Annotated in this window: 418 protein-coding genes, 9 pseudogenes and 6 riboswitches (2 of these 433 only partly in view); of the genes and pseudogenes, 300 read left to right on the top strand and 127 right to left on the bottom strand. The window is 50.9% G+C overall.

Features of this window, described 5'->3' with window-relative positions:
* The 19 genes from yfmF to PSAB_RS14415 all read left to right on the top strand — a co-directional run.
* Positions 1-1,258 carry the 3' portion of an EF-P 5-aminopentanol modification-associated protein YfmF gene (yfmF, locus tag PSAB_RS14500; RefSeq protein ID WP_025335305.1) on the top strand. It extends 26 nt beyond the left edge of the window, so 1,258 of the gene's 1,284 nt are visible here — the last part of the coding sequence; its start codon lies off the left edge, out of view; its stop codon occupies positions 1,256-1,258.
* A complete protein-coding gene (yfmH, locus tag PSAB_RS14495) occupies positions 1,258-2,538 on the top strand; it encodes an EF-P 5-aminopentanol modification-associated protein YfmH (protein ID WP_025335304.1) in 1,281 nt (426 codons plus the stop codon). Before yfmF ends, yfmH begins: the two co-directional genes overlap by 1 nt.
* Complete coding sequence (gene ymfI / locus PSAB_RS14490; RefSeq protein WP_025335303.1) at positions 2,538-3,305, top strand: elongation factor P 5-aminopentanone reductase; 768 nt, start codon at positions 2,538-2,540, stop codon at positions 3,303-3,305. The genes yfmH and ymfI overlap by 1 nt, the downstream gene beginning before the upstream one ends.
* 91 nt (positions 3,306-3,396) lie before the next feature.
* A complete protein-coding gene (locus tag PSAB_RS14485; RefSeq protein ID WP_025335302.1) occupies positions 3,397-3,660 on the top strand; it encodes a DUF3243 domain-containing protein in 264 nt (87 codons plus the stop codon).
* Between the two features lie 179 nt (positions 3,661-3,839).
* On the top strand, positions 3,840-4,607 hold the full coding sequence (locus tag PSAB_RS14480) for a DUF3388 domain-containing protein (protein ID WP_025335301.1): 768 nt from the start codon (positions 3,840-3,842) through the stop codon (positions 4,605-4,607).
* Positions 4,608-4,632: 25 nt separating this feature from the next.
* Entirely contained in the window at positions 4,633-5,646 is a 1,014-nt protein-coding gene (locus PSAB_RS14475) for a helix-turn-helix domain-containing protein (protein ID WP_025335300.1), read from the top strand.
* A gap of 84 nt (positions 5,647-5,730) precedes the next feature.
* Positions 5,731-5,892: a hypothetical protein gene (locus PSAB_RS25965; protein ID WP_193373898.1), complete on the top strand. Its 162-nt coding sequence runs from the start codon at positions 5,731-5,733 to the stop codon at positions 5,890-5,892.
* A 154-nt stretch (positions 5,893-6,046) separates the two neighbouring features.
* Positions 6,047-6,538, top strand: coding sequence for a YajQ family cyclic di-GMP-binding protein (locus PSAB_RS14470; protein ID WP_025335299.1), 492 nt, complete (start codon positions 6,047-6,049; stop codon positions 6,536-6,538).
* Between the two features lie 132 nt (positions 6,539-6,670).
* A complete protein-coding gene (gene rimO / locus PSAB_RS14465; RefSeq protein WP_025335298.1) occupies positions 6,671-7,999 on the top strand; it encodes a 30S ribosomal protein S12 methylthiotransferase RimO in 1,329 nt (442 codons plus the stop codon).
* Positions 7,996-8,577 carry a CDP-diacylglycerol--glycerol-3-phosphate 3-phosphatidyltransferase gene (gene pgsA / locus PSAB_RS14460; protein ID WP_025335297.1) on the top strand — a complete coding sequence of 194 codons (582 nt, stop codon included), beginning with the start codon at positions 7,996-7,998 and terminating at the stop codon, positions 8,575-8,577. Before rimO ends, pgsA begins: the two co-directional genes overlap by 4 nt.
* A gap of 126 nt (positions 8,578-8,703) precedes the next feature.
* Positions 8,704-9,990 (top strand): competence/damage-inducible protein A, encoded by a 1,287-nt coding sequence (locus PSAB_RS14455; protein ID WP_025335296.1) that lies wholly within the window; start codon positions 8,704-8,706, stop codon positions 9,988-9,990.
* A gap of 338 nt (positions 9,991-10,328) precedes the next feature.
* The gene (gene recA / locus PSAB_RS14450) at positions 10,329-11,390 is read left to right on the top strand and encodes a recombinase RecA (protein WP_025335295.1); all 1,062 of its coding nucleotides are present in this window, start codon (positions 10,329-10,331) and stop codon (positions 11,388-11,390) included.
* Positions 11,391-11,612: 222 nt separating this feature from the next.
* Entirely contained in the window at positions 11,613-12,344 is a 732-nt protein-coding gene (locus PSAB_RS14445; RefSeq protein ID WP_025335294.1) for a regulatory protein RecX, read from the top strand.
* A gap of 307 nt (positions 12,345-12,651) precedes the next feature.
* Positions 12,652-14,193 (top strand): ribonuclease Y, encoded by a 1,542-nt coding sequence (rny, locus tag PSAB_RS14440; protein WP_025335293.1) that lies wholly within the window; start codon positions 12,652-12,654, stop codon positions 14,191-14,193.
* 155 nt (positions 14,194-14,348) lie between these two features.
* Positions 14,349-15,143, top strand: coding sequence for a TIGR00282 family metallophosphoesterase (locus tag PSAB_RS14435; protein ID WP_025335292.1), 795 nt, complete (start codon positions 14,349-14,351; stop codon positions 15,141-15,143).
* Positions 15,144-15,344: 201 nt separating this feature from the next.
* Positions 15,345-15,605 (top strand): stage V sporulation protein S, encoded by a 261-nt coding sequence (locus PSAB_RS14430; protein WP_025335291.1) that lies wholly within the window; start codon positions 15,345-15,347, stop codon positions 15,603-15,605.
* Between the two features lie 81 nt (positions 15,606-15,686).
* Positions 15,687-16,685: a dipeptidase gene (locus PSAB_RS14425; RefSeq protein WP_025335290.1), complete on the top strand. Its 999-nt coding sequence runs from the start codon at positions 15,687-15,689 to the stop codon at positions 16,683-16,685.
* Between the two features lie 164 nt (positions 16,686-16,849).
* Positions 16,850-17,422 (top strand): phosphate propanoyltransferase, encoded by a 573-nt coding sequence (pduL, locus tag PSAB_RS14420; RefSeq protein WP_025335289.1) that lies wholly within the window; start codon positions 16,850-16,852, stop codon positions 17,420-17,422.
* A gap of 300 nt (positions 17,423-17,722) precedes the next feature.
* On the top strand, positions 17,723-19,045 hold the full coding sequence (locus tag PSAB_RS14415; RefSeq protein WP_025335288.1) for an MFS transporter: 1,323 nt from the start codon (positions 17,723-17,725) through the stop codon (positions 19,043-19,045).
* A 144-nt stretch (positions 19,046-19,189) separates the two neighbouring features.
* Here PSAB_RS14415 and PSAB_RS14410 read toward each other — a convergent pair whose 3' ends face one another.
* Positions 19,190-20,173, bottom strand: coding sequence for a zinc dependent phospholipase C family protein (locus PSAB_RS14410; protein ID WP_025335287.1), 984 nt, complete (start codon positions 20,171-20,173; stop codon positions 19,190-19,192).
* 125 nt (positions 20,174-20,298) lie between these two features.
* Between PSAB_RS14410 and ybaK the strand changes: the two genes are divergently transcribed.
* Entirely contained in the window at positions 20,299-20,772 is a 474-nt protein-coding gene (gene ybaK, locus PSAB_RS14405) for a Cys-tRNA(Pro) deacylase (protein WP_025335286.1), read from the top strand.
* A gap of 108 nt (positions 20,773-20,880) precedes the next feature.
* On the opposite strand, the gene PSAB_RS14400 is transcribed toward ybaK, so the two are convergent.
* Positions 20,881-22,797, bottom strand: coding sequence for an oxidoreductase (locus tag PSAB_RS14400; RefSeq protein ID WP_025335285.1), 1,917 nt, complete (start codon positions 22,795-22,797; stop codon positions 20,881-20,883).
* 355 nt (positions 22,798-23,152) lie between these two features.
* Between PSAB_RS14400 and miaB the strand changes: the two genes are divergently transcribed.
* The 11 genes and pseudogenes from miaB (at position 23,153) to PSAB_RS14340 (ending at position 37,217) form a co-directional block, all read left to right on the top strand.
* A complete protein-coding gene (gene miaB / locus PSAB_RS14395; protein ID WP_025335284.1) occupies positions 23,153-24,736 on the top strand; it encodes a tRNA (N6-isopentenyl adenosine(37)-C2)-methylthiotransferase MiaB in 1,584 nt (527 codons plus the stop codon).
* A gap of 28 nt (positions 24,737-24,764) precedes the next feature.
* On the top strand, positions 24,765-25,217 hold the full coding sequence (locus PSAB_RS14390) for a YlbF/YmcA family competence regulator (protein WP_025335283.1): 453 nt from the start codon (positions 24,765-24,767) through the stop codon (positions 25,215-25,217).
* A gap of 248 nt (positions 25,218-25,465) precedes the next feature.
* A pseudogene (locus tag PSAB_RS14385) lies at positions 25,466-26,240 on the top strand (NUDIX domain-containing protein).
* Between the two features lie 61 nt (positions 26,241-26,301).
* Complete coding sequence (locus PSAB_RS14380; RefSeq protein WP_025335282.1) at positions 26,302-26,853, top strand: cysteine hydrolase family protein; 552 nt, start codon at positions 26,302-26,304, stop codon at positions 26,851-26,853.
* Between the two features lie 94 nt (positions 26,854-26,947).
* Entirely contained in the window at positions 26,948-28,399 is a 1,452-nt protein-coding gene (locus PSAB_RS14375; protein ID WP_025335281.1) for a nicotinate phosphoribosyltransferase, read from the top strand.
* A gap of 511 nt (positions 28,400-28,910) precedes the next feature.
* Positions 28,911-29,921, top strand: coding sequence for a 2-oxoacid:acceptor oxidoreductase family protein (locus PSAB_RS14365; RefSeq protein ID WP_025335279.1), 1,011 nt, complete (start codon positions 28,911-28,913; stop codon positions 29,919-29,921).
* Positions 29,922-29,946: 25 nt separating this feature from the next.
* A complete protein-coding gene (locus tag PSAB_RS14360) occupies positions 29,947-32,250 on the top strand; it encodes a thiamine pyrophosphate-dependent enzyme (protein ID WP_025335278.1) in 2,304 nt (767 codons plus the stop codon).
* A 404-nt stretch (positions 32,251-32,654) separates the two neighbouring features.
* Positions 32,655-33,005 carry a NifB/NifX family molybdenum-iron cluster-binding protein gene (locus PSAB_RS14355; RefSeq protein WP_025335277.1) on the top strand — a complete coding sequence of 117 codons (351 nt, stop codon included), beginning with the start codon at positions 32,655-32,657 and terminating at the stop codon, positions 33,003-33,005.
* A 41-nt stretch (positions 33,006-33,046) separates the two neighbouring features.
* On the top strand, positions 33,047-34,366 hold the full coding sequence (locus tag PSAB_RS14350; protein WP_025335276.1) for an O-acetylhomoserine aminocarboxypropyltransferase/cysteine synthase family protein: 1,320 nt from the start codon (positions 33,047-33,049) through the stop codon (positions 34,364-34,366).
* 60 nt (positions 34,367-34,426) lie between these two features.
* Positions 34,427-35,908: a nitrogenase component 1 gene (locus tag PSAB_RS14345; protein ID WP_025335275.1), complete on the top strand. Its 1,482-nt coding sequence runs from the start codon at positions 34,427-34,429 to the stop codon at positions 35,906-35,908.
* Positions 35,892-37,217, top strand: coding sequence for a nitrogenase component 1 (locus tag PSAB_RS14340; RefSeq protein ID WP_025335274.1), 1,326 nt, complete (start codon positions 35,892-35,894; stop codon positions 37,215-37,217). The genes PSAB_RS14345 and PSAB_RS14340 overlap by 17 nt, the downstream gene beginning before the upstream one ends.
* 83 nt (positions 37,218-37,300) lie before the next feature.
* Here PSAB_RS14340 and PSAB_RS14335 read toward each other — a convergent pair whose 3' ends face one another.
* The 5 genes from PSAB_RS14335 to PSAB_RS14315 form a co-directional block, all read right to left on the bottom strand.
* Positions 37,301-38,119: an ABC transporter permease gene (locus tag PSAB_RS14335; RefSeq protein WP_025335273.1), complete on the bottom strand. Its 819-nt coding sequence runs from the start codon at positions 38,117-38,119 to the stop codon at positions 37,301-37,303.
* Entirely contained in the window at positions 38,116-39,144 is a 1,029-nt protein-coding gene (locus PSAB_RS14330; RefSeq protein WP_025335272.1) for an ABC transporter ATP-binding protein, read from the bottom strand. Before PSAB_RS14330 ends, PSAB_RS14335 begins: the two co-directional genes overlap by 4 nt.
* 40 nt (positions 39,145-39,184) lie before the next feature.
* A complete protein-coding gene (locus tag PSAB_RS14325; protein ID WP_025335271.1) occupies positions 39,185-39,982 on the bottom strand; it encodes an ABC transporter permease in 798 nt (265 codons plus the stop codon).
* A gap of 34 nt (positions 39,983-40,016) precedes the next feature.
* Positions 40,017-41,051 carry an ArsR/SmtB family transcription factor gene (locus PSAB_RS14320; RefSeq protein ID WP_025335270.1) on the bottom strand — a complete coding sequence of 345 codons (1,035 nt, stop codon included), beginning with the start codon at positions 41,049-41,051 and terminating at the stop codon, positions 40,017-40,019.
* Between the two features lie 176 nt (positions 41,052-41,227).
* The gene (locus PSAB_RS14315) at positions 41,228-41,743 is read right to left on the bottom strand and encodes a MogA/MoaB family molybdenum cofactor biosynthesis protein (protein WP_025335269.1); all 516 of its coding nucleotides are present in this window, start codon (positions 41,741-41,743) and stop codon (positions 41,228-41,230) included.
* A gap of 222 nt (positions 41,744-41,965) precedes the next feature.
* Here PSAB_RS14315 and PSAB_RS14310 point away from each other — a divergent pair, with 222 nt between their 5' ends.
* The 3 genes from PSAB_RS14310 (at position 41,966) to PSAB_RS14300 (ending at position 44,206) form a co-directional block, all read left to right on the top strand.
* Complete coding sequence (locus PSAB_RS14310) at positions 41,966-43,018, top strand: CobW family GTP-binding protein (RefSeq protein WP_025335268.1); 1,053 nt, start codon at positions 41,966-41,968, stop codon at positions 43,016-43,018.
* Between the two features lie 133 nt (positions 43,019-43,151).
* On the top strand, positions 43,152-43,499 hold the full coding sequence (locus tag PSAB_RS14305) for a four-helix bundle copper-binding protein (RefSeq protein ID WP_025335267.1): 348 nt from the start codon (positions 43,152-43,154) through the stop codon (positions 43,497-43,499).
* 188 nt (positions 43,500-43,687) lie between these two features.
* Positions 43,688-44,206 carry a hypothetical protein gene (locus tag PSAB_RS14300; protein ID WP_025335266.1) on the top strand — a complete coding sequence of 173 codons (519 nt, stop codon included), beginning with the start codon at positions 43,688-43,690 and terminating at the stop codon, positions 44,204-44,206.
* A gap of 67 nt (positions 44,207-44,273) precedes the next feature.
* On the opposite strand, the gene PSAB_RS14295 is transcribed toward PSAB_RS14300, so the two are convergent.
* The 3 genes from PSAB_RS14295 to PSAB_RS14285 all read right to left on the bottom strand — a co-directional run bounded on the left by PSAB_RS14295 (position 44,274) and on the right by PSAB_RS14285 (position 49,596).
* Positions 44,274-45,524, bottom strand: a complete 1,251-nt coding sequence (locus PSAB_RS14295; protein ID WP_025335265.1) for a winged helix-turn-helix domain-containing protein — start codon at positions 45,522-45,524, stop codon at positions 44,274-44,276.
* 167 nt (positions 45,525-45,691) lie between these two features.
* On the bottom strand, positions 45,692-47,788 hold the full coding sequence (locus PSAB_RS14290; protein ID WP_025335264.1) for an ABC transporter ATP-binding protein: 2,097 nt from the start codon (positions 47,786-47,788) through the stop codon (positions 45,692-45,694).
* A gap of 65 nt (positions 47,789-47,853) precedes the next feature.
* Positions 47,854-49,596, bottom strand: a complete 1,743-nt coding sequence (locus PSAB_RS14285) for an ABC transporter ATP-binding protein (protein ID WP_038595903.1) — start codon at positions 49,594-49,596, stop codon at positions 47,854-47,856.
* Positions 49,597-50,094: 498 nt separating this feature from the next.
* Between PSAB_RS14285 and PSAB_RS14280 the strand changes: the two genes are divergently transcribed.
* Positions 50,095-50,433, top strand: coding sequence for a HesB/YadR/YfhF family protein (locus PSAB_RS14280; protein WP_025335263.1), 339 nt, complete (start codon positions 50,095-50,097; stop codon positions 50,431-50,433).
* An 89-nt stretch (positions 50,434-50,522) separates the two neighbouring features.
* Here PSAB_RS14280 and PSAB_RS14275 read toward each other — a convergent pair whose 3' ends face one another.
* The 3 genes from PSAB_RS14275 to PSAB_RS14265 all read right to left on the bottom strand — a co-directional run bounded on the left by PSAB_RS14275 (position 50,523) and on the right by PSAB_RS14265 (position 52,589).
* Positions 50,523-51,038: a hypothetical protein gene (locus PSAB_RS14275; protein WP_025335262.1), complete on the bottom strand. Its 516-nt coding sequence runs from the start codon at positions 51,036-51,038 to the stop codon at positions 50,523-50,525.
* Positions 51,039-51,137: 99 nt separating this feature from the next.
* The gene (locus tag PSAB_RS14270; RefSeq protein WP_025335261.1) at positions 51,138-51,581 is read right to left on the bottom strand and encodes a DUF441 domain-containing protein; all 444 of its coding nucleotides are present in this window, start codon (positions 51,579-51,581) and stop codon (positions 51,138-51,140) included.
* A gap of 3 nt (positions 51,582-51,584) precedes the next feature.
* Positions 51,585-52,589: a YpdA family putative bacillithiol disulfide reductase gene (locus tag PSAB_RS14265; protein ID WP_025335260.1), complete on the bottom strand. Its 1,005-nt coding sequence runs from the start codon at positions 52,587-52,589 to the stop codon at positions 51,585-51,587.
* Between the two features lie 191 nt (positions 52,590-52,780).
* Here PSAB_RS14265 and PSAB_RS14260 point away from each other — a divergent pair, with 191 nt between their 5' ends.
* The 5 genes from PSAB_RS14260 to PSAB_RS26390 all read left to right on the top strand — a co-directional run bounded on the left by PSAB_RS14260 (position 52,781) and on the right by PSAB_RS26390 (position 56,838).
* A complete protein-coding gene (locus tag PSAB_RS14260) occupies positions 52,781-53,377 on the top strand; it encodes a DUF2087 domain-containing protein (protein ID WP_025335259.1) in 597 nt (198 codons plus the stop codon).
* Positions 53,378-53,493: 116 nt separating this feature from the next.
* Positions 53,494-53,949 carry a DUF3939 domain-containing protein gene (locus PSAB_RS14255; RefSeq protein WP_025335258.1) on the top strand — a complete coding sequence of 152 codons (456 nt, stop codon included), beginning with the start codon at positions 53,494-53,496 and terminating at the stop codon, positions 53,947-53,949.
* Positions 53,950-54,145: 196 nt separating this feature from the next.
* A complete protein-coding gene (locus PSAB_RS14250) occupies positions 54,146-54,817 on the top strand; it encodes an HAD family hydrolase (protein WP_025335257.1) in 672 nt (223 codons plus the stop codon).
* Between the two features lie 472 nt (positions 54,818-55,289).
* Complete coding sequence (gene rsgA, locus PSAB_RS14245; RefSeq protein ID WP_025335256.1) at positions 55,290-56,381, top strand: ribosome small subunit-dependent GTPase A; 1,092 nt, start codon at positions 55,290-55,292, stop codon at positions 56,379-56,381.
* Positions 56,382-56,703: 322 nt separating this feature from the next.
* Entirely contained in the window at positions 56,704-56,838 is a 135-nt protein-coding gene (locus PSAB_RS26390) for a hypothetical protein (RefSeq protein WP_264370881.1), read from the top strand.
* 111 nt (positions 56,839-56,949) lie between these two features.
* Here PSAB_RS26390 and PSAB_RS14240 read toward each other — a convergent pair whose 3' ends face one another.
* Positions 56,950-57,189 carry a hypothetical protein gene (locus tag PSAB_RS14240; RefSeq protein ID WP_025335255.1) on the bottom strand — a complete coding sequence of 80 codons (240 nt, stop codon included), beginning with the start codon at positions 57,187-57,189 and terminating at the stop codon, positions 56,950-56,952.
* Positions 57,190-57,321: 132 nt separating this feature from the next.
* Between PSAB_RS14240 and PSAB_RS14235 the strand changes: the two genes are divergently transcribed.
* The 6 genes from PSAB_RS14235 (at position 57,322) to PSAB_RS14210 (ending at position 62,876) form a co-directional block, all read left to right on the top strand.
* On the top strand, positions 57,322-57,984 hold the full coding sequence (locus PSAB_RS14235; RefSeq protein WP_025335254.1) for a hypothetical protein: 663 nt from the start codon (positions 57,322-57,324) through the stop codon (positions 57,982-57,984).
* Between the two features lie 227 nt (positions 57,985-58,211).
* Positions 58,212-59,216: an ABC transporter substrate-binding protein gene (locus PSAB_RS14230; protein WP_025335253.1), complete on the top strand. Its 1,005-nt coding sequence runs from the start codon at positions 58,212-58,214 to the stop codon at positions 59,214-59,216.
* A gap of 47 nt (positions 59,217-59,263) precedes the next feature.
* Complete coding sequence (locus PSAB_RS14225; protein WP_025335252.1) at positions 59,264-60,064, top strand: ABC transporter ATP-binding protein; 801 nt, start codon at positions 59,264-59,266, stop codon at positions 60,062-60,064.
* 15 nt (positions 60,065-60,079) lie between these two features.
* Entirely contained in the window at positions 60,080-60,928 is an 849-nt protein-coding gene (locus tag PSAB_RS14220) for an ABC transporter permease (protein ID WP_025335251.1), read from the top strand.
* Between the two features lie 168 nt (positions 60,929-61,096).
* Positions 61,097-62,089: an aromatic acid exporter family protein gene (locus tag PSAB_RS14215; protein WP_025335250.1), complete on the top strand. Its 993-nt coding sequence runs from the start codon at positions 61,097-61,099 to the stop codon at positions 62,087-62,089.
* 229 nt (positions 62,090-62,318) lie between these two features.
* Positions 62,319-62,876, top strand: coding sequence for an outer spore coat protein CotE (locus tag PSAB_RS14210; RefSeq protein ID WP_025335249.1), 558 nt, complete (start codon positions 62,319-62,321; stop codon positions 62,874-62,876).
* A 419-nt stretch (positions 62,877-63,295) separates the two neighbouring features.
* Here the strand turns inward: PSAB_RS14210 and PSAB_RS25800 are convergent, their stop codons facing one another.
* Entirely contained in the window at positions 63,296-63,688 is a 393-nt protein-coding gene (locus PSAB_RS25800) for a hypothetical protein (RefSeq protein WP_158442593.1), read from the bottom strand.
* Here PSAB_RS25800 and PSAB_RS25795 point away from each other — a divergent pair.
* From PSAB_RS25795 to PSAB_RS14135, 15 genes are all read left to right on the top strand, one after another.
* Positions 63,687-64,457: a putative amidoligase domain-containing protein gene (locus tag PSAB_RS25795; RefSeq protein WP_158442592.1), complete on the top strand. Its 771-nt coding sequence runs from the start codon at positions 63,687-63,689 to the stop codon at positions 64,455-64,457. The two genes, PSAB_RS25800 and PSAB_RS25795, sit on opposite strands and share 2 nt — an antisense overlap.
* A gap of 332 nt (positions 64,458-64,789) precedes the next feature.
* Positions 64,790-67,585 carry a DNA mismatch repair protein MutS gene (mutS, locus tag PSAB_RS14200; RefSeq protein WP_025335247.1) on the top strand — a complete coding sequence of 932 codons (2,796 nt, stop codon included), beginning with the start codon at positions 64,790-64,792 and terminating at the stop codon, positions 67,583-67,585.
* Positions 67,586-67,614: 29 nt separating this feature from the next.
* The gene (gene mutL / locus PSAB_RS14195) at positions 67,615-69,708 is read left to right on the top strand and encodes a DNA mismatch repair endonuclease MutL (RefSeq protein WP_025335246.1); all 2,094 of its coding nucleotides are present in this window, start codon (positions 67,615-67,617) and stop codon (positions 69,706-69,708) included.
* A gap of 62 nt (positions 69,709-69,770) precedes the next feature.
* Positions 69,771-70,550, top strand: coding sequence for a class I SAM-dependent methyltransferase (locus tag PSAB_RS14190; RefSeq protein WP_025335245.1), 780 nt, complete (start codon positions 69,771-69,773; stop codon positions 70,548-70,550).
* On the top strand, positions 70,540-71,520 hold the full coding sequence (miaA, locus tag PSAB_RS14185; RefSeq protein ID WP_025335244.1) for a tRNA (adenosine(37)-N6)-dimethylallyltransferase MiaA: 981 nt from the start codon (positions 70,540-70,542) through the stop codon (positions 71,518-71,520). The genes PSAB_RS14190 and miaA overlap by 11 nt, the downstream gene beginning before the upstream one ends.
* Positions 71,521-71,539: 19 nt before the next feature.
* Positions 71,540-71,779: an RNA chaperone Hfq gene (gene hfq / locus PSAB_RS14180; RefSeq protein WP_025335243.1), complete on the top strand. Its 240-nt coding sequence runs from the start codon at positions 71,540-71,542 to the stop codon at positions 71,777-71,779.
* Positions 71,780-71,987: 208 nt separating this feature from the next.
* Entirely contained in the window at positions 71,988-74,606 is a 2,619-nt protein-coding gene (locus tag PSAB_RS14175; RefSeq protein ID WP_025335242.1) for a transglycosylase domain-containing protein, read from the top strand.
* A 151-nt stretch (positions 74,607-74,757) separates the two neighbouring features.
* On the top strand, positions 74,758-75,315 hold the full coding sequence (locus tag PSAB_RS14170; protein ID WP_025335241.1) for a ribonuclease FAU-1 family protein: 558 nt from the start codon (positions 74,758-74,760) through the stop codon (positions 75,313-75,315).
* Entirely contained in the window at positions 75,316-75,963 is a 648-nt protein-coding gene (locus PSAB_RS14165) for a YdcF family protein (RefSeq protein ID WP_025335240.1), read from the top strand. It begins immediately after the preceding gene.
* Between the two features lie 96 nt (positions 75,964-76,059).
* On the top strand, positions 76,060-77,025 hold the full coding sequence (locus PSAB_RS14160) for an AAA family ATPase (RefSeq protein ID WP_025335239.1): 966 nt from the start codon (positions 76,060-76,062) through the stop codon (positions 77,023-77,025).
* 46 nt (positions 77,026-77,071) lie between these two features.
* Positions 77,072-78,370 carry a GTPase HflX gene (hflX, locus tag PSAB_RS14155; protein ID WP_025335238.1) on the top strand — a complete coding sequence of 433 codons (1,299 nt, stop codon included), beginning with the start codon at positions 77,072-77,074 and terminating at the stop codon, positions 78,368-78,370.
* 151 nt (positions 78,371-78,521) lie between these two features.
* On the top strand, positions 78,522-79,775 hold the full coding sequence (locus tag PSAB_RS14150) for a methionine gamma-lyase family protein (RefSeq protein ID WP_025335237.1): 1,254 nt from the start codon (positions 78,522-78,524) through the stop codon (positions 79,773-79,775).
* Positions 79,776-79,879: 104 nt separating this feature from the next.
* Positions 79,880-80,290, top strand: coding sequence for a MerR family transcriptional regulator (locus PSAB_RS14145; protein WP_019910684.1), 411 nt, complete (start codon positions 79,880-79,882; stop codon positions 80,288-80,290).
* A 32-nt stretch (positions 80,291-80,322) separates the two neighbouring features.
* Positions 80,323-81,651, top strand: a complete 1,329-nt coding sequence (glnA, locus tag PSAB_RS14140) for a type I glutamate--ammonia ligase (protein ID WP_025335236.1) — start codon at positions 80,323-80,325, stop codon at positions 81,649-81,651.
* A gap of 299 nt (positions 81,652-81,950) precedes the next feature.
* Complete coding sequence (locus PSAB_RS14135; protein ID WP_025335235.1) at positions 81,951-82,229, top strand: holin; 279 nt, start codon at positions 81,951-81,953, stop codon at positions 82,227-82,229.
* Between the two features lie 153 nt (positions 82,230-82,382).
* On the opposite strand, the gene PSAB_RS14130 is transcribed toward PSAB_RS14135, so the two are convergent.
* On the bottom strand, positions 82,383-82,721 hold the full coding sequence (locus tag PSAB_RS14130; protein ID WP_025335234.1) for a L,D-transpeptidase: 339 nt from the start codon (positions 82,719-82,721) through the stop codon (positions 82,383-82,385).
* A gap of 159 nt (positions 82,722-82,880) precedes the next feature.
* On the bottom strand, positions 82,881-83,507 hold the full coding sequence (lexA, locus tag PSAB_RS14125) for a transcriptional repressor LexA (RefSeq protein WP_025335233.1): 627 nt from the start codon (positions 83,505-83,507) through the stop codon (positions 82,881-82,883).
* Positions 83,508-83,684: 177 nt separating this feature from the next.
* On the opposite strand from lexA, the gene PSAB_RS14120 reads away from it, so the two are divergent.
* From PSAB_RS14120 to PSAB_RS14035, 18 genes are all read left to right on the top strand, one after another.
* Entirely contained in the window at positions 83,685-84,104 is a 420-nt protein-coding gene (locus tag PSAB_RS14120) for a LysM peptidoglycan-binding domain-containing protein (protein ID WP_051529774.1), read from the top strand.
* Positions 84,105-84,277: 173 nt separating this feature from the next.
* On the top strand, positions 84,278-84,487 hold the full coding sequence (locus PSAB_RS14115) for a DUF896 domain-containing protein (protein WP_025335231.1): 210 nt from the start codon (positions 84,278-84,280) through the stop codon (positions 84,485-84,487).
* 47 nt (positions 84,488-84,534) lie between these two features.
* Positions 84,535-85,062: a hypothetical protein gene (locus PSAB_RS14110; RefSeq protein WP_025335230.1), complete on the top strand. Its 528-nt coding sequence runs from the start codon at positions 84,535-84,537 to the stop codon at positions 85,060-85,062.
* Between the two features lie 40 nt (positions 85,063-85,102).
* Entirely contained in the window at positions 85,103-85,888 is a 786-nt protein-coding gene (locus tag PSAB_RS14105) for an HAD family hydrolase (RefSeq protein ID WP_025335229.1), read from the top strand.
* Between the two features lie 244 nt (positions 85,889-86,132).
* Positions 86,133-86,564 (top strand): FixH family protein, encoded by a 432-nt coding sequence (locus PSAB_RS14100; RefSeq protein WP_038595894.1) that lies wholly within the window; start codon positions 86,133-86,135, stop codon positions 86,562-86,564.
* A 116-nt stretch (positions 86,565-86,680) separates the two neighbouring features.
* Positions 86,681-90,118 (top strand): methionine synthase, encoded by a 3,438-nt coding sequence (gene metH, locus PSAB_RS14095; RefSeq protein ID WP_025335227.1) that lies wholly within the window; start codon positions 86,681-86,683, stop codon positions 90,116-90,118.
* A gap of 128 nt (positions 90,119-90,246) precedes the next feature.
* The gene (gene rnz, locus PSAB_RS14090) at positions 90,247-91,182 is read left to right on the top strand and encodes a ribonuclease Z (RefSeq protein WP_025335226.1); all 936 of its coding nucleotides are present in this window, start codon (positions 90,247-90,249) and stop codon (positions 91,180-91,182) included.
* A 269-nt stretch (positions 91,183-91,451) separates the two neighbouring features.
* Positions 91,452-92,258 carry a TIGR01457 family HAD-type hydrolase gene (locus tag PSAB_RS14085; RefSeq protein WP_226991712.1) on the top strand — a complete coding sequence of 269 codons (807 nt, stop codon included), beginning with the start codon at positions 91,452-91,454 and terminating at the stop codon, positions 92,256-92,258.
* A 55-nt stretch (positions 92,259-92,313) separates the two neighbouring features.
* Positions 92,314-93,129, top strand: a complete 816-nt coding sequence (locus PSAB_RS14080; protein ID WP_025335224.1) for an Fpg/Nei family DNA glycosylase — start codon at positions 92,314-92,316, stop codon at positions 93,127-93,129.
* Positions 93,119-93,970: a deoxyribonuclease IV gene (locus PSAB_RS14075; RefSeq protein WP_025335223.1), complete on the top strand. Its 852-nt coding sequence runs from the start codon at positions 93,119-93,121 to the stop codon at positions 93,968-93,970. Before PSAB_RS14080 ends, PSAB_RS14075 begins: the two co-directional genes overlap by 11 nt.
* 15 nt (positions 93,971-93,985) lie before the next feature.
* A complete protein-coding gene (locus PSAB_RS14070; RefSeq protein WP_025335222.1) occupies positions 93,986-94,330 on the top strand; it encodes a cyclic-phosphate processing receiver domain-containing protein in 345 nt (114 codons plus the stop codon).
* The gene (locus PSAB_RS14065; protein ID WP_025335221.1) at positions 94,327-94,653 is read left to right on the top strand and encodes a YbbN family protein; all 327 of its coding nucleotides are present in this window, start codon (positions 94,327-94,329) and stop codon (positions 94,651-94,653) included. The genes PSAB_RS14070 and PSAB_RS14065 overlap by 4 nt, the downstream gene beginning before the upstream one ends.
* Entirely contained in the window at positions 94,650-95,432 is a 783-nt protein-coding gene (locus tag PSAB_RS14060; RefSeq protein WP_025335220.1) for an ABC transporter ATP-binding protein, read from the top strand. The genes PSAB_RS14065 and PSAB_RS14060 overlap by 4 nt, the downstream gene beginning before the upstream one ends.
* Positions 95,429-96,496 carry an SAM-dependent methyltransferase gene (locus PSAB_RS14055; protein WP_025335219.1) on the top strand — a complete coding sequence of 356 codons (1,068 nt, stop codon included), beginning with the start codon at positions 95,429-95,431 and terminating at the stop codon, positions 96,494-96,496. Before PSAB_RS14060 ends, PSAB_RS14055 begins: the two co-directional genes overlap by 4 nt.
* Positions 96,497-96,730: 234 nt before the next feature.
* On the top strand, positions 96,731-98,230 hold the full coding sequence (locus PSAB_RS14050) for a serine/threonine-protein kinase (protein ID WP_025335218.1): 1,500 nt from the start codon (positions 96,731-96,733) through the stop codon (positions 98,228-98,230).
* A gap of 111 nt (positions 98,231-98,341) precedes the next feature.
* Entirely contained in the window at positions 98,342-99,895 is a 1,554-nt protein-coding gene (locus tag PSAB_RS14045) for an ABC-F family ATP-binding cassette domain-containing protein (protein ID WP_025335217.1), read from the top strand.
* Between the two features lie 168 nt (positions 99,896-100,063).
* Positions 100,064-101,131 carry a ThiF family adenylyltransferase gene (locus PSAB_RS14040; RefSeq protein WP_025335216.1) on the top strand — a complete coding sequence of 356 codons (1,068 nt, stop codon included), beginning with the start codon at positions 100,064-100,066 and terminating at the stop codon, positions 101,129-101,131.
* A gap of 141 nt (positions 101,132-101,272) precedes the next feature.
* Positions 101,273-102,016: a response regulator gene (locus PSAB_RS14035; RefSeq protein WP_025335215.1), complete on the top strand. Its 744-nt coding sequence runs from the start codon at positions 101,273-101,275 to the stop codon at positions 102,014-102,016.
* A gap of 32 nt (positions 102,017-102,048) precedes the next feature.
* Here the strand turns inward: PSAB_RS14035 and PSAB_RS14030 are convergent, their stop codons facing one another.
* Both PSAB_RS14030 and PSAB_RS14025 read right to left on the bottom strand, forming a co-directional pair.
* Complete coding sequence (locus PSAB_RS14030) at positions 102,049-102,552, bottom strand: C40 family peptidase (RefSeq protein WP_025335214.1); 504 nt, start codon at positions 102,550-102,552, stop codon at positions 102,049-102,051.
* A 290-nt stretch (positions 102,553-102,842) separates the two neighbouring features.
* Positions 102,843-103,484: a thiamine diphosphokinase gene (locus PSAB_RS14025; protein ID WP_025335213.1), complete on the bottom strand. Its 642-nt coding sequence runs from the start codon at positions 103,482-103,484 to the stop codon at positions 102,843-102,845.
* Between the two features lie 171 nt (positions 103,485-103,655).
* On the opposite strand from PSAB_RS14025, the gene PSAB_RS14020 reads away from it, so the two are divergent.
* A complete protein-coding gene (locus PSAB_RS14020; RefSeq protein ID WP_025335212.1) occupies positions 103,656-104,126 on the top strand; it encodes a low molecular weight protein-tyrosine-phosphatase in 471 nt (156 codons plus the stop codon).
* Positions 104,127-104,238: 112 nt separating this feature from the next.
* Here PSAB_RS14020 and PSAB_RS14015 read toward each other — a convergent pair whose 3' ends face one another.
* Positions 104,239-104,970, bottom strand: a complete 732-nt coding sequence (locus tag PSAB_RS14015; protein ID WP_025335211.1) for an alpha/beta hydrolase — start codon at positions 104,968-104,970, stop codon at positions 104,239-104,241.
* A gap of 267 nt (positions 104,971-105,237) precedes the next feature.
* Here PSAB_RS14015 and pdhA point away from each other — a divergent pair, with 267 nt between their 5' ends.
* From pdhA to PSAB_RS13970, 9 genes are all read left to right on the top strand, one after another.
* Entirely contained in the window at positions 105,238-106,305 is a 1,068-nt protein-coding gene (pdhA, locus tag PSAB_RS14010) for a pyruvate dehydrogenase (acetyl-transferring) E1 component subunit alpha (protein ID WP_025335210.1), read from the top strand.
* A gap of 15 nt (positions 106,306-106,320) precedes the next feature.
* Positions 106,321-107,298 (top strand): alpha-ketoacid dehydrogenase subunit beta, encoded by a 978-nt coding sequence (locus PSAB_RS14005; protein WP_025335209.1) that lies wholly within the window; start codon positions 106,321-106,323, stop codon positions 107,296-107,298.
* A gap of 55 nt (positions 107,299-107,353) precedes the next feature.
* A complete protein-coding gene (locus PSAB_RS14000; RefSeq protein ID WP_025335208.1) occupies positions 107,354-108,676 on the top strand; it encodes a dihydrolipoamide acetyltransferase family protein in 1,323 nt (440 codons plus the stop codon).
* A 3-nt stretch (positions 108,677-108,679) separates the two neighbouring features.
* Positions 108,680-110,095, top strand: a complete 1,416-nt coding sequence (gene lpdA, locus PSAB_RS13995) for a dihydrolipoyl dehydrogenase (RefSeq protein ID WP_025335207.1) — start codon at positions 108,680-108,682, stop codon at positions 110,093-110,095.
* Between the two features lie 178 nt (positions 110,096-110,273).
* A complete protein-coding gene (gene thyA / locus PSAB_RS13990) occupies positions 110,274-111,068 on the top strand; it encodes a thymidylate synthase (protein WP_025335206.1) in 795 nt (264 codons plus the stop codon).
* Positions 111,069-111,121: 53 nt separating this feature from the next.
* Positions 111,122-111,619, top strand: coding sequence for a dihydrofolate reductase (locus PSAB_RS13985; RefSeq protein WP_025335205.1), 498 nt, complete (start codon positions 111,122-111,124; stop codon positions 111,617-111,619).
* A gap of 253 nt (positions 111,620-111,872) precedes the next feature.
* Positions 111,873-113,360 carry a glutamate synthase subunit beta gene (locus tag PSAB_RS13980; protein WP_025335204.1) on the top strand — a complete coding sequence of 496 codons (1,488 nt, stop codon included), beginning with the start codon at positions 111,873-111,875 and terminating at the stop codon, positions 113,358-113,360.
* A gap of 468 nt (positions 113,361-113,828) precedes the next feature.
* Positions 113,829-115,637 carry a proline--tRNA ligase gene (locus tag PSAB_RS13975; protein WP_025335203.1) on the top strand — a complete coding sequence of 603 codons (1,809 nt, stop codon included), beginning with the start codon at positions 113,829-113,831 and terminating at the stop codon, positions 115,635-115,637.
* Positions 115,638-115,947: 310 nt separating this feature from the next.
* A complete protein-coding gene (locus tag PSAB_RS13970; protein WP_025335202.1) occupies positions 115,948-118,182 on the top strand; it encodes a type IA DNA topoisomerase in 2,235 nt (744 codons plus the stop codon).
* A gap of 298 nt (positions 118,183-118,480) precedes the next feature.
* Here the strand turns inward: PSAB_RS13970 and PSAB_RS13965 are convergent, their stop codons facing one another.
* The 4 genes from PSAB_RS13965 to PSAB_RS13950 all read right to left on the bottom strand — a co-directional run bounded on the left by PSAB_RS13965 (position 118,481) and on the right by PSAB_RS13950 (position 121,942).
* The gene (locus PSAB_RS13965; RefSeq protein WP_264370880.1) at positions 118,481-119,341 is read right to left on the bottom strand and encodes an IS3 family transposase; all 861 of its coding nucleotides are present in this window, start codon (positions 119,339-119,341) and stop codon (positions 118,481-118,483) included.
* An 11-nt stretch (positions 119,342-119,352) separates the two neighbouring features.
* On the bottom strand, positions 119,353-119,670 hold the full coding sequence (locus PSAB_RS26165) for a transposase (protein ID WP_025332950.1): 318 nt from the start codon (positions 119,668-119,670) through the stop codon (positions 119,353-119,355).
* Between the two features lie 504 nt (positions 119,671-120,174).
* Positions 120,175-120,933: an HAD family hydrolase gene (locus tag PSAB_RS13955; RefSeq protein WP_025335201.1), complete on the bottom strand. Its 759-nt coding sequence runs from the start codon at positions 120,931-120,933 to the stop codon at positions 120,175-120,177.
* Between the two features lie 91 nt (positions 120,934-121,024).
* Positions 121,025-121,942, bottom strand: a complete 918-nt coding sequence (locus PSAB_RS13950; RefSeq protein ID WP_025335200.1) for an ArsR/SmtB family transcription factor — start codon at positions 121,940-121,942, stop codon at positions 121,025-121,027.
* A gap of 326 nt (positions 121,943-122,268) precedes the next feature.
* On the opposite strand from PSAB_RS13950, the gene PSAB_RS13945 reads away from it, so the two are divergent.
* From PSAB_RS13945 to PSAB_RS24610, 5 genes are read left to right on the top strand one after another with little or no spacing between them, the layout of a single operon-like run.
* Positions 122,269-122,997 (top strand): phosphonate ABC transporter ATP-binding protein, encoded by a 729-nt coding sequence (locus tag PSAB_RS13945; RefSeq protein WP_025335199.1) that lies wholly within the window; start codon positions 122,269-122,271, stop codon positions 122,995-122,997.
* A gap of 30 nt (positions 122,998-123,027) precedes the next feature.
* The gene (locus PSAB_RS13940; RefSeq protein WP_193373896.1) at positions 123,028-124,356 is read left to right on the top strand and encodes a hypothetical protein; all 1,329 of its coding nucleotides are present in this window, start codon (positions 123,028-123,030) and stop codon (positions 124,354-124,356) included.
* Positions 124,353-125,051, top strand: coding sequence for a response regulator transcription factor (locus PSAB_RS13935; protein WP_025335197.1), 699 nt, complete (start codon positions 124,353-124,355; stop codon positions 125,049-125,051). Before PSAB_RS13940 ends, PSAB_RS13935 begins: the two co-directional genes overlap by 4 nt.
* Positions 125,048-126,511, top strand: coding sequence for a HAMP domain-containing sensor histidine kinase (locus PSAB_RS13930; RefSeq protein ID WP_025335196.1), 1,464 nt, complete (start codon positions 125,048-125,050; stop codon positions 126,509-126,511). The genes PSAB_RS13935 and PSAB_RS13930 overlap by 4 nt, the downstream gene beginning before the upstream one ends.
* Entirely contained in the window at positions 126,508-127,590 is a 1,083-nt protein-coding gene (locus tag PSAB_RS24610) for a GNAT family N-acetyltransferase (RefSeq protein ID WP_051529773.1), read from the top strand. Before PSAB_RS13930 ends, PSAB_RS24610 begins: the two co-directional genes overlap by 4 nt.
* Before the next feature lie 140 nt (positions 127,591-127,730).
* Here PSAB_RS24610 and PSAB_RS13915 read toward each other — a convergent pair whose 3' ends face one another.
* Complete coding sequence (locus PSAB_RS13915) at positions 127,731-128,960, bottom strand: glucose-1-phosphate adenylyltransferase (protein ID WP_025335194.1); 1,230 nt, start codon at positions 128,958-128,960, stop codon at positions 127,731-127,733.
* A gap of 292 nt (positions 128,961-129,252) precedes the next feature.
* Between PSAB_RS13915 and glgB the strand changes: the two genes are divergently transcribed.
* Positions 129,253-131,340 carry a 1,4-alpha-glucan branching protein GlgB gene (gene glgB / locus PSAB_RS13910; protein ID WP_084266527.1) on the top strand — a complete coding sequence of 696 codons (2,088 nt, stop codon included), beginning with the start codon at positions 129,253-129,255 and terminating at the stop codon, positions 131,338-131,340.
* Between the two features lie 47 nt (positions 131,341-131,387).
* A complete protein-coding gene (glgA, locus tag PSAB_RS13905) occupies positions 131,388-132,830 on the top strand; it encodes a glycogen synthase GlgA (protein WP_025335192.1) in 1,443 nt (480 codons plus the stop codon).
* A 140-nt stretch (positions 132,831-132,970) separates the two neighbouring features.
* Here glgA and PSAB_RS13900 read toward each other — a convergent pair whose 3' ends face one another.
* Positions 132,971-134,788 (bottom strand): alpha-glycosidase, encoded by a 1,818-nt coding sequence (locus PSAB_RS13900; protein ID WP_025335191.1) that lies wholly within the window; start codon positions 134,786-134,788, stop codon positions 132,971-132,973.
* A gap of 318 nt (positions 134,789-135,106) precedes the next feature.
* On the opposite strand from PSAB_RS13900, the gene PSAB_RS13895 reads away from it, so the two are divergent.
* From PSAB_RS13895 to PSAB_RS13880, 4 genes are all read left to right on the top strand, one after another.
* The gene (locus PSAB_RS13895; RefSeq protein WP_025335190.1) at positions 135,107-135,922 is read left to right on the top strand and encodes a transporter substrate-binding domain-containing protein; all 816 of its coding nucleotides are present in this window, start codon (positions 135,107-135,109) and stop codon (positions 135,920-135,922) included.
* A 100-nt stretch (positions 135,923-136,022) separates the two neighbouring features.
* Entirely contained in the window at positions 136,023-136,682 is a 660-nt protein-coding gene (locus PSAB_RS13890) for an amino acid ABC transporter permease (protein WP_025335189.1), read from the top strand.
* On the top strand, positions 136,669-137,391 hold the full coding sequence (locus PSAB_RS13885) for an amino acid ABC transporter ATP-binding protein (RefSeq protein WP_025335188.1): 723 nt from the start codon (positions 136,669-136,671) through the stop codon (positions 137,389-137,391). The genes PSAB_RS13890 and PSAB_RS13885 overlap by 14 nt, the downstream gene beginning before the upstream one ends.
* A gap of 182 nt (positions 137,392-137,573) precedes the next feature.
* Positions 137,574-139,112 carry a Ppx/GppA phosphatase family protein gene (locus PSAB_RS13880; RefSeq protein WP_025335187.1) on the top strand — a complete coding sequence of 513 codons (1,539 nt, stop codon included), beginning with the start codon at positions 137,574-137,576 and terminating at the stop codon, positions 139,110-139,112.
* Here PSAB_RS13880 and ppk1 read toward each other — a convergent pair.
* Positions 139,051-141,162 carry a polyphosphate kinase 1 gene (gene ppk1, locus PSAB_RS13875; RefSeq protein WP_025335186.1) on the bottom strand — a complete coding sequence of 704 codons (2,112 nt, stop codon included), beginning with the start codon at positions 141,160-141,162 and terminating at the stop codon, positions 139,051-139,053. The two genes, PSAB_RS13880 and ppk1, sit on opposite strands and share 62 nt — an antisense overlap.
* Positions 141,163-141,538: 376 nt before the next feature.
* Between ppk1 and PSAB_RS13870 the strand changes: the two genes are divergently transcribed.
* Positions 141,539-142,201, top strand: a complete 663-nt coding sequence (locus PSAB_RS13870) for a 3D domain-containing protein (protein WP_025335185.1) — start codon at positions 141,539-141,541, stop codon at positions 142,199-142,201.
* Positions 142,202-142,279: 78 nt separating this feature from the next.
* On the opposite strand, the gene PSAB_RS13865 is transcribed toward PSAB_RS13870, so the two are convergent.
* Positions 142,280-143,209 carry a polysaccharide deacetylase family protein gene (locus PSAB_RS13865; protein ID WP_025335184.1) on the bottom strand — a complete coding sequence of 310 codons (930 nt, stop codon included), beginning with the start codon at positions 143,207-143,209 and terminating at the stop codon, positions 142,280-142,282.
* A 236-nt stretch (positions 143,210-143,445) separates the two neighbouring features.
* Here PSAB_RS13865 and PSAB_RS13860 point away from each other — a divergent pair, with 236 nt between their 5' ends.
* The 7 genes from PSAB_RS13860 to mobB all read left to right on the top strand — a co-directional run bounded on the left by PSAB_RS13860 (position 143,446) and on the right by mobB (position 149,131).
* On the top strand, positions 143,446-144,150 hold the full coding sequence (locus tag PSAB_RS13860) for a dihydroorotate dehydrogenase electron transfer subunit (RefSeq protein ID WP_025335183.1): 705 nt from the start codon (positions 143,446-143,448) through the stop codon (positions 144,148-144,150).
* Positions 144,143-145,111 (top strand): dihydroorotate dehydrogenase, encoded by a 969-nt coding sequence (locus tag PSAB_RS13855; RefSeq protein WP_025335182.1) that lies wholly within the window; start codon positions 144,143-144,145, stop codon positions 145,109-145,111. The genes PSAB_RS13860 and PSAB_RS13855 overlap by 8 nt, the downstream gene beginning before the upstream one ends.
* Before the next feature lie 32 nt (positions 145,112-145,143).
* Complete coding sequence (gene lpdD, locus PSAB_RS13850) at positions 145,144-145,482, top strand: prenylated flavin chaperone LpdD (RefSeq protein WP_025335181.1); 339 nt, start codon at positions 145,144-145,146, stop codon at positions 145,480-145,482.
* A 68-nt stretch (positions 145,483-145,550) separates the two neighbouring features.
* Positions 145,551-146,219, top strand: a complete 669-nt coding sequence (locus PSAB_RS13845; RefSeq protein WP_025335180.1) for a PspA/IM30 family protein — start codon at positions 145,551-145,553, stop codon at positions 146,217-146,219.
* Positions 146,220-146,330: 111 nt separating this feature from the next.
* On the top strand, positions 146,331-146,837 hold the full coding sequence (locus tag PSAB_RS13840; protein WP_025335179.1) for a DUF4178 domain-containing protein: 507 nt from the start codon (positions 146,331-146,333) through the stop codon (positions 146,835-146,837).
* Positions 146,838-147,191: 354 nt separating this feature from the next.
* Positions 147,192-148,454, top strand: coding sequence for a molybdopterin molybdotransferase MoeA (locus PSAB_RS13835; RefSeq protein WP_038595890.1), 1,263 nt, complete (start codon positions 147,192-147,194; stop codon positions 148,452-148,454).
* 80 nt (positions 148,455-148,534) lie between these two features.
* The gene (gene mobB / locus PSAB_RS13830) at positions 148,535-149,131 is read left to right on the top strand and encodes a molybdopterin-guanine dinucleotide biosynthesis protein B (protein WP_025335178.1); all 597 of its coding nucleotides are present in this window, start codon (positions 148,535-148,537) and stop codon (positions 149,129-149,131) included.
* A gap of 427 nt (positions 149,132-149,558) precedes the next feature.
* Here the strand turns inward: mobB and xerS are convergent, their stop codons facing one another.
* Positions 149,559-150,641 (bottom strand): tyrosine recombinase XerS, encoded by a 1,083-nt coding sequence (gene xerS / locus PSAB_RS13825; protein WP_025335177.1) that lies wholly within the window; start codon positions 150,639-150,641, stop codon positions 149,559-149,561.
* Between the two features lie 151 nt (positions 150,642-150,792).
* Here xerS and PSAB_RS13820 point away from each other — a divergent pair, with 151 nt between their 5' ends.
* From PSAB_RS13820 to PSAB_RS13785, 8 genes are all read left to right on the top strand, one after another.
* On the top strand, positions 150,793-151,302 hold the full coding sequence (locus PSAB_RS13820) for a GNAT family N-acetyltransferase (RefSeq protein WP_025335176.1): 510 nt from the start codon (positions 150,793-150,795) through the stop codon (positions 151,300-151,302).
* Positions 151,303-151,323: 21 nt separating this feature from the next.
* A complete protein-coding gene (locus PSAB_RS13815) occupies positions 151,324-152,097 on the top strand; it encodes an SDR family NAD(P)-dependent oxidoreductase (RefSeq protein WP_025335175.1) in 774 nt (257 codons plus the stop codon).
* A gap of 179 nt (positions 152,098-152,276) precedes the next feature.
* Positions 152,277-152,912, top strand: a complete 636-nt coding sequence (locus PSAB_RS13810; RefSeq protein ID WP_025335174.1) for a TetR/AcrR family transcriptional regulator — start codon at positions 152,277-152,279, stop codon at positions 152,910-152,912.
* A complete protein-coding gene (locus PSAB_RS13805) occupies positions 152,909-153,793 on the top strand; it encodes a hypothetical protein (RefSeq protein ID WP_051529771.1) in 885 nt (294 codons plus the stop codon). Before PSAB_RS13810 ends, PSAB_RS13805 begins: the two co-directional genes overlap by 4 nt.
* A 33-nt stretch (positions 153,794-153,826) precedes the next feature.
* On the top strand, positions 153,827-154,303 hold the full coding sequence (locus PSAB_RS13800) for a flavodoxin domain-containing protein (RefSeq protein ID WP_025335172.1): 477 nt from the start codon (positions 153,827-153,829) through the stop codon (positions 154,301-154,303).
* Positions 154,304-154,728: 425 nt separating this feature from the next.
* Positions 154,729-156,216 (top strand): ribosomal protection-like ABC-F family protein, encoded by a 1,488-nt coding sequence (gene abc-f / locus PSAB_RS13795; RefSeq protein WP_025335171.1) that lies wholly within the window; start codon positions 154,729-154,731, stop codon positions 156,214-156,216.
* 248 nt (positions 156,217-156,464) lie between these two features.
* Positions 156,465-156,698, top strand: coding sequence for a hypothetical protein (locus PSAB_RS13790; protein WP_025335170.1), 234 nt, complete (start codon positions 156,465-156,467; stop codon positions 156,696-156,698).
* A 148-nt stretch (positions 156,699-156,846) separates the two neighbouring features.
* Positions 156,847-157,329, top strand: coding sequence for a GNAT family N-acetyltransferase (locus PSAB_RS13785; protein WP_025335169.1), 483 nt, complete (start codon positions 156,847-156,849; stop codon positions 157,327-157,329).
* Positions 157,330-157,666: 337 nt separating this feature from the next.
* Here PSAB_RS13785 and PSAB_RS26640 read toward each other — a convergent pair.
* Positions 157,667-158,724: pseudogene (locus PSAB_RS26640) on the bottom strand (IS110 family RNA-guided transposase); the annotation flags it as partial.
* An 81-nt stretch (positions 158,725-158,805) separates the two neighbouring features.
* On the opposite strand from PSAB_RS26640, the gene PSAB_RS13775 reads away from it, so the two are divergent.
* Together PSAB_RS13775 and PSAB_RS13770 are read left to right on the top strand one after the other, a co-directional pair.
* Positions 158,806-159,369, top strand: coding sequence for a hypothetical protein (locus PSAB_RS13775; protein WP_025335165.1), 564 nt, complete (start codon positions 158,806-158,808; stop codon positions 159,367-159,369).
* Between the two features lie 643 nt (positions 159,370-160,012).
* Entirely contained in the window at positions 160,013-160,408 is a 396-nt protein-coding gene (locus tag PSAB_RS13770) for a winged helix-turn-helix transcriptional regulator (protein ID WP_025335164.1), read from the top strand.
* A 554-nt stretch (positions 160,409-160,962) separates the two neighbouring features.
* Here the strand turns inward: PSAB_RS13770 and PSAB_RS13765 are convergent.
* Positions 160,963-162,213 carry an MDR family MFS transporter gene (locus PSAB_RS13765; RefSeq protein ID WP_025335163.1) on the bottom strand — a complete coding sequence of 417 codons (1,251 nt, stop codon included), beginning with the start codon at positions 162,211-162,213 and terminating at the stop codon, positions 160,963-160,965.
* A gap of 127 nt (positions 162,214-162,340) precedes the next feature.
* On the opposite strand from PSAB_RS13765, the gene PSAB_RS13760 reads away from it, so the two are divergent.
* From PSAB_RS13760 to PSAB_RS13720, 9 genes are all read left to right on the top strand, one after another.
* Positions 162,341-164,110: an ABC transporter substrate-binding protein gene (locus PSAB_RS13760; RefSeq protein WP_025335162.1), complete on the top strand. Its 1,770-nt coding sequence runs from the start codon at positions 162,341-162,343 to the stop codon at positions 164,108-164,110.
* Positions 164,111-164,438: 328 nt separating this feature from the next.
* Positions 164,439-165,617, top strand: coding sequence for an IS110 family RNA-guided transposase (locus tag PSAB_RS13755; protein WP_025335161.1), 1,179 nt, complete (start codon positions 164,439-164,441; stop codon positions 165,615-165,617).
* A gap of 356 nt (positions 165,618-165,973) precedes the next feature.
* The gene (locus PSAB_RS13750; protein WP_025335160.1) at positions 165,974-166,987 is read left to right on the top strand and encodes a LacI family DNA-binding transcriptional regulator; all 1,014 of its coding nucleotides are present in this window, start codon (positions 165,974-165,976) and stop codon (positions 166,985-166,987) included.
* Positions 166,984-168,225, top strand: coding sequence for a Zn-dependent hydrolase (locus PSAB_RS13745; protein WP_038595885.1), 1,242 nt, complete (start codon positions 166,984-166,986; stop codon positions 168,223-168,225). The genes PSAB_RS13750 and PSAB_RS13745 overlap by 4 nt, the downstream gene beginning before the upstream one ends.
* Positions 168,226-168,254: 29 nt before the next feature.
* Positions 168,255-168,989 (top strand): glutamine amidotransferase, encoded by a 735-nt coding sequence (locus PSAB_RS13740; protein WP_038595882.1) that lies wholly within the window; start codon positions 168,255-168,257, stop codon positions 168,987-168,989.
* Between the two features lie 13 nt (positions 168,990-169,002).
* Positions 169,003-170,319, top strand: a complete 1,317-nt coding sequence (locus PSAB_RS13735; protein WP_226991711.1) for an ArgE/DapE family deacylase — start codon at positions 169,003-169,005, stop codon at positions 170,317-170,319.
* Positions 170,320-170,346: 27 nt separating this feature from the next.
* Positions 170,347-171,330: a substrate-binding domain-containing protein gene (locus PSAB_RS13730; RefSeq protein WP_025335156.1), complete on the top strand. Its 984-nt coding sequence runs from the start codon at positions 170,347-170,349 to the stop codon at positions 171,328-171,330.
* Positions 171,331-171,387: 57 nt separating this feature from the next.
* Positions 171,388-172,893 carry a sugar ABC transporter ATP-binding protein gene (locus PSAB_RS13725; protein ID WP_025335155.1) on the top strand — a complete coding sequence of 502 codons (1,506 nt, stop codon included), beginning with the start codon at positions 171,388-171,390 and terminating at the stop codon, positions 172,891-172,893.
* Complete coding sequence (locus PSAB_RS13720) at positions 172,883-173,884, top strand: ABC transporter permease (protein ID WP_025335154.1); 1,002 nt, start codon at positions 172,883-172,885, stop codon at positions 173,882-173,884. Before PSAB_RS13725 ends, PSAB_RS13720 begins: the two co-directional genes overlap by 11 nt.
* A gap of 149 nt (positions 173,885-174,033) precedes the next feature.
* Here PSAB_RS13720 and PSAB_RS13715 read toward each other — a convergent pair whose 3' ends face one another.
* On the bottom strand, positions 174,034-174,591 hold the full coding sequence (locus PSAB_RS13715) for a cysteine hydrolase family protein (RefSeq protein WP_025335153.1): 558 nt from the start codon (positions 174,589-174,591) through the stop codon (positions 174,034-174,036).
* A 406-nt stretch (positions 174,592-174,997) separates the two neighbouring features.
* Between PSAB_RS13715 and PSAB_RS13710 the strand changes: the two genes are divergently transcribed.
* The 11 genes from PSAB_RS13710 to PSAB_RS13660 all read left to right on the top strand — a co-directional run bounded on the left by PSAB_RS13710 (position 174,998) and on the right by PSAB_RS13660 (position 189,420).
* Entirely contained in the window at positions 174,998-176,455 is a 1,458-nt protein-coding gene (locus tag PSAB_RS13710) for a S8 family serine peptidase (RefSeq protein ID WP_025335152.1), read from the top strand.
* 444 nt (positions 176,456-176,899) lie between these two features.
* On the top strand, positions 176,900-177,349 hold the full coding sequence (locus tag PSAB_RS13705) for a MarR family winged helix-turn-helix transcriptional regulator (RefSeq protein ID WP_025335151.1): 450 nt from the start codon (positions 176,900-176,902) through the stop codon (positions 177,347-177,349).
* A gap of 332 nt (positions 177,350-177,681) precedes the next feature.
* On the top strand, positions 177,682-178,941 hold the full coding sequence (locus tag PSAB_RS13700) for an alpha/beta hydrolase (protein ID WP_025335150.1): 1,260 nt from the start codon (positions 177,682-177,684) through the stop codon (positions 178,939-178,941).
* Between the two features lie 212 nt (positions 178,942-179,153).
* A complete protein-coding gene (locus tag PSAB_RS13695; RefSeq protein WP_025335149.1) occupies positions 179,154-180,500 on the top strand; it encodes an MFS transporter in 1,347 nt (448 codons plus the stop codon).
* 38 nt (positions 180,501-180,538) lie between these two features.
* A complete protein-coding gene (locus tag PSAB_RS13690; RefSeq protein WP_025335148.1) occupies positions 180,539-182,323 on the top strand; it encodes a hydantoinase B/oxoprolinase family protein in 1,785 nt (594 codons plus the stop codon).
* Between the two features lie 15 nt (positions 182,324-182,338).
* Positions 182,339-184,459, top strand: a complete 2,121-nt coding sequence (locus PSAB_RS13685; protein ID WP_025335147.1) for a hydantoinase/oxoprolinase family protein — start codon at positions 182,339-182,341, stop codon at positions 184,457-184,459.
* A gap of 223 nt (positions 184,460-184,682) precedes the next feature.
* Complete coding sequence (locus PSAB_RS13680) at positions 184,683-186,101, top strand: MFS transporter (RefSeq protein WP_025335146.1); 1,419 nt, start codon at positions 184,683-184,685, stop codon at positions 186,099-186,101.
* Entirely contained in the window at positions 186,098-187,204 is a 1,107-nt protein-coding gene (locus tag PSAB_RS13675) for a Glu/Leu/Phe/Val family dehydrogenase (RefSeq protein ID WP_025335145.1), read from the top strand. The genes PSAB_RS13680 and PSAB_RS13675 overlap by 4 nt, the downstream gene beginning before the upstream one ends.
* A gap of 62 nt (positions 187,205-187,266) precedes the next feature.
* On the top strand, positions 187,267-188,214 hold the full coding sequence (locus tag PSAB_RS13670) for a beta-keto acid cleavage family enzyme (RefSeq protein WP_051529770.1): 948 nt from the start codon (positions 187,267-187,269) through the stop codon (positions 188,212-188,214).
* Between the two features lie 51 nt (positions 188,215-188,265).
* Complete coding sequence (locus tag PSAB_RS13665) at positions 188,266-188,796, top strand: gamma carbonic anhydrase family protein (RefSeq protein WP_025335143.1); 531 nt, start codon at positions 188,266-188,268, stop codon at positions 188,794-188,796.
* A 225-nt stretch (positions 188,797-189,021) separates the two neighbouring features.
* The gene (locus PSAB_RS13660; RefSeq protein WP_063619497.1) at positions 189,022-189,420 is read left to right on the top strand and encodes a nuclear transport factor 2 family protein; all 399 of its coding nucleotides are present in this window, start codon (positions 189,022-189,024) and stop codon (positions 189,418-189,420) included.
* A 179-nt stretch (positions 189,421-189,599) separates the two neighbouring features.
* Here the strand turns inward: PSAB_RS13660 and thiC are convergent.
* Together thiC and PSAB_RS13650 are read right to left on the bottom strand one after the other, a co-directional pair.
* A pseudogene (gene thiC, locus PSAB_RS13655) lies at positions 189,600-191,338 on the bottom strand (phosphomethylpyrimidine synthase ThiC).
* Positions 191,339-191,423: 85 nt separating this feature from the next.
* Positions 191,424-191,535: riboswitch (TPP riboswitch) on the bottom strand.
* Between the two features lie 42 nt (positions 191,536-191,577).
* Complete coding sequence (locus tag PSAB_RS13650; protein WP_025335141.1) at positions 191,578-192,516, bottom strand: Gfo/Idh/MocA family protein; 939 nt, start codon at positions 192,514-192,516, stop codon at positions 191,578-191,580.
* A 122-nt stretch (positions 192,517-192,638) separates the two neighbouring features.
* Between PSAB_RS13650 and PSAB_RS13645 the strand changes: the two genes are divergently transcribed.
* Positions 192,639-193,598: a helix-turn-helix transcriptional regulator gene (locus PSAB_RS13645; RefSeq protein ID WP_025335140.1), complete on the top strand. Its 960-nt coding sequence runs from the start codon at positions 192,639-192,641 to the stop codon at positions 193,596-193,598.
* A gap of 71 nt (positions 193,599-193,669) precedes the next feature.
* Here the strand turns inward: PSAB_RS13645 and PSAB_RS13640 are convergent, their stop codons facing one another.
* Together PSAB_RS13640 and PSAB_RS13635 are read right to left on the bottom strand one after the other, a co-directional pair.
* Positions 193,670-194,383 (bottom strand): SDR family oxidoreductase, encoded by a 714-nt coding sequence (locus PSAB_RS13640; RefSeq protein WP_025335139.1) that lies wholly within the window; start codon positions 194,381-194,383, stop codon positions 193,670-193,672.
* 55 nt (positions 194,384-194,438) lie between these two features.
* Positions 194,439-194,990 carry an NAD(P)H-dependent oxidoreductase gene (locus PSAB_RS13635; protein ID WP_025335138.1) on the bottom strand — a complete coding sequence of 184 codons (552 nt, stop codon included), beginning with the start codon at positions 194,988-194,990 and terminating at the stop codon, positions 194,439-194,441.
* A gap of 162 nt (positions 194,991-195,152) precedes the next feature.
* On the opposite strand from PSAB_RS13635, the gene PSAB_RS13630 reads away from it, so the two are divergent.
* Positions 195,153-195,491 carry a winged helix-turn-helix transcriptional regulator gene (locus PSAB_RS13630; RefSeq protein WP_025335137.1) on the top strand — a complete coding sequence of 113 codons (339 nt, stop codon included), beginning with the start codon at positions 195,153-195,155 and terminating at the stop codon, positions 195,489-195,491.
* 127 nt (positions 195,492-195,618) lie between these two features.
* Here the strand turns inward: PSAB_RS13630 and PSAB_RS25960 are convergent, their stop codons facing one another.
* Positions 195,619-195,786: a hypothetical protein gene (locus PSAB_RS25960; RefSeq protein ID WP_165093326.1), complete on the bottom strand. Its 168-nt coding sequence runs from the start codon at positions 195,784-195,786 to the stop codon at positions 195,619-195,621.
* 170 nt (positions 195,787-195,956) lie between these two features.
* On the opposite strand from PSAB_RS25960, the gene PSAB_RS13625 reads away from it, so the two are divergent.
* Entirely contained in the window at positions 195,957-196,964 is a 1,008-nt protein-coding gene (locus PSAB_RS13625) for a ketoacyl-ACP synthase III (RefSeq protein WP_038595878.1), read from the top strand.
* A 36-nt stretch (positions 196,965-197,000) separates the two neighbouring features.
* Here PSAB_RS13625 and PSAB_RS13620 read toward each other — a convergent pair whose 3' ends face one another.
* The 4 genes from PSAB_RS13620 to PSAB_RS13605 form a co-directional block, all read right to left on the bottom strand.
* Entirely contained in the window at positions 197,001-197,777 is a 777-nt protein-coding gene (locus PSAB_RS13620; RefSeq protein WP_025335135.1) for an SDR family NAD(P)-dependent oxidoreductase, read from the bottom strand.
* Between the two features lie 66 nt (positions 197,778-197,843).
* A complete protein-coding gene (locus tag PSAB_RS13615) occupies positions 197,844-198,443 on the bottom strand; it encodes a Crp/Fnr family transcriptional regulator (protein WP_025335134.1) in 600 nt (199 codons plus the stop codon).
* A gap of 209 nt (positions 198,444-198,652) precedes the next feature.
* The gene (locus PSAB_RS13610; protein ID WP_025335133.1) at positions 198,653-199,972 is read right to left on the bottom strand and encodes a PQQ-binding-like beta-propeller repeat protein; all 1,320 of its coding nucleotides are present in this window, start codon (positions 199,970-199,972) and stop codon (positions 198,653-198,655) included.
* Positions 199,973-200,469: 497 nt separating this feature from the next.
* Positions 200,470-201,786 carry an APC family permease gene (locus PSAB_RS13605; RefSeq protein WP_025335132.1) on the bottom strand — a complete coding sequence of 439 codons (1,317 nt, stop codon included), beginning with the start codon at positions 201,784-201,786 and terminating at the stop codon, positions 200,470-200,472.
* Between the two features lie 127 nt (positions 201,787-201,913).
* Here PSAB_RS13605 and PSAB_RS13600 point away from each other — a divergent pair, with 127 nt between their 5' ends.
* Genes PSAB_RS13600 through PSAB_RS13590 form a run of 3 tightly spaced genes read left to right on the top strand, consistent with a single transcriptional unit; the run spans position 201,914 to position 204,913 of the window.
* Positions 201,914-202,825 (top strand): LysR family transcriptional regulator, encoded by a 912-nt coding sequence (locus tag PSAB_RS13600; RefSeq protein WP_025335131.1) that lies wholly within the window; start codon positions 201,914-201,916, stop codon positions 202,823-202,825.
* Between the two features lie 52 nt (positions 202,826-202,877).
* Positions 202,878-203,786, top strand: a complete 909-nt coding sequence (locus PSAB_RS13595) for a tyrosine-type recombinase/integrase (RefSeq protein WP_025335130.1) — start codon at positions 202,878-202,880, stop codon at positions 203,784-203,786.
* 29 nt (positions 203,787-203,815) lie between these two features.
* A complete protein-coding gene (locus tag PSAB_RS13590) occupies positions 203,816-204,913 on the top strand; it encodes a DUF3900 domain-containing protein (RefSeq protein WP_025335129.1) in 1,098 nt (365 codons plus the stop codon).
* A 107-nt stretch (positions 204,914-205,020) separates the two neighbouring features.
* Here PSAB_RS13590 and PSAB_RS13585 read toward each other — a convergent pair.
* A pseudogene (locus PSAB_RS13585) lies at positions 205,021-205,949 on the bottom strand (L-lactate dehydrogenase).
* A 151-nt stretch (positions 205,950-206,100) separates the two neighbouring features.
* On the opposite strand from PSAB_RS13585, the gene PSAB_RS13580 reads away from it, so the two are divergent.
* The 14 genes and pseudogenes from PSAB_RS13580 (at position 206,101) to murB (ending at position 219,453) form a co-directional block, all read left to right on the top strand.
* Positions 206,101-206,304 (top strand): LysE family transporter, encoded by a 204-nt coding sequence (locus tag PSAB_RS13580; RefSeq protein ID WP_025335128.1) that lies wholly within the window; start codon positions 206,101-206,103, stop codon positions 206,302-206,304.
* A gap of 115 nt (positions 206,305-206,419) precedes the next feature.
* Positions 206,420-207,811: a branched-chain amino acid transporter BcaP gene (locus PSAB_RS13575; RefSeq protein ID WP_025335127.1), complete on the top strand. Its 1,392-nt coding sequence runs from the start codon at positions 206,420-206,422 to the stop codon at positions 207,809-207,811.
* A 40-nt stretch (positions 207,812-207,851) separates the two neighbouring features.
* A complete protein-coding gene (locus tag PSAB_RS13570) occupies positions 207,852-209,135 on the top strand; it encodes a WD40/YVTN/BNR-like repeat-containing protein (RefSeq protein ID WP_051529769.1) in 1,284 nt (427 codons plus the stop codon).
* Positions 209,136-209,383: 248 nt separating this feature from the next.
* On the top strand, positions 209,384-209,560 hold the full coding sequence (locus tag PSAB_RS25955) for a hypothetical protein (protein WP_165093307.1): 177 nt from the start codon (positions 209,384-209,386) through the stop codon (positions 209,558-209,560).
* Positions 209,561-209,785: 225 nt separating this feature from the next.
* A complete protein-coding gene (locus PSAB_RS13565) occupies positions 209,786-210,181 on the top strand; it encodes a DUF2500 domain-containing protein (protein ID WP_025335125.1) in 396 nt (131 codons plus the stop codon).
* A 214-nt stretch (positions 210,182-210,395) separates the two neighbouring features.
* Complete coding sequence (locus tag PSAB_RS13560; RefSeq protein WP_025335124.1) at positions 210,396-211,151, top strand: SDR family NAD(P)-dependent oxidoreductase; 756 nt, start codon at positions 210,396-210,398, stop codon at positions 211,149-211,151.
* A gap of 118 nt (positions 211,152-211,269) precedes the next feature.
* Positions 211,270-211,692 (top strand): cell wall hydrolase, encoded by a 423-nt coding sequence (locus PSAB_RS13555; RefSeq protein WP_025335123.1) that lies wholly within the window; start codon positions 211,270-211,272, stop codon positions 211,690-211,692.
* A gap of 30 nt (positions 211,693-211,722) precedes the next feature.
* A complete protein-coding gene (gene gerQ, locus PSAB_RS13550) occupies positions 211,723-212,142 on the top strand; it encodes a spore coat protein GerQ (RefSeq protein WP_025335122.1) in 420 nt (139 codons plus the stop codon).
* Between the two features lie 259 nt (positions 212,143-212,401).
* Positions 212,402-213,718 (top strand): hemolysin family protein, encoded by a 1,317-nt coding sequence (locus tag PSAB_RS13545; RefSeq protein WP_025335121.1) that lies wholly within the window; start codon positions 212,402-212,404, stop codon positions 213,716-213,718.
* Positions 213,719-213,950: 232 nt separating this feature from the next.
* A complete protein-coding gene (locus PSAB_RS13540) occupies positions 213,951-214,703 on the top strand; it encodes a DsbA family protein (RefSeq protein WP_025335120.1) in 753 nt (250 codons plus the stop codon).
* On the top strand, positions 214,700-215,167 hold the full coding sequence (locus PSAB_RS13535; protein WP_025335119.1) for a disulfide oxidoreductase: 468 nt from the start codon (positions 214,700-214,702) through the stop codon (positions 215,165-215,167). The genes PSAB_RS13540 and PSAB_RS13535 overlap by 4 nt, the downstream gene beginning before the upstream one ends.
* Before the next feature lie 182 nt (positions 215,168-215,349).
* A riboswitch (cyclic di-AMP (ydaO/yuaA leader) is annotated at positions 215,350-215,505 on the top strand.
* Positions 215,506-215,629: 124 nt separating this feature from the next.
* A complete protein-coding gene (locus tag PSAB_RS13530) occupies positions 215,630-217,447 on the top strand; it encodes an APC family permease (RefSeq protein ID WP_025335118.1) in 1,818 nt (605 codons plus the stop codon).
* A 168-nt stretch (positions 217,448-217,615) separates the two neighbouring features.
* Positions 217,616-218,414, top strand: a pseudogene (locus tag PSAB_RS13525) (ABC transporter ATP-binding protein).
* 124 nt (positions 218,415-218,538) lie between these two features.
* Positions 218,539-219,453 carry a UDP-N-acetylmuramate dehydrogenase gene (gene murB / locus PSAB_RS13520; RefSeq protein WP_025335117.1) on the top strand — a complete coding sequence of 305 codons (915 nt, stop codon included), beginning with the start codon at positions 218,539-218,541 and terminating at the stop codon, positions 219,451-219,453.
* Positions 219,454-219,544: 91 nt separating this feature from the next.
* On the opposite strand, the gene ymzB is transcribed toward murB, so the two are convergent.
* From ymzB to PSAB_RS13505, 3 genes are all read right to left on the bottom strand, one after another.
* The gene (ymzB, locus tag PSAB_RS13515; RefSeq protein ID WP_025335116.1) at positions 219,545-219,880 is read right to left on the bottom strand and encodes a protein YmzB; all 336 of its coding nucleotides are present in this window, start codon (positions 219,878-219,880) and stop codon (positions 219,545-219,547) included.
* Between the two features lie 73 nt (positions 219,881-219,953).
* Complete coding sequence (locus PSAB_RS13510; protein WP_025335115.1) at positions 219,954-221,108, bottom strand: MFS transporter; 1,155 nt, start codon at positions 221,106-221,108, stop codon at positions 219,954-219,956.
* A 61-nt stretch (positions 221,109-221,169) separates the two neighbouring features.
* Positions 221,170-221,463, bottom strand: coding sequence for an ArsR/SmtB family transcription factor (locus PSAB_RS13505; RefSeq protein WP_025335114.1), 294 nt, complete (start codon positions 221,461-221,463; stop codon positions 221,170-221,172).
* A 154-nt stretch (positions 221,464-221,617) separates the two neighbouring features.
* Between PSAB_RS13505 and PSAB_RS13500 the strand changes: the two genes are divergently transcribed.
* The 14 genes from PSAB_RS13500 to PSAB_RS13435 all read left to right on the top strand — a co-directional run bounded on the left by PSAB_RS13500 (position 221,618) and on the right by PSAB_RS13435 (position 233,865).
* Positions 221,618-221,920 carry a PepSY domain-containing protein gene (locus tag PSAB_RS13500; RefSeq protein WP_025335113.1) on the top strand — a complete coding sequence of 101 codons (303 nt, stop codon included), beginning with the start codon at positions 221,618-221,620 and terminating at the stop codon, positions 221,918-221,920.
* Positions 221,920-222,408: a hypothetical protein gene (locus tag PSAB_RS13495; protein WP_025335112.1), complete on the top strand. Its 489-nt coding sequence runs from the start codon at positions 221,920-221,922 to the stop codon at positions 222,406-222,408. The genes PSAB_RS13500 and PSAB_RS13495 overlap by 1 nt, the downstream gene beginning before the upstream one ends.
* Positions 222,409-222,521: 113 nt before the next feature.
* Positions 222,522-222,560, top strand: a riboswitch (PreQ1 riboswitch).
* Positions 222,561-222,691: 131 nt separating this feature from the next.
* Entirely contained in the window at positions 222,692-223,192 is a 501-nt protein-coding gene (gene queF, locus PSAB_RS13490; RefSeq protein ID WP_025335111.1) for a preQ(1) synthase, read from the top strand.
* Between the two features lie 14 nt (positions 223,193-223,206).
* Positions 223,207-223,869 (top strand): 7-cyano-7-deazaguanine synthase QueC, encoded by a 663-nt coding sequence (gene queC, locus PSAB_RS13485; RefSeq protein ID WP_025335110.1) that lies wholly within the window; start codon positions 223,207-223,209, stop codon positions 223,867-223,869.
* Entirely contained in the window at positions 223,869-224,348 is a 480-nt protein-coding gene (gene queD, locus PSAB_RS13480) for a 6-carboxytetrahydropterin synthase QueD (protein WP_025335109.1), read from the top strand. Before queC ends, queD begins: the two co-directional genes overlap by 1 nt.
* Positions 224,345-225,070 (top strand): 7-carboxy-7-deazaguanine synthase QueE, encoded by a 726-nt coding sequence (gene queE, locus PSAB_RS13475; protein ID WP_025335108.1) that lies wholly within the window; start codon positions 224,345-224,347, stop codon positions 225,068-225,070. Before queD ends, queE begins: the two co-directional genes overlap by 4 nt.
* Positions 225,071-225,497: 427 nt before the next feature.
* Positions 225,498-226,283, top strand: a complete 786-nt coding sequence (locus PSAB_RS13470; RefSeq protein ID WP_025335107.1) for an ABC transporter permease — start codon at positions 225,498-225,500, stop codon at positions 226,281-226,283.
* A gap of 41 nt (positions 226,284-226,324) precedes the next feature.
* Entirely contained in the window at positions 226,325-227,101 is a 777-nt protein-coding gene (locus PSAB_RS13465; RefSeq protein ID WP_025335106.1) for an ABC transporter permease, read from the top strand.
* A gap of 40 nt (positions 227,102-227,141) precedes the next feature.
* Entirely contained in the window at positions 227,142-228,218 is a 1,077-nt protein-coding gene (locus tag PSAB_RS13460; RefSeq protein WP_025335105.1) for an ABC transporter substrate-binding protein, read from the top strand.
* Positions 228,219-228,440: 222 nt separating this feature from the next.
* Positions 228,441-229,130, top strand: coding sequence for an ABC transporter ATP-binding protein (locus tag PSAB_RS13455; protein WP_025335104.1), 690 nt, complete (start codon positions 228,441-228,443; stop codon positions 229,128-229,130).
* Positions 229,117-231,612 carry an ABC transporter permease gene (locus PSAB_RS13450; protein WP_025335103.1) on the top strand — a complete coding sequence of 832 codons (2,496 nt, stop codon included), beginning with the start codon at positions 229,117-229,119 and terminating at the stop codon, positions 231,610-231,612. The genes PSAB_RS13455 and PSAB_RS13450 overlap by 14 nt, the downstream gene beginning before the upstream one ends.
* Positions 231,613-231,687: 75 nt before the next feature.
* On the top strand, positions 231,688-232,374 hold the full coding sequence (locus PSAB_RS13445; protein WP_025335102.1) for a response regulator transcription factor: 687 nt from the start codon (positions 231,688-231,690) through the stop codon (positions 232,372-232,374).
* The gene (locus PSAB_RS13440; protein WP_025335101.1) at positions 232,371-233,429 is read left to right on the top strand and encodes a sensor histidine kinase; all 1,059 of its coding nucleotides are present in this window, start codon (positions 232,371-232,373) and stop codon (positions 233,427-233,429) included. Before PSAB_RS13445 ends, PSAB_RS13440 begins: the two co-directional genes overlap by 4 nt.
* A 118-nt stretch (positions 233,430-233,547) precedes the next feature.
* Positions 233,548-233,865, top strand: coding sequence for a hypothetical protein (locus PSAB_RS13435; protein ID WP_025335100.1), 318 nt, complete (start codon positions 233,548-233,550; stop codon positions 233,863-233,865).
* A gap of 80 nt (positions 233,866-233,945) precedes the next feature.
* Here PSAB_RS13435 and PSAB_RS13430 read toward each other — a convergent pair whose 3' ends face one another.
* Entirely contained in the window at positions 233,946-234,161 is a 216-nt protein-coding gene (locus tag PSAB_RS13430) for a hypothetical protein (RefSeq protein WP_025335099.1), read from the bottom strand.
* Positions 234,162-234,394: 233 nt separating this feature from the next.
* A complete protein-coding gene (locus PSAB_RS13425) occupies positions 234,395-234,727 on the bottom strand; it encodes a winged helix-turn-helix transcriptional regulator (RefSeq protein WP_025335098.1) in 333 nt (110 codons plus the stop codon).
* A 193-nt stretch (positions 234,728-234,920) separates the two neighbouring features.
* Between PSAB_RS13425 and PSAB_RS13420 the strand changes: the two genes are divergently transcribed.
* The 4 genes from PSAB_RS13420 (at position 234,921) to PSAB_RS13405 (ending at position 238,512) form a co-directional block, all read left to right on the top strand.
* On the top strand, positions 234,921-235,700 hold the full coding sequence (locus tag PSAB_RS13420) for a GTP cyclohydrolase II (RefSeq protein WP_025335097.1): 780 nt from the start codon (positions 234,921-234,923) through the stop codon (positions 235,698-235,700).
* A gap of 86 nt (positions 235,701-235,786) precedes the next feature.
* A complete protein-coding gene (locus PSAB_RS13415; RefSeq protein ID WP_025335096.1) occupies positions 235,787-236,839 on the top strand; it encodes an ABC transporter ATP-binding protein in 1,053 nt (350 codons plus the stop codon).
* A gap of 85 nt (positions 236,840-236,924) precedes the next feature.
* A complete protein-coding gene (locus tag PSAB_RS13410) occupies positions 236,925-237,719 on the top strand; it encodes an ABC transporter permease (protein WP_025335095.1) in 795 nt (264 codons plus the stop codon).
* A 7-nt stretch (positions 237,720-237,726) separates the two neighbouring features.
* On the top strand, positions 237,727-238,512 hold the full coding sequence (locus PSAB_RS13405; protein ID WP_025335094.1) for an ABC transporter permease: 786 nt from the start codon (positions 237,727-237,729) through the stop codon (positions 238,510-238,512).
* 59 nt (positions 238,513-238,571) lie between these two features.
* Here PSAB_RS13405 and PSAB_RS13400 read toward each other — a convergent pair whose 3' ends face one another.
* Genes PSAB_RS13400 through PSAB_RS13380 form a run of 5 tightly spaced genes read right to left on the bottom strand, consistent with a single transcriptional unit; the run spans position 238,572 to position 242,193 of the window.
* Complete coding sequence (locus PSAB_RS13400) at positions 238,572-239,363, bottom strand: energy-coupling factor transporter transmembrane component T family protein (RefSeq protein WP_025335093.1); 792 nt, start codon at positions 239,361-239,363, stop codon at positions 238,572-238,574.
* Positions 239,364-239,374: 11 nt separating this feature from the next.
* Positions 239,375-240,256, bottom strand: coding sequence for an ATP-binding cassette domain-containing protein (locus tag PSAB_RS13395; protein ID WP_025335092.1), 882 nt, complete (start codon positions 240,254-240,256; stop codon positions 239,375-239,377).
* On the bottom strand, positions 240,241-241,083 hold the full coding sequence (locus PSAB_RS13390) for an ATP-binding cassette domain-containing protein (protein ID WP_025335091.1): 843 nt from the start codon (positions 241,081-241,083) through the stop codon (positions 240,241-240,243). Before PSAB_RS13390 ends, PSAB_RS13395 begins: the two co-directional genes overlap by 16 nt.
* The gene (locus tag PSAB_RS13385; RefSeq protein WP_025335090.1) at positions 241,080-241,625 is read right to left on the bottom strand and encodes a CD3072 family TudS-related putative desulfidase; all 546 of its coding nucleotides are present in this window, start codon (positions 241,623-241,625) and stop codon (positions 241,080-241,082) included. Before PSAB_RS13385 ends, PSAB_RS13390 begins: the two co-directional genes overlap by 4 nt.
* Positions 241,615-242,193 (bottom strand): CD3073 family putative ECF transporter S component, encoded by a 579-nt coding sequence (locus PSAB_RS13380; RefSeq protein ID WP_025335089.1) that lies wholly within the window; start codon positions 242,191-242,193, stop codon positions 241,615-241,617. The genes PSAB_RS13385 and PSAB_RS13380 overlap by 11 nt, the downstream gene beginning before the upstream one ends.
* Before the next feature lie 472 nt (positions 242,194-242,665).
* On the opposite strand from PSAB_RS13380, the gene PSAB_RS13375 reads away from it, so the two are divergent.
* The 3 genes from PSAB_RS13375 to PSAB_RS13365 all read left to right on the top strand — a co-directional run bounded on the left by PSAB_RS13375 (position 242,666) and on the right by PSAB_RS13365 (position 244,896).
* The gene (locus tag PSAB_RS13375) at positions 242,666-242,956 is read left to right on the top strand and encodes a PadR family transcriptional regulator (RefSeq protein WP_226991709.1); all 291 of its coding nucleotides are present in this window, start codon (positions 242,666-242,668) and stop codon (positions 242,954-242,956) included.
* Complete coding sequence (locus tag PSAB_RS13370; RefSeq protein WP_025335087.1) at positions 242,957-244,303, top strand: FtsW/RodA/SpoVE family cell cycle protein; 1,347 nt, start codon at positions 242,957-242,959, stop codon at positions 244,301-244,303.
* Positions 244,304-244,365: 62 nt separating this feature from the next.
* Complete coding sequence (locus tag PSAB_RS13365; protein WP_025335086.1) at positions 244,366-244,896, top strand: hypothetical protein; 531 nt, start codon at positions 244,366-244,368, stop codon at positions 244,894-244,896.
* A gap of 65 nt (positions 244,897-244,961) precedes the next feature.
* On the opposite strand, the gene PSAB_RS13360 is transcribed toward PSAB_RS13365, so the two are convergent.
* Complete coding sequence (locus PSAB_RS13360) at positions 244,962-245,396, bottom strand: DUF4395 domain-containing protein (RefSeq protein WP_025335085.1); 435 nt, start codon at positions 245,394-245,396, stop codon at positions 244,962-244,964.
* Positions 245,397-245,603: 207 nt separating this feature from the next.
* On the opposite strand from PSAB_RS13360, the gene PSAB_RS13355 reads away from it, so the two are divergent.
* The 3 genes from PSAB_RS13355 to PSAB_RS13345 all read left to right on the top strand — a co-directional run bounded on the left by PSAB_RS13355 (position 245,604) and on the right by PSAB_RS13345 (position 248,865).
* Positions 245,604-247,016 carry a DHA2 family efflux MFS transporter permease subunit gene (locus tag PSAB_RS13355; RefSeq protein ID WP_051529858.1) on the top strand — a complete coding sequence of 471 codons (1,413 nt, stop codon included), beginning with the start codon at positions 245,604-245,606 and terminating at the stop codon, positions 247,014-247,016.
* A 141-nt stretch (positions 247,017-247,157) separates the two neighbouring features.
* Positions 247,158-248,138, top strand: coding sequence for a hypothetical protein (locus PSAB_RS24605; protein WP_025335083.1), 981 nt, complete (start codon positions 247,158-247,160; stop codon positions 248,136-248,138).
* The gene (locus tag PSAB_RS13345) at positions 248,131-248,865 is read left to right on the top strand and encodes a M15 family metallopeptidase (RefSeq protein WP_025335082.1); all 735 of its coding nucleotides are present in this window, start codon (positions 248,131-248,133) and stop codon (positions 248,863-248,865) included. The genes PSAB_RS24605 and PSAB_RS13345 overlap by 8 nt, the downstream gene beginning before the upstream one ends.
* Positions 248,866-248,931: 66 nt before the next feature.
* On the opposite strand, the gene PSAB_RS13340 is transcribed toward PSAB_RS13345, so the two are convergent.
* Positions 248,932-249,138: a DUF1657 domain-containing protein gene (locus tag PSAB_RS13340; protein WP_025335081.1), complete on the bottom strand. Its 207-nt coding sequence runs from the start codon at positions 249,136-249,138 to the stop codon at positions 248,932-248,934.
* Between the two features lie 194 nt (positions 249,139-249,332).
* Here PSAB_RS13340 and PSAB_RS13335 point away from each other — a divergent pair, with 194 nt between their 5' ends.
* A complete protein-coding gene (locus PSAB_RS13335) occupies positions 249,333-250,193 on the top strand; it encodes a DUF421 domain-containing protein (RefSeq protein ID WP_025335080.1) in 861 nt (286 codons plus the stop codon).
* Positions 250,194-250,223: 30 nt separating this feature from the next.
* Here PSAB_RS13335 and PSAB_RS13330 read toward each other — a convergent pair whose 3' ends face one another.
* Together PSAB_RS13330 and PSAB_RS13325 are read right to left on the bottom strand one after the other, a co-directional pair.
* A complete protein-coding gene (locus tag PSAB_RS13330) occupies positions 250,224-250,556 on the bottom strand; it encodes an AzlD domain-containing protein (RefSeq protein WP_025335079.1) in 333 nt (110 codons plus the stop codon).
* A complete protein-coding gene (locus PSAB_RS13325; RefSeq protein WP_025335078.1) occupies positions 250,547-251,275 on the bottom strand; it encodes an AzlC family ABC transporter permease in 729 nt (242 codons plus the stop codon). The genes PSAB_RS13330 and PSAB_RS13325 overlap by 10 nt, the downstream gene beginning before the upstream one ends.
* A gap of 187 nt (positions 251,276-251,462) precedes the next feature.
* On the opposite strand from PSAB_RS13325, the gene PSAB_RS13320 reads away from it, so the two are divergent.
* The 6 genes from PSAB_RS13320 to PSAB_RS25950 all read left to right on the top strand — a co-directional run bounded on the left by PSAB_RS13320 (position 251,463) and on the right by PSAB_RS25950 (position 256,316).
* Positions 251,463-252,047 (top strand): TetR/AcrR family transcriptional regulator, encoded by a 585-nt coding sequence (locus PSAB_RS13320; RefSeq protein WP_025335077.1) that lies wholly within the window; start codon positions 251,463-251,465, stop codon positions 252,045-252,047.
* A gap of 58 nt (positions 252,048-252,105) precedes the next feature.
* Positions 252,106-252,816 carry an SDR family NAD(P)-dependent oxidoreductase gene (locus PSAB_RS13315; protein WP_025335076.1) on the top strand — a complete coding sequence of 237 codons (711 nt, stop codon included), beginning with the start codon at positions 252,106-252,108 and terminating at the stop codon, positions 252,814-252,816.
* 71 nt (positions 252,817-252,887) lie between these two features.
* Complete coding sequence (locus PSAB_RS13310; RefSeq protein WP_025335075.1) at positions 252,888-254,162, top strand: MFS transporter; 1,275 nt, start codon at positions 252,888-252,890, stop codon at positions 254,160-254,162.
* A gap of 163 nt (positions 254,163-254,325) precedes the next feature.
* Entirely contained in the window at positions 254,326-254,739 is a 414-nt protein-coding gene (locus PSAB_RS13305; RefSeq protein WP_025335074.1) for a bacteriohemerythrin, read from the top strand.
* 177 nt (positions 254,740-254,916) lie between these two features.
* Entirely contained in the window at positions 254,917-256,059 is a 1,143-nt protein-coding gene (locus PSAB_RS13300; protein ID WP_025335073.1) for a metallophosphoesterase, read from the top strand.
* Between the two features lie 92 nt (positions 256,060-256,151).
* Complete coding sequence (locus PSAB_RS25950; protein ID WP_175491730.1) at positions 256,152-256,316, top strand: hypothetical protein; 165 nt, start codon at positions 256,152-256,154, stop codon at positions 256,314-256,316.
* A 142-nt stretch (positions 256,317-256,458) separates the two neighbouring features.
* Here the strand turns inward: PSAB_RS25950 and PSAB_RS13295 are convergent, their stop codons facing one another.
* Positions 256,459-257,064 carry a dihydrofolate reductase family protein gene (locus tag PSAB_RS13295; RefSeq protein ID WP_025335072.1) on the bottom strand — a complete coding sequence of 202 codons (606 nt, stop codon included), beginning with the start codon at positions 257,062-257,064 and terminating at the stop codon, positions 256,459-256,461.
* Between the two features lie 333 nt (positions 257,065-257,397).
* On the opposite strand from PSAB_RS13295, the pseudogene PSAB_RS13290 reads away from it, so the two are divergent.
* The 7 genes and pseudogenes from PSAB_RS13290 (at position 257,398) to thiD (ending at position 263,903) form a co-directional block, all read left to right on the top strand.
* Positions 257,398-258,184, top strand: a pseudogene (locus tag PSAB_RS13290) (SDR family NAD(P)-dependent oxidoreductase).
* Positions 258,185-258,391: 207 nt separating this feature from the next.
* Positions 258,392-258,769: a GntR family transcriptional regulator gene (locus PSAB_RS13285; RefSeq protein ID WP_025335071.1), complete on the top strand. Its 378-nt coding sequence runs from the start codon at positions 258,392-258,394 to the stop codon at positions 258,767-258,769.
* Positions 258,766-259,632: an ABC transporter ATP-binding protein gene (locus tag PSAB_RS13280; protein WP_025335070.1), complete on the top strand. Its 867-nt coding sequence runs from the start codon at positions 258,766-258,768 to the stop codon at positions 259,630-259,632. The genes PSAB_RS13285 and PSAB_RS13280 overlap by 4 nt, the downstream gene beginning before the upstream one ends.
* Positions 259,625-260,275, top strand: coding sequence for an ABC-2 transporter permease (locus PSAB_RS13275; RefSeq protein WP_025335069.1), 651 nt, complete (start codon positions 259,625-259,627; stop codon positions 260,273-260,275). The genes PSAB_RS13280 and PSAB_RS13275 overlap by 8 nt, the downstream gene beginning before the upstream one ends.
* A gap of 89 nt (positions 260,276-260,364) precedes the next feature.
* The gene (locus PSAB_RS13270; RefSeq protein ID WP_025335068.1) at positions 260,365-261,408 is read left to right on the top strand and encodes a tagatose 1,6-diphosphate aldolase; all 1,044 of its coding nucleotides are present in this window, start codon (positions 260,365-260,367) and stop codon (positions 261,406-261,408) included.
* A gap of 146 nt (positions 261,409-261,554) precedes the next feature.
* Positions 261,555-263,054, top strand: a complete 1,500-nt coding sequence (locus tag PSAB_RS13265; RefSeq protein WP_025335067.1) for an IMP dehydrogenase — start codon at positions 261,555-261,557, stop codon at positions 263,052-263,054.
* A 36-nt stretch (positions 263,055-263,090) separates the two neighbouring features.
* Positions 263,091-263,903, top strand: coding sequence for a bifunctional hydroxymethylpyrimidine kinase/phosphomethylpyrimidine kinase (gene thiD / locus PSAB_RS13260; RefSeq protein WP_025335066.1), 813 nt, complete (start codon positions 263,091-263,093; stop codon positions 263,901-263,903).
* A gap of 133 nt (positions 263,904-264,036) precedes the next feature.
* Here the strand turns inward: thiD and PSAB_RS24600 are convergent, their stop codons facing one another.
* Positions 264,037-264,852: a helix-turn-helix domain-containing protein gene (locus PSAB_RS24600; protein WP_025335065.1), complete on the bottom strand. Its 816-nt coding sequence runs from the start codon at positions 264,850-264,852 to the stop codon at positions 264,037-264,039.
* 147 nt (positions 264,853-264,999) lie between these two features.
* On the opposite strand from PSAB_RS24600, the gene PSAB_RS13250 reads away from it, so the two are divergent.
* From PSAB_RS13250 to PSAB_RS13240, 3 genes are all read left to right on the top strand, one after another.
* A complete protein-coding gene (locus PSAB_RS13250) occupies positions 265,000-265,197 on the top strand; it encodes a hypothetical protein (RefSeq protein ID WP_025335064.1) in 198 nt (65 codons plus the stop codon).
* Positions 265,198-265,200: 3 nt separating this feature from the next.
* On the top strand, positions 265,201-266,400 hold the full coding sequence (locus tag PSAB_RS13245) for an MFS transporter (RefSeq protein ID WP_025335063.1): 1,200 nt from the start codon (positions 265,201-265,203) through the stop codon (positions 266,398-266,400).
* A 311-nt stretch (positions 266,401-266,711) separates the two neighbouring features.
* Positions 266,712-268,007, top strand: a complete 1,296-nt coding sequence (locus tag PSAB_RS13240; protein WP_025335062.1) for an Nramp family divalent metal transporter — start codon at positions 266,712-266,714, stop codon at positions 268,005-268,007.
* A gap of 1,346 nt (positions 268,008-269,353) precedes the next feature.
* Here the strand turns inward: PSAB_RS13240 and PSAB_RS13230 are convergent.
* On the bottom strand, positions 269,354-270,199 hold the full coding sequence (locus tag PSAB_RS13230; RefSeq protein WP_025335060.1) for a MerR family transcriptional regulator: 846 nt from the start codon (positions 270,197-270,199) through the stop codon (positions 269,354-269,356).
* Between the two features lie 176 nt (positions 270,200-270,375).
* Between PSAB_RS13230 and PSAB_RS13225 the strand changes: the two genes are divergently transcribed.
* From PSAB_RS13225 to PSAB_RS13215, 3 genes are all read left to right on the top strand, one after another.
* A complete protein-coding gene (locus tag PSAB_RS13225; protein ID WP_025335059.1) occupies positions 270,376-270,612 on the top strand; it encodes an LSM domain-containing protein in 237 nt (78 codons plus the stop codon).
* Between the two features lie 138 nt (positions 270,613-270,750).
* A complete protein-coding gene (locus tag PSAB_RS13220) occupies positions 270,751-271,422 on the top strand; it encodes a response regulator transcription factor (protein ID WP_025335058.1) in 672 nt (223 codons plus the stop codon).
* On the top strand, positions 271,419-272,822 hold the full coding sequence (locus PSAB_RS13215; protein WP_025335057.1) for a HAMP domain-containing histidine kinase: 1,404 nt from the start codon (positions 271,419-271,421) through the stop codon (positions 272,820-272,822). The genes PSAB_RS13220 and PSAB_RS13215 overlap by 4 nt, the downstream gene beginning before the upstream one ends.
* A gap of 99 nt (positions 272,823-272,921) precedes the next feature.
* Here PSAB_RS13215 and PSAB_RS13210 read toward each other — a convergent pair whose 3' ends face one another.
* Positions 272,922-274,379 (bottom strand): hypothetical protein, encoded by a 1,458-nt coding sequence (locus PSAB_RS13210; protein ID WP_025335056.1) that lies wholly within the window; start codon positions 274,377-274,379, stop codon positions 272,922-272,924.
* A gap of 180 nt (positions 274,380-274,559) precedes the next feature.
* On the opposite strand from PSAB_RS13210, the gene PSAB_RS13205 reads away from it, so the two are divergent.
* The 3 genes from PSAB_RS13205 to ypfJ all read left to right on the top strand — a co-directional run bounded on the left by PSAB_RS13205 (position 274,560) and on the right by ypfJ (position 279,452).
* A complete protein-coding gene (locus tag PSAB_RS13205) occupies positions 274,560-276,389 on the top strand; it encodes an assimilatory sulfite reductase (NADPH) flavoprotein subunit (RefSeq protein ID WP_025335055.1) in 1,830 nt (609 codons plus the stop codon).
* A 37-nt stretch (positions 276,390-276,426) separates the two neighbouring features.
* The gene (gene cysI, locus PSAB_RS13200; protein ID WP_025335054.1) at positions 276,427-278,148 is read left to right on the top strand and encodes an assimilatory sulfite reductase (NADPH) hemoprotein subunit; all 1,722 of its coding nucleotides are present in this window, start codon (positions 276,427-276,429) and stop codon (positions 278,146-278,148) included.
* Between the two features lie 464 nt (positions 278,149-278,612).
* Positions 278,613-279,452 carry a KPN_02809 family neutral zinc metallopeptidase gene (gene ypfJ / locus PSAB_RS13195; protein WP_025335053.1) on the top strand — a complete coding sequence of 280 codons (840 nt, stop codon included), beginning with the start codon at positions 278,613-278,615 and terminating at the stop codon, positions 279,450-279,452.
* A gap of 384 nt (positions 279,453-279,836) precedes the next feature.
* Here ypfJ and PSAB_RS13190 read toward each other — a convergent pair whose 3' ends face one another.
* Positions 279,837-280,397 (bottom strand): GNAT family N-acetyltransferase, encoded by a 561-nt coding sequence (locus PSAB_RS13190; protein WP_025335052.1) that lies wholly within the window; start codon positions 280,395-280,397, stop codon positions 279,837-279,839.
* 169 nt (positions 280,398-280,566) lie between these two features.
* Here PSAB_RS13190 and hisC point away from each other — a divergent pair, with 169 nt between their 5' ends.
* From hisC to PSAB_RS13115, 16 genes are all read left to right on the top strand, one after another.
* Positions 280,567-281,631, top strand: a complete 1,065-nt coding sequence (gene hisC / locus PSAB_RS13185; RefSeq protein ID WP_025335051.1) for a histidinol-phosphate transaminase — start codon at positions 280,567-280,569, stop codon at positions 281,629-281,631.
* Positions 281,632-281,868: 237 nt separating this feature from the next.
* Positions 281,869-283,371: a histidine ammonia-lyase gene (gene hutH, locus PSAB_RS13180; protein WP_025335050.1), complete on the top strand. Its 1,503-nt coding sequence runs from the start codon at positions 281,869-281,871 to the stop codon at positions 283,369-283,371.
* Positions 283,372-285,030, top strand: a complete 1,659-nt coding sequence (gene hutU, locus PSAB_RS13175) for a urocanate hydratase (protein ID WP_025335049.1) — start codon at positions 283,372-283,374, stop codon at positions 285,028-285,030.
* A 13-nt stretch (positions 285,031-285,043) separates the two neighbouring features.
* Positions 285,044-286,339, top strand: coding sequence for an imidazolonepropionase (gene hutI, locus PSAB_RS13170; protein ID WP_025335048.1), 1,296 nt, complete (start codon positions 285,044-285,046; stop codon positions 286,337-286,339).
* On the top strand, positions 286,314-287,582 hold the full coding sequence (locus PSAB_RS13165; RefSeq protein ID WP_144240518.1) for a Zn-dependent hydrolase: 1,269 nt from the start codon (positions 286,314-286,316) through the stop codon (positions 287,580-287,582). Before hutI ends, PSAB_RS13165 begins: the two co-directional genes overlap by 26 nt.
* A 5-nt stretch (positions 287,583-287,587) precedes the next feature.
* A complete protein-coding gene (locus tag PSAB_RS13160; protein WP_025335046.1) occupies positions 287,588-288,901 on the top strand; it encodes an amidohydrolase family protein in 1,314 nt (437 codons plus the stop codon).
* A 149-nt stretch (positions 288,902-289,050) separates the two neighbouring features.
* Positions 289,051-290,859 carry an LTA synthase family protein gene (locus tag PSAB_RS13155; protein WP_025335045.1) on the top strand — a complete coding sequence of 603 codons (1,809 nt, stop codon included), beginning with the start codon at positions 289,051-289,053 and terminating at the stop codon, positions 290,857-290,859.
* Between the two features lie 85 nt (positions 290,860-290,944).
* Positions 290,945-291,088, top strand: coding sequence for a hypothetical protein (locus tag PSAB_RS25790; protein WP_158442591.1), 144 nt, complete (start codon positions 290,945-290,947; stop codon positions 291,086-291,088).
* A gap of 170 nt (positions 291,089-291,258) precedes the next feature.
* Positions 291,259-292,431, top strand: coding sequence for a radical SAM/SPASM domain-containing protein (locus tag PSAB_RS13150; protein ID WP_025335044.1), 1,173 nt, complete (start codon positions 291,259-291,261; stop codon positions 292,429-292,431).
* Positions 292,432-292,492: 61 nt separating this feature from the next.
* Positions 292,493-293,497: a radical SAM/SPASM domain-containing protein gene (locus PSAB_RS13145; RefSeq protein ID WP_025335043.1), complete on the top strand. Its 1,005-nt coding sequence runs from the start codon at positions 292,493-292,495 to the stop codon at positions 293,495-293,497.
* Between the two features lie 18 nt (positions 293,498-293,515).
* On the top strand, positions 293,516-294,505 hold the full coding sequence (ahbB, locus tag PSAB_RS13140; RefSeq protein ID WP_025335042.1) for a siroheme decarboxylase subunit beta: 990 nt from the start codon (positions 293,516-293,518) through the stop codon (positions 294,503-294,505).
* A 22-nt stretch (positions 294,506-294,527) separates the two neighbouring features.
* The gene (locus PSAB_RS13135; RefSeq protein ID WP_025335041.1) at positions 294,528-294,929 is read left to right on the top strand and encodes a NusG domain II-containing protein; all 402 of its coding nucleotides are present in this window, start codon (positions 294,528-294,530) and stop codon (positions 294,927-294,929) included.
* Between the two features lie 154 nt (positions 294,930-295,083).
* A complete protein-coding gene (locus PSAB_RS13130) occupies positions 295,084-295,509 on the top strand; it encodes a DMT family transporter (protein ID WP_025335040.1) in 426 nt (141 codons plus the stop codon).
* Positions 295,510-295,570: 61 nt separating this feature from the next.
* Complete coding sequence (locus tag PSAB_RS13125) at positions 295,571-296,269, top strand: Crp/Fnr family transcriptional regulator (RefSeq protein ID WP_025335039.1); 699 nt, start codon at positions 295,571-295,573, stop codon at positions 296,267-296,269.
* 12 nt (positions 296,270-296,281) lie between these two features.
* On the top strand, positions 296,282-296,737 hold the full coding sequence (locus tag PSAB_RS13120) for a DMT family transporter (RefSeq protein WP_025335038.1): 456 nt from the start codon (positions 296,282-296,284) through the stop codon (positions 296,735-296,737).
* Positions 296,734-297,135 (top strand): NUDIX hydrolase, encoded by a 402-nt coding sequence (locus PSAB_RS13115; RefSeq protein WP_025335037.1) that lies wholly within the window; start codon positions 296,734-296,736, stop codon positions 297,133-297,135. The genes PSAB_RS13120 and PSAB_RS13115 overlap by 4 nt, the downstream gene beginning before the upstream one ends.
* Here PSAB_RS13115 and cls read toward each other — a convergent pair.
* Both cls and PSAB_RS13105 read right to left on the bottom strand, forming a co-directional pair.
* Positions 297,132-298,547, bottom strand: coding sequence for a cardiolipin synthase (gene cls / locus PSAB_RS13110; RefSeq protein WP_025335036.1), 1,416 nt, complete (start codon positions 298,545-298,547; stop codon positions 297,132-297,134). The genes PSAB_RS13115 and cls overlap by 4 nt on opposite strands.
* A gap of 18 nt (positions 298,548-298,565) precedes the next feature.
* Positions 298,566-299,159, bottom strand: a complete 594-nt coding sequence (locus PSAB_RS13105) for a class I SAM-dependent methyltransferase (protein WP_025335035.1) — start codon at positions 299,157-299,159, stop codon at positions 298,566-298,568.
* A gap of 151 nt (positions 299,160-299,310) precedes the next feature.
* Here PSAB_RS13105 and PSAB_RS13100 point away from each other — a divergent pair, with 151 nt between their 5' ends.
* Positions 299,311-300,927, top strand: coding sequence for an alkaline phosphatase family protein (locus PSAB_RS13100; RefSeq protein ID WP_051529767.1), 1,617 nt, complete (start codon positions 299,311-299,313; stop codon positions 300,925-300,927).
* Positions 300,928-300,979: 52 nt separating this feature from the next.
* Here PSAB_RS13100 and PSAB_RS13095 read toward each other — a convergent pair whose 3' ends face one another.
* The 4 genes from PSAB_RS13095 to PSAB_RS13080 all read right to left on the bottom strand — a co-directional run bounded on the left by PSAB_RS13095 (position 300,980) and on the right by PSAB_RS13080 (position 304,286).
* Positions 300,980-301,762 (bottom strand): ABC transporter permease, encoded by a 783-nt coding sequence (locus PSAB_RS13095; RefSeq protein WP_025335033.1) that lies wholly within the window; start codon positions 301,760-301,762, stop codon positions 300,980-300,982.
* Between the two features lie 4 nt (positions 301,763-301,766).
* Positions 301,767-302,570: an ABC transporter permease gene (locus tag PSAB_RS13090; RefSeq protein WP_025335032.1), complete on the bottom strand. Its 804-nt coding sequence runs from the start codon at positions 302,568-302,570 to the stop codon at positions 301,767-301,769.
* Positions 302,567-303,556: an ABC transporter ATP-binding protein gene (locus PSAB_RS13085; protein WP_038595864.1), complete on the bottom strand. Its 990-nt coding sequence runs from the start codon at positions 303,554-303,556 to the stop codon at positions 302,567-302,569. Before PSAB_RS13085 ends, PSAB_RS13090 begins: the two co-directional genes overlap by 4 nt.
* Before the next feature lie 244 nt (positions 303,557-303,800).
* Positions 303,801-304,286: a DUF6803 family protein gene (locus PSAB_RS13080; protein ID WP_025335030.1), complete on the bottom strand. Its 486-nt coding sequence runs from the start codon at positions 304,284-304,286 to the stop codon at positions 303,801-303,803.
* Between the two features lie 197 nt (positions 304,287-304,483).
* Between PSAB_RS13080 and PSAB_RS13075 the strand changes: the two genes are divergently transcribed.
* The 7 genes from PSAB_RS13075 (at position 304,484) to PSAB_RS13045 (ending at position 312,155) form a co-directional block, all read left to right on the top strand.
* On the top strand, positions 304,484-305,098 hold the full coding sequence (locus tag PSAB_RS13075; protein WP_025335029.1) for a DedA family protein: 615 nt from the start codon (positions 304,484-304,486) through the stop codon (positions 305,096-305,098).
* Between the two features lie 47 nt (positions 305,099-305,145).
* Entirely contained in the window at positions 305,146-306,633 is a 1,488-nt protein-coding gene (locus PSAB_RS13070) for a sensor histidine kinase (protein WP_025335028.1), read from the top strand.
* Positions 306,608-307,297, top strand: a complete 690-nt coding sequence (locus PSAB_RS13065) for a response regulator transcription factor (protein ID WP_025335027.1) — start codon at positions 306,608-306,610, stop codon at positions 307,295-307,297. Before PSAB_RS13070 ends, PSAB_RS13065 begins: the two co-directional genes overlap by 26 nt.
* Positions 307,298-307,439: 142 nt before the next feature.
* Positions 307,440-308,624: an MGDG synthase family glycosyltransferase gene (locus PSAB_RS13060; protein ID WP_025335026.1), complete on the top strand. Its 1,185-nt coding sequence runs from the start codon at positions 307,440-307,442 to the stop codon at positions 308,622-308,624.
* Positions 308,611-309,828 carry an MFS transporter gene (locus PSAB_RS13055; protein ID WP_025335025.1) on the top strand — a complete coding sequence of 406 codons (1,218 nt, stop codon included), beginning with the start codon at positions 308,611-308,613 and terminating at the stop codon, positions 309,826-309,828. Before PSAB_RS13060 ends, PSAB_RS13055 begins: the two co-directional genes overlap by 14 nt.
* Before the next feature lie 105 nt (positions 309,829-309,933).
* Positions 309,934-310,752, top strand: coding sequence for an undecaprenyl-diphosphate phosphatase (gene bacA / locus PSAB_RS13050; protein ID WP_025335024.1), 819 nt, complete (start codon positions 309,934-309,936; stop codon positions 310,750-310,752).
* A 107-nt stretch (positions 310,753-310,859) separates the two neighbouring features.
* Positions 310,860-312,155: a bifunctional DedA family/phosphatase PAP2 family protein gene (locus tag PSAB_RS13045; RefSeq protein WP_025335023.1), complete on the top strand. Its 1,296-nt coding sequence runs from the start codon at positions 310,860-310,862 to the stop codon at positions 312,153-312,155.
* Between the two features lie 417 nt (positions 312,156-312,572).
* On the opposite strand, the gene PSAB_RS13040 is transcribed toward PSAB_RS13045, so the two are convergent.
* Positions 312,573-313,208 carry an FMN-dependent NADH-azoreductase gene (locus tag PSAB_RS13040; RefSeq protein WP_025335022.1) on the bottom strand — a complete coding sequence of 212 codons (636 nt, stop codon included), beginning with the start codon at positions 313,206-313,208 and terminating at the stop codon, positions 312,573-312,575.
* Between the two features lie 716 nt (positions 313,209-313,924).
* Here PSAB_RS13040 and yidC point away from each other — a divergent pair.
* A complete protein-coding gene (gene yidC / locus PSAB_RS13035) occupies positions 313,925-314,755 on the top strand; it encodes a membrane protein insertase YidC (protein ID WP_025335021.1) in 831 nt (276 codons plus the stop codon).
* A gap of 461 nt (positions 314,756-315,216) precedes the next feature.
* Here the strand turns inward: yidC and PSAB_RS13030 are convergent, their stop codons facing one another.
* Positions 315,217-316,080 carry a LysR family transcriptional regulator gene (locus PSAB_RS13030; RefSeq protein WP_025335020.1) on the bottom strand — a complete coding sequence of 288 codons (864 nt, stop codon included), beginning with the start codon at positions 316,078-316,080 and terminating at the stop codon, positions 315,217-315,219.
* Between the two features lie 225 nt (positions 316,081-316,305).
* On the opposite strand from PSAB_RS13030, the gene PSAB_RS13025 reads away from it, so the two are divergent.
* The 4 genes from PSAB_RS13025 to PSAB_RS13010 all read left to right on the top strand — a co-directional run bounded on the left by PSAB_RS13025 (position 316,306) and on the right by PSAB_RS13010 (position 319,409).
* On the top strand, positions 316,306-316,668 hold the full coding sequence (locus tag PSAB_RS13025; protein ID WP_013308297.1) for a cupin domain-containing protein: 363 nt from the start codon (positions 316,306-316,308) through the stop codon (positions 316,666-316,668).
* A gap of 218 nt (positions 316,669-316,886) precedes the next feature.
* Positions 316,887-317,444, top strand: coding sequence for a DEAD/DEAH box helicase family protein (locus PSAB_RS13020; RefSeq protein ID WP_025335019.1), 558 nt, complete (start codon positions 316,887-316,889; stop codon positions 317,442-317,444).
* A 231-nt stretch (positions 317,445-317,675) separates the two neighbouring features.
* Positions 317,676-318,095: a MerR family transcriptional regulator gene (locus PSAB_RS13015; protein ID WP_025335018.1), complete on the top strand. Its 420-nt coding sequence runs from the start codon at positions 317,676-317,678 to the stop codon at positions 318,093-318,095.
* A gap of 120 nt (positions 318,096-318,215) precedes the next feature.
* On the top strand, positions 318,216-319,409 hold the full coding sequence (locus tag PSAB_RS13010; protein ID WP_025335017.1) for an MFS transporter: 1,194 nt from the start codon (positions 318,216-318,218) through the stop codon (positions 319,407-319,409).
* Positions 319,410-319,698: 289 nt separating this feature from the next.
* Here the strand turns inward: PSAB_RS13010 and PSAB_RS13005 are convergent, their stop codons facing one another.
* The 7 genes from PSAB_RS13005 to PSAB_RS12975 all read right to left on the bottom strand — a co-directional run bounded on the left by PSAB_RS13005 (position 319,699) and on the right by PSAB_RS12975 (position 330,272).
* Positions 319,699-320,286 (bottom strand): TetR/AcrR family transcriptional regulator, encoded by a 588-nt coding sequence (locus tag PSAB_RS13005; RefSeq protein WP_025335016.1) that lies wholly within the window; start codon positions 320,284-320,286, stop codon positions 319,699-319,701.
* Between the two features lie 188 nt (positions 320,287-320,474).
* Positions 320,475-324,686, bottom strand: coding sequence for a sulfite reductase subunit alpha (locus PSAB_RS13000; protein ID WP_025335015.1), 4,212 nt, complete (start codon positions 324,684-324,686; stop codon positions 320,475-320,477).
* A 34-nt stretch (positions 324,687-324,720) separates the two neighbouring features.
* A complete protein-coding gene (locus PSAB_RS12995; RefSeq protein ID WP_025335014.1) occupies positions 324,721-325,953 on the bottom strand; it encodes a nitrate/nitrite transporter in 1,233 nt (410 codons plus the stop codon).
* Positions 325,954-326,492: 539 nt separating this feature from the next.
* Positions 326,493-327,485 (bottom strand): 3-oxoacyl-[acyl-carrier-protein] synthase III C-terminal domain-containing protein, encoded by a 993-nt coding sequence (locus PSAB_RS12990; protein ID WP_025335013.1) that lies wholly within the window; start codon positions 327,483-327,485, stop codon positions 326,493-326,495.
* 193 nt (positions 327,486-327,678) lie between these two features.
* Positions 327,679-328,020 carry a hypothetical protein gene (locus PSAB_RS12985; RefSeq protein WP_025335012.1) on the bottom strand — a complete coding sequence of 114 codons (342 nt, stop codon included), beginning with the start codon at positions 328,018-328,020 and terminating at the stop codon, positions 327,679-327,681.
* Positions 328,021-328,234: 214 nt separating this feature from the next.
* On the bottom strand, positions 328,235-328,603 hold the full coding sequence (locus PSAB_RS12980; RefSeq protein WP_025335011.1) for a carboxymuconolactone decarboxylase family protein: 369 nt from the start codon (positions 328,601-328,603) through the stop codon (positions 328,235-328,237).
* A 25-nt stretch (positions 328,604-328,628) separates the two neighbouring features.
* A complete protein-coding gene (locus PSAB_RS12975; RefSeq protein WP_051529766.1) occupies positions 328,629-330,272 on the bottom strand; it encodes a thiamine pyrophosphate-binding protein in 1,644 nt (547 codons plus the stop codon).
* 157 nt (positions 330,273-330,429) lie between these two features.
* Positions 330,430-330,526: riboswitch (cyclic di-GMP riboswitch) on the bottom strand.
* 327 nt (positions 330,527-330,853) lie between these two features.
* On the opposite strand from PSAB_RS12975, the gene PSAB_RS12970 reads away from it, so the two are divergent.
* From PSAB_RS12970 to PSAB_RS12955, 5 genes are all read left to right on the top strand, one after another.
* On the top strand, positions 330,854-331,156 hold the full coding sequence (locus PSAB_RS12970) for a Dabb family protein (RefSeq protein ID WP_025335009.1): 303 nt from the start codon (positions 330,854-330,856) through the stop codon (positions 331,154-331,156).
* 136 nt (positions 331,157-331,292) lie between these two features.
* Positions 331,293-331,667, top strand: coding sequence for a hypothetical protein (locus PSAB_RS26460; RefSeq protein WP_084266522.1), 375 nt, complete (start codon positions 331,293-331,295; stop codon positions 331,665-331,667).
* Positions 331,668-331,807: 140 nt separating this feature from the next.
* Positions 331,808-333,283, top strand: a complete 1,476-nt coding sequence (locus PSAB_RS12965) for a protein adenylyltransferase SelO (protein ID WP_025335008.1) — start codon at positions 331,808-331,810, stop codon at positions 333,281-333,283.
* A 178-nt stretch (positions 333,284-333,461) separates the two neighbouring features.
* A complete protein-coding gene (locus PSAB_RS12960) occupies positions 333,462-334,241 on the top strand; it encodes a DeoR/GlpR family DNA-binding transcription regulator (RefSeq protein WP_025335007.1) in 780 nt (259 codons plus the stop codon).
* Positions 334,234-335,049 (top strand): Cof-type HAD-IIB family hydrolase, encoded by an 816-nt coding sequence (locus PSAB_RS12955; RefSeq protein WP_025335006.1) that lies wholly within the window; start codon positions 334,234-334,236, stop codon positions 335,047-335,049. Before PSAB_RS12960 ends, PSAB_RS12955 begins: the two co-directional genes overlap by 8 nt.
* A gap of 73 nt (positions 335,050-335,122) precedes the next feature.
* On the opposite strand, the gene PSAB_RS12950 is transcribed toward PSAB_RS12955, so the two are convergent.
* Positions 335,123-336,382: a hypothetical protein gene (locus PSAB_RS12950; RefSeq protein ID WP_025335005.1), complete on the bottom strand. Its 1,260-nt coding sequence runs from the start codon at positions 336,380-336,382 to the stop codon at positions 335,123-335,125.
* A 201-nt stretch (positions 336,383-336,583) separates the two neighbouring features.
* On the opposite strand from PSAB_RS12950, the gene PSAB_RS12945 reads away from it, so the two are divergent.
* From PSAB_RS12945 to PSAB_RS12915, 7 genes are read left to right on the top strand one after another with little or no spacing between them, the layout of a single operon-like run.
* Entirely contained in the window at positions 336,584-337,519 is a 936-nt protein-coding gene (locus tag PSAB_RS12945) for a hypothetical protein (RefSeq protein ID WP_025335004.1), read from the top strand.
* A gap of 24 nt (positions 337,520-337,543) precedes the next feature.
* A complete protein-coding gene (locus tag PSAB_RS12940; RefSeq protein ID WP_025335003.1) occupies positions 337,544-338,116 on the top strand; it encodes a hypothetical protein in 573 nt (190 codons plus the stop codon).
* Positions 338,117-338,140: 24 nt separating this feature from the next.
* Positions 338,141-338,605 carry a cytochrome b/b6 domain-containing protein gene (locus PSAB_RS12935; protein WP_025335002.1) on the top strand — a complete coding sequence of 155 codons (465 nt, stop codon included), beginning with the start codon at positions 338,141-338,143 and terminating at the stop codon, positions 338,603-338,605.
* A gap of 23 nt (positions 338,606-338,628) precedes the next feature.
* Positions 338,629-338,928, top strand: a complete 300-nt coding sequence (locus tag PSAB_RS12930) for a hypothetical protein (protein WP_025335001.1) — start codon at positions 338,629-338,631, stop codon at positions 338,926-338,928.
* 3 nt (positions 338,929-338,931) lie between these two features.
* A complete protein-coding gene (locus tag PSAB_RS12925) occupies positions 338,932-339,312 on the top strand; it encodes a hypothetical protein (protein ID WP_025335000.1) in 381 nt (126 codons plus the stop codon).
* Positions 339,309-339,965: a hypothetical protein gene (locus PSAB_RS12920; RefSeq protein ID WP_025334999.1), complete on the top strand. Its 657-nt coding sequence runs from the start codon at positions 339,309-339,311 to the stop codon at positions 339,963-339,965. Before PSAB_RS12925 ends, PSAB_RS12920 begins: the two co-directional genes overlap by 4 nt.
* 12 nt (positions 339,966-339,977) lie before the next feature.
* The gene (locus tag PSAB_RS12915) at positions 339,978-341,630 is read left to right on the top strand and encodes a multicopper oxidase family protein (RefSeq protein ID WP_025334998.1); all 1,653 of its coding nucleotides are present in this window, start codon (positions 339,978-339,980) and stop codon (positions 341,628-341,630) included.
* Between the two features lie 57 nt (positions 341,631-341,687).
* Here the strand turns inward: PSAB_RS12915 and PSAB_RS12910 are convergent, their stop codons facing one another.
* From PSAB_RS12910 to PSAB_RS12890, 5 genes are all read right to left on the bottom strand, one after another.
* The gene (locus PSAB_RS12910; RefSeq protein WP_025334997.1) at positions 341,688-342,311 is read right to left on the bottom strand and encodes a class I SAM-dependent methyltransferase; all 624 of its coding nucleotides are present in this window, start codon (positions 342,309-342,311) and stop codon (positions 341,688-341,690) included.
* Positions 342,312-342,326: 15 nt separating this feature from the next.
* The gene (locus PSAB_RS12905) at positions 342,327-342,839 is read right to left on the bottom strand and encodes a hypothetical protein (protein WP_025334996.1); all 513 of its coding nucleotides are present in this window, start codon (positions 342,837-342,839) and stop codon (positions 342,327-342,329) included.
* Between the two features lie 11 nt (positions 342,840-342,850).
* Positions 342,851-343,990: a ParM/StbA family protein gene (locus PSAB_RS12900; RefSeq protein WP_025334995.1), complete on the bottom strand. Its 1,140-nt coding sequence runs from the start codon at positions 343,988-343,990 to the stop codon at positions 342,851-342,853.
* A 27-nt stretch (positions 343,991-344,017) separates the two neighbouring features.
* Positions 344,018-344,299, bottom strand: a complete 282-nt coding sequence (locus PSAB_RS12895) for a hypothetical protein (RefSeq protein WP_025334994.1) — start codon at positions 344,297-344,299, stop codon at positions 344,018-344,020.
* Between the two features lie 102 nt (positions 344,300-344,401).
* Positions 344,402-344,986 (bottom strand): hypothetical protein, encoded by a 585-nt coding sequence (locus PSAB_RS12890; protein ID WP_025334993.1) that lies wholly within the window; start codon positions 344,984-344,986, stop codon positions 344,402-344,404.
* A gap of 182 nt (positions 344,987-345,168) precedes the next feature.
* Between PSAB_RS12890 and PSAB_RS12885 the strand changes: the two genes are divergently transcribed.
* From PSAB_RS12885 to PSAB_RS25100, 7 genes are all read left to right on the top strand, one after another.
* Positions 345,169-346,359, top strand: coding sequence for a cell wall-binding repeat-containing protein (locus tag PSAB_RS12885; RefSeq protein ID WP_025334992.1), 1,191 nt, complete (start codon positions 345,169-345,171; stop codon positions 346,357-346,359).
* Positions 346,360-346,642: 283 nt separating this feature from the next.
* Positions 346,643-346,831, top strand: coding sequence for a DUF2933 domain-containing protein (locus PSAB_RS25105; RefSeq protein ID WP_158442590.1), 189 nt, complete (start codon positions 346,643-346,645; stop codon positions 346,829-346,831).
* Positions 346,832-346,875: 44 nt separating this feature from the next.
* Positions 346,876-347,583, top strand: a complete 708-nt coding sequence (locus PSAB_RS12880; protein WP_025334991.1) for a response regulator transcription factor — start codon at positions 346,876-346,878, stop codon at positions 347,581-347,583.
* Between the two features lie 66 nt (positions 347,584-347,649).
* On the top strand, positions 347,650-347,850 hold the full coding sequence (locus PSAB_RS12875) for a hypothetical protein (RefSeq protein ID WP_025334990.1): 201 nt from the start codon (positions 347,650-347,652) through the stop codon (positions 347,848-347,850).
* A gap of 131 nt (positions 347,851-347,981) precedes the next feature.
* A complete protein-coding gene (locus tag PSAB_RS12870) occupies positions 347,982-348,725 on the top strand; it encodes an ABC transporter ATP-binding protein (protein WP_025334989.1) in 744 nt (247 codons plus the stop codon).
* A gap of 2 nt (positions 348,726-348,727) precedes the next feature.
* Positions 348,728-349,474 (top strand): ABC transporter permease, encoded by a 747-nt coding sequence (locus tag PSAB_RS12865; protein ID WP_025334988.1) that lies wholly within the window; start codon positions 348,728-348,730, stop codon positions 349,472-349,474.
* 129 nt (positions 349,475-349,603) lie between these two features.
* Positions 349,604-349,990, top strand: coding sequence for a YmaF family protein (locus PSAB_RS25100; RefSeq protein ID WP_084266519.1), 387 nt, complete (start codon positions 349,604-349,606; stop codon positions 349,988-349,990).
* Positions 349,991-350,103: 113 nt separating this feature from the next.
* On the opposite strand, the gene PSAB_RS12860 is transcribed toward PSAB_RS25100, so the two are convergent.
* Positions 350,104-352,152 carry a LuxR family transcriptional regulator gene (locus tag PSAB_RS12860; RefSeq protein WP_025334987.1) on the bottom strand — a complete coding sequence of 683 codons (2,049 nt, stop codon included), beginning with the start codon at positions 352,150-352,152 and terminating at the stop codon, positions 350,104-350,106.
* 168 nt (positions 352,153-352,320) lie between these two features.
* Here PSAB_RS12860 and PSAB_RS12855 point away from each other — a divergent pair, with 168 nt between their 5' ends.
* Both PSAB_RS12855 and PSAB_RS12850 read left to right on the top strand, forming a co-directional pair.
* A complete protein-coding gene (locus tag PSAB_RS12855; RefSeq protein ID WP_025334986.1) occupies positions 352,321-360,702 on the top strand; it encodes a Tc toxin subunit A-related protein in 8,382 nt (2,793 codons plus the stop codon).
* Positions 360,703-360,781: 79 nt separating this feature from the next.
* The gene (locus PSAB_RS12850) at positions 360,782-368,569 is read left to right on the top strand and encodes a SpvB/TcaC N-terminal domain-containing protein (protein WP_025334985.1); all 7,788 of its coding nucleotides are present in this window, start codon (positions 360,782-360,784) and stop codon (positions 368,567-368,569) included.
* Positions 368,570-368,721: 152 nt separating this feature from the next.
* On the opposite strand, the gene PSAB_RS12845 is transcribed toward PSAB_RS12850, so the two are convergent.
* Both PSAB_RS12845 and PSAB_RS12840 read right to left on the bottom strand, forming a co-directional pair.
* Positions 368,722-369,648 (bottom strand): response regulator, encoded by a 927-nt coding sequence (locus PSAB_RS12845; protein WP_025334984.1) that lies wholly within the window; start codon positions 369,646-369,648, stop codon positions 368,722-368,724.
* A 4-nt stretch (positions 369,649-369,652) separates the two neighbouring features.
* Positions 369,653-370,933, bottom strand: a complete 1,281-nt coding sequence (locus PSAB_RS12840) for a sensor histidine kinase (protein WP_025334983.1) — start codon at positions 370,931-370,933, stop codon at positions 369,653-369,655.
* 221 nt (positions 370,934-371,154) lie between these two features.
* Here PSAB_RS12840 and PSAB_RS12835 point away from each other — a divergent pair, with 221 nt between their 5' ends.
* From PSAB_RS12835 to PSAB_RS12765, 15 genes are all read left to right on the top strand, one after another.
* A complete protein-coding gene (locus PSAB_RS12835) occupies positions 371,155-372,429 on the top strand; it encodes a cation:dicarboxylate symporter family transporter (protein WP_025334982.1) in 1,275 nt (424 codons plus the stop codon).
* Between the two features lie 26 nt (positions 372,430-372,455).
* A complete protein-coding gene (locus tag PSAB_RS12830; protein WP_025334981.1) occupies positions 372,456-373,727 on the top strand; it encodes a Glu/Leu/Phe/Val family dehydrogenase in 1,272 nt (423 codons plus the stop codon).
* The gene (locus tag PSAB_RS12825; protein WP_025334980.1) at positions 373,709-374,692 is read left to right on the top strand and encodes an aromatic acid exporter family protein; all 984 of its coding nucleotides are present in this window, start codon (positions 373,709-373,711) and stop codon (positions 374,690-374,692) included. Before PSAB_RS12830 ends, PSAB_RS12825 begins: the two co-directional genes overlap by 19 nt.
* Positions 374,693-374,835: 143 nt before the next feature.
* A complete protein-coding gene (locus PSAB_RS12820; RefSeq protein ID WP_025334979.1) occupies positions 374,836-377,220 on the top strand; it encodes a polyprenyl synthetase family protein in 2,385 nt (794 codons plus the stop codon).
* A 216-nt stretch (positions 377,221-377,436) separates the two neighbouring features.
* Positions 377,437-378,900, top strand: coding sequence for an FTR1 family iron permease (locus PSAB_RS12815; protein WP_025334978.1), 1,464 nt, complete (start codon positions 377,437-377,439; stop codon positions 378,898-378,900).
* Positions 378,901-378,921: 21 nt separating this feature from the next.
* Complete coding sequence (locus PSAB_RS12810) at positions 378,922-379,641, top strand: hypothetical protein (RefSeq protein ID WP_025334977.1); 720 nt, start codon at positions 378,922-378,924, stop codon at positions 379,639-379,641.
* A gap of 290 nt (positions 379,642-379,931) precedes the next feature.
* Entirely contained in the window at positions 379,932-381,410 is a 1,479-nt protein-coding gene (locus PSAB_RS12805) for an Lsa family ABC-F type ribosomal protection protein (protein WP_025334976.1), read from the top strand.
* 84 nt (positions 381,411-381,494) lie between these two features.
* Positions 381,495-381,836, top strand: a complete 342-nt coding sequence (locus PSAB_RS12800; protein WP_025334975.1) for a hypothetical protein — start codon at positions 381,495-381,497, stop codon at positions 381,834-381,836.
* Between the two features lie 184 nt (positions 381,837-382,020).
* On the top strand, positions 382,021-382,713 hold the full coding sequence (locus tag PSAB_RS12795) for a CTP synthase C-terminal region-related (seleno)protein (protein ID WP_025334974.1): 693 nt from the start codon (positions 382,021-382,023) through the stop codon (positions 382,711-382,713).
* A gap of 35 nt (positions 382,714-382,748) precedes the next feature.
* Positions 382,749-383,732, top strand: coding sequence for a bile acid:sodium symporter family protein (locus PSAB_RS12790; protein WP_025334973.1), 984 nt, complete (start codon positions 382,749-382,751; stop codon positions 383,730-383,732).
* A 148-nt stretch (positions 383,733-383,880) separates the two neighbouring features.
* Complete coding sequence (locus PSAB_RS12785; protein ID WP_084266518.1) at positions 383,881-384,726, top strand: GNAT family N-acetyltransferase; 846 nt, start codon at positions 383,881-383,883, stop codon at positions 384,724-384,726.
* A gap of 68 nt (positions 384,727-384,794) precedes the next feature.
* The gene (locus PSAB_RS12780) at positions 384,795-385,070 is read left to right on the top strand and encodes a Rossmann-fold NAD(P)-binding domain-containing protein (RefSeq protein WP_025334971.1); all 276 of its coding nucleotides are present in this window, start codon (positions 384,795-384,797) and stop codon (positions 385,068-385,070) included.
* Between the two features lie 279 nt (positions 385,071-385,349).
* The gene (locus PSAB_RS12775; protein WP_025334970.1) at positions 385,350-386,267 is read left to right on the top strand and encodes a cation diffusion facilitator family transporter; all 918 of its coding nucleotides are present in this window, start codon (positions 385,350-385,352) and stop codon (positions 386,265-386,267) included.
* A gap of 125 nt (positions 386,268-386,392) precedes the next feature.
* Positions 386,393-389,050 carry a sensor histidine kinase gene (locus tag PSAB_RS12770; protein ID WP_025334969.1) on the top strand — a complete coding sequence of 886 codons (2,658 nt, stop codon included), beginning with the start codon at positions 386,393-386,395 and terminating at the stop codon, positions 389,048-389,050.
* Positions 389,043-389,759 carry a response regulator gene (locus PSAB_RS12765; protein WP_025334968.1) on the top strand — a complete coding sequence of 239 codons (717 nt, stop codon included), beginning with the start codon at positions 389,043-389,045 and terminating at the stop codon, positions 389,757-389,759. Before PSAB_RS12770 ends, PSAB_RS12765 begins: the two co-directional genes overlap by 8 nt.
* A 132-nt stretch (positions 389,760-389,891) precedes the next feature.
* Here PSAB_RS12765 and PSAB_RS12760 read toward each other — a convergent pair whose 3' ends face one another.
* Positions 389,892-390,641 carry a class I SAM-dependent methyltransferase gene (locus PSAB_RS12760; RefSeq protein ID WP_025334967.1) on the bottom strand — a complete coding sequence of 250 codons (750 nt, stop codon included), beginning with the start codon at positions 390,639-390,641 and terminating at the stop codon, positions 389,892-389,894.
* A 241-nt stretch (positions 390,642-390,882) separates the two neighbouring features.
* Between PSAB_RS12760 and PSAB_RS12755 the strand changes: the two genes are divergently transcribed.
* The 6 genes from PSAB_RS12755 to PSAB_RS12735 all read left to right on the top strand — a co-directional run bounded on the left by PSAB_RS12755 (position 390,883) and on the right by PSAB_RS12735 (position 398,177).
* On the top strand, positions 390,883-391,215 hold the full coding sequence (locus PSAB_RS12755) for a hypothetical protein (protein ID WP_025334966.1): 333 nt from the start codon (positions 390,883-390,885) through the stop codon (positions 391,213-391,215).
* Between the two features lie 136 nt (positions 391,216-391,351).
* On the top strand, positions 391,352-391,432 hold the full coding sequence (kdpF, locus tag PSAB_RS26565) for a K(+)-transporting ATPase subunit F (RefSeq protein ID WP_084266517.1): 81 nt from the start codon (positions 391,352-391,354) through the stop codon (positions 391,430-391,432).
* 24 nt (positions 391,433-391,456) lie between these two features.
* Positions 391,457-393,133 (top strand): potassium-transporting ATPase subunit KdpA, encoded by a 1,677-nt coding sequence (gene kdpA / locus PSAB_RS12750; RefSeq protein WP_025334965.1) that lies wholly within the window; start codon positions 391,457-391,459, stop codon positions 393,131-393,133.
* 25 nt (positions 393,134-393,158) lie between these two features.
* Entirely contained in the window at positions 393,159-395,186 is a 2,028-nt protein-coding gene (kdpB, locus tag PSAB_RS12745; protein ID WP_025334964.1) for a potassium-transporting ATPase subunit KdpB, read from the top strand.
* Between the two features lie 16 nt (positions 395,187-395,202).
* Positions 395,203-395,772 (top strand): potassium-transporting ATPase subunit KdpC, encoded by a 570-nt coding sequence (gene kdpC / locus PSAB_RS12740; RefSeq protein WP_025334963.1) that lies wholly within the window; start codon positions 395,203-395,205, stop codon positions 395,770-395,772.
* A 74-nt stretch (positions 395,773-395,846) separates the two neighbouring features.
* The gene (locus PSAB_RS12735; RefSeq protein WP_025334962.1) at positions 395,847-398,177 is read left to right on the top strand and encodes a histidine kinase; all 2,331 of its coding nucleotides are present in this window, start codon (positions 395,847-395,849) and stop codon (positions 398,175-398,177) included.
* Here the strand turns inward: PSAB_RS12735 and PSAB_RS12730 are convergent.
* A complete protein-coding gene (locus PSAB_RS12730; protein WP_226991708.1) occupies positions 398,117-398,743 on the bottom strand; it encodes an oxidoreductase in 627 nt (208 codons plus the stop codon). The genes PSAB_RS12735 and PSAB_RS12730 overlap by 61 nt on opposite strands.
* A gap of 440 nt (positions 398,744-399,183) precedes the next feature.
* Here PSAB_RS12730 and PSAB_RS12725 point away from each other — a divergent pair, with 440 nt between their 5' ends.
* Positions 399,184-399,555 carry an iron chaperone gene (locus tag PSAB_RS12725; protein WP_025334960.1) on the top strand — a complete coding sequence of 124 codons (372 nt, stop codon included), beginning with the start codon at positions 399,184-399,186 and terminating at the stop codon, positions 399,553-399,555.
* A 32-nt stretch (positions 399,556-399,587) separates the two neighbouring features.
* Here the strand turns inward: PSAB_RS12725 and PSAB_RS26155 are convergent.
* Positions 399,588-399,722 (bottom strand): annotated as a pseudogene (locus PSAB_RS26155) (LysR family transcriptional regulator); the annotation flags it as partial.
* 386 nt (positions 399,723-400,108) lie between these two features.
* Here PSAB_RS26155 and ppsA point away from each other — a divergent pair.
* The 3 genes from ppsA (at position 400,109) to PSAB_RS26380 (ending at position 403,291) form a co-directional block, all read left to right on the top strand.
* Positions 400,109-402,724: a phosphoenolpyruvate synthase gene (gene ppsA / locus PSAB_RS12720; protein ID WP_025334959.1), complete on the top strand. Its 2,616-nt coding sequence runs from the start codon at positions 400,109-400,111 to the stop codon at positions 402,722-402,724.
* Between the two features lie 190 nt (positions 402,725-402,914).
* Entirely contained in the window at positions 402,915-403,139 is a 225-nt protein-coding gene (locus PSAB_RS26385) for a DUF2255 family protein (RefSeq protein ID WP_264370879.1), read from the top strand.
* Positions 403,100-403,291, top strand: coding sequence for a DUF2255 family protein (locus PSAB_RS26380; RefSeq protein WP_264370878.1), 192 nt, complete (start codon positions 403,100-403,102; stop codon positions 403,289-403,291). Before PSAB_RS26385 ends, PSAB_RS26380 begins: the two co-directional genes overlap by 40 nt.
* A gap of 86 nt (positions 403,292-403,377) precedes the next feature.
* Positions 403,378-403,458: riboswitch (ZMP/ZTP riboswitch) on the top strand.
* 99 nt (positions 403,459-403,557) lie between these two features.
* On the opposite strand, the gene PSAB_RS12710 is transcribed toward PSAB_RS26380, so the two are convergent.
* Positions 403,558-403,971: a MerR family transcriptional regulator gene (locus PSAB_RS12710; protein ID WP_025334958.1), complete on the bottom strand. Its 414-nt coding sequence runs from the start codon at positions 403,969-403,971 to the stop codon at positions 403,558-403,560.
* A gap of 214 nt (positions 403,972-404,185) precedes the next feature.
* On the opposite strand from PSAB_RS12710, the gene PSAB_RS12705 reads away from it, so the two are divergent.
* The 5 genes and pseudogenes from PSAB_RS12705 to rplD all read left to right on the top strand — a co-directional run bounded on the left by PSAB_RS12705 (position 404,186) and on the right by rplD (position 408,994).
* Entirely contained in the window at positions 404,186-405,637 is a 1,452-nt protein-coding gene (locus tag PSAB_RS12705) for an aldehyde dehydrogenase family protein (RefSeq protein ID WP_038595856.1), read from the top strand.
* 84 nt (positions 405,638-405,721) lie between these two features.
* Positions 405,722-406,474 carry an SDR family oxidoreductase gene (locus PSAB_RS12700; protein ID WP_025334956.1) on the top strand — a complete coding sequence of 251 codons (753 nt, stop codon included), beginning with the start codon at positions 405,722-405,724 and terminating at the stop codon, positions 406,472-406,474.
* 664 nt (positions 406,475-407,138) lie between these two features.
* Positions 407,139-408,173: a Cfr family 23S rRNA (adenine(2503)-C(8))-methyltransferase gene (locus tag PSAB_RS12695; RefSeq protein WP_025334955.1), complete on the top strand. Its 1,035-nt coding sequence runs from the start codon at positions 407,139-407,141 to the stop codon at positions 408,171-408,173.
* A gap of 171 nt (positions 408,174-408,344) precedes the next feature.
* Positions 408,345-408,584 (top strand): annotated as a pseudogene (locus tag PSAB_RS26560) (CD3324 family protein); the annotation flags it as partial.
* A 20-nt stretch (positions 408,585-408,604) separates the two neighbouring features.
* A complete protein-coding gene (gene rplD / locus PSAB_RS26555; RefSeq protein ID WP_084266514.1) occupies positions 408,605-408,994 on the top strand; it encodes a 50S ribosomal protein L4 in 390 nt (129 codons plus the stop codon).
* 228 nt (positions 408,995-409,222) lie between these two features.
* Here the strand turns inward: rplD and PSAB_RS12685 are convergent, their stop codons facing one another.
* Positions 409,223-409,558, bottom strand: coding sequence for an EthD domain-containing protein (locus PSAB_RS12685; protein WP_025334953.1), 336 nt, complete (start codon positions 409,556-409,558; stop codon positions 409,223-409,225).
* A 57-nt stretch (positions 409,559-409,615) separates the two neighbouring features.
* Positions 409,616-410,554, bottom strand: a complete 939-nt coding sequence (locus tag PSAB_RS12680; RefSeq protein WP_025334952.1) for an alpha/beta hydrolase — start codon at positions 410,552-410,554, stop codon at positions 409,616-409,618.
* Positions 410,555-410,683: 129 nt separating this feature from the next.
* Here PSAB_RS12680 and PSAB_RS12675 point away from each other — a divergent pair, with 129 nt between their 5' ends.
* From PSAB_RS12675 to PSAB_RS12640, 8 genes are all read left to right on the top strand, one after another.
* The gene (locus tag PSAB_RS12675; RefSeq protein ID WP_025334951.1) at positions 410,684-411,256 is read left to right on the top strand and encodes a TetR/AcrR family transcriptional regulator; all 573 of its coding nucleotides are present in this window, start codon (positions 410,684-410,686) and stop codon (positions 411,254-411,256) included.
* 190 nt (positions 411,257-411,446) lie between these two features.
* Positions 411,447-412,358 carry an RCC1 domain-containing protein gene (locus PSAB_RS12670; RefSeq protein ID WP_025334950.1) on the top strand — a complete coding sequence of 304 codons (912 nt, stop codon included), beginning with the start codon at positions 411,447-411,449 and terminating at the stop codon, positions 412,356-412,358.
* A 292-nt stretch (positions 412,359-412,650) separates the two neighbouring features.
* Positions 412,651-413,313: a Type 1 glutamine amidotransferase-like domain-containing protein gene (locus PSAB_RS12665; protein WP_025334949.1), complete on the top strand. Its 663-nt coding sequence runs from the start codon at positions 412,651-412,653 to the stop codon at positions 413,311-413,313.
* A 553-nt stretch (positions 413,314-413,866) separates the two neighbouring features.
* Positions 413,867-414,799 carry a bifunctional helix-turn-helix transcriptional regulator/GNAT family N-acetyltransferase gene (locus PSAB_RS12660; protein WP_025334948.1) on the top strand — a complete coding sequence of 311 codons (933 nt, stop codon included), beginning with the start codon at positions 413,867-413,869 and terminating at the stop codon, positions 414,797-414,799.
* 1,019 nt (positions 414,800-415,818) lie between these two features.
* Positions 415,819-417,759, top strand: a complete 1,941-nt coding sequence (locus PSAB_RS12655; RefSeq protein ID WP_025334947.1) for an AAA family ATPase — start codon at positions 415,819-415,821, stop codon at positions 417,757-417,759.
* Positions 417,756-419,066, top strand: a complete 1,311-nt coding sequence (locus PSAB_RS12650; protein WP_025334946.1) for an McrC family protein — start codon at positions 417,756-417,758, stop codon at positions 419,064-419,066. The genes PSAB_RS12655 and PSAB_RS12650 overlap by 4 nt, the downstream gene beginning before the upstream one ends.
* A 70-nt stretch (positions 419,067-419,136) precedes the next feature.
* A complete protein-coding gene (locus tag PSAB_RS12645) occupies positions 419,137-421,701 on the top strand; it encodes an nSTAND3 domain-containing NTPase (protein ID WP_025334945.1) in 2,565 nt (854 codons plus the stop codon).
* 67 nt (positions 421,702-421,768) lie between these two features.
* The gene (locus PSAB_RS12640; RefSeq protein WP_025334944.1) at positions 421,769-422,560 is read left to right on the top strand and encodes a hypothetical protein; all 792 of its coding nucleotides are present in this window, start codon (positions 421,769-421,771) and stop codon (positions 422,558-422,560) included.
* Positions 422,561-423,490: 930 nt separating this feature from the next.
* Here the strand turns inward: PSAB_RS12640 and PSAB_RS25075 are convergent.
* The 7 genes from PSAB_RS25075 to PSAB_RS12610 all read right to left on the bottom strand — a co-directional run bounded on the left by PSAB_RS25075 (position 423,491) and on the right by PSAB_RS12610 (position 430,804).
* On the bottom strand, positions 423,491-423,811 hold the full coding sequence (locus tag PSAB_RS25075) for a tyrosine-type recombinase/integrase (RefSeq protein ID WP_226991707.1): 321 nt from the start codon (positions 423,809-423,811) through the stop codon (positions 423,491-423,493).
* 288 nt (positions 423,812-424,099) lie between these two features.
* Entirely contained in the window at positions 424,100-425,521 is a 1,422-nt protein-coding gene (locus PSAB_RS12635) for a flotillin family protein (protein ID WP_038595853.1), read from the bottom strand.
* Between the two features lie 22 nt (positions 425,522-425,543).
* Positions 425,544-426,080, bottom strand: coding sequence for an NfeD family membrane protein (locus tag PSAB_RS26635; protein WP_476739332.1), 537 nt, complete (start codon positions 426,078-426,080; stop codon positions 425,544-425,546).
* Between the two features lie 168 nt (positions 426,081-426,248).
* A riboswitch (cyclic di-AMP (ydaO/yuaA leader) is annotated at positions 426,249-426,434 on the bottom strand.
* Between the two features lie 911 nt (positions 426,435-427,345).
* Positions 427,346-427,813 carry a nuclear transport factor 2 family protein gene (locus PSAB_RS12625; RefSeq protein ID WP_025334941.1) on the bottom strand — a complete coding sequence of 156 codons (468 nt, stop codon included), beginning with the start codon at positions 427,811-427,813 and terminating at the stop codon, positions 427,346-427,348.
* Positions 427,814-427,866: 53 nt separating this feature from the next.
* Positions 427,867-429,126 carry an alpha/beta hydrolase gene (locus PSAB_RS12620; protein ID WP_025334940.1) on the bottom strand — a complete coding sequence of 420 codons (1,260 nt, stop codon included), beginning with the start codon at positions 429,124-429,126 and terminating at the stop codon, positions 427,867-427,869.
* 32 nt (positions 429,127-429,158) lie between these two features.
* On the bottom strand, positions 429,159-429,929 hold the full coding sequence (locus PSAB_RS12615; protein WP_025334939.1) for an SDR family NAD(P)-dependent oxidoreductase: 771 nt from the start codon (positions 429,927-429,929) through the stop codon (positions 429,159-429,161).
* Between the two features lie 14 nt (positions 429,930-429,943).
* On the bottom strand, positions 429,944-430,804 hold the full coding sequence (locus PSAB_RS12610) for an NmrA family NAD(P)-binding protein (RefSeq protein ID WP_025334938.1): 861 nt from the start codon (positions 430,802-430,804) through the stop codon (positions 429,944-429,946).
* Positions 430,805-431,573: 769 nt separating this feature from the next.
* On the opposite strand from PSAB_RS12610, the gene PSAB_RS12605 reads away from it, so the two are divergent.
* The gene (locus PSAB_RS12605) at positions 431,574-432,587 is read left to right on the top strand and encodes an LLM class flavin-dependent oxidoreductase (protein WP_025334937.1); all 1,014 of its coding nucleotides are present in this window, start codon (positions 431,574-431,576) and stop codon (positions 432,585-432,587) included.
* Positions 432,588-432,721: 134 nt separating this feature from the next.
* On the opposite strand, the gene PSAB_RS12600 is transcribed toward PSAB_RS12605, so the two are convergent.
* From PSAB_RS12600 to PSAB_RS12585, 4 genes are all read right to left on the bottom strand, one after another.
* A complete protein-coding gene (locus tag PSAB_RS12600) occupies positions 432,722-433,888 on the bottom strand; it encodes an MFS transporter (protein ID WP_025334936.1) in 1,167 nt (388 codons plus the stop codon).
* A 43-nt stretch (positions 433,889-433,931) separates the two neighbouring features.
* On the bottom strand, positions 433,932-434,270 hold the full coding sequence (locus tag PSAB_RS12595) for a gamma carbonic anhydrase family protein (protein ID WP_226991706.1): 339 nt from the start codon (positions 434,268-434,270) through the stop codon (positions 433,932-433,934).
* Between the two features lie 100 nt (positions 434,271-434,370).
* A complete protein-coding gene (locus PSAB_RS12590; RefSeq protein ID WP_025334934.1) occupies positions 434,371-434,625 on the bottom strand; it encodes a nuclear transport factor 2 family protein in 255 nt (84 codons plus the stop codon).
* An 83-nt stretch (positions 434,626-434,708) separates the two neighbouring features.
* A complete protein-coding gene (locus tag PSAB_RS12585) occupies positions 434,709-435,110 on the bottom strand; it encodes a nuclear transport factor 2 family protein (protein ID WP_038595851.1) in 402 nt (133 codons plus the stop codon).
* Here PSAB_RS12585 and PSAB_RS12580 point away from each other — a divergent pair.
* Positions 435,087-436,082: a quinone oxidoreductase family protein gene (locus PSAB_RS12580; protein ID WP_025334932.1), complete on the top strand. Its 996-nt coding sequence runs from the start codon at positions 435,087-435,089 to the stop codon at positions 436,080-436,082. The two genes, PSAB_RS12585 and PSAB_RS12580, sit on opposite strands and share 24 nt — an antisense overlap.
* 190 nt (positions 436,083-436,272) lie before the next feature.
* Here PSAB_RS12580 and PSAB_RS12575 read toward each other — a convergent pair whose 3' ends face one another.
* The 3 genes from PSAB_RS12575 to PSAB_RS12565 all read right to left on the bottom strand — a co-directional run bounded on the left by PSAB_RS12575 (position 436,273) and on the right by PSAB_RS12565 (position 438,292).
* On the bottom strand, positions 436,273-436,605 hold the full coding sequence (locus tag PSAB_RS12575; RefSeq protein WP_025334931.1) for an EthD domain-containing protein: 333 nt from the start codon (positions 436,603-436,605) through the stop codon (positions 436,273-436,275).
* Positions 436,606-436,709: 104 nt separating this feature from the next.
* Positions 436,710-437,117 (bottom strand): MerR family transcriptional regulator, encoded by a 408-nt coding sequence (locus tag PSAB_RS12570; protein WP_025334930.1) that lies wholly within the window; start codon positions 437,115-437,117, stop codon positions 436,710-436,712.
* Positions 437,118-437,146: 29 nt separating this feature from the next.
* Positions 437,147-438,292, bottom strand: coding sequence for an MFS transporter (locus tag PSAB_RS12565; RefSeq protein WP_025334929.1), 1,146 nt, complete (start codon positions 438,290-438,292; stop codon positions 437,147-437,149).
* A 199-nt stretch (positions 438,293-438,491) separates the two neighbouring features.
* On the opposite strand from PSAB_RS12565, the gene PSAB_RS12560 reads away from it, so the two are divergent.
* Entirely contained in the window at positions 438,492-439,298 is an 807-nt protein-coding gene (locus PSAB_RS12560; protein ID WP_025334928.1) for a PaaX family transcriptional regulator C-terminal domain-containing protein, read from the top strand.
* 25 nt (positions 439,299-439,323) lie between these two features.
* On the opposite strand, the gene PSAB_RS12555 is transcribed toward PSAB_RS12560, so the two are convergent.
* The 7 genes from PSAB_RS12555 to PSAB_RS12525 form a co-directional block, all read right to left on the bottom strand.
* The gene (locus PSAB_RS12555) at positions 439,324-440,736 is read right to left on the bottom strand and encodes an MFS transporter (protein ID WP_025334927.1); all 1,413 of its coding nucleotides are present in this window, start codon (positions 440,734-440,736) and stop codon (positions 439,324-439,326) included.
* A gap of 104 nt (positions 440,737-440,840) precedes the next feature.
* Positions 440,841-441,203: a VOC family protein gene (locus PSAB_RS12550; protein WP_144240512.1), complete on the bottom strand. Its 363-nt coding sequence runs from the start codon at positions 441,201-441,203 to the stop codon at positions 440,841-440,843.
* A gap of 44 nt (positions 441,204-441,247) precedes the next feature.
* Complete coding sequence (locus tag PSAB_RS12545) at positions 441,248-442,336, bottom strand: zinc-dependent alcohol dehydrogenase (protein WP_084266511.1); 1,089 nt, start codon at positions 442,334-442,336, stop codon at positions 441,248-441,250.
* 245 nt (positions 442,337-442,581) lie between these two features.
* On the bottom strand, positions 442,582-443,319 hold the full coding sequence (locus PSAB_RS12540; protein ID WP_038595848.1) for an SDR family NAD(P)-dependent oxidoreductase: 738 nt from the start codon (positions 443,317-443,319) through the stop codon (positions 442,582-442,584).
* A 76-nt stretch (positions 443,320-443,395) separates the two neighbouring features.
* On the bottom strand, positions 443,396-443,701 hold the full coding sequence (locus PSAB_RS12535; RefSeq protein WP_025334923.1) for a TetR family transcriptional regulator C-terminal domain-containing protein: 306 nt from the start codon (positions 443,699-443,701) through the stop codon (positions 443,396-443,398).
* Positions 443,702-444,000: 299 nt separating this feature from the next.
* Entirely contained in the window at positions 444,001-444,516 is a 516-nt protein-coding gene (locus PSAB_RS12530) for a DinB family protein (RefSeq protein ID WP_025334922.1), read from the bottom strand.
* Positions 444,517-444,550: 34 nt separating this feature from the next.
* Positions 444,551-445,555: a 1-aminocyclopropane-1-carboxylate deaminase/D-cysteine desulfhydrase gene (locus tag PSAB_RS12525; protein ID WP_025334921.1), complete on the bottom strand. Its 1,005-nt coding sequence runs from the start codon at positions 445,553-445,555 to the stop codon at positions 444,551-444,553.
* A gap of 176 nt (positions 445,556-445,731) precedes the next feature.
* On the opposite strand from PSAB_RS12525, the gene PSAB_RS12520 reads away from it, so the two are divergent.
* Positions 445,732-446,307, top strand: coding sequence for a CGNR zinc finger domain-containing protein (locus tag PSAB_RS12520; RefSeq protein WP_038595845.1), 576 nt, complete (start codon positions 445,732-445,734; stop codon positions 446,305-446,307).
* 110 nt (positions 446,308-446,417) lie between these two features.
* Here PSAB_RS12520 and PSAB_RS12515 read toward each other — a convergent pair whose 3' ends face one another.
* The 10 genes and pseudogenes from PSAB_RS12515 to PSAB_RS12470 all read right to left on the bottom strand — a co-directional run bounded on the left by PSAB_RS12515 (position 446,418) and on the right by PSAB_RS12470 (position 455,726).
* Positions 446,418-447,230: an ATP-binding protein gene (locus PSAB_RS12515; RefSeq protein ID WP_025334920.1), complete on the bottom strand. Its 813-nt coding sequence runs from the start codon at positions 447,228-447,230 to the stop codon at positions 446,418-446,420.
* Between the two features lie 22 nt (positions 447,231-447,252).
* A pseudogene (gene cooS, locus PSAB_RS12510) lies at positions 447,253-449,127 on the bottom strand (anaerobic carbon-monoxide dehydrogenase catalytic subunit).
* A 445-nt stretch (positions 449,128-449,572) separates the two neighbouring features.
* On the bottom strand, positions 449,573-450,079 hold the full coding sequence (locus tag PSAB_RS12505) for an arsinothricin resistance N-acetyltransferase ArsN1 family A (protein ID WP_051529764.1): 507 nt from the start codon (positions 450,077-450,079) through the stop codon (positions 449,573-449,575).
* A gap of 19 nt (positions 450,080-450,098) precedes the next feature.
* Positions 450,099-450,533, bottom strand: coding sequence for a protein-tyrosine phosphatase family protein (locus PSAB_RS12500; protein WP_025334918.1), 435 nt, complete (start codon positions 450,531-450,533; stop codon positions 450,099-450,101).
* A 58-nt stretch (positions 450,534-450,591) separates the two neighbouring features.
* Positions 450,592-452,361: an arsenical pump-driving ATPase gene (arsA, locus tag PSAB_RS12495; protein WP_025334917.1), complete on the bottom strand. Its 1,770-nt coding sequence runs from the start codon at positions 452,359-452,361 to the stop codon at positions 450,592-450,594.
* 17 nt (positions 452,362-452,378) lie between these two features.
* Complete coding sequence (gene arsD / locus PSAB_RS12490) at positions 452,379-452,741, bottom strand: arsenite efflux transporter metallochaperone ArsD (RefSeq protein WP_025334916.1); 363 nt, start codon at positions 452,739-452,741, stop codon at positions 452,379-452,381.
* A gap of 59 nt (positions 452,742-452,800) precedes the next feature.
* Positions 452,801-453,220 carry an arsenate reductase (thioredoxin) gene (gene arsC / locus PSAB_RS12485; protein WP_025334915.1) on the bottom strand — a complete coding sequence of 140 codons (420 nt, stop codon included), beginning with the start codon at positions 453,218-453,220 and terminating at the stop codon, positions 452,801-452,803.
* Between the two features lie 20 nt (positions 453,221-453,240).
* Positions 453,241-454,551, bottom strand: a complete 1,311-nt coding sequence (locus tag PSAB_RS12480) for an arsenic transporter (RefSeq protein WP_193373895.1) — start codon at positions 454,549-454,551, stop codon at positions 453,241-453,243.
* Positions 454,552-454,896, bottom strand: coding sequence for an ArsR/SmtB family transcription factor (locus PSAB_RS12475; protein ID WP_025334913.1), 345 nt, complete (start codon positions 454,894-454,896; stop codon positions 454,552-454,554). It abuts the gene before it with no gap.
* Between the two features lie 101 nt (positions 454,897-454,997).
* On the bottom strand, positions 454,998-455,726 hold the full coding sequence (locus PSAB_RS12470) for an SDR family NAD(P)-dependent oxidoreductase (protein ID WP_084266510.1): 729 nt from the start codon (positions 455,724-455,726) through the stop codon (positions 454,998-455,000).
* A gap of 139 nt (positions 455,727-455,865) precedes the next feature.
* On the opposite strand from PSAB_RS12470, the gene PSAB_RS12465 reads away from it, so the two are divergent.
* From PSAB_RS12465 to PSAB_RS12455, 3 genes are all read left to right on the top strand, one after another.
* Positions 455,866-456,315, top strand: a complete 450-nt coding sequence (locus PSAB_RS12465) for a MarR family winged helix-turn-helix transcriptional regulator (RefSeq protein ID WP_025334911.1) — start codon at positions 455,866-455,868, stop codon at positions 456,313-456,315.
* A gap of 104 nt (positions 456,316-456,419) precedes the next feature.
* A complete protein-coding gene (locus PSAB_RS12460) occupies positions 456,420-457,244 on the top strand; it encodes an arsenite methyltransferase (protein WP_025334910.1) in 825 nt (274 codons plus the stop codon).
* Positions 457,245-457,271: 27 nt separating this feature from the next.
* Positions 457,272-457,769, top strand: coding sequence for an arsinothricin resistance N-acetyltransferase ArsN1 family A (locus tag PSAB_RS12455; protein ID WP_025334909.1), 498 nt, complete (start codon positions 457,272-457,274; stop codon positions 457,767-457,769).
* 92 nt (positions 457,770-457,861) lie between these two features.
* On the opposite strand, the gene PSAB_RS12450 is transcribed toward PSAB_RS12455, so the two are convergent.
* From PSAB_RS12450 to hypF, 5 genes are all read right to left on the bottom strand, one after another.
* The gene (locus tag PSAB_RS12450) at positions 457,862-458,866 is read right to left on the bottom strand and encodes a HoxN/HupN/NixA family nickel/cobalt transporter (protein ID WP_025334908.1); all 1,005 of its coding nucleotides are present in this window, start codon (positions 458,864-458,866) and stop codon (positions 457,862-457,864) included.
* Between the two features lie 96 nt (positions 458,867-458,962).
* Positions 458,963-459,973: a hydrogenase expression/formation protein HypE gene (gene hypE / locus PSAB_RS12445; RefSeq protein WP_025334907.1), complete on the bottom strand. Its 1,011-nt coding sequence runs from the start codon at positions 459,971-459,973 to the stop codon at positions 458,963-458,965.
* Positions 459,974-459,988: 15 nt separating this feature from the next.
* Positions 459,989-461,074 carry a hydrogenase formation protein HypD gene (gene hypD / locus PSAB_RS12440; protein WP_025334906.1) on the bottom strand — a complete coding sequence of 362 codons (1,086 nt, stop codon included), beginning with the start codon at positions 461,072-461,074 and terminating at the stop codon, positions 459,989-459,991.
* Positions 461,067-461,285, bottom strand: a complete 219-nt coding sequence (locus PSAB_RS12435; protein ID WP_264370877.1) for a HypC/HybG/HupF family hydrogenase formation chaperone — start codon at positions 461,283-461,285, stop codon at positions 461,067-461,069. The genes hypD and PSAB_RS12435 overlap by 8 nt, the downstream gene beginning before the upstream one ends.
* Positions 461,264-461,373: the end of a carbamoyltransferase HypF gene (gene hypF / locus PSAB_RS12430; protein ID WP_025334904.1), read on the bottom strand. The gene runs 2,257 nt beyond the window's last position; only the last 110 of its 2,367 coding nucleotides appear in the window; its start codon lies beyond the right edge, outside the window; it ends in the stop codon at positions 461,264-461,266. The genes PSAB_RS12435 and hypF overlap by 22 nt, the downstream gene beginning before the upstream one ends.

Below are 461,373 nucleotides of genomic sequence, written 5' to 3'. Positions count from 1 at the left end.
CAACGTAGGAGGCATACGCATTCATGTACTGCCGACGAAGACGTTCAAGACCTTTGCGATATCGCTGTATGCCGGCGTTCCGCTCGCCGAGGATACCGTTACCCCAACTGCTCTGATTCCGTTCGTGCTTCGCCGGGGCACGGCATCCTATCCGGAAACTACCCAGTTCCGCGAACGATTGGAGGAGCTTTATGGAGCCGGCTTCGGCTTTGACGTGTATAAGCGTGGAGACTATCAGATCATCCAGTTCCGCATGGACACCATCAATGACTCGTTCGTTCAGAGCAAGGAAAGTCTGCTGGCCGAGTCTTTTGCTTTTTTGGGCGAGGTGCTGACCCGTCCGTTGCTAGAGGGCGGAAGCTTCCGTCCTTCCTATGTGAACACGGAGCGGGAGACCGTTCGCAAGAAGCTGGAGTCCATCGTCAACGACAAAATCCGTTACGCGGCCGAGCGTTGTATCGAGGAAATGTGCCGCGAGGAGCCATACCGCCTGCATCCTCTTGGACAAAGAGCGGACCTTGAGTCCATTACGCCGGATTCGCTGCATCAGTCCTACCGGGCATGGCTGGACGGAGCGATTCTTGATTTATATGTTGTCGGTGACACCAGTCCCGAGGAAGTGCAGAAGCTTGTGGAACGGCACTTCGGGCTTGACAGCCGGTCGGCTTCCCCTTACCAGTCGAATTTTTCACCAAAGAAGGTTACGGAAGTGCGAACGGTGGAAGAGCGGATGGATGTTGGCCAAGGCAAGCTGAACATGGGACTGCGCACATCCATAACCTACGGAGACGACGCTTATGCGCACGCTCTGATGTACAACGGCATTCTGGGCGGCTATCCGCATTCCAAGCTGTTCGTGAACGTCCGGGAAAAAGAAAGTCTCGCTTATTACGCCTCCTCCCGTTATGACGGGCATAAAGGGATCGCCACCATACAGTCGGGCATCGAAATTCAGAACTACAATAAAGCCTTGGACATCATCCGCAAGCAGCTGGATGAAATGAAGCAGGGCAATATCAGCGATCTGGAGCTGAATCAGACCAAAGCGATGATCCGCAACCTGCTTTCGGAAATCCAGGATTCCGCCTTTGAAATGATTGCATTCGACTTTAACCGGGTATTGTCCGGCAAGGAACGTTCCACGGAAGAATTGATGAGCCAAGTGGAAGCATCCGGCGCGGAGGACGTGAAGCGGGCAGCCGGCACCGTAGAGCTCGATACGATTTATTTCCTGACAGGGCAGAAGGAGGAGAGCTAATGGAACAAGTCCATTACGACAGGCTTCAGGAAACGCTGTACCACGAAGTATTGGATAACGGGCTGAAGGTCTATGTTCTGCCGAAACCGGGGTTCAAGAAGACGTACGCCACTTTTGCAACGAAATACGGTTCGGTCGACAATCACTTCCGGGTAGCCGGCGGAGAGGAAACATCGGTCCCGGACGGCATCGCCCACTTTTTGGAGCATAAAATGTTTGAAGAGCCCGAAGGCGATATCTTCGCCACCTTTGCGTCGAACGGAGCTTCGGCGAACGCTTTTACCAGCTTCGAGCAGACGGTCTATTTATTCTCCGCCACGGAAAATATCGAAACGAACATCGAGACTCTGATCGACTTCGTGCAGCGGCCTTATTTCACGGATCAGAATGTGGAGAAGGAAAAAGGCATCATCGGACAGGAAATCAACATGTATGCCGATAACCCCGACTGGCGCGTCTACTTTGGCTTGATCGAAGCGATGTATCAGAAGAATCCGGTTCGGATCGATATCGCCGGCACGGTGGAATCCATCTCGACGATCACCAAAGAAACGCTTTATACGTGCTATAACGCCTTTTATCACCCAAGTAATATGCTGCTATTTATTGTCGGCGGCGTAAACCCGGAGTCGGTCTTTGAACTGGTGCGCCGCAATCAGGAAGGGAAGTCTTATGAACGCCAGGGCGAGATTGAGCGGATTTTTGAGCAAGAGCCGGAGGAAGTCGGTATCAAGCGGCTGGAAAACAAGCTGGCTGTCTCCATGCCCAAATGCCTGTTCGGCTTCAAGGAACGAGAAATCGGCCTGACCGGCAAAGCCGCCGTACGCCGGGATTTGACAACCAAGCTGATGCTCGACCTGCTGCTGGGCAGCAGCACGGCACTGTATCAGAAGCTGTACGACGAAGAGCTGATTTCCGACAGCTTCGGCCACGAGTACAACAGCTCGCCGCAGTACGCCTTCTCCGCGATCGGCGGCGACACGAAGGACCCTGAGCTTTTGCTGAAGCGGGTCAGGGAAGAGATAGAACCCTTGCTTAAGTCAGGCTTCGACGAAAGGGATTTCATCCGCGCCCGCAACAAAAAAATCGGTGGGTATTTGCGCATGCTGAATTCTCCGGAGAGCATCGCCCATGAATTTACGCGTCACCAGTTCCGGGGAGGGGACCTCTTTGCTGTCCTTCCGGAATATGAGTCCATTACTTTGGACGAAGTAAATCAGCGGCTGCGGGAGCATATCGACTGGAATCAGCTCGCGGTTTCTGTCGTGGTGAATCCATAGTGCAAATCGCGGGAGAGAGCGGAAAGCCGCTAGGAGAAACGACGGTGCTGATAACGGGGGGGAGCGGCGGTATCGGCGGCGCCATTGCGGAGCGCTTTGCCTCCGCCAGAATGAAGGTTGTCATTCATTATATGAATTCCCATGAGGCGGCCAATGAAGTAGCGCGGCGCTGCATGAACTTGGGCTCCCAAGTAATGACCGTTGCTGCAGATCTCAGGGACCGGAGCCAGCTGCAGCGTATGGCGGAACGTCTTGCTGCCAGCGGCATGCAGCCCGATATACTGGTGAACAACGCCGGAAAATCGCACTACGGCATGCTGGCCGATCTTACCGAAGAAGACTGGGACGATGTCATGGACATCAACTTAAAGGGAACCTTTCTGTGCAGCCAGATTTTTATGCCTTATATGGTTTCTCAGCGGTTTGGCCGGATCATCAACGTGTCTTCGGTATGGGGCGTTTCAGGCGCATCCTGCGAAGTCGCCTATTCCGCGAGCAAGGGCGGGGTCAATGCGTTTACCAAGGCGCTGGCCAAAGAATTGGCTCCCTCGGGCGTTACGGTGAACGCGGTGGCTCCGGGAGCGGTGCGGACCGCGATGCTGGATAACCTGGCGGAGGACGAGATTCGGATGCTGGAGGATGAAATTCCTGCGGGCCGGTTGGCCGCGCCGGAAGAAATAGCGTCACTTGTCTATTTTTTGGCGCTGCCGGAATCCGGTTATATCAATGGGCAAATCATCAGTCCGAACGGCGGCTGGATTACCTGAAAGTAGCAAGGTTTCGTCGCATAACGAATTTTCTTCAAGGGCATATTAGAACTGTTGCTTTTAAATCTTTAACACTGAAGGAGGATTTAAGATGTCAACAGAATCTACAGTTATCAAAAACTATGATACCTGGAAGAAATTTCTGGGCGAGCGGGTCATCCAGGCCGAAAAGGTGGGCATGAGCGAAGATACGATCGCCAAGCTGGCCTTTGAAATCGGGGAATTCCTTGATAAAAAGGTCGATCCGCAAAACGCCTCGAACCGGGCGATCAAAGAGCTGTGGGATGTCGGCGACGAAAGTCAGCGCCATACCATTGCCTCCCTCATGGTCAAGCTGGCGAAGCAAAACGCATAACCCGGCGGAACAAGCTCCCCTCGAGGGAGCTTTTCTGCAATTGTCCGGCTAATCGTCTTGCCTTTCAATTTCATTTTATATATCATAAACATGACCCGTGAACAGTTGGCTTGTCGAATCATGGTACTTTTTGACGGATAAGGCCCGGGGAGAGGAATTTACATTACGAGGTGTGGAATTTGGAATATAAACAATGGTATATGGAATACAAGATACATAAGAATAGACCCGGTTTACTCGGCGACATCGCCTCGATGCTCGGTATGCTTGAGGTCAACATTCTGACCATCAACGGAGTAGAGGACAAGACTCGAGGCATGCTGCTTGAAACGAATGACGATGAGAAAATCCTGCTTATGGGCGAAATGCTCAAGAAGGTGGAAAATATAACGGTAACCGCGCTGCGTTCTCCGCGTCTGGTAGATAAGCTGGCCGTTCGCCACGGAAGGTACATCGACCGGGATTCGGACGACCGCAAGACGTTTCGCTTTACGCGGGATGAGCTTGGCCTTTTGGTCGATTTTCTGGGAGAGCTCTTTAAACGTGATGGCAATCAGGTGATCGGACTTCGCGGCATGCCGCGCGTCGGCAAGACGGAATCAATTATTGCCGGCAGCGTGTGCGCGATGAAGCGCTGGACGTTTGTCTCCTCGACGATGCTCCGGCAGACCGTTCGCAGCCAGCTTGCCGAGGATGAAATGAATCCGAACAATATTTTTATCATCGACGGCATTGTCAGTACGATCCGGTCCAATGAGAAGCATTACAATCTGCTCAAAGACATTATGACGATGCCGAGCACGAAAGTGATTGAGCACCCGGATATTTTTGTCCGCGAGTCGGAGTATACGTATGACGATTTCGATATTCTGATTGAACTGCGGAATAATCCGAACGAAGAAATTTTGTACGATACGTTCACGGCCAGCTACAGTGACGATTTGTAAATAGAGAGGATTAGGAGGTGATGGCATGTCGGAACTAGGCCGGCAGTTGAAAGAGGCCCGTCTGCAAAAGGGAATGAGTCTGGATGATGTACAGGAAGTAACGAAGATCCGCAAAAAATATTTGGAAGCCATCGAAGCGGGGGACTACAAGGTTCTTCCCGGCAGTTTTTATGTCCGCGCTTTTATCAAGACCTATGCCGAGGCGGTTGGCGTCAATCCCGATGATCTCGTGCAGGAGCCCGGAAGCGTTCCGGTGACCAGGGAAGAGCCTTCCACCATGGAATCGGTGCTTCAGAAACGCAGCCGAAGACCCGAGACCGAGCGGAATGCCAAATGGCTTCCGACGCTATTGATGTGGATTTTTCCGGTACTGATTATAGCGGTTATTTACATGTATGCTTCAAACTGGGGGAAATCGGATAATGAGCAGACCGACGGAAATCCGATTACCGAGAGCACTCAGTCTCCGTCGGCAGCTCAGTCCACAGGACCGGCCCCTGCGAATGGAGGAGGCGCGACTCCGGCCGCTACGGCTAGCCCCGAAGCCGGGGCAAGCGCGGAAGCTGCCGCGTCTCCATCCCCTTCACCGTCGGCGTCACCGTCCGCATCTCCATCTCCATCTGCTTCGCCATCCCCGGGAGACGGAACGGTTGTAATGGACGGGAAGTCAGGCAAGACTACCGTATTCAAGGTGAGCGGCACTAATCCGCAGGTGGTCATTACAGCGACAGGCCAAAGTTGGCTGGAGGTTTATAAAGGCGAAAATTCCAGAGGACAGAAGCTCTCTTTTGGAAGTACGGCTGCAGGAGATACTATGACCTTTACGCTGGATAGTGAAGGTATTTATATTAAATCCGGCTATTCTCCTGCTACGCAGATTACCGTGAATGGGCAGGCGGTAACGGACGGCAAGACCACGTCGCGTATTTTGCTTAAGCTGGATGACGGCTTGGGAACCCCGGCCGAAGGTGCATCGGCGGGCACCTCTACGGACGGACAAACGGCTAACAGCGGGGACACGGCCGCCACAGGCGAATAAGTATCGTATATTCGTATAGACTTTGCTATTTTGGAGATGCTAAGGAATGGTTAACAGTTCATCCATCAAAGCGAGGTGCAATCGATGACGGTCAGCTGGATTGTAACCGGCCTGGGCATTATTGTCAGTCTGCTTGGTTACTATTTGATGCCGAATGCTTGGGGCTACGGTATTTTGGGCTTCGGTCTTGCTCATATCGTATTGGGGATTTTGGACATGTTCCGGGGTACCGCCCGAAGCAGATAACTGGCGCTTAAGAAGCGTCTCCCGCAAGGAGGGATTTTCTTTGAGGGAGGCGTTATTTTTTTGCGTTATGGCGTCAAAGCAGCCGGCTGTTAGACTTGACCTTTTCTTTTTCATATAATAATAGCTGAATATAGCTTATAAAGGACGTGGAACCATGGCTTCGGAAAGCTCATTTGATATTGTGTCCAAAATGGACGTTCAGGAATTAACCAATGCAGTTCACCAGACCGAGAAGGAGATCCAGAACCGTTACGATTTCAAGGGAAGCAAGAGCAGTCTCAAGCTTGAAAAAGACGCCCTGATCATCGCAGCCGATGACGAGTACAAGCTGAATGCCGTTATTGATATTTTGCAGTCCAAGATGATCAAAAGAGGCATTTCAGCAAAGAACCTTGATTTCGGCAAAATCGAGCCGGCTTCGCTCGGAACGGTCCGTCAGCGGCTGGGCCTTAAGCAGGGAATTGACCAGGAGAACGCCAAGAAGATCAATGTGCTGATCCGCGACTCCAAACTCAAGGTCAAGAGCCAAATCCAGGGCGACCAGATTCGCGTCACTGGCAAGAGCAGGGACGATCTGCAGCAGATCATCCAGCTTCTCAATAATGCGGATCTGCCGCTGGATCTTCAATATACGAACCTGAAATAACTTAGTATACCCCGCAGTGGCCTGTCATGCGAGCCCTGCGGGGTGCTTTCTGTTTTTGACAGCTGAATTATGGCTATATTATACTTGTTGAGATAATGTGGATTTGTGCTTTTTTATTATTGGGGGATGACCATGACAGAAAAAATTAACATCGTTACGCTCGGCTGCGAGAAAAATCTGGTCGATTCGGAGATTATGTCCGGACTTGTTCATGAACGAGGATATACACTTGTGGACGAAAAGGAAGAAGCAACCGTTATTATTGTAAATACCTGCGGATTTATAGATGAAGCCAAAGAGCAGTCTGTGAATACGATTCTTGAGCTTGCGGAGCTGAAGGAAACGGCCAAATTGAAGGCGCTCATCGTGTCGGGCTGCCTGACCCAGCGCTACAAAGAGCAATTAATGGATGAGATGCCGGAGATCGACGGGATTGTCGGTACGGGCGATTTTCACAATATCGTTCAGATTGTCGATGAAGCCGTGAGAGGAAGCAGACCAGTGTGGGTCGGCAATCCAGTCTTTAACTATGAGGAGGCGCTGCCGCGCAAGGTATCGACGCCCCGCTATACTACTTATGTCAAGATCGCTGAAGGCTGCGACAATAACTGTACGTTCTGCAGTATTCCGATTATGCGCGGGGCGTTCCGCAGCCGCTCCATGGAATCGATTGTGGCTGAAGTCGGGGCGCTGGCGGCTCAGGGCGTCAAAGAAATCAGCCTCATTGCTCAGGATTCCACCAATTACGGAACCGATCTGTATGACGGCTTCAAGCTGCCCGAGCTGCTGAACCGGGTGAGCGAAGTGGAAGGGATTGAGTGGGTACGGTTGCATTATGCGTATCCCGGCTTTTTTACCGACGAACTGATCCGGACTATGGCTGACAATCCGAAGATTTGCAAGTATGTGGACATGCCGCTGCAGCATAGCGAGGACGCCATTCTGAAACGGATGCGCAGACCCGGACGGCAGCAGGACATTCGCAGTCTGGTTAAGCGAATCCGGGAAATGATTCCCGGCGTATCGCTGCGAACCTCCATCATTGTCGGTTTTCCAGGGGAGACCGAGGAGGATTTTGAGCGGTTATGCGATTTTGTAAGGGAAATTGGCTTCGATCGGCTCGGGGTATTTACCTATTCCAATGAAGAAGGAACACCGGCTTCACGCCTGCCGGATCAGATTCCGGACGAAGTCAAGGAATGGCGGGCCAACACGCTGATGGAGCTTCAGCGCCAGCTTACAAGCGACAGAGGAAGCCGGTATGTCGGTCAGGTCCTCGATGTGCTGGTAGAGCGGTATGACGGACGCAGCGACGTGTATATCGGCCGGTCGCAGTATGACGCACCTGAAATCGACGGCGAAGTGTTCGTGAGAGGCAGCAATGTAGGCATAGGCGAAATCACGAAGGTCCGGATCACCCACGCTTTTGAATACGATTTGTCAGGGGAGGAACTTCAGTGAATTTGCCCAACCGCATTACGATTGCCCGAATATGCCTTATCCCGATTATGATGGTGTTCCTGCTTGTCAATTTCAGCTTTTACCCGGAACCGCTGCATTGGGGCTCCTTCCAGCTTTCCGTCAATCATCTGATCGCGGCGATTATCTTTCTTCTCGCGGCAAGTACGGACGGGATCGACGGCTACATTGCCCGCAAATATAATATGGTGACCAACCTCGGCAAGCTGCTGGATCCATTGGCGGACAAGCTGCTGATCTCGGCTGTTCTGATCTCGCTCGTTGAGCTGGGAAGATGTGATTCTCTGATCGCCGTTATCATTATCAGCCGTGAATTTGCGGTGACCGGTCTTCGGCAGGTAGCTCTGCTGGATGGCAAGGTTGTGGCGGCAAGTAAATGGGGGAAGATCAAGACGGTTGTGCAGATCGTAGCGATTTCCCTGCTGCTGCTTAACAATTTTCCGTTCCAGTTTGTCGGCATTCCCTTTGACGATATTGCCATTTGGGCGGCCGCGCTGATTACCATTTACTCGGGAATCGATTATTTTGTGAAGAATAAGGAACTGCTGTCACGCGCATAACGCCTAACCATCCTATCAAGATCCATCACATATCAGTCAACTTCAGCGGGGCAGTAGGCATTCATAACCTATTGCCCTTTTTTAGTCTGAAGCCGGCAGAGCCATATATCAGGAGGGAATCCAATAATGAAAGCAGAGATTATTGCGGTCGGCACCGAGCTGCTGCTCGGGCAAATTGTAAACAGCAACGCCCAGTTTTTGTCCATCGAACTTGCCGCTCTAGGAATCGACGTTTATTTTCAGACGGTAGTCGGCGATAACAGCATCCGGCTGCAGGAGGCGATCGAGATCGCCAAGGGCCGCGCCGATCTGATCCTGTTCACGGGAGGAATCGGACCGACGGAGGATGACTTGACGAAGGAAGCGCTGGCCGCAACGCTTGGGCGGGGGCTGCATATCGACCAGATGGCGATGGATCATGTAGACCGGTTCTTCAGCGACCGTGGCGTCCCGATGACCGAGAATAACCGCAAGCAGGCGCTGGTGATTGACGATTCGACGCCGCTGCCGAATGAAACGGGACTGGCCGTAGGCCTCGCCATCAGTCATGAGGGCAAATATTATGTCGTTCTCCCGGGACCTCCAAGAGAAATGAAACCGATGTTCACGGACAAAGCCAAGCCTTGGCTGCAGCAGCATGCGCTCACGGATGAAATGACCCTGTATTCCAAAATGCTCAAATTCGCCGGCATCGGAGAATCCCTGCTTGAAGACAAGCTAATCGATCTTATTCATGGTCAAAATGATCCGACAATCGCTCCTTACGCAAAAGAGGGAGAGGTTACGGTGCGGATTTCCACAAAAGCTCCTTCCTATAGCGAAGCGATGCTGAAGCTGGACGCGCTGGAGGAGCAGATCCGGAGTATTCTTCCCGAGCATTTGTATGCCAGTGTCGATGTTCCACTGGAAAAAATCATCGTTGACTGGATGGCTGATGCGGGACTGACCGTTAGCTGCGCCGAGAGTTGTACCGGAGGGCTTCTGATGGGGAGCATTACGGGCATCCCCGGCAGCTCCTCAATGTTTATGGGAGGCATTGTATGCTACTCTAACGAGATGAAGCAGAAGCTGCTCAATGTTCCGAAGGAGTATCTGGAAGGACCGGACGCTCCGGGCGCAGTCAGCCGCGAGGTGGCTGAAGTTCTGGCGGAGCAGGTCAGACTGACCGCCGACACGGACTTCGGCCTGTCGATTACCGGTGTAGCGGGTCCGGGTGATTCGGAACGCAAACCGGCAGGCCTGGTCTATATCGGGCTTGCGGAGAGAAACGGGAAGACGGAAGTGTTCGAACTGAAGCTGAAGGGCAACCGTGAGAATATCCGGATTCGTTCGGTTAAAGCGATCTTATATCGGCTGTGGCGCAGACTTGTGGAACGGAATATCGAGGCCCCGCCTGAAGGCGCGGGCTTGTAAGACGGACTTAATTTTTATATAATGTTGGCATACGGAAGAACCGTGGCATTGAATTCTCTTTGCCGCGGTTTTTTGTTTTTTGTTAAGGGTAAAAGTTTTATGTCCTGACCTGTAACCGGTAGTAACTTTGAGAGGAGGAGTCTATGGAAATAAATGGGCATCAGGCTTGAGCTGGTTGAAAAAACGAATGTATGTTCGAAAAAATGCTTGGCAAACGCTCCAAAACAAGGTACAATGTAAATATGAGAACAGCTGTTGCTTTTCTTGCTGGACCAGATGAATGCTCACTTTAGTTATATTTTGTTGCTATTATAAACCGTGAAAAGGATGTGATCTGATTGTCAGATCGTCGTGCGGCGCTTGAAATGGCGCTTCGTCAAATAGAGAAACAATTCGGTAAAGGTTCCATCATGAAACTGGGCGAATCCACCCATATGCAGGTTGAGATCGTACCCAGCGGATCATTGGCTTTAGATATTGCTTTGGGAATTGGCGGTCTCCCTAAAGGCCGTATTATAGAAGTTTACGGGCCGGAATCTTCCGGTAAGACAACGGTCGCTCTGCATGCAATTGCGGAAGTACAGAAGGCGGGCGGACAAGCCGCTTTTATTGACGCAGAACATGCGCTTGATCCAAGCTATGCAAGCAAGCTGGGCGTTAACATCGACGAATTGCTGCTGTCCCAGCCAGATACCGGGGAGCAAGCTCTTGAAATTGCCGAAGCGCTTGTCCGCAGCGGTGCGGTGGACATTATTGTAGTGGACTCCGTTGCGGCATTGGTTCCTAAAGCTGAGATTGAAGGCGAGATGGGCGATTCCCATGTCGGTCTGCAGGCGCGGCTGATGTCTCAGGCTCTGCGCAAGCTGTCCGGCTCCATTAACAAATCGAAGACGATTGCCATTTTCATCAACCAGCTTCGCGAGAAAATCGGCGTCATGTTCGGCAACCCGGAAACAACTCCCGGCGGACGCGCTTTGAAATTCTACTCTACGGTTCGACTCGATGTCCGGCGTGTAGAGAGCATCAAGATGGGCAACGATATGGTAGGCAACCGTACACGGATCAAGGTTGTGAAGAACAAGGTGGCGCCACCGTTCAAACAAGCGGATATCGATATTATGTACGGCGAGGGAATCTCTAGGGAAGGCAGCCTTGTTGATATCGGTACGGAAATGGATATTATCAATAAGAGCGGCGCATGGTACTCTTACGAAGGTGAACGGCTCGGTCAAGGCCGCGAGAATGCGAAGCAGTTCCTGAAGGAGCATTCGGATATAGCGCTTGTGATCGAGAACAAGATTCGTGAAGCGAGCAATCTCACCACTATCGTCGCCACTCCTACCGCGGCGGAGCTTGAGGCCGAGAAGCAGGAAGAACAGGCACTGCTCGAAATCGAATAATCTCTTTTGACAAGAAGAAACGCCTGACGGCGTCTTTCAAGACGCAAGTACGTTTCTCGTAGAAATATAAGACAAAATGATAAGCGCGCAGCTTATAAATTCTTATATTTTAAGTAAGGCGCCCTCTATAACCATATAGGGCGTCTTTTATTATGAAAGGTAATGATGCTGCCCTGCTGCATGAAGCAGGGTTTGCGAGAAGGAATGGAGGGGTGCGCACTCATGACGATACAGCTTGATTTTGAAGCTGAACAGCCAGAAGAAGGCGTGCTCTCGCAGTTTCCTGACAATGAGCCGCTTACGATAACCAAGGTGGAACGCCAAAAATCCGGTCACCGCTATATGCTGCATTTCGGGCCATACCGTTTAAGCGTACATGAGGATATTATGATCAAATACCGGATGATTTCCGGAAATGTCTTTACGAAGGAAGACCTTCAGGAGATCGTATTGGCCGACGAACGGCAGCGGGCTTATGTGGAGGGACTGCGTTATCTGGAACGCAAACCGCGGACGCGGATGGAGATGGCAAGACGTTTGCGCCAGAAGGAAATCGGAGAAGAACTCATTGACGAGGTTCTGGAACGGCTGCGGCGGGAGCGGCTGATTGACGATTCGCAGTATGCGAAGCAGTGGGCGGAGCAGCGGGTGACCGGACACCGTAAAGGCAAACTGTGGGTTCGCCATGAATTGCGCGGCAAAGGCATTGATAAATCGGTCATTGCCGAGGCGCTGGACGGGATCAGCATCGACCAGGAGCGGCAAAGCGCGCTGGAGCTGGGGCGGAAGAAGTGGAATGCGGTCAAGGGCGAGCCTTCCGACAAAAGAAGGAAGACCGGCGCTTTTTTGATGAGACGCGGATTCTCGGGGGGAATTGTCCGAAGTGTGCTTAACACGCTCCGGGAGGACGGGGATATAAACGGTATGGAGGACGATTTCTACGAGTTCGACTGATTCCTTGACTTTGCGCCCAGGAATGGCTCTCTTGACAATGTCTTTTTATAAATAATAAAATATAACATGAATCGGCATAAAATAAGAATCCTTTTTCCTTCCCAAAAAGGCCATCTTTTTCTAAACGATTCGCGTATCAACTCATATGAAATGTAATCGCCGGATGCGGCGGGCAATGTGCATGTGAATCATGTGCAGTTCGGCAATCGGTGAATTTACCGTTTTTTTGTATGGTGATGAACGGATAGTTTGACAACTGCACAGTCCCAAGGAATGCCTTGGAGGAACCAACGAGGAGGTGAAACAGATGGAAACCTGGATCTGGATCATCATCGTTCTCGTTGTAGCGACATTATTCTTTGGGTTCGGTTATTTTATTCGGAAGTCCCTTGCAGAAGCTAAAATTTCCAGCGCGGAACAAGCCGCAGCCGGAATCGTGGAGAACGCGAAGAAGGAAGCGGAGGCGCTGAAGAAGGAAACGGTATTGGAAGCAAAGGACGAAGTCCACAGAATCCGTACCGAGGCTGAGAAAGAAACTCGTGAACGTCGGAATGAAATCCAACGTCAGGAAAGACGGTTGCTGCAAAAGGAAGAATCGCTGGATAAAAAAATGGAATCGCTTGAACGAAAAGAAGAACAAGTGGCTAACAAAGAGAAACGAATTGATGAAACCCAGCAGCAAATCGAAGTGATTTACAAGAATCAAGTTAGCGAATTGGAACGTATTTCCAATTTGAGTATGGAAGATGCGAGAAGTATTATTCTTTCCAATGTGGAACAGGAAGTGCGGCATGAAACCGCGCAGATGATCAAGGACATCGAGCAGCAGGCCAAGGAAGAAGCGGACAAGAAGTCCCGCGAGATTATAACCCTTGCCATTCAGCGCTGCGCCGCCGATCATGTGGCGGAAACGACGGTATCCGTCGTTACACTTCCGAATGAAGAAATGAAGGGACGGATTATCGGGCGTGAAGGCCGGAATATCCGAGCTCTGGAAACCCTGACTGGTATCGACCTTATTATCGACGACACGCCGGAAGCGGTTATTCTGTCGGGATTCGATCCCATTCGCCGGGAAGTGGCCCGTACCGCACTGGAGAAGCTGGTGGCGGACGGACGCATTCATCCGGCGCGAATCGAAGAAATGGTCGAGAAATCGCGTAAGGAAGTCGATGAGCGGATTCGGGAATACGGCGAACAGGCTACCTTCGAGGTTGGCGTTCACGGCCTGCATCCGGATTTGATTAAGATTCTCGGTCGTCTGAAATTCCGCACAAGTTACGGTCAGAACGTATTGAAGCACTCGATGGAGGTTGCTTATTTGACCGGGTTAATGGCCGGTGAGCTTGGGGAAGACATCGTCTTAGCCAAACGGGCGGGATTGCTGCATGATATCGGCAAAGCGCTGGATCATGAAGTAGAAGGCTCGCACGTCGAGATCGGCGTAGAGCTTGCGAAGAAATATAAAGAGCATCCGGTTGTCATCAACAGCATCGCTTCCCATCACGGGGATGCCGAAGCGACCTCGGTGATCGCTATGCTGGTCGGTGCGGCTGACGCATTGTCGGCGGCAAGACCGGGAGCGCGCCGGGAAACGCTGGAAACGTATATCAAGCGTCTGGAGAAGCTGGAGGAGATTTCCGAATCCTTCGAAGGTGTCGAAAAGTCGTATGCGATCCAAGCCGGCCGCGAGGTCCGCGTAATGGTGCAGCCTGACAAAATCGACGATGCCGAAGCTTTCCGTCTGGCTCGCGATATTACGAAGACGATTGAGAATGAACTGGACTACCCGGGACATATCAAAGTCACCGTTATTCGTGAGACTCGGGCGGTTGAGTACGCTAAATAGGCATAATCAGAAAAGTGGCGCCTTTAACGGTGCCACTTTTCTTTACTCATACGCCTGAAGCTTGAAATTAAGGGCAGATGGCGGTGGTATACCCGAAAGTAGAGGAATGTTAACCGCTTTTCATGTTGAACGCATACGGCTAGGAGGAGATTTCTATTAAAGTTTTGTTTATCGGCGACATCGTAGGCAATACGGGCCGCAAAGCACTGCGGGAAAACTTGCCTTATCTAAAGAGCAAATACCAGCCGCATATCATCATCGTTAATGGTGAGAACGCGGCGGCCGGCAGAGGCATTACCTCTGCGATAGCCAATGAATTTTTTAACTGGGGCGTCCACGGCATTACGATGGGGAACCATACTTGGGATAACCGGGACATTTTCGAATTTATCGACGACGAGCCACGCATGGTGCGTCCGGCTAATTTCCCTCCAGGTACGCCGGGTCATGGGTACACGGTGGTCAAAGGTAATGGCAAGCAGCTGGCCATCGTCAATTTGCAGGGCCGAACCTTTTTGCCGGCGATTGATTGTCCTTTCCGGGTTGGCGAAGAGATTGTGGAGGAGCTGCGCAGACAGCATAAATGCATTTTGGTCGATTTCCATGCGGAGGCTACATCGGAGAAAATAGCAATGGGCTGGTTCATGGATGGACGTGCATCGATCGTCGTAGGTACTCATACCCATGTTCAGAGCAATGACGATACGATTTTGCCCGGTGGAACGGCATATTTGACTGATGCGGGAATGGTTGGTTCAAGAGAAGGAATTTTGGGTATGGAAAAAGATGCGGTACTCTATAAGTTTACCACCCAACTTCCGGCCCGCTTTGTGGTAGATGAGGGGAAATGGATGCTCCACGGTTTATTTGCAGATCTGGATGAGGATACAGGTAAGGCCAAGCGCCTGGAAAAAATCAGGCTTCGCGAAGACGAGTGGGTAATGGAATAGGCCAGAAGGGGTGGGATAAAGGCAAATAGGGATAAAAGTAACGATTGGAAAAAAGTGTGATCTTTTTTATATCAATAACTAGCATCTTTTGTACCAATTTCTGCTTAGGGGTTCGCAAAAAGAAGGAATTTTTCTTTGGCACGCGAATAACATCAGAGTAGTGGAAGAACACCATTCTTTATCCCAGGGGAGGTACTTACTATGGATGTATTAAAAGTATCAGCTAAATCCAATCCGAATTCCGTTGCCGGCGCATTAGCGGGTGTTCTTCGCGAACGTGGGGCTGCCGAGCTTCAGGCTATTGGAGCAGGGGCTCTGAATCAAGCGATCAAGGCTGTAGCTATTGCCCGGGGATTTGTCGCTCCAAGCGGCGTCGACCTCATTTGCATCCCTGCCTTTACCGACATTGTTATTGATGGAGAAGATCGTACGGCCATTAAATTAATCGTTGAGCCCAGATAATAAAATAAAAGGATAACGCCTAAGCCTGTTTACGGAAGTAGACAGGCTTTTTGCTTTGGGCGGAATAGGAGGACAAGAACAATGAATCCTGAGGAGCGGCAGCATCAGGGGCAAAGTAGTTTCCCTGTAGCGGATTTTCACTGCGATGCGCTGAGCAAAATGGTAGAGGAGCCTGCCATTCGTTTTGAGGATGATCCAAGGCTCGACGTAACCGCAGAGAGACTGCTGGCGGGAGGTGTACATCTGCAGTGCTTTGCCATTTATTTGTCGGAAAAATGGGGAAAGCCCCGGTTTGAGCAGGTGTTAAGCCAAATCGAAAAATTTCGCGGCAAGGTGGTAGGCAAGGGAGGGCTGCGGCCGCTGCGCTGGAGAGAAGAGACAGCCGAATTGACCAAAAGGCCAAGCAACGGTCCCGGCTGGGGGATGCTGTCGCTGGAAGGAGCCGACGGGCTGGAGGGGAATCTGTTCTATGCGGAGCTGATCTTTGAACTTGGCGTGCGCTTTCTGGGACTGACCTGGAATTATGCCAACTGGGCGGCGGACGGGGTCCTCGAGAAGCGAAATGCAGGATTTACGGAAAAAGGGCGGGAGCTTGTCAAATGGTGCAATGACAGCGGCATGCTGCTGGATGTCTCCCATTTGTCGGAGTCCGGTTTCTGGGAGCTGGCCGAATTGTCGAAGCGTCCGTTTATCGCTTCCCATTCGAATGCGAGATCGATCTTCGCACATCCTCGCAATTTGACTGATGATCAAATCAGAGCGATTATCGGTATGGACGGACGCATGGGGCTAACCTTTGTCCCTTATTTTGTAACCGATAGGAAAGAAGTGGTCCCGGAGGACTTGCTGAGGCACATCGAGCATGTATGCGCGCTGGGGGGAGAGAAGCATCTGATGCTCGGCTCCGATTTTGACGGCATCGATTCCTGGATTAAAGGGCTGGGGCATCCCGGTCATTATCCGGCCTTTGCGGAGCTTCTGCTGCGTCATTATTCGGAAGAATCGGTGAAAGGGTGGCTGTACGGAAATGCTGTCTCTTATTTGACAAGCAACCTTCCTCGTGAGCCGGGAGTGAAATAAGACCAGTCGGATCGTAATAAATGAATTGACGAAAATGCGAACTATTCCCAAAAAAGGGCCTGAACATGAGCAGGTTCCTTTTTATTTTTGGTTAATTCGTTGTATAATGTTCCTTGGCTTGTACAAATTACAGATTATAGAGAAAAACAAGGAGTGACTTACTAATGAGTAAGACAGTACCCGTAGGTGTGTCGGCTAGACATATTCACCTTACGCAAGAACATGTGGAGGCGCTTTTCGGCACTGGCTATCAGCTGACCGAATTCAAGCCGCTCTCCCAACCCGGACAATTCGCTGCCAACGAAACCGTTGCGGTAATCGGCAGCAAAGGTCAATTCGACAAAGTGAGAATTTTGGGACCGGTTCGTCCCGCATCCCAGGTTGAAATTTCCCGCACAGACGCATTCGCTATCGGCGTAAAGGCGCCAGTTCGCGAATCCGGCAGCATCGAAGAGACTCCTGGCGTTACATTGAAAGGACCAGCTGGTGAAGTTGTTCTGGACAAAGGCGTTATTGTGGCGGCCCGTCACATTCATTTCCATACATCCGATGCCGAGAAATGGGGCATTGCCGACAAACAGCTGTTGAAAGTGCGCCTTGGCGGTGGACGCGGTCTTGTTCTCGAGAACGTCATTGCCCGCGTATCCGACAATTTCGCTCTGGATATGCATATTGACACGGACGAAGCCAATGCGGCTGGAGCAAATAACGGAGATACGGCTGAAATCGTCGACTAATTCCGTCGTTTGACTGAACTGAACTTTATTTATATCTTGATGGAAGCAAGCGGGGGAGTGATCCTCCGCTTTTTTCATGTGCTTCAAGGCACTCCGAATCTCTTGGCTGTTTACAGCAGCGATTCGTTCCAGCCTGGCGGCTGAAAGCCACTTGAAGCTGCGCTGGACTGTCCATTTTTTATGTTGCGTGAACATTTATTGAACATTCTTCTGGCGAATATCCGGTATAATAGACACAAAGATACCGGGCTCTTTAGCCGCTTGACCGGGCACCGGCCTTAAGAGAGGAAGGGTGAAAGCGTGAATAAATCTGCTGTTCGGGCGTGGATAATATATGATTGGGCCAATTCGGCTTACGCGACAACGGTACTCGCGGCTGTGCTTCCCGTATTTTATAGCTCGGTTGCGGGTGAAGGCTTGGACAAAACGATCGCGGCTTCCTACTTGGCGTATACGCATGCGGTTGGTATGGCTCTCGTCGCCATAATATCGCCGCTCCTTGGAGCGATTTCAGATCTTTCGGGACGGAAAACAACCTTTTTAACAGGGTTTGCGCTGCTCGGAGCCGCGTCCACAGCCTGTTTCGCGCTGGTGGAAAGGGGAGACTGGCTGACCGCTTCGGTTATTCTGGTACTGTCGACACTCGGATTTGCCGGAAGCAATGCGTTTTATGACTCCATGCTGCCAGACCTGGCTCCTCCCGGACGGAGGGACGAAATCTCGGCCAGGGGGTACGCGGCCGGGTACGTGGGCGGAGGTCTTTTGCTTGCGGTGAACCTCCTTATGATCCAGAAGCCTGCGCTGTTCGGACTGAGCGACTCGCTGACGGGCACCCGCTGGTCTTTTGTCACGGTGGGCATATGGTGGCTGCTGTTCGCGCTGCCCATTATGCGCCGGGTGCCGAACCTGAAGCGCCAGACCGAAGGGCTCAGCGCATCGGGGTATGTGCGGGCTGGTCTCAAACGCATCTCCAGGGCTTATCGGGACATCCGGCGTTATCCCCAGCTGTTCAAGCTGATCGCCGCTTTCTGGTTTTACAACGACGGGATCAACACCATCATTTTGATGGCGACCATCTATGGAACGACGCTTGGGATCGGCACGAGCGACCTGATTCTCGCGCTGCTGATCACTCAGTTCGTCGGCTTCCCGAGCACGCTTTTGCTTGGAAAAGCGGCAGTGAAGTTCGGAGCGAAGCGGATGCTGCTGGCATCGCTGTTCATGTATGTGCTGATCGTGGCACTCGGTTATGGAATGACCAGCGCCCTGCATTTTTATGCGCTGGCAATTATGGTGGGGCTTGTGCAAGGAGGAAGCCAGTCCATTTCGCGTTCGATGCTGAGCGATTTGATGCCCCAGGGGCGTACGGGCGAGCTGTTCGGCTTTGTCAACATTACCAGTAAATTTTCCTCAATCTTCGGTCCCTTTGCCTTCGGATTGACCGGCCAGCTTACCGGCAGCTCCCGAATGGGCATCCTGTCGTTGCTGCTGTTCTTCGGCCTGGGCATCGCGATTGCGGCGAAGGTGGATGTAGAGAAAGGAAAGAACGACAGCAGACGTTGGGACGGACCGCCGGATAATGGCCAGCCGGTTCCTGCCGGCACGGAAGGGGTCGTGTCCTAGTTCGTTGTCTCCAAATGATCCAAGCACTGCGCACATCAAAAAAACCGCGAGGCCCGTTCACACCGGAACGCCGCTTCGCGGTTTTTTATTCTACTCCATCTATATCATCATCGCCCAGAGAACAGCTACGCACCCCAATTATCTTTACCAGCTTCCGGATGCCGTCTCCCAGATGGGTTCAGCGTACTGGTTGATCAGGTTCGATCCGCAGTCTTTGCCGGTATCGTAGGACCGGTCACCCAGCTTCAACCGGAAATGCTCACGATTTTTATAAGCCTCTGCGCGGGAATCCGCCTGAAGCCATTCCGCCAGCGCCGTCATTAATATTCGCCCCTCAGCCAGCGCCTGATCCCACAGCTCCGGCACACTTTCCGTTCTGACCTCGGAGTACAGAGCCGAATGCCTCCAGGGAGTGTTCCGTTCGTTCAAGTAATCCAGCTTTTCCTCGGCAGGGGAGAGCTTGCGGTAGAATAGCCCGGCATTCGGTCCGCGAACTATTTTTTTCTTCCAGCCATTCGGATCGAACAGCAATTTTTGAGCGAGCACCATATCCCGGTAAGCTTCCTGCCAGCACCGCTTCGGGAATTTAGCCATTTCAGGATAATAAGCGCACGCGGTGGCATGCAAAATATCCGCAACACTGCTAGGAAGGGCCTTTCCGGCGTCGATTTCCTTCCAACCGGGAATTTCCCATGTATTCCGTCCGTTCAGCCACTCTATAAACACCGTGTCGAGGGCGATCTCGAACCGCTGGTGGTCTCTGTGTTTGTAGCCCGATTTCCAATTGATATAAGGGTGGAGATTGCGGTCCAGCAGATGATGGGTCAAAAAGCCCGCAAAATAGGCCGCCGCCGGTCCGCGTTCTTGAGGCGGAAGCAGAAGGAGCCTGTCCCAGAATTCCATCAGCACCCCGCCGCAGCTGCGGCTGTGCATCAAATCGCCAAGCCGGGACGCGCCCGCATCCGGGGTCCAGGGAAGAAATCCGTGATAGTACAGGAGATCCGGCCCCTGACAGCCGAGCTGATAGAGGAGAGTATGCTCGGATAAGCCGTCCTTAAAAGGCGAATAAGCGTGCAGTTCATCCTTGAGGCGCCGTCCATATTCGATATGCATCCATAGATTAGGCATGGATTTCACTCCTTTCACTTGCTCAGGCTGGCTTCAGTATACATCCCGAACGTTAGACGCGTGTTAAATGTTTCTAGTATAATGTAAGCATAAGATTATGGCGAACGGAGGCTTTTGAATCAGCTATGCCGGTAAGCAAAACGAATGCAATGAGAATTTTGGACGCGCAAAAAATCCCCTATGAAGTCCTTGCCTACGACAATGAGGACGGTCAAATTCACGGGACAGCCGTAGCGGAGAAGGTCGGAAGACCGCAGGAAAGCGTATTTAAGACACTCGTTTCCCACAGCGGCTCCAATTTGTATGTCTTCGTCATTCCGGTTGCGGAAGAGCTGGATTTGAAAAAAGCGGCCAAGGCCGCCGGAGAGAAGAAAATTGAAATGCTCCCGATGAAGGATCTGCAAAAATGGACCGGATACATCCGGGGTGGCTGTTCGCCGGTCGGCATGAAGAAGCATTACCCCACATACATCGACCAAAGTGCGGAGACACTTGAAAAAATGGCCGTAAGCGCCGGGAAAAATGGCATGCAGGTGGAGCTTCATCCCGGCAAGCTGGCCGAGGCGGTTTCCGCAACGTTTGTGGAGTTGGTCAAATAATAAGGCGCAAATAGACGCGTTCCCCGGCCCAAAGGACCGGGGAACGCCTTTTTTGGATAACGGGATTATGGTAATAGAGCAGCGGGCCTCCCGTAAAAGCTCCAGTTGTTAGATGGCCAAAGCGGTTTTATAGGCAAGGTTAATGCCTTCCAAAGCTTTGCCGACAACAGCGGCATCGCCGATGACGTTAACATTGTACTTTTCCCCAAGTTCTGAAGCTAATGCGTTATTGGATCTTGATCCGATTGCTAACACGACCAAAGAAGCAGGCAGCGCTTGTTGCCCTTGTTCCGTATCGATGATGACGTGGGTATCCGTGATTTCCAGAACCTTTGAATTGACGTGAACGGCCACTTCATTATGCTTCAAGGATTTCATCAAGAACTCTTTGGAGGCAGGCTCCATGTCGGCCGCAATTTCCGGACGCATCTCAACGATGGAGGTCTTTCGGTTATGAACCGCAATATGTTCCGCCGTTTCCGCTCCTACCAGCCCGCCGCCGATAACGACCGCTTGATCCGGCAGATCCACTTTTCCGAGCAGCACATCATTGGCCGTGTAGACATGAGACTTGTCTGCGCCAGGAATTCCAGGAATAATTGGAGCGGCTCCCGAAGCAAGGATGATTTCATCCGGGTTGACCTGCTCTACGAATTCTTTCGTCACTTCTGTATTTAACACGACTTTTACCCCGGACCGGTCAAGCTCTCCCTTTTGCCATACTGTAAAGGTGTTCAGGAGCTCTTTGCCCGGAGGGATTGCCGCCAGAAGCCATTGTCCGCCAAGCTTGTCGCTCTTATCATACAAAGTCACATCATGACCGCGTTTTGCAGCAACAATGGCCGCTTCCATACCGACAGGTCCGCCGCCGATAACCATTACTTTTTTCTTCACTTCAGCTTCCTTAAGCTCGTATTCGCCTTCTTTGCCAGTGAGCGGGTTAACCAGGCAGGACACAGGATTTTGCTGAGCGATTCTCCATTGACAGCCCTGTCTGCAGCCGATACAGAAAATAATTTCATCCAGACGTCCTTCCTTCACCTTGTTCGGGAATTGAGGATCTGCGATGGAAGCCCGGCCCATGGCCACAAAATCCGCCTTGCCTTCTTTCAGAATCGACTCCGCTACATGCGGATAAATAATCTTGTTGACGGCAAATACCGGAATATTGACCACTTTTCTAATTTCTTTGGCGTAGTCGGAGAATACGGCTGTTCTGATCGCTGTAGGCGCAGAGACGATCGACCCGCTCTTGTAAACGCCGGCAGAAGCATGAATGGCCGCAACGCCGCTTTGCTCCAGCACCTGACTGATAACTTTTGTATCTTCAATGGTCAGTCCGCCTTCCACCATTTCATCGGCCGAAATCCGGTAAATCATCGGGAACTCTTCGCCGACCAATTCCTTGGCTCTTGCGATGATTTCAAGCGGGAATCGCAGCCGGTTCATCAAGTTTCCGCCATAGGCGTCGGTTCTTTTGTTGGAGAAAGGAGAGACGAACTGGTTGATCAAGTATCCGTGGGCGCCGTGAAGCTCAATGGCATCATAGCCCGCTTCTTTACATCGTCTGATGGCCTGCGCGAACTTCTCAATCATTTCCTTTACTTCGTCCGTTGTCATTTCAACAGGAGTTTCGGACTGCGTCGGATCTTGAATCGCCGAAGGGGCTATCGGCCGCATTCCCATGATTGTACTGCTGGCTTCTCTGCCGGCATGATAGATTTGGACCGCTATTTTAGCTCCTGCATTATGAACCCGTTCAACCAATTCCTTGTGCTCTTTCATCAGATCATCCGACCATAACCCGGCGATATTCTTGAAACCGGCCCCGCGGGGTTCGACCGCGTTATCCTCGGCGATGATGAGACCCCAGCCGCCTTTGGCTTTTTCCTCATAGTATCTGATATATCTTTCTGTCAGTTTGCCGTCTTCGGCTGCATATTCGGTCAGCATCGGAGGAACGACCAGCCGGTTCTTGATTTCCAGATTTCCTATTTTGCCCGGTTCAAAAATCTTTGTAAACATGATAAACCTCACTCCTTAATACCGTTTTTAATTGTGAAATTATGCACTTACTTCTTTGCACCATTATTGAAATTGGCACCATGCTCTCACAGCACCGCCTGCAAAATCATTGTAGGGTTAAACATACATTTCGAATAGTACGTACTTTTTAGTGCCTATAGCACTTCAAATTCACATAATTCTCGGCAATAACCCTTTGTGAACATCGAACGGGTGGAAATGGCTGGATGAAACTTGCAGCTTTCGAAACACCTTAAATTTAAGCATATGGATATATTCCGCGGCACTATGTTATAATTTTTAATTGCAAGCGAAACCAAAAAAATCATTTTTTACAGATAGAGGATGTGACATCATGACCAAGGAGAACAACTCACCGGACTTAAAATCCGGCAAGGGTGCCAAGGATTACTCCAAATATTTCGATTTTAGCGGGGCCAAGGTGATCAGTGAAGAAGAGGGGAAGACCACCTACCGCATCAAGGGGCGAACCATTCAGGTCAACAGCCAGCCCGACTATAAGGAAGGCAAGCGGCGCGGCAAGGAAGATATAGAGGTCCACTACGATTTTGCCATTCCCGAGGACATGAGAGCTTTCGGCGAAGGCAAGCTATACCACATCACGACCTACGGCTGTCTAATGAACGAGCATGATACCGAGACGATGAAGGGCATGCTTGAGGAGATGGGCTACCGGAGCACCGAGGACCGGAACGAGGCGGACATCATATTGCTCAATACCTGCGCCATCCGGGAGAACGCTGAAGATAAGGTATTCGGAGAACTCGGCCACCTGAAGCATCTGAAGAAGGAGAAACCGGGCCTGCTGCTCGGCGTCTGCGGATGCATGTCCCAGGAAGAGGGCGTAGTTAACCGGATCATGGCGAAGCACGGGTTTGTCGATATGATTTTTGGCACGCACAATATTCATCGTCTGCCTGCCTTGATCAAGGAAGCGATGTTCAGCAAGGAATTGGTCGTAGAGGTCTGGTCCAAGGAAGGCGACATTATCGAGAACCTGCCGAAAAAAAGAGAGGGCCTGCGCGCCTGGGTCAACATCATGTACGGCTGCGACAAATTCTGTACGTACTGTATCGTTCCCTACACCCGGGGCAAGGAAAGAAGCCGGCGTCCGGAGGATGTAATCGCGGAGCTTCGCGAGCTGGCCCGTCAGGGCTTCAAGGAAGTGACGCTGCTTGGCCAGAACGTAAATGCTTACGGCAAAGATTTTACCGATATCGATTATACGTTTGGCGATTTAATGGATGATCTGCACAAGATCGACATTCCGCGTATCCGGTTCATGACCTCGCACCCGCGCGATTTTGACGATAAGCTTGTCGAAGTGCTGGGCAAAGGCGGCAACCTGATGGAAAGCATCCATCTGCCCGTTCAGTCCGGAAGCAACGCCATTCTCAAAAAAATGAGCCGCAAATACAGCCGGGAGACCTTCCTGACGCTTGTAGGCAAGCTGAAGGCATCGGTCAAGGACCTTGTGCTGACCACGGACATTATCGTCGGCTTCCCCGGCGAGACGGAGGAGCAGTTCGAGGAAACGATGTCGCTCGTGCGCGAGGTTGGCTTCGATATGGCCTACACATTCATATATTCTCCCCGTGAAGGAACGCCGGCGGCCGCAATGGAGGACAATGTGTCGGCTGAGGTTAAGAGCGACCGGCTGCGCCGGTTGAACGAGCTGATCAGCGAGCAGAGCCGAATCGGCAACGAGCGGATGCTCGGACAGACGGTCGAAGTGCTTGTTGAAGGCGAGAGCAAAAATAACGCCGACGTGCTCTCCGGACGGACCCGCAGCAACAAGCTGGTTCATTTTGAAGGGCCGAAGGAGCTCATCGGCAGCTTTGTCAACGTGCGCATCACCGATACGAAGACCTGGTATATCCAGGGCGTCTGCGTAACCGAAGCCGCGGCCGTCCATTAAACTCCATAATGAAAGTGAGCGTGCTGGTATGACAGAGGAAAAAGGCCGTGTGAACTCATACGGGATGATGACCTATGATACCCGCGATCTGATCGTGCGCGACGATATTCTGGCCAAGGCCAAGGAACTCGCGTCGCTGATTTCGACCAGTGAAGAAGTCCAGCACTTTAAGCTGGCCGAAGAGAAAATCCGGAATCATGAACGCATTCAGGTGCTTATTTCCAAGATGAAGAAGAAGCAGAAGGAGATCGTTGCCTTCGAGAGCTTCGGCAATAAAGAGATGGTGGCCAAAATCGAGCGCGAGATCAGCGAGCTTCAAGACGAGATCGACGGTATTCCGCTTGTCACCGAATTTCAGCAGAGCCAGACCGACATCAATTACCTGCTGCAATTGGTCGTATCCGTCATCCGTGACACCGTCTCGGAGAAAATCAATGTCGAAGCCGGCACAGAAGCCCCACCTTCCAAATGCGGCGAATAATATAACCGGTCAGCGCCAGATCAGAGCGGCAATCCGGTAAAACAGTGATAATGACCCTGCGCTTACGGTATAGCGGCAGGGTCATTATTGTACCTGTGGATGGAAGATGATCGGAATGATCGGACATTTGCCTCTATTAATGAGTGGATTATGTAACTTTTGTAACAAGGTTGTTGATTTTCGAAGATTAGGTTTGGTAACATTTAAGGATATAATAACGCATTTTAGCTGCGGCAAAGGATGGATCTATGGTGAGCGAGAACGGGGAACAACACTACAACGCCAAAAAATACCGCACTCCGGACGGGGTTCCGGCCGATATCGTCATGTTTACGTTGACTAAACGCGAGCGTAAGACTGTAACGAAGACGCTTCCGCTGCGTGAACTGAAGGTGATGCTGATCCGGCGGAAGAAATGGCCTTGCGAAGGAATGTGGGCTCTTCCCGGGGGCTTTTGTCAGGAAAATGAATCAATATATGACGCGGCTACACGGGAGTTAAAGGAAGAAACGGGGGTCGACGGTGGCCACCTGGAATATTTGGGGGTATACAGCACGCCGGGGCGGGACCCGCGCGGTTGGATCATCAGCCACGCTTTTTTTTGCGCTCGTCGAGGAATGGATGCTTGAGCACAGACAGGCCTCCGACGATGCGGGAGAGGTCGGGCTATTTACCTTGAAGGAGGCGTTGGAGGAACTGGAGCTGGCTTTCGACCACCACGATATTATTCAGGACGCTTACCTGCGAATTCAGCAGCAGATGCTGCAGACAACGATAGCCAAGCAGTTTCTGCCGCCTCATTTTACACTGAGTGAGCTCTATCAGGTCATTCAGACGGTAGTTCCGGAATTCAAGGAGCCGAACTTTATCCGTAAAATCACTTCCACACGCAGCCGTCAGGGCATTTTGCAGGAGGTGCGGGACTCGGAGGGCAATCCGCTTAGCTCCAATCAATATTCGCAGCGGCCGGCCCAGCTGTACATGTTCACCGATCATCAGCCGCTCTTGTCCATTTATACCTGATTCACGGTTGAAGTACGGCCGAGGGGGAGAAGCTGGAATTATGCGGGAGGAGGCAGTTTGGATGAAAGCTCTGATCGTAATCGATTACACGAAGGATTTCGTAGACGGCAGCCTTCCGGTGGGACAGCCTGCGGTGGAGATCGAGGACCGGATCTGCCGGTTGACCCGGGAGTTCGCGGATAACGGCGACTTTGTGGTCATGGCCGTCGATTTGCACGACAAGGAGGATGTCTTTCATCCGGAGAGCCGGCTGTTTCCGCCGCATAACCTCCGGGGGAGCGAGGGCCGGGAGCTTTACGGAAAGCTGAAGGATGTATATGAAGCCCGCCGAAGTGACATCTATTGGATGGATAAGACGCGCTACAGCGCTTTTTGCGGCACGGATTTGGAGCTGAAGCTGCGGGAACGGGGAGTCGGAGAGCTGCACCTGATCGGTGTCTGCACGGATATATGCGTGCTTCATACTGCAGTGGATGCTTACAATAAAGGCTTTTCCATCGTTGTTCATGAGGACGCCGTAGCCAGCTTCAATCCTGAAGGACATGTATGGGCGCTCGGGCATTTTACCGGAAGCCTTGGCGCGAAGGTGGTTAAAGACGGGCAAGTCGTATAGAACATAGAAGAGGCATACGGTTGGGAAGCGGCGGATAGCCGCTTTTTTCCGCCTTGTTAAGGAAAAGCGGGCAGCATTGACAGGAGATGATGAGTTGAACAGAGAGCTTGCACTGCATACGGATAAATATCAGATCAATATGATGTACGCCCATTGGGTGAACGGTACCCATAAGCGGCGCGCCGTGTTTGAAGGGTACTTCCGCAAGCTGCCCTTTGGCAACGGCTTTGCCGTGTTTGCCGGTCTGGAGCGGATTGTAGGGTATATCGCTTCGCTCCGGTTTACGGAGGAGGATATCCGCTACCTGTCGGAACAAGAGGAGAATTACGCGCCGGCTTTCCTGGAGGAGCTGCGGCAGTTCCATTTTCATGGGACGATTCATTCGATGAAAGAAGGCGCGCTGGTGTTTCCTGAAGAGCCGCTGATTCGGGTCGAGGGCACGATAATGGAAGCCCAGCTGGTCGAGACGGCGATTCTGAATTTTATGAATTTCCAGACACTGATCGCCTCGAAGGCAGCGCGGATCAAGCAGGTGGCGGGTGACGATATTCTGATGGAATTCGGCACCCGGCGGGCCCAGGAGGCCGATGCGGCCATTTGGGGCACACGTGCGGCTTATATTGCCGGCTTCGACGCCACGTCCAATCTTCTGGCCGGCCGGATGTTCGGCATCCCCGCCAAGGGAACCCACGCCCATTCCTGGGTGCAGAGCTTCGGCAGCGAGCAGGAAGCGTTCGACACCTATGCCAAGGTGCTCCCTGACGGAGTTACGCTGCTGGTCGATACGTTTGATACGCTGCGCAGCGGCGTGCCAAACGCCATCGCTACAGCGAAGAAGCTGGAAGCCGGCGGGAAGCGGATGAATGCGATCCGGCTGGACAGCGGCGACCTGGCGTATCTCTCCATTCAGGCGCGGAAGATGCTGGACGAGGCAGGCCTCGAGTATGTCAAAATCGTCGCGAGCAACGATCTGGACGAGAACACGATTTCCAACCTCAAGCTGCAGGGGGCTGCGATCGACTCCTGGGGCGTCGGCACACAGCTGATCACCGCATCCGACCAGCCTTCGCTTGGCGGCGTATACAAGCTGGTGGAGATTGAGTCGAAGGACGGAGAGATGGTGCCTACCATCAAGATTTCCTCCAACCCGGAGAAAGTGTCTACGCCCGGCAAAAAGGAAGTCTACCGCATCATCGGCACGAACGGAAAAGCGATGTCCGATTATATCAGCTACCCGGACGAGGATCGTCCGCGCAGCGGCCGTCCACTGAAGCTGTTTAACCCGCTGCATCCTTATTTGCAGAAGAACGTGGAACGCTACGAGGCGATGCCGATGCTGGAGCCTATTTTTGTGAACGGCTTTCAGGTATACACTCTTCCGGGACTGGAGGAGATTCGCCGTTATCACCGGGAGCAGCTTAGCCTGTTCTGGCCGGAATACCTGCGCAAGCTCAATCCGGAGGTATACCGGGTCAGCCTAAGCGAGACGGTCTGGAACCGGAAGCAGGAGCTGATCAAGGCGCATATGATGTCAGACCGGGAATAGGGCTGGAAATTTACCGATTTATTTTTTGATTATTTTGTGAAAATCACTTTGCATTACATTCATTTTTCGAAGAAAGCAAAAAAGAGAAAAAAGAAACTTCCTCCGGCCTCAAAAGCGGCCCTGGGGGAAGTTTTTTTTATGCAAAAACCGGATGTGAAGGAAGATCGTTATTTTTTTCTTTCATATAAGGTTATTTTGATCATTATCAATGTGACAAATTTAACATCTTAATTTTTAATTTTTTTGTTAGATTAAAGGTAACAAATGTCACAGTTGAGTTGGAGACATATTTTGTACACATTTACTGATTTTCATGGAAGGTTTCTTTCTCTCACTGTTACGCCGTTCTGTCGCATATAAGAGAATTATAGGCATTTTATAAATTATTGTGATTCTCTTGAGCCGCTGTATGCAAGATTTATCACTTCACTTGTTCCAGAATCAAGGTACAATTTTGAAAAAGTCATTCAGGATGTTATTCTAGCTGACACAGAAGAAAGGGGTTATGTCGGTGGTACAATTACCGAAAGTGAACGAACTCGGGTTTTTCGAGATCCGTCTCGAATCCATAGGAGGTCTCGGCGCGAACCTGGCCGGTAAAATGCTGGCTGAAGCAGGGGTAGTAGGCGCGAATATGAATGGCGTCAGCTTCTCGTCTTATGGTTCGGAGAAGAAAGGTTCGCCGGTTAAAGCGCATATCCGTTTCTGCGATTTAAATACGCCGATCCGCGATACTTCGCCAGTTGAACGGCCGCATGTCGTTGCCGTGTTTCACGAAGCCATGGGCAAGATTGTTAATGTAACAAGCGGCATTACCGCAGAAAGCACGGTTCTGGTCAACTCTGCGAAATCTCCGGAAGAGCTGAAGGAACTGCTTGGTGTAACCGCGGGCACAATCGCCGTTGTCGATGCAACCATTATCGCGCTGGAAGAGAAGAACCGCGTTAACATGGCGATGCTTGGCGGTCTGTTCCGCCTCTGCCCGTTCCTTGATCCTAATACAATGAAGAGCGTTATCGAGAAGTCGCTCGGCAAGAAATATCCTCAAGCGGTTCAATCGGCCATCACGACTTTCGACCGCGGCTATAATGAAGTGAAGTTCCAAACGTTTGAACTGCCGGAAGGCGAGAGTATGCCGGAGTTCGTACGGTCCGACACTTCGCCGCTCGGATACGAGACCCAGCCGATTGGCGGCACCATCATCAATCCGGGAACAACCTTCTTGAAGGATCTCAGTATTTCCCGTTCCGGGCTTGTGCCGGTATATGACAACGAGTCTTGCATTAACTGCGCGGAGTGCGACACGGTTTGTCCGGATATGTGCTTCGTTTGGGAAGAGAAGGTCAATAAAAAAGGCAAATCGATGATGTTCCTGAAAGGGATCGATTATCAATACTGTAAAGGCTGCCTCAAATGTGTGGAAGCCTGCCCGACCTCCGCACTCTCCCGTGCGCGCGAGAAGGAAGGCTTTGCGGAAGCCAATACGGTCCGTCACACGTTTGATCTTGTAAACCAGATCTAAATCCCGAGAGAAAGGTGGAACACTAATGGCTATCGATTACGAAAAAGAAGTCGGCTCCGCCAAGGTGGAGCAGAAGTTTTTATATGAATCCGGCAATGAAATGGCAGCCTACGCTGCACATCAAATCAACTATCATGTGATGGGCTATTTCCCGATCTCCCCGTCGACGGAGGTTGCGCAATTCCTCGATTCCATGAAAGCCAGCGGACAGCATGACATCATGCTGGTGCCTTCCGACGGCGAACACAGCTCCGCAGGCATTTGCTATGGCGCGTCCACCGCGGGCGGCCGCGTATTTAACGCGACAAGCGCACAAGGCTACCTGTACATGCTGGAGCAGCTTCCGGTTCAATCCGGTACGCGGATGCCAATGGTTATGAACCTCATCTGCCGGTCCATTTCCGGACCGCTGAACATCCACGGCGATCACTCCGACCTGTATTTTGCACTGAACACCGGCTGGCCGATCCTGATGTGTCCGGATCCGCAGTCCGTTTATGATATGAACATCATGGCAATCAAGCTTGCCGAGCATGCCAAAGTTCGCCTTCCAGTACTGGTGGCTATGGACGGATATTTCACTTCTCACCAGAAGCGCCGCGTCCAAGCCATCGCGAACCGTGAAGATGTCCAAAGCTTTATCGGACCTCAACCGAAAGGTTATGATGACACGCTTGACCGCGAGAATCCGATTTCTGTCGGCCCATACATGAACGAACCCGACTATATCAACAACAAATACCAACAATCCGTGGCTATGTACAATGCCGGGGAAGTATTTGAAGAAATCGCCAAAGAATATGGCGAGCTGACAGGCCGCCATTATCCAATCCTGTCGCAGTATCGCATGGAGGATGCCGAGGTTGCGGTATTCCTGATGAACTCCGCTTCCGAGATCATCAAGGACGTTGTCGACCAGCTGCGCGAGAAAGGCGTGAAAGCCGGCGCTATTTCGCCGAACATGATCCGTCCGTTCCCGCAGAAGCAAATCGCTGAAGCGCTGAAGAACGTCAAAGCCATTACCGTCGGCGACCGCGCGGATTCTTTCGGAGCGCATGGCGGCAACATGGTTAACGAAATCAAAGCAGCCCTGTTCACCTACGGCAACACGACAACGAAGGTCATCGGCCGCATTTACGGTGTCGGCGGCAAGGACTTCTTCGCCGAAGACGGCCACAGCCTGTTCGAGCTGGCTATTGAAGCAGCGGAATCCGGTGAAGTAAAGGTTCCTTTCGACTACTACGGCCACAATCCGGGCGTTACCGAAAGCGCGCCGAAGCGTGTGATCAAACCGCTTAAATTCGAGTCTCTCAAGACGGGCTTGATTACTGTGGACAAGGATGAAGAGACAGGCAAGCTCAAGGTTAAGATTCCGCCAATGCGCAGCTTGACCGTTAAACCGAAACGTTTGTCCCCAGGTCACGGCACTTGTCCGGGCTGCGGTATTTTCTCCGGTCTGGAGCTGTTCTTCAAAGGCATTGAGGGAGATATCGTCGCTCTGTACCATACAGGCTGCGCCTATGTTACAACGACGGGATATCCTTACTCGTCCCATAAATCGACTTTCATTCACAACCTGTTCCAAAGCGGGGCCGCGACAATGTCCGGCGTGGTTGAAATGTTCTGGGAACGCAAACGCCGCGGCGAGCTTGATCATCTGAACCTGAAAGATGACTTTACCTTTGTTATGGTTACCGGCGACGGCGGCATGGACATCGGTATGGGACCGGCAATCGGCGCTGCGCTTCGCGGACACAAAATGATCGTTTTGGAATATGACAACGAAGGTTATATGAATACAGGTGCACAGCAATCATATTCGACGCCGATCGGTCACCGCACATCGACATCCAGCATCGGCAAGACGCAAAAAGGTAAAGTGACGCAGCATAAAGATACGCCGCAAATTATGGCTGCCACCAATATTCCTTATGTGTTCACGGGCAGCGAAGCATTCCCGCAGGATTTGGTGAAGAAAGCCGCCAAAGCCCAATGGTACGCTCAGAACGAAGGGCTTGTGTATGGCAAAATCTTGTCTGCCTGCCCGCTGAACTGGATGACCGAGGACAATGTTGGCACCAAACTGGTATCCCTCGCGGTTGATTCCTGCTTCTTCCCGTTGTATGAAGTGGAGCAAGGCGTTACCACGATTACGTACAATCCGGAAGAGAAGGAGAAGCGCGTCGACGTTACCGAATGGCTCAAAGGCATGGGTAAAACCAAGCATCTACTTAAGGAAGAGAACGAAGCTGCTCTGAACAACTTCAAAGATGAAGTTGAGCGCCGCTGGAGCCGTCTCAAAGCGAAGCATGAGCATCCGGAACTGTAAGAACTTTTGTATCGCTTAAAGTTTATCGGCAAGTCTCGTAATGAGGCTTGCCGTTTTTCATGATTTTCTGGAAAAGATCACATTTATTTCACGATTCAGGGATTGAATTTTGCTAGCGTAATCGTTATATTAAAACAAAGTAAATCTATTGGTATTTACTGTTTATCTGCTTAGCCGAGCGGTTAACCGCAGGCCGGATGCTTCCTGACAGACAGGATCGCTCCGGCCTTTTTTGATATTAAAAGAATGATAAGTCGTTTCTTTTGATATTTTGGCTAGTTCGATTTGTGAAATATGTCACACGCCGACCAAAACCATTGGAGGCCTGCTTGATTAACAGCGGGTCTCTTTATTTTCTCAAGGAGGGGAATCTGCGAATTAATAGTTGAAGGAGTTGAGAGGAAATGAAAGTGGCAGTAGGCAGTTCAGACGGATATTCCGTGAACCAGCATTTTGGCCAATGCGACCGGTTTATCATCTACGAAATCGATGAGGAAGGCCTGTATGTACAATCCGAGAACCGGAAAATCGGCAGTCCGGCAAGCTTGAACGGGCATGAGCAAAACCGGCTTAACGCTGTGGCTGAGTCTTTGGCGGATTGTTCATATGTACTGGTAGGCCGAATCGGTCCAGGGGCTGCGGGGGTTCTTCATAAGCAGGGAATCACGGCTCTGGCCGTAGAGGCCCCGATTGAACAAGCTTTGGGCAGACTGCTGACCTTTCTTCAGTCAAGGCAGGGGGCCATTTTAAAGTAAGGTATTAATCTTTATAACACTATTCGAAAAGGGGAATCGGAATGAGCGAGAAATCATTGGGCTTTGACACATTGAAGGTAAGAGCGGGCTACCAATCGAGCGATCATAATTATGCGGTTGCCGTACCGATTTATCAGACGGCTTCCTATGATTTGGGCAGCGTGGAACGGGCCGAGAGATTGTTTGGCCTGGAGGAAGCTGGCTTTCTGTACACACGGATTGGAAATCCGACCGTTGATGTGCTTGAGCAGCGGCTGACCGCCCTGGACAATGGCAGCGGCGCTGTCGCTGTCGCATCGGGAATGGCGGCTGTCGCTTATACGCTGCTCAATCTGGCCGAAGGCGGAGGAAGAATTTTAACTACGCCCAGGCTGTACGGGGGAACGTTCGACGCGATCAAGCATCTGTTCCCCAAATTCAATGTTCATGTCGATTTTGTGGAGAACTCGGATGATCCTGAAGCGTTCCGCCAAGGCATCGGGCCGGACACCAAAGCGGTACTGATCGAGAGCATCAGCAACCCGAATGCGACCATCCTGGATGTTGAAGCCATTGCCGAAATTGCGCATGACAACGGAATTCCGTTAGTTATCGACAATACCTTCGGTACTCCATATTTGTTCGACTCTTTCGCTCATGGAGCGGACATCATCATTTATTCGGCGACCAAGGCGATCGGCGGGCATGGAACAACGCTTGGCGGAGTCATTGTGGAAAATGGCAAGTTTGACTGGAGCAATGGTAAATTCCCGCATTTTGAAGAGCCACAGTATCTGCTGCGGGATCAGGCGACAGGGCGTGAACGCAGCTTTCTGGAGGTGTTCCCGGGTGCGCCGTTTACGACCAGAATCCGGCTCAGTTACCTGGCTTATTTTGGCGCTTCGCTGAGCCCGTTCGATGCTTTCCTGCTGATTCAGGGCATTGTTACACTGTCCGAGCGGATTGACAAGCAGGTGTCCAATGCGCTGAAAATCGTACAATACCTGCAAAGCAGCGACAAAGTTAGCTGGGTTAATCATCCTGTAGCCGAAGGGAGCCCATACAAAGCGCTTGCCGACAAGTATTTCCCGAAAGGCGCCGGCTCGATCTTCTCCTTTGGCTTCAAAGGAAATGAGGAGCAGCTTAAGATCTTCCTTAATTCGGTGGAGCTGTTCAGCTACCACGCCAATGTAGGCGATGCCCGGTCGTTGATCATCAATTCGCCGAAGACCACACATGGCGAGTTGAACGCCGAAGAACAGAGCTTTGCCGGTATTAAGCCGGAAACGGTCCGTCTTTCCATCGGTTTGGAAAATGCCGATGATTTGATCGCTGATTTGGAGCAAGCATTCGAAAAGGCTTTTGTCGAAACGCTGGTGTAATTTTTTTACCGTAGTCAATTTAGCTGAAAATATTATTCATAACGCAAAGGAGGAGAGGACATGCCGAAAGTCAACTTGAATTTAACCGAGGTTCCGGTGCGCGAGAAGCGTCTGGGTTCGATCACGGGCTTTGCCGGCACCGCGGGAGAACTGGTCGACTGCTCCAGCAGCGGCTGTCTTAAGGACGGCACCCGTTCTTTCAGCCAATGCATGGGCTGCAGCTCAGGGAACGCATTTTGCCAGTTATCAATGATTCGGGATGCGGCGATGGTCAACCATGCGCCAGTCGGTTGTGCCGGGGATTTCTTCGGCTTCAATTTTGTTTACCGGGTCGGACAGATGGAGCGTGATCTTCCGCCGGCCATAGGCAGATATTTTAATACCAATATTGAGGAAATGGATACGGTCTTCGGCGCTCTTTCCAAGCTGGAGAAAACCATTCGCCTTGCGTATGACAGGGTGAAGCCGAATGCGATTTTCGTGACAACATCCTGCGCTTCGGGAATTATTGGGGAAGATGTGGAAAGTGTGACGGACCGGTTGACAAAAGAGCTCGGCATTCCGGTTGTGAACTGTGTCTGCGAGGGCTTCAGATCCAAGATCTGGACCTCGGGCTTCGACGCTGCCTATCACTCTATCGTACGCAAGATTGTGAAGCCTCCGCAAAAGCGGACGAACAAGGTGAATATCATTAACTTCTGGGGCAGCGATGTATTCTCCAAGCTGCTGAATCGCCTGGGCTACGAAGCGAACTATGTCGTTCCCTTCTCTACGGTAAGCCAGCTGGAGACGATTTCCGAGGCGGCCGCAACGATTCAGATTTGCCCGACGCTCGGCACCTATATGGGGGCCGCGCTGGAGCAAGTATACGGAGTGCCGGAGATTAAGGCTCCCATGGCTTACGGATTGGCTGGAACGGACGCGTGGATGCGTGAGCTGGGCCGTGTTCTGGACCGCGAAGCCGAAATCGAGGAGATTATCCGCGAGGAGAGAGCGGCCGTTCTACCGAAGCTGGAGGAGTACCGGGCGAAGCTCAAAGGCACGACCTGCTATTTGACAGCGGGATCAGCCCACGGTCATGCCCTGATCGCCCTGTTGAGTGAGCTGGGAATTGATGTGCAGGGCGCGGCTATCTTTCATCATGACCCTATTTATGACAATGAAGATACGTCGGCGGATATGCTGGATCACACCGTCAAGACATATGGGGATATTAAGGGCTACAACGTTTGCAACAAGCAAGCTTACGAGCTGGTGAATATTCTGAACCGCGTACGTCCCGATCTGATGATCGCCCGTCACGGCGGAATGACGCTCTGGGGCGCAAAGCTCGGTATTCCTACGCTGCTGATCGGAGACGAGCATTTCAGCTGGGGTTACCAGGGTCTGATTAATTACGCGGAACGGATATTAGAAACGCTCGACAACCGGGAGTTTGTGACGAACCTGGCGAAACATAGTTCCATGCCTTACACCAAATGGTGGCTGGAGCAAGATCCATACACTTTTTTGGGAGGCAACACTCATGTCAAAACTTATTGAACAGCCGAGGTATTCCTGCGCTCTGGGCGTTCAGCAGACGGTTATCGCCATCCAGCGGGCCGTGCCTATTGTCCATGCAGGACCGGGCTGCAGCACTAAAATTCACGGCCTGCTCGGTCAGGGGGAGGGCTATGCTGGCGGGAGCACCATCCCCTGCACCAATTCAAGCGAATCCGAGGTCGTATTCGGCGGCGAGAAGAAACTGAAGGGTGTCATTGACGGGGCGTTCAAGGTCATCGACGCTGATCTGTTCGTCGTGCTCACCGGCTGCACCTCCGATATTGTCGGAGACGATGTCGGCCAGGTAACCCGCGAATTTCAAAATCTCGACAAGCCGATTGTGTTCGCGGAGACCGGCGGCTTCAAGAGCAATAACTATGTCAGCCATGACCTGATCATCAAGGCGATTATCGAGCAGTATGTCGATAAGTATGCACCCGCCAAAGGGGAAGTCATTCCCGGTCTGGTTAATGTCTTTGCTTCCATTCCATACCAGGACCCTTACTGGATCGGCAACCTGCAGGAAATCAAGCGGCTGCTGATCGGGATCGGTCTAACGCCGAACATCCTTTTTGGACCCGAATCGGGCGGTGTATCGGAGTGGCTGACCGTCCCTCAGGCTGAGTTTAATATTGTCGTGTCCGCCTGGCCGGGCCTGAGAAGCGCCAAGCTGCTCAAGCGGAAATACGGAACGCCGTTTTACCATTTTCCCTATTTGCCGGTTGGAGGATTGGAGACCAGCCGCTTTTTGCGGGAGGTTACGGCATTCGGCGCCAGCATAGACCGTGAAAAGGCTGAGAAATTCATCGCGGACGAAGAGCGTAAATTCTATACGCATATTGAGCGGACGGCCGATTTCATGCTGGAGTTCCGGTACGGAATTCCGCGCATGTTCTATACGATCCTTGATGCCACTTACGCCGTTGGCTTTTCCAAATATTTATTGAATGAGCTGGGTATTATCCCGGCAGAGGTTCAATATATCGTTGACGATACTCCCGAACAGTACCGCGAAGGAATCCGCGAGCAGTTCCGCCGCATCTCCGACAGAAGGTCGGCGAATGTGGAATTCTCGGTAGACGGCGGGGAAATTCAGGAGAAGATCAGGCAGACCAATCCGAAGCAGCGGGCGCTGATTCTCGGTAGCGGTTGGGAACGCGATCTGGCCGCCGACATCGGGGCGGATCTGCTCCCGATTAGCGTGCCGATTACCTACCGGCTGATCTTAAACTGCGGCTACGCGGGATATAACGGGGGCCTCAGGCTGATCGAGGATATTTACGACCGCGTGTTAGGTACGTATCGCTAAACGATTGAACAGAAACCAAAGGGGCTTTCCCAAGACCGTAGAAGATGATCAACGGCTGGGAGCCCCTTTTATCGTTCGTCCATTTAGAATAAACTCCAGTTTCCCTTGGCTCTCGCATGCCTCTCGGCCAATGCTAGCAGGTACCCGGTTAGCCATACAAACGCGGCATCGGCGGCGATCAGCACGACCAGCGACCAGATCCATGCTCCGCCTGTATTGCCGTACAGCGCCCCACGAACGAGATTCAGGCTGTAGGTAACCGGGAAGAGCAGCGATAGTCCTTTTGCCCACAGAGGAAAGACGGAGGGAGGAATGCGCACACCCCCAAACAGCTCCATCGGAGCCTGAAAAATATAATATAGCATGCCGGAGTCTCGAGAGAACAAGGAGATGGCGCTGAGCATCGCTCCCCAGATGACTGAAGAGCACACGATAAGCGCGATCACCGGCAGCAGTACAGACCACTCTACTTGGCCGGGATCGGCGACAAACCAAAAGGTAAGGAAGGAGAACGCCGCGAACATCCAGATTCCATTAAACAGGGAATACAGCGAGCGCCCGAATAAAAAGGCCATTTTGGACGAGGACGTCATAAAAATGATTTCAAGTGTACCCTGCTTGCGCTCCTGTTCGAACAGCCAGGCCGACTGAACGGTGGTCCAGAACAGCTGAAACACGAGATAGCCGCTTAACAGAAACAGCGGAACGCCGCCGGGGGGAATGACCCTGGACAATGCCGAGCCTTCGCCGGTTCGATAGGGCTGCATCGCGTAATAGGAGGTTAGAAAAGCAATGGCGGGCCAGAGCAGCATGGAGAAAAATACGGCTTTTCCCCTGGTTCGGCTTCTATGCTGTTTCAACATTTCCGCCCGGAGCGGGATCAAATAGCCGCGAAGCTTCATGACACTTTTCCTTCCGAGAGCAGGATGATGGCATCCTCCAGATTGGGCTTTTCGGCGGAAAAGGAAATGACCTTGAGTCCATTTTCGGCCGTCCATGGCAGCAGCTTGGTGATGAGCTTGTCGGCTGAGCGGCTTTTTAAGGTCAAACGTACAGGTTCCCCGGGCGAAGAGCCGGACTCGGCAGAGGGCGTATGCAGCTCCGTCAACTCTTTTCGGTTCAATCCGATCTCGGTATGCAGGTACTCCATCAGCAGGGGATTCAGCTCATCCCTCCAGCCGGTCAATTCAAAATGGGCCGTCTGCAGCCCCGCCACTCTGCCCACAATGCGGTCCGGAGTATCGCACATCAGCAGCTCCCCGCGGTCCAGCACATAGACGTTGTCGCACAGCTCCTCCACTTCCTGCAAGTAATGGCTGGTCAGCAGAATGCCTTTTCCCCGTTCTTTGGCCAGACTGCACACCATTTCCCTGAGCTGTCTCGCAATTGGCGCGTCCAGTCCGAGCGTTGGCTCATCCAGGAACAGATATTTGGGGTCGTTGATCAGTCCTCTTGCGATCTGCAGGCGCTGCTTCATTCCTTTGGAATATTGCTCAACCGGACGGTCTGCCGCATCCGCAAGACCTACCTCTTTCAGCAGACGTTCGCTTTCCAGCCGGAGATGGCGGGACTCCAGACCGTACAAAGACCCGAAATAGTGGAGGTTTTCCCTGCCCGTAAGCCGCCAATACAGCATCCGTTCCCCGCCGGCGATCATATTTACCTTATGCTGAATGGCGGTGCGGCTGCGGCTCATCTCCAGACCGTCCACCTCAATGCTGCCTTCCGTCGGATCGAGCAGGGTGGACAGCATGCGGATGGTGGTCGTTTTGCCGGCTCCGTTAAGCCCCAGAAGACCGGTGATTTGTCCCGGCTCGAGGGTGAGCGACAGCGATTTTACTGCTTGGGTGGATACACGCTCGGAACGGAACCAGCCAAGTCTGTTCTTGGTTTCGTATATTTTGCTAACCTCATTCATTGCGATCATATCTTCACTACCTTTCTTTGTGGGCAGACATGGTTCCTCTTTAGTACCGCTCGAACATGCTCCGCTCAATTCTTCGACCGCTCCATAGCGCAAGCGCGATATAGACAGCGCACATTAGCAGGATCGGAACTAAATCGCTTAGCCGGATTACCCCGCCCGTCATCAGACTACCGCGCAGCAGCTCCAGCGCATCGGTCAAAGGAAATACCTCACCAGCGATCCGTAGAGCTTCGGGAAGATACTCGCGGGGGAACTGGAATCCGCACAAGAGAGCGGTAAGCACAAACAGTGTATTTTGCACAAAATAAGTATCCCGGGAATACAGCATCACGCAGCCAAGCAGCAGCCCCATTGTAAAGCAGGAGAGCAGATAGGCGAAGACGCCGATCAGCACGGACCAAGGATCGAAATCGGGCAGCCTGAGGCCTGCCGCAATACCGAAAATCAGCACAACCCCAAGCTCGAACAGACTGCGGAAAAGCTGCTGAACGGCGGTTCCCGCAAAATAGCCGAAACGGCTGGAAGGGGAGAGCAGCAGCGCTTCAAGCGTCCCTTCCCGCCACTCCGTAATGAGCGCTCTCGACACATTCATCATCATACTGACCGAGAAGAGATTCAGCGCTCCGCCAATAATGACATACGTCATGTAATCGGAGGTGCCAGTATATGCGGCAAATCGGGATTGAATATCACCTTGAATTAAATATACATATGAAAAATAAGTGACGAGAACGAGATACGTTCCATCAATAATATGGCCGAGGGTAAAGGTCCAGGGGTAGGCCCTGAGATTGGACCTTTGGTTCCGGACCATTGTCGCGAGGGCGGTATGCCACATGTTCAAGCGCTCCTTTTTACGGCTCAAAATAAAGTTACTGCTCCAGAAACTGTCTTTGCAGCACGAGCATCATCTCCATTTCCTCTTTGTCGGCAGAGTAAAATTGATAGCTTCCCCGGCGCTTGACCCGGATCAGGCCGGCTTCGGACAGAAGCTTCAGATGCTTGGAAACGGCCGCTTCGGAAATGCCGAGAACGGGAGCAAGCTGCTTCGTGCAGTGCGGTCCTTTCCACAGCAGCTTCACGATTTTGAGCCGGGTTTCGTCGCCAAGCGCCTTGAAACGCAGAAGCAGATCCGCCGGCGGAGAATCGTTGTACGGCAGCTCCGGAATGTCGACGGCAAGCGGGAGAAAGAGAGCTTTTCCGTACCAGCCGATTAAGAGATGAGGAAAGATGAAGGTGCTGGGAAATACATAAATATGCTCGAGGCTGTCATAGGCAAAATGGTAGCTTTTCGCTTTTTGGGCGGTAATCGTTCCTTTTTCCGCAAACAGACGCGGATGGAGGGAAGAGATCGCTTTTTCCGCGGATTGCTCGGTTTCTTGCTGAAAGGCCGCGGCGGCCGTCTGCACCCAAGGCTCAACCACCTGCCATTCCCGGCGAAAAAAGGACTCTTCATACTGCGTCAATGTATCGGTGAGGAGTCTCCGAAAAGGCTCCAGCGAGTCCAGCAGCGATAGCCCGGCGTCCTCCAATTCCTCCTCTTCCAGCCCACGAATTCCGTGCATCCATTGGATGATCGTTCCGATCGGCACCGTATTGTTTAAAGCCAAATGAACCAGTTCGGCATCCGGCAGACTATTCAGGGCCTCTATGCCTTTGCGGCAGGTCATTGGCTCTCCAGAATGATCTGCCAGTTCCATTAATGCGGTCCAGACATCGGTGCGTTTGCCAAGTTGCCGGATGCTGTCCCTCAGATCGGAAGGCATGGCTTTCAACAGCTCCTGCGACCACTGAAGCCGCCTTGGATGATGCTCCGGCTGGCACAGGACATGCAGGCTGCACAGCATTTCATGGAAGGGACTGACAACGGTTTTGATTTTATGATTCAAGGAAGATGATGAGCTCATTTTGTTCCTTTCCGATTAACCAAATGGTTAATCAAAAACCACTTTCGCGAAAAGTGTTCAACATTTTATAGGGTAAATTTGGAATTGTCAATGCGAAAAACCGGACCTTCGGTCAGGTCCGGCAAGAAAGGGGGGCTGGCATGAGAAGGCTACGGCGAAAGAAAGGGAAGCTGGTTTCAGGAAGACTTGTAAATCTCCCGCATCACATGCCGAAGCTCGGGAATGATCAGCCGGGTCAGCGCCAGCTTGACCGCTCCGGTCGATCCGGGCATGGAGAATACAGCGGTGCTTCCAATCGTTCCGGCAACCGCCCGGCTTAGAATGGCCGCGGTTCCGATGTCCTCGGCAAAGCTCAGGTAGCGGAAAATCTCGCCAAAACCCGGCATCGTCTTGTCCAGCAGTGATTCGACTGCCTCATAGGTGGAATCTCTTGGAGCTATGCCGGTGCCGCCTGTGAGCAGCACCGCTTCAATGGCATTGTCTGCTGCGCAGATGTGAATCAGTTCACGGATATCGTCGTAGTCATCCTTTACGATGGTCCGCCCGGCCACATGATAGCCTGACTCTTCAAGCAAAGTCTCGATGAGCTGGCCGCTCTTATCCGTATCTATTGTCCGGGTGTCCGAGACCGTAATGATATAGCAGTTGACCGAATTCGGGGCTTCCTTCCGGTGCTGTTCGACTGAACTCATCGGTAATATCACTCCTTGACGCATGTTTTTCATGAAAATTCGCATGCCCCTATCATAGAGGAATGAAACAGCGGCTGCAAGAAAACGTAAGCTCAGAAACGAGAACGATCAAAATTCTATTAATTACCTGAATAATGCTTACAATGGATTTCGTCAGGTTGCTTCCCTGTCCAGGAATGTAGTACACTCGCTTACAGAACAGAACACGGGGAGAGATTTGAAATGACGGAAAATGCTGTTCCTGTATATATATTGTCAGGATTTCTGGGCAGCGGGAAGACGACTCTGCTGTACAGGCTGCTTGATTATTGGAAAAATGAAGGTATGCGTCCGGCCGTCGTCATGAACGAGCTCGGCGACGTTAACTTTGACGGCATGCTGGTCGGCGAATCCGTGCCAATGGCCGAGCTTCTGTCCGGATGCATCTGCTGCTCAGCAAGCGTTGATCTCAGCACGGAGCTGACAACGCTGATGAAGAGAGAATCGCCGGGTGTGATCGTTATCGAAGCAACGGGCGCGGCTAACCCTCTCGATATCATCGATAACGTTACCGAAACATCGCTGTACAGCAAAGTCGAGCTGAAGGGCTTGATTACCGTAGTCGACGCGGCTCATCTGCTGGAGCTGCACAGAGAGCAGAAGGGAGCCACTTACCGGCTGATGCAGGAGCAAATCCGCAGCGCTTCCGTGCTTATTCTGAATAAAACGGATCGCGTAACTGCGGAAGAGGCGGAGGAAGTTAACGGTGTGCTTCGCAAATGGAATGCGTACGCCAAGATTATCCCGGCGGTGCGGTGCGAAGTGAATTTGCACAATCTGCTCGATAATGCGGACAGCATATCGCTGGCGGAAACCTCTGGCGGGGCGCCGAAAGACCTTTCTTCCGGCACTGGAACTGACGGAGAGGGCTTGCCGGAGAATGAAGAAATAGCCGCCGAAGGCACGGGCCGTGCTTCTCACGACCATGTGATGGCGTATACGCATTTTTTCGCTAATCCGATTAACAGCGTGGAATTCGAAGCATTTCTGAAGGAATTGCCGTCCGACGTGTACAGAGCGAAAGGCGTGTTGACCTTTAACGATACTTCCGGCCGTTTCCTGTTTCAATACGCTTACCGCGAGTCGGATTTTATTAAAATCACTCCCCAGGGAGAGGTTCGTGATGTGGCGGTTTTTATCGGAGAACATTTCTCGTCCGGGGAATTGCGGAAGAAATTGCTGCGCTTGGAAGGGCGAGGCTATGAACGTCCGGCGGCTGTAAAAAGAAGCTTGTAGCTATCCGTTGTCAAGGTCAAACGGCTTGAGGAAAGTCATTAGAGGGGCCCTAGGGCTGCCCCCTGTGATTCGTCTCTTTGGTCAAAGGTTAATACAAAGGCATACAACATCAGATTGCAGGAGGTTGAAGGCTATGACCCGAATTCAGTACCAGGACTGCATTGAGGCTTGTCTTAAATGTATGAACGCCTGTAACTTCAGCTATGTCTCAAGCCTGAAAGAATACGACCTTGCACTGCTGCGGGATTGCATCCGGATGGACCGGGAATGCGCCGATATTTGCGCGTACGCGATTCAGGCCATGACCCGCCAAAGTCCGTTCGTCGCCGAAATTTGCCGTCTGTGCGCGGATATCTGCGAAGCTACAGCAAGAGAGTGCGGCCGGTACGAGCAAACGCACTGCCGGAACTGTATCAATGCTTGTCTGGCATGTGCGAGAGCCTGCCGCGAAATAAGCGACGCCGTCGCTGTTATGATCTGAGGATAAAAGGGATAACGAATCTTTTAAATAGGTAATGGGCCAGCTTCTTTAGGAATGCTGGCCTTTGATTTTTGTGGAACGCTGATATTACAATAGAGAGAGGTAATCAAAGGGAGCTTGGCGAATTATTGTACATACATAAGCACCGAATGATTAAATCCATAACGAAACATGACTACGGAGGACAGATGAAGGAGGACACACAATTACCGGAGAGTGAACAATCCAAAGAACTGTTCGCCTATTTCGGTCTGGCCGTTTATTACTGTCAGGCGCTGGAGCAGCAGCTCACCAATCTCCTTCTGCTGACAAAGATTTCCCAGGGCACCTTGCCGTCTGAAGCGGATTTGGCGGATTTGTATCAACGCAAGCTCGGCAATTCTCTCGGCCAGCTCATCAAGGAAATCCAGCATCATTTTCCGTTCTCGGAGGCCGAGACCGCGCAGCTGCACCATGTCTGGAAGCAAAGAAATTATATCGTTCACGATTATTTCAAAGAACGCATTCAGGATACGTTTACTTCTTCGGGCCGAGCCGCTATCATCAGGGAATTGAAGAGGTTCAAGAATAAAGCTGGCGCTCTGGAGCTGAAGCTGCAAGGATACTGTACGGAGCTGTACCGGAAGCTGGGACTGGAAGGCAAATTGGAAGAAGAGGATTTGCTGGGAGACTTTCCTCCCGCCCCATTGAAACATCGCCATACATGAATGGAAGTGAACAAAGCCTCTGCCTTGGCGGGAATGCCGGTAGAGGCTTTGTTGATTTAAGCGGAAATCAACTTTCAAGATCTCCATCCCACTCGCCGATTCCGCTCTGGGCGGCCACGGACGGCGGGACCACAATTCTTGCCGCGCCCAATGAGCGGGCAAGCGTGGTGACCGCCGAATTCGCTGCCGCCATTAAGCCGGAACTGTGGGGGCCATCATCGGGTTCCCACCACCAGTTGCGCAGGATCAGGTTCCCGGATGCCCGGTCCATCACGGGCTCAAATCTGGCAGCAAAGCGGTCTCCATACAGGAGCGGCAGCACATAGTATCCGTACTGGCGTTCTCCGGCCGGCTTATACACCTCCCAGCGGTACTGAAATCCGAACAGCTGACGGATCAGCTCTCTGTCCCAAATCAGGTTGTCGAGTGGGGCTAGAGCAGCGGCATAATGCCCGGTGTCGAACGGGCTCTTGCCGGGTTCGCACTTCAGAATCGCCTCCAGCTCGGCAACGTCGGAGGTCCGGACAAATAGCGGGGGCTTGATTCCCTCAACTCTCACTTCCCGGATGGAATCCGCCAGCAGCAGCCGCTGGATGGCTCCGGCCCGATCCGCGGTCTTGAGATTGCTTATGCCTAGCCAGCCGTCTCCGGCCCGGTTCCATAAGAGACCGATCGCCCCGATTCTCCTAAGCACGTACCAGTCCTGATACGACTCCTCGGACGGATTGGGCTCCGGCGCTTCAAGAAGTTCTTTCGGCAGCAGATTGGCCGAAAAATCATAATAGCGGCGCGTATGTACCCTGTGATGGATGGACAGCTCGCCCCAAAAATACATGCTCTCCAGCGCCGCGCGGGACAGCCGGGCAGGTGCCCAGGCCCAATCGACCTTGTCCTTCCCGCCCATGTCAAGAGAGGAGAGCGGGCCTCGCTCCGCAATCTCTGCCCGGATTTCCTGAACCAGCGCCATTACGGATTCATTGGAGCCATAACGGGCCGCCGCGCTGTCCCGCAGTCTGCGGAAGCTGGGCCAATCTTCCGTGCAGTAGATTGACATATTCTTGTCCCAGCCGTCGATCAGCCGCCGGTCTTGATACAGCAGCTCCTGGGCCATTTCGGATGTAAAGCCGGGGATGCGGGCCTGAAGCACCAGCTCATGATTGTGACCTGTTATATTCAGCGGGTCGTACTGGATGCAGTTGACATGCCGGATATAGCGGTACACGCTGTCTTTCCCTTCCGGCAGCCGATAAGGGCCGAGCCGCTGATGCTTCAGCAGAAAATGCGCCGCCTGGCGTTTGGATATATTGTAACTGATCAATAGCTTCTTCACTCCGTTTTCAAATAAATGATGATCTCATTATAACGAACGTGCGTTCTGTTTGCAATGAAAGTTAAATGAAGAAGACCCCCGTCCGGTCGGACAGGGGTCGGTAAATAGGAATGGCTGTGAAAGGCAATTTCAATGATCGAATAGCCGAACAAAAACTAACTCTGCCGGCCCGCCGGCTGCATATGAGCCTGAACAGGGATGGCCGGTGCAGTCTGGGCAGCTGGAGCGGTGTCCGCATTCTGTACGGCCGAGCCGGTCTGAAGCTGATACATCCGGTAATACCGGCCGCCAAGTGCCATTAACTCATCGTGACTGCCCCGTTCGACGATTTCCCCGCGGTGCAGGACGAGAATTTGATCTGCGCTGCGGATCGTCGACAGGCGGTGGGCGATAATGAATGTCGTCCGCCCTTTTTTAAGAACCTCCAGCGCTTGCTGGATGAGGCTCTCCGTCTCGGTGTCGATATTGGAAGTAGCCTCATCAAGAATGAGGATCGCCGGATCAAAGGCGAGCGCACGGGCGAAGGAGATCAGCTGGCGCTGCCCTGCGGACAGCGTGCTACCTTTTTCCACGACCGGCTCGTCAAAGCCCTGCGGCAGATGGGCAAGCAACCGGTCTGCGCCGACTTCTCTGAGCGCCCATTCCACTTTTTCTCTCGAAATGCTCTCGTCATCGAGACTGACATTCGAAGCGATCGTTCCGGTGAACAGATAGGGGTCCTGAAGGACGATGCCCATATGCTTCCGCAGCCACTGCTTTGGAATGTCCGTCGTCTTTTGCCCGTCAATCGAGATGAAGCCGCGCTGCGGATCGTAGAAACGGAACAGCAGATTGATGATCGAGCTTTTGCCGGACCCGGTATGGCCGACCAGAGCGACTGTCTCACCGGAACGGGCCTCAAAGGAAATGTCGCGAAGGACAAAGTCTTTTTTGTAGGCAAAGGAGACATCCTTGAACACCACATTACCTTGGTAGCGTGGCATTTCGCCGTCGGTTACCTGCTCCCCGGGTTCGTCCATGAGCTTGAATACACGACCTGCAGACACCATTGAGGTATCGAGATTCGCGAGCTGGTTGACCATGCCGATAATCGGCTGGAACATCCGGCCCAGCACATCGACGAACGCATAGAGCACACCCAGCGACACAATCGTTCCGCCGCCAAGACTTCCGAAACCGAAATACCACAGTACCGTCGCGAAAGAAAGGCTGCGCAGCGCACCAACCAGATTATGCGAGGTCAGCGAGTTGAGATTCAGCATTTTGTTCTGGTACTTCAAGTAGTCTTCGTTGAGCGTCTCGAATTCGTCCAGCCTCTGCTTCTGGCGGCGGAAGATGCGGATCACGGACATCCCTTGAATCGACTCGTTGATAATGGCGTTTATCTCGCTGAGGCGAGAGCGGATGATTGTGTTGTATTTGGTTGCAATTTTCCGGTACAAAATGACCCATACCACGATGACCGGGGCGATGAACAGACTGATCATTCCAAGACGGACATCCAGCAGGAACAGGGCGGTATAGACCCCGATAATGTTGATAATTCCGCTGGCGAAGTTCGACAATACGGCGATGAACAGCTCCTTGACCGCTTCCGTATCGTTGGTTACCCTGGACACCACTTTGCCCGCAGGCAGATTATCGAAAAAATAGACCGGAAGCCGCTGAATATGTGCGTACACATCCGTACGCAGCCGGCGGACGACCTGGTTGGCCGAGGATTGCAGCCAGTAGGTCTTGCCGAATTCTGCGAAAATCGAGATGACCAGGAACATTCCGTACAGTCCGACAAGCTTGTAAATGGATGGGAGCTCCGGTTTGTAAAAATCGAACAATTCAACCGTCGTCAGTTTAACAGCCGGATAGCTTGCTGTGCCATTGGCGCTGTCGATGATGATCTGGCCGTTTTCAAAATGGCGCTCTCCGCCAGCATCTGCGACGGGCTCGCCGATGAAATAGAAGCTTCGGCCAACCTGAAGCAGACGGACCTCGCGGCCTTGTGGTTCTCCCGGTTTAAACCGGTCTCCGCGTTTATAATATTCGTTGTTGTACAAGGCTGCATCGTTAGACGGTGATGCCTCAAAGTAAGGCCGTTCAATCGCAAGCATGTGATTGTCGATCATGCTTCTCGCTATGAAAGGGCCGGCCAGCTCCGCCGCGACCCCAATGGAGAGCAGGAGGAGCGCTGCGATGAACGTGGTCTTCGCATGCAGCGCGTATTGAAGCAGGCGTCTGCCTGTATGTTGTTTCAAGATGCATGGCACCTCCTTGGGTGAATGGTGAATATTTGTTAATCCAGTGATTTCTTTATTTTTCTTTAACCCAGATTATTCTCCACCTGCTGGCGCTCATACTGCTCGCGGTACCAGCCGTTCAGCTCAAGCAGCTCCGCATGGGTTCCGCGTTCGATGATCCGCCCGTTATCCAGCACGATGATCTGGTCGGCGTGCTCGACGGCGGAGAGGCGATGGGTGGAAATCAGGGTGGTCTTGCCGGCTCTTTGAGACCGGATGTTGTCGACGATCTGCGCTTCGGTCCGGGCGTCCACCGCCGACAACGCATCGTCCAGAATCAGAATTTCGGGCTCGGCGATAAAGGCTCTGGACAGCGAAACCCGCTGTTTCTGGCCTCCGGACAGAGAGACGCCGCGTTCGCCGACAAGCGTATCCAGCCCGCTTTCCAGTGTGTCCAGATCGCTGCGGAAGGCGGCGGTGGTAATAGCCCCCAGAATCTTTTCGTCGCTTGCGCCCACAAGTCCGAACTGGATATTCTCGCGAACGGTTTTGGAGAACAGGATTTGTTCCTGAGGCACATAGCCCATCCAGCTGTGGAGACGGTCAAGCGAAATCTTCTCGATTGGAACGCCTGAGATGTGAATGTCCCCGGTTCCGGTCGGGTATTCGTGAAGCAGCTGCTTGAGCAGCGTCGATTTGCCGCTGCCGGTTCTGCCGACGACGCCCAGCGTTTCTCCCTTGGACAGCGACAGGCTGATGCCGGTCAAATTATCAATGCTTGAAGAAGGGTAGCGAAACGTCACATTGTTAAATTCAATCATGCCCGGTTCGGATACGGCGACCGTATGGTCCGGGTCCCGGACATCCGGCACGGCGTTCAGCGTCTCATCGATCCGTTCGAGCGACGCGCCGCCGCGCTGCATCACATTGATCAGCTCACCGATGGCGAACATCGGCCAGACGATCATCCCAAGGTACATGTTGAACGATACGAGGTCGCCCAGCGTGATCTGATTGCGGAGAACGAGATAAATGCCGTACGTCAGTCCGATGATGTAGCTCAGCCCTACACAGAACCGGATCGTCGGTTCGAAAAAAGAGTCGACCCGGGCTACGGCCATATTTTTGCGGTAAACGTCATCGGTGATTGCCCCGAAGCGCTTCTCGTCCAGACGTTCCTGCACATAGGCGCGAATGACACGCACGCCCGATACGGATTCCAGCACCTGGTCGTTCATATCGCCGAAGGCATCCTGGGCCAGGGTGTACCGGTCATGAATCGCCCGGCCGTAGATCACCATGGCTACTGCGATCAGCGGCAGCGGCAGCACGGCGGCCAGGGTCAGCTTCCAACTCACCAGAAAGCCCATGGCAAGCAGTACGACGGCGAAAAAAATGGTCGAGTCAACGAGCGTCAGCATGCCGAAGCCTACGGTGACGGATACCGCCCGGATATCGTTGGTGGCGCGGGCCATCAAATCGCCAGTGCGGTTTCGCTCGAAGAACGAGGGCGTCAATGTTAGGAGGTGATTCATAAAGCGGGTACGCAGCAGGCGTTCGACCAGGTTCGATCCTCCAAACAAGCTGCGCATCCATATGTAGGTAATCCAATAGATGAGCAGAAGCAGAGCGATAATCATGGCAATATACTTGATCAGTGAAGCTGTGGTGATGGTGCTGCGTACAATTTCATCAATGGCGGAACCCAGAAGACGCGGGGGCAGCAGTTCTACGATGCCGGCAATAATCAGCACGACCAGGCCAATCGTATAGCGCCTCTTCTCCCGGCGGAAGAACCAGCCGAGATCTTGTAATACAGAAAACATGAACAATCCCTTCCTTTCGGGGGTGGAGTGGCGTCGGCAAGAGTTTCAAGGACAAGGCGGATCAGCTTCGGTAGGCAGCAAAAAAGGCATACCATCCGTTAACGGACGATATGCCTGGATCTCAAACGTATCATGCGCACGGCGCGTAACAGCGCCGGCGAGGAAAATGTTCGGCTTCCCGAAACAAAAAGCGGCTAGAACGCGCGCTTTCGGGAAAGATTCACCTGCAGGGCTGCTTCGGTATTCGGTTGGATAAGGCTGCCGACAATAGTGCGATGAATATCCATAAATGTAAACACCGAGATCACCCTTTCGTTAAGATTGGAAATAATTTGCAACGTTTCGCTACCTCCGAGTTTATCACCGGCTCTGCAAATTTGTCAAACATATTTTCGAACAAAAAAAGAATTTTAACGATTCGCTATATTCTGCAGGCGATTGGAATAGAGCTTGGATTAAGGTATGATAAAAGTAATAGACAAAGGAGTTGAAAGCTTTATGAGCATTTCGGTCAGTCCTGATGCCGCCTCCTGGTTCAAGCGGGAACTCGGCTTGACGGACGGCGCCCATATCCGCCTGTTTCCCCGGTACAGCTCCGGAGGCGGGCTTCATCCCGGATTTTCGCTGGGCATTGCCGTGGAACCACCGGGACGCCCGGGTCTTGAAGCCGCCTCCGAAGGGGTCGAATTCTACATGGAGGAGCAGGACCTATGGTATATGGACGGGTATGATCTGTCGATTATCTATTTGGCGGAAGAAGATGACATCGAGTATCGGTATGACCCATCGACCGCCGGAGAAGAAGCCCCCACAGCCGCCGGAAGCGCCAATAAATAAAGGGGACACAAACAAGCGGGACCGGACAAAGGAGGATTCTCCTTGCCCGGTCCCGCTTATTAATCTTGACGGAAGAAAGCAAAGCTCCCTTAGTGGGAGCGTCTGAACGATTCTTCTTCCATGGCGAACTCAAAATCATCGATATCGTATACCGTCACCGGAATGCCGCCGTCGATAATCCGGTGGATCATCTCGAACTGGTCGGTCAGAATCGGAATCTTCAACCGCTGCGAAGTCAGGAGAAGCTCGGTCTCAATCGGGTCGAACGTCTCGCCGTAGCTGGCATTGTCCACGCTGTTAATTACGGTGATTTGGGCCTGCTCGCCGAGCAGAATCGCCGGGCTCTTGGCCCACGGCACGTTCAGGCAGCGGCGGATTTTTTTCTGGTTGAGCGGCTGCTCGAAATAGGCGATCAGCTCGCCAATCTTGGCCTTGACATGCTGGTCGTCGTCGGGAATATTCATCAGCGGCTCGCTGCTCTCCCGAAGCTCGTACAGTTCCAGTATGGTTGTGTAAGGAACGATATATTCCACCGGAGTTTTCGGAATCAGCAGCTGGCCGTATATGGCCATCATAACGGCTTCCGTCACAAATTGTCTTGACATCTTTATCCTCCTGAAGTTCGGGTGAAGCAGTAATCCTGAATTTGGTTTTAAAAATATCAAAACACTGTACGGAACAAAAGTCAATAAGCGGGTATTCCGTTACACGCGCCCGATGATGAGCGACAGGATGCCCGCGGCGATGAGCGGCCCGACCGGCACGCCTTTGAAGACGGCGACCCCGATGACCGTTCCGATCAGGAGACCGGCAACAATTGTGGGCTGGCTGCCGATCAGCGCTGCTCCCCGGCCTCCAAGATAGGCAACAAGGATGCCGATGCCGATGGCGGTCAGCGATTTCCAGTGCAGGAACGCTTGCCCTACGGTGTGCAGTGAAATGCGCCCGCTTGCCACCGGCGACATGACGCCGATCAGCAGGATGATGATGCCGACGGTCAGCCCGTATTTTTCAAGCCAGGGAAAAGCCTGGTTCAGACCGAGCAGCCGCACAAGCAGCAGCGCCACCATGGCGATGGTCACGGTCGAGTTGCTGCTGATGATGCCGAGTCCGGCCAGCCCAAGAAGAAGCAGGGAAGTATAATCCATTCGTCAGCTCAGCTCCTTGTCTTGGGCCGGCCGTTTCCCGGCAAGATGCCCGGCGATCAGCGCTCCGTGCCTGCGTCCCGTCTCGATAAAGATCTCGTTGGCGTTGCGGCCGGAAGCGATGACCCCCGCCACGTATACGCCCGGAATGTTGGTCTCCATCGTCGCCGGGTCGAACAACGGCTTATCCAGGTCGTCGTCCATAATGACGCCTGCGGAGGCAAGCAGCTTGCGGTCGGGCCTGAAGCCGGTCATCGCCAGAACAAAATCATTGTCCAATGTGTAGGCTGCTTGCGGCAAAGCCGAGGATACCGTTACCGAGTCCTCCGTGATTGCGGTGACGCTGGATGAAAGGTGGAGCCGGATTTTTTCCTTCTGCACCATGCTTTCAAAGACCGGACGCACCCAAGGCTTGATATTCTCAGAAATACTGTCTCCGCGGTAAACCATGTCGACCTCCGCTCCGACCCGCATCAGTTCCAGGGCCGCATCGACTGCAGAATTGCTGCCACCGATAATCGCAACTTTCATGCCGGTGTACGGATGGGCTTCTTCGAAATAATGGGTCACTTTGGGCAAATCCTCGCCGGGAATACCGATCCAGTTCGGCTGGTCGAAATAGCCGGTGGATATCACGACGGCGGCCGCGCGCCGGGTTTGACTCTTGCCGCGCCGGTTCACCGTATTGACGCCGAACGTCCCGTCTTCGAGCCGCTCAATCGCGGTCGCTTCTTCATAAGCGGCGATCTCCAGGCCGTGCTTCTCGGCCGCCTTGCGGTAATAGACGAGCGCCTCGTGGCGAAACGGCTTCTCGCTCGGCGTCGTAAATGGAACATCGCCGATTTCAAGCAGCTCCGGAGTGCTGAAGAACTGCATATGAGTCGGATACAGGTAAATGGAATGGACGATAAAATGTTTCTCCACAATGATCGCGGAAAGGCCCTGCCGGCGGCATTCGATAGCGGCGGACAAGCCGCAGGGCCCGGCTCCGATTATAATCACATCATGCATAAAGCGGACAACCTCCCGTAGTTTCCTCGCATTTTCTGTCTTCATCAGAAACGTGTAAAGTAAATCCTACCTCAATTTAAGCCTTTTTTCCAGAGGAGAGGGGAGGCCCCTTTTCCAATTGCAAAAAAGCTTTGACTTATGTATAATTAGATATATATCTAAAGAGATTCATCCGAAGGAGAGTGTCCACCTTGCAGCTTGAAAAAATTGTTGGTTACCACAAAGCCCTTGCCGACCCGACCCGTCTGCGCATGCTCCTGCTGCTGTCGAAAGGAGAAATGCATGGACAGGCGCTGGCGGAGAAGCTGAATCTGTCGCAGCCGACGGTGACGCATCATGCGTACAAGCTGCGCACTGCGGCACTAATCAAGGAACGCCGCGACAAGAACACCGTTTACTTCACGCTGAATCCGGAGTTTATCCGGGAGGGCGGGGAGGCGTCGCTGCGGTTTATTTTTGACAAGGGGGCACGTGAGATGGAAGTGGAGAGCAAGGAGCAGAATCTGAAGGAATCGGTGATCCGCAATTTCTTTGCCAAGGACGGCCGCCTGCGGCAGATTCCGGCACAATACAAGAAGAAACTGATCGCTCTGCAGTATATTGTTGAACAGTTGAAGCCTGGCGTCGTTTACAGCGAGAAGGAAATCAACGAATTTATCAAGCAGTACCATGACGACTATGCCACCATCCGCCGCGAGTTCATTATGCATCAGTTCATGTACAGGGAAAACGACAAGTATGAACTGAATCCGCGGGAAATATGGACACACTGGGAATCTGTCAAATAATTGCCTAAAATATTTTACAGTTCTGTGAAGGCTTGAGTTTTAATTGATTAAAATTTGGAGTATAGAATATTATAGAATTGTAAGCGTTATCTTTGGCAAGAAAGGAGTCTTTCAACATGCTTTTTAAAAGGATTAAGAAAGAACCCGACCCCCGCCTGATCACCGTAACCTTGCCGGAAGTTAAGCAGGCCGTGCGCCAATTTGAAAAAGATATGCCCGCCGCAATCAACCGCACCGTTCTGATGAAGGATGATAAAAGCATTGATTTGTCCAGGCTGGCCCGCTACTTAGGCGGAAAAACCGAGCAGAAGTTCTATATGTCCCGGGAGACGTTTGAAATTTTTGAGGAAGCGGAAAAGGATATTCCCTATTTTCTCGATATGGTGCAGCTGGCCGTCGACAACTACATTAGCGATACCGGCAAGCTGCCCCTTCGTGAAGAAGCTTCGCTTCCTGAGGTTCACTATCATTTGCTGTCCAGTCAAAGATATTTGAAGGAAACGCCTCCGTTTCCACTGTACATCACCGCAGATGAATTGATGCTGACCCACCGCGCCGAGCATTTCAAGTAAAGAATCGCCATGAATCGTTTCATGGTCCGCCATCAGGCGGGCACCATAAGCCAAGGGCCGTTGATCAAAAGGGAAGGGATGAATTCTCCTCCTTGCTGACAGCGGTCTTTTCTTCTTCATGAGCGCCATAGTACAATGATTCCTAAGAGCCCGCTTTACGGGCAAGACGCATATAGAAAGACAAGGGGAATCAGGCATGGAAACCATAAAAGCTATACTGTTTGATCTTGACAATACGCTAATGGACAGGGATCGGACCTTTCGAAGCTTTGCCGCGCAGTTCGTCTCCTATTTTCTGGGCCATCTGGAGCCGGACCGGCAGCTGGAAATCGTTGAAGATATCATCGTCAGGGACGCCGACGGGTACCGGGACAAGGACGGGTTTTTCCGGGAGCTCAGCGAGGTTCTGCCTTGGAGAGAAGCCGTTTCGGCCGCGGAAATCCGCGCGTTCTATGATTTGAATTATTCCGCTCATGGCGCGCTTATGAAGCATGCGGCCGAATCGCTGGATTATCTGAGGGAAGGCGGCTACGTACTAGGGCTTCTGACGAACGGAAAAAGCGACATCCAACACGGGAAAATCGATTTGCTTGGCCTGCGCGGCCATTTCAAATCGATCGTGATTTCCGGCGAGGCTGGAATCAGCAAGCCGGACCCCGCCATTTACCGCCTGGCGCTGGACAGGCTGGGATACGGCCCGGATGAGACCCTATTCATCGGCGACCATCCGGTGAATGATATTTGGGGCGCGGGGCGCGCCGGAATGAAGGGCATCTGGCTTCGCCGCAACCATTCCTGGGACGACAAGCTGGATGTAAAGCCCTGGAAGACGATAGACGAGCTCAACGAGCTGCGGAGCATTTTTTAATCGGGCGAACGGCGGGGTTGACAACGATACGCTAGGGCGTTTATGATGACACCATAAATTACCGGAAGGAGAGATGTTATATGACAGTTTATACGGCTTGGAATTTGTCGGTTGTTTCTGCTCAGGATACGTGTCTTCCGGGAACAGGCTGCGGGCGTTAGGACGCAAGCAGCTTAAGCGCGCACATTAGTGATATCATCAGCGCCGCCGGGGACCGTATCGGTTCCGGCGGCTTTTTTGCGTATGCGGATAAGACTCGTGGAGTTGGCCCGTATACGCACGTCCAAGCAGCATTTTGAGGCCTGTGAGACCTTGCTGCTAACGGACATAAAGCATAGGCCAGGGCGTCCCTTGAGCTAAGGGCTCCCTGGCTCTTCCAGCCCGCCGGAACGGTTACTCGTTTCCGGCGGGCTTTTTGCGCTGCGCGCTTGCCCCGGATGCAACAACAAAAAACTGCAAATGGAGGTATCGCATGACGATACGGCAATACGGATGGAACGAATATTGGATCAATCAATGGAATGGTTTGGGAATACAGGACACCGTCTCGGAAGCTATCATTCCCGGACGGATTACGGGAGATTTCGGGAGCAAATACCGCATAACGACCGATGACGGAGAGCAGTGGGGAGAACTGCCCGGCAGGCTGCGGCACTCCCTTGAAGCCTCCGGTGAATACCCGGCTGTCGGCGACTGGATCTCGGCCAAAAGCGCGGACGGCGGGCCGCTCATTATTCACAGCGTGCTTCCCCGCCGAAGCGTCATTTCCCGGAGGGCGGCCGGAAGCCAGCCGCGGGAACAGATTGTTGCGGCCAACGTCGATACGCTGTTTCTCGTTAGCGCGCTGAATGACGACTACAATCTCCGGCGCATGGAGAGATATCTCATCATGGCCTGGAACAGCGGGGCATCGCCCGTGATCCTGCTGACCAAGGCCGATTTATGCCCCGATCCTGAGGCCAAGATCGCGGAAATGGAATTGGCCGCTCCCGGCGTTCCGGTGCATGCGGTCAGCGCGTATACGGGCAGCGGGCTCGAGTCCCTGAAGCACTACCTCGGGGAGGGGCGGACGGTTGCCTTGACCGGGTCGTCCGGGTGCGGCAAATCGACGCTCGTCAACTGGCTCTGCGGCGCCGATCTTCAGCTGACTCAGGATGTGAGGGAGGGGGACAGCAGAGGCCGCCATACGACGACGCACAGAGAACTGTTCCTTCTGCCGGACGGAGGTGTCATCGTCGACACCCCCGGGATGCGGGAGCTTCAGCTGTGGGATGATGAAGGCGGGCTGGATCTCACATTCGCCGATATCGGGCGGCTCTCGCAGCGCTGCAGGTATGCGGACTGCCGTCATGAACGTGAAGAGGGCTGCGCTGTCAAAGAGGCGGTGCGCAGCGGGGAGCTGGAGGCGAAACGGCTCCAGAGCTACCGCAAGACGCAGCGTGAGCTTCAGTTTCAAGCCGCCAAGGAAGCCAAATCCAAGCGGAAAAGCGGGGCCGGTCCGGTGCAGAAATCGGCTTCCTCACGCTCCCGGAAATACGGCTGGCGGAGGGAAGCGGAGGATTAAGCGAATATAGTGCGCCCCGGGGGCGATCCATTATGGCCGCAAAAAATTCACAATTTGTTGATGACCTGTATTTCGGCTGCTACCGTTTCGACACTCCTCTACATCTTTGAATGGTAGCGTTATATTCATCAGCGTCATATCTAGATATAGAAAATAGGCAAATCCTACCGGTTCTACGGCCTTGGACCAGGAGGCCGGAAGCCGGGTATTGAACCCCAAACACCCCGTTTAAAAAGCAACAGGCCGGGTATATAGGGGATACCGGGCAGGCGGGGAATGTTCTCCTGCACACCCTGCAGAACGATTAAAAGGAGCGATTGACATGTCCATTGACCGTTTTATTATTAAGAAATTGGACAACTGTCACGAGCAGACGAGGATCAACTTGGTCAAGCTGTTTCAGCTTCGGATTCAACGGGCGGAGAAGGCGGAGAACAACAACCACAAAACTGGATAAACCTGCCCGCGCTCGTCTAAAGAGATGTGAAGGGCCCAAATAAAAAAGCAGCTTCCCATTTAAGGAAGTTGCTTTTTCTTGCTGCGGTAAGACATGCGGACCCGCCGCTATTTAATAGAGGGAAAGCGCCAGGGAGTCGTTCTCGCTAAAACTGTGCAAAATGGCCTCTGAGCCTTTAATTTCAATACTGATCAAAGAATTCAAACATTTCTTAAGAGCATTCTTGCCTTTATTGATTTTAAGGTCAAGGGCGCTGGTCAGCAGTCTTAGCACTTTTTGTGTCGGCTGCTTGTTTTCCGTAGTAAAATAGACCGGTACAAGCTTATTCTGGAACGTAATCAGCATTTTCATTTGAAATCACCTCGTTACAGTTATTTCATGATAATGATATTACCCGTTTTTTCTTAATTTTACCTTAAAATTAGCTTATGATAACATAAAGATTGCTAGATTTCACCCGAAAACCGGAAGGAACGGATCGCAGTGTACGAAGATAAGTCAAAGCAATTAACGCGGTTTTTGATCCCTGAAGGCCGGAAAGAGTCCCGAAAAAGAGAGCTGCTCCGGTTGACGGATGAGACAGAACGGATCTGCCGCCTGCACTACAACAGCCAAGGTACAGAGAACGATCTGATCGTGTCTGTGAGCAAGGATAGACTCACTGTGGTGTGTCATAAAACATCGGCCCGCTCCTCCTATGAACTGAAGGATGCCGGTAATTTGGACGGCGTGCTCACCCTCCTCCTAGATGGCATTTCCCTTCCGAGAACAAGCTGCGGGGACAGTCCCGCCCTCCTATTGTCCAGACAAGAATTTAATGAAATCCGAAAAAAGGCTTCCTCCTGCTCATTGAGCGAGCTAAGCCGGCGTATAGAGAAGGCAACAGGCGACCCCGGCTTGTCCGCCCTGTTTGCCAAAAGCTTTAAAAGCCGGCACTTGACCGGCGAGCTGCGCATTTGCACCAAAAGCGGCGGCGGCTGGTCTTTTCACTATGCGTCCATTCTTGCCGATTTTTCCTGCGGCTGGCTGCTTCGCATGAGCTGCGGGAAGGAGGATTGGATGTCCGCGGCCCCTGTGGGCAAAGAGCAGTTCTGCTCCGCTTTCCTCCGGTGGCTTCTGCATTTGAAACCGCTTGTAGCTCGATAATGAGCGGAATGCCCTACCCCTTCCTGATGGATCGTTATATCTTTATCTCTTCTTATTCCCGTATACTTAAAACTTTCTCCAGATTCTGTTCCTTCTCCTTCTCTCCTTTAACCAAATCCTAGGCATCCGCATATATTTAAATCATCCCGCGGGCAAGCGGGGCGTCCGCTTCGAAGCGGCTCGGATCAAGAAGGGGGAACCCTTGGGAGAAAGGAGAGATTTGCACAATGGGCAGAACAACCAAAAGAGCGGCGCTGCTGCTGGCGATCGGCCTTACCGTCTCGCTGCTTTCGGGCTGCGGAGGCAAATCGGAAACAGTTAAGGTGAAGGTCGGAGAGGTCACGCGTTCCGTCTTTTATGCACCTGAATATGTGGCGCTATCGCAGGGCTTTTTCAAGCAGGAGGGGCTGGATGTCGAGCTGCAGACGATTCCCGGCGGTGACAAGACGATGACGGCGCTGCTCTCGGGAGCCATCGATGTGGCGCTAGTCGGCTCCGAGACGTCTATTTATGTCTATCAGCAGGGGACGGACGATCCTGTCATCAATTTCGCCCAGCTGACACAAAGAGACGGCACATTCCTGTTTGCCCGCAAAGACCATCCGAATTTCGACTGGAGCGAGCTCAAAGGGTCGAGTTTCCTTGGCCAAAGAAAAGGCGGCATGCCGCAAATGGCCGGCGCGTTCACCCTGAAAAAGAAGGGGATCGATACGGCTGCCGACCTCAAGCTGATCCAGAATATTGATTTTGCGAATATCGCGAGCGCATTTGCTTCGGGAACCGGGGACTACGTGCAGCTGTTCGAGCCGCAGGCGTCGATCTTTGAACGGGAAGGCCGGGGCAAGGTAATCGCTTCATTCGGTGTCGAGAGCGGATATTTGCCGTATACAGTGTTTATGGCGAAGAGCAGCTATATCGGAAAAAATAGCGACACGGTGCAAAAATTCACCAATGCGCTGCAAAAAGCCCAGCTTTGGGTGAAGCGGCACAGTCCGGAGGAAATCGCCGGCGCAATCGTGCCTTACTTCGAGAATACGGACCGCGATATCGTCGTCTCGGCAATCAAACGTTACAAGGACCAGGACACGTACGCCCAAAATCCGGTCATCGACGATAAGGAATGGAATAATCTGCTTGATGTGATTGAAAATGCGGGAGAGCTGAAAGAACGGGTGCCGGCGTCCAAGATTGTCGATAACACATTTGCGGAGAAGGCGGGAAGCGGCGAATAACCTGTTATTTTCGCCCCGAAAGTGCCTTTTGTTAAGGAGGGTCTTATATGCCGCCGGTCGTGGAATTAAAATCGGTTACGCACGCTTATCTGGGTGACAGGGAAGCTTCCCTTGCGGTGGAGGATCTGAATCTTGAGATTGAGGACGGCGAATTCGTCAGCTTGGTGGGACCAAGCGGCTGCGGCAAAACGACGCTGCTATCAATTATCGCCGGGCTGATGCCGCCCTCACGGGGCGAAGTGCTTGTGAACGGCCGTCCTGTGAGCGGCCCCTCGCCCGAAGTGGGGTATATGCTTCAGCAGGATTATCTGTTTCCTTGGCGCAGCATACTGGACAATGCGGCTCTCGGGCTTGAACTGACCGGCCGGCTGGACGATGCGGGCCGGAAGAAGACGCTTGATCTGCTAGCGGATATGGGGCTGAAGGGAAAGGAGCATTATTTTCCAGGGCAGCTCTCGGGCGGCATGCGCCAGCGGGTCGCGCTCGTGCGGACGCTGGCGACCGATCCGGGACTGCTGCTGCTGGATGAACCGTTCTCAGCGCTGGACTATCAGATCAAGCTCCAGCTGGAGGATCTGGTGGCGGAGACACTGAGGAAACGGGGTAAGACAGCCGTCCTTGTGACCCACGATCTGTCGGAGGCCATTGCAGTCAGCACCAGGGTCATCCTGCTGGAGCGGAATCCGGGCCGGATTCGCCGGGTGTTCGACATTCCAGACGGAATCGCGAATACGCCGCCTCTCTATGCCCGGGATCAGCCCGGATTTGCGGAGCTGTTCCATGAGCTCTGGAAGGAGATGGAGCTTACCGGCAAGGCTCAGGGGGAAGCCGGTAACACCGTAAGATAGAGCAAAGTGAGGGGAATGCTTGTGAATAAAGCGGTAACGGAGAGAACCGCCGCCGAGGCTTCCCGTTTGGAATGGCTGAGCCGCCGCCATGAGGAATTCAAGCGGGCGAAACGCTTTCGGAATCGAGCTGTGTTAGCCGTGCAGGGAAGCCTGCTTGTGCTGTTCTTTGCGCTGTGGGAGGCCGCCGCAAGACAGGGCTGGATCGACCGGCTGCTGTTCAGCTATCCGTCCAAAGTATTTAGGCAGATCTACGCGAATATGGCTGACGGCAGCCTGTGGCATCATTTGGGGATTACTCTGGGCGAGACGGCTACCGGCTTCGTGCTGGGAACGCTGCTTGGCACGCTGCTGGCCGTCGCCATCTGGTGGTCGCCCTTTTTGTCGGCGGTGCTTGATCCTTATATGGTCGTATTCAACAGCATGCCGAAGGTGGCTCTCGGGCCTATTTTTATAGTCATGTTCGGAGCCGGTTTCATTTCCATCGTCGTCACGACACTTTCGATAACGATTATCGTCACGACGCTTGTTGTTTACAACAGCTTTTGCGGAGTGGACCCCAATCTGGTCAAAGTGGTCCGGTCGTTCGGCGCGGACAAGAGGCAGGTATTTTTCAAGGTGATTCTGCCCGCCTCGTTTCCCGCCATCGTCTCCACCCTGAAGGTGAATGTCGGCATGTCATGGGTTGGCGTTATAGTAGGCGAGTTTCTGGTTGCGAAATCGGGTCTCGGTTATCTCATTATATACGGCTTTCAAGTGTTCAATTTTACGCTCGTGATGTCCAGCCTGATCATTATCGCTTTTGTCGCCACCGCCATGTACCAGCTGGTTGTCTATATCGAGAAAGTGCTGCTGTCCCGGCGGTAGGCACGGCGGAAAGCCAGGAATGGAAGTATTGTGTGTTTTCAGAAAATCAAGTACCATGAAAATTATCGGCAAACGTAAGCGTTCGGAGCGGATACTCATAAGCTGTACTTGCGCCAAAGGCTTCGAAGTCTGCTTTGCTTCGCAAAATGATAAAAGCGGGGTAATTTCATGGGGTTTCGCGTTGTTAAGACAGCTGCGGCAACGCTGCTGTCTGTTATGCTGGCCGCCGCGGCGGGGATACCGAATGCTCAGGGCGCCGGTCTGCTGGCTATTCTGGGCGTGGAGGTGACCCGGAAAAGGAGCGTAAAGACGATCACGGCGCGCTTTTTCGCCTCGGTGGTCGGGCTCTTTTTTGGCTGCGGATTGTTCTGGCTGCTTGGCTTTCATTACTGGGTGCTCGGCCTCTTCGTTCTGTTCGGCTTCCCTCTGATTGTACGGGCAGGCTTTAGAGAAGGGATTGTCACAAGCTCCGTCATCGTCTTCCGGGTGTTTGGACAAGCCGAATTAAACCTTCATGTACTGATCCAGCAGGTGGAATTGCTTGCAATCGGACTCGGTTCAGCCGGTCTGGTCAACCTGATCTACATGCCGAAGACCGGTGAAATGATGTACACCATTCGCAAAGAGGTGGATGGGCTGTTCTCTATTATTTTCAGGCAAATTTCAAGTACGCTGCACGATCCGCAGTATATTTGGGACGGCAAAGAGCTGATCCAGGCGGGCAGCGCGGTCCAGCGCGGCCTGACGGCCGCCTCAAGGGAGATGGAGAACAGCGTCATTCATCCGGACGAGGCGTGGAACGTCTATTTTTACATGCGCAAAGAGCAGCTGGAATCGATACAGAACATGATTCAGCTTCTCTCCCAGGTATACCAGCATTTGCCTCATGGCGAAATGGTTGCCGAGCTGTTCGAGCAGCTCAGCAGCGACGTGCTGAATGAAGAGTACACGGGAAGAACGGAGAAGCTGCTGGACAAGCTGGAGCAGGAGTTCCGGGAAATGCAGCTGCCTTCTACAAGGGAAGAGTTCGAGGTTCGCTCGGCTATTCTCCAGTTGTGCCGCGAGCTAGCGCTGTATCTCAAAATCGCCAAACAATACAAGGCTCCTATTGTCGCCCGCCGGCAGCCGGCTTCGCGGTCTTTCCTGGCCGGAAGAGAATAGCTTTGCGTTCATCCTTTGTTTTCTATTTTTCAAAAAATCGAAAGAGACGGCTGTGCCCATCAGGGGGGGGCGGCCGTCTCTTTTTTGCGCAAAACCGGCGAAATAAAGCCGTATACAGGCGTTTAGGCTCATATTTCGAATTAATTAACTTATCCCAAAATAGTTGTCACTCTGGGCCATCGCCCTGCATACACTTGATAGTGAATGATTGTATGGAGGAGGTTCAAAGATGTCATTAGGCCATAAACGCCAAACAAGGGAGATCATTACGAAAGCGATCTGTGGCAAGGGTCGTAAGTTCTCCACCGTAACCCATACCGTAACTCCGCCACATCATCCGACGAGTATTTTGGGGGCTTGGATCATCAACCACCAGTACGAAGCGGTTGCCGCCGGGAACGGAATTGAGGTAATCGGTACTTACGATATCAACATCTGGTATTCGTACGACAAAAACAAGCAAACCGAGGTGGCGAAAGAGACCGTGTCTTATGTGGAGCCGATCTCGCTTTCGTATCTCGACCCGAAACACCGGGCTTCCACCGTGGAGGTTTCTGCGGAGGCAACGCAGGAGCCGAACTGTGTGGAAGCGGGGGTATCGCCTGGCGGCGGCAGCGTAACGATCCGGGTGGAACGCGAATTCGAGGCCGAGCTGGTGGCTGAAACCAAGGTTCGCGTATTCGTCAGCAATGACGAGAGTGATCCGGAAGACAAGGATTTCGATTTTGAATCCGAAGGCTTCGACTTCGAGGATCTGGACTCCGACGCGTTGGACGATGAGCTGTAAGCAAGATACGCCGCCGCCCGGTTTTAAGGGGGCTGAACCGGACCCGCCGGCTCTTTCTATTGTGCGGGAGCGGATATGTTCCATTATATGAACCGGGAGCGGCGGCGTAGAGGGCGGATGCCCTCCTTTTTTTGTTTTTTTTCGGGCGTAAAGAGGGGACCGCCTTGTATACATAACTGACTATGAGCTTCGGGGGGACAGGACATGAATGAGGGAATCCATGTTTATCAAGCGTTGACGCCCGAAGGCAGGGAAAGCCGGCTTCGGCGCAGCGGAATCGAGGCCTATCTTGTGTCTGGAGAAGGCGCTGGCTCTGGCCAAGATCGCCGGTCGGGGAGTCCCGGCGGCTTGAATAGAAGCTTGGCGGAGTCGGAAGGGGGCGGGGAAGCGCATTATCGCCAGCGTTACCGGGTCAAGGTTCATAATTTGGCTCCGCTTGAGATCACTCCACTCGGAGCGGGCCTCGGGATGGGACCGGCGGCGCCGCTGCTCACGGCCCGGCCCCGGCCGCGTCTTTCGGAGGGCAGAGAGTCTTCGGGAAGCCCGGCCGCAAACGCGGCGGTTCCTTTTCTGGCCCGGGGAAGCCTGCCGAAGCGGCTGGGCAGTCTGGCCGCCAAAGCGCTGTACTGCCTCGGCCTAGACTGCGGAGAGGTGCTGATCGCCGCCAGGGGAGAGCGGCGGTTTACGGTTGAGGCCATCCGCCCGCCGAAAACCGGGGCCGGCGGTTCCATGCCCGAGCTATACCGCTCGGCTGAGGCGGCGCTTCGCGCCGCGCTGGAGAGGGAACGGCCCGGACGGCCGGACCTCGTCATGGGTATGGACCCGGAGTTCCTCCTGCTCCGGGTCTCCACCGGCCGCGTCGTGCCCGCGTCGCGGTACCTGCCCGCGGACGGCGTCGCCGGCTGCGACGCCGGACCACCGGGAACGCGCGGCGCGTTCCCGGTGGCGGAGCTGCGCCCCCGGCCGCGCGGGGAGCCGCGCGCGCTGCTGGCGCAGCTGAGGTCCGCCGCCAGGCAGGCGGACCGGCTCATTGCCGACCGCAGCCTAAGCTGGCTGGCAGGAGGAATGCCGCTGAGGGGCTGGGCCCTCGGCGGGCACTTGCACTTCAGCGGCGTCACGCTGACGGCGCCGCTGCTGCGCGCGCTGGACAGCTACCTCGCGCTGCCCATCGCGCTGCTGGAGGACGCCCGGGCCGGCGGGCGGCGTCCGCGCTACGGCGTGCTCGGCGATTTCCGGCTCCAGCCGCACGGCGGCTTCGAGTACCGGACCCTGCCGAGCTTCCTTGTGTCCCCGGTCATCGCCCGGGGCGCGGTCACGCTGGCTCACCTGATCGTGAGCCATTATGAAGACCTGCCGCTGCGCCCGCTCGACCGGGAAGACCTGCACGCCGCGTATTACCGCGGCGACAAGCCGCCGCTTCGCGCCGCGTTCGAGCCGCTGAAAGCGCAGCTTCGGGCGCTGGAAGGGTACGCGGCTGCGGCTGACGCTATCGAGCCGCTGCTGCGCCTGATCGAAGCGGGCCGGACCTGGGACGAAACCCGCGATGTCCGCGGGCTGTGGTGCGGAGAGCATGCGCCTTGAACCGGCGCATGCTTATTGGCGGTTTTACCGCTGGAATTTCGGGGCGGCTGCTTTTGCGCTTTTGGGCGTATTGTTTTGATTATTTCGCTGGTGAAACAGCAGTACTCTGCCACGAGAAACGCTCCATCGTCCACATAAGGACGTATTGGGGCGTTTTTCTTTGCTCTAGGCGAAGACTTGGGTTTTATGATAATATACTTTGCACGCGTCTGGCGGGAGATCATTGGCTGCGTCAATGAATCCCGCCGTTTGCGGCCGTCTTCCGGCTTAAGCTTGCCGGTACGGTTTCTGTTATAATAGTGGATAAGCATGCTACGGCCTGGAGGTTTACAATGGCGAAATATACACCGATGATCGAGCAATACTTAAAAGTCAAGGAAGGGGCGAAGGATGCCTTCCTTTTTTTCCGGCTGGGCGATTTCTATGAGATGTTTTTTGAAGACGCTCTGCTGGCTTCCAAGGAACTGGAAATTACCCTGACTGGCCGGGAGGGCGGGGGCGACGAGCGCATTCCGATGTGCGGAGTCCCCTACCATGCCGCGGAGGGCTACATACAGCGTCTGATCGAAAAAGGATACAAAGTTGCGATCTGCGAGCAGCTTGATGATCCGGCGACAACCAAGGGCATGGTGCGGCGGGATATCGTTCGCGTCGTGACCCCCGGAACGGTGATGGAAGGCAAGTCGCTCGCGGACAAAAGCAATAATTATCTGGTCTGTGTTACGGAAGTGAACGAGATGACGGCGCTTGCCGCGTGCGATCTGACGACCGGGGAGCTCTATGTGACCTCTTCGCCCTCTGGGGCGGACACGCTTCGCGGCGAAATCGGCCTGTACGAGCCGGCGGAAATCATCGGAGACGGCCGGCTGCTCGAGAATGTCCGGACCGAGACGGTGCCGGGAGCGAAGCCGGTCGTCTATACGCCTTGGGAGAAGAAAGACGAAGACGGGGCACGGCGCCAGTTCGGCGAAGCGGCCTGGGCCCGCCTTGAGAGCGAGCGCGCCCAGTGCGTCGCACTGCTGATCTCGTACCTTGGCGAAACGCAGCGCAGGTCACTCGGGCAGCTCAGCCAAATCTCCCCGTATGAGCCGGGGAATTATATGATTCTGGACCCGTTCACCCGGCGCAATCTGGAGCTGACCGAGACTGTACGCGAACGCTCCAAGAAGGGCTCGCTGCTCTGGCTGCTCGACCGTACGGAGACCTCGATGGGCGCCCGGCTACTCCGGCGGCGGATCGACAAGCCGCTCCTGCAGCGCACCCGGATTGAGCGGCGGCTTGAGGCTGTAGACTATTTGTACAATCAGTTCATCGTACGCGAGGATCTGCGGTTGGCTCTCAAAGAAATCTATGATCTGGAGCGGCTTACCGGACGGGTGGCTTACGGAAGCGCGAACGGCCGCGACCTGAACGCTCTGAAGCTGTCGCTTGCGCAGATTCCGGCGCTTAAAGAGCTGTGCCTGGCTTCCGGTTCGTCCACCCTGCGGGAGATCGGCGAAGCGATAGATGAGTGCACCGACCTGCGGGAGGACATTGAAGCGACGATTGTCGACGATCCTCCGGTATCTGTCCGAGACGGCGGGATTATCCGGCCTGGATGCCACGCCCGGCTGGACGAGCTTCGGGAAGCGAGCAGCAGCGGCAAACAGTGGATCGCGGAGCTGGAGGCAAGGGAGCGTCTGGCTACCGGAATCAAGTCACTGAAGATTGGATACAACAAGGTTTTTGGCTATTATATTGAAATCACCCGCTCCAACCTGGCATCCCTGCCTGAAGGAAGGTATGAGCGCAAGCAGACGCTCGCCAATGCGGAGCGTTTTGTGACCCCGGAATTGAAAGAGAAAGAAGCGCTGATTCTGGAAGCGCAGGACAAGATGACCGACCTTGAATACACTTTGTTCTCCGAGCTGCGTGAGCGGCTGAGCGCCCAGATTCCCAGACTGCAGCGTCTGGCTGAAAAAGTAGCCGAAATCGACGTATACCAAAGCCTTGCCGCGGTCAGTGCGGAGCAGCGTTTTGTGAAACCGGCGCTTACCGAGGGCTTTGACTTAAGGATCGTCGGCGGGCGGCATCCCGTCGTCGAGGCGGTGCTGAAGGATGCATCCTTTATCGCGAACGGCGCCGGTCTCGTTCAGGATGACGGAAGGATATTGCTGATTACTGGTCCGAATATGGCTGGAAAAAGCACCTATATGCGCCAGGTCGCCTTGATCTGCATTATGGCGCAGGTAGGATGCTTCGTTCCGGCCGACAAGGCCGAAATCCCGGTCATCGACCGGATTTTCACCCGGATCGGAGCAGCGGATGACCTGATCGGCGGACAGAGTACCTTTATGGTCGAAATGGCCGACATTCAGCTTATGACTGAAAAAGCGACGCCGCGCAGTCTGATCATCATCGATGAACTGGGCCGGGGAACCTCTACGAGCGAAGGTATGGCGATTGCCCAGGCGGTTATCGAGTACGTGCACCATCACATCGGCTGCAAGGCGCTTGTATCCACGCATTTTCATGAGCTGGCCCATTTGGAGGACACGCTGGATGGCCTTCGCAATTATTCGATGGCGGTTCAGGAGAGCGGAGACAAGGTTCATTTCCTCCGCAAGCTGATCCCCGGCGCGGCGGACAGCAGCTACGGGATATACTGCGCGCGCCTGGCCGGGCTGCCCGGCAGCATTATCGACCGCGCGTACGGCCTGCTACAGCAAATCGAGCATTCCGCTGCGGCTCCCTCGACTGGGGAGGTGGTTCACCCCGTTGAAGTTCACAGCGGCGTGACGTTAGCCTTAGGATCGACGAAACCGGATGGCATAAGAGAAACCGCTGCCGGTTCAGCAGGCAGCTTCCCGTCCCGGAATGAAGGGAGCTTGGGCGTTTCCGAACTCGCCCTCCGGGAGACGGCGGCGCATCTGGCCGAGCCAGCGGAAGAAAGCGGCGAAGTCGTGCAGCTCTCCATCTTCGGCGACGAGGAGCCGCGGCGCGAACGCAAGCCGAACGCTGGGCATCACGAGCATTCGGTCGCGGATGACATTATGGCTGCGGTCGGGGCGGCGGATTTGATGAATATGACGCCGCTTCAGGCGATGCAGCTGCTCAATGATTTAAAGATGAAGATGAGATCCAAATAAAGCGTTAGCGGAATCGGAGGTGAATGGAAATGGTCAAAATCCATGTGCTGGACGAGCATATTGCCAACCAGATTGCCGCCGGGGAAGTGGTGGAACGGCCGGCTTCGGTTGTGAAGGAGCTTGTGGAGAACGCCATCGACGCGGGCAGCACCCGGATCGAAGTAGCTGTGGAGGAAGGGGGGCTGCAGAGCATCCGGGTCAAGGATAACGGTTCGGGCATCGAACCGGAGGATTGCGAGACGGCCTTCTACCGTCACGCCACGAGCAAAATCGAGAATGGACGCGACCTGTTTCAAATCACCAGCCTCGGCTTCCGGGGCGAGGCGCTGCCCAGCATCGCCGCCGTCGCCAAAGTGTCGCTGACGACGGCGAGCTCCGACGACGGCAGAGGAAGACGACTTGAGATTGAGGGCGGGAAGCTGACAGCAAGTGAGGACACCGCCCACGGCAGGGGAACGGAGATGACCGTCAGGGAATTGTTCTACAATACCCCGGCAAGACTGAAATATATGAAGAGCATCCAGACGGAGCTCGGCCATATCTCCGACGCCATGTACCGGATGGCGCTGGCCCATCCCGGAATATCCTTTACGCTGCAGCATAACGGCAACCAGCTGCTGCATACACTCGGCAACGGCGATCTGCTGCAGGTCATTGCCGCCGTATACGGAACATCGGCCGCCAAAGCGATGCTGCCTGTGCATGCCGAAGATCCCGATTACCGGATTTCGGGCTACGTGAGCCGCCCGGACTGGACGAGGTCCAACCGGAACGCGATTACAACCATTGTCGGCGGCCGGAATATCCGCAGCAACGGGCTGAATGCGGCCATCATGCGCGCGTACCATACGCTGCTGCCGATCAACCGCTATCCGCTGCTCGTCCTGAAGCTGGATATGCATCCTTCGCTAGTGGATGTCAATGTGCATCCCGCGAAGCTGGAGGTCCGGTTCAGCAAGGAACCCGAGCTGTATCAGCTCGTGGAGCAGGAGATCCGCAAAGCGCTGCTCGGCGAAAATCTGATCCCCCGGCCCGGCAGGGAGACGATTGGCCCGAAAGGCAGCACCTCTTTTATTCAGGAGCAGTTTGCTTTTCCGAAGGCTTCGCCGAAATTCAATGGTTCGATAGATGAAGTGAAGGAACAGGGGGCCGGGCTTAAAGTTTCTCAAGAAACGGGAGCAGGGGCGGATGAATCTTCAACAAACGCGGCAGATGTTACGTTATCGACTGACCTTACGGAGCAGCCTGGCGCCTGGCGCGGTCCGAATCCGCGTTCGGTAACTTCAGACGCCGCCTCCGAGGCTGCCGCCTCAAGAGCCTATTCGCCTTCCATTCCCTATGATGATAGGTCCTCCGGCAAGACTCGGGGAGGAGAGCGCAGCACATCCTATGCGGGCGGATCGTTCCAGCCTCAGCTGCGCGACGGCGCGGCATACGGGGGATACCGTACCGGTTCTGGAACGGGTCCTCGTAAGGAGCAGCCTGTTCCCGGAACTGAAGAACTGTGGGCTCCGGCCGGAAGCGAGACATCAGGTCTGCCGCCATTCCCCGAGCTGAATTATATCGGCCAGCATCACGGAACCTATATTATCGCCCAGAACGATGGAGGGCTGTATCTGATCGATCAGCATGCGGCGCATGAACGCATCAATTACGAGTATTACTTCGAGAAGTTCGGCCGTCCTGCCGAAGCCTCGCAGGAGCTGCTGCTGCCAATCACGCTGGAATTCACTCCTTCGGAAAGCAAGCTGCTCGGCGAGCGTCTGCAGTGGTTCGAGCAGGCCGGCGTCTATTTGGAGCATTTTGGCGGCCAGACGTTTCTCGTCCGTTCGCTTCCCTACTGGTTCCCCAAAGGGGAAGAGAAGGAAATCATAGAGGAAATGGCGGAGTGGGTGCTTGGCGAGCGGAATATCGACCTGGCCAAGCTCCGCGAGAAATCGTCGATTTTATGCTCCTGCAGAGCCTCGATCAAAGCGAATCAGAAGCTGACGGAGCAGGAGGTCGAGAGTCTGCTGTCGCGGCTATCAGCCTGCCGGCAGCCTTATACGTGCCCGCATGGAAGACCGATTGTCATATCTTTTTCACCTTACGATTTGGAGAAACTGTTCAAGCGGGTAATGTGATTAATGATAAATGAGATGAATATTACAAATTTTAATTTCCAGTTTGCAATTACGGAGGCAGTATGATTATAACTACGGGCGACCGCCCGCTAACCGAGGTAGCCGAGCGCGCGGAGCGTCTGGCCAAGCAGCTGGGCGTTCCCTACGTGCCGCGCGGCAACCAATCGATGTCCAAGCTTCTCACGCGCTGCGGTGGCGAAGAGGCGCTGGTCGTGCTGCTTCATGGCGTACGATTGCTGAGGCCGGACCGGCCTCAGCTTCAGTTCCACCCGAGCATGGGTTTTGTCCGTGCCAAGCGGATATTAAAGGGGGAAAGCGATCCCTTGCTTGAAGCAGCCGGAATGGTTCCCGGCGACAGCGTGCTCGACTGCACGGCGGGGCTTGGCGCCGATGCGCTGCTCTTTGCCGTTCGCGGAGGCGAACAGTCCCGTGTTACCGCACTGGAGAGTTCCCTGCCGCTGTATGCTCTGTTGGCGGCAGGAATGGCCCACTACGATTCCGGAATCAGTGAGGTGGACGCGGCACTGCAACGGATTAATATCGTTAACAGCGACCACGTGGACTACCTGCGGAAGCTTCCGGACAATAGCGTGGACATTGTCTATTTCGATCCGATGTTCCGGGAGCCGCTTGAGGATTCGTCGGGAATCTCTCCGCTCCGACCTTACGCCAACAGCGATTCGCTGTCGCCGGAAAGCGTGACGGAAGCGGTCAGGGCTGCCCGCAAAGCGGTGGTGCTGAAAGAGAAAAGAGGCAGCGGCGAGTTCAGCCGACTTGGATTTGCGGAGCAGCCTCGGCCAGGGACGAAAACATCGTACGGGGTGATCACAATTGACCAATGAAGCCAAACCGAACGTGCTGGTTCTGCTTGGCCCGACTGCGGTCGGCAAGACCCGGCTGAGCCTATCGATCGCCGATGAATTCCAGGCGGAGATTATATCCGGCGACTCGATGCAGGTCTACCGCGGCATGGATATCGGCACCGCCAAAATCAAGCCGTCCGAGATGGAGGGGATTCCCCATCATCTGATCGATATCCTCGATCCTCGGGAGCCTTACTCGGCAGCTGAGTTCCAGACCGAAGGCCGGAGGCTGATCGGCGAAATAACCGAAAGCGGCAAGCTGCCGTTCATCGTAGGAGGAACGGGCCTTTATATTGAATCTCTCTGCTACGGCTTCCGTTTCTCCGAGGCCGTTGCCGACGAGGCGTTCCGCGCGGAGATGGACCGGTTCGCGGATGAGCATGGCGCGCTGGCGCTGCACGCGAAGCTTGCCGAAGTTGACCCGGCCAGCGCCGGTCGGCTGCATCCAAACGACCGGCGCCGGATTATCCGCGCCCTGGAGATTTACCGGCAGACGAATACGCCGCTTTCCGAGTCTCCGGCAGCCCAAAAACCGGAGTCTCCCTATAACCTTTGCCTCATCGGTTTGACAATGGACAGGCAAATACTATATAAACGTATTGAAGAGCGAATCGACGAAATGCTGGCGGAAGGGCTCGTCGAAGAAGTGAAGAGGCTGATGGAACGCGGCTGCGGCCGTAGCCTCGTTTCCATGCAAGGGCTCGGATACAAGGAGATCGCCGCCTATCTTGAGGGAGAAATGACGCTGGAAGAATCAGTGACGCTTCTTAAACGCGATACGCGGCGTTTCGCCAAAAGACAGCTGTCGTGGTTTCGGCACATGAAGGATATTCATTGGATTGATGTCACCGACAGCGGAAACTTTTCCGGGAATTTTAAGGAAGTTCGTGATATAATTGCAGGAAAGTTTCATTCAGGTCTTGAATATACTTCTGAACAATCTAATTGAACCATTGGGGGTACGGCATATGAACAAGTCCATTAACATCCAAGATACGTTCTTGAACCAACTTCGCAAAGAAAATATCCCTGCCACAGTATATTTGACCAACGGCTTTCAGATCCGGGGAATTATTAAAGCGTTTGACAATTTCACGATCGTGATTGACAGCGACGGACGTCAGCAAATGGTGTACAAGCATGCGATTTCGACCTTTACGCCGCAGCGCAGCGTTTCCCTGATGCAGGACAACGCTTCCGAAGAATAATTTTGCCAGTACGCCAGAATGAGTTCGAAGCGAAACTTTTTTGCTTGTGATTCGTTTGAATAGAAGGGTGAGAGAGCAACCTGAATAAGGTTGTTTTTTCATTGCCAGTACAAAATATATATTGGAGTCCCCGCAAAGTATTCAGCATATGCTTTGGAGGAAAGGCTCCATATGATGGAGCTGCCCTTAAGGGGGGTCAGGAGGCAACATGTCGAATGACGAAATACTACGGTCGAACCGCCATAGAAAAAAAGGAGGCGGCAGCCAGCCGTCCAAGCCGAAAAAGAAGAAAAGGCTGACCCGCAGCCGTGTGCTGTGGACGCTGTTTTTTACAACGGCTTTGGCCATCTTTTGCGCGCTCGGCGGTTATCTGTTCATTACGGTAAACGGAGAAAGGCTGCTTAATGAGAACGAAGGCAAGCTTACGGTCAACGAAACAACCAAGATTTACGACCGCAACGCGAACCTGATCGGGGAACTCGCTTTGGAAAAGAGCGAACCGGTCAAGAGCGAACAGATTCCCAAGATCATCAAGGATGCTTTTGTCGCGACGGAGGATAAACGATTTTACGAGCATAAAGGGGTCGATCTATGGTCGATCGGACGGGCGGCAGTCAAAGACGTTGTGGCCCGAAGCATGGTCGAAGGCGGCAGCACGATCACGCAGCAGCTTGCCAAGAACATCTTTTTGACCCGGGATAAAACATTCTTCCGCAAAGCGACGGAGATGTCCATCGCCATGGCCCTGGAGCGCCAGTACACGAAGGATCAGATCATTACGCTGTATCTGAACCGGATCAACTTCGGAGGCACCGTTTACGGCATTAAGGCTGCGTCCGAGCACTATTTCGGTGTTAGCGACCTAAGCAAGCTGAAGATGTGGCAGATCGCGACGCTGGCGGCGATGCCCAAAGGTCCTTCCCGCTACAATCCGCTCCGTAACCCCGAGCTGTCCAAGGATCGCAGAGCGGTCGTCCTTCAGCTGATGAATGAACAGGGGTACATTACGCAGGACGAAATGAACGAGGCCAAGGCGATCAATTACAACTACAAGCCGCCGGCAAGCAAGCAGCGCTATCAGGCTTTTATCGATTACGCGATCGACGAAGCTTCAGACAAATTCGGACTGACCGAAGACGATCTTAACATTGGCGGCTACAAAATCTACACGACCATGGACAAGGATGCGCAGCAGACGGTCGAGAACGCTTTTGCCGACAGCGACAATTTTGAAAAAAGCGTCGACGACGAGCCGGTGCAGGGTTCGATGGTCATCATCAATCAGGAGAACGGCAGCATTGTCGCTCTGCTCGGCGGACGGAATTACGAGAAAAAAGGCTACAGCCGTATCACCGGCAGCCGGCGTTCGCCGGGATCGTCGATCAAGCCGATCGTCTCGTACGCTCCTGCCTTGGAATCGGGCGAATTCTCAATCAACTCTCAGATCAGCAACGAGAAGCAGTGCTTCGGCGATTACTGCCCGACCAATCTGCACGGGTATTCGTCAACGATCAGCATGACCGAAGCGCTGACGAAGTCGGAGAATATTCCGGCCGTGTGGCTGCTTGACCAGATTGGTGTGCGAACAGGCTTCAATTTTGCCAAAAAAATGGGCATTGGCCTCCAGGATGACGACAAGAACCTGTCGCTCGCCCTTGGCGGCATGGCCAAAGGCACCAATACGCTTGAGATGGCCCAGGCGTATACCGCATTCGCAAATGGCGGTGAGCTTCGCCAGGCTTACGCCATCAAGTCCATAACGGACAGCACGGGCGAAACGGTATATAAGGCCGATACTCGCGCCGAGCGCGTCATGAAGGATAGCACTGCATACCAAATGACCGAGATGTTGCAGGAGGTCGTGCAGAGCGGAACAGGCAGAAAAGCGAGAATCGACCGTCCCGTTGCCGGCAAGACCGGTACGACCCAAAGCGGCTACAAGGGCGTCGACTCTAACCGCGACGTCTGGTTCGTTGGCTACACGCCCGAGCTTACGGCAGCGGTGTGGATGGGTTACGACAATCCGGACCGGAAGCATCTGCTGAAGAACAGCAGCCCGCTGGCCGCCGCGTTCTGGGGCAAGGTCATGGGCGAAGTCGTTAAGAACTATCCGGAGAAATCGTTCCCGAAACCCGATAACTTCGAGCTTCCGGAGCCATCCAAGGCGCCGGATCAACTCCAGGCGGTCAGCGGTCTGACGGCTCAGTACGATTCCTCGACCGGAACCGTTAACCTGTCGTGGACGCCTGTCCAGACCCCGGGAGCGGAATACCGGGTGTACCGCAAGGAGACCTCGGAAGGCGACTTCAGTATGCTGATCAGTACGCTGACGCCGAACGCGGCGGATCTGAGCGCGATGGCGGGCCTGACCTATGAGTACTATGTGAAGGCATTCTATCCGGACCCCGGTATGGAAAGCGATCCTTCCAATACGGTCTCGGTGCTCATCGAGGGTGCGGAGCCGTCGGTCGAACCGACGCCATCGGTTGAACCGGGTCTCCCTACGGATTCGCCCGGTCAGGGAGGAAACGGAGATAATGGCGCCGGAGGCAACCCGGGCGAACCGGGACAGGGCAATGGTAATGGCAACGGAAATGGGAATGGGAATGGCAACGGCAACGGAAATGGAGGCGGCAGCCCGGAAGGCGAGGGTAATCCCGCAGCACCGTCGCCAACACCGGCCCAGCAGGATTCCGCGCAGCCGTCTTCTCCTGTGCCAGCCGTAAGCCCCGCCGGAGCGGTCATGCCTGACAATGGAGCAGACCCGGCGTCAGTCCCCGGAGCGGGATCGGATAAGAAAGAGAAGCGTAACGACAAGTCAGCATAATGCTATTAGAAACATTGCTCCGGCGAGCCGGCCCTTCCGTTTCCTACGGAAGAACCGGCCTGCCGGAGTTTTCTTTTTTTCAGGGATGGAATTTTGAGTGTGCCTCCTAAATGTGGTAAGCTGAAGACACCATATTGGAGAGGGTTATTATATGAAACGTAAATTCGGAGACCGGGCCAACTGGCGCCGGATTACGCGCCGTGGGTTCGCCTGCCGCTATGTCGAAAGCCGGGAATTCAGCGGATACATCACCCTTTACACGATTTACGGCTTGAAAGAGCCGCTGTGGAAAAGCTATGGCCGGCATACATACCGGATTGCGGATAAAGGATATTCATGGCTGCAGTATTTTCCCAAGGACAGTCATTATATTGTTACGGCAATGTTCGACGAACGGCAAAATATCATTCAATGGTATATAGACACCTGCAAGGTTCAGGGGGTTACCGATCAAGGGGTTCCCTGGTTTGACGATCTGTATCTGGATGTGGTCGTTCTATGGAACGGCGAAGTGTTCCTGCTGGATGAAGACGAGCTGGAGGAGGCGCTCGAACGGGGCGATATTTCGGACAGCGATTACAATTTGGCGTGGAACACCGCACGGAATATTATGCGCGGGATTGACGCTCATGCCTTTCCTTATTTTGCCCTCTCCTTGAAGCACCGCGCCGAATTGTTCCACCATGGAGAATTCAGGAGGAAATCGTAAATGCAAAGGCATTTAGGCGGTTCTTCGCCGATCCGGGCGTTAACGGGCCAGCGGAAATGGCGTTTCGGACGGATACCGTTGGTTACATTGGTACTTCTCCTTGCAGCCGGGCTGATCTGGAGCGCCTATGTGCTGACTCTAATCAATCGGGCCGAAACGACTTCTCCGATGAATAAAGCGGATGCGGGCATCATTCTCGGCATGGCAATGTGGGGCGACGAGCCAAGTCCGGGGCTTAAGGAGCGGCTTGACTATGGGCTGAAGCTGTATAAGCAGGGCGTGTTTTCCCATTTTATCGTCACCGGCGGGCTTGATAAACCGGGGTATACGTATACCGAGGGCCAGGGAATGCGCAATTATCTGATTGCCAGGGGCGTTCCGGACCATGCGGTTGCCGTAGAGAATGAAGCGACATCCACCTATGAGAATCTGCTGTACAGCCGGGAGATTATGCAGCGGGGGGGCTGGTCCACAGCGGTGGTAATCACGCATACGTTTCATGGGCGGAGAGCGCTGGAAATAGCCGATGAGCTAGGATATTCCAATCCCGAACTCGGACTGACCGATTCACAGACGATGTCAATGGCCAAGTATAAGACGAGGGAAATTTTAGCCTATACCAAATGGAAGCTCCAGCAGGTGTTATGAAGGTTGAAATGGGAAAATGGCGAATCTGCTAATAACGCCCGGAACCCGGGAATAGACTTGAGTAGAACACTGAAGCCTATGTAACGAGGTGAACCCATGAACATACGCAGCGCAGCTTCTAGCGGGCGGGACGAAGGCAGACCATCGCGGCAAATCAATATCGTACTGCGCAATCACGATACGCCGGCGGTAAGCGGTACATCGGCGATCAACGAATCGTCGGCTTCCAGGAATAGCGCGCAGATCGGCCTTTTTCAGGAGATTGGCAGCGAATTGGACGCGCTGGTAGGTTTGGATAATATTAAAGAGCTTGTATTCGAAATATACGCCCTGCTGCAGGTTGCCCAAATGCGGACCGATGCGGGTCTTGCAAGCGGCGCTCAGGCGTATCACATGGTATTCAAAGGGAATCCGGGCACCGGCAAGACGACGGTTGCGCGAATCGTGGCCAAACTGTTTCAGCGTATGGGCGTGCTGTCCAAGGGACATCTTATCGAAGTCGAGCGGGCCGATCTGGTGGGTGAGTACATCGGACATACCGCACAGAAGACCCGGGATCTTGTCAAAAAAGCGCTGGGCGGCATTCTCTTCATTGATGAAGCGTACAGCCTTGCCCGGGGCGGGGATAAAGACTTCGGCAAAGAAGCGATCGATACGCTCGTTAAAGCGATGGAAGACCACCGCAGCCAGTTCGTGCTGATCCTGGCCGGATACTCCAGTGAGATCGAATATTTTCTGATGAGTAATCCGGGGCTGCCCTCCCGTTTTCCGATCCAGGTCGAGTTTCCCGATTACACCATCGACCAGCTTGTTCAGATCGCCGAGCTGATGGCGAAGGAGCGGGATTACATTTTGATGCCGCAGGCGATACTCAAATTAAAGCAGCATGTCATGCTGGAAAAAGACGAAAGCCCGCATGCCTTCAGCAATGCCCGCTATGTGCGCAACGCGATCGAGAAAGCGATCCGCAGCCAGGCGGTAAGGCTTCTTAACCAGTACGAGCATAACAGTCCGGGCAAGCAGGAACTGATGACCCTGCGGACCGAAGACTTCAAACTGTAGGGCGGGCGTTTTGAGCATTAGAATCAACCGCAAGAGGAGAATGGATATGGCAACTACGACGCATGATACAAATTTGGAAATTCAGGACCGGGCCATATTGGTCAGTCTTGTAACCGATGAAGTGAAACGGTCGGGAATCGATCCCGAATATTCGCTTCAGGAACTTGTTCAACTGGCGGAGACGGCCGGCGTTGAAGTGCTGGAAGTGCTTCGCCAGAATAAGGAAACCCCCGATTCCAAATGGTTCATCGGCAAGGGCAAGGTCGAAGAGCTGCGTATGGCCGCAGACGGATTGGGCGCCAATACGGCAATCTTCGATCAGGAGCTGTCTGGGGCCCAGGTACGTAACCTGGAGGAAGCCCTCGATCTGAAGATTATCGACCGTACCCAGCTCATTCTGGATATTTTCGCCGGCCGGGCCAAGACCCGCGAGGGGATAATCCAGGTGGAGCTGGCCCAGCTGTCTTATCTGCTGCCTCGTCTGTCGGGTCATGGCAAGAACCTGTCCCGGCTGGGCGGCGGCATTGGTACAAGAGGTCCCGGGGAGAGCAAGCTGGAGACCGACCGCCGGCATATCCGTGACCGGATCGGCGAACTGAAGCGCCAGCTTGACGAGGTGGTGAAGACACGGAATCTGCACCGCGAGCGGCGGCGCAAGAGCGGCGTGGTGCAGGTGGCTCTTGTCGGCTATACGAATGCCGGCAAATCCACGCTGCTCAAGCAGCTGACCGATGCCGATGTATATATCGAGAATCAACTGTTCGCTACGCTTGATCCAACCTCGCGTTTGCTTGAGCTGCCTGGCGGCAAGAGCGTCGTGCTGACCGATACGGTCGGATTCATCCAGAATCTGCCGCATGACCTCGTTGCCTCGTTCCGTGCGACACTTGAAGAAGTCAACGAGGCGAATCTTGTGCTTCATGTGGTCGATGCTTCCTCCCCGATGCAGGAAGAGCAAATGGATGTTGTGCAGACGATTCTGGAGGATCTCGGCGCATCTGGGAAGCCGCAGATCGTTCTGTTCAACAAGAGCGATCTGTGCCGCCCGGAGCAGCTGGAGATGCTGCCTGGCGGTTCGGGTTATTTGAAGGTCAGCGCTTTTAACGCGGAGGATCTGGACCGGATTAAGGATACGATTCAAAATGAGCTGTCCGGAGACACACTGAGCTTCCGGATCCCATCCAGCCGGGGGGATCTATCTTCCCTGCTGTATCGGGTCGGAGATGTGCTGGATCAGTCCTTTGAAGAGGATGACACGTTATACAGCGTTCGGGTGAACAAGGACGATTACGAAAAATGGGGCTACATGCTGGCCGATTTTGTGAATCATACCGACCAGGACTAGAGCCGCATTCCGGGGTGTTCATTTGCGCGAATTACCAGGTTTGGCATAACTTATTTACCAAATAATCCTATTGTACAAATTGGGAAGTGACACCTTGATGTCGCTTCCTGTTATGATTATGGGAAGTAAATGTAAGGAGAGAAAGGCGTAAATGTCATTATTTTCAGAAGATATATTACAAGCTGCAGAAGCGGCCGAAGCGGAAATTCAGGAGGCGGTCCGGGTTCTTGACCGGATCGTTGATTTCAATCAATGGAAAGTCATTGAGGCGTTCCAGCGTCACCAGGTCAGCGATTTTCATTTTGCCGGTTCTACTGGATACGCATACAACGATAGGGGACGCGAGGTGCTGGACCTTGTATATGCGGAGGTATTCGGTGCGGAAGCGGCGCTGGTCCGGCCCCATTTTGCATCGGGAACGCATACGATTTCGACGGCGCTGTTCGGTGTACTCCGACCGGGGGACGAGCTGCTGTACATTACCGGACGGCCTTACGATACGCTGCATAAGGTGATCGGCAAGCCCGGAGACGGGACGGGTTCCTTGGCTGATTTCGGGATAAACTATCGGGAGGCAGCGCTGACGGAAGACGGAGAAATCGACTGGGCAGAGGTTGCCCTGGCGCTTACTCCGAAGACGAAGGTCATTGGAATTCAGCGGTCCCGAGGCTATGACTGGCGTTCATCTTTTACTGTCAGCCAGATTGGAGAAATGTCCGCTAGAATCAAGGAAATGGCACCGCATGTTATTGTCTTCGTTGATAACTGCTACGGGGAATTCACGGAGAAGCTGGAGCCTACCCAGGTCGGCGTTGATCTCATGGCGGGTTCCCTGATCAAAAATCCGGGCGGCGGAATCGCCGAGACCGGCGGATATATTTGCGGCCGCAGGGACCTGGTCGAACTAGCCGCTTACAGGCTGACGGCGCCGGGAATCGGCGGCGAAGTCGGAGCGATGCTGGGGACGACCCGGGGACTGTACCAGGGCCTTTTTATGGCGCCACACACAGTCGGACAAGCGCTGAAAGGCAGCATCTTTGCCGCTGCAGTCTTTGAACGCTGCGGCTTCACGACGAAGCCCGCATGGCGGGAGCCGCGGACTGATCTTATCCAGGCGATCTCTTTTGACGGACCGGAGCATTTGATTGCTTTCGTCCAGGGTATCCAGCGGGCGGCCGCTGTGGACAGCCATGCCGTTCCGGAGCCCTGGGACATGCCGGGGTATGAGCATCCGGTCATAATGGCGGCGGGGACCTTCATTCAAGGTGGGAGCCTGGAACTCTCTGCGGACGCTCCGATTCGTGCGCCTTACATTGGGTACATGCAGGGAGGATTGACCTACTCTCATGTGAAATACGGTGTGCTGATGGCCTTGCAGAGCATGCGTGAACGCAACCTGCTGTAAGCATATTAGAATAAGTTGTGAGTATATCTTACACACCATTGACACGTCATAGCCGGAAATGTACAATGAGATGAGAAAAAGATCATTGGAAGGTTGGATGAGTCATGGGTGATGAAATCCGCAGAAATATGGCGTTATTTCCAATTGGAATTGTAATGAAACTTACTGATTTGTCTGCACGGCAAATCCGCTATTATGAGCAGCATAGTCTGATTGTTCCGGCGCGCACCTCGGGCAACCAGAGATTATTCTCTTTTAACGACGTGGAGCGCTTGCTTGAAATCAAGGCATTGATTGAAAAAGGAGTCAATATTGCCGGCATCAAACAGGTGATGAACCCGGTATCGAAGGAGTCCGAAGAAGCAACCGTTATTACCCCCGACACGGAAGTCCGGCGGCGCGAGCTGTCCGATTCCCAACTCCACAGGCTGCTCAAGCAGGAGTTGGTTTCCGGGAAAAGACCGGGGCAAGTCTCTCTCATTCAAGGGGAGTTATCCCGGTTTTTCAATAAATAACACATACAGAAGCGCGAAAGGGAGAGGGTATAGTGAGCTTTAGTAAAGAAGATATTTTGCGCATTGCCAAGGAAGAGAATGTCCGGTTCATTCGTCTCCAGTTTACCGACCTGCTTGGCACGGTCAAGAACGTGGAAATTCCCGTTAGCCAACTGGAGAAGGCGCTGGACAACAAAATGATGTTCGACGGCTCTTCCATTGAAGGCTATGTACGCATCGAAGAATCCGACATGTATTTATATCCCGATCTCGACACCTGGGTAATCTTCCCATGGGTGACGGAAGACCGCGTAGCCCGTCTTATTTGTGATGTCTATATGCCGGATGGAACGCCGTTTGCCGGTGATCCGCGCGGTATTTTGAAGCGCTGCATTAAAGAAGCGAGTGAAATGGGCTATACGGCCATGAACGTGGGACCCGAGCCTGAATTTTTCCTGTTCCAGACCGACGAGAAGGGCAATCCGACGACGGAGCTGAATGATCAGGGGGGCTACTTCGATCTGGCTCCGATGGACCTTGGAGAGAACTGCCGTCGCGAAATCGTTCTGACTCTGGAGGAAATGGGCTTTGAAATCGAAGCTTCCCACCATGAGGTGGCTTCCGGTCAGCACGAAATCGACTTTAAATATGCCGATGCCATCAAAGCGGCCGACCAGATTCAGACGTTCAAGCTGGTTGTGAAGACCGTTGCCCGCCAGCACGGACTGCATGCCACGTTCATGCCTAAGCCGCTGTTCGGAATGAACGGTTCGGGCATGCACTGCCACCAGTCGCTGTTTAAAGGCGCCGAGAACACCTTCTACGATGAGAACGATGAGCTTGGCCTCAGCGACACCGGGCGCAACTACATGGCAGGCCTGCTGAAGCATGCGCGTGCGTTTGCCGCAATCACGAACCCTACGGTGAACTCTTACAAGCGTCTGGTTCCCGGATATGAAGCGCCTTGCTATGTCGCCTGGTCGGCCAGCAACCGCAGCCCGATGATCCGTATACCGGCATCCCGGGGCCTCAGCACACGTATTGAAGTCCGGAATCCGGACCCGGCAGCCAACCCTTATCTGGCGCTTGCGGTGATGCTGAAAGCCGGTCTGGACGGAATCAAGCGTCAGCTTGATCTTCCGGCTCCGATCGACCGGAACATTTACATTATGTCCGAAGAAGAACGGATCGAGGAAGGCATCCCGAGTCTGCCGTCCGACCTGAAGGAAGCGCTGGGTGAATTGATCCGGAACCCTGTTATTACCGATGCGCTGGGTGAACATGCTCTTGCCCATTTCTACGAGCTGAAAGAGATCGAATGGGATATCTACCGGACGCAGGTGCATGACTGGGAAAGAAATCAATACCTCACGCTGTACTAAGAATACTAAGGAAGCCCTTGGCGCCTCAGGCGTCAAGGGTTTTTAGCTTTAAAAGACATTCAGGGGAGGGAGGTTGTGGTGGATGCTTTTCGATACGCTTTCCCATAGGAATGGTCCCGGAATGATGTTTCCTGACTTAAGTGCATATTAAAACACGCCGATTGCGGGCGTGTTTTATTTTTTTCATCGATCCCCAGACGAGAAAGATTGGTATAGGAGCCCAAACATTCTAATGTCTGTCGGAATTTACTGGGTAGAGAGGAAGCAGGGGCTATCCAATATTGAAATGGGGGATAGTAGTGGATAATCAAAACTTAAGCGACGTCCTGGCTTTTGCATCGGTACTATCCATTTTTGTGATGTCGGTAGTGCAGCTTGTCAAGACTACATTCAACCCGCCAAAAAGAATCATTCCGCTGATTGGAGTTGTTATTGGCCTGTTCATTGGCTGGGCGTCGTTTCCATTTACCGATCTGGATGTACCTCTGCGGATATGGGCCGGGGGACTTGCGGGCTTGTCGGCTACAGGACTGTTCGAGCTGGCGTTTAATAATCGATCTGATAAGAATAAGAAATGAAAAAGGGGCTCCCTTAGTTCCGAACGTGCGGGAGTGTTCAAGAATGTGTTCATCCGAATTCAAAAGACGAGCTTTACATTGATGTAGCAATGGCGAATAATCCTCGAATGGTTCAATCTTTGCCGTCCCAATCGGTGAAAAAAGCATCTCAGCCTACTGCCGTATTGTGACCCTCGTATGCAGCGGAACGATCCGGGATAAAGCAAGAACGTCAGTATTGTACATCCGGATGCAGCCATGCGAGACCAGATGGCCGATCGAGCCGGGATTATTCGTACCGTGAATGCCGTAATGTGGCCGGGAAAGGCCCATCCAGAACGCGCCGAAAGGTCCTCCCGGATTCGGCTGTTTGTTCACAATCGTATATTCTCCGACCGGTGTCTGGGTAAGCATCTTGCCGATTCCTATGGGGAATCCCCTAACGACATTATTGTTATCCAGCAGATACAGCATGCGATCCGACAAATCGACAATGATCCGGTAATTGGGCATCTCTCAGCACTCCTTTACGGAATAAATTATGCGGAGAGGGCTGGCACCGTGCCTTATTAGGCTTACCGGTTTTCTTTGCTGAGGTTCGCATATTAAGCTGGCAGAAAAATAAAAAAAGCGGCTTTGTTCAACGACAGGCCGCTCTTTCTCGCTAACTTATTAATGAATGTCTCTGAATAACCCGATCACTTTGCCCAAAATGCTTACCCGGTTAAGGCGAAGCGGCTCATAGGCGGGATTCTCAGGCTGGAGCCGGATGTGATCCCGTTCCTTATAGAAGGTTTTGACCGTAGCTTCATCGTCTTCGGTCATGGCCACCACGATATCGCCGTTGTCGGCGGTCTGCTGCTGACGGACGATAACGTAATCGCCGTTCATGATACCGGCTTCAATCATGCTGTCACCCATAACGGAGAGCATGAAGACCTTATTTTCTCCTACGTAATGGGTAGGCAGAGGGAAATAATCCTCGATATTCTCCGTGGCTGTAATCGGCACGCCAGCGGTTACCTTCCCGACAACCGGCACCCGTGCAATCGTCTGAACGAATTGATGTACATTCTCTGAATCTTCCTGACCCAGCAGCTCGATAGCGCGCGGCTTCGTGGGGTCACGGCGGATAAGCCCTTTCTTCTCCAGCCTGTCGAGGTGTCCGTGTACGGTGGAGCTGGAAGCCAGACCGACGGCTTCGCCAATTTCCCGGACAGAGGGCGGATACCCCTTACTGCGAACTTCGTTACGTATAAATTCCAGGATCGCCAGCTGGCGACTCGAAATTTTTGACATCGGAATACACCCCATCTATCTAGTAATGTTTGGGAGAATTATAACACAGAACCTCCGTTCGCACAAACGTAAGTTCTAAAACACAAGCGAACAATTGTTCGAAAAACCTCTTGATCGAAACACATGTTCGTGCTATATTATTTTTGCAAGCAAGAACAAGTGTTTGGAGGTCGATGAATGATGTTAAAATACAGTACATACCAAAGTATTTACAATGGAACTCTTGAAGCGACAACGCCGGAACGAAATTCTGTTTCTCATCATATGTATCCATCAGGTAAATCTGCCAAAGCAGTTGTTACGAGATCCTATCCCTTTTCATCCATGCAGAATCTGTTCAAAATTGCGATTGTGCTTCTCCTCGTTATTTCCGGATTTACCGTTGTGGGTCAGGTCTTTGCCAGCTCGGGATCTTCATCGCAGCAGGAGAAGCGGGTTGTTGTGGAGCCCGGCGATACTCTATGGAGTATTGCGGTCAAGAATAAACCGTCCGATATGAGAACAGTCGTATACATTGAAGCGATTAAGCGGAATAACGATTTGAACAGTCCCGATATTCAGGCCGGATCCGTCCTGTCAGTGCCCGTGTACAAATAACCGAACAGAATAATCATCATCCAACGAACATAAGAAGAGCTTGCGTAGGGGTCGCCTTGACAAGCTCTTTTTCTCATGGCAAAGTTAGAATGAATTTAGAGCTTGACGCACCGGTTAAGGGATTCCAGGCCCTACCCGAAAGAAGTCCAAGCATCAACTAGGAGGGAACAACTTTGAATATAGATGAATTGGTTAACCGTATTAATGAGCTGGCACGCAAACATAAGAGTGAAGGGCTTAATGAAGAAGAGCTGGCGGAACGCGCTAAGCTCCGGGAAATCTATCTTGGCAATGTCCGCCGCAATTTCCGCGCTCAGCTGGATTCGATTGAAATTGTGGATGGCAACGGAAATGATCAAGGCGGCCAAAGACCCTTGCACTAATCAGCCGTCTTTTCATAGATATTTCAGGAAGACTAGGGGGAAATGAAATGGCCCGTTCTTGGGAAAGAATGGTTCAACGCAATTCGCAGCAGATCAACAAGAGAAGAAAAAAGGAAGGTAAGGAGTCGATCTACAGATCAAGCCCGGCAGGTCAGACCGACGTGTACAAAGGACGGAATATCATCTTTCCCGTTCTCCTTGCGGCGCTTGGGATTTTGTACTGGATGATCGGCCAGTTCGACACTTCTTCGGCCAGCCAAAACAGTCTGATGCTGAATTGGGTCGGCGTTGTGCTCTATTTCGCGCTGGCAGCCATGATTTTCTTCCGCCGCCCTTATTTGAAAGTGGAACGGGCGCGTGTATCCACCTTTAAGTTTAACCGCCAGAGGTTCCTGGAGGCGTCTGACATCGAGAAGATTGTCATTTCGCGGAATTCCGTCAGCATTAAGCCAAAAGCCACCAAGAGGGGCCAATGGACCTTCTCCAGATTACTCAACCGTTTTGATACTTCAGTGATGGGTGAGCGGATGGAGCAGTTTGCCAATCAACACAAAATTTCGGTGGAACACAAATAAGCGAGCAATGATAAAGATTTTATAGAGAGGGAGTAATGGAATGCCGATTGCCGCCGTACTGTTCGATTTGGATGATACCCTGTTGTGGGATGAGCGGAGTATTGAGGAAGCTTTTGAATACGCTTGTAAAGCTGCTGGAGAGGCTGTGGACCCCAAGGAACTGGAAGCTGCAGTCAGACGCGAAGCAAGAAATCTGTACGAGTCATACGAAACTTACCCTTTTACTCAGATGATCGGAATTAACCCGTTTGAAGCGCTGTGGGGGAATTTCACGGCCGGAGAACAGGAGGAGTTCCGGAAGATGGAGCAGCTTGCTCCCATCTATCGCAAAGAATCGTGGCGCCGGGGACTTGCGGCTGTAGGCATTGACGATGAGAGCCTGGCGGAGACGCTGGCTGCACGATTTGGCGCAGAACGGAGAAGCCGTCCATATATGTATGAAGAGACGCTGGAAATCCTGACTGCGCTTCGCGGACGTGTAAAGCTGCTGCTGCTGACCAACGGCTGTCCGGCCCTGCAGCAGGAGAAGCTGGATGGTGTACCCGAGCTGATTCCATTTTTTGATCATATCGTGATCTCAGGAACCTTTGGTAAAGGCAAGCCTGATCCGTCGATCTTCGAGCATGCGCTGAAGCGGCTGGAAATTTCGCCGGAGCAGGGCATCATGGTTGGCGACAAGCTCACAACGGATATCCGCGGCGGTCTGGCGGCAGGTCTTACAACGGTATGGATTAACCGTACCGGCAAGCCATCCGATCCCGAAATTATCCCCCACTATGAAATCAAACATTTATCTGAGTTGCTTCCGCTCGTAGAAAGTCTCTGATATTACCGCAATTTTGTTCTTTGCAGACCGGTATTCCTTTTCAAAGGGATATCGGTTTTTTACATGCCGGCAAGAACCGGTTCAACCGGGTGTGTGATAAATATCTCTTTTTTCTGCGTAAAGTCCCGTTTGCTATCCCCCAAAGACGTTAATCCATGTATAATAGAAGTCATACACTTAACGCAGCATTGACGCATGATGTAATAACAATCCATGTCAAACTTCGCCGCTTTAAGGAGGACTTATGCCGGGATTCTTCCTGAAAAAGATTGGATATGCCTTGATGATTGCAGCAATGGTCGCTTCAGTGCTTGCAGGCTGTGCTTCCAAAGGAAACAATCAAGCTGTCATGGATATGTCCAAGATGTCAATGGACCCGATCAAGGTCGAGCTTACCTGGAGTCCGGCCGGTGCGTCGGCTAACCAGGAGATCATCTTTAAAGCTGAGGTAACCCAGGGCGGCGATGTGGTAGACGATGCTGATGAAGTATTATTTGAGATTGTTAATGACAACGATTCGTCCAAGAAGCTTGAGCTTAAAGGAGAGCTGGACGAAGAGGGGAAATATACGGCAGCCGGGACGCTTGAGGAAGCGGGCATGTATCATGTGACGTCACACGTAACCGCCCGAACCCAGCACTCTATGCCGACCAAACCGCTGACCGTGAAGCCGTAATCAATGCCGGGAAACCGGCTGGAAATAAGATAAACCTGCAGAGTGGGCCGGGATACTTTCCGAATTCCCTTTATTCTGCTAAACTTACTCTAATGTTTTACTGGGGGGATTGGAAGTTGGCTAAACCTACATTAGCAGAAGCGCTGGCGCAGCGCATTTTGATTCTGGACGGTGCCATGGGCACCATGATCCAGCAAGTTCCTTTGACCGGAGAAGACTTTGGGGGAGACGAGCTGGACGGCTGCAATGAAATGCTTGTGCTGACCAGACCCGAAGTCATTCGGGATATTCATGAAGCATATCTGGAAGCCGGCGCCGATCTGATCGAGACGAATACATTCGGGGCTACCTCGGTTGTGCTTGCTGAATACGATATTCCACAAAGAGCGCGCGAAATCAATCTTGTCGCCGCCAAAATCGCCCGGGAAGCCGTTAACAAATATGATACACCGGGTCGTCCCCGCTATGTTGTGGGCGCGATGGGACCGACAACCAAAACGCTGTCGGTTACCGGAGGCGTGACATTCAGCGAGCTGACGGACAGCTACGAGGAGCAGGCGGTAGCGCTCATTGAGGGTGGCGTCGATGCTCTGATGCTCGAAACCTCTCAAGATACCTTAAATGTAAAAGCGGGCAGCATCGGCATCCGCAACGCATTTGAGAAGACGGGAATCACCCTGCCGGTTATGATTTCCGGAACGATTGAACCGATGGGCACGACGCTGGCCGGCCAGAACATCGAAGCCTTTTATATTTCTTTGGAGCATCTGAAGCCGATCTCGGTCGGCCTTAACTGCGCGACCGGTCCGGAATTCATGCGGGACCATATCCGTTCGCTCTCCGCGATGGCCAAGGCGGCGGTCAGCTGTTATCCGAACGCGGGGCTGCCTGATGAGAACGGCAACTACCATGAGTCGCCGGATTCGCTGGCGCGCAAGATAGCGGCGTTCGCCGAGAAGGGCTGGCTGAACATCGCTGGCGGCTGCTGCGGCACCACTCCAGAGCATATCCGCGCGATGGCGGAGCAGCTGTCGGAGTATCCGCCGCGCCCGTTGCAGGGAAGCCATTCGCCGGCGCTGTCCGGCATCGAGCCGGTATACATCGAGCAGGATAACCGGCCTTATATGGTTGGCGAGCGAACCAACGTGCTCGGTTCCCGCAAATTCAAACGGCTGATTGTTGAAGGCAAGTATGAGGAAGCGTCGGAAATTGCGCGTGCCCAGGTGAAGAGCGGGGCGCAGGTTGTCGATGTGTGCGTTCAGGACCCCGACCGGGATGAAATGGACGATATGGAGCGGTTCCTGGAGCTGGTCGTTAAGAAGGTTAAAGTTCCGCTGATGATCGATACAACCGATCCGAAAGTGATTGATCGGGCCCTGCAGTACTGCCAGGGCAAAGCGATTATTAACTCCATTAACCTTGAAGACGGGGAAGAGAAATTTGAAAACGTCACGCCGCTGATTCACAAGTACGGCGGGGCGGTCGTCGTCGGAACCATCGACGAAAGCGGCCAGGCGATCAAGGCGGAAGACAAGCTTGCGGTAGCCAAGCGTTCCTACGATCTCCTTGTAGGGAAGTACGGCTTGTCGCCGGAAGACTTGATCTTTGACACGCTGGTCTTCCCCGTAGGCACTGGGGACGAACAGTACATCGGCTCGGCCAAGGAAACGATCGACGGAATCCGTCTGATCAAGGAAGCTCTGCCGGGCGTTCATACCGTGCTTGGAATCAGCAATGTGTCGTTCGGACTGCCGGAGGCGGGCCGGGAAGTGCTGAATTCCGTGTTCCTCTACGAATGCACCAAGGCGGGACTGGATTACGCGATCGTAAATACGGAGAAGGTTGAACGGTATGCCTCGATTCCGGAGGAAGAGCGCCGTTTGGCCGAGGAGCTTATCTACAATACGAATGACGAGACGCTAGCCGTCTTCGTCGCCGCTTTCCGGGGTAAGAAGGTCGAGAAGAAGGAAAAGATCTCCAACCTGACTCTGGAAGAGCGTCTGGCTTCCTACGTGGTTGAGGGCAGTAAAGAGGGCCTGATCCCCGATCTTGACGAGGCGCTGAAGAAGTACGGATCGCTGGAAATTATTAACGGACCGCTGATGAGCGGGATGTCCGAGGTCGGGCGGCTGTTCAATAACAACGAGCTTATCGTTGCTGAAGTGCTGCAAAGCGCTGAAGTGATGAAAGCATCGGTTGCCCATCTCGAACAGTTCATGGAGAAGAACGAAAGCTCGGTCAAGGGCAAGATTCTGCTGGCAACCGTTAAGGGAGATGTGCATGATATCGGCAAGAACCTTGTCGAGATCATTCTTTCAAACAATGGTTACCAAATCGTCAATTTGGGTATAAAAGTACCACCGGAGACGATCATCGAAGCGTACCGGAAGGAAAAAGTCGATGCCATCGGCCTGTCCGGCCTGCTCGTGAAGTCTGCGCAGCAGATGGTTCTGACGGCGCAGGATCTGCGTACAGCAGGAATCGACGTGCCGATTATGGTCGGTGGGGCGGCTCTGACCCGCAAATTCACCAAGACACGAATCCGTCCGGAGTACGACGGCCTCGTGCTCTACGCCAAGGACGCGATGGACGGACTTGATCTTGCCAACAGGCTGATGAACCCGGTGGAACGGGCCAGGATGGCCGAGGAGATGCGGGAGGAGCAAGAGGCCGCTGCAGCTGCTCCGCAGAAGACGGAGCTTCCTGCGCTGACAAGAGCGGTGCGCTCGAGCATATCTCAGGACGCGCCAGTCTTTATTCCGCCGGACCTGGATCGGCATGTGCTCCGTAATTATCCAATAGGCCATGTTATACCTTATGTGAATATGCAGATGCTTCTCGGCCATCATTTGGGGCTCAGGGGCTCTGTTGAGGCGCAGCTCGCCGCAGGCGAACCCCGCGCAGTCGAACTGAAAGAGACGGTAGACGATCTGCTGCTTGAAGCGACGGTGAACGGAACGATCCGTCCGCAGGCGATGTACCGGTTCTTCCCGGCCCAGTCGAGGGGGAACGATATTATGATCTATGATCCGGAGGATACGGGGAAGGTTCTGCACACCTTTACTTTCCCAAGGCAGCAGGTTGAGCCCTATCTTTGCTTGGCCGACTTCCTGAAGCCGGTGGACAGCGGAATCATGGATTATGTCGGTTTCCTCGTGGTGACGGCAGGGCACGGCGTTCGCGACCTGTCCGAAGAATTGAAGAATAAAGGCGACTATCTCCGTTCCCATGCACTGCAGGCGCTGGCTCTTGAAGTCGCTGAAGGGCTGGCCGAACGTGTGCATCATATGATGCGGGACATCTGGGGCTTCCCGGACCCGGCGGATATGACGATGAAGCAGAGACACGGAGCAAGGTATCAAGGCATCCGCGTTTCCTTCGGCTACCCGGCCTGCCCGGATCTGGAGGATCAGGGGCCGCTGTTCAAGCTGATGCGCCCCGAGGATATTGGCATCCACCTGACTGACGGGTTTATGATGGAGCCTGAGGCTTCCGTGTCGGCCATGGTCTTCGCTCATCCCGAAGCGCAGTATTTCAATGTGGAGAAAGCTTAAGCTTTTGGACAGAATAGGATGAAGGGAACTTTCACGGTGTACCAGCCTCCCGGTTACGGGAGGCTTTTTGTTGGAAGACCGTGAGGATTTGGAGTGGAAGCAGAGAACAGAGAGAAAGGAGGGCAGATATGGAGATTTATTTTTTGGGCACGAATGCGGGCGTTCCCACGCTGCAGCGCAATGTAACCTCGGTTGCTCTGAGACTGCTTGAGGAGCGCCGGAGCTTCTGGATGTTCGACTGCGGCGAAGGAACCCAGCATCAGGTTCTGCGTTCGCCGCTGCGGCTCGGGCGGCTGGAGAAGCTGTTCATCACTCATCTTCACGGCGACCACCTCTTCGGACTTCCCGGACTGCTGAGCAGTAGGGGATATCAGGGAGGGACAGCCCCTCTGACCGTGTATGGTCCGCCGGGGCTTAAGGCATATTTGGATATTTCGCTGTCCGTCAGCCAGTCTAGAATTCCGTACAAGCTCGAAGTAGTCGAGCATAACGGCGGGCTTATTTTTGAAGATGACAGCTTTAAAGTGGAGTCCGCTCTTCTGGAGCACCGGATCGACAGCTACGGCTACCGTGTGATTGAAAAGGATCGGCCCGGCAGCCTCAATGCCGAGCGGCTCAAAGCATACGGCCTGAAGCCCGGTCCTTTGTACGGCGTGCTGAAGAGCGGCCGGGATGTTACCACGGATGAAGGGATAACGATTACAGCCGCCGAAGTGCTGAGTGAACCGAAGCGCGGACGGATCGTCACCGTGCTTGGAGATACCAGACCTTGCGGGAATTCCATCCCGCTGGCAAGAGAGGCCGATCTGCTGGTCCATGAGGCGACCTTCAGCCATGACCTGGCCAGGATGGCCCGGGATTACCATCACAGCACGACTGTTCAGGCGGCGGAAATCGCGAAAGAGGCGGGCGCCCGTCAGCTCATTCTTACGCATTTCAGTTCCAGATACGGCTCGCTGGACGAGCTGATTCCTTTGCTAGATGAAGCGCGCTCCATATTCTCCGAAACGCTTCTGGCCGAGGAATTCCGGCTGTATCCGGTGGAACGGAAGACGGGAAATTGAAGGGGAAATTAAATTATTTTCCGGGAAAGCGCAGGAAGTGACAGGCGAACGTCAAAAATTGCTTCCGCAGCCGCCGGTTCGATGCCGTTCGACTTTTGGAGGGCTTCCGGCGTGAAAAGACTGGAGAAAAATGTCTTAAATTTTAAGGGAATGCGGATGTTCGGGACTCTAACCGGTGTTCTCTGGAAATAGATGTGGCTTTAAGTATCATTATTATATGTCGTTAATCATTTATGCCATAAATCATGCGATGGGGAGGATGAGTGACAATGACCGAAACCATACGGATCGATAACATCAAAGGCCTGCTCTTAGACCTGGACGGCACGTTATATCACGGCGGCATCATGATCCCGGGAGCGGACGAGCTGATTGCCGGGCTAAGAGCAAATGGCATTCCGTTTCTGTTTGTAACGAACAACTCGTCGAGGACGCCGGAAAGCGTTGCAGCGCATTTGCTGGCGATGGGAATTGAAGCCGAGGCGAGGGAAGTTTGCACATCTTCGCTTGCGGCCGCAAGATATATTGCGGAGGAATCCCCGGGCGCATCCGTGGCGATACTTGGGGAAGAAGGACTGCTCAAGGCGTGCGAGGAAGCAGGCCTGAACATTGTATCTGATTCGCCGCAGTACCTCGTTCAAGGGATTGACCGGTCTTTTACATATGATTCGCTGACCAAGGCGGCGCGCTGGATCGCCGGGGGCGCAAAATTCGTGCTGACCAATCCGGATTTGATGCTGCCTTCCGATAACGGCATGATGCCGGGAGCGGGGACGCTGGGAGCGGCAATCGAAGCCGCCAGCGGCACGACGCCGGTTATTATCGGTAAGCCGCACCGCTATTTGATGAACTATGCAACATCCCGGCTTGGCATTGATTCGAAAGAGGCTGTCGTTGTCGGCGACAATATGAGGACGGATATAGCCGCAGGAGCGAATGCGGGCTGCCGTACGATACTGCTGCTCACGGGAGTGACAACGGAGGACAATCTGGAGCGGCACAAGGAGCTGACGGGAGTTTCCCCGGATTATATTTGCCGGAATTTGGCTGATTTGCGAGTGCTGCTTGGTGTATAATGGCATGGCTGCATTTTTGTTATGGGGTAAGTACAGGTGGAGAGGACGATGAACGATGCCGGAATTTCCGGAAATGGAGAACTATCGCAGGCTGCTTTCAAAACATATAGTCAATGTACCGATCACCGGAGTGACGGTTAACAGAGAACAATCGATTAACGTAGAGCTGGAGCAGTTCAAAAAAAGCCTCACAGGCGCGCGTATGGTCTTTGTAGAACGCAGAGGGAAGCATCTGGTGTTTCATCTGCATGACGGGCGAAGGCTGCTCCTGCATCTCATGCTTGGCGGATTGCTGTTCTTTGGAACGGAGGAGGAGCGTCCAAGCCGCAGTACGCAGGTGGAGATAGCCTTTGGCGACCGGATTTTGTATTTTATGGGCTTGCGGCTGGGTTACCTCCATCTGTTATCCGTCAAGGAGACGCAGGCGGCTCTTGCCAAGCTGGGTCCCGAGCTATTGGACAAGCGCATGAATGAGAAGCGGTTTGCCGAGCTGCTGAAGGGAAGACGGGGAGCGCTCAAAAGCATGCTGGTAAACCAGCAGGTCTTTGCCGGAATCGGGAACTGCTATGCCGATGAAATCGCGTTCGAAGCGGCTCTGCTGCCTACTGCGCCCGTTCAGGGATTAACCCCGGAATCGATCAGCCGGTTGTACGACGCAGCCTGCAAAGTGCTGAGCGAGGCGTCGGACATCGGCGGCTATATGGAGATTCCGTTCATGACGGGGGACACGGTGACGGGCGGCTACAATGACAGCTGCAAGGTGTATGACCGGGAAGGAGAAACCTGCGAACGGTGCGGCGGAACGATTGTGAAATCGGAGCTGTCCAGCCGGAAAGTGTTCTATTGTCCGGAATGCCAGCATGAACGCTGAGCCGTATATAGGTTCGCATGTCAGCATCCGTGGGGGTTACGCGCAGGCTGCCCGGGCGGCGTGGGGGAGCGGCGCCAATTGTTTTCAATATTTTCCGAAAAACCCGCGCAGTCTCCAATTGAAGACACTCGATGTGAATGATGCGGGAGCGTGCGCGTCTTACAGCCGGGAAAAAGGATTGCTGTCCATCGCCCATACGCCCTATCCCACCAATCTCGCTGCCGGGGAAGGTGACGCACCGAACCGGGAAACGATGGTCAAGTCGCTGCTAAACGATCTGGAGATCGCCGAAGCCTGCGGATCGCTGGGGATTGTGGCGCATTTCGGGCATTTTCACAAGCTTGAACCGTTGCAAGGCTATCAAAATATTATACAATGTATAAATGAAACGCTTCAGTCGTGGAACGGAAAGGCCAAGCTGCTGATCGAGAATCAGGCGGGCAATGGCGGCTTTGAAGGAACGACACTGGAGGAGCTGATCAAGATTCGGGAGCTGAGCCGATACCCGGAAAAAATCGGATTTTGCTTCGATACCTGTCACGCTTTTGCCGCTGGAATCTGGAATCCGGAGCGCACGGGAGAACTGCTGGAGTCAGGTGACAAGCTGGGCTATTGGCCGCATTTGGCGGCTGTCCATCTTAACGATTCCCGTTATCCGTATTCCTCCAAGCGGGACAGGCATGCCCGGGTCGGGTCAGGCCATATCGGCACCCAAGGCATGAAAGAGCTGCTGACATCGGAGCCGCTGCTCGGCAAACCCGCCATTCTGGAGACGGAGAAGGGGCCGGACGGCACGCATAAAAATGAAATGGCGGAAGTTCGGTCATGGTTTGAATCGTAGGGGGGCGCAGGTTTGATGATACATGTGTATATGGACGATTACAGGCGTGCTCCCGAAGGATTTACGCTGGCCCGTACGACGGAGGAGTGTCTGCTGATGCTTCGCGAGTGCGAGGTCGGCGTGCTTTCGCTGGACTACGACATGGGGCTGGATGACGAAACCGGGGGATTCGTAGTCAAACGTATCGTGCTTGAAGCGCTGTTCCCCCGGGAAATCTACCTGCATACTTCAAGCTTGGCCGGCCGAAAAGAAATGTTCGAGCTGTTATACCCTGTCAGACCGGAAGCAACCTTGGTCCATAACGGGCCGGTTCCGATGGCGAAGCTGCGGGAAATCGTTTCGGGAGCCGCCGGGCTATGATCGAAATGAACGAAACTGAACTGCTTAATGCCATAGGCCAGGGCGGAGCCCCGCTAGCCGTCTTTCTGGAGACGCCGCTCTGCGGAACGTGCAAAGCGGCACGTCGGATGCTGGATGTCGCCGGACATCTGCTCCCGCCAAGCGCTCAGCCCGTATCCGGCAATATTAATCTTCTTCCTGCCATTATTAGTCAGTACCGTATTTCCAGCGTTCCGGCGCTGCTCGTGTTCGATGCAGACCGCAATCGGCCGCCGCATATTCATTATGCTTTTCATTCGGTGGAGCGTGTGCTGGAGTACATAAGGAGTGTGAATAGATCATGATTTCTTTACAGCATCTTACCCTTCGCAGAGAGCAGAGTCTTATACTGGACGATGTGTCGCTGGCTATTCATCAAGGCGAGAATTGGGTCATCCTTGGGCGGAACGGTTCGGGAAAAACAACGCTGCTTGAGATGATGACCGGATATTTGTTCCCAAGCAGCGGTACGGTCAAGGTGCTCGGGCACACCTACGGCCAGGTTGACCTGCGCGAGGTTCGCAAGGAGATTGGTTATATCGGACCTTCGCTGATGGAGAAATTGACGCTCCGCGATCCGGTCTGGGAGGTTGTGGCGACGGGGGCTTACGCCTACCTGCGCTTTTATCAGGAGATTCCTGCGGACATCAAGGCCAAGGCGATCGCTCTGCTGGAGGACATGAATCTGGGACGGCTGGCGGATCACCCGTTCGGAACGCTTTCTCAGGGAGAACGCAAAAAGGCGATGCTGGCGCGCTGCCTGATGGCGGACCCGAAGCTGCTCATTATGGACGAGCCGTGCGCGGGACTTGATCTCTATGAGCGGGAAAAAATGCTGGCCGAGGTGGACAAGCTCAACCGCCGGGAGGTAACCGTTGTCTATGTCACCCATCATGTCGAGGAAATTGTGCCGCTGTTTACCCATGTGGCGCTGATCCGCGAAGGCCGGCTGGCCGGAGCGGGACCGAAGAAAGAGGTGCTGACCCGTGAGATGATGCTGGCTGCGTATGAGCTTCCAGTGGACATCGAATGGGAGGAAGAGCGCCCCTGGATCAAAATTAAACGTGGAGGATTATCCATTTGAGCGAGCTTAACCTAAGCATTGAACAAAATCCGTCTGCGGATGGGAACGGGACGGTTTCCCGATATATTTGCACGGCCAATCACGGCTTTGCCCCTTACGCCCAGGAGGAGCTCCGCCGCGAATTCGGCTCGGTCAAGAGCACCCTGCTGCTGCCCGGCGAAATATTTCTGGCCACGCTTCAGGCGGAGCCTGAAGAGGTCACACGGCGCCTGAAGGAGAACCCGCCGATCTTCCTGCGCCATATTCAGCCCGTTCAGCTGCAGGACGAAGGCGGCGGGGAAGCGCTGGAGCGGCTGGCGGTGTATTTGAGCCGCCGAAGCGAGCTTGAGGGCGAGCGGATCGCCATACAGGTGCGCAAGACAGATGATTCGTTCTGGCGGGAAAGTCCCGGAGAGCTGCGTGAATGGCTGCAGGCGGGCCTAACGGGCGTCGCCGCCGAATTTACCGTCCAGAATCCGGCATGGATCGTTTCGGTCTATGCTGCCGCGAACGCGTTATACGCCGGCGTATCCCGGCCCGAGGACAATTTGTCCGACTGGAACGGCGGCGCCATCCGGTTCCGGCGCGAGGACGGTCAAATTTCTCGGGCGAAATTCAAGCTGATGGAAGCGGAGAAGGAATTCGGCATTTCGTTCAGCAGCTTCCGCCGCGCCCTCGATATCGGGGCGGCGCCCGGCGGCTGGACGTCTTTCCTGCTGGAGCGGGGACTGGCAGTAACTGCCGTCGATCCCGCGCGCATGCATGAGTCGCTGAAGGATCATCCCGGCCTTAAAGTGCTTCGCAAGAATGCCGGAGAGGTCAAATTCAAGGAGAACGAGTTCGATCTCCTCGTCTGCGACATGAGCTGGAGCCCGAAGCTTATGGCTAAGCTCGTGACGGAACTGCTGTACAGCCTGACGCCCGGAGGAACCGCCGTTGTCACCGTAAAGCTGCTCTACAAGAAGCCGCTGGCGCTGATCAAAGAGATTATGGCCATGTTCGAATCCGAACGGATGCAGATTCAGCGGGCAAAGCAGCTGTTTCATAACCGGGACGAAATAACCCTTTATATGATTAAATATTAAAGCGATAAATTAACGGACAATTCTTATGTCCATCGGGAGAGCATCCCGCTGAAGTGTAAGCCGCCATTAGTGCGGCCGTCTGCAGCGGGGTGCTTTTTTGCAATATTCAGAAAGTATAAGCTTCGCGCTTATCCTTAACCTGATATTTTTACGAGAAACGGATGCCTTCCTCTTTCAGAGGACGGCGAAGCCGTTTCTTCTTGCATGGAAAAAAGCTATCGGGAGGGAAAGGAAATGCGTTATCCATCGAAACTTATACGGGGACAAATTCTGGGAGACCGGTACTTGGTAGCCGGTCTCGTTGGCTCGGGGGGAAGCAGCCATGTGCATCTGGGCGAGGATTTGCGGCTGCCCGGCAAGCGGTGGGCCATTAAAGAATGCGTGACGGAGGATCTTTACGGGACCGTGCAGGCCGAGGCGGAGCTGCTCATCGCTCTAAATCACCGGCGGCTTCCAAGGGTTGCCGATTTCATTCCACCGGATGAAGACGACTATTCCTATCTTGTTATGGACTTTATCGAAGGGTTGACACTGGACCGGTATATGGAGGCACGAGGCGGTGTAATCCCGGGCGATACGCTGCTCTTGTTCGCAGAGCAGCTGCTGGAAGTGCTGCAGTATCTTCACCAGCACCGCCCGCCGATCGTCTACCGCGACTTGAAGCCCTCGAATATTATGCTGACTCCGGACAACGAGCTCATGCTGATTGATTTCGGGATCGCCCGCAGGCACAGGATGGACGCAGGCGAGGATACGGTCAAGCTGGGAACGGTGGGATTCGCCGCGCCGGAGCAGTATGGAAGCGGCCAGAGTGATCACAGGTCCGATCTGTACGGTTTGGGCGCCCTGCTGCTGTACCTCGCCACAGGCGGGCAAACCAGTGGATGGTCCGCCGGTATGGAGCGGCGGCTGGAAGGCCGTGTCCCGGAGCCGCTCATTCCCGTACTGCGGAGGCTGCTCCGGCCGAGGCCGGAGGACCGGTACGAAAGCGCTGCTGAGGTGCTTCGGATTCTGGAAGGAGTGAAGCCGGACCGTTCCGCCGGGGAGCGAAAGAACGAGCCGCTCGTCGAACGCATTCTTCCGCAGGGCAAGACCAGCATCGTAACGATGATGGGCACGGCATCAGGACTCGGGACGACGCATGCTTCGCTGGCTGCTGCAAGGTTCCTCAGCCGCTACGGGAGGACGGCCTGGGTCGATTACGCGCCGGAATCGCCCGTTTACGAGCGGATCGGCGCTTTGGCCGAAGCCGCCGGGCGGCGGGCTCCATCAGAAGGAGCAGACGGTCCTCTTGAGGTTAACGGCTTTGATTGCTGGAAGCGTCCCGGGAGCGGTAGCCTTGCGGATTTGGCGGGCCGCTACCGTTACATTGTCATCGATATGGGCACTGGGGCGTATGAGGGGGCAGCCGAGCGGTTTTCCCAAGGCGACATTCCCATGCTGATCGCTTCGGGGGCGGATTGGCGCATGGAGGAGACGCTAGTGCGGCTGCGCCGCTGCGGCTACCAGCCGGCCGGCGGCTGGAAGATTGCCCTCCCGCTGGCCGGCAGCCAGGCCGCAGAGCTGCTGAGACGGACGCTGGGCAGCAAGGAAGTGTACACCCTTCCCTGTCAGCCCGAGCCTTTTGCAACCGGAGGGGAGATGGAACCGGTCCTGAAGAATTTGTTCGTTAGTATCCTGGAAAAGGGTGGCGGGCGGAATAAGGGAAGCTTTTTACAGCGGAAAAAAAGATGAAATGTAAACTTTTTTATTTCTGAAAGCAGGCTCTTTATGCTAAAATAAATCATTGTATAACCTGCTGAATATCCATGATTTTAAATATAGATAGGAGCTTGCGGAGAATTTATGAGTTTACTTACTGTAGAAGACGTTTCCCACAATTTCGGGGACCGTCAGCTGTTTAAGAACGTATCGTTCCGTCTCCTCGCCGGAGAGCATGTCGGGCTTGTTGGAGCAAACGGCGTCGGCAAGTCGACGCTGATGAATATTTTGACGGGAAAACTGCTGAAGGACGGCGGCAAGGTGGAGTGGACGCCAAGAGTCCGCTACGGCTACCTGGACCAGCATACGGTGCTTACGCCGGGCAAGACGGTGCGCGATGTGCTGAAGGACGCTTTTTTGCCCCTGCTTGAGCTTGAGCAGGAAATGATGGGCATCACCGAGAAAATGGCCGAAGCCTCGCCGGAAGAATTGGAGCTTTTGCTGGAGCAGATGGGCGAAATCCAGGAGCAGCTGGACATCGGGGACTTTTACCTGATCGACGTCAAGGTGGAGGAGATGGCCAACGGGCTCGGACTGTCCGCAATCGGTCTGGACCGGGATGTGGCCGCTCTGAGCGGCGGACAGCGGACCAAGGTGCTGCTGGCCAAGCTGCTGCTGGAAAAGCCGAACGTGCTGCTGCTCGACGAGCCGACCAACTATCTCGATGTGGAGCATATCGATTGGCTGACCAACTATTTGAAGCAGTATCCGTATGCGTTCATGCTGATTTCCCATGATACGGAGTTCATGAACAAGGTCGTGGATGTCGTCTACCATCTGGAATTTGCGAAGCTGACGCGCTATACGGCTAACTACGAGAAGTTCCTGGACATGGCTTACATCAACAAGACGCAGCATATCGATGCGTATGAGAAGCAGCAGGAATTTATCAAGAAGCAGGAAGACTTCATCCAGCGCAATAAGGCTCGCTACTCGACGTCTGGACGGGCGAAGAGCCGGGAGAAGCAGCTTGAGCGCCTTGAACGGATCGACAAGCCGGAGGAAGCCGCCAAGCCGACGTTTAACTTCAAGGAGAGCCGGGCGAGCGGCAAGACGGTGTTTGAGGGCATCGACTTCGAAATCGGCTACGACCGTCCATTGCTGCCGAAGCTGAACATGACGATCGAGCGCGGCGAGAAGATCGCCATCGTCGGCTGCAACGGTGTCGGCAAATCGACGCTGCTGAAGACGATTCTCGGCGTCATTCCGCCGATTAGCGGCAAGACCTACCTGGGCGACTTCCTGAATCCCGCCTACTTCCAGCAAGAGGTTAAGGCCGGGAACCTTACGCCGATCGACGATGTCTGGAATGAATTCTCGAGCCTGAACCAGCATGAAGTGCGGGCGCATCTGGCGCGCTGCGGCTTGAAGAACGAGCATATTACCCGTCCGCTGAACATGCTGAGCGGCGGAGAGCAGGCGAAAGTGCGGCTGTGCAAGCTGATGATGCGCGAGAGCAACTGGATCCTGTTCGACGAACCGACGAACCATTTGGACGTCGTGGCCAAGGAAGAGCTGAAGCGGGCGCTCAAGGAATTCAAGGGCACCGTGCTGCTCGTATCCCACGAACCCGACTTCTATGAAGATTGGGTGACCAAAACATGGAACGTCGAGCAGTGGTCGACACAATCCGTATAGCGCCACCGGAATTAGCCGGTTATACTGGCTAATAGGTGCCGGAAGCGACTTTGGAGTTAACCAAGCGTCGCAGATGGCTCAGACTCAAGATTAATAAAGATAAGTCCGGGAGACGGCGGTTAAGAAGCCGTATTCCCGGACTTTTGAACATGAAGGGGGTTCTTCCGCATGGAAAGAAATCAGGAGATAGAGATGACGGCTTCCGCAGCTGGAAGAGACGGGCGCTATTCGCGTCAGGTGCGGTTTGGCCCGTTCGGCGAGGAAGGCCAGCGAAGAATAGGCCAATCGAGCGTGCTTGTCGTCGGAGCGGGGGCGCTGGGTACCGGCATCGCCGAGACGCTGGTCCGCTGCGGGGTCGGACGAGTTGTCATTGCCGACCGGGACTATGTGGAGTGGAGCAACTTGCAGCGTCAGCAGCTGTATACGGAGGAGGACGCCGAGAACCGCATGCCGAAAGCGGCGGCCGCCAAAGCGAGGCTTACGGCGATCAATTCGGAAGTCACGGTGGAAAGCCACATCCTGGACGTGCGCGCGGAAGAATTGGAGGCGCTCGTACCGGGAATTGACCTTATCATGGACGGGACGGATAACTTCGATACCCGGCTCATTCTGAATGATATTGCGCAGAAGCACGGTATTCCTTGGATTTACGGCGCATGCGTGGCAAGCTACGGGGTTACCTATACGTTCATTCCGGGCGAGACTCCCTGTTTGAACTGTCTGCTCGGCACCGTTCCGCTGGGCGGGGATACCTGCGACACGGCGGGTATCCTGCCCCAGGCTGTGCAGATGGTGACTTCAAACGCAACGGCCGAGGCGCTCAAGCTGCTCGGAGGGCGGAAGAACCAGCTGCGCGGGAAGCTGATGACATTTGACATCTGGAACAACGAATATCAGGAAATCGGTGTGGGGGCCGCCCGCAAGGCGCACTGCCCGTCATGCGGTAGCGAGCCGGTGTATCCGTACCTGTCCGCAGCGAACACGGAGCGCAGCGATGTGCTCTGCGGGCGGAACACGGTGCAGATCCGTCCGGCGGTTCGCAGCTCGCTGTCGCTTCCGGACACTGCGAGCAGGCTGTCGAGACTCGGACTCGGCAAGGTGGAGAGCAATCCATACCTTGTCTCGTTCAACGACGGAGATTACCGGGTCGTCGTGTTTGCAGACGGCCGGGCGCTCGTACACGGAACGAACGATATTTCGGCGGCGAGGAGCGTTTATCACCGCTATTTTGGATAAAAGTTTAATACATCAAGACTGATCTATAAAGACAACGGCCATCCGCATTTGGAATGGCCGTTGTTTTTTTGGGAAATCTAGACGGTATACAGCGTGCGCCGGGTCCGCTGCTCGTGCAGCCGGCGGATATGGAGGATTTCCGTGGATGAAACAATAGTTTGGTTCTTCCCTGAAGGGAAGGAGGACCGGATTCTGCCCGGCGGTCGGGATGAGCAGGAGAGCGGGCGGGCCGCAGTCGGCCGCATACTCCGGGATATCGGTCTGACGGTAGAAGAAAGCCCTGGCCTAGAGGGCCTGCGGGACCAATTGTCGCAGTGGGATACCGCAATGCTCGTTGCGGAAATACCGGACGGCGGTCCATGGGAAGGCTGGGAGGCGGTGGCGGAAGCCCGGGAGAACGGCAAAAGCTTCCCGGTTCTGGCCATTTCCGCCTCGCGGGGCGGAGATGCGGCGGTGTCCGCGTTCAAGGCGGGGGCCAACGATTATATGTCCTATCCGCTTCACGCCGGCGAGCTGAGATGCCGGATCGAGAACCTGCTGGCGCTGACGCTCCGGCGGCGAACCGGCCGCAGGCTAAAGATCGGCGACCTCGTGCTGGAGCCGTCCCGGAGGCGGGCCGTCCGTGAGGGCCGGGATTTGATGCTCACCCCGAAAGAATTCGCGCTGCTGTACTATCTGTCCGCCAACATGGGCGAGATTTGCTCGCGTGATGATATTTTGCGCCATGTATGGGGATACCATTTTCAAGCCAGTACCAATGTGGTGGATGTCTACATCCGCCATCTGAGGTTAAAGGTTGATAAAGGGTACCGGCAGAAGCTGATCCATACGGTTCGCGGCGTTGGTTATGTAGTCAAGGCGCCAGAAATGGCGCCATTAGTATAAGTCCGGTTGTAATACAGCCGGTGCTTAGAGAGTTACAGTACGCGGCGTGCCTTCAGATACGTTCTTTTCCAGTTGCCCGAGTTCAGGTTGGAAACCGTAACCCCCGGAGAGCCGTACGTATGCAGGATTTTTCCGTTACCGGCATAAACCGCTACATGAGTGACATTACGGCCGTTGGCGCGGGCGCCACTGGAGAAGAATACAAGATCGCCGGCACGCAGGTTGGATTTGGATACCGCTCTGCCTACCTTGGATTGAGCCACCGAGGTACGGGGCAGATTCACGCCGTATCTTTTGAAAATATATTTGGTAAAGGAAGAGCAGTCGAAGTTACGGGTTGTCGAAGTCGAGGCGCCGAATCTATAAGGTACTCCCAAAAAGTTTTTGCCGAAGCCTACAATATTCGAGCCTGTCGATGCAGCCGACGCCGCTTGCGCGCTAGGAGTTGCTTCACCGCTTGCCATGATACCGCCAAAGCCGATCGCCGTGCAGATTCCCGCAACGACGACTTTATGAATGAAAGTGGTTTTTCTCATGTTGTAGAACCTCCAAAGATGTATGATATTTGTCCAAGCAATTGCCTTGGCCTGAAAGTAGTATAACAGGTCTGAAACACCCTAAAATTTGGTGGTGACGACGCAAACCTTTGTCAGTCAAGGGATGTATGCGTTTTATTAAAAGTAGATTAAAAGTTACAAAAAATTAATTTTTGCATAGATGCACAAATGAAAAAAGACGGATAAACCCTTATGGATCAAGGGAATCCGCCTTTTCAAAAAAGATCGCAAAGTTACAAAGATGTCTTAAATTTGAGCTGTTTTTACCTTCAATCCTTACTCTGAATAATCAAGAGAAGACCACTCTGGATGGTTACGGTTCCTGTCGGCGAGGTCAGCCGGTTGCTTATCCCCAGTGATTGTCCCAGCTTTAGCGTGGCATCAGTTAACGGGTACTGGAATCCCTGCAGTGTAATCCCTGTGACTTCCGGAGTAACGGGCAGCAGCGAGACATAGGTATACCCGCGTTCCTGAACGAGGGCTTGAGAGCCGGTGATCGTCACATAATTGGTGAGATCCATCACCGAGCAGCGGATCTGCCGCTGAAGCGCCCGGGCCATCATCTGAATGCCGGCCAGTGTATGATCGAGACGGGTTCCGGTAACACCAAAGAGCAGAATTTCTTCAGGTTGTGTCTCTATCGCCAGATCGAGGGCAAGCTCGCTGTCGGTCAAGTCCTTGTCAACGGGATCGCAGGCAATCACCTTCGGACACTTTTCTTCAATTAATTTGAACTCGTCCGGCTTAATGGAATCGAAATCGCCTACGGCAATGTCGGGAATGACGCCATGATTAATGAGAAACAGCGCACCTCGGTCTGCGCCGATAATGTAATCTTCGTGATCAATTTCCTTTAAGAACAGTTCGGATAGCTCTCCGCCGGCAAAAATAACGCATCTGCGCGCTGGCATCGCAGGTCCTCCTTCCGTAAGTAGCAGCATTTGTAATCCTGACCTAGTATAAAGCACATCGGCAGGTTGTACAATTGCCATCGTCCGGGCTAAAATGGGGAAGGCGCCTTCAGGCGCAGCAAAAACAAGGAATTAGCGCAAGGGATATCTTGAGAATAAGGGGGAAGTGTTGTGCTTAATGTGCTGTTTGTCTGTCTGGGGAATATTTGCCGTTCTCCAATGGCGGAAGCCGTACTTAGAGACAAGATCGCCAAGGAAGGACTTCAGGAACAAATATCCGTGGATTCGGCAGGAACCGGAGACTGGCATATCGGAAAACCGCCGCATGAGGGAACAAGACGGATGCTGGACCAGTACGGAATCAGTTATAAAGGGATGGCTGCCCGGAGAGTAAGCGGGGAAGACTTCGGCACATTCGAATACATCGTCTGCATGGACAAATCGAACGGAGCCAATGTGCGCAGGCTGCCAGGGGGCGAGGATGCGAAGCTCATGTACTTTATGGATCTGCTGCCGGATGATGAGCATAAGGAGGTTCCGGACCCCTATTTTACCGGGAATTTTGAGGAGGTCTACGAGCTGGTAGATGCAGGCTGCGAAGTTCTGCTGGAGAAGCTGAAGCAGGATCTGGCGTCAAAATAGAAAAGAGGGCCTAAGGTTCTCTTTCTTTCGCCCTCTTTTGAAAGCGCAAACATCACGCTTGAATTAAGCAATTGTAAGAAGTTGTTCACTAATTTGGGCGTTCAAGCCCTTTTCAAGCGTTTAAGAAATAGAGGAGCGATTCGGGAAGTTCTTTTTGCCAGAAGCCCCAGATATGGCGTCCTTCTTTTTCACGGTAATCCACCTTGGCGCCCCGCTCCTCCAGCAGCTTCCTGGCATCCCGGTTCAATTGGACGAAGTCGTAGACACCCGTATCGGTCTGATAATCCCTTTCCTGCAGTCCGACGACCATGTTGATGTTAAGCTGCGAGAGGTCGGTCTCATCCTCGATCCATTCCAGCGTAAGGGGATAGAAGGCGCCGGACAGGCTGAGAACGCGGGTGAACAGGTCCGGATAGCGGAGGGCAAGATGCAGCGAAACGCTTCCCCCAAGCGAGTCTCCGGCTACAATCCGTTCGGACGGTGTGCGGCGAACCGGATAATTTTGCTCAATATAGGGGATAATTTCTTCGGCAAAGCATGACAGATATTGATCGAACCGGGTGCCGAACGGCGCATATTCCTGGGTTCGGACGGCCACGTTCACTTCTACTCCGACGATGATGAACGGCTCGGCGCCTTCCTCGAGAATCAGCCTGCCCGCTATGGTCGCGATCCGGCCAAAGTTGAAGAACTCCTCTCCGTCCTGGCAATAGACGACGGGATAACTGAGCAGTTCGTTATAGCCAGGAGGAAGGTAGACGCGCAGCTTGCGTTCCTCCCCCAGACTTTCGCTCCACAGGGTATGTTTAACAATTGTACGTTTCAGAAAAACAGAATCATTCATGGCTGATAGCCGCCTTTCCTGTCGGATTTTGCAATGCTTCCGGCAATGCGTTAGAATGGTTTTTGTGGCAAAAATCATTTACATTTTGAAAACCGTCAAAACTGTTATATTAATATTGATTGCCTGTTATACATACAAAACTTACGCTACTATAAATTAAACGCGTATTTCTTTGACGAAATTAGCGAAACAGGTGTATAATAATTCTATAACAGAGACAGCCAATATTCAAATTGTTATTCAAACTTTTTTACTGAGGTGAAGATGATGAGTAAAGTTCCTTACGAGGTTTATACAGAGGACGTGGAAGCTCTCTCGGTTCTTTCTCCAGCCGGAGAAGTGATCAACAAGGATAAAATGCCTGAGCTTACCGACGATCAATTAAAAGAAATTGCTTACCGCATGATTTTCACCCGTACATGGGATGACCGTGCGGTCAACCTGGGCCGCCAAGGCCGCCTTGGATTCTATGCGCCGACTTCCGGACAGGAAGCGACAATGGTCGGCAGCGAATTCGCCCTGGAGAAGGAAGACTTCGTCTGCCCGGGCTACCGCGATATTCCGCAGCTGGTTTGGCACGGCCTGCCACTTCATCAGGCATTTCTTTACTCCCGGGGCCATCAGCACGGCGGTGAAATCCCTGAGGATGTAAGCGTGCTGCCTCCGCAAATCATTATCGGCGCCCAAATTCTGCATGCCGTCGGCATTGCAATGGGCTTTAAATTGAAGAATCAGAAGAATGTCGCTATTACCTACACCGGTGACGGAGGCTCCTCCGAAGGCGATTTCTATGAAGGTCTTAACTATGCTGGCCGTTTCAAGCTGCCGGTTATCTTCTTCGTGCAAAATAACGGTTACGCCATCACCACCCCGTTCGCGAAGCAAACCGCGGCCAAGTCGATCGCCCATAAAGCGGTTGCGGCGGGCATTACCGGTGTGAAGGTCGACGGTATGGATATTTTTGCGGTCATTCAGGCCGTGAAAGAAGCAGCTGAGCGTGCACGTAACGGAGAAGGACCTACCTTGATCGAAGCCGTTACATACCGTTTCCGTCCGCACTCCCTGTCCGATGACGCCAGTAAATACCGCACGAAAGAGGAAGAGGGCGAGTGGAACGAGAAAGACCCGATTGCCCGTGTGGTGAAATATCTGGAATCCAAAGGCCTGTGGAGCGATGAAGATACGCAGCGCGTGAAGGACGAAGCGAAAGCGAAAGTGAACGAAGAAATCAAACTTGCGGAAAAAACCGAAAAAATGACGATCTCCGGCCTGATCGACAGCATGTTCGAGAAGACGCCGCACGATCTTGAAGAGCAAAAAGCGGATTTTGAATAAGGAGGAGTTCTGGCTATGGCACAAATGAATATGAAAGAAGCGATTCGCGACGCGATGCGCGTCGAATTACAACGCGATCCAAGCGTCCTGATCTTCGGCGAAGACGTCGGCCATGTCGGCGGCGTGTTCCGGGCGACGGAGGGACTCCAGAAAGAATTCGGTGAAGAACGCGTATTCGATACGCCGCTGGCGGAATCCGCTATCGGCGGTCTTGCTGTGGGCCTTGGCGTTCAAGGGTTCCGGCCGATTGCCGAAATCCAGTTCGTCGGCTTTATTTTCGAAGCTTTGGACCAAATGGTAGTTCAGGCTGCCCGTCTGCGCTACCGCACCGGCGGCAAATATAACTCTCCTGTTGTGTTCCGTACGCCGTTTGGCGGCGGCGTCAAAGCGGCCGAGCTGCATACCGACTCTCTGGAAGGCCTTATCGCCCAAAGCCCCGGCATCAAGGTCGTAATTCCTTCCAACCCTTATGATGCCAAAGGCCTTCTGATCGCGGCTATCCGCGACAATGACCCGGTATTCTTTATGGAGCACTTGAACCTGTATCATGCGTTCCGTGCCGAAGTTCCGGAAGGCGACTACACCGTAGAAATCGGTAAAGCCAACGTAGTACGCGAAGGCACCGACGTGACGATCATCGCTTACGGCTTGATGGTACATACGGCTACCAAGGCTGCAGACGAGCTTGAGAAGCAGGGCATCAAGGCTGAAATCATCGATCTGCGCACCGTCAGCCCGATCGACATCGACACGATCGTTGAATCCGTCAAGAAGACCAACCGCGCCATTGTGGTGCAGGAAGCGCAGAAGAGCGCCGGCGTTGCCGCCGAAGTCATCGCGCAAATCAATGAAAAAGCCATTCTTCATCTCGAAGCTCCCGTTCTGCGGATTGCAGGACCGGACACCGTATATCCGTTTGCCCAAATCGAAGATACCTGGCTGCCGAATCCCGCCCGCATTATTGCCGGCGTGAAGAAAGTTATGGAATTTTAATTCTACCTACACCGGACATTTGAATCCAGACACTTGAAAGAGGAGGTTTTCGATCGTGGCAAAATATAACTACCCATTCCCCGAATTGGGCGAAGGCCTGCACGAAGGCGAAATCATCAAAATGCATATTAAGGTCGGGGATAAAGTAACCGACGAAGACATCATTATGGAAGTTCAGAACGACAAGGCGGTTGTCGAAGTTCCTTGCCCCGTCAACGGAACCGTTTTGGAAGTTTTGGCCAAAGACGGCGATGTATTCCGCGTAGGCCAGACCGTTGCGGTCATCGACGCGGAAGGAGATATTCCCGAGCAGGAAGGCGGCCACGCTGAAGAGCAGGGAGCGCAGGAAGCTGATTCGGCTAAAGGCAGCGCGGACACAACCTCGTCTCCGGCGGCAGCAAGTCCTGCAGACGCCAAAGCCGGCGAAGCTGCAGCCGTTCCGGTACCGGACCGCGATGTCCTGGCTACGCCTGGCGTGCGTAAATTCGCCCGCGATAACAATGTTGATATTTCTAATGTCAACGGCAGCGGCAAGAACGGCAAAATTACCCGCGAAGACGTTGAAGCCTTCCTGAACGGAGGGCAGGCAGCGGCTCCGGCCGCTCCGGCGGCAGCCGAAGCGGCACCGGCAGAGAAATCTGCGGCTCTGGCGGCAGCGACTTCCGGTAACGTGAGCCTGGAAGAAGAGCGCGTACCGTTCAAGGGCATCCGCAAAGCGATTGCGAACGCGATGGTCAAATCGGCTTATACCGCTCCGCATGTAACGATTATGGACGAAGTGGATGTAACCGAGCTCGTAGCGTTCCGCACGCGCATGAAGCCTGTCGCCGAGAAGAAGGGCGTGAAGGTAACCTACCTTCCGTTCATCGTCAAAGCGCTTGTGGCCGCTTCCCGTCAATTCCCGGCGCTTAACGCGACGATCGACGAAGAAGCAAACGAAATTGTGTACAAGAAATACTACAATATCGGTATCGCTACCGATACGGACAACGGCCTGATCGTTCCGGTAATCAAGGACGCCGACCGCAAGAGCATCTGGATGATCGCATCGGCGATCAGTGATCTGGCAAGCCGCGGCCGCGAAGGCAAGCTGAGCCCGAATGAAATGAAGGGCAGCACGATTTCGATTACGAACATCGGCTCCGCGGGCGGCATGTTCTTTACTCCGATCATCAACTACCCTGAAGTGGCCATTCTCGGAACGGGCCGCATCAGCGAGAAGCCGGTTGTGAAGAACGGCGAGATCGTGGCCGCGCCGGTAATGGCTCTGTCCCTCAGCTTCGACCATCGTCTGATCGACGGCGCAACCGCGCAGAACTTTATGAACTACATTAAATCGCTGCTCGCGAATCCCGAGCTGCTGGTTATGGAGGTGTAAGATATGGTAGTGGGAGACGCTTCACTCGATATTGATACATTGGTCATTGGTGCAGGTCCAGGCGGATATGTGGCCGCCATCCGGGCCGCTCAGCTCGGACAAAAAGTCCTCATCGTAGATAAATCCGAAGTCGGCGGCGTATGTCTGAACCGCGGCTGTATTCCTTCCAAAGCGCTGATCTCGGCAGCTCACCAGTATGAGTCCGCCAAGCACGGCGAAGCGTTCGGCGTCAGCGCCGAGAACGTAAAGGTGGACTTCACCAAGACGCAGGAGTTCAAGAGCGGCGTAGTCAAGAAGCTGACCGGCGGCGTCGCCGGCCTGCTGAAAGGCAACAAGGTTGAAATTTTCAACGGCGAGTGCATGTTCATCAGCACAACGGAAGCGCGCGTATTCAACGATCACGAATCGCCGCGCTACCGCTTCAAGAACTGCATCATCGCGACGGGTTCCCGTCCGATCGAGCTTAAGCCATTCCCGTTCGGCGGACGTATCCTGTCCTCCACCGAAGCGCTTGAGCTGCCGGAAATTCCGAAGAGCCTGATCGTCATCGGCGGCGGGTACATCGGCGCCGAGCTCGGCCAAATGTACTCCAAATTCGGCACGAAAGTTACAATTATCGAAGGCTTGGACACTGTGCTGCCGGGCTTCGACAAAGACATGACCCGTCTTGTGGCGAAGAGCATGGCCAAAACGGGCATCGAGATTGTAACGAACGCCAAAGCGGAAAGCGCCGCGCAGACGGACAAAGACGTTACCGTGAAGTATTCCGTGGGCGGCGAGTCCAAGGAAGTGACGGCGGAATACCTGCTCGTAACGGTCGGACGCCGTCCGAACACCGATGGAGAGCTTGGACTCGACCTCATCGGCATCGAGCTTGACGAGCGCGGACTGATCAAGGTCGACCATCAAGGCCGCACCAACGTTCCGAACATTTTCGCTATCGGCGACGTGGTTCCGGGCCTTGCGCTGGCCCACAAAGCTTCTTACGAAGGCAAAGTGGCTGCCGAAGCGATTGCGGGACATAAATCCGCTGTCGATTACAAAGTCATTCCGGCTGTCGTATTTACCGATCCGGAATGCTCCAGCGTCGGTCTGACGGAGAAAGAAGCGAAGGATAAAGGCTACAAAGTCAAATCCGGCAAATTCCCGTTTGCCGGCAACGGACGCGCTTTGTCCCTGAACAATCCGGACGGCTTCATCAAGATCGTCGCGAATGAAGAGAACAATCTCGTGCTTGGCGCGCAAATCGTTGGCATCGAGGCCTCCAACCTGATCGCCGAGCTCGGTCTCGCGATCGAAATGGGCGCTACGCTTGAAGATATCTCTCTGACCATTCACGGCCATCCGACACTCGGCGAAGTGGTTATGGAAGCGGCCGAGCTGGTTGAAGGCCATCCGATTCACGTGCTGTCCCGCTAATTATACGAACGAGAAGCCTGCCGCGGCCGGCTGACAGAATAGGGCGAAGACGCATCAGCGTTTTCGCCCTTTTTTCAAACGTTGCGAATCATGTCTTTTTCTATAGTTTGGCATGTTACATAGCAACGTCAGTCATGGTAAACTTAGAAGAGAATATGAGTGGAGGAGCGTTGTAGGCTTGCAAAAATATTTGGATTTGCTGCAGGATATATTGGATCATGGAACGCGCAAGAGCGACCGGACGGGAACGGGGACGATATCCGTATTCGGCCGCCAGTTGCGTTTTGACCTGTCGGAAGGATTTCCGCTGATGACGACCAAGCGGATTCATCTGAAATCGGTGGTGCATGAGCTGCTGTGGTTTTTGAAGGGCGACACGAATATCGCTTATCTCAAGGAGAACGGCGTCACGATCTGGGACGAATGGGCCGACGAGAACGGCGAGCTGGGACCGGTCTACGGCTCGCAGTGGCGCGCCTGGGAAAGCGCGGACGGACGTCATATCGACCAGATCACGAATGTAATTGAGTCGATCAAGAAGAACCCGGACTCCCGCAGACATATCGTAAGCGCCTGGAATGTGGGCGAGATCGATCAGATGAAGCTGCCCCCCTGCCATTTCGTGTTTCAGTTCTACGTAGCGGACGGCAAGCTGTCCTGCATGCTGACGATGCGGTCGGTTGATTCGTTTCTGGGGCTGCCGTTCAATATCGCAAGCTACGCCCTGCTGACGCATATGGTTGCCCAGCAGACGGGGCTTGAGCCGGGTGAATTCATCTGGTCCGGCGGGGATGTGCACATTTATACAAATCATCTGGAGCAGGTGACGACTCAGCTTTCCCGGGAGCCCTACGAGCTTCCCAAGCTGATTATTCGCCGAAAACCGGACAGTATATTCGATTACAATTACGAGGACTTCGAGTTTGAAGGCTACCGCCATCATCCGGGAATCAAGGCGCCTGTCGCTGTCTAGGGGACATTCCACAAGGGCCTAAGCACAACGTCGAAAGGAATGAGAGCACAGAAATGAGCATTAGCTTAATTTGGGCCATGGGCGACAAAGGAGTCATCGGCAAGGGCGGCGGCATGCCCTGGCATCTGCCGAGGGACTTCGCGTTCTTCAAGTCGGAGACGATGGGCAAGACGATGCTGATGGGGCGAAAAACCTGGGATTCCTTGGGAGGTAAGGCGCTTCCCGGCCGAAAGAGCGTGATCCTGACCCGGGACAAAAGCTTCGCTCCCGAAGGGGCGAAGACCGTCCATAATCTGGAGGACGCGCTTGAGCTGGGGCGCGGGGAGGACGAGCTGATGGTGATCGGCGGAGCGGAAGTCTACCGGATGACGCTTCCCTTTGCCGACAAACTGATCGTTACCCGGATAGAGGAGTCTTTTGACGGCGATACTTTTTTTCCCGAAACGGACTGGAGCAAGTGGCGTGAGGTTTCAAGCGAACAGGGAGTGCGCGATGAGAAGAATCCGTATGATTACAGGTTCGTCGTCTACGAACGTACGGATAAAGCGTAAGCCGTAATCTCTCCGGCCCGGTGCCTGTCGACCCAACTATCTGACATAACATGTGAAAAAAGTACAAACAATCAGCAGATTAGTCCATTAACGTGCAAAAGTTAGGAATGCTAATATAATAAAAATTAGATATGCTAGGTCGACGGATAATGTCAAGAGCCTGGTTTGCGCTGCCTGCATTTTGCCGGACTGCCGCACCGGGCTCCCGTGTACGGATATCAACAAGAAGAGAACGGATGGGGGATACGAAGATATGTCTACACCTACTGGATTTATGGAATATAAAAGACAGCTCCCGGGGGACCGCGATCCGCTGCAGCGGATAAAGGACTGGGAGGAGTTCCACGAGCATCTGTCCGAGGATGAGCTGCGGACGCAGGGCGCACGCTGCATGGACTGCGGCACGCCTTACTGCCATACCGGCGTCGACATGGCTGGCGGCACTTCGGGCTGCCCGGTGCATAACCTTATTCCCGAGTGGAATAACCTCGTATACCGCGGATTGTGGAGAGAGGCGCTGGAGCGCCTGCACAAGACGAATAACTTCCCGGAATTTACCGGCAGCATCTGTCCGGCTCCATGTGAAGGCTCGTGTACGGTTGGTCTGATCGGACAACCGGTAACAATCAAGACAATCGAGCTGTCGATTATTGACAAAGGCTTCGAAGAGGGCTGGGTTGTTCCAGAGCCTCCTGAGAAGCGCACCGGCAAAAGAGTCGCGATTGTCGGCTCCGGACCAGCCGGACTCGCAGCGGCTGCGCAGCTTAATAAAGCGGGCCATACGGTTACTGTATACGAGCGCAGCGACCGGGTAGGCGGACTGCTGACCTACGGCATTCCGACGATGAAGCTCGACAAGCGCGTCGTGCAGCGCCGGGTCGATCTGCTGGCAGCCGAAGGCGTGAACTTTGTCGTTAACACGGAGATCGGCAAGGATATTCCGGCGCAGCAGCTGGTTGACGAGTACGATGCCGTAGTGTTGTGCGGCGGCGCAACCAAAGCGCGCAGATTCACTGCGGAAGGCAGCGACCTAAACGGCGTGATGTACGCGATGGATTATTTGAACGGCACGATCAAGAGCTACCTGGCTTCGGGTCTTGAAGACGGCAATTTCGTATCGGCTAAAGGCAAGGATGTGATCGTTCTTGGCGGCGGCGATACCGGCTCCGACTGTGTGGCAACGGCGCTGCGCCACGGCTGCAAGAGCATTACCCAGTTCGGTACGCATGAGCAGGCGCCGCTTGAGCGCGACCCGATTGCGAACCCTTGGCCGCAGTTCCCAAATGTGTATACGCTCGACTACGCCCAGCAGGAAGCGAAGGCCGTATTCGGCGAGGACCCGCGCGAGTTCTCCATCATGACGACGAAATTCGTCGGCGACGAGAACGGCAACCTCAAGGAACTGCACACGGTGAAGATTCACCGGACGGTCGATGAGACGGGCCGCAAAATTTACCAGCCGATTCCCGGCACCGAAGAGGTCTATCCGGCGCAGCTCGCACTGATTGCCATCGGTTTCGACGGACCGGAACAGGATCTGATTCAGGAATTAAAGCTGGAGACCGACCGCCGCACGAACGTGAAGGCGCGTTACGGCCAGTTTAATACCAACGTGGAAAAAGTGTTCGCTGCCGGCGACATGCGCCGCGGACAAAGCCTGGTCGTCTGGGCGATCAACGAAGGACGCGCGGCCGCCCGCGAGGTTGACAAATACTTGATGGGTACGACGGTTCTGCCTTAAGGATTCCGACATAGGCGTTTACTGAAACCGGCCTTTCGATTCCTCCAATCTTGACGAGGCTGTCAAAATAATGTAAATTAATTGAAATTGTTACGATAGATCAACAGCGGTGACCGAGGAAAGCAGAGCATCTCCCGCGTTCGAACAGAAAGAGAATCCACCGGCTGAGAGGTTCTCCAAAGACGCTTGTTCTGCCTCCCGCCTCGGTAGCTGCAGCGAAGAAGCGCATGAATCATATGGCTATATGTCCGTGAGGAGGACTTGGCCATTGACTGAAGCGATCTCCGGCAGGCAGGCGGCAGCGCCGCTTTCTGACCGGGTGCTTCGGGCGTGAAACGCTGCCGGTTAGCGGCCGTTATCCGTTTTGAGGACCGTTTGACTTCGATGACAGACGGTTGAACTAGGGTGGTATCACGACACATTCGTCCCTGACGAATGTGTCTTTATTTTTGTCAAGGGGGAATCGGAATGCGACAAAGCGAGTATTTGCTGAACACATTACGGGAGCGGCCATCTGAAGCGGATTCGGAAGGTCATGGAATGCTGCTTAGGGGCGGTTATATCCGGCAGCTGGCCGCTGGTATTTATAGCTATCTTCCTCTCGGCCGGCGCGTTCTGCGCCGTATCGAAAGCATCGTCCGGGAAGAGATGGAACGCGACGGCGTTCAGGAAGTGATGCTGCCTTCGCTGCAGCCTGCCGAGCTGTGGATGGAGTCGGGACGATTTGAGACCTATGGTAACAATTTGATGACGTTAACCGACCGGCACGGAAGGGAATTTGTGCTGGGCCCGACGCATGAAGAGGCGGTCACTTCGCTGATCAGTAGCGAGGTAAGCTCTTACCGGAAGCTGCCTGTCCGGGTCTATCAGATCGGAACCAAGTTCCGCGACGAGAAGCGGCCTCGCTTCGGGCTTCTTCGGGGACGCGAATTCATCATGAAGGACGCCTATTCCTTCGACCTGTCCGAGGAGGGGCTGGATCGTTCATACCGTACGATGCTCGAAGCGTATAACCGGATCTTCACGCGCTGCGGTCTTCGCTTCAGGGCTGTTGAGGCGGATGCGGGAACGATCGGCGGGGAAGGCGGCAATCATGAGTTCATTGCGCTGTCCGCCATCGGTGAGGATACGGTCGCTCTCTGCGGGCATTGCGGCCATGCGGCCAATCTGGAGCAGGCCGAGACTGCTGTGGGTAGCGCGAAGGCTGCAGCTTTCGAGAATGATGCAGCCGTTTCGGTAACTCCGCCCAGGAATTGCGATCAGCACGCTGCTAATAATCAACCAGCTAATAATCAGTCTGCTCCCAAAGACCTGCCGCCGCTCGAAAAATTCAATACCCCGGGCACCGGCACGATTGATCAGCTTGTCTCGGTGTACGGCCTTAAGCCGGAGGATATCATCAAGACGCTGATTTACCGCGCGGGCGGTGAGAGTGTCGCAGTGCTTGTACGGGGAGATCATGAGGTCAACGATCTGAAGGTGGGCAAATATTTAGGCACTTTAGACATAGAGTTGGCAGATGGAGGAGCGGTCGAGGCAGCGTCTGGAGTGATCAGCGGTTACGTCGGGCCGGTTGGGCTTGAACTGCCTCTGCTTGTCGATCATGCCGTCGCGGCCATGCTTGAAGGGATAGCGGGTGCTGGAGAACGGGACTTTCATTTCCGGGGCGTCCGGCCCGGACGCGATTTTCCGCTAACCCAAGTCGGCGATTTCCGCAATGCGACCGAAGGGGACCTGTGTCCGCGCTGCCGAGAAGGGCAGTTGACGCTGCACCGGGGTATCGAAATCGGGCATGTGTTCAAGCTGGGAACCCGGTACAGCAGCAAGCTCTCGGCAACTTATCTGGATTCTACCGGCGCTCAGCGGGAGATGATCATGGGCTGCTACGGCATCGGCGTGTCCCGGCTGCTGGCAGCGGTGGCCGAACAGAATGCCGGAGAAGGGGGAATCGCCTGGCCGGATGAGCTGGCGCCTTTTGATGTCCACCTGATTGCCGTCTCCATGAAGGACGGAGCCCAGTCTGCGCTGGCGGAGAAGCTGTACGTTAAGCTGAAAGAACAAGGTCTTTCGGTTCTGCTGGATGACCGGGAAGAGCGTCCCGGAGTTAAATTTAAAGATTCCGGCCTGATCGGGGCGCCGCAGGTTGTGGTGATCGGCAGGGAAGCGGCGAGTGAACGGGTGGAATACGAGAACCGGATAAGCGGTGCCAAAGAGATGCTGGGGCTGGGAGAGGCTGTTTTGCGCATTACGGAGCATGTTAACAACAATCGGATTTGATGTATAATAGACTACTGGACCTTTTTACTATATAAAATGAACTTGAAAAATACTCTCAGGGTAAGAAGTAACGAAGGGAAGTTTGGAACTGCAGGAGCGTTAGCGTTCGGCCGAAAGCTTTCCTTCGGAAAGCTCGCTTCGAAAGCATAGGCTGTCTCCGGATTTCAACCGCTAAGAGCGATATGCATCAAGAAATCTGGAGACAACAGCGGCCGAAAGTTCAAACCTTCCGTAGTTACGAACTAACCCAAATGGGAAAATCTTAAGTTCATTTTATTTAGCAGAGATTGATAGACAGGAGCGATTGTTTTTGAAGACACTGATCATTGCGGAAAAACCGGATATGGGACGGAACATCGCCGCCGCAATTGAGCCGAAAGCCAAAAATCACCGTTCCTACCTCGAAGGGGAGCAGTATATTATTACATGGGCCATCGGGCATCTGATCGAACTGGCGGAACCCGATGCTTACGATCCGAAATACAAGCGGTGGAATATCGGGGACCTGCCGATCATTCCCGACCAGTTCAAGCTCGTGCCGAACCGGAAGACGATGGACCAGTTGAAAGTGATTGCCGAGCTGGCGAAACGGAGCGATTTATTGATAAATTCCTGCGATGCCGGGCGGGAGGGGCAGCATATTTTTTCACTGATCCAGCGGCATTTGAAGCTGAAGCAGCCGGTTAAGCGGCTGTGGATCTCCGACCTTACGCCCGAGACGATCCGCAAAGGCTTCCAGGAGCTGAAGGACGGCTCGGAGTATGAGAATTTGACAAAAGCGGCCAGAGTCCGCAGCGAGGCCGATTGGCTGATCGGCATGAACGGCTCGCGAGCCTTTACGACGAGACATAATGTGCTGTTGTCGGTCGGCCGGGTGCAGACGCCGGTCCTTGCCTTGATTTACGAGCGTCAGAAGACGATCGAGGCTTTTTCCTCGCTGAAATATTATCAGGTGGAGGGCCATTTTGCTCAGGGAGACACTTCGTATAAAGGGTTATGGCAGGGTGACCGTCTGACCGAGAAGGATAAAGCGGAGGCGCTGGCGGCAAAGGTCAAAGGAAAGCCTGGACGAATTGCCTCGTACGAGGTAAAGGACACGAAAGAATATCCGAACCGGCTGTACGATCTGACCCTGCTGCAGCGTGAAGCGAACGGAAAGTTTGGTTTTTCTGCCAAAAAAACGCTCGATACCGCCCAAGCGCTGTATGAGAAGCATAAAGTGATTTCGTACCCGCGGACGAACTCCAACTACGTGACCGAGCAGAATATTCCGGAGATGCACAAGACGCTGTCCTCGCTTACGGGAACGGCCTACGATGAGTGGGTGAAGGGGGCCAACCGGAACTTGGTGCACAAAGGCAATAAATTTGTCTGCAATCCTTCGAAGGTCGAGGATCACCATGCCATTCTGCCGACGGGGCGCAAAGCGACGAGTCTCAGCCCGGACGAGCAGAAGCTTTACGATCTCGTTGTTCGGCGCTTCCTGTCACAGTTTTATCCAGCAGCCGAATATAAAATGCATACCGTTATAACTGAAGTTGAGGAAGAAATGTTCAAGACAACGGTCAAAGAGCTGCTGAGCCTCGGCTGGAAGGTCATTTACGGCGATCAGAAGAAGGACAAGCCAAGAGGCGGCAAAGCCAAAGGAAAAGAGGAAGAAGAGGACGAAGAGACGGAGGTCAGCGAGCCTTTCTCCATCGTTTCCAGTGAAGGAGTGCATTGCAGTGACGCCGTGGTGAAGGAGAAGGAGACGCAGCCGCCGAAGGCTTTTACGGAAGGGACTTTACTGAAAGCCATGGAAAGCGCTGGCAAGCAGATCGAGGACGAGGAACTTCGGGACGCGATGAAGGATTCGGGGCTGGGAACTCCGGCGACGAGAGCGGCCACAATCGAACGGCTGAAAAAAGTCGGCTACATCGAAATGCAGGGCAAAAAGATTCTGATCACGCAAAAGGGACGGACCGCAATCGAGCTGATCCGGGGAGCCGGCGTGGAGCTGCTGACTTCTCCGGAAATGACGGGCCAATGGGAGCGCCGACTGAACGAAATCTCGCGCGGAACGGCGTCCGATCTGCAATTTATGGAAAATGTCAAAAAGTTCGCGGCGATGATCGTCGATAAGGTTCGCGCGCAATCCCGGGCGGACAAAATGTCCTTTGAAAGCTCCGAACCATCTTCCGGCACAAGAGGGAAAGGAAAGGGCAGCACTCGGCGTTCGAGCGGGGGGAGGGACAGTTCCTACGCCCCGGCAGACGCCGCTTCCCGTCCTGCTGCGCCCAAGTTCATCGGGGCATGTCCGCGTCCCGGCTGCGGCGGCCAAATCTTCATGGGCCGCAAGGGGTACGGCTGCTCCCGCTACAAGGAGGGCTGTCGGTTCGTGATCTGGAAGGAAAGTTATGGCCGACAGCTTACCGATACCCAGATCAAGGCGCTGATCGAAAAAGGCCGCACCGCCAAGCTGAAGCTGGTGATGCCGGACGGTTCGGGCGCCGAGGGCAAACTGATCCTCAGAAGCCCGGAAACGGGCGAGTTGGGAGTGGAATAGAGCGGCTAAAGTGACGCCGTGAAGATGTTCAAAGCTGGCCAAGGACGGACAGGGCGCCAGCGACGGCAACGGAATTCACTTGAACCTTGAACAGCTCTGAATAGGTTCTTTCTTACTCTTTTCGGTTTTTTAAGTGGCATGACTGAACGGGAAAATGTCCCCTTTATTTTCAATAAAGGACGGATACCGGAAGCTAAACGGGAAAATCTCCGGCTTATTGGCCGGATTTTCTTGTTTTTCTTTAAATACGCCTGATTAAGCTGGAGAAATGGACCTCTGTCAAGAAAGTGGACACCCTTTAGCTTGCTTTTCTCTTATTGAACCGAGCAGCAAAGCGAATCGGTGACAGGTACCCTAGTGCACCATGGATTCGTTTGCGGTTATAAAAAAACTCAATGTATCGGTAGATCTCATCGTAGGCCTGCTGTTTCGTTCTAAATCGCTTGCAGTAAATGAGCTCCTTTTTCAGGATGCTATGGAAAGATTCCATGCAAGCATTATCGTAGCAGTTTCCTTTGCGGCTCATGCTGGTGATCATACGGTAAGTCTTGAGCTGTTTTCGGTAATCTTCGGACGCGTACTGGCTTCCTCGATCCGAATGGTGGATCAGTCCTTTTTTAGGTCTCTTGGCAAGGTGGGCATCCTTTAGGGCGCCCAGGACGAGATCGGTGTTCATCCGGTCGCTCAGACGCCAGCCTACGATCTCACGGGTGCATAAGTCCAGCACACTGGCTAGATACAGGCGGCCTTCCCGGCATGGAATATACGTAATGTCGGCTACCCATACTTTATTGGGTTTCTCCACGTGAAACTGCTGGTTCAGGAGGTTTGGAGCGATCGGCAAATCATGATTGGAGTCGGTGGTTTGAACCTTGAAGGTACGGCTGACACAGGCACGGAATCCGAGTTCTTGCATGTATAGGCCGACGGTACGTTCGGTGACGGTTTCGCCTTCCTGGCGCAAAAGATGTGCAATCTTGGGCGCACCATAACGCTGCTGTGAATCGTTGAAATGATACGTGATCCGCTTTAACAGCCGCACCTTGCGCCGCACTCGCTCGCTGGGTTTTCGGCTGCGCCAGGTGTAGTAGCCGCTCCGGGAGACACCTAGTGCTTTGCACATCTTCTCCAAAGGGAACTCGGAGCGATGATCTTCCACAAACTGAAATCTCAGTTCTTTGGTTTGCTGAAGATGTGCACTGCTTTTTTTACGATGGCCAGTTCCTCCTCCGCATCGGCAGCACGTTGCTGGCTTTCGTGAAGTTCACGTTCTTTTTCTTTCAGCAGCTGCTCCAGTTCGCGGACTCGATCCAGGCTGGCGATAGGCTCGTTCTTAAACTCGCGGTATTTCGCCTTCCAGGCATACAGGGTCTTCACAGGAATATTCAGCTCCAGAGCGATGTCCTCTACCGACTTCGTTTGCTCCTGCAGGTACTTTACCGTTTGTTTCTTGAACTCTTCGTTATACTGTTTCCGTGGTTCACTCATGTGAACACCTCCTTAGATAACTCTATTATCTTTTTCTCTTAACGAGGTGTCCACTTTTTATACTAGCTCTAAAATTCCCTCTCAGGCATGCTTTTTTTCCATTTTTGCAGAGATAAGGGGGAGAAATTCCATCTCATCCGAGCTGTGGACTAAGTTCACGCGCCGCCCTTCCGACGGATCCGACGGAGAGGATATTCCACATTTTTTCCATAATGATATTTCCTGAATAATCAAATTCCTATTGATGCAATGTTCATACTCGGGCAACCGCAGGCTAACCAGGGTTTCGGCAAAACCCTACTCGAACATTTAGACAAATTCCGTTAAAGCTCACCAAACAAAAAACAGCCAGTCTCACGTTAACGGAGACTGGCTGATTTAATTAAGCGCCTGCTTGCCGATTTCGCGGATCAATTGCCCCGCCCGCAAGCTGTTAGTCGCAATGGCGGCTGTCAAAGCCTCGTACGCTGCATGTACACTTGCGTCAATCTTTTTAAGGTTGGTTCAGCCGTGGCTTGTGCTCTGGCGCAGAGCGTTTCTGCGGATGACGGGGACCACTTCGTGAATCGAATTGATGGTAATCACCGACTGATGCATATCACGCTGAAGCTCGACCATGTTGTACACCCATTCGTTTTGCTGCTTCAGATAGATGCTTTTGACGCCGGCGGTAACCGCCGGGATCACGTCGGTGCGCAGAGAATTGCCGATCATCCAGGTGTGCTTGCGGTCGAAGGAGCGGGTGCTCAGAATTTTTTCCAGCGCTTCAACGTTCTTGTGCCGGCGGATATAGATGCGGTCGTCAAAGTACATATCCAGCTTCATTTGCTCGATTTTGCGGCGCTGAATGGAGTGATCTCCCCCCGTATACAGATACAGCTCATGACCGTCGTGCTTCAGATTGTCCAGCGTCTCAACCATGCCGGGATAGGCTTCGATCTCCTGATCGTATACGCTGAGTCCTAGCTTCATTAGCTGCCCTTCCTGGAAAGGGTCGGTTGGCCGATTATACTTTGCACAAAAATAACGGTAGGTGGCAATTAGCGACTTCGGAAAATTATCGCTCGCGAGTCCGCTCGTGTTGACCGTCTCGACATCGATTTCCACCTGCTTGCGGCGGAGTTCCTCCGTTGTAGGCCCCTCATCACTAAACCAGTCGCTCATCATCTCGAAATACTGCCCCAGAATGAGTTCAAAATATTTGTTGCAGTGGACTAAAGTGTCATCGAGGTCGAAAATCACCTGTTGAGTCCAATATGTCATGTCGCTCACTCCTTTGTTCGGCTTGTAAGGCGGGTACCCGGGCCTCAAAAACGATACCCTTCAAGCCAGCATCTGTATATCTGTAGAAGTATTATAATCGAATATACGATTCCAGGAACATCTGAAGTTCCGAAGCGCCGTCCGGCCGGATGCTGAAGCGCTCGTTATCCTCTTCACGCAGGTGAATGCGCAGCAGTCCCGCCACACGCAGCATCATTAAATGATGCATCAGAATGTCCCCTGACTGACCGAGATCGGATTGCATCTCCCAGAGTGACTTCGGCTCATCGGCGACATAGCGCAGCAGACGGAGGCGCACCGGATCGGACAGCGCTTTGGTCATGCGGAGCAGCAGCGTAGGGGGCTCGTCTTCATTTTCCACCGGGACGTCAACGGGGTATTGCACGAGCATCAGTTTCTTGTAAAAGCAGTACGTGTTAATCGGCCTGTGATGCACCGTCGGAAGTAGAACAATCGTTTCCAGCTCGGGAATGTCCTCGACCACAACGCCGCCAGAGGCGTACTCAATGAGCGCTCCGGGGTCCATCTTGCTTTGCAGCAGCTTTTTCTCGGAGGCGTCTTCAATCAGTAGCGACAGCATCTTCGATTCGACATGGCGGAAGTACTGCTCATGCCAGAGCCGAAGCAGCGGTCCGTAGCCGTCCTTGATCCTCCGGCACTCCTCCAGCGTGAAATCGGGAAGGTATGGGGCCGCCAGCTCGAACCATTCCTCTACAGTTGCGGATTCCATATCGTCGAGGAACAGCTGTACCTTAGCAGCAGGGCCGTGGGTATATGCCCAGGCGTACAGGATATCGTAATCTTCAAAGGGCCACTCGGCCGCCTGAAGCAGAGCCGCCCTCTTGTGAGGCGGGATTCGTCCATCAATGTCGCGCACCCAGTCGGGTCCGATATCCAGATTGGAAATCCACTTTCGCGTTACATATAGCATGAAACTGTCCAGCAGTTCATATACGGGTGACACATCAATTTTCAGTTCATAATTCATGAAACATGCAGTCCTCCCAAAAATCAATGACTTCCCATCATTATCCCTTGTTTGGAATGGGATTGTCCACTACATTGTTGATTATACAGGAAACCCCAGGAAGAAATCACCTGTGCAGGTAAGGGGGCAGTTTCTCCGCCGCCGCTGCGGCTGACTTCTCTTGTTTTATATATATCCTGTTCGAATTCCTTAGGTTATTATTCTCGCCAAATCGGTAAATTTGGTTTATCATAGGGAACGGGTGATCGCATGGTAGGCATTTGTTCTTGCTTTCCAAGTACACTATAATATGATGAAATAGATCTGGGAACAGGAGAGGCGGATTCATGATTATCGTGGAGCATTTGGCCAAACGCGTCGGACCGGAACAGACTCCGGTGCTGCGGGACATTGGCTTTCGGATGGATTCCGGAGAACTGATCGGGCTGCTCGGCGTGAGCGGCAGCGGCAAGACGACTTTGCTGCGCTGTCTGGCGCTGCGCGAGAAGTGGGACAAAGGGAATTTCCGGGTGGACGGGACCGACATTCTGCAGGGCGGCCTCGGCGGGAGAACGAAAATCCGCCGCGAATGGGCGTTCCTGGAGCAGAACGAAGAGTTGAACCGGAACCGAACCGCGTTAAAGAACGTGCTGATCGGCCAGGCCGCCCAGACCCCTCTGTGGCGCAGACTGACGGGAATGGTCCGCTCCGACGATTACATGGGAGCCATGGACGAATTGGAACGCCTTGGCCTGCTGGACAAGTCGAGGATGAAGCTGGGCCAGCTAAGCGGCGGGGAACGTCAGCGCGTAGCCATTGCACGCGCGCTCGTTCACGGTGCCAAGGTCATTCTTGCCGACGAGCCGGTGACGGGTCTTGACCCTAAGTCGGCGCAGAGCGTCATCGAGACGCTCCGGGAGCTGTGCAAGGAGACCGGCCTTTCGGTGATCGCCGTGGTACCGCTTGAGCTTGCCGAGCGCTTCGCCACGCGCCTGTGGGTGCTGGATAACGGAATAATCAAGCATGACGTTACGGGGCGCAGGCTCACCTCGCAGGAGCGGGCCGGATTATTATAACGCCGGATGTACATCCAGGAGATGAAATGAGTGATCTTGTTGATAATACAAAGTCTGCGGCGCATTGGTTTGCGGCGTTCCGCCTCCAATGTACCTGCTTTATGGCGCCTCGGCGCCGGTATATTGGCCCTTTCGCTGTTGTCGGGCTGCACCTTTATTAGCGACCCCGTCTCCCGGATGAAGACACCGCGGCTTTCCGAGGATAAGGCCACGCTGATGACCGCCATCAACTCTCTGAAGCTTGTGCGTCCGACCAACGACGACGACAGCTCCATCCGTACGGAAGACCTGAACGGGGACGGAACACCGGAGACGCTGGTCTTCTACGAAACGCCCGGAGAAGCGGTACAGATCCACGGTCTCATTCTGGAGAAGCAGGGCGACGCCTGGATCAAGAAGTTGACCTTTGACGGGGCGGGCACCGTGCTGGAATCGGTGGAAATCAGGGACGTTACGGGAGACGGCAAGCCGGAGATTATCGCCGGGTATTCCCGCGGGGATGAAGGGCTGCAGAAAGGCCTGGTCGTTTACAGCTATTCAGGCTCTTCGCTTGAAGAGAAGCTGACGCTGTCCTATACCAAATATGTGATCGACGATTTGAACGGCGACGGCATGGACGATATCACCGTCGTCTCGCTCAAGCGAAATGAGTCCTCCACACTGACGACCTACCAATATAACGGAGGCTTCAAGGAGCTCGACCGGCTTGAAAATCTCGATCCATACATTAATAACTATTACAACATCGTCGTCGGCAAAGTGGCGAAAGGCAAAGAAGGCATCGTTCTTGATGCCGCCGTCAATTCGCATTCGGCTTACAGCTATATGATCGTTATGGAAAACAACCGTTTCCGCGTGGTCCTGTCAGGTGACGACAGAACGTTCAAGGACAGCCGGATTCCGAGCGGAGATATTGATGGCGACGGCATAATCGAAATCGGCTTGATGGAACGACCGTTGGGCTGGGAGAATTTTGAGGCGGACTCGGTCCCCTGGTTCTATTCCTATTACAAATGGGACGGTAAGGAAGGGCTGGACTTCGCGTTTCAGCAGTACCGCGATCCGACGGACCGGTTCACCCTTAATTTTCCGCCGGCATGGCACGGAAGAGTTACGGTCGACAAGAAATCCGTACAAAACCAGTATCTGAAGTTCATAATGTCCGATACCGGCGAAACCGTTGCCGAGATCTCCTTTTTCTCAGCCGAAGAATGGGATCGGGTGAAGGATGAGGGTTGGGATCTTTGGGGCCGGGATGCCGACAAAATCATCGGCTATCGGGGCAAGCTTGAGCAGAACGCAGACGGAATCAAGAAAGGGACGAACACGGCTCCCGCAGAAAGGAAGGGTATCAATTGAGTAAAGTTCTCATTCTGGAGGATGAAGAGTCCATTCGCAGTTTTATTGTCATCAATTTAAAGCGCAACGGGTTTGAAGTGCTGGAAGCGGCCGATGGCAACGAAGCGCTTAGCAAGCTGACTTCCGTGCCGGATATCGATATTGCGCTGCTTGATGTGATGGTGCCGGGCATCGACGGCTTCGAGGTGTGCAGACGGGTCCGCGAGACGAATGAACGGATCGGGATTATTTTTCTGACGGCCAAGGTGCAGGAGCAGGATAAAGTATATGCGCTGTCCGTTGGCGCCGACGATCACGTCAGCAAGCCTTTCAGTCCGACAGAGTTGATTGCCCGTATCCAGTCGCTTCTGCGGAGAGTGAATGTGCACCGGGAGCAATCGGCCAAGGTGTCGTTTCATTCGGGTCCGTTTACGCTGGATCTCATCTCAAAGCAGTTTAAGCGGAACGGTGACTCCGTCGAGCTGACGCCTACTGAATTTTCACTGGTGCAGTTTTTTCTGGAAAAAGAAAACACTCCGCTAAGCCGTGACGTACTCCTCGACCATGTGTGGGGGAAAGAGTATATGGGCGATCCGAAAATCGTTGACGTAAACATCCGGCGGCTGCGGCAAAAAATCGAAAATAATCCGTCAGAGCCCGAGTATCTGCAAACGGTATGGGGGCACGGCTATAAGTGGAAAGGGCAGGGACAATGATTAAAAAGGGGATGCGCAGACAGATTGTATTACACTACATACTTGTAGTCTTTTTGGCGCTTCTCCTCGTGGAAGTCATTTTTCTGATTGTAATCAGAACGTATTATTACGACAGCATCTATACCCGAATTTCTACGCATATCAGCCAGGCGGAATATTTTTATCATCTCACCAGTGAAGACTCCTCGTTTTCGCTCCAGGAGCTGCTGCGCAGCTTTGCGCTGGACTATACGGAGCTCCAGGTGCTGACGCTGGACGGTGACATGATCACAAGCTCGACAGGATTTCAGCCTGATCGAACGATTACGACGAGTGACGTGCCCGAAGCGGTCGGCGGCGGGATCGGCCGTTGGGTAGGAAGGCAGCCTGGAACCAACGAAAGCGTAATGGCCGTTTCGAAAGTGCTGCAAATCCACGGACATGATTCTTACGTGCTGCGGTATGTGACTTCGGTGGAAAGAGTGAATAGCGATTTGTTCAACGTTACGCTGCTGTCGGCGGGCATTGTAGTAGCCGTGCTGGCGGTCGTTACCGCGTTTAGCTTCGGGCTGGCCAACTCGATTATTAAGCCGCTCAATAATATCACAGCCGTTTCAGCCCAACTGGCCAAGGGGAAATTCAACATACGCATCAAGGGGGATTACCGCTACGAGATCGGCGAGCTTGCCTCCACACTGAACTATATGTCCCAGGAGATTGTTCGGAGCAACCAGATCAAGGACGATTTCATCTCCTCGATTTCACATGAGCTAAGAACGCCGCTGACCAGCATCAAGGGCTGGAGCGAAACATTGATTTCCGGCGGCTACGACCCGGAGGAAACAAAGCTTGGTATGAGCATCATTTCCAAGGAGAGCGACCGGCTCATCGGTCTGGTTGAGGAAATTCTTGACTTCTCCAAGCTCCATCAGAATGAAATGAAGCTTTCCATCGGTACCGTGGATGTCAAGGAACTGCTAAAGGAAATCGTTCTGAATCTCTGGGCCAAGGCCGAGAAACGGAGCATCCGGCTTGAGCTGGAAGCGGAGGACGGCATTTATGTCCGGGGAGATGCCAACCGGTTAAAGCAGGTATTCCTCAATTTGACCGACAATGCGGTGAAGTTCTCGCATGAGGGCTCAAGCGTTCTGCTGTCAGCGCGGCGGGCTGACGAGAAAGAGGCCGAAATTGTCGTTCAGGACTCCGGAATCGGCATTAGCCAGGAGCACCTGAACCGGGTCAAGGACCGGTTCTTTCAGGTGGACTCCCTTAACGGAGGCACCGGGCTCGGACTTGCCATTTCGCAGCAGCTGGTCGAGCTTCACGGGGGCACCATGGAAATGGACAGCGAGCTCGGCAAGGGCACACGGGTGACGGTGTACTTGCAGCTGGCGGAGCCGCTTCCTGTTGTAGAAGCGCCGGATCAGGCAAGCCTGCCGGAAGCGGCTGGACATCATAAGCATGGGGAGGGCAGGCTATGAGTTTGCCGGTTATGCGTGAAATCAATACTCCGCAGGGGAGCCTGACGGTGGTTCGGGCCAACGCAAGTATGGCTGGAGAAATTCTGAGGCTGCTGCGCGAAGCGGCGCAGTGGATGCAGGACAACGGCCTGACCCAGTGGAGACCGGAGCAGTTCAAGGAAAAGGATATTCTGGATTACTTTTCAGATCGTGAGGTTTATGTGGCCATGAATGACGGCGAGGCCGCCGGCATGTTCACGCTGCAGTTCAGCGATCCCCAATATTGGGGGAAGCGAAATAACGAAAGCTTCGCCTATCTGCATAGGCTGGCGGTGGGATTGCCTTTTCGGGGAGCGGGGCTTGGCAGCAAGCTGCTCGAATTCGCCGCTTGGGCGGCGAAAATGTCCGGCAGAGGGCTGCGTCTCGATACCATCGAGCATAATGTGAAGCTGAACCGCTATTACCAGACGCAGGGATTCCGCTATATGGGAACCAATGACGTGGGCGGAGGACGACTTGTCAATCTGTATGAGAAAATAGAGAGTACGGAAGACCGCGATGCCATTCGTTTGCAGTATTTTGACAAATCGGATTTCGATTGTCTGAGACAGTGGAGCGTCTCGCCGGAATTTCTCAAGCAGTGGGCCGGGCCGTCGCTGCATTTTCCGATCGAGGACGAGGAGCTTAGAAAATATATCGCCGGGAGCAACCGTCCAGCCGAATCCGACAAGATGATTTACAGCGCTGTGCATGTGTCGACGGGCGCCGTTATTGGACATATAAGCCTCGCAGCGATTGACCGCGATAACGGTCACGCCCGGATCGGCAGGGTCGTGCTTGATCCTGAATTTCGGGGAAGGGGTTTTGCACGCCGGATGATGGGCGAAACGATGCGTATCGGTTTTGATGGGCTCGAGCTGCATCGGCTGACGCTCGGCGTCTATGATTTTAATACACCCGCTGTCCGGGCTTATGAAGCCTTGGGATTCCGCAGGGAGGGCGAGCAGCTGGAAGCTGCCCGGTTCGGCGACCGGTATGTTAATCAGATCGAAATGGCGATGCTGGACAGGGAATGGAAGGCTAAGAAACCGCAATTATAATAATTTATGGTCCCTTCATCAGGGTCGGGTTGGCGGTTAAGTCCGCCGCCCGGCGCGTACTGCTTCAGCGCCGAAATGAATTAAGGGTTGTTCCACAGGCTTACGCCTGCAGAACAACCCTTTTTAATTATAAAGAGAGATTACGACAAAAGACCTCCGGCCCGCAGTCGGCCGGTTCCGGTCTTCTCGTATACTTCCTGAAGAAGACGGGAAGGCTGGGAACGAATCCCCGGTTTGGATGCAACGACTTCATGCGGTCCGACGACGAAAATCATGTCGGTGCTGCCTTTTACAAAGGCTCCATCCTTGATCTGCGCCTCTTCGCCGACTATGGCGTTTTCGATGATCGCATTTTTGCCGATTCGTGCGCCGGGCATAATGACGCTGTTCTTGATGAGCGTGTTTCTGCCGATCTCGACATTTCCGAAGACAACCGATCGCTGGAGCGTGCCTTCTACGGAAGCGTACTCGCTGATCAGGCAGTCGGCGGCTGACACTTGAGCCTTGCCTCTGACCGACAAAGGCTTGGTCGCATGAGATCTGCTGTACATTGGCCACCCGGAGTGGTTGAAATCCCAGCCGTTGTCTGCTTGAAGCAGATCCATATGGGCTTCCCACAGGCTTTCGACGGTGCCGACATCACGCCAGTAGCCCTTGAAACGGTAGGCGAAGAGTGCGTCGTCGTTTTGAAGCATGGCCGGAATGACATCTTTGCCGAAGTCATGGCTCGACGCTTCGTTCGCTGCATCTCTAAGCAGGTGCGTCTTGAGGTACTCCCAGCGGAACATATAGATGCCCATTGACGCCAGATTGCTTTGCGGGTTCTTTGGTTTCTCGACAAAATCCGTGATTTTCAGATCATTGTCAACATTCATGACGCCGAATCGGCTTGCTTCCTCCCATGGGACTTCCATAACGGAAATCGTCGCCTCCGCATTTACATCCTGATGGTACTCCAGCATTTGGCGGTAATCCATATGGTAAATATGGTCTCCCGACAGGATGAGCACATGTTCAGGATTCAGGGCGTCGATGTAAGAAATATTTTTAAAAATAGCATCTGCGGTGCCTGTGTAGCTGTCTCTTCCTTCAGTGCCTGAAGGCAGGAGGGTAATACCTTTCTTTTCCTGTGTGTGGAGGCCCCAAGGCTCTCCTCTTCCGATGTGGTTATGCAGGGAATCTGCCGCGTACTGGGTCAGCACGCCCACGGAATCAATACCGGAGTTGACACAGTTGCTGAGGGGAAAGTCAATAATTCTGTAATGTCCACCGAAAGGGACGGCCGGTTTGGCCATACTTGATGTAAGAGGAGCTAGTCTGCGCCCTTCCCCGCCTGCTAATAGCATGGCGATGCAATCTTTTTTACTCATTTGATTACCCCTCCAAATAAGTTTTGTTACTGCTTGTTAAATAACCTGACCAACGACGTTTGAAACGAAAAAATCAGCCATGAGTGAAATATATTACAATGTTTATAGGAAAATTACACAAAAATGACGCGACCTCATCGCCGTAATTATTCATTGTTCTGTATACCGTTTTCAAACCGATGAAATTGGGGTAATGTATAAGGTGCATCCTGCTTTGGAACCGGAAACTTGAATCTTCTCTAATCTTAAAAAAGGTGGTAATCATTTGGCTGAGCAACCAACAGCAGTAAACATGCCGTCACCGGAGGATATTTATTTGTTTCATGAAGGTACCCATTACCGCAGCTATCGCATGCTCGGAGCGCATACCGCCGTGGAAGAAGGAGTGCCCGGAGTTCGGTTTACCGTGTGGGCCCCCCAAGCAAGATATGTAGGATTAGCCTGCGATCACAACAGCTGGGACGGAAGCGGTGAGGAAGACTCGTTATATAAGATACCCGATTCAGCATTTTGGACTCGTTTTTTTCCGGGTATTTCCCCGGGAACATTTTACAAATATAGAATTGTCGGACCGGACGGCTCCAGCTTTTTGAAAGCGGACCCTTACGGTTATCAGGCTGAAGTTCGCCCGGCTACCGCTTCGGTCGTGACCGAAATTGACGGCTACCAGTGGGGCGATGCCGCGTGGCGGCGAAAAAACAAAGCTCCTTATAACAAGCCGCTGAATATTTATGAAATGCATTTGGCTACATGGCGGCAGAAGGAGAATATTCACAACAAGGAAGGCGGAGAGCTGTATAGCTATACGGAAATCGCCGACCTGCTGATCCCTTATCTGGTCGAGTTGGGTTACACGCATGTGGAGTTCATGCCGCTGGCAGAGCATCCGTACGATCTTTCCTGGGGATACCAAGGGACAGGATATTACGCAGCAACGAGCCGGTTTGGACATCCTCAAGAGCTGATGTATCTGATTGACCGCCTGCATCAGGCGAACATCGGCGTCATTTTGGACTGGGTTCCGGCCCATTTTGCCAAGGACGACCCTGGTCTGCGGCTGTTCGACGGCACGCCCTGCTTCGAGTACGGCGATCCGCTGCTCGCGGAGAAACCGGGCTGGGGAACGCTGTCTTTCGATTTCGGCAAGCCCGAGGTCGTTTCGTTCCTTATTTCCAACGCCCTTTTCTGGTACGATGTGTATCACATCGACGGAATGAGGGTAGATGCGGTCACCAGTATGCTGCGGCTCGACTTCGAGAAGCAGGAGCACCAGTACCGGCGCAATGTGAACGGCGGTTTTGAGAACCTTGAGGCTATTGCCTTTTTGCAGACGCTGAACACCGTTGTCTTTCAATACTACCCGCATGCCCTGATGATGGCGGAGGAATCCAGCGCCTGGCCGGGTGTGACCGCTCCTGTACATGATGGAGGGCTTGGTTTCAATTACAAATGGAACATGGGCTGGATGAACGATACGCTTGCCTACATAGAGAAGGATTTCAGCGCCCGTCCCTATCATCACAACCTGCTGACGTTTCCCATTGCTTACGCTTACTCGGAAAATTTTACGCTTCCCCTTTCGCATGACGAGGTCGTGCACGGCAAGCGATCGCTGCTTAACAAGATGCCCGGCTCTTATGAGCAGAAGTTTGCGGGTCTGCGGCTGCTGCTCGGCTACCAGATAACAAGCCCCGGCAAGAAGCTGCTCTTCATGGGCGGGGAATTCGGCCAGTTCATTGAGTGGAAGGACCAGGAGCAGCTCGACTGGCTGCTGCTGGACTATGAGAGCCACCGGAAGATGCTCGCCTATACCGCCGCGCTCAACAAATTCTATTTGGAGGAAAAAGCACTCTGGGAGCAGGATCACAGCTTTGAAGGCTACCAGTGGATCTCCGCGGACGACAATGAGCAAAGCGTAATTTCATACATCCGCAAAGGAAAAAAAGCGGGGGACCTGCTTATTGTCGTCATCAATTTTCAGCCGGTGGAACGGCCTCATTACCGCATCGGCGTTCCGAAGGGGGGAACGTATGAAGAAGCGTTCAATTCGGAAAGAACGGAATTCGGAGGCTCCGGCGCCAGCACCGGTACAGTGAAGACGCAAAAACTGGAGATGCACGGCCAGCTGAACAGCCTGGAACTGACCCTTGCCCCGCTTAGTATGGTGGTGCTAAAAAAGAGTGGACGGAAGAGAAAAGGGGATGAGGACGAGAGTATTACCGTTGAACCCGTAACTGAACTGCCGAAAGGAAAGACTAAGACGGCGCGCGCCAAAGCCAAAAAGGCTGATAATACGGCGGACAAGCCCTCCAAAGCGGAAGCCCCGGCTAAAGCCGCTCCGCGAAAACGGAAACCTAAAACCGAAGAGATCCAGCAATAGACAGCTTTTCTATCCAGCACTCATTCACACAAGAGGAGGAAACAGGTATGAAAGTGATGTTTGCCGCTGCGGAAAGTCACCCGTTCATCAAGACGGGAGGCTTGGCCGACGTAATCGGAGCGCTGCCGAAGGCGCTGCGGGATGCCGGAGTCGATGTAAGAGTCATTCTTCCCAAGTACCGGGGAATTTCTGAGAAATACCGCGCGAAGATGGAGCCCGTCAAGGTGATCGAAGTTCCCGTTGGCTGGCGGAATCAATATTGTGGGATCGAACTGCTGAACTATGACGGCGTACCGGTTTATTTTATCGACAATGAGTATTATTTCGGCCGCGACGGGGTCTACGGATATCTCGATGATGCGGAACGGTTCTCTTTTTACAACCGTGCCGTTCTTGAGGTGCTGCCGGCCATTGACTTCCAGCCGGACGTGCTGCACTGCCATGATTGGCATGCCGCCGTCATTCCTATGCTGCTTGATGGGCATTACCGCAGCAATCCTTTTTACAGCAATATCCGTACTGTATTCACCATACATAATCTGCTGTACCAGGGCGTCTTTCCGTATGAGGTGCTCAGCGATCTGCTTGGCCTGGACGGCAGTTATTTCCTCGGGGTGGAATACTACGGCAACGTGAATTTCATGAAGGGCGGCATCGTTTATAGCGACCATGTCACGACCGTCAGTCCGACCTACGCCGAAGAGATCCGGACGCCGCACTTTGGCTACGGCCTGGACGGCCTGCTGAATGCCCGAGCCGATCATTTGAGCGGTATAGTCAACGGTATTGACACCAAGGCCTACAATCCGGCGACAGATCCGAAAATTTTCACAAAATACCGCAACAACCTTCTCAAGAAGACGGAGAACAAAATCAGCCTGCAGCAGGAACTGGGTCTCCCCGTGGCTCCTCATATTCCCCTCGTAGGGATGGTCACCCGCCTTGTCGATTCAAAGGGACTTGACCTGGTGACCCGGGTGCTGGACGAAATTTTGTATTATGACAATGTCCAGTTCGTCGTGCTGGGGACGGGGGACGAGGTGTACGAGCGCTGGTTCCGCGAAGCGGCGTGGCGCTATCCGACCAAGCTGTCCTCGCAGATCAAGTTCAGCGATGAGCTCTCCCGCAAAATTTACGCCGCAAGCGACTTGTTCCTGATGCCGTCCAAGTTCGAACCTTGCGGAATCAGTCAATTGCTGGCTCTTCGGTATGGCAGCGTTCCAGTTGTCAGGGAAACGGGCGGCCTGAACGATACCGTGCAGTCGTACAACGAGGAGACAGGCGAAGGCAACGGCTTTACCTTCACGAATTATAACGCCCATGATATGATGAACACCCTTCGCCGCGGAATTTCCTTGTACAACAAGCCTGAGCATTGGAAGCGCGTGACCCGCAACGCGTTCAAGGGCGATTATAGTTGGGATATTTCGGCGCAGCAGTACATCGATATTTACGATAAAATCACGGCGCAAGCCGAGCCGGCACAATAATGGTCTGAACGGTTCGCTATTCCGGGCAACAGAAAAGGCAGCTTTCCCGGCGTATTTACGCCTCTAAGGAAAGCTGCCTTTTTATTTGTGTTAATCCTGTAAATGATCCTGCGAATGATTCTGCGAATGATCCCCGCCGTTTATTGATGAACGGTCGCCGACTCTTCTTTCACCGCATCGCCGGAATCCTTCCCGGAAGAAACAGACGTCTCCTGTTTCAAGCGGCGGGATAAAATGCGGAATCCATAAGGCTCAAGCGTGACATGCATCTTTCCGTTATCTGGCTTCACCGGTTCGCCGGTGAACGTATCCTTCCAATCTTCGGTTTCCATTGAATGGCTTAAGCTGCGGGCTTCGGGCGAGTTGTTCATCCAGATCGTAAAATGGATTTCCGCATCGACCCGCTCATAAATGATGCACGGATCATCCTTGCAAGCGTCGATAATGCGAAATTGGCCTCTGCGCAGTGCCGGGTTCTCCTTCCGCAGCGAAATCATTTTTTTGTAGAAATCAAGAAGCTCTTGGTCCTGCTTGGCAGGGTCCCATTCCATACATTTTCGGCAATCGGGGTCGCCCTCGCCGGTCAGTCCGATTTCGTCCCCATAGAAGATGCATGGCGTTCCCATGAACGTGAATAAAAAGGCAACGGTGAGCTTCAGCTTTCGCTTGTCTTCTCCCATACGGTTAAGCAGGCGCGGCGTATCATGGCTGCACAGAAGGTTGAAGATGACCTCATTGGTCTGCTGGGGGTAGCGCATAAGCAGAGAGCCGATTTTATTGCTGAAGGTATAGCTGTCCATTTCCCCGTTGAAAAAATCCAGAACGGTGCCGGAGAACGGATAATTCATAACCGAATCGAACTGGTCGCCAAGCAGCCACGGCAGCGAGTCGCTCCATACCTCGCCGACAATAAAGGCTTCCGGATTTGCTCTTTTGACAACGATCCGGAAATCATGCCAGAAATGGTGATCGATCTCGTCCGCCACGTCCAGCCGCCAGCCGTCCAGCTTGATTTCCTTAATCCAGTATTCCGCCACATCCAGTAGATACGATTTGACCTCCGGATTGGCGGTATTGAATTTGGGCATATTTTCATAAAAACCGAAGGTGTCATAGCTTGGAATGCCGTCCACAACCTGCACCGGATAAGAATTAATATGGAACCAATCGGCATATTTGGATTGTTTTCCGTTCTTCAGGACATCCTGAAAAGGAGGAAATTCCTTGCTGCAGTGGTTAAATACCGCATCAAGCATCACACGGATGCCTTTCTCATGGCAGAGGTCGACCAGAGCCTTCAGCTTCGCGTTGTCCCCGAAATGGGGATCGACCTTTTTATAATCAATAATGTCGTATTTATGGTTGGACGGCGAAACGAACAGCGGCGTGAAATAGATGGCGTTGACGCCAAGATCGGCCAGGTAGTCGATATGGTCCATAACGCCCTGAATATCGCCTCCGAAGAAGTTCTCCCGCTGTGGCGTGCCTCCCCAAGGCTCCGCTGTTTCGGGACTTAAGGCGGGGTCCCCGTTGGCGAAGCGCTCCGGCATAATCTGATAGAACACCGCATCCTTGGCCCATTCTGGAACTTTGAACAGGTCGATTTCATGAATATACTGGAACTCGAAATTTCCTCCCGGAGGCTGGGGCATTTCATTCATCGTGCCTTTTTCCGACAGATAAACCGTCTCACCGCTGGATTCGATCCGAAACAGATAGGACAACCGCTTAAATTTCGGCTGCGCGCAGGCTTCCCAATAATCGAATAATTCGTCAGAAGCAGCCTTTTTCATGGGGACTTCTTCAAACGTACGGTCCCAGGCGTATTTATCGCCGGTCATGACACAGATCGCTTCCGCATCATCCCGTTTCGTCCGCAGGCGCAGATGCACGGTTTCCTTATCATAGGCATATGCCCATTTGTCACGGGGTACATGATACAAAGCTTCTAACAGCATAGTCGCCCTCCTAATCTTTGATCGGGTTCTGATAAGGTTCGGAATCGGTGCCTAAGGTTAATACCCTTAAATTTAATGGATTGAACCAATTGATTTCAGGATTTTTCAGAAAATCAATCCGTTTTCGCAACCGGCTCAGCTTGAATACGGGTTACAAACGCCGTCCTGTTATTTTGCCAATTTATCTTCAAAAAAATCTTTGCATATTCATACGAGTTGAATTATAATAAGTCGGTCCGGGACAAGAAACAACTAACACACATCTGACACACAGATGGGCTGCAACGCCCGATGAGAGAACAGGGGAGATATACACAAATGAACAAATGGATCAAAATGTCTATGGGGATGCTGCTCGCGGCAAGCCTTCTTTCGGGCTGCGGCCAGGACAAGGCCAACACGGGTACTGATGCTAACGGAGGCAATACAGGTACGGCGGCGAAGAAAACGTTGACGCTGGGGACAAGCGCGGACTTTCCGCCGTATGAATTCCACAAGGTGATCGACGGCAAGGATACCATCGTCGGTTTTGACATCGACATTGCCAAAGACATCGCTGCAGATATGGGCGCCGAGCTGGTGATCAAGGATCTGCCGTTCGATTCGCTGCTCAACGAGCTGTCCAGCGGAAGAGTGGATATGGTCATTTCAGGACTCAGTCCGACACCGGAAAGAGCGAAGGCGGTGGATCTGTCCGATGTCTATTATAAAGCCGAACAGGCCGTTGTTGTCCGCGAAGCCGACAAGGATAAATTTAATACGATGGATACCTTGAAAGGTGCGAAGATCGGTATCCAGACCGGTTCCATTCAGGAAGACATCGCGAAAGGAATCGAGGGGGCGAAACTGACGTCGCTTGCCAAAATTTCCGATATCGTGCTTCAGCTTCAGTCCAACCGGGTCGACGCTTCCATTATGGAAGGTCCGGTAGCCAAGTCCTTTGTCAAGAACGTGAAGGGGCTGGTCATCACCGATGCCAAACCGGAAGTGGAAGACGACGGATACGTTATCGGGGTCAAGAAGGGCAACTCGGAGCTGCTGACTCAGATCAACAAGACGCTTGGCGAACTGAATTCCGCCGGAAAGATCGAAGAGTATGTAACCAAAGCATCCGAACTGGCGGAGAGCAAGTAAGGCTAAAGGTATACGGAATGTTGCGTTATCCTTAAAATCGAGAAAATGGCGGTGATCCGCCGTTTTCTATTTTTTTGTGACAAGGAGGTTTGAGAGCAGGATGAATTTGCTTAATATGGCGTATGAATACCGCAGCTTTTTTCTGACAGGACTGCAATACACGCTTCTTCTCGCGATAATCGGCGTCATCTGCGGCTTCGTGCTCGGGATCGTCGTTGCCCTGCTGCGGATGTCAAGCTTTAGAGTGCTTCGCTGGATCGCCGCCGCCTGGGTGGAATTTCTGCGCGGAACGCCAATGCTTGTGCAATTGTTTATCATTCACTACGGTCTGACTTCAATCGGTCTTGAGTTTACCGCGTTACAGTCGGGGGCAATTACTCTTACGATCAACAGCTCAGCCTATCTTGCCGAAATATTCCGGGCAGGTATTCAGGGCGTGGACCGGGGCCAGATGGAAGCATCGCGTTCGCTCGGGATGACGCATGCGATGACGATGCGCTATATTATTCTTCCGCAGGCGCTGAAGAACGTACTTCCGGCGATAGGCAACGAGTTCATCACCATAATCAAAGAATCGTCCATTGTCGGCATGATTGGAGCGACGGATCTGTTCTTCCAGGCCAGAACCATTACCACGATTACCTATGACGGGCTGACTCCTCTGCTGGTTATCGCTCTGATGTATTTTATACTTACATTTACATTATCCAAAGTGCTTGGCAGACTGGAAAGGAGATGGAATACCAGTGATCGCCGTTAAGAACTTGCAAAAAGCATTTGGAAAGCTGGAAATTCTGAAAGGCATCGATCTTGCGATTGAAAAAGGCGAAGTGGTCGTTGTGATCGGCCCCAGCGGTTCGGGAAAAAGCACCTTTTTGCGCTGCCTGAATCTGCTGGAGCAGCCGACAGGCGGCGAAATCTCCTTCGAGGGACAATCCATCACGGACCGAAAGCATAATATTAACGTAACGCGTGAAAAAATGGGCATGGTCTTCCAGCAGTTCAACCTGTTCCCGCACAAGACCGTGCTGCAGAACATTACGCTGGCTCCGGTTAAAGTCAAGAAGCAGTCTTCGGCCGAAGCGGAGAAAGTCGCGACTGATCTGCTGCGCACCGTTGGACTTGAAGACAAGAAGGATGCCTATCCGTCGCAGTTATCGGGCGGACAAAAGCAGCGGATCGCCATCGCCCGCGCATTGGCCATGCAGCCGCACGTCATGCTGTTCGACGAGCCGACCTCGGCGCTGGACCCCGAAATGGTCGGCGAAGTGCTTGAGGTGATGAAGAAGCTGGCCGAGCAGGGCATGACCATGGTCATCGTCACTCATGAGATGGGCTTTGCCCGCGAGGTGGGGGACCGGATTCTGTTCATGGACGGCGGGGTAATCGTGGAGCAGGGAACGCCTGCGGAAGTATTCGGCAGTCCAAAGCATGCCAGAACCCGTGATTTTCTGAGCAAGGTGTTGTAAAATCGCATATATCAAGCGGCCCGGAAGCAAGAAGCGCTTCCGGGCCGCTTTTTTCATTCGCCATTTCCGGATTACAATCGATTTCTTGGAGACGTTTAGAAAACCGTTCAACGTTTAAAATGTAAATATGCTGTCTAAACATGTATAATTATGCTCAGTAATGAGATAAAGGGGAACAAACAATGAACAACGACCTCAGCCGAACAGGTATTATCGATATCGGTTCCAACTCCATCAGACTTGTAATTTACGAAACGACCCCTGAAGGGGGCTACCGGATTATTAAGGAATGCAAATACTCTGCCCGGCTAAGTGAAAAGATTACTACCGAGAACAGGCTGGAGCGGGATGCGCTGGAGACCATCGTCCCGGTGCTTCTTCAATTTAAACAGGTATGCCGAGTGTTCGGCGCCCAGCGGATTCGCGCCGGGGCGACTGCGGCCATCCGGAATGCGTCCAACTCCGAAGAGATCGCAGAGTTTCTTTCCGAAGCGGCTTCACTGCCGATTGAGATTATCAGCGGACAGCAGGAAGCTTATTTCGGCTTTCTCGGCGTCATCAACGCCTTCGATGTAGAGGACGGATTTGTCATCGATATCGGCGGCGGCAGTACGGAGATTACCCAGTTTCAGAACCGGCGCTTCCGAAACAGCATTTCCTTTCCGTTCGGGGCGGTCAATACAAATGTGACGTTCGGCCATGGTGGCAACTGGAGCATGGAGCAGGTGCACAGGCTGGAAGCCTTCGTTCGTGAGCGTCTTGAGAGCTGTGAATGGCTTAAGTCCGGAAAAGGACTGCCTTTATTCGGTCTTGGCGGAACGCTGCGGACGCTTGGGAAAATCGACCAGAAGCGAAAGAGTTACTCGCTTCCTAATTCCCACGGATACACGCTGTCCACGGATACGGTCAAAAGATTTATGGAGACGCTGCCTGCGATGCCGTACGACAAGCGTAAAAATCTGGAGGGGCTGTCCAAAAGCCGGGCAGACATCATTGTATCGGGTCTGATTATTTTTCATACCGTGTATCAGTATGTAGGAGCCGGGCATGCGCTTATTAGCGGAGAAGGGCTTCGCGAAGGGATGCTGCACGATCTGCTTGAACCCGGGAATCCGGTCCGCGCCAGCGCGCTGGAATACAGTCTCGGCACCTTGCAGCAGCTGAACCAGGAAGCTTCCGCAGAGTTTTTATCCCAAGTCCACAAACATGCTCAAAAGCTGTTTACGACGCTCAACGGCGAAAGCGAAGAGAAAGAGATGGAAATGCTGATCTATGTATCGGTCATGCTTTACCGCCTCGGAGCCAATATCAACTATTACCAGTCCAAGCGGCACACCCGTTATTGGCTCATGAATTCGCCGATTCGCGGTCTGACTCACCGTCAGCTTGTCCTGTGCGCTATGATCGCTTCATACAGCACAAAAAGCCGGAAGCAGAAGCTGTCCGCAGAGCATAAGGACATTCTTCTGCCTTCCGACGAAGAGCGGATTCACAAGCTCGGTTCGCTTGTCCAGCTAAGCGCGGCGCTGGACACCGGGGAGACCGGAATCCAGCAGCAGCTCAAACCGCGGCTAAAGGGAGGAAGCCTGGAAATTGAGCTTCGGGTCAACGAACGGCCCCTGATGAAGCTGGAGGAAATCGACAATGCCCTCAAAGCGTTCAGGAATGCATGGGGTCTGAAGGTGAAGCTTGAGTATACTTCCAATTCTCAACATTCATAGCGGCGAACTGGCTCCGGTAAGGAGCCTTTTCGTCGTTCGGCCGTTCATAATTGCCGTTGGACTGAAGGAAGCTCGATTTCACGTTATCCCGAAGCGTCACTTCCAAAATGTGCACGATTTGCTCACGGGCCGTTTTGTCCTTGACCGGACACATTAATTCCACCCGGCGGGTCAGGTTGCGGGTCATCCAGTCCGCGCTGGACAGATAAACTTCGGGATCGCCGCCGTTTTCAAAATAGTAGATCCGGGAATGCTCCAGAAAGCGGTCGACGATGCTCCGGACCGTAATCCGTTCGCTCAGGCCCGGCACTCCGGGACGAAGACAGCAGACCCCGCGGACGATCAGATCAATGGAGACGCCGGCTTGATCCGCTTCGTACAGCTCGTCGATCACCTGCTGGTTGGACAAGGAGTTCATCTTGGCGATAATCCGCGCCGGACGTCCGGCGGCAGCATGCTCGCTCTCCCGCTTGATCAGTTTACTCAGCGTATGGCTCATGCGGCCCGGAGCGACGACGAAGGATTTCCAGTCATGGTTGGAGGAATATCCCGTGATCTGATTGAACAGCTCGGAGGCGTCCAGCCCCGCATCATCCCTCGAGGTGAACAGGCTGATATCGGTATAGACTTTGGCGGTGTTCTCGTTATAGTTCCCTGTCCCGATATGTACATAACGGCGCAGCTCGTTGCCCTCCTGGCGGACAATCAGCGTGATTTTGGCATGCGTTTTCAGACCGACCAGGCCATACACAACATGGCATCCCGCCTGCTCCAGCTTCCTTGCCCACGCAATATTGCGCTCTTCGTCAAACCTCGCCTTCAGCTCCACTACGACAGTCACCTGCTTGCCCGATTCGGCGGCGTGGGCGAGTGCGGTAATGAGCGGTGAGTTGCCGCTGACCCGGTACAGCGTCATCTTGATTGCCATAACCTGATCGTCCTCGGATGCCTGGGTAATGAAATCGATCATGGATTCGAATGATTCATAAGGATGGTAGGCAAGCACGTCGCGCTCCCGAAGCACCTCGAAGAAATCCTCAGTTTCATCGAATTCGGCTGGATAGACCGGTTCGATCGGCGGGTAGTTCAAGTAGCCGTAGCCCTTGAGGCTGCCGGAGAACTGACGCAAAAATCCAAGGTCCAGCGGTCCGTCGATCTCGTACACAAAATGCCCGATTTCAAACTCGGCCAGCAGCTGTTCCAGAGCATACGGATGAATGCCCTTCTGGACCTCCAGCCTTGCAGGCACGCCCCGGCGGCGTTTGCGCAGCTCTTTCTCAATCTCCTCGAGCAGATCCTCGGCGCCTTCTTCGTCAATCGAAAGGTCGGAGTTGCGCGTAAGGCGGAACTCATTTACCGCAACCGGATGATAGCCGCTGAACAGCGTTCCGATGTGGGCCCGAATGACATCCTCGATATAAACGAACTGCCGGCGTTTGCTGTTGGCGCGGTGCGGCAGCGGAATGCAGCGGGGCAGATTGGATGGGATTTGCAGAATGGCAAAATAGAACTCGTCCTCATCGGCATTTTCTTTCTTCAGAACGACCGCAAGGTAAATGAACAGACTGTGCACAAGCGGGAAGGGACGGCTCTGATCCACCGCCATCGGCGTCAGAATCGGGAAGATGATGTCACGGTAATACTCCTCCACCGCGGCTTCCTGGGCATGTGTCAAATCCTCGTAGTCGACCAGAATGATGCCTTCCTTGTTCAGACTCCGGGAGATGTCCCTGAAGGTGCGGTACTGATCGTAGACGATCTTTCCGACGCGCTTGTAAAGACGTTTATGAAGGCCGGAGGGCGTGTAACCGGTAAAATCTTTTTTCGTATAGCCCGCGCGAATCTGATCCTGAATGCCCGCTACCCGCACACTGATGAATTCATCCAGGTTGCTTGTGACGATGCCAAGAAATTTAGCCCGTTCGAGCAGAGGATTGTCCGGATCCTGAGCCTCCTGAAGGACGCGGCGGTTAAACTCGATCCAGCTGAGATCCCGGTTCAGATAGGCGGATGGATTGGTGTGGTTGTTTTTCTTATGCTCTTCGTTCATGACTCCTCCAAATTTATAACCTATGGGTCGATTCTAGCGGTATCTCTTAATTATTCTATCATATCTTTTTTATTTTACCTTTTTCGACAGCTACAATTGTTAACGCAGTGTAAAATATTCCATGTCTGCCAGTGTAAAATAACAAGTTTGTCATCGGAATATGGTTTACATAATAAATAATATGTAACCTATAGTGAGGCTTCTCCTTGTATCGGGCTGTAAATAATTTCAGAATGGTAACAATTACAAATGAAAAGGTTACAAAGTTGTGATATATTCAAAACTGTCGGGTAGCAGCTTAGAGAAATTTTTACATACTTCATTAGGAAAATACATAACCCGAGAATACGTATAGTCGCAAGAGAAGGAGGCCGCAATGAAATTCAGACTGTCACCGTTTAAGTCCGCCGCCGTCATTTTGAGCCTTGGAGCCCTGTTAGTGGCCGCGCCGGCGCATGCCCAAACCATTCACATTGCCGGAGATAAAACTACGTTCTATACAGTAGCCAAAAAATATGGCGTAGGGATCAGCGAATTAGTGAAAGCGAACCCTAAAGTGAACCCGCTTAATGTGTTTCCCGGCTTAAGGCTGGTTGTTCCTGTGAAGGACAACCCTGCCGCTTCTGCGAAGTTGAAGGCTTTGAGCCCGGAACAGCCGGCGCTGCTGGCTGCATCATCAAGCCCCAAGACGGTGGAAGCCTGGGGTAAAACGTTCAGCTATGAGAAAACGCTGCAGGTGAAAGCAACGGCCTATTCCTCGGCCGCAAGCGAGAACGGGAAATGGGGGGCTGTCGATTATTTTGGCAATCCGCTGAAGCTGGGCACCATTGCCGTCGATCCGGATGTCATTCCGCTTGGAACAAAGGTGCTGGTAACGGGATATTCCCATCCTGGACTTCCCAAAGAGGCATTTGTCGCAACCGCCTCCGATAAAGGGAGCGCGATTCAGGGCAAGCGGATCGACATTTTTATTCCCGGAAGCCAGAGCTTTGTCTCCGAATTCGGGTTTCAAAATGTGCAGTTGTACGTCATTAAGTAGTTGTCTTATGAAACGAAGCCAGGCTTAAGTCTGGTTCGTTTCTTTTTTTTGCAGCATGCAGGGTTGGATGTGGGACTTCTACTTCTTCTCCGGCACCTTGAGCATCTCCGGAACGGTAACAAAGGTGTATCCTTTTAGACGCAGCGCCTGGATGATTTCGGGAAGCGCCTCGATGGTGCCTCTCAAATTGCTGCCTACGCCTCCCCCGCCATGCTGAAGAATGATGGAGCCTCTCCCGGCATGAGACAAAATATTGCGCTTCACCTGTTCCTTGGACAGTCCTTTCCAGTCCTGTGAATCAACGTTCCAATTAACCAGTTTGTATCCATGCACCTCCGCCCACTTCAGCTGCTGTTCGTTTATGTCGCCATAGGGAGGACGGATCAGCCTCGGGCGGAATCCCGCAATCCTGTTAATAATATTTTCCGTTCGTATGATTTGGGATCTGAACTTCTGGATGCCCAGCTTGCTGAATTGGGGATGGTTGTAGGAGTGGTTGCCGACACTGTGGCCTTCTCTGACGATGCGTTTGACGAGGAAGGGATGCTTCGCCGCCCGGTTTCCTACTATAAAAAAAGTGGCTTTCACCCGGTATCTCCGGAGAATATCCAAAATTTGCGGTGTGAATCTCGGGTCGGGGACATCGTCAAACGTAAGGGCGATCGTTTTGATCCTTGGCCCGTTCGTCTTGATCACATCGGGATACTTTCGGATCAACTGGCCGAGGGACATCGGCGCGGCGGCGGGTACGGCGGCGGACTTACGGTCTTCGCTGAGAATGCTCCCTGCCGGAGCGCTCTCTGTTTTTCCAGCAGCGCAAGCAGGAGAAGAGCTTGCTGTCGATGTGACCGGGCAAGCCTTGTTGTTAACGGCTTCGCTTTTTGGAAGCTCCGCAGCAGTTGTCTTCGTCTGATGGTTATCTGAAACAGGTGAACAGCCCAGAACACAGCTGATGAATATACAAATGAGGCCCAAAGCAATCCATTTGGCAAAACGGATATGAAACATCTTTTGCGCTCCTTTCATCTAACGGCGTCATTATGTTGTTATTCCTCAATCGGGGGAAAAACATGCGGAGAAGGTTATTTCTCCCGATATTTCGAGCAGCTTCCTTTACGTGTATACTTGAAGTACGGAAGATTAGAATTTGAATAAATAAACATAAAAAGTGTGAAGAATATCACAGATTTTAAACTTCTTCTCAGGCATGTTTAATAAGATAAAATTTGAAGGAGCTTGATATCGTGGGGACGGTTATAAGTAATGAGCGGCTGGCGGATAATGTCTACCATCTCCGGGTGGGCGGAGGATATGGCGGGGAAATGGGACAATTCTACATGCTGCGGGCATGGGGGGCGTATCCGGTGCTGTCCAGACCGCTGAGCATACATCAGGTTAATGAAGAAAGCATCGATTTTCTATATCACGTTGTGGGTGAGGGAACCGAGCTGTTCGCGCAGCTGACTCCAGGAGATTCGATTGGGCTCGAGGGGCCGTTCGGCAGCGGCTTTCCCGCCGTCACCGGACGGGTTGCGCTGATTGGAGGCGGCATTGGCATCGCGCCGCTGCTGTACTGTGCGCGGGAGATTCCGGGCAGCGACGTATATCTCGGCTTCAGCCGCGAGCCTTACCGGACGGAAGAGTTCCGCCCCTACGCCGCTAAGCTGACGGTTGATGTTGGCGGCCTTATTCTGGACAATGTTGATTTTTCGGAGTATGACCATATCTTCGTGTGCGGACCGCATCCGATGCTGAAAGCGGCCCAGCTCAAAGGCATCGCCGCGGCAACCGCGGGAAGCCCGGTCAATGTGTATTTGTCGCTTGAGAACCGCATGGCCTGCGGCATCGGAGCCTGTCTCGTGTGCAGCGTATCCTGCAAGGACGGTCAACGGAAGGCCTGTGCGGACGGTCCGGTATTTTTGGCCGAGGAGGTAGTGTTCCATGATTAGAAACGATGAGCCGATGGCTTTGAATACACAGCTTGATTTGAGCGCCAATATTGCCGGTGTCGCATTTAAGAATCCGATCGTCATGGCGTCCGGCACCTTCGGGTTCGGCAAGGAATATGCGAAATACTATGATGTGAACGAGCTTGGGGGCATTTCCGGCAAAGGGCTGACGCTCAATCCCAAAGCGGGCAATCAGGGAACGCGGGTCTATGAGACACCATCAGGAATGCTCAACAGTGTGGGTCTGGAGAATCCTGGGATTCCTTCGTTTTTGGAAAAAGAATGTGCGTACTGGGAGACGCTGGACACTGCCCGGATCGTCAATCTCGGAGGGAACACGTTCGAGGATTACGTCACGGGAGCGGAACTGATTCAGCAGGACGCCGACCGGCGCAGCGCAGGCGGCCGCAAAGCGGTCGACATGATCGAGCTGAACATTTCCTGTCCGAACGTAAAAGAGGGCGGGATTGCCTTCGGCATCCGGACATGCGACGCGCGCGAGCTGGTGCGGGCTGTCCGGCAGGCGACAAGCCTGCCTTTGTCTGTCAAGCTGTCCCCGAACGCGGAGGATATTGCAAGTATGGCTCTGATGTGCCAGGAAGAAGGAGCCGACGCCGTGTCGCTGATTAATACGATCTCGGGAATGAAGATCGACGTCCGCCGCCGGCGCAGCGTGTTCAATAATCTGTATGCAGGGCTGTCAGGCCCGGCCATTAAACCGATTGCGCTCAGAATGGTGCACCAGGTTGCCAAGAGAGTGAATATACCGATCATCGGTATGGGCGGCATCTCGTCCGCGACGGATATTATCGAATTTATTATGGCGGGAGCGACAGTAATTCAGGTCGGGACCTACAATTTTATGAATTTGCGGGCGGGCCGGGACTTGCTTCTAGACCTGCGGCAGTTTATGATCGAAGAAAATATCAAGTCTTTGGATGAAATCCGGGGCATTATTTAACAAGAGGTTTATATATTAGGGAGGGAATCCTTGTGCCTTTGGAAGCCTTTGATCGAGGCGATATCACGTTGTCCGAAACGGTGGTGGGACAAGATATTTTGCTGCTGATTACGGGTGGAGTCCGGCATATTGGCGCCGCGAGCACCGCCTACATAGGAGAGAACGGTCCCGCAGCGGCGACTTCGGCCGTTCCCGGGCATAAGGAGCATACGATCAGTGAATCGGTCGCCATCAAAGTTGCCGAAGCGCTGCAAAGAACGGTTACGGTTGTCATGGGAATTCATTACGATGATCTGTCCAAGGCGCAAATCGCGCAGGTGGTGGAGATTGTAGAGCGCAAGGTGGAGGAATATTTGGCCGGCAAAAAATGAAACGCGCCGCCGCATTGCTGCGTACAACATATCATCAGGATAAAAACCATCTTTTGGAGGAATGAACCATGTCGATTTTTAAAAGATTGCGTGATTTAACAATGTCCAATATCAATGCAATCATTGATAAAGCCGAGGACCCGATCAAGATGACCGACCAATATATCCGGGACATGACCGAGGATCTGGAGGACGCAGAGAAAGCGGTGGCCGCCCAGATCGCCATCGAGAAGAAATTCAAGCAGTTGTACGAGGAACAGGAAGCGCTGGTGAACAAGCGCACCCAGCAAGCCCACACCGCTGCGCAGGCCGGTAACGTTGACCTGGCCCGCCGCGCGCTGGAAGAGAAGAAGACGGCCGAAGGCAAGCTGACGGAATACAAGGCCAGCTACGATCAGAACAAGGCTTCCGCGGACAATCTCCGCGGCAAGCTGGAAGAGATGCGCAAGCAGCTGAATCAGATGAAGAGCAAGCGCGAGACGCTGGTTGCCCGCTACAACGCGGCGAAGGCACAGACTGAAATCAACAAGGCGATGAGCGGCTTCAGCTCCGATACGGCGGCAGCCGGACTGAAACGGATGGAAGAGAAGATGCTTCAGGCCGAAGCTCAGGCGGAAGCGAGCAACGAGCTGGCTGGCAGCAACAAATCGCTGGATGACGAGTTTGAGAAGCTGGGCAAGGATCAGGCGATCGAAGACGAGCTGGCCGCTTTGCTGAAGCAGTACGAGAAGCAATAACGCTACTCCCGCACATGTTTAGCAGACCGGGATATGCAGGCGGAAGGAGAGACGGCGGCGCCGTTTCTCCTTCGTTTTGCACGGACGAGTTAAAGACAGGGAGGATCAAGGATGGGCATTTGGAAGCGTATCGGCAATTTGTTCGCCAAGGACGAACCGCCCCGGAAGGAGAAGAGCATACTGCAGCTTGCGCCCGGGGATATTTGCGAGGTGTCTCTGGTCACCTATGAGGTGACGGGCCGCGTAAGCAACTTCGGACGGAACGCGGCGCTCCTTACTCTTCGCGACGGCGCGGCGCTCGCCTATTTGCATATCGAGCAGAGGGAAGAACTGAGATATGTATTGTACAAGGCGATTGACGGCCGTCTGGATAGCCTGGCGGAGATTCCCGCCACGATGGAACTTGATGATAATGTGTTCTATTTGGAAGAAGAGTATGAAGGCCATGTATCCGTTGCCGGGCAAACGCCGTTTATGAACGCGGGCGACCAGCATGTCTGGCAGTATCAGTCCGATGACGGCCTGCCACTGCGCATTGAATGGCAGAACGGACGTTTTATGCTGTATGAGGGCGAGAAGATCATTCCCGGCGATGTGAGAGTGATCCGGGCCTCATAAGGTGAAGGGATGAATTCCATAGTAAGGTTAAGCAGGGGGCCGCAGTGGCTTGCCTGCTTTTTTCAAAATACAAGAATTTATAAGTTTCACGCTTATAAAAGACCTTGTATTTCTACGAGAAACGCACTTGCGTCTTGAAAGACGACGTCAGGCGTTTCTTCTTGTATAATCGGTAACCGCGCTGACGCTAGGGAAATTGGGTATGTCTGTCTGCGGTATGCTACAATAAAACGTGCCAGAAAATAGCAGGAGAAATGTCTGCCATTATTCCGAAGCCGGAAGGCCAGAGTTAGCTGGAATTTTGTAAGGGTGATCGTTACATATATAGACAAGCAGGTAAAGGAGGAATAATCGATGACAATACAGGAAGCATCGGACAGTAAATTTGGGCGAAAGGCGATTCAGGTTGGGGAAGCGCAAGTAAGAATCTTGAAATACGCTGCGGCGATGGAGAGCGAGACCGTGCCGCTAGAGCAGTCGATGGGCCGTTATTTGGCTGAGTCCGTAACGGCGCCGCATCCATTTCCGGCGTTCAGACGCTCGGGAATGGACGGGTATGCCGTGGTAGCCGCGGATACAGAGAACTGCCGGGAAGGAGAGTCGGTGTGGCTGAAAGTCGTCGACAACATTCCCTGCGGCGCGGTGCCTTCGGAGAGGATCGTATCCGGGACGGCGGCGCGGATAATGACCGGCGCCCAGGTGCCCGAAGGTGCCGACGCCGTCTTGATGCTTGAGGTGACGGAAACGCGTGAGCTAGACGGCATTCCCTATGTTGGTGTCCGTAAGCCGATACCAGGGGGACGCAATATAACGCCGATTGGCCATGAGCTCAAGCAGGGCGAGCATGTTCTTGCAGCCGGGCACCAAATCGCGGCGGGGGATATCGCCGTGCTGGCGGCGTTCGGTGTGCATGCCGTGCCGGTCGTCCGCAGGCCCAAGGTGGGCATCTTCGCCACGGGGAGCGAGCTGCTGGATGTGAAAGAGCCGCTTCAGCCCGGCAAGATCCGCAACAGTAACTCCCCAATGCTTGAAGCGCTGGTGAGGGAGGCGGGCGGAGTGCCGGTGATGCTAGGTGCAATCGCCGATGAGATTGAACTTGCCAGAAGCAAAGTGCAGGCTGCTCTGGAGAATTACGACCTCGTCATCACGACCGGCGGAGTATCGGTCGGCGATTACGATATCATGGGAGACCTTGTGCGCGAAGAAGCGGGCGACATGCTGTTCAACAAAGTCGCGATGCGCCCCGGCAGCGTAACGACGGCTGCGGTTCGCGGAGGCAAGCTGCTGCTTGCGCTCTCCGGCAATCCGGGCGCCTGCTTTGTCGGCTTCCAACTGTTCGCGCGTCCGGCCATCGTTTCCATGCAGGGCGCGTCCGAGCCTTTCTTGCCGGAATGGACGGTTGTGCTGGGCAAGGACTATCCCAAGGTGAACAACTATACCCGCTTTGTGCGTGCCCGCCTTGAGGTGCACGACGGCAGCGTTTATGCCTTTCCCGCGGGAATCGACGAGTCGTCCGTGATGGTTACGATTAAGGACAGCGATTGCCTGATCATCGTGCCGCCCGAAGAACGCGGGCTGCCCGCCGGTTCGAAGGTTCGGGCGATGATTCTGCCATGAGCCGGCGGTTCATGGGCAGGAGATCGGATTCCGCCCGGGTATTCCGCCGTTATGGCAGCCGGTTCAGGGGGGCGTCAGCGGTGGCGGCTTGGACAGGGTCTGGCACGAACGCGGACGCTCCCGGCGGCCAGTATGGTAGAGGGTGGGCATCCCATCGGCCGGCGGTTTGCCAGTTCGTCGGCTACAAGAATAGCGGCAAAACAACGCTGATTTGCGAATTGATTCCGCGGCTTCGGGCCAAAGGCTGCAGCGTTGCCGTCATTAAGCACGATGCCCATGAATTTGAGGCAGACCGTCCGGGAACAGATACGTGGAAGCAGCGGAAAGCGGGCGCCGAAGCAGTCGCCATCACCGGGGCGGAGCAGTCTTTTATTCTCGAATCCCGCGGCAGGGAGCTGGAGGATTTGATCGAGACTTTTAGCCGGTACGATTATGTGCTTGTGGAAGGCTTCAAGGAGGAGAAGTATCCCAAGCTCGTGCTTGTGCGGGATGAAGCGGGTCTGGAGCTGGCCGAAAGATTAACGGAAGTGGCGGCGGTTGCGATTTGGGGCGATGGGGCTGAGGCCTTACCGGAACGTTTGCCCTTGGGGCAGCGTCGTTTTGGAATAAACGATACGGATGAAATCGCCGACTATTTGTGGCGGGAACGGTCCTTTTTTCAACATTTCAACATATGAAAAATTCACAACAATAAGCAGCCACTTCTTTGCCGCCACAAGATAACACTGAACCAGGCAACAAAAAAATGTCCTCTCTGCGAGGACATTTTAATAGGGATGTCTTTTAAAAGGTGGACATTGCACAAAGTAACCCCCCCGGATGGGTTTTTCAATATATGGACAATGGTAAGCTGATTAACTCTATATGTTGAAGAAATTCGGCTTGAAAGACGCAACATCGCACATATGCCGGTTTTGCCGGAGTGTCCACTATTTAAAAGACATTATTAAGGATTTTGTATCTGTCAAAAGGACAGATCACCTTGTATCAGGTTTTATCTGGGCCGGAACAAAATGTTTACGCCGATTGCCTAAGCAGAGCGGGAAACAGAAATGTACCTAACAAGCATGCCATCAATCAACCAATGCAAAGCTGCTGCGCCACTCAAGACTCCAGCCGCCGCTCGATCGCTTCGGACATCGTCTTGTCGGTCAGGTGTGCGTACACCTCGGTTGTCTCGGTGGAGGCGTGGCCGAGCTGCTCTTTGGTCTTGTAAATATCATTCTGCAAATAATAGTCGGTTGCGAAGGAGTGCCGCAGCTTATGGACGGTTAAGTAAGGCTTGCCGAACCGCTTGGCGTACTTGATAATCATCACCTGTATGGCGCGTTTCGTCATCCGTTTGCTTTCCGGGCTGCCGTTGGGTTTAGCCACGAACAGGGCTTTTTCCTTCTTGGGCGTGTTGTACCGGGAATGACGCAGGCTCAGATACTGCTGCAATTCATCCTTGGCCTGTTCCCGAAAATAAACCGGAGTCTTGAACGTCTCGTCGTTCTGGCCTTTGCGGTAAACATACAGCAGCTTATTGCCGAGATCAAGGTCATCGACGTTCAGATTGACGATTTCCGATACGCGGAGCCCCGAGTTCAGGATGAGGCTGGCGATGCAGGCATCCCGCTCCCGGTTCAGCATAAACGCATAATGGGCCTGCTTATTGCCTTCCACGTCCCGCCCGTAGCCCTCCAGGATATAGCCGACGAATTCGAGGAGTTCATCCTCTTCGAGTATTTTGCCTTTCAGCTTGGCCGCGGTATCTTTTGGCTTATGGATTCTTTTGATCTCCACCTTGGCCATAACGTTGCGCTTCAGCAAGGGATAGAAATTCTCGTCCTCGGCAATTTGGCTGAGGTAATGGAACAGGGAGCGGAGGGCGGACAGCTTGCGGGAAACGGTAATTTTGGAATTCGTGTCCTCCGTCCGTGTAGTCAAGTACAGCCGGTAGCTGGTAACGCTGTCCATATGCAAGGTCTCCAGCTCCAGCAGCGTAACCCCGGCGTTGGTGTCGGCCTGTGACAGCCCTTCCGCGCGCAGCCAACCGAAAAACGATTCATAATCCCGCACGTACTCCAGCAGGGTGGAAGGAGAAAGGTCCGGCAGCTTGTAATCGATGAACTGCTGAACGAACCAGGGCATCTGCGGCAGCTTCAGCTCCAGCTTTTTTCGGTCGCTAATCTTCTGTAAGCTCATGAGTTCACCTATTTTCAGAGATTGTTCTGTGTATGCTCTATTTTAACATGTTCGGACTGGATTTACTTTCCTCGCTCCGCCTTGCTAACGGGAGGTTCAAAGTTATATCATGTGAAGGAATAGAAAAAAGAGACAAGCAGAGGTGACCCCTTTGGAACTTGGACTTGAGCTGGTGCCCGCCGAGCGGAAGCAGATTATCAGCAGACTCATGCAGTTCTATCTATACGACTTCACCCGTTACCTGGATCTCGATGTGGATCGTGACGGCGCGTTTCCCGCCTATCCGGGTCTTGAAGCTTACTGGAACAGCGGCCACAATAAATATCCCTATCTGATCACCTGTGACAACCGTCCGGCCGGATTTGCGCTCGTTGACAGGCTTCTGCGGAGCAGCGAAGGACAGTATTATATGACGGAGTTTTTTGTGATGCAAAAATATCGCCGCTCCGGCGTCGGAAAGTGGGCGGCTCACCGGCTGTTCGACATGTTCCCCGGCGACTGGAAAGTTTCCCAGATCCGGGCCAACGAGCCTGCCCGCAGCTTCTGGCACCGGGTAATCGGTGAATACACGAAGGGCTCGTTTAAGGAAAAGTTCAATCCGCAGCAGGGCAATCCAAGCCAGTATTTCAGCACGCTGAACGCCGGCAAGGTCAATAAATAACATAGACAGGAGCGGATCATCATGTATTTACCTTCTTTCAGACTGGATGGCAAAAAAGCGCTTGTTACCGGAGCCGGAAAGGGCATCGGCCGCGCGCTGGCCATCGGGCTGGCCGAGGCCGGCTGCGATGTGGCGCTGCTCTCCCGGACGATTACCGATCTGGAGGAAACCGCGGCGCTGATTTCGGAGCATACTTCCGCCAAAAGCTACTGTTACCCGGCGGACGTTACCCAGCGCGAACAGATGGAGGAAGCCTTCGGACGGGCCGCGGCCGACCTGGGCGGGCTGGATCTGCTCGTCAATAATGCGGGCATGAATATCCGTACACCCGCGCTTGAAGTGACCGATGTGGAGTGGGAGGCGATTATGGCCACCAATCTGAAATCAGCGTTCATCGGCTCGCAGCTGGCGGCGGGACTGATGAAAGAGCAGGGCGGCGGAAGCATCATCAACATTTCGTCGGTTGGCGGCCATACGGCGCTGCGGACAGGCGTAGTCTACGGGGCAACCAAAGCGGCCATGATCCAAATGACCAAAAATCTCGCGCTGGAATGGGCCCAGTACGGCATCCGCGTCAACGCGGTAGGGCCCTGGTATTTCCGCACCCCGCTCACCGAAAAGGTGCTGGCGGACGAGCAGTACTTAAAGCGGATTCTGGACCGTACGCCTCTCGGGCGAATCGGCAACTTGGAGGAACTGGTCGGTCCGGTCGTTTTTCTGGCCTCCGACGCGGCTCATTACATGACGGGCCAGACGCTGATCGTGGATGGCGGCATGAGCATTTTCGGATTTTAATAGTCAGGCAAAGGCAATCCGGCAGAACCGGGTTGCTTTTTTTATTGCAGCTGCATGATATTCCGTCTGTTTTTATGGGCAAAAGCTCATTGACAATAGTTGGAACGGACTCTATAATCAACAGTGTTTAATACATTGAACAGTGTTCAAAGTTGGGGTTGAAGGGAGTTACGGCCATAATGAAAAGGCATGAGCGGCAGGAACGGGAGCGGGATGAAAGGCGGAAGGCCATTTTGGATGCGGCGGGCCAAATTGCGTCTGAAGAAGGATTGGAGCGCCTGTCTATTCGGAAGATTGCAGAGCGGATCGAATATTCGCCCGGCATTATTTATCACTATTTTTCGGGCAAAGAAGCGATTGTCGAGCAGCTCCTTCAGCAAGATTATCAGCAGTTTGTCTCGGATCTGAGAGCAGAAGGCGCCAAAGAGACACGCCCCGAACGTGTATTTGAGCAGACGATGCGCCATTTCATTGAGACCTCGCTTGCGGACGGTTCCCGTTACCGGAACATTATGCTGAATGAATCTCCTTCCGTGCTGTCCCAGACCGCGGTGCTGTTTCGCGGAGCCTCGGAGCAGAGGGCCGCGATCGGCATGCTGTGCGGGATTTTGCGGGATTTTGAGAACATGCGGGATAAAGAGGACAGCGAGATCGAACGGACCGCCCAGATTATCTGGAGCGCCGCGTTTGGCCTCATACTTAGACTGACGGTGGAGAAGGAGATACCGGCCGAACAAAAGGAGAAGCTGATCGACACATATATTGCACTGATGCTGGCTGCCGCTAAGGACTTGCCCGGAGGATCAAGCCAATGACAGAAGGAAGATGCGGGATGAAGAACATGAAAGGGGTTACCCTGTTGTCGGTCCTGATTATTCTGCTTGCGGCGATCGCTGCGGGAGCCGGGCTGCTGACCGGGGGAGGTCCGGGTGAACATGCTTTTAGGTCGGTTCGCGGCGAGTCCGTAACCCTGTACGGCCAAGGATTGTATAAGAACGAATCGGTATCGATGGCTGCGCAGGCAATAGGCCAGGATTTGGTTACCTTGGTGCTTGGCGTGCCGCTGCTGTGCGTTTCGCTTTGGATGGCCCTTAAGGGAAGAAGAAACGGACATTTGCTGCTTACGGGAACGCTCGGCTATTTTTTGTATACGTACGCGTCTTACACTTTTTTATCCATGTATAATCCGCTGTTTCTCATGTACACGATTCTTTTCTCGGCGAGCTTGTTTGCCTTTATCTTCACCTTGAATGCTCTGCAAAAAGATCGGGACCGCCTGTTCAAAGACACGCTTCCTGTCAGGAGAATCGGCATTTTCTTGCTGTTTATCGGCAGTTCAATCTTCATGCTGTGGCTTGGCAAAATCCTGCGTCCCGATCCCGTTAGCGGCGCGCCGGTGGGCCTTGAGCATTACAGCACTCTGGTTATCCAGGCGATGGACCTCGGTGTCGTTGTTCCGCTGAGCATAGCAGCAGGCATACTGGTTCTTCGCAGGCGGACAATCGGATTTTTGCTGGCGTCCGTAATGATTGTAAAAGGAATATCGCTCCTTACGGCGATCTCCGCCATGCTGGGCATGATGCTGTATGAAGGCGTGAACGTATCCCTGGCGGAACTTGTTCTGTTTCCGTGCTTTACAATGTGGGCTTTGTACAACTTTGTGCTGCTGTTGAAACATACGCGGCAACCGGCATAATGGATGTTTATTCTGGCAAAGCGGGGGAGAAAAATGAAGACGTTGATTTTGTTCACGACGAGGCACGGCTGCACGACTAAGGCGGCGGGCTTGCTGCAAGCCCGGATGGGGCAAGGGACGGACGCGGTAAATCTGATGACGGATTCGGTTCCTGAGCTATCGGAGTATGAAACGGTTATTTTGGGCGGATCGATCTATTATGGCGGAATTCAGAAGCAGATGACCGAATTTATCAACAAAGAGCAGTCCCGGCTCGCCTCCAAAAAAATTGGTCTGTTCATCTGCGCAGCCGAACCGGAAGAGAAAGCGCGTAAGGAACTGGAGGGAGCGTTTCCGGACGTTTTGCGGACCCGGGCGGCCGCTGCGGACGTCTTCGGAGATGAACTGGATTACAGCAAGCTGTCGCTGCCGGAGAGGCTTATTTTTCGGGCGGTAAAAGGCAAAAGCAAGAAGGGAAAGGGCTTGTCCCTGGAAAAAATCGACCGGTTTGCGGCAAAAATGCTGATGTAAATGTCAGAAGAAAATAAAGTAATAGGCTGATGACGCTTCATTAAGCTCTAACGGGCAGGATAGTGAAATAACAGGAATCAAGCGAAGGAGCATGGCGGAGCTTCGCAAGGCTTCAGCTTAAACGGGACGGCGCAGGTTGTAGTTAAATTACGATTGTGATAAACTGTACGTAATTTTGATGACGGGAGTTGAACGAATACATGTAGAACTTTCTTGCTGCGAGATCACGAAAAGAACGGACTCAGCTATCGGCTGTGGTTGGTTTATTTCGTCTCTGCAAGAAAGGTCTGCATTTTGTTTGCGCTCCCTATCCGGACAGTCATCCGGCCCCTTGGAATGGGGCCGGATTTCCTCGTATGGATCAGAGCCGCAAGAAAGCACCTTTCTTGCGGCTCTTTTTATTTCCATACGAAAGGATGATCGCCATGCCCGCGATACAGGTATCCAATCTTACTTTTGCCTATCCAGGTAGCTATGACCTTATATTCGAAAATGTTCATTTTCAAATCGATACAGACTGGAAGCTGGGGTTTACAGGGCGAAACGGTCGAGGGAAAACGACGTTCCTTAACCTGCTGCAGGGGAAATACGAATACAGCGGCACGATCTCCGCACCGGTTGCTTTTGATTATTTTCCGTTTCCCGTCGAACATCCGGAATATTTGACCGTCGACGTCATCGAAGAGATCGTGCCAGGCTATGAGCGCTGGAAGTTGATGCGCGAACTGAACCTGCTTAAGGTTTCGGAAGACGTGTTGTACCGGCCATTCGAATCGCTGTCCCAAGGCGAGCAGACGAAGGTACTGCTGGCCGTGCTGTTCATCCAGGACAATCGATTTCTGCTCATTGATGAGCCGACCAATCATCTCGACTTTCACGCACGAAAGCTTGTTGGCGATTATCTGAATACGAAACGCGGTTTTATTCTTGTTTCACACGATCGGGCATTTCTCGACCGCTGCGTCGATCATATTCTATCGATCAACAAAACGAATATCGAAATCCAAAAAGGCAGCTTCTCCAGCTGGTGGACGAACAAAACTCGCCAGGACACGTTCGAATTGGCACAAAACGAAAAGTTGTACAAAGACATACAGCGTTTATCGACTTCTGTCAAACGCACGAGCGGCTGGTCTCACGAGATCGAAAAATCGAAAAACGGCACACGAAACTCCGGCTCCAAGCTGGACAAGGGATACGTCGGTCACAAAGCAGCAAAAATGATGAAACGCGCGAAATCCATCGAGCAGCGGCAAACCGCCGCTGTAGAGGAGAAGTCGAAACTGCTCCGAAATATCGAACAGTCAGAAAGCCTTGTGATTTCTCAGCTCGCATATCCCAAATCCGAACTGGTCGTGCTGGATCACGTCACGATTTACTACGGGGAAAGACCGGTTTGCGAGAACGTTCGTTTGACGATCGAACAAGGGGATCGGATCGCAATTTCAGGTCCAAACGGTTCGGGCAAGTCTAGCTTGCTTCGCCTGCTCAACGGCGAGGCGCTTCACTATACAGGCACGTTTCGGCTGGAGCCGCAGCTTCGCGTTTCCTATGTATCCCAGAGTACCTCTCATCTGCGAGGATCACTTTCCGATTATGCAGCAGAGCACGGAATCGACGAAAGCTTATTTAAGGCCCTGTTGCGTAAACTTGATTTCGCGCGCATCCAGTTTGAGAAGGATATGTCGGCGTTTAGCGGCGGGCAGAAGAAGAAGGTTCTGATCGCGAGAAGCCTATGCGAAGAGGCTCATCTGCATATTTGGGACGAACCGCTCAACTTTGTCGACGTGATTTCCCGGATGCAGATTGAAGAGCTGCTGCTTGAGTACGCGCCGACCATTGTGTTCGTGGAGCATGATCGGGAATTTCACGACCGTGTCGCCACGAAAACGATTGAACTCGGTGGGGGTTAGATTTATGCAAAGTGACTAGGAGTTAAACATGATTTCAACGGCAGAAAGCTTTACAAACAACTTTTATGAAAAGGGGGAAGATTGAATTAACGGGAAACGATAGCGCTTCGACGGAACTCACCCAACAAATTGGGCAGACGCATGGGGAATTTCATCGTTATGGCTCCCTTTATAAAGTATACTCATGCTGGCAATGGACAACGCTTAAGGATAAATAAATATTTTCTTACGCGGGAGGTCATCGCTTCTTGAAATTTGAACTTGGACGTTGCTTGCTGAATGAACGATTGATGGAATCCGGAAAGTCAGCGGAATGGCTGGCAAAAGACTTGCTTTTTAAACCCGAACGAGTTTACGACTTTATTGAAGACAAAAGAGTGATGCCACTCAAAATTGCCATATCGATCGCCGATTCCATCGGTTGTGATGTTCGTGCCTTGTATGAATTAATTCCGAACGAATATGAAGTAAAGGGAGATTAACGGAATATGTGGCAGGTGGCATTAATGCTACAAATGTGATCCATTAAGCTTACGGGCAGTATAGTTCCAGTATGTGGTATTATAAAGGGTGCTGCAATGGTATTAAAAATGCGAATCATCTCTTTAACAATCTAAAGGAGCTCTTGTAATGAAAGTTGTGAACGCTACAAAGGATGATCTGAACGAATGGTTGGAATTAGCTTCTGAAGTCGAAAACCTCTTTGGTCCAATGGTAAGTGATCCAAAATTTATTCAGGCTATAGTGAAAAATATTAATCAATGTAGCGCATTTTGTGTGAGGGAAAACGATGGATTGCCAGGATCACGCTTACTGGGCGGAGTTTTATTTTCGTCAGCAGGTGCCCCAAGCTACAAGATTGGATGGTTAGTGGTTTCATCCCGAGCAAGAAACAAAGGTATAGCAACGGAACTACTGCGACATATATTGAAACTTGTTGAAGTCCCAGCAGAAGTATCAGTTACTACATTTGGTGATGATATTCCAGATGGACGACCTGCAAGAAAGTTATATCAGAAGTTTGGATTTGTGCCTCAAGAGGACTTAATTCCAAATGGTCCAGAAGGTGGTAGTCGTCAGAAATTCAAGCTGATTATAACACAGAAGGCTTAAGCTCCCTCAATATGATTTAGTTTTCTCATTCAGGCTCATGAATTCGCAGGATTTCACCTTTAGCTAAGTGTCAAATAAGAAGGGAACAGAGGAGGCGGTGGCTTGGAACACCTGTAAGGGCATGCAAGAATAAAGGTGAGAGTATATCACCCAATTTGTTCCATATCCTGCATGTCTCCATGTCGCCCCTAGCGATTTTCACTCCCATGTCGGAACGGGTCCGAGCCCTTTTGTTTATTGCCTCCCGATACTCCGTGCTTCTTGTCCATCCTGCGAATGCATCAACTGGTGAAATAACGCGCCCTAGCGGCTTGCGGAAATACTTTAACTGAACTATAGCTTCGTTGTTCTTGGCCAGGCTAACAAGCATTCGGGCCACTTTACCACATAATTTCATAATAGATTTCATTTTCTTGAGCTTTTTCACGTCTACATTGTAGTGGTGCAGGGCTCTTACATTCGGATTGGTCATAACCATACACATCGTCATGAGAAAGAGAAAACGCCGGAGACGAGGGCGACCGCGCTTGCTGAGCGCCATTTTCCCACGCCATTTCCCGGAACTGGCCTCAGACACGTTTAGACCCGCATGACGAAGCAAGGCATTTCCGTGTACGTAACCACTAAGATCGCCAGCCTCTCCTAACACACCGGCTAGACTGGTTATATTTACAACTCGAATGGCAAGCAGCTTTTTGACATAAGGGATGCGCTCAAGAACTGGAGTTCATCCTCAATTTGCTCAAGCTGGCGCTGGGCCAAGTCGTATTCTTCGAGCAATTGATCTATGTGCAGTTTATAGGCGTGCAATGCCTGATTAACACCAACGCTGCGTTTAGCGAGCGATATAAACAGCTCAGTACGCTGTAAACCCGCATGGCGCTTCACATATTGTTTCCAGCCGGCAATGACTTGCTCGGTCGTTAACCGGCTATTTTCCTTCGGGAGAGGAAACAGTTGGCCATGAGAATCCGCAGTTCCTCGTAGGCTTCTGGGTTGAACCGCACAGGAGAATAGTAGCTCTATTTAATCATATCTGCGATGACGAGTGCGTCTTTCCGGTCACTTTTCGATGGGGGATTGTCTCGGTTTTCCTTGTTCTTTTTGACGAGGTGGGGATTCACGAGAACAGCCTCAATTCCTTTGTCTGAAAGCCAGCGAGCTAGGCTTAACCAGTAATGGCCGGTAGGTTCCATGCCAACGATGATTTTGTTAAGATTGTAAGACTTTAGCAGATCTTGAATCCACCGGCTAAACTGTTGAAAGCCCTCCGTGGCTGCCGAACTCAAGTGGCAATCCCAGTGCAATTCCCCGATAGCTGACCGCGCGAGAAACATGAGCTTCCTGAGCGATATCTACGCCGACTACAAGATGCTTGTGCAAAGACCAAATTATTCATTCTACAGAAATTCTAACGGGCAGTTTTGTTAGGTCCCATTTTATGGTAGTATATTTCCATGAACTGGGAGGTGGGTAATGAACAGAATTGCAATGTATAGTTATCGACTCAAAGAAGTAACAAAGCCAAGTATCTGGCAACAGAAGCTAATTTGGGCTGTGGCGAGGTTAACGAGAGGCATGAACAAACGTATCGGATTTCTTTTGTTAGCTATGTTTCTTGTACTAACTGGCTGTAAAGAGAACAACAATGTTTATTCAGGTATAGAGAAAAATAATATCGAAGGTTTGGCAAATGCAGATAACATAGAATTTATCAATGAATATAAGGGGCATACCGACCATTGGGCCGCGATGTATATCGTCTACAAATACAAAAATGATGAAAATCATACTGCGCGACTGTTTTTAAAGTATATTGCCAAGGAATCTAAACCGACTGGTGAATTAAGATATGAGTATGATACAGAAGGTGGAGCAGATGGACATGGTACTTTGTCAAGAACCGAATCGCAAGCTGGGATTTATAATCTAGGTTCCACAGGAGGTAATGGCGCCATTGCAGACAAAAATTCTTTGGTGAAGATGCAGGTAGATTGGAATGGAAATTCAGAAACATTTGAACTGAAACCCGAAATGTGACTTTTTAAAGTATACCTAAAATGAAGTTTTTTGAACTAAAGGGAAACGATAGTTCAATGAAACAGCGACAGTCTAGGTCTTTATTTTTTCGTCCTTGTCTGTCGCTGTTTCATTTTTTAGGGTTAGCCTAACACTTATAATGCTGACAGTAAAACAAAATTAAGTTCACGTAATAAATATTATGTTAACTAAGACCGTAAGCAATAGTTTCCAACCGTTTGCAAACGATTTGGAATCCTTCGAGGGTTTGCCCATAAATGGGACGAACCAAACGTCAAGAAGACAAATAAGAAAAACTTTCAACATATGAAAAATTCATAATAGGAGCATTATCTCATAATAGGAGCATTATCTTTTATTTTTCCTAATACGAGGCTCCTGGCTGAGCACGATTGCGCCGGTGACAACAGTCCGAATGTGCGGCGTAGCGTATTACCGGCGTTAAAATCGAGCATAATTTCTCCGAGAAGGAAAGGAGATGTCCGTCACTCCCATATGGCAATTACGGTCTGGTATATGTTATTATGTAACTAACCATCATTATTGAATAGCACATACTTTCAAGTACCGTAGTACCTTCTGAGTACCATACGTACTTTTTGGTGCCCATAAAATAACCGAACCTTACTGGAGGCGGATGAGCATGACTCAAAAGAAATACAATATTCCGGTGGAAGCTACCCTTGAAATTATCGGAGGCAAGTGGAAATGCGTCATTCTGTGTCATTTGACTCATGGCAAGAAGCGGACAAGTGACCTGAAGCGACTGATGCCTGCCATTACGCAAAAGATGCTGACCCAACAGCTCCGGGAGCTGGAAGAGGACGGGATCGTTAACCGGATCTGCTACAATCAGATCCCTCCGAAAGTGGAATATGAGCTGAGCGAGTATGGCTGGAGCCTGAAGTCGATCCTCGATTCTCTTTGCGCTTGGGGAGAAAGACATATCATTCAGGAATATGGCGACAAATTCGCTGTGCTGGAAGATAATATTTTGAATAAGAACAGTATGGTGAAGGACGGTCAGCCCGTCGTCTGATCCGTGTCTGTTACACGGCCATTCATACTTTAACAAAAGGCCGCAGCCGCATTCTGCCATTTTGATAGCTTGATGTAATGCAGGTTGTCAGCAGAAGAGAGACGCCGCGTCAAAACGCGTTAACAGCCGAATAGTTTGTACCAATGCTTGCCGTCCCAAAGGACGGCTTTTTCTTGTTGCAATGTTTAAGGATATGAAAAATTCATAATAGGGACCCCGGTGCTAAGCAGGAAGGAGGTAAGCAGGAGTTGCAGCTTTAGTTTACATAATAAATATTATGTAAACTAAAAACGAGCGAGAGGCCCCTTTAACACTTTACTGAAAATAAATAACAATTTAGAAGGAATTTCGTTCCACGCATCTTCCTAATTCCTATATTTCAACATATGAAAAATTCACAATAACAAATCAACAATCATTCTCTCCCTTGCATCACCACTCTAATCAAATCATCCTAGCACTCCAACAATACAATCCAAACGGAAAAAGGGTGCCGAAGCACCCCTAATAACCGATCCTGTTGGTTGATGATTTAACTTAATATCGCCCGTTGGTCAAACCGCCTTTTCCTTGCCTTCGATACACTGGATGCTGATGGAGCGTTCCCGTGCCGACAGGCGGCGGTGTGCGGTCAGAAGGAAAGGCAGACCGAGCGCGGTCGATAGCGCCAGCGGGATGAACAGGGAAAGTCCATGCTCCGAACCCATTTGGTCAAGCAGCAGGCCGCCTTGAATCGGCGCCAAGACGCTGCCAATGCCGTTGAAGCCGATCGTGCCGAAGTAGGTTCCTTTCCATTCCGGCTTGGCGACCCGGTCAATCAGCATATCCATCATCGTGAACAGCAGCACTTCACCGATTGTAAACAGCACAACGCCAAACATCAGCAGAGGCAGGCCGCCGGCCACCCCGAACAGAATCATCGATGCCGAGACGCACACATTGCCGAGAATGAGCGGTATGACCGGCGGCATGTGGCGGAATGTCCGCACAACGGGAAATTGGACAACAAGTACAGTGATTGCGTTAAGCGACAGCATGTACGAAAAGGCTTTTCCGCCGTTTGCAAAATGGGGATTAAGCGCCAAATACTGCGCCAGCGTCGAACCGAAATGCCCGTAGCCAAGCACGCAAAAGATGGTGCCGATCAGGATCGGCAGAAACACACGGTCCCGTCCTGTCACGGACAGCGCTTCGCGCAGCTGAGGCGCCTGGGCCCTGGATGGCGCCGAGAGATTCTTGCCGTGAACGGCGAACTGCAGGACGAGCATAAGCCCGTAGGCGATATACACGGTAGCGGCGATCAGGAACGGGGAGGTCGACTGTGCCGAACCGAGCTGAAGGCCAATGATCGGGCCGAACACAACACCGAGATTAATAGCGGCGTAACGCAGATTGAAGACAAGCAGCTTATGTTCGCTTGGCGTGATATCCGACAGCAGCGCCCGCGAGGTTGGCTCGAAGACGGCGCGGCACAGCCCGTTAAACATGTTGACAACCAAAAACACCCACAAATGGCCGGCCATGGCGAAGCCGACGAACACCACGGCCCAGCTGAAAATGGATACGAGCATAACCTTTTTTCGCCCGATAATATCCGATATGTAGCCGCCATAGAACGATACCGAAACGCCGGCGAGCGAGCTTACGGCAATCGTAATACCGGTCTGTGTCGGGGTTGCGCCCAGCACTTTGGTCAGATAGATAGACAAAAATGGGATGCTCATTGAGGTTACCAGCCGGCCGAACATGGTGCCGACGATAATGGTCCATGCCAGTGGATGAATGTGGCGTAATGTTTGTTTCATCGGGTTCTCCTTCAAAGCTATAGTATTGTCATCCGAGATCAGATATAGATATAATTGTAATATTATAAAGGGGAAGGAAAAGTGAAATCTTACATAAGATGTTTTCACCTTTAAAGGAGTGAGGCCGGTGGAAATAAGCGACGTCCATTTTATGCGGCTGGCAGCCGCTCTGCAGCCTTCCGAAAGACCAGAAGAACCGATTCGCGTAACCATTGAGCAATTGTCTGGTCTGCTCTGCTGCACACCGCGCAACGTGAAGTTCATTCTGCGGCGGCTGGAGGAGAAAGCGCTGATTTCGTGGAAGCCGGGGAGGGGAAGAGGTCATACTTCTTCGCTGGCTTTTCTGCGGAGTATGGAAGAAATACAGGAAGATACGTTCCAGGAACTGCTAGTTCAAGGGAAAATCAAGGAAGCGATCGAGCTGATCGGAGCGCCCGAGGTGAGCAGTCTCCTGAGAGAAAGGCTCTGGACCGAGCTTAATCGGCAGATGGGCTTTCACAGTGAACCGGAAGCTTCTACGGGGCAGGATGTGCTGCGTATGATGCGGAACCGCCATTTGGAGAGGCTGGACCCGGCTTTTGTGTTTACGGCATTTGAAGCATACATAATAGGGCAAGTCTGCAATACACTGGTGAGCTATGATGCCGCCAGCAAAGGGTTCCTTCCGGGGCTGGCCCATACGTGGGAGCACAGCGACCAGTATACCCGCTGGACCTTTTATTTGCGGAAAGGGGTCCGCTTTCATCATGGGAAGACCATGACGGCGGATGATGTGAAATACACGTTGGAAAGGCTGTTTCAGGTGGACAGTCATGCCTTGTGGCAGTACCGGGACATTGCCGAGGTGAAGACGAAGGGAGATTATACGATTTCTTTTTGCCTGAGCCGACCGAATCTGTTCTTTCTGCATCTGATCGGTAGCTTGTACATGTCTATTCTGCCCAGCGACGTTGTTTTTTCGGGAATCCCTACCGGTACCGGTCCTTTTCGTATCACCAATCTGAACAAAGATGTATTGACACTTACCGCATTCGACAGCTATTACGGCATACGGCCGCTGCTGGATAGAGTGGAGATCTGGTTCCTGCCGGACCGGGCGAGCAGCGTCCGCCATTATGAGCTTTCCGGCCCCGAAAACGATGAATTGATGGCCTGGAATCAATACAACAGCAGCATCGATTACCCTGCGCTCGGCTGCCGGTATATCGTATTCAATTTACGGCGTGAAGGGGTTCATCACCGAAAAGAGATTCGCGAGGCTCTGCGTATTGCGTATGACCGGGTCGCCTTGATTCGTGAACTGAGGGGCAGCCGCTATACGCCTGCGGACAGCTTATTGCCCTGGATCAGCAGCGAGCGTCAAGTACAAGAGAGGCCGCTCAAGGAGGCCGAGGAGCTTCTGCGCCAAGCGGGGTATGCCGGGGAGCCGATACAGCTGGCCTATCCGCCCAAGAAGGAGGAAAGCGAGGAGGCCGAATGGCTGGAAAAACGGTGCCACGCCATCGGTCTCCATCTCGTGCTTTATCCACTCCATCCCGGCAGGTCTGCGGAGGAAATTTTGCACAATGCCGATCTGCTTATCGGGGAAGAGGTGCTGGAAGACGACTGGGAGTGGGGGATGATGAACTTTTATAAAAATCGGCGGAATTACCTCCATTATCTGTTCAATCCGGCGCAGACGGAGCTTCTGGACCGGGAAACGGAGAGGATTTTTCAGCTTACCAAACCGGAACGGGTCTCGTGTCTGCTCCAAGCGGAACAGCTTGCCCGGGACAACTTCTGGATTCTCCACGGCTGTCACCTGAATAAGCGAGCAAAGCTCAGCCAGAGCCTGCTTGGCCTGCATACTGGCTCTTTTGGGTTTCTGGATATTTCCAGGTTGTGGGTGAAGGTATAAAGTTATTTTGTCATAGCATTTTGATAACGTGATGTACCACCCTGGAGGGTCTGGAGCGGTGAAGCTTTGCTGCTACGGGCCTTTTTCGTATTATTAGGTCAGCCAGAAACTTCTGGTTGGCCTAATTTTGTAGTTGTTTTAAGATGGCGGTAGCCGGGAGAACGAGGGTCTTTTAGGGGAATATACCCCGGAGCAAAAACTGTTCTCCCACTGCCTCCAATGACCATGTTTGAGCTGGTAGGGGCAATGGACCCCGCATCACAAGCGAAGCTATGGGTTTGGAACCATCGTGGGAGTGCCGGCGAATACTGAAAGAGTGGAGGAAATTATGGAACCGGTTATTGGACTGGATGTTTCGAAGGGAAGTAGTGTATTTCAAGCCTTTACAGGGCGGAATGAAGCGTGGGGGGAAACCGAAGTCATGGTTCATGAAGCGAAAGGGTTTGGACGGTTGAAAGCATGCGTAGAGCAACTGCAGGAACAGACCAGCCAAGAGCCCGTGGTTATTCTGGAGGCGACGGGACATTACCACCGGGGACTAGTGAACTTTTTGGTACAGCAGGGAATCCGGCATTGTATCGTAAATCCCTTGCAGTCCAAAAGAGCGAGAGGAACCAAGCTCCGGAAAGTCAAGACGGATGCGGCGGATGCCTGGCATCTGGCCGAGATGTATTACCGGGGTGAAATCCTGCCTCACCGGACTCCGGAAGACGTTTATACCGAGCTTCAGCATGTAACCAGACAGCATGAATTTGTGACGGGTTTATATGTACAGGCGAAGCTCAATACTCGGGCCCTGCTGGATCAGGTGTTCCCTGCGTTCGAGGGAATATTTTATAATCTATACTCGGAAACGGCACTGCGAGTGCTGGAGTGTTGTTTGCGGGGTCAGGAAGACCGGGTGTACGAGACGATGGAGAAGACGGCAGGACAGTCACATGCCAAGTGGTGGGTGGAAGAAAAGGCTCAGCGTGTGGAGGAGGCCTTGAGTGAATGGCACCAGGTCAAAGTGAGTTCATCTCAAGTCTACATTCTAGAGGGGATGCTTTCCCTACTTCATTCCTTGCAAGAGCAGTTAAAGCGCTTAGAGAAGCAGATGCAGGAGCTTTCGATGGGAATGCCGGAAACAGAACTGCTGAGAACGATTCCCGGGATTGGAGAAAAACTGGCAGCTACGCTTGTAGCGGAATTGGGAGACATTCGGCAGTTTGAAAGCCCGAAACAGTTGGTGGCTTATGCAGGGCTGGACCCTGGGGTATTTAATTCAGGGAAATTCACCGCTTCCAGCAACCGAATTACCAAGCGAGGCTCCAAACGTCTGAGAAGGGCCTTGTATTTAGCTGTACAATGTAGTCTCAGGCGAGGCGACTGCTCTAAACTCAGACCTTATTACGACAAGAAAAAGAAAGAAGGCAAGCCCTACAAGGTCGCGGTGATTGCTTGCGCCAACAAGCTGCTTCATCACATATACGCGATCCTAAGAAAAGGCCAGCCTTACCAGGTATAATCCCATATTAATCCAGCAACTCTCCACGCCAATGGAGGTTTTTTTTGCTGTGCTCAAAAATAACTATACCAGCAATTTTTAAATTCTCCAAGACTGGATGCTTGACAAACATTAGCTGGTTTTTGCTTCCTTTATGTAAGGAATTCTAACATCTATAATTAAAATTATTGACATTAAAAATTGAGATATGATAACATACATGATAATTAAAGCTCCATCAGACATATGTAACCGGTTAGCTCAATTTTTTTAACTTTGATCTAACCGGTTACATAAAAATTAGTATTTATTTGAAAGCAGGTAAATATTTTATTGTCTGCCATCTAACCGGTTACATATAGGGGGGAGATAATTCCATGGCAACAATTCGGGATGTAGCGAAGCTATCAGGTGTATCAGTTGCAACGATTTCGAGAGTGATTAACAAAAACGGATATGTAACTCCTGAAACAGAGATTAAAGTAATCAATGCGATTAATCAGCTGAATTATTCGCCTAATGCGGTTGCCAGAGGACTAGCCCGTAAGAAAACCAACACCATTGCATTGGTTTTGCCGGATATAACGAATCCATTTTTCTCTGAGTTGGCAAGAGCTGTAGAGGATGCAGCCAAACATTATGGATATACACTGAATTTATGCAATTCGGACAATGAAGAAAGTAAGGAAAAAGCGTATTTTGATATCCTCAAAGACAGGTATGTAGACGGTATTATTATTGCTTCCGATACATCGGCCTACCGAAGACACTACTTGAAAAACAGTAAAATTCCTTTGGTTACAATAGATCAAACGCCAAGGAATGAATCGAGTGTTATCGTCACATCGAAAAATATAAAAGGCGCTAAGTTAGCTGTCAGACATCTATTTGAGATTGGTTGCAAAAAGATCGCACATATCTACGGACCATTGGAATATAAACCAAGCTTAGACAGGCTCCGGGGATACGAACAAGCGGTAAAATCGCAAGAATGGTATTCCTCCAGTCTTACGGTTCAGGGCAACTTTAAGATTGAAAGTGGAATTGAAGCGGTTAAAACATTGCTTGAGCGGCATCCTGACATCGATGGTATCTTTGCCGGAAATGATTTAATGGCGATAGGCGCACTAAAGGGACTATTGAAAATGGGGAAAAAAGTACCAGAAGACGTGGCGATTTGTGGTTTTGATAACATTAATTTAACTGAAATTATGGAACCTGAGATTACTACAGTTGCCCAGTCGATCTATGGAATGGGAACCCTGGCGGTAGAATTGCTCATGAAAAAGATTGGTGAATCACCGGTAGAAGCAGACGACAATATTCACCTTCATGAATTGGACGTTACTTTGATTCAAAGAGGATCAACTCAAAGAGGGGTGAAAAAATGATCGCGATAAACAAGGAACGAGTATGGAAAAGTATTTTGGATTTAAGTGAAATCGGGAAGAGTGAACATGGCGGAGTAACCAGGCTGTCTTTTACCGAAGAAGAAAAAAGAGCAAAAGAATATGTAACCCAAAGGATGAAAGAAGCAGGACTGACTGTATATGAAGATCCAATCGGTAATTTGTTCGGGAGATGGGAAGGAACAGCTCCAAGCGCTCCGGTTGTTATGTTCGGCTCTCATATCGATAGTGTATTGGGCGGCGGAAACTTTGATGGGCCAGCAGGTGTTTTAGCCGCAATTGAAGTTGTGCAAACGATGAGAGAAAAAGGGCTTACTCCTGATCATCCTCTTGAAGTAGCGGTATTTACCGATGAAGAAGGAGCGAGGTTCCACACAGGCATGATTGGGAGCCGGGCTATCGTTGGAAAATTGAACGCCGAAGACTTATATAAGCACAAGGATGATCATCAGATCTCGATCGCAGAAGCCATGAAAGCATCCGGACTGGATCCTGAAAATTTAGAACAAGCCAGAAGAACGCCGGGGAGCATTAAAGCTTATTTAGAGCTACATATCGAACAAGGAAAAATTTTGGAAAGTAAAGATATCCCTGTAGGGATCGTAACAGGAATAGCCGCTCCGGTTTGGCTGCAGCTTACTTTGAACGGTAAGGCAGGGCATGCAGGGACAACTCCTATGGACATGAGAAAAGACCCGCTTGTTGCTGCGGCCGAAATCATTTGCAAGCTTGAACAACTGGCTATAGAAAACCCAGGGACCGTAGGGACAGTGGGTAAAATCAATGCTTTGCCCGGAGGCGTCAACATTATACCCGGCAGAGTGGAATTGGCATTGGACATCAGACATCCGGTTGAGGAAGTACGGAATCGGGTCGAAGATGAAATCAGGGCGTTTATCAAGCGGAATTGCAGCGAGCGAGGCATTGAATATGAAATTGAGGTGCCTCACCGGTTGAAGCCGACGCCGTGTTCGGAGAATGTGATCGCCGTTGTCCAGGATTCGGTTGCTGCAGCCGGACTTCCGGTCCAAAAATTGATCAGCGGCGCTGCTCACGATGCGATGGTAATGGCGGAAATCACCGAGGTTGGCATGATTTTCGTCCGGAGTAAGGATGGAATCAGCCATCACCCGGATGAATGGACAAGCAAAGAAGATTTAGCATGGGGAACGGAAGTTTTGTATCAATCGATCACCAGATTAGCGGGAATTCATCATTAAAATAAAAAATGGATTATGAGGTGAAAGCAATGAAAGTTTTATTTTTGGGAGAGTCCTGGGTTATTCATATGATTCATACAAAAGGCTATGACAGCTTTACTTCAACGAAGTATGAAGAAGGAGCGACATTTCTGTTGGAATGCATAAGAAATGCGGATATCGAAGTTGATTATATGCCTGGGCACGAAGTGCAAGTACGCTTTCCCAACAAGCTGGATGTACTGAAGAAGTATGACGTTATTGTCATAAGCGATGTCGGAGCCAATACCTTTTTGCTTCCAAACCAAACGTTCTATCAAATGGAAATCGCACCAAACAGTCTGGAATTGATTCGCCAATATGTAGAAGAAGGCGGCGGATTGTTAATGATTGGCGGGTACCTGTCCTTTACCGGGATAGAAGCAAAGGCCAACTATAAAAACTCTCCGCTAGCAGAGGTGCTCCCGGTAGAACTCTCGGATTTCGATGACCGCGTGGAGACACCGCAGGGCTTCCGCCCGGAAGTGGTACAAAGCCATTCGGTCGTAGACGGATTAGGTTCATGGCCGACCTTTCTGGGATATAACCGTTTGACAACAAAACCGGATGCCGAAGAGCTTGTAAGCTACGGTCAGGATCCGTTTCTGGTCGTAGGACAATACAAAAAAGGAAAAACCGCCGCATTCGCCAGCGATTGCGCTCCACACTGGGGCTCTTTGGAATTTATGAATTGGGAACATTACCAGCAGTTGTGGGTTAATATTTTGAATTATTTAAAGCCTTAAGATGACGGGTGAAATGATGAACAACAAGACGAGAATGGCAGAGAAAATATTAGAAAAAATTTCAGAGAAAATATCGAGCTGCGGCAATCAGTATATCGAATTTCTATCGCAATTGGTGCAAACCGATACGCAGGTCATTGGTCATGGAGTGGATGGCGGGAAAGAGCAAGCCGGACAAGAAATTGTGAAAGCCCGACTGAGCCGGCTCGGCTTGAGTATTGATGAATTTCCGGTTGAGGACGACAAGATCAGAAAGTACCCCGGAGCTAATTTAGGGCACAACAATGAAGGCCGCAACAATATAGTCGGAGTCATGAAAGGGATAGGAGGCGGCAGGTCACTCATTCTGAATGGTCATATTGACACGATGCCATTTGGCGATCGGCAGGCCTGGAGCAAGGATCCTTTTTCCGGAATGATTGAGGGAGACAAGCTGTACGGTCTGGGATCAACGGATATGAAGGCTTCATTAAGCGCTATGATTATGGCCCTGGAAGTTATTAAATCCTGCGATATCAAATTGAAAGGCGATCTGATTCTCCAAAGTGTCGTCGATGAAGAGGGCGGTGGCAACGGTACATTGGCTTGTGTGGAGCGAGGGTATAAGGCGGATGCAGCCATTGTAGGGGAACCAACCCATTTGAATATTCAACCGGCCCATATGGGTTTCATGTTTCATGAGATCAAAGTATCCGGTTTGAGTATCCATTCCAGCCAGTTATGGAACGGGGTCAATGCAATTGACAAAGCCATGAAAATTTATAAGAGTCTGCAGGAACTGGAGCATTATTGGCTGATGACGGAAAGACATCCGTTGCTGCCGCCTCCTACCATTAATTTGGGTGTAATTGAAGGAGGAATCGCGGGTTCGGTTGTTCCCGGTTCATGCACGATGAAGACATGCCTTCATTATCATCCCAAGTCTGGTCAGAGCTTCGAGGAAACGAGAAATATAGTGAACGAACAGGTGCAGCGTGCGATTATGAATACTGCGCAAGCCGATCCGTGGCTGGCGGAACATCCGCCGGAAATTACCGTTTATCAGGAAGGCTTTCCTTTTGAAACGGACGTGAATCATCCTGTTGTTGAAGAAATGAGCAATATTATTCATTCCCTCTTCAACAAAGAAGCCATAATTGAAGGAATGCCGGCCGGCTGCGATGCCCGTTTATTATCCCAGTTCGGTTCAACGCCGACGATTATTGTGGGCTGCGGTGACGCTAAACAAGCCCATACCGTTGATGAGTATGTTTCCGTTTCCGAGTACTTAAAGTGTATTGAAGTCTACGCCAACTTTATCGTTTCTTGGTGCGGCATAGATTCACAATAAAAAAATACCTAAGAGGAGGACTTTCAAATGAAAAGAAAGTATTCAAAGGCAACCAAATTAACAACAATGGTATTACTGCTTTGTATGTTGGGTTTAACGGCTTGCAGCACCAATGAATCAGGCGAAGGTCCAAGTGAAGCCGGGGCAGGAGAATCGGGCAAGGAAAAGATTACGATCGGAGTCGCGCAGGCTACTTTAAGACATCAGTTCTACATCGATATTAACAACGGGATTGACAAAATCGCCAAAGAGAACGGTGCAGAGGTGTTAACGAACGATCCCAATTTGGACATCGGTAAACAGGTTGCAGCCATTGAGGATTTCTCTGAAAAAAAGGTCGATGCTCTGATCCTTATGGCTGTGGATAATTCGGCTGTAGTTCCGGCGGTCGAAGAAGCAAAAGCAAAAGGCATACCCGTTATTACTGCGGATGCGGTCGTTAAATCGGATCAAGTCGATACGTTTATTGGTACTGAAAACTATAAGGCAGGTGAGCAGTTGGGCCTTTATTTCAAAAAAACCATCGAGTCGAGCGGGAAGCCGGCAAAAATTGGAGTCATTACGGCTCCCCAATCCTTTGTACAGCAAGAACGTTTGCGCGGATTTAAAGATGCCTTGAAGGATGTTAAAGGTGTAACCTTCTTGAACGAACAACCAGGATATCAAAGAGAAGAATCATTGGCCATTGTGGAAAATATGCTTCAAGCTAATTCTGATATGAATTATATCTTCGCTACAGCCGAAGGAAGCGTTCTAGGTGCTTTAGCGGCTTTGGAATCGGCAAATAACCAGAATACAAAGATTTTGGGCTTTGATGTAACCAAAGAAGCCGCAACTGGAATTAAAGACGGTTATATCTTGGGCATGATTCAACAACAACCTGAGCTCATCGGTGAATTGGCAGTCAAAGCTGCATTGGAAGCAGCTAAAGGCGAGACGGTTGAGAAACAAATCGACGTACCGGTAATCCTGATGGACAAAAATAATGTGGGCGAATATTTTAAAGACTAGACTGAACTGTTGGGGGGAGGAAACTCCCCTTTATAAACTAATAAAGGGGGAACTCCCTTGAACCAACCCATTCTGGAACTTAAGAATATTGAGAAGAAATTTAACGGCGTTCCTGCTTTATCTAACGTTTCACTCAGCGTATCGCCTGGAAGCTGCCACGCCATTGTAGGGGAGAACGGAGCGGGGAAATCAACGCTGATCAAAATTTTGACAGGCGCTTATTCCAAAGATAACGGCGAGATCTATTTTGAAGGAAATAAAGTCGAAAATATGGAACCAAAGCTATCCAAAAGTTTAGGGATCCATTGTATTTATCAGGAATTAACCGTTGCCAACCATTTATCTGTCGCCGAGAATATCTTTTTGGGAAATCAGCCAAGAACGAAATGGGGACTCATTGATTGGAACCGAATGTACACAGAAGCTGCGGATCTTCTACAGTTGCTAAATATTAAATTAGATCCAAAAATGCTGGTAAAAGAGATAAGCATTGCGCAAAAACAAATGGTTGAGATTGCCAGAGCCGTTTCGCAGCAAGCCCGGATCTTAATCATGGATGAGCCAACCTCCTCGTTATCGGAACGGGAAATCGAGATTTTGCTTCAATTAATAACCGAACTAAAGGAAAAGTCAGTAAGTATCTTATATATATCTCACCGTATGGAAGAAATTTTTCGCATTAGCGATACAATTACCGTGCTGCGCGACGGACAGCATGTCAAAACATTGAAAACAAATGAAATCGAAAATACGGATCGTCTTGTTGAATTAATGGTAAATCGAAAAATGACGGATTACTTTAATAAAATCGCGGTTCCTATCGGAGAAACGATCTTGGAAGTATGCAATTTAAACGTAGAAAACGTTTTGAAAAATATAAATTTTGAAGTGAGAAAAGGCGAGATATTAGGGATTGCCGGATTGGTCGGTTCCGGAAGAACAGAAATCGCTAAATCGATATTTGGGTTACTCAAAAAAGACGATGGACAAATTATTATTCACGGAATACCTCGAAAAATAGTAAAGCCCCGGGATGCTATCCGGTTAGGCATTGGTTTTGTAACGGAAAACCGGAAAGAAACCGGATTAACGTTGAAAATGAGCGTAAGGGAAAATGTCACGTTATTGAATTTGAAAAGGTTTGAAAAGAAGCTGCTTGTAAATAAAAAGAAGGAAAGAAATGTTGTAGAGGATTATAAAAAGAAATTGAGAATAAAAACAGCCAGCATTGAACAAAAAATCGCCACGCTAAGCGGGGGGAACCAGCAAAAGACGATCTTGGCAAGATGGATTTCGCAGAGACCGCAAATATTGATTCTGGACGAGCCCTGCAGAGGCGTAGATGTCGGTGCTAAGTCCGAAATTTTCGCTGAAATTAGCCGTTTGGCTGAACAGGGGGTTGCCATTATCATGATTTCATCAGAAATTCCTGAAATTGAAGGTATGTGTGATCGTACCCTTGTGATGTGTGAAGGACAGATAAGCGGAACCTTAGATAAAGAAAATATTAATGCGGATAATATTCTCAAATTAGCTTTTGGAGGTGTTGTGCATGAAAAATAATGAACTATCCGGTCAAGCGAGAATGCTGCAAAAGCCAAATTTTACAAGAAAATTGTCCGCTTTCCTTCTTGATAAAGGAAGTGCTGTCATTGGTCTTATTTTGCTATTTGTTTTAATGTCCATATTATCCGGTGATTTTTTGTCAGTCGATAACTTGTTGAATGTATTTAGACAATCCGCCGTTCTGATGATTATGGCTGTTGCTATGACTTTCGTTATTATTACGGGGGGAATTGATTTAAGTGTCGGATCGCAAATCGCGGTCAGCGGGGTTGTTGTTGCGGGTATGATCGCGTCGGGAGTTCCTGTCCCGTTGGCAGTCTTAATTACAGTCATGGTTGGGGGTATTATCGGTTTAGGTATCGGAAGTGCGATCTCGCTGCAGAAAATTCCACCGTTCATCGTTACGCTTGCCATGCTGACGATTTTATCCGGAGTGGCATTCGTTTATACGAAAGGTACGCCTATTGTTATTAATAACCCGCAATTTCGGTTTTTGGGCCGCGGTTATTTAGGCAGCATTCCCATTCCTATCATCATTATGGTTGTAGTTGTCGTGCTTGGACACATTTTATTAACGCACACCAGATTCGGAAGATATGTTTACGCTATTGGTGACAACGAAGAGACAGCCAGATTATGCGGTATTAACGTTCGTTTAGTCAAAATAGGCGTTTATGTGTTAAGCGGAGCGGTGACTGCACTGGCCGGAGTTCTTCTGGCATCCCGACTTTCCACAGGTTCTCCAAATTCCGGTACAGGTTCCGAGTTGGATGCCATTGCAGCCGTCGTGCTTGGAGGAACGAATCTTTTCGGTGGAGAAGGTAAAATCACAGGCACCATAATGGGAGTATTAATCATCGCATTTCTTAACAACGGTTTAAATTTGCTGAATGTTTCCTCGTATAATCAAATGTTGATTAAAGGACTGGTTATCTTGCTTGCTGTATGGTTAAGCACAATGAAAGCCCGTAAAGCTATGGCGAAATAAGCAAGCCCCTAAAATAGGTATAGTTTGCGTTATGGTAGCAAGGCGTGTATTTTTTCAAATGACTAATGTAAATAATACAAATTACCAGGAGAATTCAATCTCCTGGTTTTTTTATTATTCAATCTCGCTCATGACCGGTCACCTTATTTTTATCTGTAAATATCATGGGGCGGCTGGAATAAATCCTCTTCGGCCTTTCTCACGACGGAAAAATGGTCCACATTATAGTGACCGTGCAGGATTCGGTTATGATGTTTAATTATTTGTTCGGCCGATAAGATAGCGTTATTCGTTGTTGAATGTCCATCTTCCACAAGGGTCACATCAAAACCTTGAACGGTAGCGGCTCTTACAGCCGTATCAATGCAGTGCTCTGTTTTGCATCCCATAATGATCAGATGTTCGACTTGTTTAGCTTTGAGCGCCTCCAGTAATGGGGTGGCATAAAAGGAATTGGTCGCTTTTTTATCAAAAACTATTGCGTCGGCGGGTACTTTGATTGACTGATGAATTTCGAAGCCCTCGCCTTTGCCCTCGGCAACATCCAGATCCCGCATGAATACAACGAAATGCCCCATTTCCGAAGCTTGGTCTATAACTGCATTGATATTGCCCAGAAGGCTGGCTTTATTAAATACCCCTGGCTCACCATCTTTACCTTCAATCAGCTCTTGTTGTGCATCAATAATCACTAATGCTTGGTTCAATAACAAAACTCCTTTACTTTAAAATAAAAACCGTACAACCCACTGACTATTTTTATTTGCATAAAAACCGCCCCCTTTAAATGTTCTAATTAAAAATATTCGAATTCGAATTATAAACTCCTGCTTGCATTAGATTTTTGTTACCATTTTTTAAATTATCTTAGTGTTTATAGTCGGCAGAACATCAGGATTGATTTTACCAAACCCCAGGAACCATTATATTTATCACCTCTTTCGTCGGGCCTAAGCGCCCCCTGCTTTAAGTCCTGCACCAACTTTGGAAAAATACGACAAAAGGCCGCCTTACCATCGACAAATTCGGACAAGCTAATTATCCCCATGCTGATATACTACTGTGAAAGCTGCCAACATGCGGTTTATACACTATCACAGGGAGGAAAAGAATTTGAGAACAAAGGTCGCTGCTGTCTTAGGTTCGCTGCTAATAACCACAAGCGTGTTTGCCGGAACAGGGTATTCCAAGCCTGCCAACCAGGCGGCTCAGAAACAAAAATATGTGATCGCGTTTCAATCTTCACTTCCGGCAGACTATGAATCGATTGTCACAAAAGCAGGTGGCAGAGTGCTGCGAGCCATTCCGGAATTGGGCGGCCTCGAAGCGGAATCCGACCGGCAGGACTTTCTTTCGATTCTTAGCGGTAATTCAGGGATACGGGCTGCCAATCGGGAAATGGTGTACAAGCTCGATGAAGACATCGCGGCCGCTGACGGTCAGCCGGTGACCGATATTCCGCAGGACGCCGAAACGTACTGGCCCTATCAGTGGGACATTCAGCGGATTACGAACAATGGGGCCTCCTACAAGCTGGAAACGGGCGGCACGACGAACGCCGACGGAACCGTTACGCACAAAGCGGTTGTCGGCGTAATCGATACGGGAATTGACGCGGAACACCCTGACCTGAAGGCGAATTTCCTTGGGGGCATGAACTTTGTTCCGGCAGGGGTCGACGCCAGTGAGAAAGGCGATCCGTACGACATCAAGGACCGCGAAGGTCACGGCACCCATGTGGCAGGCTCCATAGCTGCAAACGGCAAGGTCAAGGGAGTAGGTCCCGGCCTCGGCATCCGGTCGTACCGCGTATTTGCGGCCGAAGGCGGAGCCCCGACCTCATGGATCGCAGCAGCAATCGTCCAGGCGTCTAAGGACAAGGTCGACGTCATTAACATGTCGATCGGGGGCTATGACGGTATTTCCAGGTATACCTATGAAGGTCTCAAGTACAGCGATGTGGCGGATATGATCCTCTGGAAGCGAGCGCTGCAGTATGCCGTGAGCAGCAACGTGACGGTTGTCGCAGCAGCCGGCAACGAGGAACTGAACCTGAACGACTCGGGCGCCGTGGTCGACTATATGAACCAAACCTACGGCTACCTGGGCCTTAACTTTAAAAGCGCCGTGAAAGAAGTGCCGGGCACGCTGCCGGGCGTTATCAACGTGTCTTCATCAAATAAATGGTCCACAGAGAAAATCGCTTTCTATTCCAACTACGGCAGCACGATCGACGTGGCTGCTCCTGGCGGTGACAACGGCCCGGACTACGATGCAAGCCGCAATCTTGACGAGAGGGATTTCCACTACCGTACGCTCAGCACATGGCCGACTTACCTGGAGCCTTACTTCACTTCGAACCTTACAAGCTATGCGCTTCTGCACGGAACATCGATGGCAGCTCCAAAGGTAGCGGGCATTGCTGGCGTCATCAAGGCAGCCCATCCGGAGTATACGCCGGCCCAGGTGCAATCGCTCATCAAGCAAAGCGCTAAAGATCTCGGGAAGACGGGTCAGGATCCACTGTTCGGCTCGGGTGAAGCAAGTATCTACTATGCATTGAGCCGATAATCACGGAATCGAGTAGGGGACCGATAACCAATAAAATGTAGACCTTCTAAATGTATTGACGTATGTTTTTGTCGAAAGTATTTGAAATGAACATACGTCAATAATTGTTTAGCGGCAAGAATATGCTTGTAAAATGAGCAGAAAAGGGATAGCGGTTCATCGCGACGATAATGAGCTCTAACTGTATTAGAAATAAATAATAATCTGACTTTAAAGTCACTCTTAGGAGTGGCTTTTGAAGTTCTTTATAAGCAGTTTGTGCAGCAAGTAGTAGAAGAATAGGGTTTCAAAGGCGCTTGATTTCCCTTCGGATTGGCGTCATTTTTTTTAATTTATTACGTTTGATAATGTCAAAATGACGTCATGAAGGGTTGATTGATTTTATGAAATTTATATGTATCATATTTATTTAGGAATAAAAATTGTAAGTTGAGGAGAAATAAAATGAATGATTCATCAGAACGTCTGGAGGCCATTAACCAATTGAACAGAGCCATATACACTTTATTAACTGTGGACGGTAGACTACGGGGGCGGGCAACTCAAATTCCCGGAGCTTTATCTACGCCTCATGCGAGAGCGTTGAAGTCGTTGACGGACAACGGAAATTTATCCATTAAAGAATTATCCCTGCATACGGAGAACAGGTCTTCTGCCGTTACTCAGTTGGTAGATGGCTTGGAGAAAAATGGTTACGTTGAACGCATACGTTCAACCGCTGATCGCCGAACCGTAACGGTTAGTATAACGCCTAAAGGACTGGAGGTTTTCCAGGAAAGAGATGCAAAGATTAAAAAAATGCAAGAAGAGGAATTAACCGTGTTTACTCCTGAGGAAATTAATACGGCGTCTGAAATTATTAGAAGAATGAGCAAAATTATCGATCAGCTTTAAAACACTCAACCTGATTCCATGGGAGATATAAGGATTCAGGTTTTTTCATTTTCCCCGCAGTATCTCAATAACTTCTCCAATGTGTTCAAAAAAACGAACCCCCAATCCCGTTAGCAGGCTTGATTTCAGCTGCTTTTTGTCGATCGTTTCTTTACATCACATAATCCTCATTTAAAATTATTCCATGTTACATTTAATCACATTGATCATCCGAACTATAGGTTTTCTGTATGTTTTCATAACCGTTATTGACAGCATATCTTACGTGTGCTAATTTATATATAAGTACTTACTTAATAAGTACTTATATAAAAACAATACGGAGGTTGAACATGACGCAACGAGCACAATCACAAAGTTGGATTTTGGACATCGCGCTCTCTCTCGGTGGCTTTGATGCCCTTCATCCGGAAGGAAAAGCAACCCTTGAAGAGTTAGGTCACAATCACAGGGATTTTGATAAGGTGTTTGAATTAGTAAAGAGCGGTGTCATGCTCCCAAAAGCATGGTCGACTATAGCGTCGCAAGCCGAAGAACGCGCGGAACATTATGAAAATGAAGGGTTCCCGGCAACCGCTAAAGATTTGTATCAACGGGCAGCAGTGATGTGGGGAAGAGCGCAATATTCTTTTTTCAACGATGATCCAAGAAAAACATTATTTCGCCAACGGTGTAACGATTGCGTCGCCACGATTTCAAGATTGAGCAATCAAACCATCCAACGGGTGGAGCTTGATTTTGAAGGTGAAAAAATCTTTGGCATTTTGTATCTGCCCGAAGGGAATGTTTCGAACGCTCCCGCGGTCATTCTTGGTCCCGGTATGGATATGATCAAAGAGGATTATATCCAGATCGCCCAACGCTATTATACGTCGCGCGGTATGGTTGCCTTGTCCATCGAGGGGCCTGGCCAAGGCGAAACGGTTTCAAACGGACTTAAGGTTACACTAACCAACTATCAGCGTGCTATCAGCCGATATATCGACTTTCTTGAGGAGCTTCCGCAGGTCGACAAAAATCGAATCGGTTTGTTCGGAGTCAGTATGGGAGCTTACTGGGGATTGCGGGGAGCTGCACACGATAAACGCCTGCAAGCACTGGCAACTTTCATGACCGGCCCCGGCGATTTGGAGAAGTCTTTCAGCAAAGCTCAACCCAGTTTCAAGACTAATTTCATGTATATGACTGGCTACACGGATGAAGAGAAATTTGATAAAGAAATTGCGGCTCAATACAGCATTTGGGATCTCATTTCGAAGGTCACTTGCCCGGTTTTGATCGGGAACGGCGAATTTGACGAGCTTATCCCTGTTGAAGATGTGCTTGCTCTTTATGAACTGATCGAGGCTCCCAAGGAAATTCGCATCTACGAGAACGAGTTCCATCCGCTTGGCGGCGTTGCAGCGGAAATTTTCCGTTATGGCGCGGAATGGACCGAGCGGGCATTGAACGGCGGATTTGCAGCAAATACCGATAATCGTTATTACGTGCATACCGATGGAGGAGTGACCGAAGGATCGGCACTACCTGCTTGGTGGCGCGGAGCCGAACCACCCGAAATTTCATCACGGAAACAGTCGGTCGGAGTGTAGGTTGAATTCAAAATGAAAAGCAGCAGAATATGACAATATGGTTTTTCGATAAAGTTCAATCTCTTGGAAAATCGATCGTCACGCTCATCTTCTGGAGCGGTTATGATTTTGCAAGAGTTCAAATAGAGAAGATGTTAGAAAAAACTTTTTGCGTTGAGGGGAGATCTCTATGGTTAGAATTTTATCGGAAATCGATATGAGGAGGCTGGAGAATGGATAATAATACGGGAACGGTTCATGAGAGCCAAACGAGTTATCAATCCTCTGTAACCGTGAAGACTTCTGCTGTTAAACGTACGAAATCAATCACGGGTCTGGTCATTGGACTTTGCTGGTTCTGCATTTTTTTTGAAGGTTACGATCTCGGAATCTATGGACCCGTACTTCCAATATTAATGAAGAAATGGTCTTTAACCGCGATAGAGGCCGGTGCGATCGCAAGTTATTCTCTGTTTGGATTACTGGCAGGTTCAATTGTCGTAGGCGCAATCACAGATATCATTGGACGAAAAAAAACGTTAATTTTTTCGCTTGCGCTTTTTTCCATTGCGATGGGTATCTCCGCTTCTGCAACTACCCCCGAAATGTTCGCATTTTCCCGCGTCATTGTCGGCCTCGGAATCGGAGGCATCATTCCAAGCGTAGCGACGCTTTCAATCGAATACTCGCCAGTACATCGGCGTTCATTCAATTTTGTCGTTACAAATACCGGGATTACCTTCGGAGTCATTGCTGCTGTATTAACCGCCTTGTTTTTTCTGGATAATTTGGGATGGCGCATTTTGTTCTGGATCGGCATCGCTCCCGTGCTGGTTATTCCTTTCATTATCAAGTTTCTACCAGAGTCGATTAGCTTTCTGTTGGCGAAGGATAGAAGAGATGAGGCAGCAGCGATCGCTAATCGGTTTAACCTTTCTCTGGATACTTTTGAAGAAAGCAAAAGAAAGAATACCTCTCAAGAGGCGGAGAAATTACAAGCTTTTAGATCTTTGCTATCCAAGAAATATATAGGCATCATCATCATTGCATCCATGATTTACTTCCTCACTTTTGTAATGGCATACGGTTTAAATACATGGCTGCCTAAATTAATGCAGCAAGCCGGATACCCGCTTACATCTAGTCTTGTATTCATGTTGGTTTTTAACTTAACCGGGGTTGCAGGTTCTCTGATTGGAGGGAAAATTGCCGATCGTATTGGTTCAAAATGGGTCCTTGGCGTCGCCTATTCGCTAACTGCTATAAGCATTTTCTTGCTGAGCTTTAAAATAGAAAGCATGTTTATACTTTATAGTTTAATCGGAATTGCAGGGATTGGGGTGGTTGCAACGACAGGAATTACCATTGGGCTCGTCAGCTCGTATTTTTCTTCCGAAAATCGGGCGACCGCAACCGGATTTACGATTGGTATTGGGAGAATCGGAGCAGCAACGGGTCCGGTGCTAGGAGGACTGCTCTTAACCCAAAATGTTCCATTGGCATGGAGCTTCTATACCTTTGCCATCGTTGCGGTCTTGGCCGTACTAGCCGTCATCTTGATTCCAAAGAAGTCGGAATAGTCAACATATTATAAAATTTTAATAAGCAGGTGAGTAATGTGGACAATCAAGTTACGATCGCTCCGGATTTATTGGCGATACTCTCAAGTAAAGTCAACAGCATTTCCAAACAAATGTCGTATACGCTTCAAAGAAGCGCACGTTCAAGCGTCATGAGCAGCGCGAGGGACTTTTCTACCGCAATCTGTGATGGCATCGGCGACGTTATAGCGCTGCCAAACGGGTTTCCGGTCCACGTTGCCAATATGAGCTTGACGGCCAAATCGATTTTTGAGTTTCACAGTCCGGAATCTCTTGCTCCGGGGGACGCCCTTCTTAATAACTCGCCTTATCACGGGAATACGCATATGGGCGATTATACGATTATCGTTCCCGTATTCCATGAAGGCGAACTCATGTTTCTTTGTACGGTGAGGGGACATCAGGCCGACATTGGAAACAGCGTGCCCACTACGTATCACGCGATGGCAAAAGATATCTATGAGGAAGGAGCGCTCTGCTTTCCGTGTGTCAAAATCCAGAAAAACTATGAAGATGTGGACGATATCATCCGGATGGCCAAAATGAGAATCCGCGTTTCGGATGTCTGGTACGGAGACTACCTGGCGATGATTGGCGCTGCAAGAATTGGCGAGCGGGAATTATCGAAACTGATCGCTAAATACGGAAAAGAAACGATCAAGGCTTTTTTTCAAGAATGGAAAGAGTATGGAAGCCGCAGAATGATCGAGGAAATTAAAAAGCTTCCGGCAGGAACGTGGATTAACGAATCGAAACACGATCCAATCCCGGGATTACTGCCCGATGGCGTAAATGTAAAAGTAAAATTGACGATCGATCCGGAAGAAGGCTATGTCGAGGTCGACTTTAGGGATAACGCAGACCCGGTAGCGGCAGGATTGAATCTGTGCGAAGCGACAGTGCTGTCGGCGGGACGGACCGGGGTTCTCAATTACATGCCTTCCGATCTTCCGCTATGTGAAGGAACATTCAGTCGTATCATCGTGAAAATGCGCGAAAACAGTGTCGTAGGGAAGGCCAAACTGCCGTATTCCTCTTCGCTGGCCACGACCAATATTCATGATAGAGCGGTGCTAGCGGTGCAATGCGCGTTCAATGAGGTGAGCGAATCGCTTGGCATGGCCGAAGGCGCGTTTGCCCAGCCACCGTCGCTTTCCGTTATTTCCGGCTTTGACTCCCGTTATGGAAGACCTTATGTAACCCAGCTAATTTCAGGTCATACGGGCGGCATGGGGGTGCACGGTCATGACGGGTATATCGCCTACTGTATTTGTAATGGCGGCATGATGGAATGGAATTCGCTCGAGGTTATTGAACAGAAATATCCGATCCAGTACGTGATGCAAGAGTTGATCAAGGACTCAGGCGGGGCTGGGAAGTGGGACGGTGCACCTGCAACGAAGGTAGTTATGGTACCGCGTACCGACAAGGTGACGTTTATGTATGTTTGCGACGGCAAATACAATCCTCCACGCGGAGCGCAAGGCGGACATAACGGGTCAGCAGCCAATGCGGCCATGTACCGGCTCGAGGAAGACAAAACTTCGCAGGAAGATCTGCCGATGTTTCATGGAATCGAACTGGCGCCGGGCGAAGCATTGGTTTCGGAGATAAGCTCTGGCGGCGGCTTCGGCAATCCGTTAGAGCGCGACCCGGAGCGGGTACGCCATCGCGTAAGAGAAGGATGGGTCTCCGTTCAAAAAGCGAGAGAAGCCTATGGCGTTGTCATTGATACGACAACGGAGATGTATGCAGTCGATTGGAAGGCGACAGAGAAATTAAGACAAAAGGCAGAACAATAAGGGAGGTAGCATCTAATGGGTATCCGAATTTGTACCGATATCGGCGGTACGTTTACAGATCTAGTCGTCGTGGACGAAAGCGGAAGTGTCAACATCTTTAAAGCTTTAACTACTCCGGAAAATCGGGTGGATGGGATCATTAACGGACTTACTATAGCGGCAGATTTTTATGGTAAATCGCTCCAACAATTGATGGAATCGTGCGAGTATTTCGGGCATGGTACCACTACAAGCACCAATGCGCTTATCGAACGCAAGGTAGCCAAGGTGGGTCTCATCTGTACGACAGGATTCCGGGACGTGCTGTTATTCCGTGAAGCCGGCAAAGAAAACCCCTTCGATTGGTATTTGGATTATCCGGAACCGTATATTCCACGCTATTTGACGCTCCCGGTGACGGAACGAATCAATGCGGAAGGGGGAATCGACATTCCTCTCAATGAAGATGAAGTGAGAGAGGCGATAAGGAAATTCAAACAATATGACGTCGAAGTGGTCGCGGTTTCCTTAATGTGGTCGTTCGTCAATCCGGCTCATGAGCTGCGAATCGGTGAAATCATTGAAGAAGAGTGGCCGGGTAAAACGTATGCGTTAAGCCATGTCGTCAATCCCCGCATACGGGAATATCGCAGAACAGTCAGCACGGTTATCGATGCTTCGCTTAAGCCGCTGATAACGCACTATGTCAGTACATTTGAAGACCGTCTGCGGGAAATTGGCTATCGAAACGAATTGTCGCTGCTGACTTGCTCCGGCGGTGTAACCTCTCCGCAAGAAATGATTGCCAGCCCTATCTACAGCTTAGACTCCGGTCCGGCGCTCGCTCCGGTATCGGGAAGATTTTACGCCAAGAAAGAACTGAGTAAAGATCATGTCATTACGTGCGATATGGGCGGCACCAGCTTTGACGTCAGCCGGGTTACCGACGGCATCATTACGATATCCAATGACAACGTCATTCAGAACGAGCGGTTAAGCATTCCGAAGGTCGATGTGAAAACGATCGGCGCAGGAGGAGGCAGTATCGCTTGGGTTGATGATGGCGGATTAATCCGCGTCGGTCCTGAAGGCGCCGGCTCCGTTCCAGGTCCTGCCTGCTATATGCGGGGCGGGGAAAGAGCGACGGTAACGGATGCGAATCTTGTCCTCGGCTATTTGGACGAGAACTATTTCCTGGGCGGAAATATGAAAGTGAGCAAAGAGCTGGCCGAAAAAGCGATTATGAAATCGGTCGCTGAACCGCTAAATCTAAGCCTCATGGATGCGGCTTACACCATCTATAATACCGCCAATCATTTGATGACGGAGGCGGTTCGGGATATGACCGTGTTTGAAGGGATCGACCCGAAAGAGTATGCGGTTGTCGCAGGCGGCGGCGCAGTCGGTATGCATATTATTCCCATCGTATCCCAGCTTGGATGCCAAGAGGTCATTGTGCCGAAAACCGCGTCCACGTTGAGCGCATTCGGCGGAGTAGTGGCCGATGTCGTGCGCGAATTTAACCGCAGCCATTTGACCGCCTCCACTGGATTTGATTATGAAAAAGTAAAGTCCGTCTTAAACAAGCTGGCCGCAGACGCTAGGGCATTCCTGGATACCGTCGGTGTATCCAAAGAAAATCAGGTATTTGAATTTGCGGTAGAAGCCCGATACTTATTCCAGGAACGCGAGCTGACGGTTCCGCTCCGGAGCAATGCAATTCAGAACGTTCAGGATTTGGAGGCATTGATTGACGACTTCCACTCGAAGCATGAATTTACGCTTGGTTCCATGGAAAAGGGGCAAGCGGTTGAATTTGTCGTTTGGAAGGTTATCGCGAGAGGAATCACGCCGGAGATCAACCTTCAAGTACAGTCTCTTTCCTCAGAAACACCGAATCGCTCATCTCTGAAAGCTACGCGGAAAGCGTATTTTAGAGAAATGGGTGGGCTGGTCGATGTCCAGGTCTATGACGGGACGCTGCTGCAAGCCGGCAATAAAATTGTAGGCCCGGCAATTATTGAAGAGCCGACAACCAATATTGTCGTCACGCCGGGCAGCACGGTAACGTTATCGAAATATGAAAACTATGTTATTGACATGAAAGAATACTTCGCTCCTGCCAATCAAACCGCATCGGTTCCGGTTACCCAATAATCAAGTACTGAAAGCTGAAGGACGATCAAACATGCGGGTACGAATCCGTACCCGTACCTTTCTCGAAATTGCTGCATCCTTTTCAAGCAATATTTGAGATAAAAATGAGATGAGGAGTTACCGCCATATATCAAGGGCATGCTGGCTATCTTGGTAGGGAAATTCTGTTAAGTCTGTATGTCGGGTTATTAAGCTATATTAGGTCAACGATGGGTGGGAGAGTGTGGTAGTACGGAACATTTCGGTTTTGGTATATAACCGTCCAGGCGTATTGGCGTGTGTTTCGCAGTTGTTTACCCTCTTTGAAACCAATATCGACAAAATAACGATCGGTCATGGAGGTAGTCCCGGAATTTCCCGCATTCAAATTGAAGTCTCCATTGAAGATGATAAGTTAGAAATGGTGATCAGCCAAATGGCGAATTTGAGCGATGTTCTTCAAGTGGGTATGGCAAAGACAGGAGCGCAAACGAGGTCGTTTTGGATCGTCGCCTACAGCTTGTTTATTACCATTTTTGGTATTAATGTCGCTTCCCCGTTATATTCCATTTATCGAACAGAGTGGCAATTGACTTCGGGGATGATCACGCTTTTATTTGCCGCCTATGTGTTCTCTGTCATTCCCGGGCTCTTTATCTTCTTACAATTGGCTGAACGGTTCGGCAAACGAAAAATATTGATATTTGGTTTGATGGCTGCATTATCCGGAGCGGTATGTTCAACTCTGGCAAACGACATACCCATTCTAATTATGGCAAGAATTTTACAGGGACTGGCGGTCGGAACATTTATCTGCGTTTCCTCATCCACCCTAAATGAACTGGAACGGAATCGCAATTGGCAAACATCGTCTCTTGTCACTGCTTTTGCGGTAACGGCAGGAAGCTCATTAGGACCATTTATGGCTGGTATATTGGCACAATTTGCGCCAATGCCGACAAAACTGCCCTATATCGTTTATGGCGGCCTGGTCATTCTCGGCATGATCGGAATGTCGACAGTTAAGGTGAGCTACCGGAAAGCGCATCGCGTTCGGTTTCATGGGCTGAACATTCCGAAAACGATCCGGCTGCACGCTTATACGGCTGCAGCGACCTCGTTTATAGCCTGGGGAGTCGTCAGCTTGTTTCTTTCCGTCATTCCTTCCTATTTGAATGAATGGGCCGGCAAATTCAATTTTATTCTTTCCGGCGGGATGATTGCATCGATCTTTGCTCTATCAACGTTCAGCCAGTTTTTGTTTAAGAGATTGTCCGTTATGAAAATGATGGCGGTTGGGATTTTACTGTTGTCACTGGGACTTATGGGAGTTGCGGCGACTCTTCAACATATGTCGATCGTTTTGCTGATTACTTCAGCCATTTGTGTGGGATTGGGGCACGGTCCTTTATATGCGGGAAGTCTTGTGTCAATTAGCACAGAGGTAGCGGACGATATACGGGGCGACATTATTTCTTTATTTTATCTATTTAGTTATACAGGGATTGCATTTCCCGTCATATTGCTGGGATATTCCGCTGAGCAGATAGGTATTGAAACATCCGTATTTTTATTTGCGCTTTTTATTGAAGCGGGAGCTCTCCTAAGCCTCCTGTTGTGGCACAAGACGAAGACAGAGAAAGATGGAGGAAGAATGAGATGAAATTATTTCAAGCCATGGAACGAGACGATTATGAGGAGCTGCTGTTCTGCCAGGATAAGCAATCGGGGCTGAAAGCAATTATTGCCATTCACGATACATCGCTTGGACCTGCTCTCGGCGGCACTCGCATGTGGAATTATGGTTCTGAAGAAGCGGCTATTGAAGACGTCCTGCGCCTCGCCAAAGGCATGACGTATAAGAATGCCGTATCGGGTCTTAATCTTGGAGGAGGGAAAACGGTTATCATCGGTGATCCGAAAAAAGATAAAAATGAGGAAATGTTTCGCGCTTTCGGACGTTTTATCCAGGGGTTAAACGGACGGTATATCACGGCTGAAGATGTCGGGACAACGGTTCAGGATATGGACATCGTTTACCAAGAAACCGACTTTGTAGCGGGGATCTCCCCCACATACGGCTCATCAGGCAATCCTTCCCCGGCAACGGCTTACGGGGTTTATCAAGGGATGAAAGCGGCGGCAAAAGAAGCCTTTGGCAGCGATTCGCTGGAAGGGAAAGTGGTCGCCGTCCAGGGGGCAGGAAACGTGGCTACCCATTTATATTCACATCTCCATACGGAAGGAGCAAAATTGATTGTCACCGATATTCAACAAGAGGCTGTTCGGCGGGCAATAGAACAATTCGATGCCATTGCCGTAGACCCGGACGATATTTATGATGTCAACTGCGATATTTACGCGCCTTGTGCGCTCGGTGCGACGATCAACGACGAGACGATCCCGCGCTTAAAAGCAAAAGTCATCGCCGGTTCTGCAAACAATCAATTAAAGGAAGCAAGGCACGGCGATCTGATTCATGAACTCGGACTTGTTTATGCGCCTGATTATGTCATCAACGCCGGGGGAGTTATTAATATAGCGGACGAGTTATACGGCTATAACCGGGAACGCGCGTATAACAAAATTGCAGAGATTCATCTTACGATCGAACGCATTTTTGAAATCTCGAAGCGTGACGGCATACCTACCTATGCGGCTGCAGACAGGCTCGCTGAAGAACGGATAATGAAATTGAAGCAATCACGGAGCGCATTTCTGCAAAACAGTCATCATACCTTGAGCAGAAGGCCGGTACGAGTCTAGTTCTTTGCAAGAAGATAAGCATTGAAAATGTTGTAGAGGTAAACAAACAGGGAGGTTTATAGATGAGTTGGAATTATACCGATTCTTATGAGTGGATGGAACGGGTCACATCGATGGAGCCTTTGATTATTACCTGCTGCTGCAACGGAGGCGTTCAAGGAAAAGAGTCTCATCGGGGAATTCCGGAAACACCCGAAGAGATTGCCGATTCGGTTTATGAGGCCTACAATGAAGGGGCGTCCGTTGTCCATGTTCACGGGAGGGATCCAAACAATCTCGGAGACACCACAATGGACCCCGAAGTTATGTATCGGATCAATGCGTTAATTCGGGAACGATGTCCGGATATCATAATCAACAATACAACTGGAGGCGGACCGACATCGACCATGGAGGACAGGCTTCGCAGTCTGGATGCGCTGCCGGAGATGGCATCACTAAACATGGGACCGGATATGTCGCGTTTTGTGATCAAGGCCAGAGAAGAAGCTCTGGACCATCCCCGTCCCTCCCAGGAATACGACATCTGCATCCCTTTTACGTACGGCTTCATTGAACAGCTGGCAGCGGGCATGCTCGAGAAAGGCATCATACCCGAGATGGAGATGTATAATTCCGGTCAATATTGGGTGGCTCAAAAACTGATATCCGAAGGATTAATCAAGACGCCATACTTGTTTCAATTTGTGATGGGTTATCAGACCGCTACTTACCCTACGCCTGAAAACCTGATTCATATGGCCCGCGAGCTACCGGCCGGAGCGCATTTTACCGTCGCCGGCATCGGAAAATACCAATGGGCGATGACGACGCAAAGCATTCTGCTCGGAGGACATGTGCGCGTAGGTTTGGAAGACAATATTTATCTAAAGCGCGGTCAGAAGCTGAAGAACAATGCTGAGGCCGTCGCCAAAATTGCCCTCATCTCAAGAGAGCTTAACCGTGAAATCGCAACACCGGAGCAAGCAAGGAGCATGTTGGGGGTTTCGTCCATACCTAGCCGCTATTGAGTAAGAGCGTCTTGCCGTTTCCGAATATTTACGATAGGAGAATCGAAACGAATGAATATTTATGAGTTTAATGGAATATATCCGAAGATTGCCGACGGAGTCTTTATTGCGCCCACTGCAACCATTATCGGCGACGTCGTCATAGAGGAGGGCAGCAGCATTTGGTTCGGAGCGGTTCTCCGGGGGGACGCAGGGTCGATCCGGATCGGGAAAAATAACAGCATACAGGACAACTGTGTCGTTCATATGACGGACTCAGGAACGTTTATCGGGGACAACAATACGATCGGGCATGGCTCTATCCTGCATAACTGTACAATCGGTAACAACAACGTCATCGGCATGAATGCGGTTGTTCTCGACGGGGCCGTCATTCAAAACGAAAATGTCATCGCAGCGGGCAGCGTAATTACGGGAAATACAAGAATCGAGGACCGTCAGCTCTTTACGGGTTCCCCGGGACAATTCAAGAAAGAATTGTCCGGTAGCTCCTTGTGGTGGGTACAGGAAAGTTCGAACGTATATTTGAAGCTGGTTGAACAATACGACAGCAGGTATAAATATCATAGCAGTTTAAAATGAAGCCTGTGTATATCATCCAGGTAATGAGGAATTAACAAAGGATTTTTGTCATGAAGCATCTTGACTGTTCAGTCTGGAAAATATATTCTTTATTTAAAGCCTAAATCTGTTAGCTCTCTGTTACTAAAATTCTAATAAGAGGTGGTAAAGGTGGCGAATCAGGCTGTTAATTACGAAGCGAGACTCCGGGAAGCACAGGAAATTTTCGAGAAATTTAAAAATTCTATGATAGAAAAGGACATGGATAAATTTATCGAATTGTTTGATGAGAATGTCATCTTCGAATTTCCATTCGCGCCCAAAGGATATACCCTGAAATTAGAAGGGAAATCTGCCCTTTATAAATATGTAAAGGAAATTCCCAACAAGATTGAGCTCTCCAAATTTAAAGAACCGACTTTCCATCTGACTCTGAACCCCAATGTGATAATTATTGAATTTGGAATCGAAGAAGGGCAGGCCATAATAACCGGTAAGCCTTATCTGCAAAGTTATATTTCCGTGATTGAAACGAAGGAAAACAAGATCGTTCACTACAAGGATTATTGGAATCCGGTTGTCGCGCTTGCAGCTCTTGGGGAAGAGTCCTCGTTCCTGGAAGTTTACAAAGCGCAGCAGCAATAATATCCAATTACTATGGTCAAACGTTAGAGGAAGTAACAGGAATGACTTTTTACGAGTGGTCAGAGGATTGGAAAAAGAAATACGGAAATTGAACAAAGACTAAGCAAACAAGAGAAGGATACTCAATAAACAGCGGCAGCCTAAGACTTCTTTAGACTGCCGCTTCATAACCTTAAAAATTAAAGATACAACCCGTGCTCCGCTTCCGCAAACTGCTGCGATTTCTCCTTCATTCCGCGTTCAATCGCTTCGGCATCCTCCAGATTATTCTGCTTGGCATATTCCCGGATGTCCTGCGTGATTCTCATGCTGCAAAATTTCGGGCCGCACATCGAGCAGAAATGCGCCGTCTTCGCGCCTTCTGCAGGCAAGGTCTCGTCATGGTATTCCGTAGCCCGCTCCGGATCAAGTGACAGCTGAAACTGGTCCTTCCAGCGGAACTCGAACCGGGCTTTGGACAGCGCGTCGTCCCGTTCCTGTGCCCCAGGATGCCCTTTGGCCAGATCGGCCGCGTGCGCCGCGATCTTGTAGGCGATGACGCCTTCGCGCACATCGTCCTTGTTCGGGAGGCCCAGATGCTCCTTAGGCGTCACGTAGCAGAGCATGGCCGTGCCGAACCAGCCGATCATCGCCGCGCCGATGGCGGAAGTAATATGATCGTAGCCCGGCGCGATATCCGTCGTAAGCGGACCAAGCGTGTAGAAGGGCGCTTCCTTGCACACTTCCATTTGGCGGTCGACATTCTCCTTGATTTTGTGCATCGGAACATGCCCCGGGCCTTCAATCATCACCTGCACATCATGCTTCCAGGCAATCTCGGTCAGCTCACCCAGAGTTTCAAGCTCAGCGAACTGCGCTTCGTCGTTTGCATCGGCGATGGAACCCGGCCGCAGGCCGTCTCCCAGGGAGAACGCGATGTCGTACGTCTTCATGATTTCACAGATTTCCTCAAAATGAGTATACAGGAAGTTCTCCTGATGATGGGCGAGGCACCAGGCCGCCATGATCGAGCCGCCGCGGGATACGATGCCCGTTAGCGTTTGGCTGTCAAAGGGACATAGCGCAGCAGCACGCCCGCATGGATCGTGAAATAGTCGACGCCCTGCTCGGCCTGTTCAATCAGCGTATCGCGATAGATTTCCCAGCTCAGCTCATGCGCCTTGCCGCCGACCTTTTCCAGCGCCTGATACAGCGGCACCGTTCCTACAGGCACTGGGGAGTTGCGGACAATCCATTCCCGGGTCGTATGAATATGACGGCCAGTCGAAAGATCCATAATCGTATCCGAGCCCCAATGGGTCGCCCAGCGCATTTTCTCCACTTCTTCGTCGATCGAGGAGGAGACCGCGGAGTTTCCGATATTGGCGTTTATTTTCACCAAAAAGTTCCGGCCGATGATCATTGGCTCGCTTTCCGGGTGATTGATGTTGCTGGGGATGATCGCTCGGCCGCTCGCGACTTCGCTGCGGACAAACTCCGGATCAACATTTTCGCGGATAGCAATAAACTCCATCTCCGGTGTGATGATGCCTTTGCGGGCATAGTGCATCTGTGTAACATTGGCTCCGCTCTTGGCGCGCAGCGGCTGCCGTTTTAATCCCGGAAAGACTTCCGCGTTAGGGTCCTGCTCCAAATTCCGCAATCCGTTATCTTCCGGCTTTACGTCCCGGCCCTCATATTCCTCGACATCCCCGCGTTCCAATATCCAGCTATGACGGAGCGGGGGGAGTCCTTTCCGGATATCCGTACACATCAGTGTATCGGAATAAGGGCCGCTGGCGTCATATACCCGTACTGGGGGATTAGGAGTTGCGCTGCCGTCAACCCCGGTCGTATCGCTCAGCGTAATCTCGCGCATGGGAACCCGAATGTCCTCCCGCGAACCTTTCACATACACTTTCTGACTTTGACTTGTCATTTCAATTCCTCCTCATAATGGTGTGAAGCGCCGGAGGAGGCCAGGTACGCAAAAAAGACCGCATCCGAAGAAGCGGTCTTTGAACATACAAAGCCTGTGACGTTTCCTCCGCTGGCATTACCCAGATCAGGTTTTACGGTCGATGGCATAGGGCCATCCTCTCAGCCCGGCTATTTCCGAGCTCCCGTGTCTATGAAGTTGTCTTTAACAGGATATCCTAAACTCTGGGAAAGCACAAGCTATTCTTGGGAGATTTGCCGCCGGATTTCAAGCGCGGTTCCAAGAGAACGGGCCGCCCGGTCCAATGAAAGAAGCGAATTCGTACCGTGTTGGAAGCTTAACAGCGCGTGTTCCAAGGTGGCGGCATACGGATTGATCTCCTCCAAAACGAGACGCTGCGCGCCGGAGGCGGTGTGTTCCATCAAAGCGGCATCGGACTGGTCTCCAGAATCCTGTTCAAGAAAAACCAGCTTGCCGGATTCAAAATAAGCTTCATAGCCGACAGTAAAGGGATATCCGTCAGGCATTCCAGAGGAAGAGACAACTTCCGCAATCGTGCCTTCTTGCCTGAATACCGCCCGAACCAGCGACTGCCGCGCATCCCTATATTCCGTCCCCCAAGCGGATCGAAGCTCCGGCGAATCCATTAACCCTTCGATAAAGTCCAATTCGTGAATCATGAACTGGATAGGGAGGGAGCCGAGGCCCAGATCACCCCAGAGCGGGGGCGTCTCCCTTTTTAAAGTGAGTGACAACAGCTTGCCGTACGTGCCTTTCAGGCAGGACTCCCGAAGATATGTAAAGGCCGGGTCAAAATGGATAAACCGGTTAACGAGTACCCTTTTGCTGGTTCGCCTTTCCGCATCCAGCATCGCCGCAGCTTCTTCCATGGAGCAGCATACGGGCGTTTCGCAGAACACATGCTTTCCATGCTCAAGCGCCATGACCGCAACTTCGGCATGAAGCGGGGAGGGTAGACACAAATCGATGACATCTATATCCAGATCGCGCAAAAGTCCATCCAAATCCCGGGTAATCTCTACCTTCAACTCACTTTCCAATTCAGCCAGCTTGTTTTTATCTCTTCCGAACACGACCACGCGTCCGCACAGGTCCATATTTTTCAGCAGGCGGGCATGATATGCCCCAAATCCCGTCCCGAGTACGCCAATATTCATGAATTCCATCTCCTTCAATCGTTCTTGCTCTATGATATACTTGTATTGTTGACAGCTAAGTGGCAACGATATGGAAATCACCCTATGAAAAAATTCTATGGTCCGCTAAAGGAGGTCAAGCGATGAGACTGCACCGGCTGGTTGCGATTTTACTGCTGATGGAGTCCAGAGGAAAAATAAAAGCCAAAGAGCTCGCGGAAGCGCTCGAAACCTCCGTCCGTTCGATTTATCGCGATGTGGATACGCTCGCCGAAGCCGGCGTTCCGATTGTCAGCACTCCGGGACCTTCCGGCGGCCTTTCACTGATGGAAGGCTACACCGTTGGTCTGAACAGCCTGCATAGCGACGATGTCGTTCACCTGTATCTCACGGGGCTCGGCATTTACTCCGGCGCGGGAACCGAGTCGGGACATAAGCTCAAGAATGCGCTGCTGAAGCTGGAAAAAACGCTTCCGGACGCCTACAAACCGGATCTGCATAAGGCAAAATCCCGGTTTTTTTTCGATGATACGCCCTGGTGGAGCGAGCGACCGGCGGTTCCCTGCCTGGAAAAGATCAGGGCCGCGCTTTGGAAGTCGCATAAGCTGACGATTCATTACATGAAGCCGGGGGGCGAAACATCGCTCCGAAGTGTACGTCCTTATGGGCTGGTGGTGAAGCAGGGGGAGTGGTACCTGGCCGCTTACTGCGAGATGGCGGAGGAAGTGCGGATCTTCAAATGCGAGCGGATCGCTGAAGCCCGAGAGGAAGAGGAAACGTTCGGGATTCCTGCCGATTTCTCGCTGGAGGCTTATTGGAAAGAGCGGAATGAGTCTTTTAAGCTGTCGAGACGAGAGGATGAGCAGTACCCGGTCGTTCTCAAAGTGAAAGAGCCGGGCGTCAATTTGCGGGACAAGCTGGATATTTTGCACGAAGCCTTGGAAAAGGATACGGTTCTGCTGACAGTGAATATGTACGGGTATGAGGCGGCCTGCCGGGATGTGTTGGGATTTGTCGGTTATGCCGAGGTGATTGCTCCAGAGGAGCTTCGGACTTTTGTGCGGAGAAAACTTTCGGAGCTTAAGGAATGGTATGCGGAATGAATAAAAGCCGTCTTCTCTCCCGAAGGAGGAAGGACGGCTTTCCAAGTTCCCAAGTATGTGCGCCGATTGCCTTAAATAATACGATGTCCGCCGTCGACGTGAAGAACGGTTCCGGTCACAAAGCCGTTTTGGATCAGGTACAGCACGCCTTGCGCGGTATCTTCCGCTTTACCCACCCGTTGTACCGGCAGTTTGCCCGCCACCGATGTATAAAAGTCATTTCGCGCGTCTTCCGGCATTTTACTTCTCGAAGGCGTATCGATGATACCCGGCGACAAAATATTCACCCGAATGGGAGCGAGCTCCAAGGCCAGCGTCTGCCCCAAATTAGAAACCGCAGCGTTAACTGCGCCCAGTACGGACGAGCCGATCATCGATTTGTAGGCGACAACACCGGAGAACAAGGTAATGGAACCGTTCGGTGATATGTTTGGCGCACCGTATTTTGCCGCATAGTATTGGCCCCAGAATTTGCTCTCGAACAACTCGCGGGCTTGGGCGGTTTCCGTGTGGAGGAAAGACCCTCCGGAAGTTACTGCGGCGCTGATGACCAGATGATCGAACGTGCCGATCGTTTCAAAAAAGGACTTCACCTGCTGTTCGTCCGTCGTATCCAGCGTATGGGCCGACGCTTTCGCGCCCAGTTGTTCTTTCGCGTTCTGCAGTTTCTCTTCCGACCGGCTGGCAATAATGACTTCCCCTCCAAGTGCTATGACTTGTTTGGCCGCCTCCAGACCAATTCCGGAGCTTCCTCCGATAATGACAACTTTCTGATTTTGCAGCATAACATATCCTCCTCATAGTCGTACTTAGTGTTTTTCTAGAGCGTTGCTCAGTCGATTAAGCACCCAGCACTTCGTGCAGATGGGCTTCCAGTTCGGACAGATATTGATCCAGCTTCGGATTCTTGATGACATCGTAGCAGGCAAAGCTTTTTAATGCCTCCATGCCGAGAAATTCCTGAACACGATGCAGATGTTCGATTGCCTCGTCCAGCTTTTCCCCTTTAAAGAACTGCTGCGGATCGCCAAATGCCTGCTCGGGAGCGTTCCAGGTGGTGGAGAACATATATTTTTTACCGGTTAACAAGCCGCCTTCTCCGTACCGGTCTCCGCCCTTGAAAAAGATGCCATACTCATACACTTCATCCATATACGTTTTGAACAGCCCGGGAATACTGAACCAGTAGATGGGCGTTTGGTAGATGACCACGTCGGCCCACAAAAACTTCCGATGCTCTTCTTCGTTGTTGTACCCGTTCTGAATAATCGTGGTTTGCACGTTGTTCTTTTCACTTAAAATACTTACCATCCGATCCACCAGGGTCTGGTTCAATTTACCTTCCGCGCCGCCGTATTGTTCATGGCCGTTGATGATCAGAATATTTTTCATTTCTCCGACTCCTTTATATATAAGGTTTAACACATGGATATTATATAAGCAGTAAGTTCATTAAGGGAAGTAGTGATATTAAATTCATATAGTTTCCGAAAATATATTTTTGTGATATGATTGGGTTTACCAAGTAAAATATTTTTATGGAGGATGTTTTCGATGAGCGAGAATGAACCCGTCGTTCTAACGAAAGGAGCGCCCGGCGAGTCATGTCCCATTGCCAAGACGCTGGACGTGATCGGGACAAAATGGACGTTTTTAATTATCCGGGACCTGCTAATCGAAGGGACGCTTCGCTTCAGTGATCTGCTCAAATCGATGGACGGCATCAGTCCGAAGACCCTGTCGCTCCGTCTTAAAGAGCTGGAAGAGAACGGTGTAGTGGAACGCAAGGTTTATCCGGAAGTGCCTCCGCGCGTAGAATATACAATTACTGAGAAGGGAAGACAGCTGGAAGGGATTTTTATCGAGTTAAAAAGATTTGGCCTGCGTTTGTAATCCTGCTGCGGCAGCTTACGCTCCTTATTCCAGCACAAAAAAGACCGCTTCGCGAGGAAGTGGTCTTTACCTGTTTATAGCGTCGAAGGCAGGGTAAAGGAAGGAGTGGGACGATAAAATCGCCTGCTTATCCGGCTTTTTTGCCCTGACACTTTTTGCATACCGTCAGCTTTTCGCCTTGAGCTCCTACTGCGGTGTATAACAGTTTGATCCGTGTGCTGCCGCACAGAGGACATGTGCCTCTTGCCCGGGAAGGCATCCGCCACAGCGCTTTGCCGCGCTTGTTTTTAGCCATGTTCGATTCCACCTCTGCCCAAATACTTGATCTCGCTGTTATTCTATGCGGGCGGGCGGCAGGCGGTTCGGCAGGGCGGCTTTGAAGAATGATTGCGTTTTCCAGCAACTTACACTATAATTAGTACCAGGTACTAATATCAGCTTATAATCCAATATGAGGTGATCCGGATGGCAGGAGCAAGAATAACCGCAATAGGAAGTTACGTGCCAGGCACAAGATTAACCAATTCTGATCTGGAGCGGATGGTCGACACGAATAATGAATGGATTATTCAAAGAACCGGAATTCAGGAGCGCAGAATTAGCCGTCCGGATGAATTCACCAGTGAATTGTGCGTTGCTGCAGTAAACAATCTGATTCAGCGATTTAATAAAAACGTAGAAGACGTAGATATGGTTATCGTTGCGACGAGTACGCCGGATTTTACGTTCCCCTCGGTTGCCAGCCTTGTTCAGGACCGGTTACATATCGCCCAGACGGGAGCGATGGATCTAAGCGCGGCATGCTCGGGATTTGTCTATGCGCTGCATGTTGCGCACAGTTTGATTTCATCCGGACTTCACAAGAAAATACTCGTCATCGGCGCGGACACCATGTCCAAAATCACGGATTACACCGATCGGACCACTTGCGTGCTATTTGGCGATGGAGCCGGCGCCGTGCTGGTCGAACAGGATGACCACTTTCAAAGCTTCATGGGGTATCACCTCGAAAGTGAAGGGAGCGGGGCGCACCATGTCTACCGGGCTAATTTAGCGAATAAAGTAAAGGACATCGAATTGGTCGATACAAGAAGCCTTGTGCAAAATGGCCGGGAGGTGTACCGGTGGGTGGTCCGGAAGATTCCTGGCGGGATCAAAGAGCTTTTAACTAAAACGGACATGACCATAGACGAAGTGGACTGGTTCATTCCTCATAGCGCCAACCTGCGGATCATCGAGCCGATCTGTGAAAAAATAGAACACCCGATGGACAAGACGCTGTACAGCTTGGTTCACTTCGGAAATACTTCAGCTGCTACCATCCCATTATCTCTCGACCTCGGCATTCGCGAAGGAAAAGTTAAAAATGGGGATCGGGTTCTTTTGTACGGCTTTGGCGCCGGTTTGACCCATGCCGGGCAGCTGATGGAGCTGAGATTGGACGAACAAGTTGCGGTGCCGGGGGCTTTGTGAAAAAAATGAATAAGCTGTCTCGCGACACAAATCATGTCACAATTCATATTTTGACACTCGTCTTGCAATTATTTTTTTGAGTATGAATCTTGGAATTTTTGAAATTAGTTTCATATTTCCCGGATAAATAACAGACTTATTTTTAAGTAATGAATCAACTGCAACTTTAGCAACATTTTCTGGCGGCATTAAGAATTTTTTTTGATTTGTATTCCCTGCGTTATTAAAAAAATTCGTATCGGTGTCCCCGGGACAAAGACAACTTACTGTAATATTTGAGTGTCTTAACTCATGTCTTAATGCTTCTGTAAACGATAAAACAAATGCTTTTGTCGCGCCATAGACACTATAGTATGGTAATGGGTAAAGAGCGGCTATACTTGCTACATTTAAAATATAGCCCTTCTTACGCTTCTTAAGTTCTGGAATGAAATAATGAACCAAACCAACTAAACTATTGATGTTCAGTGCAATCATACTTATTTGTTTCTCTACGCTTAAATTATGGAACTCTCCGAATAAACCTACGCCAGCGTTATTTATAATCGCTTGAATTTTTATATTACGTTCTTTGCACCATTCGTAAATCGATTTGGAAGCATTCTCTTCCAGTAAATCGATTGATACAAAAAGAACATTAACCTTATAGTTAGTGTTTAATTGATTAGCTAACTCCTCTAGAGCGTTTTTATTTCTTGCGATTAATACTAGATTACGACCTCTTATGGCAAACTCTTTGGCAATCTCTTTTCCAATTCCGCTGCTTGCTCCTGTAACTAGGGTATATTCTTCACAATTATTTAATACGTTCATTTTTCTCCTCCTATGCTTCTGCTGTATTGGCGCAAAAAGCATACAACAAGAGAAGAGCTTTTTCATTTACATTTGTAAATTACTAAGTTTATTTTTTATTCTACTCAGAGAAACAGGGGAAACGCCTAAAAATGAAGCAATGTATTTCTGCTTAATACGTTTTTCAATATTCGGGTACTTTCGAATCAGATTAACGTATCGTTGTGTTGCGTCTTCTAATATAAAACTAGACTCTCGATATTCTTTGTAGATTATTGTTTCATCTTGTAATGCTTTTATAACTTTTAACCATGTGATGTTATCTTTCGTTATTTTTTCGAAGGAAGGATACTCGGTTATCAATAAAATACAACTTTCTAATGCCTCAATATAGTATTTAGCATGTTGATTTAAAATTAATGCTGAATACCCTAGTATGGAACCCTTGAAAAAAAAGTTTTTGGTCGAGTCATTGCCATTTTTATCTATATAATAACTTCTTAGTAATCCCGAAACATTGAAGGCTAATTTGCTTGGCAAGTCACCCTCCCTTATAAAGAAATCGTTTTTAGTTAACTTAATGGGTTTAAATGTTTCCATTACATTCTTTTTTTCTTGTTCAGAAAATTGAATATGAGTCAATTTTTCTAAACGATCTATCATGAAATCGTAATACTTCGTATACAAGACAGTTCCTCTTTTCCCGATTGATTATTTCAATTATAGGGAGTCCCCAGATTTGTGTCGCATTACATAAGGTCATAATTGATCAAAAAAGCGGTCATTTATGCCGCGAAAAAACAGCGTATAACATATATTATACGCTGTTTTTGATTTAAGCGATTTTTATTCGTGCGGATGGAGAAGTGGACGGGCGGATTTGCTCCATTTTTTGGTTATTTTAACGGTTTCGGAAGTGCGGCGGCGAATAATCCCTTATTCGTCTGAACGAGAAGCGTGCCATTGACCGTATAGGCGTTACCAATCTCTGTAGCTTTCGTTGAGATACGCCCGAGCCTTTTGCCCGTCGCCGCCTCGATCAAGTAAAAGTCTCCGTTATCCAAACTGACGAACACGCCCCTACCTATGGCTTGGACACGGGCAACGGGAGTGGGAAAGCGGCCGTAGGACACTTTACTAAGATTACCAAGCTTGACACCGATCAATTCGGTTCCCTGTGAAAAGAAAGCCATCCCGTTTTCCGGGCCAGCCAACCATTTTCCATACTGTTCATAGCTGACAGGTTTGGCATTGCTGTCTTGCCCTAAAGTATAGCGGCGAAGGAAGGCTTCATTCTTCTCGAGATTTCCGTCGGCAGTATAGAGATAGGGGCCTTTAATTAAGGTATAGCTGTTGCCGAGTCGGCTTACATCATTAAGAGGAGTATAGTTCTCCGTTTTGGTCACCTTTCCAGTCCGGGGACTCAGTTGAACCCAAGTGACCAAATAACCGGGAGCCGCCACTCCGCCGGTAACCGTTGAAAGGTCCGGCGGCCGGCGCATCATAAGCTGTCCGTTCCGGTGGGCGAGGAAGGAGTAAACGCCCTCGGTTCTCCACCGTTGTTTGCCGGTCGCGGGATCAAGGCCGAAAAATTGCGTCCGGTAATTATCGATCGTACTGGACACGATGAGTACGCCGTCATATTGGCCGATCAGGGAGCTGGCGTACATGGGCAATGCTGTGTTTTCCCATTTTTTCTTGCCGTTAGAAGGATTGTAGGCGGCGAGTCCGCCGTTTTCGTTAAAATAAATCAAGGCTCCGTTTACAAATCCGGCATGCGCTCCAGTCTCAGGCGAGGTACCGATCCCTTTCGCTTTCCAGATTATCTTCCCGTTTCGGGCATCCGCACGCACCAGATTGCCGCTGCTTGTAATGTAAAAGACGGAATTGCCTGTTATTACTTCGGGATACTGTCCTCCCGGGATGGACCATTTCACCTTGCCTGTCGCTAGATCTGCCGCTATGAGCTTGCCGCTTGCTGCATAGTATACAAGGCCGTTTATTACGGGGGCCTGCTTTTCATAAAGTCTGCTTCCGTTCGTTTGTGCCTGCCAAAGCAGTTTAAGCGCTGGAGTTGCGGAGTCGACAGCAGTGGAAACGGTAGAGGTATTGCCATGTACGGTATCGGCCGCCGCGATATGTCCGTAAAGACCATCACCGGCGGTAAGCAGCGATGTGGCGAGCAGCGCGTTCAGAATATAGGTTGTTTTTTTCAACAGATCATCTCCTTGTTATTCTTCTATGTATTTGACTCCTGAAGTGGCGAGAAAGTTGCTAAATATGGAAAATCAATCCAAAGAACAAAATTGGTTAACATAAAATATATTATGTAAACTAATATCAATTCCGCCAGTCAGACGGGAAATACAGAACGGCTTTACTAAAGGACGCCCAACCGCTTATATAAGATGAACTTGAAAAATGGCATCAGGGCAAGGAGTAACGAAGGGGAAGTTTGGAACTGTAGGAGCGATAGCGATCGCCTTTGTCTCCGGATTTCATCTGCAGAGAGCGGTATAAATCAAGAAATCTGGGGACAACAGCGGCCGGAAGTCCAAACATTCCTCGTAGTTACGACTGATATCTGATGGAAAAATCTTAAGTTCAGCTTATATAGGGTACAAATCCCGTTAAACCAGGATACTTCATTACATTAAAAAAACGCCGGCAGAGCTTCATCCGATGCTCTGCCGGCGTTTTTCGATATGTGCTATTAGGACACTTCACTCCGCTGCTCCGGGCGTTTCACCGGCGCAGGCTGGGTCTTAATGGCCGTCTTCCGCTTATTATTATAATAGGAAAAAGTCAAATAAAAAACAGCGATGATGCCGGGGTAGGCAATCGCCATTCCGGTGAACGGGAACACAGCTGCCGTTGCGGCAAAGGAAATCCAGCTGATGGTCACTCCGAACCGGCTGCCCTTGAGCAGCCGGATTCCCGCCGCGCAGCCTCCGATATAAGTCAGGATAAAGGTGGCGTTCGGGAAGGTGATGAGGGTAGTCAGCGACACAAGGCCGCTGCCGTACAGTGTCATCACTGTTGTAAAGCACAGCAGCAGGAAGGCCAGCGCGCCGATCGGCGTATGGAACCGGCCGGACATACGGCTCATCCACTGAGGGGCGTGCCCCTGGCGGGCCATTGCATAGGCCACCCTTGAAGCGGCGCCGACATAGGCGATGATCGTGGCGGTGCAGATGAACAGACCCGTAAGTCCGGCGACCAGTCCGCCCCAATGTCCAAGCGGCCGGGTGATCATCCAGACCAGCGAGGAGGAGCTTCCTTTAAGGTAGCTTTCGGTGCCGACCACGGCCAGCGCCGTGAGGAAATAGAGCGCGCCGACAATGATAGCAGAGATGGTAACCCCTTTAACTGCTGCGCGCTGCGGGTCCTTGAATTCTTCGGACAGATGGGACACCGCTTCCCAGCCGATAAAGCACCAGAACAGAATGGCCGTTGCCTTGCCAACGTTCATCCAGCCGTGCGGAACAAACGGCGTGAAAGAGGCGCTGTCCATTCGGGGCAGCGCGGCGGCAAAAGCAAAGACGAGCACGGCAACGATGGCCACTACGACGGCGATTTGCACTTTTCCGGCGAGCTGCATGCCGACCCAGTTCATGCCGAGCCCTGTAGCAAGAATTGCGGCAGCCAGCGCGATTCGCGCCGGTTCGCCCCAGCCCATGGCGGCGGACATATAGCCCCCTCCGGTCAGGGCGGCTACGGGGGCGCCGATCGGGACGGACATCAGGAAGAACCAGCCGACCAGCGTACCGGCGCGTTCTCCGAAAGCAAGCGTTACGAAATGGGATACGCCGCCGGCGTTGGGGAATTTCGCGGAGAGCAGCCCCATCGAGAGCGCCATCGGCAGAATCAGCAGCGTCATGAATCCCCAAGCGAGCAGCGAAGCAGGCCCCGCCATTTCCGCTGCCAGTCCGGGGACGATCAGGATCCCCGATCCGAGCACCGCGCCGATATATAGAGCGATCGCCTGCGGCATCCCGATATGGTTTTGCAGCGAATTGGATTCCTTCATTACAATCATCCAGCCTTTCTTGTTTCTTTCTTGTCTTTTTTTAAAGAGTATCAGATAATGGTCCTATTGGAAAAACGGAATGTTTAGATGACATCCATTCAAAATTCCGATGGAAGGGTGCGTGTCGATGGAATCCCGTCATCTTTTTACTTTTTTGGTCGTGGTGGAAGCCGGGAGCTTCACCCGGGCCGCGCAGAAGCTGGATTACGCCCAGTCCAGCATTACGGCGCAAATTCAGGCTCTGGAGAACGAGCTGGGTCAACCTCTGTTCAACCGGATCGGCAAAAGAATTACTCTGACCGACGCCGGACGCCGCCTGCTGCCGTATGCCCAGGAGATTTCCAAAATGCACGCCATGGCCGAGAACGCGCTGCGCTCGCAAAGCGGCATCGGTGGATCGCTCAAGATCGGCGGGCCCGAATCCCTTGCGGCTTTCCGGCTGCCCGGAATCATCCGTGAATACCGGGAAAAGTATCCCCAGGTGGAGATGATCTTAAAACCCGGTTTCTGCTGGGATTTGCGGGAAATGATCCGCTCGGGCGAGGTCGATTTGGCCTTTCTGCTGCAGCCCGAGCAGGAGGACCGGGATCTGCATATCGAAACGCTGGTGCAGGAGGAGATGGCGCTCGTGGCGCCGGTGAATCACCGGCTGGTTCGCCTATCCGCAGTCGAGCCGTCCGATCTGAAAGAGGAGACGATTCTGCATACGGAGACGGGCTGTTCGTACCGGATATTGTTTGAGCAGCATTTGAATGCGCATGGCGTGTATCCGGACCCGAAGCTGGAATTCTGGAGCATTGAAGCGATCAAGCAGTGCGTGATGGCCGGTCTGGGCATATCTTTTTTACCGCTGGTTACGGTGCAAAAAGAACTCTCGGAAGGAACGCTTGCGCGGCTGATCTGGGATGATGAATCCCAGCGGGTGGCGACCCAGGTTGCGTATCACCGGAAAAAATGGAAGTCTCCTGCGCTCGAAGCTTTTATGGAAATGGTGCAAAAACATGCGGCGGGGTGGCAGCGCCAAGGTGTTCCCGGCTAAGTTGTGATTTGCTATAATAAGAGGTCGGTAAAAGGGGAGGAGGAAATCCAGAATGGACGAAGCTCTACTGGAGTATGAGGAAGAACTCGAAGCTTTTAACGTCTGGATGAAGGATGCGGGCTATACCCCGTATACCCAAAAATCGTATCTGGCCGATATCCGGCAGTTCCTGAACAGTCTAAACGGCAAGAAACTGGATACTGTCAAAAAGCTGCACGTCATCTCCTTCCTGACCTCCATGCGCGAACGAGGAGTCAGCGACACGACGAGGAACCGCAAGCACGCTTCGGTCAGCTGTTTCTTCAAATCACTGATCGAGCTTGAACTGCTTACCGCCAATCCCGCATCAGGCATCAAGAAGTCCAAGACCGAGAAGAACCGGGAGCCGGTCTTCCTGGACGAGGACGATATGCGGCTTTTTCTGGCTCATGTCGACGGCAAGTACCGAGAGCGCAATCTGGCGATTTTTTTGCTGATGGCCTATATGGGTCTGCGCGTCGGAGAGGTACATACGCTGGGTTTGGGGGATTATCATCCAGAGCGGCGCACCCTGCGCGTCTTCGGCAAAGGCCGCAAATGGCGAAACGTTCCGGTGCCGGCGGACATCGCCCCCTATTTGGAGCAAGCGCTTGAGGAACGGCTGACGCCTTGGCGGGGAAGCAGGGAAGACGCGATGTTCATTTCGCAAAAAGGCCGTCGCCTTTCGATCCGCGCCATCCAAGGGATAGCCGCCGAGACCTTTCAGCGGTTCCAGAGCGGGATTCCGGCTGTTCGCAGGCGTGCTTATTCCAGCCACAAGCTTCGGCATTCTTTTGCTACGATGCTGCTCAGGAAGGGCGCGGATTTGCGGACCGTACAAGAGCTGCTTGGCCATTCCTCGATTCAGACAACGACGGTGTACACCCATATTACGGACAGGGAAAAAGAAGAAGCCATGTCCCGCCTGCAGCTCCAGCTTTAAAATCTAACATTGATAAATGAGGTAAGCAGATGAAATTCAACGTCCGGTTTCTGTCCTTTTATGTGATACAGGTCGAAGGAAAAGAAGGGCAAGGCGCGAAATCGTACAAGCATTACCAGACTCTGGATGAAGAAGAGTATGAACACAGCGAGATCAAGAAATTCCTCGACGGGGAGTTTACGCGGACCGCAAAGCGCAAGGTGGAGAAGAATCCAAACACGGAACAGGCCCCGACCAAGATCGGACGGTTTCTGGTGGAGCCGGGGTACGACCTTGACAGCAATCCGAACTTTAATCAGCTGACGCGGCTGCGCGCGGCCGATGACGTGGAATCCTTTCACAATTTCGGGGATGATCTGGTCCGAAGCTACCTTGATACGAGTGCGGTACGCGGGGGAGCGCTTATTGTTTCCCAGGCCGTTCTCCATACCCACGGGGATGATCCGTTCGTGTTCATTATGAAATGCGATTTTGAGCCCAAGATTGCCCGGATTTCCGATGAGCGCAGTTTGATCAGCGAAGTGGAAATGGCGATCAGCGCCCGCAACATGAAGTCGATTCAATATCCTTATATGCTCGAGGAAGGCATGGTGGAGGAGTGGGAGCTCAAGATCCATCAGTCTTCGCACGCCCGGTATTTTGAGGATTTTCTGAAGTTCGTGACGTACGAGCAGTCGATTCCCGAGATTGTGAACGACCATGTCATGGAGTATGTGCAGAGCTACGTGGAGACAAAATGGCCCGACGAGTCCCATGAGGAACGCCAGCAGACCGAGCGCGATCTGGAGCTTTGGGCCGCAAGCGAGAAGCGGGACATCCAGAACAAATGGGAGCCTGAGGAAGTCATTGAAGCGGCGGCGAGGATTATCGACATCAAGCCGGAAATCGAGCTGAAATTCAAAATCGGGGACACCTATGTCAAAGGATTTCTCGCGGATTTCGGCGACAAAATCCATATCGCCTCGCTCGGCGACCGTTATGCGCTTGTGATCGAAGGCTCTTCGTTTACTTTTGATAAAGGATTTTCGCCTGTGGAGCTGCTGCAGCCGGAGCCATTTGACCGGCTGGCGGACCGCCTGCTGGAGAAGAAGTGGTCGGAGGAAGACGGAGAACCCGGAGTAGAATAGAGAGTCAATAGGGAAGTCGAACACAATTTAATGAAGCCGCCGGCTGTTAAAGCGCGCAGCGGCTTCTTATCTGTTGCATGTCCAAATTCAGACGAACAAGGCTTGTCTTACAGCTCCAGCTTCGCGATTTCGGCCTTAAGCTTCTCGGCAGACTGCTGGAATAAATTCCGCTCCTCGTCGCTCAGCGGGAGATTCAGCACCTCACGGACACCGGAACGGTCCACAACGCACGGTGCGCCGAGGAAGACATCCGATACGCCGTTATAGTTGTTCAGCAGCGTCGATACGTTCAGGACGGCGCCTTCATTGCTGAGGATGGCCTCCACAATCCGGTCGAGCGCCAGTGCGATTGCATAGGAGGTCGCCCCTTTGGCGTTAATGATTTCATAGGCGGCGTTTTTCGTGTTCTCGTAAATTTCCTTGCGGGCCTCGTCGTCAAACCCAAATCGATGCCGCCGCTGATGTTGGCGAGGCTCCATACGGGAACCTCGGAATCTCCGTGCTCGCCGATGATCGAACCGTGAATGCTGCGGGGATCGATCTCTTTGTTCTTCCCGATCAAGTAGCGGAAACGGGCGCTATCGAGGACGGTGCCCGACCCGATGACGCGCCGGCGATCAAATCCGCTAATTTCCAGAGTAGCGTAAGCAAGAATATCAACCGGGTTGGTTGCGATCAACAAAATGGCGTGGGAATTATATTTCGTAATCTTTTGGATAATATCCCGGAAAATCGAAATATTTTTGCGCAGAAGGTCGATGCGCGTCTCGCCTGGCTTCTGTGAAGCCCCCGCGGTTACGATGATAATGTCCGCGTCGCGGCAGTCTTCGTAGGTTCCGGCCCACAGCTTTACACCGCCGACAAAAGGCATCCCGTGGTTCATGTCGAGCGCTTCGCCAAGCGCCTTTTGGTGGTTGACATCAATTAATACGAGTTCGGGCATGCGGCGGCGCAGCAGCAATGTGTAAGCAGTGGTCGTACCAACGGCACCAGTGCCGATAACGACGACGCGGTTGGGTTTGAAGGGGGGGGCCATAGTTCCATCTCCTCTTTGATAGTGTGAATTTTTTATGTCCAATCTTAACCATCATATCTTCATTCGATAGTCTTTTCAAGAACCCGTTATTTAATCCATTACCCATTAATCACAGGTAGTACAACGGAGATCAGGGGAGGTGCGGTACTTTTTGTTTACGGTTTCTTCAATTGTCATGTACATGGGGGCGACGGTATTGCTTATTCTTATTCCCGGGCCAGATCTTATCTTCGCGGTGACTCAAGGCGCTGCAAACGGCAGGAGAGCGGGCGTCTATACAGCCGCTGGGCTGGCCGCCGGGAACATTGTCCATACCCTTGAAATTACGATTATGGATACGCGCCATTACAAATGATAGTATTGGGACTTCTTTTTATTGTGCTGACCGCCATTATTTTCGTCCTGCTGGGCATTAAGCTTTTGACCACAACCCCTTAAATCTTACAACTTAGACTGGAGAGAATTGCAGCATGAATCTACTTCGCAAAAAAACGCTTGACGCTTCCCGGGTAAGCGGCGAGGGCAAGCTGAACAAGACTTTGGGCGCCCTGGATTTGACGGCGCTTGGCGTCGGCGCCATCATCGGCACCGGCATCTTCGTGATGACCGGCGTGGCTGCGGCCGAGCACGCGGGTCCGGCGCTTGTACTTTCTTTTGTCATTGCGGCACTTGCTTGTGCTCTGTCTGCGCTCTGCTATGCCGAGTTCGCCTCGACACTACCTGTATCCGGCAGCGCCTACGCTTACAGCTATGTGGCCTTCGGCGAGCTGCTCGCCTGGATACTGGGCTGGGACCTGGTGCTGGAATACGGGGTGGCCGCCGCCGCGGTAAGCAGCGGGTGGTCGGGTTACTTTCAGGGACTGCTTGAAGGCTTCGGCGTACATTTGCCGACCGCTTTATCGGGAGCGTATAATGCAGACGAGGGAACTTTTATCAATTTGCCGGCAGTGGTCATCATTTTGCTCATCTCCTATCTGCTGACCCGGGGAGTGAAGGAGACGGCCCGCTTCAATGAAGTGATGGTCGTCATCAAGATCGCCGTCGTGCTGCTGTTTATTTTTACCGGCATATTCTATGTAAAGCCCGAGAACTGGACGCCGTTTATGCCGTTTGGCTTTCACGGGATCATGAACGGCGCGGCGACCGTATTCTTTGCCTATATCGGATTTGACGCGCTGTCCACCGCCGCCGAAGAAGTCAAGCGGCCCCAGCGGGATTTGCCTATTGGCATTATCTCCTCGCTGGCCATTTGCACCGTTCTGTACATTGCCGTTTCGCTCGTTCTGACCGGCATCGTTCCTTACCAGAGCCTGAATGTCAGCGATCCGGTGTCTTTTGCCCTGCGGTTCGCCGGACAAGACATGATTGCAGGACTCATTTCTGTCGGCGCGATTACAGGCATGACCACTGTGCTGCTTGTCATGCTGTTCGGCCTGGCGCGGCTGCTATTTGCGATTTCCCGCGACGGCTTGCTGCCAAAGGCCATGTCCAGTGTCAACTCCAAGACACATACGCCCGTCCGAAGCACGTGGATGGTAGGAGTCGTGATTGCGGCTTTGACGGGATTTATTCCGCTTGACCGGCTGGCCAACCTGACGAGCATCGGAACGCTGTTTGCCTTTGTTGTCGTCTCGCTCGGCGTTATCGTGCTGCGTCGTACTCATCCCGGACTTACACGCGGATTTACGGTTCCTTGGGTGCCTGTCATTCCGTTGCTCAGCGCCGCGGCCTGCGCCTATTTAATGTACAATCTCGGCAAGGAGACCTGGATCGGCTTCTTTGTCTGGCTTGTCGCCGGACTTGCGATTTACGCGCTGTACGGATATCGCAGCAGTCAACTGAACGGAGACAGCAACCGTTAAACCATAGAACACTTGTGAACAATCGAAAGGAGAGAGAGCTTTGCCTTTACTGGCTCTGTGCCTGAAGCATCTGAGAAAATTATTCGTCGTTCTTCCGGCAGCGCTGATTCTGGCATCCTGTTCATCTCCCCCGCCGGAGCCCTCGCCGCAGCCTCAGCCGACGGAGAAGCCGGAAGAAGGGCAGACGATTACTCTGATCACGCCCGATGCGGGCAACATCGACTCGTCCAAGGCGTCGAAATATCAGATTCAGACGCGGTTGACCGACTTTCACCTGTTTAGCGAATCGGAAGGACTGGCTTGGGGCGTGACCAAAAATGCGCTGCGTCTCTACTTGACCCGGGATAACGGGAAGACGTGGACTAATATTTCTCCCGCTTCCGCCGTCCAGTTCTCGTCGAATCCCGTTTACGGCCGGGATATCTTCTTCACGGACTCCGATAACGGCTGGATTATCCGGCAGACGTTCGGAATGATGGAGACCATTGTGCTGCGCACCAGGGACGGGGGGAAGAGCTGGAAAATCTCTCCGCTCAGCCAGGGGAGCAAAATATCTTCGGCTTATTTTTCCTCACCGTTTAAGGGTTGGCTGATGGCAACCTGGGACACCGAGGAGAGCCGCGAGAGCAAGGCGCTGTATATGACGGATGACGGTGGCGCAACCTGGAAGACCATTATGCAAAATGATCAGTATTCGCCGAACTCTCCCCATCCGGCGCTCCCGGTTGTGGGCATAGCCGGCGGAGTGGTGTTCCGGGACGGCGAGACCGGCCTGATTCCACTGAACCGGTCAAAGAATCCGAAGCTGTACCGCACCGTTGACGGCGGATCAAGCTGGAGAGAGGTGAAGGCGCTGCCCGCTTCCGGTGCTTTTAACAATTACGATAACGTAACTTTGGGAAAGCCGGAATTCTTCGGCCCGGCCACCGGCTGGATTCCGGTTGTAGGCACCAGGAAGAATACGGCTGGAAAAGTCTACAACGGCTATTTTACTACTAATGGCGGCATCGATTGGAAATGGGCGGAGTTTAATCTGGGGCTCAGGACCGGAGATAACGAGGATGTGCCGCCAACCTTTCTGAATAGCAATGACGGCTGGATCATTAACGGGAATGTATTATACCGGACAACCAATCAGGGGAGGGACTGGAAGTCGCTTCCAGCCAGTACCGTCTTGATATCCAAACTGTCCGAATATCCGAAGATCGTCAAGCTGCAGTTTATCTCCAAAGACGTCGGTTGGCTGCTGATCGAAAGAAGCAAGGATAAGCGTTCGATCTTGCTCCAGACGACCAATGGCGGCATTAATTGGCGTGTTATGTAACCGAAGCGTGCGTTTTCGAATCCGTAAGGGAGGAGGAGCGCGCGCTTTTTTTACAAAGGGTATCCAAACTTCCCTGCAAATTTCGTATCAGCTATCAGAACAAAAATAAACAATGAAAAAATTATTTAAAATTTTCTCTTCAATGTGAAAAAAATCACATTATCTGCGATGGTTCCTGTGATATATTTTACACATGGAAAGAACGTTAAAAATTTCACAAAGTCAAACAGCGAACAGGAGAGATTACCATGAAAACATTTGAAACGGATTTTGTAACGAGAAACCTTCTGCAAATGTGCTATAACTGCGAGGATGCTTACCTGTGCGAGACGGAAGAGCAATGCAAAGCTTGTTGGGCCCAGAACGGAATGATCCCGGAGCAGGAAGATGAAACAAAACGCTTTTTGGACCTGGTGCATGCGTAAGATACAGATTTCTACAAGGCTTTAGGCCGCTGGTTTTTCCGGTTTAACGGGGGAACAGCGGTCTTTTTGTTTCGTTCATCTTAAGCGAATCGCGCTTTCGAGGGGTCTTTAGCTTCAAGCGGCAAGTATGCTCTAAAAGTACGGGCATATACTGTAAGGAAGCCCGAGTTGGCCGGGTGTCTAAGCGGGCGCAATACGGGAGGCGAGGGGGAATCAGTTATGAGTTTGGGGCCGGACCTATCATGGATGTTTGATTTTGCCGGAACGGTATTGCCGATCTTTTTTGCCTTGATGATAGGCATTGTCGCCCTTTCGGCCGGCAGGGGTCTGCTTGCGTGGAGCAGGAACAACCGGATGCCCGTTCTGACCGTTCCTGCCCGCATTGTATCGAGGCGCAGCGAGATTAAACAGAACTCTACGGAAGAAGGAAGCGCCGCCCGTACGACGATGATCTATTATTTGACCTTTGAATTCGAGAATGGAGAACGGGCGGAATTCAAAGTGAGCGGGAGCGAATACGGGATCAGCGCCGAGCGTGATCAAGGATGGCTGACCTACCAGGGCACCAGGTACCGGGGGTTCAAGCGGGAGCCCCATTTTTCCGTGGCAGGGCAGCGCTAGTTCAGGCGTTTTTGTTCAAATTGTAATAATTTATGGATATCCTCTGTTTCCGTTATGCGGACTCAGGGGATATATTACTAAATATAAGAATTTATTAGTTTCACGTTTATAAATAGCCTTATATTTCTACGAGAAACGTACTTGCGACTTTAAAGGTCGCCGTCAGGCGTTTCTTCTTGTTTACGGACCTAATTTGAGAATGGAGGAATAGAGCATGATGTATAAAAATAAAGCCGTCATCGTAACCGGAGCGGGCCGGGGAATCGGCCGGGCGGTTGCAAAGGCGTATGCGGGCGAGGGCGCACAAGTGGTTGTTGCGGAGCTGGACCGGGAGCTGGGCGAACAGACCGCGGAGGACATCCGGCGGGAGGGAGGACAAGCGGTCTTTATCTCCTGCGATGTTAGCCAGGAGGCGGATACTGCAGCCGCGGTCCGGCAAACGGTACAGGCTTTCGACACCGTGGATATCCTGATTAATAACGCAGGGATCGCGAGCCCGCATACCTCGGCATTTTACGAGCTGTCGGCGGCGGATTGGGATAAGGTGATGAACACGAACGCCCGGGGCTGCTTTCTGATGGGGCGGGAGGCCGCGAAAGTCATGCGGAACAATCCAGATGGAGGAGCGATCGTGAATATTTCCTCCACCCGCGCCCTGATGTCCGAGCCGGATACCGAAGCGTATGCCGCCTCCAAAGGAGCTATTTCTTCGCTGACCCATGCGATGGCAATCACACTTGGCCCGGACGGCATTACGGTGAACTGCATCCTGCCGGGATGGATCGAAACGGGGGATTACGGCGCGCTGCATGAAATCGACCATACCCAGCATCCTGCGGGAAGAGTCGGTGTCCCGGGCGACATCGCCAAAGCCTGTCTATATTTGACCTCTCCGGACAACCGGTTTGTTACCGGCGCCCAGCTCGTCATTGATGGCGGCATGACCCGCAAGATGATCTATGAGCCCTGACTCCAACTTCGAACAATAAAAAATCGCAGGTAAAGTCACCACTTGGGCGTTCGCACATACAATACAACGTGCAATACAGAACGACTGCCTCACTTGGCAAATTGAAGGAGGAAAGCGCGTGGCCGTCATCAAGGCGAATTCGGAAGACGAGAAGGTTCTGGCCCGGCTGATGCGGGCGGAAGCGGAGGAGGACGGGGATCTAGGCATGCTTATGGTGGGCAATGTCGGAGTGAACCGGATACTGGGCAATTGTCTGGATTTTAAAAATATCCGCTCCATCAACGATATGGTGTTTCAGCGGCCTGGAGGATTTGAAGCACCCACCAAAGGGTATTTCTACCAGCGGGCGAGGGAGAGAGACATTCGGCTTGCCAAACGCGCCATCGCTGGCGAAAGAACGCATCCCGCCTCAAATGCGCTCTGGTTTTTCCGTCCCGTTGGCAATTGCCCGGGTACCTGGTTTAACCAGACGAACACCGGACGCTTCAAAGCGCACTGCTTTTTTAGACCTACTGCGCAAAATTGTCCCGCCGTTTACTAAGCGAAATTCATTTTTAGGAGGTCATGATTCATGATTATGCCATCTTATCGTCCCGTTACTTATTCGTACGGAAGCATGTCTGCACAAATGCCTGCCGGAACAAGCGTCCCCCCACAGGTGACAAGCGGAAGCCCGATGACTCCGGGCGGAACTGTCGTTTCCGCTCCGCAGCCTGCTTTTGAGCAGTCCTATATTGAAAATATTTTGCGGCTTAACCTGGGCAAGGTCGGTACGTTCTACATGACGTACGAAAACAACAGCGAATGGAACGCCAAAGTGTTCAAGGGCGTCCTGGAAGCCGCGGGCCGGGATCATATCATCATCAGCGATCCGACGACCGGCCAGCGCACGATCCTGCTGATGGTCAATCTGGACTATGCGACCTTTGACCAGCCCCTTGTCTACCAATACCCGGGTGTCATCGGCAATCCGCCGGTTTCCCGGAATTAACGTTAAACCCCAAAAGGTTCCGGGCAAGCCCGGAACCTTTTTATGTTCCTTTTTCTGAAACAAATGCGAATGCTTGCGGGAATGGCGGATATATTTATATAATAATGAATATCTTTATACCCGGAATAAACAAGGAGCTGAGTCTATTGGGAAATATCTAGCGAAAGGTATGGCTGCCAAGTCGGACGTTCATATTTGCATAAAACGAAGGAGGTGGGCCTACCCGCCGGCCTAACCTGACGACGGGTAGGAGTATAATTTGAGCGACCCTTTACCCGGTTTATTGAGAGTTGGTCTGATTATTCTTTTGGTACTGTTAAACGGATTTTTTGTCTCTGTAGAGTACGCGATGGTCAAGGCGCGCGGAGGCCGGATTGATTCGCTGGCTGAGGAAGGCAGCAAGAGAGCGCTGTCGGCTCAGGGAATCATCCGCAGTATGGATGCGTACCTTTCGGCCTGCCAGCTTGGCATTACACTGGCTTCGCTGGCTCTGGGCTGGCTTGGAGAGCCTGTCATCGCGGCGATGTTGTCGCCGGTTATGTCCGAATTCGGGCTGAGCCGTGCGGCGGTGCATGTATGTTCCGTTATCCTTGCCTTTTTATTGATAACTGTTCTTCATATTGTGCTTGGTGAATTGGCTCCGAAGTCGATTGCGGTTAACAAGGCCGAGACGGTGCTGCTGATGACCGCTGGACTGATAGGCGCTTTTTACAAGCTGATGTACCCATTTATTTGGGTGGTGAACGGACTGGCGCAGGGACTTTTGAGAATGTTCAAGCTGGCGCCCGTTTCCGAGATGGGAACGGCGCATACGGAAGAAGAGATCCGGATTATAATGCAGGAGAGTAACAAGAGCGGACTGATCGATAATACCGAAATGGCCCTGGTGGACAATATTTTCGAATTTGCGGACACTACGGCCAGGGAAATCATGATTCCACGGACGGAAATGATATGCCTGAGCATACATTCTCCAGTCCAGGAAAATTTGCAAATCGCTTTTGAAGGCATGCGGACGCGGTATCCGGTATGCGAGAGCGATAAGGATCATATCATCGGTTTCATTCATATGAAGGACTTGATCCGGGAGAACGCGGTGAACCTGCATGAGTTGATTCGGCCGATACTTACGGTACCGGAATCGATTCAGATCAGCGCCCTGCTCAAAACGATGCAAAAAGCGAAGACGCAAATCGCCATTTTGATCGATGAGTATGGAGGCACGTCGGGTATGGTCACTCTTGAGGACATCATGGAAGAGATCGTCGGCGAAATCCAGGACGAATTCGATCAGGAGCGCGCGGGCATCGAGAAAGTGGGCGAGGAGGAGTACTCGCTCGACGGCCTGCTGCTAATTGAAGAAGTGAACAATCGGTTTGATATGCATCTGGAGACGGAGGATTACGACACGATCGGCGGCTGGGTGTATTCCAGACTTGAAGTCAATCCTCCGCATAAAGGGCAATTTGTGGAGTTCGAGAATCATCTGTTCATCATCGAGGAAACCGAGAACAAGCGAATCTCGCGCATTAAGCTCCTGAAGGTTCAGCCACTGGCCGAAGAAGCGGGAGCCTGAAAGGAAAAATGACTTTTATTCGCTCCAAAATGGAAAGGCAGCACTAATAGTTGTCCCAGAGCGCCCCTAAAGCAAGCGGCTTTAGAGGCGTTCTTTTTTTGCATGCTGAATGAAAGCGTTTAAGAGGGAAGGCGCCCCGTTTGCCAAAGCCGGTTCAAAGATTATATAATTTTTCTGCTAATAACCATCATTCCCTTACTCCGGTCCGGCAGGACAGAAAGGAACTTTAATCTTGAGCAAACCGAAACAAAGCACCCGGGCCTCCTCGGCCTCGATCCAGGAAAGACGCAAGGCCCAGCTGCAACGGCAAAAGAAGAAGACGGTCATCCTATTAACGGTTGGGATACTGCTCGTAGTGGTTCTTTTTGCCGCGATGTTTGTACTAGCTTCCAAAAATACGGGCAGCCCCGGGAGTCCCGCGAGTCCGGTATCCTTTCCGTACGATAAGCTCCCAAGGCTTGGAGCGGCGGATGCGCCAGTAAAACTGGTGGAATTTGGAGATTTTAAATGTCCGGCCTGCGCCCGGTTCTCCGGTGAAGTCAAGCCGCAGCTTGTAGAGGATTACATCGACAAAGGCAAAGCTGCCTTGTATTTTGTCAATATGTCCTTTCTCGGGCCTGATTCCAAGACCGCTTCATTCGCGGCGCTGTCAGTTTACCATCAGAACAGCGAAGCGTTCTGGAAATATTACGATGCCCTGTACGCTAATCAGGGGGACGAGAATACCGAGTGGGCGACGGAGGATTTCTTGGTAGAGCTTGCGCAAAAAGAGAAGATTGACATCGATTACAATCTGCTGCGCAAGGATATTAAGGAACGGACCTATGCCGATGAGCTGGCGGACGATAACGCGATTGCGGAGAACAACCATGTTACAAGCACACCCTCGCTGTTTATTAATGGTATAAAGACCAATGAGCCTTTCAATCTTGAAGCGATCGTCAAAGCGATTGAAACGGCGTCCAAGGCGGTTGAGACAGAATGAAAGCATTCTCCGGCTTCTTGAGTCGGCATGGTCTCTACCTGGCCTGGTTTGTATCCCTGGTTGCCACAGCCGGCAGCCTCTATTTAAGCGAGGTGTTGAAATATGAGCCATGCAAGCTCTGCTGGTTCCAGCGGATTTTCATGTACCCTCAGGTGATTCTTCTCGGCATCGCGACTTACCGGAATGATAAGAAGATTATTTCTTATATCCTTCCGCTGTGTGCCATTGGTGGCAGCATATCGCTGTATCATTACGCGGAGCAGAAAATTCCGGCGCTAGGCAAAGTTCTTCCTTGTACAGTCGGTGTTCCATGCACGAAAGATTACCTGAATTTTTTCGGATTTGTGACAATTCCGCTGCTTGCGCTGACGGCTTTTATTCTTATTGTCCTGCTGCTGTGGAACGCCAGAGAACGTGAGGAGGAGGCGGAAACGGAAGAGGCGGAGGACGGAAACCAAGTATAACGCGCAAGTTTTTTTCTTCAATGGACATAAAAACCCGTGCTGCAGGGATAATACAAGATAATGAACGACATTAATATCTCCTGAAGAGAATTTGCGTGAATTGGTCCGTTTTTCAATTCTTTTTCATCATTTTCACTGTTTACGGTCATGGCATTATGGACTAATATTAGACCTTGTGAGAAGTTGAATATGCGCTGAATTTTCCAGATGGAAAAACGGGGGAACCAACTTGACCGCTTAGACGGCCAACGGGGTGAATCGGTACCGAACCTTCGGACCGTAGGGCTTCCACAGCCCGAATCCGCCAGCTAACCTCGTAAGCAACAGTGGGATAATGATCATGCATAAGCATGCGGTCATTTCCGTATGCTTTTTTTTGTGCCCTTATTTATGAAAATCCACCACTGAAAACGGCGCGCGGTACTACCGTTTCAACTCACAAAAGAGAGGAACTGTATCCAAATGGTAAGCAGAGTAAAACGACTATTGATCGGTCGTCCCAGAAAATCAACCGAACTTGACAACGAAAAGTTAACCAAAGTGAAGGCACTAGCCGTTCTGTCGTCGGACGCACTGTCGTCGGTCGCTTACGGAACGGAACAGATTTTGATTGTGCTGGTAGCAGCAGGTTTTACGGCTATCTGGTATTCATTACCGATTGCCCTCGCGGTATTGGGACTACTGGCAATTCTGATTTTATCTTATCGGCAGACGATTTTCGCTTACCCTCATGGCGGGGGAGCCTATATCGTAGCCAAGGATAATCTCGGCGTTTCCACGGGACTGCTCGCAGGCGGTTCACTGCTTGTGGATTACATCCTGACGGTTGCTGTTAGCGCCTCGGCTGGTACGGATGCAATCACTTCTGCATTTCCGAGTTTGCATGAACATTCCGTTGCCATCGCAGTGACGGTAATCATTATTTTAACCATTATCAATCTTCGCGGCGTAACCGAGTCGGCATCTTTCATTGCCATACCGGTATATTTGTTCGTCTTGTCCATCGTTGTTCTGATTGTCTCCGGGCTGATCAAATTTGCTATAAGCGGCGGTAATGCTTCCGTGCCTGAAATCGGAACTGCGGTATCCAATGTCAGCCTGTTCCTGCTGCTGAAGGCTTTCAGCTCCGGCTGTTCAGCCCTGACCGGTGTCGAAGCGGTATCCAATGCCATTCCAAACTTTAAGGTCCCTGCGGAAAAAAATGCCGCAAAAACCCTCATTATGATGGGGACGATTCTTGGATTCATGTTCACCGGCATTACGCTGCTGGCTTACTGGTACGGCATTACCCCGAACGTCAAGGAAACGGTGGTTTCGCAAATTGCCGAATCGACCTTCGGACGTGGGGTCCTGTATTATTTCATTCAGGCGATCACTGCGGTGATCCTGTTCCTGGCGGCCAACACGGCCTACTCGGCCTTCCCGTTGCTGTCGTTCATGCTGGCTAAAGACAAATACCTGCCGCATGCCTTTATGGTTCGCGGCGACCGCCTTGGCTTCTCCAACGGCATTATTTTCCTTGGCGTGGCCTCAGCGCTCCTCGTGGCAGCGTTCCACGGTGAGACGGGTAACCTGATTCCGCTGTATGCTGTCGGCGTATTTATTCCGTTCACGCTGTCCCAGCTTGGGATGATGATCCGCTGGAAGAAGCTGAAGCCAGCGGGCTGGAAGGCGAAGTTCGCCGTGAATACGGTCGGCATGCTGACCACCTTGACCATTACGCTGATATTTGTGATTACCAAATTCGCAAACGTATGGGTGGCCTTTATCTTCTTACCAATCGTTATGTTGATTTTCTTCCGCATTCATCGTCACTATCAGAACACCGCAGACGAGCTCCGGATTCAGCTGGATAAGGATAAGCCGTGTATTAAAGGAAGCACGATTGTGATTCCGGTATCGGCCGTGACGCGCGCGGTGCTGAATTCGATCAGCTATGCCAAATCCCTGACCGACAATGTGGTGGCTGTCTATGTTGGCTTTGACGAAGAAGAAATCCGCAAGATGGAGGCCAAGTGGGAAGAATGGAACCCCGGCGTACGCTTAATCGTGCTTCGTTCCCGGTACCGCAGCGTCATGCGTCCGCTGGTTAAATTTATTGATACAGTGGAATGGAAGAATGCTGCGACCGATCATATTACGATTCTGATTCCGCAGTTTATTACGAAGCACTGGTGGCAGGCAATACTGCATAACCAGACGAGCGTATTTATCCGGACCTATCTCATGAACCACAAGGATATTGTCGTTGCAACGGTTCCTTATCACTTGAATAAATAACCGGGCGATCTGCCCGCTAGCGGAAAGCTGCTGCTGGAAAATGTCTCTGGCGGCAGCTTTTTTTGTATGTACTAAGTACAAGCAGGGCGCTGCCATTACTATGCATGACACGTAAAAGGATAATCATTATCATTTGAGTTGACAAGATTAAGGGGTGAATGGCTAACGATGGAACGTTTGCATGCGAATCCATTAAATATCGGCTACGCGGAATCGATAATTGTCAAGGATCTCAACCTGTCTGTGCCGACAGGGAAAATTACGGCTCTGGTAGGAGCCAACGGTTCAGGAAAATAAGACGATCCTGAAGACGATGGCCCGGCTGATGAAGCCGACAAGCGGCACTGTGCTCCTGGACGGTAAATCCATTCATACCCAATCGACGAAGGAAGTTGCCCGGCAGCTCGCGATTTTGCCGCAAAATCCGACCGCTCCGGACGGCTTGACCGTTTCCGAGCTGGTGAGCTACGGACGTTATCCGCATCAGAAGGGCTTCGGCTCGCTTATCGCGGAAGACCGGAGAATCATTTCCTCCGCCCTTGAGGTTACCGGGATGGACGCTTTCCGCGACCGGCCGATTGAGCGCCTGTCCGGCGGACAGCGGCAGCGCGCATGGATCGCCATGGCGCTGGTCCAGCAGACAGATATTCTGTTCCTGGACGAACCGACAACCTTTCTGGATATGGCGCATCAGCTTGAGGTGCTTCAGCTTCTGCAGGTGCTGAATGAGCGGGAGGGCCGGACAATTATCATGGTTGTACATGATTTGAACCACGCTTCCCGTTTTGGGCATCATATGGTGGCGATCAAATCGGGCACGGTAGTCAGCGAAGGCGTTCCAGCGGATGTGATGACTCCGGATGTGCTGCGCGATGTGTTCGGGATCGAGGCGGACATTGTTGAAGATCCGCGATCGGGATTGCCGCTCTGTCTTCCTTACAGTCTGGCAGACCAAAAAGTTGTTTAATGAAACTACTTCTTTTGCCGAAACTTATACCCGGATAACAGGCTCCTGTCATTGACAAGGGAGCCTGTTCGTTGTTAAAGTGGGGATTGCCAAAGATATGTATAACAACTAAAGGAGCAAACCCATGGATATCGGCAAAATTCAAGAGGATCTTAAGCGGCTGGTTCCATCCGGAACGATCAAGAGCCATGAGTCGCTCAAAGATCATGTCTTCACCAAAATAGGCGGCCGGGCGGACATACTGGCTGCACCTTCAACGTATGAAGAAATTCAAGCGATCGTTACATATGCTGCCGAGAACGGCATAACGCTTACCATATTAGGGAACGGTTCAAATGTCATCATCCGGGACGGAGGCATTCGCGGCATCGTTCTGCAGACACCCGGATTAAGCGGCATCCACTCTGAAGGCAATTTAGTCATCGCCCAATGCGGCGCCCAAATTATTGATACTTCCCGTTTCGCGCTAGAACGGAAATTGACGGGTCTTGAATTTGCCTGCGGGATTCCCGGCACAGTCGGCGGAGCGCTGTACATGAATGCCGGAGCTTATGGAGGCGAGGTGGCCGATGTGCTGCAAAGCGCGCTTGCGATCGACAAGACCGGCGCCATGGTGAAGCTGGAGGGGGACGACCTGAAATGGGGCTACCGGAAAAGCGTCTTCTCAAGCGGCGACTATCTGATCCTGGAAGCCCGTTTTGCCCTGAAAGAGGGGAACTACGAGGAAATCAAGGCGGAGATGGATAAGCTGACCGAGATGCGGGAATCCAAGCAGCCACTTGAATATCCCTCCTGCGGCAGTGTCTTCAAGCGGCCGCCGGGAAGGTTCGCGGGCCAGCTGATTCAGGAGAGCGGACTTCAAGGAACTAGAATCGGCGGAGCCGAAGTATCGAAGAAGCATGCGGGATTCATCATTAATGCGGATAACGCCACGGCCAGCGATTATATCGGTCTGATTCAGCATGTGAGGGAGACCGTGAAGGGGCGCTTCGACGTCGAGCTGGAGACGGAAGTCGAAATTATCGGGGAAGAGCTGTAAAGCGAAGCTGGTGACAGGTATAGTTCTATATTGTAAATCCACAAAATAAAAGCTGCGGGAAGCGTTCCCCGCAGCTTTTTTTTACATGTTCTTACTCCAGCGCAAGCGTATATTTGGCCCGGTCCGTCTGCGCTTGCACCCTACTCTCATCCGCAGAGGCGAAGGCCAGGCCGCTGACCGCGATTTCGTAGCTGTGAAGCGGAAGGTTGACCAATTCCCCGTCCGCGTTCATTGTGCTGCCCGTGCCATGCAGGATAAGGGCACTGTCCAGATAATCGTCGATAACGCTTGAGGCATCCCTGTAATCAACTCGATCCAGCTTGAAAAAGACTTTATCCTGGTCCTCAAGCTCCTGCTTTTCGATAACTATCGTTCCGCCGGTATGCCCGTTCAGCCAATCGGCCAGCATTTGCACATGTTCTTCCATATTACGATCCCATCCTTTGCCGGATTGTCACTCTTAATCAGTAATTTACCCTGCTTTGGCCGTTTGAATCCATCTAAGCTGCCGCGACACCGCTTTTTCGAAAGAGGAAGGCGGAGAGAACGAAACAGAGCAAAGTCAGCAGCGTAACGCCAAGAAAAATACCCGAGGCCTGATAAATCCCTCCTGCTGCCGCGGCTCCGATCGTGGTTCCGAAATACATCAGGGTGTTCGCCAAAGCCGAGATCGTTCCCCGGGCGGTATCCGACAAAGACTGGAGGGAGCTCATCATGATGGGGAACAGCATTCCGGTGATTCCGAAGATGATGACCAGCTCCGCCTTGATTCCCGTAATACTTCCCGTCAGCGAGAGCAGCGGAAACAGCACGCTATTGATGATAATGCCCAAAATTAATGTCCCGGAGCGGCCGAACCGCTGGGTTAAACGGCTGCCGAACAGGCTGCCAAGCAAGTTGCCGAGACCCAGAAACAGCATGACTTGCCCGATTTGGGCGACATTTAACCCGAAGGCGCCGGAGAGCCAGGAGCCGAGGAAAGAAAAGGCTGCAAAATTACCGATCTGGAAGATAAAATAGGCGGCGAAGGCGCTAACCGCAATGCGGGAAGAGAGAAGAAGGGCATAAGGCTTCAGGAGGGAAAGCCGGTCAACCGATGAGCTTCGCGGCGGTATGGAAGGCATGAGGAAGGGAATCAGCATGGTCAAGAGGAGGGAGAATAAACCGATCACGATAAACGGAAGATTCCAGGAGTGGGCGGCGAAAAAACTGCCGATGGGGAGGCCCAGCATCTGAGCGATGGAGAGACCGGCAGTGGCGATGCCCATGCCCTGTAAAATTTTATCCCTCGGCAGCAGGACCGGAATGGAGGCCCAGATTTGCGGAGATACGACGGCCGCGCTGACCCCGGCGAGAAAACGGAACAGAACCATACTCCAGAACCCGGCTGCCGCGGCGCACAGAGCCGTTGAAACCGAGAATGCGGCCATTCCGCAGATCATAACATGCTTTCGGTTCAGCCGGTCAGACACCGGACCCGCTACCAAAGCGAACAAGGCGTAGCCGAGCGCATAGGCGCTGACCATCCAGCCGGAGCTTGCCGTGGATATATGGAACTCATTCCGAAGGACTGGTAGCAGTGGACTGATCAGAAACGTATCCGTACCGATGGCGAACATAATGAGGAAAAAGAGCGTCAAGCTTGATTTTTGCATAATATACCTCCTATTTCGTTAGTTGGATAACTATTGAACTACAAACTGATAAAAAACCGGATTACAAGGAATCCAGGAATCCGGGCAAATACGAATCGAATGTCTCTCGGTGAAGCTGTATGTACTTGGTCTGAGCTTCTTTTCTTACAAGAATGAGCCCTGCCTCCCTCAGGGTGCGAAAATGATAAGAGGCGTTCGATTTGGAGGCCTCACAGCGTTCACCTACCTCGCCACAGTTCAGTTCCGTCGGGCTGTCTTTCAGGGTACGGATGATTTGCAGACGGGTGTGGTCGGCCAGAGCCTTGAAGATGCGCACACGATATTCGTCAGAAGCATACAGTTGTTCAATAGTCATAGAACTATTATATCTTCATGAAGCGTCCTGTCAATACGGATTATGCGGGATTGGTCTGAAGCTGTTACATCATGTATACTATTACGGGATAAAGGATTACACTAAAAAGCTGCTTGCAGCCGATAGAAATGAACAAAAGCGGGTTGAGGGGATCATGTTACAATTTTTGAGAATCATACACAAAACAGCCGGAATTGTTGGGGCGATATTGATTATTTTTATAGCCATTACCGGCCTGCTTCTTAATCATCGATCGCTAATTGGTTTTGACTCGGAAGAGAAGATGGAGCTGCAAAAGCTTATCTTTGCTCTTCATTCAGGCGTGATCGGCAACATCTCAATCGTATGGCTTACTGATTTGGGCGCAATTTGTATGATTATTTTAAGTATCACCGGTATATGGATGTGGTTTAAAGGACAACATGCAGCTAAACACGGAAAAAGGAGAAACCACTGATGAAACCAAAGATTTTGATAATAATTGCATCTGTAATCTTGATTGTTCTTAATCTAACTGCTTGTGGAAGCACGCAATCAACGGAACCGAATCATTCTCAGCATGCAGAGGAAACAAAGCCGGCAGAAACCGATCATTCTCAGCATGTAGCAGAAACAACACCGGCAGCATCTGATGGCAATCAGGTATCCAAAGCGATTGAAGATGAACTGAGTGGACTGACCAACTTAGAAAAGGAAGTAAATAATGGCGATTTTAAAGCAGCATCTGCTGTTTTTGAAGGTATGCATGACCAGTTTCATACGATTCTTGCCATTTTAAAAGATAAAAAAGGAAATGCATATGTTGATAAAATCCATCCCAAGTTTGATGCTTTGGAGGATGCGATTAATAAAAATGATAAAGATAATGCTTTGAATTTAATCAAAATTAACCGTGATGCACTTTATACCGCTGCTAAGGATTTAGGTGTTGCTCTAAACCAATAACTGACATTACTTAACTCCGTTGAGCCCCGGCCTTGTCTTGTCTAACTGCTATTCCTGTGATATAGTTCTAGACGCATGAATAATAATAGAAGAAGACAATCTGCGGCAATGCCGCAGGAGAGGTTCGCAAACTCCCTCTATAAAAAACTAAGATCCGATATGCCCGGGATGGGTATGTCCATTTTTCACGTTCTTAGTCTACATGGATCAGGTTTGATGAAATCTCGTTCTTCTTTCCAATACCGGCTTTGGATGCCGAAGGAAAAGAGAGGGATTTTTTATTATGTCCGAAGGAAGATTGAAGGAAGAAATGCCGGATGTTACGCTGCTGGGCAACCAGGGGACACAGTATAAATTCGGTTATGCACCCGAGGTGCTGGAGACGTTCGACAACAAGCATCCGGGGAGAGACTATTTTGTAAAATTCAACTGTCCGGAATTTACGAGCCTGTGCCCCGTGACCGGCCAGCCCGATTTTGCCACCCTGTATATTTCGTATATTCCCGAGATCAAGATGGTGGAGTCCAAATCGCTTAAGCTGTATCTGTTCAGCTTCCGCAATCACGGCGATTTTCACGAAGACTGCGTCAACATCATCATGAACGATCTGATCAAGCTGATGGACCCGCGCTACATCGAGGTATGGGGCAAATTCACCCCGCGCGGCGGCATTTCCATTGATCCTTACTGCAACTACGGCCGTCCGGGAACCAAATATGAGGCCATGGCCGAGCATCGGCTGCTGAATCATGATTTGTACCCGGAGACAATCGACAACCGTTAAGGAGAGATTCGAACATGAACAAAAAAGCGCTGGTCGTCTTCAGCGGAGGGCAGGACAGTACAACGTGCCTGGCATGGGCTCTGAAGCAGTTTGAAGAAGTACAGGTCGTTACCTTTAACTATAACCAGCGGCACGCGGCCGAAATTGAAGTCGCGAAGGAAATTGCCGCCCATTTTAATGTGAAGCAGCATATTCTCGATCTAGGCCTGCTAAACCAGCTTGCGCCGAACGCGCTGACCCGCGGGGATATCGAGATTAAGGCAGGAGAGGACGGGGAGCTTCCGAGCACATTTGTCGACGGGCGGAACCTGCTGTTTCTGTCTTTTGCCGCGATTCTGGCGAAGCAGTTATCCTACAATCATATTGTCACCGGCGTTTGCCAAACGGATTTCAGCGGTTACCCCGATTGCCGGGATGTCTTCGTGAAGTCTTTGAACGTTACGCTCAACCTCTCGATGGATTACGAGTTCGTGATTCATACGCCGCTGATGTGGCTGGATAAGAAAGAAACCTGGCAGCTCGCCGACGAGCTCGGCCAGTTCGAATATATCCGCGAGCATACGCTGACGTGCTACAACGGAATCAAAGGGAGCGGCTGCGGCGAGTGTCCGGCCTGCCAGCTGCGGAATCGCGGTCTTCAGCAGTATGAAGAGGTTAGAAAGACGGTGGGCCGCTGATGCTGGGCGAAGTAACGGTATGCAAAATCTTCTCGTTCGACGCGGCGCATCAGCTGGTCGGCCATAAAGGAAAATGCGCGAACGTCCACGGTCACACGTATAGGCTTGAGGTTGTGCTGAAAGGCAAACCGGTCGCGGAGGAGGGACGCTCGGATGAAGGCTTTGTCGTCGATTTCGGCGACATAAAAGCGCTGGTGAAGGAGCAAGTAGTCGACCTGCTGGATCATGCTTTTCTCGCGAAGGGCGACGAGCCTGTGCTGGAGAGCCTTAAGGAGAGCGGCTCGAAGACGGCGGTGCTGTCTTTCCGTACGACGGCTGAGAATCTGGCCAGTTACATCACCTATACGCTGAAGGCGAGCGGTCTGCCGGTGTATTCCGTCAAGCTCTGGGAAACGCCGACTGCATGGGCTGAGGTACTTGCCGCCGATATCCCTGAAGAGGGGCCGTCTTACCGGCTGTATGGAGGCTGTGATCTATGAGCGCCAAAATTCCGGTGATTGAAATGTTCGGGCCGACAATCCAGGGGGAAGGAGCGGTCATCGGCGTCAAGACGATGTTCGTCCGCACCTATGGTTGCGACTACCGCTGCTCCTGGTGCGATTCCGCCTTTACCTGGGACGGCAGCAGTAAAGATAAGCGGGTTATGATGGACGCGGAAGAAATCATGTCCGGTCTGACTGAGCTTGGAGGCAACCGCTTCGACTGCGTCACGATTTCCGGCGGCAATCCGGCGCTGATCGGCGAGGGGCTGTCCGAGCTGATCGACCTGCTCCATGAACGCGGCATCAAGGCGGCTATTGAAACACAGGGCAGCCGCTGGCAGGACTGGTTCCTGAAGGTGGACGCGCTTACGATCAGCCCGAAGCCGCCAAGCTCGGGGATGTCTACCGATTGGGAAGTGCTGGACAGCATTATGGAGCGTGTTCGCACAAGCGGGAAGGGCGCTCACAGCTTGAAGGTCGTCGTCTTTGACGATGAGGACTACAAATATGCGGCAAAGGTGCATCACCGTTATCCTGACATTCCGTTCTTCCTTCAGCCCGGTAACGACAATGTTACGGAGGAGGGGGACATTTCAACTCGTCTCCTAAGCAAGCTGGAATGGCTGTTCGACAAGGTGATTGCCGATCCCGATATGAACGCCGCCCGCGTTCTTCCGCAGCTTCATGCGCTGATCTGGCACAACAAACGCGGCAAATAATTTTGCCGTATGCAAGCTTGGACTATCTGTTATCCGTGTTATCGGAATATTAGGCGTCATTTAACTTTGTCTGTGAAATTTGTTCCATTCTCCAAAAATATACATTAAATATTACAGCTTGTTGACAGTGCATAGCGGACCGTTGACAGTTAAGCGGACGACCGTTAGGATAAATAATATAATTCCGATAAACAAAGTAAGTTTTAGCTGACTGGTATACCAGAGGCCGGGACTCATGACCTATTAAGGTTGTGAGCCCGGCCTTCTTGCTTACTTTGGAAGCCGGCAAAGCGGAATGAAGGTAATGCAAAAATAGATTATAAAGCGAAAGGGGAACTCATAAGACCGGGATTTCAGATGGATGCCGTTTCGAACAAAAAATTCATATAACAATGTATTTTAAACATCAGAATGGACGGATTCTCACATGATTAAAGCATTGAAATCGATTCACCTGGCGTTAAGAGGATATTACTTGTTATTTTTGCTTCTCGTGATTTGGGAGCTGGCTCCCAGACTGGGATGGGTGAGCGCGGTTTTTGTCCCTCCTTTTTCAAGGATTGTGAAAGTCGGAGCGGATCTCGGCATCGTCAATATTTTGCTGTATATCGCCGTAAGTCTGAAAAGAGTGTTTGCGGGGTTCTTTATCGCTTCCATCCTTGCCCTGCCTCTCGGATTCATACTCGCTGGTGCGCTACCTTGGCTGGCCCGCTTCATTAAACCGTTCACGCTGTTTCTTTCCCAGATTCCGCCTTATATTCTCTTTCCCATATTTGTCATTATTATCGGCATCGGTGAAGGGGGCATCTATACGGTGATTTTCTGGTCATCCTTTTGGCCTATCCTGTTCACTTCCATTTCCGGGATCAGCCAGGTTGATCCGCTTCTTGTCCGCGCGGCCAAAGCCATGAATGCCGGCCGCATCCAGATTTTTTTCAAGGTGGTCCTTCCGGCGGCTTTTCCAGCGGTCATGACGGGCCTCCGAACAGGACTTACGATGAGCTTCTTTATGCTGATCGGCGCGGAGAGCATGGGGGCGGATAAAGGCTTAGGCTGGCTCATTCACAACGCTCAGAGCATGGGATTTATCGAACGGATTTATCTCGGGGCTTTAATTGTGGCCTTGGTCGGAGCGCTGCTGAATTTCATTCTGGATTTTCTGGAAGAGAACATCGTGGACTGGAAAGAGAGCGCAGAGGAACAAACCGTATAGCTTCAACAAGACTACAAATAGACAGCGAGGTAGCTTAGCCAATGAGCTCGTTCTGGTCAAATGCTAGAAAAATAGGTTATGGAAGCATTCCGATTATTTTGTTCTTTATCTTCTGGGAGATCGGAGCAGGACAGGTGCCGGAAGGCGTAATTTCCCCTCCGTCAGAGGTGCTTCAAAGTCTGTGGGCGGCCGCTGCTTCGGAAATGCTGTTCAAGCAGACCGCGATTAGCCTGGGAAGGGTAGGCATGGGCTTTGCGCTTTCGATTGTCGTTGCCCTTCCGCTCGGTTTTATATTGGGAACCTTTTTCCAATCCGCCGAAAAGGTGCTGCTGCCCTTCTTTCGGATGTGCGAGAAATTGAATCCCTTTGCCATTATTCCGATCTTTATGATCTTTTTTGGGATTGGCACAGCCGAGAAGGTGGCGATAGTCTTCTGGGCGACCCTTTGGCCGCTGCTGTTCAATACGGTGGCAGGCGCCAGAGCCGTCGAATATCCGCTGATTCGCGCGGCAAGATCAATGGGGGCGACGAGACGGGAGCTTTTTCTCAAGGTCATCCTTCCGTTTTCGCTGCCTAATATCTTCATAGGCGTTGAAATAGCAGCCCAATTATCCTTCTTCATGATTATCGCCTCGGAAGTAATCGGGGCCAGCACCGGACTGGGCTGGTATTATATCAGCGCCACTACCAAGTATCAATTGCCGCTAATGTACGGCATCGTTCTTTATATTACAGTGCTCTCTATCCTGATTAATCTGCTGTTCGGCAGGCTCAAGAAGCGCTTCCTGGTATGGAAAGAAGCGGTGCACATTCATTAGCCGGTATTAATATTAAAAACTCTGGGAGGTTATGAGAAACATGGCAAGAAACAAGAAAAAGCAAAATTTTATTATTATCGGCTCTTTGGCAGTGGTGATTGCTGCCGGAATAGGGATCGGGGCTTATTATGGGAGAACCTCGGACAGTATTCAGGGCGCGGCAGGTCTGAATAACCTTAAGGATGCCAATTATAATGCAGCCGATTCCGGCAAAAAGGTCATCACGCTTAAAACCGATACCAAATTGAATTGCTCCTCGACCCCTTGGGTCATCGCCGAGAAGAAAGGCTTCTTCGCGGCAGAAGGTCTCGAAATCAAATATACAGGCGAGCTGAAAACGGAACAGAAGCTTCCGGCCATCCTGAACGGAACCAATGATATCGGCGCGACATTGCCTAATACATTAGCTACATATGTGGCAGGCGGGGCCAAGGTCAAGGCGGTTACGCTGGGCGAAGTTGACCCGCCGGATAGTGTAGACCCTAAATTCCGTCATATGCGGTATGTAACGAGCGAGAAATTTGCCGGCAAAACATTGAAAGAGTACGTTGAATCGAAAAAGGGTGGCAAGATAACCGTCAGCGGCACCGCTCCAAACTGCAGCACTTTTATTTTCAATTCGGTGTTCAGAAACGCAGGATTGGACCCTAGCCAAATTCAATATGTCGCCTTTGAATCGGATACGGCTGCCATTCAGGCTGTTCAACAGGGAAGTCTGGATGTCGCGGGCATTCATCCGCCTTTCTACAAGCTGGCTAATGATTCCAAGCTTACCGTACTGGCCGACTCTCATGATACCGGTCTGGGTGCAGCATCTGGCGCTTCCGTTTACTACTTTACCGACAAATTTATTCAAGAGAACCCGGAAGCCGTTCAGCGCTTCGTTAATGCCATCAAGAAAGCTCAGGACTGGGTCAATCACAATACAGACGAGTCCATCAAGCTGACTGCCGAGTATATCGGCCAACCGGTTAACGCCACTCACTATTACTTTACGGACAAAGGTCTGCCTACAGAGCTCTTCCAGCCATGGATTGATGATTTGGTACAGTCTGGCACAATTAAGAAAGATCAAGTCAAGACGGATGATATTGTGACTACGCAATTCAGCAGCTAAACCTTCGTTAAGCCGCGCGCGGTCTAACCGTGCCAGCGGAATCCGAAATTAAATCAGGATTATAGTAGAACGGCTTCGCTCTCCTGCAACAGGAGGGTGAAGCCGTTTCTTTGTTATGCGGATACTGCCGCTTGCGAACGGCGCTTGTCACAGGAATGTAAGAACCTTCGAATATAATTGGAGATGTAAGATTAATACATAAGGAAACGGAGATGGGGAGAAATGTCCATTTTGCAGGCTAACGGTCTGATCAAAAACTACGGGAAGGCGCCAAATATCGTCCGGGCACTTCGGGGTGTGGATCTGGAAATAGCGAATGGTGAATTTGCAGCGGTTGTCGGAACGTCCGGAAGCGGGAAGTCCACGCTGCTGCATCTGCTTGGCGGACTGGACCGGCCGACCGAAGGGAAGGTTTTGATCGGCGGCAAGGATATGTATGCGATGAACGATGACGAGCTGACCGTCTTTCGCAGACGGAATATCGGGTTCATTTTTCAGCAGTATAATCTGGTTCCGGTTCTGAATGTGTACGACAATATCATTCTGCCCATAGAGCTGGACGGCAACCGTCCCGACAGAGAGTTTATTGCTTTCATTGCCGAAACGCTGGGATTGTCGGGACTGCTCGATCGCCTTCCGGGCCAGCTGTCGGGCGGCCAGCAGCAGCGGGTTGCGATTGCCCGGGCGCTTGCAGCAAAACCTTCTTTTATTCTCGCGGATGAACCTACCGGTAATCTGGACAGCGTAACGGGGCTGGAAGTCATCGGACTGTTGAAGGTGACCAGCAGGCAATTTAATCAGACGATGGTGATGATTACCCATAATGAGGAAATCGCCTTGATGGCCGACCGGGTGATTCGGATCGAAGACGGGCAGATTGCGGAAGGACGGGTGCCTCATGTTTCGCAATAACACGAAGACGGCGGTAAACCGGCTGACAGCGGGGAGCATGAGGATGAGCCGGGCGAGAAACCGGGTTGTCGTACTGGCTATTTTTTTAACAACCTGGCTGATCACCTCTTTCTTCAGCATCGGGATGAGCGTAGTCAAATCATTCGATGAGCAGGAGATTAAATTGGCCGGTACGAAGGCCCAGGCCGTGCTGACCGCGCCCACAGAAGAACAGCTTCGAGAGATTAAGAAGCTCGATTATGTCAAGGCGGTCGGACTTCAGACAGGAATCGGAGTTTCGGACGGGATTGGCGGAGACTCTGAGACAGCGGTTCAAATCGTATGGTACGATGCGCCCGAATGGAACGCCATGCGTATGCCTGCCATTTCCCAGTGGAAGGGAACCTATCCGGCTGCCCGGAATGAGATCGCCGTTCCGTTGGATGTGCTTCAGCAGATGGGAATCGACAACCCCGAAATCGGGATGGATATTCGGCTTGATTACAAGCTCGCCTCTGATAGCAAGCAGCTCAGGCATGAAGAGAGGTTTAAGCTGACCGGATGGTTCAATGATTATTCCAGCCTTCGGCCCGGAGACGGAGGCACAATGCTTGTATCAGAGCCGTTTATGAAAGAAAGCGGAGCAGCAATACAAACCTCCGGGACGGCTTCCTTTTTATTTACAGGTAAAGACACGGAAAACTTCATCGACAGGCTGCATACGGATCTCCAAGTTACGAAAAATCAGAAGCTTAATGAAGTTTCCAGTAGAAAAAGCCTGGATTCCGGCGGCCAGGCAACGCTTATCGGTTATGGGGGATTGGTCCTGTTTATCATGCTGAGCGGCTATCTGCTAATTTATAACGTGCTGTACATATCGGTTGCAGGCGATACCCGGTTTTACGGTCTGCTGAAAACGATCGGCGTCACGCGCCGCCAAATCCGGGTACTGATCCGTAAACAGGCGCTGAGGCTGGCGCTGATCGGTATCCCGCTGGGCTTGCTGGCCGGTGCGGCTACTTCCCTCGGTATCGTGCCAATGGCTTTGAAGACATTCGATCTGTCCACGGGCCGGAGCCTTTCATTTCACCCGGTTATTTATGCGGGAGCCGGTCTGTTTGCCTTGATCACAACCATGGTCAGCTGCATCAAGCCAGCCAGAGTAGCCGGAAAAATCTCACCCGTCGAAGCAGCCAAATACACCGGGATTACCCCGTATTCCAAAAAGAGCAGCAGTAGCGGCGCCTCAAAGCTTCACCGAATGGCGCTGCGGAATATTTTCCGGAGCAAAAAGCGTGCGATCGTCGTGTTTTTGTCCCTGTTTCTCGGATTGACCACCTTTTTGGTTATCAACACGCTGGTGCTCAGCATGAGTCCGGAACATTTTGTTGCCGATTATATGAAAAATGATTTTGAATTGAGCAATCGCACAATGAACCTTGGCTATCAAGGAGGCACGAAACAGGCGATTACAACTGATCTCGTGTCAGATGTAAAAGCCCTTAAAGCTGCGAAGGACGTTAGAATCACTTATGCCGAGCGGTCCACATTGATTTATGATCCCAAGGTCTTCGGAGCCTATCTCGACAAATTTGCGCAGAACTTTAATATTGAAAGGATTACGGATAGCCAAATCCATAATCAGCCTGAATTATTTGGTGGGTCCGTTATTGGACTTGACCCTGAGTACTTTCGCGAAGTCAACAAAAAACTGCCGAAGCCGGTGGATGAGGAGCGATTCGAACGCGGGGAAATCGCCCTCTTGGACGGGGAGATCGCCAGCTTTAAGACCGGTGACCACTTTCGGCTAAAGCTGAACAACGGAACCGGGACTCCTGAGACATCGCTGGAAATCGGCGGAATGGTATCTTTCCGGGATCAGGTTCCTTATTACGGGATGGCTCCAACCGTGTACATCAGCCAAACCGCCCTGAAGCGATTAGTGAACGATCCGGTCATCTATAAGCTGTCGTTTAATGCGGATCGAAAGGACTGGCCGGAAGTCACGAAGCAGGTAAAAGCGGCAGTTGCCGGAAACAACGATCTGAAACTGGAATCCCGAATGGACATGATGAAGCTGATCCGTTCAGCCAAACTGGCCTTTTATATCCTCGGCGGGGGGCTTTCGCTGATTCTCGCTCTGATCGGCCTTCTCAATTTCGTCAATATAACAGTTACGGGTGTACTGGCGAGAAAAGCCGAGCTGGCGGTACTGGAGGGTATAGGGATGACGCGGGGACAGATTCAAAAATTGCTGCTGCTTGAGGGAGCCTGGTATGCTCTTATATCGGTGCTGCTTGTGGGCGTGATCGGGAATGCGCTGGCCTACGGCGCTTATGACCTGTTCAGCCAGGAAGCGACGTATGCAGTCTATACTTTTCCGGCCATTCCATTGGCTGCAGTAATTGTGCTTATGGCCGCAGTGTGCCTGACCGCCCCGGTTCTCGCATACCGGAAAGTCTGCCTTTCTTCGCTTGCCGAGCGGCTGCGCGAAGCGGCGTGATTCAGTGGGCATGAGCGGCATGTCGCAGCAGGTCATCTTCGGCCTTGATATACTAAGGGCAGAGGAGGGGAGCAGATGACCACGATTCTGATCGTTGAAGATGACCGGCTGCTTCTGGAGGGACTGGTCTACTTACTGGAAAAAGAACAGTACGAGGTGCTTGCAGCCCGCTCCTACCAAGAGGGCGAAGGTTATTTACAATCCCGGAACATCCACCTCGCCCTTCTGGACATCCGTCTGCCCGATGGCAGCGGCACCGGATTGTGCAGGGAAATCCGCCGAAGCTCGGACCTTCCCGTTATTTTCCTCACCGCCAACGATACGGAGCCGGAAATCGTCGCTGGATTTGACCTGGGGGCGGATGACTATATCGCCAAGCCATTCAGCATGGAGGTGCTGCTGCGGCGCGTGAGGGCCGTTCTGAAAAGAGCCGGGGACGATGAGGCCAGGCTGGAGCATTCTTTTATCTATAAAGATTTGAAAGTTAACTTCAATAAAATGACAGTATTCAAAAATGAAGAAGAGCTGAAGCTGACGACGACCGAGTACCGGCTGCTTGAAGCGCTCGCGCAGAACAGCGGACAGGTCATGACCCGCGAAATGCTGCTGAACCGGCTGTGGGACCAATCCGGGAATTTTGTCGATGAGAACACGCTTAGCGTCAATATCAAGAGACTGCGGGACAAGCTTGAAGATGACCCGAAAAACTGCCGGTATATTAAAACGGTATTCGGCATCGGCTACACGTGGGGGGACGGATGAAGAATAATCCATTCCGGACGCTCATTATTTGCTGGACAGCGGTTTTTGCCTTGATATCCGCCCTGTATGCCTTACTGCTGCTCCGTTTCCGTCCAGAGACTCCGGTCCTGATCGGCAGCTTCGTCTATCTGGCAAGCTCGGCCGCGATATGTACGGGCTTCGTGCTTTCCGTCCGCAGAAGAACAGAGAACGCTCTTGAACAGCTGTCCGAAATGATCCAGGGCCTCATTCACCGGAGGGAACAGGAGGTGTTTTCCACAACCGAAGACACATTGCTGTCCAAGCTGCAGAGCCAGGTGATCCAACTGACGGGGATTTTGTCCGCGCAGAGAGAACGGTATCTTCAGGAAAACAGGGAGATCAAATCATTGATCTCGGATATCTCCCACCAGCTCAAGACGCCTCTAGCCAATTTAGCCATGTACAGCAGCCTGCTTGACGACTCCGGATTATCACCTGAACAACGCCCGGAGTTTACCCGCCGATTAAAAAGCCAGACCGACAAGCTGGCGTGGCTGCTCGACAGTCTGATTCAATTATCGCGACTCGAGTCCGGGATTATCTCGATTGATAAGGAAGCCAAAGACCTAGGCAATACGGTTCTTGTCGCCATTAGGCAGGCCTTTCCCGCAGCTGAGAGTAAGAATGTAACGATTGAATGGAAGGGCCGACAGGGGATCGTGCTTCCCCATGATGTCAAATGGACGGCCGAGGCGGTGTATAACGTGATCGATAACGCGGTGAAATACACGGAGGCGGACGGATGTATCACGGTTACGCTAACCGCGTACGATTTGTTCGCCAGAATCGATATCGCCGATAACGGACAGGGAATACCGCCCGATGAACTGAATGAGATTTTTAAGCGGTTCTATCGAGGGACGAATGTCCGGGAGGCCGAAGGTGTCGGTCTGGGACTGTATCTGACCCGCAAAATCATCACCGAGCAAGGGGGATACATCAAAACGGCATCGGCCCCGGGCAGAGGCAGCACCTTCTCGCTCTTCCTCCCGTTGGACGGACTCCGTAAGAATTTAAGGCAACACAACCAATGAATAATCCAAATTATCCGCTCTCCCAGTGAGGGCGGTTTTACTTTTTTTAGAAAGGTATTGCAATATCTATAATACCGAGTATAATACTTGGTATAAAGAAAAACGAGGAGATGTAGAAATGTCTGTCGATGATTACCTGGACTTATATAATTATGCGAAGCAAATTGGCGATGCCCAGTGGCAGGCCGAACTCATCCAAACCTTGCAGCAGCTGAAGAGCATGACAGAGGCTGAAATTCGTGAACAGAAGATTAAAGAAATGTGGATCCGTTTTGACGATATCAATGCGGTTTTGCTGGAATTGTTCGAGAAGCTGAGAAACGGCGGGAGCGATAATCAAGCGAGAGCGTGGAGAGAGCGGGTCTGGGAGCTTAAACTGGAGAGAATTTCTTTGGCTAAAAAGCTTCAAGATAAATATATTCATGCGCGTTACTAGAATTGAGAAAGCCTAAAAAAGGGCATAAAAAATTGGCATGCAGTTGTCTGCTCTGCCAAGACTGGAATCTTTTGATACAATTATTTAGACATAGGCATGCATTCACGCATCATAGTCATACACATTGTCATCATTTCATCGCAGTCTTGCATTTTTGTCATCATCATTTCCATGTCCATGGATTCCATGCCGTCCATCTTTGACATTTTTTCCATGCACATTTTCATGCATTTCATCTTAGCCATCATGTCTTCCATACACATCGTCATCATCATTTCCATACACATACTTTCCATAATAACTCCGCCTCTCTATTCATTAGTAGTTTGCTTCACTCCTTTAAATTACTATATTTCCCCGTCGTTTTCAACGCTTGAATATGAATATCGACATAAAATAATTCTATAATATGACATAATTATGGATATTCCTACCATTGTACTGCTATTAATCCGAATACTTTATATTAAATAACGCCCTTTAATTTCCATACAAGGAATCAAAAGGGCGTTATTTTATGTCTATCCGGTTACGAAGTGCATTTGGCTTCAAGCTCGACCCAATCCGAGGACCAATTGCCGATCTCCTTCAAAATAGGTGCCAGCGCGGTTCCCTTCGGAGTCAGCGAGTACTCGATTCTTACCGGAATTTCGGGATAGACGGTTCTTTGAACAATGCCTTCATTTTCCAGCTCCTTCAAACGGTCGGACAGCACTTTGCCGCTGAGATTGGACAAGCAGCTTTCAATTTCGCCAAACCGGCATGGGCCGGGAATCAATACGAATACGATCAGGGCGACCCAACGCTTGCTGAGCAGATCGACTGCTTTTTCAAAGCGGGGGCACATTTCAAAATTTTTCATACCATCACCTCAGCCTTCATTATAACATAAACTTACTATAAGTAATTATAAATATTTATATATATATTATAACTTGACGAATATATATTACAATGATAAACTTACTTACAAATAGTTACTCGAATTTAAAATAAATCGACTCTGCTGCGAGCGGCCGATTATAATGAACTACACAAACGAGGAAGGTGCGCTCATGATCAAACCTGAGATTGTATCTATACTGAAAAATAAAATCCAAACCATTGATCTGAACGATTCCGCCAACATTCTGGTCGGGCCGATCACACTGCCGGTGAACCTGAACGGAGAGACGGTGACTTTCAAGTGGTACAGCTGGCTCCATGTAACGGACGAAGAGCGTCAGGAGCTTGCGGGTGAAGATATGACGGAGAAGCTGATTGGCCGTCTGGCCGGAATGAAGCTTGCGGACAGCCAGCAATCCAGCGTACTGGTGTATGGGGATTTCGAGCATGCCGACAACGCGCTGATCCGGATGCACAGTATCTGCCATACGGGTGATATTTTTGGCAGCAAGCGCTGCGACTGCGGCTACCAGCTTCACCAGTCGATGAAGATGATCGTGGAGAACGGCTCTGGCGCTCTATTTTATCTGGCCAATCATGAGGGAAGAGGCATCGGTCTGTTCAGCAAGGCGATGGCTTACCTTCTGCAGGAAGAAGGCTTTGATACAGTGGAAGCGAACCTGGAGCTGGGCTTTGAAGACGATTCCCGAAGCTATACGGATGCCATCAGCGTGCTTCAGCGCCTGCGCAGCAAGCCGGTAACGCTGATCACGAACAATCCCAAGAAACTGAAAGCCTTGAAGGCTGCCGGGATGAACGCGGTGAAACGGGTGCCGCTGTGGGGCGATGTGTCCGTTTTTAATGAGAAATATTTGCGCACGAAAGTGCTCCGCTCCGGCCATCTTGAAGCGCAGGACGGGGATTCGCTGCCGGGAACGATTGCACGGTAAAGGGCCGCAACCTTAAAGGGTGGTGCTTTTGGGCCTGTTCCTTTATAATGGCCTTTGAGTGAACTAAATTGTATGAGAGGTAGATTATGGCGGCTATTGATGTACGAGATTTACGAAAAACCTTCAAAGTGCAAAAAAACCGCGGAGGCCTCAAAGGGGCCTTCGTTGATTTGTTTAAGCGGGAATACAGCGAAGTGGCCGCGGTCAAGGATATCTCGTTCCAAATTCCGGAGGGAGAAATCTGCGGATATATCGGCGAGAACGGTGCCGGCAAGTCAACGACGATCAAGATGCTGACCGGCATCCTGGTGCCGACCTCCGGCCACCTGACTGTCGGGGGATACGTCCCTTACGAAGAGCGCGAGAAATTCGTCCGCAACATCGGCGTCGTGTTCGGCCAGCGCAGCCAGCTCTGGTGGGATATCGGCGTGGTCGAATCGTTCGAGCTTCTGCGCAAGGTGTACCGCGTGGATGAGGCCGATTATAAAAAGCGGCTGGACGAATTGGTCGAGAGGCTTGAGCTGCAGGATCTCTTGAACCGCCCTGTCCGCAAGCTAAGTCTCGGTCAGCGGATGCGCTGCGAGCTGGTGGCGGCCCTGCTGCACAATCCGTCCATCGTGTTTCTTGACGAACCGACGATTGGCCTGGATATTGTGGTCAAGTCAGAAATCCGCTCGTTCCTCAAAGATATGAACCGTGAGCACGGTACGACGATTCTGCTTACCACCCATGACCTGCAGGACATTGAGGCACTGTGTTCGCGGGTGATTATGCTTGATGACGGAAGCATTATTTATGACGGCGGGCTCGAGGAGCTGAAGCAGCGCTGGGGTACCGGCCGCGAGGTGGCCTTCCAGTTCGGAACCGCCACGAAGCTTGATCGTCTGGAGCTGCTGACGGAAGGGATGCCTGTAAAATGGACCGCAGAGAACCCTCTGGCCGCCACGGTGTGGATACCGCTGGAGCTGAACGTATCGGACGTGCTCGGCCGGGTCGTCGGACAAGCCGATATTACGGATATCAAGATCATCGAAACGAATACGGACGATATTGTCCGGAGTATTTACCAGTCCGGGTCCGCGAATAAAGCGGAAGAGGCGAATGCGGGGCTGCCTCGGGAAGGAGCCGGACATGTTTAATGCACTTTCGGAAGCGGGGTCCCCACGGGGGAACCGGGACGCGGGAGTGGAAGGACAGCGGGATAAGAGGTCCGAGCGAAGGCTGCTGCTTCAGGCATATTTCGATTTTATCCGTATCCGCTTTTTGACCATGCTGGCTTACCGGCTGAACTATTACACAGGCATCCTGATCTATTCTCTTAACATTGGCGTCAATTATTTCACCTGGAAGGCCATTTACGGGCAGGGGGAGTCGCTCGGCGGCTTCACCGCATCGCAGATGACGACTTATGTGGCCGTCTCCTGGATGGCCAGGGCGTTCTATTTCAATAATCTCGACAGAGAGATCTCGAGCGATATACGCGACGGGAGCATTGCCATCCAGTTTATCAGGCCCTACAATTATGTGCTTGCCAAAATGATGCAGGGTCTCGGAGAGGGAATGTTCCGCTTTATGCTGTTTATGATCCCTGGCATGGCGCTTGCCATGCTGCTGTTTCCGGTGCGTCTGCCGCATGATCCTGCGGCGTGGGCAGGCTTTTTGGTTATGCTCTTCTTCAGCTTCCTGATCAATTCACAGCTTAACGTCATTACCGGCCTGCTGGCATTTTTCGTGGAGAATAACGAAGGGCTGATGCGCATGAAGCGCGTCGTCGTCGATCTGTTCTCCGGTCTGATCATTCCGATCAGTCTGTTCCCGGGTTGGCTGTCCGCCATTCTCAAACTGCTGCCGTTTCAGGCGATTACCTATTTGCCGGGCTCTGTCTTTACCGGTCGGGTGCAGGGTGTGGGGATTTGGAATGTGTTTGGCGTTCAGCTCATCTGGTTTGCGCTTCTGCTGATTCCGCTGTTCTGGTTATATCGCGCGGCGCGGCAGCGTCTGTTCGTGCAGGGAGGTTGATGAAGAGATGTACCATTTGGGACTGCTGTCCGAATATTTGAAAAATTACATGAAGACCCGGCTCACCTACCGCGCGGATTTTTGGGTAGAGGTAATCTCGGATCTTTTATTTCAGGTGACGAATCTGGTATTTATTTTCGTTATCTTTATGCATACGAACAGCCTGGCCGGCTGGAGTCAGAACGAGGTTGTCTTCGTCTACGGCTTCTTCATGGTGCCTTGGGGTGTGTTCGCCTGTTTCGTGAATATGTGGAATTTCAGCGAGCGTTATATCGTTAAAGGGGAAATGGACCGTATTTTAACGCGTCCCGCCCACAATCTGTTTCAGATATTTCTGGAAAATGTGGACCCGCCCTCGCTGATCGGCTCGCTGATCGGACTGCTTATTATGGCGGTAAGCGGCCTGAATTTGGGGCTGCCGTTCGAGTGGTGGACAATTCCAGCGTTAATTCTGCTGACGATCAGCGCTACGGGCATTTATATGGGAATCTATACAACTCTGACGGCGTTGTCATTCTTTTCGGACGCGCCAACAGGCATCATTCCGCTGATGTACAACATCCAGTCTTACGGCCGCTATCCGGTGACGATGTACAACCGGGCGATTCAGGTGCTGTTGACGTGGATTTTGCCGTTCGCTTTCGTTGGCGTCTATCCGGCGGGGCTGTTCCTTCAGCGGGAAGAGATGACGCGGATGGCGCTGCTAACGCCGGTCATGGGCGCAATAGCTGTCAGCATCGGCTTGTTTGTGTGGAGCCGAGGAGTGCGTCGTTATAAAGGGGCGGGGTCTTGAATGCCGCTACCTGTTACTTGAAGAATAAGCTTCCGGTGAAAGCCGGAAGCTTCTTTTTGTTATATCATTAATACAAGAAGCAGGTTGAATACGGTAAAGATGAATACCGCATAGTCACTGAGCCCGAATCGGTAAATACGGATCGGTGTTCTTCCCTCATCGCCTTGATAGCAGCGGGATTCCATCGCTACAGCCAGATCCTTGGCGCGCAAGATGGACATCACGAAGAGCGGCATCAGCATCGGGAGGACCCCGCCGAAGCGTGAAGCGATTCCTCTGCGATGAAAGCCGCCTCCCCGGGCAAGTTGCGCTTTGCGGATTTTATCAAACTCCTCGATGAGAATCGGAAGAAACCGCAGCGCAATAGAGAACATCATGACGGCTTCATGAACCGGCAAACGCCATTTTTTCAGCGGATTTAGCAGAATTTCCAGGCCTTCCGCCAAAATAATTGGTGACGTCGTCCGGACGAGCAATGAAAGCAGAAGAACAATGCCGGCAATCTGCTCGCACATCATCACGCCTCTCAGCGCTCCTTCGGAGGAAAAGCGCAGCCAGCCCCACTCAGACATAATGTCCCCTGGAGCTGGAGTAAGCACAGCCTGGTAAATCATCGTCGAGAGAAAAAATATCGACAAAGAGAGCACCGTGACGGCCAGCATCTTCCACGACAGCCGTGCAATGCCCCACATTATGATCAGCAGCGCCAGTTGAGTTGTTTTCAGCGCGGGTTGATGCGTCAGGAGCAGGGCGGCTCCGAACAATAACGTAGCTATGATTTTCATCCGCGGGTCCCAGCGCTCCAGCCAGGAATTTTTCTTCTGATACAACAAGAAACCATTAACGGACATAAAGCATTCCCTCAATTTCTATACAGCAGATTTTCATGGCGGTTCAGGAAGCCGCTCACGGCTTCGGCCGCTTGAGACGGTGAGAGGAGTGTCCCCACGGGAATTGCACCGATCTCACTAAGCAGACGCGAAACAGTAAGAACGGGAGGTTCTTCCCATCCGAAGGCTGTTAAGACATCCGGGTCGGACAGCAGCCGGGAAGGTGGGCCGTCCGCTAGGAAGGCTCCCTGTTTTAGCGCCAGTAGGCGGGAGGCATGTTCCAGAATTTCCTCCAGTTGATGGCTAACCCATATGACGGTAATCCCCTCTTCTTTGTTCAGCGAGTGCAGGAGTCTGAAGAGGGAGGACCGTGACTGCCAATCCAGCCCAGCTGTCGGCTCATCCAGTATCAGCACTTCGGGCTCCAGCACAACGACTCCCGCTATTGCCACGCGCCGTTTCTCACCTCCGCTGAGCTCGAAAGGACTGCGGTCCTTGAATGCTTCGTAATCCAGCTCCACCGCTGCCATAGCTTTGCGAACTTTCTCCTCCTGAACGTCAGGAGCCAGCTTCCGGTGACGGAGCCCGAATGCAATATCATCAAAGACCGTAGCCGCGAACAGCTGATGCTCCGGATATTGAAAAATAAAGCCGATCCGGTCGAACAGCTCCGGCCGGCGATTGAGATGAGGATCGGTGCCGTCCAGCAGAATCGTTCCGGACGAAGGGGCGATAAAGCCTTTCAGCAGCTGCAGAAACGTCGATTTGCCTTCTCCGGACTTTCCGGCAATAGCCAGCATTTCACCGCTTTCCACAGTCACGCTAAGATCCTGAAGTACCCATGGACCGTTATGCGGCTTCTTTCTACGCCCCTTTATATAGCTGAAACTAACATGGTTTAACCGGATTTGCATAATAATCCTCGCAATTCTTCCGCGCTCAGCTTTGCGGATACGGGAATACCGTGACCCCGAAGCTGTATCGCCAACTGCCTGAAATACGGCAGCTCCAACCCGCATTCCTTGAGTAGGGCGGAATTCAGCTCCAGCTCGGCCGGAGTCCCGGTAGCGACAACTTTACCGTCTTGAAAAAGGAACCAGCGATCCGCATCCATCACTTCTTCCAGATGGTGTGTAATGTAAATCAAGGTTACATGATATTCCTTGCGGACCTTGTTCAACGCCTCGACGAACTGGCGCCGTGCCACGGGATCAAGCATGGAAGTGGCCTCATCGAGAATGAGACAGCGGGGGGCCAGCGCCAGAACCGCTGCCAGGGCAAGCTTTTGCTTTTCCCCACCCGACAGATGGGTTACAGGGCGGTCTTCATCGGCATCCAGTCCCACTAGCTTTATGGCCCAAGCGATCCGCCGGGCGATATCCTCCTGCGGCCAGCCGATATTGGACAGACCGAACGCGATATCTTCGCCCACGGTAATTCCGACCTGCTGATTCTTGGGATTCTGAAATACAATTTGCACGGCCCGCCGAATGTCATGAAGCTCGTTCCGGTCTGCAGTCATGCGGCCTTCTACAAGAACCTTACCCATGGTCGGAAGCTCAATGCCGTTAAGCAGATGGGACAACGATGATTTACCGGACCCGTTGCGTCCCAGAAAAGCTACAAATTCACCAGGCTCAATAGCAAGAGAGACGTTGGAAACAGCCGGCCTATGGCCAGCGTCCGTTTCCGATTCTGCGGGTTCATAATAATAAAAGGTTACGCCTTCAATGTCGATCATATCTGATTGCCTTCTTTGCTCTTTGTGCCAGCAGACTTCTTATGTAGATCTTCCTGTTGTCCTGCTGTGACCGGACCGAATACGCTGTTGTCATTGTCCGGATCGAAGATTCCATCGGCCGTGTTGGGAATTTGCCAGAAAAAATCGATAGTTACGCCGTTTTCCGCCGCGAGCTCCAGGAAGTCGCGCATAAACACGCCTTTTCCAGGATCGCAGGAGGGGCTGCCGGCAATACCGAGACCCCCGACTATGGTGTACCCGTGATCCTGATACACCTTCAGCTGTTCAAAGGCCGGCAGTAAAATCCGGCGGTTGTGGGCGTGAAACTCCGGGGTATCGTATTCCTCCACGGTCATTGGAGGCCGCTCCGGTCCGAGAAAGGTGAACTCAGGGCAGGGTAATTGAAATATGCCATAACCCTTCTCGTGGCTCCAATCCACAGCCGCTTTCATTATGCCGGGACTACGAGCTTCTTCTTTCACGACGGCATTTTGGTTAATGACGCAATGGGAGGCGACGATTAATTGTTTGCTACGCAACATGGCTATTCCGTTTCTTGTAACCGCGAGGGTTTATTAAGGATTGCGGCAAGTTTTTCACAATATAGTAAACCAGAAGGGCTGACAGAATTTTATCGATGAGATTTTCTCCAAGGCGTGGAAGGAATGCGGCGGCGAACAGACTCGTTCCAGCCTGCTTCAGCCAGAGTACAGCCACGTCCTGAACGCCTCCGGTAAATCCGCCGAACAAACCGACGGCAATAATAGTACCAACGATCGGGCACAGGAGACCAAGCACAATGCCGGAGATTAAGGCAGAAGAGAAGCGGTATCCGTTCTTGCGGGCCGAATAACCGACGACCAAACCGACGATCACATTGACAAGGGCAAAGGGAATAGCGGTGTATCCGGATGTGACACCGAGCACCAGATTCGTCAGAAGGCCAACCAGAGCGCCCCAGAGCGGTCCGAATATAGCGGCGATAAAGATGGTGCCCACCGTGTCCAGAAACAGGAAAGGAATTTTCAGATTGCTTACGACCGTGCCTGCAACCACATTAATGGCGACGGCCAGCGCCCCAAGTGTAATGACTAGCGTTCTTTGATTCATTATGTACCTCCTAGTATGATTGTTTACTCCCATAAACCAATCGGATAAATAGGAATAGATTTTATTGTATGGCGATTCTTCAATATGTCAATGGAATTATATTCAATTTTAATAGATAAAATGCCAACGAATGAATGCTTAGAAAGCTGTACTCCAATGAATTAATGGCATTAATAAAATAACTTAATTACATTAATTAATTGGGAGCAAACGAGGAAGAATCGCGATTGGGCTCGATATTTATGGGATGCTGCGGGTGATGTGAGGGGTTTGTTTAATGTGATTAATTAAAATGAACTTGTCTTAAATATCGCGCTAAATCTCACTCAATTTTAATATGATACATAGATTTGCTATGCATAGTGATTATAGGTATAATAACTGGTAAAAATGTACATTACATTGAGATTCTTGTAAGGAGGGGAGGGCAATTAAACTGAACAAGGAACTCATGAAAGGCAGCACTGGCACAATGCTTCTTACGCTTCTGAGCCGTCAGCCGCTGTACGGGTATGAGATGCTTCGGGAATTGGAACGCCGGTCTGAAGGGGTGTTTTCCCTAAAAGAAGGAACGCTCTATCCGATTCTGCACAGTATGGAATCCGAAGGCTGGGTCGAAGCTTATTGGCAGTCTGTAAACGGCCGGAACAGAAAGTATTACCGGATAACGGACATGGGGAGCAGAGTACTAAACCAGAAGAAAACGGAGTGGGCATTGTTCCGCAATGCCGTCGATTCCGTGATTGGGGAAGGGGGAGTATGAGTGAAGGATTATCATGAGATGAGTCCATATCTTAAACAAGTGTGCACTCAAGTAAGAGCGCGGGCTATACACCCGGAACTTCGCAGGGAACTCGGCAGTCATTTGGTGGATCTGGCGGATGAGAGGGAGAGTCAAGGCTGGGAACGTGAGGAAGCTGTCCAATGGGCGATGCAGCAGATGGGTGATCCCGAAGCCGTTGGAAAGAGCCTTAATCGCATACATAGGCCGAGAATCAATTGGGGGCTGCTGGCGGGAGCTTTGTTGTTTGCAGGAAGCGGAATTATTGGGATGTTCTCTTTGAGCGCATCCTCTTACACGGGTACTCGAATGAATACAGCCCTTCCCCAGTTCGGGGAAAATCATCTTGTATATGTGTGCATGGCGTTGATGGTGATGCTGGTACTGTCACTTTTGGACTATCGCAAACTGAGAAGCCTATCATGGCCGCTCTACTTCCTGACATTGGCGGGTATGCTGGCTGTCCAATTCAGCGGGACCATGGTGAACGGGATTAAACGATGGTTGGTTCTTCCTTTACATTTCGCTATCGATGTGATGGGCTGGAGTCCATATCTGCTTATTATCGCACTGGCAGGAATCTGGGCGGGCGACGGATTTCCGAAGAATGGCAGAGAGTCTCTAATCAATGGCTGGAGGGCGATACCGTTGATCGGAGTACCTTGTCTTATTTATTGGCGGGGGCATATCCTGCCGGAATTGGCTCTTTTTGCAGGTGTGTCCCTCATTCTGTACGCCTGGTTATCCGGTAAATGGAAAAGAGTTGTTCTTTTGGCTGCGGTGGCGACAGCGTCGGGATTATGGGCTGCATGGAATACGCATTATTATTACGATAAAATCTCTGCTGCGCTAAATCCGGCAAAGTTCGCTGAAGGCGCAGGATATTATCAGACTACACTGAGCGAGGCTATCGCTTCCGCCGGATGGTGGGGGCGCGGATTCGGAACGGCCAACGATCAGCTTCCTTCCGTATATTCCGACATGCTGTTTCCGTATTTGATCTACAGCTTTGGATGGGGGGCAGGTCTCTTCCTTGTGGGGCTCATTCTTTGGTTTGTTGTACGAACCATACAAGCCTGGGTCTCTGTGCGTGACACTTACGGAAAAGCCTTGATTGCTGGCATTGCGCTGATTCTTGCCGTTCAGCTCGTGTACGGAGTGCTCAAATTAAGCGGACACATCGTAATCATCGGCTTGCCGCTGCCTTTTATCAGCTATGGCGGAAGTCATCTCCTGATGGAATACGGTGCACTGGGGCTGCTGCTCAGCGTGTATCGCAGAAAAGATCTCATGCTCGGCTCCTCTGTCTCATTCAGCAAGAATTATTAGATATCCCATGTCATAATAGGAAATGCTAAAATAAATAATCAAACAATCCGGGAGGTATACCAATGGGACGGGAAGTACAGCATGTGCCCTACGGCTACGAGCCGCCGGCGGAGAAGCGCAGAGGGACGTTAATCTATTACGATTCCTTCGAACATACAACTGATGAGGAACTGAGGGCGGCGGCGCAGACCACACGGGACAAGAACTTCGGCAAGCTGGTGCTTTATCCTCTGCATGAGGAGACGGTGCGCAGAATGTCCAAGGAACCCGTAAGCTCTTATTATAAGCGCGAAGACCGGCTGCACGATTGGAAAAGAGAGCAGGGTGCTTCATCCATCACCGTGGAGAACTGGGAGGGCAAGCGGAAAAAGTATACGCCCATCGACGCCGCGCTGCGTCATTTGACCGAGCGGTATCCGGGGCCGCATTTTCTGTATCTCACGCCGGAGACGGCCAATCTCTTTGCATCGTTCTCGTCATTCGAAGAATGGATCAAGAATCTGCGTCTGCTGCTTTCGGAGAAACCGCAAGCCCTGCATCCCCGCCTGGAAAAGTTCAGCCACCGCTGGTCGGTAGCAGGCGAAGATGAGTAAAAACAGCCCGTACACACGACTGGTTTCAGCGTGAAGTGCGGGCTGTTTCTTCATGGTACGGCTGGTTAGTGGGAGCTGCCCTGCCGGCGTCGGTACAAGTACATTTTCCATTGATAATGGATGAAGCAGCCGATGCAGAAACCGAGAATTGCGACCAGGGCGGCGGTTCCTACAATAGCGGTGAAGATATACGCCGCTGTTAACCAGCCTCCAAGATAGCTGGCCAGTCCGGCAGCCAGACAGATGACGGCGATCGTTTGATTGAACTGCTGCTGCTCCTCATCTTCGAGAACATAGGCGGAGCGGTCCTTGCGCAGAAACCGGGCGGATAACTTGATAATAGGATTGTAACGAAAAATCAGACCGAGCAGCCCTGCGGCCAGCGGCACAGCCAGAAACCAGTAAAAGCCGGTAAACCAGGTCAGAAGCACCGACAAAACGATAACCAATTGGTTGACCCGGACCAGTGGTCTGGGAATCCCCCTTGAAGTATCGGCCATAATACCCACCTCGCGTATTGGAATAATATAAGTATAATAGCAACGTCCATTTTTTGAAAGAAAAATCCATTTGCTTTTAGTTTAAATTTATAGTTTTGTTATGGAGACCAACTGTTATAATATAGGTGATAATACAGAGAAATAGGAGGATTAGGTGTGGAAAATACGATATCATCAACAGATATTAACAAGGAAAGGGTCAGGAAAATGCCGATCCTGGTTTCGCTGCTGCTAAGCGGCTTTATCGGCATGTTCAGTGAAACGGCGCTTAATGTCGCGCTCAGCGACTTGATGAAAGCCTTGAATATTACGCCGACTACGGCGCAGTGGCTGACCACCGCATACTTGCTGACGCTGGGAATTCTGGTTCCCCTCTCGGGATTGCTGATTCAACGGTTCACGACTAGGCAATTGTTTATCGCGTCCTTGTTATTTTCCATAATTGGAACGGCTCTGGCCGCCTCCTCGCCAAACTTTGAATTTCTGCTGATCGCACGTGTCGTACAGGCTATGGGAACGGCGCTTCTGCTGCCGCTCATGTTCAATACGATTTTGGTACTGATTCCGGCTGAAGAAAGAGGCGCGGCAATGGGGATGATTGGGCTTGTCATTATGGTGGCCCCCGCTACCGGTCCGACAATAGCAGGACTCCTTATCGAGAGACTGAGCTGGCACTGGATTTTCTGGATGTCGCTGCCGTTTCTTGTGATTGCCCTGATTTTTGGGATGGTCTTTATGCAAAATATTACGAAAGTGACCAAGCCAGCCATCGACTGGCTGTCGATTCTTCTGTCTTCCGTCGGCTTTGGCGGTGTCGTGTTCGGCTTCAGCAGCGCCGGAGAAGAAGACGGCTGGAACAGCCTTAAAGTATGGATTGCCATCGCGGCAGGAGCGTTTGCGCTGATTCTGTTCGTCTGGCGCCAGCTTACAATGAAACAGCCGCTAATGGATCTTAAAGTATTCAAGTATCCGATGTTTGTCGTGGGACTGCTGTTGATCTTTGTCTGTATGATTGTCATTTTGGCCGCCATGCTGATTCTGCCGCTGTATTTGATTAACGGACAGGGGTACAGCGCGTTCAAGGCCGGTCTGATCCTTCTTCCGGGCGGATTGATTAACGGCTTGTTTTCGCCGCTAATGGGCAAGCTGTTCGACAAATTCGGCCCGAAATGGCTGGTCATTCCGGGATTGGCCGTTGTCGCCGCCACGCTGTGGCTGTTCTCGGGCATTAACACGGCTTCCGCCGTGGCGTTCGTGATCGTGCTGCACAGCGCGCTGATGATCGGGATATCGATGGTGTTCATGCCGGCCCAGACGAACGGCATCAACCAGCTTCCGCTTGAGCTTTATCCACACGGCACAGCCATCATGAACACGCTTCAGCAAGTAGCAGGAGCTATAGGCACCGCGCTTGCGATCAGCATCATGACGGCCGGCACGAACAGCTATCTGAAGAGTGTGGAGAATCCGCAGGACCCGGCCCAACAGCTGGCTGCCTTTACGCAGGGGGTCCAGCACTCCTTTATTTTCGCCATGTCGCTGACCCTCGCCGGCTTAATCCTCGCCTTCTTCCTGAAGCGTGTAGCCGTCCGCCATCCGCAGGAAGGCGCCATGCACTAGCAAAGCTTTGATCGCTTGAAGCCCTTCGGCCAATGCCGGGGGGCTTTTACCTTTCTCCAGATTTTATGCAACAAATTGGTGCTGGTGCGCGTCCAGAGGGTATATGGACTTTACACAAACAGCTTGGAAAGAAGGGTGTATATGAATACGCTAGGTCAATCTTCCGCAAAAATAAAAAGAAGTGCCCTGCTTGGGCTGGCCATCATTTTGGGAACGGGAGGCGGCTCAGCTGCAATCGCACAGTCAGTATCGGCTGCGCCGGCCGCGGCAGCTGTAACCTCCGAGCAATCGTTAGGCGTGTATAATCAATTCCAGAAATACTTGAAAAATTCGGCCAAAACGCCGTACAGCCTGATCCAGGCACGTAATTATCTGCTCAACAATCTCAAACGAGCCGATTCTTGGCGCGCCACTGTCATGGTGCTTCAACTGGAAAATGCGCAGAAGGCGAGACTGAACGTTTTTTCGGAAAAGTTCTTCCCGGAAAAGGTTCAGAAAGCAATTGACGCTGCGTACCGCAAAGGAGGGAAGGAGACGGGACTCACTTACAGCAGCTTGCTTAAGTATATTACGGATAACAGAGTCCGCAGCTTATTGACCGAGTCCTACGGTTACGGCTACAAGCTGGAGACCAGCGAAGGTATGTACTACCCCGTCATGCATTACGAGGGCTTCAAATATTTCAAGCCTTATATAGCAAAAGACATCGCCGCCTATATTGACCTTATGGCTACAGATTCCAACAAGCCTGCACTGAGCGACGCGGCCATTATTATTCCTTGGAATGAGCTGATTAACCGGACGCTTGCACTGGAGGCTTTTGTAAAGGCATATCCAACATCCAATCGTACCGCAGTGGTGAAGGAAAAGCTGAAGCTGATGGAAACCTTCGTGTTCTACGGCTCCAACAATACTCCAGCCTATCAATACGGAGCCCAAGGCGAACCGACTGCAATCGATCCCGAGCTGAAACATGCGTATGAGAAAGCGGTGCTGAACGGGGCGGAAGACAGCAGTGTTCTGAAGACGATCCAGAGCGTGCTGGGTATGCTGGATGCGAGCGGGGATAAATGGAACGGGAACATTGAGAAACTTTTGAGGAATTTCATTCAGAATGGTTAAGCGGATGATTCTGCCGTTGGCGCTTTTTGTGTTATTTACGGTGATCACGTTACCCGGCGGCTGGAATACGGCTCTTGAGGTGAATGCGGCGGCAAAAAAAGCCGTCAAGCAGTATCCTTTTCCCGGCAGCTTCGTCTATGTGGATGAGGTCATTCCGGGCGCCCGGTTCGATATCCGCTATTACGGCGAGAACAATTTTGTAGGACGGCGGATCGCCGGTTATCATGCGCCTTACGCCATTTTGACGAAGCAGGCGGCCACAGCGTTAAAGGCGGTCAGCGATGAGCTGAAGCCAAAGGGCTATGCGATCAAAATTTACGATGCGTACCGTCCGCAGAAGGCGGTCAATGATTTTATCCAGTGGTCGAAGGATGCGGCAGACATTAAAATGAAGCGGCAATACTACCCCCGGCTCGAGAAAAAGAATCTGTTCAAGCTTGGATTTATCGCTTCCAAATCGGGACACAGCAGAGGCAGTACCGTCGATTTAACGCTCGTAAGCCTGAAGACCGGCAAGCTGGTTGATATGGGTGGGCCGCATGATTTTTTCGGTAGTCTCTCGTATTATCAATCGCCGCAGATCACCGCAGCGCAGCAGGCCAATCGAAGACTTCTGAAGGAAGTCATGAATAAGCACGGCTTCAAGGGATACAGCAAGGAATGGTGGCATTTTACGCTAGTGAATGAGCCTTTTCCCGGCCGGTATTTTGATTTTGATGTTGAGTAGTAAAATGAACGAAGGCCTCACTCCCACAGCTTCGTGGAGAATGAGGCCTTTTTCTGCTCCGTTGACTTAGAATCCGCGGTATTGAGGTTCTTCCTTCTCAAGCTGCTGAACGCGGTCTTCCACCTGTTGCACGATTTGCTGGGTTTGTTGTGCAGCAGAGGTAAACAGCGTTTTGGCGTCTTGATTCTGAGTGCTCAATGCGAACTGCTCAAGGCTTGCTTGAGCGCTTTTTAATGATGAAAGGCAAGTTTTAACATCTGAAGCTACAGTCATCGTCAATTCCTCCTGTATTCTAATGATTAATTGTGATGCACCACGCTAATATTTGCGCCTCAAGCTCCGATTATGCATTAGTCCAATTCCAGATTTTCCAAAAAAGAACAGACGTATTTCGGATAGGTTCCGGCGCTTTGAGCCATAATGAATTTGGTTAGGATTTGCATGCACAACAAAGGGAGGGCGCTGTAATGCCGACTTGGCTGGAGGTTATTTTTCGGACCATATTCGCTGTGGTCGTGTTGTTTCTGTTGACAAAGATACTTGGCAAAAGACAGGTATCCCAGCTTTCTTTCTTCGAATATATTACGGGGATTACCCTTGGCAGTTTGGCGGCCTATATCTCGCTCGATACAGATAAGAACTGGCATTTGGGCATGATTGCAATTCTGGTATGGGTCGCCATCTCCTTTGGAATCGAGTATCTGCAGCTTAAAAGCAAGAAAGCCAGAGACTTCATCGATTTCAAAGCGACCGTACTAATCAAGAACGGCAAGGTTTTGGAAGAAAACCTCAAAAAAGAGCGCCTGACTACGGACGATCTGCTGGAGCAGCTTCGGGGCAAGGATGTATTCAAGGTAGCCGACGTCGAATTTGCGATTATGGAAACGACTGGACAGATCAATGTACTGCTTAATCGTGAGAATCAGCCGCTCACTCCGAAGCATTTGGGAATCAAGGTCGCTCCGGAGAAAGAAACGCAAGCGGTCATTATGGACGGGAAGCTGATGCCAGAACCGCTCGATATGATGGGAAAAACGCCAAAATGGCTGATGGATGAACTGGAGAAACAGCAGCTTAACCTGCAGGATATTTTCCTGGGCCAGGTAGATTCTTACGGGGATTTGACCGTCGATTTGTACGCTGATAACGTTCAGGTTCCTCAGCCTCAGGAGAAGCCGCAGGTCTACGCCCTGCTTAAAAAATGCGAAGCCGATCTGGAACTGTTCGGACTGGCCTCGGATAGACAAGACGCCAAAAAGCTGTACGAGCAGTGCTCGTCCCAGCTTCAGCAAGTGATTGCAGACCTGAAGCCGCTCCTCCGCACGTAGTGCGGGGTGAGCGGTTCTTACTATGAGCGGTTAACCCGGCAGCACCAGACGCAGCAGCATAAGCGACACGATGCCCACGGTCACAGTCCCGAGCAGGCTGCGCGTAAAGATGGCGACGAGAAAAGCGGGAACCGCCGCGAACAGCTCCGTATTGGTTGCCAGCGGGGCTAGCTTGCCATCCTCCAAAAGCAGCTCCTGAGCCACCAGAGCAGCCATAATGGACACCGGCACATGATTCAGCCACCGCATGCTCCAGTCCGGAAGCTTAAAACGGCTGAGCACCATTAAGGGCAGCACGCGCGGGATCACGGTAACGGCAGCCGAACCGAGAATAATCCACAGGATTTCACTTCTTATTTCCATCGTTCCACCGCCATTCCGATCGTTGCCGCCAGGACGGTTGCCGCTATAACCCCCACGGTTGGAGAGACCCACAGGGATACGCCGATCGCCACGGCGGCCGCAGCCAGACCGACAACGATATCCGTCCGAAAAGCGCGCCGGCTGATTATCGAGAGCACCAGCAGACCGATAAACATGGCCGGCAGCGCATAATCAAGCCCGAATTTCTCGGGGCTTGTAATCCACTGTCCGAGAAGGGCACCGGCGATATTGGCAGCGCACCAATTCAGATAAGCAGTGACATTCAGCCCGTGCATCCATTTCTCGCTGATGCTCTTGCGCTTGGCCGCTTCGTTAATGGCGACGCCAAAAGTCTCATCTGTGAGCAGCACACCGACTAGCAGGTTGCGCATAGGCGTTAAATGCCGGAAGTAAGGCGATATGGCTGCGCTGAGCAGAAGATGCCGCAGATTGACGAACAGAATCGTAATGATGATGCCGGCTGACGGACTGCCCATGGCAATCATCCCCGCGGCGATAAACTGGGCGGAACCGGCATAGAGCACAAGAGACATCAGGATAATCTCCGCAAGGCTTAACCCCGCCGTCTTCTCTACGACGCCCGCCGCAAACCCGATGCTCAAATAGCCGAGCAGAGTAGGCAGGCAGTCTTTGACACCCGTAATAAAGCTATCTTCATTCGTGCGGCTCCCGGCAGTCTGTGCCCGGGTTGTTTCCATTTTCATTATGTAGTTTGCGACCTCCTCATTGAAACAAGCTTCTTGTTCTAGCGGTAATTATTCTGCCGTTATTTTATCACGCCAAATGATAAAAGGGCATACCGCAGCTGTTAAATTAAATTGTTATAATAATACTTGACTGACCGTTCTCAAATAATTATGATGTAATCAGAGAGGAGGATTGACGATGGCAAGACCGCGGGAATTTGATGAAGAAACGGTATTGGATAAAGCGATGGAGCTGTTCTGGAGCAAAGGCTACGAAAAAACATCGATTCAGGATCTATGCGAATATACAGGAGTGCACCGTGGCAGCTTGTATGAAACGTTCGGAGACAAGAATGAATTGTTTCTGGCTGCGCTTGACCGGTTCCGGCATCATTCGGCGGGAAGACTCTTTGCGGTTTTGGAGGAGCACGGCAATCCAAAGGAGCAGCTTGCCGCCTTTTTCGAGCGGCTGATCGAAAGCTCTATGGACAATGCAAAAGAACGTCGCGGCTGCTTTATTGCGAATACGGCCGTCGAACTGGCGCCCTTCGACTCCAAGGTGGCGAGCAGAGTGGAGGCAAGTCTGCTGGATATGGAGAATCGTTTCTACAGCTTTCTGCTACGCGCGCAGAAGGAAGGCCGGTTGAAAGGGAAGCATAATCTCCGCGAGCTGTCGCGATTCTTGGTCGGTGTGAAGCAGGGAGTGCATATCATGGCCAAAACGACGGCTGACCGCAAAACATTACAGGATGTATATCAAGTAGCACTTTCGGCAATCTTTTAATTTTTTTTTGCTCAATTAAAGAATGTGTATTCTTAAATTATGATGAGGAGGAACAATCATGACTCAAAAAATCGCTTTAGTTACCGGAGCCAACAGAGGGCTCGGACTGGAAATATCCAAACAGCTGGCTGCCCTTGGCATAACCGTTTTGATGGGCGCGCGCACGCTCTCCTCGGCGGAGGAGGCTGCAAAGCAGCTGTCTGCTAAAGGCTTCGATGCGGTAGGCGTTCAACTGGAGGTTACGAGCAAGGAAGACATTGCAGCGCTGGCCGAATGGATCGAGCGCCGCTACGGCAAGCTGGATATCCTGATCAACAATGCGGGCATTGCCGTGCGATCGTCCGGAGGGAATCTGGACGCTTTCCGTCAGACCTTTGAGGTCAATACGTTTGCTCCGTTCTTGCTGACGGAATCGCTGCTTCCGCTGCTGCTGAAGAGCGAAGCGGGACGCATTGTGAACCAGAGCAGCGCAATCGGCTCCATTACATTAATGCATACCAATGAAACTGTACGCAGACTCGGAGATCCTGCATATGCCGCTTCCAAGGCGGCGCTCAACATGCTGACCGCTTACTGGGCGCAGAAGCTCGAGAGCACTCCGCTTAAGGTAAATTCGACGCATCCCGGACTGGTGCAGACGGATATGGGCGGAGCAAACGCGGAAATTCCGGTGGAAGAAGGCGCCAAGACGGCTGTGGCACTGGCTGTCGTTGATGCCGACGGACCGAGCGGAGAGTTCTTTTATATGGGTCAGACTCTGCCCTGGTAAGGAAAGGGGGATGGACTGTAAGATAGATACTGTAAGATATATAGAAAAGTGATAGGAACAGGAGTGAAGGGATGCGCCATACTTATTTAGCTCCCAGGTGGTATTATGGATGGAATGTAGTTTCCATTGTCTTTCTCGTTTTGCTGGTTTCGGCGGCTATCAGTTCGATTCCAAGCGTACTCATGCTGCAATTTGAACAGGAATTCGGCTGGAGCCGGTCGGCTGTGTCGGGTGCCATGTCGATCCGCATCTTTTTGTACGGATTCATGGGTCCTTTCGCAGCTGCGCTGATGGCTCGCTTCGGGATACGCCGAATTATGCTGCTGACGCTGAGCTTGCTGGCCGCTAGCCTGACGCTTTCGACCTGGATGACCCAGATTTGGCAGTTCATTATGCTGTGGGGGATTGTCATGGGTCTGGCTACCGGCGCGCTCGCCAACGTGCTTGGAGTCACTGTGGCGGGACGCTGGTTCGTGAAGCACAGGGGGCTCGTTGTCGGCATTCTTACAGCCAGCGCGGCGACGGGCCAGCTGCTTTTTCTGCCTCTTCTGGCTAAGATCTCGGTCGGATTGGGCTGGCGGTTCTCCATTTATACGACCGTTGCAGTACTGCTCGTGCTGATTCCGGTCGTGGCAATCTGGATGCGAAATCATCCCTCGGACATCGGTGTTCCCGCTCTTGGAGAGACCGACGTTTCCCCGCCTTCGCCGTTTACGGGTAATCTGTTCCTTGCTCCGCTGCTCGTGCTGAAGGAGGCAACGAAGAGCGGGACGTTCTGGCTGCTGGCCGGCACTTTCTTCTTCTGCGGCTTCTCCACCAACGGTCTGATCGGTACCCATCTGATTCCCGCCTGCGGCGACTTTAACATCCCGGTTGTCATGGCCGCTGGATTGCTCGCATTGATGGGAATGTTCGATATGGTGGGCACCACGCTGTCGGGCTGGCTGTCGGACCGTTTTGACAGCAGATGGCTGCTGTTCTGGTATTACGGTCTGCGGGGGCTGTCGCTGATCTTCCTGCCTTATGCTCTGAACGGAGGTTATACGCTGCTTCTGGTATTTGCCGTCTTCTACGGGCTGGACTGGATTGCAACCGTACCGCCGACGGTCAAACTGACCGCTGATCATTTCGGAAGGGAAAAATCGGGGATGGTCTTCGGCTGGATTCTCGTCTCCCACCAGCTCGGAGCCTCGGCAGCCGCATACGGCGCCGGCGTGCTGCGGCAGTGGCTTGGCAGCTACACCGTACCTTTCGTTACCGCAGGCCTGTTATGCTTGTTCGCATCCCTTTTGGCTATGAGAGTCGTCAAACAGCGCGGGAAATCGGCCGCTGCGATTGAAGCCTGAGCAATCAGGCTTTTTTGCTTCTATATACCTATCCCACATACCTACCCCATGCGGCTCCCGTATAGCGAAAAATGTCGTGTGATGTTGTTAACTGTTCTTTCCGCTCGAATAAGAGAAAATGGGAGCGTATATGAAAATTTTGGTAGAAGGATGAGATGCGGCAATGATAACCTGGAGGGAATCGTACGAAATTGGCGTCGAGAAGATCGATTGTCAGCACCGTCAATTGCTGGTCAAGCTGAACGAGTTTTTTGATGCCTGCTCAAATCAGCAAGGACGCGAGAAGATTGAGGAAACACTCAAATTTTTGAAGGATTACACCATTGAGCATTTTGGCAGTGAAGAAGATTTGATGAGCGACATCCATTTCCCGGAGTTATCCGAGCATCAGAAGGAGCACGCGGATTTTGTCAAGACTGTCCTTGAACTGGAAGAGATGGTGAAGACCAAGGGCGTTTCCGTTCTGACCACGATCAAGCTCAACCGCACTTTGACGGACTGGCTTCTAAACCATATTAACAAATGCGATCGGCTGATCGGGGATTATCTGGCCCAGCAGCGCAAAGCGAAAGCATAAATGACCGGTACATAGCAAGGAGTTTGTAGGCGGCAGTCAGGGATGGATGGAGTCCCGGCTGCCGTTTTTTGTGTTCGTATTCAGATGGAAACTTACATTTAAAGGAAATTAACCGGAGCAAGCGGCTGTGGTAAAATGTACAGCAAATGAAACTTACAATTAAGGGAGATGTGTGCAATGAAAAAGCTCAGGCTGATTGTATCCATTGCCGCCGGCATCATGCTGCTGGGAATCATCAATGTCTATATCGGCTGGCATGTGCTGCGGCTGCTCACGGAGTGGTTTCCGGAGATCAACGCGGGAGTGTACTGGTCCGTATTTCTGCTTATCGCTTTTTCCTATCTGATCTGCCGCCTTCCTTGGCCCGCGGCCTTGCGCCCGGTTGGGAGACTGCTGAAGGTTATTGGTTCCTACTACTTGGCCCTTTTGCAATTCGCCATTATTTTATTGCCGGTAGCCGATCTGGTTTATGCGATTCTTTCCCTCGCCGGAGCCGATATTTCCGGTTATGCCGCCGAGGCCGGTACGGTGCTTGTGATTTTGGCGGCAATCTTTATGCTGTGGGGCTCCCGTAATGCCTGGAGCACGGTGCTGCGCGTTCACTCGCTCGGGTTACCTAAGCCTTTTGAGGGTAAAGAACCGCTCAAGATCGCCGTGGCGTCCGACCTTCATCTCGGGGACATTGTGGGCAATCGGCATTTGAAAAAGATGGTTGAGCGGATGAACGCAATGAAACCGGATATCATTTTGCTGGCAGGCGATGTACTCGACGACAGTCTGGAGCCGTTCGTCCGCAACCGGATGAGCGAGCAGCTAAGCAAGCTTAAGGCTCGGTATGGCATTTACGCCGTGCTGGGTAATCATGAATATTATGGCGGGGATATTGAAGAATATACGGAGTTGATGGGAGCCATCGGCATCCGCGTGCTTCAGGATGAGGTGGCCGAAGCTGCCGGTGTCTATATTGTGGGCAGGAAAGACAAGACGGCGGAGAGCATGGACAGCGAAGGGCGCAAGAGCGTCGCCTCCCTGCTGGAAGGTCTCGATCTGTCCCGTCCCGTCATTATGATGGACCATCAGCCGACAGGCTTTGACGCCGCAGCGGCGGCGGGAGTGGATGTGCTTCTCTCCGGCCACACGCACCGGGGGCAAATCGCGCCCATCCATTGGATCACAAGACGGCTGTTCGAGCTGGACTGGGGCTACCTGAATAAAGAGAATCTGCATGTGATTGTCTCTTCAGGGTTTGGCACCTGGGGACCGCCCATCCGGCTAGCCAGCCGATCGGAGATTATCGGACTGTCGCTGAGTACAAGCTAATGGGACTGAAGTGCAGTACAGCCATGCATAAATTTCCTTCCTGACCGGGACACTAACATTGTAAACAATGTAAGGTTAAGGAGAGGATACTCATGAGTCCCGACAAGAACTTGATCAATACGGTAAAAGATTTGGAGAAGACGGCGCCGACCTCCCATGAGGCTAATCAGATGGAGCAAGAGCAGATGGATAAGCGCAAGGAGATGCTGCGCAGAGACAAGGGCTATAAGGCGAACGAGCAAAGTTCTTACGAGTAGCATCGGCCTATCGGGAGCGGTAAGCTCCCGGCGGGCAATACCTAAAGCGAAGTCCGCTTCACTTTCGAGGGCACCGGATACGGTGTCCTTTTTTGTTTTTTGATTATTTGAATATCTAGTGTACGAATACAGTGTCAGCATTTCACGCCATGTTGCCGAAAGACGGTTTTCCTGCAAGCTCGTAGCGCAGTAGAACCGTGCCTTTGGAGAACGTTCTGGATTCAAGCAATTGCAGGGCCGTCGGAATCGTTCCATCTCCGAAGAATCGTTTTCCCTTTCCGAGCAATACCGGAAACTGCCAGATGTTCATGCGGTCAATCAGCTCGTGACGCAGCAATGTCTGGATCAGGTCGCTGCTACCGGCGACATGCACCTCAGTATACCTCTCCTTCAGCAATGGCACACTTGTGGTCACATCCGCATCGAGCAGCTTTGAGTTGTTCCAATCGACGCTCGTTAATGTGCGGGATGCGACATATTTGGGTTTCTCGTTCAACAGCTTGGTGAACGGGTTGCTGGCCGGAGCCTGCTGCCAGTACGGCGCGAAGATTTCGTACGTTTTGCGACCGAGCAACAGCGCGTCGAGCCTCGCATAATCAGCCGCGATCAATTGTCCGGACTCCGCATCGACATACGGTGTCTGCCACCCGCCATATCCGAAACCGTCCTCGCGATCTTCATCGAGCCCTCCCGGAGCTTGAATAACGCCATCCAACGTCATGAACATATGCACAACCAGTTTTCCCATTTTGCTTTTCATCCCTTCAAAATAATTTTGCTTAACTGTACGTTAGCGCGTGTAGTGCTTATATGTACCAGGTATTGTCATTGATACAGCTTTCGGCTTTCTAAACTTCACTTGGAATCTCTTTAGTGTCATCACTTCTTGTTGAGCCATGTCAACCTCTCGAACATTCGTTTGTATTTAGTATATCAAACAAACGTTCGCGTTGGAAGGATTTGCTGAGGCAACTTGATATACAAACTTTTGATTATTTTCGAATCAGCGGGGTAATGAACAAGAGGCATTCATTCAAGCCTTACGGGGCACATATCAAACGTACAAAGGAGCGGAGATTCTATGAACAGAATGCAGGACAAGGTCGCAATGGTGACAGGAGCAGCTTCCGGGATTGGCAAAGCCGCTGCCATTCGTTTGGCGGCCGAAGGCGCAAAAGTCAGTCTAATCGACAAGAATGAACAGACGATCAGCCAGACCGAGGCGGAGATCAAGAACGCGGGCGGGGAAGCGATCAGCTTTATCGCAGATACTTCCAAGGCTGAGGAGATCGGCCCCGCGGTCAAAGAAACGGTGGAGCGGTGGGGCACCATCGATACCGTATTTGCCAATGCGGGCGCTCTGGGGGATGGCGTCCCCAATTGAGTATTTTCCTTCGGAAGAGTGGGCCGGAACGATTACGAACAACGTCATCGGGACCTTCGAGACGGTCAAGCAGGCCATTCCCTATATGAAAGAAAAAGGCGGCTCCATTACCGTGACCAGCTCGGTCAGCGGCAGCCGGCAGTTCGCTCAGCCGGGATTTTCGGCTTACAGCACCTCCAAGGCGGCGGTTGCCGTATTCGCCGAGATGGCGGCGCTGGAGCTGGCCCAGTACAAAATCCGCGTAAACGCCGTCTGCCCGGGGATTATTGAAACCAATATTTTCGATTCACAGAAGAAATCCGAGCATCTGAATGAAATCAAATATCCGTTTGAGATCCCGCAGGACGGCGTCCCGCTGACGCATGCTCCCGGGAAGCCGGAAGAGGTCGCAAATCTGGTGCTCTTCCTCGCAAGTGAAGAAGCTTCCCACATTACGGGCACCAAGGTGTTCGTCGACGGCGCGGAGACGCTGATCAAAGGCTAAGCATAGCCTCCGGCCGGTTTATCTCAAGAACGGTGTCCCTCCGCCATTAACTCAAAAAGCACATTCTGCCGTAAGCGCAGGGTGTGCTTTTTGCCGTGGGTATCATCCAATATTTTTCAAAAAAGGGTAAATGACGTTGACAACAAAGAACATAATGTATATATAATATATATACAATATAGACAGCGCAGCAGAATGGGGTGAAAGATGAACATCATTTTATCCAACTCATCGGGAGAACCGATTTATGCGCAGATTGTAAGCCAGATCCGGCAGTTGATTTTGCAGGGCGAGCTTGCCGCAGGGGACCCTCTGCCTTCGATCCGTCAATTGGCCAAGGATTTGCAGATCAGCGTCATTACGACAAAGCGTGCATACGAGGAACTAGAGCGGGAAGGTCTTGTCAATTCTCTTGTAGGAAAAGGCTCCTTCGTGTCCGGCATGAATCAGCAGTATATCCGTGAACAGCGATACCGGCTCCTGGAGGAGAAAATGAAAGAAGTGATGGAAGAGAGCAGGCTGCTCGGGATCGGGTTTGCGGAAATGGTTGACATATTCAGGACGCTTAAGGAGGAGCAGGAATGAGTAATGTGGTTGAAATTCGGGGAGTTTCGAAGTCTTTTGAACGGTTTACGCTGGATCAGGTACAGTTTGAGGTAAAAAAAGGGTTTATCACCGGATTGATCGGTCCCAACGGTGCCGGGAAGAGTACACTGATCAAGATCATGATGGATATGGTGCGTCCGAGCAGCGGGGAGGCTCGAATCTTCGGCAGTACGCTTGCAGATAACCCCGGCCTGAAGGAACGCATCGGGTATGTCTCGGACGAGAATTATTTCTATGAGAATATGACGATCCGGAATATGAGAAAAATGATTGCCCCCTTTTATCAGCATTGGGATCATGCGGCCTTTACCCGGTATCTGGAAATGTTCGAGCTGTCCGAAAAGTCCAAGATCAAGAACCTGTCGAGAGGGATGAAGATGAAGTTCTCGCTGGCGGTGGCGCTGTCCCACGATGCGGACCTGCTGCTCATGGACGAACCGACCGCCGGCCTCGATCCCGTCTTCCGCAGGGAGCTCTTGGATCTACTTGGGGAGCAAATTCTCGACGAGAACAAGTCGATCATCTTCTCTACCCATAACACAACGGATCTGGACCGGATCGCGGATTATATCGTCTTCATGAACCGGGGGAAGGTCGTCTTCAGCGACAGCAAGGATGAAGTGCTGGAACGGTATGTACTGGTTAAGGGCGGGCGCGAGCTGCTCGACAAGGATGTTATGAAGTATTTTGTCGGAGTAAGGGAAGGGGCTCACGGGTTCGAAGCCTTGGCGGCGGACCGGCGGGAAGCGGAAAGGGCGTTTCAGGGAAATGCGCTGCTCGAAGCGCCGACGCTGGAAGACATTATGTATTTCACTGTAAAAGGAGGCAAGGCTTATGTCTAATCTCATTTCCTTGATCCGCAAGGATTTTATGCTGTCCCGAAATTTTCTGCTGTTTGGGGTTCCCTATCTTATTGTTCTGTCCATTATGAATGCGAAAACCGCACAGTTCGGCGTGAGTCTGTTTATAACGTTCCCAGCCATGATGATGCTCCTTACCTCCTGCCTGCAGGATATCCGAAATGTGAATATCAGGTTCTCGCTCAGTCTTCCGGTACACCGCAGATTGATCGTTGCCTCCAAATATGTGTCGGTACTGCCGTTTATCTTGATTGGCTTAGCTTTTGCGCTGGTGTTCAGTCTGGCGCTTGCGCAGCTGGGATATGACAGCCTGAGTATGAACTGGAGGCAACTGGGGGTCTCTATTCTGTCGGTACCGCTGATGGCCTCGGTTTACCTGCCTTTATATTACTGGCTCGGACCCAAGGGAGCCCAATATGTGAATACCGCGTTCTTTTTGGTCATCTTCTTCGGCATTATGAATTTGGGAGACATCATTAAAGCGATTCCGGGGATGAAGACCTTTTTACTGGGCACCGAGGGTTTGGGTCTCGAAAAATGGCTGGTCGGAGGCGCCATCTACATCGTATTTATCGCGGCTTCTTACCTTATCTCATTGCGTCTGTTCACCACCCGGGATTTATAGTTTTTCTGGTTGATCTCCATCCTGACGGTTAAATACGAAATAGCGGGGCAACTGTTGGGCCATATTAGGAGATGAAGGAGGAACGACAGATGAGTGTGAGAATATCCAAAGGAAAATACGACCGACTGCTTAAGCTGTCCGATGACCGGGGGCTGTTTGTGGCGACGGCGATTGATCAGCGGGGTTCGCTTAGAAAATCGCTTGGGCACGCGCTTGGAGGCGAAGCCGATGCACGGCATGTCGCTGAATTTAAACGTCTCGTTTCGGAGGAATTAACACCATACTCCAGCGCCATTCTGCTCGACCCGGAGTACGGCTGGGATGCGGCGGAGGCCCGGTATAAGGATACCGGTCTGCTGATCGCTTATGAAGAAACCGGCTATGATGCCACGGAAAAAGGACGCCTGCCGGATCTTCTGCCGGAATGGTCGGTGCGTCGGTATGCGGAGAAGGGCGTCGATGCCATCAAAATTCTGATGTATTACGACCCGGACGACGATGAGAAGATCAATACGATTAAACATGCTTTTATCGAACGGGTTGGAGCGGAATGCGAGTCCGTCGATATCCCGTTTTTCTTCGAGGCCGTCACCTACAGCGATACCCTCAAGGACTCCGCCAGCGCGGAATTTGCCAAAGCCAAGCCGGACAAGGTGAAAAAATACATGCGGGAATTCACCCAGCCGAAGTACAAGATCGACGTGCTGAAAGTGGAGGTTCCGATTAACCTGAAGTACGTGGCGGGCACCCGGGCGGGCGCGGGCGGCGAAGCCGTGTATACGCGCGAAGAGGCGATAGGGCATTTCAAGGCTACGGCTGGTCTGACGAGCGTACCGTTCATTTATTTGAGCGCGGGCGTTACCAATGAAACGTTCATGGAGACGCTGGAGCTGGCCGGAGAAGCGGGAGTGCCTTTCTCTGGCGTGCTGTGCGGGCGGGCAACCTGGCAGGACGGCGTCGAGATCTACGGCAAGCATGGAGCCGAAGCGCTGCGGGCCTGGCTGAAGGACGAGGGCGTGCGGCGAATGATCCGTATGGGTGAAATTTTGTCTAAGGTTGCAACCCCCTGGTGGGATTTCTATGGCGGTAAAGACAAGATCGAGGTTGTGGAACGGGAAAAAACCGGAGTTTAACTTTGAAAGCAGGGCGGCTTCACGGACGTTTTTCGTCTGTTGGGGCCGTTTTTTTGCATATTGGAGCACACCCTCACTTTTTGCATTGACAAATGGATTAGTTGACGTTATGATGTGAGGAATTTTTAGACAAGGAGTGGAAAAAGGTGGCTTACTATTACTCGGAACCTTCCCGGACGTTCAGTGAATTTCTGTTGATTCCAAATTTGACGACTAAGGACTGTACCCCTGCAAACGTGGACCTTAAAACGCCGATTACCAAATTTAAAAAGGGTGAGCAGCCGGACATTTCCCTCAATATCCCGTTCTCGTCGGCGGTGATGCAGTCCGTGTCCGATGATCAAATGGCAATTGCATTGGCCCGCTGCGGCGGCATCTCATTTATTTTCGGTTCCCAATCCCCGGAAGACCAGGCGGCCATGGTCCGTAAGGTAAAGGAGTATAAGTCCGGGTTTGTGGTTAGCCGCTCCAATTTGACCCCGGAGCATACCTTGAAAGATGTGCTTGAGCTGAAAGAGGAGACGGGACATTCCACGATCGCCGTTACCGATGACGGTTCGCCGACAGGAAAGCTGCTGGGTATCGTCACAGGCCGGGATTACAGAATTAGCCGCGATCCGCTGGATAAACAAGTAAGTGAATTCATGACGCCGTTCTCTTCCCTGATTGTCGGAAAGTCCGGAATCAACTTGCCCGAAGCCAATGATATGATCTGGGAGCATAAGCTGAACTGTCTGCCGATCGTGGACGGGGAGCAGCGGCTGGAAAGCCTTGTTTTCCGTAAAGATTACGACGCTCATAAAGAAAATCCGCTGGCGTTGATGGACGGCAATAAAAGCTATATCGTCGGGGCTGGCATCAACACAAAGGACTATGAAGAACGGGTGCCGCTCCTGGTAGAAGCGGGCGCCGATATCCTGGTGATTGACGCGTCGGACGGGTATACGGAGTGGCAGCGCGACACCATCGCTTACGTCAAAGAGAATTTCAATGTCAAGATCGGAGCAGGGAACGTCGTAGACAAGGAAGGCTTCCTGTATCTCGTTGAATCAGGCGCCGACTTTGTGAAGGTAGGCATCGGCGGCGGATCGATATGCATTACGCGTGAGCAGAAGGGGATCGGCAGAGGACAGGCGTCGTCGCTTATCGAGGTTGCGGAGGCAAGGGAGCAGTATTATAAAGAAACGGGCATCTACGTGCCGATCTGTTCGGATGGAGGGATCGTTCACGATTATCACATCACGCTTTCGCTTGCCATGGGCGCCGATTTTGTTATGATGGGCCGTTATTTCGCGCGTTTCGACGAGAGCCCGACCAAGAAGCTGAAAGTCGGAAACAACTTTGTCAAAGAATTCTGGGGCGAAGGCTCCAACCGGGCGCGGAACTGGCAAAGATATGATACCGGCGGTAAGTCGGGGCTGGTCTTTGAAGAAGGCGTCGATTCGTACGTGCCTTACGCGGGAAGCCTCAAAGAGAATCTGGACAAGACGATCAGCAAAATCAAATCGACGATGTCCAACTGCGGCGCGAAATCCATCGATGAACTGCAGCAAAACGCCAGAATTACCCTTGTCTCCGCAACCAGTCTCGTCGAGGGCGGAGCACATGATGTTATTATGAAAGAAACCAGCTTTTCGGGAGAGTAACCATATTACAACAACGTTCAGAAGGGATAGTTGGCATTGAGCAGAATTGTGAAGACATTGACCATTGCCGGGAGCGATTCAAGCGGCGGCGCGGGAATCCAGGCGGATCTGAAGACCTTTCAGGAATATGGAACCTATGGGTTCAGCGCGCTTACGACCATCGTGACGATGGACCCGGATAACGGCTGGCATCATCATGTGTATCCCGTCAGCCCCGAGCTGGTAGCGGAGCAACTCAAGACGGTCTTCGCCGGCGGACCGGTAGATGCTCTAAAGACGGGCATGCTGGGCAGTCCGGAGATTGTTCAGGTGGCGGAGCAGGCCATAAAGCGCAACCGTCAGGGCAATGTGGTTATTGATCCCGTCATGGTCTGCAAAGGCGAGGACGAGGTGCTGAATCCGGAGAGCGCCGAGGCGATCCGTGAGCTGCTGCTGCCGATAGCTACGGTAATTACGCCGAACCTGTTCGAGGCGGGCGTGCTGTCCGGCAGCGGCAAGATTACAACGCTGGACGAAATGAAGGAGGCCGCAGCGGTCATTCAGCGCCAGGGGGCGAAGACGGTTGTGATTAAAGGCGGCAAAGCGCTTGGCGGAGACAAGGCGGTGGATCTGTTCTATGACGGAGTCGAGTATACGGTGTTCGAGACGGATAAAATCGAGCCGGCGTACAATCACGGTGCGGGCTGCACCTTCGCCGCCGCGATCACGGCAGGACTCGCAACCGGCCTCGGAGCCTATGAAGCCGCCCGCAAGGCGAAGGATTTCGTTACGGCGGCGATCCGCGCAGGCTATGCTTTCAATGAATATGTCGGTCCCGTGTTTCACGGGGGCTACCGGTTGAACCGGTAATAAAGTAATTATGGGAATTATGTAAATATAAAGAGGCGCGGCCGCCGTTCAAGACAACGGGGCCGCGCCTCTTTGGGTTTGTAAGGGGGTTGAAAGGGGAGCCGTCTGGATGTGAGTCCATTCGTTAGCCGGTTCAGCCCATTTTTCTCCCAAGGCGGTATTGTTCGGGAGCCATTCCGGTGATTTTGACGAAGGCGCGATAAAATTGGCTGGCTGAAGCAAAGCCGAGACCCGCGCTGATAGCGGAAATCGTAGCTTCGGTATGCTCGAGCTCATACTTCGCGCGCTCGATCCGCAAGCGAAGAATGTACTGATAAGGCGTAAATCCGGTCGCCGATTTGAAGGAGCGGATAAAATGGTATCGGCTCTGAAGAGCCATAGACGACAATAAATCAATGCGAATCGGAGATGTAAAGGAGCGGTGTATGTATTCGAATACTTGATCCATGTAGGGATCTCCCGTACTGGCGAGTTCCGGAAGACACGGAGGGTTCGTCTCCGGACAGGCCCCCCTTTTCAGATTGTGTGTAAGATATTGCAGCACATTGGCCTCCGTAAGGCTCCGTTCATATCGGTCGTCCTCATCAGGCAAAACCAGCGGGGAAATCCAGCGATTGAACTCCGCGTTCAGTTCCTGGGGATTGATGACCTGCTCCTCAGTGATACAATCTGCCGCCTTAACCCGCAAAGTCTCCCATAGCGAAGGGCGTATTTTAATCACGATTGCGCGGTTTCCTTTATCCACCCGAATTTGATGCTCCTGCATCGGTTGATGGATGATTCCTTCTCCCTCGGGAATGAACCCGGATGCCCCGCGGCTAATGTCGGAGGAGCCGCCTCGAACAGCGAAGGTCATCTGTACCCAGTTCTGATGAACATGGGGAGCTTCTTCGTGATGCTCTTCCAGTCTGCACAGCTCGATGTTCTCCGTCACAACTTTCAATTTCATTAGCGTTCACCCCGTCCCATTATAGCATGATCGCAATAATTGCAGATGAATTGAGCAATTTTCACAATGACATTTTTACATTGAATTGTTTACAATACGTTATTGCAGAGGTGATCATCCAGGGAATAGAAAGGAGGTTGCAGGGGATTGGACAGCATTTTGAAAGTTAGCAATGTCTCGCTGCTCTTCAGGAAAGGCCACGTATTCGATTCCGGCGTAACGTCTCACTTGCTGAACGAAGAGACGCTTAGCCGGTTTTTTGAAGCGCCTGTTACGGTAGAGCACAGCGGCGGCCGAACTTATATTATTCCCGGCAGCAACAGGCCGGACAAAGGAGAATCATAAGCATTGGAAACTTCATGCACCACGAATCCCCGGGCGGAGGTCAAGGAGCGCTTTCCGCTTGCACTTCTGTCTTTGACGCTCGGCGCTTTTGCCATTGGAATGACGGAATTTGTGATTATGGGCATATTGCCCAATGTAGCCGAGGATCTGCACGTGTCGATCGCTTCGGCGGGCCAGCTGATTACGAGCTATGCGCTGGGCGTTGCCATCGGGGCTCCGATTCTGGCGATGCTGACGTACCGGCTTCCGCAAAAGCAGCTGCTCTGCCTGCTGATGATCCTCTTTATCATCGGCAACGGTATCGCCGCAATTGCGCCGAACTACAACGTGCTGATGGGTGCAAGGCTGTTTACCGCTCTGGCCCATGGCACCTTCTTCGGCGTCGGTTCCGTCATCGCGGCGAGCCTCGTCCAGCCGGGGCGGCGCGCTGCGGCGGTGTCAATTATGATGGCAGGCCTTACCGTGGCCAATATTATCGGTGTCCCAATCGGGACGTTTATCGGCCAGCATCTGGGCTGGCGGGCGTCGTTCGGCGCCGTGGTCGTGATGGGTGTACTCTCGCTGGCCGGTATCCTGCTGCTCGTGCCCGTAATCAAGGCGGAGGAGACATCAAGTTTAACGCGCCAGCTTCGGGCGCTCTTCCAGCCGAAGCTGCTGCTTGTGCTGCTGACGGGCGCGTTCGGGTGCGCCAGCCTTTTTTCCGTCTTCACTTATATAACGCCGCTGCTTGAGGACATTACCGGCTTCTCGGAGAACGCCGTCGCCTTGACTCTCGTTCTGTTCGGCATAGGGGTAACGACAGGGAATATTGTGGGGGGCAGGCTTGCCGATTGGAAGCTCATGCCCTCGATGCTTGTGATCTTTGCGTTCCTTGCCGCCGTCCTGGCCTTTTTCGCCTATTCGATCCATATCCCGCTGCTCGCGGTCATCACCATATTTATCTGGGGGGCCGGCGCCTTCGGCGTGTTTCCTGGTCTTCAGGTACGAATTATGACTTTGGCGAAGGACGCTCCGGCGCTGGCCTCAACATCCAACCACTCTGCGCTCAATCTGGGGAACGCGTTTGGTGCCTTTTTCGGGGGATTTATTATCACGCATGTCGGACTTTCGTCTCTTCCCTGGTTCGGATCGCTGCTTTCTTTTCTGGGGCTGGTTTCGGCGGCGGCTGTGTATGTCTGGGACAAGAAGGGCGGAGCACGCTGACCGGACCTAATAATAGGGGGTTATGTACGATAAAGACGGAAGAACAGAAATGGTGTAAGACATGACAGATCCAAAACAATTTGTAATCAAAAGCTTGTAATCAACAGCTTGTAATAACAGCGAAACCCAAACAGGGCCGGACAGCGCCAGCTATTGTTTGGGTTTTTGTGATTTACCGCATTGAAATGGGCGGGAATAGGCGAACTACACGTTTACAAAACGGGTAAAGGAGAATATAATAAACCTAAGAAATGTTGCATCAGGTAAACTTTTATGTGCTTGGCTAATTTTTCGGCGGGGAGGTAACTGGTATGATGGAACGCACGTATCCTTTGGGCAACGCCCAGCAAAAAGAAAGAAATCTTCTCGCCGCTCATACCGCATTGCAAGGCAAGGGGAAGGGACTTAAACGAATTCTTCCTTTCCTTGGTCCCGCTTTTATCGCGGCTGTTGCTTATCTCGACCCGGGTAACTTCGCTACCAATATTACGGCTGGCTCCAAGTACGGATATCTCCTGCTCTGGGTAATCGCAGCTTCCAATCTGATGGCCGTACTCATTCAATCCTTGTCCGCCAAGCTTGGCATCGCGACCGGCCTCAATTTGCCAGAGGTTGCCCGCTCGCGCTTTCCGAAGGGAGTCTCCTTCGCCCTCTGGATTCAAAGTGAACTGGTCATTATGGCGACTGACCTGGCTGAATTTCTAGGTGCGGCGCTAGGTCTTTATCTACTGTTCGACATTCCGATGCTGCCCGCGGCGCTGATTACGGCGGCAGGATCTTTTGCCATTCTGGAGCTCCAACGGAGGGGGTATCGTTCGCTCGAAGCGGGAATCGCAGCGATGATTCTGGTCGTGGTCCTGGCGTTCGCTTTTCAAGTCGTGATGGCTAAGCCCGACGTAGGCGGCGTGGTCCATGGAATCGTGACGCCAAGCTTTCAGGGCGTTGACAGTGTGCTGCTGGCGGCGGGTATTCTTGGCGCAACCGTTATGCCCCACGCGATCTATTTGCACTCCTCGCTTACCCAGAACCGGATTGTGGGCAAGGACGACGAGGAGAAGAAGCAAATTTTCAAGCTGGAGTTCATCGACATTTTGATTGCAATGTTCATTGCGGGCGCGGTGAATATGGCGATGGTGATCGTTTCGGCGGCCGCTTTTTTCAAGAACGGTCTTGCCATTGAGGATTTGGAAGCCGCTTATCATCAGTTCGGCCAGCTGGTCGGACCCCTTACGGCAGTCTCCTTCGGCCTGGGTTTGCTGATTGCCGGACTCTCCAGCGCATCTGTCGGTACGATGGCGGGGGATGTCGTGATGCAGGGTTTTATCAGACGAAGAATCAATCTGTATCTCCGGCGCGCGATTACATCGATTCCGCCGCTTGTCATTATTTTGTCAGGCATCGACCCGACGAAGGCGCTTGTTATGAGCCAGGTTATCCTGTCTTTCGGCATCGCGTTCGCGCTCATCCCGCTGATTATCTTCACCAGTGACCGTAAGCTGATGGGCGGACTCGTCAACCGGCGGATCACCACTGCGCTCGGCTGGGTTATTGCCGGTATCGTTGTATCGCTGAATTTGTTCCTGATCGTCCAGACGCTGATTGCTTAATAGCGAAAACGAGCTGCAGGCGAAAACGAGCTACATTAGTAAAGAGTTAAGGGTGTTGTCCTTATAGGGCGACACCCTTTTTCGTTATGAGGGGCGCCGTTTGTTGTCGTGAAGGGGAGGGTGTGAGGGAGCCGGTGGTGGCCATGTACGGACACAGGACAGACGCAGGAATTTCTGCCTCACGCAATGCGGCCGACGAACTGGTTCTGCTTCAGGCTGTCCAGTGTCTAGTGTCCGTCCGGTTGAGGGTGGCGGGTGGAGGGTGTGCGGCAGCTGGCGATTTCCTGCGAATGCGCAGGATTGTCAGGTAAACTTTTTGATGATTCTGTGCCCGTAATAAGGTTGCCGCGATTTTCCTGCGATTCTGCAGGTTTATCAAGTGGATTTCGCGCAGGAAGAAGGAAAGGATGCAATTGTGCAGCTACTGAAGCTGGCGGACCGATTGAAGGGGGATAGGAGGGGAAATGCCTGCACCTTAGCAGGAATTGAGTCCGGGTGGGAGGAGTTGGACGAAAAAAGATGTATAAAAGCAGGAATTTTCGAATACCGTAACCTGGCCCGCCCACTATTTCTGTTCAGGGCGTGTACAGTGCATGGAGGCCGGTGATTCCTGCTATTGTGCAGGTTTCTCAGGTGAAATTTGCTCAGAAAGAAGGAAAGGATGCAAATGTGCAGCTACTGAAGCTGGCGGGCCGATTGAAGGGGAATAGGAGGGGAAATGCCTGCACTTTTGTAGGAATTGGTCTGGGTGGGACGATTTGGACGGAAAAAGATGTATACACGCAGGAATGTTCAAAACCGCACCCCGATCTACCAACCCACCGACCCTACACGCTAACCCACCGACCTACCGCTCCATCGAATCACCGACCCCACACACTACCCTACCAAACTACCGATCTACCGACCCACCGAACCATCTGCCCACAAACTACCGATCTACTACCAACCTCCGAACCACCACCAACCTTCAACCCACCGATTTAACAACTCCCAATCTACCAACCCATCGACCCATCAGCCCACCATCGACCCAAGCTACCGACCCACGAGCTCATCGACCCCCGACCTACTCCCACAACCCAACAAACCAGCCTTATCATCCACTAACCTCCCACTATCGGACGCCTTACTTTGAAGGCAATTAGGCGAATCACCCAATGTACAATTTTCTCTCATCCATCCATAGTAAACATTATCTATACAGGACCAAGGGCTACCGCAATAAACTTCATCAGCAGCCGCCAAATCACTAATAGAGTAACAGCGTTTCGAAGCTGCGGCCTGAGCAGGAAACGGGCTCCCTATTACCCGGCTGCCGGGCTAATAAATGTCGATTCCCGCTTTTACCCCGCTTCAGGGCCAAGGGACATGGATTCCACTTTTGCCACAGGAACCTGGATCTCCGTTAAATAATCCGCCGGATTCTTCTCCGACCACGGACCTTTGTGATAGATCGCCCGGATTGCCCCCGTCATGCCATAACCGGTCCCCGACATCCACACGCCCAGCGCATGATAGGCCTTGCTCATCTCCTCAAAAGGACCGCTGTGAAACAGAACCGCCATTTGCGGCTCCGCTTCCAGCTCCTTCACACGAATGCGATCCGATGCGGGAGCCTCTCCCTCGAAATGCAGCGTCACCTCGACATCCACATCCTGCTCTTTGTACCCCTGATCGTGATAGATCGCGTAGCAGGGCTGGAGCATCTTGATACCGTTCACTTGCGCGAAACGCGAGATCTCCTCCCATAGAACGCCTTCCGCGTTGTATGCCGGAATAATGTCTCTGAGAGACAGCACCCGGTAAGCCGGGACGCTTTTTAATGCGATGGTATAGTCCATAGTTGAATCCTCCCTGGTTAAGTGTTCAAGCATTCTGCCGACGCGCAGCAATTTTTCATTCTCCTGTTCAATCGTTTCCGCGATCTCTTGCTTCCGCATATCCAATAAATCAAGCAGACGCCGCGTGTTGCCGCTCTCCTTAAGCCATTCCGCGATTTCCGGAAAGCCGAAGCCTATATCTCTAAGCGACTTAATGCGATGCACCGTTTCAATCTGGTCGGCGGAATAATAGCGGTATCCCGAGCTCTGATCTATAGCCGCAGGGGGCAGCAGCCCGATCTCGTCATAGTACCTAAGCATTCGAATAGAAACCCTTGTCAGTCTGGAAAAATCACCGATTTTTAGCATTGTCCCTCCTAGTTCCGTTATTCACAATCCGGATTGTACCCTAACTCTAAACCCTGCCACCTTGTGAGAGTCAATAGATTTCCGAAAATTCCTGATTAAACCGGCGGGCTGTACGTTAGCCGTTTCCCGCATACACCGATCCCCATACTATGCAGGTATAAGAGAGGAGTGATTTTGTGGAAGCTTATTATAATTGTTTGAGATGCAAAGGAAGAAAAGTTCGCATTATGACGAGGGACGGTAAAGAGTACAGAGGTACGATTAAAGATGTGGATATGCACAATGTCTACCTGATGCCCGAAAGTGGCGGAGTTAGAACCTCGGGTTACTATCCCTATCCTTATCCGTATGGTTATGTTAACCCCATTATCACGCTGAGCCTCTTCACTTTGCTTGCCATCGCGCTGATTTGACGGACGGAGCTCTCTTCCACTTTTGGAGGAGGGCTTTTCTTTTGCCTGCCCGAGCCGGTCTTAATCGTAGGTTAAGGAATTCGTAGTAGAATAGACAGAGAAAGCACGTAAATGGATGCGGAAACGAAAGGACAATCTATGCATAAAATACTTCTGATCGAGGACGAGAAAAATTTGGCACGCTTCATTGAACTGGAGCTTCAGCATGCGGGTTACTCGGTTACGGTCGCCTATGACGGAAAAAAAGGCCAGGAGCTGGCCCTTGCAGAGGAATGGGATATGGTGCTGCTTGACCTGATGCTGCCGGGATTGAACGGGCTGGCGGTCTGCACCCATGTTCGGGCGGCCAAGGAAACACCGATTATCATGATTACGGCAAGAGATGGACTGGCCGACAAAGTAGCGGGGCTGGACAGCGGGGCGGATGATTATATTTCAAAGCCTTTTGACATTGAAGAGCTGCTGGCCCGGATGCGGTCCCTGCTTCGCCGGTCAGGCCAAGCGAACAAGTTCCGGGTCCTGCGCTGCTCGGATCTGGAGCTGGACGTGGAAGGACGGACGGTAACGAAGAATGGAACGGCCATCGAATTGACGAAGCGGGAGTTCGAGATTTTGCAGGAACTGATGGAGAATCTGGGAAGGGTCATGACGCGAGAGATGCTGATGGAAGCCGTCTGGGGATACGAATCTGAGGTCGACACCAAGGCGGTCGATGTCTATATCAGCTATATCCGGAACAAAATCGATGAGCAGGGTAAACCGAGCCTGATCCAGACGCTGCGCGGCCTCGGCTACGTGATGCGGAAATGAGCAGGCTGAGAAACGGGCTGTCCCGGCTGTCCATCCGCTGGAAAATGACATTATGGGCGGCAGCTTTAATGTGTATTTTATTTATTGCTTACAACGCGATTCAGTACATCGTCATCAACAATTGGATGTTCGCTCAGACCGAGAGCGCTGCGCTGAAGAGCGCGGAGGAAATCAGCAGCTATTTCGAAATTGAGCAGGTGAAGGAGTCGTCCGTCCGAAGCATTCGGCCGTTCATTGAAAGCCTGAACTCGAGGAATCAGATGATCCGGATTTTGGACAGACATGGCACTCCCGTCCTGACGGTCTCCGACAATCTGCCGGAAGATTGGATCACTCCAAGACAGGCATACAGCACCACATCTGTTACCGCGTGGCACGGCGATGACCATCTGTTGGTCATTCGCAGACCGGTTGGTACGGCATCCTTTACTGGAACGATCGAGATTGTGAATAATCTGGAGAACTCGGACAAGCTGAGCCGGATGCTGCTGGCTGTCATGCTGGCGGGGTTCCTCGGAGCGTTCCTGCTCAGCGGGTTGGGCGGAATCTTCTTGTCCCGCAAGCTGCTGGGCTCGATCCGCGAATTGACGGTCACGATGAACAACATCAAGCGCAAAGGTCTGCAGGAGCGGGTAGCCGTTTCCAACGGCAAAGACGAGCTCGGCAACCTTGCCAATGTCTTCAATGAACTGATGAACCAATTGGAGCAGGCGTTTCATAACCAGCAGCAGTTTGTCGCGGACGCCTCTCACGAGCTAAGGACGCCGATCTCTATTATCGAGGGGCATATCTCGCTGCTGAACCGTTGGGGCAAAAATAATCCGGATATTTTGGAGGAGTCGCTTCAGGTCTCGGTACAGGAGCTTGGCCGGCTAAAGAACATCGTCAACGATTTGCTGGAGCTTACCCGCGCAGAAGCTTTGCGGAGCGACGGCGAATTTTCCGCAACGCCGGTGATTGATACGGTTAACTATGCCGTCCAAAATTTCGAGCTGCTGTATCCCGAGTTCGTGTTTCAGCGCAGGCTTGATCCGGCTGCTGGAGCCAAGGTTAACATGAAGCATCATCTTCTGGAGCAGGTGCTGCTCATCGTGCTGGACAATGCCGTCAAATATTCCGCGGAGCGCAAGGAAATAACCGTTTCAGCTGCGGTGATCGGCGGAAGCGTCGGCATTTCGGTCAGTGACCGAGGGATCGGGATTCCGGATGAGGATCTGCCGCATGTGTTCCAGCGTTTTTACAGAGCGGACAAATCGCGAAGCCGGGCGCAGGGAGGAACGGGCCTTGGGCTGGCCATTGCGGAACGGCTTATGCGGGCACACGGCGGTGCAATCACTATCGCAAGCGAGCCGGGCGAAGGGACGACGGTAACGCTTCACCTCCCCCTGTTGACGAACTAAACTTAAACGGCTTGGCTCTTCTCCGAATGAGAGAGGGCCAAGCCGTTTTATTACCCAACCGTGTGGTATAGGGGATGATGCGGGTGAGAGGCTGTCCGTTTACGTTTTTTTGCCGCCGTCATAGAAGAACACACTGCCGAAGCGCCCCCGGTAGACCGGCTCGCCGAAGGCTTTTCGCCAACCCTCGAACAGACGTGTGGAAGCGTTGCTGCGGACAATGATGTATTCGGGCTTGTCGTAGGCCGCAATGTCCGGCAATGCGTCAGAGAAGCCGTACATCGACCGCTCGAATGCGGTCCAGCCGTATGCGCCGAGCGATTCGCGGGTGATGAAAGGGTCCTGCCTGCCGTCGCACAGAACGTCGCCTCCCCGGTACATCACATAGCCGGAGGACCCGTAGGGCGCCAGCACTTTCGGACGCGCGGTTCCCGTATGATATTTTAAAATATATGCCATCTCGTCGACGGGATAGCTGCGGGCGCTCACAGCGGGAGGGGAAGCAAAATTGAGGATGCAGTTGATGAGCAGGCCTCCTGCAAGCGCGGTCTTGATTATCCATGGCTTTAACCGAAGATCGGCCTTCCGCATCCAGGGAAAAGCTTCAAAGAACGCCCCGGCGAAATACGGAATGAACAGCCACATGAACAGGTTCTGCTTAAAGTTGGATACACCAAGATACATAATTCCCAGCATCAGAAAGAACCGGAACGGCTTCCGGTACAGCGAGAAGGGGAGGGTCAGGGCAAAAAACAGCAGCAGCAGCGTCATGGCCGACGTATCCCATTTGCCAAACGCGATCGGCTGCCATTCGTTGATCAGCATGTTGAAGTTATTTTTGCTAACCGTCAATATGTACAGCAGGCTCTTGATGCCCCCCGGATTGGGGAGACCGGCCAGAACCACCCCGGCAAAAACAAACACGCGCCGTCTATCCAGTTTCCGCGCAATCCAGGCTTCGAGGAAGGACATTCCCGTGAATACAACGATAACAAGCCAGACCCCAGCATGAAAATTGGCGATTCCTAGCGAGAGGGCGAGCATGGCAGCCGCCGGTTTAAGCAGTGGACGCATCTGGAACCTTCGCAAATACACAAAGAACCAGACAATCATCCACGACGAAACCATCTGCGGCCGGCCCTTGAAGTAGTTGTAGTAAATCCACACCGAAATCAGCAGCACAAAAGGCAGAAGAAACGGATGATCCTCCTTGAAGCCCAGCTCCCTGCGCGAAATTTTGGCCATCTGCAGCAGCCCGAGAATTAACAGAAACAGACAGAATGCCGTCAGCAGATAAACTCCGGGCCAGCCGAACGCCATATACAGACCCGCAGCGGCAATCTGAAACCCGAATTCATGCGGAATATAGGGCAGTCTGTCCCCGTAAAAAGTATGTATGGCGTGATGCAGCACGGTATGGTTCCGAATCATATACTGCCCGAGCTCGATGTGCCAGAAGGTATCCGGATCATTATAAGAATACTTCGGAAACATAGCCACGATCACGGCTGTTACGAGCAGGCCGTAGGCGGCTTTGAGCCATTTGGATGTTGTCAGCAAAACATTACCCCCAGTTCTCTGTATAAACAACCGTTCGTTTATAACTATAACTGATAAAAGCTATAAAATGATAATAATTGACCTGTCTCACCTACTATGATAGGTTCTAAAGAGGGATATACTAATTGAGATAAAGATACTTGGAATTTATTAAGATGAACATGAGGCGGGTGGATATTGTTGGAACTTCAAGTAACGAATAGTCCGTTTAATCAGGAGCAGGCGGAGCTGCTGAACCGTCTTCTGCCAACCCTTTCGGAAGGCCAGCGGGTGTGGCTCAGCGGGTATCTGACAGCACTTGGGGCTGCGGCCCTCGCGCCTTCCGCCGGAGCGGTTCCGGCTGTGAATGTACAGGCTCTGTCTGCGCCTGTGAGCGCGGTAACGAAGGATGTAACCGTGCTCTTCGGATCACAGACGGATAACGCCCGCAGACTGGCGAAGAAATTCGCCAATAGACTGGAGGAGCTTGGATTCAAGGTCGTTCTATCCGCAATGAGCGATTTCAAACCGAATACGCTTAAGAAGGTCGAGAACCTTCTTGTTCTGGTAAGCACCCACGGTGAAGGGGAGCCGCCGGACAATGCGATTTCCTTCTATGAATTCCTGCACAGCAAGCGGGCGCCGGAGCTGTCCTCGCTGCGTTACTCCGTGTTGGCGCTTGGGGATATGTCCTATGAATTCTTCTGCAAGACAGGCAGGGATTTCGATGTGCGCCTGGAGGAGCTGGGAGGCAAGCGCATCGTTCCCCGGACCGATTGCGACGTCGATTTCGAAGAGCCGGCCGCGGAGTGGATGAACGCCGTTATTGCCGCCCTTGAAGAAGGAACCTCGATTCATGCGGCCGGCAACGCCGGGGCCGTCCTCGCAGAGACCGGAACCGAATCGGAATATTCGAGAAGCAATCCGTTCTACGCCGAGGTGCTGGAGAATCTGAACCTCAACGGGCGCGGTTCGGACCGCGAAACCCGTCATCTCGAGCTTTCCTTGGAAGGCTCCAATCTGAAATATGAGCCGGGCGACAGCCTCGGGGTGTATCCCGAGAATCATCCGCGGCTTGTCGAAGAACTGATCCAGGCTGCGGGCTGGAAACCGGAAGAGCCGGTACCGGCGGGCAAAAGCGGCGAGCTTCCGCTTCGCGAAGCGCTCCTCCGCCACTATGAAATCACGGTGCTGACCAAGCCGCTGCTTGAGCAGGCGGCCGCTCTGGCGCCCGAAAGCGGGCTGAAGGAGCTGCTGGCGCCGGGCCGCGAGCAGGAGCTTCGGGCGTATGCCGAAGACCGGGATTTGCTTGATCTCGTGCAGGATTATGCCCTGACCGGCATCCCGGCAGCCAATTTCGTGAAGATTCTGCGGAAGCTTCCTGCACGGCTGTATTCCATTTCCAGCAGTCCAGAAGCGTACCCGGACGAGGTCCATATCACGGTCCGCGCCGTACGCTACGAGACCCGTGGAAGAGACCGCTACGGCGTCTGCTCCGTCCAGCTGGCGGAACGGATTCAGCCGGGAGACAAGCTGCCGTTGTTCATTCAGAGTAATTCGAACTTCAAGCTTCCGGAGAACCCGGACGCGCCGGTAATCATGATCGGACCGGGAACGGGCGTCGCTCCTTTCCGCGCTTTTCTTGGAGAGCGTGAGGAGACCGGGGCGCAAGGCAAGACATGGCTGTTCTATGGCGACCAGCATTTCTCAACTGACTTCCTGTACCAGGTTGAATGGCAGCGCTGGCTCAAGGAAGGCGTGCTGACCCGGATGGATGTCGCATTCTCCCGGGATACCGACAAGAAAGTCTACGTCCAGCACCGCATGCTGGAGAAAGCAAGCGAACTGTACCTGTGGCTGCAGGAAGGCGCCGTGGTATATGTATGCGGCGACGAGAAGAAAATGGCGCATGACGTCCACAAGGCGCTTGCCGCGATTCTCGAGCAGGAGGGCGGACTCAGCCCGGAGGCAGCCGCCGAATATTTGACCCAGATGCAGCAGCAAAAACGTTACCAGCGCGATGTATATTAAGCCCGCAACAATCAATCGCCGAGAGGAGTAGAGCAACATGGCAGTTTACGAAAAATATCCGCCGCATGACGCTCCCCACAGCGATGTGGAGGATATCAAGCGCAGAAGTAATTATTTGCGGGGAAGCCTCACGGAGACGTTGGCCGATCCCCTCACAGGCTCCATTCCCGAGGACGATAACCGCCTGATGAAGCATCACGGCAGCTACATGCAGGATGACCGTGACCTCCGGGCTGAGCGGGCCAAATCGAAACTGGAGCCGGCTTACCAATTCATGCTCCGCGTCCGCGCGGCCGGCGGGGTCGTTACACCCGATCAATGGCTGATGATGGACCGGGTTTCCCATAAATACGGCAACGGCACCATCCGTTTGACGACCCGGCAGTCTTTCCAGCTTCACGGCGTCATCAAATGGAATCTGAAAAAGACGATTCAGGAAGTCAACGATTCGCTGCTGAGCACGCTTGCCGCCTGCGGCGACGTGAACCGCAACGTCATGTGCAACCCGAATCCGTACCAATCGGAGATCCACTCGGAGGTCTACGAATTGGCGAGCAAGGTCAGTGATCATCTCGATCCGCGTTCGAAAGCGTATTACGAAATCTGGCTGGACGGCGAAAAGGTCGTCGACAGCTTGGATGGTACCGAGCAGGAGCCGATTTACGGTCCAGTCTATCTGCCGCGCAAGTTCAAGATCGGGATTGCCGTTCCCCCATCCAATGATGTGGATGTGTTCTCTCAGGATCTGGGCCTTATCGCGATTATCGAAGACGGCCGCCTTGCAGGCTTCAACGTAAGCGTAGGCGGCGGCATGGGCATGACCCACGGCGATCCGAAGACCTACCCGCAGCTTGCCAAGGTCATTGGCTTCATTACGCCGGAGCAGCTGATCGACGTGGCCGAGAAGACGGTTACCATCCAGCGGGATTACGGCGACCGCGCCGTCCGCAAGCATGCCCGTTTCAAATATACACTTGACGACCGGGGCCTCGATTGGTTCACCGGCGAGCTGACCGAGCGCCTCGGCTGGGCGCTGCAGGATGCGCGTCCTTTCAAGTTTGACCATAACGGCGACCGTTACGGCTGGGTCAAGGGGAGCGACGGCAAATGGCATTTCACGCTCTTCATCCAGAACGGCCGGATCAAGGATGAGGACGGCTATCCGCTGATGACGGGCCTGCGCGAAATCGCCAAGGTTCATACGGGCGACTTCCGTCTGACGGCCAACCAGAACCTGATCATCGGCGGCATTACGAGCCGTAATAAGAAGAAAATCGAAGGTCTGATCAAGGAATACGGATTGACCGACGGTATTCAATACTCGGCGCTGCGCCGGAATTCGATGGCCTGCGTGGCGCTTCCGACCTGTGGCCTGGCCATGGCCGAGTCCGAGCGCTATCTGCCGGAGCTGCTGGACAAACTTGATCTGATGCTGGAAGAAGCCGGACTCCGCGACGAGGACATCGTTATCCGCATGACCGGCTGCCCGAACGGCTGCGCCCGCCCGGCGCTGGCGGAGCTGGCATTCATCGGCAAGGCTCCGGGCAAATACAATATGTATTTGGGCGGCAGCTTTACCGGCGACCGGCTGAGCAAGCTGTACAAAGAGAATATCGGAGAAACCGAGATTCTGGGGACACTGGGGCCGATCTTCAACCGGTATGCGAAGGAACGGGAGAGCGGCGAGCATTTCGGCGATTTCGTCATCCGCGCTGGCTACGTTCCGGCAGTGCTGGACGGCCGGGATTTCCATGCCTAACCGCAGATAGAATCCGAAACCGATGCGACTTCTTCCCAATTAAAAATATATTGACAAGGGCTTCCCGCTCAGGGAGCCCTTCGTTTTATTTCACCACATTTCTCCAAAGGATAAAATTTGTATATTGAAAATGTGACGGAATCTGCTGATTCCGGGTAATCACTATATAAGATGAACTTGAAAAATGTAATCAGTGCAAGGAGTAACGAAGGGGAAGTTTGGAACTGTAGGAGCGATAGCGATCGCCTTTGTCTCCGGATTTCAACTGCGAAGAGCGGTTAATCGAGAAATCTGGAGACAACAGCGGCCGGAAGTCCAAACGTTCCTCGTAGTTGCGACTGGTATCTGATAGGAAAATCTTAAGTTCAGCTTATATAGTGTCCAGCATGGATGCAAATTTTCCAGTTTTACATAAGACATGCAGCCCGAGAGGTCTACAACACCAGCGGAAGGAGATGACGCAAATGAAGTGGCAGGGGAGAAGAGGAAGCTCGAACGTTGAAGACCGCAGAGGCATGGGAGGCAAGGCGGTTATCGGCGGAGGGCTTGGAGTAGGCGGGATTATCATATATCTGATCATCACGCTGCTCGGCGGGAATCCTGGCGATATCCTGGACAGCATCACGACGACCACAACCAGCACTCAAACCTCCGGCGAATACCAGCCGTCCGAGCAGGAGCAGGAGCTGGCAAAGTTTGTATCTGTTGTTCTCGCCGATACGGAGGATGTCTGGTCTGAAGTATTCAGACAGAAAGGGCTTACGTATGAAAATCCGAAGCTTGTCTTATATACGGACAGCGTTCAATCGGCCTGCGGCACCTCAAGCTCGGCGGTAGGGCCGTTCTATTGTCCGGGCGACCATAAGTTGTATATCGATTTAAGCTTCTATGACGAGCTTCAGCAGAGGTTCCAGGCTCCCGGTGACTTTGCGATGGCTTATGTCATTGCCCATGAGGTTGGACACCATGTGCAGACGCTGCTCGGCACTACGGATAAATACGCTTCCCGTATGCAGCAGGACAACGCGTATCAGGTTCGGTTCGAGCTGCAGGCGGATTACTTGGCCGGCGTCTGGGCGCATTACGCACAGGACAAGAATTTGCTCGAAGCGGGGGACATTGACGAGGCCCTGAACGCGGCAAGCGCTGTGGGCGATGATACTTTGCAGGAGAAGGCCAGAGGCTACGCCGTACCGGAAACCTTCACGCACGGCACTTCGGAGCAGAGGAAGACGTGGTTCAATAAAGGGTTTGAGTCGGGGACCCTTGAGGGCGGAGACACCTTTGCCGCAGGCTCGCTGTAGGTCCTGTGAAAACAAGGAATCTTGGGTTGGCATAACTTTCATTAAACATGCCGGGACGGTTTCGGCAGGCTCCATTTCGGGTAATAATAAGCAGGTGGGAAGTGGAAGGTATCAATTGTCGGCTGGAAAGACATGAAGTGTGTAATTCCGAAAGGTAGTTGATTCACCCATGTACTATCTGAAAGGCAGAAGAAGATCTTTGCGAAGGTCGATTCTTCGTAAATGGATTTCAGGGAAATTACCCTAGCAAGAGGGTATTCGCATAGAACGTTCACTTCTCACCATTAATGCTCTGCGGCGTTAGCCGCAGAGCTTGTTTTTTGTAGATCAAAAGGGTACCAATCGGTGCTTTTCTTTTCCTTATGTACTTATGTAGCGGTATAGCTATCCCCGGCGATAGGCCCGTTTGTGAAAAGATTCGATATACCGGAAAAGCGAACGGCCGTCGTCCGTGACTACCACTTCGGGATTTAGCGGCAGCAGCATTGCCGTGTACGGCTCCGGAACCCAAATGTATTGATGAACATACGCGGTCTTGATGAAGCCGCAGCGCTCCCAGAAGTGAAACCGCTCGGCATGCGCCGCCGTATCGCCGGCCTCTACCTCAATAATAATCGCCGAGACGCTGTGCGCCTTGACGGCCCAGTCCCGGATTTTGCCAAGAAATACTCTTCCGATGCCTTTACCCCGCAAATCTGCCCGGACGGCCATGTAATCAATAATCAGCTTGATGTCCGGCGCGGACCCGGCCAGTCCCGTCACAGCCATCGCTTGCGCTTCGTCCCCATTCATGAGAACATGCATGACCGCGACTCCCTTTTCCAGCATGCTTCGCAGCAGCCCCTCCGGTTTCGCCCCGCTGGGGAAAGCTTCCCGGTAGATCGGACCGGCTGCTCTCCAGTACCCGTCGTCCCAATGCGTCAGCGTTACAAATTCATGTCTCATACTCGCCTCCGGTTTCGGTCTTTGTTGACCGCATTCCTAGCATAAAATATGATCTAACTATATCATACGGCATTTTGGATAAACGATCACACTAGGTGATGGAGGAGCAGAGCATGTACAATCGAAACCGTAAAGTGAGCGAATTAGATGCTGAAAAAGGAGCGCGGGCATGAGTAAATTTTGGAGTGAAACGGTAAAAGGCATTACACCCTATGTACCTGGTGAGCAGCCGGGAGCCAGAAAGGTTATCAAGCTGAACACGAACGAGAATCCCTACCCGCCGTCAGATCAGGTGCTGGATGCAATGAAAGCCGCCGTCTCCGGACGGCTCAAGCTGTACCCCGACCCGGAATGCGCGGGACTCCGGCAAGCCGCCGCCGACTATTATGGCCTGCCGATAGAGAATATTTTTGCCGGCAATGGATCGGACGAAATTTTGGCTTTTTGCTTCAAGGCTTTTTTCAACCCGGGAGAGACGATTGTTTTCCCCGATATTACTTACAGCTTCTATGAAGTGTATGCCAGACTATTTGAAATCTCCTATGAAAAAATCCCGTTGGACGAGCATTTCGACATCCCGCTGGAATCTTTCTTTGGGCCTAACGGCGGCGTTCTGCTCGCCAATCCGAATGCGCCAACTGGCAAATTCACCCCCGTTGACCGTATCCGGCAAATTCTTGAGCATAATCTGGATAAAGTCGTCATTATTGACGAAGCGTACATCGATTTCGGCGGCGAATCCTGCGTGCCGTTGATTCCGGATTATCCGAATCTGCTTGTCGTCCATACGTTTTCCAAGTCGCGTTCGCTTGCCGGGCTGCGCATTGGACTGGCTCTGGGGCAGAGCGAACTGATCGAAGGCCTGAACCGGGTGAAGAACAGCATCAACTCCTACACCCTGGATGCCATTGCCCAGGTCGGCGGGGAGCAGTCCCTTCGTGATACGGCAACGTTTGAACGAAATGTGCGCCGGATTATCGAGACACGGGAGCATACGGTCAGCGCGCTGCGGGAATTGCAGTTCGAGGTGGTTGACTCGCGGGCGAATTTTATTTTTGCGACGCATCCCGGGATTCCAGCCGCCGATCTATTCGATGCCCTCCGGCAGCGGGATATCATCGTCCGTTATTTTGCCAAGCCCAGAATCGACAATTATTTGCGAATCAGTATCGGGACGGATGAAGAAATGGAGGCCCTTTGCCGGGCGCTGGAAGACATTGTGCTCAAAAAATAACCTGTGACCGGTTGAATATCCGCCGCCGCTTATACATATAGTCTCATTACAACGATTTAAGCCGCTTGCACAGGGTTGCCACAGGAAGGGTGGAGCCGGATGAAACGGTCAAATCAAAGAAGAGGCTGTACGGCTCAAAATTAACCGTCCATTCAGGGCTATGCCTGGAAATTTCGCTTCCCGGGCATAGCCCTTTTTGTCTTTTTACCTGTGTGGCAATGAGAAGGAGGGGTTCCGGTGATACAACTCGACGGAGACAGCCTGACGCTGAAACAGGTCGCCGGCGCGATATTCTCCGGAGACAAGGTGAAGATTAGCGATGAGGCCCGGGTCAAGGTCAACCAATCCAGAGCGATAATTGATTCTATTGTAAAGCAGGGACGAAGCGTGTACGGGGTAACGACAGGTTTCGGGAAATTCAGCGATACCGTCATTTCGCCCAAAGATGCAGAGAAGCTGCAGCTCAACCTGATCCGCAGCCACGCCTGCGCCGTCGGAGAGCCGCTGCCCCCGGATACGGTCCGAACGATGCTGCTGCTAAGAGCCAACGCTCTGGCCAAAGGCTACTCCGGCATTACGGCGAACGCACTGCAGCTGCTTATCGATATGCTGAACGGCGGAATCACCCCGGTCATCCCCTCCCAGGGCTCGCTTGGAGCAAGCGGCGATCTGGCGCCGCTCTCGCATTTGGCGCTCGTGCTTGTGGGAGAAGGAGAAGCGCTGGTGCAAGGGGAGCGGATATCCGGCTCCGAGGCGCTGCGCCGGGGCGGCCTTACGCCGATCAGACTGCGGGCCAAGGAAGGGCTTGCGTTAATCAACGGCACGCAGGCGATGACGGCGATCGGAGTGATGGCCTATCTGGAGGCCGGCCGTCTTGCCGCCCTTGCGGACGGCGTTGCGGCCCTGACGCTTGAAGCGCTGAGAGGAATAACCGACGTCTTCGCGCCCGGTTCCCATCTGGTAAGGCCTTACCCGGAGCAGCGGCTTGTCGCCGGGCGCATTCTTGACATGCTGAACGGCAGCGCGCTTACAACCGCGCAGGGAGAAATCCGTACCCAGGACGCGTATTCCCTTAGGTGCATTCCCCAGGTGCACGGTGCGGTTCGGCAGGTGCTTGCCTACGTGAGGGAGAAGCTGCTCATCGAGATCAATTCGGCAACGGATAATCCGCTCGTGTTCCCGGATACCGGTGAGGTGGTATCAGGCGGCAACTTCCACGGCCAGCCCATTGCCTTCGCGATGGATTTCCTCGGCATTGGCATGGCCGAAATCGCCAGCATCTCCGAGCGCCGGATCGAACGGCTCGTGAATCCGCAGCTAAACGACCTGCCGGCCTTCCTGAGCCCCGATCCGGGCCTGCAGTCCGGCATGATGATCGCCCAATATGTCGCGGCCTCCCTCGTCTCGGAGAACAAAACGCTGGCGCATCCCTCCAGCGTGGATTCCATTCCTTCGTCAGCGAATCAGGAGGACCATGTCAGCATGGGTACGACGGCGGCGAGGCACGCGGCCCTCATCGTCGGCAACGGCTACAAGGTATTGGCGATTGAGGCGATCTGCGCGGCTCAGGCCGTGGAAATCCGTGGGGCTGAACGGCTCGCTCCGGCAACCCGAAAGCTGCTTGGCCTGATTCGTTCGGTCGTGCCTCCCTTAACGGAAGACCGTTCGATGAGCGGAGATATCGAGCGGCTGGTGCTGAGTATGAAGACGCAGGACTGGGGCATGGAAGGGGGATTTTGAATGCCGGATCATGGGCGTATTATCCGCGCTCCGCGCGGCACGAAACTGAACACCAAGGGCTGGGTGCAGGAGGCCGCCTTACGAATGCTGATGAACAACCTGGACCCTGAGGTAGCGGAGCATCCGGAACAGCTCGTTGTTTATGGCGGCATCGGCCGGGCGGCCCGCAGCTGGGAGGCGTTTGACCGGATCGTTTCCTCTCTAAAGGAGCTTGAAGAGGACGAAACGCTGCTGATTCAGTCGGGGAAGCCTGTAGCGATTTTCAGGACGACCAAGGACTCGCCCCGCGTGCTGCTGGCGAACTCCAATCTGGTGCCAGCCTGGGCCAACTGGGACACCTTTCATGAACTCGATAAAAAAGGGCTGATGATGTACGGCCAGATGACCGCCGGAAGCTGGATCTATATCGGTACGCAGGGGATTCTTCAGGGGACCTACGAAACGTTTGCAGAATTAGCAAGGCAGCATTTCGGGGGCACTTTGAAGGGGACGATCACGGTGACAGCCGGTATGGGCGGCATGGGAGGAGCCCAGCCACTCGCCGTTACGATGAATGATGGCGTCGTAATCGGCATAGACGTAGACAAGACCCGGATTTTAAAAAGAATCGGAACCCGCTTCTGCGACCGGCTGGCGGAGGATCTTGACGACGCGCTTGCCTTGGCCGCAGAAGCGAAGGGGCGCAAGCGGCCCCTTTCCATCGGACTCGTGGGCAATGCCGCGGAGGTGCTGCCGGAGATGATCCGCCGGGGCTTTATTCCCGACATTGTTACTGACCAGACCTCGGCGCATGATCCGCTCAACGGCTATTTGCCGGCAGGGTTGACGCTTGAAGCAGGGAGCTTGCTGAGGAACAGCTGCCCGGAGCAGTACATCCGGCAGGCCAAATCCTCCATCGCCATTCATGTGCGGGCCATGCTCGAAATGAAACGGCAGGGGGCCATCACCTTCGATTATGGCAATAACATCCGTCAAGCTGCCTTCGATGAGGGTGTTAAGGATGCATTTGCTTTTCCGGGATTCGTTCCGGCTTATATCCGGCCGCAATTTTGCGAGGGAAAAGGACCGTTCCGCTGGGTGGCGCTGTCTGGCGACCCAGAGGATATTTACAAGACGGATGAAGTGATCTTGCGCGAATTTGCAGGTAACGAAGGGCTGTGCAAATGGATTCGGCTGGCGCGCGAGAAGGTGGCGTTTCAGGGGCTGCCGGCCCGCATCTGCTGGCTCGGTTACGGTGAGCGCGCCCGCTTCGGGAAGATCATCAACGATATGGTGGCATCCGGTGAGCTGAGCGCGCCGATCGTCATCGGCCGGGATCACCTCGACGCCGGGTCGGTGGCCTCCCCCAACCGGGAGACCGAGCGGATGAAGGACGGCAGCGATGCCGTTGCCGACTGGCCGATCCTGAATGCCCTTGTCAATACCGCCGCCGGTGCGAGCTGGGTGTCGGTGCATCACGGCGGCGGGGTCGGCATGGGGTATTCGCTGCACGCGGGAATGGTTGTCGTTGCGGACGGGACGGAGGATGCCGGCAGGCGGCTGGAGCGCGTACTGACGACCGATCCCGGCATGGGCGTTGTCCGTCATGCGGATGCCGGGTATGAGCTTGCCGTGGAGACCGCGAGGAACAAGGGAATTCAAATCCCGGGATTGCCGTAAAGGAGGTCGGAATATGGGGAAATTGACATACGTTAAATCCGCTTCCCAGCTTCTTTGCATGGACACCGGACATGGCCCTAGAACGGGCAAGGGCATGTCGATGCTTGGGATCATTGCGGACGGAAGCGTTGTGATCGAGGACGGAATCATTGTCTTCGCCGGTTCGGATGCGCTGGCAGCGCAATTTCTGGGCACAAGACGGGGCGAGGTAGAAGTGATTGACGCCTCCGGCAAGGTCGTTGCGCCCGGGCTAGTCGATCCCCATACTCATGTCGTGTATGCCGGAAGCCGGGAAAATGAGCTGGAGCTTCGTCTTCAGGGGGAGAAGTATACCGACATTCTGCAGCGGGGCGGAGGCATTTTGAATACGGCCCGGAGTACAAGGGAGGCTTCCGAGGAGGAGCTGATCCGGCAAGCCTTGACCCGGCTTGATCGTTTCCTGCTTCACGGCGTCACCACGATTGAGGCCAAGAGCGGCTACGGTCTGACGGTAAAGGATGAGCTAAAGCAGCTGCGAGCGGCGCGGGAGCTTGATCGCCGCCATCCCATCGATGTGGTCCCTACATTCATGGGAGCCCATGCGGTTCCCGAAGAATACCGAAGTCATCCGGAGAGCTATGTGAATCTGGTGATCGAGGAAATGCTTCCGGCTGTCGCCGAGCGCGGGCTGGCCGAATACTGCGATGTGTTCTGCGAACAGGGGGTCTTCGATATCGCAGAGTCCGGGAGGATTCTGGAGGCGGCTGAAAGACTCGGCTTTAAGCTGAAAATCCATGCCGATGAAATCGCGAAGAATTTCGGCGGAGCGGAGCTTGCCGCGAAGCTCGAAGCCGTCTCAGCCGAGCATTTGCTGAAGACTTCGGAGGAAGGGATTCGCGCCTTGGCGAAGTCCGGTACCATTGCCGTGCTGCTTCCCGGAACGGCGCTGTTCCTTATGGAACGAGCGGCCGACGCGCGAAGCATGATCGATGGGGGAGTGGCTGTCGCTCTGTCCACCGACTGCAATCCGGGCTCCTCCCCGACCGTTTCCATGCCCTTCATCATGAATGCGGCGTGTCTGACGATGAGGATGACCCCCGCCGAGGTTCTGGTCGCAAGTACGATTAATGCGGCTCATGCGATCGGCCGGGGGAATGAAATCGGCAGTATCGAGACCGGAAAGCGTGGCGATCTGGTCTTGTTCGATGTCTCCAATTACCGCCAGCTTCAATATTATTACGGAATGAACCTGGTGCATACGGTGATCAAGAATGGAAGAACGGTTGTAAAAGGGGGTGTCCTCGTTGATCGAAACGAGCCTGCGGATTAACCGGGACAGACTGGAGCACAGCATCCATGAGCTGGCCGTCTACGGAAGAAACGGGCAGGGAGGTCTGGACCGGACCGCCTTTACTCCCGCCGAACTGGAAGCCCGGGGATGGCTCAAGGCCGCTCTTGCCGATGAAGGCTTTGGCGTACGGGTTGACGGAGCGGCCAACATCTGGGGAAGAAGGGATGGCGAGCACCCGGAGCTTCCGTCTATCATCTGCGGCTCGCATATCGACACCGTCCCAAATGGAGGCCGATATGACGGAGCGCTCGGGGTCTTGATGGCGCTTGAGGTGTTAAGGACGCTGAACGACAAGGGTATCGTTACCCGGCATCCATTTGAACTGGTATCGTTCAGCGCGGAGGAGCCGAATCCGTTCGGGTTGTCCACCTTTGGCAGCCGGGCCGTTACGGGCAAACTGACGCGGGAACAAATCGAGGGGGCGGTGAACGGGGAAGGGAAGCGGCTGACGGAAGCCTTGGAAGAGGCGGGAGGAAGCTTGGAATGCTTGAGCCATGCACTGATATCGAAGGAAGAGGCAGGCGTCTTCGTTGAAGTGCATATCGAGCAGGGTAAACGGCTGATCGGCCAAGGCATTCCGGTTGGCATTGTAACGGCCATTACCGGCATTTACCGCGAGGAGGTCACGGTGCACGGGGAAGCCAACCATGCGGGAACGACGCTTATGGACGACCGCTGCGACGCGCTGACCGCGGCCGCGGAAATGATTTTGGCCGCCGAGGACATCTGCAGAACGTTTCCCGCAGCCGAAGTCGTCGGAACAGTCGGGCAGTTTCGGCTCCTTCCGAACGCTCCGAACATTATTCCGGGGGAAGTCCGCTTTCTTGCGGAGTTCCGCGGGGAGACTGCGGCGCAGCTCCAGACTGTCGTAGACGAATGGAGCAGCCGGCTCGAATTATCGGGTCAACGGCGGCGGGTTGCGGTGACCCGAAAAGTCATTCTGAATCAGCCTCCGGCGCCAATGGACCAGAGCGTTATAGAAGTGATGGACCGGATGGCCGATATGCTTGAGATCCCCTCGCAGCATCTCGGAAGCATGGCCGGTCATGACGCCGCTCATCTGGCTTCAGTTACCCGCAGCGGAATGCTCTTCGTTCCGAGCATAGGCGGAAAGAGCCACTGCCCGGATGAGGAAAGCCGCATGGAGGATATCGAACAGGCGGCCAATGTGCTGCTGTATACGCTGCTGGATCTGGATATCATCTTGGATGCGAAAGGATGAGGGCGTTGAGGCAGCTCTTCAAAGCGGACCAGGTCTATGAAGGCGGAAGGTTCCAGCAGAACAGGGCCATTCTGGTGGAAGACGGCCGAATTGTAGAGACGGGGGAACAATCCCTGCTGGAGCGGAAATACAGCCGTACACCGACCTTCGACTGGACGGGAAAGGCCATCCTGCCGGGCACGGTCAACGCCCACAACCATTCCTTTCAGAGCCTGCTGCGGGGGATCGCGGCGGATCGGCCTTTTCTGGAATGGAGAGATCAGGCCTTGTACAAATACACCCCTCTCCTGGATGAGGAAGCGATTTACATCGGCGCGCTGTTTGCCTTTGGCGAAATGCTCAAATACGGGGTGACGACGGTCAGCGATTTCTTCTACGTGCATGACGGCGGGAATGCCAGGGATGAAGCCGTGATCCGGGCGGCCAAGGATTTGGGCATCCGGATCGTGTTGGCAAGGACGATGTACGATTGGAACGGAGCACCCGCAAGCTACCGGGAGACGGTGCCGGATGCGGTGAAGCGTACACGGAAGCTGGCTGTCAAATATCAGGGGGACCCGATGTTGACTGTTCATCCCGCGCCTCATAGCCCTCACGCGGCTTCGCCCGAGATGATCCAGGCCGGGCACAGGCTCGCGCAGGAGCTGGATACGCCTTTTCATATCCATGTGGCCGAGGAGCCGTTTGAGGTGGAAGAGACCCTTGCAAAACATGGACTGCGGACAGTTCATTATCTCGATAAATTGGGCGTTGTGGATGAGCGGATGATCGCGGTCCATCTGGTCTGGCTGGAGGACTCCGAGATCCGGCTGCTTGGACAAAAGCGCACGGGATTAGCCTACTGTCCTTCCAGCAATATGTTCTTGTCCGACGGCGTCACGAACATACCCGGCCTGCTGGCGGCGGGGGTGAGGGTGGGCCTCGGCACGGACGGGGCGTGCAGCAATAACCGGATCAGCGTGTTTGAGGAGATGAGAATGTGCTCTCTGCTCCAAAAAGTGACCCGGCTGGACGGCACCTGTATAAACGCCAGGCAGGTTTTTCATATGGGGACCAAAGCCGGCGGTGAGCTGCTGCGGCTTCCGGTCGGGGAGATAACTCCGGGCTATCGTGCGGATTTTGTATCTGTGGACCTGAACGACCTATCTCTCTCGCCGGCCACCGAGCTGTTCAACCATATCGTCTATTCCCTTCAGCCAACCGCGATTAAAGATGTAGTGGTCGACGGAAAAATCGTGGTTGGAGACGGGCGGCTATTTACGGTCGAGGAATCGTCGATTGTACGAAAGGTTAATGCCCTGTTAAGCAAATGGGGATAATAATTTGGCGCATTTTGGGGTTTGATAGTTTATATTCATAGCCATGTTCGGGTAGTGTTATCCGAGTATGGTTTTTTTGTTAATTTTAAGTTCTTTTTAAGAAAAGTGGCGTATACTGACTGCTTAGAATCAATAAGGAGAGGGTCAAGTTGCGCCATTTTAAACCCGGCAAACGTCTGGGAATTATGCTGCTGTCATTTTTGATCGGCGGATTTATCCTGAATTTTATCATACAGGCCGCTTCGTTTGGCATGAATGCTATAAGCGTTCTGAATTGGATATCGCAATTCTATTGGCTGTATGTGTTCGGAAGTCTGTTCTTTTTCTTCGTGCTGCTTGTCTTTGCGGCAGTTATTCCGAACGGGTATGCGGGTTCCCTGATCGCCTTTCTAGCCTGCGCCATATTGGGCTTTGCCGATTACAAGAAGCTGTCAACGACCGGAGAACCGCTGTTTCCGTGGGATTTGATGCTGGTCAAGAATGCTCAGGAGATGGGCAAGATCACCAAGGGCATGGTCTCACCGCTTGCGCTAGTGCTAGCTGTTGTTCTTGTTGCGGGTTTAATCTATTTGCTGCGCAAGCTGCCCAAGGTTAAGATCGGCTTGCCGCTGAGGGCGGTGTTTACCGTTCTTTCGGCTGTCGTGATTACCGGATTTATCCTGATGGTTGACGGTCAGACGACGCTTGCGACGTCCATCAAATATCAGAATATTTACTGGAACCAGAAGGTGAACTATAGTCAGAACGGTTTTTTGTTTGCTTTTACAGGCAATCTGAAGCAGAATCTGATGGATAAACCGGACGGATACAGCAGAGAAGCGATCGCTCAAATCGCCCAGAAATACGGCGCGCTGCCGGATATCGGCTCGAACGCTGCGCCTTCTGATACTCCTAACATCATGTACATGATGGACGAAGCTTTTTTCGACCCAACGAGGCTTCCTTCTTATACCTTCAGCGAAGATCCTTTGAAATTCATCCATGGGGAGGAGAAAAATACGCCGTCCGGCTACCTGCTGTCTCCCGAGTTCGGGGGAAATACGGCCAATATCGAATTTGAGGCGCTGACAGGCCAGTCGATGTATTTTCTGAAAGACGGTTCCATTCCTTACCAGCAGCGCATTGTCAAAATGTCCTCGCTGCCTTCCATCGTCAGCATTTTGAAGGAACGGGGGTACCGGTCGCTGGCGGTTCATCCTTTCGATGGAACGTTCTACAACCGGAACAAGGTTTATCCGGTGATCGGTTTCGATCAATTCACGACCCAGCAGGAGATGAACGGAGCCGAGCGGATCACGCCGGACGGTTACGTTTCAGATATGGCGGCCGTGAAGGAGGCTGTGCACGAGCTTCAGAGCTCCGGTCAGCCGACGTTCCTGCACCTCGTAACGATGCAGAATCATTTTCCGTTCAACAAAGGCTCGAATGGGCCGAATACGATTACGGTTAACGGGGTGAAGCCGGAGCGGAAGGATGAACTGGAAACGTATGTTCAGGATACGAAGCTGACCGACGAGGCGCTGGCCTACCTGGATCAGGAGCTGAAGTCGATCAAACGGCCGACGATAGTCGTATTTTGGGGTGATCATCTTCCAGCTCTGTCGGCGGACATCTATACGCAGGCGGGCTGGGACGCCAATCCCAGAATGAAGCATGAAACGAAGCTGATGGTTATGGCCAATTTTGATATCGGCAAGCAGCCTTTGGGGACGATCAGTCCTGCTTTCATCGGGCCGACGATCTTTGAACTGACGGGGCAGAGGCTTCCGGCGTACTATAAGCTGCTGGAACAGGTTAAAGCGGAGCTTCCAGGATTGAGCAAAAATGTCCTGATCGGGCGCACCGGCGTTGTCACCGGGCTGACTGCCGCGCAGCAGAAGCTGCTGGACGATTACCGGATGGTGCAATACGACATGCTTGAAGGAGAGAACTACTCGAAGGATATGCTGTTTAAATAAGGAGATTCAGCATAACCAGTTGGCTTAATAATCCGAATAACTGCAGGAGCCGTCTCATAGTTTGTTGTATGGGGGAACGCAGCGATTGTCCTTGGGAGAGGAAAACCGTCCGAACAGCCATCCTTTAAAGGGAATGGAGGCGGACGTAATGAGTCTGGAACAGCTCATTTCATTGCTCGTTCTTGTCGTTATGATTATAGAATTGGCTCTTGGCAAGAAAAATTCATAACGATGCAGCCCATTATAATAGCCCGCGGTTTTGCGGGCTTTTTCTTTTTGAGATAAATAGAATTAGCATTAATACCTTGCACGATCAAGAAAAAAGCGCATATCTCCAATCCTCCAGGTCAGGTATCATAGATAGGATTGAATATTATCCAGAGAAACGAGGGGCCTTCCATGATTAATTTATCGAAACTGCTGACGGGTATGAAGGGAGAAGGGGATGATCTGCGCTACGCAATCAATCAGGGAACCAGACCGCATGGCGTATCCGCAGGGAGAGGGCCGGTCGTCGTCTGGAATATGACAAGGGCCTGCAACCTGAGCTGCAAGCATTGCTACGCCAATGCCTGTCCGGCTCATGACCCGGATGAAATGACAACGGAGGAAGCGAAGCGGTTTATTGAAGATCTGGCCGCGTTCCATGTGCCTGTCCTGCTGTTTTCGGGCGGCGAGCCTCTGATCCGGAAGGATATTTTTGAGTTGATTTCTTATGCGGCGGGCAAGGGGCTTCGGCCGGTGATTTCCACGAACGGCACGCTTATTACTCAAGACACCGCGCTTAAGCTGAAAGAAGCGGGGGTCGGCTATGTCGGAGTCAGTCTCGACGGACTTGAGGAACGGCACGATGCTTTCCGGGGACGCAAAGGCTCGTTCGAACAGGCGCTCAGCGGTATCCGCAACTGTCTGTCCATCGGCCAAAAGGTAGGTGTTCGGTTTACGATCAGCAAGCATACATACGGCGACCTGGATGGAGTCCTTGATTTAATCGAGCGGGAAAATATCCCCCGGGCCTGCTTCTATCATCTTGTCTACTCCGGCCGCGGAAGCGCTCTCCAGAAGGAGGATGTGACCCACGAGCAGTCGCGCGACGCTTTAAAGCGGATTATGGCCAAAACGCTGGATTTGCACCGGAAGGGCAAACAGGTGGAGCTGCTCACCGTCGACAACCATGCGGACGGCGTGTATTTGTATCAATGGATGCTGGAGCGCGAGCCCGAGCGCGCAGCAGAGCTGCTTGAGCTGCTCCGGCGGAACGGAGGCAACCGGTCCGGCATAGCGTTCGGCTGCGTCGATTGGCACGGCAATGTCTATCCCGACCAATTCACCAGGGATATTAAGGTCGGCAGCATCCGCACGCAAACGTTCAGCGAAATCTGGCGTGAGGCGGCGCACCCGGTCATGGCGGGGCTGCGCGACCGGAAGCCGCTCTTGAAAGGTCGCTGCCGGGAATGCCAATGGCTGGATATCTGCAACGGCAATTTCCGTGCCCGCGCCTCGGTCAGCGGGGATTTCTGGGCGGAGGACCCGTCCTGTTATTTAACCGACCGTGAAATAGGAATCGTATAAGGAAATAGTTATCGCATTGGAAGACTTGAATCCTATCAATGCAAGGAGGCTTTTAGCGACGATGCTAGTATCCTGGAATGTGACCAAACGATGCAATTTGTACTGTGAACACTGCTATCGCGATTCCGGGCCGGCTTCGCCTGTCGATGATGACCTGACGACGGAAGAAGGACGGCGACTTATTGATCAGGTCAAGGCAGCCGGTTTCCGGCTCCTTATCCTGAGCGGAGGCGAGCCGCTGGTCCGCGAAGATCTGAATGAATTGGTAGCTTACGCTTCGCAAATCGGTCTTCGCCCGGCGCTCGGCAGCAATGGCACCCTGCTGACCGCCGCCAAAGCTGCCGAGCTCAAGAAGGCCGGCCTCGGAGGAATCGCCATCAGCATCGACAGCGCCACGCCGGAGTACCATAACCGGTTCCGTAACGCGCCCGAGGGCTGGCAGCAGGCGGTGCAAGGCATCCGTTACGCCCGAGAAGCCGGGTTGCGGGTGCAGATCAATATGACGCTGACCACAGGCAATATGGACGATTTCGACCAGGTCGCGCAGCTGGCTGAGGAGCTGAATGTCGCCTCCCTACACCCGTTCTTTCTCGTTCCGACCGGACGGGCCGTTAACATCGAGGAGGAAGGATTGAAGCAGGAGCGCTATTATTCCGTTCTGCGCAGCGTTCTGGCCAAGCAGCAATCTTCGGCGCTTGAAATCAAGCCGACATGCGCTCCTCAGTTCATGCCGCTGGCCAAAAGCATGGGCCTCGAACTGCGCTATACGCGCGGCTGCCTCGCGGGGGTCGCCTACTGCTCAGTTTTGCCCAATGGCGAAGTCCATATTTGCCCTTATCTGCCGGTCAAGGTCGGGAATGTCCGTGAACAGCCCTTTGATGAAATATGGAGGGACAGTCCGGTATTCCAAAACTTGAGGAACTTCAAGGAATACGAGGGAGCATGCGGCTCCTGCCCCGACGTCAAGATTTGCGGCGGATGCCGCGCCCGGTCGTATTATTACAGCGGGGGCAATTTCATGGCCGAAGAGCCTTGGTGCTACAAACGAACGGCGGCGCTGCTGTAGAGCGGGGAGGGAGAAGCTTTGGAACTGGATGTGAAGGACCGAAAGCTGCTGAACCGGCTGCAAATCGAGCTTCCTTTGGTGAGCCACCCCTGGAGGCTTATTGCGGAAGAGCTGGAATTGCGGCAGGAAGAGGTGCTCCATAAGCTGGAGAGACTGAAGAATGAAGGATACATCCGGCGGATTGGCGGGGTGTTTAATCCGGCCAGGCTCGGGTACAAGGGCTGCTTGTATGCGATGAGGGTGGAGGAAGCCCGTTATTATCAGGCAGCGGCTGTTGTCAACAGCTTCAAAGGCGTTACCCATAATTACCGCCGGGATGGCTGGCTCAATATGTGGTTCACACTGACCGCCCGAACCGCAGCGGAACGGGAGGCGATTCTTGAACCGATTCGCGAAGCGGCGGGCCGGCCGAAGCTGTACGAGTTTCCCGCCGAGCAGGTGTTTAAGCTCAAGGTGTTTCTCAATATGGAAGAAACGACGGAATCATCGGCTTCGGCGTCCGGTAAGGCTAGGCCAGAATCGCTAAGCATCCCTATGGAGCATCAGGAATTAGAGAGTACGGATTGGCAGCTGATCCGTGAGCTGCAGGGCGATCTGCCGCTGGTGCCAGAGCCGTACAGCGATATCGCTCGCAGGTCCTGTTTAGGCCTGAAAGAGCTGTTCCGGCGATTGCAGGCGCTTCAAGCGAGCGGCGCTTTAAAAAGAATCGGTGCCGTCCTCAGGCACCGGGAAGCCGGATTTACCGCCAATGGGCTGTTTGCCAGTGTGCTCCCCGAGGAGCGGATTCCGCAGGCCGGACAACGGCTGGCCGGCTATGCGGAGGTCAGTCACTGCTACAAGCGCCGGGCGCATCCCGATTGGCCGTATAATCTGTACGCGATGATCCATGGTCCGAATGAAGTGTTCGTTCGGAGAATCGCGGAGCATTTTGCACAGCAGGAAGGCATTTCGGAGTTTGACATCCTCTTCAGCACGGAGGAATTGAAGAAGACGAGTTTCTCTATCTGAGAAAGGCGAGGTAATCCCAATAATGAAACGCGGAGATCTATACATCATTTTGCTGGGACTGCTGATTGCCGGTGCAATATACGGGTTCAAATGGCTCCAGATGGATCATAGTCCATACCAGCCGGGGGAATTAATGGCCCGAATTACCGTGAACGGCAAGCTGTACAAGAATGTACCCTTGACGGATAAAGAGCAGATCATCGACATCAAAACGAGCTTCGGGCATAATACGCTTAAAGTATTCGACTATGGAATTCAGATGATCTACTCGGACGCGCCGAAGCGGATCGCGCTTGACATGGGCTTTATTTCGAAGCCGTATCAGCAGATTATCTGCATTCCGACTCGTGTGTACGTGGAAGTGTTCAATCCTCATCAGCAGCCGTCCAAGGACGATCTCGATGCGGTCGTTCACCCCGGTTAAAGCGCAACACGCAGGCCATGGACCCCTTCAATGGGGTTCATGGCTTTTTCACTCTCTCCCAGACTTCAGGCGTTTAGGACATATGTCCTTCCCAAAAAATCGGAGATATTCTTTAATTAGGATCAGAGCTAACATCAGAGGAGAGGTAATAACCATGAGAGGGCTGTTATTTGCATTTTTGGCCGGAGCCTTTATTACGCTGCAGGGAGTGGCCAATTCAAGGATAAGCCAGGATATCGGGACATGGCAGGCGGCGACGGTTACCCAGTTAACCGGATTCCTGATGGCCTTATTGATCCTGCTCGTTGTCCGGGACGGAAACCGGCGGGGGCTAAAACAGGTCAAACCGCTGTATCTGATCGGCGGAGCGTTCGCGGCAGTCATTATTTTTAGCGAGGTCACGGCGATTCGCCAAGTGGGAGTTACGTTTACGATATCCGCTTTGTTGATTGCCCAGCTGTGCCTGACCTTTCTGATCGATTCGAACGGTTGGTTCAGTGTGATGAAGCGGAGAATGAAGCTGCCGCAGTTCATTGGCCTGGGATTGATGGTAGCCGGTGTAATCATCCTTAAATTTTGATAAGATGATAACGCCGCATGGCAATGGATGTACGGGAAGGAAGCAGAGGTGACACAATATCATGAAAGAAGTGCCGGATCGTGCGCGGCTGAATGCTTTTTTGCAGGATTATCAACTGGAGAGCGTGTTCAATAAACCGCTGCTGCCGCATTTGTCTCTGTACCATTTTGAACAAGGGGAGTGGATCTGTTCCCAAGGGGAACCTTCCGAATACCTGTATGTGCTGGTCAAGGGAAAGATCAAGGTCTACACCACTTCGGCCGAGGGCAAGACGCTGATTATCTCCTTCAAAACCCCGCTTGAGGTCATCGGCGATATCGAATATATCCAGGATATTCCCATCATAAATACGGTGGAGGCGGTGTCTCCCGTTCAAATGATCGGCGTCCCATACCGCTATTTACAAAAACACGCGGCCGATTATGCTCCGCTGCTAAACTTCTTGCTGAAGGTCATCACCCGGAAGTTCTATACGAAATCCAACTTTTTAAGCTTAAACATTCTGCATCCGGTCGAGGTGCGCTTGGCCAGCTACCTGCTGTCCGTTTCCTATGATGAATCCGACGCCGAATTTCAGGGACAGCTGAGCACGTCCAGATTGAACGATGTGGCGAATTGGATCGGCACCAGCTACCGGCATCTTAATCGGGTTATCCAAAAACTGTCCGCGGAAGGTCTGGTCGAACGCAGCAAAGGATTTATTGTCATTAAAGACAAGGAAAGGCTCAGCACGCTGGCCGGCCAAAATATTTACGAATAGGAGCGAAAACTAATGATTCAGGGCCTTTTATTGGCGCTTGCCGCAGGTTCGATGGTCAGTTTGCAAAATATTTTTAACACGAAGGTTAACGAACGTACCGGATCTTGGACGACAACGACGCTGGTGCTGGGAATGGGCTTTGCGGCTTCTTTGATCTTTGGCTTGATATTTGAAGGGGGCCAGCTGTTTAACCTGATCAACATGAAGCCGTGGTACTGGATCAGTGGCTCTATCGGGGTGGGTGTGGTCATCTGTCTAACTCTTGGAATCCGGCAGCTTGGTCCAACGTACGCGGTTTCCATCGTTCTGATCTCCCAGCTGGGCAGCGCCTTGTTATGGGATTCGCAGGGCTGGTTAGGGCTGAGAAAGGTCCCTTTCACTTTTCAACAGTTCATCGGAGTGCTGGTCATTGTCAGCGGTATTTTGGTATTTAAATTAAGTGGGAAGCGCAGGGAGGAAACCGCATGACAGCTTCAATCGATAAAATCGCCTGGATCTGCCTTCGTGAAGGCCGGCTGTTATGCGCCCGTTCCAAAGGCAAAGAGATCTATTATTTGCCCGGCGGAAAAAGGGAGCCCGGTGAGAGTGATGCCGATACGCTGCAGAGGGAAATTGAAGAAGAGCTATCCGTCCGCATTAAGCCCGAAACCGTCTTGTTCATGGGAACGTTTGAAGCGAAAGCCCATGGCAAAACGGAAGGAACAATGGTCAAAATGGCTTGCTACAGCGCGGAATACGAGGGCAAGCTCACGGCGGCTTCTGAAATCGAGGAATTGGCCTGGCTAACCTATGAGGACCGGGTAAAGGTATCGGCCGCAGCCCAAATGGTATTTGATAGACTGCATGAGCAAGGACTGCTTATCTAGAATAACGGCGACAGCAGCCGGGCGAAAACAGAGGTCAATTTTTGAAACCCGCTTTGGTTCTCGAATTTCGACTGCAAGATCTCCTTACTGTCGCCACGGTCCCGGTAAAAATCCTGCATCAGACGGTCAACGACTGTCCCATCATAAAAGAGCGCATTGATTTCAAATTGGCTGCAAAAGCTGCGTATATCCATATTTGCGCTGCCGGAGAACGCCAGGTCGTCGGAAATGATCACTTTGGCATGAATGAACCCTTTTTGGTAGCTGTAAAACCGGACCCCTGCCCGCAGCAATTCCTGAACATAGGACAACGTGGCGGTATAAACCAGGTTCTTGTCAGGCACGCCCGGTATAATGACGCGAACGTCGACTCCGCTGAGGGCTGCCGTTTTTAGAGCCAATAAGACACCGGGTTCGAGAATAAAATAGGGGGTCTCAATCCAAATCCGCTTCTTCGCCCTGACGATAAGAGAGAAGATGAGCTCTAGAATCGGCTCGTCCGGGCCGCTTTTTACGACTTGGACAAGCTCCTTACCTCGGCATTCCTGGATCGGATAGTAGAGGGGATCGGTTATGATTTCCCCCGTAACCCGGTGCCAATCGGTTAAAAAAGCATCTTGGAGCCAGATCACCGCATCCCCTTTTATGCTGAAATGAGTGTCCCGCCAATAGCCGAATTTCGGATCTTTCCCCAAGTATTCATCCCCAATATTCAAGCCGCCAAAATAACCGGATTTACCGTCCACCACTACGATTTTACGATGATTCCGGTAATTGAGCCGTTTATTCATGAAAGAGGGCAGCAGAGGAAAAAAGCATCCCGCTTCCACCCCAGCGTTCCTGAGCTTTTTCAAATAGGCCTTTCCTAACCGACGGCTGCCGATCCCGTCAAATAACAGCCGCACATGTAGCCCTTCTTGCGCTTTCCGGATCAGTAATTGCTCAAACCGGGTACCCAGCCGGTCGTCGCGGATAATGTAAAACTCAACATGGATGTGATGCTCGGATGCGGCAATCGAACTCAGCATCGCTTCAAAGGCGCTTTCTCCTTCACTAAACACAGTCGTCTCGTTGCAGGCGGTAATGGGGGCGGCAGAAAAGCCGCTTAATAATGCGTGCAGTTGATCGTCATGGCAAACGGTCTCTTCATGGGTATTGTTCAGAACCCGCTGTCGGCACCGCTCAATGAGGTCTGCCTTTATGCGGTTCCACTGGCTGCTTTCTTTCTGCGAAAGAGCGGGGAAACACATGTATTCTTTTGCAACAAATACATAGAGCAGGAAACCGATGACCGGAATGAGATGCAAGACGATAAGCCATACTATCGCTTTGCTCGGACGTTGGTACTCAAAGAAAATAACGAATGCAATTTGGAGAATAAACAGCAGGAGGGCCGCAATGATCCAAATCAACGGTTCAATCTCTCCTTATCAGGTTGAACTTGGATTGGCAGTGAAGAATAACTCATTATAGAAGAACCCTTTTCGAAAGCGGTTGATTACCTGCGAAGCAAATTCATTCTTCCGAAACAATTGAATGTATTCTTCTTCACTGCGGATATTGTCTCCATCGTCATAGAAATTCATAAACCAATTGCTTACCGGTTTCTTCTTGCATATGCATGGTTCCATAACGATGAAGCTTCCATCCGGTTTTAAAATCCGTTTAAATTCCTTCATATACTCTGCAATTTCTTCGGATGAAATATGGTGCAGAACTGCGACGATCAGTATGTAATCGACAGATCCGTCATCTACAGGTAGCTTTCCATGTTCGAGCACGTGAAATTTGTGATTGGGATATTGCCTTCTCGCGTAATGAATGCGTTTCTCATCGGGATCGATGCCAATATAATGAATGGGCTGAAACATCGAACAATTAGCCCCGGTCCCTGAACCAAAGTCAAGCACAATTTTATCGTTGAAAGTGAATCGGGTTGTAATTTGATCATGTATATATTTTTTGGTAAACCATTTCGGACGAACCAGCCGATGATAAAGCAGGGGTGAAGACGAAGTATTCATAAGGAGCCACCTTCTTTCCTGATTTTGAAGTCAATGAAAAGTAATCTAACCCACCTGTCTGAAAAAAATTCAATAAAATTTTACATAATTTCATCCTGAAATGGGCATCTTTATCTCTATTCGACATAGAGAATGAGGTGTTAAAGGGAGAATGGGAAGATCGGATGGAATAACGCGAGGGAAAAAAATATCGGTTTTGATGGCAATCGCTTTGGCATTGACGATGTCTCTTGCCGGATGCCGGTTGTTCCCGGGAACGAACGCTGGAATGCAGTCCGAACCGGAGTTTAAGGCTAAGGCAGTGAGTGGCAAGCCGGTCGTCGTCATTATCATTGATTCCTTGATGGACAAGCCGCTGCAGGAAGCTGTGAAACAAGGCAAGGCACCCGCACTGAAATACCTGATGGAGCACGGGCGGTATTTTCCTGAAATGGTAAGTTCATTTCCTACCATGTCCGTAACGATTGACAGCACCTTGTTGACGGGGGAATACGCGGATAAGCATCATGTTCCAGGGTTGGTATGGTACAGCGACCGGGAAAAGCGGATGATCTTTTACGGTAATGGACCGAAGGAAGCTTTAAAGATTGATCAGCTGCAAGTATTGACGGACAGCGTCTATCAGATGAATCAGGTTCAATTAAGCAAGAAAGTGAAGACCATTCATGAGGAACTGGCCAAGAAGGGCAAGCATTCGGCTTCGGTCAACGCAGTCATTTTCAGAGGAACAAAGGAACGCAAGCTGCGCGTACCCCCAGCGATGGCGAACACCACAAGGCTGCCGGATCATTATCCAATTACTACTCCGGAGCTGTTTTCGCTTGCCGCATTCGCGCATATCAACCCGGAAAATGACAACCACACAGCCGCATGGGAAAAATATGGGATGAATGACAGATTCACAGGCCGGGACATCGCTTATCTCGTAAAGAATGGGAAGCTTCCGGACGTAACGATTGGATATTTTCCGGGAAACGACAGTGTCCATCACCGACAAGGCTCCATGGCGACTAAAGGCATCGAAAAGGCCGACCGGGCGCTGCAGGACATTCTGAATGCGTATGGCTCATGGGAGGAGGCGGTTAGAACCACCAAGTGGATTATTCTGGGGGACAGCGCTCAAAGCGATGTGCTGGATGATCGGGAACAGTCCAAAGTAGATCTGCGCCCGCTTCTTCACGGTTACCGCATAGCCGAGCTTGAACGAACTGTAGGACAAGACGACCAGATCGTCATCGCCGCCAACGAAAGAATGGCCTACATTTACGCCATTTCGCCAGAGCTTAAGCTTCCCGAGGTCGTTAAGAGTCTGCAATCTGAAGCAAGGCTCGACATCATAGCGGTTAAGCAGGATCAATCCGTTGCGCTTACACGCGGAGGAAATGGCAGCACGGTATTAACTTATCGCAAGGGTGGACCTTATTCGGATGAATACGGGCAAAAATGGTCGCTCTCAGGCGATGCCGGCCTCGCAGATCTTTCGCTCCGCGGACATCGGATCACATACGGAAGATACCCGGATATTCTCGCACGGCTTTACGGCGGGCTTCATTCTCATGAAGGGCGATATATTGTCGTCACCGTGAAACCGGGATACGAGCTGGCCGGCGAGAGCTCTCCCAGCCATCGGGGAGGTGGAGCGCACGGATCGCTGCATGAGGTGGATTCCATTGTTCCTTTAATTGTGACCGGAACGGATGTGCAGCCGAAGTCACTGCGAATCGTCGATTTGAAAGACTGGATTCTGCGGTTGGCCGGCGATAAATAGAACAGCAGCCCGCATTCCCGGCAAGAGCCGGAGGAAGCGGGCTGTGCTTGCTTTAGGAACCCGTGGAGCGGTAATGGCGAACGCCGATTTGCCATACAGCCAGGCAGGGAAGAAGAAACAGAATACTGGTCAAAGGCAGCAGCGCATAGAGGAGGCCATGTCCTTCCGCCCGGCCCAGGAGAAAGAGCAGAGGCAGATAGCTGACGCAGCCAAACGGAATGATGAAGGTGAAGAAGAGCGTGACCCGCTTATGATAGATGTTCAACGGATACTGCGCCATTTCCCGGCCGCCATCGGTTAGCACATTGCCTACCTCAAGCCCCTGAACCGTCCAGAAACATAAAGTTGCGTTCAGGATGAAGATACCTGAAAAAATGAGGATGCCGCCCGCGACCATCATCAGCAGGGTCAGCGCCTTCAGAGGCGTCCAGGCAATCGGCAGGTTCCTGAGGGCCCACCCCAGCACAGCGGCGCTTTGCACGAGCCGTCCGAAGCGGGTGAACTCGAATTTGCTTCCCAGCACCTGGACGACTGTGCTTCGCGGGCGCACCAGCAGGCGGTCGAACTCCCCGCTCACCACGAGGGAGGAGAACATGTCGAATCCCCGGACAAAGCATTCGCTCAGAGAGAAGGCCATGTGAATGACGCCGAAGCAGAGCGCCGCTTCAAAGAAGCTCCAGCCCTGAAGCTCCCCGAACCGGGAGAAAAGAAAGTACAATCCGGCAAAGACCGCAAAAGGGAGGAGAAGTTGCCCGAAAGTCAGCAGCCAGAAGGACGTCCGGTATTGCATCTGGGAGCGGAACAGAATCGACAGATACTTGAAATAGAGAAGCATTTGGTTAACCTCCTTGCACGACGACTCGCCGCAGCGCCCGGCTGATGAGCAGCAGCCCGAGGCCGATCAACAGCGCCAGCCAGAATAGTTGAACTAAATTACCCATTAGCGCTTCTTCTACAGGAATATTTCCCGTATATACCCGGAAGGGGAAATCCACCGTCCACCGGAAGGGCAGAAGATTGGCAAGCTGCTGCATCCAGCCCGGCATTAATGGAATCGGCAGAATCATCCCCGCCAGAAACTCCCCCGCCGCTGCGACCATCAGGATGGAGCCGGCTGGCGACATCGTCCAGAAGATGGAAATGTAAATCAGCAGCGAAATGGCGCAGACCATGAGCAGACCCAGGAACAGGGACAGCAGAAACAGCAGAAAAGCCCCGATACCCGGAGGCAGACTCATCCCGTAGGGTTCAGGGAGAAGCAGCACGATCAACAGGACCGGGAAGCAGCGAAGCACGACGCCCGAGACGCGTGTCGCCAGAACCTTGGTGAACCAGAAGCCGTATATCCCGCAGGGACGGCACAGCTCGTAAGCGATATTGCCGCCGGTGATCAGCTCGAAGATATCCGGGTCGCGGAAATAAAGCGCAATGAGGCCAAGAAACATCTGCTGGAGCCATATGTAGGTGACCACTTCCTGCAAGCTCATGGGCGGCGCAGCGCTGCTGCGGCTGTAGAAGGCGACATATACCATGATGAAGATGAAGCCGAAAAAAAGCTGGGTCACGATCCCGGCGAAAGCGGCGGTGCGGTATTGAAGGTTCGTAACGAAGCGGAGCTTGGCGACAGACAGATACATCTTCATATCTGATGCTCCTTGTAGAGCTGTAAAATCAGCTCGTCGACCGATTTGGAGTCCACCGCCACATCGAGAATTTCGGCCTGCTCCGATAGCCGTGCAAGGATATCCGCGAGGCTGATTTTCCCGTTATCAAAGCTGTATACAGCTTGCTGCGGTGACCAGGAATGGCGCACTGCGCCGGGAATATCGACGGGAAGAGAACAGTCCCGGTAATCTACGGTAAGGGTCCGGCTGCTTCCGAACCTGCCGCGAAGCTCGTCCAGAGACCCGTCGTACAGAAGAGAGCCTTTACCAATCATCAAAATCCTCTCCGCAAGCGCCTCAATATCGTTCATGTCGTGGGTCGTAAGAATGACGGTAATGCCCTTTTCCTTGTGAATGGTCTTGATGAACTGGCGAACGGCGATTTTGCTGGCGGCGTCCAGACCGATAGTCGGCTCATCGAGAAAAAGAATGCGGGGATCGTGGAGGAGTGAAGCCGCGATCTCGCAGCGCATCCGCTGTCCAAGGCTGAGCTGCCGGACCGGGACATGGATCAGCTCGGACAGCGCCAGCGTCTCCGTGAGCATGGCGAGATTTTTGCGGTACCGGGTTTCGGGCACCTTATAAATGTCCCGCAGCAGCTCGAAGGAATCGATGACCGGCACATCCCACCAGAGCTGGGAGCGCTGTCCGAAGACGACGCCGATCTGGCCGACGTAGGCCGTCCGGCTCTTCCAGGGAGTGTAGCTCATCACCCGGCACTCACCTTCGTCCGGAACAAGAACCCCGCACATCACTTTGATTGTCGTCGATTTTCCGGCTCCGTTCGGACCGATGTACCCGGCGATTTCACCCTCGCGGATCGAGAAGGAGATATCTTTGAGCGCTTCCACGAATGTATGCTTCCGGTAAAATAGAGCTTTGGCAGCTTCCCGTACCCCGGCGGCCCGTTTGGCCACTTTAAAGGTTTTGCCTATTCCTTCCAATGTGATAATAGGGTTTCCCAATTCAGCACCTCCGTCAACGTTATTTTGCAGCACAAAAAATATAGCGGAAATTACCAAAAAAGAATAGACTTATGTTTTTCTTTCGTTTATACTAATATTATAAAGGTCGAGGACACGACCCTTTAGTTAAATACTATCTAAAACAGGCAAACAACATGTGAATGTTGTTTTTTTATATTTTTAAGCCCCAATAATAAAGAAGACTTCGGAGCCAAGCTCCGAAGTCTTTTCTATTTCAACCCGATTAATGCTTCATTCCGGCCATTCCCCCCATGATTTCCGGGTTAATCATTCCGAAGATCATTGCGACGTGAGCTACTACGAGGAATCCGCTTACGAGAATAAAGTGAAGCTTCATTTTTCCTTCTGCGGAACGGTTCCGGGCGATAATGCCAAGATCCAGAAGGGCGAGAGGAAGTAAGAAGAACACGCCGCTCAAGTAGAAGCTGACCGCGACAACGTCCACCCAGGTATGCCATTCGCCATTTACGGTTAGCGGGATAAACGCGGTAGGGAACAAGTATACAAAAACTCCTGTGAAGTACAGTCCGGCCAGGATGCTGCAGATCCGATTAAAGCTTCTGAGCGCGCCATGCGTGTTTTTGCCGAAGAGAATAAAGAATTCGGTTACCGTAATCGTCTCGGCAAAGATCACGGGAATGGCCATGAATATAATCAAATTCCATGGTTGGTTGTCCGCAAGCAGGGACATGTAGTGCGTCATGCTCATTGTTTGATTTTCCCCCAGTAGTAGATGGATTAACTTCGAGGCCAATTGTATATAAAAATTATGTGGAATGTATGAAGACGCCCCGGATTCATGGCGGCCCAAGCTCCGATAAATTAATAAATCGTTAAGAATTGATTCAGAGTCAGTTTATACATTAGCTGTAAAATTGGAATATATGACGGAGAGGAGTGAGGTAGATGCACCAGTTCCTGGCCTGGATATCCGAGACGGCGCTTCATTTGGTAAATACGATGGGAATATGGGGGATATGGATCGGGATGATTCTGGAGAGCGCCTGTATTCCGATTCCCAGCGAGGTTATTATGCTTAGCGGCGGTTGGCTGGCTGCCCGAGGCTCGCTTTCTTTTGCAGGAGTAGTTGCCGCAGGGGTAATCGGAAATCTCATCGGCTCGCTGATCGCTTATTATGTTGGAGCGACCGGAGGAAGGCGATTGCTGGAGAGGTACGGAAAATACATCCTGTTCAATGCGCATCATCTGGAGCAAGCGGAGCGATGGTTCGCCCGTTATGGAGAGAGCACGGTTTTGTTTACCCGGATGCTGCCCTTCATTCGCACCTTTATCTCCTTTCCGGCGGGTATTGCGGGAATGAAGATGTGGAGATTTGCCGTGTTCACCTTACTTGGCTGCATCCCGTGGGATCTGGCCCTTGTCTACATAGGCTACAAACTGGGCGGAAACTGGAGTATAGTGGAGCAGTACCTCCGTCCGGTCAGTTATGCGGTCTGCGCAGCCGTTCTGCTGCTCCTCGTATGGTGGCTGGTACGGAGAAGAAAGGAACGGACGGTTTAACCGTTATTAGCCATTTGGAATTCAAGAGGCGGGGAGATTGAGCAAAGATGTCCATTCGTTTGAAATTTCTGCTGTCCTATGCGGCCATGCTTGTAATCCCTATGCTTCTGCTTGTCGCTACCGCCTTGCTGCTGACCGTAGTGTACCACGGGGATGTCCAGAGTCTGAAGAGCACCTACGAAAGTAAATTCGAAGGAATGGAAGAGAGCGACACCCGCAATCTAATTAAACACACCTTTCTGCAAAATCCGGATTTACTAACGGACAACGGGTTCCTGAAGAATTTTTCCGCAGACATGCTCCAAAAGAATACAACCATCTATATCCGTTCCGGCAATACCGTGCTGTACGCTTCAGACGATCTTTTGAAGAAACCGGATTTCATCGATGAACTGCCTGCTTTCACAGAGGCGGGAGAAGAGTACGAGCCCTACCGGACAAAATATAACAATGATTGGTACAAGGTTGCCCAATTTGATTTGCTGACCGCTGACGGCAAGCCCGTAAGCCTTTTTTTGCTGACCAAGCTTGATCCTTTGGTTCACTTTGTCAGAACTTTCTTTCCCATCTTGTTCCTGTCCGCACTGGTCGTGCTTCTGTTGACACATGTCCTGCTGACTTCCTATATGTCGAGGAGCATAATCCGCCCATTGCTTGAACTGCGAAGAGCAACGAAGCTGGTGGCCGATGGCAACTTGAACTTCCGGGTCAATATCAACAGTAAAGACGAGCTGGGACAGCTGGGAATAGCCTTCGAGAAAATGAGATCCCGGCTCCAGGATTCCATACAGCTGCAGCAGCAATATGAGGATAACCGCAAGGAATTGATTACGAACATCTCCCATGATCTGAAGACACCCATTACAGCGATTAAAGGCTATGTTGACGGAATATTGGAAGGCGTGGCCAACTCACCCGAAAAAAACGAGAAGTACATGCGCACCATTGCTGCGAAGGCGGGAGAAATGGACAGGTTGATTGACGAGCTGTTTCTGTACTCCAAGCTGGATATGCAGAAGCATCCCTTTTCCTTCGAAACCGTGCCGATTTTCCCGTTTTTGGCGGATTGGGCGGAGGAGCTGGAGATCGAGCTGGAGAAGAAGGGCGTGCAGCTGCAAATCGAAATGGATAGTAGGGAAGAAGCCTGGGTATCGGTGGACCGCGATTCGTTTAAACGGGTGCTTGGCAACATTATTCAGAACAGCCTGAAATATATGGATAAACCGGAGAAGAAAATAACGGTCAATACCCGTCTGGAAGCCGGGCGTTTCATTCTTGCCATCGGAGATAACGGTCCTGGGATTTCGCCGGAATCGGCCCCGTTTATTTTTGACCGGTTCTACCGCGCGGAGCAGTCGAGAAATACGAACACGGGAGGCAGCGGTCTGGGGCTTGCCATTGCCAAGCAGATCATCGCGGGCCACGGGGGAGAAATCTATGCGGAGAGCGAGGAGGGCGCTGGAACGACCGTTTACATTGTGTTATCGATAGAGAAGGGGGCGCCGGAACATGGAGCGAACGATACTGATTGTTGAAGACGAGCCTTCGATTGCCGAGCTGCAGCGGGATTATTTGGAGATGAGTGGATACCGGACCGAAATCGCCGTGGATGGAGAAGAAGGGCTGGAGCTGAGCCTTACCGGCAAATTTGAATTGATCGTGCTGGATGTTATGCTGCCCAAACTGAACGGATTCGAGGTCTGCAAAAAAATCCGCGAAGAGCTGGATATCCCCGTCCTGATGGTCACCGCAAGACGCGAGGACATTGACATCATCCGGGGCCTCGGGCTCGGAGCGGATGATTATATTACTAAGCCCTTCAAGCCCGCGGAGCTTGTAGCGAGAGTGAAGGCCCATCTTGCCCGGTATGACCGTCTGAAGGGACGCAGATCCTCCACCAATGAGCTGGAGGTCAGGGAGATCCGGCTTGACCCGGACAGCCGCCGCGCATTTGTGAGGGACCGGGAGGTAACGCTGACCACGAAGGAATTCGACCTGCTGTATTTTTTGGCCTTGCATCCCAACCGGGTATTCAGCAAGGATCAGCTCTTCGAGCGATTATGGGGCGTGGATTCGTTCGGGGATACCCAGACGGTAACCGTGCATATCCGCAAGCTCCGCGAAAAAATTGAAGTGGACTCGGCAAATCCGGTATATATCGAAACCCTGTGGGGCGCCGGGTACCGCTTCCGGTCCTGAAAAATACGCTTAACCCAAGCCAAAGCATAAATCCGCCGATTTATGTTTTGGCTATTTTAATATTTAATTAAGAATCTTTCACCGTCCTTTTACGATTGGGGGTTAGAGTTAGGGAGAGTGAAGATAACAAAGGAGCTTTCTTATGAACCCAAACCCTGTAGTGCTGATTGTGACCTCTGCGTTTGGAGACGGTCATGTCAAGGTATCTGAAGCGATTGAACAGTCTTTCAAATCCAGAGGGATCCATCGGGTCCACACCGTTGACCTCTTTGCGGAAGTCCATCCAAGACTGAATGAGCTTTCAAGGAGATTCTATTTAAACCGCGCGGCACTCGCTCAAGCTCTGTATGGCTTAATGTACACGAAGACAAGCGGGATAAAGCCGGGCCGCGGCTTAGGCAGACTGCTGCATTCCCTCGGCAAACGAAAGGTGCGGAAGATTCTGGACGCGATGCGGCCGGATGTCATTATTCATACGTTTCCTTATCTGGCTGCTGCCGAAATTGGCGGGGAGGCCGTGAGCGGAGTGCCGGTATTTACTGTTATGACGGATTATGTTCTCCACGGAAGATGGCTCCATCCGAACACGATGAAGTACTTTGTCGCAACGGAAAGCATGAAGCAGTCACTGCTGGCGGAAGGAGTTGCCGAAGACGCGGCCGTTGTCAGCGGGATTCCGATCCGCCCTGCTTTTGAAACATGGCAGGATCGTGAACGGCTGCTGCACAAGCATGGATTAAACGGCACCAGGCGTTATGTTCTCCTTGCGGCCGGCGCTTACGGCGTCTTGGCCGATATCAGCAAATTAATCAAGAGCATCATTACGGAATCCGAATTCGATTTAATCGTGCTCTGCGGAAATAATCATAAGCTGCGATCCGACATGGAAGGATTGTATCGCGAGAACAAGCGTGTCCATCTGCTTGGTTATACGGAAGAAATGCAGGAGCTGATGAGCGTATCAACTTGCCTGCTGACGAAAGCCGGGGGAATCACGCTTACCGAAGCGATCGCCCAATCCCTTCCGGTCATTGTCTACCGTCCTCTGCCCGGACAGGAGGCAGGCAATGCCGAGTGGCTGTCCCGGCATAGCATCATTGATACCGCGCGGGACGAGGAACAGCTCATCGCTTGTCTTCGTCAATTGGAGAAACCGTCCTACCGGTGGGAACGGATTCGCCGAATGAAGGCTTTTTCACGGAAATCGTCCGCCGGGTTCATCGTCTCCGAAATACTGGATGCTCTGGAGCATAAGCAGCCCGCTGCCGGGCAGCAGAAGTTCAATATCGCCGAAGGGAAGGTGAAGACCGTCCATGGATATCTCTAATACGGTGGAAGTGCCACGGCAATCCTTCACCCGTCTTGCGGTTGTCCTCTTTTTCATGGAATGGGTCAGAGGAGCCTTTCTCGTCGCTTATTTGCCTGCATATGCCCTGGAGGGAGGGGGACTGTCCTCCTCCATCGTCGGAATTGCGGTGTCCGTTCACTATTTGACCGACAGCCTGATCAAAGGCTTTACCGGTTATTTACTGGACCGGTTCTCGGCCCGAAAGGTGCTTCATGGCGGCTTCGCCCTCAGTCTGGTCGGTCTGCTGCTTATGGCAACCACTCATGACGCATGGGTTCTCCTTGCCGCTTCAGCCTGCCTCGGAGCCGGGTTCTCCCCGATCTGGATTATCTGTATGAGCCAAATCCGGGAAGAAAACCGCGCGCAGCAGTCTGGAATCTTATATGCCTACTGGATGGCGGGCCTCGGACTGGGTCCGGTCACCCTTAATCTGGTTATGGGCTGGGGCTTGTCCATTTCGCTGTTTATCATCGGCTTGTTTTTTGCCGCCGGCTGGATAATGGCCGCTGCCCTTACGCTTGATGACATAGCGCCGGTTAAACGCCCGGAGCTCACCGTTAACCAGCAGTTGGCCGCTTTATGGGACAAAGTGAAGAAGGGCGGCTTCCTTGTGCCCGGCATGGTGCTGCAGACGACAGCAGGCGGCATCTTGGCGCCATTTTTAACAAGCTTTGCGGTCAAGCATGTGGGCCTTTCGCATTCCCAGCTATCCATCGTATTGCTGATGGGCGGAGCCGGTGTAATTGCGCTTCTTGTCCCAATGGGCAAATGGTTCGATCATATCGGAGGCAGATGGTTTCTGGTGATTGGCTTCGGTATTTTTTCAGCGGCCTTATTCGGACTGACCTCAATCAGCTCCTTCACCGGGGCAATGGGATTCTCACTTCTTCTCGGTTGTGCGTATGCGGCGTTATTGCCGTCCTGGAACGCTTTGATGGCCTGCTATATTCCTGAAGACTCCGTTGGAACAAGCTGGGGCCTGCTGTTCTCCATTGAAGGGCTGGGAGTCGTTATCGGTCCCCTGATTGGAGGGTGGCTGGCAAGCGCAGGGAACGAACTGCTGCCGTTTCAGGTCAGCGCAAGTATGTTCGGATTGATCAGTGTGGTCTATCTGCTGTCACCGTCCCGGTTGTTCGCGCCCAAAGAAAGGTCTGCAAGCAAATCCATGATATCGAGCAGTTAAGATTTATTTAATAGTCTCTTCACGAGGAATTTAGGATTATCGCTTAGGCTGAATAGTGAAAGGAATGATCATCAAACAAGAAAGACGAAGGAGGGCGCCGCAGATATGCACGATTACTTTATTGCAATCATTCAGGGAATTGTAGAGGGGCTCACCGAGTTCCTGCCGGTATCATCCACTGGCCATCTTATTTTGAGCGGAGCGCTTCTCGGATTCACCGGAGAAAAAGCCGACACTTTCGAAATCATCATCCAGCTCGGAGCGATTCTGGCGGTAGCCGTCATTTATTGGCGGCGTATTCTGGGCTTGCTGGGTCTGATGAAGATTCCATCCGGACATGAAGCCGGGAAGGAGAGGCCGAAACTGAACCTTCTACATATCATCCTTGCCTGCATACCGGCGATGCTGTTAGGGTGCATCCTGCACTCCTTCATCAAGACTTACCTGTTCTCACCCTATACCGTTCTCGCGGGGCTTGTACTGGGAGGGATTTTCATGCTGGTAGGTCAAATGAGACAGGCTCCGGTACGGGCGGAGAGCATCGATCAGCTGTCGTACAGGCAGGCGTTCACAATCGGTCTCTTCCAGTGCTTGTCCCTGTGGCCGGGATTTTCCCGATCCGGAGCGACCATTGCCGGGGGCTTGCTGACGGGAGCGAGCTATGAGGCCGCAACGAATTTTTCGTTCCTGGTCGCCATCCCGATGATGATAGCCGCGAGCGGGTATGAATTGCTGAAGAGCTACCAGACGCTAACCGCAGCCGACGCCGGCTTCTTCATCACCGGATTTCTCGTAGCTTTCGTAGTCGCGCTATTGGCTGTGATCACCTTCCTGAAGCTGCTGGAAAAGCTGAAGCTGGCGCCATTTGCCTATTACCGGTTTGCGCTGGCCGCGATTTTCCTGATTTATTTGCTGGCACAATAGACAACAAAAGAATGGGTAGCGGGTCGGAGACACTCTGAATCCCGTTACCATTCTTTTTTGCGTATTTCTACCCGGCATGTTTAGACTACTAAGGAGGAGGGGTTCCAATGAACACAGTTACCGTGTGGCTTGAACAGTATGGCTACGGAGTCATAATTATTGCCTTATTACTTGAGATGCTCGCACTTCCTCTTCCGGGCGAAATGTTAATGAGCTACACGGGATTATTTGTCTTTGAAGGGAAATTGAACGGGCCATTAAGCATCTTGTCCGCAAGTGCCGGTGTAACCGCAGGCATTACGCTTTCTTACTGGATCGGCTACAGGCTTGGACAGCCCTTCGTCCACAAATACGGGGATCGCGTCCATCTGGGTGAAGAGCAGCTTCTGAAAATGAATGTGTGGTTTGAGAAATATGGAGACAAGCTGTTGTTCTTCGCCTATTTTATACCCGGGGTCAGACACATTACAGGGTATTTTTGCGGGGTAACCCGTATGCCTTTTCGAAAATATGCAATTTACGCGTATTCCGGCGCCATTTTCTGGGTCAGCTTGTTCATTTCGCTTGGCAGGGTGCTGGGCCCGAAATGGGAGGCTTATCACCAAACCGTGAACCGCTATATGATCCTGTTCGGGATCGGTTCGGCTTTGCTGACCGTGCTGATCTATGTGGTCCGGAAGTATAGACAGCGCATGCTGGCGGTGCTTATGGACTGGCTTGCGCTAGCAGTTCGGCGCTTCCATTCGCTCGGCAAGGTCAGATTTCTGGTGCTGTCCTCATTTGCCGCCTTTGTGCTGTTTGTGTCCTTGATGCTGGGTCTCATCCAGGATTTTCTGGCGCGGGAGTTTAACCAATTCGACGAGGTTGCTTCTTACATCGTTCTCTCGGTGTTTGGCCCCGATTGGCAGAACCTTATGAACATCTTTGCCCTTCTGGGTACGGTCTACCTGTACGGGCCGCTCATCGCCATAACGGCGGTATGGATTATGCTTAGTGCCCGGCAAAAGCTGCTGGAGCTGTTCTTCTTGTTCTGGGTTGTTGTCGCCGGGGAAGCGCTGGATGAAGGGCTGCGCCTGCTTTTTCATCGTCCGGGTCCGGTTGCGGCCGGTTATCCCATTTTCAACACCTTCCCTAGTGAAGAAACCTTGACTTCGATCAGCGTGTGCGGCTTTTCCGCTTTTTTGCTGCTCCGTCATTATAGTAATAATCTCGTCCGAATCTCGGCCGTGTTCGCCGTCATACTTGTCGCTCTCCTGGTAGGGATCAGCCGGATTTATTTTAAAGTCCAATTCCCGAGCGACGTTGCGGCTGGCTATGTCTTTGGCGGGGTGTGGATCAGCCTGAATGTCATCTTGCTGGAGGTTCTGCGGGTGCTTCAAACAAATAAAAGCTTCTCGGTCTGACTCCGAATGAAGCAGTATTCAACCTATGTATCCCTTGCCGCAGCCGACGCGTTGTCATAAAAATTCAGATCCCGCCGGGCATGAAATCTCATGCTCCGGCGGGACTGACAACCGTTAAAGATGACTTAGATCCAGCAAGTTTTCAAAACGATGACCAGGAGAATGTAGAGAACCAAAATTGTAGCCGTAGATGTAAACAAAGGATTTACATATCCAGGTCCTTTGTCTTCTCCACCAACACAGCCGTAGCCCATTTGGAATTCCTCCTCTGTTTTAGAATACATCACAGTATATGACCCGGGGCATTAATTGACTAGGCGAATGGACAGGAGAAGATAACCCAATTTTAAGCCAACAGAAAAAGAGGAGCTGAACATCTCAGCCCCCCCTTTATGAAGTTACAACTCTGGAATCATTTTAGAACGATTTAGCCGCCTCTTTGGCTTTTTCGATCGCTGCTTCTTTAATCGATTGAGCTTGGTCCGGCTTTGCGGCCATGCCTTCAACAAAAATCCCGTCAAAGGACGGCACGCCATGGAATTGCATGATTTTTGCCAAATAGCTGTGGCCGCTTTCGAAACCAGCTGCAGGGCCTTCCGAATAGACGCCGCCGCTTGCTTGAATGTGGATTGCCTTTTTGTCCGTCAGCAAGCCAATGATGCCTTGCTCGGTATATTTGAAGGATTTGCCGGCGACGCAAACAGCGTCAATATAGGCCTTTAAAACCGGTGGGAACGAAAAATTCCACATTGGTGAAACAAATACATATTTATCGGCGGCGACATATTGATCAACGATTTCACTCAGGCGTCCGACTTTGGCTTTCTCGGCGTCGGACAGCTGATCGAAAGAAGTGCCGGAAGCAAGCTTGCCCCAACCGCTGAATACGTCGGCATCGATATGAGGGACGGACAGCTTGTACAAGTCGAGACGGATCACCTCATCGCCTGGATGTGCTTCCCGGTAGGCTTCGATAAATTCTTCACCGACAGCCAGCGAGTAGGAAGTATGGTGATCATGCGGGTGGGCGGTTATATAGAGAACAGTAGACATATGTAACACTCCTTTATGTTTGTTTGTTAATAATATAACTTATATATAGATAATTTTCAAACTATAATTACTAAAATAAATAAAGTAATTAAGAAATAAGTCACTAGTCCTATGATTCGGAAGCTTAAAATAAATCGTCAGCACATTTATAGCATCGCCAAAATTGTCCGTATTAGACCGGGTTTTACGCAAAAATGATCTCAACATCCACGGGTTTGTGGAGAATGAGATCATTATTTGTCAAAAGAAAATAAAGTTCTAGACTGAAAAATAAAGTGTTAGACTAGGCAAATAAAGTTGTAGACTGAGAAAATAAAGTATTAGACTGACGATGCTTCATTAAGCTAACGGGCAGGTTAGTGAAACCACACATTTTTTCTAACGTATAATCATTATTCAAATTTTTCCAATATGGCTCATGCGGAGGTGAACTTGACTGGAGCATTTTTATGACTTGGTCCAATTGGCATTCTCGATCGCTCTCATCTCTTCCTTAGTGTTTCTTCCATTCACCTATTTTTCTTTACAAGAGATACACAGGGGTCATAAAATTGCTGCAGCCGGTTCAACTTGGTTTGTGGCTGTTAGACTGTCGCAACCCAACAGCATTCAGCGGTGGATAGTACGTATCGCCAGACGAAGAGAAGCACCTGATGAAGACGACAATGGTCCTTCCCCACATTGAAATTCCATACTTTCAATTAGGGAGGACAACGATGAAAAAGATTTTGTTGCTCCAAAAATGGGCCAAGCCCATTCTCGTCATGTTGATTGGAGTTATTCCGATCATTTTGCTCAGCGGGTGTTCGACAGCATCCCAATCAAACTCGATTAATGCCGATTCATCAGGGATATTTAACCACTTTTTTATTTATCCATTTTCGATCTTGATCAAATTCTTCGCGAATGCATTTCACGGAAACTACGGATTATCGATCGTGCTGATGACTTTCATCATCAGACTTGCGATCATGCCGCTCATGATGAATCAAACCAAGAAACAAATGGACATGAAAGAAAAGATGGCCGTCCTCCAGCCAGAGTTAACTGCACTTAAGGAGAAGTATAAGAACGACGTCAGTACGGATGCAAAAAAACAACAGCAAGTCGAGATGATGCAACTCTACCAGAAGCATCAATTTAATCCCTTAAACATGGGGTGTTTACCGATGCTTCTCCAATGGCCGATCACCCTCGCATTTTACTACGCCATTCGTCGTACCCCAGAGATTGCAGCTCACGATTTTCTGTGGTTTAGCTTGGGGAAAACAGATATGATTTTGCCGCTTATTGCCGCTGCGGTGTATTACGTTCAGTTCCGCGTGTCTCAATCCGTTTCAGCGCAGTATCAGCAAAATCAAAATAACCAAATGGCTTTCATCGGATTGTTGTCACCGATCATGATGGGTGTCTTTTCTTTTGAGATGCCCGCCGCGTTACCATTATATTGGGCGGTTGGTGGTATATTCATTATCGTGCAAACGATCATACTCAATAAAATATACACGAAGCCAAATGGAGAGAGTAAAACCTACCTACCGATGTAGAAGATTTATAAAATGGAACCAGTCATAAAACAATACTAAAAACAAGGCATCTGAGGCGCGACCTCAGATGCTCTGTTTTTTATGTTGGCGGCTCGTTAACGGGGAACATAGTTCAACATAATGAGAAAAATGAAAGGGCCATCCCACAAAAGGATGGCCCTAAAACTTGCCGTTACAGACAGCGCGGGGAACCTTATCATTAATAACGGTTAAGCTATCGGGCAGTTATCTTTAGTGACTTACCATAGTAATATATGGTTTATATGCATTATTCATTGTTTAAATCTGTTCAAATATAGGTGATGGATAATGAAGTGGAATGAAGTAATGCATGAAGAAGATAGTATCATTGGGTTCATCAATCACTTCCATTTTCTAAGATAAAGATAAAAATTAAAGGAAATTCTGGGACAAGTCATTATACCTACGAATAATACTCTAAGTTGGCAAATAGCAACAAATCACAGATTAGTTATGCCCACCAGCTCCATAAATCGTGAGAGAGCACTGGTCATGTACGAGTCACGACGCCTTATAAACACAGTGGGCACTGTTCTGTACGGTTCCGGTAATGGATGACAGTTAAGTCTTCCCTGCATCCGTGATTCAACCATAGATATTGGTAAGACGGTGACTCCTAACCCGTTTTCAACGCATTTAAGGACACCCTCTAGAGTGCCATATTCCATCACCTTCATAGGAGCATAGCCATTGTCCTCTAGCCATCGCTGCCAACGTCCCAAATAGATGCAATGCGCGAATGACGAAAGCAGTGGTTCATGTAAAATCAATTCTAATTGGAATGGTTCCGGAGAGTAGCTTGTAATCAAAACTAGAGATTCTTCAAAGACAGGGTATTCAACAATTTCCGGATGAAGAATTGGCCCATCCACAAATGCGCCGTCTACCTTATATTTGAGAATGGTACTAACCTGATCTACAGTAGGTGCCATATATAAGCTTAATTCTACTGGTGGAAATTTCTTGTGATATTGTGTAAAAATCAATGGCAATCGTGTAGAAGCAGTTGACTCCATAGCTCCAATGCGCAAAGTTCCCCGCGGGGCAGAAGAAAGCTTAACTGCCTCAATCGCTTCCTCGAAATCGTAAAGCAACTTGTTTACATGCGGCAACAGTTCACGTCCTGCAGGCGTTAAGGATACCTTCTTATGATATCGATATAACAGAGGAACGCCTAACTCTTGCTCAAGACGTTGTATTCGTGCAGTAACGTTGGACTGTACATAATTCAATTTCTCAGCAGCTTTTGTAATGCTTTGTTCAATTGCTACTGCCTTAAACACCTCCAAAGATCTAATGTCCAAAACAACTCTCTCCTTTTTGCATCACAAAATTTGATTATCTATACACTATTTTTTAATTTTACGTGATGCATAGCAGTATGTAAACTTAGTGAATAAGAGGGATTTACACCAAAACCAAGTGATTGAGTATCTCGTTATCTGATGATGAGGAGGTGAATGGGGAAAAAGGAGATTCTAGCCGGGGCAAAATGCAGCACACGTTACCAATAATGAGGAGGGAATCTCATGATTTCGAAGGTCAATGTACAAGATAAATTTTTGCAAATAATTGATTATTGGAATCCCCGAATAGGCGGAGAGTTGAACGATTCATACGTAAAAATGGCAAAGATCAAGGGTGAATTCATTTGGCATCACCATGATCACGAGGACGAAATGTTCTTCGTATGGAAAGGGAGACTACTAATCCGTTTAAGAGACGGTGAAATAGCTGTTAACGAAGGGGAGTTTGTTATTATACCTAAAGGAGTTGAACATCAGCCAATTGCTGAAGAAGAGGTCCATTTACTATTAATCGAACCAAAAACTACTCTAAACACGGGAAATGTGGTGAATGAACGAACCGTTTCGATTCCTCAACGAATTTGATGAAACGCTCATCAGTGAAATAATTATACTGATTTTGATTCGATCCTTAGCTAATGATTCAACTAATGGGAAACAATAGCTCAACCTATAACGAAGGAAGCCGGTCTAAATGATCAGCTTCCTTCGTTGCGCTAAAGGGCAGATTTGTGCAATAGACCTCCCATCTTGGTTACAAAATGTGGTACTATAATTGAAATACTTTCCAAAGTGGTGATATCGTGAAGTTTGTTTTGATATTTGGTCCGCAGGCAGTGGGAAAAATGACAGTTGGGCATGAACTGGAAAAGATAACTGATTTAAAGTTGTTCCATAACCATATGACGATTGAATTGCTGGCTCCCTATTTTGGCTTCAGTCGTGAAATGTGGGGATTAGTTAATAAATTTCGTCAGGACATATTTGAAGCTGCCGCGATCAGTGATATATACGGAATGATATTCACTTATGTATGGGGATTCGATTTGCAGGATGATTGGGATTACGTCGAAAAAATTTGTAAAATATTTGAGGATAAAGGCGCGGAAGTCTATTTTGTTGAGCTTGAAGCTGATCTTGAGGAGAGAATAGAGCGTAACAAGACTCCTCATAGGCTTGAACATAAACCAACAAAGAGAGATATCGCACGCTCTGAACAGGACCTAAAACGGACAATGGAGCAACACCGATTGAACTCGTTAGATGGAGAAATTAAAAAAGAAAAATATATTAGAATAAACAATACGAAAATCACCGCTCGTGAAGTTGCCGAAATCATTAAGAACAGATTCGCCTTATAACGATATTTTCTTACACTAACGGGAAACAATAGCTCAACCTATAACGAAGGAAGCCGGTCTAAATGATCAGCTTCCTTCGTTGCGCTAAAGGGCAGTTTACTGCAATAATGCCCTTGGGGATGTAACGGAGGCAGCTGGGCCAACAATCAGCTGCCTTTTTTCGTGTTAATGAAAATCGGCCCCCCAAAAAAATCTTGCGTTCGAGTTTACTCGAAGGGATATACTGGGATCATGAATAACTCACTAACCATTCGGCAAGTCGCCGCCCTTACAGGTCTTAGTGTCCATACGCTTCGTTATTATGAGCAAATAGGTCTCCTAACTTCCATTGATCGTAATGAACATGGACATCGTTGCTTTACTTCTGAAGACGTAACTTGGATCGAGTTTATTAATCGTCTTAAAGCTACCGGAATGACATTAACCAATATGCTCGAAATTGCGGAACTTAAAAGGAAAGGAGATCCAACTCTCACTGCAAGAAGAATTCTTCTAGAAGAACATTACTCAGAAGTTCAAAAAGCCCTCATGGAACTTCAGACTAATCTTCATTTACTAGCAGAAAAAATTACTACTTACAAGGAATTGGAGAACAGGCACGCATTAAAGCAAAAGTTAAATGAACAACCAACAGACCGTTCAGCTGAATAATACCCTGACAAAATATGAAGAAGCTAACTTCTATTTAGCATTTGGGGTTGGCTTTACACTAAAACAGAGTATACACATACGTATAGTATAATATTTTCACAATCGAAAGGATGAAATCAATTGCAAACGAATAAGTCTTTCTTCACCTTCCTTATCGCTCTTGGCGTATTCGGTATTGTCAATACGGAGTTTGGTGTAGTGGGGATTTTGCCTCAAATTTCTGAGCGCTTCCAAATCAGTGCTTCTCAAGCAGGTTTGCTCGTTAGCATGTTTGCTTTGATCATTGCCCTTTCTGGTCCGTTTATGACTCTTTTATTTTCTGGTATTAACCGAAAAAAAATTTTGTCCGGGGTACTTGCTGTTTTCGCCATTTCTAATCTGATTTCCGCCTTTGCCCCAACCTTTACTGCCTTATTACTGTCTAGACTGCTGCCTGCTGTTCTTCATCCAGTTTATTTTTCTGTTGCATTTGCAGCAGCCGCCAGCTCGGTTCCAAAAGAACAAAGTACCAACGCAGTGGCCAAAGTTTTTATGGGGTTAACGGTCGGGATGGTACTAGGCATTCCGGTTACATCGTTTATTGGGGATCAGTTTTCACTTGAAGCCGCTTTTTTATTTTCTTCCGGAATAAATACGCTAGCTTTGTTCGGAATTGCTGCGTTCGTTCCGTCATTACCCGTACAAGGTAAATTGACCTATGGCCGACAATTACGTATATTAGCAAAGCCGCAGCTATGGCTTAACGTTACTACGGCTTGCTTCATCCTGGCGGCTTTATATTCTGTCTATTCCTATTTTGCAGAGTATCTCAAGACGGTGACAGGTATGAATGGTGAAACCGTCAGTTTTATGCTCGTTCTTTTTGGCGTCAGCGGCATAATTGGGAATCTGCAAACGGCAAAATATTTAAGTAAGGACATGGTCAAAACCACCGTGTTTTATCCCATTGTGCTTGTCGGTATGTATTTGCTGATATTTTGTCTTGGACGTTACTCCATTCCGATGATTGCCATCGTACTGGTATGGGGAGCCGTCTTTACCGGCGGTCTCATTATAAGCCAAACATGGCTAACCTCGGAGGCCCGTGAAGCACCTGAGTTTGCTAACAGCTTATTTGTCTCCTTCGCAAATCTGGGCGTCACACTCGGCACCGCACTAGGCGGATGGTTTCTATCCCATATGGGAACACATCAAATTACGTGGAGCGGAATATTGTTTCTGCTGATTGCATTTTTGTGTATTGGATTGAAAATTAAGTTGTTTGATCTGAAAGAGGACAAGGATTTATTCGTTAAGAAATCTCCAAATCAATGATACGGTTAGGGATTTCGTTGAGCTAACGGGAAACGTTAGTTTAAAGACAACAGCGGCAGTCTAAGACTTTATTTATCAAGTCTTGTTCCGCCGCTGCTTATTTTGATGGATCAGTCTAAAGCTTATTTTTCAATAGCTGACGATTCTTCAATTCAAAAACCGCGTTAAATCAACGACTCCAGTCTAATACTTTATTTTCACCGAACATTATTCACTCCTTGATTTTCTTTTATAGACTATTTGATCAAAAATATTTAAAATAAAAATGAAGCCTCTTTAGGAAGCTTCATTATTTATCAAGCGCTGAGAGGGTGAAAGCCGCTATCTGGTCCAACACCTGCGGGTTGCCGGTCATTTTAGCCGCTTGGGTTAACGCATACCGTGAATGGTACAAATAGCGGGCAAGTCCGAGCAGGTCATCATGACGTTCGCTTAGTTCACCTTGTTCCCGGGCCCGAACCAAAGCGTCGTAGAAGGCTCGTTCCAGACGTTCCATATCAAGCTTGAAGAAAGCCGCGATTTCCGGATCGTGAGGAATTTGATCAATGGCGCTATACAAAATGAAACATTCATTGCGGCGATGTTCATCCTGCAGAACGGCAACAATTTCGTGAAAAATGTCGGCAATGGCTTGTTTCGCCGAATCTGAACGCTCCAGATAGGAGATGACTGCCGCCGATTTATCATTAACATAATATTTGACAGCCGAGACGAAAAGGTCCCTTTTGGTTCCATACGTATCGTACAGACTCTGGCGGGCAATCCCTAAACCGTCGAGCAAATTTTGAAGGGAGGTCCCCTCATAACCGTAGTGTCCGAATACTTCCATAGCTTTATGCAGCACGAGAGTCGTATCAAACTCCTTGCTTCTTGCCATACTTTACACTTCCTTTCAGGTGTTATCATACACTTTTCGGACTGTTTAGTCAATAAAATTGAAATAAAAATCATCGTTTAATAATCCGGTTCTGTGATCTGTGCTAGATTGATTTTCGCACATTCCGAGCAGCAATAAAAGACCGTTAGGGGAACGGTCTTTTATTTGCTGTAGAAATGGAACCTTTATTAATAAACATCCCGCTGATACCGCTTGCCCAGCGACATCTCATGCACATAATGTTTTGCTTCATCTGCGCTCATCCCGCCATGCTGCTGAATAACGGCTCTCAGCGCTTCATCGACTTCCTTGGCCATTTGAGTGGCATCTCCGCACACATAGAAGTGAGCGCCTTCCTGAAGCCATGCCCAGAGCTCCGCACCATGCTCCAGCATGCGGTGCTGGACATAGATTTTATCAGCCTGGTCGCGGGAAAAAGCGGTGTCCAAGCGATGCAGAAAGCCTTCCTTCATGAAAGCTTCGAGTTCATCTCTGAAGTAAAAATCGCAATCCTCACGCTGTTCGCCGAAGATCAGCCAATTCTTGCCCTTGGCCCCGGTCGCCCGGCGCTCCTGCAGGAAGCCGCGGAATGGAGCGATTCCGGTACCTGGTCCGACCATGATCATCGGCGCGTCCGGATTCGTCGGCGGGCAGAAATGCCCGTTTTTCTGAATGAAAATCGGAATTTCCGTATCCATCGTGGCGAGGTCGGCAAGAAAGGTGGAGCATACGCCTTTTCGGGGGTTGCCCATGTAATCGTAACGCAAGGTGGAAACCGTGATATGGACCTCATCCGGATTTGCTTTTGGACTCGATGAAATCGAGTAGAGACGGGGCTGCAAAGGCTTTAGCCGCCCGGTAAACTCCGCCGCGCTGATCGATACCGGAAATTCCTTGAGGACATCGATCAGCTGGCGCCCCCACAGCCAATCTTTCAGGGTTGTCTGGTTTTCACTTTGAAGCAGTTCATTCAGCCGTTCGCTGAGTGAAAGGTCCCGGATAAACCGGAGCATTTCCGGATGAATACGGGCAATCTCGAAGTGGTGGAGCAGCGCCTTGCCAATCGGCAATTCTCCCTGTCCTTTAACCGTAACCGGGGTGGACGGTTCCAAATTGAGTGTACGCAGCAGCTCGGCAACAAGCTCGGGACAATTGGTCGGCCATACACCCAGTGCGTCACCTGCTTCATACCGAAGACCGGTATTTCGGAGATCGAAAGCGTAGTGACGGGTTTCTTTTTCGGAATCCTCTTTATTTAGCCTGCGATTAAACAGGATGCGTGACTGAATCGGGCGATTCCGGTGATATCCTGCGGGTTCCGCAGCAAGGGGAGACGTACCGGATCCTGCAGCCTGAACCGTCACTGAAGCGGCGCCTGCCGATGACAACGGTCCCTCCGGGCCGTCAGCATACTCGGATAAAATTACAGAAGCTGTATCTAACCACGTGTCAACCTGCTCCTCATAATCCGTATCACAATGCATGCAGTCCATAAGCCGCTCCGCGCCAAGCTCGGCCAGACGAGTGTCCAGATTCCGTCCAAATCCGCAAAACTGATCGTAACTCGAATCGCCTAAGGCGAGAACGGCATAGCGCAGCTTGGTCAAACGGGATGCATTATCTGCTTGCAGGGATTGGAAAAAGCTTGCTCCGTTGTCCGGAGGATCTCCCGCTCCGAAGGTGCTCGCAATAAACAGGACGAAGCGTTCCCCGGCCAGATCCGGTACGGAATATTGGTTCATATTGACGAGTCTTACATTAGAGCCTGACTCCTGTAATTTTTTAGCGCAATAGATAGCAGCACCTTCCGCGTTTCCGGTCTGCGACGCCCAGAGAATGGTAACAGGAAGTCCTCCCGCAGCCTCTGGCCCCGCAGCGGCCGCCGCTTCAAGGCTGGAAATCGTCTGTTCACCTTGAAGGGGGCTCCGAGAGAACATCCCGGCCAGCAGCCCATCCACCCAATGGCGTTTCAACGGTTCAATCGGGGCAGCGGGTGGCAGAACCGGAATGCCGGAAGCCGATTGCGAATCCCCGGCGCGCAGACTGGTGATGAAGCCTGACAGATAGGCTTGCTCATGAAGATCCAGTGTCACGGCTTTAGGGGATTGAAGGCCCAACACGTTTTCAAGCGTATCCAGTTGTGCCATGTACAGTGCCTCCTTCGGATTGACGGTTACAGCGTCCGGTTGGTACCGGGTTTCAATTTCGTTAGGCTGTTTATCTTGCCCCGCTGACGGATGAACCGCTGCTTTGCCTAACGAGACGGAGCAATATTTGATTTCGGGCTGGAGGGAGAGGGAATCCACCGAATCATTGGTTACATTGTTTACCGCAAGATTCGTTCCGAACACATCATTCCAGTGGAAGGGGGAGAAGCAGTTCCCCCGACGCACCCGGTCTGAAACCAAAGCGGGAAGAATGGCCTGCCCGCGCTTCGAACGAATTTCAACCGGATCTTGATCCTTGATGTCGAGCATCGCCGCATCCTCCGGGTGTATCTCAATAAAAGGCCCCGGGTTCAATTTGTTCAGCGTTGGAACTTTACCCGTTTTGGTCAGCGTATGCCATTGATGCTGCAAACGGCCGGTATTCAGCACAAAGGGATATTCGCCATCCGGCAATTCCGTCGGCGGCATATAGGGACGCGCCCAGAAGATCCCTTTGCCGCTTTCAGTCGGGAAGAGAATACGCGGAGCGCTGCTGTCCGCAGGCTCTTTAAGCGCAGTCGTACCAACAGCTTCATCGCTCAGATAGCGGATCGGGTTGCGGTCGCTTGCGCCATCCGGCGGACAAGGCCACTGAACCGGCGTCTCACGCAGCCTATCATAAGACGCTCCCCGGATGTCATAACCGGTCTTCGGATTCCATGCCTGCTGGATTTCCCGGTAGACCTCATCCGAGGACGCATAGGAAAATGCTTCCGAATAGCCCATTTCACAAGCAACCCAAGCAATGATCTGCCAATCGGGCAGGGCTTCTCCGGGTGGATCGACGGCTTTCCGCATTAAGGTCAGGTTGCGTTCGGAATTAATCATCACGCCTTCACCCTCGGCCCATAAGGCGCCGGGGAGCAGGATATCCGCGAAACGGTTCGTCTCGGTATCCAGGAACGCATCCTGTGTAATGACCAGCTCCGCAGCCTCCAGCCCGGCAATGACGTTCTGCCGGTTGGGGACGGTGGCCACCGGGTTCGTACAGATAATCCAGCAGGCTTTGATATCGCCGGATTTCATGCTTTCGAACATGGACACTGTGCCGGTGCCGACCTCGCTGCGGAGGGTGCCTTGAGGAACCTTCCACATCTCCTCAATGAATCTGCGGTCTGCTTCGCTAAGGACGGAGCGCTGACCGGGCAAGCCCGGCCCCATGTATCCCATCTCCCGGCCGCCCATGGCATTCGGCTGGCCGGTGAGAGAGAAGGGACCGCTGCCCGGGCGGCATATGGCTCCCGTAGCGAGATGCAGGTTGCAGATGGCATTCGTGTGCCAGGTCCCATGCGTGCTCTGATTGAGGCCCATGGTCCAGCAGGTCATCCAATTCGGTGCTTTCCCGATCCATTCGGCGGCTTGGCGGATATCCGACTCAGGGATTCCTGTAATTTCGGCCACCTTGTCCGGAGTGTAATCCTCCAGGAATTCCGGCATATGCTCAAAGCCCGAAGTGAACTCGGAGATGAAATCCGGGTCGGTATGGCCGTTCTTCACTAGCAGATGCAGCAGTCCGTTAAGCAGGGCAAGGTCCGTTCCGGGCCTAATCTGCATGAACAGATGTGCTTTCTCTGCGGTTGCGGTCCTGCGGGGATCGACGACAATCAGCTTCGCTCCCGCCTTGACCCGGTCCATCAGCCGAAGGAACAGAATCGGATGACAATCGGCCATATTTGCTCCGATGACGAAGAATAAATCCGTGTTATCCATATCCTGATACGACCCTGGAGGCCCATCCGCTCCGAGCGACAGCTTGTAGCCGCTGCCGGCGCTCGCCATACAAAGGCGTGAATTGGATTCGATGTTATTCGTTCTTATAAAGCCCTTGGCCAGCTTGTTGATCAGGTATTGAGCCTCCAGGGACATTTGACCCGAGACATAAAAGGAGAGGGCGTCCGGGCCGTGTTCGTCCAGAATGGCGCGCAGCCGCTTGGCCGTACCGGTAATGGCTTCATTTATGCCGGCTTTAACGGGCGGAGCTTTACGCTCCTGACGGATATATGCGTATTCCATACGCCCCGATTCAGTAATAGCCAAGGCGGCCGTACTGCCTTTGGTGCACAATCTGCCGAAGTTGGCGGGATGCGTTTTATCGCCGGTGAGCTTGACAACGTGGTTACCGGACACTTCAAGTACGATTCCGCAGCCGACGCCGCAGTAGGGGCAGACACTTTTTACTTTTGTCGTTGTCATGAAAGTTCACCCCCACCGAAGTTCTCTTTTATTCTTAGAAATTGACGCCGGATTCCGCCTTGGCCCAGGTTTTTCTCCAGGAACGTGTTACCGCGTAGAAAATAAGGGTAGTCAATAACACAATAGAGCCTACAACGAGAAATCCTGTGACCTGTGAGCCTGTAGATTGTTTCAGCGGGCCAAGGATGTATTTAGGCAGCAAATATCCTCCCAAACCTCCGGCGGCGCCGACGATTCCCGTAATGACTCCGATTTCACTGGAGAAGCGCTGAGGTATTATCTGGAATACCGATCCGTTCCCCATGCCGAGGCAGGCCATCATTACGCTGGTATAAAGAAGCATCACAAGGAATGAAGAAGGCATGGTAGCAATAGCAAAGGCACATACGGAAATCACGCTGTACAAAATAACGAGGAGGCGCATACCGCCAATTCTGTCCGCGATCCATCCGCCGAGAGGCCGGAAGAAGCTACCTGCAATGACGGTAATAGTTACCAGATAGCCCACCTGGATTTTGGTTAAACCGCCGGGATGTGCGTTGTCGCCGTACACATCATAGAAGAAGATACTCGCATAGTTGGCGAATCCGACAAAACCGCCGAAAGTAATCGCGTAGAACATCGAGAACCACCACGTATCCGCATGCTTGAAGACGCTGAGATAATTCTTCAATGGTTTAGGCGCAGGAGCGTTCGGAGCGTCTTTAACCAAAATAGCGTACACGATCATAACCAGAATGAGCGGGATCATGGCAAGACCAAAAACATTGTGCCACCCGTAAGCCTGAGCAATCTGCGGCCCGAAAAAGGTAGCCAGCGCCGTTCCACTGTTGCCCGCTCCGGCAATACCCATCGCGAGTCCCTGATACTGCGGAGGGTACCAGCGGCTGGCCAGGGAGAGCGATACCGCAAAGCTAGCGCCCGCGAAACCGAGCATGAAGCCAATTATATGAATCTGCTGCAGGCTGGTTCCGCCGAGCCAACCCCAGAGAAGAGGGATGAGGGTAAGGCCCATTCCGGCGAGGCCCGCTTTTTTACAGCCAATGCGGTCTGCCAATATTCCCATCGGGATCCGGAACACCGATCCGCCCAGGATGGGAATCGCAACCATAGTCGCTTTCTGGGTATCCGATAGACCAAAATCCTTGGTTATGTAGAGCGATAAAGCTCCGCACAGCACCCAAATCATAAAGCTTACATCAAAATACAGGAAAGCGGACAATAAACTCGGGGAATGACCGGCCTTACGAAATCCTTTAGCTTCCATCTCTAACTTCCTCCTTTTGTTGGTTAACCATAGTTTTGATTTGGCACATGCGGCGGCGTAGGGAGCGCAGCAGTTCGTTTCTCGGTGACATCGCCTCCTTCAAAGTCATGTGCAGGCAAAAAAGGGCCGACTGACAGAACCCGCATTCATGCGGATTTCGTTAATCGGCCCCGTTGCCATTGCAGCCACATCATTGTGACTGACTTTCATTTTAAGTAGTGGCAGTTCATCAAGCCATCCGTTCACAACGTTGTGCGGGTGGACTCGTTCTGCTCCGAGCGACGCTTGTTTGAGTCGCCAATAAATCTTCTAAAGCCAATATAATTAGCTTTTGAAGTAATGTCAATAATAATAACATAAAAATTTAAAATAATTAATTTTAATGCGGTTTTTTGTGTTATTGAGCTTGAAGTGTTACTTAATTTGACATTGCTAGTTCTCTATTTGTGGAAAAAATGGGATAAATAATCATAAAAAAACGGCCCGTATGCGATATTTGCATACGGGCCGTTCTCGTGCCGTTTAATTGATGGTGTAACTTAATATTCCATCACAAAAGCTACGTTTTGCCATCCGGCGCCGACCGTCCAGAACAGAAGCTTGTCTCCGCGTTCAAGCAAGCCCGTGGTTACAGCCCGGTGCAGGGCAATAAAAGGGCTGCTTGTCGAGGTATAGCCAAATTCATCGCCGATGTAGACGGCTGCATCGGAGTCGATACCGGTTTTGCCCGATACCGCCTTAATGTTGGGAAGCGACAGCTGCGAGAAGCAGGCCACCTTTATCGACTCAGGTGCGATTTCATTGTTGCTTAGCAAGGTGTTGATGGACTCCGAAGCGGCGTCCACGCAGATCGAGTCGTCAAAGGGAATGAATTTAACATTGAACTCTCCGGCGCCCACGCCGGTGCGTCCCACATTCGACAGACCTTCAGCTGGGAACATGGAGTTGCCGTAGACACAAGTATCGGTCTGGTAGATGGAATCAATGAAGCCAACCGAATTCTCATCACGCTCCAGAATGACTGCTGCAGCCGCGTCACCAAAGTTGGCATAGTAGACCGGATCGTTCTTGTCGGCATGCGGCGCAACATGGTCAGAGCCGATGACCAGAGCACGGCGGATTCTCGGATTGGCCATCATCTGACGGCTGACCTGTTCGAAGGCAGCTGTCATTCCGGCGCAGTTCGCATTGCTGTCGATGCAGATCGTATGGGAGGCTCCGTTAATCAGCCGGTGAATCATTAATGAGTTGGTAGGAAAGATATATTCAGGAGTCTGACTCGCGTAAGCGATAAGGTCGATATCCGCACCGGTAAGACCGGTCTTCTCCAGAACATTACTCGCCGCTTCAAAAGCCATCGTCAGGGAGTTCTCTTCCTCATTGTCAATGCTGTAACGGTTTTCACGGCCGAGAGCTGCGAGAAGTCCACGAATATCAATGCCTTTTTCGTCAAAATGCTGAATGAAAAAGTCATTGCCAATCCTTTTGTTTGGATGATAGATATCGATGTCCTTAATACGAATCCCAGCCATATGAGTCCTCCTAAAAGTTTTGTGAGCGGCACATCAAGGTTCAACTTCGTACAAAACTCGCTTCGAAAGCATCCGCCAAGTTTTGTGAGCGGTACATCAAGGTTCAACTCCGTACAAAACTCCCTACGAAAGCATCCGCTAAGTTTTGTGAGCGGCACATTAGAACCCTTCAGCTATGGAAGATCAGCCGGTCTTACAGGCTGATGATATCCAGGTTTTCAAGTCCCGCTTTGCGGCCCAGTCGAGCCAACTGCATTTTGAGAACAGGGTTACTCTCAAGCGTAAGCTTCACTTTATCGAAGCCGTCTTTCTTGAACATCAAGAAGCAGCCTTCAAGAAGCGGTACGACATCAGGAGCGGTTACATTCAGCTTTCTGCAATCAATATCCAGCAGATATTCAGAAGGAGTAATAGGATTAATCGTTTCTTGATAGGCCTGGATCGATTTCAGACCGTCTTCTTCGGTGAAGGTACCCTCCAGTTCGATATTAACGATTTTTTTGGCGGAATCCGTCTTCAAAATAAATTTTCCCATGTGTTCATCTCTCCCAGAGTTTATTAGTTCAGCGTCTCGCTTTGGCTGCGTATTACACAGCCGGTTACTTGAGAATATCCTTCATAACTATTTCTTAACGTCAAGATTCGACATTATCACCTTAGCATTGGGATATTTTAACTTGATTATAAACATAAATTTCTCATTTATGCAATAAAAAGTCGAATTGTGTAACATTTTGACGGAGAGATAGTTATTGGATTTCCTCTAGTGTTGCGAGGAGCACATTAAATGCGGTAATCACTCTCGGAGCACCGACACAGGGAACCAGATGCAATAAAATGCCCTTGATCTGATCGACGGTCATGCCAACGCTGAGCGCCATCACATAATGAACGCCGAGCTGATCGAACTGTCCCATCGAAATTAAAGCGGAAATCACGACGATCTCTTTCCAATCTGCTGCAATGGTTGTCCGCTGAAAAACGTCCCCATATGCATTGCCCATGATATATTCAGCCAGTTCAGGAAAATGCTCTTTGATCGGAGCGAGCGCTTTGGCTCCATAGTCGCCGGAAAGGTTGGAGAAATGCTTAAGACCGCTGTTGATGTTGTCTATCATGAGAAGCCTCCTAGACGTTAGTAATCTAATTCAAATTCAATACACGGTGTGCGGTAGGGGGCACCTCATCGCGATCGGTCAATAGTTCGATGACAGCCACGCGGTTTAGAGCTATTGCTTCGCTAATAGCCGCTGCAAATTGTTCCTGGGTCTCGCACCGGAATCCGGTCGCTCCAAGCGATTCGGCAAATTTCACGGCATCCATTGGGACTTCAAAGAGCGTTCCGTCGATTCTGCCCGTAGTTTTTTCCATTCCTTTTAAAGCCATGTCCAGCTGCATGTTGTTCACTACGATGAAAATCACCGGGATATTTTTGCAAACAGCGGTATTTATTTCAGTTCCGAGCATCATAAAGCAGCCGTCGCCGGTAATGCAAAATATTGTTTCTTCCGGGGAGGCCACCTTGGCTCCGATCGCCATGCCGATTGCGTTGCCCATGCAGGCAAAGTAGGCGTCGAAGACAAAGCTTCCCGGCTTCTTCACGTTGTACCATTTCACGGCGTTGAAGCCGTGGCTGCCGTCATCCACAAAAACCGTATTGTTAGACGGTATCAGGTCGCTCATGGTGCTCATTACCGATGCAAGGGAAAGTTTAGACAGGACGGGCAGCTCTTCCTTATAATGAGCGGCGGTCTCCGTATCCCGTTCCGTTATCGCAGAGGAGTCGACACTCTGTAAAATCAGTGATAGATTATCGCGCACATCACCGCCGACCGCAATCGTATGGGAGTTCAGGATTTTGCCTACAAAGGTAGGGTCGATATCGAACTGAATCAGCGTCTCCGGATGGTTCTCGGCTTTCAGATTGCAGATGGTCATATCACTCAGGCGGGAACCCAGCACGATATACAAATCGCTATGATTCATCAAGTCATCGCCATGTTTGCAGCCGCCGACACCGACCGGACCGTGGTACAGCGGATGATCCCAGACGATGGCGCCTTTGCCGCCGGGAGTGGTAACGACAGGAATATTGAAGGTTTCCGCCAATTGAACCAATTCCTCATGTGCGCCAGAGCGGTTCACGCCCTTGCCGGCAATAATAAGAGGCTTCTTGGAATGGTTAATGGCATTAATTACCCGGTTGACCTTAGCGTAATCCACAAGCGTTTCCCGTTCAGGATAAACGATTCGGCATTCTTCCAGCAGCTCTGTCTGCACATCGAAAGGGATGCATAGATGAACAGGTCCGCGTTTGCCGCTCAGTGCAACAGAAATAGCATGGTTAAAAATGGTGCTGAAATGATCGCCGCGTTCGACCAGCTTGCTGAAGAGCGTTGCGGGTCTGAACATTTCCGCCAAATCGGCGAGATATGAGGAAGAATCCTGGCACTGGGGAATACCCAGCTCTTTAATGGATTGATGCCCTGTAATGAAGAGCACAGGGAGGTTGTTGGCTTTGGCGTGGGCCGCTGCGGTAATGAGGTTGGTTCCCCCCGGTCCGGATGTGCCGAAAGCCACGGCGAGATTTCCCGTTTTGAGGGCATAGCCGGAAGCTTCGAATCCGGAACTGGATTCATGTCGTCCGGGAATAAATTCAATACCGTAATCGACCATCTTGAGAACGATCGGGCAAATGGATTTGCCGATGATGCCAAAAGAATGCTTAACTCCGAGGTTGCGTAATGCCTCCGCCATATAATCTGCGACTGTCTTCAAAAGATCCACCCCACAATTTAAATATTGTTTGTAATGTTATCTTTCCTTAGAAGTGAAACTGGTAGATCAGAATTACTAGAAAATAGAAAACCTGTACTCAGGACTGAGCACAGGTCGGTTGACAAATAACCACATAGGACGCTGGTTGTATACCGCATCCCGGTTCCTCGGCAACCTGGCTGTCATGGTCTCATGAAATAAATGAGACTGTAGATCCATGGCTTTGCGTCATTCCCTTTCGGAGAATTTTGCCCATATAGAGTTTGTTTTGTTGAATAATACAACGAGTATACACCTTTTACAATATATTCCCAACTTAGCTTTTGTCAATATATTTTATAGAAAACCGCTCGAAATTTGACGGTTTTCGCGATGAACAAAATGGAGTAATCAACTGTTGAGTGAGATATTCTGGTACGGGCAAAAAGACTCATACAAGTTCCATACAAGTTTCTTAAAAGCATTTTTACGTACGGGTAATGGGTGAAGATGAATCATGGAGTTAGAAATAGGCCTATTGTAGGATTTCTGATATGATTAAACTGCTTATGATTCATTAGGGGATAACCATAATATAGGGGGATTGCATAATGTACGAACATCTAGTCGTCTTTAAATTCAATGATGGCCTTACACCCGCCAAGCAGCAGGAGCTGCTCGATCAATTGCTCGCGCTGCGGGACCGCATCCCGGGGATAACCGATTTAAGCGCAGGCGTCAATGTGACAGAGGAAACGGACAATATTCATGGATACACTCTTGGTCTGCGGGTCACATTCAAAGATCTGGAGTCGCTGCGTTCCTATGGACCGCATCCTATTCATCAGGAGTTTGTGAAGTCGCTGGATGGGCTATTGGAAAATGTGGTTGTCGTCGATTACCCCAAGATTTAAGTCTTTCAATAACGCCGGGCATTGGCTAAAGCACAGGGAACCGGAAATAACAAACGAATGGACTGCTCTATTTGCCTTATACGTTTCTATGAACTTGCTAATATACTGTATCAACCTTTGAAAAGGAGTGATACAGTTGGCTAATAGTGATGTACGTCTTGCGCTTTGGTCAGGTAATAATTTTTCTGTTCGCCGGATTCTCTTCAGACGCGGAGGAGTTGCAGTTCGTGATCTTGGAGCGTTTCGGTTCGACAATGTTCTCTCGAGCTTCCGGCTTAGAAATGTAGTGGAGAGATCTCAAGTCACTCTCGTGCTGTTCTCGCAAATAAACTTTCAAGGGTCGTTCCGTGTATTCCGCGGAAGCCAAAGCGTGGCGAACCTGGGAAATTTCAACTTTAACAATGTCACATCTTCCCTGGTCGTAGTGGGACGAAATCTTACAAACGCCGAAATTGCTTTGATTCAAAGCACAGGCAGACCGCCTCGTGACATCCTCATCATCAGACAATAATCAGGCAATGACGGAAAAAGGGTGCTTCGTGCACCCTTTTTTCGTGTGATAATATATGGCACGGCAGCAAACAATAAACGAGCTGTTACGTGCTGGTTGTGAACGAAAATAGAAAATATCCAAAAAATGATGGTGATAACATGACTGAGAGAGCAGGAATCCCGGAAGCGGGATGGAATTTCGACAATAGTTATGCCCGCTTGCCGAAATCTTTTTTTTCCAGACAAGACCTGAATCCCGTAAATTCGCCGAAGCTGATCGTTCTGAATCGTCCGCTGGCTGCCTCGCTCGGGCTAAACGCTGAGGCGCTCCAAAGCAGCGATGGCGCAGCGGTGTTTGCCGGCAGCCGGATTCCCGAAGGCGCCGAACCGCTGGCACAAGCTTATGCAGGCCATCAATTCGGGCATTTTACCATGCTGGGAGACGGACGGGCCCTGCTGCTCGGGGAACAGATCACCCCCGGCGGCGAGCGGTTTGATATCCAGCTCAAAGGTTCGGGCCGAACGCCGTACTCCCGCAGAGGTGACGGCCGTGCAGCGCTTGGACCGATGCTGCGCGAATTTATCATCAGCGAAGCGATGCATGCGCTGGGGATTCCGACCACCCGGAGCTTGGCCGTTGTGACAACAGGTGAGTCCATCATGCGCGAAACCGTGCTGCCCGGCGCCGTTCTGACCCGTGTGGCGGCCAGCCATCTGCGCGTCGGCACCTTTCAATTCGCCGCAAGCCGGGGCTCCGCCGGAGACCTCAAGGCTCTGGCCGATTACACGCTGCAGAGGCATTATCCGGAAGTGGAGACTGGTGGGAACCGATATCTGGCTTTGCTTCGGGAAGTCATCAAGCGCCAGGCCACGCTGATTGCCAAATGGCAGCTCGTCGGCTTTATTCACGGGGTGATGAACACTGACAATATGGCCCTGAGCGGAGAAACGATTGATTACGGTCCTTGCGCCTTTATGGATACGTATGACCCGGCTACGGTATTCAGCTCCATTGACCTTCATGGCCGTTATGCGTATGGCAATCAGCCGCCCATTGCCGCGTGGAATCTCGCGAGATTTGCGGAGACGCTATTGCCGCTGCTGCATGAGGATGAAGACGAGGCTGTAAAAATAGCCGAGGATGCCATTTCAGATTTTTCGACGATGTTTCAATGGAACTGGCTTGCGGGCATGAGGGCGAAGCTGGGGTTATTTAACGAAGAGCCGGAGGATGAAGCTCTGATTGACGATCTTCTTGACATGATGCACAAGGCTCGTGCGGACTACACCAACACTTTCCGCGCACTAACGCTGGAACAGCCTCAGGATACGCTTCTGTCCGGCGCCGCTGAATATGCGGAGTGGCACGAGAGGTGGCAAAAGAGGCTCGACAGGCAGGAGGAACCGAAAGCCTCCTCGCATCAGCTCATGCGAAGCAGTAATCCTGCAGTAATTCCCCGAAATCATCGAGTAGAAGAGGCGCTGGAGGCTGCAGTTAATCAAGGAGACTTGAGTGTGATGGAGCGGCTGCTCGGTGTACTCTCAAATCCTTACGCGGACTCCCCCGAACAGGCGGAATACGCTGCGCCTCCTGAAGAAACCGCCTGTCCTTACCGGACCTTTTGCGGTACCTGATACAGATTTGCTTTGAAATCCGCGCCTCGGGCGCGGATTTTTTTTGTCCGGATGAAGTAAGAAAAGAATTCCGACTCTGAAATGTTGCATAAAGTAAGAAAAACAATTGTAATGACTTAATAAATGCTGTACAATCACTTACACAACAACAGGGGAAATCAGTAAGGAGACATGCAGCATGTTTCAAGAAGAACGGATCAGCGCCATTACCGATTACTTAAACCAGCACCAACGAATTGACATCAAGGAAATTTGCCAACAGTTTGACGTGTCCAGGGATACGGCCCGACGAGATCTGCTTAAGATGGAAGAGCTTGGACTGGTTCTCCGTACGCATGGCGGAGCCGTCCTGCCACCCCAAAAAAACAAGGAGGTCTACGAGTATAAAGAACGCTTAAGCAGAGAATCCAGCGAGAAGCGTGAAATCGGACTTTATGCAGCTTCCCTGGTCAAAGAAGGCGATTGTATTCTGATGGATGCTTCCACCACCGTTCAGTACGCCGCGGAAAATATTACATCCGAACATATTGTGGTGGTTACGAACTCGATTGACATCGCGGATGTGCTCTCTCGAAGAAAAACGATCCGGACCTATCTGCTCGGAGGAGAGTTAAACCATCAGCACCGTTTTCTGTATGGGCAATCCACTATCGAAAAGCTGGCCGATTACCAGGTTGATAAATTGTTTCTCGGTGCATGCGGAATTACTTCAGACGGTTTGACTTACCCGTATGAGGAGGATGGCGTAGTCAAGCGGGAAATGATTAAACGGGCGAAGCAGGTGATTGTCTTGGCAGATCACACCAAGTTTGATGACCCGATGTTTTTTAGAATAGCCGGACTGGATGTCATTGATCTGTTGATCACCGACCGCAAGCCAAGTGAGGAAATGATGGAGAAACTAAAAGAGTTCCAGGTGGAATTATTAACGGTCTCGGAGGAGGATAACGATGATTAAGCTGATTGTTTCCGATTTGGACGGCACATTACTGAATCATTCGCTCAGAATCACAGATAGCGACTGGGATGCGGTGAAGCTTGCGTTTCATGAAGGGTATGAATTTTGCATCGCGTCCGGGAGAATGCACTCGGAAATCAAGCTGCTCATGCAGGAATTTCACGGCCGGTATTTTACGGTCAGCCAGAATGGCGCAACCATTTACAAAAAGGACAAAGAGCTTGTGAGTGACTATTTTTTCGAGCCTGAGGTCTCATCCGAACTTCATCAATTTTCTTCCAGGAATCCGCATTTTGTGAGCTTTATCCACTGCACGGATGACTCCTTCTATACAGAGAATCGGTCGGAAGAGACGCTTCCCTATGAATCGCGGATATTGACCGCTTGCTCCGATCGCAGAGATTTGGCGGATGCTTTGAAGAATGGGGCAATCAAAAGCTGCAAGTATTCTTTCTTCGGAGAAATTGACAAGTTAATCCTTCTCAAAGACGAATTGCAGGATCAGTTCGAGGGCCGGATCGAATCCTTCATTTCGGCTAGCGACTGTCTTGATGTCATGCCGTTAAATGTCAGCAAGGGAGCGGGACTATCGTTCATCATGCAGGAGCTGGGACTGAGCCGTAATGAGGTCGCATGCATAGGGGATTCTTTCAATGATCTGTCCATGTTTGCCCTGACGGACCACAGCTTTGCGATGAAAGGCGGACATTCGGACGTTAAAAAGAAAGCGGCTCATGTGACTAATTCCGTAGCCGAGGCGATCGAACAGATCATCAACTATAACCGCACGTTTGAAGCGAGACGGTGATCCGGGTGGCGGGGAACGGTTCAAAGCGATTACCGCTTTTGGACCGTTCCTTTTTTATTGTGGGGACGTTCTGCTACAGGTTACCGCAAATTTTGGATATGCGATCGAGAACCTCGGAGGAGCTGCCGTATTTGCACATGGCGTCGCAGTCAGAGCGGAGATCGGAAAACAGGATGTAGGAAATGCGCTGGACGCTCTCCTGCTGAAGGGAAGGGCGAAACAGCTGAGCCCGGACTTCTTTCTCCCGGCTGTCGGGACAAATCAGGCACAGCTTGGAATCGTAGCTGCCGAGCGACAATTGTAAATCATGCAGTCTTAGAATCCCCGAGTAGATGGAAGTGCTTTTTTCCACTTCAAAAGCGGACATGATACGATTTCTGTCATCCAGCCAAATCACGTCGATAAAGGAAATCGTATCAGCCACGGGTTTCGGGACGTTTAGCGGCGGCAGGGAAGGGAGGGAAAGCTCTCCAAGAACATTCCGGTCCCACTTCCGTTTGTGATCGTTCTGTGCAATCCACACTTTATAGCCGAGCGCATGTCCGAGTCTGGCCAGATGATACTGCATCTCACTGTGCTCATTATTTTCTTTGATATCATTGGATACGTCCAAATGCCTTTTAAGCTTTGTTTTTTCCCGCTTGGCGTCTTCTGTCCTAAGGTAATTCTCCGCGTTCTCCTCCATGATGATTCGGCCGGAGCCGATTTCAAACATGAATCCCGCAATCGCTCCAAGATCCTTGGAAAAAGCCGAGCGGTGATCCTCGTTCATTGACAGCAGTTCTGCCCGCATTTCCAAATAGGCCGGCCATGACCCCAGCTTGATCTTGCGCCCGAGCAGCAGGTTAAACCCATTGACGATCGCCGTATTGAACGGCGGAAATAAGGTAGGGTGAAGGAAATACAGGATATTGGCTACGGCCGGCCCCAGTCCTTTAATCTGTAAGCGGTCCAGGCTCATGATTTCCGTCAGGACCGTTTTTTCCTGGGTAGTCTGGGAAACGGACTTCAAGAACCTTCCAAAAGCGAGCTGATGCTCATCATTCTCATAAATATCGGGGATACGCATCTTTGGCTTCCAGTAAAAGGCGTGAGCGGCGCCTTCAAAAACCTGCTTCTGCTCACAGATCGCCGCCAGCACAAATTCAAGCGGAGAGCCTTTGAAATCATTTCCGAACGTTCTCGACTCAATCGCTTGAATCACGTCGTTCAACCCGCTTTTTATCGTGCGAAAAGCCTTCAGACGATCACTGCTATGCAGAAACCATGTATGATACACGGATTCCAGGTCCGATTTATATTCCTTGATGAGCGGTTCGATACGTGATGCCATTTTTCATCATTTCCCCCATAAAGTGACTTAAACAACCATATTTCGAATTATAATCCGGATCATTCGCTCGGGCTGTGCTTTTATTTATTTTGAAAAAACATCCTTTCCTCATGGTTTCTTCATAATTTCCCCAAAGTGAATTGCTATTCTAAAGCTACGGACAAAGACATCGATGCTCTTGATAAAGGAGGTGAGTAGATTTTGAAAACCATACGCAGCATCATCGGTTTCGTTCTCATCGTCATTATTTTATCCAGCCTTGGATATATCGGATGGTTCGCTTCGAAGAGCGGTCTGCTATCCTGGAACAACTCCGGAACTACAGCAGCGGAGACGAATGCGCACAGTCAGCACGCGGCCATGCAGCAATCCGGTACAGCTTCGAGTGCGGCAGAGAACCCTATTGAAGAATTGAAAAAGAAAGTATCGAGCGCCAATCAGTCGGTCAAGCAAATGGCGGATTTGATGTCGGATTATCCTTATATGGTTCCGGCGAGCGCGGCAACTTACAGTAACAACGAATCGGGTGGAACCGGCGGTCAGGCCGGCACGGGAAATCCGGTACAGGTTCAGAATTTTAAAAGAGGCATATACCTTTTGTCCGAGAGTGTATATCTGGTCCATCAGCTCGATCAAATGGTGGAAGCTCAGTCAGCATTAACTGACTCGCCGGCTCCGACTTATCAGATGGTTGTCTACCGTTATAACCTGCTGGTTCAGAGCCAGGCTGCGCTTAACAGCGTGTATATCAAGCTGAATCAGGCCAAAGATGTATTCTTGTCCAATGTTTCAGATGCCCAGGGAGCAGACTACATCGGAACGAGCGATCTTCGGCAGACGAACAAGGCCATCTATCAGATGGCACAGACGGTAATGGAAATGGAAGGCCTGAATCGGTGGGTGAATCAGGAGATTGAACAAACCGTTGTGCAGGCTCAGAATCTTTCCGCAGCGGAAGCATCCAATACGGTGTCCGACGCATCCCAGCGTTTCAGCATCAAGGGCATTCCAATGCCGGGTCTCCTTACAACGATTTCCGTATTGTTCATTGTCTTATTGACCGTCGGGGTGATTGGAATGATCCGAAGCCTGGCTGTATCGAGGCCGGAACCGGCCAACACGGAAGACAACATTTAATTTTAGAAGGAGGAGAAGCAAGAAATGATGGATATGGATATGTCCGGAAGTGTTCAAGGTTCGGTGAATATGGGGACTTATGGAGGCACAGGGAACGTTATCAGCGGAATCCTGTCCACTGTAACTCAATTACTGCTGGTCGCTTTAGTCATCAGCCTGGTTGTCGCATTTGCCGTTTGGCTTAAGAACGCGTACTTCAAAGAGTCCTACAACAAAGGAAAACAGGTAATCAACAACGATCCGCTGTTAAAAACCATTGTTGTCCTGGCCGCCACGTTTATTGGCGTAATCATCGTATTGTATCTGCTTGGCATCTTGGTAAACGGCGGATTTCAATCGAATCGGATCGGGCTTGTATCCGCTTGGAGCGTAGCAGGGATATTGACTTTTTTTGTAAAGCTGTTGACCATTCTTTTTGTCGTAGCTTTGATCGCATTTCTGTACAGCTACGTGAAGCAAAATATCAATAGAACGCCGGCCGCTTCTTCAAGTGGTGCAGTCATTACTACAGGTGATGAAATTAAAGCCAATCGAGTTGAGGAGAACGCTCATAACGCAAAGGCCGGTTCGGATGAAACGGAAAAGAATAAAGACTAACACGGATAGAGGTTGATACTGGCAATGAAGTTTGATTTTATCCTTCACTGGTTATGGGCGATTGTGTTCTCCATCTTGGCTCTCAGCGGAATTGCAATGGCGGGAGCAAAGTATGGTTGGGTGATGCAGTATGATATTGCAACTGCGGATATCGTGCACCGTCTTGCTGCGGTCGTATATGTTCTGCTGACCCTGATCATCATCATCTATGAAATGATCCGTATCCTGAGACGGGATAAGACCAAAAAGCCATGGCTTGTATTCGGTCCATCCGGTTATGGGCTCTTTACCTTCATTACCACTCTCATTTTTATCGTTACCGGAGCAATGATCTGGCTCTTCATGGATAGCAGCCACGCAGTAACGGCCTTCGCGCTATGGATTCATGACAAATTGACTTATCTGGCGGTGGCTAGCGTGATCTGGCACATCTATATGAAGAGCCACGCATTGAAGTGGCCTAAGAAAAAGGCACAGAAGGGAAGATAATCTAAGAAGGGAGGGCCTTCGTCATGTGGATGAAGAAAAATAGGTTTAAGCTGATGGTCTGGATGGTAACGACGTCATTCTTCTTTGCCTTCGCCGCCATATTGATCTCGATGTTTCGCTACGGACCGACCGAACAAGAAACGATGAGCTTCATGATGGGGATGATGAAGGCCATGGAAACCTCCCTGATGGGATTGTCCATGCAAGTGAAAGAAGACGCAAATGTGCAATGGCTGGTGTATGAGAGCGTTCAATTCGCATTACCTCTACTCGCGATCAGTATAGCTGGCGGCGTCTACGTACGGTGCAGAAGAAAGGTGTAACCCATGTTCAATAAACAAAAACGGCCGTTCTGGCAGCTCAGCTCCGTGTTTGCAGTTCTTGTCATCCTCGTGCTGGCCCTCTCCTGGAGCAATCCATCGGAAAAGGTGTCGCAAATGGATGCTTCAATGGCTGACATGATGAGCAATGAGGTTCTGGGTTATACAACCATACCGGATCTGTTCAATCCCGGAACAATGGAAAGTACGGAGGTCCTGTCAAGCAATGGCGGGCATGCCGGGCATCATGACCAAGCCGGGAGGCTGTATGCGATTCACTTGATAACAACGGCTCTGCTTGTGTTTATGCTGCCAATTATTATAGCAGGGGCCTTGTTTCTTGCCATCGTATGGCCGAAGCCCGTCAAATGGAGGAACTCAAAATGAACGCTCTCGGAGCCTTTGGAAACCTGTATATGGCATCCTTGTTGATTCTTCTTGTCGCAGGTGTGCTCTACACCATTTATTATCTGTTAGCAAAAACATACGGCTATATTAGCGGTGCAAGTAAGCCTAAAGCAAGTAATACAACGAGCTCAATTGGAGGGGTTTCCCTAATGAAAACAAATAGTTGGTTGAAATTGGCAATCTTCTCTTTCGTCGGTTTAATCATCTCTGTCATTTTACTTAATCTGACCAATAACACCGGTACAGCAACGTCAACGAATAGTCTTCATAACATCCATGTTAACGGGACTGCCGGAGTCGGTGGAACGATGCAGGGCACAATAAACGGCACCGTACCGGTGGATCAAATGAATGAAATGATGCAGCGTATGAACCAGCTGCAGCAGGATATGATGCGGATGCAGCAGCAGTACATGGGCGGCATGCAATCCAATATGAACCCGGGTATGCAATCCAATATGAACCAAGGCGGCATGCAATCCAATATGAACTCGGGCAGCATGAGCGGTTCAGGCGGCATGATGGATGACATGGACATGATGAACATGGGAAGCGGCGGCAGCATGAATAACGGTGGTAACATGAACAACGGCGGAAACATGAACAATGGCAGCAACATGGGAATGATGTAGGAGGAATGAGACTTGAGCAGTAAAAGTCTTGTATGGCTGTTCTTTGTGGCCCTGATCATCGGCGGGACGGCAGCAGGTATCTATATCAATGAAACCTCGGCTTCTAAAGGAACGGCTGCCAATGAAACGACTGCGAATGAAACGGTTCAAGAAGCTACCGGTGGAGCCAATCAACAGATGAATCATAGTTCACATGGAACAGCCGTTACGGATTCAGCGGGAACTATGGGGGAAATGGCTTCCCCCAGTCCTTCTCCCGCTCCTGAAGCGGCTGCGGAACCTGTCCAGGAGAAAGCGGCGGTATTGCCGCAGCCTAAAGCCGGACAACCGGTTAAAGGCTTTACCTTAACGGCGATGGAGAGTAACTTGGAACTGTCTCCTGGCGTAACGCAAGCTGTCTGGACTTACAACGGTACGGTTCCCGGGCAGGAAATTCGGGTGACTCAAGGAGACTTCGTCAGAGTGACGCTGAAAAATGAATTGCAAGTACCCGTCACCATCCATTGGCATGGATATTCGGTACCCGCAGGCATGGACGGGGTGCCCGGCTTAACGCAAGATGCGGTTCAGCCTGGGGAAACGTATACCTACGGGTTCTCGGCCGATGTAGCGGGAACGTATTGGTATCATTCGCATCAAGAGAGCTCCGTGCAGGTTGACAAGGGGCTCTACGGCGCCCTCATAGTGGAGCCGAAACAATCCGAACAGCCGGATAAAGACTATACCTTGATTCTGGATGAATGGATGAAGGAAGGCGGAGACGCCCACGGCGCCCATGGCTCCGGCAGCATGAGTGAAGATGAAATGATGGCTTCCATGTATAATATTTATACGGTAAACGGGAAGTCGGGCTCATCCATTACAGCTCTGGAGACTAAGCTCGGAGACACCGTCCGCTTGCGCTTGATCAATGCCGGATATCTGGCTCACGGAATCCACATTCCCGGTGAGTTCCGGGTGGTAAGTACGGACGGACAGGAAATCGCTGAGCCTGCCGTACTCAAGGATCAGGTTGTAACGATCGCTCCGGGTGAGCGTTATGACATCGAGCTGAAGATTAACTCGCTCAAGGATTTTACTATTGATGCGCATGACGACAATAAGTATAACGATCAGCTGGTTATTCCGGTCAAGGTGTCGGGAAGCAAGGGCGAAGCATTGGAAGTCCAGCACGACTCATTGACCGATTTCGATCTGTATCATTACGGCAAGCCTGCCGAGTCGGATTTAAGCAAAGTCCAGAAGTTTGCACTGGAATATACAGCCGTGCTGAATTCCAGGGTGGACGGGAACGGGCAAGTGTATACGATCAATGATAAAGTTTTTTCAGAGCTCCCTGCGCTGCAGGTGAAGACCGGCGATTATGTAAAGCTTACGTTTGAGAATAAAAGCACGGTGGATCACCCAATGCATGTACACGGCCACTTTTTCCAGGTTCTTGAAATAAACGGGGTTAAAGTGGAAAGTACGATCATGAAGGATACCATTCGGGTGAAACCCGGCGACAAGATCGTTGTCGCCTTTAAGGCCGATAATCCCGGAAACTGGATGATTCACTGTCATGAGCTTCACCATGCCGCTGGCGGGATGGCGCAGCAGCTGACATACACCGATTATCAATCTGGATATGCTTCTCCTTCTAATGCGGCCAACAAACCGGAATAGAGCAGAGGCGACAAAATAGGGCTCTCCCGCTTTGGGAGGCCCTTTTCCTTTTACCGTTTAATTTGCCGGCTTATCGGGATTTAACACAAGACTGCGGACGATCGAACCCATTAACGGTACATTTTCCTCGATGCGAAGCCCCGCTTTTTCGATATTTTGCAGCGTTCTGCGGTTGATGTTGGCTCCCGAAATGCGGACAGTTACCGGATTAAGAAGATCCATGACTAATCCCAGCACCGGCTGTTCGCTGCGCATATGCTCGAGCAGAAGCACTTTCCCATCCGGCTTGCACACTCTTCGGATTTCCTTTAAGCCGGCTATCGGGTCCGGCACCGAGCAGAAGACACAGGTCGCAACCACATAATCGAATGAATTATCGGGAAATTCCAAATGCTGGGCATCCATCTCCAGTAGAGTTACCGGAAAAGGAGCGTGGAGCGCCTTCTGTTTGGCAAACTTTAGCATACCCGGACTGAAATCTATTCCGGTAACGCCTGCGGCACGGGGCGGATAATAGGACAGGTTCGCTCCGGTTCCAACGCCAACCTCCAGCACCTCGCCTTCAGCCTTGCTGAGCAGATCAGCCCGCCATTCTTTTTTGATCATCCGTTCCATTACATCGAAAACCCCCGATATCCGGTCATATCGTTTTCTGATGATGTCTGATCGGTTTGTTTTCATGCTTAATGACCACTCCTAATCTTCGTCGAGAAAGAATCCTACTAGTTTGTTATGGTAAGAAGTGCTGATCCGAAAGGAATCTTGGCTAGGTGGAGACGTCGCATGATCCGGTTCCGTGCGCTCTTGGACTTCATGGATTTCAGGCTGCGATGGTTCGGGAGGCGTTGGCTCAATAGACGAAGGCATTGGTGAAGGCATAGGCGACGGCGTCCAGTGATTTGAAAAGGGCTGGGGAATCGCGCCCCCGGCCCATTGCGAAATCCAGTTCATCAGCAATTGCTTCGTATAAGGATGATTGAACCAATCCAGCTGCTCCTCGGTAAGATGCTCCGGCAGAGGAATGAGAATATGCGGCTTTTCCTTTAGGTATGCCCGATTTAGCGATTCGATCAAGAGCTGCGAAATTTTGTTGCTGAAGGTTCGGTCACCGGTTTGTTTCAGTTGATCCAAATAATCAAGAACCGCCTGAGGGGTATTTTCGGGCAAAGTAACGGTTATCGTGTGGAATTGGGGAGTCGATGAGTCCATTTCTGGACCACCTACTCTGCAGCGGCGGCCACTTGTTCATTTTTATATTGAAGGTAGACAGCCAGTAATTTATAATATGCCCTTGCAATCATCCAGATCGAATCCTTCGTTCCAACAAAGCGAAGCGGATAGCCTTCTTCCTGCTCGTTAATCTTCTCAAGGTAAGGTTTAAGCAGCAGGGAACCGCCGCCGATTTGGTAGGAGACACGGATGCCGGGTACCTTGTTCCAGGAGCTCCGGATCAGTTTATATTCTTCACGGGCGATTTTGACCAATACTTCATCGACGATGGACTGAATGCTGAACCTTTTCCCTCTGAACCAGACCACATTGCGTTCCTCTTTGTTTACCGAAGTAATGACTTCGACCAGCTGCTGCCGGTTCAAGAACCGGTATCCGATCTCGTGCTGGACCCGTTCCATGATCTCATCCAGATAGGGAGAGACCCCTTCCTTGATTCCATCCGAATAAATGTTGTCCACGGTTCCGTCTTCATGAATAATCGCTGCGTCGGTAGACAGCCCGCCAATATCATTAATGAGCACGGTCATCCGCGTCAATTCCTCGTTGCGGACCGATCCATCCTCGTTCGTCGTCAGATCGATTAACGCAACATGTCCTTCTATATTAACCAGCACTTCTTCGAAGTTTAATTTTACCACTTTTCCGCCGATTTCCGGAGTGGTTTTGAACCGCACTTCATGCGTATTTTCTTTGAGCTTAGCTTTAAACGTTTTGCGCTTTCCCCGCTTCGCTTCACTTAAAGGCAGCCCCGTTGAAAGATAATAGGTTGCTTCGATGATTCCATCCTTGTCGTTCAAGGCTAGAGCGGCGTCATAAGCGAGTGCGGTCAGCAGCATAACGACGGGCTGATCGGCCTCCGATTTTTCACTGACCGTTGTAAGTTCGTCATTATGGGCGTATCCTCCGGCCAGATTGCCGACAGCATAAATTCCCCGCCCGCTCTTAAGCGCACCCGAAATGATCTCAACGTGGAGACCGTCCAGGGGACGCTTTTCAAATTCCACAATATCCCGGGACGGTCCAATTTCGGCGATTACATTCGGAATATAGATTTCCTGATCCAGCCCTTGAACATAGGCTTTAAGCGCATCGTTGCCGATATCTACTGCAGCTTGCCTGATACTCATGTCAATATCCTCCCTTAATGGCTTGTCCTACTGCTTATTTTCCAAAGAGACGGCAGTTTCACCAAAAAAGTTCCGCTTTACATAATCGAGTGCAAGGCTGTTTTCGCGCTGCTCCGCATAGCGGTCTTGAGAGTCTTGAGGTTGGATGATGTTTTCAGAACGGAGCTCGGGCGGGTGGTTCCGGTTAGCAGATTTGGTATACAAATCAATAAATCTCAATATTCCCATGGCAACCGTAACCAAGGTAAGAAGGATGAAGAGGAGAAGAAAAAATGAAATGGAATCGGCAAACCATTTGTTGAAAAGCAAGACGGTTCAACTCCTTCAATACCGGATTTTTACCTATTTCTATACTTAATTTACCAGTAAATTATGTTGAATTTATGTAGATTTTTAGTAGATAGCCCGGCATTATTTCATATTCATCATCGAGTGGTTTGGATGCTTGGGGTCTGGAAGGGTAGCGCCGGATGCACTGCCTGCGGTGTAAAGGATGAGGAATACAGCGGCTGCCAGAAACATAAGGGAAGGGGTCCGAAAGATCCAGTTGGAGCGTTTCAGTAACGGTTCCTCGATTTGGCCTTGGAGCATAAGCGTATGAACAAATTGGAGGAAACCACCAATGGCCATAAAAATAAAAATCACCCGATTCCACTCGGACGAAGGAAGCATCACCATTAGCATCGCTCCCATCAAGCCGGCCATCATGCCGGATAATGCTCCGTTCAGAAATGCTCCAACAGAGATTAGAGAGCCGATTATTCCTCCAGCAAGTATACCGATCAGCACACTGGTCAACATGGAGAGGAAGGGATTTACTGAAAATGCGGCGCCAACAATCGTCCCTTCACCAAAGCCGATAACCATCCCGCAAGCCATCGGTGTAATCATTGCAATAGTGCCCGTTACGGCAAAGCGGAACCGGTAGATAAAGCCAAGCGACCAGCAAGCTATCAAAGCGTAGAAGACGGCGGCAATGATCCAGTTTGTTGTCATGAGCAATAACCCCCTGCTTGTTTATATTTTATCGTATGTGGCTTGGGTTAAAGCGCATGCCTGACTTTTTCGAGGCTGACTCCAATCTAATAATCATTATTAATATAAATTGATTCCACATCATTTCTACATATTTTTAAGTTAAAGTGGTATTAATTTAAAATTCAAAGCGGAGGTAAACGATGAAAAAAGGTATAGCGGTAGTAAGTATCACTTTAGTGCTAAGCGCAGTCCTGGCCGGATGCCAAATCGGGAATAAAGCGCCGGAACCGGCGGCTCAAGATACCGGCACAGCATCGGTAGCCGTTCCTTGGATTGGCACAAAGAACACGACGCGAATTAATACATCCGATCCGATTGAGGCGGCCGTTCTGGTCTCCCGGACCCTCTGGACAGCGGTATCCGATAGCAACAGACCGGCAAGCGTCGTGTTGACGGACGTTAGCAACTGGCAGATTGCGGCCGTGAGCACCGATTTGATTCACCATCCGAGCAATGGCCCGGTTCTCTTCTTCGAGAAGGACAAAGTCCCCGAAGCTACCCTGGAGGAATTAAAGCGTTTGAAGCCGATGGGCGCGGAAACGAACGATAACATCCAAATCGTCATTGTTGGTCCTGTCTCCGCAAGCGTTGAAGAACAGATAAAAGGCCTCGATATAAAGACAGACAAGATCGAAGGGGATGAGCCGGCCGCTGTCGCCCAGGCGATTGATGCGTACTATGCCAAAGTGGCGGGCGAACTGCCGCAGGCTGTGGTTGTCGGCTCTATGGACAGTCCGGAATACACGCTGCCTGCGGTAAACTGGATCGCCCATATGCCAGAACCGCTGCTTTACGTGAAGAAAGACGAAATTCCTGCGCCGACCGTGGAGGCATTAAAGAAACGCGGGGGCAACGCAGCCATCTATCTGATCGGACCGGAATCGGCTGTGTCCGCAGATGTGGAGAATGAGCTGAAATCGTATGGAACGGTAACCCGTATTTCGGGCAATGATCCGTACGCCAACTCGATTGCTTTTGCCCAGTTTAAAGATCAGGGCACGAAATTTGGCTGGGGTATTACCACGCCTGGGCATAACCTGTCGTTCCTGACCCCGGATGACCCCATGCTAGCCATTGCTGCGGCTCCGTTCTCGCATCTTGGCAAGCATGCACCGCTGATTATTACCAATAAAGACGGCATGCCGGATTCGGTTATGGAATATGCAATGACGCTCCAACCGAAATTCCAGGATTCGCCGGCGGAAGGCCCGTACAACCACGCCTGGATCACTGGCGACAGCTCGAGCATTACAAACGCTGCGCAAAGCCAAATCGATGATATGCTGGAAATTTCACCGGCCTCGGGCGGCAATCCGCACACAGGGCATTAATGCACCCTGAACTCCATTTACAAAACAAGCTGACACCGGTTAACGCCGCATCGTCAGCTTGTTTTTTATCCTGAAATCGTGCAATCCTGCTTAAAGCACATCATTACCTCAACTTTTCAACATATTTTCTCCATACTCCTTTCTTAGAATAAAAGTATAAAGTGTGACCCTGAAATGAAGAGATTGAAATCAGATAAAGTAAAGTGAGGTAATTGCGATGAGCTGCTGTGGAAATCATAACCATGGAAACCAACATAACGATAACAACAATGAGGATCACGGAATGAGCAAGAAACATAGCCTTTTGATGAAATTATGCTGTATCGTACCGATTGTACTGGTGGCTGTCCTACTGATTGCCAGCACTGTGAAAGGATCATCCGGCAATTTATTGACGTACGGTCTGCTTCTGCTCTGTCCCCTGTCCCACCTCGTACTCATGCCTCTGATGATGCGGAATAGGAAGCATTGAGGAACATCACAGAATACCAATAGAGGGCAAAGAAGGTGGGGGTTATGTCGAAACTTCAAGTGTTGATTGTAGATGACGAATGGAATATGAGGAACCTGCTTCGGATTTATTTGATGAAGGAAGGATTCCAGATTAAGGAGGCGGCTACGGGACTTGAAGCGTTATCCATGGTCAAGAAGCATTCTTTCGATATCATTTTACTCGATGTCATGATGCCAGATATGGATGGCTGGCAGGTATGCAAGGTGATCAGAGAAACCGAGACGGTCCCGATCTTAATGCTGACGGCGCGAACGGAAACCAAGGATAAAATCCATGGGCTTGGGATCGGAGCAGACGATTATTTAACCAAGCCTTTTGATTCCGAAGAGCTCCTGGCCCGGATGTACTCGTTAATCCGCAGGTCCACGATTACACAGACTTCTCAGCCTCAGCAGCTGGCGCTGGAATTTCCGCAAATGACAATATTCCCTGATGCGCGGGAGATTCGAATTCATGCGGAGCTTGTGGATTTTACACCGAAGGAGTTCGATCTCCTCGTTCTATTGGCCCAGAGCCGCCAGCGTGCGTTCAGCAGGGAGGAGCTCGTTGAAAGGCTGTGGGGATTTGATTATGAGGGTGAGGTTCGGGTGGTGGATACCCATATCAAGAACATCCGTGAGAAGCTCCAGAAGGCGGGGATGACATACAACCCGATTCAAACGGTATGGGGAGTTGGCTATAAATTTTTTGTGTCCGGAGAACAAGAGTGAGGAGACGACTCGCCGGTTGCTTTTAAATCCGTTTTGCCTTGGAAACAGAATTAGGGAGGGAAGCGCTTGAAAAAAATAGAATGGCTGATTGCCGTGTTTTTTATAGGAATGGGTTTAACATGTATGAGCATTTCGGCGCTTTCTTTCCAGAGAGATTCTTTACTCCATGTAAGCGGCTATATAAAAACATTCTTCATCTGCGCCATTGTGCTGATCGCTTTCCTGTTAATGTTTGTCCGATGGATTCGTGTTCGAAAAAAGCCTTGAAACATAGTATAGGAAACTTCACAGCATCGCCTTCTAAAGGCGGTGTTTTTATATTTTCCTAATATTCTCATATCTTAAATGCTATAATCATGAGATCGATATCTTTCTCTGGGAAAAAGGAGGATCGGAATTTGAGCGCTCTATTTGAAATACATAACTTGGCCAAATTGAATTGGGATACCGGGGAAGGGGCTTCTAAGTACATCTTTGCCGGGGTGTCCGCTGAAATCGCCGGGCCGGAGCGGATTGCCCTTATCGGCGCTTCGGGACAAGGAAAAAGCACGCTGCTGCGGATCCTGGCTCTGCTGGACGCGCCGGATGAGGGCGACCTGCTGGTTAACGGGACTTCATATAAGAATATGAATGTGCGGCAGTGGAGAATGGCTGTATCCTATGTGGCGCAGCAATCGGTTATGCTGCCCGGCAGTGTGGAGGATAATTTGCGAACGGTCAGCAGGCTTCACGGGAATGCCTATGACTCCAAGCTGGCGGAACAGCTCTTGCAGCAGCTCGGACTCGACTATCTAGATCTTGGTAAAACGGCGGCCGATTGTTCAGGAGGAGAGAAGCAGCGGATCTCCCTAATCCGGTCGCTGCTGCTCCGGCCGCGTATTCTTTTACTGGATGAAATTACGGCTTCGCTCGATATTAACAGCACACAGAAGGTCGAATCGCTGCTGACGGATTGGCATTTGAAAGAGGGGACCTTGTTGATATGGGTGACCCATGATCTTGAGCAAGCCCACAGAATCAGTAACCGAGCATGGGTGATAGGGAATGGAGAACTGCAGGAGCACAGCAGCGACACCTTGTTTGCCGAGCCTGCCGCCGTACTGGCCAAAAAGTTCATACAATCCGTGAAAGGAACCCGCTAAATATGACATTAACCGCACTCAGTTTCACGCTGCTTTTTGTAATGGGAACGATGCTGGTCTCGATCTGGCAAAAGCTTGGCCTGGAAAAAGACATCGCGATTGGTACCATACGCTCGGCGGTTCAGCTTCTGGCGGTCGGCTATGTGCTGCAGTTTATTTTTCATTCCGGACATATCGCCTATATTCTCATCATTATTGTCACTATGATATGCGTCGCCTCATGGAACGCAGCCAAAAGAGGGAAGGGACTCCCGGGACTACTGTGGAGGATTGCGCTGGCCGTTGCCGCTTCGGAGATCATGATGATGGGTATTCTACTCGGCCTGCATATCGTCAAGGCAACACCCCAATATATAATTCCGATCAGCGGCATGACCATTGGGAACGCGATGGTGGTCTCCGGGCTGTTCATCAATCAGATCAAGCAGGAGATCAAGCGCAGCAAGGGAGAGATCGAGACGCTGTTATCGCTTGGCGCAACGGCCCAGCAGGCGATGCAGGAGGTCAGGTCAAGGGCTGTGAAATTCAGCATGATTCCTACAATTGACGGTATGAAAACCGTGGGCCTTGTACAGCTTCCGGGGATGATGACCGGGATGATTATCGCCGGAGCGAATCCGATCGTCGCCGTGAGGTATCAGATTCTGATTGTTTTTTCCTTCACCGCATCTGCTGCGATTACAAGCATGCTGCTGAGTGTGCTGATTTACCGGCTTTTTTTCACGGCGGATCTCCGGTTGAAGCTGTAATCTCAAAGACAACTCCCCATTTCCAAATCGGAAGTGGGGAGTTAAGCCTAACGATTCAACGAATGCCTATAACCTTAACAGGATGATTGACATAGTTTACTACCAGACCACTTAAAAGGAGTTGCTACTGTGAACAACATTCCTGTAAAAGGATACTTTCTTAACCGAAGGGAGTCTTGCAACGAGCATTCCCATGATGTTTACATTACTTCTTGGGACGGTCGCCCCGTGTATCACGTTCACCCTTTTTCGGGTGTGACCTCTTATGATGATGGACATGTACATCAATATGCGGGTGTTACCGAGCCTGCTCCAACAGGTGTCCCTCACGTTCATCGTTATTTTACCATGACGTCGGTGAACCAGGGGCATAATCATGTCATCCAAGGGGTAACAGGTCCGGCAATTGATGTTCCGGGTGGCGGGCATATCCATTACTTTGAAGGAGTTACGACTGTAAATGGTATGAGACCTCATACGCATCATTACAAAGGTGGTACGGGTAAGGATAGCTAGTCCGAATCGCTGAAATACCGGCGCTGCAGGTTAGATCAATTAGCTGCCAAAGAGCTGCCAAAGAGCTGCCGAATCGACCGGCGGCCCTTTGTACATAAAGAAGTAAATTTAACTCAGGAAGGGAACTTCTGGGCAAGCTGAATCCGTTTTGTGATTCCCAGCTTGGCGTAAATCGAAATGAGATGTTTTTTTACGGTGATTTCCGAGATGTAGAGGGTTTTCGCCACCTCCGAATTGGAGCATCCGGCGAGTACCAGCCTTACGACTTCCTTTTCCCGTTTGGTTAGCAGCTGTTCACCGTCCACGGCCGATTCCGCAGCTTCCGCTTGGGCCGGTTCGGCTGGCGCCGCCGGCTTCTGATGATCATTTTCCTGCCACGTAAGACCCGCCCGGTAAAATAACCTCTCCAGGAAGTCCTGAAGCTTCGCACCCCTAGTGTCTACAGCATAAGTGGGTGTCGGAGTAACCCCGTCATAATTAATGTGAGTGGCTCCTTCAACGGTATGGAAGCCGAAGCCTCTATACACTTTCCTGCTGATTTCGCTCCCAAAAGGTGAACTAACAAGAATTCCGCCCCGGAACATATAGGAATAAATTAGATAAATGCCGGCCGTCCGGATTGCCGGGTTGAGCAGATCGGAGTAATACGTGCAGCGCATAAACCATCCTGCAGGCCGCTCGGGGAGCGTTTTCAGTTTGTCCTTTTCTTCCACGGTTAGGGAGGCCAGATATGGTGAACACAACGGGTCACTTTCCAGCCATGGAAGTGTGCCCGAGTGCATTGGGATGACGACGAACAGAGCGGCCGCTCTGCCATTCTCATCGCGCAGAAGCTTGATCGAAGACGGATCGAGGGCAAAGACCTCGGATAAATCCACCGGTTTGATATGCTGGCGGATTTCCTCGGCGCTGTATTCAATGGCATAAGAGGTTCCCGTTTCGGGATCGACACCAACCCCGCTGATGGGCTCAATATGATTTTCTCTCCAATTCGCAAAAGCTGCGGCGTCCGCAAGAGTAGAAGATGTAACCGTTTCCCAATAATAGGTCCGCTGCTGTTCCTGTCCGGACATGAGTGCCCTGGCCACCTCAATGCCGGTATACCGGAATAATTCACTGACTTCCCAATCCTTTTCCGCATATGGCGCGGCTAACAATGAATTGGCATAATACTGGGCTGCGCGCTGCTTAAGCCTTTTAAACAAGCCGGGAGCCCGGTTTTGCAGCCGTAAGCGAATGTACTCGCGCAATAAATCGTGAAGCTGCCAGCCCCGTTCAGACTTGCGCACAAAGGAGAGGGAGATCAGCCGGTTAAAGGCTTTGGAGGACACCTCTTCATCCATGATAAAGGCCAGAAGCTCATGATGAAAAAGTTGAAGCAGCGAAGCGGCATCCAGCAAGGTTCTTAATTCCGGGTCGGGAACCTCCCGCAGCCACAGCTCAATAACATCGTCAAAATAATCGCTTCCATAGGCCGGACTGGAGGGAGAGTAAGCGGCAGCAGCCAGAGAAAGGGACAGCGGATGCCCTTTGGTACGGTCCGATAGCTTCTCCACAAGCGCCGGATGATGAATGCCGCATTTTTGCAAATATTCACTGCAATCTTCCGGATTTAAATAATGAAGCTCCAGTTGGCAAATGCGCTCACGCAGGGCCGGAGATACGATCCATCTTCCTTTTAGCGGATGCCGGCCGGCAAATAATAACAGCGTTCTATTCGGGAGCCCCGGGAAAAAGATATCCCGCAGCCAAGATTCCAGCTCCGGCATTTCTTCAAAGGTGTCGAAGGCAAGGACAAGCCGGCGCTCCGAGGTGATGCCATGAATGAGCTGCGTCAGCCCATCCAGATGAACGGGTGCCGAATGTACGGCGGTCAAACCCGGTGAAAGATGCTTGAATATCGCTTCGACAAGCCCTTGTTCTGTATGTATAAAGTCATTGCTGTCGATGAGGACGAACAGGGCATCCATTTGCTTGGACCATGATCGGCACAGCCGCAGATAAGTGCTCTTGCCAATCCCTCCGGTGCCGTACACATGCAGGATTCGGCAAGCCTGATCACAGCTCTCTTGCAGAATATGGGTAAAGGTTCCTGTCTCCGTGCTTCGGCCTACAACAAATTCAAGCTCTCTTTCCTCAATGCCGGTTAGTTCGACGGTCAATCCCCACTCACCACCCTGTAATTCCTTTTATATCCAGTATAACAGAAAAAGCCAATTCCTTCGAAAGTATATTATCCAGAAGGATAATAGTTCTTATTTAATAATTATGATATCTTTTCTCTGGCAAAAAATGAAGCAACGTTTAACGAAGGAGGATTTATAGCCCATATGGAGATTCTCACGAATGTATGTACCATCAGAGGCATCATCCAACTGACAAACGGAAAACCCGCAAAGCATGTCAAAGTGGCCGCGTATAACAAGAAATTCAGAAGCGAAAGCAAGCTCGGAGAAGGCTTCACGGACGATGAGGGGCATTACGAGATCTTCTACCCATCACCTCCTGGCAGCAATGTCAATCTCCTGATCCGGTTGGTTGGAACTGACGGCCGGCACAGAGCCGAATCCCAGGTTCTTATTCAGGCAGGGCCGGAGGAAGTCGTAAATCTAACCGTCGAACTTAAGCTTGATGAGGGGCAGTCGGAGTATGAACAGCTCTTGAGCAGCTTGTCGGAACTTCTCCACAATGAGCAGCCGGGCAGCCTGAGCGAAGAGGACCTTCTGTATTTGTCAAAAGAAAGCAAAATCGAGCCGGAACCGATCCGTCATTATGTTCGGGCATGGACCGCGTCCAAGGAACTTGGCCTTCCGGAGACGCTGCTCTACGGTTTATCCCGGCGAGAGATTCCTTTGGAGCTGTCCAGACTCTTATCCATTCCGGGAGAGAAGCTGCGCGCAGCACTGGAATCGGCGGAGGATGAGGGCTTGATCCCGCCATTGTCTAAAGAAGCGATCCCTCCGTTTCTTGAGAGACTGCCGGAGCTTCTGTTATCCGGCGCGGAAGCGGGCCAATCACTAAGGTCAGGGGTGATGGAGGGCGGAATCGGTGAATTTCTGAAGGCGGCTGCATTAGACAATGCAGCGCAAAACAGACTCCGTGAGCTGGTCCTCGGACACACAGGCGACCCGGTAACATTATGGCGCCTGCTCAAAGAAGATCCCGAAATGTCCGGTCATGCAGCCCGAATTCGGCTGATCCTGCAGCTGAAGGAGTTGACGCAGGGTGATTTGTCTTTGGTGAACGCCATATTGAGCAAGATGGATGGGGAAAATTCAGACCATTTGGCCGATCTGCGTGAGCTTGCCTTGTGGAATGAGGAAGAATGGCAAGAACTGCTCGATCGGGAGGAAATCGAAGCGGTTCATGCAGAGCGTGCCGTCAGGACAAAGCCGGCTGTTCCGCATACGGCTGCAGCAGTCATCCAGGTCTTGGATCAAGTATTCCCCACACAGGCTGTAATACGAAATCTGAAGGCAGACGGCAATTTTGAGCTGCGGGATGAAGTGCTGGAATTCCTGCATGACCACCCGGATTTTGATTTGAAGACTTCGTCCGTGGATACGTTCTTGAAGCAGTCGAAGAGTGGAGAGCAGCAGCGGGGCATTACGGAACAGAGCGGACCTGTACCGGCCGGCCGTTTGACTAACCGATTGAAAAGCATGCAGCGCATCTTTCGGCTGACGTCCTCCTATGCTCCGATGAAGACGCTCTTGGAGGATGGGATTCACTCTTCGCTCGGGATTGCCGGGTTTAACAGGGAGTCTTTTGTATCCGGTTATGCGGATAAGGTTGGCGGAGAGAGTGCCGCCGGAGAGATTTACAACAAAGCGGTATCCATAAGCTCTACGGCTTTGGCTGTGTTCGGGCAGATCCAGGAAGCGGCACGGTCGGTGCAATTCAGCGCCACAACGGCCAATTCGGCGGAGGCCATGGCCTTGACGGCATCGCTTCCGGATTGGAGCGAGATGTTCGGAGAGCTGGAATGGTGCGATTGCGAGCATTGCCGTACCGTGTACAGTCCGGCGGCCTATCTGGTCGATCTGCTTCAAATGCTGTCCAAGACGCCATCTGTGACAGGGGGGACAGCTCTTCAAACGCTCCTTGGACGCCGTCCGGATATCGGGCAACTGGAATTGTCCTGCGAGAATACGAATATTACGCTGCCCTATATCGATTTGGTTAATGAGCTGCTGGAGAATGCCGTATCACCGGAAACGGCCGTTCCAGTGACCCAGACAACCGGTACCAGCGAAGAGCTCGGCGCCCAGCCGGAGCATGTGAATGCCGGCGCTTATAACCGGCTGTCTCAGAAGGTGTACCCGTTCCTGCTGCCGTTTTCCCTGTGGCATGAAGAAGCCCGTACCTATTTGGAGCAAATGAATGTGACCCGCGTGAAGCTGATGGAAGCCTTCCGACCCTTGAACGCATCCGCGGAAATCCCCGGGACGGAGCTGGCTATCTCGGTTGAAACGCTGAAGCTCAATCCTGCGGATTGCAGCATTATCACAGGGCTTCGTCCCGAGGGCAAGCCGCTCCATTATATGTATGGTTTTGCGGAGAGCAATGTCGGGCTTGAAACTTGGGTTCAGGCGATGAGCAGAGCACCGCTGTTATTGGAACGGACGGGGTTGTCCTTTGCGGAGCTGGAAGAGCTGCTTGGCGCTTCCTATATTAACCCCACAGGCGAGCTAAGCCTCGATATAGCCCCGTCCACTTGTTCGGTTCAATCGGCAGCCGTGCTGAACCTGTCCGAAGGGGCGCTTGACCGCATTCACCGGTTCGTCCGGCTGCTCCGCAAGCTCAAGAACTGGTCGATCAGCCAGCTGAACCATTTAATATCCGCGCTTGGCGGACAATTATTGGATGAGAGCTTTATCATCAGGCTGTCTGAAGTGATCCGCTTGGCGGACGAACTTCAGGTTCCCGCGCAGTCGCTGGTCTATTGGTGGGGTAAAATCGAGACTACCCCGGCTTATGGGCAATCCGTCAGCCTTTATCAACGCTTATTCCTGAATAAGACGGTGTCCCAGCAGGTCGATTCGGCCTTCCTTCTGCGGGAGCCGGAACGTGACGAATTGGCCGATACGACCGGCTACCTGGAGGAACATCAATCAACGCTGCTTGCCGCCTTCCATTTGACCGGCGATGAGCTTCGCTCACTTATAGCCGCCTGCCTGCCGGACGACCGGCTGACGCTTGGCAATCTGTCGCTGCTATACGCCCATACCGGGCTGGCCAAGGCGCTGGGAATTTCCATCGCCGATTACACGGGCTGGATCAAGCTTATTCCGGCGTCGCCATTTACCGGAGGCGTCTCCAGCGTTCAAAACACGGCGAGGTTTGCCAATCTGTGCCGCCATGTGTTAGAGGCGGGCTTTTCAGCTGGAGAGCTGCTGTACATTCTCCGTCACGAAGGAAAAGAAGGATCGCCTTTCGATCCGGAGATTGCGGAACTACTGACAGCTCTCCGCAGCGAACTGAGCGAAATTGCGGGAGAAGCCGATTCCGCCGCGAGTGTGGAAGCGTTAAGTCAATCGGCTGTGACCAGACGGCTCAGCGAATTTACGAAGCTGAATGCCGGGCTAATCCTTAAGCTGATAACGGATTGCCTGACGGTTCCCTCGGCTCCCGAAATCCCTCTGCTGGAAGCTTTTCTGGACCCGGCATTCATAGGAAGTATGGGACCGGTAACCCTGGAAGGCTTCCCCCGGTTGTTCCAGTCGGTCGTGAAGCTGGCGAAAGCCGCCTCCTTGGCCGCAAAGCTCGGGCTTCAGGATGAAGAAATGTGTTTCTTCATCGCGAAGTCCGGCAGCCCCGGTTGGCCCGATTGGGACGCACTTCCGGCAGAGCCTACGGAACTGCTGTTCATAGACGGCGGTTCAATCGCCAGAATCAAGCTGCTCATCGACTGGCGGGATCGTTACGCCTCCGGCAGCAGCCGCTGGACGGAATTGTTCAAGCTGGTAGACAGCCGTTCAACGGAGCTGGGGGTCCCGGAAGAGCTGTTCGCGGACTTGGCCGAGCTTACGGGCTGGAAGACGGACGACATCAAGCTATGGGCGGGGCTGCATCTGCTCCACCTGAAATACCCGCAGGATTACCGGGATGAACGGTGGCTCCTGAGACTAGCGGAAGGGCTATCGCTGATGCAGCGGCTCAATGTTCCTGTTGTCGAAGCGAAGAGATGGACGGTCTCCGGTATAAGCGAGTACGAGACCCTGAGCATCAGGCGGGCACTGAAAGCGAAGTACGACGAGCAGCAATGGCTGTCCGTTGCTAAATCGCTGAAAAACCGCTTGCGCGAACAGCAGCGTTCAGCGTTGACCGCGTATCTCAAGCATGATTTTTATTACACCAAACGGACCGAGGATTTATTCGCTTACTTTCTCATCGACGTAGAAATGGGCCCCATCCAGGAAACCTCCCGGATCAAGCAGGCGATCTCATCGGTACAGCTGTTTGTGCAGCGCTGCCTGATGAATCTGGAGCCGGAGGTTCACCTGTCGCACGAGGCTGCGGAAGACTGGAAGAAAATCCGGAATTACCGGATCTGGGAAGCCAACCGGAAGATATTCCTGTATCCGGAGAACTGGCTGGAGCCGGAGCTGCGCGACAATAAGTCTCCTTTTTTCACCGAGCTGCAAAAAGAGTTCATGGAAAACGAAGCGAAGCTCGAGCGCGCGGAAGCCTCCTTTATGAACTACATGGAGAAGCTGGACCGGGTGTCAAGGCTCGATATCGCCGCCATGTACCATCAATACGAGGATCACGGAAACGGGATATTCACCGATATCCTTCATGTGTTCGGACGGACGCAGAACAGCCCGCATATTTACTACTACCGCCGGTTTGAGAATGGCCTGACATGGACCGCATGGGAGAAGGTCGACACGGACATTGAAGGAGAGCATCTGATTCCCGTTCTGTACAAAAGCCGGCTCTATCTCTTCTGGCCGATCTTCAAGGAAGTGGCCAAAACGCCGGATGTGTTAAGCCCATCGGGGGAGAAGCCGCAAAAGTTCCTGCAGGTCGGGCTGGCGTGGAGCGAATACCGCTTTGGAAGCTGGTCCCCCAAGACGGTGACGAATGCCAATCTGGATATGACGCAGCGCTACAATAAGGAAAATATCGCGTTTCACTCCTATATTGACGAGGAGAACAGCTTAATTATTGAAGCCATCATCCACTATAACGGATATAACCTGTATTCAACGCTGTTCTATTTTAAGCTGAACAACCCGGATGGCCGTGTGAACGTGTATCCGGTGTATTCCGGCTTACTGGGGAAACCATTCCCTCTACCGGATGCTACGGATGTATACAACAATGCCATCAGCCCCTTTAACAAAGGGTCGGGCCGTGCGGTCATTCCCATCGATGACAATAACGGCGAATATCACAGGGAGGATATGATCTATTACAGCGACTCTTTCAAAATCGTCTTCCCCCAAAACAACCGGTGGTTTGACGGCAGTCGTCCCTTCTTCTATCAGGATGCGAAGCGCGTGCTGTTCGTGACGTCAACGCCTTATAAATCGTCCTTGCTCGAATATAACAGGCTGATGACGGCCGGGTCCGGACTCTCGCTGACTTCGCCCTATGGGGGTAGCTATCTTTTGTTCCACACGGCATTTCACCCTTACGTAACCGCCTTCGTGGAGAAGCTGAACAATGTGGGGATTAACGGCCTGCTGAGCCCGCAAACGCAGAGCATGGAGAATGAATTCTTTGAAGCGGAGTACCAGCCGTTGACCGAGCCGAACGAGTACGGTTTTACCGGGTGCGTCAGCCGTCCGTTTCCGAAGGAAAATGTGGATTTTTCCGTGTATGGACCATACTCCGTATATAACTGGGAAATCTTTTTCCATACGCCATTGCTTCTGGCCGACCGGCTCAGCAAAAATCAGCAGTTTGAAGAGGCCCAGCGGTGGTTCCACTACATCTTTGACCCGACGGATTCTTCACCTGAGACCAAAGGATACTGGAAGCTGCTTCCGTTCCGGCAAAATGACGCTGCGACAACGCTGTTGGAGTATATGATGCTGCTCCACTATGAGGGGACGGACCCGGAGACGCTGAACCGGAAGCTGGAGTTCGAGAAGCTGATTGCCGCTTGGAAGAGCAATCCGTTCAACCCACATTTGATTGCCCGCATCCGGATTTCTTCTTACCAGAAGCTCGTGGTTATGAAGTACCTGGATAACTTGATCGCCTGGGCTGACCAGCTGTTCCGTCAAGATACGATTGAAGCGATTAACGAGGCGACGCAGCTGTATCTACTTGCGCAGGAGCTGCTCGGCGAACGACCGCGCGTTGGAAGCACCCGCTCCCGGATGGAGAGCAAATCCTTTACAGACCTGCAGCCTGAACTGGATTCGTTCTCCAATGCGCTTGTCCAGTTGGAGAATTGGATGCCTAGCGCTGCATATGTATTAAGCGGGAACCGCTTGGACGCCGGACTGCTATCGCTGGGAAGCGCCTTGTATTTCAGCATCCCGCCGAACGACAAATTGCTGGGTTATTGGGATACCGTTGCCGACAGGCTCTACAAAATCCGCAACAGTATGAGCATTGACGGAACAGTCAGACAGCTGTCCTTGTTCCAGGCGCCTGTGGACCCCGGGATGTTGACCCGGGCAGCGGCGGCCGGGCTGGACGTCGGCAGCGTGATTGAGGAAGTGAACGCCAAGCTGCCTGGGTACCGGTACCAGACCATGGCGCATAAGGCGGAAGAGCTGTGCGGGGAAGTGAAGGCTTTTGGCTCGTCGCTGCTGGCCGCTCTGGAGAAGCGGGACTCGGAGAAGCTGGCGGTTCTCCGTTCCAGCCATGAGGTTTCCCTGCATCAAGCGGTCATCGATATCAAGCGGAAGCAGGCGGCGGAGAGCCGGGAGGCGCTCGAAGCGCTGTACCGCCAGCGGGAGATGGTGAGGGAGAGAGAACTGTACTATGTGAATCAGCCCTACACCATTCAGCTTGAAGATGACCAATTGCACAAGTTGGAGGAGGCCAATAAGCGGTCCGAGCAAATCATGCATTATGAAATCGCCGCACAGCTCGCTTCCCAAATTCCGAACGTCACGATCGGAATGTCCGGCGTCGCGAGTCCTGTCCTTACGGCACAGCTCGGAGGAGTCAACATTTCAACCGGCCTGCAGGCTTACGCCCGCTACCTGAATCATTTATCCAATCAGGACAACTATAAAGCCGGACGCAGCGGAACCCTTGCCGGGTACGAGCGGCGCAATATGGAATGGAAGCATCAAGCCCAAATGGCCAAGATGGAGCTCGCGCAGCTGGAAAAGCAGATCCTCGCTGCGGAAATCCGGTTGTCCGTTACGGAAAAGGAGCTTAAGAATCAAGAGCTTCAAGCGCGCAATACGATGGAAGTGCATAAGGCGATGCAGAGCAAATTTACCAATTCGGAGCTGTATGACTGGATGGTTGCCCAGACCTCGGCGTTGTTTTTCCAGAGCTACCAGTTTGCCTACGATACGGCGAAGCGTGCGGAACGGGCGTTCCAATTCGAGCTCGGCACGGATAAAACCTATATCAAGTTCGGCCACTGGGACAGCATGAAAAAAGGCCTCCTGGCGGGCGAACGGCTGATGGGCGATTTGAAGCGTCTCAGCTTGGCCTATCTGGAGATGAACAAGCGCGAATATGAGATCACGAAGCATGTATCGGTTGCCCTTCTTGATCCGCTCGCTTTGGCCCGGCTGAAAGAGACCGGCGAATGTCTGATCGAGCTGCCGGAACGGCTTCTCGACATGGATTATCCCGGTCATTACATGAGAAGAATCAAGTCCGTCGGCGTGTCCATTCCTTGCGTGACCGGTCCTTACACCAGCGTCAACTGTACGTTGACCCTGCTCCAGAGTTCTATCCGCAAGAGCGCCCAACTGCTGGGCGGGAAGTATGAACGGCAATCGGCCGAGGATGGACGATTCCTGGATCAATACGGGATCAATCAAGCCATTACAACGAGCGGCGCCCAAAATGACAGCGGCATGTTTGAAACGAATCTCCGGGATGAGCGATATCTCCCGTTTGAAGGCGCCGGAGCGGTCAGCCGCTGGAAGCTTGTGCTGCCGAAGGCATGCAACAGCTTTGACACCGACACGATTGCCGATGTAGTCCTTCATATCAGATACACGGCAAGAGAAGGCGGAGAAGTGCTGAAGACGGCCGTAATGAATGAAGTGGTCGAGGCTTCCTTGCAGGATAACCGCGTGCTGCTGTTGTCCTGCAGAACCCAGTTCCCGTCGGAATGGCACCGCTTTGTTCACCCGGCGGAAGCGCAGGACGGCCAACGCTTGGAGATCGGGCTTGCCGATCAAATGCTTCCATACCGGCAAAGAGGGAAAATGGTCGAGATCTCGGATGTGGAGCTGTTCGTGAAGTGGAAGGATGATGCGCGTTCATACGGAGATGGCAGTCCGCTGCGCCTTGGGCTGTATGCACCGGGCCGGTCGGATATGCTATCAGCCGAGCTGTTGAGCGATCCGGCGTTCTGCGGCGTCCCGCATGACAGAGTGGAAGGAACGGCTTCCGGTCTAGGCGAGTGGACCATTGCCGCGGCGGAAGAGAACATTGCCGGGCTGGCTGAGCCTTACCGAGTCAGAGTTACCGATGGCAGCGTGACTCATGAACGGATCAGCAGCCAGATGATCGAAGATCTGTGGCTTGTCATTCATTACAAAGCCAAATAACTGCTTGCAGAAGCCATTAGACATGCGAGGCGGACCTTGATGGACCGCTTCGCATGTTTCATAGGAGAGGAGAGATTGCATGTCAGGATTGTCAGCCACGCCGGGAAGCGCGCCCGCTTCATCCGCCCCGAAGCCACCCGGAGGAGACTTGAAGGCGCCTGCCATATCCATGCCAAAAGGCGGAGGAGCCATGCGGGGAATCGGCGAAAAGTTCTCCGTGCAGCCGGCGACTGGAACAGCCTCCTTCAGCATCCCGATCTACACCAGCCCCGGAAGAGCCGGTTTTGAACCGGACTTGAAGCTTTCTTACAGCTCCGGATCGGGAAACGGCATTTTTGGGCTGGGTTGGCAGTTGAATCTGCCATCCATTACGCGAAAGACCGATAAAGGCCTGCCCCAATATAACGATGCGGAAGACTCGGATGTGTTTCTGCTGTCCGGCGCGGAGGATCTTGTTCCGCTGAAGGAACCGCCGGAAGGAGCGGCCGCCACGGACGGCAATTATCGTATCCGGTATTATCGGCCGCGTACAGAGGGTCTGTTCAGCCGGATCGAGCGGTGGACGCACTTGTCCAACGGTCAGGTGCATTGGCGAACGATCAGCCGCGACAATATCACGGCGATTTACGGGCAGACATCGGCCAGTCGTAGCACCGAGCCCGGAACGGAAGACCGCATTTACTCCTGGCTCATCAGCGAAAGCTATGATTCCAAGGGTAACGCGATGGTTTACGAGTATGTGGAAGAAGACAGCCGGAACGTGGATTTGACATTAGTCAGCGAGCGGAACCGGGAGCGGGGAGCCGCCAGGTACCTGAAGCGTGTGAAGTATGGAAACCGGACTTCACGGCTTATAGAGCCGGATTTGTCCAAGACGGATTGGTTGTTTGAGGTTGTCTTCGACTATGACGAAGGCCATGTTGATGAGATTGGACCTGCGTCTCCCGGGCTTGGGGAAGAACGGATGGTTGTTGCTTCTGTAACGCCGGAGCGGGCATGGTCCGTGAGACCGGATGTGACCTCCTCCTACCGGGCAGGATTTGAAATCCGCACGTACCGGAGATGCCGCCGGGTCTTGATGTTTCACCGCTTCGACGAGCTCGGACCTGAGCCTTGCCTGGTCCGTTCCACAACCTTCGAATACAATGACCTTGCTGCATCCGCAACAGGTTCGCATCGATCGCCGGAAGAAGAGCTTTCGCATCCGGGAAGCACCCGCTTCGGCTCCATCCTGTGCACGGTAACCCAATCCGGGTATATTCGCGAGGAGGGAACGGGAGAGCGGGAAACAACCGCCGGACCTTATACGTATCTGTGCAAATCTCTGCCGCCGATTGAATTGGAGTACAGCCGGGCAGTCATTCAGGACGAATTGCAGGAGCTTCCGGAGAGCAGTCTGGAGAACCTTCCTGCCGGATTAAGCGGAGCTTATCAGTGGGTGGATTTGGAGGGCGAGGGAATTTCGGGCATTTTAACCGAGCAAGCGGGCGGCTGGTTTTACAAACCGAATGAAGGGGAAGGACAGTTCGGCTCTTTGAGGAAGGTGGCCTCGAAGCCAACCATGGGAGAGCTTGCCGGGGGCAGGCTTCAACTGCTGGATCTGGATGGCAACGGCCGTCTGGAGACCGTTGCTTTCTCCGGGCCGACTCCCGGCTACCACGAACGTGCGGAGTCGGGGGAGTGGAGCCGGTTCCAGCCTTTTCTCCAGCTGCCTAACCTCCGCTGGGATGACCCGAACCTGCATTTCGTCGATTTGGACGGTGACGGGCATGCCGACCTTCTTGTGATGGGCGAAGACGTATTCACCTGGTCTCCTTCCCTTGCCAAGAAAGGGTTTGGCGCAGCCGAGCAGGTCTATCCCGATTCGGATCAGGACAGTGATCCCCGTCTGGTGACAGCGGACGGCACGAAATCCGTCTTCCTTGCGGATATGAGCGGAGACGGTCTCGCCGATCTTGTGCGCATCCGAAACGGAGAGATCTGCTATTGGCCCAATCTGGGCTACGGGCGTTTCGGCGCGAAAATTACGATGGCCGATTCTCCATGGTTCGATCACCCTGACACTTTCCGTCCGGACCGTCTTCGTCTCGCGGATATCGACGGTTCGGGATTAACCGATATTCTGTACCTGGGCCAGAATGATATCCACGTCTATTACAATCAATCCGGCAATCGGTGGAGCGGGCCAAGAGCCATTACCGGGCTGCCTTCTGTGCACAGCCATGCTTCCGTTTCCGTTATCGACCTGCTTGGCAATGGCACCTCCTGCCTTGTCTGGTCGTCCACATTAGAAAGTTCCATGGGCAGACCGATCTGTTACATCGACCTGACCGGCGGGCAGAAGCCGCAGCTACTCGTTCGAACAGCGAACAATCTCGGGGCGGAGACCCGGATTCATTATGCTTCATCCACGAAGTTTTATCTCGCCGACCAGCGGGAAGGCAAGCCGTGGGTGACAAAGCTGCCTTTTCCTGTTCATGTCGTCGAAAAAGTCGAGACATTTGACCGGATCAGCGGCAATCGTTTTGCCACAAGGTATGCCTACCGCCACGGTTACTTTGACGGATACGAGCGGGAATTCCGGGGGTTTGGGCTGGTGGAGCAGTGGGACTCGGAAGCTTTCGGCAGCTTGGAAGGGTATGCGGATTTCTTTCCCGAAGGAACGAACGAGTCGTATGATTCCCATGTTCCCCCGGTTCTGACCCGTTCCTGGTATCATACCGGCGCCTATCTGGACCGTTACCGCCTGAGCGCCTACTTCGCCGAACACGAGTATTATCGCGAACCGGAAATGACGGAGGCCGGGGCGAGGCAGCTCCTTCTGGAACAATCCGTTCTGCCGGACGGATTAGCGCCGGAAGAGGAGCGGGAAGCCTGCCGCGCGCTTAAAGGTATGCTGCTGAGACAGGAAGTGTATGCTTTGGACGCCACCGATAAGGAAAGCCATCCTTATACCGTCACGGAGCATAACTATACGGTTAAGCTGCTGCAAGCCCGGCAGGGGGATCAATCCGCGATATTTGTTACGCATTCCCGGGAACAAATCAGCTTCCACTATGAGCGGAATCCGCAAGATCCGCGAACGCTTCATTCCATCGTCATGGAAACGGATGACTACGGGAACGAAACAAAGCTCGCTGTCGTAAGCTACGGCCGCAGGCAGCCGGACCCGGAGCTTGCGCCACGGGATCAAATCGAACAGAGCAAGATTACGGTGGTGCTAACTGATAACCTGTACACCACTCTCGTCGCCGAAGCCAATGATTATCGTGTCCCGCTCCCAAATGAAATGCGCAGCTACGAGTTGACCGGATTGCAGCTGTGGAGCGGCCAGCTCCGGTTTCAACTGGTCGATCTGGAGTCGGCATGGACCAGCGCTGTCCAGATCAACTATGAGGCCGATAGCGGCTCTTCACCGGACGCATTAACCTTGCGCCTGATCGAGCACGTGAAGACGCTGTACCGCCGCGACGACTTGGCGGGTCCGCTGCCTGCCGGGCAGCTTGAGGCCCTGGCGCTGCCTTACGGCAGCTATCGGCTCGCTTTCACCCCCGGATTACTGGAATCAGTATATGGTGGGCGGGCCGAGGAAGCTGTGCTTCTGGACGAGGGGCGCTATGTTCGGCTAGAGGGAGAGTCCGGCTTCTGGATTCCGTCAGAGCAAGTCTTTTACTCGCCTCAGCCATCAGATGCTCCGGAGGCGGAGTTCGCCTATGCTTCAGCGCATTTCTTCCTTCCTCAGCGCTTTAGGGACCCGCTCCACCGGGAGGGGCGGAGCGCGGAGACAATCATTCGCTATGACCGCTACGATTTGCTGGTCACGGAAACCTGCGATCCGCTCGGCAGCCGCATGACCGTTGGGCTAAGGCCTACGGACCCGGCCATGGAGCCGGTTCCGTCCGGTCACGATTACCGTGTGCTGAAGCCCGCGCTGGTCATGGACCCGAACCGCAACTGCTCGGCCGTCGTATATGATGCGCTCGGCATGGTTTCAGGTTCTGCCGTCATGGGCAAGCCGGAGGAGCTGCCAAGGCAGGGGGATACCCTTGAAGGCTTTGCGGCGGAGTTAACGCAAGCAGAGGCGATCATGCAGTTGAAGTCGCCGCTTGTAAATCCCCATGCCGTGCTCCAAAGAGCAACAAGCCGCATCATCTATGATTGGTTCGCTTATATGCGGACCAGGGATCAGTCCGTTCCGGAGCCGCCTGTCGTATATACCCTGTCGCGGGTGACCCATGATTCCGATTTGGCGGTAGGTGAGCAAACGGCCCTGCATTTCAGCTTTCTATATTCGGACGGCTTTGGCCGTGAGATCCAAAAGAAAATTCAGGCGGAACCCGGTCAGGTCCCCTTAAGAGATCCGGTGTCGGGACGGATCCTGACGGCAGGCGGCCAGCCTGTGCTGAGTCCGGAAGAGGTGTTTCCCCGCTGGGTAGGTTCCGGGTGGACGGTGTACAACAATAAAGGAAAGCCTGTCCGGCAATTCGAGCCTTTCTTCACGGACACCCACAGCTTTGATAGTGATGTCCAAATCGGAGTGAGTCCCGTGAATTTCTATGACCCGGCAGGCCGTGTCGCAGCCGTGCTATACCCGGATAGAACTTGGAAGAAGGAGGTTTACGGTCCTTGGAAGCAGACCTCTTGGGATGGAAGCGACACGATGCTGCTGGAACCCGCGAATGATTCGGATGCCGGGGATTACTTCAGGCGATTGCCGGAGACGGAGTACCTGCCTACCTGGTACGGCCAGCGAGCCGAGGGACTGCTTGGACCCGATGAACAGGAAGCGGCTGTCAAAGCAAGCGTGCATGCGAATACGCCGGGGGCGCGTTATTTCGATTCCCTTGGGCGCGCATTCCTTACTGTGGAGCACAACCGATGCAAACGAAGTGATTCACCTCTAGACGCGCCGCCGGACGAAGAATTTTTCGAAAGCCGCACGGTATACGACATTGAAGGGAATATCCGGGAAGTGATCGATGCCGCGGGGCGGGCCGTAATGCGCAGCGCCTATGATATGCTCGGAACCACGATATCCGAATCGAGCATGGAGGCCGGAGAACGGTGGACCCTGTATGACGTAGGAAAAAGACCGATCCGCACTTGGAGCAGCGGTGGCGTACAAAGCCGAACGGTTTACGATGTGCTGGGCCGCGCGATCGAAACTTATCATAGCGCAGTTGACAGTTCCCCGATTATGACGGGCCGCATCGTGTATGGCGAGTCTATGCCGGAACCGGAACGCTTCAATCAGCGCGGAAAAAAAGTCCTGTCTTACGATCAAGCCGGGCTGCTCCGAAACGGCGAGTACGACTTTAAAGGAAATCTGCTCCGCAGCAGGCGGGAGCTTGCCGCCGAATATAAAACGACGCTGAACTGGGCTTCGGATGTCTTGCTGGAAGCGGAAAGCTATGAGACTCGCACCCGTTACGACGCACTGAACCGGGCGATCCAGATCACGGCTCCCGATTCCAGCATCATTCGCCCCACTTATAATGAAGCCAATCTGTTAAATACTGTGGAAGCCAATTTACGCGGGGAGGAGCAGGACGGGGAACGCATTTGGACCCCCTTTGTGGCCAACATTGACTACAATGCAAAAGGTCAGCGCACCTGTATCTCCTACGGTAACGGAGTACAATCCCGGCTCGAATATGATCCGTTCACGTTTCGTCTCATCCGGATGCGCACCATTCGGGATAAGCTCATTTTTCCCGAGGACTGTCCGCAGCCGCCCCGGCCGGATTGGCCGGGCTGTGAATTGCAGCATCTGCATTACACCTATGATCCTGTCGGTAATATCATGTCCATACGGGACGATGCGCAGCAGGCCCTCTTTTTCCTTAACCGGAGAGTGGAGCCGACCTCCCGTTACACATATGACGCTTTAAACCGGTTGGTTGAAGCGGCGGGGAGAGAGCATCTCGGGCAGATTGGAGGTTCGCCTGCCGGTCCGACCGCTCCGGATGCTTTGAGCGAATTTCATTCCCGGCATGCCCATCCTTCCGATGGAAATGCGATGGGAACCTATATCGAACGGTATGTGTACGATGCTGTCGGCAATCTGCTCAGCATGCAGCATCGCGGCAGTGATCTGGTGCACTCGGGATGGACCCGGAGTTTTACTTATCAGGAGCAGAGTCTCCTGCAGGAAGACAAAGTAAGCAACCGGCTGAGCAGCACGGCTACCACTGCGTTAGCGGAGCTTTACAAGTACGAAGGGTCGGCCGGATTGCGCGGGAATATGACCTCCATGCCCCATTTGCCCTTCATGCGGTGGAACGAGCTGGATCAGCTTCGGGCGACATCAAGGCAGGCGGTATCAGAGGATAGCGGTGCCACGCCCGAAATCACGTGGTATACGTACGATGCCGGCGGTCAGCGGGTGCGGAAGGTAACGGAACGGTATGCCGCTCCCGGGGCTCAGGCAACCCGGTGGAAGGAGCGCATTTACCTGGGTCCTTTTGAAATTTACCGTGAATTCGCGGGGGATGGGCGCACGATCGAGTTTGAGCGAGAATCCCTGCATATCATGGACGGCAAACAGCGAATGGCCTTGGTCGAAACGCGCACGGAAGGTCTGGAGGATCTGCCCGCCCGGCTTATCCGTTACCAAATCGGCAATCATCTCGGCTCCGCCCATCTGGAGCTGGATCATACGGGGCAGATCATCAGCTATGAAGAGTTTACGCCCTACGGAAGCACATCCTTTCAGTCGGTCCGAAATCAGAACGAGGCGCCCAAGCGGTATCGGTATACCGGCAAAGAACGGGACGAAGAGAGCGGGCTACACTATCACGGATCAAGATATTATGCACCTTGGCTGACGCGCTGGATTAGCTGCGACCCGAAGCTGTTGATTGACGGGCCTAATTTGTACCAGTATGTATCATCCAATCCAGTCAAGCTGATCGATCCGAACGGAACCAACGAGCTGCAGCCGCCAAATGTGAACATCGGGTTTCTGGGCGATCCGATCAATCAGAAGATGGGGGATTTATGGAGCAAGGCCGTAAGCGAGGTGCTCGGAAAGGAGTTCCAGGGAAAAGCCCCGAACGAACTGATGAAGCTGTTCCGCGACAAAGTGGAGCATTTGAAAAATACGAAAGGTATGGGCTCCAACCGGCAGCAGGGAACAGCGATCAATTACGCGAGGGAAACCTACTCCAAGGTTCGAACCGTCTTCGGCAAGCTGGCGAAAGAAGCCGGGACCTCAATGGATGGCGTTCAGCTTCACCATTTTGGAGGAGGTTTGGCAGAAATGCCTCATGATGCTCTGGATGCAAGCGGATTGATTATGACGACGGGCCAGGCAGGAGTGAAAGGCACCGGTCATCACCGTTTGCATGAGATGGAGGCTATGTTTACGGAGACATGGAAAAGAATGATGCAAAACAAAGGCTTGGCCGCCAAAATGGGCTCAGCCATCGAGAAAGGGGCCGACGCTTTGAAGCCCGTAGCGGGGCTTGCAGCCAAGACCGGAAGTGTACTTAAAAAAGGTGCCGAGGCGCTCGAACCGCTGGCAAAAGTCGCTTCAAAAGCAGGCAAAGTGATGCCTGTCGTCGCCGCAGCGTTGGTTGCCGGTGACGCCTACGCAGCCACTACAGCCCAAACGGGCAGCGAGCGATTCCAAAAGAGTGCCGATACCGTGGCCGGTCTGGCCGGATTTGCCGGACCTGTCGGCATGGCCTTCTCGGCAGGCTACGGTGCAGGCGGGTTGATCAACGACGGACTGCAAGCGGTTGGCGCGGATCTCTCCAAGGGATTGACCGCCATTGACGAGACAGCTTCCAAGCTGTGGAGCGATCCGTCCAAACCCGCCCACACGCAGACCATCGGATGGAAGATGGCGGAGTTATTTGAATAGAGGAGTAACATTTGATTAGAGGAGTAACATTTGATTAGAGGAGTATCGCCATGAACCAAAGAAATCCGCGCTGAGCGCGGATTTTTTTTGAAAGATAAGAATTTACAGTTTCACGGTCGTACATGTCCTAATAGAGAAGGGTGGAAGTTTAATTAACTCATCGATCGTTTCGTTTCCACATAAAGCACCTGGATAAATTTTTTCGTGTTGATCCGCACCTGGGATTGGGAAGGTTCTACCTCATTTTGCAGTTCCAGCATCCGTTTGCGGATTTCAGTGAAATCGAAAAATTTCGAAGCATAATTCTCGAATTTTGGATGCGAGTAATCGGTTAAGCCGAGAGAAGCCACATGAGTAAGCGTTTGAAAAATGGCCCGGCGAACCCGCTGCTCCGAGGCTTTGATTTCCTTGTTCAGCTCAGCGGGGGATGCTCGGTGACCAAGTTTTTTTGCGGCGATGCTTGTAAAAATATCTTTAAGTGAAGGAAACGTAAAGGAAGTCTCACCCGTTTCCGAATCGAGCTGATACAGAACCTCCAGCATCTCTAACACGTCTTTGCTTCCCGCTTCCCCGATCATTCCGAGTTCTGACAGCATAAAATGGCCGGATGTCACGATCTTGTTCTCTGCGTCCGCTGTCCGTTGGATCTTTGGCGAACTTACGATCTGCAATCCTTGAATCGTTCTCTGGATATCGCTCATCGACTTTTGCAACCGCAGATGGTCCATTACTTTACGTATGATCTCCAGAATCTCCAGACGATTAATCGGTTTGGTGATATAATACTGGACCCCAAGCGAGTAGGCTTCCCCAATCATATCCTTTGATTCAATTTGCGAGAGCATAATGATTTTGCCGCTGAAATCCTGCCCAATTGCCCGAACCGTCTGGATTCCATCCCGAATCGGCATCAATAGATCAATCATCAGAATATCGACTTTCTTCAGTTCAAGCAGATCATGACTTAGATTCGAGCCGTCTTCCAGTTCGCCGACAACTTCACCAAGACCGAAGTCTTCAATGATGTCAGCCAACATGGAACGAACTCCCTCATCGTCATCTACGATAAAAAATCGCATGCTGTCATCCTTTCTGGGTTAACGGATCGATCGGAAGCAGCAGAGTAAATACCGTTTCTCCGGTTTCCGGGTCATCCTGCAATTCAATATCCCCCTGAAGCTCCGTGACGACCTCCCGAATATAGTACAGTCCCATTCCAGTAGAGGGTTTTCCCGAAATATCATACTTTGACGTGTATCCCGGTGTAAAGACCCGCTTTTTTTTCTTATCTGGAATGCCCGGCCCGTTATCGCGGACCTGAATTTCAATCTTATCGTCTGTACGGCGGGCTGAAATGGCAATGGCCCCTTCCCTGGAAATGGCTTCTACCGCATTGGCCGCCAGGTTGTTCATTAAAGATAACAGGGTGTACACATGCAGGGGAGGAAACGTATCATTCACCTTGATGTTAAATTGAATCGTTTTGCCTAAAGCTGCCGCGTATTTGTCATTCGTCCGGACAATGAGCCGCGTGATATCCGCAAGATCCATATAGTCCGCCGTTCCTTCGTCTGCGATCAGCTCGGAAAGTCCGGCGTAGATTCGCTGGTTGTCTTTTTTGATTTCATGGACCTGTCCCGAGAGGCTGAGCGCTTTCCGCGCTAAAGGGCCCAGCTCATCCAGAGAATGAACTTGCTGCAGTTGACGGTACAATTCATAGCCATCTCTAGTAATATCTTCCGCGAATTGCATCGTTTTTCTAAGCTGGACTGACTCTTCATATAAATTCGACACGAGCAGAAGAATACGTTCCTTTTCTTTGCGTTGCTGCTCTTCGCCCAAAACGGACTGGCGCAACTGAATGAGATTGAAGAAGCCGAGCACAAAAAAACTGCGAATGACCGCGATGACCAGCAGCTTGCCCAATACCGCTAAATTGATCTGGCCCATTTCATTAGTGTGCCGAACGGCGAACTCAACCAGATTGGCAAAGATTTCGGTAAAGATGCTTAGAACCCCGACCCGTACCGGCCGGTAAGGAACCTGGTTTAACCGTAGGAGCTGGAATAATGCCGCATACGCCAGGTAATAAAAGAACGCCGGAAAATGCTTCAGATACAGCGTTTCGAACGAAACATCCCCTGGAATCAAGGAATCCAACAAGACGCGGAAGGCGACAACGGCAATGCCGACCAGGAATCCGGATAAGGCAGGAGGGATTCTTTGAAGCCATAACAGGAAAAAGAAAAATATGGGAATCCCCAGGCTTACCCGAAATTCATCATGAAAAGGAAAGAATTTTAGCTCCCCGGCGAGGGGAACTACAATCAGCATAAGGACAAATGCAGCGATATTGGTTTTCAATACGAAACACTTCCAAATCTGAAAAAATGATATTTATTAGGATGGTTCATATTGTAGCATCAAATGGGCTGCTTTTATGCAATTATTAAAGATGTCAGTTTAAATTACATCATTTTATTTTGTTATTGTCCATTTTTGTAGATTTAAGTAGATACAAGTTTATGATGTGAATATCAATGTGACCTATAATAACATCTTGACGAATTGAGGAGTGTGATTCAATGAAAAGAATAGGACTTGCTTGGCAAATACTGATCGGGCTTGCATTAGGGATTACGGCAGGCGCATTGTTTTACGGAAATCCATCCATTGAAAAGTTTCTAATGCCTATTGGCGATATCTTTATCCGGCTGATCAAAATGATCGTCATTCCCATCGTCGTGTCTTCGCTTATTGTCGGCGTGGCGGGAACCGGGAGTGTTAAGCAGCTCGGCAAATTGGGCGGAAAAACGATCCTCTATTTTGAAATTGTGACGACTGTTGCCATCATCGTCGGACTGGCCGCAGCCAATCTGCTGCATCCGGGTTCGGGGGTGGATATGTCTCATCTGGCCAAAAGCGATGTTCATAAATACATGAATTCCGCGGAAGCAGTGAGCAGCCACAGCTTTGCCGACACCTTTGTCAACATCGTTCCAAGCAATATTGTCGATGCTCTCGCGAGAGGGGATATGTTGGCGATCATCTTTTTCTCAGTTATGTTTGGTCTTGGCGTTGCTGCCATTGGAGATAAAGGCAAGCCGGTGCTCCAGTTTTTCCATGGGGTCATGGAGGCCATGTTCCAACTCACGAATCAAATTATGAAATTCGCTCCGTTTGGCGTGTTTGCGCTGATCGGCGTAACCGTTTCGAAATTCGGGATCGCTTCTCTTATCCCGCTGGGTAAGCTTGTATTCGCTGTCTACTTATCCATGGCGTTCTTCATCATCGTGGTGCTCGGCATCATCGCCAAACTGTGCGGGACAAGCATTTTTACCATCATCAAGCTGCTTAAGGATGAGCTGATTCTTGCCTATTCCACTGCAAGTTCCGAGACCGTAATGCCCAAAATCATCGAGAAAATGGAAAAGTTCGGTTGTCCCAAAGCGATTACCTCTTTCGTCGTTCCCACCGGCTATTCGTTTAATCTGGACGGGTCTACGTTGTATCAGGCTCTTGCGGCTCTGTTCATTGCGCAAATGTACGGAATAGACATGCCGCTGAGCGCCCAAATCACTTTGATGCTAGTATTAATGGTCACTTCCAAGGGGATCGCAGGCGTACCGGGCGTCTCGTTTGTGGTTCTCCTTGCAACGCTTGGTTCGGTCGGGATTCCGCCGGAAGGACTGGCCTTTATTGCCGGTATCGACCGGATTATGGATATGGCGCGGACCGTCGTTAATGTGCTGGGCAATAGCTTGGCCACCGTGGCCATTTCCAAATGGGAAGGTAAATTTGACGCCGAGAAAGCGAAGAAATATTTGAAGTCCAGACAATCCGCCCAAGACGCCGCCTAAATTGAAGGAGGTAAAGGAGAACCGTGATGAGTACACAAATCCTTGAGAAAACGAGAGAACCCCAAGAAGGCGTACTTCAAAGAACACAGCAAGTCATTCAGCAGGCCCTTCAAATCATGGGCTGCGATGAATCTTGTTACGATCTATTAAAGGAGCCCCTTCGAATATTAACGGTTCGCATTCCTGTCAAAATGGATAACGGGCAGATTAAAGTGTTTACCGGGTATCGCGCTCAGCATAATGATGCGGTCGGCCCGACCAAAGGCGGTGTCCGGTTTCATCCCGACGTCACGGAAGAGGAAGTCAAAGCGCTCTCCATGTGGATGAGCATGAAATGCGGCATCACCAATCTGCCGTACGGTGGCGGCAAAGGCGGTGTGAGGTGCGATCCGCGGTCGATGTCTCCCCGGGAGCTCGAGATGTTAAGCCGCGGGTATGTGCGAGCAGTCAGCCAGATTGTCGGTCCGACGAAAGATATCCCGGCTCCTGACGTCTATACCAATTCTCAAGTGATGGCCTGGATGATGGATGAATACAGCAGGATTCGTGAATTCGACTCTCCCGGCTTCATTACCGGCAAGCCTCTGGTACTCGGTGGATCGCAAGGAAGAGAATCGTCGACAGCACTTGGTGTAACCATCGTTCTTAAGGAAGCTTGCAAAGTTCTCGGAATCGAGGTTAAACATTCGAAGGTGATCATCCAGGGATTTGGAAACGCAGGCAGCTTCCTGGCCAAATTTCTGTATGATGCCGGGGCAACAATTGTCGGAATTTCCGATGCTTATGGAGCCTTGTACGATCCGAATGGACTGGATATTGATGATTTGCTGGACAAACGGGACTCCTTTGGAACGGTTACACATTTATTCCAAAGCCGGATCACCAATGAAGAATTATTGGTTCAGTCATGTGATATTTTAATTCCTGCCGCAATTGAGAATCAGATTACCGAAACCAACGCGGAACATATCCAGGCAAAAATCGTCATCGAGGCGGCGAATGGGCCGACAACGGCGCATGCCACGAAAGTGCTGAGCGATAGAGGGATTTTGATCGTTCCGGACGTTTTGGCGAGTGCGGGAGGAGTCGTCGTATCCTATTTTGAGTGGGTACAGAACAATCAGGGGTACTATTGGGAGGAGGAAGAGATCATCCACAAGCTGCAGAACATTCTGATTTCCTCATTCTATTCGATTTACGAGACTTCGCGGAAAGAGAAGGTCGATATGAGATTGGCTGCTTATATCGTCGGGTTGAAGAAAATGGTGGATGCGGCGAAATGGAGAGGGTGGATATAAACAGCGGAATTCATCGGTTAAAATGGAGGCTGCCCACGCTAAAAATCGGGCTGCGGACACTTAAAACGGCGGTAGGCGTCAGCCTGTCCGTCATGGTGTCCCAACTGCTGCACCTGCAGTATTTTTCTTCGTCCGGCATCCTTACGCTTTTGTGCATTCAGAAATCGCGCCGCAAATCCATACAAGCGGCGGTAAGCCGTTTTTTCGCTTGTATACTTGGCATGTTTTTCGCGACCGGCGTCTTTTTCATCTTTGGTTATTTTCCCTATTCGTTTCTGATTCTAATGCTGATCTTTATCCCGTTATGCGTTCGGCTTCGGATTCAGGAGGGGATTGCCAGCAGCTCAGTCATTGTGATGCATGTCTATATGCATAAGGAAGCATCGCTTGCGTTTTTTGCCAACGAGTTTCTCGTCATTCTGGTAGGCCTCGGTACAGCGCTGATCATCAACGCGTATATGCCGAACATCGAGCGGCAGCTGAATCGCTGCAAGGACGAGGTCGAGCTGCTGTTCCAGGCTCAATTGCAGGAAATCGCCGCTTATTTGAAGGATGGAAATAGACCTTGTGATGTCAAGGCCATGCAGCGGCTTTCGGAAGTGTTCAAGAGGGCTAAGTCGCTGGTGCTGCTCTATAACGAGAACCATATTCTTGGCAAGGACGAACTCTATTCTCCCTATTTTGAGAAGCGAGAACAGCAGTATGACGCGCTTGCCCGGATGATGCCTTACGTATCCCGGATTACCGTTCAGATGGAGCAGCGGGAGAGAATCGGCGAATTCCTGCTCACTCTGAGCAATAGTCTCCGCCAGTCCGGATGGAGTCCGGGTCTACATGAGGATTTATGTAAAATAAGACAGTATCACAAGCTTCTCCCCATGCCGGAGTCCCGCAAGGAATTTGAAGACCGTGCAAGCTTGTTCGTCGTCGCCAATGAATTGGAGCTTTTACTAAAAGCTATTTAGCAATATATAGAGGCATGTTTGTGTCCCGGTTCCCCCGGCATAAACATGCCTTTTTATTTTGGTAACCAAAAAATTTTTTTCCCGTATTTAAAAGTATGACCATGCGCCGATTTAACTAAATAGAAGCAGAGGAATGTAACCTTATGAGTGTTGAATTTACAAATTATTCCGATACAAGGTATCGGCTCGCTGAGCAGAAGGCTGCTCAGTATTTTTCATCTCTACACGGGCAGGTGAAGGAGAAGACGTATGTCCCTGTCCTGACCGAAGACATTGAAGTCTGGAAACGAAAACATGTGCGTCATCGTTCCTGGTGGACCTATTTTTCTCGCGGAAAGCAAAAGCCGGACACCCGGGATTATCACCGCTATATCGGTTGGCTGAATTATACGGGCAAACTCGACGATTATCTGGATCGCAGCGTATCCTACATTTACATGAGAGATCTTGGCAAAGCCATGGATTCTCCCGGCACGAAGGCCCGGATTCGTCAGGTGGTTACCGGCATCAAAACCCATTTGCTTCATTCCACCGGAACAAACCGGGAAGAACAGCCCGATTTTCTGAGCCTGGCCGGATTTTACCGATGGGCACAGAAGGAAGGCGTTGAGACCGCCGCGATTTGGGTGATCGACAAGCTGGGGAATGTCTCTGTCCATATTCCGAAAGAGCTGAATGCCGAGCAAGCCCAGCGTAAACTGATCAAGATTATTCTCGGGGTTGTTCTGCATGTGATAGAAGAAATGGGGGAGGAGACGCCGCCTGCGGAACGTTCAAGGAGACTGGATGAAGCCATCCGGCTAGGGTATTCCTACGGTCTGACCTATCCTTTTATTGACGATCTGCTCGATTCCCAGCTCTTGACCGCCGGAGAGAAAGAACGGTATTCCCGGATGATCCGAACCGCGCTTCTCACCGGAATCGTGCCGGAGCTTGGCGGGTGGACCGGCGAAAATGTTGAATTCATTCGATACGTCCATTCCGAGCTCCGGGATGCTTTTGAATATATTAAGGGCCTTCAGCGACCGGAGACCGTAAGCACGTTTTTTGAGCAGTCGTATGTGTTCTTTCAATCTCAGGATATCGACCGCGATAAGGACCTGAACTGCGCCAATTACACCAATGAAGAGCTGTATATCCCCGTCATCTTAAAATCCGCATCCTCCCGGCTGATCGTCCGTTCCGTAATCCATGCTGAAGTGGATGAAGGCTTTGATCATCGCACGTTTTACTATGGTATCTACAACCAGCTGGCCGACGACTTTGCGGATATGTTCGACGATATGGAGGGCGGCGCGGTAACACCCTATACGTATTATTTAAAGTACCGTAACCAGCGCCAGGATCTGGTCAACCCTTACGAATTATACTGGACGGTCATCTGCCATCTGATTCATAACGTCTTCCGCTCTGACGCCAAGACCCGTGAGGTGATCCTGGATCGTGCCATCAATGGCCTGAAACGCTGCAAAGAACGCTTGGGCGATGACAAGTATAACGAAATCATGGACATATTTGCTTCCGGCAATCTCGAATTCCATCATCTCGTGGGTCAGATGGTCCGAAAGGCTGAGGACGTGGATTTCTTCGATAAGCTGCTGCGGGATCAGATGAATGCCTTTTTGAAAAAAGACCGGCAGGAAAAGGAAGATTTTCAGGCTACAGTTAGGACAGTCCGCGATCAGATCAACAGTCTGCTGCCCATAGGGCAGAATAACGAGACTCAGCCGATGAAAGATACGCTCACCGATGCTGCGAATTACAGTCTTGAAGGGGACGGGAAGCGATTGCGTCCGATTTTGACCTGGGTTATGGGCGTTAACGAATATGGACTGAACCCTTCGGCCATCGCGCCCCTGCTGAGATCGCTTGAATACATGCATACCGCATCCCTGATCTTCGACGATCTGCCGTCCCAGGATAATGCGTCAACCCGCAGAGGACGTTCAACCCTGCATGAGGTGTATGACAGCGCAACAGCGGAATTAACCGGCCTGTTTCTGATTCAGAGGGCGATCAAAGAACAAGCGTCGCTTGACCGGTTCGATGCGAAGGCCGTGCTTGCCTTGATGCATTATTCGGCGGGGAAGGCGGAAGAAATCTGCAGGGGACAGGCGATGGATCTGCAATCCAAAGGCAAAGCATTGACGCTTGCAGAATTGAACATGCTGTGTTTTTACAAAACCGGAGCTGCCTTTGAAGCCTCGCTGGTGATGCCGGCTATTCTTGCTCAAGTGGAAGATGATGAAATCGCGGGTTTGAAGAAGTTCGCGTATCATGCGGGTATTGCCTTTCAAATTAAGGATGATTTGCTTGATGTGGAAGGCGACCGGCAAGTACTCGGCAAACCTACCCGCAAGGATTTGGATAACAACAGTTCGACCTTTGTATCCGTCCTCGGACTGGATGGCGCCAGAAAAGAGATGTGGGAGCACTACTGCTTGGCGGTTGAAGCTTTGAGAGAGGTGCCCCGGAATACCGATTTTCTGAAGCATTTGCTGGATTATTTGGTGAACCGGGACCGTTAAAATCAAATAATAGATGAAGCTGGACAGGATGCTACTCCAAAGCGGGTAGTTCCTGTCCTTTTTATCATGGAGGCCATATACGTATGAGGTGAGACTAGAGGATAATATTTATCTTCAACGGGGATTGACCTGAGAAACATTCTCAAGTAAACTGAAGCGAGATCGGTAATAATAATCATTCTCAATATGAAAATATTAATGAAAGGAGGCTAACCGTTGCGTAAATTAAGAATAATAACGTTGTTAATTCCGCTTCTAATTGTCCTGGTATTCCTGCCAAAGCAAGTGGCTGCTGCGAGTCAAGGCGTGGAAAATATGAAGCAAGCCAAGAATAAAATTGCTCAAGCGATAGATTTAGCCAAACAGGATCTAAGCAAAGCGAAGCCAGTCTACGAGCAATTTCACGATCAATGGATGGACGAAGAGGACAGTGTTAAATCAGACTCCTTGGCCGCCTATAAAGACATCGAGACTCAAATGGGTCAAGTTGAATATGAGCTGTTGGTAAATAAGCAAGATGAAGCCATCACGGCACTGGTGAGCTTGCAGCAAGTGCTCGACAAGTACACAAACGGTCAATTTGCAAATGTCGAAAATGTAAAGGAAGCGGATATCACGCTTGCCGGATTCGTAAGCCTCCTGGAGCAAACTAAAAATGCTGTTCAACAGCAAGACCAGGTTTCATCGCTTAACGCGATAAGCAAGGTACGGGAGAGTTGGCTAAGTGTGGAGGGGAACGTGGTCGCCCAGTCTTCAACGGTTTACAGTAATACAGAGCGTGATATGGTTGTCGCAAACGCAATGATTACTGATCATAAGTATGAAGATGCAGCAAGTCTTTTGACTGATATGATTACATACCTTACCCCTCTCTCACAAAAATCAACCTATACACTTTGGGATGCGGCAATGATTCCAATCCGTGAGGGGCTGGAGGCTCTGCTTGTGGTTGGTGCTCTTCTTGCCTATGTGAAAAAATCGAAAGATCAAAAAGGCAAGTTGTGGATTTGGGTTGGCGTTATGGTTGGGCTTATTGTCAGTGCGGCGCTTGCCGTTATTGTCAAATATGTATTTTCTTCCGGGGCATTTGGAAATAACAACTTCCTGATTGGAGGGTGGACCGGCGTATTTGCGGCTGTAATGCTGCTTTATATGAGTTACTGGCTGCATAGTAAATCAAATTTAGAGCAGTGGAATACGTATATCCAGGAAAAAACGCAAACGGCGTTAAGCACCGGTAATATCGTATCTCTTGGTATCCTGACCTTTCTGGCGGTGTTCCGCGAGGGAACCGAAACGGTTCTATTCATTATTGGCATGGCTAATCAAATCAGCGCTCAGCAGCTTTTACTCGGGATAATGGTTGGGTTCGGTGTCCTAGGTGTTGTCGCCTTTATCATGCTGTATATCGGTGCAAAGCTTCCGATCCGGCCATTCTTCCTTACTTCAAGCTTAATCGTTCTTTATCTCTGCATAAAATTTGCCGGTCTAGGCATCAATAGTCTGCAGCTAGCGGGTGCGATCCCGACGACAAATAGTTCGGTGCTTCCCAGCATTAGGTTCCTTGCTTTCTTCCCTTCCTGGGAGAGTGCAATTCCGCAAATCCTGATCATTGCCGTGGCCATCATTGTCGTGGTAAGGGGCAAAATAAAAAGTTCAACTCGTACAGCCAATACTTAATATCATCCGGGGGTCGTAAAAATGAAGAAGCAAGTTGTGTTTTCCGTTGTTGCATTAACTGTATGTGCTACAGTTCTCTCCGCCTGCGGCACAAAATCAAACGAGGAGGGAGTCTCCTCGGCACAAGAAAAATCAGCAACCGAGGTATCGGTGAAAGATGGGACGGCGGAACTGCTTTCGACTGCAAAACAATTGAAAGAGGCCGCTGATAGCGGCGATCAAGTGAAAATAAAAGAAGTGGGACCTGAGCTTGAAGAAGTATGGGCCACATTTGAGGATGGGGTAAAACCGAAATACCCGGACTTCTATGACCAAATAGAGAAAAGTCTTAACCCGGCTGTTGCCGCAACAAAAGCAGCGACGATTGATAAAGAAGCGGTATTGAAAATTGATGAACAACTTATTCAAACGCTGTTTGAACTTTCCGCCAAGCTGATTCCTGCAGAAGAGGTCAAAGCCGGTGCAAACCAAATGCTGACGACTACCGGACAAATTAAAAATGAAATAGCGGCTGGCAATGATGCTAAAGTGAAAGAACTTGCTCAAACCTTAGAAGATACCTGGAAAACGTTTGAAGATGGCGTACCGCCGCATAGTACCGAGCTTTATGAAGCGATTGAAGAGAGTCTGAATCCGGAAGTCGCCGGCTCGCAAAAGAGTCCAATCGATAAACAGGTCCTGACTGGGCTTAACGATCAGTTGACAAAAGCTTTGAGCGAGCTGGTTCAACATTTGAATTAATAGTGTTGAAATTAAAAAATGGTTATGGTAATATACACCTAATTTAATGAATGGAGCTGAAAAGGATAATGTAATAACTTTCTTGCTTAAGAATGGAAAACAATCAAGCGAACTTTTTTCGCGTGTTTTTATTCTTTATTTATGCAAGAAAGTTACCAGACCTTTTCAGCTCGGACGATATCCCTTTTCCTGACCCGTAACGGGCTGGATTTGCTGTATCTATTTGAGCTGCGAGAAAGGTACTTTCTTGCAGCTTTTTCTATTTTTTTTGGATACAGGGGGATGATTCCATGTCATTAATTAATGTTACGAACCTGACGTTTGCCTATGATGGCAGCTACGATAACCTATTCGAGAACGTAAGCTTTCAAATCGATACCGATTGGAAACTGGGCTTTACGGGAAGAAACGGGAGAGGGAAGACCACTTTTCTGAACCTGCTGCTCGGTAAATATGAGTATAGCGGAACCATTTCGGCGAATGTTAATTTTGAATATTTTCCGTTCCAAGTCGAGAACAAGGAGAATCTTACCTATGATGTCATTGAGGAGATTGTTCCGGACTATCTTCACTGGAAATTACAGCGTGAGCTTTCATTGCTGAACGTATCGGAGGATGTGCTGTACCGGCCGTTTGATTCACTGTCGAACGGAGAACAGACGAAGGTGCTGCTGGCTGCACTATTTTTGAAGGAGCACAGCTTTCTGTTAATTGATGAACCTACGAACCACCTGGACATGGACGCAAGAAGGATTGTCAGTGATTATCTGAGCAGCAAAAGCGGGTTTATTCTGGTGTCTCACGACCGGTCGTTCCTGGATAACAGCGTGGACCACATTCTTGCCATCAACAAGACCAACATTGAAATTCATAAGGGCAATTTCTCGGACTGGTGGGAAAATAAACAAAGACAGGATCGCTTCGAGCTAGCAGAGAACGACAAGCTGCGAAAAGATATTAAACGCTTATCGGATTCGGCCAAACGAACGGGCGGCTGGTCCGACGAGGTTGAAAAAACGAAAAACGGCACAAGAAATTCCGGTTCCAAGGTAGATAAAGGGTACATCGGCCACAAGGCTGCCAAAATGATGAAACGCTCCAAAACGATGGAGCACAGACAGCAATCGGCGCTGGAGGAGAAGTCCAAGCTTCTTAAAAATGTGGAAAGCTCTGACAGCCTGAAGATGTCACAGCTTGTCTATCATAAAAGCCGGCTTGTCGAGCTTGACAAGGTATCGATATACTACGGCGAGAAGCGGGTATGCCAGGATATTAGTTTTACGATTGAGCAGGGTGAACGAATCGCGCTTTCAGGGAAGAACGGCTCCGGAAAATCCAGCCTTCTCAAACTGATTTGTGGCGAGGAACTAAGCTATACGGGTACGTTCCGAAAGGGAAGCCAGCTTAAAATATCCTATGTTTCACAGGATACCTCCCATTTACAGGGTGATTTATCGGATTACGCCAGAACCCACGGGATTGATGAAAGCCTGTTTAAATCGATTTTAAGAAAGCTTGATTTTTCGAGAAATCAGTTTGAAAAGGATATATCCGCATACAGCGGCGGCCAAAAGAAGAAGGTGCTCATTGCCAAAAGTCTTTGCGAACACGCTCATTTGCATATTTGGGACGAACCGCTGAATTTCATTGATGTGATCTCCCGCATGCAAATTGAAGAGCTGCTGCTTGAACATTCGCCGACCCTTCTTTTTGTGGAGCATGACCGGGAATTTTGCAACAATATTGCCACAAAAGTGATTGAGCTGTAACGTCATTCTACGCTCATGGATTGCGCGCCGCAGCGCCAAGTGATATTTTGTTAAAAACCATACTTGGTAATGGAGGCGAATGATGTGATCAATAAAGAGGAGTTAGACCGCTACTATACCCTTTCCGGCAATCGAAAGATGCTGTCCCGGCAGTTCGAAGAGGCTCTTCCGAGGTTTCATTCGCATGCGGAGGGCAGGGAATATCTGAAATCGCTGTTTGGCGAAGATTTGGTATACCTGGGATCGCAAGAAGACGAAGACGACGATCAAATCGTATACTGTTACACCATTGTCCATGACCGCTCCAGTTGGGAAGAGGGCAGGCGGAAGATGAAAGAGACCGGATATGCGAGTGGATCGGACTTCCTTCATTCGTCCCAGGATATTCAGATCTATGAGAACGGGCGGATTTGGCTGGTTTATTAAAAAAGGAAGAACCCTACGAACACTATCGCGTCCAGAATTTCCCTTGGCAGACCGCGCTCCCTGGTACAAACATGTCAACGTTACTGCCCACGAGCAGGGCGTAAACTTTATCCCTTGGGAAATTCCGGACAAATGGGTCGAGGATCTGCGCCGAACTTTCCGCGGACGAAGGTGAGGTTTCCATATGAAGATTGGTATTGTTGGCGATTATAATCCGGGCTATCCTTCACAGCAGGCCACAAATGAAGCATTAACCCATTCCATTAAGAAAAATAAAGCCCCAATGGAGTATGACTGGATTCCAACAGCATCTATTCCTGAACAGCTAGATACGATCAAAAAGAACTATAAAGGTTTCTGGATCGCTCCGGGTGTTCCTGAATCTGTAAGCGGAGTATTACAAATTATTAATTATGCCCGTGAACATAACATTCCATTAATAGGAACTTGCGGCGGATTCCAAAATATAATCCTCGAGTATGCTAAAAACAAATTAAGGATAGATGATGCTGATCATGAAGAACGAAACCCGAATGCTTCTAGTCTGGTGATCAGTAAACTTACTTGTTCATTGGTTGGTCAAAAAGGGGAAATCCATATCAAGAGTCCTTCAATGGTTTCTAACATGTATCAAAAACAAACGGTAATCGAACAATTCAGATGCAGTTACGGGCTAAACCCGGAATATGAAGCACCGATTCATGAAGCGGGATTAAGCATTGTAGGCACTGATATTGAAGGAAGGCCAAGAATTGTCGAACTACAAGGACATCCATTCTTTATCGGAACGCTATTTGTTCCCCAATTGAGTTCCACAGAAGAGAATCCGCATTGTCTGATCGATTCATTCATTCGGTTATTTCATTCCGGAAGGTGAAGGAGGAAATAAATAATGATTATAGGAACGACCCCATGCTGACCACTGTAAACCGGATGTTTGACCGAATTATGCCATGGATTACCCCCACGAGTTTGATTGCCGGTATGCTGTTCACCGTTTGGTTAAAGCCTTACGGTTATTTATCCACCTGGTTGTTTGCTTTTATGACGCTGGCTGGAAGTTTGGGGACAAGCTCCAGAGATTTCGTCCGGGTGTTCCGGCGACCGGCGCCGATATTGTGCGCTCTGATTCTACTACATTTTGTAATGCCGCTTGTTGCGTGGTTGTTTGGGATGACTTTCTTTGGCGGGGATGCTGAGACGATTACCGGCCTGGTGCTTGGAACCGCCATTCCGACAGGCGTTACGACCTTATTCTGGGTAGCGCTCAAAGGCGGAGACGTGACCTTGACCATTGCGGTCATCCTGCTGGATACGCTACTTGCTCCGTTCGTCGTCCCAGGGATGCTGTCTCTCCTGTTTGCTTCGGAGTTGCATATCGATGCGCTGGGGATGGTATGGAAGCTCCTGCTCATGATCGTGTTTCCGTCGCTGCTTGGCATGTTCATCAATCATGTGACCCGGGGAGAGGCAGAGCGGGTATGGAAGCCCCGGCTCGCACCATTTTCCAAGATCGCACTCGGGGGAGTTGTTGCGCTGAACGGGGCATTCGTTGCTCCGTTCTTCATTCATTTTGAATGGAAGCTTGCCTTGATTCTTGCCACAGTGATCCTTCTTACACTCATCGCCTACCTATTCGGATACTCGACAGGCCGATGGGGATGGAGGAAGGAAGCCGGGGTCACGATTTCACTGACTTATACGGTTGGAATGCGAAACATAAGCGCTGGAGCGGTAATTGCGACTACGTTCCTGCCGGCAGCCGCGGCGCTGCCCGTTTGTATAGCCATGCTTGTTCAACAATTGATGGCATCCATGGTAAGCAGCGTGCTAAACAAATTAACAGATATTAAGCTGATCGCCACCGATAGGTACCCGTTGAAAAAAGTAAAGTAACGTTCAAATGAATAAATAATATATTTTGCGTCGACGGAACAGACTTAAAGTGTTAAAATATTCTATAATTTTACTTAACCCGGAAGCATTTCTTGTTTTAATTGCCGCTGGCGCTTTAATCTGCTTAGCCGTATTGAGAGGGGGACAAATGATGATTGAGCTTGCACGCGAGGATTATTACAAAGCGCTGCCGCTGCTTGACCAAGTGAAAATCAACACAATGTTTGCCGGAGTGGTACTGAGGCAACATATTCCAGGCCATGTCTATGTAGATTCCCGGGAGAATCCCCGTGCATTTTATGTAGCTCATCCCTATAGAATGTCACTGTTGTTCGGTGATTCGGGAGATGATTCATTCACTCACGGACTATATGATTACATAACGAATCAATCAGCAGCAAGGCAGCAGATGGAATGGCTGCAGGCCGATCCGGCCGGAGAATGGAGCAGGGTCATTGATTCGATGCTGACCTCCCATAACGACAGTCTTGAGAATCGCGGTTTGTCGCCCGAAGATTTGGAAATGAAAAAGATTCAAAGAAACACCAGAGTCAACTTCAGCTTTGACCGTGACGCCTACCTGAATGCGAAGCGGGACTTTCAAAAGCACGAAGAGCCAGTAGTCAGTCTGACCAAAGAATTGTTTTTTGCCCAAAGCGGCTCGGTAGTTCCTCGTTATTTCTGGCGGGATGCCGAGCATTTTGCCGAGAAGGGTGTAGGTTATTCCTTGTTGTCGGAGGGAGAAGTCGCTTCTTCCTCATTCTCAGCCTTCCTGACAGCCAGTCAGCTTGAGATTGGAATCGAGACGGCAGATACCCACCGGGGAAAAGGATATGCCACCTCCGTATGCTCTGCGCTAATCGACTATTGTCTGGAGCGTAATCTGGAGCCGGTATGGGCCTGCCGACTGGAAAACAAAGGGTCGTACAATTTGGCGCAAAAGCTGGGTTTTCGGCCGTCGGTCACTTTGCCTTATTATCGTCTGCCTGTATAATACTGAACCAAACAGAAGTTAAGCTAACTTAAGAAGCTTCCAGAACGAATTTTCTGGATACGTCATCTTTGACCAGAACGTCGAATGTCATTGACGATTATGCGGACACGGTGGGAGCAATGAGAAGCTTCGCCATAGAAGTGAACAAAAAACAGCCCGGTGATCCAGCCAAGCTCGCGCAGGCTTTCATCCGTCTGGCAAATGCCGAACAGCCCCCGGTTCATCTGCCGCTCGGCAACGACACTCTGTCCCGTTACATTGAAAAAACAGCCAAGTTTCAAGAAGAAGTTGAAGCGTGGTACACCGTCATTACGGGAACAGATCACGACGACGTGGCACAATAATCATGACAAAAAGTGTGAATTCAAGCATTGCAATGATTATCAAGCCATGTTAAAGTAATTCAATGGTCAAAATGATTGAAATGTGGTGCTTTAAATGAATGAATCGGCTAACACAAAATCATATAAATTCCAAAGTCCTAAATCCTACGTGATTTAGGACTTTTTGTTTCCTTTGAGCAACAAATATGGCGCAGGGAATTTTTTATGCATATGGACAATCTAGTGGTGGAAGCACACGGGTAAGGCATGTTTTGGTGAATTATAATGGGGGGCTTCGTTATGACTACTCTGAGTCGATCAGCAAATATTATAGCAATCTGGATCAGTTTAATTAGTAATTTATTATTAACGGGTATCAAAATCATTGTGGGCTTTTTATTTAACAGCCAGGTATTAATTGCCGATGGCGTACATAATGCAGGGGATGTTATCGCAACAATAGCTGCACTGGGTTCTGCGCAGGTTGCGAAGAAACCTAAAGACTCGGATCATCCATACGGGCACGGCCGTGCAGAGATCATCGGTTCCGCAATGGTAGCGATCATCATGTTATTTGCGGCTTTGTTCATTGCTTACCATTCCATTGAGTCGTTTTTACACCCTGCTGCTGAAGCAAGCTATATCGCGCTAATTGCTGCGGCCATTTCTCTGATTTGGAAGCAATGTCTGTACTTTTACTGCATTCATTTTGGAAAAAAAGAAAATAGCAAAAGTCTGATCGCGACTGCCTACGATCATTTAGCCGATGTGTATGCATCGATTGCGGCCGTTACAGGAATCGGAGCCGCGCTGATCGGCGAGAAATACAGCATTGGAATACTAAGCTATGGCGACGCGCTGGCCGGTATTTTAGTTGCATACTTTGTTATCAGGCTCGCATACCACATGGGCAAGGAAGCTGTGGATATCCTGATGGACAAATTGGTAGCGCCGGAAAAGCTTTTGCAATATGAGGAGCTTGTTTTTTCGGTGCCGGAGGTTATGCGTATTGATCGTATCCGGGCAAGAGAGCATGGAACCTACGTTATTATCGATATACGTGTCGGGATTCCCGCGCATCTTAGTGTTCAGGAAGGGCATGATATATCGCGCAAAATAAAACAAACAATTATGGAGCGGCATCAAAATGTGCAGGAAGTATTAATCCATATTAATCCGTGGTATGCGGAAGAAGACACCGATTTACTGGCAAAATAGCTTTCATTTTTCTTAATGCAATCTTAATGCTTACGCCCAAAGTCGTAATACGATGCTGATTTTGCGCATGCTATACTAACAACTAGAAGAAGATAGAATAAGGATTATCGGAAAGCGGGCTTGGAATGGAAGGCATACCGGCAGAAAAAAAACGGGGAAAGCTGAATATTTTCATCGGTTACGCACCGGGCGTCGGAAAAACCTATGCGATGCTCAGCGCCGGAAAAGAGGAACAAAAGGACGGGATTGACGTTGTCGCCGGATTCATTGAATCCCATGACAGACCCGATACGATGGCTCTCCTGGAAGGATTGGAGCTAATGCCACCATTGACAATTTCCGGCGCAGGAGCTGCGATAGAGGAATTCGATTTGGACCTGGCGCTTCAAAGAAAGCCGGATCTCATATTATTGGACGATCTGGGCCATACCAATGCCGCAGGATGCCGCCACAAAAAAAGATATCGGGATGTTGAAGAATTGCTGCGGGCGGGGATTCATGTCTATACAACGATTAATATTCAGCAGATTGAAAGCCTGACGGACATTGTCGCCTCGATTACCGGAATCTCCGTTCACGAACGCATTCCTGACAGTGTGTTTGACAGTGCGGACCAGGTAAAATTGGTCGATATCGAACCGGATGATCTGATCGATCGTCTTCATAAGGGGAAGATCTATCGTAATGATGAAGCAGAAGAAGCTCAGGCCCAATTATTCACCAGGGAAAAGCTGACCGCCCTTCGTGAAATTGCTCTACGCAGTACAGCAAGCCAGTTGAACCGTATCGCCATCCAGATCAGCGAACAGGCCAAGAGAGATGAATACAACACGAAAGACCATATTCTGGTCTGTCTCTCCTCGGCAGCTTCCAACAAAAAGGTGATTCGCACCGCGGCGAGAATGGCGGAAGCCTTTCACGGCCGGTTTACCGCTTTATTCGTGGAAACTCCGGAAACTATGGCGCTGGCCTCCAAAAATAAAGAGGAATTACGGGGCAATTTGAGGCTGGCCGAGCAATTAGGTGCCCAGATTGCAACGGTGTACGGGGAAGACATCCCGGGACAAATCGCGGAATATGTCAAAACCAGCGGAGTATCCAAAATAGTGCTGGGAAGGTCGGAGAACAAAAAGAGAGGATTGGCAAAATCCAATGTGGTCGATAAGCTGACCGCGCTGGTTCCCAATATTGAAACTTACATCATTCCATACTCACAGCCTCCGAGCCCCAGGAAATTTCACCTGAATGCCAAGCCGCTCCATCTTTCGGCGTCTGATATTGCAAAGACCACAGCCATTATCGCAGGCTGCACTATCATCGGATTATGCTTTCAATACTTCGGATTAAAAGAAGCGAACATCGTCACGGTGTATATTCTCGGCGTCCTGTTGAACGCCATGATAACCAGAGGCAGGCTGTACAGCGTCTTTTCGTCGGTTTTGAGCGTACTTGTATTCAATTTCTGTTTTACGGAGCCGTATTTTTCCCTAAGAGTCTATGATTCCGGTTATCCGGTTACCTTTCTGGTCATGCTGGCTGCGTCTTTTCTGACAAGTACCTTAACGATGCGGGTACGGGATCAAGCGAGCCAATCCGCGCAAAAGGCATACCGCACAGAGGTGCTGCTCGAAACGAGTCGCAAATTGCAGCAAGCCCAAGACTTCCCGGCAATTATTGATGAAACGGCCCGCCAGATGGTGAAACTTTTGAACCGGACGGTTATTTTTTATTCCGTTCAGCAGAAAGGGTTGTCTGCGCCGATTATTTTTCCGAAAAAAGATTCCGGGAGTACCCCGGCGGTCTATATGGATGAAAATGAACAAGCGGTTGCCGATTGGGTGTACAAGAACAACAAGCGCGCTGGAGCGACGACTGATACTTTTTTTGGCGCTCATTGCCTCTACCATGCCGTGCGCGGCGGTGAAACGGTTTTTGCTGTGGCGGCCATCGTCATGGATCAGGAAGAACCACTGGACGTCTTTGAAAAAAGCTTGGTGTTTGCGATGCTCGGAGAATGCGGGCTTGCTCTGGAGAAGGAGAAACTTAACGGGCAGCAGCAGGAAATTTTCATGCAAATCCGGCAGGAGCAGCTCCGTGCCAATCTCCTTAGGGCGATTTCACATGATTTGCGTACCCCTCTCACCAGCATTTCCGGCAATGCGGGCATACTGATCGGCAACTCCAATGTGCTCAGCGAGGAACAGAAAAAAGGCTTGTATACCGACATTTACGACGATTCCATGTGGCTGATTAATCTAGTGGAAAATTTGCTGTCGATCAGCCGGATTGAGAACGGTTCGATCAATCTGAACCTTCAGGCTGAATTGATAGAGGAGGTTATTTCCGAGGCCCTGCAGCATGTAAACCGCAACAGCGTGAAGCACAGCATCCAATCAATCGTAGATGACGATTTGCTAATGGCCCGGGTCGATTCCAGACTGATCGTTCAGGTGCTGATCAATCTTGTGGATAACGCCATCAAGTACACCCAAGAGGGTTCATGCATTACGCTTTCAGCAATACGCGACGGGCAAATGGTGCTGATAGAAGTGTCCGATGACGGCCCGGGTATTTCGGATGAATCGAAGACCAGGTTATTTGAGATGTTCTATACCGGAGATAATATTCGCGGGGACGGACGCCGGGGTTTGGGCCTGGGGCTTGCTCTATGCAAATCGATCGTAAATGCCCACGGCGGCACTATTGGAGTAAGAGATCATTTTCCGAGGGGGACGGTGTTTTATTTTACCCTTCAGGCTGCGGAGGTGAGTGTGTATGAATAAACCTTTCATTCTGGTCGTGGAGGATGACAAGCCGATCCGAAAATTGATTACGACCACTCTGGAGACACAAGGGTATAGATATCACACGGCGGAAACAGGTGAAGTCTCCATTATCGAAGCAATTTCCAGACAACCGGATTTGATTATTCTGGATTTGGGGCTCCCGGATATGGATGGGGTAGATATCATAAAAAAAGTCCGGGATTGGTCGAACGTTCCCATCATCGTGGTCAGCGCGCGGAGCGAGGACCGGGACAAAATCGAGGCGCTGGATGCAGGCGCGGACGATTACCTGACCAAGCCCTTTAGCGTGGAAGAACTGCTGGCCCGGCTTCGGGTTAGTCTTCGCCGCATCCGCTATGACAGCGATAAGCTTCAGAAGGATGCTTCCCAGTTCATTAACGGGCCGCTTAGAATCGATTATGCGGCGGGCTGCGTTTGGCTGGATGAAGAAGAAATTCACCTTACGCCTAGCGAGTATAAACTTCTATGCCTGCTGGCCAAGAATGTAGGCAAAGTGCTCACGCATAATTATATTCTGCATTCGATCTGGGGCAGCCATCCCTACGATGTGCCCGCCCTGCGTGTATTTATGGCGACGCTACGAAAGAAAATAGAAAAAAAATCCGCACAGCTGCGGTTGATTCAAACACATATTGGCATCGGGTACCGTATGCTTCAGGTTGGCGATGATTTTAGCGACAGGTAAGGAAAATGTAACGAATAAGTGAAAATGAATCGAAATGAAATGACCATGCTCTTTGGAGCATGGTCTAGACTGTCGATCTATGGCTTCTGTATATTTATGGAATGATGCGTGGGAAATGCTTATTCTGTACTCTTATAGTTTTCTTGCTTTGATTACAAAAGTTAAAGGAAACATCTTCGCTCTTTTTACGAAATCGCTGTTATCGTCCCACGATTGCATAATTTCATCATCAGATTGCTCAATCATTTGCTCAATGACAAATCCCGCTTTTGATAGCGCATTCACATAGGTTGATAGTTTACGGTCCGATAATGTTAGTACACCTTCTCCGGCTAAATCAAGAGATACCGAATACCAAGATTCATCGAAATAACACTTGTTAAAAGCAAGCATATTGTTTTCTGCAACGACACATTTGTGTATAGGATGAGACCAACTGAAAATAAATACGCCGTCTTTTTTTAGGTAAGAAGCGATCCGGCAAAAAGTACCTTCAAGGTCGGTGGTCCAGCCTATGGCATAAATCGAATAAACAAAGTCAAAGTAATCCTCTGGTATGCCACATTCTTCTTCCATGGGAGAACAGATCAATTTTGCTGAAAGACCGCACGACGTCAAATGTTGCGTTGCCTTTTCGATTTGTTTCTCTGATATATCCATACCCCATAGTTCAGATGCTTTGCGGTCCCCCTGATATTGCAAGGATTGACCGTTTCCACAGCCTATCTCCAGCATCTTTTTTCCTGAGACATCACCAAAAAGTTGGCATTTTTCTTCAGAGACAAATGCTCCATAAAAAGGAAGCACGATTGCTTCTAAAAAGTCATTTCCTTTTGTATCCCAATAGAAGCTGTTTGTTGTATAAACTGCATTCTTGTCCATGCCGGCGCCCTTCCCCAATATAAATTTTCCGTACTTACGCATTATCCGACTACAGTTCATTATAGCATATAGAATGTCGATGGCCTGGACCATGCTCTTTTGGAGCATGGTTTTTTTATGCGGTTTGAGGCCGGTTGAAATCTTAATATTATCTTTATTTCTTTCAAGAAAACTCTAATCCTAAACTAACGGCCAGAATGTTACGCTGATTTCGGAACTTGATAGAAAGGATGGATAAAACATGAATGGGCTTTTCAAAGTGACGGGTGTAATTATCATTGTGCTGGTAATACTATACATCGCAAAAAAAGTATCGGCATATCTGAATTTGGTAAAGCCGACTATAAGCGGAGGTTATGAAGACAACGCTGTCTATCAAGCAGCTCAAAAGTTTGCTCAAGGAGTGTCTCATGACGAAATTCGGGACATTCTGCTTGGCAGCTATGAGTTTGATCAGCAGCGGATCGAGATGATACTGCGTTTGGCGCTTCCTCACCGGACGGATGGAGATGGAGGCTATCGCGCTTTCATTGAGGCTGTAAATCAGGTGCTGGGAGAAGAGATATATCATTGATATCTTAATGTTTTGGAGGAGGAAGTGTTACTGTGCTGGATCTTTATATGATTGTCACCCTATTGCTGCTTGTTGTACTCATGATTGGACTTTGCAAATGGGCATCCAAGACGATTGATGAAGGAAGTGACCGGGGATGATCTGGGGACTCGCTGTCATCATAGCTGCGCTGCTTGTATACCTGACCTACGCGCTTATTAACCCGGAAAAGTTTTAGCCAATGATTTCAGGAGGGATTCCCGTGACCACAACATCTTTACTTGCAATCGCAGTAACGGTATTGATTGCCTTGCTGCTTGCCCGCCCCGCGGGGCTGTATATAGCGGAAGTATTCAACTACGAGAGAACAGGACTTGACCGCTGGTTCGGCTGGCTGGAGAAGCCTGTCTACGCGCTCGGGGGAATACGGAAGGAGAACCAAAGCTGGAAGGAATACGCCCTGGCTCTGCTGCTAAGCAATTCGGTCATGATCCTGCTGGTATACCTCATCTTCCGCTTTCAGGGAGTGCTGCCGCTGAACCCAACCCGGATCGCATCCATGGAACCCACTCTGGCGTTTAACACGGCGATTAGCTTTATGACCAATACGAATCTGCAGCATTACAGCGGTGAAAGCGGCTTGTCTTATTTGTCGCAAATGATTGGCATTATCTTTATGATGTTTACCGCTCCCGCTTCAGCCCTGGCTGGCGCCATCGCCTTCATTCGGGCTCTTTCCGGCAAGCCGCTGGGGAACTTTTTCGTAGATATGATACGGTGCATTACCCGCATCCTTCTTCCGGTTTCCTTTGTGCTGGCGTTCGTGTTCGTGGCGATGGGCGTTCCGCAGACGCTGGAACCGGCAGCGGTGGCCCATACGCTTGAAGGAGCGACCCAGGAAATTGCCCGCGGTCCTGTGGCGTCATTTCTGTCGATTAAGGAATTCGGCAATAACGGCGGCGGTTTCTTCGGGGTGAACTCGGCCCATCCGTTTGAGAATCCGAGCGGATTCAGCAATTTTCTGCAAATCGTGCTCATGCTGCTGCTACCGGCATCGCTGCCCTTCACTTACGGGAAAATGGTAGGCAACAGGAAGCAGGGACGCGTACTGTTTGCTTCAATGGTTATGATGTTTGTGGTTCTTCTCGGCATTTCCCTGGCAAGCGAGAATACGGGTAACCCGGTGATAAATGCTTTGGGCATCCAGCATGCGCAGGGTTCGATGGAGGGCAAAGAGGTGCGCTTCGGCGCTGCCCAGTCCACCCTGTATTCGGTTGTCACTACGGCTACCGAAACCGGAGCGGTGAACACGATGCATGATACCCTGACACCAATAGGCGGTCTGGTTGCCCTTGGCAATATGATGCTAAATACGGTCTTTGGCGGGGTGGGGGCAGGTTTCATTAACGTGCTGATGTATGCGATGATCGCGGTCTTTCTGTCCGGACTCATGGTCGGCCGAACACCGGAGTTCCTTGGGAAGAAGATCGAGGGCAAAGAGATGAAGCTGATTGCGGTCACGCTGATTATCAGTCCCCTGTTGATTTTGCTGCCCACGGCATTCGCTTTGTATGCTCATCCGGATACCATTTCCAACCCAGGCTTTCACGGGCTGTCCCAAGCCTTGTATGAATTTACTTCTTCGGCGGCCAACAATGGTTCCGGCTTTGAAGGGCTTGGCGACGCGACACCGTTCTGGAATATTTCTACCGGCATTGTCATGTTTCTCGGCCGCTATTTCCCAGTCATTACCATGCTGGCTGTAGCCGGCTCGCTTGCCGCCAAGAAGAGCGTACCCGAGACGGCGGGAACATTCCGGACAGACAATATTTTGTTCGGTACCGTATTTATCGGCGCCGTACTGATCGTCGGAGCGTTGACGTTCTTCCCGGCCGTTGCGCTGGGACCGATTGCTGAATATTTGACGCTGAAGCCATAGAGCGGAACCGGATGGAGGAGAAAAAATGAGCACCCGTAAAAGCACATTATCAAGAGAAATTGTCAGTCAGGCCGTCAAGCAGGCCTTTGTCAAACTGGATCCGCGGATCATGATGCGTAATCCGGTCATGTTCGTGGTGGAAGTCGGATTTCTGATTACCTTGTTTTTGCTCTTTGTTCCGAACGCTTTTGGCGGAACGGTAACAACAGGCTTCAACGCCTCCGTGGCCTTGGTCCTGCTGTTCACCGTGCTGTTCGCCAATTTCGCTGAGGCTCTGGCCGAAGGGCGCGGCAAAGCACAGGCCGATTCGCTTAAGAAGACCAAGAAAGAAATTTCGGCCAATAAAGTGACAGGTCAAGGCGTCAAAACTGTCTCTTCCACAGAGCTGCGCAAGGGCGATGTGGTCATTGTTGCCCAAGGAGAGATGATTCCGGGGGACGGCGAAGTCATTGAAGGATTGGCGTCTGTGGATGAATCGGCAATTACCGGGGAATCTGCTCCGGTTATTAAAGAGGCGGGCGGTGACTTCAGTTCGGTGACCGGAGGCACCCGGGTCATCAGCGACCAGATTAAGGTCCGCATCACCAGCGATCCCGGAGAATCTTTTCTGGATCGGATGATTTCTCTGGTTGAAGGGGCGAAACGGCAAAAAACGCCGAATGAAATTGCGCTGAATACCGTTTTGGTCAGCCTGACCATTATCTTTCTGCTTGTTGTCATTACGCTGCCTTTCTTCGCGGATTATCTGAATATCCGGCTGGAAATCCCCGTGCTGATCGCACTGCTGGTCTGCCTGATTCCTACCACGATCGGCGGCTTGCTCTCCGCTATCGGGATTGCGGGAATGGACCGTGTCACCCAGTTCAACGTTCTGGCGATGTCAGGAAAGGCCGTTGAAGCGTCTGGCGATATCAACACGATTATTCTGGATAAGACGGGAACGATCACGTACGGCAACCGGATGGCCAGCGAATTTGTTCCGGCTGAGAATTACAGCGCTCAGGAAGTGGCGATGTGGGCGGCGATCAGCTCGGTCAAGGATGAGACTCCGGAGGGTCGCTCCGTACTGGAGCTGCTAAACAAGCAGGGGCTGTCGTTCCCTGAAAAATTGGCGGAAGGTGCGGAGTTTATCGAGTTCAAAGCGGAAACCCGAATGAGCGGCGTCGATCTGCAGGATGGGCGGAAGGTCCGCAAAGGAGCCGTTGATGCCGTGAAGCAGTGGGTTGCCGAACAGGGCGGCTTCATTCCGAAAGGGTTTCAGGAAAGCAGCGATGCCATCGCCTCTGCCGGCGGAACGCCGCTGGCCGTAGCCGTCGATCAAACGATCTTCGGTCTCATCTATCTGAAAGATACCGTTAAACCGGGGATGAGAGAACGGTTTGACCAAATGCGGAAAATGGGCATCAAAACGATTATGTGCACAGGCGACAATCCGCTGACAGCCGCAACGATTGCCGCGGAAGCAGGGGTGGATGCCTTTATCGCCGAGAGCAAACCGGAGGATAAAATCGCCGTCATTCGCCGGGAACAGGCGGAAGGCAAGCTGGTCGCCATGACCGGCGACGGAACGAACGATGCTCCCGCACTGGCGCAGGCGGATGTGGGGATTGCCATGAACAGCGGAACGGTTGCCGCCAAGGAAGCGGCCAATATGGTCGATCTGGATTCGGACCCCTCCAAAATCATTGAAGTGGTGTCCATCGGGAAGCAGCTGTTGATGACACGCGGAGCGCTGACCACCTTCAGTATTGCGAATGATATCGCCAAATATTTTGCGATTATTCCCGCGATGTTTATGGTGGCGATTCCGGAAATGAAAGTGCTCAACATCATGGGGCTGCATTCTCCGCTGTCCGCCATCCTGTCAGCGCTCATTTTTAACGCGATCATTATTCCGCTGCTGATTCCGCTGGCGATGAAGGGGGTCGCCTACAAACCGATGAGTTCTTCCAGATTGCTAAGCCGCAACCTGCTCATCTACGGTCTCGGCGGCGTCATCGTACCGTTTATCGGCATTAAGCTGATCGATTTGCTTGTTCAATTTATGGTGTAGGAAGGATGGGTTAACGGTGAAGACAATAACGGTTACAATAAGAACAAGTATCCTTCTGATGATTATTGTTATGATTTATCAATTGGCGGTGACGGGAATCGCCCAAGTCTTCATGCCGCATAAAGCCAACGGGAGCCTGGTATATGACGGCAATAACCAGTTGATCGGCTCCGAATTGATTGGGCAGACGTTTGTATCCCCCAGATATTTTCACGGCAGGGTCTCCAGCATTGAATACAATGCCGCTTCATCCGGCACGCCGAATTATGCCCCTTCCAATCCTGATCTGCTGCGGCGCGTTCAGAATTCGGTTACTAAGTGGAAGGCGGACAATCCGGATGTCCCAGTCAATAACCTGCCGGTTGATCTGATCACGAATTCAGGGTCCGGCCTCGATCCGGATATTTCCCCCGCTTCGGCACTGGCGCAGATTCCCAGAATCAGCAGCTTGACCGGAATCCAGAAGAATACGCTGGAGAAATTGGTGATAGAGCATACTCAAGGACGCGACCTTGGATTGTTCGGCGAAGAACGTGTCAATGTGCTGAAGCTGAATATGGCTTTATCGGAGCTGTTAGCGAAATAGCTCTGCGAATAGCCCTGTCCGCGATTTTTGATGGACGGGGCCGTTTGTGGTTTGAACGGAGAGAGGGGAACCAAATGCCGCCATATAAACGTAAAACACCGGAAGAAATCCTATACTCCATATATCGTCTGCACCGGGGAAGGCTGAAAATTATCATCGGTTCGGTCAGCGGGTCAGGCAAGACGTATCATATGCTGCAAGAAGGCAGGTTGCTCAAGGAACGTGGCATTGATGTGGTGTGCTGCGCCGTGTCCACCATGCAGCGGACCGAAACGGTACAGCAGCTCGAGGAACTGGATCGTATTCCCAGCCTCCACTGGTTGAAGGGTGGCAAAGAGCAGAAAGACCTTCCTTTGGAAACCCTGCTGAAACGAAATCCCGAGGTGCTGCTGGTGGATGGGCTGGCCCATCGTAATCGAAAAGGGGCACAGTTTGCCACACGGCTTGAAGATATCCGCTTCCTGATGGAAAATGGCATAAGCGTGATTACGACCGTCAATGTTTATGAACTGGAAGGAGTAGGAGAATCCATCTTCAAAATGACGGGGATTCGGGCGGAGAACACGGTACCCATGGATACATTGGAACTGGCGGATGAAGTTCGCCTGATTGACGTTTCTCCTGAAACGATTCTGAAGCGGATTGAAGAAGGAGTTCTGGGCGACGTGACCCATCCTGCGCTGTCTCGACGCGGTAATCTTGCCGTCCTTCGCGAATTATCCTTGCGGCTGGTGGCCGAAGGGGTTAACGAGTCTTTGGAGAAGCACAGGGAAGAGCACGGACTTGTCGGCCCTTCTGGTGCTACCGAGCGGATTCTCGTGTCAGCGCAATACCATTGGAACGGTTCCCTTTATGTGAGAAGAGGCCAGCAAATCGCCAAACGGCTTAACGGCGAACTAATCGTTGTAACTTTCGTTAAGTCCGATAAGCCGCTGACCAAGGAGCAGCAAACGTTCAAGCAATCCATCATCAAGCTGGTGAAGCGGGTGGATGCCCGGTTTGAAGAGCTTCAGATGGCCCGTCTGCGTAAGCTTCCTTCCGAATTGGTTCGTTATGCCATTCAGAACAATGTGACTCGGATCGTCATGGGACATTCCAAGAAAAGTAGCTGGCAGGAAAAATGGCAGGGCTCCATTGCGAACCGTGTATTGCGCAAAACAAGAAACATCGATGTGTTCCTGATGGCGGATCGGGCCGAGCAGGAAGGGGAGCGGATCTTACCCATTAAGCGACCGAAGAGGCAGGAGGAACCCTTCCATCGATTGACCAGCCAAGAGATCCAGAAAAAAATTGAAACGATCCGTCACGGCACCCTCAAGGTATACATCGGCGCGGCCCCGGGTGTAGGCAAGACCTACAAAATGCTGCAGGAAGGGAATCTTCTGCTCGGCAAAGGTATAGATGTCGTCATCGGTTTGCTGGAAACGCATGGACGCAAGGAAACCCGGGAGCAAATCGGCAAATTGACTGCTATTCCGCGGGCTAAGATTCAATATCAATCGACCTTCCTGGAAGAGATGGATACCGAGGCGATTATAGCGCGCCATCCGGAGGTTGTGCTCGTTGACGAGCTTGCACACACCAATGTGCCCGGAAGCCAAAGCCGTAAGCGATATGAGGATGTGATCCGTTTGCTGGAAAACGGCATTTCCGTGATTACCACCGTGAATGTGCAGCATCTGGAAAGCCTTAACGATGCGGTGGCTCAATTAACCGGTGTACGAGTTCGGGAGACGGTACCGGATGCGATCCTGAAAATGGCGAATGAAGTGGAGCTTATCGATGTTACGCCTCAAATGCTGCAGGAGCGTATGCGGGAAGGGAAGATTTATGCGGCCGAAAAAGTAAACCAGGCGCTGGAATCTTTTTTCAAAATGGGCAATCTGATTGCATTACGTGAATTGGCCCTTCGTGAAATCGCGGATGATGTGGATGAGAGGCTGGAAGCCTGGGACCGGGATGCGGCCTTGCGGGGATCATGGAGCAGACAGGAGGTTATCTTCGTTTGTGTGGATACGGGACCGAGGGCAGAAAGGCTGATTCGCCGCGGCTTTCGCATCGCGCATCGTCTTAAAGCGGAATGGTACGTCCATTATGTGCATTGCGGGGTGGGGCAAACGCCTGAAGAGTTGAAACGGCTGGATACGCTTCGCTTATTAACGGAACGGCTTGGAGGAAAAATGGAGGTGACCGAGGCCACAGGCAGCGCGGACATTCACCGGCATCTGCTAGCCAGAATGAATGAGCTGCGGACGACTCAGCTTATCATTGGACAGTCCCATAAACCCTTATGGCGAACCTTGTTTAAAGAAACCTTTATTCACTACCTGCTAAGGAACGCGCGTCATATGGATATGCTGATCGTGGCCGATTTCGATCCGAATGTTTCAGAACCGGCAAGGTAACTTTCTAACCCCGATACCGAGGAAGTCTTCGAGACATAATACAGGTGGAGCCAATCTTTAGGCCCACCTGTATTTTTAGCTTTTTCGGAACAATTGAATACTGTTTGCACCCATTTCGGCTCACAGATGAATTCCCGACCGATTGTCACCAAAGCCGCCCCTGCATTAATGACTTCTTCCGCATCTTCCGGCCGCTCGACCGATCCGATGCCAATTAGCGGCTTCTTGTTATTCAAAGCATGGACGAATTTGGTTAATAGCAGCTCCTTGTCATCGGGTTGATTTAGAGATGTTCGTTTATAGCTTCCCATCGACAGATGAAGGTAATCAACCGGAGTGTCTGCCAGAGCCTGGGCAAAGGCTAAGGAGTCTTCGAGCCGAATACCCGGCGTTTCGATTTCTTCGGGTGAAATTCGGTAACCGAGGATAAATGGTTTGTCTGCATAGGTATCGATTACCGAGGCGACCTCACGAATGACCGCCAGTGGGAACCGCATGCGATTTTCAAAACTGCCGCCCCACTGATCCGACCGTTGATTGGAATTCTCGGAGAAAAATTGCTGCAAGATGGACGTGTTTTACAGTAGGCCGGAGGACAAGAACGGTAATTAAAAGGTAATAACCGGCACTATAACGAAAAAAGATGCAGCCAATTACATGGAATTAATAAAACCGTGATCATGCCTATCTACAGCTTCGGAGGCAGGATTATTAGGACTTGTACTCGCTCCTGATTTTTTGAATGAAAAGGGTAATAACATGAGCAATCTGTATGAACTAGAATGTAAGCAGAATAAAATAGTGCAACTAGAGGATTTAATCTTATCTCAACTCGAAGAAATCATATCTTTGAGGCTCGAAAATAAATCTCTTCGTGAGTTTATTAGAAGACAGGAGCTGGAGGATTAGTCTTAATATTACATTAGAAAAGCCTTGATTTATGGGCTTTTTTTGTTTTAATGTAGATATTATTTTGTCATACAATATAATTTTAGGAGAGAACAATATGGAAGCTTTTACAGAATATTTAGCGCAAATTGATAACCCGCAACAGCGGGCCCGAACGGAAGAAGTTTTGGCTTGGGTAACTAAGAAATTTCCAAATTTAGCGCCAAAAATTGCGTGGAATCAGCCTATGTTTACTGATCATGGCACATTTATCATTGGCTTTAGCGTATCTAAACATCACTTGGCTGTTGCCCCTGAAACGGCAGGGATTAATCATTTTTCTGATGAAATTGTGCAGGCTGGCTATGATCACACCAAGCAGTTGGTACGTATCCGGTGGGATCGTCCGGTTGATTTCTCATTACTTGAGAAAATAATCGGGTTTAATATTTTGGATAAAGCAGACTGTTCGACTTTTTGGCGGAAATAAAAAATAGGATAGCCCTTAAATGTTTCTGTATTTCGGTAGAGAATACGCTTCAAAATAAGCTCCGGTAAAATGCTGATGCCCAAACCACTTTCCACCATCGACATTATGGCATAATCATCCCATGTTGTTAACTGTACCTTTGGTGTAATATTACACCGCTCAAATATTTACGATATTCGTTTCCAGTTTGGGATGTGTGGGAAGCCTGAGAAAACCGCAATCCACGCGCCCTTCCAAGCATCGCCGTATTGAGTTATATCGATCCCCTTACCTCATTATTGATCTCATCTCTGGTCGTAGGAGAGAAGATGACTTTGCAGCAACTGATTGGCGCTATCTTGTTATTGGGTAATGATAGCAGGAATTCAAAAAAGAACCTGGGTAGTTTCCCAGGTTCTTTAATATTGCATATAAACAGTCACGATGTTATAATAGATTACGCCTGACTACACTTACATAGACATAATTATCTCACCTTATACTTTAAGTGTACTACTCCGGCAAGCTCTTGTCAAATGTTTTTTCTCATTTTAATGGCTAGGAGAGATGTGGAATGAGTTCTTTGGTTCTTGGCTTCCAGGAAATCGAAAAAACGCAGCTTTGGCTCGTTGGCGGAAAAGGGTTGAATTTAGGGGAAATATCAAAAATTCAAGGGATACAAGTACCGGAAGGATTTTGTGTTACAACAGTGGGGTATCAAAAAGCCATCGGACAAAACGAAACGTTTCAAGCTTTATTGGATCAACTAACCATGCTAAAAGTAGAGGATCGAGATCAAATTGGTGAAATCAGCAGGAAGATTCGACAAATCATTATGGAAGCAGAAATTCCTACTGATGTTGTGGAAGCCGTTACTCACTATCTCTCCCAATTTGGCGAGGAACATGCTTATGCAGTGCGTTCCAGTGCGACTGCTGAAGATTTGCCGCATGCTTCTTTTGCCGGTCAACAAGATACCTATTTAAATATCATCGGCTTCGATGCAATCTTGCAGCATATCAGCAAATGTTGGGCTTCCCTGTTCACGGAGCGCGCGGTAATCTACCGTATGCGGAATGGATTCGATCACAGGCAAGTTTATTTATCCGTTATCGTTCAAAAGATGGTTTTCCCTCAGGCTTCGGGGATTTTATTTACCGCTGATCCAATTACCTCGAACCGGAAGTTGCTATCAATCGATGCCAGTTTTGGACTTGGAGAAGCACTGGTCTCTGGCTTGGTATCTGCCGATTATTATAAAGTGCGGGAAGAGGAAGTCGTCGAGAAGAGGATCGCAACCAAAAAATTGGCTATCTATGGACGAAAAGAAGGCGGAACAGAGACCCGGCAGATCGATCCTGATCAGCAAAAGACTCAAACACTTACGGAACAACAAATTTTAGGGCTGGCAAGTATCGGAAGACAGATCGAAGCTTATTTTGGTTGCCCTCAAGATATCGAATGGTGCTTGGCCCATGATACCTTTTATATTGTCCAGAGTCGGCCAATCACTACTTTATACCCGATCCCTGAAGCGAATGATCAAGAAAATCACGTCTATGTATCTGTCGGCCATCAACAAATGATGACTGATGCCATGAAGCCATTGGGATTGTCTTTTCACCTGTTAATTACTCCTGCACCTATGCGTAAAGCCGGCGGAAGGCTGTTTGTTGATGTCACACATATGCTGGCTTCACCTGACAGCAGAAAAATGTTATTAGATGCCATGGGACAACACGATCCGCTCATGAAAGACGCACTTATGACCATAATAGAGCGAGGAGATTTCATAAAATCTTTACCAAATGATAAGCAAGAACAGAGTTCCGGTAAAAGCAACAAAAGTGTGCCGTCTACGGTTTCTAGGGCACAATTCGAGAACGATCCGACAATCGTTTCTGATTTGATTAAGCGTAGTCAAACATCGATAGAAGAGTTAAAACAAAACATCCAAGCGAAATCGGGATCGGATTTGTTTGATTTTATTCTGGAAGATATCCAAGAGTTAAAGAAGATCGTATTTGACCCACAAAGTTCGGCTGTGTTTATGGCTGCTATAAATGCTTCATCATGGATCAATGAAAACATGAACGAGTGGTTAGGCGAAAAAAACGCAGCAGATACTCTTTCTCAATCTGTACCGGACAATATTACTTCGGAAATGGGTCTGGCGCTACTCCATGTCGCGGATGTGATTCGCCCTTATCCGGAAGTGATTGATTATTTGCAGCGTGCAAAAGAAGATCACTTTCTGGATGAACTGGTTAAGTTTGATGGGGGAAGGGAAACTAGGGACGCTATCTATGATTATCTCAGCAAATACGGAATGCGATGTGCCGGAGAAATCGATATTACGAGAACTCGTTGGAGTGAAAAACCAATTACACTTGTCCCCATGATTCTTGGTAACATCAAAAACTTTGAGCCGAGTGCCGGCAATCGGAAATTTGAGCAAGGGCGGCGCGCTGCTTTGGAAAAAGAACAAGAGTTAATAGATCGATTGAAGCAATTACCGGATGGTGAACAAAAAGCCAAAGAAACAAAACGAATGATCGACCTCATCCGGAATTTCATCGGCTACCGGGAATATCCGAAATATGGAATTGTAAGTCGCTACTTCGTTTATAAGCAGGCTTTAATGAAAGAAGCCGAACAACTCGTTCAAGCTGGCGTTATCCATGACAAAGAAGATATGTACTATCTCACTTTTGAAGAACTTCACGAAGTGGTACGCACACACAAACTTGATGATCAGATCATCAACAAACGAAAAGAGGAGTACAAATTTTACGAAAAACTAACTCCGCCGCGTGTGATCACGTCTGATGGTGAAGTCATTGCGGGCGAATACAAACGGGAAAACCTCCCGGCCGAAGCCATTGTAGGTCTGCCTGTTTCTTCCGGAGTTATAGAGGGACGGGCACGTGTCATCTTAAACATGGAGGATGCTGATCTGGAAGATGGAGATATATTAGTCACCTCCTTCACTGACCCTGGCTGGACACCATTGTTTGTATCCATAAAAGGCCTGATCACCGAAGTTGGCGGACTGATGACCCATGGAGCAGTTATCGCACGTGAATATGGCTTGCCGGCCGTTGTCGGAGTGGAGAATGCTACCAAACTGATCAAAGACGGGCAACGAATTCGCGTGAATGGAACAGAAGGGTACATTGAAATATTGTAATGGTTGAATATGTCAAGTAAGAGCCTTTGTCATTACACTTAAAAAGTCGCATAACTGTGGCTTTTTTCATTATAGAGATCCTCTTAACGATCCTAGTACTGTTTCAGCCCATAGGTAAACCTTAACCTTTTTGTCGTTCATATTATCACAGGTGATTCGGGTTTTATGGCCCCAGCCTGAGGACTGGATAATGAGCACTTGGTCTAAAGATGAGCTGCGACAGATCGCCGTGGCCGATGACCTTCATATCTCGCCGTTCCGTGAGGACGGAGTGACCTACGGGACCCCAACCTGGATTTGGTCCGTGATGATCGGCGATGGTCTCTTTATGTACGAGCGTATAATGGACGTAACTCTCGATGGTACCAAGCCGCGGTGCAGCAGAAGGCCGGGCAGATTACTGTCGCTGGTATGACCAAGGAGGTTACCTTCGAGCCGGTTGACGGTCCCATTAACGACCTCATCAACGATGCATACCGCGTGAAATACCGTAGTAGCCCGTATCTCAACCCGATGATCGGTGCCCGCGCCCGCTCAGCGACAATTAAGATTATGCCTTGCAAATAAGATAACAGAGGCGGCCTTATTTCATAAATTACATTGAACCTCGAGTCGATGTCGCTTGGATGGAGTCTATTTGAAGAATATGAAATTTTGGTGTGTGTAACTGGCGTAAACGTGGTGAACCACGGGGGGAGCACACAGAATAACAGCCGTTCGCCTGGGCAAAGTATTTGGACTTAAGTTCGAATACTTTTTTTATTTTGTGAAATTCTGAAAGGGGATAGATCCATTAAATGCTTTTCAGCTTGTGGTTCTCTATTTATACAGTATCAAGTCTGTTGCACTGCATTATATGCCTCATTTAAATCTTTTTCATAGTTAGCTTTTTTGTGCTCAATAAGAGCCAGTTGTGCCTCAATCTCGTGTTTTTTGGCTAAAAGTATTTCTTCTTGGTCTAAGACAATGGAGTACTTCTCTTTCAGTTCCATTTTATCTTCCCTTGAGAGGCCGAGATAATGGTGGATCATATCAATTCCCATTCCTGTGCTTCTCATACATTGAATCATTCTCAATCTCATAATTTGATCATCAGAGAACAGGCGGATATTATTCTTATCTCGTGCTATATTTTGCAGCAAACCGATATCTTCATAATAGCGGATTGTTGGTTTGGGTAGGTTAGTTATTTTTGATACTTCCTTAATTGAGTATTTTGGTTCGGTTCCATAAATAAATTCTTCCATAGTTCTCTCCTATATCATTTTGTTCAAGTTACTTGAATGTACAAAAATTACGATAACACATGAGTGGAAGAAGAACAAGTCATGGTTATTAGAGCTAAATAGATGATAGTTTCCACAAAAATTATTTTTAATAATATTTGACTTCAAGTTACTTGAACTGAGTATAGTGATTCACGAAGCAAGTAAACATGAATATCGCAAAGGAGGTAAATGGATGAACAGGAATGCAGTAATGAAACTTATTGACAAGGTATATATCAATGGAGAATTTGTAAAGCCTGACGGAACGGAGCGAATGAATATTATCAATCCGTCAACAGAAGAATTAATTGGACAGGTGCTGTTGGGAAATGAAACAGATACAAGAAAATCGATCGCAGCCGCGAAAGAAGCATTTATAACTTACTCACGGACATCAATTGAAGAACGAGGTCTAATGCTGCAACGGATACACGATGCAATTCTGTCAAGGGCTGCTGATTTAAACCAGGCGTGCATGGAGGAATATGGTGCGACAGCTAAGGCAGCAGAATTTAGAACTCAGATTTCGGCTGATAGCTTCCTTTTAGCAAAAGAAGCAATGGAGGCTTTTGAATTTACCAGACATATTGGGAAAGCAAAGGTTGTTTTTGAACCGTTGGGCGTCGCTGCTGCGATTACGCCTTGGAATGCGAACAATTCCCAGATTGCTATAAAAGTGGCTACAGCCATATCAGCAGGCTGCACGATCGTTGTAAAGGCTAGTGAATTTTCCTCCATTCAGACTCAAATATTGGCTGAGTGCTTCCATGACGCCGGATTGCCTGCCGGTGTAGTTAATATTGTGTATGGATTGGGAACTTCAGTAGGCGCTGAATTATCCCGTAATCCGGATATTGCATTGATTTCTTTTACAGGCTCTGCGAATACTGCAAAGGCTATCCAGCATAGTGCTGTGGATACAATGAAAAGAGTCGTTCTGGAATTGGGGGGCAAATCAGCAAATATCATTCTGGATGATGCAGACTTTACAAAAGCGATCCCTCGTGCCGTTACGAGTGCTTTTGGAAATCACGGGCAGATGTGCATTGCCGGCAGCAGATTATTGGTACCAGAGCATCGACTTGATGAAGTAAAAGAACTTATCAAACTGGCGGTTGAGAATACCAAGGTGGGTTATCCATGGGAAAATGACACATTTATTGGCCCACTGATGAATGAAAATCAATACAAAAGAGTTCAGCGATATATCAAAATCGGTATGGAGGAAGGTGCGGATTTAGTAATTGGCGGAGAAGGACACCCTGAAGGTTTAGAGAAAGGTTATTTTGTAAAGCCGACCGTTTTTGCAAATGTAACCAGAGATATGACGATTGCCAGAGAAGAAATATTTGGACCCGTACTATCTATTTTGACGTATCGAACGGAGGAAGAAGCGGTAGAAATTGCAAATGACACAGAGTATGGATTAGGTGCATATATCAGTTCTTCTAATTTAGAAAAAGCGAACCGCATTGCTTCTCAGCTTGTTGCCGGAACAGTTCTCATTAATGATGTTATTTTCGAAATGAGAGCTCCCTATGGTGGCTTTAAACAATCTGGAATCGGGCGTGAGGGTGGCATATATGGCCTCGAGGAATATCTTGAGCCTAAAACCATACTGAGTTCTAATTTGGAAGGAAACTAGATATGCGCAACGCCATGAACATTGACGCAGATCCAAAAACAACACTTACGGTTCATTATTCTACTAATACGAGGAGTGACATCCATGAATGAAGCTAAGATGAATGATGCTAAGTACGCCCTGGTCACGGGGGGCAACAAGGGGGTGGGGCTGGCCACAGTGCGCCAGCTGGCCGAGCGAGGCACGACCGTCCTGCTCGGCAGTCGAGACGCCCAGCTCGGCGCCGACGCGGCCCAGGAACTCGCCGAGGCTGGCCTCACGGTGAAACCCCTCCAGATCGACATCACGGACGACACCTCAGTCACGACCGCAGCCGAATACATCCGCAGCACTTACGGGCGCTTGGACGTGCTTGTGAACAATGCGGGCGTTATCGTGCGCAAGCAGGCGACCGAGGTGACCGCCGAGGGCATGCATACGGAGTTCGAGACCAACGTCTTCGGTACGGTCCGCGTTATCCACGCAATGCTTCCGCTGCTGCGCGAATCCAAGTCTCCAAGGATCGTCAACGTCTCCAGCGACTCAGCCATGTTCGCCAAGGCCACCGAGACGGGGTCCATGTTCGCCCGCTCCCACGAATCGTTCTCCTACTCGGCGTCGAAAGCAGCATTGAACATGTTGACCGTCAAGTACGCCAACGCTTTCCTCGACGACCCTGCGCTGGCGCATGTGAAGATCAATGCCGTGACGCCCGGATACGTCGCAACCGACCTGAACGGTTTCCGTGGTGTACTCACCACGGAGGAGGGAGCACGCGCCTCAGTGCACTGGGCCACCGTCGGCGACGAAGCCCCGACGGGCGGTTTCTTCGACGTAAACGGCCCAGTGCCCTGGTGATGTGCTAAACTTCACGGTCCGAAGGTCCCCAGCTGGCTGATCGAGCGGTGTGCGGATTACTGCCGCGCGGGACGCCAGACGCCCGACCAGCTGCAATCCAGTGGGGAGCGGTGTGCGTGTGCGGTACCTCTCGACCAGGGAAAATGATTTCTCAAAGAGTTATTTGCAATGAAAATATTGGGTATGTTAAGATTACGCTAACACTGACGATAGGAGTTGAAGAGGTTAATGTAATATTTCTTGCTTAAGTTTAAAGAATAAAACAAGTTCTGTTTGCTCTGTTTTGTTCTTTCTTGGCAAGAAAGTTACCTTATTCTTTTCACTCAAAAAATATATCCTGATCTGACTCTACGCAGGGTTGGATTTGCTTTATTTTTTTGAGCTCAAGAAAGGTCAACTTTCTTGCAGCTCTTTTTTATTTGAGAAAAAAGGAGGTTGAAGAAAATGTTTGAAGTTGTGAATGTTTATGTGAATCGTTCATTGTCCGTTGGTACGGTTCACGATCAAATTAAACGGATGCCGGGGCATTATCCATCTATCGATAGATGCACGTAGCGACTCTAGCTACAAGCTTCGTGAAATAAATCTAAGTTGGTTAATGCATATGCTAGAGGACCCTAAAAGGTGCTTTTGGTATTTTCTCCGGCTCAAGAGGAGAAAAAACATGAAATCAACTTCGAAATACGAAAGAATTCAACACTTATTGTCGGATTTAAAACAACCTGCATATCGTTTCCAACAAATCGCGGACGCGATCTTCAAGCAAAGAATTGGTGAATATGACCGAATGACTATAATCCCTAAAGCAATAAGAAACGAGCTAATAAAAAATTTTGGCGAAAATGTTTTGAACTTAACTCCAGTTATGCAAAAAACATCTAATCAAGTTAATAAAGTGCTATTTGCTATTGAAGGTAACGAACATGTAGAAGCAGTTCAACTAAGCTACGAACGCGGCTGGAAGTCATACTGCATTTCAAGCCAATGCGGATGTGGATACGGTTGTCGTTTCTGTGCTACAGGAACAATTGGACTAAAACGGAACCTAACAGCAGATGATATTACCGATCAACTGTTGTACTTTCATTTAAACGGACAGGCTTTAGATAGTGTTTCGTTTATGGGGATGGGGGAGGCTTTAGCCAATCCTTATATTTTCGATACGCTCAAAATTCTAACAGATTCACGAACCTTTGGCTTAGGGCATCGCAGAATTACAGTTTCCACCATTGGGATTATACCGGGGATAGATCGGTTATCAAAAGAATTTCCACAAGTTAACCTTACCTTTTCACTTCACTCCCCTTTTGTTGAACAACGGAGTGAGCTTATGCCGATTAATAATCGTTTTCCGCTTAATGAGGTGTTAAACAAGTTAGATCAGCATATTAGTGATACAGGTAGGAAAGTTTACATTGCGTATATATTACTTCGGGGAGAAAACGATTCAAATGAGCACGCAGAAGCTATCGCTGCTTTATTAAAAAACCGAGGTCCTTGGGAACATTTATATCACGTCAATCTGATACCTTATAACTCAACCGACGTAACACCTGATAATTTTCATCAATCTGATAAAGAACGAGTTCAAAGGTTTGCTCATATTTTAAAGTCAAAGGGAATCAAAGTCACTGTGAGGACTCAATTTGGAACGGACATTGATGCAGCATGCGGTCAACTTTACGGGCACAATAAGTGAAAATCAGATCGATAGGAGAGAACACACAATGACTAATACGAATTTTACAGTAACTCATGTTCAATTCCATGCAAAGACAGACATTTGGTGATATTTGCATGGAATAACATGATCACCATTCATGCTGGCTTTGCTACTTGAGACATTACTTTTATTCAAGGGGTGAGCTACATGAGATATATTAACGCGAATGAAATTCTTCCAAAAGAGTTGGTGGAAAAGTTACAAGGTTTCATACAAGGTGAATACATCTATATTCCCGCAATAAAAGATCATCATAAAAGTTGGGGAGAAGTCTCCGGTTTTCGAAAAGAGATTGATAGGAGAAATAATGAAATAATAAATGCCTATTCATCTGGTTCTTCAATACAAGAACTGGCGGAATATTACTGTCTTTCTGTTTATGCTATAAGAAAAATAATATACAGCAAATGCCACATTGGCGTGGCGGCGGAGTTGTCTTTGCTCCTAAGTCCCGTGACTATAGCTACAAACTTAATAAAAAAGTTAAGCGGCTTGCTATACAATCTGCATTATCAAGCAAAGTTAGGTGTAAAGAATTTATCGTTGTTGATGAAATTAAATTAGAAACTTACAGAACAAAGTCTATAGTGGCCATGCTTAATGCTCTTGGTGCAGAAAAAAAGACACTAATTGTTACACCTTCGATAGATAACTATGTTTTTAAAAGTGCTAATAATATACCTGGTGTAGAAACCGCTGTAGCCGACTCACTAAATGTATACAATATTTTGAATTGTGATAAATTAATAATTGCTAAAGAAGCTGTCACAATAATTACAGAAATACACTCGCAATAAAAGAAAACAGGGAGATGAGGCGGCCAAACCTTTTCATCTCCCTGTTCTTGTTTATATCCAGCGATACGCCTGCTCTTTATGATTGTCGATGATTATGAATACAACCACCGTCAATTATATCCCCCGCACCTCCATCATCGTATATGAAAAATCGCCGACCTGCTTCCGACAACGGAAGAGAGTGGCGATTTTTCAAGCAATACGGTCTTCTTACTTGATATCTAACCCTTACTCGGAAGTCACGTGTTCTTCGACGACATAAGATCTAGTTCGCGAACGATCAAGAAAATTGAGCTCGTCCTCTGCAACTCCAGAGTGTGGAGCATACATCTTAGCTACCCAAGCTTCATAAGCACCACGGTCAGGAAATACGAGTTCTGTCACGATATCGAAGTCATCTTTTGAACTAGAGTCGTCCTTTCCTAGAATGTAGTTGCGTTTGTAAACGCTAGGGACTGGTGCCAATTTAGTAATCAGTGGTACATGATGATTCTCATAGTATTCGATAAGATCTCGTGTATTCATTCCATCCTTTTTGGTAAGAAAGGCCATTACTTTAATCATATTGATCCACCTCGCTAGTTTTGGAGATCTCTTGCAATCGGGCCAGCCGATGGCGCCTCAAACAGTGCCAGGGGCGGTCAGATTTGTAAGGAAGAACTCCGCGAGCTTCGAGACCGCAGGCGTTACGTACTCGTCCCTGTCATAAAGGTCGACGTGGGTGGCACCGTTAATCCAAAACAGTTCCTTGGGCTCTTGCGCATTCGCAAACGCTTCGGTCGTCATCCATGACGTAACGGCTTGATTTCCAACGATCATGAGCAGCGGGCGAGGCGCGATCAGGTCGATGAACCGGAACGCGTCGAAATATGCGATGCGGTCTATACTGTTCCAGGTAAAGGCCTTAGCCGAGCGCGGATGCTGCGCGCGGTCGGTGCAGTAATATTCCCAACCCTCGAAGGCGTGCTGGCCGAAGGCGCGGGCCTGGTCCTCGGTCTCCGGGAAAATCGGGAATGTGCCAATGCCTTCGCCGCGGGCTTCCAAGGTGCGGGCCGCCGCTGCGGCGTCGAGCATGCCCTGGAAGATGGCGGGGTCCTGCTTGTCATCGCTGCCGTTACGGAATTGACGGCTGATGTCGGCGGCACTGACAGTGGCGACGGCCTTAATGCGATGGTCTGTCACAGTGGCGGGGATTACATAGCCGCCAGAGGCACAGATGCCCAGTGCGCCGATGCGGTCCGGGTCGACCTCGCCCTGCACACTTAGGAACGAGACGGCAGCCTTGAAGTCCTCGACGCGGTGGGCTGGGTCCTCCAATCCGCGCGGCACGCCTCCGCTTTCTCCCTGATAAGCGGCGTCGAAGGTAAGAGTGACGAAACCCTGCTCTGCCAGGCGCTTTGCGTAGAGGCCTGCAGTCTGCTCCTTGACGCCGGTGCCGGGATGGCCAACGACGATCGCGGGGCGCGGCCCGCTGACCACTCCGTCAGGTGTGTAGAGGTGGCCGGCGATCTTCACGCCGGCACTGTCGAAAGTAACGTCCGTCTTAGTATAGTAATTCATGCATAATCCCTCCAAAATCTTAATTTGTTTTCGAACTTACATTTACGATATTTACATATTTAGTACTATATGTCAAGTAAGAAATTATACAAACTTGACATTTGTTGATCTGTTCGTTAACCTGAATACATGGATAAAAAAGAATCGGCAAGACTGGCGTACGTTCTTGAGACAGCTCTGAATATTTTTGTTCGGTACGGCTATAAAAAAACATCCATTGAGGATATCTCGAAAGCCGCGGGGATCACACGTCAGGGGATTTATCTTCATTTTAAAAATAAAGACGAGATCTTTAGCGCCTCCATTCAAAAAGCGTTGGACGACGGTTTGCAATCCGCCGATCAGATACTTGAGGATGACCGCTTAACGCTGGAAGAAAAACTGTTTCAAGCTTTAGACGAGTGGTTTGGCCGTCACGTAGGATTCCTTCATCCTGAAGCGTCTGATCTTGTGGCCCAATGTGAGCGCGTTCTCGGCGACGCTGTTGAAAACAGCAGTTCATCATTTCAAAAGAAACTCGAACAAGTCATTCTAGAGTCATCTGGGAAAAATACAAAAGACGATATGAAGCGCGCTGCGACCATTGCCGACATGCTATGTACATGTGCATCGACTTGGAAGCACCGTTTATCATCGCGGCAAGAATTCCAAGAGAAGTTGTGTGACGCCATCCACTTGTGTTGTCAAGATCTTCGAGACTAGTTAGTAAATCTAGTTCGATGATCATACGCGGGGCAAGGCGGAGGAGTGATACGTCCCAGAAAATCAATTCTCATCTGCAAGCACCGGGGGAAACGGGGGAACCGCCTTTTCCTCGAGGTGCTTTTTTGTATGCTAAAGAGGAGATTGATTTGGAAAAACGGTATAGGTCTTGTTTCCAAGGAGGTAAAACATGGATTACACTTCACCGATTGAAGCGACATTAAAGATGAAACGGTGGCCTAAAGATACGTTAGCGGCGGGTCGTCGTCATACCGTTGGTCTGAAATTGGACGGAACGGTGACGGCTGTGGGTGATAATAAATATGGCCAATGTGATGTAAGCGGCTGGCGCGATATGGTGGCAGTTGCGGCTGGTAATGTACATATGGCGACGAACACGGGTAATGCTCATACAATCGGTCTTACATATGACGGCAGGGTGGCGGCTGTGGGTTGGAATAAGCATGACCAATGTGATGTAAACGACTGGCGCGATATTGTAGCGGTTGCGGCGGGTTGGCGTTGTACCGTCGGGCTTAAATCGGATGGCACGGTGGTGGCTGTGGGTCGAAATAATGAAGGCCAATGCAATGTAAGCGGCTGGCGTGATATGGTGGCGGTAGCGGCGGGTGACTGGCATACTGTCGGCCTTAAATCGGACGGAACGGTGACGATTGTGGGTAATAATCAGTATGGCCAATGCAATGTAAGCGGCTGGCGCGACATAGTGGCGGCAGCAGCGGGTTACCTTCATACCGTCGGGCTTAAATCGGATGGCACGGTGGCGGCTGTGGGTTTGAATAAGCATGGCCAATGCGATGTAAGCGGCTGGCGCGGTATTGTGGCGATAGCGGCGGGTAGTAATCATACCATCGGGCTTAAATCGGACGGCACGGTGGCAGCTGTGGGTTGGAATACGCATGATCAATGCAATGTAAGTGGCTGGCGTGATATTGTGGCGGTTGCGGCGGGTTGCGCTCATACTCTCGGCCTTAAATCGGACGGCACGGTGGTGGCTGTGGGTGATAATGAATATGGCCAATGCGATGTAAGCGGCTGGCGCGATATCCAAACTTCACAAACACTGCCAACTAGACCGTAACATACACAAGGCTGCCGTAAGCAAGAATCTATCGGCAGCCTTGTGTATTTAATCAGTTCTGATAAATATGAGCTGTTACCAACTTATCATTTTGCATCTGCAAAAATGTGTATAGAATGTATGACACTAAATAAGAATCCATATAGGTCATGGTGTAGGGAGAAAATAAATTAATAGACTGAAAAATAAAGTGCTAGACTCAGCAAATAAAGTTGTAGACTGAGATAATAAAGTATTAGACTGACGGTGATTCATTAAGTTAACGGGCAGGATAACGACAAGGAGTGAAGTTATGAAATTTCTACTCACATCTGCAGGCATCAAGAACAAAAGCATACACGACGCGCTGGTTGACATGCTGGGCAAACCGATTGCCGAGTCTAACGCACTCTGCATTACCACTGGGTTGTATGCTATACCTGGTGGTGCAGGCCACGCATGGCGGTTCTTCAGCGGACAAGCCAACTCACCGATGTGTGAGCTGGGCTGGAAGTCACTTGGGGTGCTGGAGCTCACCGCGCTGCCCAGCATCGATGAAGAACTTTGGACTCCTATGGTCAAAGAGACTGACGTTCTACTAGTGAATGGCGGTGACCCCTTGTATCTGTGTTACTGGATGAGGCAGTCTGGACTGGCAGACCTCTTGCCGTCGCTACACGCTGTCTATGTGGGACTGAGCGCCGGGAGTATGGTGATGGCACCTAACATCGGGAAATTCTTCGTTGGCTGGACTCCACCCACCGGTGGCGATGAAACGTTGAGTCTGGTCGATTTTGCAATGTTCCCGCATCTGGATCACGAGATGCTGCCGTATAATACTATGGCTGCTGCCGAGAGATGGGCATCTGGGATGCAGGGGCCGGCGTATGCGATTGATGATCAGACCGCCATCAAAGTGATCGACGGAGCAGTCGAAGTTGTATCCGAAGGGCATTGGAAACGTTTTTCGCACTGATATTACTTTTGAAACGGAGATGATTCTGCTGTTTTAGAGGTTATCGTTCAACTGAACGATTTGGAGCACGAACTTGAGAATTATTAATTGTTGAGTTCTAACGGAGAATGTTAGTTTAATGAAACAGCGACAGTCTAGGACATTATTTTCTCGTTCTTTGCTGCCGCTGTTTCAATTTATAGGGACGGTATGATAATTCAAAAAGCTGCGTGGAATAAAAACATCTAGTCTAATACTTTATTCTCCGCTGACACATGGTATTTCATCGTTTTACATACATATGTACAAAATACTATATATTCTTTAGTTATAAGTTTGATTGACTAAGATATGCATGGACTGTATTCTCATACAATGTGTCACATGATTTTGGCACGTCCCGATTTTATCTAAGGGAGATGCCTTTTTTTATTGCCTCGGAACGCCGGTCGGAATGATCAGTTAGTACTATTTCGACAAAAGAGCAACATCTTTGATAGTTGACTTAGTCAATTAAAATCTATATATTGTTTATATATAGTTGACAAAGTCAATTAAAGTAGGAGGTTCCTCTATGGGTTCTGAAGCGTCTTTAATCCCGATAATTCGCAAATTTAACCGATTTTATACGAAGGTGCTCGGCTTGCTCGATAAGCACCTGTTGGATAGCAATTTTTCACTTTCGGAAGCTCGAGTTTTATACGAAATCGGCAATACGGAGCATTGCACGGCCAGAGTGCTCATCGACCTTCTGAGAATCGACGCGGGGTATTTAAGCCGTATTCTCAAACGGTTTGAAAAGCAGGGCTTAACTTACCGGGTCCAATCTGAGATGGATGGGAGATCGTCATTCCTATACTTGTCGAGTCTCGGAGAGGAGACCTTGTCACAAATGAACGCCTTGTCCGACGACCAAATTCGGAAAATGATCATCGGATTAACGGATCGAAGCCAAATAAGCATTGCTAGAAGCATGACCGCCATTGAAAGAGAGCTATCGGACAATCCTACAGAGCAGAGCGTAACCATCCGGACTGAATTGAAACCGGGAGACGTAGGGATGCTCATTCATATGCACGGATGGATCTATGCAAAGGAGTGCGGCTATAATCAATTTTTTGAAGGATATGTCTGCAAGACGTTTTACGACTTGCTTCAAACCTACAGCCCGGACAAGGACCGTTTCTGGCTAGCGGAAGCCAATGGCGAAATTGTTGGCAGCATAGCTATCATCGGCCATTCTAATAAAAAGGCGCAGTTAAGGTGGTTTATACTGCATCCGGATGCCAGAGGAATGGGACTCGGGAAAAAGCTCTTACATGAGGCAATCAGTTACTGCAAAGACAGAGGCTTTCAGTTCATTTTTCTGGAAACGACTGAGGACCAGAATACGGCTATTGGCATGTATGTGAAAGCAGGTTTTAAGAAGATTTTCGAACAAGAAATTGAATCTTGGGGTAAACGTCACATTGAACAGACTTATGAGCTTAATCTACATGAAGCATGATGAATAAGCTTCCATCGATCAAAAATTCCGTACTTCAATCGGAGCCAACACTTAAGACTGCACTGAGTCAAAGCTAAACAAAGCCCAGATATAACGAACCGTTGCTTTAACCGTTGCTTTAATAGAGGAACGGTTTTTTATCATTATAGGCACTTAGTTTTTTAAGAAGGGAAAACAGCTTATTAATATGTCAGAAGACAAGAACATAGTCCTTTAAGAACCCGCGCCAGGCGCGGATTTTCTATTTAGGCTTTAGCCAATTGAGTGCGTGAAACGCGCGAAACAAAAAACCACCCGCTATGCGAGTGGAGGGATCGAGGGTTTGACCAACAAGACCATTCCGATAAAATTGAGATGTTCAGGGTAAATGGAAATGAATGACAAATATACCAATTTTTCAAGGTTCCCCGAGAGCAGCGGAATACGAACCGTGTTTGAGGTCGGATGCCTCAGGAAGCACCGACGGCAGAGAAAGAATAACGATATTTTTAGCGATAATTACGTAATTAGGGTATATTCATTCCTGTAGATTACCAGTAAAATAACGGTAATCTAGAAGGGGTATAAGTGACACTAGCAAAATGCTTTAAGTTTTCAAATGAAATTGTTATTCGTTTTAATTATTTGTTCAGCAAGGCTGCATATCAACATCGGTATAGGTAGCAACTGGTTGATCTCCTTCAGACCTTGCAGGACAAGGGGCACAGCTCTAAGTCTTGTTCGGTCAGGAACAGATGTGTATGACTCACAGATACTTTCCAGATGCCCAGCAGACAGTGGAGCAAGCGTTCATCGGGGGATGGAATGGATTGATAGTTAGTAATGATGGTGCTCCTTGCTTTTGATTAAATTATACAGTAAAAAAGTGGACGGGGGAATGCGTTAAAAAATATGGAAAATTGGTATTTAAATGCAGCTGAAAAGACTATAATAATTTTCACACAGAACTTTCATCCTAATATTTGTAACAGCAATGCAATTCTATTTTATACTCATCTTATAGTATAGGAGCTAATCTTATGAGTGATTTATCCAAGCTGCAGAAACAACAATATACCAACTGGTTAAAGCGGAAAAGAAAATCGAATGGGGAACTATATTCCGAAAATACTGTAAATTCATACGCTTCCTCATTATCGACCGCCCCCGCGAGACTTTCAGGAATTGAACCGGTAAATACCAATGTTTACGAGATTACTTCAGCTGACTATTTTCATGGGATAAGACAGCGTATGGAAAAAGCAGAGAATTTCGAAGAAATTAATGTAAAGGCGGGCAACAGAGCATTTCAATATGCTCTTGAGTACTATGAGGATTTCTTGCGTGAACAGGAACAGGGAGCTGATATGGCTGCTGCTGGAGATTCCTTTAATTCAGTTTTAGCGGACAAGACTTCAGCTTTGGCGGTGACCAACGGGCTGCCGTCTGTACTGCTTGATAAAAACATCATTCTATATGGCCCTCCTGGTACAGGGAAAACCTATAACACGGTTACATATGCAGTCGCAATCATTGAAAACAAACCCTTACATATTATTTTGGATGAAGTGAAGATCAGTGGTTACGACGTAATACTGAAACGCTATCGTTCCTATAAAGATAAAGGACAAATTGAGTTCACAACATTTCATCAATCTTATGGCTACGAGGAGTTTATTGAAGGGATTAAGCCAAAGATTCAGCAAGGTGACGAGACGGGTCAAATTAGCGATGAAATTGCTTTCGAGATAAAACCGGGGGTATTTAAACAATTCTGTGAAAAAGCGCAAACACCCGTGATTCCGGACAGCAATTCGTATGGAATCCGTAAAGAACCCGTCATTTGGAAGGTTTCGCTTGGCGGCTCGGGCGAGAACGAGGTGAAACGGGATTGCTTTGACAACAACAGAATCCGGATCGGGTGGGACTCTTATGGAGAACGAATTACGGATGAAACAGATTTTAGGGAATATGGAGGCGCAACTATCCTGTCCCGGTTCATGAGCGAGATGGTAATTGGTGATATTGTTCTGATTCTTCACGACGAAAAAACTATTGATGCCATTGGAGTCGTGACAGGTGAATATGAGTGGCTCGATGAAATGGAGGATTACAAACGGTCCCGCAAGGTGAAGTGGCTTGCTAAAGATACTCGCGAGGATATTTACGCTCTCAATGGAAACAAGGTTATGACACTAGGTTCGGTTTATAGGCTGAATAGAATTACGCTAGCAGATGTACTGGTTATGATGAAAGCTAACAACAATGTTCTAGGCACAGCTATTAAGGAAAATGCCAACAATTATGTGTTTATTATCGATGAAATTAACCGCGGCAATATCTCTAAAATTCTTGGGGAGTTAATTACGTTAATTGAGCCTACCAAGCGCATTGGACAAAGAGAAGAGATACGACTGCGGCTGCCCTACTCACAAGAAGAGTTCGGTGTTCCGAACAATGTCTACCTTCTTGCAACAATGAACACTGCTGACCGTGCAATTGCCCGATTGGATACCGCGCTCCGCCGCCGGTTTCATTTTTCAGAAATGATGCCTCGCCCGGAAGTGCTGGGAAATGTATCGGTTGACAATGAAGTTATTGAGCTTTCCACAATGCTTGCAGTGATGAACCGCCGTATTGAGGTACTTTACGACAGGGAGCATATGATTGGGCATGCCTATTTCATGCCAATAAGATCCAAATCCACTGTGCACGATCTTGCCTACATTTTCAGCAATACGATTATCCCGCTGCTGCAGGAGTACTTTTACGAAGATTATGACAAAATCCGTCTGGTACTGGGTGACAACAACAAACCTGAGGATGAACAGTTCATCCTGGCCAGAAAGACGAATATGGCGGAGTTGTTTGGAAATATGAACGGTTTTGATTTTGATGATGAAGTATCCTATGAGCTTAATGACAGGGCTTTTGCCCAAATTGAAGCCTACCGCAAAATATACAAACGTAGCTCCTTATGAGGAACAAAAAGAAGTATACCATTAAAGAATATGACTCGTTCACCAAGAATCCGGATGTGCAGCTCCCGAACTTCCATTTTATGCCTGAACCTGTCTTTGACTGCTTGGAGCAGTTTGTGTTGACCAACCGCCAGGTGTCGGATACAGATCTGTTGGAGCTGATGGTGGTAACGAGCAGACGCGGAATCGGCAAAGTCATCAGCGCCCGTAACTATGTGGGTGTGATCAACATGAATAATGAAACAGAGATCGAGATTCTACCAAAATTATATTCACGGAATGAAGAGAGCTCGGAGGGGGAAACCAAACAGATATTCCTGAAGATGCTAAAGTCCCTCTTACGGATGCCTTATAAGCATTTTAATGTTTCCAGTTTGGATCAGGAGAGATACAGTATTCTGGATATTTTAATCCGGATGTTTATTGAAGAAGTCTACACTTTGGTTAAACGGGGATTGAAATCCGCTTACGTGGACCATGAGGACAACGAGTTTTTTTATAAGGGTAGACTTAAATTCTCGGAGCATATTCGGTTAAATGCGGTGCACAAAGAGCGATTTTATATTGAATATGATGTATTCAGCGTAGATCGTCCGGAGAACAGACTGATAAAATCAACGATCGGATTGCTGCAAAAGGTCTGCTCCAGCAGAAAACTTCAGAAGGATCTGCATACCTTATCAGATGCGTTTGAATCTGTAGAATTCTCTACAGATTACACTCGAGACTTTGCCAAAGTCACTGATGATCGGCATATGAGCGAATACACAAGAATTCTCCAGTGGTGCAGAGTGTTTCTAACCAGAAACAGCTTTACCCCTTTCAGCGGAGGAGGAGTAGCGTACGCCCTGTTATTTCCCATGGAGAAGGTGTTCGAAAGTTACGTTACCGGACATTTGAAGAAAATTGTGCCTCACCCCGAGTATTTGCTAATGACGCAGCACAGGTTGCACCATCTCTATGACGAACCTAAGCAGCGCTTCCTGCTCAAACCGGATATCGTAGTTGCCCGTAATGGGCGTTCGGTTATTTTGGATACCAAATGGAAAATGCTTTCGACGGATGGAGATCACGGTATCTCGCAATCTGATATGTATCAAGCCTATGCTTATCATAAGAAATACAACGCAGAGACCGTAATACTCGTGTATCCCTGGACAACAGCGTTATCAGAAATAAGAGATCCTATCGAGTACAGAAGTAATGATGGGGTTAGGGTTCAGGTTTATTTGGTGGATTTGAGTGAGTGCAGTGGTGGTGTGGCGAGGTTGGGGCGGTTGATTGAAGGAAATTTGCTAGGAGATTAAATGTTTTGTTAGCCTGACAGCCATAGTGGATTGTGGAGGTCAGGCTTTAATAATTTCAGGAGGATTTTTAATGAGTGATTACGATTTTCATAGATTATTGGAGCCTATGGAATTTCAGAATTTTGTTAGAGATGTGGTACAGAAAAGAGATGGGATTTATCTTGAATCATATAAAGAGGGTAAGGATCAGGGAGTAGATGGAGGTTGTTTTAATATTAATCATACTATTATTCTTCAGGCGAAAAGATGGAAGTGTGATTACCGTTCTCTGTATAAACACTTAAAAAATGAAGAAAAAGAAAAAGTCGATAAACTTAACCCTGATCGTTACATTTTAGGGGTTTCTATGGATTTGTCAAAAAAGCAGAAAGATGAAATAGTGGAGTTGTTTTCTCCTTATATCGTAGATAGTTCAGATATTATTACTGAAAAAGATTTCAATAACTTACTTGAACAAGATGAATTTAAAGCCATTGAAAAGACATACTCTAAACTATGGTTACCAAGCACATCGATACTGCAAAATATGCTAAATGGTACAGTTCATGGCGTGCTTCTTCAGGAATCGCTAAGAGAGTTTGAAGAAGCACAGAAAAAGTCTGTGGTATTTGTGGAAACAGAGGTCTATGGTAGAGCCATGAAAATACTTAATGAGAAACGGGTAGTGATTGTATCGGGTGAACCCGGAATGGGGAAAACTTCTATAGCCTATCAATTAGGCAGGTTTTTTGTCCAGCAAAAAGGATATGAGGAGTTTTTCTGGGTTAAGTCAGTAGATGATATTTATATAGCACAAAGGAATCCTGGGAAAAAGGTAATAGTATTCGATGATTTCTGGGGCAGTACATTTCAGGAAAGTTCAATAGCTGGCAGGGATGAGCAACGCCTCGCAAAAATTATAGAAAGAATTAAAATAGAGAAGAACTGCATTCTGATACTAACAACTAGGGAGTACATATTAAAGCAGGGTTTGGAGAAGCATGCAGAGTTAAAAGAGGTAATTGGAAAGTATAAATTAGAATGCAGATTAGAGAAATACAGTGAGGTAGAAAAAGCTAGAATATTTTTTGGCCATCTACAGCAATCTAAATTAAATTGGCAGCAAACGCAGGCATTATTCCGTGAACACAAAGAAATTGTAAGACATGCGGACTACAATCCCCGGGTAATTGAAATGTTTCTGCAAAATGTCGAGTTAAACATGCACCCCAAGGAATGTGTAGAGCACTTTTGGGATTATATTGAACAACCAGAGAATTTTTGGAATGCAATCTTTAGTAATCTTTCTTCAGAAGCGCAATTGCTTTCAGTTATATTGTTAATATCCTCAGCACCTTCACTAATCGACCATATAAAGAAGACATATTATAGCTGTCTGCAACAAATGCAAGGAGTTATTGATAAAAAGAACTTTGCAGAAGCAGTTGAGGAACTCGAGAAAACAGTTATTAAATCAGTGGTCATTGATGATGAGTATACAATTATAGTTAAATTTCAAAATCCATCTGTACAGGATTATATCATTAATTACCTGCGTAATAACATAGAGCATTATTTCGATATATTATTGCATGGAAGTTGTTATTATGGACAATTAACATATTTATTAAATCATTATACGAAGGATTCAGAAATCCGTTACTCAGCATTAATGAGAAAGTGTATTGATAAATTTGAATCAATGCCTTTGATATCGAATGATTATCGGGACTACTTAGAATACAACGAATTTGATTATTATGATGATCATTTAGAGGAGGCTACTCAGTTAGCCCGCTTTTATAGTATTTTATGCTGTTATAAAACAGAAATGAAGCCAGACTTTTATAAGTTTTTCATTGACTATGTTGAAAGTTTCAATGAACAAATACGAGATACAGATGTGAATATTGACGAGTATGATCTAGATCTGGTTTATGGTCTAGTAATTGAAAGATGTTTGGAATATGGCTTTAATCTAAATGGTATGGAGATTATTAATACTTATTTCGAGAGAATCTGCTTTGAATACAGAGATTTAGATGTTCATAAGTTTAAAAAGGTTTTTCCCAATGAGTATTCAATGTTTTTGCACGATAATAGACAATACATTCAAGAATATATTGAAGGATATTTTGAACATATGTTATCAGTATATGTAGAATTAAATAATGTTAAATATTGTGAATTTCTGCTCGAACAAATTTCAGAAAGGTTTAATGCATATGAGCTTCCGTATACAACTGAATTTAAAACGATTGTAGAAAGTTATATGAGCATTTTAGATGAAACAGAAGAGGAATTTAATGAAGAACAGGAAGAAGATTATGAAGAAGAAGAATGGAGGGCAGAGAAAATAGCTTATGAAGAAGTAGTGGGTACTTATACAAAAGAAATATTAGGAGAAGTATCGTACTTTTGGGAAGAGGACTTGCAGGACTTTATACTTGCTAGCAACCTGGATGAAGGATTAAAGTATGAACTGTTAGAGATACAAGAGACTGATGAATATTGGTACATTCGTGAGTTTTTGATGGATGAAGAATCATTTCTTTTTTTGGAAAAAAATCTACTTGAAACTAAACAAATCTTTAAACATCCAATGCTATTTATTTCACAATTTACTGGCTATCCTTGCATCAAAAACGAATATTAATCAGAAAAAACTTATAAGTTTTCTTATAAATTTTTGTGATGAAGTCATGTACCGAGAGAATGCTAAATTGACTAAAGATGAAATAATCTTAACTGAAGCCTACACTTTGAATTTTGAATACGATGAACAATATTTAGAATTGATGATTGAAAATGGATTGTTTGTAGAGCAGGGTAAATGGTGTGAACTGGTTAATATTTTACTTGTTATGATGCCTTACGGTATGGTAATTGCAGGTATGAATAGCGATGAGAAGAGAGACTTCTATAATTCTATTGATATGATGGACCAATGGCAAAAGCTACGTGTTAGAAATAAAAAAGAGTTTCAAGTAGAAGACAGTACGTATCTAGCAGATATTGGACTCTATTACTTTGAAAACACTGAGTGGGAGAAGCTGTTTCTTAAACTTTTCCTGGAATTAGACCCACATGACTATCTAGATTATTATGTAGTTCCAACAATTCAAAATTACTTTCAAGAAATAAAAAAAGAAACACCCCTAGATACCGCTTCATATATTTTAAAACAATTAGATTTCCGTCTCGATATTAATAAACAAGGAGAAAATTCAGGTGGTATGGCTAGCATGCCATTTGTTTGGATCTTATTCGAAAGTTTGGATTTAGGATGCGGTTTTGACTTAGTACCTTGTGAGTTTTCTGAGGAACAAATGGATTATATATCGAGGCAGTTTGAGTTAGTACAAGACGGAACTGAAGAGGTTTATAAAATTAATTTTGGTGAAATTAAAGATTTAGACATCATTTTAAAATTAGGAATAGATGGCTCTGCATTAAAACTACTTGATGAAATTGAGGATAATTTAAGAAAATTAATTATAAAACATACTGATTAATAGGCTGCATTAATCAAGTGTAATTTGAACTCTTAGACGTAACTTCATCATAGTCTCTGTTAAACAGAGGTGAAAGATCGTTAGTAGTTGTACAGACTATGAAATTAGAAGAGGGTGATTTATAAGCTGATTTCCATTTATAAGCTTATAAGCTGATTTCCACATGAAATGCAATACTTGATTACCGCTGAAAGCGAGCGCAGGAATAAATAGTTCTAGGCATTCCATCAGATGTGTAAGGCGATGGAAAAGACAGAGAAGAATATTCAGCAATCAATTATTTAAATATGTCATCTGTAGCTTAATATATGGATTTTTACTAGGATTAGCTTCAAAATAACCTCGACTGGAACATTTTTTTATTTTTGGGGACCCGGGACTCGTGCACGGGTTACACATGGTCACCGCCGCGATCATTATATTCGGGCGAGGAAATGTTAACCTCGCTGGTCCTTACCTTTGGAGAAGAGTATGTTGGTCGGCACCTGAAGCTGAGTCGAATGGTAATGAAAGCAGTACGCCGAATTCTTGGCCGGATGTATAAATTCTTATAGTGTGGCGACACTATGATTCACATCGAGTCCGATTGCGAGAAACCGCAGCCAGCTAGAGTTTTCAGAGCCGGAAGAATATCAACGACACCCGGGCGGAAGTGTACGCAATAGAATCGAATCACTAAGGCTTATAGCAAGAGATTTAATTATTTACGAATCGGCGGCGGCACGTCGAATCGAATGAAAAACCATAATTATTAGTGACTATACATATGTACAAAATACGGGTTTTGTGAATATATCCAAGAGAAACCGCGTAACACCGCGGGTTTATCGATCCATGTTATTTACAGCATTACGCATCTCTTCATCTGTTAAATGTGTAAATGTGTGTATATCATTGTTGTCTGTATGGATGAATGCCCTAATTGACTCTTCAATCTTGGTACATCTTATTTTCTAAATGATATCGCGTTGCAAATGAGTGTCTAAGCGAATGTACTGTCAGTGAGGGTTTCCCAATGGCCGTTGCGTATTTTTCAATCAGCTTTTTAATCGATCGCCCAGTCAAACGCCGGCTTTTTCCTTTACGGCCAACAGGAGCTGCAATGAATAAATAGTTCTCGTGTTTTTCTGGTGCATATCTTGATTCTCTGATCTGCAGGTAACTTTCCAGATCCATTAGAGCTTGTTTGCTAAAGTACACATATTGTTCTTTATCACCTTTGCGTATCACTCGTACCAAAGCTTTATTCACATATACTTGAAATACCCGGACAAGAATGATTGAGAACTTGAATATAGAAAATGGGATACGAAAAAAATTCCTAAAGAAAAATTTCCAGACGGTAAAACAAAAATATCTGAATCTATGTTGGATATTCCCGCAACCTGCGCCTGACGGCCGTTCGATTCGCTCTGCCCATGGGTGTACGACGTTATAGTAGTGGATCCCGCCTGAAGCACGCCGTCTACGATAATACCAGTCTCGCACAGCGCGGAAAGCTTTTGACACTGTACGGGGCTGGTTTACGAAGCTATAGAATTACTGCTCTTTATCCCGGCCGAGCAGCCCGCTGAGCGCCTCTGTCACGTTCATACCGGTAAGCGTCTGGGTCAATTCGGGAACCTGGGCCATGATTTTGGCGATATCGCCGGTAATTTTGTTCACACCGGATGAAACTCCATCCTGGGAAATCACTGTAATTTTATCGACATTGGCCAGCGGGGCAGCGACTTTCTCAGCCAGCTCTGGCAGAACTTTCAAGAATTCCACTGTAAGCGCAGCTTGCGTGAACTGTTTGTACGCTTCGGCTTTCTTCTCCAGTGCTCCCGCTTCCGCCGCTCCAGCCAGTTGAACAATTTCCGCGCTCACTTTCCCCTTCGCCAGCTCTGCTTCCGCCGTTGCTAGCCCGCGCTTGGTCGTCGTGGCTGCCTCTGCTTCAGCCTCAAGAATTTGCCGCTGCTTGGCTGCTTCCGCTCTCATAATCGTAGCCTGGTTCTCCGCTTGGGCAGGCTTGATCACCGTTGCCTCCAGCTCCTTCTGTCTCAGCTCAACTTCGATTTCCCGGACGGTCCGGTTGGCTTCCGCTTCCATCTGCGTGATCTTGACCTGTTCGGTAACCAGCGACTGCTTAATTTTGTTCTGCTGCAATTCGTACGCAAGATCCGCTTGCGCTTTCTTCACTTCCGTCTCCAGCTTAAAGTCCGCCTGCTTAATGTTCAGTTCCTTCTCGAACAAGGATTCCTTGGCGCGAGCGGCGGTTTCCGCTTCAATGGTTGCCTGATGCGCATTGGCTTTGGCAATGGAGGATTCTTTCTCCGCCTCGGCCTGCTTGATCAGAATGTCGCGTTCCGCTTCCGCCTTGGCAATGCTGGCATCGCGGCGGATGCGCTCAATCTCCGGAACCCCCATATTGTCGATATACCCTTTGTCGTCGGTAATTTTCTTAATGGTGAAGCTAACCACCTCAAGCCCCATCTTGTCGAGGTCTTCCGAGCAGGTCTCCCGCATCTTGCTGTTGATTTCGTCGGGTGTCTTTAGTATGGATTCCACCGACAACTGCCCGATTAAGCCGCGCAAATGGCCTTCCACCGAATGCAGGATAATCGTCTCGCGGTCTTCTTCCGGCCGGTCGATAAACTGCTCGCTGGCAGTCAGAATAGCGGTAGGATCACTTTTGATCTTAATCTGGGCCACCGCCTCCAAGTTGAGCTTGATGCCTTGCCGGGAGAACATCGCCTGCGCCGGAATGACATCAAAGCTCATCAGCATCATGGAGATGGTCTTATTGTTTTGGAAGCCGGGGATGACGAACGTCCCGCCGCCCTGCACCACTCTTTTTCCGCCGAGGCCGTACACAATCATCGCCTGATTGGGTGGAACCTTTTTATAAGAGTTCACGATAGTGTACAAAGCCAGCAGGATAACAACAACAATTGCCGCGATCAAATAAAGAATAACCATTCGGTTCGACACTCCCCGTTATTTATAATTGTTCGATTTCCCTCTCGAAGAGGGTTACTGACGCCATTCCTTTTTTCACCTTCAAAATAATCACCCTGTCGCCCTTGGCGAGCTGCTGGCCGGTTTCTGCCCGCACTCCAATGGAGCGCATCGTTCCGTGCAGTACATATTTCATCTCCCCAACCGCTCCATCCACTGCAGAAATACTGATGTACCCTAGTTGCCCTGTTGGATCATAATCCATTTCATTCATGCTGTTGTCATACCGAGTCATCACCCGGTCCAGCACCGCATACATCAGACAGCCCAGCAGCAAGGCAACCACGGTGCAGATCAGCACCACTGCAAGTATTTTCATTCCGCTGAACCGGGTTAGCACATAACCAGTTCCGCCCCAAACCGTGACAAACACCATCAGCGGGAGTATGGGTACAAAGCCCGGACCTCCAGCATCGCTGCCTCCTACATGCAGATGACCCGCCAGGCCATGCCCATGAAATCCGCCGCTGAGGAGAAGCAGTAACCCTACCCAGAAGCACACAATAAATACAGTAACGATAGCAATCCCCCCCTTTCAAGCAGTTCAGATAGTGCCTAAGCACTCTAACTTTCGTTGTTATAAGATTTTTCATTCCTCATACAGATCGCCTTCCCTTCCTAAATGCCCAGCAAAAAGACCACAGAAGCGGCAGGGCTCTCCGTGGTCGGTTAATTGATCATGGCGCTCATCCTCTCTCTACGAGGCTTACGGGGTTAGCTGACGGATTCGGGCAGCGAGATTGCCCTACCTTGCCAGAGCGGCTTTACAGCACGCAGCAAGGATTCACCCCAAGTGAGCGGCAGCATCAGATCGAAAGCCGCATTCACCATTGGTTCCCCCGTTCCCATTGTCGGAATTCAGCCATTTGAGAACAGTTACAATATATTCAGTTGTTGATTTGAATCTTACGCCTGTGGCAGTCTAATGTAAAACGTTCCAGATGGCAAAAGGAGCCAAAGAATGCCTCCTCTTCATGAATAAAAGCGGATTCTTTGGCTTCTCTCTTAAGCGGCCGATGATTTTCTCATTTTTGCTCCGTTTCTCGCAAGCTGTCCCATTCGGCCAAAGTCAACGCCGCAAACACCATAAAACCTTAGGATGCTTGCGGTGTTGGCAGCAGCCGAGACAATCCATGTTTATTCCGAAAATAGGTAAAATAAGTAATATAATCCCTTAACTCCCGGAGGCACCGGGCTGCTTCCAGGTCGGCCGCATAGGCTTCACGCCGCTTAAGCCTTCCAGATCAGGACTAACCGCACACCACATAATCGTTGCTGCTCCCTTGCTCTACCGTCTTTAGCTGAGCGCAGAGTCGAAAATCGTCCGTTTCTCCTTATCAAGAATCCCGCCGGTAATCGCAGTATCCCATCCTTCATTTGAGGTGAGTAAAGGGAAGTGTTTCCATAGAAGGAGTTCTTCACCGAATAAATGAAATTAAGAATATAAAAATTAACTTTCAGAAACAAAAATCCGAATATAAGATCATTGACATATCAGAAGTAATACGGTGGATGTATGCCGAAAGGAAAATTTTACATTCAAGGCTGTTATTCTCCGGAGCACCCGGCAGCCGGTTGGGTACATAGCCGCAACTCCGTCGGAACGACTCACCTCTGTATCTGCTCTGCGGCGCGAAGATTGGAACAGGCTGCTAATCCTGAATCTCCGCGCCGGCGCTTTCCTGCTTCCCGCAGGCCGACGTCTCTTCGTAAGAAAAATGTCTATCAGTGGGGATAGAATCATAATCGATCAACTCTAATCCCCACCTCCACCATTTCAACTCCTTACTGCTCGTTTAATACTTTCTGCAATGTTTCTGCATCCAAAAGCGCTACAAGCGCTACTACCGGATTCCAATAATCTTTGTAGTGTACGATTTTATTGTCTCTCGTTTCGATCACCGAGATATATTTCTGAAGATAAGGCTTGCCGGTGGTCAGGACTTGCGCTTCCTCAATTTCGAATTCGACTATCATGATATTGGGGTTCATCGCGAAGTGAAAGGTTGGTTCACTGAACCGTGTGATATCAAACCTTTGAGGGAAGTCTTTAACATACTCATAAATGGCAGCCTTGCCTTCAAGTTTTTGAGTAAAGCCTTTAGGAGCGTAAGGAAACTCGAACAGCGCATTGTCATCAAACAGCTCAATAAATTGATTCATGTCTTTTTCCAAAAAAGATTTGCAAAACTTATGGAAGATCTCCCGTGAAGCTTCCTGCACCTTTTCATAATCTGCCGGATTGAACGTCATATTTACCACTCCTTATCATTGAAATATTGAATCTGCAACCGGAATGCCCCGGCTTACGACTCTGGCGATTGTTTCCGCGCAAGGATCTCGGGAGGTTGGGCGCCAAGCCACCATGCCGGATTTGCCGATCCTTCGATGACACGTCCATCCGTATGCACATAATAGCGTTTATCGGGTCTTTGAGCGAAATCGCCATTCAGCGCCCGCTGCGTCCATTCCGAGCCGTAACGGAAGATCTCCGCTGCAACACCGCCAAGGGGATGGAATTCATTCTCATAGATCCGCAGCTCCTTGGGAGCCTTGATGAGCTCGTATAGCGCAATCGCATCTTCAACCGGGATAAGCTCATCAAATTCACCGTTGCCGATCAGTACCGGGCAAGTGATGTTCGGAACCAGATGCCAAATGCTGTAATTCGCCGCCATTTCCTTATCAAACTTCTCTTCATCGGTATATCCGGACATATACATCATATTGGCCTTGAAGCTCGGTTGAGCTTTGCTGAAAGACTTCTCCAGTTCACCGGGGCCTGCCATGAATGTGGCTAATGATTTCAGACGGTTGTCGTGGGCAGCTCCCCGTAATCCCCAGATCGCGCCCATACTGACTCCAAACAGACCTATCCGATTCTTGTCAACCTGTGGTAGCTCCTCAAGAAAGTCAATATACCGGCTGATGGCGCGCTGGTAGTTGGTTAAGGTGACTTTGAGTCCGGATGATCCGGATTCTCCCTGACCAGGCCCTTCAATCGACAGAGCAATCATGCCCCGGGACGTATAGTAGCGTTGGGCAATCTGGATATAATCCTCTTTGATCATGTCCATGCCCGGACCAAGAATGACAGCAGGAGCGTTCGATACGTTTCCTTCAGGGAGAAACAGCAGACCGAATATTTTTTTGCCTTCAAAATCCAGCTCAACCCTCTGGATCGTTTGATTGCTCAGGCGCGAAATCGCTGCGACGGACTCATTACAGCGCTCGCGAAATACGGCTTTTCTGGGATCATCGTTAAAAAATGAATATTGCGCTCTGCCCCACATCACCGCAGCACGCTGATACAAATCTTTGGCGGTTGCCGGGAAACCCTCGCTTTCATAGTGCTTTGCGCGTTCTTCTGCCTGGGCCGCAACGGTCGACCATGCTTTCGGGATCATGACGCCGCTTTTAACCAATTCAAATACTCTGTCAAAGTCTCTGTGATTGTGGCCGCATTCTTCTAACGTTGCCTTCGCTTCGGGATGCAGGGCGTCAAATCCCCCTTGTGAAAGTGCGATATCCAGAATCCATCCTTGTGAAACTGCTCGTTGTGTCATTTTTTAACCTCCGTATTTTTATTTTTAAGTACTTACAAGCCGAGAGCCGTCCAGCCTCCATCTACAAAAATGGTCTCGCCTGTAATATAAGAAGCTGCATCGGATGCAAGAAATACCGCGGCACCCGCCAGCTCATTGGGATGGCCCATTCTGCCAAGGGGAGTTCGTTCCGTCACTTTTCCGGCAAAATCTTCTTTTGCATCCGAGACGGTTTTTACAAGCGGGGTTTCAATATAAGAAGGCGCAATCCCGTTCACATTGACCCCATACTTTGCCCACTCTACCGCCAGAACCTTTGTCAGCATATTAACTCCCCCTTTGCTGGCGCAGTAGGCGACAGAGCCTGTGAGCGCAGTTGTGGACCCCACTGATGAAATATTAATGATTCGTCCACGGTTCTGCTTGATCATTTCCCTGCCCGCATACTGTGCGAATAAGAAAACACCGGTGAGATTAACCGCAACAATTCGGTTCCAGTTGTCCAATTCGTATTCTTCCGCTGGCGTTTTAATCGTCATTCCCGCATTGTTAATCAGAATATCAATAGATCCGAAACGATTTTTCGTCTCATCTACTACTTGTTGGATATCCTCGGGCTTCGTTACATCGCAAGGGATCACCAATGATTCCGTTCCTATCTTGCGAATCTCATTCGCCACCTCCTCTAATTCGGACTGCGTACGACTGGATAGAACCACATTTGCACCCGATTCGGCTAATCCCAAAGCAATACTTTTTCCGATACCTCTGCCTGCGCCTGTCACAATAGCGGTTTTTCCGCTCAAGTTAAATAATGAGTTCATAGCTTCAGCCGCTTTCAATTCTGTTTCCAATGTGAGGCGTGCGCGATGGCAAAGTCTTTTAGAGATTTAGGCGGTCGTCCGGTCACACGCTGAACTGTATCCGTAACCTGGTCTTCAGTACCGTGAAGCCTGATCGCTTCATCCAGCCCTGCGAGAAAATGAGCATAGTCTTCGGCCATCCCGAACTTCATCATCCCGGCCGCCAGCTCTTCCGTGCTAATATTTACATGTTGGATGGTTCGTCCTGCAGCAGCGCCGATGATTTCTCCAGCCTCCGCATAACTAAACGAATCAGGACCTGTGATGATATGATCTGTATTGTGAGGCTGCTCATCAATCAGCGCTCTTACGCCCACCTCGGCAATATCGTCGGCATCAACGAATCCGACCCGGCCCGATCCTGTAGCCGTAATCATCACCCCGTCACTGTTGATTTGGGCTCCGTGGTGACCCTCAGTGAAATTTTGCATAAAATAAGACGGACGCAGTACCGCCCACTCCGGGACAAGTTGACCTATTACCTGATGCACCTTGCCGAACACAGGTCCACCTTCGGGCACGGAAGCGCTGCTGAGCAAAACCACTCGGCGAACGCCGGCCTCTACAGCCCTCTCCAGAAACGGCACCATCATCTTGGATGGATCCATAACTGCAAGGGGACCCACCAAATAGATGCTATCCACGTTTTTTATAGCAGGTTCATATGTTGTTTCATCGTACCAATCAAAGGTAACATGCTCATTTGTGCTTCCTGGAGCGGAAGTACCGCGATCGGCCGTACGAACGGCATAGCCCAGATCTGTAAGCCGCTTAGCTATACGGCTTCCTGTTTTGCCTCTTCCGCCTGTCACTAGAATTTTACTGTTATTTACCATATCAATTACTCCCTTTCTTTTTTAGACTAATAAGTCCGAAATATTCATGAATAGTCAATCTAGATTAAAATAGTGACTCTGCAACCGAAAACCGGAGTTGGAACGACGTTTTCTAGATCAAACGATCTAATAAGTATAAAATATAATGAAGCGTCCAATACCGCTCCACTAATGGTCAAGCGCAGAGAGAATGACAGTTGCAATATCGTCCAAAACCCCCAGGGCCGAGGTTAATTTAGCAGCCTGGGTTAACGAATGCTTCTGCCCATATATTGAGCACCTCCTTTCTGATACCTATCTTATCCTTTTCAGACTATTTAGTCAAGAAAAAAATTAAATCATTGAACATCAAAAAAATAACTGCACCCTTCCCTTCTATTGGAAATGCGCTCATGTTAATGCTCTGTTGCCCACGCGTGTAAAAAAGCAATAATTTTATTCTTGACTAAACAGTCTATTAAAGTTTAAGATAACACTAAGAAAGGAGGTGCTAACCTTTAGGGAGGAGCAAGGAGTTCGATACAAAGAGCTCTTTGTATCTCGACAATGAAACATTATGCGAATGAGAAATACATGCTGGATGGATAATGAAGCTTTATAGATGCTTCATTATATTTTTCCAAATATTTGACCATTTGATCTGGAAAGTTGGTGGCCTCTAATGATTTGAATAACCAATGTGTATGCAGCCGCCAAAATCATTCTTGTCATCCGTTTTTAGATACGAATCCTTGGAAATCATCAAAATTAAAGTGGAGGTAGATGTTACATGTACGAATTCAATTCAAAAATCTCTGTTTTGGATCTCGCCCCGATCTTGTCGGGCAGCACACCCAAAGATTCTTTCCGACGTACGCTGGAGCTCGCGCAACACGCCGAAAAGCTCGGTTATCACCGATATTGGCTCGCTGAGCACCATAATATGCCAGGAATCGGGAGCTCGGCAACATCGATCTTGATCGGACATATTGCGTCTGGAACTAAGAAAATCCGGGTCGGCTCAGGCGGCATCATGCTGCCCAATCATGCCCCGCTCGTCATCGCCGAACAGTTCGGAACACTGGAATCTCTGTATCCGGGCCGGATAGATCTAGGATTAGGCAGAGCTTCAGGCTCCGACATGCGTACCACCCGCGCTCTCAGGAGGACGCTGGGCAGCAACGGGGATGATTTCCCGGACCTTCTGCGCGAACTGCGCTCTTACTTCCATCCCGAAGACGAACCTATTGAACCGGGAGTACGGGCTATTCCCGGAGAAGGAATGGATATTCCCATCTGGCTGCTGGGCTCCAGCGGGTTCAGCGCACAATTGGCGGGTCGTCTCGGACTGCCTTTCTCATTCGCCAGCCATTTCGCACCCGATTATTTGCTCCAGGCCTTGGATTTATACCGCAGCGCCTTCACTCCCTCGCGAATGTTGGATAAGCCCTATGTTATGATAGGCTTAAATGTCATTGCGGCTGATTCGGCCGAAGAAGCAAGCTGGCTGGCTACTACAGATGAGCAGCAAGTGTTGAATCTGATTCGCGGCCGTACCAGCGAATACAATCCTCCGGTTGAAAACATGGATGCCTTGTGGAATGAGCAAGAAAAAACGCGAATTCGTAAACAAATGGATTTCGGCATTATCGGAGATCGTACCACGATTCTTAAGAAGCTGCCCGTTCTGTTTGAAGAAACGAAGGCGGACGAATTCATCGTAACATCCCATATTTACGATCATCAAGCCCGTTTGCGGTCCTACGAAATTTTAGCGAATGCTGTCAACGAGTTAAGGCAGTAATGGATGCTCATTGAACCGCCAGAGGAAGTGGTCAATCCATAGATCCATATGTTGTTATCATTCCAATGAAAGAACAAGGATCATCAGGCTGCGTCAAACCGCCTAATGATCCTTGATTTTTACCATTTCTATCTTTACATCGCTTGAGTAACCATTCGTAAACGGATTGAATTCAGCACAATAACGATCCCGATTGAAGTAACAATCGCCCCGAACGTAAGCAAGGCCGGCATAAGCCCCCAATAAAACGATAATATCCCAACACCTAATGTAGGCAAAATCATGCCTGAATACGCCGCAATATAAAAGATTGACAGAAGGCGGGCTCTTTCGGAAACGGGTGCCATACTCCCGGTCAGTTTCATGCTGCCTTGAAACGTCCACCCGCACCCGACAGCCTGTACTCCCATCCCCAGCCACAACAACTCAATATTTATCATCGTTCCGGCCATTAACATGCACCATGTCCCTACAAGCAGTAATAATACTCCCGCTTGAATACGACGAATCATATCACCAGGCAAGGGAATTAGCTGGGCAAGCGCTCCTCCCGATAGGAGAATGAATAAGAGCATACCCGAGACAGCAAGATTGGTTGAGTGCATTACAGTCCGAACATAAGTTGGCATCAAAGCAAGTACAGTCCCATTAAGCGCAAATGCCGTAAATACGGAGGGAGCTGCGAATGCCCAGAACAATGTTCGATGGGAGGATGGTACTCCCATACTGATCTGAAATCGTCGTCGATCCCCTGTCGATTCCCTCCTTTCACGGATACTGGCCAGGAGAAGCATGCTGATGCTCAGAACGATAAACATGATTTGGTAAGGAATTTTCACAGGTGACAGCGGGCTGTACTGGATGATTATGCCGCTAATCGCCGGTCCCAACCCAAACCCGAGCATGGTAACAATACTAAACAGCGTCAATACATGCGCCGTTTGGTTCTGTGACGAATGTCGAAGCAAAAGAGCTGTCCCTGTTCCCATGAAGGCTCCAGACGCCATTCCAGCCGAGGCCCGTGCAAGATACAGTAACGAGATATTTGTGGCTTCAGCGAAAAATATCGTCGAAAGAATTGCCAATCCTAAGCCGATGAACACTACTTTTTTATTGCCCCATACATCCGCCAAAGGACCTGCGATTAACAATACCGGCAGCAGGCAAATGGAATATATAACGAACAAGCCTGTAACGATAACGTTGTTAAGATGAAAAGCATTTTCATAGAGCGGGAAAAAAGGTACTGACAGATTCGTATTAACCGCCATCGCTATGATCGTGAATAGGATACGTTTCATCGGCTTACCTCTAAATCTTGGCATAGGGCGGCTTTGGGCATCATTACGATTTTTGGGCGCTTGTATATCTATATTGATTTTCGTAGCGTTCTACCAGTTTCAAATATTGTTTTGAACTTTCTTGTACCCACCAAAGAGAATCGCCGGATAATTCTTTTTTGACTTGTCCAGGGGAACCTGCAACAAGCTGCCGGTTTGTAATTTTGTTATTACCTGTAATGACACTGCCTGCTGCAATGACATTCTCATTCTCAATCGTTGTCCCGTCGAGCACTACAGCGTTCATACCGATAACATTATCATTTCCAATCGTACAATTATGCAGAATCGCGCCATGTCCAATCGTATTGTTATTACCGATAAAAGTCCCGGATTCTGACATGTGAATGACGCAGTTATCCTGGATACTGTTATTTTTCCCGATTCGGATCGGTCCCACATCTCCCCGCAATACTGCGCCGAACCAGATGCTGCTGCCTTCCTCAATGGTAACATCGCCAATAATACTGGACTTCGAAGTGCTTCGGAAAATTCTGCATGTAGTCGTAGAGATCTGCCTTGCCTTCCTTCATTTCCGGGAAACCTGCAGGACCGTAAGGGAACTCCAGTACCCCGTTCTCATCCCACAATTCAACCCATGCCTTAATATCCCCGCCCGACAGATGTTTCAGATGATTGCGGAATGCTTCTTGTGCTCTTTCGCGAACTGCTTCTTGGGTTAGTGTTTGATTTACCATTGTATTTTCCTCCAGACAATTTGTAATTTTTTATTAGATCATTTGGTCTAATTTGATTAAAAAAAGATGTCGACTTAAATCCATTACTCCGAGAAGCGCACAGCATCATTCACATTGCCGACCGACTCGATCGCAACTAACGGATTCCAGAAATCACGATAACGTCTGAGACCATCCTTCGTTTCCACGACGCTGATATATGTTTGATTGTACGGATTGCCAGTTTCACGATGCTTACCCATCGACTTGAATTCTGCGATTACCAGCTCCGGATCAACCGTCAGGTGGAACTTAAGGTCCGTAAACTGGACTTGGAAGTGCTTCGGAAAGTTCTGCATGTAATCGTAAAGATCCGCCTTGCCTTCCTTCTTTTCCGGGAAACCGGCAGGACCGTAAGGGAACTCCAGCACCCTTTTCTCATCCCACAATTCAACCCATGCCTTGGGAGTGGAGAGCAATACATGAAAGCTATTCAAATTCGTCAAACGGGATCATATTCGGTTCTGACATACGAAGACGTTCCATTGCCGTCGCCCAAAAGCAATGAAGTGCTGATTCGCGTTAAGTTTATAGGTGTCAACTTTGTCGATTCCTTGATTCGTTCCGGCAGCCTGCCTCCTATTGTTATGCCGGAGTTTCCTATGATCCCTGGCGTGGAGTGTTCCGGGATCGTTGAGGCGACAGGATCCGATGTAGAACATGTAAAACCTGGCGACCCTGTCGTTTTCTTCGGTAAACAAGGAGTCGGCTGTTATACGGAATATGTGGTTGGCGAAGCGGCCCATGTGACCCCGGTTCCATCCCAGGTACCTTTAGATGAAGCGGCGGTCCTTCCGGTTAATTATTTTACGGCCTACGATATGCTGCATCATATCGGAGCTGTAAAACGCGGACAAACCATTCTTGTCCATCCCGCCGCTGGAGGTGTTGGCACAGCTTTAATCCAACTAGCAAAGCTTACGGGTGTAAGGATTATCGGACTCGTCGGATCTGACGAAAAGAAGGCATACATTAAGCAGCAAGGGGCAAATTACGGCATCAATTACAAAACAGAAAATGTAGTGGAGAGAATAATGGAGATCACTAACGGCGAGGGCGTTCATGTATCCTTCAATGCTACATCCGGTCAGACGATTATGCGCGATGCCGAGATCCTCGCAACTTTCGGACAAATTATCGTCTTTGGGACACTGAATGGATTGCCCGCAGGAGCATTGGAAGAAATCTATTCCCGATTCATTACCAAAAGCATTGCGGTAAGGGTATACTCCGTTTATTCGCAATATGACCAAAATTATGATCAGTACGATCAAGCACTCAAGCAATTATTCCATTATTTAGCGGATGGCTTAATCAAACCGCAGATCTATCAAACCTTCCATTTGTCTGAAAGTCCTGCCGCTCATCGATCGCTGGATCAAGGAAAAGCCAAAGGTAAAATTTTGCTTCATCTATAATGGTTAAACGCTTTTGCATTCGAAATCATGGTATGTAGCCACATCAAAAACCCGGGGAAGAAATTCCCCGGGCTAACGCTAAGAGTAAAATGTCCGCATTCATGGTCGCAGGTGTCAGAATACATATGTTCCCAGCTTCCTTGTGGCCTGTGCTATCGCTTGTCCAGGCCTCGTAAAAGATCGTTTTCAGCTAGACCAACTTCAGCGTCTTCTCGACGACCGCGGAGTGAATACCTACCGAGGTTTCTCTCATGTACTCTTCGCGCATCTTGGCAGCCTTCTTGTAGCTGTCGGCCTGTAAAGCCTTCATCATCTCTTCCTTAGAATCGAAGCTGATCTGGACGATCGCGTCGATTGGAAGCTCTGCTCCATCGGTCATAACGTCCGATAGGTAGTGCTGGATGTACTCCCTCGTCTCGGGAAGCCCGACATAGGTCGGTCCGTAGTCAAATTCCATGAAGTGCCGAAAATCTTCGGTTGAAATCTCAGGTTTCTTCCGAATTACAGTCATCATCGTGAACATCAGTTCTTCACCTTCCATTTTCTAAAGGTTTGTGCGAGTATGTCAAAACTCAAGGAAAGTAACCCCTTAAGTTGTTACCTATACGATACAACTTAAAGTTAAGTTTAAGTCAAGCTATTAAAACTTAATTTTCTGAGTGTGTCGAGATTTTTTTCAGCTGTAACTAATCCATCATAAACCGCAATTTTTTGATTCAGTTGTTTCAAATTCTCTCTCATCCGCATCAATTGTTGTTCAACATTCTTTTTATGTGCCAGTAAAATCTCTCTTCTTTGCCCTATTGTTTCATTTCCTTGCACGATTAGATGGGTGTATTTTTTAATTTCTTCAATCATCATACCCGTGTCTTTCAAGCAAACCACTAATTCCAGTAATAATAAATCTTCATCTGAATATTGTCTTCTTCCGCTCGTATTGCGATTTACGTTTGGGATAATTCCTTCCTTTTCGTAAAATCTTATCGTCGACGCAGGTAAACCGCTCATTAGTGAAATCTGACTCACGGAATACATCATCATTTCCTCCATTCCAAGCAGATTTTTTAGGTTTTTGGCTGACTTTTAGCCCACAGCCCGATGGATAACGCGCAGCACAGTGCCGCAAAGACCGTCACGCCGAAAAATCCGTTCAACTGCGCGTACAAAATTCCGGCGATATAGGCCCCGGCGGTCGTTGCGGCGTAGAGGACCCCGTTCGATAGAGCTGCGATCGTCCCCCGGGCGGTGGTAGACAGCGTCTGTAACAGCGCCATCATGAGGGGGAATATTGTCCCGAAGACTAGATACAAGACGAAGAAGCACAAATGCACCAGCAACGGCGACGCTGCGAGGTTGAGCAGCAAATAAAGCACCGCCATGATGCCGATCCCGCTGAGCAGCACGGTTCGTCCGCCGAGTCTCGCCGCCGCATGGCCGCCGACAAAACTGCCGATCAAGTTGCCAAGGCCCATGAAAATGAACACATGACCGATCTCCGACACGTTCATGCCGAACTTGTCCGTGAGCCAGTTACCGATAAACGTGAATACGGCTAAGGCGCCCGTCAAAATCGCGAAATAGGCCAGATAGGACCCTTTCGCCCCATTTGCGCCGAGCAGCTCGGCATAACGATCCAATATGGAAGGCTGCTTGCCGGCAGTCGCAGGCTTAAATTGGGGGACGATCCATAAAATCAACGCGAACAGCGCAAAAGCGATTCCCCCGATAATAAAAAACGGCATCTTCCAGGAATGCTCGGCCAAGTAGCTGCCAATTGGCACACCGACCGTCTGCGAGACGGCGAAACCGGCCGATACGATGCCCATCGATTTCGTCACCTTCGGGGCGGGAACTAGAATCGGAATCGTCGCCCACACCTGCGGAGACGTGAACGCCGCAAAAATGCCGGCCAGCGCCCGAAACGCAAACATCGACCAGAAGTTCCACGCCAGGCCGCACAGGAAGGTGGAAACCGCAAAACCGAGGATACCAAACAGCATGATCTTTTTCCTGTTCAAACCGTCCGACACCGGCCCCGCAATAAGCGCAAACAATGCGTAGCCCAGCGCATACGCCCCGACCATCCAGCCCGATGCTTCGACGCTGATATGAAACTGCTGCCGAAGCGTCGGCAGAAGCGGCGAGACCAGAAACGTATCCGTACCTATTACGAATGCAATCAGAAAATATAAGCTTAAGATGCTCTTCATTAGCGGTTCTCTCCTTTCTTCGTTCAAAAGGATTGCGGCTTATTCTCTCACAGGGACATCCGCCGCACTTCCAAGATATCGCCGCAAAATATAACTTGAAACGATGTGCAGGAAAATATTTTTATTATAAAATGGTTTGCTTCCCTTTACCGTAATCTTTATAATGAAGGGCGAATGCCATAGGGAACGAGGTGCTGTCATGCTGTCCTTAGAAAAACAAATCCTGTACATGCTCCTGCATCGGCGAGCCATTTCGACCTCCGAGTTTATTCGGATCTTCAAGGGTCGCGGCAAATCCGAACAGGTTATTCGCAATACGCTCTCTTCCTTAAAGAAGAAAGGCTACATCGTGGCCGAAGACCGGAAATATAATTTGGCGGAAGCAGGCGCACGGGTTATCGAGAGCCTGCAGCTGAAATTTTCCGGCATGGATACGTTGTGGGACGAGCGCTGGCATTTCGTCATGTTCAGCATTCCCGAGCAGCATCGTTCGATGCGGAATTCGTTCCGCCGCGAGCTTATGCAAATCGGTTACGGGCTCTTATTCGACGGCGTCTTCGTGTGCCCGTTCAATCGCGAGAACGCCGTGCTCGAGTTGGCTGCGCAGTTCGGCTTGGACGAATCATGGATTCGCACTGCAATCGGCGAGCTGCGGCACGGTCCGATTACGGCGATCGACGCGGAACGGATTTGGCCCGTCCAGACGCTGAACGAGAAATACGCCTGGTTTATCGGGTGGATCAACGACAAGATCAAAGAATCGTCGGCTTTCATAGAGAACAGCGCGGAGCTTATGCCGTGGGATGTCCTGCTGCTCATTTTGGAGGCCGGAGAGGCGTTCGGTGAAATTTTGCTGGAAGACCCATTCCTGCCGAAAGAGTTGCTGCCGGACGATTGGAAAATGCCGAAGGCTCGGGAGTTGTATCACTTTTATATCGGCCATAAGCTCGCTCCCCTGCTCCAAAGCGACAAAGAGTTGTATTCCCTGATTGTTTCGACGGACTGAATATCGACAATGACGGCTTAAGCTGTCAAACAAGCTTGCGGCTGAAGCTCGTCGCAGCCATGATGAGACTAGCGGCAAAAATAACGGCGGCGACTTCATTGAGGCTGCCCGTCGTTGCCTTGCCGCTGAAGACGGCGCCGATCAGGCTCGTCGCTAAAATGCTCCCCAAAGAGCGGAAGGTAAGGAATAACCCGGACGCCGCGCCTGTCTCCCCCGGTTTGGCAAGCGTGAACAGAGCCGTCTGCCAGCCAACATTGGCAAGGCCGTTCGGGATGCCAAGAATCGCGAGAACGGCCAGCAGCCAAGTTAATGTGGTATCTGATTTTACGAGCAGCAGCAGCGCTGTGCCAAGGACCAGAAACATGTACCCGATGACGATCGATCTTCTGTACGTGTAGCGGGAAATGATGGGGACCGCCACCTGCGTCGCTACGATTCCGGAAACCAGCAGCGGCAGCAGAATAAGCCCCGTCTCCTTCGCCGAATATCCCCGCAGCTGCTGCAGCCACAAAGGCAACCCATAGAGGATACAGTAATACACAAAACTTGTACCTGCGTACTGCACATACACCATCAATAGTTTCAAATTAGACTTCAGAAACCTCACATTGATAAACGGGTTCTCACTGCGCAATTCGTAGCCGATCAGCACGCTAAACGAAGACGCGGCAGCAATAAGCATCCACCAAATCGGGCCGTTCTTCATGGACTGCAGAAAGTACATGAGCCCGAAAAGCGTACTGCTAAATAGCAGAATGCCCGGAATATCAAGCTGGATCCGCCAGACTGCCATACTCCGGTCAGTGGCGGCCGAGGATTGTTCTCGGGGAATCCAAAGGCGGAATAAAGCCATAATCAGCATTACAATAGGCACATTAATCCAGAAAATGGACCGCCAATCGATGAAATATACAAGAAAACCGCCGATGACCGGGCCGAGCGCCGCCGTAATGTTGTTCGTGAAGGAAATCATCCCTGTAGCCGAAACGGGAATTTTCCCGTCATTCGTCCCGGCTGCGGCCGCAGAAGCTTGAAGCATTGCCATCCCTGCCGGAAATAACGTCGTATTGCTAAACGACTGCAAAATGCGCAGGGCTATCAGCCACCCGAACGACGGCGCCCAAACGGAAAGCAGGCTGAACAAGGCAACGAAAATGAGCCCGGCGCTGAAAATGCGGCGGGGCCCGTACAGATCGGCAAGCTTGCCCATAACCGGCTGGCCGATGGCCGTCATCAGGAAATAACCTAAAATCAGCCAGGACGTCTGCGCGATCGAAATCTGATAATAGGAAGCAATTTTCAGGAGCGCAACCGAGATCATCGACGAGTTTAGGGGATTCAGCATTGCCGCCATGGCGACGATGCCGGTCATTTTTCTGACGGTTAAATCCCTCTTTAGGCGATTGTTTGAATGGGAAGCCGCGAGTTGGTCATTCATGTTTCACTCACCCTCTTCCTCTCATATCTGGGCAAGTCTTCGGGGCCAAAATGCCAGCAGCACGCGCCTGAGGAGGCGCGCACCGCGGCAAGCTTCGTTTAAAGTCACTTGTCCGTTTTAGCCTCGAAATACTCCACCAACAGTCCGTCGGGATTCCGAACCATCATGTTTTTGCCGAACGCGTTCGAGTGCGGGCCGTGCACAATTTCCGCCCCGTTCTCCTTCAGCCACGGCTCGAACTCGCCAAGAGAATCAACGTAAAAGATAGCCTGGATATCGCGAACCGGGTCAAGCGACTCCTTTTCGCCGGACAAAATAAGAACGCCGCCGATTTTCGCGCCTTGAATGTCCCGTTCGGCAATATTGAAGCGCATCTCACAGTCAATGCCTTGAATATTCTCGTAGAAGGCGATCGTGCTTTCGAATTTCTCTTTGTCGGTATAAAGGCGAAGTATTCGGTCCGTCACGAGCATAACATTCATCCTCTCCAATAAATTACTTATCGTGTAAATTACATATCGTGGCGTATAACGACGCATTCGAGATTACTTGCCGCCGCGGCGGCTTCCATCGCTTCAGGCAAATCCTTGAGCGAATATACTTTCGCTGCGATCGGGCTCATGTCAAGTTGTCCGCTTCTCAGCAAATTCAGCAGCTTGAGATGGGCGTCGGCATCGTACATGAAGTGGCCGATGATCTCCAGGCTGTTGAACATCATTTGCATGTAGTTGACAGGCAAAGGCGAGGTCATGCTGCCCATCAGCACGAGCCGTCCACGCTGCCGCAGGCTCCCGAGTGCCGCCAGCGTCGCGTTCGGGTCTCCGGCCTGGCCGATCATATCGAATGCCATGTCGGCTTCGCCCCCCGCCGCTTCGCGTAGGGCTTCACCATCCTTCTGGACGTCGCCGCTGAGCGCCACGGCTGTAACCCGGCTGCCGGCAGCTTGAGCCAGCATCTCGAGCGACGTGGTGTTGCGACCGGCTGCGACGACTTTGCCCGCTCCCATGGCCAGCGCTACAAGCACCGCCGCCGTTCCGTAAGCCCCGGTCGCGCCGGTGACGACGACCGTTTCACCCGCCGCCAATCGGCCTCGCACGAGTCCGCCGTATGGTACGACGCAGCGGCTGAAGACGGCGAACTGCTCCGGAGCAATAGGGTCCAATCCTTCTACAGGAGTGACCGCCATAACCGGGAACAGCGCATATTCGGCAAGGGTCCCGTCGGCCCAATCGGCCTGCATTTGTTCACCTATACCGCCGAAATGGGTGACACCCATCAAAATTTGCCCTTTTTCAGGGACATTTTCGCCCGAGACCAGATGCGAGGATAAAATGACACGCTGCCCCGGCTTCAAATGCCATACGTCGGGACCGACGGCCTCGATAACCCCGAAGCCGTTCCCTCCGGGAGTGAACCAGCCTTTCGGCGGCAAATAGGTCGGGAGCTTGCCTTCGACATATTCTTTCAGATACGACATCAGCGACGAAGCTTCGATTCGGACCAGCACACTTCCCGGACGTACTTCCGGCTTCGGAACTTCCTTGAGTTGTAATCCGCTGCTGAATCCTTCGATTTGCCATGCCTTCATCGTGTTGCTCATAGGCAATTTCCTCCTTTTAAAAAATGCAAACGCCGGCGTCAGGGAGAAATATAACATAAATTAGTGCGTAAGTAAATATTATTATTATACTTTAAGACGCATTATCGTTATGACTAAGCGTGGTTTACCATTGATTTAAGTTCATACCACAACCTCATCTCATACTGTCGAAGGACATGAACTGGTTTCCTATAAAAAAACCGCGCAGTGCGCGGCTCCAAATCAATGATTTTGATTAAAACAGCTTAAATAATAAAGCCGCCATCCATAACTAATGTTGTGCCAACTGTGAAAGATGCTTCTTCTGAGAGTAGGAAGACTATGCCTTTGGCAATTTCTTCTGATTCAGCGATTCTTTTCATTGGAATCATTTGCGAAAATTTTTCAATCATTGCATCTCCAAGTCCTTCCGTAATTTCAGATTTGGTTGGGCCAGGTGCGATGGAATTAATTCGAATATTCTGATTAGCCATTTCTTTGGCAGCTACTTTAGTTAAAGCCTCAACAGCGAATTTTGATGCACTATAAGCACTAGAAAGATTGGTAGGTCTAATTCCAGCAATGGAGGAAACATTCACAATGGCTCCGCCTCCTGTTTTCAGCATTTGTCGGACTTCGTATTTCATACAGGCAAACAAGCCTATAACATTCGTTTGAAACGCATCTTGGAGATCCTTTGTATCGGTTTCAACCAAAGGAGCAGGTGTTTTACTTATCCCTGCGCTATTTACAGCTAAATCCAACCTTCCATAATGATCAACGATCCACTGAATGCCATCGCGTATGCTTTCTTCACTCGCAACATCCATCTTCAAGAAAACGGCTTCTCCACCCAGAGCGCGAATTTCGTCCACAACTTGTTGTCCCTTCTCTTCACGGCGGGCTGCGATGATAACCTTAGCTCCCTTGGATGCTAATATCACTGCAGTCGATTTACCTATACCACTTGTTGCACCTACCACTAAGGCTATTTTGTTTTTCATTTTCAAAACCTCCATATCTTCGAAATAGATTGAACGTTCGTTCTGGTGATTGTAAAAAGGGCTTGCTCGAGCGAGCCTATTGTTCCGTCACTGCATGATCTGTGAGACGTACGGCGTTCCAGCAGGAACGGATTGCTTCGTGTACGCTATCGCTGGTTAATTCGAAGATACCGTGCAGATGAGCTTTCAACATGTAAACAAAAGTACCGTAATGCATCTGCACCATCATTTTCGGATTCAGCGGGACAAACAACTTTTGCTGTATTGCTTCTTCGTATAACTTGTTCATAGGTTCGCACCAACCGCCTGAATAAACAGCCTTCTTCACATCGTCGTAAATTCTTCCTGTCGATACGCCGGATTCCTTTGCGATAAGCGCCATCGAGGTCGCCTGTAATTCCTTCCGAATAAGGATGTTAAGTGATGTTCCAAAACGGCTCGCTGTACCTTGTTGTATTTCTCAAACATTCGACTCCTCCTTTCTCACTATAAAAATCGAACGTTCATTCTAACCAAGAATACAACCAATTCGCTAGGTTAGTCAACACAGATAAAACAATCCTCTTTTTACGTTGAGCACAAATATTCTCGTTAAATATAAAAAAACGGAATCCAGTTGTAATACCTCTGGATTCCGCTTTTCATACTAACTTTGCTCTTACAAATATTTGTATATGTACTTCAATTTTCTCTATCAATTTCCCAAAGACGGTTAATTCTCTCCATTTGCCCCAGTGTGTATGCAATATGGCAAAGGTCATGAACTAAGACCCAGATGGAAGTGCGTCCTTCCGGAGGAACTTCTCCCCAGCACAAAACCCCTCGGCTTAAATCAATAGGTGCAGGCAATAAATTGGTTTCTGTTAAGTTATCAAACGTTTTTTTCAAACGGTCTCTTGTATCTTCTAACAGTTGTTCCAGTTCTGTATGGTCTCCCTGAACACCGAATTCATTAGCGCGAACTCGATCTGTAGGAATTCCCCCTACCACATCTCCGATCCAATAAGCGGCTGATCCAAGCAAATGGTAGGTCAATACAAAGGGACTATTTTTCATTTGATAAGGTGTCCAATTGAGAGCTTCCGGAGGAAGATTTCGAACAATTTTAAAGACGTCATCTAATAGTCCCTCCGCAATCACTTTTAAATCTTTCCCCACTTGGGTGCTGATATTTGTTTGTACGTTTTCATTTGGCATAGGTGTATACACTCCTCGATTGATGAATTATGAATTACACAATGGCGTAGTCATAGTTAAATAGTAAAGGAAACCCACCGGTGTGAATAAAAATAACCGCATCATACTTAGACAATTGTCCATGCTTCCCCATATGAATCAAAGCCGCCATGGCTTTGCCTGTGTAAACCGGATCCAGGAAAATCCCTTCTGATCGCGCGGTTAGATGGATGGCGCTGCGGCAGGCCTCGGTAATATCAGCGTATCTTGACCCAATAAAACCATCTTCGATCCACACTTGTCCCTCGTCTATCGTCTGCTCATACCCGGCCAGTTTCAATGTTTCTGATGCGATTCTGGCCGTTTTTTCTTTTTTGATATCCGTATTCCCGCTTACACTTACACCCAAAATCTCAAAGTGATTTGGAATAATAATTGCACCAGCGATTAATCCTGCATGTGTACCGCAAGTTCCTGTCGCGACAGCAATAAGAATACGTTTGGCATCCATCTGCGTGGAGCTGATCTGCTGAACCAACTCCTGAACAGCCAGGATATAACCAATGGTTCCGAGCGCATCCGTCCCTCCTTCCGGAATAATGCAGGGGGTCCCGCCTTGGTTGGTTATGGTCTTAGCAACTTGAACCATCGTCTCATTAATAATCTCCAAAGGCGGGCGACCGGCTGGCGGGCTTACGAAGGTAAGTTCCGAATCCATCAAGTGATCCAAGTACAAATTGCCACGGCGTTGATTGTCAGGCTGGCCGCTTAATACCAAATGAGGCTGGAGTCCGAGCTTTCGAGCAGCAGCAGCGGTTAGCTGGGCATGATTGGATTGTATAGCTCCTGTCGTAATAATGTGTGTTGCTCCGTCTTTAATGGCTTGCCCTAATTGAAATTCAAGCTTTCTTGCTTTATTCCCCCCTCCTCCAAGGCCAGTCATATCTTCCCTTTTGATCCATAACTGACAACCTAATTGCGTAGATAGCTGGTCGGCAGGCTGTAAGGGAGTCGGCCATGTTCCTAACATGACACGAGGCAGAGCCAAGATATTATTCATTTCATGTTCCCCTCTTCTCTCTGGGCTTTTCCTGTTCAACGTAACCCATTATAATTTTTAATAAACTAACCTGTCAATACAAATTATAGGGTTAGTTTAGTATCTTCTCCTTTTAAATTAACCCTTCATACGTATATAATAGAGTTAGAAGACAAAACGAAAGGTGATCCGATTCAATGGCCGTTCAAGACAAATTTCAGTTTATTTCAGACTCTTTATCTTTGAATTTGGTTAATACCGAAGAGAATCGTAGAGGAAAAAGACATGATCTGTTGGAAACCGATCAGCAAATGTATTCTTGGCTTGAACACATGTTCTCCGTGCAAGTCATCCATGCCGACCAATTTTCACAGAACAATCCTGACCCTTTCACACAAGAATCCATGTCCGATCTTAAAGAACTTAGGAGTCTTTTGCGAAAAGGCTTTGAGAATATCGCAGATGGGCAGCAAGTGGACGAGCATTGGATTCATTCATTGGAGAAATATATCCATAACGCTCCATTTACCTTTGCAATCAAGGAAAATAAGCTATTACCCATTCCCTGTGGACCTTATATAAATGCGCTTCTTTCCCTGATTGCTTATGATGCACTGGATTTGCTCACGCACGGCAAGCTTACCGCTCTTCATCGATGCTCCAACCCCAAATGCTTATGGATGTTCATGGATGTTACAGGAAAACGAAAATGGTGCTCTATGAAAATATGCGGAAACCGCATGAAAGCAGCACGTCACAAGGATCGCTCTTAACGACTAGAACAAAGTAGCGTAAAAAAGAGACGTCACTTTTTGAGTGATGCCTCTTGTTTGGAAACTCTATAGAAGAAGTAGGGGGAGCAGAAGTTTATTTCTTGCCAGCCTCATGCGTATTCTCGGGTACCGCTCATCTCTTCCAGCAGCTGGTTCAGCATTTGCTCGAAAATAGCTATGAGCCCATCGTCCAAAGCGCTAGATACCGCCGTACCTTCTCGATCAGCGGATACAAAGACCGGATTAAATGGAATGCTGCCAAGCAGGCTTACCCGTTCATCCGCGAAAAAAGCCACATCGGTGCTGCTTAGTCCCTCCATCCATTTATTTTGAATCAAATAAAATTGTTCGATGCCAATATCCTTCGCCAGCTGAATTACGGATTTTGCCGTCTCCAGACTTCGTCTTCCCGGCTCGATGACGAGAATCAACGCATCCACGTTTTTGGCGGTTGAACGCCCTAAATGCTCCAGCCCCGCTTCAAAATCAATAATGACCGCGTCGTTCTCCTCGGTCACCAGGTAATTGAGCAGGGTTTTCAGCAGCGTACTCTGCGGACAGGCGCAGCCGGCACCGCCCTTGGATGCTCCGCCCATTTGCAACAGCCTAATGCCGCCTTTGCTCACAACATATTCCGCCGGAATATCGTCGACTTTCGGGTTCAGTGAGAACCAGCTGCCGCTGACTCCCGGCTCGCCTCCGGTTTTCTTCTTGATCAAATCCCGGTCATCGGCGATGGTGCGGACTTCCGACAGTTCCTCTCTGCCGAACCCGAGCGCCATTCCCAGATTGGCATCCTGATCGGCATCAATGGCGAGCACCCGGTGCCCTTTTTCCGTAAGCAATTGGGCGAACATCGCGGCAACCGTTGTTTTTCCCACGCCGCCTTTGCCTGAAATTGCGATTTTTAAGGTCTGGCTCATTTTTTCTTCCCCTTTCTTAATCTTAGATCCCAAGGGCTTTGCGTTTCATATCGATCCGTTCAAGTAAAACAGCGGCCGCTTTCACCGGATCGCTTTCAACGATCAGCTTCCCTCCGAACAGTCCATCCATCGTAATGCCTTCATCTTCGCGGCTTCCGGTCAGTGTCCGGGTAACCAGATTCGAGCCTGATACCTGCGGGTCCACGCCGACATGCACATCAACACCGTGTGCCATAAAATAAGTTCCGATGGTAAGCGCCTTAGGACTATGCGTTTCCGGACAACTGCCGACTGCGGGAAGGCTGGAGATGGGAACATCCAGTTCATCCGCAATCGCCGACAGCAAATCCAGCGGTCTGGAGTTATCCACGCAGCTGCCCATGTGAAGAGCCGGCGGCAGTGCGGACAAGCCCGCATGCTGTCCCAATTGCTGCAGCAAAGCCTTCAAGCTGTCGCCGCATGCTTCAAGCCCGTCTTCATTCATCAGCCCGTACTTCGCCAGCGAATGCGCGGCGCAGCCTGTGGTCACGACCAACACGTTGTTTTTGAGCAGCTCTCTTGCCACGGTGACATTGCCTATATCTTGCGGCTCCCTCGGGTTGGTACACCCAATCACTGCGGCAACTCCGCGGATGGTCCCGTCTTTGATCGCGTCGATCAGAGGCTGTAAAGGCTTGTCCGCGTTGATTTTTGCGGTCACTTCACAGATCTGTTCGACGGAAAAACCGGCATGGGCCTCCACCGCGCCGCCTGGAATGACCACTTTTGCCGGATCCCGTTTTGCAAAATTGCGAATCGCCCGCTCTACGATTTCCCTAGCTGCATCATCCGCATATTCCGGTTCAAAGTTAATGTGCGTCGCACCTGAAATTTTAACATGCGGCATCGTTGTTATGATTTCCGTATGATAACATTCCGCCACCTGCTGGATTCCCGGCATAATACACTGGATATCTACCACCATCGCTTCAAGCGCGCCTGTCACAATGACCAGCTCCTGGGATGAAAAACTGGAAGCAGCATGCACCCCCTGACGCATTAACAGCTCATTTCCCGTACAGCAGACACCGACAATATTGATCCCTTCCGCACCGACGGTCAGGGCTTTCCGCTCAAGTATTTGCGCCCATTCCACAATTTTCTCGGACAGCAGCGGAATATGGCCATGCACCGCGATATTGATTTTCTTCTCATCAAGCACCGCAAGGGAGTAATTGAATTTGACCGCTTTCGGCGTCCCGAACAGAATATCCTGCAGATCGGAAGACAAGTGTAATCCGCTGTAGCCGTCCACCAACCCCATCGTAACCTAGCCCAGCAGCAGGTTGAGCGGATCGGCATCTCCACCCATAGCGTTTCGGGTGACCGCTTTGGCGATTTCCAGGTGGGCATTCACCGGCGTGATGCCAAGCTTATCCCAGGTTTCGCGCGACTTTTGGTGCCCCCGATATTTAATCCAGTTCATCACGCCTTCCTGCTTTTGAAAATCCTCAAGCGCCGCTAGAGCCACAGCCTTGGCAACTTCGTTAATCGATTTCCCTTCCGTCTCCAGGTTCAAGCCTTTCGCGACTTGCATCAGTTTGCCGACATCCCGGATTACATACGGAGCCTTTCCTTCCGCTGTCTTCAGCAAAGCCGCCGCGACTTCACGGCCATGTTCGGCATGGCCCGCGGCTCCCTGAATCATTGTATTTAATAGACTTCGCGCGACTAATGTATCTGCATCCGAACCGCAAACCCCGCGCCTTGGCCCGCTTCCGTTCGGCACAATCCGGCAAGGACCTTCCAAACAGGAACGACAGCAAAGGCCGGCCGACCCGAACGGACACCTCGCCGCCGTCTGGTCGGCACGATCAAAGGCCGTCTCGATCCCTCTGCTTCTCGCAACGGCCAGCATTTGCTGAACCTGAGTATCCTTGGAGACCTCTTCTGGTTCTCTTATTTTAGCCACTAGATTTTCCAGCCCCCTCTTTCTGAACCATTTATGAGTAGTAATCTATTGATAAAATGCAATCTATTGGAAATTATATCATTTGTTATGCTTCGTACCAATGAATCTTTTTTAAAATCATGTGATAGGGTAAGGTAAATAATGTGAGAAAAGAGAAGAGGGAACAGCAGAGGATGAGCATATTAGTGGTTAATTTTCCTGCCGAGGGGGACATAAACCTTACTCTGGGTCTAGTAAAAGCATTTAATGGGTGTTGCGTTTTGAAACGTTGAGGGTTCTGTTCGGTTTAGACCCGCACCCTTCCGGCTGGAAGGAATGATATTCTTTCCAGCTGGAGGATTTTTTGTTTAAAGAAACAGGACTTGATGGCTTGATAACCGAACACGCAGCGCTAATCCACCGAAATCAGGAGCTTCTCGACGATAACGCAGTCGATCCAGCGGCCGTCCAGTTGACCATGCTTTTCATAGATACCAACTTCCCGGAAACCGCACCGCTTGCACAGCTCCCGGCTTTCGTGATTAAAATCAAAGATTCGAGAGAGTAATTTCCAGTGGCCGATGCGACGGCACTCTTCAATGAGTTCATTAAGGAGCCGCTTGCCAATGCCCTTCCCTCGAAACGGCTTGTGTACATAGATGGAGAACTCGCCTATGCCGTCATAGCAGCTTCTTGTCCGATATGGCGATGAAGAAGCCCATCCGAGGATTCGGCCTTCACATTCCGCGACGATGATCGGATGTCTCTTGTGCTGGTTCCGAATCCAGAAGCGGCGATCTTCTGCTGTTCTGAGCTCGGTTTCAAAAGTTGCATTCCGCTCATGCTGTATGGAATAGTTATAAATCTCGGCAAGCTGCTCAGCATCCTTTTCCGCGGCACGTCTGAGCTTCACTTCCATCTTCGAATCTCTCCTTCGGTTAATTCGGATAGATCGCTCTTAATGATTCCCATTGAATGGGTTTTACAGCGATGCTGGGCCGGATGGCTTTGGCTTGTTGTTCGGCTTCTTCCAATGAATCGGCAAGCCCCAATTCGCGCAGAGTTCCGACCGCCACGGTGCCCGTGCGTCCTCTTCCCCCGCCGCAGTGGAAGGCAACTTTCTTTCCTGCCCGATAAGCGCCTACAACTTCCTGAATTGCCGTACGGAAGAGCTCTGCTTCCGGTTCTGTTGCATGGTCTCCCAATGGGACTTTAATCCACTGAACGGTATCTGCCGGATATGCGCATTCCTCCGCCTCTTCACGCAGATCTACGACGACCTCGACGCCTTCGTCCGTAACCATTTGTTCAACGTCTTGAGCTCCGCCAAAATAAATTTTGTCTTCTACCAAAGCTTGATATGTTTTAGTCATATGAATCTCCCTTTTGTTAATCTATTTAATCAAATTGGTACTACCTTTTTCACATCGTTTATTGAAGATGTACAAGTTCAGTCAACTGCTCTACTCCGCGGATCTCTTTCGGTCTCCATGGAATAATCACCGCTTGACCGTCGGACCTGTTATTGATTTCCCGAATCCATGGAACCTCCGCCATGGCTCTGCCTTTCAATATCGGGTCTTCTGTCCCGGAGGCAGCCAAACTCTGGTTAATGGTCCACCATCTTACGGAGATTTCGGCGCGCTTCAAGTCTTCCTCCAGCCGGGAGGCCTCATAAAAAGGAGTCGCTTCTGCCAAGGTTACGATAATTACTGCCGTTTCCTTCGCATTGCGGAGCCTTGGAAGAAGCTTTCGAACTGAATCCGGGACCTCACCTGCAGACCGGGCAACTTCTTTGTGATATTCCTCGCTGGCATCCAGCAAGAGAAGCGTATGGCCGGTAGGTGCGGTATCGATGACTACGATCTGGTCTTTGGAGCGTTCAACAAGTTCGGCAAAAGCCCGGAATACTGCGATTTCTTCCGTACAGGGTGACCGTAAGTCCTCCTCAAGAACAGCAAGGCCTTCTTCATCCAGCAGTTCGGCATTCTGACTGATGACCTCTTGCCGATACAGATCAACTTCAGCCTTAGGGTCGATTTTGCTTAGAGATATCAATCCGGTATCCGTGCCCAATAGGCTCTCGATGTGAGCGGCGGGATCCGTTGTGCTGAGGTGAACGTTATGACCGCGTTCCGCTAAACCAACCGCCAGGGCGGAAGCGACGGTTGTTTTACCCACTCCGCCTTTGCCCATCGTGAACAATATGCGGATGCCGGCTTGTTCGACATCGTCGATCAGGGCAGATAGAGACGGCAATTGGGGCGGCGCTTCCTCGGGTGCAGCTTCAAGGGAAACAGGCTCAGCCGGTTTAAAGAGTTGCCGCATACGGTCGACTCCCAGGATGTTGTAAGCGACCAGTGGAATATGGAATACTGACAGATTTGTGAGTGGATGAGGCATTGCGCGTAAAGCGGTCTGCTGCCGTTCATACAGCCCAAATGAAATCGAGTCCTCTGATTCCGGCTTTAGAAGCAGTCCGTTAACGATCAATATTTGATGGGTGACGCCGATCTCTCGGAGTTCCTCAGCGGCCCTTGCCGATTCCAGCAGAGGTGTCCGATCCGGGCGTGTTACTAGCACCAAAGTCGTTTCAAGTTGATCCGATAACGTCCGTACAGCCTGCTCGTAGACCTCTTTCTTACGCTCCAGTCCGGCCAGCGGGCCCAGACAGGAAGCTCCGTGAGTACTTTCTTCCAGAAATCCGTTCCATGCGGCCGGCAGCTGAAGAAGGCGCAGCGTGTGGCCTGTGGGCGCGGTATCAAACAGGATATGATCAAATTGCGATCTCAATTGTTCATCGGTCAGGAGGGTCGTAAACTCATCGAAAGCAGCAATTTCTACGGTACATGCACCCGACAACTGTTCTTCCATCGTGGAGATCACCGAATCGGGCAGGACACCCCGGTAGGGACCGACCACCTTCGCTTTATACTGTTCCACTGCCGTCTCCGGGTCTAAATTCGCGACAAACAGATTTGGAACTCCCTCAATTGCTATCGGTAGATTGGAAAGTTCCAAGCCAAAGGCATCCTGCAGGTTGGAGGCGGGATCGGTGCTTACAAGCAGAACCTTTTTACCCGAGTCGGCTAGCGCTACCGCCGCTGCACAGGCCGTTGATGTTTTACCTACCCCTCCTTTACCTGTAAAGAACAGATATGGAGTGCGCAGGATGGCTAATGGATCAAACCGGGTGGACATGTTGATCCTTCCTTCCCTTATCTTGATTTCAACTTCAACTCGATACGCACCTTCGGTTTCTGTATAAGTTCAGACGCTGGGATTCCTGTCCATTCTTCCAGTTCTTCATTAGAAGGATAGCTTTGCTTCTTAACCAATTGTCCATCTAATAAAATAACGGGCAATACATCCGGTCCTTCGTCAGTAAGCAATTGCTTTATCATATTATTGGCTACAAACGCATCCGGCTCACTGGTCAAATTGTATCGGGACACGTTAAATTCTTTCTTCTTCAAATTATGGACCACCGCTGAGATGCGGATTAATTCCGGGTCAACAACAGGGCCGCATACTCCTGTGGAGCAGCACATAGCCGGATCAAAGATCTCTATAGACTTCATAAACCCAATTCTCCCTTCTTTGAAAAAGAAGCCGGGATCTCTCCCGGCCTGATTATTCATTATTCGCCGGTTTCGGCAAATTGTTTAATGCGTGCTCCAACCTGATCACGGACCCGCTGGAACACCGCCCATTTCTCTTCTTCGGTACCCTGCGCTTTGGCCGGGTCGTCAAATCCCCAGTGTTCACGTTTCACCTTCGGGGGCGTAATCGGGCATTTATCAGCGGCATCCCCGCATAGCGTGACGACCAGGTCAGCGTTATTCAGCAGCTCTGGATCAATAATATCGGAGGTTTGTCCCGAGATATCAATGCCCACTTCGCTCATGGCTTGTACAGCTTTGGGATTAAGACCATGGGCTTCAATACCCGCGCTGTAAATATTCCAGCCATCACTGAGGTACTTTTTTGCCCAACCTTCCGCCATTTGGCTCCTGCAGGAGTTCCCTGTACACAAAAAGTAAATCGTTTTCTTCTCCATTGATCATCGTCTCCTTTAAATTAAAGAATGGTTAGCCAAATATAAAGTCCCAAGAGGGTAATGAATAGTGTTGGAATCGTCAAAATGATCCCTGTCTTAAAGTAGGTTCCCCATGATATCTTCACCCCTTTGGTCGAAAGAACGTGCAGCCAGAGCAGGGTGGCCAGCGAACCAATCGGTGTGATCTTCGGTCCTAAATCCGAACCAATGACGTTAGCGTAAACCAAGGCATCTTTAATGATTCCTGTCGTGTGTGTTGCATCGATGGCAAGCGCATCAATCATAACCGTAGGCATATTATTCATAATGGATGAAAGGATCGCTGCAATAAAACCCATCCCCATCGCCGCGACGAACAGACCTTGATCGGCAGCGCCTTGAATCACATCGGCCAGGACATTTGTGAGCCCGGCATTTCGAAGGCCGTATACCACGACATACATCCCGATAGAGAAGAATACGATCGCCCAAGGCGCCCCTTTGACCACTTCCTTTGTCGGTACGTAATGACTCCTTCTTCCCATGAGCAGGAAAAAGATCGCGATGATCCCGGCTACCAGGGAAACCGGAATGTTCAGGAATTCACTGGCGAAGTATCCAATCAGAAGAACCGCAAGGACAAGCCAGGATAACTTGAACATCCTCTTGTCTTTGATAGCCTCTTCAGGATGTTTTAACGAAGAACTGTCGAATTGCCTCGGGATACTTTTACGGAAGTAAATGAATAGTACTAGAATACTGGCAACAAGCGAAAACAAAGTAGGGATAATCATATGTCCTGCGTATTCCATGAAGGTGATTCCAAAAAAGTCCGCGGAAACGATATTAACCAGATTACTGACGACGAGCGGCAATGAAGTCGTATCTGCAATAAATCCGCTGGCGATGATGAACGGAAATACCTTTTTCTCATCAAAATTCAGTGCACGGACCATAGCAAGTACAATCGGAGTCAAGATAAGAGCTGCACCGTCATTGGCAAAAAACGCGGCTACAACCGCTCCAAGAATGGTGACATAGATGAACATCCGGATTCCATTCCCGCGTGCGGCTCTGGCCATATGTAGGGCAGCCCATTCGAAAAAGCCGATTTTGTCGAGGATTAAGGAAATGAGAATGATCGCAATAAACGCTAACGTAGCGTTCCATACAATCAGGGTAACATCGAGCACATCGTTAAAACTAACTACGCCCGCAAGCAGTGCCAACACGGCCCCGCCGCAGGCTGACCATCCAATCGATAAATTCCGGGGCTGCCAAATGACAAAGATTAACGTAAGTACAAAAATGAAACTCGCTAATAGTACCGAAACCAATCCGCTGACCTCCATTTAATTACATGAAATTCTCAGGCCTTTCTTATTGAGTTCTTCCAGCTCATGATCTTGTGAAGGAACAAAGGCAATCAATTGTTGAACTAACTCATATTGAGGACTGTTTGGATTCATTGAATAAAAAATCCATTGGCCTTTCCGGTTTTCCTTAACAAGACCGGCATCCTTAAGCTTCCTTAAATGTTGGCTGACCGACGGCTGACTCGTTTTGAAAATTTCAACGAGCTCACATACACAGCATTCCTGCTTCTCCAAAAGCTTCATGATTGTCAGCCTTGTCTTGTCTCCCAAAAGCTTCAATGTCTGTGATACTTCGTCTAAATCACCCATTTCAAAGCTCATGTTCCGCCTCCTTTCGCCAATTATTATATAACTATGTGCTTATATAAGCAATGGCTGATATGATATTTCATACATGCTGACTTCAATAGCTCTACATAGCTTCATTTGGATATTTTAAAGCCTCCGTCAGCAAATATGGTTTCGCCGTTTATATAATCTGCCATATCCGATAACAAAAATAAAATGACCTTCGCAATATCCGCTGATGATGCGATTTTACCAGCGGGTATGATCTTTTCCGAAAAGGCCCTTACTTCCGGATTATCAAATGATTTCGCGGTCATTCCAGTGTATGTAAATCCGGGAGCAACTGAGTTCACTCTTATGTTGTATTCCTCTAAATCCAATGCCATTGCCGATGTCAATGCGACGACCCCTCCCTTGGAGGCGGCATAGTCTGCCATATCCGGCCTAAATATTCTTGATCTTATACAACTAATGTTTACGATGGTACCCATGTTGTTTTTTATCATATTTTGGGCAGCATGCTTGGTAAGTATGAATAGCCCAGTTAGATTTGTAGAGATCACTTTATTCCATTCATCAATGTCCAGCTCATAAAATGGTTTTGAACTTGCATAAACGCCTGCACAGTTGGCCAGTCCGTCAATCTTCCCGTACAACGCCTCAATTTCATCTAATGCATTGGTTACTTTAGGTTCATCTCTAATGTCGATCGGATAGTGTCTATAATGTTCATTCGTTATTGAACTCTGATTAACATCTAAGCCGACAACAGAAGCCCCATGTTCCAATAATAACTCTGCACAACTCCTTCCTATTCCTGAAGCGGAGCCAGAGACTAAAATCGTTTTGCTTGTAAAATTCATGTTTACCTCACACCCTCAATATTATTTTTGTTAAGACCTGCCAACTAAAGTATCGTACAATAATAAGCAGAAAAAAATAAGATTTATACTTGCATTTTGCAAATTAATAAGCTATAACTAAATCACGAGGTGAGACAAAATGGAAAATGCGCGAGAGCTATTTCAAATCATGACCAGGCGCTTTGGTCTGCTCAATAAAAATTGCTGCTCGGTTGGCGGCTGCGATATCTCCTTAGCCCAAAGTCACCTGCTGTACGAAATTGATCGCCGACATAAGCCTTCCATGCAGCAAGTTGCGGAGGCGCTGGGAACGGAAATAACGACGTTTAGCCGGCAAGTGCAATCGCTTATCCAAATGAAATTGGTCAAGAAAACGCCCGATCCTAACGATCGGCGGGTGTATACCCTCTCCTTGACCGCGGAAGGCAAAATGATCGCCGGCATCATTGATCAACAAATGAACGACTATCTGGATGAAGTCTTCTCGTACATGACGGAGTTTGAGAAAGAAACCGTATTGCGCTCGGTTAAGCTTTTTAACGAGGCTATGGGGAAATCAAGCAGATGCTGCGCACCTGTAACCGGGTGATTTCTCTTGGTTGATAATTGCAAAATGCAAGTTTAATTTATGGTGAGCCTTGCTGCTAAAGCGGCAATTGCCTTCAAATTTAAATTTCAAAGGAGTGTTAACCCATGACCAACCTTACGAATGACCAAATCCGCCAAAACGTTAGAAGCCGGTATAAACAAATCGCAGTACGAACGAACGAATCGGGTTCTTCATGTTGTTCCCCGGAACATCCCAAAAATTCGGCGAGCTGCTGTGATACCCCTGCTGACTTCAATGCCATTTCCCAAAAGCTCGGTTACTCCTCTGATGAATTGACCGCTGTACCCGAAGGAGCTAATCTTGGTCTGGGATGCGGCAACCCACAAGCTATAGCCGAGCTTCAAGCTGGCGAAACGGTTCTCGATCTGGGCAGCGGCGGCGGATTTGACTGCTTTCTGGCCTCCCGCCAGGTTGGCGAAACCGGCCATGTCATCGGTGTGGATATGACCCCCGAAATGATCAGCCGCGCCCGGGAGAACGCCGCCAAGGGCCATTTTACGAATACCGATTTCCGTTTGGGTGAAATTGAACATTTGCCTGTAGCAGACCAGACGGTCAATGTGATTATTTCCAACTGTGTCATTAACCTGTCCCCCGACAAGCAGCAGGTGTTTCATGAAGCGTACCGCGTTCTCAAGCCAGGCGGCCGTCTAGCGATTTCGGATATTGTGACGACTGCTGAGCTTCCTCCGGAAATCAAGGATGATCTTGATCAATTATACTCCGGCTGTATTTCGGGCGCCTCATCGATAAGCGCGCTGGAATCCATGCTTGAGCAAAGCGGATTTACCGATATTTCCATCAAGCCTAAAGATGAATCCAAAGCATTTATACAAGACTGGATTCCCGGAGCCAACCTTGAACATTACATTGTGTCCGCTGTGATTCAGGCAACCAAATCGATCTAAGGTCAAATCCTGGGGGGGAAAATAATGATATCCACACTTACGGTTCGCCCTGCCGTCTCAGATGATATTACCCAGATCCTTCGTATTTACAACCAGGGCATTGAGGAACGAATAGCCACACTCGAAACGGATGCCAAAGATTTGAATTACATGGAATCCTGGTTCCAGGAGCATCAGGGCAGATATAGGGTGCTGGTTGCAGAGAAAGACGGTCAGGTGCTCGGATGGGCCTCCCTCAATCCGTATTCTCACCGCTGCGCTTATAACGGTGTAGCCGACCTCTCCATCTACATTGGCCGTGAATCCCGGGGACAGGGGGTTGGCAGCACACTCCTTCAGGCGTTGGAAGATGAAGCCAAAGACCGGGACTTTTACAAAATCGTGTTGTTTACCTTTCCATTTAACCGGCTGGGTCAAGGCTTGTACCGGAAAATGGGCTATCGTGAAGTGGGGGTTTTTGAAAAGCAGGGAATGATGGACGGTCAACCGATCGATGTAATGATTATGGAGAAGCTGCTCGGATAGACCGTTCATCGACAAAGAATAACTAGAAGCAAAGGAAGCCGCACGGTATAGACGGCTTCCTTTAAACGATTGATTGTTTTTTTTACAATTATTTACGTTCCGTCAACGGCCTGTCTGCCTCTCATCCCTCTCCAAATAATCATCGAGACGATCCAAATCAAAATCAGAAATCCGGCCAGAGCGTAGCCAAGATGTTCTATGCCGAGCCTGTTGATCCACTGGAGATGCTGCGGCCATTTCGCTTCAAGTAGATGAACGAGCTGAACGGCGCCGATAAAAAACGCGGACACGACCGAGACACCCGTAACGATCAGGTTATAGGCTGTCTTTTTCTTGTAGGAAATGAATGCCCAGCGGTAGGCCCTTGTCATAATCGCGCCGTCGATCGTGTCCATCAAGCTCATTCCGGCTGCAAACAGCAGCGGCAGGGACAAAATGCCGATAATCGAGACCGAGTCGTTTGCAGTACTGGCCGATATAGCAAGCAAGCTCACTTCCGTCGCCGTATCAAAGCCAAGCCCAAACAGAAATCCGAGCGGATACATATGCCAGCTTTTGTTGATCATTCGAAGGGCAGGAGCTAACAATCGGGTAAACATCCCCTTGGGTCCATGCATATGACTAAATCCGGAATTCCCGCCTGTTTGGTTCGCTGCCCCCAGGGCTCCGCGCCATAGCTTCATAAGTGTGAACACATTAATCAGACCGACGACGATCAGGAAGAATCCGGATGCCAGCGTCCCGATCAGCCCGCCGATTTCGCGTACTTTTGGATTATCGAGCACAAACGTGTTCATCGAAAGCGCGATCCCCAGCACCATGAGGAAGACGACCGTCGAGTGCCCTAGGGAAAAATACATGCCTACGCCTAAAGGGTTGCGCTTCCGTTCGACCAGTTTCCGGATCGTATTGTCAATGGCCGAAATATGATCGGCGTCAAAAGCGTGACGCAGGCCGAGCGTATAAGCCAAAAGACCAAGCCCCCACAGCTTCGGCTCGCGGGCCGCAGCCGTGAGAAACCCGGCTCCCCCCAACACATGCAGCGCCAATACAACAAGAAAGTAGACATAGCCGTTACTGGCGGAAATTCTCCTCATTCATTTCACCTTCTCCTGGTAGAAGCGCCTCGCGCTTTATTTTTACAGATATTCCTGCGGATTCGGACCGTTGATTCCATATTGCGGCGCCCACCTTTAACAAATTCGGGGCAGTTGGTCGCCAACAAGCATATCGATGATGCGGTGGCCTCCGGCCAGCGTGCGCATATACACCTTTCCCGGATGATCCGCGACAACTTCACCGATTACGGTAGCGTCCTGTCCGTTGGGGTGACTGCGCAGCAATTCCATCGCTCGCTCTGCCTGTGCCCCGTCGACAATCAGGACGGCTTTGCCCTCATTAGCTATGTACAGCGGGTCCATTCCCAGCATGCCGCATAGACCGCTCACTGCCCCTTTTACGGGAAGCGCATGTTCCTCCAGCCTGATGCCAAAGTCCTGCCCCTCCGTAAATTCATTCAGTGTAGTGGCTACGCCGCCGCGGGTCGGGTCCCGCATAAGTCTTACGGCGCCGCCCATTGAAGCCGTTACCCGCTCCAGCATTCCGTTCAGCGGCGCACAGTCGCTGGCAAGTCCGGTTTCCACCTGCAGTTGTTCCCGTTCAATCAGAATCGCCGTTCCGTGGTCCCCGATCGTACCGGTGACGATCACTTGGTCCCCCGGCCGGATCAAGGCGGGAGCCAGCCGGAGACCTTTCGGAATAAAGCCCACTCCGGAGGTGTTAAGGAACAGCTTGTCCGCACAGCCTCTCGGAACGATCTTGGTGTCGCCGGTCACGATAAATACGCCCGCTTCCTGCGCGGTCGCCGCCATGGATTCCGCAATCTCCTCCAGTTCCCCCAGAGGAAACCCTTCTTCGATGATCCAGCCGCAGCTAATATACTTCGGAATCGCACCGCAGACCGCCAGATCGTTAACGGTCCCGCAGACCGCCAGCTTTCCGATGTTACCTCCCCTGAAAAAAAGCGGATGAATAACATAGGAATCCGTGGTAAACGCCATTTGTCCCGGGAGAGTCTCCAGCACTGCCGAATCGCCGCCCTCAAGCAGCCAATCGTTCCGGAAGTGCTTCTGAAATATCCCTTGGATCAGTTGATGGGTCAGCTTCCCCCCGCTGCCGTGGGCTAAAGTAATGATTTCGCTCATTTGGTCTCCCTCCCCCTATTGATATCGGTAATATGCCGCGCAAGTCCCCTCGCTCGACACCATGCAGGAACCGACCGGGGTTTCGGGCGTGCATGCTTTTCCAAACAACTTGCAATCGGATGGGAGGCATTTTCCTTTCAAAATATCGCCGCAGCGGCAGCCGCGCGCTTCCTCGTCCCGCTCCTCCACGGAGCCGTTTATCAGGCTCCACGCATCGAAGGATCTGTATTTCTCGCGCAGCCGCAGACCGGAGCCCGGGATCTGACCGAGTCCCCGCCACACGGCATCTGAAGGCTCGAATACCTCATCTATTTTTCCCCGGGCAATTGGATTGCCACCCGGCTGAACAACCATGGAATACAAGTTGGCGACAGTGGCTTTGTTGTCCTGGATTTGTTCCAGCACGTATAGAATTGAGCCTAAAATATCCGCCGGGTCGAACCCGGTAACGGCTCCCGGAATCCCATACGCCTTGGCCAGTTCCTCGTAGAGGCCAGAGCCGATCACTGCGCTGACATGGCCGGGATACAGAAACCCGTCAACGGCAACTTCAGGGTCAGAAGACAGCAGGTGCATCGCTGCCGGAATCGTCTTATTGGCAGAAAGGATCATGAAATTGTCAAGCCCCTGCTGCGCGGCTTCAAGCACCGCGATGGCTGTAACCGGAACCGTCGTCTCAAACCCGACGGACAGAAAGATGACAGTCTTGTCCGGATGCTGGCGGGCGATATCCAGACTGTCCAGCGGGGAATAGACCATACGGATATCCCTGCCCAGCGCCTTCTCGGTCAGCAAGCTGACGCCCTTATACGGAATCCGCATCATGTCGCCGAAAGTGGCCACGATAGTATTTTCTCTCCTGCAGAGCTCCAAAGCCGATTTCAGGTAAAAGCTCGGGGTTACGCAGACCGGACAGCCCGGTCCCGAAATGAGCCTGACGTTCGGCGGCAGTAGTTCCCGAATTCCGTAACGGGAGATCGCCATCGTATGGGTGCCGCATACCTCCATAATGGAGACGGGTCTGCCGTCATATCGCCGGATGGCCTTCACCAGACCTTCCGCCAACGTTTCGTTTCTGAATAATTCCAATTCACTAATCATGGATATTCCCCGCTAGCTGACGGAGCAGCTCCAGCGTCTCCAGGGCTTCCTGCTTATCGATGATCGCAATCGCGCAGCCCGCATGAACGAGCAGGTAATCTCCAACGTTCACCGGTTCGACTAGGGCAATAGATACTTCCCTCCGGATACCGGTAATATCGATCACGGCCCTGTCGCCGCTTACGCTTGCTACTTCTCCGGGTATTGCCAAACACATGCTTCCCGCATCCCTTCCTGTGTAAGATATTTGCCCAGCGCGATTGCCGCCTGGCCCGGTGAAAGTCCCCCATCATTGGCAG

Origin of the sequence: Paenibacillus sabinae T27 (assembly GCF_000612505.1) — a bacterium.
Classification (GTDB): Bacteria; Bacillota; Bacilli; order Paenibacillales; family Paenibacillaceae; genus Paenibacillus_AQ; species Paenibacillus_AQ sabinae.
The sequence above is the reverse complement of the archived record's forward strand: the minus strand, read 5'-3'. Positions and strand labels throughout refer to the sequence as shown.

Bases quoted from the DNA above. Each gene is read 5' to 3' on its own strand.
- PSAB_RS13590 (WP_025335129.1), top strand. From the start codon at position 203,816: ATGAAATTCAACGTCCGGTTTCTGTCCTTTTATGTGATACAGGTCGAA.
- PSAB_RS12805 (WP_025334976.1), top strand. From the start codon at position 379,932: ATGTCATTAATTAATGTTACGAACCTGACGTTTGCCTATGATGGCAGC.
- PSAB_RS12985 (WP_025335012.1), bottom strand. From the start codon at position 328,020: ATGGGAAAATTTATTTTGAAGACGGATTCCGCCAAAAAAATCGTTAAT.
- PSAB_RS12725 (WP_025334960.1), top strand. From the start codon at position 399,184: ATGGAAGCTTTTACAGAATATTTAGCGCAAATTGATAACCCGCAACAG.
- PSAB_RS13695 (WP_025335149.1), top strand. From the start codon at position 179,154: ATGGATAATAATACGGGAACGGTTCATGAGAGCCAAACGAGTTATCAA.
- PSAB_RS14190 (WP_025335245.1), top strand. From the start codon at position 69,771: ATGATTATAACTACGGGCGACCGCCCGCTAACCGAGGTAGCCGAGCGC.
- PSAB_RS14255 (WP_025335258.1), top strand. From the start codon at position 53,494: ATGCTTTTTAAAAGGATTAAGAAAGAACCCGACCCCCGCCTGATCACC.
- PSAB_RS13675 (WP_025335145.1), top strand. From the start codon at position 186,098: ATGAAATTATTTCAAGCCATGGAACGAGACGATTATGAGGAGCTGCTG.
- PSAB_RS13365 (WP_025335086.1), top strand. From the start codon at position 244,366: ATGGGACGGGAAGTACAGCATGTGCCCTACGGCTACGAGCCGCCGGCG.
- PSAB_RS12650 (WP_025334946.1), top strand. From the start codon at position 417,756: ATGAGGAACAAAAAGAAGTATACCATTAAAGAATATGACTCGTTCACC.
- PSAB_RS14355 (WP_025335277.1), top strand. From the start codon at position 32,655: ATGAAAGTGGCAGTAGGCAGTTCAGACGGATATTCCGTGAACCAGCAT.
- PSAB_RS26390 (WP_264370881.1), top strand. From the start codon at position 56,704: ATGTCCATTGACCGTTTTATTATTAAGAAATTGGACAACTGTCACGAG.
- PSAB_RS14165 (WP_025335240.1), top strand. From the start codon at position 75,316: ATGCAAAGGCATTTAGGCGGTTCTTCGCCGATCCGGGCGTTAACGGGC.
- PSAB_RS14015 (WP_025335211.1), bottom strand. From the start codon at position 104,970: ATGAATGATTCTGTTTTTCTGAAACGTACAATTGTTAAACATACCCTG.
- PSAB_RS14025 (WP_025335213.1), bottom strand. From the start codon at position 103,484: ATGCCAGCGCGCAGATGCGTTATTTTTGCCGGCGGAGAGCTATCCGAA.
- PSAB_RS13870 (WP_025335185.1), top strand. From the start codon at position 141,539: ATGAAATTCAGACTGTCACCGTTTAAGTCCGCCGCCGTCATTTTGAGC.
- hisC (WP_025335051.1), top strand. From the start codon at position 280,567: ATGAGTAAATTTTGGAGTGAAACGGTAAAAGGCATTACACCCTATGTA.
- PSAB_RS13815 (WP_025335175.1), top strand. From the start codon at position 151,324: ATGTATTTACCTTCTTTCAGACTGGATGGCAAAAAAGCGCTTGTTACC.
- PSAB_RS14005 (WP_025335209.1), top strand. From the start codon at position 106,321: ATGGCACAAATGAATATGAAAGAAGCGATTCGCGACGCGATGCGCGTC.
- PSAB_RS13890 (WP_025335189.1), top strand. From the start codon at position 136,023: ATGAATTTGCTTAATATGGCGTATGAATACCGCAGCTTTTTTCTGACA.
- PSAB_RS14060 (WP_025335220.1), top strand. From the start codon at position 94,650: ATGATTTCTTTACAGCATCTTACCCTTCGCAGAGAGCAGAGTCTTATA.
- PSAB_RS12535 (WP_025334923.1), bottom strand. From the start codon at position 443,701: ATGGCGCTTATCGCAAAGGAATCCGGCGTATCGACAGGAAGAATTTAC.
- PSAB_RS12545 (WP_084266511.1), bottom strand. From the start codon at position 442,336: ATGAGCAACACGATGAAGGCATGGCAAATCGAAGGATTCAGCAGCGGA.
- rny (WP_025335293.1), top strand. From the start codon at position 12,652: ATGGAAACCTGGATCTGGATCATCATCGTTCTCGTTGTAGCGACATTA.
- yfmH (WP_025335304.1), top strand. From the start codon at position 1,258: ATGGAACAAGTCCATTACGACAGGCTTCAGGAAACGCTGTACCACGAA.
- PSAB_RS14400 (WP_025335285.1), bottom strand. From the start codon at position 22,797: ATGTTTACAAAGATTTTTGAACCGGGCAAAATAGGAAATCTGGAAATC.
- PSAB_RS13425 (WP_025335098.1), bottom strand. From the start codon at position 234,727: ATGAAAAATTTTGAAATGTGCCCCCGCTTTGAAAAAGCAGTCGATCTG.
- PSAB_RS13460 (WP_025335105.1), top strand. From the start codon at position 227,142: ATGGCAAGAAACAAGAAAAAGCAAAATTTTATTATTATCGGCTCTTTG.
- PSAB_RS14475 (WP_025335300.1), top strand. From the start codon at position 4,633: ATGTCGGAACTAGGCCGGCAGTTGAAAGAGGCCCGTCTGCAAAAGGGA.
- PSAB_RS24605 (WP_025335083.1), top strand. From the start codon at position 247,158: ATGAATACGCTAGGTCAATCTTCCGCAAAAATAAAAAGAAGTGCCCTG.
- PSAB_RS13775 (WP_025335165.1), top strand. From the start codon at position 158,806: ATGAACAGAATTGCAATGTATAGTTATCGACTCAAAGAAGTAACAAAG.
- hfq (WP_025335243.1), top strand. From the start codon at position 71,540: ATGAACAAGTCCATTAACATCCAAGATACGTTCTTGAACCAACTTCGC.
- PSAB_RS13740 (WP_038595882.1), top strand. From the start codon at position 168,255: ATGAAAGTTTTATTTTTGGGAGAGTCCTGGGTTATTCATATGATTCAT.
- PSAB_RS12880 (WP_025334991.1), top strand. From the start codon at position 346,876: ATGTCGAAACTTCAAGTGTTGATTGTAGATGACGAATGGAATATGAGG.
- PSAB_RS14075 (WP_025335223.1), top strand. From the start codon at position 93,119: ATGAACGCTGAGCCGTATATAGGTTCGCATGTCAGCATCCGTGGGGGT.
- PSAB_RS13220 (WP_025335058.1), top strand. From the start codon at position 270,751: ATGCATAAAATACTTCTGATCGAGGACGAGAAAAATTTGGCACGCTTC.
- PSAB_RS12910 (WP_025334997.1), bottom strand. From the start codon at position 342,311: ATGAAAACAAACCGATCAGACATCATCAGAAAACGATATGACCGGATA.
- PSAB_RS13865 (WP_025335184.1), bottom strand. From the start codon at position 143,209: ATGTTTCATATCCGTTTTGCCAAATGGATTGCTTTGGGCCTCATTTGT.
- PSAB_RS13985 (WP_025335205.1), top strand. From the start codon at position 111,122: ATGAGCATTAGCTTAATTTGGGCCATGGGCGACAAAGGAGTCATCGGC.
- PSAB_RS12850 (WP_025334985.1), top strand. From the start codon at position 360,782: ATGTCAGGATTGTCAGCCACGCCGGGAAGCGCGCCCGCTTCATCCGCC.
- PSAB_RS14280 (WP_025335263.1), top strand. From the start codon at position 50,095: ATGAGCATTTCGGTCAGTCCTGATGCCGCCTCCTGGTTCAAGCGGGAA.
- pdhA (WP_025335210.1), top strand. From the start codon at position 105,238: ATGAGTAAAGTTCCTTACGAGGTTTATACAGAGGACGTGGAAGCTCTC.
- queD (WP_025335109.1), top strand. From the start codon at position 223,869: ATGCTGGGCGAAGTAACGGTATGCAAAATCTTCTCGTTCGACGCGGCG.
- lexA (WP_025335233.1), bottom strand. From the start codon at position 83,507: ATGTCAAAAATTTCGAGTCGCCAGCTGGCGATCCTGGAATTTATACGT.
- PSAB_RS12940 (WP_025335003.1), top strand. From the start codon at position 337,544: ATGATGGATATGGATATGTCCGGAAGTGTTCAAGGTTCGGTGAATATG.
- kdpB (WP_025334964.1), top strand. From the start codon at position 393,159: ATGAGCACCCGTAAAAGCACATTATCAAGAGAAATTGTCAGTCAGGCC.
- PSAB_RS25795 (WP_158442592.1), top strand. From the start codon at position 63,687: ATGGGTATGGACCCGGAGTTCCTCCTGCTCCGGGTCTCCACCGGCCGC.
- arsC (WP_025334915.1), bottom strand. From the start codon at position 453,220: ATGGAGAAGAAAACGATTTACTTTTTGTGTACAGGGAACTCCTGCAGG.
- PSAB_RS13100 (WP_051529767.1), top strand. From the start codon at position 299,311: ATGGGAAGATCGGATGGAATAACGCGAGGGAAAAAAATATCGGTTTTG.
- PSAB_RS12480 (WP_193373895.1), bottom strand. From the start codon at position 454,551: ATGGAGGTCAGCGGATTGGTTTCGGTACTATTAGCGAGTTTCATTTTT.
- PSAB_RS25800 (WP_158442593.1), bottom strand. From the start codon at position 63,688: ATGACGAGGTCCGGCCGTCCGGGCCGTTCCCTCTCCAGCGCGGCGCGA.
- PSAB_RS14120 (WP_051529774.1), top strand. From the start codon at position 83,685: ATGATGTTAAAATACAGTACATACCAAAGTATTTACAATGGAACTCTT.
- PSAB_RS13400 (WP_025335093.1), bottom strand. From the start codon at position 239,363: ATGTCCGTTAATGGTTTCTTGTTGTATCAGAAGAAAAATTCCTGGCTG.
- PSAB_RS12685 (WP_025334953.1), bottom strand. From the start codon at position 409,558: ATGATTAAAGTAATGGCCTTTCTTACCAAAAAGGATGGAATGAATACA.
- arsA (WP_025334917.1), bottom strand. From the start codon at position 452,361: ATGTCCACCCGGTTTGATCCATTAGCCATCCTGCGCACTCCATATCTG.
- PSAB_RS13700 (WP_025335150.1), top strand. From the start codon at position 177,682: ATGACGCAACGAGCACAATCACAAAGTTGGATTTTGGACATCGCGCTC.
- PSAB_RS13095 (WP_025335033.1), bottom strand. From the start codon at position 301,762: ATGCTTCTCTATTTCAAGTATCTGTCGATTCTGTTCCGCTCCCAGATG.
- PSAB_RS14380 (WP_025335282.1), top strand. From the start codon at position 26,302: ATGAAAGCTCTGATCGTAATCGATTACACGAAGGATTTCGTAGACGGC.
- PSAB_RS12755 (WP_025334966.1), top strand. From the start codon at position 390,883: ATGAATGGGCTTTTCAAAGTGACGGGTGTAATTATCATTGTGCTGGTA.
- PSAB_RS12615 (WP_025334939.1), bottom strand. From the start codon at position 429,929: ATGAACTCATTATTTAACTTGAGCGGAAAAACCGCTATTGTGACAGGC.
- PSAB_RS12610 (WP_025334938.1), bottom strand. From the start codon at position 430,804: ATGGTAAATAACAGTAAAATTCTAGTGACAGGCGGAAGAGGCAAAACA.
- PSAB_RS14325 (WP_025335271.1), bottom strand. From the start codon at position 39,982: ATGTGGCATACCGCCCTCGCGACAATGGTCCGGAACCAAAGGTCCAAT.
- PSAB_RS12825 (WP_025334980.1), top strand. From the start codon at position 373,709: ATGGAGAGGGTGGATATAAACAGCGGAATTCATCGGTTAAAATGGAGG.
- PSAB_RS12635 (WP_038595853.1), bottom strand. From the start codon at position 425,521: ATGGTTATTCTTTATTTGATCGCGGCAATTGTTGTTGTTATCCTGCTG.
- xerS (WP_025335177.1), bottom strand. From the start codon at position 150,641: ATGAGCTTACAGAAGATTAGCGACCGAAAAAAGCTGGAGCTGAAGCTG.
- PSAB_RS13980 (WP_025335204.1), top strand. From the start codon at position 111,873: ATGTCTACACCTACTGGATTTATGGAATATAAAAGACAGCTCCCGGGG.
- pduL (WP_025335289.1), top strand. From the start codon at position 16,850: ATGAGTAAGACAGTACCCGTAGGTGTGTCGGCTAGACATATTCACCTT.
- gerQ (WP_025335122.1), top strand. From the start codon at position 211,723: ATGATTATGCCATCTTATCGTCCCGTTACTTATTCGTACGGAAGCATG.
- PSAB_RS12790 (WP_025334973.1), top strand. From the start codon at position 382,749: ATGCTGACCACTGTAAACCGGATGTTTGACCGAATTATGCCATGGATT.
- PSAB_RS12515 (WP_025334920.1), bottom strand. From the start codon at position 447,230: ATGAGCCAGACCTTAAAAATCGCAATTTCAGGCAAAGGCGGCGTGGGA.
- PSAB_RS12965 (WP_025335008.1), top strand. From the start codon at position 331,808: ATGACTGAGAGAGCAGGAATCCCGGAAGCGGGATGGAATTTCGACAAT.
- PSAB_RS12760 (WP_025334967.1), bottom strand. From the start codon at position 390,641: ATGGACAAGAATGCAGTTTATACAACAAACAGCTTCTATTGGGATACA.
- PSAB_RS13385 (WP_025335090.1), bottom strand. From the start codon at position 241,625: ATGTTGCGTAGCAAACAATTAATCGTCGCCTCCCATTGCGTCATTAAC.
- PSAB_RS14445 (WP_025335294.1), top strand. From the start codon at position 11,613: ATGACGATACAGCTTGATTTTGAAGCTGAACAGCCAGAAGAAGGCGTG.
- PSAB_RS13755 (WP_025335161.1), top strand. From the start codon at position 164,439: ATGGAACCGGTTATTGGACTGGATGTTTCGAAGGGAAGTAGTGTATTT.
- PSAB_RS12905 (WP_025334996.1), bottom strand. From the start codon at position 342,839: ATGGACTCATCGACTCCCCAATTCCACACGATAACCGTTACTTTGCCC.
- PSAB_RS12605 (WP_025334937.1), top strand. From the start codon at position 431,574: ATGTACGAATTCAATTCAAAAATCTCTGTTTTGGATCTCGCCCCGATC.
- PSAB_RS13685 (WP_025335147.1), top strand. From the start codon at position 182,339: ATGGGTATCCGAATTTGTACCGATATCGGCGGTACGTTTACAGATCTA.
- PSAB_RS12820 (WP_025334979.1), top strand. From the start codon at position 374,836: ATGAGTGTTGAATTTACAAATTATTCCGATACAAGGTATCGGCTCGCT.
- PSAB_RS13420 (WP_025335097.1), top strand. From the start codon at position 234,921: ATGATCAAACCTGAGATTGTATCTATACTGAAAAATAAAATCCAAACC.
- PSAB_RS12705 (WP_038595856.1), top strand. From the start codon at position 404,186: ATGAACAGGAATGCAGTAATGAAACTTATTGACAAGGTATATATCAAT.
- PSAB_RS25960 (WP_165093326.1), bottom strand. From the start codon at position 195,786: ATGGCTAAAAACAAGCGCGGCAAAGCGCTGTGGCGGATGCCTTCCCGG.
- PSAB_RS14080 (WP_025335224.1), top strand. From the start codon at position 92,314: ATGCCGGAATTTCCGGAAATGGAGAACTATCGCAGGCTGCTTTCAAAA.
- PSAB_RS12980 (WP_025335011.1), bottom strand. From the start codon at position 328,603: ATGATAGACAACATCAACAGCGGTCTTAAGCATTTCTCCAACCTTTCC.
- queC (WP_025335110.1), top strand. From the start codon at position 223,207: ATGAACAAAAAAGCGCTGGTCGTCTTCAGCGGAGGGCAGGACAGTACA.
- cysI (WP_025335054.1), top strand. From the start codon at position 276,427: ATGGCAGTTTACGAAAAATATCCGCCGCATGACGCTCCCCACAGCGAT.
- PSAB_RS12830 (WP_025334981.1), top strand. From the start codon at position 372,456: ATGAGTACACAAATCCTTGAGAAAACGAGAGAACCCCAAGAAGGCGTA.
- PSAB_RS14215 (WP_025335250.1), top strand. From the start codon at position 61,097: ATGGGGTTTCGCGTTGTTAAGACAGCTGCGGCAACGCTGCTGTCTGTT.
- ppk1 (WP_025335186.1), bottom strand. From the start codon at position 141,162: ATGAACGAAGAGCATAAGAAAAACAACCACACCAATCCATCCGCCTAT.
- ypfJ (WP_025335053.1), top strand. From the start codon at position 278,613: ATGAAGTGGCAGGGGAGAAGAGGAAGCTCGAACGTTGAAGACCGCAGA.
- ybaK (WP_025335286.1), top strand. From the start codon at position 20,299: ATGCCGGTAAGCAAAACGAATGCAATGAGAATTTTGGACGCGCAAAAA.
- PSAB_RS12700 (WP_025334956.1), top strand. From the start codon at position 405,722: ATGAATGAAGCTAAGATGAATGATGCTAAGTACGCCCTGGTCACGGGG.
- PSAB_RS14345 (WP_025335275.1), top strand. From the start codon at position 34,427: ATGCCGAAAGTCAACTTGAATTTAACCGAGGTTCCGGTGCGCGAGAAG.
- PSAB_RS13800 (WP_025335172.1), top strand. From the start codon at position 153,827: ATGAAGACGTTGATTTTGTTCACGACGAGGCACGGCTGCACGACTAAG.
- PSAB_RS14485 (WP_025335302.1), top strand. From the start codon at position 3,397: ATGTCAACAGAATCTACAGTTATCAAAAACTATGATACCTGGAAGAAA.
- PSAB_RS13435 (WP_025335100.1), top strand. From the start codon at position 233,548: ATGTCTGTCGATGATTACCTGGACTTATATAATTATGCGAAGCAAATT.
- PSAB_RS13745 (WP_038595885.1), top strand. From the start codon at position 166,984: ATGATCGCGATAAACAAGGAACGAGTATGGAAAAGTATTTTGGATTTA.
- PSAB_RS12920 (WP_025334999.1), top strand. From the start codon at position 339,309: ATGAACGCTCTCGGAGCCTTTGGAAACCTGTATATGGCATCCTTGTTG.
- PSAB_RS12960 (WP_025335007.1), top strand. From the start codon at position 333,462: ATGTTTCAAGAAGAACGGATCAGCGCCATTACCGATTACTTAAACCAG.
- PSAB_RS12990 (WP_025335013.1), bottom strand. From the start codon at position 327,485: ATGGCTGGGATTCGTATTAAGGACATCGATATCTATCATCCAAACAAA.
- PSAB_RS13320 (WP_025335077.1), top strand. From the start codon at position 251,463: ATGGCAAGACCGCGGGAATTTGATGAAGAAACGGTATTGGATAAAGCG.
- PSAB_RS12675 (WP_025334951.1), top strand. From the start codon at position 410,684: ATGGATAAAAAAGAATCGGCAAGACTGGCGTACGTTCTTGAGACAGCT.
- PSAB_RS13505 (WP_025335114.1), bottom strand. From the start codon at position 221,463: ATGACTATTGAACAACTGTATGCTTCTGACGAATATCGTGTGCGCATC.
- PSAB_RS12995 (WP_025335014.1), bottom strand. From the start codon at position 325,953: ATGGAAGCTAAAGGATTTCGTAAGGCCGGTCATTCCCCGAGTTTATTG.
- PSAB_RS14310 (WP_025335268.1), top strand. From the start codon at position 41,966: ATGACGGAAAATGCTGTTCCTGTATATATATTGTCAGGATTTCTGGGC.
- PSAB_RS25105 (WP_158442590.1), top strand. From the start codon at position 346,643: ATGAGCAAGAAACATAGCCTTTTGATGAAATTATGCTGTATCGTACCG.
- PSAB_RS14350 (WP_025335276.1), top strand. From the start codon at position 33,047: ATGAGCGAGAAATCATTGGGCTTTGACACATTGAAGGTAAGAGCGGGC.
- PSAB_RS14250 (WP_025335257.1), top strand. From the start codon at position 54,146: ATGGAAACCATAAAAGCTATACTGTTTGATCTTGACAATACGCTAATG.
- PSAB_RS12835 (WP_025334982.1), top strand. From the start codon at position 371,155: ATGAAAAGAATAGGACTTGCTTGGCAAATACTGATCGGGCTTGCATTA.
- glgB (WP_084266527.1), top strand. From the start codon at position 129,253: ATGCCGTCACCGGAGGATATTTATTTGTTTCATGAAGGTACCCATTAC.
- PSAB_RS12855 (WP_025334986.1), top strand. From the start codon at position 352,321: ATGGAGATTCTCACGAATGTATGTACCATCAGAGGCATCATCCAACTG.
- PSAB_RS13055 (WP_025335025.1), top strand. From the start codon at position 308,611: ATGGATATCTCTAATACGGTGGAAGTGCCACGGCAATCCTTCACCCGT.
- PSAB_RS12655 (WP_025334947.1), top strand. From the start codon at position 415,819: ATGAGTGATTTATCCAAGCTGCAGAAACAACAATATACCAACTGGTTA.
- PSAB_RS12810 (WP_025334977.1), top strand. From the start codon at position 378,922: ATGAAGAAGCAAGTTGTGTTTTCCGTTGTTGCATTAACTGTATGTGCT.
- PSAB_RS13150 (WP_025335044.1), top strand. From the start codon at position 291,259: ATGATTAATTTATCGAAACTGCTGACGGGTATGAAGGGAGAAGGGGAT.
- PSAB_RS14330 (WP_025335272.1), bottom strand. From the start codon at position 39,144: ATGATCGCAATGAATGAGGTTAGCAAAATATACGAAACCAAGAACAGA.
- PSAB_RS13455 (WP_025335104.1), top strand. From the start codon at position 228,441: ATGTCCATTTTGCAGGCTAACGGTCTGATCAAAAACTACGGGAAGGCG.
- PSAB_RS13470 (WP_025335107.1), top strand. From the start codon at position 225,498: ATGATTAAAGCATTGAAATCGATTCACCTGGCGTTAAGAGGATATTAC.
- PSAB_RS26385 (WP_264370879.1), top strand. From the start codon at position 402,915: ATGAGCACTTGGTCTAAAGATGAGCTGCGACAGATCGCCGTGGCCGAT.
- PSAB_RS12625 (WP_025334941.1), bottom strand. From the start codon at position 427,813: ATGACGTTCAATCCGGCAGATTATGAAAAGGTGCAGGAAGCTTCACGG.
- PSAB_RS13280 (WP_025335070.1), top strand. From the start codon at position 258,766: ATGAGTAATGTGGTTGAAATTCGGGGAGTTTCGAAGTCTTTTGAACGG.
- PSAB_RS13560 (WP_025335124.1), top strand. From the start codon at position 210,396: ATGATGTATAAAAATAAAGCCGTCATCGTAACCGGAGCGGGCCGGGGA.
- PSAB_RS13845 (WP_025335180.1), top strand. From the start codon at position 145,551: ATGTCGATTTTTAAAAGATTGCGTGATTTAACAATGTCCAATATCAAT.
- hypD (WP_025334906.1), bottom strand. From the start codon at position 461,074: ATGATTAGTGAATTGGAATTATTCAGAAACGAAACGTTGGCGGAAGGT.
- PSAB_RS12645 (WP_025334945.1), top strand. From the start codon at position 419,137: ATGAGTGATTACGATTTTCATAGATTATTGGAGCCTATGGAATTTCAG.
- PSAB_RS13130 (WP_025335040.1), top strand. From the start codon at position 295,084: ATGAGAGGGCTGTTATTTGCATTTTTGGCCGGAGCCTTTATTACGCTG.
- PSAB_RS14240 (WP_025335255.1), bottom strand. From the start codon at position 57,189: ATGAAAATGCTGATTACGTTCCAGAATAAGCTTGTACCGGTCTATTTT.
- PSAB_RS13305 (WP_025335074.1), top strand. From the start codon at position 254,326: ATGATAACCTGGAGGGAATCGTACGAAATTGGCGTCGAGAAGATCGAT.
- PSAB_RS12900 (WP_025334995.1), bottom strand. From the start codon at position 343,990: ATGAGTATCAGGCAAGCTGCAGTAGATATCGGCAACGATGCGCTTAAA.
- PSAB_RS12520 (WP_038595845.1), top strand. From the start codon at position 445,732: ATGGCCGTTCAAGACAAATTTCAGTTTATTTCAGACTCTTTATCTTTG.
- PSAB_RS13310 (WP_025335075.1), top strand. From the start codon at position 252,888: ATGCGCCATACTTATTTAGCTCCCAGGTGGTATTATGGATGGAATGTA.
- PSAB_RS14340 (WP_025335274.1), top strand. From the start codon at position 35,892: ATGTCAAAACTTATTGAACAGCCGAGGTATTCCTGCGCTCTGGGCGTT.
- PSAB_RS13945 (WP_025335199.1), top strand. From the start codon at position 122,269: ATGATTATCGTGGAGCATTTGGCCAAACGCGTCGGACCGGAACAGACT.
- hutI (WP_025335048.1), top strand. From the start codon at position 285,044: ATGGGGAAATTGACATACGTTAAATCCGCTTCCCAGCTTCTTTGCATG.
- PSAB_RS13015 (WP_025335018.1), top strand. From the start codon at position 317,676: ATGAATAACTCACTAACCATTCGGCAAGTCGCCGCCCTTACAGGTCTT.
- PSAB_RS13325 (WP_025335078.1), bottom strand. From the start codon at position 251,275: ATGGAAACAACCCGGGCACAGACTGCCGGGAGCCGCACGAATGAAGAT.
- kdpF (WP_084266517.1), top strand. From the start codon at position 391,352: ATGATCTGGGGACTCGCTGTCATCATAGCTGCGCTGCTTGTATACCTG.
- PSAB_RS12955 (WP_025335006.1), top strand. From the start codon at position 334,234: ATGATTAAGCTGATTGTTTCCGATTTGGACGGCACATTACTGAATCAT.
- PSAB_RS12540 (WP_038595848.1), bottom strand. From the start codon at position 443,319: ATGAAAAACAAAATAGCCTTAGTGGTAGGTGCAACAAGTGGTATAGGT.
- PSAB_RS14315 (WP_025335269.1), bottom strand. From the start codon at position 41,743: ATGAGTTCAGTCGAACAGCACCGGAAGGAAGCCCCGAATTCGGTCAAC.
- PSAB_RS24610 (WP_051529773.1), top strand. From the start codon at position 126,508: ATGAGTTTGCCGGTTATGCGTGAAATCAATACTCCGCAGGGGAGCCTG.
- PSAB_RS14270 (WP_025335261.1), bottom strand. From the start codon at position 51,581: ATGGATTATACTTCCCTGCTTCTTCTTGGGCTGGCCGGACTCGGCATC.
- PSAB_RS13930 (WP_025335196.1), top strand. From the start codon at position 125,048: ATGATTAAAAAGGGGATGCGCAGACAGATTGTATTACACTACATACTT.
- PSAB_RS25965 (WP_193373898.1), top strand. From the start codon at position 5,731: ATGACGGTCAGCTGGATTGTAACCGGCCTGGGCATTATTGTCAGTCTG.
- PSAB_RS13000 (WP_025335015.1), bottom strand. From the start codon at position 324,686: ATGACAACGACAAAAGTAAAAAGTGTCTGCCCCTACTGCGGCGTCGGC.
- PSAB_RS12450 (WP_025334908.1), bottom strand. From the start codon at position 458,866: ATGAGGAGAATTTCCGCCAGTAACGGCTATGTCTACTTTCTTGTTGTA.
- PSAB_RS12885 (WP_025334992.1), top strand. From the start codon at position 345,169: ATGAAAAAAGGTATAGCGGTAGTAAGTATCACTTTAGTGCTAAGCGCA.
- PSAB_RS13530 (WP_025335118.1), top strand. From the start codon at position 215,630: ATGGTAAGCAGAGTAAAACGACTATTGATCGGTCGTCCCAGAAAATCA.
- PSAB_RS13090 (WP_025335032.1), bottom strand. From the start codon at position 302,570: ATGAAGATGTATCTGTCTGTCGCCAAGCTCCGCTTCGTTACGAACCTT.
- PSAB_RS12590 (WP_025334934.1), bottom strand. From the start codon at position 434,625: ATGGTAAATCAAACACTAACCCAAGAAGCAGTTCGCGAAAGAGCACAA.
- PSAB_RS14335 (WP_025335273.1), bottom strand. From the start codon at position 38,119: ATGAAGCTTCGCGGCTATTTGATCCCGCTCCGGGCGGAAATGTTGAAA.
- PSAB_RS12670 (WP_025334950.1), top strand. From the start codon at position 411,447: ATGGATTACACTTCACCGATTGAAGCGACATTAAAGATGAAACGGTGG.
- PSAB_RS13770 (WP_025335164.1), top strand. From the start codon at position 160,013: ATGACTCAAAAGAAATACAATATTCCGGTGGAAGCTACCCTTGAAATT.
- PSAB_RS13575 (WP_025335127.1), top strand. From the start codon at position 206,420: ATGAATCTACTTCGCAAAAAAACGCTTGACGCTTCCCGGGTAAGCGGC.
- rplD (WP_084266514.1), top strand. From the start codon at position 408,605: ATGCCACATTGGCGTGGCGGCGGAGTTGTCTTTGCTCCTAAGTCCCGT.
- PSAB_RS12770 (WP_025334969.1), top strand. From the start codon at position 386,393: ATGGAAGGCATACCGGCAGAAAAAAAACGGGGAAAGCTGAATATTTTC.
- PSAB_RS13650 (WP_025335141.1), bottom strand. From the start codon at position 192,516: ATGAATATTGGCGTACTCGGGACGGGATTTGGGGCATATCATGCCCGC.
- PSAB_RS12930 (WP_025335001.1), top strand. From the start codon at position 338,629: ATGTGGATGAAGAAAAATAGGTTTAAGCTGATGGTCTGGATGGTAACG.
- PSAB_RS13360 (WP_025335085.1), bottom strand. From the start codon at position 245,396: ATGGCCGATACTTCAAGGGGGATTCCCAGACCACTGGTCCGGGTCAAC.
- PSAB_RS13275 (WP_025335069.1), top strand. From the start codon at position 259,625: ATGTCTAATCTCATTTCCTTGATCCGCAAGGATTTTATGCTGTCCCGA.
- PSAB_RS14110 (WP_025335230.1), top strand. From the start codon at position 84,535: ATGGCCCGTTCTTGGGAAAGAATGGTTCAACGCAATTCGCAGCAGATC.
- PSAB_RS12505 (WP_051529764.1), bottom strand. From the start codon at position 450,079: ATGGAAGTGAAGCTCAGACGTGCCGCGGAAAAGGATGCTGAGCAGCTT.
- PSAB_RS14225 (WP_025335252.1), top strand. From the start codon at position 59,264: ATGCCGCCGGTCGTGGAATTAAAATCGGTTACGCACGCTTATCTGGGT.
- PSAB_RS12695 (WP_025334955.1), top strand. From the start codon at position 407,139: ATGAAATCAACTTCGAAATACGAAAGAATTCAACACTTATTGTCGGAT.
- PSAB_RS13045 (WP_025335023.1), top strand. From the start codon at position 310,860: ATGAACACAGTTACCGTGTGGCTTGAACAGTATGGCTACGGAGTCATA.
- PSAB_RS13535 (WP_025335119.1), top strand. From the start codon at position 214,700: ATGAAAGCATTCTCCGGCTTCTTGAGTCGGCATGGTCTCTACCTGGCC.
- PSAB_RS13950 (WP_025335200.1), bottom strand. From the start codon at position 121,942: ATGAATTATGAACTGAAAATTGATGTGTCACCCGTATATGAACTGCTG.
- PSAB_RS12575 (WP_025334931.1), bottom strand. From the start codon at position 436,605: ATGTTCACGATGATGACTGTAATTCGGAAGAAACCTGAGATTTCAACC.
- PSAB_RS25955 (WP_165093307.1), top strand. From the start codon at position 209,384: ATGAAAACATTTGAAACGGATTTTGTAACGAGAAACCTTCTGCAAATG.
- PSAB_RS13190 (WP_025335052.1), bottom strand. From the start codon at position 280,397: ATGAGACATGAATTTGTAACGCTGACGCATTGGGACGACGGGTACTGG.
- PSAB_RS14170 (WP_025335241.1), top strand. From the start codon at position 74,758: ATGAAACGTAAATTCGGAGACCGGGCCAACTGGCGCCGGATTACGCGC.
- PSAB_RS12785 (WP_084266518.1), top strand. From the start codon at position 383,881: ATGATGATTGAGCTTGCACGCGAGGATTATTACAAAGCGCTGCCGCTG.
- lpdA (WP_025335207.1), top strand. From the start codon at position 108,680: ATGGTAGTGGGAGACGCTTCACTCGATATTGATACATTGGTCATTGGT.
- PSAB_RS12710 (WP_025334958.1), bottom strand. From the start codon at position 403,971: ATGGAAGAATTTATTTATGGAACCGAACCAAAATACTCAATTAAGGAA.
- PSAB_RS13345 (WP_025335082.1), top strand. From the start codon at position 248,131: ATGGTTAAGCGGATGATTCTGCCGTTGGCGCTTTTTGTGTTATTTACG.
- PSAB_RS14455 (WP_025335296.1), top strand. From the start codon at position 8,704: ATGAAAGCAGAGATTATTGCGGTCGGCACCGAGCTGCTGCTCGGGCAA.
- PSAB_RS12845 (WP_025334984.1), bottom strand. From the start codon at position 369,648: ATGCGATTTTTTATCGTAGATGACGATGAGGGAGTTCGTTCCATGTTG.
- queE (WP_025335108.1), top strand. From the start codon at position 224,345: ATGAGCGCCAAAATTCCGGTGATTGAAATGTTCGGGCCGACAATCCAG.
- PSAB_RS13670 (WP_051529770.1), top strand. From the start codon at position 187,267: ATGAGTTGGAATTATACCGATTCTTATGAGTGGATGGAACGGGTCACA.
- PSAB_RS13855 (WP_025335182.1), top strand. From the start codon at position 144,143: ATGATTAGAAACGATGAGCCGATGGCTTTGAATACACAGCTTGATTTG.
- PSAB_RS14150 (WP_025335237.1), top strand. From the start codon at position 78,522: ATGTCATTATTTTCAGAAGATATATTACAAGCTGCAGAAGCGGCCGAA.
- PSAB_RS13295 (WP_025335072.1), bottom strand. From the start codon at position 257,064: ATGGGAAAACTGGTTGTGCATATGTTCATGACGTTGGATGGCGTTATT.
- PSAB_RS24600 (WP_025335065.1), bottom strand. From the start codon at position 264,852: ATGAAATTGAAAGTTGTGACGGAGAACATCGAGCTGTGCAGACTGGAA.
- PSAB_RS13270 (WP_025335068.1), top strand. From the start codon at position 260,365: ATGAGTGTGAGAATATCCAAAGGAAAATACGACCGACTGCTTAAGCTG.
- PSAB_RS12580 (WP_025334932.1), top strand. From the start codon at position 435,087: ATGAAAGCTATTCAAATTCGTCAAACGGGATCATATTCGGTTCTGACA.
- PSAB_RS14285 (WP_038595903.1), bottom strand. From the start codon at position 49,596: ATGTTTTCTGTATTACAAGATCTCGGCTGGTTCTTCCGCCGGGAGAAG.
- PSAB_RS13355 (WP_051529858.1), top strand. From the start codon at position 245,604: ATGCCGATCCTGGTTTCGCTGCTGCTAAGCGGCTTTATCGGCATGTTC.
- PSAB_RS14070 (WP_025335222.1), top strand. From the start codon at position 93,986: ATGATACATGTGTATATGGACGATTACAGGCGTGCTCCCGAAGGATTT.
- PSAB_RS12475 (WP_025334913.1), bottom strand. From the start codon at position 454,896: ATGAGCTTTGAAATGGGTGATTTAGACGAAGTATCACAGACATTGAAG.
- PSAB_RS13840 (WP_025335179.1), top strand. From the start codon at position 146,331: ATGGGCATTTGGAAGCGTATCGGCAATTTGTTCGCCAAGGACGAACCG.
- PSAB_RS13665 (WP_025335143.1), top strand. From the start codon at position 188,266: ATGAATATTTATGAGTTTAATGGAATATATCCGAAGATTGCCGACGGA.
- PSAB_RS13625 (WP_038595878.1), top strand. From the start codon at position 195,957: ATGGCAGGAGCAAGAATAACCGCAATAGGAAGTTACGTGCCAGGCACA.
- PSAB_RS12500 (WP_025334918.1), bottom strand. From the start codon at position 450,533: ATGACTAAAACATATCAAGCTTTGGTAGAAGACAAAATTTATTTTGGC.
- PSAB_RS12660 (WP_025334948.1), top strand. From the start codon at position 413,867: ATGGGTTCTGAAGCGTCTTTAATCCCGATAATTCGCAAATTTAACCGA.
- PSAB_RS13620 (WP_025335135.1), bottom strand. From the start codon at position 197,777: ATGAACGTATTAAATAATTGTGAAGAATATACCCTAGTTACAGGAGCA.
- PSAB_RS13810 (WP_025335174.1), top strand. From the start codon at position 152,277: ATGAAAAGGCATGAGCGGCAGGAACGGGAGCGGGATGAAAGGCGGAAG.
- PSAB_RS14050 (WP_025335218.1), top strand. From the start codon at position 96,731: ATGCGTTATCCATCGAAACTTATACGGGGACAAATTCTGGGAGACCGG.
- PSAB_RS14425 (WP_025335290.1), top strand. From the start codon at position 15,687: ATGAATCCTGAGGAGCGGCAGCATCAGGGGCAAAGTAGTTTCCCTGTA.
- PSAB_RS13660 (WP_063619497.1), top strand. From the start codon at position 189,022: ATGATAGAAAAGGACATGGATAAATTTATCGAATTGTTTGATGAGAAT.
- PSAB_RS13430 (WP_025335099.1), bottom strand. From the start codon at position 234,161: ATGGAAAGTATGTGTATGGAAATGATGATGACGATGTGTATGGAAGAC.
- PSAB_RS13395 (WP_025335092.1), bottom strand. From the start codon at position 240,256: ATGCAAATCCGGTTAAACCATGTTAGTTTCAGCTATATAAAGGGGCGT.
- PSAB_RS13765 (WP_025335163.1), bottom strand. From the start codon at position 162,213: ATGAAACAAACATTACGCCACATTCATCCACTGGCATGGACCATTATC.
- PSAB_RS13635 (WP_025335138.1), bottom strand. From the start codon at position 194,990: ATGAAAAATATTCTGATCATCAACGGCCATGAACAATACGGCGGCGCG.
- PSAB_RS12465 (WP_025334911.1), top strand. From the start codon at position 455,866: ATGGAAAATGCGCGAGAGCTATTTCAAATCATGACCAGGCGCTTTGGT.
- PSAB_RS14430 (WP_025335291.1), top strand. From the start codon at position 15,345: ATGGATGTATTAAAAGTATCAGCTAAATCCAATCCGAATTCCGTTGCC.
- PSAB_RS14275 (WP_025335262.1), bottom strand. From the start codon at position 51,038: ATGTCAAGACAATTTGTGACGGAAGCCGTTATGATGGCCATATACGGC.
- PSAB_RS13240 (WP_025335062.1), top strand. From the start codon at position 266,712: ATGATGGAACGCACGTATCCTTTGGGCAACGCCCAGCAAAAAGAAAGA.
- PSAB_RS14065 (WP_025335221.1), top strand. From the start codon at position 94,327: ATGATCGAAATGAACGAAACTGAACTGCTTAATGCCATAGGCCAGGGC.
- PSAB_RS13115 (WP_025335037.1), top strand. From the start codon at position 296,734: ATGACAGCTTCAATCGATAAAATCGCCTGGATCTGCCTTCGTGAAGGC.
- PSAB_RS13975 (WP_025335203.1), top strand. From the start codon at position 113,829: ATGCGACAAAGCGAGTATTTGCTGAACACATTACGGGAGCGGCCATCT.
- PSAB_RS13445 (WP_025335102.1), top strand. From the start codon at position 231,688: ATGACCACGATTCTGATCGTTGAAGATGACCGGCTGCTTCTGGAGGGA.
- PSAB_RS12950 (WP_025335005.1), bottom strand. From the start codon at position 336,382: ATGGCATCACGTATCGAACCGCTCATCAAGGAATATAAATCGGACCTG.
- mutL (WP_025335246.1), top strand. From the start codon at position 67,615: ATGGTCAAAATCCATGTGCTGGACGAGCATATTGCCAACCAGATTGCC.
- PSAB_RS12970 (WP_025335009.1), top strand. From the start codon at position 330,854: ATGTACGAACATCTAGTCGTCTTTAAATTCAATGATGGCCTTACACCC.
- PSAB_RS26165 (WP_025332950.1), bottom strand. From the start codon at position 119,670: ATGAGTGAACCACGGAAACAGTATAACGAAGAGTTCAAGAAACAAACG.
- PSAB_RS12935 (WP_025335002.1), top strand. From the start codon at position 338,141: ATGAAGTTTGATTTTATCCTTCACTGGTTATGGGCGATTGTGTTCTCC.
- PSAB_RS12890 (WP_025334993.1), bottom strand. From the start codon at position 344,986: ATGACAACAAACTGGATCATTGCCGCCGTCTTCTACGCTTTGATAGCT.
- PSAB_RS13495 (WP_025335112.1), top strand. From the start codon at position 221,920: ATGAAACCAAAGATTTTGATAATAATTGCATCTGTAATCTTGATTGTT.
- bacA (WP_025335024.1), top strand. From the start codon at position 309,934: ATGCACGATTACTTTATTGCAATCATTCAGGGAATTGTAGAGGGGCTC.
- PSAB_RS13125 (WP_025335039.1), top strand. From the start codon at position 295,571: ATGAAAGAAGTGCCGGATCGTGCGCGGCTGAATGCTTTTTTGCAGGAT.
- PSAB_RS12565 (WP_025334929.1), bottom strand. From the start codon at position 438,292: ATGAAGAGCATCTTAAGCTTATATTTTCTGATTGCATTCGTAATAGGT.
- PSAB_RS14100 (WP_038595894.1), top strand. From the start codon at position 86,133: ATGCCGGGATTCTTCCTGAAAAAGATTGGATATGCCTTGATGATTGCA.
- PSAB_RS13330 (WP_025335079.1), bottom strand. From the start codon at position 250,556: ATGGAAATAAGAAGTGAAATCCTGTGGATTATTCTCGGTTCGGCTGCC.
- PSAB_RS12865 (WP_025334988.1), top strand. From the start codon at position 348,728: ATGACATTAACCGCACTCAGTTTCACGCTGCTTTTTGTAATGGGAACG.
- murB (WP_025335117.1), top strand. From the start codon at position 218,539: ATGGATATCGGCAAAATTCAAGAGGATCTTAAGCGGCTGGTTCCATCC.
- PSAB_RS13105 (WP_025335035.1), bottom strand. From the start codon at position 299,159: ATGAATACTTCGTCTTCACCCCTGCTTTATCATCGGCTGGTTCGTCCG.
- PSAB_RS14130 (WP_025335234.1), bottom strand. From the start codon at position 82,721: ATGCCCAATTACCGGATCATTGTCGATTTGTCGGATCGCATGCTGTAT.
- PSAB_RS14230 (WP_025335253.1), top strand. From the start codon at position 58,212: ATGGGCAGAACAACCAAAAGAGCGGCGCTGCTGCTGGCGATCGGCCTT.
- PSAB_RS12600 (WP_025334936.1), bottom strand. From the start codon at position 433,888: ATGAAACGTATCCTATTCACGATCATAGCGATGGCGGTTAATACGAAT.
- PSAB_RS13380 (WP_025335089.1), bottom strand. From the start codon at position 242,193: ATGAATCAAAGAACGCTAGTCATTACACTTGGGGCGCTGGCCGTCGCC.
- PSAB_RS13955 (WP_025335201.1), bottom strand. From the start codon at position 120,933: ATGACATATTGGACTCAACAGGTGATTTTCGACCTCGATGACACTTTA.
- PSAB_RS13835 (WP_038595890.1), top strand. From the start codon at position 147,192: ATGACAATACAGGAAGCATCGGACAGTAAATTTGGGCGAAAGGCGATT.
- PSAB_RS12460 (WP_025334910.1), top strand. From the start codon at position 456,420: ATGACCAACCTTACGAATGACCAAATCCGCCAAAACGTTAGAAGCCGG.
- PSAB_RS13720 (WP_025335154.1), top strand. From the start codon at position 172,883: ATGAAAAATAATGAACTATCCGGTCAAGCGAGAATGCTGCAAAAGCCA.
- PSAB_RS25950 (WP_175491730.1), top strand. From the start codon at position 256,152: ATGAGTCCCGACAAGAACTTGATCAATACGGTAAAAGATTTGGAGAAG.
- PSAB_RS13080 (WP_025335030.1), bottom strand. From the start codon at position 304,286: ATGAGCATGACGCACTACATGTCCCTGCTTGCGGACAACCAACCATGG.
- PSAB_RS14410 (WP_025335287.1), bottom strand. From the start codon at position 20,173: ATGCCTAATCTATGGATGCATATCGAATATGGACGGCGCCTCAAGGAT.
- hflX (WP_025335238.1), top strand. From the start codon at position 77,072: ATGGCAACTACGACGCATGATACAAATTTGGAAATTCAGGACCGGGCC.
- PSAB_RS13805 (WP_051529771.1), top strand. From the start codon at position 152,909: ATGACAGAAGGAAGATGCGGGATGAAGAACATGAAAGGGGTTACCCTG.
- PSAB_RS13070 (WP_025335028.1), top strand. From the start codon at position 305,146: ATGTCCATTCGTTTGAAATTTCTGCTGTCCTATGCGGCCATGCTTGTA.
- PSAB_RS14210 (WP_025335249.1), top strand. From the start codon at position 62,319: ATGTCATTAGGCCATAAACGCCAAACAAGGGAGATCATTACGAAAGCG.
- yidC (WP_025335021.1), top strand. From the start codon at position 313,925: ATGAAAAAGATTTTGTTGCTCCAAAAATGGGCCAAGCCCATTCTCGTC.
- hutU (WP_025335049.1), top strand. From the start codon at position 283,372: ATGCCGGATCATGGGCGTATTATCCGCGCTCCGCGCGGCACGAAACTG.
- glgA (WP_025335192.1), top strand. From the start codon at position 131,388: ATGAAAGTGATGTTTGCCGCTGCGGAAAGTCACCCGTTCATCAAGACG.
- PSAB_RS13390 (WP_025335091.1), bottom strand. From the start codon at position 241,083: ATGATCGACATTGAAGGCGTAACCTTTTATTATTATGAACCCGCAGAA.
- PSAB_RS12775 (WP_025334970.1), top strand. From the start codon at position 385,350: ATGACTACTCTGAGTCGATCAGCAAATATTATAGCAATCTGGATCAGT.
- PSAB_RS14220 (WP_025335251.1), top strand. From the start codon at position 60,080: ATGCTTGTGAATAAAGCGGTAACGGAGAGAACCGCCGCCGAGGCTTCC.
- PSAB_RS14305 (WP_025335267.1), top strand. From the start codon at position 43,152: ATGACCCGAATTCAGTACCAGGACTGCATTGAGGCTTGTCTTAAATGT.
- PSAB_RS13730 (WP_025335156.1), top strand. From the start codon at position 170,347: ATGAAAAGAAAGTATTCAAAGGCAACCAAATTAACAACAATGGTATTA.
- PSAB_RS13375 (WP_226991709.1), top strand. From the start codon at position 242,666: ATGCTTCTTACGCTTCTGAGCCGTCAGCCGCTGTACGGGTATGAGATG.
- PSAB_RS12665 (WP_025334949.1), top strand. From the start codon at position 412,651: ATGAAATTTCTACTCACATCTGCAGGCATCAAGAACAAAAGCATACAC.
- PSAB_RS13605 (WP_025335132.1), bottom strand. From the start codon at position 201,786: ATGAAGGAATCCAATTCGCTGCAAAACCATATCGGGATGCCGCAGGCG.
- PSAB_RS14390 (WP_025335283.1), top strand. From the start codon at position 24,765: ATGACAGAGGAAAAAGGCCGTGTGAACTCATACGGGATGATGACCTAT.
- PSAB_RS13640 (WP_025335139.1), bottom strand. From the start codon at position 194,383: ATGCTGCAAAATCAGAAAGTTGTCATTATCGGAGGAAGCTCCGGAATT.
- PSAB_RS13500 (WP_025335113.1), top strand. From the start codon at position 221,618: ATGTTACAATTTTTGAGAATCATACACAAAACAGCCGGAATTGTTGGG.
- PSAB_RS13025 (WP_013308297.1), top strand. From the start codon at position 316,306: ATGATTTCGAAGGTCAATGTACAAGATAAATTTTTGCAAATAATTGAT.
- PSAB_RS13135 (WP_025335041.1), top strand. From the start codon at position 294,528: ATGAAACGCGGAGATCTATACATCATTTTGCTGGGACTGCTGATTGCC.
- PSAB_RS14040 (WP_025335216.1), top strand. From the start codon at position 100,064: ATGGAAAGAAATCAGGAGATAGAGATGACGGCTTCCGCAGCTGGAAGA.
- PSAB_RS13785 (WP_025335169.1), top strand. From the start codon at position 156,847: ATGAAAGTTGTGAACGCTACAAAGGATGATCTGAACGAATGGTTGGAA.
- PSAB_RS13510 (WP_025335115.1), bottom strand. From the start codon at position 221,108: ATGCAAAAATCAAGCTTGACGCTCTTTTTCCTCATTATGTTCGCCATC.
- PSAB_RS12795 (WP_025334974.1), top strand. From the start codon at position 382,021: ATGAAGATTGGTATTGTTGGCGATTATAATCCGGGCTATCCTTCACAG.
- PSAB_RS12925 (WP_025335000.1), top strand. From the start codon at position 338,932: ATGTTCAATAAACAAAAACGGCCGTTCTGGCAGCTCAGCTCCGTGTTT.
- PSAB_RS14045 (WP_025335217.1), top strand. From the start codon at position 98,342: ATGAGTTTACTTACTGTAGAAGACGTTTCCCACAATTTCGGGGACCGT.
- PSAB_RS13075 (WP_025335029.1), top strand. From the start codon at position 304,484: ATGCACCAGTTCCTGGCCTGGATATCCGAGACGGCGCTTCATTTGGTA.
- PSAB_RS14265 (WP_025335260.1), bottom strand. From the start codon at position 52,589: ATGCATGATGTGATTATAATCGGAGCCGGGCCCTGCGGCTTGTCCGCC.
- PSAB_RS13405 (WP_025335094.1), top strand. From the start codon at position 237,727: ATGTACCATTTGGGACTGCTGTCCGAATATTTGAAAAATTACATGAAG.
- PSAB_RS13895 (WP_025335190.1), top strand. From the start codon at position 135,107: ATGAACAAATGGATCAAAATGTCTATGGGGATGCTGCTCGCGGCAAGC.
- PSAB_RS12525 (WP_025334921.1), bottom strand. From the start codon at position 445,555: ATGAATAATATCTTGGCTCTGCCTCGTGTCATGTTAGGAACATGGCCG.
- PSAB_RS13595 (WP_025335130.1), top strand. From the start codon at position 202,878: ATGGACGAAGCTCTACTGGAGTATGAGGAAGAACTCGAAGCTTTTAAC.
- PSAB_RS13415 (WP_025335096.1), top strand. From the start codon at position 235,787: ATGGCGGCTATTGATGTACGAGATTTACGAAAAACCTTCAAAGTGCAA.
- PSAB_RS12680 (WP_025334952.1), bottom strand. From the start codon at position 410,554: ATGAATTACTATACTAAGACGGACGTTACTTTCGACAGTGCCGGCGTG.
- hypE (WP_025334907.1), bottom strand. From the start codon at position 459,973: ATGAGCGAAATCATTACTTTAGCCCACGGCAGCGGGGGGAAGCTGACC.
- miaB (WP_025335284.1), top strand. From the start codon at position 23,153: ATGACCAAGGAGAACAACTCACCGGACTTAAAATCCGGCAAGGGTGCC.
- PSAB_RS14320 (WP_025335270.1), bottom strand. From the start codon at position 41,051: ATGAGCTCATCATCTTCCTTGAATCATAAAATCAAAACCGTTGTCAGT.
- PSAB_RS13465 (WP_025335106.1), top strand. From the start codon at position 226,325: ATGAGCTCGTTCTGGTCAAATGCTAGAAAAATAGGTTATGGAAGCATT.
- PSAB_RS13300 (WP_025335073.1), top strand. From the start codon at position 254,917: ATGAAAAAGCTCAGGCTGATTGTATCCATTGCCGCCGGCATCATGCTG.
- PSAB_RS13450 (WP_025335103.1), top strand. From the start codon at position 229,117: ATGTTTCGCAATAACACGAAGACGGCGGTAAACCGGCTGACAGCGGGG.
- PSAB_RS12470 (WP_084266510.1), bottom strand. From the start codon at position 455,726: ATGAATTTTACAAGCAAAACGATTTTAGTCTCTGGCTCCGCTTCAGGA.
- abc-f (WP_025335171.1), top strand. From the start codon at position 154,729: ATGCCCGCGATACAGGTATCCAATCTTACTTTTGCCTATCCAGGTAGC.
- rnz (WP_025335226.1), top strand. From the start codon at position 90,247: ATGGAGATTTATTTTTTGGGCACGAATGCGGGCGTTCCCACGCTGCAG.
- PSAB_RS13335 (WP_025335080.1), top strand. From the start codon at position 249,333: ATGCCGACTTGGCTGGAGGTTATTTTTCGGACCATATTCGCTGTGGTC.
- PSAB_RS12595 (WP_226991706.1), bottom strand. From the start codon at position 434,270: ATGTCAGAATCCGGGACTTTTATCGGTAATAACAATACGATTGGACAT.
- PSAB_RS12530 (WP_025334922.1), bottom strand. From the start codon at position 444,516: ATGCCAAATGAAAACGTACAAACAAATATCAGCACCCAAGTGGGGAAA.
- PSAB_RS13900 (WP_025335191.1), bottom strand. From the start codon at position 134,788: ATGCTGTTAGAAGCTTTGTATCATGTACCCCGTGACAAATGGGCATAT.
- PSAB_RS13915 (WP_025335194.1), bottom strand. From the start codon at position 128,960: ATGAGTAAAAAAGATTGCATCGCCATGCTATTAGCAGGCGGGGAAGGG.
- queF (WP_025335111.1), top strand. From the start codon at position 222,692: ATGTCCGAAGGAAGATTGAAGGAAGAAATGCCGGATGTTACGCTGCTG.
- PSAB_RS13215 (WP_025335057.1), top strand. From the start codon at position 271,419: ATGAGCAGGCTGAGAAACGGGCTGTCCCGGCTGTCCATCCGCTGGAAA.
- PSAB_RS13120 (WP_025335038.1), top strand. From the start codon at position 296,282: ATGATTCAGGGCCTTTTATTGGCGCTTGCCGCAGGTTCGATGGTCAGT.
- PSAB_RS14470 (WP_025335299.1), top strand. From the start codon at position 6,047: ATGGCTTCGGAAAGCTCATTTGATATTGTGTCCAAAATGGACGTTCAG.
- PSAB_RS14300 (WP_025335266.1), top strand. From the start codon at position 43,688: ATGAAGGAGGACACACAATTACCGGAGAGTGAACAATCCAAAGAACTG.
- PSAB_RS13340 (WP_025335081.1), bottom strand. From the start codon at position 249,138: ATGACTGTAGCTTCAGATGTTAAAACTTGCCTTTCATCATTAAAAAGC.
- PSAB_RS14105 (WP_025335229.1), top strand. From the start codon at position 85,103: ATGCCGATTGCCGCCGTACTGTTCGATTTGGATGATACCCTGTTGTGG.
- PSAB_RS13645 (WP_025335140.1), top strand. From the start codon at position 192,639: ATGAGACTGCACCGGCTGGTTGCGATTTTACTGCTGATGGAGTCCAGA.
- PSAB_RS12555 (WP_025334927.1), bottom strand. From the start codon at position 440,736: ATGAATGACCAACTCGCGGCTTCCCATTCAAACAATCGCCTAAAGAGG.
- PSAB_RS14175 (WP_025335242.1), top strand. From the start codon at position 71,988: ATGTCGAATGACGAAATACTACGGTCGAACCGCCATAGAAAAAAAGGA.
- PSAB_RS12570 (WP_025334930.1), bottom strand. From the start codon at position 437,117: ATGTATTCCGTGAGTCAGATTTCACTAATGAGCGGTTTACCTGCGTCG.
- PSAB_RS14145 (WP_019910684.1), top strand. From the start codon at position 79,880: ATGGGTGATGAAATCCGCAGAAATATGGCGTTATTTCCAATTGGAATT.
- PSAB_RS13880 (WP_025335187.1), top strand. From the start codon at position 137,574: ATGAACAACGACCTCAGCCGAACAGGTATTATCGATATCGGTTCCAAC.
- PSAB_RS14085 (WP_226991712.1), top strand. From the start codon at position 91,452: ATGACCGAAACCATACGGATCGATAACATCAAAGGCCTGCTCTTAGAC.
- PSAB_RS13440 (WP_025335101.1), top strand. From the start codon at position 232,371: ATGAAGAATAATCCATTCCGGACGCTCATTATTTGCTGGACAGCGGTT.
- arsD (WP_025334916.1), bottom strand. From the start codon at position 452,741: ATGAAGTCTATAGAGATCTTTGATCCGGCTATGTGCTGCTCCACAGGA.
- PSAB_RS13315 (WP_025335076.1), top strand. From the start codon at position 252,106: ATGACTCAAAAAATCGCTTTAGTTACCGGAGCCAACAGAGGGCTCGGA.
- PSAB_RS13065 (WP_025335027.1), top strand. From the start codon at position 306,608: ATGGAGCGAACGATACTGATTGTTGAAGACGAGCCTTCGATTGCCGAG.
- PSAB_RS13630 (WP_025335137.1), top strand. From the start codon at position 195,153: ATGAGCGAGAATGAACCCGTCGTTCTAACGAAAGGAGCGCCCGGCGAG.
- PSAB_RS12735 (WP_025334962.1), top strand. From the start codon at position 395,847: ATGCCGCCATATAAACGTAAAACACCGGAAGAAATCCTATACTCCATA.
- PSAB_RS13060 (WP_025335026.1), top strand. From the start codon at position 307,440: ATGAACCCAAACCCTGTAGTGCTGATTGTGACCTCTGCGTTTGGAGAC.
- PSAB_RS14160 (WP_025335239.1), top strand. From the start codon at position 76,060: ATGAACATACGCAGCGCAGCTTCTAGCGGGCGGGACGAAGGCAGACCA.
- rsgA (WP_025335256.1), top strand. From the start codon at position 55,290: ATGACGATACGGCAATACGGATGGAACGAATATTGGATCAATCAATGG.
- PSAB_RS12560 (WP_025334928.1), top strand. From the start codon at position 438,492: ATGCTGTCCTTAGAAAAACAAATCCTGTACATGCTCCTGCATCGGCGA.
- rimO (WP_025335298.1), top strand. From the start codon at position 6,671: ATGACAGAAAAAATTAACATCGTTACGCTCGGCTGCGAGAAAAATCTG.
- mutS (WP_025335247.1), top strand. From the start codon at position 64,790: ATGGCGAAATATACACCGATGATCGAGCAATACTTAAAAGTCAAGGAA.
- PSAB_RS13705 (WP_025335151.1), top strand. From the start codon at position 176,900: ATGAATGATTCATCAGAACGTCTGGAGGCCATTAACCAATTGAACAGA.
- PSAB_RS13005 (WP_025335016.1), bottom strand. From the start codon at position 320,286: ATGGCAAGAAGCAAGGAGTTTGATACGACTCTCGTGCTGCATAAAGCT.
- PSAB_RS13145 (WP_025335043.1), top strand. From the start codon at position 292,493: ATGCTAGTATCCTGGAATGTGACCAAACGATGCAATTTGTACTGTGAA.
- ymzB (WP_025335116.1), bottom strand. From the start codon at position 219,880: ATGGAAGAACATGTGCAAATGCTGGCCGATTGGCTGAACGGGCATACC.
- PSAB_RS13735 (WP_226991711.1), top strand. From the start codon at position 169,003: ATGATGAACAACAAGACGAGAATGGCAGAGAAAATATTAGAAAAAATT.
- PSAB_RS13600 (WP_025335131.1), top strand. From the start codon at position 201,914: ATGGAATCCCGTCATCTTTTTACTTTTTTGGTCGTGGTGGAAGCCGGG.
- PSAB_RS14030 (WP_025335214.1), bottom strand. From the start codon at position 102,552: ATGAGAAAAACCACTTTCATTCATAAAGTCGTCGTTGCGGGAATCTGC.
- ppsA (WP_025334959.1), top strand. From the start codon at position 400,109: ATGAGTTCTTTGGTTCTTGGCTTCCAGGAAATCGAAAAAACGCAGCTT.
- PSAB_RS12765 (WP_025334968.1), top strand. From the start codon at position 389,043: ATGAATAAACCTTTCATTCTGGTCGTGGAGGATGACAAGCCGATCCGA.
- PSAB_RS14360 (WP_025335278.1), top strand. From the start codon at position 29,947: ATGGCTATCGATTACGAAAAAGAAGTCGGCTCCGCCAAGGTGGAGCAG.
- PSAB_RS13040 (WP_025335022.1), bottom strand. From the start codon at position 313,208: ATGTCTACTGTTCTCTATATAACCGCCCACCCGCATGATCACCATACT.
- PSAB_RS13230 (WP_025335060.1), bottom strand. From the start codon at position 270,199: ATGCTAAAAATCGGTGATTTTTCCAGACTGACAAGGGTTTCTATTCGA.
- PSAB_RS13285 (WP_025335071.1), top strand. From the start codon at position 258,392: ATGAACATCATTTTATCCAACTCATCGGGAGAACCGATTTATGCGCAG.
- PSAB_RS13750 (WP_025335160.1), top strand. From the start codon at position 165,974: ATGGCAACAATTCGGGATGTAGCGAAGCTATCAGGTGTATCAGTTGCA.
- PSAB_RS12620 (WP_025334940.1), bottom strand. From the start codon at position 429,126: ATGACACAACGAGCAGTTTCACAAGGATGGATTCTGGATATCGCACTT.